This is a genomic window from Thiohalobacter thiocyanaticus (genome assembly GCF_003932505.1).
Classification (GTDB): Bacteria; Pseudomonadota; Gammaproteobacteria; order Thiohalobacterales; family Thiohalobacteraceae; genus Thiohalobacter; species Thiohalobacter thiocyanaticus.
Genome location: NZ_QZMU01000001.1, coordinates 1,084,192 through 1,542,137, shown reverse-complemented (window position 1 = coordinate 1,542,137; position 457,946 = coordinate 1,084,192). Strand labels below are relative to the sequence as shown.

The window sequence follows — 457,946 nt, the reverse complement described above, 5'->3', positions numbered from 1 at the left end:
AGCAGGGGCCAGGCCAGGATCAGCCAGAGTCCGACGTCCTGCAACAGCTCACTCATAGCCGATGAACTCCCGGCGGCCGATGAACTGAACCCACTCCAGCGGGCTGAAGGGGATGAAGGCCAGCATCCCGGCGCCCAGCGACATGGCCGCCGTGATCACCGGCGGCCACAGCAGCAGCCAGCCGGTCTCGTGCCGGCCGCCGGCCGCGGCGAAACCGTCGCCGGCCGGGGCCCGGAACCAGGCCCGGTGCAGGATGGGCAGGAAGTAGGCCGCATTGAGCAGGCTGCTGCCGGCCAGCACCAGCACCACCCAGTCCTGACCGGCCTCCATCGCGCCCAGTCCCAGGTACCACTTGCTGACGAAGCCGGCCACCGGCGGCAGACCGATCATGCCGAAGGCGGCCAGGGTGAAGGCCCCCATGGTCCAGGGCAGGCGTCGGCCCACGCCGTCCATTTCGCTGATGCGGTGAATGTGCAGCGTCTCGGCCAGGTTGCCGGCGCAGAAGAACAGGGTGATCTTCATCAGGCCCTGATGCACCAGGTGCACCAGCCCGCCGATGGTGGCGATGGGACCGGCGATGGCCACGCCGAGCGCGATATAGGACACCTGGCTGACGGTGGAGAAGGCCAGCCGGCGCTTGAGATCATCCTGGTACAGGGCCCGCAGCGAACCGTAGAGAATGGTGAAGGCCGCCAGCCCCGCCAGCGGCAGGGTCACGCCCAGATCGGCCGCCTGCTCGACGCCGAACACCTCGTAGACGATGCGCACGATGCCGAAGGCGCCGGCCTTCACCACGGCCACGGCGTGCAGCAGGGCGCTGACCGGTGCCGGGGCGACCATGGCCTGCGGCAGCCAGCCGTGCAGCGGGAACAGCGCTGCCTTGACCCCGACACCGGCGATCAGCAGCCAGAAGATCGCGATCAGTGCCCCGTGGTGGCTGGCGTCCAGATCCTGTACGAAACCGGTGGCACGGAATTCCAGCGTGCCGGTGAGGCTGTACAGCCAGACCGTGCCGGCCAGCAGCAGCACACCGCCGCTGAGGGTATAGACCAGGTAGCTCTGACCGGCGCGGCGCGCGGCCTCGGTGGCGCGGTGCACCACCAGCGGATAGGTCGACAGGGTCAGCAGTTCGTAGAACAGCAGGAAGGTAAGCAGGTTGCCGGCCAGGGCCACACCCACGGTGGCGGTCACGCACAGGCTGAAGAAACCGAAGAAGCGGCTGCGGTGCGGCGAGCCTTCCAGGTAGCCGATGGCGTACAGGGTGGTCAGCAGCCACAGCACCGAGGACAGGGTGACGAACAGCAGCGCCAGCGGGCCGGCCCGCAGTACGAAGTCCAGCCCCGGCAGCAGCGCCAGGCGCAGCTCATAGGCCTGGCCGTGGGCCACGCCCCACAGCATCCAGCCCACCAGCACCAGCTTGACCACCGCCCCCAGCAGGTTGAGGGTGGTGCGCAGCGCGATGCGGTGCTCGGCAATGGCGAAGATGACCAGACCCGGCAGCAGTGAACTGGCGAGTACGGACAGCAGGATTCCGTTGCCCGGGTTCATTGCCGCGCTCCCGCCATCGGCATGACCACGGCGCTGTCGAACCAGGGCAGCAGAATACCCGGGGCCAGCCCCAGCAGCAGGGCCAGCACGGCCAGGCCCAGTGCGGTCCATTCCATGCGCGCCGGCACCCGCTGTGCCTCGTGCCGGGTGGCGGCCGGGGTGAAGAAGTGACCGACCACCTTGAACACATAGCCGGCCGCCAGCAGCCCGCCGAGCAGCATCACCGTCACCAGATCCCAGCGGCCCTGGAGCAGAGCCGCCTCCAGCAGCAGCCACTTGCCGATGAAGCCGCCGGTCGGTGGCAGGCCGGCGATGCTCACCCCGGCCAGGGCGAAGGCGGCCACGGTCAGCGGCAGCCGCTGGGCGACGCAGTCCAGGTCGGTGATGCGGTCATGGCCACCGAAGCGCAGCAGGTTGCCGGCGGCCAGGAACATGGCCGCCTTGGCCAGGGCGTGCGCCAGCACCAGCCACAGGACCGCGCGCCAGGCGGCTGCATCGGGCAGGCCGGCGGCGGAGAGCAGGGGGAAGGCCAGGAACAGGTAACCGATCTGGGCCACGGTTGAATAGGCCACCAGCAGCTTGACCCGGGGCTGGCGCAGGGCCTGCCAGGAGCCCCACAGGATGGCCGCCATCCCGAGCAGGCCCAGTACCTGGCCGGTGGCGGCCGTGGCCGCCAGCGGGGCGAACAGTTCCAGCCACAGTCGCACCAGGATATAGAAGGAGGCCTTGACTACCAGGGCCGAGAGCAGGGCGCTGACCGGGGCCGGGGCGCTGGCGTGCGCCGGCGGCAGCCAGAAGTGAAACGGAAACAGGGCGGTCTTGAGCGCCAGCCCGGCACCCATCAGGCCCAACGCCGTGCGGCTGGCCGGACCCGCCTCCAGGCGCTGCCCCAGCAGGCCGAAATCGAGCGTGCCGGTGGCGTGATACAGCAGTGCCACGCCCAGCAGATACACCAGCGAACCCAGCAGGGTCGCCAGCAGATAGCGCATGGCGCCGGTCAGGGCGGCGCGGCCGCCGCCGAGCGCGGTCAGGGCCACCGCCGCCAGGCCCATCAGCTCCAGGGTGACATAGAGATTGAACAGGTCGGCAGACAGGAACAGGGCGTTCAGCGCTCCCAGCAGGAACAACCACAGCGGCCAGAACCAGCGCGCCAGGGTGGGTTCGAAGTAGCTGTCGGCATAGAGCGCGACCCCGAGACCGACCAGGGCCGTGGTGGCGAGAAAGACCAGACTCAACGCATCGGCCCGCAGTTCGATGCCCAGCGGTGCACCCCAGCCGCCGACGGCGTGATGCAGTCCGTCCGTGCCCGCGACCGCGGTGCCGAGACCGACCAGGATCGGAATGCCGCCGGCGCTGACCAGCAGGCCGATCGGCCGCGCCGACCGCGGCCAGAGACCGGCCGCCACCGCGCCGGTCAGGGGCAGCAGAATCAGCACGGCATCCCAGGGCAGGGCGGCCAGCGCGGACAGGCTCACTCCTTCGGGCACCGGTCCTCCTTCGGCGCGTCATCCAGCGTGGGCCGGCCGCTCGCGGCTGCCACCTTGAGCATCAGCACCAGGCCCAGGGCAGTGGCCGAGACGGCCACCACGATGCCGGTGATGACCATGGCGTGCGGTACCGGGTCGGGGGCTGCGCCCGGCTGCCCGCCCAGGCTGACCAGCACCAGGAAGACCCCGCTGCCGAGGATGTTCACGGCCAGCAGCTTGCGCAGCAGGTGGGCCTGCACGCTCAGCCCGTACAGTCCCAGCACCACCAGGGCCACGCCGGCCAGGGCATAGAAGGCGGCGGTCACGGCGCGTCACCGGCGCCGGGCCGCGAGCCCTGGAACAGCACTGCCAGGGTGGCGGCGATGGACAGGGTGGCCAGGGTCTCGATCAGCAGGATCAGACCGCCGGCGAGTGCCGGCGGATATTCCAGCAGCGGCCGGCCGGCCAGCAGCAAATGCCCAGGCGACCAGCAGGAAGCCGCCGGGGCCGATGGTGACGGCCAGGCGCAGCGGCGTCCCGGTCAGGTGCGGCTGCAGCCGCCAGCCGGCCAGCAGGGCCAGCACCCCGGCCGCGCCCAGTACCGCACCGGCCTGGAAGGCGCCGCCGGGGGCGTGCGCCCCGGCCCACAGCAGATAGGCCGCGGCCAGCACCAGCACCGGCAGCAGCAGCCGCAACAGCATGTCCAGCACCGCCCCGGCCGGGGCCTCGCGCCGGGGCGGGTCGGCGTCCAGCGACCAGGCCGCCAGCAGAGCCAGCAGCAGTACCAGCAGTTCCAGCAGGGTGTCGTAGCCACGGAAGTTGAGCAGTACGGCGGTGACCGGATTGCTCACGCCGCTGCGTCCGAGTTCGGCAGCCACCTGCGCCTGCAGTCCGGCCGGCTCCGGGATCAGGCTGAGTACGGCCAGCCCCAGGCCGGCCCCGGCCAGTACCAGCAGCAGGGCCGGGCCGCTGCGCCAGGCCTCGCGGGGCAGGGTCTGCGCTGCAGCGGTCCGGTTCAGCCGGGCCAGGGCCGCCAGCAGCAGGGCGCCGGTCAGGCCGGCGCCGATGGCCGCTTCGGCCAGCGCCACGTCGGGCGCCTCCAGGCGTACCCAGGCCAGCGCCATCAGCAGACCGAAGGCGATGAACAGTACGATGCCCCGGAACAGGTCGGGGCAAGCCAGCGCCCGCCAGGCCAGCCAGATCAGGCCCAGGGCGAGCAGTCCGTCGAAGCCGGTCTGCAGCAGGTTCACCGGCGCCACTCCGGGATGCCGCGCTGGCGGGCGCCGCGGGCGATCAGGTGCGCCACGCTGGCGCCGGCCAGCAGCACCAGCAGCCAGATCAGCACCAGCTTGCCCGCCACCAGCCAGCTGCCGGACTGCAGGGCCAGGCCCAGCACGATCAGGCCCAGGCCGACATTGTCGGCCTTGGTCAGGGCGTGCAGGCGGGTGTAGACGTCGGGGAAACGCAGCAGTCCCAGGGTGCCGGCCAGAAAGAACAGGGCTCCGGCGAGCAGCAGCAGGGCGCTCAGGTAGTCAGGGCCGGTCATGCTCGTCCTCCGGCTGCGGCCAGGCCCGGCGCACGAAGGCCACCGCCGCGACCGCGGCCAGCAGGGCGAAGACCAGGGCGACGTCGCGCAGGGCGGCGACCCCGCCGGCCTGGGCCAGCACCAGCAGGATGGCCACGGCGGTGGTGCCGAACAGCTGCGCGGCCAGCATGCGGTCGGCGGCGGTGGGGCCCTGTACCACCCGCCACAGGCCGGCGCCCAGGTTGAGCAGGAGGAACAGGGTCAGGGCGTGATACAGATCCGGCATGCGTATCAGCTTAATTGATGTTATGTGTCAATGTCAGACCGAACAGCCCTGCGACCCGAGCCTCCAGGTGTGCCAGCTGGGCCGGGTTGTCCTGGCCGGCATCGAGCACATGCACCCGCAGGCAGTCGGCTTCGAGGTCGGCGCTCAGGGTGCCGGGCAGCAGGGAGACGACATTGAGCATGAATACCCGCGGCAGGCCGGGTTGCAGCTGCAATGGATAGTCGATCACGGCGGGATCGAGCGGTCGTGCCGGCCGGAAGGCGCGCTGGGCGACATCCACCGCCCCCAGCAGCGAGTGCCTGAGGAAGAAGCCGGCGAAGGGTGCCAGTCCTGCCCAGGCCAGGCGCTGCGGCGGCAGCAGGCGGGCGCTGATCAGGGTGGCCAGTACCACCGCCGGCGCGCCGATCATCCAGCTTGCGGCCGCCCCCTCGGTGATCAGCCACCAGGTCAGGGCGAAGGCGAGCAGGCGCGGCAGCGGAAAACGGCTGAATACGGAAGCGGTACGCGTCATCCGCCTGACTTCCCGTTGTTCTCAGCCACCCGCGCCAGACGCCGCGCCAACGGGGTGGCCTGGCCGTTCAGACGCATGTCATAGACGGCGGTGAAGGCCAGCACGCCGCGCACATAGCCGCGGGTCTCGCGGAAGGGGATGGTGTCGATCCAGTAGTCGGCCTCGAATTCGCCGTCCTCCGGCAGCCAGCGATCGACCCGATGCGGACCGCGTTGTAGGCCGCGGCGGCCAGGGCCGGATGGCCGTTGTAGCGTTCCAGCATGCGCTTGAGATAGGCGCTGCCCAGACGCAGGTTGGCGCTGGTCGTGAGCAGGGTGGCGCGCGAAGGCCTGGGCAGGCGCAGCTGCAGCGCCGTCTGCCGGCCGGTGGCCGGCATCAGCTGCATCAGGCCGAGGGCGCCGGCCGAGGAATGGGCGTCGGCCATGAAGGCGCTTTCCTGGCGGATCACGGCGAAGATCAGGGCGGGGTCCAGATCGAACTGGGCGGCCACCTGTTCGACCTGCTCACGGTAGGCCAGCGGGAAGCGGATCTGCACATCGTCCCAGTGCCCGGCGCGGGCGGCGGTCCAGATGGCGCGGTCGTGCCAGCCCCATTCGTGGGCCAGGGCCGCGGCCAGTTCCAGCTCCGGCGGATCCAGTTGCAGACTGGTGTGATACCACTCGCGCCGCGAGGCCCAGGTGCGGCCGAGGCGGTGGAGTTCACCGGCCCGCCACAGTCCCGGGTGGCGCTCCAGCAGGGCCAGCAGTTCGGATTCGTCATACTCGATCGGCCGGTGGTTGAGCTGATAGGGCCGGTTCAACCGGTCGGCGGCGAGAAAGCCGTGAAAGAAACGCTCGCCGGACAGGGTGCGCAGCTGGTGGCGGGCGGGTTCGCTGCGCCCGAGCTCGCCCAGCGCCCGGGCCTGCCAGTAGGGCCACTCGCTGAAACGCGAGTCCTGGTGACGGAAGCCCGCGATGGTATCGACCAGGGCCGCCCAGTCGCGTTCCACCAGGGCCATGCGCGCCTGCAGTTCCTCGATCTCGGCGTCGCGCCAGTCCGCGGGAACGGCAGCGAGAATGGTGTAGGCCTTATCGCTGCGGCGGTAGCCGGCATAGCGGGCAACGTATTTCAGGGCAGCGTGATAGTCCTCATCGGACAGCTGTCCGCGCCGGGCCTGCAGGGCCTCGAAGGCAGTGTCGGGCTGGCTGCGCGCCAGGCGCTGGATGGCATGCACCCGGATGCGGCGGGCGATGGCGTTGTCCTGCTCGAGCCGGGCATCGTCCAGCGCGGCCGCCGGACGGCGGTGGGCGTAGTGCCAGAACTCGACCTGGTCGCGCTCGGCATCCGGGAGTTTCCTGCCGAGGAAGGCGGCCAGGCTGAGCTTGCCCTCGGCCATGGCAAGCCGGATGCGCTGCCACAGGGCCTCGGTGTCGATGCGGGGCGTGTCGTACAGCACGTCGAAGACGGGATCGCAGGCATCGGGCTGGGAGTGCCCGACGCGCCACAGTTCCAGGGCCGCGTCCAGCCAGGCCTCGCGGCTGGCGGTGTTGCGGGTGGCACGCAGGTGATAGCAGCGCAGCTCGGCATCCCCGTCGCCACGGTAGAAGCGCTCGAACCGCTGCCATTGGCGGGTGCGGCCCAGGTGTTGCAGCCAGTCACGGTAGAGGCGGTCGGCCAGGGAGGTATCGGCCTGCGCCTGCAGGAAGGCGGCGATATCGGCGTCAGTGGCGCGGGCCAGGTCGCGGCGCAGCCGGCGGTCCTGCAGGTAAGGATGCAGCGGATAATCGCGCAATGAAGCGGCCAGCTGGTCGAAGCGCTCCAACTCACCGCGTTGCAGCGCATGCAGTGCAGCCTGATAACGGCTGCGCTCGTCGGTGTAGGGGTCGGGCAGGGCCTGGGCACCGTGGGTCAGCCCACACAACAGGATCGCCGCTGCCAGTTGCAGTCCTTGTCTCATTTGCCCTGCATCCTGTGGCGGTGCCGCATCCGGGGTCTCATCCTGCGTGGTGCAGGTTCGATGATAGCCGATTGGATCGCCGCGGGTCAGGGGGGTTCCCGGGGTTTGCCAAGGCGCTCGGTTGGGCTTAGTCTGCGGGGGCGGTGTCCGTGCCTGTCCGGTGCCTCAGTGGCGTACTGTCCGGGCCTTATCAACAATCCCTGTGAGGTGCGAAATGAGTTTCAAGGCCATCAATCCGGCGAATGGCACAGTGCTCAGGGTGGTCGATTCCTGGACCGAAAAGCAGCTCGATGCCGCTCTGGAGCAGGCCGCTGCGGCCGCGCCGGACTGGCGTCGCCGGCCGCTGGAGGAGCGCTGCCGGCTGCTGGCCCGCGCCGGCGAGGTGCTGCGCGCGCGCCGGGAGGAACTGGCCCGTACCGTCACCGGGGAGATGGGCAAGCTGATCAGGGAGGCGCGGGGCGAGGTCGACAAGTGCGCCTGGGTCTGCGACTACTATGCCGACAACGCCCCGGCCTTTCTCGCCGACGAGCCGATCGAGACCGATGCCAGCCGCAGCCTGGTGGCCTGGCAGCCGCTGGGTACGGTACTGGCGGTCATGCCCTGGAACTTTCCCCTGTGGCAGGTCATGCGTTTTGCCGCCCCGGCCCTGGCCGTGGGCAATACCGGGCTGCTCAAGCATGCCTCCAACGTACCCCACTGCGCCCAGCTGCTGGAGGAGGTGTTCCTGGAAGCCGGTGCGCCGCCGGGGGTGTTCACCAGCCTGATGATCCCCTCCTCCATGGTCGCGCGCGTCGTCGGTGACCGGCGCGTTCACGCCGTGACCCTGACCGGCAGCGAGCCGGCCGGCAAGGCGGTGGCCGCGGCCGCCGGACAGCATCTGAAGAAGAGCGTGCTGGAACTGGGCGGCGCGGATGCCTTCGTGATCCTGGAGGACGCCGACCTCGACCTGGCAGTGGAGCAGGCCGTCGCCTCGCGCTTTCTCAATGCCGGCCAGAGCTGCATCGCCGCCAAGCGCTTCATCCCGGTCGCGGCCATCGCCGATGAGTTCGTGGAGCGCTTCCGTGCACAGGTCGAGGCGCTGCAATGCGGCGATCCCATGGACGAGGCCACCCGGCTGGCGCCCATGGCCCGGTTCGATCTGCGCGACGACCTGCATCAGCAGGTCATCGATACCCTGGCCAAGGGGGGGGTGGCGGTGACCGGCTGCCTGCCCCAGCCCGGCGACGGCGCTTATTACCAGGCCTCCATCCTGGACCGGGTCGAGCCCGGTATGCGCGCCTACAGCGAGGAGCTGTTCGGGCCGGTGGCCACCGTCATCCGGGCCGGCGACGAGGCCGATGCCGTGCGCATCGCCAATGACTCCGGTTTCGGCCTCGGCGGCAGCGTCTGGACCGGGGACGCCGCGCGGGGCGAGTGGGTGGCGCGGCAACTCGAATGCGGCAGTGCCTTCGTCAACGGCCTGGTCAAGAGCGACCCCCGTCTGCCCTTCGGCGGGGTGAAGCGGTCCGGCTACGGTCGCGAGCTGTCGCTGCTGGGCATCCGCGAGTTCGTCAACGCCAAGACCGTCTGGGTCCGCTGACCGGGTCCCCTTGAGCCTGCTGTTCTGGCTGGCCTATCCCCTGACCGGCGCCCTGGCCGGGCTGCTGGCCGGCCTGTTCGGTATCGGCGGCGGGCTGGTGATGGTCCCGGCCCTGCTCTGGATCTTCGCCCTGCAGGGCTTCCCCTCCGTGCATCTGATGCATCTGGCCGTGGGCACGTCCCTGGCCGCGATCGTCTTCACCGGCGCGGTCTCGGCGCAGGCCCATCTGCGCCGGGGCGCGGTGGACTGGCGTCTGGCCGGCTGGCTGACCGTCGGTGTTCTGGCCGGGGCCGCGCTCGGCACGACCCTGGCCGACCGGCTGGACGGGGCGGTTCTGCGTGGCCTGTTCGGGGGCTTCCTGCTGGTGGTGGCAGTGAAGCTGGCGCTGGAGCTGCAACCCGGAGGGCCGGCCGTTGCGGCGCGCCCGGCCGTGCTGGTCCCGGCGGGGCTCGGCATCGGAGCGCTGTCGGTACTGCTCGGCATCGGCGGCGGCACCCTCACCGTACCGCTGCTGTTGTGGCTGGGCGCGGCCATGACCACGGCGGTGGGAACGGCGGCGGCCTGCGGTGTGCCCATTGCCCTGGCCGGCGCACTCGGCTTCATCCTGATCGGCCGCGATGCCGCCGGACTGCCGCCGGCCAGCCTGGGTTATGTGTACTGGCCCGCCGTGCTGGGTATCCTGCTGCTGAGCCTGCCCGGAGCGCGCCTGGGGGCGGTACTGGCCCACCGTCTGCCGGCGCGGCGGCTGCGGCGGCTGTTCGCCTTGGTGCTGGTCTTGATCGGTATGCGCATGCTGATCTGAACAGAACCCCTGTTCTTATAACCGAATTTATACATTCAGACGCCCTGCGGCCGCCGATTCAGGTTTTATTGAGCTGGATCAATGTTTGGCTCCGCTCCGGGGACGGTTGATATTGATCAAGGCGCAAACCCCTCTATAAACCTAGAAATGTGTCATGGAAGCAAGTTATTAACCCGTCGGCTAGGAGAGAGAGGTAGTGTTATGAAACAGGCAATCAATCATCGGGTCGGGCTGCTGTCTGCTGTAATCAGTCTGACCCTGGCGGGCATTCCGCTGAGTGCGGTCAATGCCCAGACCGAACATCCGGATACCACCGAAGGCGAGATGCGCTATCAGGGTGCCCCACACGAAGGCGGTGACGCCAGGCAGGTGGTCACCCCCGGGGCACCGGCGCTGAGCGAAGAGGAATTCAAGCACGCCAAGCAGATCTATTTCGAACGCTGTGCAGGCTGCCACGGCGTGCTGCGCAAGGGCGCGACCGGCAAGCCGCTCACCCCGGAGATCACCCAGGACAAGGGTACTGCGTATCTGAAGGCCTTCATCGATTACGGCTCGCCGGCCGGCATGCCCAACTGGGGGACCTCGGGCGATCTGACGCCGGAAGAGGTCGATCTCATGGCGCGCTTCCTGCAGCACGATCCGCCGGTCCCGCCCGAGTACAGCCTCGAGGACATGAAGGCAACCTGGAAGGTTATGGTGCCGCCGGAGAAACGCCCGACAAAACAGATGAACAATATCAATCTGAAGAATCTGTTCTCGGTCACCCTGCGTGACGCCGGCCAGGTGGCGCTGATCGATGGCGACAGCAAGGAGATCGCGGCCGTGATAGATACCGGCTATGCCGTGCACATCTCACGCCTGTCGGCGTCGGGGCGCTATCTTTTTGTTATCGGAAGGGATGCCAGGATCAACCTGATCGACCTGTGGATGAAGACCCCGGCCAACGTGGCCGAGATCAAGGTCGGCATGGAGGCGCGCTCGGTGGAGACCTCCAAGTACAAGGGCTGGGAGGACAAGTATGCCGTGGCCGGCACCTACTGGCCGCCGCAGTTCGTGATCATGGACGGCGATACCCTGGAGCCGAAGAAGATCGTCTCCACCCGCGGCATGACCGTGGATACCCAGGAATATCATCCTGAACCGCGTGTTGCCGCCATCGTGGCCTCGCATGCGCATCCGGAATTCATCATCAACGTCAAGGAGACCGGCAAGATCCTGCTGGCCAACTACGAGGACCTGGACAACATGTCGATCACGAGCATCGACGCTGCCCGCTTCCTGCATGACGGCGGCTGGGATTCCAGCATGCGCTACTTCATGTCGGCGGCCAATAAGTCGGATCAGATCGCTGTGGTCGATTCCAAGGAACGTGAGCTGGAGGCGCTGGTCGATGTCGGCAGTATTCCGCATCCCGGGCGTGGCGCCAACTTCGAGCACCCCGATCACGGACCGGTGTGGGCGACCAGTCACCTGGGCGACGACTCCATCGCGCTGATCGGGACCGATCCCGAGGAGCATGAGGACAATGCCTGGAAGGTGGTCGACAGCCTCAAGGGACAGGGCGGCGGCTCGCTGTTCATCAAGACCCATCCCAAGTCCGACAATCTGTATGTGGACACGGCGCTGAACCCGGACGAGAAGATCAGCCAGTCGGTGGCGGTCTACGACATCAACAACCTGCATGGTGGCTATGAGGTGCTGCCGATCGCCGACTGGGCCGAGCTGGGCGAAGGGCCGAAGCGGGTGGTGCAGCCGGAGTACAACCATGCCGGCGACGAAGTCTGGTTCTCGGTCTGGAACGGCAAGGATCAGACCTCGGCCCTCGTGATCGTCGATGACAAGACCCGCAAGCTCAAGCATGTCATCAAGGACGAGCGGCTGGTCACGCCGACCGGTAAGTTCAACGTCTACAACACCATGCACGACGTGTACTAGAGGCAGACCGGGCGGGCGGCCGCGGCCGCCCGCCTTCTCCCGCCGCGGAGGACAACAATGAAAGGCGAGGCAAAGGTTTATCTGGTGGGTGCGGGTCCCGGCGACCCGGATCTGCTCACGGTCAAGGCCCTGCGGCTGCTGCAGGCGGCCGACGTGCTGGTCTACGACCGGCTGGTTTCAAAGGAGATTCTCAATCTGGTGCCCGAGGGCGCGACCCGCGTCTGTGTCGGCAAGGCGCCGGGCAAACACACCCTGCCGCAGGAGGATATCAACCGCATCCTGGTCGAACTGGCCGCCCCCGGGCGTTGCGTGGTGCGGCTCAAGGGCGGCGACCCTTACGTGTTCGGCCGCGGTAGCGAGGAGGCGCTGTATCTGCTCTCGCATGGCATCGGTTTCGAGGTGGTGCCGGGCGTGACCGCGGCCACCGCCGTCGCCGCCTATGCCGGCATCCCGCTCACTCATCGTGGCCTGGCCCGCGGCGTGCGCTTCGTGACCGGCCACTTCCGGGAGGGCGAGGCGCTGGACTGGGACTGGGACAAACTGGCCGACCCGCAGACCACTCTGGTGTTCTACATGGGCCTGGGTCGGCTGGAGGCCATCCGTGATCACCTGGTAGCGGCCGGGCTCGATGCCGCCACGCCCGCGGCCGTGATCCAGCACGGCACCACTTCGCGTCAGCAGCGGGTGCTGTCGGATCTGGCTCATCTGCCGGATGACGTCCGCCTGGCCGGCCTGGCCTCGCCGGCGCTGATCGTCATCGGTGCGGTAGTGGCCCTGGCCGACACCCTGGACTGGTTCGGTACCCGGCCGGCCGACATGGCGTCCGACGACAGGCTCAACCGCTATGCGAGCGCTTAGACAAATTGACCCGTCATGCCGGCGCAGGCCGGCATCCAGCACCGCCGGCCGGATGAATACCGCCCTGCGTCGGTATGAGGGAAGGAACCGGCGCGGAGGACTGCTGGGGGTATTCATGCTGTCTGCCCTGGCCGCCGGTGTCCAGGCCGAGCCGTCGGCCGCGCGCCAGGGCGAGCTGCGTCACCTGCTGGAACAGGACTGCGGCTCCTGCCACGGGCTGACCCTCAAGGGCGGTCTGGGTCCGGCGCTCACCCAGCAGGCCATGCAGCGGCTGCCGGAGGAGATGTATGTGAACACCATCCTCGACGGCCGCCCCGGCACCCCCATGCCGCCCTGGCGCGGCATCCTCACCGAAGACGAAGTGCGCTGGCTGGTGGAGGGGCTGCGATCAGGCTTTTGATCAGACTCAACAGGAAAGACGTAAAACACACAAAGAAATAAATAATGCGAGATGACTGAATGGATATGGAGAATACAGGTAAACGGCCCGAAGCCGGTTCCCGGATTCCGTCATTCCGGCGCAGGCCGGAATCCAGACTGCCTGGCAGGGTCGCGAACCTGGATGCCGGCCTGCGCCGGTATGACGGGACCCTGTGGTTCGTTCTGCTGGGCCTGGTTCTCGTCATCAGCGGCTGCGCGACCCCCCAGCTGCGCGGCACCGGCGACCTGGGCCTGGTGATCGAGCGCGCCACCGGTTCGGTGCTGGTGGTGGACACCACCGAGCATGAGAAGCTCGCCCGCATCACCGGGCTGGGCGATCTGTCGCACGCCTCGGTGGTGTTCTCGCGCGATGCCCGCTACGCCTACGTCTTCGGCCGCGACGGCGGCCTGACCCGGGTGGACATGCTCAGGAACGAGATCGTCGGCCGCACGGTGCAGGCCGGCAACGCCATCGGCGGGGCCATCTCCCAGGACGGGCGCTGGGTGGCGGTGTCCAACTACGAGCCGGGCGGCGTGCGTATCTTCGACGCCCGTACCCTGGAACTGGTGGCCGACATCCCGGCCGAGTACGGTGATGGCCAGCGTTCCAAGGTCATCGGCCTGGTCGACGCCCCCGGACAGCGCTTCGTGTTCAGCCTGTACGAGGCCGGCCAGACCTGGGTGGTGGAATTCGCCGACCCCGCCAATCCCGTCATCCATAAATTCACCGGCATCGGCCGCCTGCCCTACGACGCCCTGCTCACCCCCGACGGACGCTGGTACATCGCCGGCCTGTTCGGCGAGGACGGCATGGCGCTGCTGGATCTGTGGGATCTGGAGGCCGGCGTGCGCCGTATCCTGCCCGATTACGGCAAAGGCGAAGAGAAGTTGCCGGTCTACAAGATGCCGCATCTGGAAGGCTGGGCGGTGGCCGGCAATCTGGCCTTCGTGCCCGCGGTCGGGCGCCATGCGGTGCTGGTCGTGAACATGAATACCTGGGAGCAGGTCGGCACCATCCCGGTGCACGGCCAGCCGGTGTTCGTCATGGCCCGCCCCGACGGCCGCGAGGTATGGGTCAACTTCGCCTATCCCGACAATGACCGCATCCAGGTCATCGACACCCGTGAGCGCGAAATCATCGACACCCTGCAGCCGGGTCCGGGTGTGCTGCACATGGAGTTCACCCCGCGCGGCGGCGAGGTCTGGGTGTCGGTGCGCGACGCCGACGCCCTGGTGATCTACGACACGGCCAGCCGTGAGGAGCGCGCCCGGCTGGAGGCGGAAAAACCCAGCGGTATCTTCTTTACCGACCGCGCGCACAGGATCGGTCTGTGAGGTGTGACATGAGAGAAGCCAACGCAGAATACAGTGAGCTGGAGCGGCGCCTGCTGAACGACTTCCAGCGGGACCTGCCCCTGTCGCCCACGCCCTACGCCGACATGGCCGCGCGTCTGGGCGTGGACGAGCAGACGGTGCTGGAGACCCTGGCCGGGCTCCAGGCGCGCGGCGCGATCAGCCGGGTCGGGCCGGTGTTCCGGCCCAACAGCATCGGCGTGAGCACCCTGGCCGCCATGGCCGTGCCGGCCCCGCAGCTTGAACAGGTGGCCGCCTATCTCAATGACCTGCCGCAGGTCAATCACAACTATGAACGCGAGCATGAATTCAATCTCTGGTTCGTGGTCACGGCCGCCGACCGCGACGAGCTGGACGCCGTGCTCGACCAGATCGAGGCCTGGAGCGGCTGCCCGGTGCTGGACCTGCCCATGCTGGAGGATTACTTCATCGACCTGGGCTTCGACCTGAACTTCGATCAGCGGGGGAGGCGGCAATGAAAATGCATCCGCTCAGACTTGATGGCAAGGATCGCGCCCTGGTGGCCCTGATCCAGCAGGGCCTGCCGCTGGTCCCAAGGCCCTTTGCCGAGCTCGGCCGGCGCATCGGCATGACCGAGGAAGAGGTCATGCAGCGAATGGGCAAGCTGCGTCTCGCCGGCGCCATCAAGCGCTTCGGCGTGGTGGTGCGCCACCGCGAGCTGGGCTACCGTGCCAACGCCATGGTGGTGTGGGACGTGCCCGAGACCGATGTCGCCGGGCTGGGCAACTGTCTGGCCCGCTATCCCTTCATCACCCTGTGCTACCGCCGGCCGCGGCGGCTGCCGCACTGGCCCTACAACCTGTTTACCATGATTCACGGTCAGTCGCGCGGGGCCGTGTGCGGCAAGCTGGCCCAGGTGATCGGGGAATGCGGCCTGCACGACATCCCGCATGAGATCCTGTTCAGCCGCCGCCGCTTCAAGCAGTGCGGGGCCCGGTATTGCGAGCCGGTCTCCGAGCGTGCCGGGGTGCCGGCATGAACGCGGCGCTGCAGGAACTGAGCCTGCTGGATCGGGCCATCATCAACCGGCTGCAGGACGGCATCCCGGTGTGCGAGGCCCCTTACGCCGAGCTGGCCGGTGAGCTCGGCACCGACGAGACGACCCTGCTTCGCCGGCTCCAGGCGCTGAAGACTGCCGGTTACCTGAGCCGCATCGGACCCATGTACAACGTCGAGCGCATGGGTGGCGCCTTTACCCTGGCCGCCCTGCAGGTACCGGACGCCCGCTTCGACGAGGTCGCCGGCATCGTCAATGTCTTCCCGGAGGTGGCGCACAATTACCGGCGCGATCACGCCTTCAACATGTGGTTCGTGGTCGCGGTGGCGGAGGCCACCGATATCGCCTCTGTATTGAGCCGCATCAAGGCGGCGACGGGCCTTGAGGTCTACAACTTCCCCAAGCAGGAAGAGTTCTACCTGAGGCTGAAATTCGATGTCTGAAGCACTGGCAAAGGCAACCTCCTTGAATAACGGCGATCTGGAGCGCCGCCTGATCGAACTGACCCAGGCCGGCCTGCCGCTGGTGCCGCATCCCTATCATGCGCTGGCCGACCAGCTGGGCGTGACCGCCGATGAGGTGATGGCAACCTTCCGCGCCATGCAGGCGCGCGGTGTGGTGCGCCGTATCGCCGCCGTGCCCAACCATTACCGCCTGGGCTTCCGCGGCAACGGCATGTCGGTATGGGATATCCCCGATGCGCTGGTGCGCGAGGTAGGCCGCGAGGTCGGTGCCCTAGACTTTGTCAGTCACTGCTACATCCGTCCACGCGCATTGCCCGACTGGCCCTACAACCTGTTCGCCATGGTCCACGGCCGCAACCGCGATGCCGTGCACGAGCAGGTGGCGCAGATCGCCGGAATGCTGGGTGAGCGGGTGCGCAGTTATGACGTCCTGTTCAGCACCGAGGTGCTGAAGAAGACCGGCTTCCGCGCCTCTGCGCACTCTGTGTCAACCCCGCCGAACCCAAAAGGTGAATGAAATGTTCCGGATAACACGCTATCTGCAGGCCCTGAAAGACCCCAAACCCTTCCGCCCGGCCGGCAAGCCCTCCGGACCCGTGGTGATCTGGAATCTGATCCGGCGCTGCAATCTGGCCTGCAAGCACTGTTATTCCATTTCCGCCGATACCGATTTCCCCGGCGAGCTGGATACCCGGCAGGTCTATGACGTGATGGACGACCTGCGGGCCTACGGCGTGCCGGTACTGATCCTGTCCGGCGGCGAGCCGCTGCTGCGGCCGGATATCTTCGATATCTCCAAACGCGCCAAGGCCATGGGCTTCTACGTGGGGCTGTCCACCAACGGTACCCTGATCGATGAGAGCATGATCGAACCGATCAGAGAAGTCGGCTACGACTATGTCGGCATCAGTCTGGACGGCATCGGCGAGACCCACGACTATTTCCGGCGCAAACAGGGCGCCTTCGCCGAGGCCCTGCGCGGTATCCGTCTGTGCCGCGAGGCCGGCATCAAGGTCGGCATGCGCATGACGCTCACCCGCGACAATGCCCACCAGCTGCCCGAGGTGGTCCGGCTGATGGAAACCGAGGGAGTGGAGAAGTTCTATCTCTCGCACCTCAACTACGGCGGGCGCGGCAACCGCAACCGCAAGGACGACGCCCACCATCGCATGACCCGTGAGGCCATGGACTATCTGTTCGACACCTGCTGGGACTACATCGAGGCGGGTCAGCCGCGTGAGTTCGTCACCGGTAACAATGATGCAGACGGGGCCTGGCTGCTGCGCTGGGTGCAGCGCCGCTTCCCGGAGCAGGCCGGCTACATGGAGCAGTTGCTGCGCGACTGGGGCGGCAATGCCTCCGGGCGCTGGATCGCCAACATCGACAACCTGGGCGAGGTGCACCCGGATACCTTCTGGTGGGACTATCCCCTGGGTAACGTCAGGCAGCGACCCTTCTCCAGGATCTGGGAGGACACCTCCGACCCCCTGATGGCCGGCCTGAAGCAGGCGCAGCGCCCGCTGGAAGGTCGCTGTGCCGAGTGCCGCTACCGCGGCATCTGCGGCGGCAACACCCGGGTGCGTGCCTGGCAGCTCACCGGCAACCCCTGGGCCGAGGACCCGGCCTGCTATCTGGACGACGGCGAGATCGGGGTGGCGGATGCCGGCGAGCGATTGGCGGTGACGCCCTATAAGCGTTCAACGCAGAGGCGCAGAGACGCGGGGATCGCCAAGGAATACAGAAAGGGAAAGGTGTTCATCCCGGTCGAGCCGGTTTGAGGTTTGAGTGTGGTGGTATTGAAGCCTCGGATAAACACGCATAAATGCAACGAATGATCAAAGCAGGCTGGAATAGGCGTAGCGTTCCCGGTATGACCGGTCGGGGCCGGAAACAGGCCTTGCAGCGCCTGTTCCGGCCTGCACTCTGGCTCATTATCTTTCATATCCGTGTTCATCCGTGTTCATCCGTGGCTGGAATCCTCAGCAGTATCCTCTTGCTATCCAGCTTCATTCCCCAGGCGTACGCCGAAGAGATCACCGTGCCGGAACTGTACCGCCAGCACTGCGCCGAATGCCACGGGGACAACCGCCTCGGCGGCATGGGGCCGGCGCTGCTGCCTGCTGTGATGCGGCGGCTCGAACCGGAGCAGGCGGTGGGGGTGATTGCAGAAGGGCGGCCGGCTACGCAGATGCCGGCTTATGGCGACAAGTTGTCGACGACCGAGATCCAGGCCCTGGTCGATTACATCTTCACGCCGCCGGCGACCATGCCGGCCTGGAGTGAGTCGGCCATCGAGACCACGCACAGGTTGCTGGTCCCACGGGACTCCCTCCCGGTCGCGCCGGTCCATGAGGCCGATCCGCTCAACATGTTCGTGGTGGTGGAGTTGGGTGATCATCATGCCAGCATCCTCGACGGCGACAGCTTCGAGGTGCTGAAGCGCGTGCCTACCCGCTATGCCCTGCATGGCGGGCCCAAGTACTCACCGGACGGTCGCTTTGTCTATTTCGCCTCGCGCAACGGCTGGATCGCCAAGTTCGACATGTACAGTCTGCAGTACGTGGCCGAGGTGCGCGCCGGCATCAATACTCGCAACCTGGCGGTCTCGGCCGATGGCCGTTATGTAATGGTGGCCAATTATCTGCCCAACAGCCTGGTGCTGCTGGACGCACGGGATCTGCGGCTGCTGCGGATCTTCGAGGTGGCGGATGATCACGGCAACGGCTCGCGCGTGAGTGCGGTCTATGACGCTCCGCCGCGCCAGAGCTTCATCGCCGCACTCAAGGATATCCCCGAGGTCTGGGAGATCCGCTATGCCGACAATCCGCTGCCGGTATACAAGGGTCTGATGCACGACTACCGCATGGAGGAGGGTGTGATCGACCGCGGCCCCTTCCCGGTGCGTCGGATCAAGCTGGACGACTACCTCGACGACTTCTTCTTCGATCAGAGTTATACCCATCTGATCGGCGCGGCTCGCAACGCCAGCAACGGCCAGGTGGTCCATCTCGATGTGGGCAGAAAGATCGCCGAGCTGGAACTGGACGGTCTGCCGCATCTGGGGTCAGGCATTACCTGGGAATACCAGGGTCGTACCGTGCTGGCCACGCCGCATCTCAAGAAAGGCGAGGTCAGCATTATTGATATGGAGAACTGGAAGACCATCAAACGGATCAAAACCGAAGGCCCCGGCTTTTTCATGCGCAGCCACGAGAACACGCCCTATGCCTGGGTGGATGTCTTCTTCGGCCCGAACCGCGACAAGGTCCATATCATCGACAAGCGCAGCCTGGAGATCGTCCGTACCCTGCGGCCCGAGCCCGGCAAGACCGCTGCCCACATCGAATTCGATCGCAATGGTGAGCACGCCCTGCTCAGCATCTGGGACAACGAGGGGGCGGTGATCGTCTATGACGCGGAAACCCTGGAGGAGGTCAGGCGCCTGCCCATGGTCAAGCCCTCGGGCAAGTACAACGTCCACAACAAGATCACCCGTTCGGCGGGGACGAGTCATTGAATTCCAGGTGTCAGGTTCAGGTGCCAGGGCCGGGGAAAACAGAATCCGTGACAGGGCGTTGACGCTTCGGCCCCTTCTCCACTCCTCGACATCCCGCCGACCGGAACTATATTCGGGGCAGTGGCACAGGAGGCTGTATGCCCGAGAATATTTTCGTCGTCGGTGCCGACGCGTTCAACATGCGCAAGATGCGGAATCTGAATATCGGCACCGAACACAGGATTCATGAGCTGCTGTCATTCGATGAGGTCAAGGGAGGCGGTTATTACCCGGTCGAGGAATGCCTGGCCCTGGCCGAACGGCGTCTGAATGCCTTCGAGGGTTCGATCGACGCCATTGTCGGTTACTGGGACTTTCCAGTGACCGTCATGGTCCCCATCCTCTGCCACCGCCGCAATCTGCCTTCGCCCTCGCTGGAAAGCGTGCTGCGCTGCGAGCACAAGTACTGGAGCCGGATCGAGCAGCGCAAGGTCATCCCCGAGTTCACACCGCCTTTCACCGAGGTGGATCCTTTCGATGACGCCGAGGTAAACAATATTGAACTGCCCTATCCCTTCTGGATCAAGCCGATCAAGGGCACGGATTCGCTATTGGCCTTCAAGGTTAGGAACCGGCAGGATCTGCGGGAAGCGATCGGCGCAATCCGGGCCGGGATCCGCCGCATCGCCGAGCCGTTCGATCACATCCTGTCCCACGCGCAGCTGCCGGAGGAGATCTCCCGGGTCAGGGGGCATCACTGCATTGTCGAGGCGTTGATCCCGGGTCGGCAATGCACCGTGGAGGGTTATGTCTGCCACGGCAGGCCCTGGCATCACGGGATTGTCGATTCCATCAACTACCCGAAGCGCTCCTCCTTCCTGCGTTATCAATATCCCTCCTCTCTGCCGAAGCGGGTCAAGGACAGGCTTGGTGAGGCGACCGGCAGGCTGATGCGGCATCTGGGCTATGACAATGCCACCTACAATGTCGAGTATTTCTATCAGCCGAACAGCGGAAGGATCGGATTGCTGGAGATCAATCCGCGACTGTCCCAGTCACACAGCGATATGTTTGAAAAGGTGGACGGTGCCTCGAATTTCCAGATCATGGTCGAGTTGGCGCTGGGCCGGGAGCCCGACTTCCCCCTGCGGCAGGGAAAGTACGGGTGCGCCGCCAAGTTCCATGTACGGGTGTTCGAGGACGGCATCGCCACCCATGTGCCGGATCGCCGGGAGGTCGAGGCGATAGAGCGGCAGTTCCCGGGGACCCTGATCGAAATCAGGATAAAACCGGGCATGCGACTGTCGGACCTGATCGAACAGGACAGCTACAGCTACGATATCGCCCATATCCATGCCGGGGCGGAGAACCAGAAGGCGTTGCTGGAGAAATACAACCGGATCCTGGAGGCGCTGAACTTCGAATTCGCGCCGGTCGACGCGGTGGAGGCCGAGTCGCCGGAAGTGCCGGGGATTGCCGTGCGCTGAGCTCCGATCAGGTCAGCCCCTCGGCCCGGTCCTCCAGCGCATCCCGGTCGTGGATGGTCACCTGGGCCCCTTTGATGCTGAGTATTCCGCTGTCCTGCAGGTTGCGCAGGATGCGCGAGAAGGTTTCGGGCTTGACCGACAGCCGCGAGGCCATCACCCCCTTGGGGATGTCCAGGCGGAACTGGTCTTCGTCCTCCGGGGCCATCTTCAGCAGGTAGCTGGCCACCCGGCAGGTTCCGCTCTGCAGGCTGAGGTTGTCGATCTCGGCGATCAGGCCGCGCAGGCGCTGACTCATATCCCCCATGAGCAGGAAGCAGGTGTCGATGGAGTCGCGCAGCATGGCGGCGAAATCGCGCGAGTCGATGGAGACCAGCTCGGACGGCACCAGGGCGGTGGCGTTGACCGGGTAGGCCGGCCCCTCCAGGAACATCAGCGCCTCGGCGAAGGTGTTGCCGGCGCTGACGATATCGATGACCTTCTCATTGCCCTCGGGCGAGAGCCGCGAGAGCTTGATCTGGCCGGAAACCACATAAAAAAAGCGGTCGGCCGGGTCGCCCTGAGCGAACAGCGGCTGGCCCTCGTCCAGTTTGAGCAGCCGCGCTCGCTGGGCAGCCCGGTCCAGCTGGGCCGGTGTCAGGCGGGCGAACAGCAGATGCTGCTGCAGGTGGTGTTTCAGTTCATCACTCAAATTCGGCTCCTTGGCGGATCCCGGGATGCCGCTTGATGAATATCAAGGTGGCGTACTGGGTTATTTCGTCTAATTTTATCTAGGATCGGATCAATCAGGAGGCCCCGCCCATGTCGCAAGTCTTCACCAAGGCAATGGCACGCAACATCTTCTATGGTGGCAGCGTGTTCTTCATCCTGCTGTTTTTGGCACTGACCTTCGATACCATCAAGGTCCTGCCTGAGCGGGACAACCGTGCAAACCTTACCGAGAAGGTGGCCCATGGTAAAGCGGTCTGGGAGGAAAACAACTGCCTGGGCTGCCATACGCTGCTGGGCGAGGGGGCCTATTATGCGCCCGAGCTCGGCAATGTGTACAAGCGCTTCGGCGAGAGCAAGGAGGCCATCAAGGCCTTCATCGCCAGCCGGCCGGTGGAGGGAATTCCAGGGCGGCGCAGCATGCCCCAGTTCAACCTCAGCGAGGAGGATGGACGCGCTGGCTGAATTCCTCAAATACACCTCCGAAATCAATACCGCCAATTGGCCCCCGAATATCCAAGGTTAATCAGGTCAGGAGAGCCGAGTCATGCTGCAATACAAATCTCAAGCCGTCGCCAAACCCTACTTCATCGCGGCCATCGCTCTGTTCATCGGGCAGATCCTGTTCGGCCTGATCCTGGGCCTGCAGTACGTGATGGGGGACTTCCTGTTTCCCGAGATCCCGTTCAACGTGGCCCGAATGGTCCACACCAATCTTCTGATCGTCTGGCTGCTGTTCGGCTTCATGGGCGCGGCCTACTACCTGGTCCCTGAAGAGGCCGAGACCGAGTTGCACAGTCCGGGGCTGGCGATACTCATGTTCTGGATCTTCCTGATCGCAGGGGCGCTCACCGTGCTGGGCTACCTGCTGGTGCCCTATGCCCGGCTGGCGGAGCTGACCGGTAACCATTTATGGCCAACCATGGGCCGGGAATTCCTGGAACAGCCCACCATCACCAAGGTCGGTATAGTGGTCGTCGCCCTGGCCTTTCTCTACAACGTCGGCATGACCATTCTGAAGGGACGCAAGACGGTGGTCAGTCTGGTGCTGCTGATCGGCCTGGTGGGCCTGGCGGTACTGTTCCTGTTCGCTTTCTACAACCCGGAGAACCTGGTCAAGGACAAGTTCTACTGGTGGTGGGTGGTGCACCTGTGGGTGGAAGGCGTATGGGAGCTGATCATGGGCGCGATCCTGGCCTTTGTGCTGATCAAGCTCACCGGCGTGGACCGCGAGGTGATCGAGAAATGGCTCTATGTCATCATCGCCATGGCGCTGATCACCGGCATCATCGGTACCGGCCATCACTACTTCTGGATCGGCACGCCCGAGTACTGGCAATGGTGGGGATCGATCTTCTCGGCGCTCGAGCCGCTGCCCTTCTTCATGATGACGGTGTTCGCCTTCAACATGGTCAACCGCCGCCGCCGCAACCATCCCAACAAGGCAGCCATGCTGTGGGCGCTGGGCACGGGTGTGATGGCCTTCCTCGGCGCGGGCGTGTGGGGCTTCCTGCATACCCTGGCGCCGGTGAACTACTACACCCACGGCTCCCAGATCACCGCGGCGCACGGCCACATGGCCTTCTACGGGGCCTATGTGATGATCGTGCTCACCATCATCTCCTACGCCATGCCCATGCTGCGCGGGCGTGAGGCCGCCAACAGCAACCGCTCGCAGGTGGTGGAGATGTGGTCCTTCTGGCTGATGACCGTGTCCATGGTGTTCATCACCCTGTTCCTGACCGGTGCCGGCATCCTGCAGGTCTGGTTGCAGCGCTACAGCGATGATCCGCAGCCCTTCATGGTGGTGCAGGAGAAGATCGAACTCTTCTACTGGATGCGTGAAGTGGCCGGGGTGATATTCCTGATCGGCCTGGTGCTGTATGTGATCAGCTTCTTCGTCGGCCAGCGTCAGCCCGAGGCCAGCGCCAAGCCGCTGCCGGCCGTCAGCCCGGCCGAGGCGTGAGGGGGGACGGCGCATGCACGCTGTGGCGGAAGCCATGACCGGGAGGCCGGACAGTTTTCCTCTCCCGGAGCGCAGGGCACAGGGAAGTGCCGCCGGGGCCGCGCAGGAACGCGTGGCCTGGCCGCCGGGCGATCTGGCGATCTGGATCTTCATCCTGGCCGAGCTGGCGGTGTTCGCGATCTTCTTCGCCGCCTATGCCTTTGCCCGGATGGGGGAGCTGGAACTGTTCGTCACCTACCAGCAGACCCTGGACACGAACCTGGCGCTGATCAACACCCTGGCGTTGATCACCAGCAGTTATTTTGTGGTGCGGGCCGTGGGCCGGATCCGTGCGGACGATGCCGGCGGCTGCATCCGCTGGCTGGCCGGTGCCCTGCTGCTGGGCGGGGTCTTCCTGGGCGTGAAATCGCTCGAATACGCCCACCTGTTCGGTGAGGGTGTCAGTCTGTCGACCAACACCTTCTACACCTTCTATCTGTCCCTGACCTTCTTTCACTTCATGCACGTGGTCATGGGTATGGTGATCCTGGCCGCGGTGGCGGTGAAGGCCGCACAGGGCCATTACAGCCGCGAGGTGCACACCGGCGTGGAGACCGGGGCCTCCTACTGGCACATGGTGGACCTGGTCTGGCTGATCCTGTTCCCGCTGGTCTATGTGATGTGAATGGAGCAAGAAATGACCGCGATTCGTCCCGAAACCCTGGTCTGGTTGCTGCTGGTGGCCCTGACCCTGCTGACCTGGGGTGTCGGCCAGGAGGGGTTGAACGGTCCGGCGGTGTCGCTGGGCCTGCTGGGCGTGGCCCTGTTCAAGGGGCACCTGGTCGGCGACTGGTTCATGGGACTGCGCCGGGTGCGCGGCCCCTGGCGCTGGGTGATCGCCCTGTGGCTGCTGCTCCCGGGCGGGCTGATTGCGCTGGCCTTCCTGCTGGCGGCTCGCTGATATCAAATACACGATAAGACACAAGCCGAGGTAAACCCGATGGACACACAAGTTGCAGCACGGATATCCACCGAGGACGGCCTGCCCTTCTATCTGCCGCAGGGCAATGAAGTGGCCCTGTTCGAACACGCCCACCGCCACCGGCTGCCCATGCTGATCAAGGGGCCGACCGGCTGCGGCAAGACCCGCTTCGTCCAGTACATGGCCGCGCGCCTGGGCCGTCCGGTCTACACCGTGGCCTGTCATGACGATCTGACCGCTGCCGACCTGGTTGGCCGGCACCTGATCGGCGATGCCGGTACCTACTGGTGCGACGGCCCCCTGACCCGCGCCGTCCGCGAGGGTGCGATCTGCTACCTCGACGAGGTGGTCGAGGCACGCAAGGACACCACCGTGGTGCTGCACCCGCTGACCGACGACCGCCGCATCCTGCCCATCGAGCGTACCGGCGAGACCCTGCAGGCACCGCCGGGCTTCATGCTGGTGGTGTCCTACAACCCGGGCTACCAGAATCTGTTGAAGGGCATGAAGCCCAGTACCCGCCAGCGATTCGTGGCCGCCAGCTTCGACTTTCCGGCCCCGGAACAGGAACAGGCGGTGATCCAGGGCGAGACCGGCATCGACAGCAGGCGCGCCGGCCTGCTGGTGCGCCTGGCCGGCGCCCTGCGCGCGCTCAAGGACCACGATCTGGAAGAGGCAGCGTCCACCCGGCTGCTGGTCTATGCCGCCACCCTGATGCAGGGCGGCTTCGATGTACGTGAGGCCTGCCGTGCCGCCCTGGTTGAACCCCTGAGCGACGACGAGGATACCATCACTGCCCTGATGGAGGTGGTGGACGCGAGTCTGCCGGGGGAGTGAGGGGGTGAGGAGTGAGGAGTGGCGGGGTATAGTGGTTTCTACTCACTCCTGACTCCTGACTGACAACACCTATGACGGCATCTACACAGACCGGACAGCGCCTGGCCATCGCCGCCGAGGCCCTGTACCTGGTGAACCTGCTGCTGGTGCCGGGGCTGGCCTTCCTGATACTGGCGCTGCTGTTCCTGCGCCGCGAGCGGGCCGGGGAGCTGGCCCGCAATCACCTGGAACAGGCCTTTGCCGCCAGCTGCTGGGCCGGGGTGCTGCTGATCGGGGTCGGCGGCGCCATTGTGCTGATCGGGGATATCGAGGGCATGATCACCTGGGTGGTGGGCATCATCTACCTGGTCTGCATGCACGCCACCCTGGTGCTGCTGGGTGTGCTGGGCCTGGCGCGGGCCCTGTCCGGGAAAGCATGGCGCTATCCCGTGGTGGGCTGGCCGTTCCGATGACAGGTGAGTAGGTTGAGATCATTTGTGATGGAGTTTTGTTGATTCGGAAATGAAACCGTTACTGTCCAGAACGAACTACCAGCGTCGCCGGGCCCTGACCCAGGTCGGCTTCTTCGTGCTGTTCATCCTGGCACCGCCGCTGGATATCTTCCGTTTCGACCTGACCCTGGGCCATTTCATCCTGTTCGGCCAGCCCTGGACCCTGGGCATCGATGAATTCCGCGAGGGACTGATCGGCCCCGGCCAGGCCGCGCTCAATCTGATCCTGCGCGGCTTTGTGCCGCTGTTCGGCGGTGCGGCTCTGTTCATCTGGATCGCCTGGCGCTGGGGCCGGCTGTACTGCGGCTGGTTGTGTCCGCACTACTCGGTGGTGGAGCTGGTCAACGGCCTGATGCGCCGCGCCAGCGGCAGGCCCAACCTGTACGAGAAGCGCAAACTGCCGGAGTGGCTGCCCAACGGCACCCGCATCAGCCCGAACAGCCGTTACTGGCCGCCGACCCTGATCACGGCCGTGGCCTTCGCCTTCATCTGGGCCCTGACCCTGCTGACCTACCTGCTGCCGCCGCAGGAGATCTATCACAACCTGCTGCACGCGGAACTGACCCGCAACCAGTTCATCTTCCTGACCGCAGCGACGATCGTGCTGAGCATCGAATTCATCTTTGCCCGCCACCTGTTCTGCCGCTTCGGCTGTGCCGTGGGCCTGTTCCAGAGCCTGGCCTGGATGGGTAACAACCGGGCGATGGTGGTCGGCTTCGACACCCGCCGGGCGAAGAGCTGCCAGGACTGCAACAACGCCTGCGACAACGCCTGCCCCATGCGGCTGAATCCGCGCACGATCAAGCGCAAGATGTTCACCTGCACCCAGTGCGCCGAATGCATCTCCGCCTGCACCCAGGTGCAGGCCCCCAAGGGGCAGCCCTCGCTGCTGCAATGGGTGAGCGACGAGGCGGCCCTGCCGGTGGTCACGGGCAGACCGGTGAAGACACGGCCTGCACCCGGACAGATGCCGCCGCCCGACCGGGTGGAGGCCGATTCCTGCTGCTGTGGTTCCGGGGCCTGTGGGGGCTAAATGAATCGGAGGTCGGGTTACGCCCTGACGTGCTACCCGACCTACATATCGCCTTCGCGCGCCTTCTTCGCCTTTGCGGTTTTGAGTGTTTTCGCATTTGAGACGCATCAAGGCGCCGGCAGTCGATCCAGCAGACACTGTAATCATCCGCCCATCGGAGCAAGGCAATGGAAGAACATGTCGGCCAGCTCTGGCACCGGCTGATCACCCGGGCCGCCCAGCAGCGCCACCCGCAGGCCGCGGTGGCGCTGGAGGAGGTGGCCACGCCCATCGGTGTTTTCTTCCGCGCTCTGGGCGGTGACGGCGGACTGCAGGTGCAGCCGGCCGAGGCCACCGATTACCGCGGCCGGCGCAGCCTGCTGCAGCGGGTGGCGGGCAGCCAGCGCAAGGTGCGCCTGGCCTGGCGCGACGAGCAGGCCCTGCGCCTGCCGCCGGCCATCGACTGGTTTGCCGATCCCGGGTTGAACCGGGATCTCTATTTCTGGCTGGCCGCGTTGGCGGCCGCTCCGCATGACCTCGCCAGTCACTGGGTGCTGCGCAACCAGCGGCTGTGCCGGGTGGCCCTGGAGCGTTTTCCGGGTCTGCGTCCGCGCTACCAGCGTCTGCTTGAGGCCCACCTGGCGCAACGGCCTGACCCCGGGCGACTGCCTGTGATCGAGGCGGAGCAGGAACGTCTGCTGCGGCAGGCCCTGCGCGAGCCGGGCTCGGTCGAGGCCTTTCCCGACGCCCGCCGTGAACCCTGGCCGGTGCCCCTGTGGCTGCATCCCTCTCCGCCGGTGTTCGCAGCCGCAACCGCCGCCGACCCGGGCGAGGGCAACAATGCCCACGAGGGCGGCCAGAAGGAGCTGGAGAACGAGGGCCGGCGCCGGGCCGAGCGGGTGAACAAACCGCAGGAGGACCGCGGCCTGGTCACCATCCGCATGGAGAACATCTTCAGCTGGAGCGAATACGTCAAGGTCGACCGCAGCACCGATGACGAGGAAGACCTGGACCAGGCCGCCGATGCCGCCCGCGACATGGACACCCTGTCCGTGACCCGTGACGACAAGCCGGCCAAGGGGCGGCTGAAGTTCGATCTCGATCTGCCTGCCGAGGCCAATGACGATACTGTACTGACAGACGGCCTGCTGCTGCCGGAGTGGGATCATCGCAAAGGCGTGCTGGTGCCCGACCACTGCCGCATAAGCACGCTGGGCGCGGTCGACGTGGCGCCGGTGGAACTGCCCGAGCACCTGCGCCGCACCGCGCGGCGGCTGCGCAACCAGTTTTCCCTGCTCACGCCGGGACGTCAGTGGCTGCGGGCCCAGCCCGACGGATCCGAGATCGATCTCGATGCCTATCTGCGCTATGCCGGTGACCGCCAGGCCGGCATCCAGGCCCATGCCGATGGCCTGTTCCGGGACCTGCGCCAGAACCGCCGGGACCTGTCCTGCCTGCTGATGGCGGATTTGTCGCTGTCCACCGACACCTGGATCGACAACGACATGCGGGTGATCGACGTGATCCGCGACGCCCTGTTCCTGTTCGCCGAGACCCTGAACTCGGTCGGCGACCCTTTCGCCCTGTACGGCTTCTCCTCGCGCAAACGCGATCCGGTGCGGGTGCACCAGCTCAAGGATTTCGGGAGCCGCTATGACGGTCGTACCCGGGCCCGGATCCAGGCGATCAAGCCCGGTTACTATACCCGCATGGGCGCGGCCATCCGTTATGCCACCCGGGAGCTGGCGCGTCAGGCCACCGAGACCAAACTGCTGCTCCTGCTGACCGACGGCAAGCCCAACGACCTGGACCGCTACGAGGGCCGCTATGGTATCGAGGATACGCGCCAGGCCATCATCGAGGCCCGGGCGCAGGGGCTGCAGCCCTTCTGCGTGACCATCGACGCCAAGGGCAACGACTACCTGCCCTACCTGTTCGGACGGCGCGGCTATGCCGTCATCCACCGGCCGTCACAGCTGCCGCGCACCCTGCCCGTGCTCTATTCCCGCCTGACCGCGGCCTGATCAGAGAAGCATGCCGCAAGCCGCGAATGAACGCGAATACACGCAAATAAATCCAATTGCACTGGTGTAGGTCGGGTTAGCCCGGCAGGGCGTAACCCGACACAAAGGATGCAGGACGGGATAAGCATGGCGCTCCCGGTGTTTCGATGCGGTGTCGGAAACGGGCCTGACGTCCCTTATTCCGGCCTACGAGCTGCGCTTTGCACAGTCGGTTTTATTTCCGTGCTTTCCGTGTATTCCGTGGCGCTCTTGACGCCCCTGATCACCCCGGCTTGCCGTCTGCCCGCGCGCGCACCAGCACCGGCGCATAGACCCACACGAAGGCGGCGAAGGCGCCGATCCAGAGCAGTCCGGACAGCATCACCCACAGCGTGTAGTGTCCGGGCAGCACCAGCGGCGGGAACACCCGCACCAGGGCGCCGAGGTTGAGCAGGACGAAGCCCAGGTTGGTCAGCCGCGACGACTGCATCATGCGTCCGGTGTGGCCCAGGGCGACGCGCGCCATCATGCCCAGGGTGAAGCCGCCGATCACGCCGATGGTCAGCGCATGCAGGGCCAGATTGGGTGCCAGCAGTCCGAAGCCGGCCAGGCCCTTGAGCAGCAGTCCGCCGACGACCCAGGCATAGGCCACGTACAGCACCAGCAGGATGGGCAGCGAACCGATCCCCGGTTTGATCCAGCCGGCGACCCGCACGGCCTGCACCAGGGCGGCCGCCAGTGCCATCACCCCCGCGGTCTGGGACCAGCCGGCCACGTCGGCGGCCAGCATCCCGAGCAGGGTGAGAAAGGTCGCCAGTTCGATGACGCGGCTGCGCCGGCACTGGCTGCAGGCCAGTACCGCCTCGGTGAAAAAGGGCAGTACCCGGCCGGAGATCATCAGGATCAGCAGCAGCACGGTGTCCAGCATCAGCAGCATGCCCGACCGGGCGGTGCCGGCGCTCAGCCCCAGGGCCTGGAGGTGCATCAGGGCATTGGCGACGAACATCACACCGAGCAACAGCAGCAATACCCGATTGGCCTTGTTGGAACCGGCCAGGATGGGACGGACCAGGCTCAGCGCCAGTGCCGGCAGAAAGGCCAGGTCGACCAGGGCCAGCACCCAGCCGGGCAGGACGGGGACGAAGAACAGGACCCGTGCCAGCAGCCACAGCCCGACCAGTGCGGCCAGGGGCGCGCCGTTCAGGGTATCCACGCCGCTCCAGTTGCGCACCGCGGTCAGCAGGAAACCGGCGATCACGGCGGCGGTATAGCCGAACAGCATTTCGTGGGCGTGCCAGTTTATAACATCGAAATAGGGTGCAGGCGTCAGTGCGCCGGTCCAGACGCCGAGCCAGATCGCCATCAGTGCCAGTGCGGCCAGCCCGGCCCCGAGAAAGAAGGGCCGGAAGCCCAGCGCAAAGGGGGCCAGTGCCGGCTGGCCGGTATCCGCGCTGGGGCCGCGGGTCTGCGTCAATGCCATGGGTGTGTCCTTGCTGCCGGTAATACCTGAGTGCCATCCTGCGGTATCGAGTCTGGGCCCGACCTTGATATGGGTCAAGGCCGGCAGTCCGTTTGCTGCGGGATGCGGGCATAGCAAAAAGAAAAGAAGGGGCGGGATGGGGAGATCCCGCCCCCGGCACGATTGCCGATACCGACAGGTGCGCCGGCATCAAGGTGTCGTGACGACACCATAGCGAGGTGACCATGGCACGATATGCCTCTGGACGCGCAACAGCATGCCCCCGGCCGGGGCGCCTGGCATTGACTTTGGTCAAGCCCGCCGGCGCAGCGGATTCCTGCCAACACCATAGCGCATTCGGATTTTATCCCGAGGGGTTGGTTTTTTGCGTCGTCAGGGAATGACATCCCTTAAGGGATGTCGATCAGGCAGTTAGGAGGGGGCGACCATTTATATGTCTCCGAATGGCATCAGTATCAGGGGAGGGAGAGCAGTGTGGCGATGAGCAGGAAGCACGCTGGGACATGAAATCTCCTGTTATTCAGGCGGATACCGACGGCGGCACAGGCATTGCAGTGGTGGTGTGGACAAGGTGACTGCGTTTAACAGCTGCTTGCGAAAGCCGGAGAGGCTGTCCATGCAAACCGCAGCGGCAGTATTCGTAGGTCAGTTGTTCGCATGAGTGGATGGAAGTCGTACTTTCCATGTGCAATCCCCCTCCCTCCTCATTAAGAGGGTTTTGGGCGGCATTGAAACCATGCCGCCTTCTTTTTTTATGAAGACATGAACGCAACGGAGGCAATATGCGTAACTCAATACTTCTCGGCATTCTGGCAGCTGCGATTCCATTAGGGGCAATGGCCCAGGATGGGGCCGGATCCTGGCAGCGCACCGCAGGTGACAGGGAGTTCACCCTGGCGGGAACAGGCAGCAGCGACAAGGATTTTGATAATAGCAGCATGGGGCTGTCGTTCGGATATGGTCAATACTTTACGGATCGCTGGCTTATATCTTTGCAGCAAGGACTTAATTACGCGGATGTCCCGGGTGACAACGTCTGGAATGGATCAACGCGTGTTGGTGCCGATTATCACTTCGGGCAGGGTCGCCTCAAGGCGTTTCTCGGCGGAAGGATTGGTGGTGTTTATGGCGACAGAGTCAAGGAGAGTGCTATTGCCGGGCCGGCGTTCGGCCTGAAATATTATGCCAAATCGGATACGTTCATCTATGCGCAGGCGGAATACCAGTATTTTTTCGAGGAGGCTGACGACATAGACGATAATTTCGATGACGGATCCTTTGTTCACAGCATTGGTATCGGATTCAACTTCTGACGCTCCTCCCAAGTCTTGAAGGTCGGCAGTATTGGGGTGTGAGCGTATGGCCGAGGGCATGCGTCGCCGCCATAAGGTCGGGGCGGCATTGATTTTGGTCAAGCCGGCAGCCCCGATGCTGTGCCATTCTTCCGCTTCACTGGAAGAGGCGCCATGGCACTGTCCGACTACGTCAACACCCTGGGCCAGGACCTGCTGCGCCGCCACGGCGAGCGGGTACACAAGCTCAGTCTGCACGCCGGCTTCACCTGCCCCAACCGTGATGGCAGCAAGGGGGTCGGCGGCTGCAGTTTCTGCAACAATGCCTCCTTCGCGCCGATGGCGCGTGAACGTGCCGCGGTGCGCGAGCAGATCGCGTCCGGCCGCCGGGTGATCCGGCGCCGTACCGGCGCGCGCAGGTACATCGCCTATTTCCAGGCCTACACCAACACCTACGGCGAACTCGAGCGGCTGAAGGCCCTGTATGACGAGGCGCTGGCCGAGCCGGACGTGATCGGCCTGGCCATCGGCACCCGCCCGGACTGTGTGCCCGACGCCGTCCTGGATCTGTTGACGGACTACCGCGACCAGGGTTACGAGATCTGGCTGGAGCTGGGCCTGCAGTCGGCCTTCGACGCCACCCTGGAGCGGGTCAATCGCGGTCACGGCTGGGCCGAGTATGCCGCCACGCTGCGGGCGGCTCGCGGCCGTGGCCTGGCGGTGTGCACCCACCTGATCATCGGTCTGCCCGGTGAGGAGCGCTGGCACGCACGTCAGAGCCTGCTGCGGGTGCTGGCCCTGGGCGTGGACGGGCTCAAGCTGCATCCCCTGCACGTGGTCAAGGGCACGCGCCTGGCCAATGAATGGCGGCGCGGCGAGTACCGACCGCTGACGCTGGAGGAATATGTGGATACCGCCGCCGAGCTGATCGCGGTCACACCGCCCGAGGTGGTCTGGCATCGGGTCACGGCCACGGCCGCCGAGCGCATTCTGCTCGCCCCCGCCTGGTGCGCGCGCAAATGGCGGGTGCTCAACGCCATTGAGGCGGCGCTGGCAGCGCGCGTCGGCGGCCCGGCAACGACCCAGGAGGTGGGACATGGAACTGGTCTGTCCGGCCGGTAATCTGCCGTCGCTGAAGGCGGCCGTGGAGGCGGGCGCGGATGCCGTCTATCTGGGCTTTCGCGACGACACCAACGCCCGTCACTTCGCCGGTCTGAACTTCAACCGCGAGCAGCTGCGCGAGGGCGTGGCCTATGCCCATGCCCGCGGCCGCCAGGTGCTGCTGGCGATCAATACCTATGCCCGCCCCGAGGGCTGGGCGCGCTGGCAGCAGGCGGTGGATCGGGCGGTGGAACTGGGCGTGGATGCCCTCATCGTCGCCGATATGGGCGTGCTGGAGTACGTCGCACAACGCTACCCGGAGCAGCGGCTGCACCTGTCGGTGCAGGCCTCGGCGACCAGCGTCGAGGCCCTGCGTTTCTATCAGGAGCAGTTCGGTATCCGCCGCGCGGTACTACCGCGGGTGCTGTCGCTGCGCCAGGTCGCGGCCCTGGTGGAGAAGAGCCCGGTGGAGATCGAGGTGTTCGGCTTCGGCAGTCTGTGCGTCATGGCCGAAGGCCGCTGCTATCTGTCCTCCTATGTCACCGGCGAGTCGCCCAACACCTGCGGCGCCTGTTCGCCGGCCCGCTTCGTCGACTGGCAGGAGCACAACGACGGCCTGCACACCCGGCTCAACGGGGTGTTGATCGACCGCTTCCTGCCCGAGGAGCAGGCCGGCTATCCGACCCTGTGCAAGGGCCGTTTCGATGTCTGCGGCCGCGTCGGTTACGCCATCGAATCCCCCACCAGTCTCAATACCCTGGACCTGCTGCCGCAACTGCTCGCCGCCGGGGTCGCCGCGGTCAAGCTCGAGGGCCGTCAGCGCAGCCCGGCCTACGTGGCCCGCGTCAGCCGGGTCTGGCGCGAGGCCATCGATACCTGCTGCCGCGACCCGGACGGTTACCGCCCGCGCCCGGAATGGCTGGTGGCGCTGGATGAGGTGGCCGAAGGTGCCTGCACCACGCCCGGGGCCTACCACCGGCCCTGGCAGTGAGGCCCTGATGCTGAAACTCGCGCTCGGACCCGTTCCCTATCTCTGGCCGCGCAACGAGGTCATGCGCTTCTATGACGAGATGGCGCAGGCCCCGGTCGAGATCATCTATCTGGGCGAGACGGTGTGCGCCAAGCGCCGGCAGCTGAATCCGGAGGACTGGCTGGCCCTGGGCGAAGGCCTGGCAGCGGCCGGCAAGCAGGTGGTGCTGTCCTCGCTGAGCCTGATCGAGGCCGAGTCCGAACTCGGCGCTCTGCGCCGGCTGTGTGCCGATTCCCCCTTCATGGTCGAGGCCAACGACATGGCGGCGGTGCAACTGCTGCAGGGGCGGGGCTTTGTCGCCGGATCGGGGGTGAACATCTACAATCATCATGCCCTGTCCCGACTGGCCCGGCTGGGATTGCGGCGCTGGGTGCTGCCGGTGGAACTGGGACGCGAGGATCTGGGCGAACTGCAGCGGCTGCGCCCGCCCGGGATCGAGACCGAGGTGCTGGCCTGGGGGCGGCTGCCGTTGGCGCATGCCGCCCGCTGTTTCACCGCCCGCGCCCACGGCCTGCCCAAGGACGACTGCCGCTTCCGCTGCCGGGACTATCCCGACGGCCTGCTGCTCAAGACCCGGGAGGGCCAGCCCTTCCTCAACCTCAACGGTATCCAGACCCAGTCGGCGCTGAGCCAGTGTCTGATCGGGGAAGTGTCGGAGCTGGCAGATCTGGAGGTAGAGGTGCTGCGCCTGGTGCCGCAGGCTCAGGGCATGGGCGAAGTAGTGAGGCTGTTCGACCGGGTCCGCCGCGGGGCACTGGACCCGGCCGAGGCCCGTCAGCGTCTGGAACGGCTGGCGCCGATCGGGCTGTGCAATGGTTTCTACCGGGGCGGGGCGGGGATGGAAATGTTTCTGGGGCGTGAGGCGTGAGGGGTGAGAGGGATGTGTAGGATCTGCTGGGGATTGGTGGCGGTGTTTCTGGTTCTGACCGGCGGCATGGCGTATTTGTTTGTCTATCAGGGCAGTGTGCGGCCGGCAGCGGACGGGCGTACCGCCATCGTGCTTGAGCCCGGCGAGCGGGCCTTGATCCTGGCCGAGATGCGCGCCTTCGTGGAGAGCGTTCAGCAGATCACGACCGGGCTGTCGCAGGAGGACATGGAGACCGTGGTCGAGGCCGCGCGCAAGTCGGGCCGCGCGGCCCAGCAGCAGGTCCCGGTTCCGCTCATGGGCAAGCTGCCGCTCGCCTTCAAACAGCTGGGCCTGGATACCCATCAGCAGTTCGACCAGCTGGCGCTGGATGCCGAACAGCTCGGTGATCCGGCGCACAGCCTGCAGCAGCTCGGGAGATTGATGCAGAACTGCGTGGCCTGTCATGCCGCCTATCGGCTCGAGGTGCAATGAGAATGCCCGGGTGATAAGGCCTGCGCCAGATGACGACACGCCCGGCTCGATGCCGGGTTTTTTTCGCCCGGGGCAGCGCGGCCCGGAGCAGACTCGCTGCGCTGCATCCGCTGAAGCAGGGCGAGCTGTCGCCGTATAGCGACGATCGATGAAGCATTGATACCGCATGCAGTGCCGGGTCTTTGCTTGCCTCCCGCTCAAATGTCGAAGTATGTGCGTCAGATAGACGAAAAGACGGTTTCCACCTTCTATACTCCGGGTAGAAGTTTTCAAACATGTGCAGATTCGTGTAACAGGCACAGCGTCATCACCAATCGGCAACCACAGACGAAGGAGATCATTCCATGGCGACAGCAACCGAAAAGGCACATTCCACCGCAGAGCATGTGGCCCAGGCCGCTCACGAGGCCATTGATCGTGCAGCGCAGACAGGCGGCCGGGTAGAGGAAAAGGTTCGTGAAACCGGCGAACGTACCCGCGCCCGGGCGCATGACATCGAGGAGAGTGCAGTCTCTTACTTCCGTGAGCACCCCTATATCACTGTGGGTGCAGCAGTGGCTGCGGGTATGCTCCTGGGCTCGCTGCTGCGGCGTTGAGCGAGCCCGGCCACAATCCTGATAACCTGACCAGCGATCCGGCCGGCAGCGGCACCGATACCGATCCCGGACTGCGCGCCGCATTCGGGGAAGCGGTCCTGGCGCTGCAACAGCTGGTGGGTAGTACCGCCGAGCTGGCGGCGGTGGAGGCGCGCCGCGCCGTCACCGCCGCCGGCTGGATCCTGGCCCTGGGGGTCGGGATCGCCGCCACTGTGCTGGCTGCCTGGGCCCTGGCCGGATCGGCGCTGGCCTTCTGGCTGGTGGCGGAAGGCTGGAGCTGGGGTTGGGCCCTGTTGCTGGTGGCCGGGCTGAATCTCCTGGCCGCGCTCCTGATGGCGCTGGCGATCCGGCGCCTGGCGTCGCGTCTGGGGTTTCCCGCCCTGCGGCGAACCCTGTTCCGGGACCGGAGGAGACAGACGGATGCCGAACCGCATCAGCCAGTTGGAACAGCGTATTCAGAATGAACGCCAGGCCCTGCGCGGTTCCGTCGTGACACTGCGGCGGGGCGTGGAGCGGCGGCTGGTTTCTCCCGCCGGCCTGAGCGTCGGGTTCGCGGGCGGGGTGTTGGGCGGTTGGCTGTGGGCCGGGCGCGTCCGGCACGCTGACGACGCCCAGCCGTATTCCTCAGAGCGCCGCCGCAACCCCTTGTGGCAGCGCCTGTTGCCCATGCTGGTCACGCTGGGACTGCGTTATCTCGATCCGCCCGACGCAGGTGGAGCCCCGCCTTCCCCCGGGACCGAGTGAGGCCGATCCGGTATCGCTGTGTCCGGGCGGAAGCCGGACGGGCAATCCGCCGGTTCCGGCGGGGCGCTGGTCGCTGCCGCCGCGATCTCGCGCCGGGTGGCCTCCAGTGCCCTGCGGATAGCCGGCGTCGTATCTGTCAGCTCCAATGCGGCCCTGACGGTTTCCATCGCCGCGTCCGTACAGCCCCGGGCCAGCAGAGCGCGGGCCAGATTGTTGTGGGCGGCGGCATTGTCCGGATCCAGAGCGAGCACCTTGCGATAGGCCGATTCCGCCGCGGCGAATTCATCGGAGAGATAGTGCGTGTTGCCCAGCCCGTACCAGGCCGCGGACGCATCCGGCCAGTGCCGGCTGGCGGTGCGGTAGGCGCGGCGGGCGGCCTCGATCTGCCCGGTGGCTTCCAGTCCGGCGACGGACTGGATGTAGCGCTCCGGGTCGGGGTCGGCAGGCAGGCGCTCCGGTGGCAGTACCACCAGGGCCCAGTGATCAGCGCGGCGCCAGGTGCGCAGGAACAGGTTGCGATCCATCCGTTTGCGCCGCTCGGTGCCGGAACGCAGGATGAACTGGTCGTTACTGCTGCTGTAGCCGATGACTACTGCGTAATGCCAGCGCGGCAGGGCGGCGATGCTCAGGTTCTGGAGCACCAGGACCGGATGGCCGGCCTGCAGCTGGCGGATCAGCGCCTCCACCTCGGGGGTGAGTTGATAGGGAACGCGTCCGTGTTGCCGGGCGGCCGCGATCAGTTCGGTCTGCAGACTGCCACGCCGGCCCGGCAGATAGACGTCGGGTGTCAGCGCCTCGGGCATGATCTCCACCCCGGCGGCATTGAGCACCGTGGCCAGGGCGGCGGGGCCGCATTGGTAGTCCTGCTGGGGATGGAACGGGGTCGAGACGAGCTCGGTTTCGACCGGGGTCCGGTCCTCCGGCCCCGGTCCTTCAGTGAGAGGCTGCTGGCTGGCGCAGCCTGCCAGCAGCAGGGCGGCCGCCAGCCAGACGCCGATACGCGGCATCAGATGCCGGTGAAGATATCCGTGATATCGAGCAACTCAAGGATCAGCAGGACGACGAACACGATGCCGACCACCTCGATCACGCCGGCGCCGGCGGGCATCTGATTGATCCTGGCGGCGAGCCGTTGCAGCTCGGCATCGGTCAGTGCACCGAGGCGGCCCTCGACCCGCTCGGGGCTCACGCCCAGTTTCAGCATCTGGGTGCGCACCTCGTCGCGGTTCAGGGTGGCCTGAATCTCGGCCAGGTGCAGGGCCCGCGACTCGGCGGCGAGCATCTCCCCGGTGCCGACCAGACCTGTCTGGGCTGCGGCCGGGAAGGTGGCGAAAACAAAATTCAGCATCAGGACGAAAATGCCGGCACGTTTCCAGGGTGATGTATGCATGGGGTACCTCCAGTCGCTATTGTTGATTGTGCCCGTATCCTAGGGGCTGGCATGCCGGTGGGATGTGCGCGAGATCACGAAACCCGACATGGACGTCCCTGGTACAGGAATAACTATAGACAACCCGGCAGGTTATTTCTGAAATTCCCGATGCCTGGTAGTGAAATCGCCCACTTCGACCGGCCCGGACAGCCGGCGCCGGGCCTGTGTGAGCAGCCGCTGCAGGACCCGGTCCGGCTCCCAGCCGGCCAGGAAATTCTTCACCTCCAGGCCCAGCTCGGTGTCGCCGTTCAGCCGCAGCCGGCGCTGGAAGAACAGGGTGTCGGGATCGGCCTCGCCCTGCAACAGCGTGGCATAGGTCGCCAGGTCGGCCTCGATCAGCAGGTCCGGCCGACGCGGGACCGCCGGGCTGACCAGCCGTCTCCGGGCGCCGCTGAGTGCCAGCCGTAGCGGGGTTTCCTGCAGAGCGATGACGATGATGCGCCCGGTCATGAAGTCCAGCTCGCCCCGGCGCAGGGCGGTGGCGAAGGCCAGGTTCAGTGCGGCCAGGGCCGGCCGGGTATAGGCCGGCCGCGGCAGCCAGCGCAATGCCAGCGCGGGCAGTTCCCCCGGACTCATGCCAGGTCCAGCCAGTATTCGTGCACCCGCGTATCCTGTCCCAGCTCCGGATGAAAGGCGCAGCCCACGTGCCTGCCCTGACGTACCGCGACCGGCAGGCCCCGGTGGGTCGCCAGAACCTCGAGCGGTGCGCGCGCGCGCAGGGCCGGGGCCCGGATGAAGGCGGCGCGCAGGCCGGCAAAGGATCCTCCCTCGAGCGTGGCGATGAAGCTCTCGCGCTGGCGGCCATAGTGGTTGCGCGTGATCTGCGTCTCCAGCAATCCCAGCGGTGCGACCCGTGCATCGCCCGTGTCTGAGCTCATCAGGATCAGACCGGCACAGGTGCCGAGCAGCGGGCGGTGACGGGCGAAATCGATGATGGCCTGATCCAGGTCGTTGCCTTGCAGCAGCTGGCTCAGGGTGGTGGATTCGCCGCCGGGCAGGATCAGGCCGGCGATGTCTTCCAGATCGGCAGGGCGGTGCACCGGCCGGGCCGGGCGCCCGAGACGCGCCAGCATGCGGGCATGCGCAGGCACATTACCCTGCAGGGCAAGGATGCCGATAGCAGAATTACCAGCCACGCTTGGCCAGGCGCTGCGCATCCGGCAGCTCGCCGAGTTCCAGTCCGGGCATGGCGCCCTTCAGGCCGTGCGAGACCTCGGCCAGCACGGCCGGGTCATCAAAGTGGGTGGCGGCGCGGACGATGGCCGCGGCCCGTTCGGCTGGATCCTCGGAGCGAAAGATACCCGACCCCACGAACACGGCCTCGGCGCCCAGCTGTCGTACCAGGGCGGCATCGGCCGGGGTGGCCACGCCGCCGGCAGAGAAATTGGGCACCGGCAGTTCGCCCTGCTCGGCGACATAACAGACGAGTTCATAGGGTGCACCCAGCGTCTTCGCCCGACTCATCAATTGGCCGGGGTCGAGCTGCGTCAGCTCGCGCATCTGGGTGTGGATGCGACGCAGGTGGCGCACCGCCTCGACGATGTTGCCGCTGCCGGCCTCGCCCTTGGTGCGGATCAGGGCCGCGCCCTCGCCGATGCGCCGCAGCGCCTCGCCCAGGTCGGTGGCACCGCAGACGAAGGGGATGCTGAAGTCCCACTTGTGGATATGGTGTTCCTCGTCGGCGGGCGTGAGTACCTCGCTCTCGTCGATGAAGTCCACCGCCAGGGCTTGCAGAATCTGCGCCTCGGCGAAGTGACCGATGCGGCATTTGGCCATGACCGGGATGGATACCGCCTGCTGGATGGACTGGATCAGGGCCGGGTCGGACATGCGCGCCACCCCGCCATCGCGGCGGATGTCGGCCGGGATGCGCTCCAGCGCCATTACCGCCACCGCGCCGGCGGCTTCGGCGATGCGGGCCTGCCCGGCGTCGGTGACATCCATGATCACGCCGCCCCGGAGCATTTCCGCGAGGCCGCGCTTGAGTTGAAAATCATCGGCCTCGAGCCGCGAGGCCAGGTTCCAGGACATGGCAGATCACCCGTGAATGGATTGATTCAGTCGGCCATTATCGGAGCCGCGGGGCGGGAATGGTTTGATCCTGATCAAGCGGGTTGTTGTCAGGATGTGTGATATTTGCGCCACGAATGCATGAAGCCACTCACCCGCCGGTCATCGACATGAAGCGGATCACCTGGTCGGGTTTTTCGATGAACTCGTGCCGCTCGGGCTTGAGCTCGATGGCCGCACGGATGGCGGCTTCGAGTTCGTCGTCGCTGGCGCCGCCACGCAGCAGGGGCTTGAAGTCATAGCTGTGTTCCTGGCCCAGGCACATGTACAGGGTTCCGTCGACCGCCAGGCGGACGCGGTTGCAGGTCTCGCAGAAGTGCTGAGAGATGGGGGTGATGAAGCCGATGCGCAGGTCGGTGCCGGCAACCTGAACATAGCGGGCCGGTCCGCCGCCGGGCATAACGCCGGGCAGCAGTTCGAAGCGCTCGGCCAGCCGGGCTTTGACATCCTGCAGGTCGACATACTGGCTGGTGGCGTTGCGGCCGGTGTCACCGACCGGCATGGTCTCGATGAAGCGCAGGGTGAAGTCGTGCTCGATGCAGAAATCGACCATGGCCTCGACCTCGTCCTCGTTCACCCCCTTCATTACCACCATGTTGATCTTGATCGGGTGATAGCCGGCGGCCTTCGCCGCCATCAGGCCGCTGATGACCTTGTCCAGCTTGCCGCCGGTGACCTGCTTGAACACCTCGGGCCTGAGCGTGTCCAGGCTGACGTTGATGCGGGCCACCCCGGCGGCGCGCAGCGCCTCGGCGTGTTTGTCGAGCCGGGTGGCGTTGGTGGACATGGACAGGTCCTCGATACCGGCCACGTCGGTGAGGCGCGCGGCCAGCTCCGGCAGGTTCCTGCGCACCAGCGGCTCGCCGCCGGTCAGACGCACCCGACGCGTGCCCAGCCGGGCAAAGGCGCCGATCAGCCGCTCGATCTCATCGAATGTCAGCCACTCGGCCGGCTCCTCGAAGTCCCGGAAGCCCTTCGGCATGCAGTAGAAGCAGCGCAGGTCGCAGCGATCCGTCACCGACAGGCGGACATACTCGATCCTGCGGCCGAAGCGGTCTGTGAGCTGCTCATCCATGGAATTCACTATAGAGGGCGATTCGGCGGCGGACAATGCCGCGGGGTGTAAGGTTTTGGACAGAGAGATTAACGCAGAGTTCGCAGCACCGCAGGTCGGATCAGCCCGGAGGGCGTAATCCGACGTCGGGCATGCCGGGCCTGTAGAGTCTTGCCGTCATCCCCGCGAAGGCGGGGATCCAGTGTTTAGTTGTTCTGCCAGGCACTGGATTCCCGCCTTCGCGGGAATGACGTGTCTTTGCCCCCGCCTGTTCGTCCTCTGCGTTAATGCCGCCGAGTCAGATCGTCTGATAATAGAGGTTCTGCGGGTGATTCGCCTGGGCGAAGAAGAACCAGCGCTCGGCGATCAGGCCGATGTACTGCACCACGAAGGCGGCGGCCAGCAGGCCCAGGGCGGCTGAGGAAAGCCCCATCGCCAGCAGGGCGACCGGTACCGGGAACACCAGCAGCAGGAAGATCCACTTGATGCTCTTCATGAAGGCCGCGGTCTTGTGGTGGAAGAACTCGCGGGTGTTGAAGGAGCCGGCCATGAAGCCCTGGGATTTCTGCTGGATGTTGCCGTGGCGCACGCCGATGGCGGTCTGCAGGGTGGACTTGTACTTGATCCGGGCGTTGCGGATCAGCGAGGCGCCGCGGGTGATCAGCGAGGCCGCGGTCAGGATGATGGCCCAGACACCGTAGAACTTCAGCAGGCCGGGGGCCTGGTGATACGCGGCATAGGCCGTGGCCAGGGTGAAGCCGGAGGCGCTGCCCAGCAGGGTGTAATTGATCACGGTCAGCGGACTGGCCCATTCCTGCAGGAACTTGATGCAGGCATAGATCATGCCGGTGGCGATGAACAGGCCGAAGGCGACCACGGTGGTGATCGCGCCCACGATCATGGACAGGTCGATGGCGATGTTGGCCTGCTGGCCGATCTCGAAGAACACCGGGTTCCAGCCGCTGTAGTGGATCAGGCCGTAGAGAAACACCAGCCCCATGAAGGCCGGCAGAATGATGACCTCGCGCGACAGCCAGGAGGTGCGCCACTGGGCGATCGCGCGCCAGCCGCGTTCCGGATGGCCCAGGTGGAAGAAGGAGGCGAGCAGGCCGGCAGCCAGGAACAGCAGGGCAATCAGACTGCCCAGACCGTAGAAGGTCGCCGTGTCGGCATGGCCCGGCAGGACCTTGGCCACGGCATAGACCTGCCCCGTGTACAGCGCCAGGAACAGGCCCTGGCCGACACCGCTCAGGGTGGTGAGAAAGATGACGGAAAATGCGGGGTGCATGTATTACGCTCCAGTCTGTAACTACAAAATCCAAGAGCGCCACGGAATACACGGAAAATACGGACAAGGATTTTTGAAGGCTGTGTCCGTATCCTGCCTTATGTCATTCCGGCGCAGGCCGGAATCCGGTTGCCACGGCGGTTTATGGATTACTCGCCCTGTGGGCGTCCAACTCGCTTGGCCATGGTTTTTATTTGTCCGTGCTTTCCGTGTATTCCGTGGTGCTCTTGATCTCGCTTTTGATCTTCAAATAAAGGCGCCGCCGGCTGCCGGGTGCGCATTCGGTGCGTTGCGCGAACCCGGAGGGTTCCACCGGCAGCCCAGTTCCGGCAGCCGACGGCAAACAGGGTTACCAGCTGGTGACATCGTCCAGGGTCGGTTCCTCGATCACCCGGCCCTTGTGGATGCCTTCCTTCTTCAGCGGGTTGTCCACGCGTTCGAGTTCGTCCTCGTGGATCTGGATGCTGGTCTTGCGTCGCGGCAGATAGTGATTGGCCGGCTTGGTACCCCATTCCGGCATCAGCTGGTAGCCGCCGCGCTCACGGATCGCCACCGAGACTTCGGAGTCGGCGTCATGCACGTCGCCGAACAGCCGGGCATTGGTCGGGCAGGCCATCACGCAGGCCGGCTTGCGCTCGACCTCGGGCAGTGATTCGTCATAGATGCGGTCCGCGCACAGGGTGCACTTCTTCATCACCTTCTGCTGTTCGTCGATCTCGCGCACGCCGTAGGGACAGGCCCAGGAGCAGTACTTGCAGCCGATGCACTTGTCGTAGTCCACCAGTACGATGCCGTCGGCGTCGCGCTTGTAGCTGGCCCCGGTCGGGCAGACCGGTACGCAGGGCGGGTCCTCGCAGTGCAGGCAGCTCTTGGGGAAGTGCACCGTCTCGGTGTTCGGATACACGCCCACCTCGAAGGTCTGGACCCGGTTGAAGAAGGTGCCGGTCGGGTCCTTGCCGTAGGGGTTCTCGTCGGACATGTAGCCCGCCGTGCCGGAGGTGTTCCACTCCTTGCAGCTGGTCACGCAGGCATGGCAGCCCACGCAGACGTTCAGATCGATTACCAATGCTAACTGTGTCATTTGAATAACCCTATTACATTTACCACAAAGAACACGAAGTAAATAAAATGGATTGAAAGGCACTTACATGAGCTGGATTTCAGCTAATCCGTCATTCCCGCGAAGGCGGGAATCCAGTGCCTGGCAGAGCAAGTAACCCCTGGATCCCCGCCTTCGCGGGGATGACGCGGCTAAAGTAAGTGCCATTCAATAATGGATTGTCTTTGTGTCCTTTTGTGGTGAAAGCTGATCTTTAACCCGCCTTCTTGCCGCCGGCGAAGAATTTCAGCCACTTGCTCTTGCGCGAGGTGTCCTGTCCGGGCAGGGTCGGCATGGGGTCGAACTGCGGATAGCTCATCTCGGGCTCGCCCTCGGCGGCCTTGTAGATGCGCACCCGCACGTCGTACCAGCCGGCCTGGCCGGTGACCGGGTCGGAGTTGGACAGGTGCTCGCCGGCCTCCGAGGCAGGCAGCTCCTCGCTGATGACGTGGTTGAGCAGGAAGCCCTTGGTCGATTCGTTGGCGTCATTGTCCAGGCCCCAGGCCCCGGAGGCCTTGCCGATGGCGTTCCAGGTCCAGACCGTGCCGGGCTCGACCGCTTCGGAGTAGCGGCACAGGCAGCGTACCCGGCCCCACTGGGACTCGACCCACATCCAGTCCTCGTCCTCGATGCCCTGGGCGCGGGCGGTGACCGGATTCACATACAGGTAGTTGTAGGTGTGAATCTGGCGCAGCCAGGCGTTCTGTGAATCCCAGGAATGGTACATCGCCATCGGGCGCTGGGTCACCGCGTTCAGCGGATAGGTATGCAGGTCGGTCTGCTGCGATTCCAGCGGCTCGTAGTAGAAGGGCAGCGGATCGAAATAGGTCTCGATGCGCTTGCGCAGATGATCCGGCGGCTGCTTGCCGTCCCACTTGCCCTGGGCCGCGAGGCGGAACTTCTGCAGCACCTCGGAGTAGATATGGATCAGGATCGGCTCGGCGTAGCGGGTGAGCCGGTTGTCCTGCGCCCACTCCAGGTAGCCCTGGTTCCAGTTGCGCATGTACTGGTAGGACTTGGGCAGATGGTATTGGAAGACGCAGTTGTTCTTCTCGTACATCTCCCACTGCTTGGGGTTGGGCTCGCCCTTGAGGAACTTCTCGCCGCCCCTGCCGCGCCAGCCGGCGAGGAAGCCGATGCCGGAACCGGGCTCGGTCTCGTAGTTGATGACAAAGTCGGGATAGTCGCGGAACTTGCGCGAGCCGTCCTCGCGGGTGAAGGCGGGCAGCTTCAGGCGCGAGCCCATCTCGATCAGCACCTCCTGGAAGGGCTTGCACTCGCCCTTGGGCGGCACCACCGGGATGCGCACCGAGTCAACCGGGCCATCGTATTCGGAGATGGGACGGTCCAGCATGGACATGCAGTCATGGCGCTCCAGATAGGTGGTATCCGGCAGCACCAGATCGGCGTAGGCGGTCATCTCGGACTCGAAGGCGTCGGCCACGATCAGGAAGGGGATCCTGTACTCGCCGTTGTCGTCCTTGTCATTGAGCATCTTGCGGACCTCGGCCGTGTTCATGGTCGAGTTCCAGGCCATGTTGGCCATGAAGATGAGCAGGGTGTCGATCGGGTAGGGGTCCTGGCGCCAGGCGTTGGTGATGGCGTTGTGCATCAGGCCGTGTACGGCCAGCGGGTGCTCCCAGGAGAAGGCCTTGTCGAGGCGCACCGGTTTGCCCTTATCGTCGACGAACAGGTCGTCCGGTTCGGCCGGCCAGCCCAGCGGCATGCCGCCCAGCGGGGTGTTGGGCTTCACATCCTCGGGGCCCTTGGGCGTCTTGGCGCAGGGCGGGATGGGGCGCGGGAAGGGCGCCTTGTGGCGGAAACCGCCGGGACGGTCGATGGTGCCCAGGATGGACATCAGGATCGACAGGGCGCGGATGCTCTGGAAGCCGTTGGAATGCGCCGCCAGGCCGCGCATGGCGTGGAAGGCCACCGGATTGCCGGTGACGGATTCGTGCTCGTTACCCCAGGTGTCGGTCCAGGCGATGGGCAGCTCGATCTTCTGGTCGCGTGCGGTCACGCCCATCTCGTAGGCCAGGCGCCTGATGGTCTCGACCGGGATGCCGGTGATCTCGGCGGCCCATTCGGGGGTGTAGTCCTTGACCCGATCGACCAGCAGCTGGAACGAGGGCTTCACCGGCGTGCCGTCGTCGAGTTTGAACTCGCCCAGCAGGTAGGGGTCGGCGCCCGGGGTATGGGTGGAAATGGGGCGGTTGAGCTCACGATCCCACCACAGCTTGTTCTGGGGATCGAAGCAGCCCTCCTCGGGCGGGACCTCGAAGCGCACCAGCATGCCGTATTCGGTGCTGTTTTCATCGAGGTTCACCAGCTGGGCGGCGTTGGTGTACTGGACCAGGAACTCGCGGTCGTACAGGCCCTGATTGATGATCTCGTGGGTCAGGGCCAGCATCAGGGCGCCGTCGGTGCCGGGCTTGATCGGCACCCATTCGTCGGCGATAGCCGAATAGCCGGTGCGCACCGGATTGATGGAAATGAACTTGCCGCCCTGGCGCTTGAACCTGGAGATCGCCATCTTGAGCGGGTTGGAGTGATGGTCCTCGGCGGTGCCGATCATCACGAACAGCTTGGCGCGGTCCAGGTCCGGGCCCCCGAATTCCCAGAAGGAGCCGCCGATGGTGTAGATCATGCCGGCGGCCATGTTCACCGAGCAGAAGCCGCCGTGGGCGGCGTAGTTCGGGGTGCCGTACTGTTTGGCGAACAGACCGGTCAGGGCCTGCATCTGGTCGCGGCCGGTGAACAGCGCGAATTTCTTCGGGTCGGTGGTGCGGATCTTCTTCAGGCGCTCCTCCATCACGGCGAAGGCCTCATCCCAGGAAATCTCTTCGAACTGCGCATCACCCCGGTCGGCACCTTCCTTGCGCTTCAGGGGCTTGGTGAGCCGTGCCGGCGAGTACTGCTTCATGATGCCGGAGGCGCCCTTGGCGCAGATCACGCCCTTGTTCAGCGGATGGTCCGGGTTGCCCTGGATGTAGCGGACCTCGCCGTCACGCAGGGTTACGCGGATGCCGCAGCGGCAGGCACACATGTAGCAGGTGGTGTTCCTGGTCTCGATGCGTGCGTTCTGGTCCGCTGACTTGTCCAGCGGATCGTGGATAACCTTGTCTTCGCGCATAGTTCCTGACCGTGGTTGATGCATGTCAATTCGAGGACGGGCGAATGTATTAGACTACTCTGTTTTTTGCCAATTAGCTTTTCTGAAATTGTCATAAAATATTATAATATTCTAATACATAAAAAATTTATGACGTAATAAATTCAGTGTCTTATAACGCCCAATCAGGGAAATCCTGTTTGGCGTGCCCGCAATACGGCTGTCCGGAAAACCCCCGTCCATTCATAACGTAGCCCACGCCATGCGGGTGCCGCCAGTTGCCCGGATCAGGTCCGGGACGGGCTGGACGGGGATTCGCCGGGCCGGGCAGGGACCGCCGCCACTGACTGACCGTCCTTGCCGCGGGTGCAGGGCAGGCAGGCGGAGACACCTTAATATATAACGCACTCAGCATCGAGCGCCGGTTCGGCAGGAGGTGCCCGACCCCCATTAGTTGTCCCGCCTCGGGGCTGATACCTATCTACATGATTAAGCAGGAGCAGTTATTTAATAATCAAGACTTAGTAAATATCCTTATACCATAAGCTATACTTATTGTTTCCATCATAAATATTGAATTTTATCGATGTCTGGCCGGCGCTATAGTGCGCGTCCGGATGGTTGATCCGGACTGTTCTGCAAACGAATTCCGCCGTCCGTGCCTGTCCCTGGGCGGGCGCGGACGGCACAACGACTGGTAATGAATGAGGAGCTAGGTCATGGCTGTAAAGAGCTATAGCGCCGGTGTTAAGGAATACCGCGAAACTTACTGGATGCCGGATTACACTCCGCTGGATACCGACATCCTTGCCTGCTTTAAGATCACCCCCCAGCCGGGTGTACCGCGTGAAGAGGCTGCCGCCGCTGTGGCTGCCGAGTCTTCCACCGGTACCTGGACCACGGTGTGGACCGACCTGCTGACCGATATGGATTACTACAAGGGCCGTGCCTACGCCATCGAGGACGTCCCCGGTGACGACGAGTCCTACTATGCGTTCATCGCCTATCCGATCGACCTGTTCGAGGAAGGCTCGGTGGTCAACGTTTTCACCTCCCTGGTCGGTAACGTGTTCGGCTTCAAGGCCGTGCGTCATCTGCGCCTGGAAGACGTCCGCTTCCCGATTGCCTACGTCAAGACCTGCGGCGGTCCGCCGCACGGCATTCAGGTCGAGCGCGACATCATGAACAAGTATGGCCGTCCGCTGCTGGGCTGCACCATCAAGCCCAAGCTGGGTCTGTCGGCCAAGAACTACGGCCGTGCCGTCTACGAGTGCCTGCGCGGCGGTCTGGACTTCACCAAGGACGACGAGAACGTCAATTCCCAGCCCTTCATGCGCTGGCGCCAGCGTTTCGATTTCGTCATGGAAGCCATCCACAAGGCCGAGGCCGAGACCGGTGAGCGCAAGGGTCACTACCTCAACGTCACCGCCCCGACCCCGGACGAGATGTTCAAGCGCGCCGAGCATGCCAAGGAACTGGGCGCCCCGATCATCATGCACGACTACATCACCGGCGGTTTCTGCGCCAACACCGGTCTGGCCGACTGGTGCCGTGACAACGGTATCCTGCTGCATATCCACCGCGCCATGCACGCTGTACTCGACCGCCATCCCAAGCACGGTATCCACTTCCGTGTGCTGGCCAAGATCCTGCGCCTGTCCGGTGGTGACCACCTGCACTCCGGTACCGTGGTGGGCAAGCTCGAGGGCGACCGCGATGCCACTCTGGGTTGGATCGACATCATGCGCGACTCCTTCATCAAGGAAGACCGTGACCGCGGTATCTTCTTCGACCAGGACTGGGGCTCAATGCCCGGCGTGTTCCCGGTTGCATCCGGTGGTATCCACGTCTGGCACATGCCGGCACTGACCACCATCTTCGGCGACGACTCCGTCCTGCAGTTCGGCGGCGGCACCCTGGGTCACCCCTGGGGCAACGCGGCCGGTGCAGCGGCCAACCGCGTCGCACTGGAAGCCTGTGTCGAGGATCGTAACCGCAATGGTGCCGAGGGTCTCGAGAAGCGTGGCGGCGATGTGCTGCGTGAAGCGGCCAAGCACAGTCCCGAGCTCAACGCGGCCATGGAAACCTGGAAGGAAATCAAGTTCGAGTTCGACACCGTCGACAAGCTGGATGTGTCGCATAAGTAAAGGACCGAGGCGAGGAGCAGGGGCCCCATCGTCCCGGCGATGGGGATGCGACCGCCGGTGGTCCGCAGCGGCGCGCCCCTGACTTTCTTGTTGGCCGCATGAATTCAAGAGTCAGCATTGAGGATTAAGCAATGAGCGAAATGCAAGATTACAAATCCAGTCTCACCGACACTTCGAGCCGGAAATTCGAGACCTTCTCCTACCTGCCGGAGCTGGACAAGGACAAGATCCGTGCACAGGTCCAGTACATCGTGGATCAGGGCTGGAACCCGGCCATCGAGCACACCGAGCCGGAGAATGCCTTCGACCATTACTGGTACATGTGGAAGCTGCCGATGTTCGGCGAAACCGACGTGGATCGTATCCTGGGCGAGGCGGAAGCCTGCCACAAGGCGCATCCCAACAATCACGTGCGCCTGATCGGTTACGACAACTACGCGCAGTCGCAGGGTGCCTCCATGGTCATCTTCCGCGGCCCGATGAAGTAAGACCGCGCAGGTGCGTGTTCTGCTGCGGCTCGGTGGCTCTGAAAACGCCATTGGAGGTGTGTCAGGACACTAACCAATCGAGCCCCTGCCCGGTCTGCCGGACAGGGGTTCTTTATTGGTCCCATGCAGCCACGAGGGATACCAGGAATGCAAACATCAGGTCGGGCGGATGGCGGGGATCCGAATCAGCAATGTGTTCCTGGTGTTCTTTATGGTGCAGAACCAGGAAGGATGAAGAGATATGAGTGAAGCAAAGATCGACCAGTACAAGATCAAGCAGGAGCCCTACTACGAGCCGGTCGGTAACGAGGTAGAACTCTACGAGGCAGCCTATGACGCCCGCATGCCGGTGATGCTGAAGGGGCCGACCGGTTGTGGCAAGTCACGCTTCGTCGAATACATGGCATACAAGCTGAAGCGTCCGCTGATCACCGTGGCCTGCAATGAGGACATGACGGCCTCCGACCTGGTGGGGCGCTATCTGCTGGACAAGGAAGGCACCGTGTGGCAGGACGGCCCGCTGACGACCGCGGCGCGTATCGGTGCCATCTGCTATCTCGACGAAGTGGTCGAGGCGCGTCAGGATACGACGGTCGTCATCCATCCGCTCACCGATCATCGCCGTACCCTGCCGCTGGACAAGAAGGGCGAGGTGATAGAGGCGCATCCGGACTTCCAGCTGGTGATTTCCTACAACCCGGGTTATCAGAGCCTGATGAAGGATCTGAAGCAGTCCACCAAACAGCGTTTCGGTGCCATGGACTTCGATTACCCCGACGCCGATACAGAGGCCAGTATCGTCGCCCACGAAACCGGGGTCGACAAGGATGTCGCCGAGAAACTGGTGCAGATTGCCCACCGGGCCCGCAACCTCAAGGGACACGGTCTGGACGAAGGCATCTCCACCCGGTTGCTGGTCTATGCCGGACAGCTGATCACCAAGGGCGTGGAGCCCATGGCCGCCTGCAGCATGACCCTGGTGCGTCCGCTCACGGATGATCCCGACATGCGCGACACCCTGGATGCAGCGGTGAATACCTATTTCGGTTAAAAACACTTTAACCGCCAAGTCGCGCCAAGGCGCGCAAAGGTTATATGTCATTGTATGACTTTGCACGCCTTCTTCGCCTTTGCGGTTTCAGCTATGCGCATGGATTATGACGATTAACCTCGACGATTACCGCGACTGTTTCGAGAAGGCGGCGCCGGAAATCCGCGACACCCTGGAGTCGACATTCCTGGAAGCTTCGCGGGTGATGTCGCCGGCAGGGTTGCAGGAATACATGGAGGGCGGCAAGGGGCTGTGCAGCCTTGGTCGCGGCCATGACCTGGTGCTGGCCTACCTCGAAGAAATGCCGATGGTGGCCAAGGAAGTCGGCGAGGATGTCATACGCGACGTGATCGCCGCAGCGATGAAGCTGTCCTCCATGACCTCGGGCGAGGTGATCGCGCTGATGTTCGCCAGTCTGCCCACGGCCGCCCGCCGGCTGGGCGACGCCGAGCTCGTGCGCAGCTATCTGCAGCTCATCCACCAGATGTCGGCCAAGGCGCCGCGTGGCATGCGGCCGATGCTGCGCCATATCGATGAGCTCCTGTCCAAGCTGACGCTCGGCGGCCTGCGCCGCTGGGTGAACTTCGGCGCCGAAGCCTACCGTCGTGATCTGAACAAGCAGGTCGAATATTTCGATCTCAAGACCGCTGACAGTCTCAAGGTGCTGCAGAAGGAACGCCGCGGCACCCTGTTCATCGATGTGCAGCGCAAACTGAATTTTTACCTGCGGGCCTTCTGGGGGCGGGACTTCTTCCTGCGCCCGGCCGAGGCCGATTCGCCCAGCTTCAAGCCCTATATCGAGAACCACATCGTGCACCTGCCCGATGCCGTTGATGATATCGGCGAGATCAAGGGCCTGGAAATCTATCGTGCCATCGCCGCCCATGCCTCCGCGCATATGTGCTACAGCACCAGCGCCATTTCCGCCGAGCAGCTTTCCCCGGCGCAGATGTTTTTCATTGGTCTGATCGAAGACGCCCGGGTGGAGTATTGTGCCGGACAGGAATTCCCCGGCCTGAAGCGGCTGTGGAAGTCATTGATGCAGGCGGAGAAGGAAAGCAGGGTCGAGCATCCCACCGTCGAGCGCCTGGAAGAGCTGGCGCTCATGCTGCTCGAAGGCGACGTAAGCTGTGATGACGATGAGATCAGCGCCTTCGCCGGGAAATTCCTTGCCGATATCGAAGCGAACAAGGGTAACAACCAGTTTTCCTGGGACCTGGGCATGGAACTGTTCCATGTCTTTGCCGCGCGCAAGGAGGTGCCCAGCCTGCGCATCCTGGAAAGCATCCGCATCCCGTACCGGGACGACAACCGCATCGTGTGGGAGTTCGAGGAGTTTTCCTGGGAGAAGGGTGTGGAATACCTGCCCGCCAGTAAGCGCCAGGTCCGCCGGACGGTCAGTCTGATAGAGATGGTCAACGAGCTGGATGTGGAGTTCGCCGGCGACGATGCCCAGGAGGTCTGGCGCCTCGAGACGCCCTTCTGGCTGGATCAGGAGGGCTGCACCATCAACGAGCTGGAGGGCAAGGAGCCCATCTCCGACCCCTATCACTACCAGGAATGGGACTACCAGGTGCAGCTGCACCGACCCGACTGGGTAACGCTCCATGAACGGCGTCAGCCCAAGGCCGATCCCGGGATCATCGACGACATCCTGGTCGAGCACCGGCCCATCGCCCACCGTATCCGGCAGATCATCGACATGCTGCAGCCGGAAGGTGTGCAGCGGGTACGCAACATGGAAGACGGCGACGAGATCGATATCAACGCTGCCGTCGACGCCATGATATCCATCCGCATGGGCGAGCATCCCAATCCCCGTATCACCATGCGCAACGTGATCAAGAGCCGTGATCTGGCCGTGGTGGTGCTGCTGGATCTGTCCGAGTCCACCAACGAGACGGTAAACGGCTCGGACAAGACGGTACTGCAACTGACCCGTGAGGCCTGCGCGCTGGTCGCGACCGCCATCGACGGAATCGGAGACCCCTTCGCCATTCACGGTTTCGCCTCGGACGGGCGCCATGACGTGCAGTATTACCGCTTCAAGGATTTCAATGAGAAGTTCAGTGACGAAGTGAAATCGCGTCTGGCCGGGATGCAGGGCGGGCTGTCCACCCGCATGGGTGCGGCCATGCGGCACGCCGGCCAGCATCTGCTCAAGCAGCCGGAACGGCGCAAGCTGCTGCTCCTGGTTACCGACGGCGAGCCGGCCGACATCGACGAGCGCGACCCCCAGTATCTGCGCCACGACACCAAAAAGGCGGTGGAGGAGCTCTACAGCAAGGGGGTGATGAGCTACTGTCTGACCCTGGATGCGGGTGCTGACGATTACGTCAAGCGCATATTCGGCGCCAACAACTACACCATCATCGACCAGGTGGAGCGCCTGCCCGAAAAGCTGCCGGTTCTGTTCGCGACGCTGACTTCATAGAAGAGCGCCACGGAATACACGGAAAGCACGGAAAAAGATATTATGTCTACAATCTTCTCATCGTCGGACCGCAGCGTTGTAGGTCGGGTTAGCGCAGCGTAACCCGACACTGTCGCGGCATGTTGGGTTACGGCGCGCAGCGCCTAACCCAACCTACATTCATTATTCCGTGCCTTCCGTGTATTCCGTGGCGTTCTTTAAGAGGGTTCGGGTATACTCCCGGATGACTCATAGCTCACGTCTCACGCCATGCCCGCCGACGACTATCTGCACCGCATCCGCCAGGACCTTGTCTTCACCGAAACCCTGCGCGACCAGGAGATCACTTTTCATACCACCTGGGGTCTGTTTTCGCCGCGCGAGATCGACGAAGGCACCCGGCTGCTGCTGAGGCACATCGAGGTGAATCCCGGCGACGACTGCTTTGATCTCGGCTGCGGCTATGGCCCTGTCGGCCTGACCCTGGCGCGGCTGGCGCCAGAAGGACGGACCCTGATGGTGGACAAGGACTTCCTGGCGGTGGAGTACGCCAACCGCAATGCCGAACTCAATGGCATCACAAACGCCCGTGCCCGGCTGAGCAATGTTTTTCAGCATGTCGACCCGGAGCTGAAGTTCGACCTGATCGCTTCCAATGTCCCGGCCAAGGTCGGCAAGGAATTGCTGGCGATCATGCTGCATGATGCCCATGCCCGTCTGCGGCCGGGCGGGCGCCTGTGGGTGGTGAGCATCACCGGCCTGCGCCGACTGTTCGAGCGCGAGATGAAGGCCGTGTTCGGCAACTACGACAAGGTCAAGCAGGGACGGCAGTACACCGTCGCCCTAGCGGTGCGCGACTGAAATACTAAAGAGCGCCACGGAATACACGGAAAACACGGACGTATACTATTCCCTTCTCATTGCCGTGGCGCTGCGCGCCCGCAATGAGAAGGGAATATGCATATATCATTTTTCCGTACTTTCCGTGTATTCCGTGGCCATTATTTATCGTTTGACCAACAGCGGGGTCAGTTCCGCTGCCGGCAGCGGCTGATGGAACAGAAAGCCCTGCGCCCGCTCACAGCCCAGCCGCAACAGCAGTTTTTTCTGCGCTTCGGTTTCCACGCCCTCGATGATTGTGTTCAGGCGCAGGTCGCGCGACAGTGACAGGATGGCGCGCAGGATGGCGACATCGCGGGCGTCGTCGCAGATGTCACGGGTGAAGGCGCGGTCGATCTTCAAGGTGTTGAAGGGCAGGCGCTTGAGGTAGCTGAGCGACGAATAGCCGATGCCGAAATCGTCGATGGCGATCGACACCCCCAGGTCACGCAGTTGCCACAGCTTGTCCGTGGCCTCGTCCATGTCCTCCAGGAACACCTGCTCCGTTATCTCCAGCTCCAGCTGCGCCGGGTCGATGCCGGTCCCGGCGATGATGTCCTGTACCTGATCGACGAAACCGGGGATAGCGAACTGACGCCCCGAGATATTCACCGACACCGGCAGTCGGATGCCGCTGCGCTGCCACTCCAGAATCTGAGCACAGGCCTGGGTGAGGATGCTGCGCCCGAGTTGGTCGATCAGGCCGGTCTCCTCCGCCACCGGGATGAACTCGGCCGGAGATATGAGTCCGCGGTCGTGAGAGTGCCAGCGTGCCAGCGCCTCGGCCCCGACGATCCGGCCGCTGTTCATGTCCACCTGCGGCTGGTAGTGGGGTACGAACTCGTGTTCCTTGAGGGCGCGACGGATCCGGTTCTCGGTGCTGACGAAGGCGGCGATGTTGTCGATCAGCTCCTCGCTGTAGAGCCCGATCCGGGTATGCTTCGTCTGTTTGGCACGATACATGGCGGCATCGGCGTTGCGGATCAGGGTGGCGGCGTCCTGACCGTCGTAGGGGTACAGGGTCACACCGATGCCGCCGCTGATATAGAGCTCCCTGTCCTCCAGGATAAAGGGCCGCTCGATGCTGTCCAGCAGGTGGGCCGCGTAGTCGACGGCGGTTTTCGGGCTGTCCACGTCGGGCACTACCACTACCAGTTCGTCGCCGCCGAAGCGGGAGATGGTCGCCTGGTTCTCGCAGCAGCGCCGCAGTCGTTCGGCCAGCTTGACCAGCAGTTGATCGCCCAGCTCGTGACCATAGCTGTCGTTGATGTGCTTGAAACGGTCCAGGTCCAGGAACAGCACCGCGAAGCGGTTTTCGGTCGCGGGGTACTTGCGTATCAGCTGCTCGATCTCGCCGTTCAGCGCGCGGCGGTTGGGCAGGTCGGTGAGCGGGTCATAGTAGGCCATGCGTTCGATGCGGGCCTCGAACTCCTTGCGCTCGGTGATATCGATGTTGGCCGCGCGTATGCCGACGAGTCGTCCTTTCGCATCATGCACCGGGCCGCAAATGTGCTGGAACCACACGGTGTGGCCGTCCTTGTGGATCAGCCGCAGGTCCAGGTTCTCGGTGGCCCGGCCGGAAGCCGGGCCGGCCACATGCTGCTGCCAGCGTTCCCGGTCCAGCGGGTGAATCAGTTCCGCCATCAGTCCCGGCTTGGCATAGAACTCTTCCGGCCGGTAACCGGTCAGCTTCACGCTGGAAGGCGAGGCGTATTCATAGCTTCCGTCCAGGGCGCAGAAATAGGTGAATTCCTGCCCCACATCGGCCACCGCACGAAAGCGCCCGCTCTCGCGCTGCACCTGGGCCTTGAGCAGGCTGACCCGTGCCAGCAGGAAGGCAATGGCCAGGGCGACCAGCGCGGGTATGACGAACAGGTGCGGCTGGAAGGATTCATAGACGAAGGCCATCTGCGCCAGGCTGGCGGTACCGACCAGCAGGAAGGCGATTCCGACATTGCGGAGATAGAGGCTGTGAGCTTTGGGATTGGAGGCCGTGTCCAGATAGATGGTATCCCGGCCCCGGTCCCCGGCACGGACGTGCGCGAGCGCGCCTCCGTCATCGGAAGTGTCTGGATTCATAAACTGGCAACCACAAAAAAATCAAAAAGAGCAAAATGAAACAAGGGCTTCCATGCCATTGCGGGGCCGTGGGAGCGGCGTAACGCCCGCGTCGATAGTGTAGCATAGGGGCGACGCCGGGTTTATGATTCTCTTCCTGTTTACGGGGTATTCCTTAATATGAATGTCACCTTGCGCCAGCTGCGGATATTCGAAGCCGTCGCCCGGCATCTGAGCTTTACCCGGGCCTCGGAAGAGCTGCACCTGACCCAGCCGGCCGTGTCCATGCAGATCAAGCAGCTCGAGCAGGCTGTGGGCCTGCCGCTGCTGGACCAGCAGGGCAAGAAGACCTATCTCACCGAGGCCGGGGAGGAGATGTACCGCTATGCCTGTGCGGTGACCGACAAGCTGGAGGAGGCCGCGCAGGTGTTCGAGGAACTCAAGGGCATGCGGCGCGGCCACATGAGCATCGCTGTGGCCAGTACCGCCAACTATTTCGCCCCGCGGTTGCTGGCCACCTTCTTTCAGCGCTATCCGGATGTGACCGTCAGCCTGGATGTGACCAACCGCGAAGGTCTGCTCCGGGCCCTGGCCGAGAACGAGACCGACCTGGTCATCATGGGCAAGCCGCCGGAGGACATGGACCTGGTGGCGGAAAACTTCATGGACAATCCCCTGGTGGTCATCGCTCCGACCAATCACCCGCTGACGCGCAAGCGCAGCCGCATCCCCTTCGCGGCCCTGGCCAACGAGACCTTCCTGATCCGCGAGCGCGGCTCGGGTACCCGCTCGGCCATGGAGCGCCACTTCGCCCAGCACGGGCTGGAGCTGAGCAGTACCATGGAGATGGGTACCAGCGAGGCCATCAAGCAGGGTGTGGAGGCCGGCCTGGGTCTCGGGCTGCTGTCACTGCACACCCTGGAGATGGAGCTGGCGCTCAAGCGTGTGGCGGTCCTGGATGTGGAGACCTTCCCCATCATGCGCCACTGGTACGTGGTGCACCGGCGCGGCAAGCGTCTGTCCACCGCGGCCCAGGCCTTCAAGCACTTCGTGCTGAAGGAGGCGCAGAACCTGCTCAGCCTGCCCGAGCCCGGCCGGCCGCGGCACAAGGGTGCGGGGTGAGCGGCGGTGCTTTCATGCCGATCTGCGTTGAAATCACCCGACCTCAGGCAACCTCCGCCAGCGCGCAGCCGCCCGGCCGGGCCGTCTTCAGCGTGACCAGTTCCTCCGCGCTTGTCGGATGGATGGCGACAGTGCGGTCGAAGTCGGCCTTGGTCGCGCCCATGTTGATGGCCACGGCAAAGCCCTGCAGCATCTCGTCGACCCCGTCGCCGATCAGGTGGCAGCCGACGATGTGCTCCTCCGGTCCGGCGCATACCAGCTTCATTGCCGTCGGTGTGCCGCCGTCTCCCAGGGCGTGACGCATGGGGGTGAAACGGGTCTCGTAGATGCGTACCGTCCTGCCGTATTCGGCACAGGCCGCCGGTTCGGTCAGGCCGAGGGTCCCGACTGGCGGGTGGGCGAACACTACGGTGGGAATATTGGTGTAATCCATCGGCGCGGCGGCAGTGCCGAACAGGCGTGCGGCCAGCTGCCGGCCGGCCCGGATCGCCACCGGGGTGAGCGGCATGCGGCCGGTGACATCGCCGATGGCGTACACCCCCGCCACATTGGTGGCGTCGAAGGCATCCACCGGGATGACGCCGTTGCGATTGACCTCGACCCCGGCGCGTTCCAGCGCCAGCCCCTCGGTATTGGCGCGCCGGCCCACCGCCCAGATCACGGTGTCGAAACCGCGCAGGTGTTTGCCGCGGGCGGAGACGATATCGATACCCTCGCCGTCCCGTGCCAGAGCGCTGACCTGAAAGCCCATATGGGTCGCGATACCCTGCTGCTGCATCGCTTCCATCAGGGTGTCGCTGATCAGGGGGTCAAACACTTCCAGCACCCGCTCCTCCAGGGCGATGATGGAGACCTCGGATCCCAGCGCGCGCAAGACACCGCTCAGCTCCACACCGATATAGCCGCCGCCGATCACGGCAACGCGCCGCGGCTGTTCCCTGAGTTCGAAGAAGCCGTCGGAAGTGATGCCCAGCTCCGCCCCTGGGACCGGCGGGACGATCGGGCGGCCGCCGGTGGCGATGACAATGTGTTCACCGCGGTAGTGCGCGTTGCCGACCCGCAGGGTATGGGCGTCGATGAAGCGGGCCTCGCCGCGGACCCAGTCGATGTGCTGGTCCTGGGCATAGCCGGCCCAGTAATCGCGGATGCCGTCGATATAGGCGTTACGGCCGGCAACCAGTTGGTCCCAGTCGAGACCGCTGTCCTGTGCCCGGATGCCGAAGGCGCTGGCCTGGGTGAGGGCCTCGCGGGCCTGGGCAGCGTGCCACATGACCTTCTTGGGCACGCAGCCGGCGTTCACGCAGGTGCCGCCGAGCGGCTGCGCATCGATCACGGCCACCCGCCGGCCGAGCTGAGCGGCGCGTTCGGCCACGGCGAGCCCGCCGCTGCCGCCGCCGATGGCGATGAGGTCGTATTGCTTGGTCATGATGTTCTCCCTTAAGAGCACAGCTTGATGTCTGTTACCGTCATTCCGGTACTGGCCTGCGCCAGCACAGGCTCCGGTCGGAATCCAGCTGGTCCTGAAGCCGGCGCGGTTACTGAATCCCGGCGTGCGCCGGGATGACGTGTCAGTGAACAACAAATGGCCGGTTAAGCAGAGATGCAAAGGCACTCGATCCAAGAAATCTCTGTGTCTCTGCACCCGCAGGACATAAACGTCTCCGTATCCTCAGCGTTACTGCCGCCGCAGTATCACGCGGCCTCCCGCTGTTGCATCCACTCGGCCAGGGCCTCGGAGTCGCCGATGTGCACACCATCGATCCAGACCTGCGGCACCGTGTCGCTGCCGCTGGCGGCGCGCACCGAACGCAGCGAGACCTGTCCGCCGACGTTGATCTCCTCGTACTCCATGCCGGCATCGGACAGCATGTCCTTGGCGCGGGCGCAGTAGGGGCAGCCCGGCTTGGTGAACAGCACCACGTCGTGCGGCTTCTGCGCCTGCGGATTGATGTGGTTCAGCATGGTGTCGGCATCCGAGACCTCGTAGGGGTCGCCCGGCACCTCGGGCTCGATGAACATCTTCTCGATCACGCCGTCGCGCACCAGCATGGAATAGCGCCAGCTGCGCTTACCGAAGCCCAGGTCGTCCTTGTCCACCAGCATGCCCATGGCGGCGGTGAACTCGCCGTTGCCGTCCGGGATGAAGCGGATGTTGTCGGCCTGCTGGTCCTTCGCCCACTCGTTCATGACGAAGGTATCGTTGACCGACACGCAGACGATCTCGTCGATGCCGTTGTCCCGGAACACCGGGGCCAGCTCATTGAAGCGCGGTACGTGCGCCGAGGAGCAGGTCGGGGTGAAGGCGCCCGGCAGGGAGAAGACGACCACGCTCCTGCCCTTGAAGATGTCGTCCGTGGTGACGTCCACCCATTCGTTGTTCTGGCGGGTGTGGAAGGTGATCTGAGGAATGCGGCTTCCGGTCTTGTCCTGCAACATGTCTGTGTCTCCTGTCGATTGCGGTTGAAATCAGGGCCAGTACTGGCTGGCTTGGAGACCAGAATAGGGGGCGGATGGTGATATGTGAAATCGAAAATAGATATCAAAACGATAGGTTCAGACTATCGAGGAGTGAGGAGTGAGGAGTGAGGAGTGAGGAGTGAGGAGTGAGGAGTGAGGCGAGGAAGGGGCGGATCCGGGTTAATCCGGCGCCCGCTTCACGCTTAACGCTTCACGGATCCGCTCGGCCTGGGCCAGGGCGCTGTCCAGCTCCGGCGCCAGGCAGTTGAAATGGCCCATCTTGCGGCCCGGGCGGGGCTCGCGCTTGCCATAGAGGTGCAGCTTGGCGGCGGGGAAGGCGAACAGTTTCTCCCAGGGCGGCTCCGGCTGCCACAGCTCGCCCAGCAGATTGACCATCACCACCGGCGAGAGCAGCAGAGTGTCGCCCGGCGGCAGGCCGCACATACAGCGCACCTGCTGTTCGAACTGGGAGGTGATGGTCGCGTCCAGGGTGTAATGGCCGCTGTTGTGCGGGCGTGGGGCCAGCTCGTTGATCAGCAGCTCGCCCTGGCGGGTATGGAAGAATTCCACTGCCAGCACGCCGACATAGTCCATGGCCTCGGCCAGGGCGCGGGCCATGTCCACGGCCTGGTCGGTGACCGCGTCGGACAGGCGGGCCGGCACGATGGTGGTGTCCAGGATACCGTTGACATGGCGATTCTCACCCACCGGATAGACCGCGATCTCGCCTTTCAGGCTGCGGGCCAGGATGACCGAGACCTCGCGTTCCAGCTCCACCCGTGCCTCCAGCACGCAGGGGTGGCCGCCCAGTTCGGCGAAGGCGGCCCGGGCCGCCTCCAGGCTGTCGACCGGCGCCTGGCCCTTGCCGTCATAGCCCAGCGAAGCGGTCTTGAGCAGCAGCGGCGGGTCGAGCCGGGCAAAGGCGTCTTCCAGGTCCTCGGCCTCCTCGATCGCGGCGAAGGGCGCGGTGGCCAATCCCTGCTCCTGGATGAAGCGTTTCTCGCGGATACGGTCCTGGGCGATGGCGACGGCCATGGGGCCCGGGCGCACGGGGCACAGGCGGGCGAGGTAGTCCAGGCTGGCCGCGGGCACGTTCTCGAACTCGGTGGTCACCGCCGAGCAGGTGTCGCCCAGTACCTGCAGTGCGGCGTGATCCTGGTAGTCGGCGCGCAGGTGCTGCTCGGCAATGATGCCGGCGGGGCTGTGGGGGTCGGGATCGAGCACCACCACCCGGTAGCCCATGGCATGGGCGGCCATGACGAACATGCGGCCGAGCTGACCGCCGCCGAGTACCCCGAGGGTGGCGCCGGGCAGGATCATGACTGCGGGGGCAGCTGCATGGCGTCGACCATGGCCTTGAGCTCCTCGCGGTAGGCCTCCAGCCGTCCGGCCAGACCGGTATCGGTGATGGCGAGCAGACTGATCGCGTACAGGCCGGCATTGGCCGCGCCGGCCTCGCCGATGGCAAAGGTCGCCACCGGTATGCCTTTCGGCATCTGTACGATGGACAGCAGCGAATCCATGCCCTTGAGATGGCGCGAGGGTACCGGTACGCCCAGCACCGGCAGGGTGGTCTTGGCGGCCAGCATCCCCGGCAGATGGGCTGCGCCGCCGGCCCCGGCGATGATGCAGGCCAGGCCGCGCCCGCGCGCCGTGGCGGCATAGTCGAACAGCAGATCCGGGGTGCGGTGGGCCGAGACCACTTTCGCTTCGAACGGAATCCCGAATCGCTCCAGCATCTCCGCGGCCTTCGCCATCACCGGCCAGTCACTGTCGGAGCCCATCACCAGGCCCACGCGGGGGCTGTCGTTGTTCATCGTAGCGACCTGTTTCCTTTGGGAAACAAGCAATTCTAGCACTGCGGGCGGGGTTGGGGAACCTTTGTCGGCGGGCGTGCGAGTGGCGGCTTGAAAGCCTGAACCGCGGAGGCGCGCTAAGAACAGAAATCGTAAGCTTGCATGTACACCTGCATATCTTTCCCGTCATTCCGGCCTTCGCCGGAATGACGTAACACACGTGTGTTTCCTTTTGCATTATTTGACTTCGCGCGCCTTCTGCGCCTTCGCGGTTTTAAGTATTTGCGGCTTTCTTTTTGTAGTGAATCGCCCTGTCAGGCTAGAATCGCGCCTTTGCCCCGACCGGAGCCCCCGCATGCGCGAGACCCTGTTCGAATCCGATCTCAAGAGCCTGCCGCTGGTCGCGCGCGGCAAGGTGCGCGACATCTATGCCGTGGGCGAGGACCGGCTGCTGATCGTGGCCAGCGACCGGCTGTCGGCCTTCGATGTGGTGCTGCCCGAGCCCATCCCCGGCAAGGGGGCGGTGCTGACCGCAGTGTCCAATTTCTGGTTCGGGCACATGGCGGACATAGTGCCCAATCACCTGAGCGACACCCCCCTGGAGCAGGTACTGCCGGATGCGGCCGAGCGCGAACAGGTCGAGGGCCGCGCCGTTGTGGTGCGCAAACTCAAGGCGCTGCCGGTGGAGGCCATTGTGCGCGGCTATCTCATCGGCTCCGGCTGGAAGGAGTATCAGCAGACCGGCGCGGTGTGCGGCATCGACCTGCCCGCCGGGCTGCAGCAGGCCGACAAACTGCCCGGCCCCATCTTCACCCCCTCGACCAAGGCCGGGGTGGGCGATCACGACGAGAACATCGACTTCGACCGCACCGAGGCCCTGCTGGGAAAGGGGCTGGCCGCCATGGTGCGCGACGTCAGCCTGGGCCTCTACGGCGAGGCCGCCGCCTATGCCCGCGAGCGCGGCATCATCATCGCCGACACCAAGTTCGAATTCGGCCTGGACGAGGCCGGCCAGCTGTATCTGATCGATGAGGTGCTCACCCCGGATTCCTCGCGCTTCTGGCCGGCGGACGAATACCGGCCCGGCACCAGCCCGCCCAGCTTCGACAAGCAGTATGTGCGCGATTACCTGGAAACGCTGGACTGGGACAAGACCGCGCCCGGACCCCACCTGCCCCCGGAGGTGGTGGCGAAGACGGCCGAGAAGTACCGCGAGGCCCAGCGCCGGCTGATGGGGGTGTGAGACCAGGAGCGTCACGGAATACACGGAAGGCACGGAAAAAATATGATTGAAAATCAATCCGGCAGGCTGGGTTAGCTCAGTTCTGTAGGTCAGGTCAGCGCAGCGTAACCCGACACCGTCGCTCCATGTGGGTCACGGCGGGAAGCGCCTGACCCAACCTGCATTCATTCCGTGCTTTCCGTGTATTCCGTGGCGCTCTTCCTCATCGGCTTGCCCTTTTGCGCCAGCGGGTTATATTGATGACATGCGTAAGCATCGCCGTTCAACCACCCTGAGCCTGGTCGGCGTTCTGCTGGCCGGCTGGCTGTCGCTGGCCTGCGGTCATTGCTGGGCACTGGCGGAGACGCCGGTGGCCGGCGATGGGCACTGCCAGCACGAGCCGCCCGTGGAGTCGGAGGCGGATTGCTGTGGCCATGGCCACGAGGGTCCGGTCTGTCCCCAGGTTCAGGTCGATTCGGTCCCGGTCAGCGAAACGGCCGTGCTGCCGGCGGTGGGTAGTCCGGATCTTCCCCTCGCGCTGCCGGCCGCTGACCTGCCCTGGCAGCCCTGGCGTTCGCCGCCGTCGTTGCCGGCCGCCGCCACGGCCTTCCCGACCTCACCCCCCCTCTATCTGCGTCACTGCGCCTTTCTGAAATAGCTATCCTCCTGTTGCCTGATCCTGTTCCGGTTTCATTGGAGGAATCTAGTCATGCGCGCACTACCCTGGATCCTTGCCGGGATCCTCTGCCATATGTCTGCCGCCCCCGTGGCCGCACCCCTGTCACTGCCCGAGGCCGAGGCCCTGGCCCTGATGCATGACCGCCAGGCGGTGGCCTACGAGGCCGGCGCTCAGGCACGGCGCGAACAGGCCGTGGCGGCGGCCCAGCTGCCCGACCCCAGTCTGAAGCTGGGCATCGCTAACCTGCCGGTGGAGTCCTTCGACCGCTCCGACACCCCCATGAGTCAGCTGCAGGTCGGGGTCCGGCAGCGGTTTCCGCCGGGCCGTACCCTGGCCCTGGCCGGCCAGCGCGAGGAGCGACTGGCCGCCGGCCTGAGCGCCCGCGCCGAGTTACGCCGCCGGGAAGTGCTGCGCGAGCTGCGCCGAAGCTACCTCGAGGTCTATTACCAGACGCGGGCCGGCTGGATCCTGGATGAGACTTACCGCCTGTTCGAGGATCTGGTCGACACCACCCGCGCCTACTACGGCGCCGGGCGCAAGAACCAGCAGGACGTGCTGCGCGCCGGGGTGGAGCTGTCGCTGCTGGATGACCGGCGGGACCGGGTGCGCACCCGGCTGGAGACGGCCCGGGCCGAACTGGCCCGGCTGGTGGGGCCGGAGGCCGTGCAGCGGCCGCTGGCGGAGGAATTTCCCGAACCGCCGGCGCTGTCGGCGCCGGAGGCAATGCAGCGCGCCCTGGATCGTCATCCACAGCTGCAGAGGGCGAGTGAACAGATTGCGGCCGGTCGGCTGGGGGTGGCGGTAGCGCGCGAGCGCTACAAGCCGGGGTGGAGTCTGGATGTCACCTATGGCGAGCGCAACGGCCGGGAAGCCGACGGCAGCGGCCGCAGCGATCTGTTGTCGGCCATGGTGGTGGTGGATCTGCCCCTGTTCACGGACAAGCGCCAGGACCGGATGCTGGCCGCGCGCCAGTACGAACTCAATGCCGTGGAATACGAACGCGAGGAACTCCGGCGCGAGCTGCATGAACAGCTGGAAGCGGCCCGGGCCGAATGGGAGAGGCTGCAGGCACGCCTGGCGCGCTACCGCGAACGTCTGCTGCCCGAGGCCAGCCAGCATGCCGAGGCCTCGCTCAAGGCCTACCAGAGCGGGGTGTCGGATTTCACCGCGCTGATGCGGGCACGCCTGATCGAGCTGGATGCGCGTCTGACCGCGCTGCGGCTGCGTACCGACCTGGCCCAGACCGCGGCCCGGTTGCGCTACCTGGTGGGAGAGGAATCATGAGAATGCGGGCAGGAACAGGACCGTGGCCGGCACGGTTGCTGCTGGTCCTTGCGCTGACGGGGCTCGGCGGCTGCGGCCAGGACCGGGAACAGGCGGCGGGGAAGGACGCCTCCCCCGGCGGGGGGGATGACAAGGCGTCCCGGGCGGATTCCGGCGGGCGCGAGATCCTCTACTGGGTCGCCCCCATGGACCCGGATTACCGCCGCGACGAACCCGGCAAGTCGCCCATGGGCATGGACCTGGTGCCGGTGTATGCCGACGAGGGCGGCGGCGGACAGGTGGAAATCGATCCGGTGGTGGTGCAGAACCTGGGCGTGCGCACCGCCGAGGTCGAGCGCGACCGGCTGTGGCGGCGTATCGACACGGTCGGGTATGTGGACTACGACGAACGCTTCATCAGTCACATCCACTTGCGTACCGACGGCTGGATCGATCGGTTGAATGTGAAGTCCGACGGTGAGCGCGTCAGCCAGGGCCAGGTGCTGTTCGAGCTGTACTCAAGGGAGCTGGTCAATGCCCAGGAGGAATACCTGCAGGCATTGAATTCGGGTAATTCCGGCCTGAAGCTGGCCTCGCGCGAGCGCCTGCAGGCGCTGGGCATGACGTCAGCGCAGATCGATACGCTGGCCCGGACCCACAAGGTCGAACAGCGCGTGCCCTATCACGCCCGTCAGGACGGCATTGTCGATGCCCTGCACATCCGCGAGGGCATGTACGTGCAGCCGCAGACCGAGGTGATGACCCTGGCGGACCTGTCCAGCGTCTGGATACGGGTGGATGTGTTCGAACGCCAGGCCGACTGGGTCGAGGTCGGCCAGCCGGTGGAAGTGCGCCTGCCCTACCTGCCGGGCGAGGTCTGGGAAGGCGAGATCGAGTTCGTCCATCCGCGCATCGACCCCGAGACCCGCACCCTGGAGGTGCGGCTGCGTTTCGACAATCCGGACGAACGCCTCAAACCGGATATGTACGCCGACGTGCGCATCTTCGCCGGTCCGAAGGAGGACATCCTGATCATCCCGCGCGAGGCCCTGATCCGCACCGGCGAGAACGAACGCGTCATTCTGGCCCTGGGCGAGGGGCGCTTCGCCGCCCAGGAGGTCGTCTCCGGCATCGAGTCCGGCGACTGGGTCGAAATCATGCGCGGGCTCGAGGAGGGCCAGCGTATCGTCACCTCGGGCCAGTTCCTGATCGACTCCGAATCCAGCATCAAGGGTGCGCTGAACCGGCTGGATGCGGCCGGAGATCCGGGGCAGAGGGATCAGCCGCGAATGAACGCGAATGAACACGAATAACTCGATGGCTGGAAGACCTCGTCTTTTTGTCTCGTCATTCCCGCGCAGGCGGGAATCCAGATACCGCTGTGGTCACTGGATCCCCGCCTGCGCGGGGATGACGATGGCGGTGATGACAACCGCAATTTATCGATTGGGTAAAGACAAATGATCGAACGCATCATCCGCTGGTCCATCCATAACCGGTTCCTGGTCCTGCTGCTGACCGTGATCCTGGCGGTCTGGGGCGGCTATTCCCTGAAGACCACGCCGCTGGATGCGATCCCGGACCTGTCCGACGTACAGGTCATCATCAAAACCAACTATCCGGGCCAGGCGCCGCAGGTGGTGGAGGACCAGGTGACCTACCCCCTGACCACCACCATGCTCTCGGTGCCGGGTGCGGTGACGGTGCGGGGTTATTCCTTCTTCGGCGATTCCTACGTCTACATCCTGTTCGATGAAGGCACCGACCTGTACTGGGCGCGCTCGCGGGTTCTGGAATATCTCTCCCAGGTACAGGACCGGCTGCCGTCCGGGGTCACCCCGGCTCTGGGACCGGACGCCACCGGCGTGGGCTGGATCTATGAATACGCCCTGGTCGACCGAACCGGGCAGCACGATCTGTCCGAGCTGCGGAGCATTCAGGACTGGTTTCTCAAGTTCGAACTGCAGACCGTGGAGGGCGTGTCCGAGGTCGCTACCGTCGGCGGCATGGTCAAGCAGTACCAGGTGGTGGTGCATCCCAACCAACTGCGCGCCTACGGCATCCCGCTGGCCCGGGTCAAGCAGGCCATCCAGCGCGGCAACCAGGAGGTCGGGGGTTCGGTCATCGAGATGGCCGAGGCCGAGTACATGGTCCGCGCCAACGGCTATATCCAGAGTATCGATGATCTGGAAAGTATCCCGGTCGGGGTGAACGCCAACGGCACGCCGGTGCTGCTGGGCGATATTGCCGACATCCGGCTCGGGCCGCAGATGCGCCGCGGCGTGGCCGAACTCGACGGCCAGGGCGAGGTGGTCGGCGGCATCGTCATCATGCGCTGGGGTGGCAATGCGCTGGCCACCATCCAGGCGGTGAAGGACAGGCTCGAGCAGCTCCGGGCCAGCCTGCCGGAAGGGGTGGAGATCGTCACCACCTACGACCGCTCCGGTCTGATCGAACGCGCCGTGGCGACACTGGAAGAGAAGCTGATCGAGGAGTTCGTCGTCGTCGCTCTGGTCTGCGCGGTGTTTCTGTTCCACCTGCGCTCGTCCCTGGTGGTGGTTATCAGTCTCCCGCTCGGGATCCTCGCAGCCTTCATTGTGATGAAGCTGCAGGGCATCAACGCCAACATCATGTCGCTTGGTGGAATCGCCATCGCCATCGGCGCCATGGTCGACGCCGCCATCGTGATGATCGAGAACGTCCACAAGCACATGGAGCGCGAGGAGGTCACCGACGAGAACCGTTGGGAGGTCATGGCCCGGGCGGCCTCCGAGGTCGGGCCGGCGTTGTTCTTCTCCCTGCTCATCATCACACTGAGCTTCCTGCCGGTGTTCACCCTGGAGGCGCAGGAGGGGCGCATGTTCGCCCCGCTGGCCTTCACCAAGACCTATGCCATGGCCGCCGCGGCAGGGCTGTCCATCACTCTGGTGCCGGTGTTGATGGGCTATTTCATTCGCGGTCGGATCCTCCCCGAGGACAGGAATCCGGTCAACCGGGTGTTGATCGCCGGCTACCGGCCGGCGATCAACGCCATCCTGCGGTTTCCGCGCAGCATGCTCATGCTGGCCCTGGTGGCGGCGCTGTCCATGGCCTGGCCGCTGTCCGGCTGGTGGCCGCTGGGCGGCAAGATTGGCTCCGAGTTCATGCCGCCGCTGAACGAGGGAGATCTGCTCTACATGCCGACCACCTTTCCGGCGCTGTCCATCGGCAAGGCGCGTGAGTTGCTGCAGCAGACCGACAAGCTGATCGCCTCGGTGCCCGAGGTGGAACGGGTGTTCGGCAAGATCGGCCGGGCCGAGACCGCGACCGATCCGGCGCCGCTGACCATGATCGAGACCACTATCCTGCTCAAACCCCGCGATCAGTGGCGCGAGGGCATGACCATGGAGGGGGTGAAGCGGGAACTCAACCGCATCGTGAAGATCCCCAGCCTGGCCAACAGCTGGACGCCGCCCATCAAGACCCGCATCGACATGCTGGCTACCGGCATCAAGACTCCTGTGGGGGTGAAGATCGCCGGTCCGGACCTGGATGTGATCCAGGGGATCGGCGCCGATATCGAACGCGTGCTCAAGCAGGTGCCGGGAACGGCCAGCGCCTTTTCCGAACGGGGGCCGGCGCGGCGTTACATCTCGGTGGACATCGACCGCGGCGCGGCCTCGCGCATCGGCCTGAACATCGCCGATGTGCAGGAGATCGTGCGCACCGCCGTCGGCGGCATGAACATCACCCAGAGCATCGAGGGGCCTGGAGGGGCTGGAACGCTATCCCGTCAATCTGCGTTATCCGCGCGAGATCCGTGACTCCCTGTCGGAGTTGCGCAACCTGCCCATTGTCGCCCCCAACGGCATGCAGGTCGCGCTCGGCGATGTGGCCCACGTCCATGTCGAGGAGGGGCCGGGCATGATCAAGACCGAGAACGCGCGTCCCAACGGCTGGATCTTTGTGGATATCGAGGGGCAGGATCTGGGCTCCTATGTCGAGACGGCGCGGCAGGTCGTGAGTGAGCAGGTGGAGCTGCCCGCCGGATATTCCGTGAGCTGGTCCGGCCAGTATGAATACATGGAGCGGGCCAAGCAGCGCCTGAGCCTGGTGGTGCCGGTGACCGTCGCCATCATCATGCTGCTGCTGTATCTCAATTTCCGCCGGCTGGCCGAGGTGCTGATCATTCTCGGCACCCTGCCGCTGGCCCTGGTCGGCGGTATCTGGCTGATGTACTGGCTCGGTTACGACATGAGCGTGGCGGTGGGCGTAGGCTTCATCGCCCTGGCTGGCGTGGCGGTGGAGATCGGCGTGGTGATGCTGGTCTACCTCAACCAGGCCTGGCGGCGCCATGCCGAACGCGCCCGCGCCGAGCAGCGTCCGGTCAACCGCGAGGAGCTGCGCCAGGCAGTGATCGAAGGCGCCCTGCTGCGTGTGCGGCCCATCCTGATGACGGTGGCGGCGATCATCGCCGGCCTGCTGCCCATCATGCTGGGCGGTGGCACCGGTGCCGAGGTGATGCAGCGCATCGCCGCGCCCATGGTGGGCGGCATGGTCAGCGCAACCGTGCTGACGTTGTTGGTGATACCGGCGGCGTTCCTTCTCTGGCGCGGGCACGGCATCGAACGGTGAGACGGTCCGTGTTGCGGCCGGTTTCACGGCTGCGGGCTGGAGGAGTATCCGGACGAAAACCGGGGGCTGGATATGTCTGAAGAGATGATCCGAACCCACTTGAGGCGGACCTGGCGGCGACTCCCCGAATTCAGGCTGCTGGCGCTTGGGTTGGCGTTGGAATTGCTGTGGGAGGTGGCTCAGTTCCCCCTGTATGACGTCTGGCATCAAAACGACTGGGGCTACATCCTGTACGCGCTGGCCCATTGCACCCTGGGCGATCTGCTGATCCTGCTTGTGGCCTATGAGATTGTCGCGGCAGTGAGGCACGACCGTGTCTGGTACCGGCACAGCCCGCTCGCCGGCGCTGCCCTGTTCACCCTGCTGGGCGTGCTCTACACGTTCGGCAGCGAGATCTACAACGTTCGCATCGAACAGTCCTGGGGCTATACCGAGCTGATGCCCGTCCTGCCCGTGCTGGGTGTGGGTGGGGTGCCTTTCCTGCAATGGCTCCTGATACCGCCTGTCCTGGTGTGGTTGCTGTGGCTGCTCGGGGATATGGGCCGCGCTCCGGATGCCGGTCATTGATCGCCCGCCGGTATGATGTCCGAGAGGCGTGACGGCCGGGGCGGCGGCATGCAGTGAGCCGTGAATCAACACGAATGCACGCGAATAATTCAGGTTCGAAGCCTGCAGGCCGCGTACGCAGACTACGTGACATGCAGACTCATTCGACTTTATCCGTGGCCATATAACCTCACATCCAACCGGTATTCCTTCGCGCCAGGACATGGCCCTTGTTATAATCGAAACAGAATCAACCCAGGAAACCGGAGGCAGTCATGTACGGATTCAATGTGAAATTCAACGGCGGTTTCGACGCGGCGGTCGAGCGGGTCACCGAGGAGCTGGGCAAGGAAGGCTTCGGTGTGCTGACCGAGATCGACGTCCAGGCCACGCTGAAGAAGAAGCTCGACATCGACCGTACGCCCTACAAGATCCTGGGGGCCTGCAATCCCCAGCTGGCCAACCAGGCGCTGGAGGCCGATCCGGACATCGGCCTGTTGCTGCCCTGCAACGTGGTCGTGCGCGAGGAACAGGACGGGAGCGTGACGGTCGGCTTCATGGATCCGGCCGCCGTGCTCAAACTGGTGGAAAAAGAAGGGGTTGATACCCTGGCCGGCGAGGTCCGCGCGCGCCTGGAGCGGGTCCGCGACGCCCTGGCGGCCTGACCGGCGTCGCCGGGCCGCTAAGGCTCATGGCATTTCGGGCCGCTTTTGTTATAGTCGATAAGAGAACATCCGGAATCCGCCATGAACCTGCCCAGACATGCCGTCTTTCCCCTGCTGGACGCCAACGAGCCGCTGTTCAAGCGTGCGCCGGCCGTGGACTGTGACGGCCAGGCCCTGAGCGATTTCATGATGCTGATCCCCGGCCTGCGGGAAAAGCCCCATCAGCTGCTGCAGCGCACCCTGGATGACATTCAGGCCGCCCTGACCTGTTTCCAGGAAGTGGTGGTTTTCGCCGAACTCAACCTCAAGCTCAACCTGCTCTGGATCAGCATGCGGCCGGTAACCGGCATGCGCAACGAGATCGCCTGGGCGGTGCAGAACCGCGTCCCCGAAGCCAAGCTGATCACTCACATCTGAACCGGATCCCCTGCCCTGGACGCCGAACGGCCTGCGTCCGCACACATCCTGTGAGTAATATGGAAACACCGGAGGTGACCGCAGGTCACCCGTTGCCCGTTTCTCCCCCGCCTGCCGTAACCGCCTCGACCAGACCGAGACGCGCCAGCGTCGGCGCGGTGAACGACTCTATGGTGGTGAGCTCCTGGTAGGTGAAGTTCGGCCTGTAGTAGGCGGGGAAGCGGATCCGCTCGCGGCAGCGCTCGAGTAATGAGTCGGAGGCGGGCAGCCGGCAGTGTTCGAAGATCGCAGCCGCCTTCCCGCGCGGTCTGCGGCACAGCTCCTCGAAGGGCACGACCAGCGCGGCCTCGCGCAGTCGCTCGTTGCGCTCCAGCCGCTCGGCCAGAAAGCCGTGTATCGAGTTCCAGTAGCGCGCCCAGGCCTCGACCTCCTTGCCCTGTTTCCAGAGTACGGCGATCATCCGCGTCTCACGCGCATCTCCGGTATTGATCGGGCGTCGATCCAGGCCGAATTCGAAATGGCCGACGCGCTGCAGGTGCTTGAGCGCCCGGGGATTGTCTTTCTGGCCTGCACAGAACAGCCGGTGCTGCTTCATCAGCGAGGCGATGTGCCAGACCGGGTTACGCACGGGTACGACGAAGCGGGCATCCGGGAAGATCTTCAGCAGGTATTCCAGCCGGGTGATGTTGTAGTTCGCCTTGGACAGGTAACGCCGTCCCTGGCGTATCAGCAGCAGCTTGCGGATGTGATCGCGGTAGAAGGCCTCGAAGTCCGGATTCGAGGTGTCGCCGTCCAGCACCGAGCTGACCGAGGCACGGTGCAGATCGGGGAAATGCTTCATCCACAGTACCTCCTCGAAGGCCTCGGGGCTCTCCGGGGTGACCTGGATGCCGTCCCTGTGCGCGCGTTCCGCAGGACCGGAATCGGCGCGTGGCGTGTAGTCCAGAAAGCGGCTCCACCAGTAGGGGGTATGCAGCATCGGGAAGTCGCGGTAGCGGTGGCTGGCGGTGTCCGGGTGCCAGTCCAGCATCTCGAGCAGCAGGGTACTGCCGGAGCGGGCCAGACCGGTGATGTAGACGGGACTGACGATCCGGATGTCGTCGAGCGCATCGGCCAGCAGCCGGGTCTCGAGGTTGCCCAGCATCCGGCACAGCCCGGGGGAGAGCTCCAGCAGCCCGCCCAGGAAATGGGTCCAGGGATCGACTTGAAAGTCCGTGTCCGGATTGGATTGTGCGGTTCCGTTCATTTGTCTCATTAGTAACTATTCGATGCGCAGCAGCAGTTTCATGGCGATGGAGAACAGCAGCAGCGAGGTGAAGAAGATGGCGTGCCAGCCCCGCATCCAGTCGGGGCCGAAGGCAAGGTAGCGCTTCTCGGGCAGACCGATCCGGAGGTGGTGTATCGGCAGCTCCGGCGGAAGGTAGCCAGCAGGATTGCCGATGAACAGATTCCACCACTGTCGTTTGTGAATGACGGGCACCGGGGCGGCCAGGTTGACCGCTGCCACCAGTTCCCGGCCCCGGTCCTGCAGGACCACATAGGGCCGGCGCGGTTCCGGGTCCTGAGCGTTTCGGGGCGGTGTCACCCATTGGCCTTCCAGCTGCGGCGGACGGGTTTCGATCTCGGGGATGGCGCCGGGGGCGGGGTAGGCATGGCCGTAGGCGGTACTCAGCCAGGCAATGATCGACAGCAGCGGCAGGGAGGCGACCAGGGCCGGCCGGCCGGTCCTGGCGATCTGATGCAGGGAGGCGGAGAACATGGCGCGCATGAGCGGCCATGCCCCGGCGAATTCGCCATCAAACTCGTTCAGGCGCCTGCGTGCCTGCGTCAGCTCGCGCTTGCCGGCGGCGATCCTGTCCTGATCGGAGAGCAGCAGGTACAGTCCCATCGAGAGCAGTGCGCCGAGCGCCCCCCACAGTGTCAGCCGTAGAACGGGCGGAACCGGTGAGACGAGCGCGTCCAGCCAGAATAATACCGGTGCAGGAAGGTCGAATATGCCCATCAGCGCCACTGGGCGCGCCGGGCCGGAACGGACTCAGACATCCGGCTTCCGGTCATCCGCAGCCGAAGCGTCCGTCCCCGCGCCTGTGCTGGTCTGTACCCGTCGACGGAACCGGCGCAAGGGCCAGAAGATGATGAAACCCAGGGCCGCGAACAGCACTACGATCAGGCCCCAGAAGGCCCCCAGCAGACTGAGTCCGGCGCCGGGGCCGACATAGGCCAGGGCGGGCTGGGCCGCACTCAGGGAAAGTGCCAGGGTCAACAATGTTGTGCGCTTAATGCTCATTGCGTGTCTCCTCGGTTGTCTTTATCCCGATGGTCAGATAGTCGGCCCGGAATTCGGGCGTGAGCGAGGCGGGATCGATCCGCTGTGCCCAGCTCAGTACCGGGATGCGTTCGAATTTCTCGTCGGTCCGTTGTTTGCGCACCGGATTGATGAACTCCCACACTATGCTGCCGTCACGCGTGACCTCGAGCAGCCGTCCCCCGTTGGATTCGGTGATCAGTACATTGCCGTTGGGCAGCGGTTCCTGGGCCGAACGGATGGCGCTGTCCAGTATTTTCTCTTCACTTCCTGTATAGCTCCACACGATGCCGCCGGTGGCCGGGTTGACCTCCAGCACACGGGAGCGACCGCCGGCGCCGAAGTGGCCCCGGTTGTCGAAGATCAGGATATTGCCGTTGGGCAGTATGTCGGGGTCATGCTGGGCCAGCCAGGGGCCGTGCGAGGCCCAGACGATCTCCTCTTTCTCCGGGTCGAGCAGGGCGATACTGCCGCCAGCCAGTTCCCGGAACGAGAGCAGCACCTGTCCCTCCCGGGCGGCGGGGATGGTCCGCGCCAGGCTGCGGGCGGCGTCCGCATCCAGGTAGTCGACGCCGTTGGTGTGCAGCGGATCCTCCATGCTGTAGTAATGGATCCGCCAGAGCAGGCGGCGGAAGGGCGAGCGGTTGAGCGCATCCAGCAGTGAGATCCGCTTCTGGGTCCTGCCATCGGGAGAGAGGATGGTGAGGTAGTCGTCCAGGACGGGGGGCTCGAACTGGTCCGCCTCCTCGATCGGGTGCCGTCTGAAGTCGTGCGTCAGGCCGTAGATGCGGCCGCTGTCGTCGATGTCGAAGTCGTGGTGGAAATGATCGAGGTTCTTCCACAGCAGCTTCGAATCCCGGTCGAGCCTGACCATGCCGTAGCCGTACGGTGTGTCGCCGACACCGATGATGATTGCAACCAGATCGCCGTTCGGCAGCACCCGGGCTTTGCGGAAATAGGTCTGGGCGTCCGGCACGGGTCGGCGGACCGCAGCGGTTTCATCCCAGATATCGCTGAATCGGCGTTCCCAGACGTGAGCGACACGGCCGTCCATGTCGATCAGGGTGGCACGGGGAGCATCGCCGGAGGTGTACAGGGTCCATCCCGCGTGGGCGCGTTGCGCCTCGTGCACGGTCACGCCCTGCGCATCGGTACGTTCCGGCGCCCACAGGTCCGTGCTGTAGGGATCGGTATAGCTCGTGAGCTTCTGGTAGAGTGCCGTCCCGCCACGATAGGCGTCCCTGAAATGGCTGTAGGGATAGACCTTGGCCACGCTCGCCACGCCGCCGGCGATGAAGGCGATAAAGGCGATTGCCGCGATGAACGCGATGCGCGAAATATTATCCAGCCGTGATTGCTTCATGGATATCCTGTCCCTGATATCAGACGCGGCGACGAACTGCCGGTGAGTGTTTTGAGGTTAGCAACAAGCGGAATGAGCGGGCTGTGACTCAATCTACAGTTAGGTAAAACCGTATTCAGTGTGAGCCAGATGTTGCGGCGTTCGGGAAGGCGGGAAAATGTAGTGGGTCGTCCGACCTGCGGCCCGCGCAGCACGGGCTGTATGTCGCCTGGCGGCGACAGTGGGACCGTTCAGGCGTTGCGCAGCATTACATAGGCGCTGAGCAGGTCGCGCCAGCTGACGATGCCGACCGGATAACCCTTGTCGCCGACCACCGGCAGACAGGAGACCCGCTGCTCCAGCATCAGGTTGCCGGCGTAGGTCACGGTGGTATCAGGCGTGACGGTTACCGGCTCGCGGCTCATCAGTTGGTGAATCGGCTTGCGCATGCGGGCGATGTCGTCCCGGGTCTCCGCCGGTGTGTCCAGACGCGGGCCGATCCAGCGCAGCACATCGCGGTCGGAGAGCACGCCCATCAGCCTGCCATTTTCCACCACCAGCAGGTGATGGAACCTGAGCTGCTTGAACAGGGTGTGCGCGGTGAGCAGGGTGTCGTCCATGCGGATGCTCATCACATCCTCGGTCATGATGTCCCCGATCCGCATGGTCATGTTCAGATCCTCTCCTGCAGGTCGTGGGTGAAGGCTGCCATCAGGGTTTCCAGCAGGGCGTTGGCCCGGGCGAAGCGACTGTCCGCGGCCAGCAATTCGCCCTCCGTCCGGGCGAATGGGCCGCTGCCCAGCTGTTCGCGATGGCAGTCGATCAGATCCTGCGCACCGGCCGGGGTCATTTCCAGGTGATACTGCAGCCCCAGGATGCGGTCCTGGTACAGAAAGCCCTGGTTTTCGCACGCCTCGCTGCGGCCGAGATGCACGGCGCCGACGGGCAGGTCGAAGGTGTCGCCATGCCAGTGAAAGGCCATGAACTCCCCGGGCAGGGCCGCGGCCAGCGCGGTCCCGGCCGCTGCCGGGCTGCGCTGGACCGGGAACCAGCCGATCTCCTTTTCGCCGTTATCACGCACCTTCGCCCCGAGTCGGTCGGCCAGCAGCTGGGCCCCCAGGCAGATACCGAGGATCCGTGTCCCGTGCGCAATCACGGCATCGAGAAAACGCTTCTCGGCGATCAGCCAGGGATAGTCGGTCTCGTCGTATACCCCCATGGGGCCGCCCATGACAATGAGCAGGTCCAGCGCATCGGGCCGCGGCAGGCCGTCGCCGGCATACAGGCGCGTTGCCGTGACCTGATTGTCGGCCCGCTGCAGCCAGTCCTGCAGGCTGCCCAGGCCCTCGTAGGGAACGTGCTGGAGAAAATGGACCCGCAATTGCGTGCTCCTGTGTCGGAATGATCGAATGCGCAGGATGGGTACAGGCGCCTGCGCCGTAACCCATCGCCGGCGCGGAACCCGTGATGGGTTACGCTACGCTTCACCCATCCTGCTTCCCGCCGCTCAAGCGCCGCCGGCTGTTCGTATCCGCCCGGCCTTCCAGCCGTCGCCGCGCCTTGTCGCGCCAGTTGGCCGCCAGGGCGGTTGAATCAACCAGGCGTTGCAACTGTTCGCGACTGCCGTTGCCGTAGACTGCCTGCATGGCTGCGGCGATGCTGACGCTGCCCGGCAGGCGCTCAAGCAACTCGATGCGGTCACCGACCTGCAGGGTGCCGGGTTCCACCACCCGGTAGAACCAGCCGCAGCGGCTGTTGTCCTGCACCTCCCGGGCCAGGCCGGAAACCCCGAAGCGCACATCCAGTTTCCAGCAGGGACTGCGGGGCTGGGCGACCTGCAGCCGGCAGCCGCCGATGCGCCCGATACAATAGACATCGCCGATATGCACGCTGCGTTCGTCCAGGCCGGCGCTGGAGAGGTTCTCGCCGAAGCCGGGCGGGTGGAACGCCGCGGCTCGTTCCGGATACTGCGCCTGCCACCAGGCATAGTTGTCCAGGCTGTAATGCAGCAGGGCGCGTTCAGGACCACCGTGGTTGACCGGGTCGGCCTGTTCGTCTTCCGCGATACCTGCGGTGCCGATCCGGACCTCGCCGTCCAGCGGCTGTTTGGTAATGGCGCTGGCACGGCCGTTGGCGTAATCGGGGTCCACCCGGCCGGCATAGATACCCCTCAGGATGTGCATGGTCATTACTCCGGATTGCCGGGCAGGCTGTGATATTCTTACAGTATTGTATCTTCGCAAAACCCACCCGGCAGTGCGAGTCTTCCATGAGTGATAACGCCGTTCGTTTGTCTGTCGCCGGCATGAGCTGCGCCGGCTGCGTGGCCGCCGTCGAGGAGGCCCTGCGCCGGGTCGAGGGCGTGCAGGAGGCGACGGTGAATTTCGTCGAGCACACCGCACGGGTCTCCGGCACGGCCCCGCCCGAGCGCCTGGTCGAGGCGGTGCGCCAGGCTGGCTACGAGGCCGCCGAGCTGCGCGGCCTGGCCGACGAGGCGGACAAGGAGGCTATGGAGATGGCCCAGTACCGCAAGCGCCTGCGCATGACCGGCGTGGCCGCGCTCCTGGCCGTGCCCCTGATGCTGGGCGAGATGGTGTTCCACGTGCTGCCGCCCATCGACACGCCCGGCGGCCAGGTCTTCTGGCTGGTCACCGGCCTGCTCACCCTGGGCGTGCTGGTCTACTCCGGCGGCCACTTCTTCCGCGGCGCCTGGTCGGCCTTCCGTCATCATCAGGCCAACATGGACACCCTGATCGCGCTGGGCACGGGCAGCGCCTGGCTCTATTCCATGGTGGTGGCCCTGTTTCCCGACAGTGTGCCGGTGCTGGCACGCCATGCCTATTTCGAGGCCGCGGTGGTGATCCTGGCATTGATCAACCTGGGCGGTGCGCTGGAGATGCGCGCCCGCGGCAAGACCTCGGAGGCGATCAAGCGCCTGCTGGGGCTGCAGCCGAAGACCGCGCGGGTGGTGCGTGAGGGCAGGGAGATCGACGTGCCGATCGAGGAGGTCGGGCTGGAGGAGACGGTGCGGGTACGGCCCGGCGACCGCATCCCGGTCGACGGGAAGGTGATCGAGGGCGAGTCGGCGGTGGACGAATCCATGCTGACCGGCGAACCCATTCCGGTGGCCAAGCAGCCCGGTGACGAGGTCATCGGCGGTACCATCAACCAGTCCGGCACCCTGTTGTTCCAGGCCAGCCGCATCGGTCGCGACATGGCGCTGGCGCGCATCATCGAACTGGTGCGCCAGGCGCAGGCCTCCAAGCCGGCCATCGGCCGCCTGGCCGACCGGGTCAGCGGGGTGTTCGTGCCGGTGGTGATGATCATCGCCGTGATCACCTTCCTGGCCTGGTACAACCTCGGGCCCGACCCGCGGGTGAGCTATGCCCTGGTCACCGGCATCACGGTGCTGGTCATCGCCTGTCCCTGTGCGCTGGGACTGGCCACGCCCATCTCCATCATGGTCGGTATCGGCAAGGCGGCCGAGCACGGCATCCTGATCCGCAGCGGCGACGCCCTGCAGCAGGCGGGGCGTCTGACCACCCTGGTGCTGGACAAGACCGGCACGGTCACCGAGGGCAGACCGGCGGTGACGGCGGTCGAGGCCGCATCCGGCAGGGATGAAAATGAGGTGCTGCGCCTGGCCGCCGCCCTGGAAGCCGGTTCCAACCATCCGCTGGCCGCGGCCATCCTGGCCGCCGCCGAGGCGCGCTCCCTGGAGCTGCCGAAGGCCGAGGGGTTCGAGAACCTGACCGGCAAGGGGCTGCGCGGACGGATCGGGGAGCGGGGGGTCCTGGTCGGGCAGGCCGCCTTCATGCGGGAACAGGGTGTGGCGGAAGCGGCCTGGGCCGCGCGTATCGAGGCGCTGGCCGGGCGCGGCGCCACACCCGTCTGCGTGGCCGCGGACGGCGAGTTGATCGGCCTGGTCGCCATCGAGGATCCGATCCGGCCCGGCATGGCCGACATCATCCGGGCCATGCACGATATGGGACTGAAGGTGGCGCTGGTCACAGGCGATCACCGCATCACTGCACAGGCAGTGGCCGGGCAGATCGGCATCGACGAGGTCCGGGCCGAGGTGCTGCCCGAGGGCAAGATCGATTACGTGAAACAGCTGCAGGCGAGAGGCGAGGTGGTGGCCATGGTGGGCGACGGCATCAACGACGCCCCGGCCCTGTCGCAGGCCGACGTGGGCTTTGCCATCGGCGCCGGCACCGATGTCGCGATCGAGAGCGCCGATGTCACCCTGATGCGTGCCTCGCTGCAGGGTGTGCTCACGGCGATCCAGTTGTCGCGCGCCACCGTGCGCAACATCTGGCAGAACCTGTTCGGGGCCTTCATCTACAACAGCCTCGGTATCCCCATCGCCGCCGGCGTGCTCTACCCGGCGCTGGGCATGCTGCTCAATCCCATGATCGGCGGTGCCGCCATGGCGTTTTCCTCGGTGACGGTGGTGACCAATGCCAATCGGCTGCGCAGGTTCGCACCGGACAGGGTGCAATGATGATCGATCTGATCGTGAATCTGGCGGGGCTCGGGCTGATGGTGTTCATTGTCCGCTGGTTCTGGAGAAAACCGCAGGGTTGAGGCAGGGCCCGGCCGGACCCGTGGCGGACAGCATGTTGCCAATCGACCCGCCAGCCGGCATCGGTCCTGGCATTCCGGTTAGCTTGAACACCGCTCCTGAGCAGTTGGGACTGAGGTGTGCACGCTCCGGCACTGCGCCGGCCTGCTGCTGCACCAGCAGTCATCGCAGCGGGCCTGTTGCGATATCTCCTGCGCAAGCATGTCGAGTAGCCTGAGGCGGGCCTGGTTCAGGCTGCAAACCACCGCGCTTTTCGGTATCTCCAGGATCTGCGCTGTCTGCTCATAGGACAGTTGTTCGATATTGACCAGGGTCAGAACCTGGCGCTCGGCAACAGGCAGCCGGCCGATTGCGGCCTGGACGCTGGTGGAAGTGTCCTCGTGCGTCTGCACCCGCTGCCGGTGCGCAGCCGGATCGAACCCGCATTCAAGTTCGTCAGGCGCCATACGTTGTCTGTGCTCATGCCAGCACCTGGACAGGGTGCCGAACAGCCGCAACAGGAGTTGGCTGGGTTCGTGCTGAGCCTGCCCGCTCCGGAGTTCGCGATCGATGACCTTCTCTGTCAGCCTGATCGCCAATGCCGGGTTCCGGGACCAGGCCAGGGCCATTCGATAGAGCCGGTCACGGTTGTCATCGAGTGCCCGGCGCAGCCGCCGGTTCCTGTTGAAGCGGTTCAAGATATCCATTGTGTTGAGTCGCCGAGCTTCAGGGGCAGTGTCGACAGATGTCGTCAATTCCCTGTGAAGGAAGGTCAGAATCCTCCGTTCCGGACCGTTTCGGCCACATCGCGCAGATCCCGGTCGAACTCTTTCAATACTGCACGCGCGGGGTCGGAGAGGTGGTCCTGGCCAAGCGTATCGCCGATGAACTTCGGACGCAGGATGAGCAGCCTTACCCCGTCCTGCTCCTCGAATATGGCCGCGCGCAGCGGTGCGAACAGCTCGAAGCGTTTGTCCGAGCTCGTGACCAGGTAGGCCCTGGACAGATTGATGAATTCAATGAGCACAATCGGTTCGGCCTCAATGCCGCGGTTGCCGAGTGCCTGCTGAACGTCAAGGATATTGACGATGGTGTAGTTGCGTCCCTCGAGGGCGGAGACGAAGTTGTCCTTAACGGAGGTGAGTTCTTCGTCCATCGTCGCGCTGTATGCCAGCTGTGTGACCTGAATGCCTGTGCCGGGCGGTTCCTGGGCGACAGCGGTGGTGACTGTGGTCACACCCAGCAGTGTCGCCCAGAGCAGGCGCACCGCTGAGTCACGAATATCACGCATCGCTCGGCGCAATATGCACCCACTTCTGTGGATGGATGTCGGAACTGAGCCGGCTCCTGTCTGCATTGCGGTATACCTCCTTCTGTGAGTGTCCGGCTATAGGCAACATCTGTGCCAGTGACGGGGTGCATGAATAACCCGGCTGTTCCTCCATACCGGCACTGGCCCGGTTTCCAGATGGAACATCTGCAGGCGTATGTGTCTTGGTTCGGAACAGGTGGACGGGTTTGCGGCTTCAGGTATAGCGGAAGTATCAGCTGATATCGCTGTTATCCCTGCTTCTGATGATCCATCAGGTCCGCGACGCCAACCTCCTTGACCTGGACAAAGTCAAACAGATCATCCGCGTCTGGCCAGAGTGAGGTGGTTGCGGCAGCGGGGGTGTGCTCACTGCGTGTTCCGGCGCATGGTGACCGGCTTCCAATGAGCTCCCTGGTAAAACCGGGATCGTCCTGATCCCGGTTGGACAAACGGTTCAGAAGCTGAAGTCGGCCATAACCCAGAATTTGCGCGTGTCGTTACTTTGTACGGGATTGCGCAAGACGTTGGTCGTGTTGTTGTCAGCCGAATAATCCGCGTACTTGGCAAGAACCTTCAGCTGTTTGCTGATCGGCTTGACCGCCAGCAGGTTCCACTCCGTGCCGTAGTCATAGTCGTCATTGTCGCTGGAGTAGTCGTGATATCTGGCGACCAGCTTGATTCCGGCGAATTTCCCGCTGATATGTACGCGGGTGTCGACCAGGCCGTCGGGCAGGCCGTTGGCGGACAGGGCGCTGGCGAGGAACTGGTCGGCCCAGCCATTGTGCGCGTGCACCGTGGCCAGCGGCGTGGTAAGGCTGTAGGTGCCATTGCCGCTCAACTGTTCCTGGCTGACCTTTACCATTACGCCGTTGAATTCCACGCCCGCGCTGAGCCAGTAGTACTCGGCATCGCGCGGACGGCCGTCGGCGTAGTCGTCCTGCTCGGCATATTCGGCGGTATACAGTAGTTTCAGGTTCTCGTTCAGCGGATAGCCGCCGTTCAGGCGTGCGCCCAGGGTGCGGGTGGACAGCGCCTGACTGGCCTGATCCTCGAACTCCAGGAAGTAGCCGTAGCCGGCCAGGTTGACGTGCGGCAAACCGCTGTAGCTGAGATGGGCGATGTGGCTGTCCATGTCCCAGTCGTCCATGGTCGGGTGTTCTTCGCCGAACAGGCGGTTGACGTTGTCCACATAGGCATAGAATACCTCCAGCCCGTTCAATGACCGGTTGGTCAGGCTGAACGCGTCCATGGTCACCGAGTTCTGCCGCCAGCCGACCGGGCCCACCCAGCGTTCATTCTCCAGGCTGATGTACTGACGGCCGAGCTGCAGCCGGGTGTCGGCCAGGCCGGTATAGGCCAGGATGGCCTGGTTGACCTCGGTGGATTCCGGATCGGGCACAAGGGGGTAGCGGGCCTTGCCGTTGGTGGTGCTGTTGAACTTCTCGCTGCCCAGGCTCCTCACGTCCTCGAATTCCAGCGTGCCCTCGAAGCCGTTCAGGTTCGCGCTGCGATAGCCCAGGCGGGTGCGCAGAGTGAAGGCATTGGCGTCCTTGCTCAGGCTCTGTTCGTCCACGTACTCATAGCGTGGGCGCAGCTGGCCGTAGATGCTGCCCTGCGTGATTGCCTCGGCCAGGCTGGCGGCCTGCGGCTGCGGCTGCGGGTCGGCCGCGGCCGTGCCGGCGGCTGCAAGGATGCCGGTCCCGGCCAGGGACAGCAGACGGATGATGTTGTTCTTCCCGGTCATCGGTTTCATTCCTCTCTTTGGTTTTTTTCGGTGGGGTGACGCCATCGCTGCAGGCATGAGCAATGCCTGTGCCAGCATCCCGTGCGGTCGGATCACGCGCGCCTGTGTACACGGCTGTGAATGTTTGCGGTTTTTTGTTTCACATCGAAACGGGGGAATGAAACATACGGTCGGACTGGAACAGGGATTCCCCTTGGTTACAGCGAATTCCCCGTGGCATGTATGTTGCTACCACCGGATGCAGTTACGGCTTGCAACTGCGAACAAGGATCCGGGGGCGAATATGTCCGCAACAGGTTTCATTACACGGGTATGGCTGCTGTTCTGGCTGCTGGCGGGGGCTGCGCATGCGCACAGCGACGCCAGCGGCTTCGCCGAGGAGATGTCCCGCTTCGGCGGCGGGTCCGAGGCGCAGGGGCCGCGCCGCTATGCCGCGCAGGTGCGGGTCGATCCCCGTCATATCGCGGGCGTGGTACTCAAGGTCAATGCCCGCATCGTGGATTTGAACGATCTCTATGTCGGCCGCCCGGTGCGCGAGGGCGAGTTGCTGGCGGAGTACGAAAGCGCCGAGCTGGAAACGGTGCAGCGCTCCTACGCCGAGACCTACGCCAACATGGAGTACATCAGGGAGATCAGTGTCACCGCCGAGGAGAAGCTGATCGAGGGTCGCATGAATCTGCAGTGGCGCGGTCTGTATCCCGAGGATATCGAGAAGCTGGAACAGAGCCGCGACCCGGTCAAGCGGCTGCGGGTCAAGTCGCCCCGCAGCGGTTACCTGCTGGAAGTCAACGTCACCGAAGGGCAGGTGGTCAACCCGGGCGCCCAGTCGGGTCTGTTCAATCTGAGCGGTACCACCCTGATGCGCATCGCCAGCGACCAGGCGGTGACGGTCGATGTCGAGCTGCCGCTGGCCGTGGCCGCAGGACTCTCCCCGGGCGATACGGCCTGGTTGTATCCGACGCCCTCGGCGCCGCCGCTGGAGGCCAGCGTGGCCGAGGTGGTGCCGCTGGTGGAAGGCTCCGGGCTGCGCCGCACCGTGCGGCTGGAGCCGCTGGCCAGCCCGCGGCTGCTGGGCCTGCGCGACGGCCAGCGCCTGAGCGTGTCGCTGCAGCCCGAACAGATGCAGCAGGAGGAGGCCGGACATGCGCATTGAAGCCCTGATGTTTGCTGTCGCCATGGCCCTGGCCGGCGTGGCGCAGGCCCACTCGGACGCCACCGGCTTTGCCGGGAAGGACGAGCATGACCATGACGGGGAAGCGGCCGTTCCCGGTGCCATCGAGGTCGACAGTGGTCTGATCCGTGTCGCCGAGGTCGAGCAGCGCGAACTGCGGGATCGGCGTGCCGGCATCGGCACGGTGGTCACGCCGGCCAACTCCACCCACGACGTCAACTCCTTCATCAGCGGCCAGGTGATCGAGATCCATGTGCGCCCGGGCAACCGGGTCAATCAGGGCGATCCCATCGCGCTGATCCAGAGCCCCGAGTTCGTGCTCACCCAGAAGGCCTATGTCGCCCTGCTGAGCAACGACGAGAAGCGCGCGATCCTGGAAGGCGAGGGCCGGCTCGGCAACTACATGGAGGATGCACGCGAGAACCTGCGCTGGTGGGGGCTGACCGAGGAGGAGATCCTGGGCCTGGAACAGACCGGCATCCCCCTGGAGGGCATCACGGTGCGGGCGCCCAGCGACGGCCTGATCACCGAGGTGCTGGTCCGGCCGGGCGAGCTGCTCAACGCCGGCGACCGCAACATGGCCAACTTCGTGGTGATGGGGCAGGCCATCGCCCGCATCGTGCCGGACAGCCGCTCCCTGTGGCTGGAGACCCTGATCTTTCCCGACGCCGCCGCCGGGGTGCGGCCCGGCGACGCCCGGCTGCAGGTGCAGCTGCCGGACGGCAGCGTGATTGAGCAGGCGGTGGAGGCGGTTTCGCCCTCGCTGGATCCGCAGCGCCGGCTGGTCCGGTTGATGACCAAACTCGATGCGCGCGCGGGCCTGTATCCCGGACATCCGCTGCAGGTCGAGCTGCTGGTGCCCCGCTGGGAAGAGGCCTGGCTGCCACGTTCCGCCCTGATGCGCCAGGGTTTCGAGACGGTCGTGTTCATCGAAATCGAGCCGGGCCGTTACGAGCGCCGCAGCGTGGAGCCGGGTGCGGCAGCGGGCGACTGGATCCCGGTAGACGGCCTGCAAGCGGGAACCCGCGTGGTGACCCACGGCAAGATGGCGCTGGAAGGCGCCTACAGGTTGCAGCGCGCCGACGTCTCGACTGACGACCACCATCACTGAGCGAGGAGGCAAGATGTTCGACTGGATCATTTCCGGGGCGCTGCGCAATCGGGTCGTTGTCGTCCTGCTCTATATCGTGCTGGCGGTGGCCTCGCTGTTCGCGCTGAGCCGCATGGTGGTGGACGTGTTCCCGGAATTCGCCCCGCCGCAGGTGCAGATCCAGACCGAGGCCCCGGGCTTCGCCGCACAGGACGTGGAACTGCTGGTCACCCGGCCGCTGGAGGTCGCGCTGCAGGGCATGCCCAATGTCGACCAGATCCGCTCCAACTCCTCCATCGGTCTGTCGCGCATCACCATCGTGTTCGACTCCGATGTGGATATTTACAATGCCCGTGTGCTGGCCCAGGAGCGGCTGCAGCTGGCGCGAGGCACCCTGCCCGCGAACGTGCAGGAACCGGAGCTGATGCCGGTGACCTCCGCCATCAGCTGGCTGCTCAAGTTCGCCCTGATCGACTGGTCCGGCGAGGACCGCAGCTATGAGCTGCGCAGCCTGGTGGACTGGGAATTCCGCAACCGTCTGCTGGCCCAGGAGGGCGTGGCCTCGGTGGTCGCAGTCGGCGGCGAGGTCAAGCAGTACCAGGTGCAGGTCGACCCCGCCGCCCTGATGCGGCTGGGCCTGCCCTTCAGTCAGGTGGTCGAGGCGGCGCGCGCGGCCAACACGGTCGCCCCGGGCGCCTTCCTGTTCCCGACCCCGGAGGAGGAATACTTCCTGCGCAGCGAGGGCCGGGTGCGCTCGCTGGAGGATATCGCCCGCAGCAGCCTGGGGCTGCCGGGTAACAGTCCGCTGACCCTCGGCGACGTGGCCGAGGTGCGCTTCGGCGGCGAGATCAAGCGCGGCGACGGCCAGATGTTCGGCGGCCCGGCCGTGATCGGCACCGTCTCCAAACTCTGGGGCAGTGACACCCTGGCCACCACCCAGCGGGTGGAGCAGACCCTGGACGAGCTGGCGGCCACCCTGCCGGAGGGCGTGGAGCTGGTGCCCGACGTGTTCCGTCAGGCCAGCTTCATCGAGCGTTCCATCGACAACCTGGAGGAGGCGCTGCTGCACGCGGCCATCATCGTGGCCCTGGTGCTGTTCCTGTTCCTGGTGCGCTGGCGCCCCACCGTGATCAGCCTCATTGCCATCCCCACCTCGCTGATGATGGGGATCCTGGTGCTGTGGCTGCTGGATGTGGGCCTCAACGCCCTGACCCTGGGCGGACTGGTGTTCGCCATCGGCGAGGTGGTCGACGACGCCATCATCGACGTGGAGAACATACTGCGGCGGCTGCGCGAGAACCGCCAGGCGCGGCAGCCGCGGCCGCTGCTGGAGGTCGTGTTCGAGGGCTCCAGCGAGATCCGCAATTCGGTGGTCTTCGCCACTTTCATCATTGTTATCGCCTTCATGCCGGTGTTCTTCCTCAGCGACATCGAGGGCCGGGTGTTCGCGCCGCTGGCCATCGCCTACCTGGCCGCCGTGGCCGGCTCGCTGCTGGTGGCGCTGACCCTGGTGCCGGTACTGTGCTCCTGGTTCTTTGGCGGCCGCCACGCCGAGCAGCAGGCCAGACTGGGCGGTTTTGCCCGCTGGCTGCAGACCCGCTACCAGTGGCTGCTGGAGCGCACCCTGGCCGTACCGCGGCTGATGTTCGGCGGTGCGATCATAGCCTTCGGCCTGAGCCTGGTCCTGATCCTGTCGCTCGGACGCTCCTTCATCCCCGGATTCCACGAGGGCAACATCGTCATTGCCATGACCCTGATGCCGGGCACTTCGCTGGAGGAGAGCCTGCGCATCGGCCGTCAGGTGAACAACCTGGTCGGCGCCATGCCCGAGGTGAAGAGCATCGCCCAGCGCGCCGGCCGCTCACGCCTGGACGAGGACGCCCAACCGGTCAACTTCAGCGAGTTCGACGTCACCCTCAAGCCCGAGGTTCAGGATGTGCCGGCGGTGATGGACGCGATCCGCGAACAGCTGCAGACCATTCCCGGCGCCTCGATGAACGTCTCCCAGTTCATCACCCACCGCATGCAGGAGATTATGTCAGGCGTGCGCGCCCAGATGGTGGTCAAGATCTTCGGCCCTGATCTGGATATGCTCGCCCATCTGCAGCAGGAGCTGCATGCGGCGGTGGAAGGTGTCGAGGGCGTGGTCGATCTGCAGTCCGAGCCGATGGTGACCGTGCCGGGCGTGGACCTGCGCGTGGACCGCGACGCGGCCGCTGCCTACGGTCTCACGCCGGGCGAGGTGGTGCGCCAGATCGGCGGTGCGCTCAACGGCGTGACGGTCTCGCAGGTGCAGGAGCATGACCGCACCTATGATCTGTTCGTGCGCATCGAGGCCGATGCTCGCGAGAGCATCGAGGACCTGGGCCGGTTGCCCCTGCAGGCATCGAGCGATGCCGTGGTGCCGCTGGAGGCCGTGGCCGAGGTGGTGCCGGTGCGTGAGCCCTACATGATCAACCGCGATGGCGGCGCGCGCCGGGCAGTGGTGCAGTGGAACGTCGACGGGCGTGATCTGAACGCGGTGGTCGGGGAGGTGCGCGAGCGCGTCGCGGAGCAGATGGCGCTGCCGCCGGGCTATTCCATCGAGTACGGCGGCGACTGGGAAGGCCAGCAGCGCGCCACCCGCGACCTGCTGATCTCCGGCGCCGTGGCGGTGGTGCTGGTAATCGCGGTGCTACTGCGCGCCTTCCGCAACACCGCGCTGGTCGGCCTGATCCTGACCAACCTGCCGTTCGCCCTGATCGGCGGGGTGTTCGCCCTGGTCATCACCGGCGAGAACCTCAACGTCTCCTCACTGCTGGGGCTGATCGCCCTGCTGGGCATCGCCACCCGCAACAGCATCCTGCTGGTGACGCGTTATCAGCGCATCGCCCGTGATGAGAATGGATCGACACCGGAGGCCCTGGCCATGCAGGGGGCGCTGGACCGCATGCTGCCCATCCTGATGACCGCCCTGACCACGGCGCTGGCAGTGATCCCCTTCCTGGTCGGCGATCCGACCGGCAAGGAGCTGCAGCGGCCCCTGGCGATCGTGCTGCTGGGCGGGATGATCAGTTCTACCCTGTTGAATCTGCTTGTATTACCGTCCGTTTATGCCTGGGCGCTGCGACGCTGGCCAGGGCGCCTGGCTTACGCCGGCAGGGACTGAGGGTGTATGCTGAGGCGTTAAACGAGACCTCACCTCAACCCCATGCAGACGAAACCACAGGCTGGAATGAACCTCCTGACGACGATCAGCGCCGACGAGGCGCGCGACGCCGGCGTCGCGCGTTGGCAGCAATGGCTGCTCTATGGCTGGGTGGTGGCGCTGGTGGCCATGCCGCTGCTGCTGCACGGGCTGGACAACGGCACCCTGCTGGTGCCCGAGTATCTGATCGATGTCCGCATGCACGCCGTCATCGAGCTGTTCTGCGGCATCATGGCACTGCTGATCGCCGGGATGGTCCTGGCCCTGTCGCGGCACAAACGGGAACGTGCTCTGCTCCTGTTCGCGCTCGGCTTTCTGGTGATGGGAGTGCTGGACGTGGTGCACGCGGTCACGCCCCCGGATGTCTATCCGGCGCTGTTCGTCGCTGCCCATACCCTGTCCACCCTGTTCGGCGGCATGCTGTTCTGTGCGGGCACCATCCTTCACTATCGTCGCCATCGCCTGCCGGGGCTGCCGCTGTGGCTGTCGCGCGAGGCCGCCTTCACCCTGATGCTGCTGATCGGCCTGGTGCTGGCCTATCAGCTCATCCTGCCGGTCGGCTCCCTGGAGAACCTCTACACCTTTTCGATCCTGGCCTACCGTGCCCATGAATTCTCCGGGATCCTGTATGCCTTCGCCGCGCTGCTGGCCTTTCTCTACTACCGGGGGACGGGCCAGCGCCTGATTCTCGTCATCGGCGCCATCCTGATGCTGTTCGCGGAGAGTGCCTATCTGTTCCGCTTCTCCCAGATGTGGGACTCGGCCTGGTGGACCTGGCATTTCGTCAAGGTCGGGCTGTATCTGGGCAGCCTGGTGGTGATCGCCGCCGGCCTGGTCATGTCGTTGCGCGCCGTGCAGCGGGCGCGGGTGGTGCAGGACAACATCAACCGCCAGCTGCGGTTCGCGCACGACCGGCTGGACGAGATGAACCGGGAGCTGCGGCTGCGCAATACCATGGTCAACGCCAGTATCGGCGCCCGCGGCCTGGACCAGACCCTGGAGGTGATCGAGAACACCCTGTCCGAATTCGTGGGCCGCTGCCGCTACTCGCTGGTGCTGCGCGTGGCCGAGGACGAGGTCGAGGAATTTCAGCGCGACCTGCAGCGCCAGACGCTGCGCTGGAATGTGCGCGTCAGGGCCGAGCAGATGCCCTGTGTGCAGCTGGTGGGCGGTACCAACGGGAACAGTGTCAACAGCTGTTCCCGCGGTGGCGTGGAGCATGCCTGCATGTGCCTGACGCTGCGGGCCCATGACCAGGTATTCGGTTATCTGCGCATGGAGATCGCCGACGGGCATCCGGCTCCCGCCGGGATCGAGCAACTGGGCGTGGTGGCCGCCGAGATCGGCCCGATCCTGCACAATGCACTGCTGCATTACCGCTGGACCCAGGCCATCGGTTTTCGTGCCGCGCTGCTGCGGGTTACCGCCATGCTGGGCTCGACTCTGGAACTGCCCAGGGTACTGGAAGCGGTGTGTGGAGAAAGCGCGTACATGCTTTCCAGCGTGGCTTCAGGCATTCTGCTTGCCGACGACGAGCACGGCGATGTCATGCGCCTGGTCAGCCGTTGCATGCCGGGCATGAGTGCAGGCGACGCCGCCGGGCAGCCGGAGTGGATCAGCAGCGAGGAAGGCCGGGAACTGTTCGGCCGACTGCGTGAAACCGGACGTCCCGTGGCCCTGGTCAAACCAGAGACAACGGACCAGCCGCCGCCCTTCCCGCTGGGCACCAGCGGCTGCGTCTGGGGCGCGGTGGCCCTGTTTCCCATGCTGGAAGGCGAGCGGCTGATTGCCGTCATGCTGATCATGCGCACAGAAAGAATACCGTTCAGCGCGGCCACCCTGGAGCAGGGCGAGCTGCTCGCCGAGCAGGTCCGGGTTGCACTGGTCAATGCCCGGGCCTATGAGGCGCTCCGCGATACCAACGAGCAGCTGCGCCACTCCGAGCGGGAACGCATGCGCGCCGAGCGGCTGGCCGTGCTCGGCCAGATGGCGGCGAGTGTGGCGCACGAGGTACGCAATCCGCTCAGCGCCATCAACAACTGCCTGGCGGTGCTGCGCAGGAATATCACCGGCCAGGGCGAGAATGTCGAACCCGCTCTGGAGATCATCGACGACGAGGTGCGGCGCCTGGACCGACTGACGCACAATTTCATGAGCTTCGGGCGCTCGCCGCACACGGCGGCGGCACGCGTGCATCTCGGTGGCCTGGTGGCCCGCGTGTGCGAGCGCATCGAGCAGCATATCCAGCACGAGGGGCTGCCGGTGGAGCTGGAGCAGGAGATCAGGGGCGGCTATACGGCGGTCATGTTCGATGCCGACGGCTTTCAGGAAGTGCTGTGGAACCTGATGCTCAACGCCGTGCAGGCACTCAGGGGAGCCGGCCGGTTGCGGGTGCGCCTGACCCAGAATGCCGGCCATGCCTTCCTGGCGGTGGCCGATGACGGCCCCGGTATTCCGGCCGACAAGCGTGAACAGATCTTCGAGCCCTTCTACAGCCAGCGCTCCGAGGGTGCCGGTCTGGGGCTGGCGATCGTGCGTCAGCTGGTCGAGGGCTGGGGCGGCCGGCTGCGCATCTGGGGGCCGCCCGGGGCCTGCTTCGCCCTGCGTTTTCCCGTCACCGGGGCGCAGACGGCTGAACGGGAGCTGGCGTCATGAGTCTGCGGGTACTGGTGGTCGACGATCAGCGCAGCCCGCGTCGCAGTCTGGGCCTGCTGCTGAAGAACGCAGGCATGCAGGCGGGTGAAGCCGCCAGCGGCCCGGAGGCGCTGGCAGAGCTGGAAGCGGGTGATTATGACGTCGTCGTCACCGATCTGCGCATGGACGGCATGTCCGGTATCGACCTGCTGCGTACGGTGAAGTCGCGTTACCCGGGGCTGCCGGTGATACTGATTACCGCCTACGGCAGCATCGAGAGCGCCGTGGAGGCGATGCGGCTGGGTGCCTATGATTACCTGACCAAGCCCTTCGACGAGGACGAGATGCTGGAGAAGATCCAGCAGGCGCATGCCCTGGCCGAGGCCGGGCCGCTGGAGCGTCCGTCGGCCGGGACGGACAGCGGCCTGATCGCCAACAGCCCGGTGATGCGGGGTGTGCTGATCCGCACGGAACGCATTGCCTGCACCGAACTCAGTATCCTCATCACCGGCGAGACCGGCACGGGCAAGAGCCTGCTGGCGCGTTATATACACGATCGCAGCCAGCGGGCCGGCAAGGTTTTCGTCAGCCTCAACTGCGCCAGCCTGCCCGAGCAGCTGCTGGAAAGCGAACTGTTCGGCCATGCCAAGGGCAGCTTCACCGGCGCCAGCGAGACCCGCAAGGGCCTGTTCGAGGAGGCCGACGGCGGCACCATCTTTCTCGACGAGATCGATACCCTGACCCCGGCCATCCAGGCCAAGCTGCTGAGCGTGCTGCAGGAGCGTGAGATACGCCGGCTGGGAACGAACCAGCCGCGCAAGGTGGATATCCGCGTCGTCACCGCCGCCAATCGCGATCTTTCCGCGCTGATCGAGACCGGTGAATTCAGGCCCGATCTGTATTACCGGGTCAACGGCTATCACATCAATCTTCCCCCCCTGCGTGAACGGGTGGAGGACCTGGAGCCGCTGCTGGATTACTTCCTGAAAAAACACTCCGCCAGGCACAACCGTTCCGGCCTGACCCTGTCCGAACCGGCGCTGGCGCGGTTGCTGAACTATTCCTTTCCCGGCAACGTCAGGCAGCTGGAAACCATGGTGGAGCAGATGGTGGTGTTCGCCGGCCCGACGGGCGTCATCGATCTGGATGCGCTGCCCGAGGAGGTTCTGCACCAGGGCAGTCAGTCCCGGGAAACCTCCGCACGCCGGGCGCAGCCGCTGAGTCTGGCCGAGAACGAGCAGCAGGTGATCGAGGCGGCGCTGGAGCGATACGACAGTCTGACCGAGGTGGCCCGCAACCTGGGTATCGGCAGGACCACGCTCTGGCGCAAGCTGCGTCAATACAATATCCGCCGTGGCCCGGGCGGTGGTCAGCATAGCCAGGGCTGAAGTTCCCATTCTGCCCGAATGGTGCTTGATTAAGCCAAATAACACCCGTCATTGCGAGGAACGAAGTGACGTGGCAATCTCCAACCGACTGATTCTGCAGTATGAGATTGCCGCGCTGCGCTCGCAATGACGTAAAAGTAAGTGCCATTCCCCTTTGCCCGCCATTCTCCACGGGCGTTTCTACCTGAAACCTTCTTTCCGCGTTCCGATCGCTTCATTCTGAAACAGCGTAATCAGCCAGATGCCGCGGTCTGATTTTCTTTGCCGTTAATTCATGCAGATAGAGAAGTGTCACTGGATGGCATGGAACTTGACTATGTCAGTTGGCGGCAGGTGCTGTTGATTCGGTTCAAGGCATCGCTGGTAAGCGGATTGGTTACGGCTCCTGCCAGCACAAGTGGGTATACAACGAAACTGAAGGAGGTAAGAACATGACGACATCCAGACATCCGGTCCGTCGCGGCCGGTTTACTGTCGGGTGTTCGGCCGCAGCCGGTGCACTGATGCTCGCACTCGCTGGCCCGGGCCCCGTTTTGGCCGACAGCATCGACGGAAACTTTCCGACGGCGGATGAGGTCGGCGGTGAGGTGTTTCCCAAGGGCGTGCAGGCCGGTGACCGGTTTCCCACCGACTGGGATATCTACGACGCCAACGGCAAGAAGACCGATGTCAGCAAGCTGATCAAGGGCAAGCGCACCGTACTGGCGTTCTTCATTTCCGCAGTGCCGGTCTCCGTGGATGAGCTGACGAAACTGCAGAATGCATTCTCAGGCAAGGGTGACACCCAGCTGCTGTTCGTGAATTCCGACCAGGTCGGCGGCAAGCTGCAGGGTGTGGATCCGGTCCAGGAGACGGCCCGCACCGTGCGCGTGATCAAGCGCGAGGAGAACATCAAGCACCCGATGTTCGTGGCGCCGAACGATGCCCTGAGTCCGACCGGTCTGTCCAACAAGCTCGGTTTCCGCGGCCTGCCGACGGTGTTCGTCATCAACGAGAAGGGCATCGTGGAAAAAGTCTATGTCGGACCGCAGGACTGGTCTGATACCAGGGTCTGAGACAGTCAGCGAATCGCAGGAGAATTTCAAATGAGTATTTCACGACGCAATTTCATGAAGGGCGCCATGGCCGCCGGCGTTGCCGGTACCGCCGGCAGCTTTGCCATGAACCCGGCCATGGCCGCGGTGCATGACGCCACCGGCGAGCGCCAGCACGACCTGTTCAAGCAGTTCAAGGACAATGTCATTCTGCTGCCCGGCAAGTACAGTGGCTCGGTTTCGGCGCTGGACCTGTCCGTGCCCGAGACCCTGGCCTGGTACAACTTCGGTCTGGCCGGCATCGACATGCCGATTCCGCATCACATCGCGGCCATGCCTTCGGCCGATCCCTACCAGGGCTTCGACTTCTACCAGACCATGCAGCCGCCGGCCGCACCTTATGTCAACGAGAACTCTCCGGAGTGGCGTGACCGCGGCGCCTTCAAGATGTTCAAGATGCGTTACGACGGCAGCGGCAAGCAGAACAAGATCTCGATCGTGAACGACGTCAGTGAAACCACCGGCATGGCGCTGGGCGTGCACGTCTCCATCGGTGTGGGCCCGAATGCCAACAAGTATGTCGCCTTCGCCGACGGCCAGAAGGACATGGTCCTGATCACCGACATCAGCGACAACCCGAAGACCGTCAAGGCCTTCCGCGTCGACTACGACCCGGTTGCCCGTCAGGTCAACATCTCCCACGTGTTCCCGGATCAGTCGACCGGCAAGTTCGACTACCTTGATCGCAAGGGCATGAAGACCAGCCACGAGGCCATGCTGGGCGAGGAACTGATGCCGGCCGATCCGACCGCAGTGTTCGTGGACGCCTTCACCTGGCATCCCGAGCTGCCGCTGGGCGCGATCCTGATCCGTCGTCTGGGCTGCTGCGCCATCGTTGACACCAACACCTGGGAAGTCAAGGCCATGCTGTCCACCGGCAAGGGCGCCCCGGACAACTTCCCGCTGGTCAAGCAGCAGGGCTACACCTGGACCTACTCGGTACCTTCTGTGCTGACCCCGCTGCACGAGGCCGGCTTCATGACCAGCGGCGAGTACTTCCTGGCCTGCAACAACGTGCTGCAGAACAACATCGCGGTCTACCGTTCCGAGGATCCGGATCCGATGAAGTGGAAGAAGGAGGCCTTTGTCGAGGGCTTCGGGCGCAAGTACCTGCCGCTGCACATGGGCAACGTGCCGGATTCGCGCTGGGCCTTCTTCACCATCTGGGCGCGCAAGCCGCACAACGGCTACATCTGCAAGGTCGACCCCAAGACCTGGAAGGTGGTTGCCAAGTGGGATACCGGCCCGGATCCGCACACCTGCGACTGCACCGTCGACGGTCAGTTCATCACCACGGTGTACAGCGGTCACCAGGCCGGTCAGTCCGGCATGGTGGTGATCCATGCCGACACCGACGAGATCGTCGCACGCCTGCCGAACCCCGGCGGCATGCACGACCACGTGGTGGTGCCGGAGAGCTGGGAGGGCCTCAAGTCCTCGCGCAGTACTTCGGTATAAGGCCGTTTGTCGTGACCCGGCGCCTGCCGGGTCACTTCTTTCTGAAATCTGGAGTCGATTATGAAGAACATCAGTCAGGTAGTGAGAGTGCTGTTCATGATCGCCGGTCTGCTGGCCTTTCAACCGGCCGTGCAGGCACACACCGACGAATACCTTGATGAGCATGGTGCAGTGCACGGCGGCACCATGCGCATGTCCGGACCCTATCACCTGGAACTGGTGGTGGAGGCGGGCAAGGCAGTGGTCTGGGTAATGGATCACGCCAATCAGCCGCGGCCGACCGCGGGTGCACAGGGTCAGCTGATCCTGTTCCAGGACGATGAGCGCATCGTTCTCAATCTCGCGCCGGACGGCGACAGCCGGATGCTGGCCGAGGATTCGCGCATCGGCGCGACCGATTCCCCGCGCGCGGTACTGACTCTGAGCATGCGCGGCCAGGCGCCGCTGCAGGTGCGTTTTGCCGAGCTGTCCAGGAACAAGGACAAGGCCGGGGCCGGCCATGAGCATGATCATGGCCAGGATGACCATGCGCATTGATCGCCGTCTGAAACCCTGGGTCGCGCTGGCGCTGCTGCTGCCACTGAGCACGGCATTCGCCGAGCCGGATTCGGGCGAGCAGGCGGTGCAGCGCCTGTTGGAGACCAATGCCTGCCCCGGCTGCAATCTCGATGGAACAGACCTGTCCGGAAAGAACCTGCTGGGTGCGGACCTGCATGGTGCCAGCCTGCGTGAGGTCAAGCTGGCCGATACCGCGGTCACCGGTTCCGATCTGCATGAAGCCGACCTGACCGGCGCCGACCTGCGCGGCGCCATCCTGGGCGGCTGCAACCTGGCCGATGCCGTGCTCGCCGATGCCCGCCTGGAGGATGCCTTCCTCACCCGGGCCCGGCTGGAGCGGGCCGATCTGAGCGGGGCCCAACTGAGATTCGCGCGGCTGGATAATGCCAACCTCGACGGCGCCAGCCTGATCGGGGCCGATCTCAGGGAGACGGATCTGTACAGTGCCCGATTCTTCTTCGCCAACCTCACCGGCGCGCAGCTGCAGGGGGCGGACATGAACTCGGCGGACCTGGGCGAGGCTGAACTCAGTGGGGCGGTCACGGATTCACTGACCGTGTGCCCTGACCGTAGTCAGGGACCGTGTGAATGGTAGTGGGAATTTGCTGTTGCTGTGTGGGAAGTGCTCCTCCACCCTCTTAACGGGACCTCAGCGTCCCGTTTTTTTTTTGGTTCTTGGCGGATTTGGGGGGGGGTATTCGGGAACTGAATCCGCTTGGCGTAGAACAACCAGCCGTCTACCGTCATTCCGGCGCAGGCCGGACAAAAGCGCGCAGCGCGTTGAACGCCCGTAGGGCGGCCCGAAGGGTGAGCGTAGCGAATAATCCAGGGACCGCCGCGATATCTGGATCCCGGCCTGCGCCGGGATGACGAGCGGGGCGCTGCCCGCATGCCGGCCAATCATTTCGCATGCCTTCCACGGAAATGTGAGATGAACCTTTTTTGTCTGCGGGAAGAGGGTGGATCAACGCGGATCAGTGGTCGCCGGGATGCTCCGCCTACGCCGCCGAGGCGCTGGGCAGGATGGCGGCGCGGGCGTCGGCGAACTGGTTGTCGGCGTCACTGATGATGCTGTCGATGCTGTCCGCCGGCAGCCCGATCAGATCCCAGGCGCGGGCGTCCATGGGCGGGACCCGCTCGGTCTCGGAGGCGGTGGGGTAGACCGCGCTGGCAATGACATCGGCCAGATGGACTATGGCCACTTCCAGCTGATGTTCGTCGACTTCCATCGGCTGATGGTGCCAGCAGGCGCTGGCGACCAGATGCTCGGGGAGGTGCCAGGTGCGCATCAGCTCGGCCCCGACCTGACCGTGGTCGAAGCCGAAGGCCTCGCGTTCCAGCACATGCAGCGGTACCACGCTGCCGCGGGCGCGTTCCAGTATGCTGGCCGCCTGTTCCGGCCGGTGACGGTAGATTACCAGCGAACCGATGTCATGCAGCAGACCGGCGATGAAGAAGCGCTCGCTGCTGGGGGCGCGGTGGCGGGTGGCCAGGACGCGCGAGACCACGCCGGTGTACAGACTGTGCTCCCAGAACTCGTCCATGTTGACCAGTTCGGTCGGGATGCCGGTGAAGGCCTTCATCACGCTGGTGGCCAGGATCAGGTCCAGCAGTTCCAGTGTACCCACCACGGTGATGGCACGGGATACGGTGTCGATGCGTGAGGGAAAGCCGTAGAAGGGGCTGTTGACGATCTTCAACAGCCGTGCGGTCAGGGCCGGGTCGTCGGCGATCACGTTGCCGATATCGGCGGCCGAGGCGTCGGGATCGTTGATCATGTCCACGGCCCGCATGACCACCTCCGGCAGGGAGGCCAGCTCATTGGTTCGGCTCACCAGTGTCTTGAGTTCAGTCTCCATCCGTTTCTCCACCCTCGTTGCGGCTGCGGCAAATCCGTTTGAGTTCCCGTATCAGGGGATGCCCCGTGTCATTGTGCGCGAAACGTGTTTCCAGCCTGGCCTCGAGCTGCGCGGGGTCGGCCGCCGGAGCCGGTCTGCCCTGCGCCTGTCCGGGAGTCTCGACTTCGACCCGCTCCACGCCATTGGCGGCGAGCAGCCGCAGGTGGCGTTCGGTCAGGATGGCCCCGGCGCCCAGCAGCATCTGGCCGCGGGGCGAAGTCGCGTCTGCGCCCAGCACCATCCCTTCCCGCAGTTCGCCGAGATCCTTTGTTGTTGTTGCCACGGCTGTTTCAGACCCCGTTGTGTTGCGCGCGGACAGCCTTCCATCACTGTGCCGATGGCGCGGCAGCCCCTGCGCACTCATGCCCCGGGTCGCGGGGCGCGACCGGATGGCTTGTTGTTATTACCCAAGTCAAGGGTGAAGCAATGGCGGAATTTTGTCCAGCAGACCGGCTCCGGCCGGACGGGACCGTCTAGCCGGTGCCTTCCGGGGCTGTCTGGGTGAGTCCGTGCAGGTGGATAATCGCCAATGTAAGCAACAGGATAGCGCCGGCCTGGTGGGCGCTGGCCAGCGCCACCGGCACCTGGTGGAGCAGGGTGGCGATGCCCAGCGAGACCTGGACCAGGGCCATCAGGCCGAGCAGGTGCAGGCTCAGGCGGGCCCGGCCCGGAGGCAGGCCCTGTCGGGTCAGCAGCCAGCCCAGCAGAATGACGGTAAAGGTGGTCAGTGCCAGCAGCCGGTGGTCGAACTGCACCGTGGCCACGTGATCGAAGAAGTTGCGCCACCAGGGCTCGAAGGGGAACATCACCTCCGGCAGCAGCCGGCCGTCCATCAGCGGGAAGGTGTTGTAGGCCAGGCCCGCCTTGAGCCCGGCGACCAGCCCCCCGGAGGCGATGGTGAGCAGAATCAGCCCCACCGCCGGCCAGCCGAAGCGGGCCCCGGCGCGCCAGCGGTGATCGGCCCGGTCATGGTACAGATCCAGCCCCAGCCAGAACATCCAGGCATAGATCAGCACCGCCAGCAGCAGATGTGCGGTCAGCCGGTACTGGCTCACCTGGGGCACGTCGACCAGACCGCTCATCACCATGTACCAGCCCAGCACCCCCTGCAGCCCGCCGAGCACGAACAGGGCAGCGAGTTTGGGAATCAGGGGGCGGTGGATCCAGCCGCGCCAGAGGAAGAACAGGAAGGGCAGCAGGAAGACGGTGCCGATGGTGCGTCCGAACAGCCGGTGGGCGTACTCGAACCAGTAGATGGACTTGAAGCCCTCCAGGTCCATGCCGGCATTGACGTGCAGGTACTCGGGCGAGCCGCGGTACTTGTCGAATACCTCCTGCCATGCGGCCTCGTGGAGCGGCGGCAGGATGCCGAAGATGGGGTCCCATTCGACCATGGACAGACCGGAGCCGGTCAGGCGGGTCAGCCCGCCCAGCACGATCATGGCGAAAACCATGGCGCAGCACAGGAACAGCCACCAGGCGATGATGCGGTTGCGGGTTTGTTGTTCTGTCATGATGGGTTATTTTACCTGAAATCGGATGGGGGCGAAGCATCTGTAACGGCTCCGGAGAGAGACATGAAGCAGACGTGGTTTCTGATGGTGATGTGGTTGGCCATGGCCGGCGCGGCCGGGTCCGCCCCGGGCCCGGATGTGCGTGCGGGTGGCCTGGTGCAGCAGGTCCCGGATACCCTGGAACGCCACCAGGTCTATGACATCAATCTGCATGAACCTCAGGAACTACGTCAGCTGCTGCAGCGCCTGAACGAGCTGGCAGGCACGCCCCATCCGGCCGCACGCCGTCCCCGCATCGCCCTGGTGCTGCACGGGCCCGAGATCGAATTCTTCGCCATCGGCAATTACGCTGAATACCGCGACATGGTGGATCTGGCCGCCCGGCTGGATGCCTTCGGGGTGATCGAGGTCAAGGCCTGCCAGACGCGCATGGAGTCGCTCGGTCTGGGCAACGACGATCTGCCCGGCTTCATCGAGATCGTGCCCTTCGGCCCGGCCGAGGTCGAGCGGCTGGAGCAGGAAGAGGGTTATGTCAGGATGTGATCGTCATTGCGAGTACCCATAGGGCATAAACGGAGCGTGGCAATGTCGTAAAGTGGACTCGTTGGTTGGAGATTGCCACGGCGCTACGCGCCTCGCAATGACGGATAAATCAGAAGTTCCTTAGAGATTGCCGCGGCGCTGTGCGCCTCGCAATGACGGATTTTCAGAAGTTTTGCGGTACCTACGGACACGGATTGGGGTGTTCCTGATGAATCGCCTCGATCCCCTCCAGCACTTCTTCCGACAGCGTCAGATCCACGCTGGCCAGGTTGCTTTCCAGCTGCTCCATGCGGGTCGCGCCGATGATGTTGGCGGTGACGAAGGGTCGGCTGTTGATATAGGCCAGCGCCATCTGTGCCGGGTCCAGGCCGTGGCGGCGCGCCAGTTCCACGTAGGCTGCGGTGGCGCGCACGCCCTGCGGGTTGGAGTAGCGGCTGAAACGCTCGAACAGGGTCAGCCGCGCGCCCTCGGGCCGGGCGCCGTCCAGGTACTTGCCGCTAAGCACCCCGAAGCCCAGGGGTGAATAGGCCAGCAGGCCCACGTCCTCGTGCTGGCTGATCTCGGCCAGACCGACCTCGAAGCTGCGGTTGAGCAGGCTGTAGGGATTCTGGATGCTGACGATGCGCGGCCAGCCGCGTGCCGCGGCGAGTTGCAGGTAGCGCATGGGCCCCAGGGCGTCTCGTTGGAGATGCCGATGTGGCGGATCCTGCCCGCCTCGACCTGGCGCGCCAGCGCCTCCAGGGTGTCCTCGATGGGCAGCGAGGGGCTGGCGTCGTATTCATAGCCCAGCTTGCCGAAGAAGTTGGCGTTGCGGTCCGGCCAGTGCACCTGATAGAGGTCGATGTAGTCGGTGCGCAGCCGGCGCAGGCTGTCGGTCAGCGCGATCTCGATGTTCTTCGCATCCGGGTGACTGGTGCCGCCGCGGATGTGCGGGCACCAGTCGGTGGGTCCCGCTACCTTGCTGGCGATGACCAGATCGTCGCGTTTACCGCGCCGCGCGAGCCAGCTGCCGATGTATTCCTCGGTGCGGCCCTGGGTCTCGCCGTCCGGCGGCACCGGGTAGAGTTCGGCGGTGTCGATGAAGTTCACGCCCGCGGCCACGGCGCGATCGAGCTGGGCGTGCGCCTCGGCTTCGGTGTTCTGCTCGCCGAAGGTCATGGTGCCGAGGCAGATCAGGCTGACGTCGAGGTCGGTGCGGCCGAGTTTGCGGTACTGCATGGGATGGGTCCTGTTGTTGTGTGGTATTCAGGTGTAGGGTGGGTAAAGGCGCTCCGCGCCGTAACCCATCTGAGGCGGCCAGCTATGGGTTTGCGCCTGTGCTCCACCCATCCTGCGCAATTGTTCCCGTCATTCCCGCGCAAGCGGGAATCCATTGACCGCGGCGGTGTCTGGATCCCCGCCTGCGCGGGGATGACGGTCAGAATGCAGGCGTTTGTGCACAGCATGTAGGATGGGTGAAGGCGCGCCGCGCCGTAACCCATCGGCCGGCGGCTGGTTCTATAGAAACAACGTCAGCACCCCGGTATAGCCGTAGAGCCGGTTGTGGAAGATCTCGCCGTTGGCGAAGAAGCCCACCAGCGGGAACCCGCCCAGCCGCTCGCGGATGGCGCGCAGCTCGTCGGATTCCTCGCCGAACAGGTTCTTGCCCCGGCCCAGGCAGGAGTAATAGACGCCGCCGCGGATGGGGCGGTCGCCGGTGCGCGCCTTGAGGTCGCCGAGCATGCGTTCCAGGTCCTCCCAGGCCGAGGCGCCGTCACGGCGGCAGAACTGGATTTCCTGGCCCGGCTGCAGCAGGTCACCGACGGCCAGCAGCTTGTTGCGGGTATCCACCCCGACCAGGTTGCGCACCAGGTAGTCGGCGGTGTCCGAGCCCTGCAGTGGCAGGCCGGCGAAGATGTAGCCGGCCACCCGGTTGAGGTCGCGGGCCAGAATCTCGCCGATGTCCTCGTAGAACACGTCCAGCGCCGGACGCTCGTCGATGCGGCTGATGACGTTGCGCTCGCACTCGGTGATTTCGTGTTTTCCGGCGATGGGGGTGCAGCCCTGGCTCAGGCCGGTGACCACCTGGACACGGTCGGAGAAGACCACGCCGGACAACCCGCCCTGGACGATGCGGTTGGCGATCTGCGGTTCCTGGTCGCGTGAGGAGCTGAGCCCCCCGACCAGGAAGCCGCCCGGCAGGCGCGCGGCCAGGCGCTCGATCAGCTCCGGTCCGGCGGCGTTGCGGGGATCACCATGGACAATGCCCAGGTGGGCGGCACTGCCGGCCAGCCAGTCGTCGAGGGCATCCAGTTCGTTCATCTCCAGCGACTGCAGGGTGGGCAGGATGCGGTAGTCCTCCGGACCGAAGGCGCCGACCATCACCGCCATGGCCGGGGTCTCGTAATACTCGATGCCGGTGGCGCAGATGCCCATGCCCACCGTGCCGACCCAGTCATTGATGCCGGTCTGTTCGCGGAAATGCTCCAGGATGGAGGGCAGGATGGCGGCGTGCTCGTCGGTGACGTAGAGAAAACCCAGATTGGTCTCGGGTGGGATATAGCCGATCTGGCGCAGGCACTGCTCGGCGGCCTGTTCCCAGTCCGCGCCCGCGCTGTGGCCGTAGCGGAAGATCTCTGTGTCGGCCTGCTTGTGGGGTTGTCCCTTCATGCCGGCTCCATGGGCGTCATTGCGAGCGATAGCGTGGCAATCTCGTAATGCGAACCAAGGGAGGTAGAGATTGCCACGGCGCTACGCGCCTCGCAATGACAGAATCACTGCAATTGATCTGAACATACACCAGCACCGGGGTGGATTCCATTACGGTGCGGCCCTGCAAACAAAAACCCCCGGACATGCCGGGGGTTTGCCTGGTGCGGTGGTGCTCGCCGTCAGCCGCGCGCGGTCAGCATCTGCTCGATGATCGGCGCCAGGATGATCTCCATGGCGAAGCCCATCTTGCCGCCCGGCACCACGATGGTGTTGCGCCGCGACATGAAGGAGCCCTCCAGCATGTTCAGCAGGTAGGGGAAGTCCACGTTGTGCTTGCTCGGGTCGCGGAAGCGGATCACCACGAAGGATTCATCGGCCGTGGGGATGTCGCGGGCAATGAAGGGGTTGGAGGTGTCGACCGTCGGCACGCGCTGGAAATTGATGTCGGTGCGCGAGAACTGCGGCGTGATGTAGTGCACATAGTCGTGCATGCGGCGCAGAATGGTGTCGACGATGGCCTCGGCGGAATAGCCGCGCTCGGCCGCGTCGCGGTGGATCTTCTGGATCCACTCAAGGTTCACCAGCGGCACCACGCCGATCAGCAGGTCCACGAACTGGGCCACATTGGCGTCCTCGGTGACCACGCCGCCGTGCAGGCCTTCATAGAACAGCAGGTCGGTGCCGGCCGGGATGTCCTCCCAGGGGGTGAACTCGCCCGGTTTCTGCCCGTAGGGGGCGGCCTCTTCGTCGCTGTGCAGGTAATAGCGGCGCTGGCAGGCGCCGGTCTCGCCGTAGGTGCGGAAGGTCTCTTCCAGCTTGTCGAAGATATTGGCCTCGGGGCCGAAGTGGCTGAAGTTGCGGTTGCCCTCGTCCTCGGCCTTCTTCATGGCCTCCTTCATGGCCGCGCGGTCGTAGCGGTGGTAGCTGTCGCCCTCGATCACCAGCGGGTTGATGCCCTCGCGGCGGAAGATGTGCTCGAATGCCACCTTGACGGTGGTCGTGCCGGCGCCGGACGAGCCGGTAACCGCGATCACGGGATGCTTTTTGGACATGCTGTTCTCCTCAAGCCAAGGTTTTGAAATCCTGGATCGGCTGCCCGGAGGCGCCGTGCCCGCGCCGCTGGCTCAGGCATAATATGTTGATCTGTATAGAAATATTCCGCACACCCCGTAGGTCGGGTCAGTGCAGCGTAACCCGACAGGGCTCGGGCACGATGTCGGATTACGCCCTCCGGGCTGATCCGACCTATGGCATTGGCGGGGTCCGCCAGTTCGGCCAGGGTGCGATTTCCGCCCGGGGAAAAGCCCGGCATCCTATCACAGTCCGCCGGGGTCGGCATCCTCCTGCGGCGGCTGGCGGGTGTAGAGCAGGTCCCACACCCCGTGCCCCAGCCGCTGGCCGCGCTGCTCGAATTTGGTCGGCGGCCGGTCCGCCGGGCGTTCGGCGAAGCGGCCCGGCCCGGCCTGGTTGGTGAAGCCGGGGCTGGCCTCCATCACCTCGAGCATCTGTCCGGCGTAGTCCTCCCAGTCGGTGGCCAGATGGAAGACGCCGCCGGGGGCGAGCCTGCGCGCCGCCAGGGCGACAAAATCCGGCTGCAGGATGCGCCGCTTGTGGTGCTTCTTCTTGGGCCAGGGGTCGGGGAAGTAGAGCAGCACCCGGGACAGGCTCGCCTCCGGGATGGCGTCGCGCAGCACCTCGACGGCATCGGCGCAGATGACCCGGACATTGGTCAGCTCCCGCTCGGCGATCAGCCGCAGCAGATGCCCGACTCCGGGTCGATGCACCTCGATGCCGATGAAATCCTGCTCCGGCGCGGCCGCAGCCATCTCCGCCAGGCTGGCGCCGTTGCCGAAGCCGATCTCCAGGGTGCGGGGCGCGTGGCGGCCGAAGGCGGCGTCCAGATCCAGCGGCCCGGCCGGGTCCAGTCCGTAGCGGGGCAGCAGTTCATCCAGCGCCCGCTGCTGGGACGGCGTGAGCCGACCCTCGCGGCGGACGAAGGAGCGGATGCGGCGGGGGTGGTCGGTCATGGTCAGATATCAGGGGTCGTGGCTGAGTGGCCCTTAATGAGCCGGATTTCAGTTTACCCGTCATTCCCGCGAAGGCGGGAATCCAGTGCCTGGCAGGGCAAACGAGCGCTGGATCCCCGCCTTCGCGGGGATGACGTGGTTGGTGAAGTTAAGTGCCATTCAGCTCGGTACTCAGGTGTCTGCTTTTGTCTGCGGGATGCTAGTATGTAGGTTGGGCTGAACGGAGTGAAGCCCAACCTACGAAACTGTCCCTGACCCTTGATCCCTGAATGAACGGCATCGAACTCGACTACCAGGTCTGGCTGGAACGCATCCAGAACCCCGAATTCGCCTGGCAGCTGCTGGTGCTGGTGCTGGCGGCGTTCGGTGCCTGGCTGGTACACCGTGTCATCAATGTCTCGCTGTTCCGGGAGCAGGAAGGCCGGGTCGAGCGCCGCCTGCACGAATTCACCCGCAAAAGCCTGCGCCGCATCCTGTTTCCGCTGAGCATGCTGATCGGCGTCTTCGTCGGCCGGGCGGTGCTGGAGGCCTTCGGCTATCCCGTGGCGGTGCTCGATATCGCCGTGCCGCTGCTGCTGTCCCTGGCCGCCATCCGCATGCTGATCTACCTGCTGCGCAAGGGCTTCACCCCCGGCCCGGCGGTCAAGGCCTGGGAAAACCTGATCGGCACCAGCATCTGGATCCTGGTCGCGCTGCACCTGCTGGGCTGGCTGCCCTATGTGCTGCGCGCCCTGGACGATTTCGCCTTCACCCTGGGCGCGACCCGCATCTCGCTGCTGGCGGTGGTGAAGCTGGCATTGCTGATCGCCCTGCTGTGGGTGATCGCCTTCTGGTTGTCGGCCCTGATCGAGCGGCGCATGACCGGCGCGGCGCATGTCAGTCCCGGTCTGCGGGTGGCTGTCTCCAAGGTCAGCAAGGTGGTGCTGGTCGCACTGGCGCTGCTGATCGCGCTGGATGCGGTCGGGATCGACCTCACCGCGCTCACCGTGTTCGGCGGCGCGCTCGGCGTGGGTATCGGCTTCGGCCTGCAGCGCATCGCCAGCAACTTCATCAGTGGTTTCATCGTGCTGTTCGACCGCTCCATCAAGCCCGGGGACGTGATCAGCGTGGGCACCAAGTTCGGCTGGGTGTCGGAACTGCGCGCCCGCTACATCGTGGTGCGCGACCGCGACGGGGTGGAGACGCTTATCCCCAACGAGACGCTCATCACCACCGAGGTGATCAACTGGAGCTACTCCGACCGCGACGTGCGCATCAAGATTCCGGTCTCGATCAGCTACGGCGACGATCCCGAACAGGCCATGGCGATCATGCTGGAAGCGGCACGCATCTCGCCGCGCGTCAAGGATGATCCCGAGCCCGTGTGCCGGCTGATGGAGTTCGGCGACAACGGCGTCCTGCTGGAACTGCGGGTGTGGATCATCGACCCGGAGAATGGCGTGAACGGCGTGCGTTCGGAGATCAATCTGGAGATCTGGCGCCGCTTCAAGGCCGCCGGTATCACCATCCCCTTCCCGCAGCGGGATGTGTATATCAAGTCGGATGTCAGGGGTGTGGGTGGAGATGAGGTTTGAAAACACTTCGTCATTGCGAGGCGCGTAGCGCCGCGGCAATCTCTTTCCGTTTTCCTCCTCGTTACGAGATTGCCGCGCTTCGCTCGCAATGACATGACCTCAGGTCATCCAGTCTCACCACCACACAAAAAGACCAGCGTCATTGCGAGTACCCAGAGGGCATAAACGAAGCGAAGCAATCTTCTTCAGCGGCAGATGTCTGTATAAAGATCCCGCCATTCAGGGTTGGCTTTTGTTATCAGTTTCATTTTCGCTTTCCGAGATCCTGCCTTGATCTGCTTTTCACGCGTGATTGCCTGATACATATCAGTATGCAGCTCAAAATAAACCAGCTTCGTCAAGTTGTATTTGGCGCTGAAGCAATTTACGAGTTTGTGTTTATGTTGCCATATTCGTTGTGGCAGGTTGCTGGTGACGCCGGTATACAGGGTTCCATTCGGTTTGTTTGTCAGGATGTACACAGCGGGTTGTTTGTCCATACGAAATCCTTTTCGTGTGAACTATAAGAATTATACAGTCCTGTCATTGCGAGGCGCGAAGCGCCGCGGCAATCTCTCTCCGTCTCCTGTGTCGTAACGAGATTGCCGCGCTTCGCTCGCAATGACGGAGTGATATCAGATCCACTTCTTCACCCGGAACAGCACCAGCAGCCCGATGGCCAGCGCCGCCATGCCGCCGAGCACAATGAAGTAGGAATAGCGCCAGGCCAGTTCCGGCATGTACTCGAAATTCATGCCGAAGATCCCGACGACGACCGTCAATGGCAGGAAGATTGCCGAGATCACGGTCAGCACCCGCACGATCTCGTTGGTGCGGTGGGCGACGGCGGAGAAATGCAGCTGCACCAGAGACTCGATCTCGCTCTGCTGGTCGGTGGCGAACTTCATCACCCGGCGGATGTGCTCGAGCAGATCGTTGTAACGCACGGCCAGGTGGTCGTCGATGTCCACGCCGGTGTTGTCGCGCCACACCGTGATCGCATCCTCCTGACCCTCGCACAGCAGCTCCAGCTGGCGCAGACGGCTGCGGTGGTTCATCAGGGCCAGCCAGTCGTCGAAGGGGTGGCCGGGGTCGAGCAGGTCGCGGCGCCAGGTTTCCAGCTGCTCGGTCAGGGGTTCCCGCATCTGCAGGAAGCGGTCGACCATGTTGGTCAGAATGAGATGCATCAGGCCCACCGGGCGCGTTGGTATGCGGCCCTGGCGGTTGCTGAGCCGGCCGCGCACGGCCTGGACGGAACGGCTGTCCTCGGGGCGCACGCTGACCAGCACCCGGTCGAACAGGAACAGGGCCGTGGGGCGGCTGCTGAAGTCATGGTCCGGTTCCGGCTCCGGCGCCAGGCTGCGGAAGATCACCATCTCGTAGTCGCTGGTGCTGTCGCTGTAGGAGGGGTGGCCGAGGTTCAGGCTGTCGCGCACATGGCCCTCGTGGATCTCCACCCCGGTGAGCCGGCGCACCTCGGCCGGCCAGTCCGGCTCCTGCTCGCGGATGAAGTCCAGCCACACCAGCCCCTCGGCGGGCAGGTGGCTCAGGGCCTCCGGGGCCTCGATCCGCTCGCGGGACTGGATATGCAGAACATGCATGCGCCGTGACGGCTCAGAAGAAGGTGCCGTCGATGGGTGAGGAGGCGCTGGCGAAGCGTTTGCGCGGGATGCGTCCCGCCCGGTACGCCTCGCGTCCGGCCTCGATGGCCTTCTTCATGGCCGAGGCCATCAGCACGGGATCCTGCGCCCCGGCGATGGCGGTGTTCATCAGCACCCCGTCGCAGCCCAGTTCCAGGGCGATGGCGGCATCCGAGGCGGTGCCCACGCCGGCATCGACCAGGATCGGTACACTCGCGTTCTCGACGATGGTGAGGATGTTGTAGGGGTTGCGGATCCCAAGGCCCGAGCCGATGGGCGCGGCCAGCGGCATCACCGCCACGCAGCCCATCTCCTCGAAGCGTTTGGCGATGATGGGGTCGTCGTTGGTGTACACCATCACGTTGAAACCATCCCTGATCAGCGTCTCGGCGGCCTCCAGGGTCTGGATGATGTCCGGGAACAGGGTCTTCTCGTCGCCCAGCACCTCCAGCTTGACCAGGTTGTGGCCGTCCAGTAGCTCGCGCGCCAGGCGGCAGGTGCGCACCGCGTCCTCGGCGGTGTAGCAGCCGGCGGTGTTGGGCAGATAGGTGTATTTCTCCGGCGGCAGGGTCTCGAGCAGATTGGGCTCATTGGGATCCTGGCCGATGTTGGTGCGGCGGATGGCCACAGTAATGATCTCCGCGCCGCTGGCCTCGACCGCCCGGCGGGTCTGCTCCAGGTCCTTGTATTTCCCGGTGCCGACCAGCAGGCGGGACTGATAGGTGCGTCCGGCGACGATCAGCGGATCGTCGCTCGGCTGTATTTCCTGCATGGGGGTGGACATCTGTGTCTCCTGATTGGTCGTCATTGCGAGCGAAGCGTGGCAATCTCGTAACGACGCAGCAGACGGAAAGAGATTGCCGCGGCACTACGTGCCTCGCAATGACAAGAAAATTTCAACCACCACCGATGGCGCGCACGATCTCGACCCGGTCGCCCGGCTGGAAGCGGTGCTCGGCGAACCCGCTGCGCGGCAGGATCTCGCGATTGACCTCCACCGCCAGGCGCTGGCCGCTCAGCCCCAGTTCCTCGATGAGTTGCGCGGCCGTGAGATCTTCGGCAATCTCACGCGCTTCGCCGTTGAGCATGATTTGCATGAAGTGTGATTCCAGACCGGATCCGGTGCAACCGCCCGATTCAAGTGAGATTCACGGCGATTCTACAACAAATCCGGCCGCTGCGCGGCGGGGCCGGACAGCGGAGACCCCATGAGCAGTGAAGACCTCATTTCCGTGGAGGCGGCCTCCACCCTGGACGGCCTGTTCCGGGAGCGGGTGCGGCGCTCGCCCGAGGCGCCGGCCTATCGCTGTTTCTCCCGCAGCGAGGAGGGCTGGCGGACGCTGAATTGGCGCGACATGGCCGCGCGGGTCGCCCGCTGGCAGCAGGCCCTGGCCGGCGAGGGGCTCAGCCCCGGCGACCGGGTGGCCATCCTGCTGCGCAACGGCCCCGACTGGGCCGCCTTCGACATCGCCGCCCTGAGCCTGGGGCTGGTGGTGGTGCCGCTGTATGTCGACGACCGCCCCGACAACGCCGCCTATATCCTCAACGACGCCTGGTGCCGGCTGCTGCTGGTGCAGTCGGCCGGGCACTGGCGGCGCCTGGACGAGGCCCTTAGCAAGGCGGAGCAGCTCACGCGGGTGGTGATCCTGGAGGGCGAGGTCGAGGACACGGAAGCGGGGCGCCTGGCCGCTCTGCACGACTGGCTGCCGCAGGCCGCCGAACCCCTGCCGCCAGCCGCCCACGACGGTCAGGCCCTGGCCTCCATCGTCTACACCTCCGGTACCACCGGCCGGCCCAAGGGCGTGATGCTGAGCCACTCCAACATGCTGTCGGTGGCCCATGCCGTACTGACCATGATCGATGTCTATCCGGAGGACGAATTCGTCTCCTTCCTGCCCCTGTCGCACACCCTGGAGCGTACCGGCGGCTACTACCTGCCGATGATGGCCGGCGCCACCGTCAGCTATGCCCGCTCCGTGGCCCAGCTGGCCGAGGATCTGACCCAGCTGCGCCCGACCATCCTGATCGCGGTGCCGCGCATCTTCGAGCGCGTCTATGGTCGCATTCATGATCAGCTGCACCAGGGCGGCGCGCTCAGGCGTGGCCTGTTCAAACTCACCGTGCGCACCGGCTGGCGGCGCTTCGAGCGCACCCAGGGCCGGGCCCGCTGGTCACCCTCACTGCTGCTGTGGCCGCTGCTGCGGCGGCTGGTGGCGGACAAGGTGCTGGCAAAGCTGGGCGGGCGTCTGCGCGCCGCGGTCAGCGGCGGGGCGGCCATTCCCGAGCCGGTCTCCCGGCTGTTCATCGGGCTGGGGCTGCCGCTGCTGCAGGGTTACGGCCTGACCGAGTCCAGCCCGGTGATCAGCGTGAACACCTTCCAGGACAACGACCCGGCCAGCGTGGGCATCCCCATCCGCGGCACCGAGGTGAAAATCGGCCCGGGCGATGAGCTGCTGGCGCGCGGTCCCGGCATCATGCTCGGTTACTGGAACAATCACACCGCCACCCGCGAGATGATCGACGCCGGGGGCTGGCTGCATACAGGGGACCAGGCCCGCATCGAACACGGCCACATCTACATCACCGGCCGGCTCAAGGACATCCTGGTCATGTCCAACGGCGAGAAGGTGCCGCCGGCGGACATGGAGGCGGCCATCATGCTGGATCCCCTGTTCGACCAGGCGCTGGTGGTGGGCGAGGGCCGGCCGTTTCTCACCGCACTGATCGTGCCGGACACCCAGCACTGGTTCGGTTTCGTGCGCGAGCTGGGGCTGGACCCCTATGACAGGGCTCACCTGGAGAACGAGAAACTGGAGGTCAGGGTCATCCAGCGCATCCGCGCCCAGCTGCACGACTTCCCCGGCTACGCCAAGATCCGCCGGGTGGCGCTGACCCTGGATCCCTGGACCCTGGATGAAGGCCTGGTCACGCCGACCATGAAGATCAAGCGGGCCAAGGTGCTGGCGCAGTATGCCGATCGGATTGCGGCGTTGTATGAGTGAATGGGGGAAGGAGGCAGAGAGTGAATGACCTTTACTTCACCCTCGTCATCCCCGCGCAGGCGGGGATCCAATTGCCGCGGTGGTTTCTGGATCCCCGCCTGCGCGGGGATGACGGATAAGCTTATGCGGGTAAGAGGTCGGGACCGGGAATGGAAGGTTGCCATCCCTCGAACCCCACTCTCTAGTGCGACGTCTCCGGCCCGTGCCCGATCAGGATCGCCTCGCGCACCGTATTGGCCTTGGCCGCCAGTGCGGAGCGCTCGTCCGCCGGCATCTCCTTCAGACCCAGGATCCGGTTCAGCGCGGTTACCGTGTCCTGCGTGATCGGCAGGTTCTTGTCGGCGGCGGTGCCGAGAAAGATCGCCGCCAGGTCGATTGCACTGGCGGCCTGGATGTCTTCTAGTTCCGTGCTGCCGAAGACCATGACCTGCTGATACATGGCCAGGTTCTGCAGCGGCGAGTCCAGCCGCGGCGTCTCGCCGTAGGCGGTCTGCAGCAGCTGTGCCGCCTGTTCCGCCGTGAGGCTGTAGAGCGCGGTCATTCCGGCGCTGTAGCTGGCCAGCGCCTCGTCCTCGTGCCGGGCCAGCACATGGGCCGGCGCCCGGCTGACATTGAGCCGGCCGAGTTCCACCTCCGGGATGCCCTCCCGGGCCCAGACCGGGCGCTGGCCGCGGAACACCTTCACTTCCACGCTGCGCCCGCCGCCGCGGGCGAAGTCGTGCACGCCGCGCCCGCCCTTCGCGCCGCCCCGGCCCTGGCCACCGCGGTCGCTGCCGTGATCGCTGTCGGTGTGGTCATGGACCACATCATCGTGGCCATCGTCGGTATGGCCGCCGGAACTGCCACCGCGGCCGCCGCCGCTGTGGCTGTCGTGCTCGGCCCATGCTGTGCCGACGGGTGAGAGCTCCGCCGGCGCCAGGACGGCAAGCGCGATGCCCGCCAGGGCGGCGGCCAGGCTCAGGCGGCCGCAGCGGATGAATACCTCAATGCAATGATTGGTGCTGCACATACTGGCCTCGCGTAAACGGCAGCGGGCGGATGCCCTCCTGGACACCCGCCCGCCGGTTTCAGTTGAACGATCGCTTACTGGTCGATCGCATTGTCATGCACGAACTCCAGCACCTGGACCGAGTCGTCGGCGGCCTGGGTGAAGCGGTCGATGCCGTCCGTGTCACCGTCGATGGCCGGGACCGGGTTGAAGGTGACATAGTCGCTGACCACCACCTCCCGGGTCTCGTACACACCGGGGCTGGTCTCGACCAGGATCCAGACCTTGACCGTGTCATAGACGGAGCTGTCATAGGTGTAGTCGCCCACCAGGCCGGCCAGGTCGTCGTCGACCTCCAGGAACTTGCTGATATTGACGACCTCGTCGACAGTCAGTTCCCCGGTCTTGTCGGAGGCCGCGGCGATGGCCGAGGCGGCCAGATCCAGCCGCACACTTTCCGGCACCGTGAAGCTGTAGGTGACGTTGCCGCCGCCTTCCACACTGGTGGTGACCGACAGGGTGACATTGCCCTCGTCATCGACCGGGGCGGTCAGCAGGGCCTCGTACAGGGCCAGGTTCTCCAGCGGCGAGTCGATGGTGCTGCCGTCGATGGTGAGCCGCCCGGAGGGGTCCAGGGTGACGTCCTCGCCCAGCACGCCGCCGTCCAGCTTGGACAGGGCCTCGACCAGGGAGTGCTCCAGCACCGAGCTCGGTGAGCGTGAGATGTTCAGGCGCCCGAACTCGACGGCGATCACGTCGTCGGCGTACTCGGCCGGCAGCTCGCCGTCCTCGGTCAGCGCGATCGTCTCGCTGCAGGCCAGGTCCACGCAGGGCTGGACGTTGTCGTTCTCGTCCAGGATCGGGTTGCCCAGATCGTCGCGCAGGATCACCCACAGGTCGCCGTAGTCGCCGCCCTTCTGGGTGTCGCCGCCGGCACTGCCCTCACCCCGGTGGGGGTTGAGTTCCTTCTGGCCACCGGCCCAGGCCGGGCGGTCGGAGTCCTCATCCTCTTCGAGGATCTCGCCGATGCGCTTGTTGCCGCCGCGCTGGATGTCGCCGGAGCCCATCTGGCCCTTGCCGGCACCCCCGCCGCGGTTGGCGCCCATGGCGCCCTTGCCGGCGCCGTCGCCCTGTGCAGCCTCGGCGGCCGGGATGAATGTATCGAGCAGGGAGGCTGCCTGCACCGTTGCGCCCGCCACCACAGCCATGGAAACGGCCGCGGCGATGAGTGAGATTTTGAATTTGCCGTGTGACATGTCGCTAACTCCTGAATTAGGTTTTTTTGTTGCCTTACATAATGAATATGGACCTGAAACCGCCTCCTGGCTAGTGATCTGTATCAACAAGCGTACCTGCAAACCGGCAGTGTGACGCCTGGCTAGAAACGTGCGCCCAGGCCCAGCCGGAACAGGGCCTCGCTGTTGTCGAAGTTCATGCTGTCGGTGCTGGCATGACTGGTGGTGAAGCTGTAATCCTCATAGTCGGTATGGCTGTAGTCCAGGCGCAGGAACAGGCTGCAGGTGGCGGGGATGTCCGCGCCGACGCCGAAGCGGTTGCCCGAGACGGTGTCGTCGCGGTCGATGTCGTTGTCGGGGTTGCCGCCCTTGATCCAGCCGGTGGCAAAGCGCGAGCGCACCCGGCCGGCCCGGACATAGAGCAGGGTGCCGTTGTCCAGCTGGTAGCCGCCGCGCAGGCCCAGGCCGTAGCCGTTCTTCTTCTCCACCTGGAAGTTGCGGCCGTTGGGTTCGCGGATGTGTTTCCAGTCCGCGTCGCTTGCCTCCAACTCGGCCTCCAGCCCCAGGTACCAGCGATTCCAGTTGTTTCCGATGCCGGCGAACACACCGCCGGTGAAGCCGCTGTTGTCGCCGAAGTCGCCGGTGAAGTCGAAGGGGCCGCTGCCGCTGTCGACATGGCTGCCGGTCAGGTGCGAGTTGAGCGCGCCATGGCCGAGCTGCCCGCCGGCGTAGAAGCCCCTGAGCGCGACCCGTTCCGGGCCGGGTTCGTGACTGCGGCTGCCGCCCAGGTGCCAGCCCAGGCCCAGGTTGAAGAAGGATGACTTGGGATTGAAGTCCTCCCGGTCGCTGACCACGTCCACGGTGTAGTCGTCGTAGCGGGTGTAGCTGTACTCCAGCCGCACGAACAGCCGCTCGCCGGCCGGGATGTCGGTGCCCAGGCCATAGCGCACACCGTCCTGCTCGAAGGTACGGCTGACGGCGTTGGCCGGGGCGTTGTTGAGGGTGTAGAAGGTTTTGAAGTCGGTCTCGACCCGGCCCAGGCGGGCATACAGCAGGGTACCGCTGGCGAGACGATAGCCGCCGCGCAGGGCCAGGCCGAGGGTCTCCTCCACTTCCAGGTCCTGGGTGCGGCTGTCGGCCTTGGCCTTGCGGTGATAGATGTCGCCGCCGGTGTCCTCGCCCTCCAGTTCCAGGCCCAGGTACCAGCGCCCCAGGTCCAGGCCATAGCCGGCGAAGGCGCCGGCGGCCAGACCCTCGTCACTGAATTCGCCGTGATCGATGCCGCTGCCGCCGCGCACGCCCTCGGTACGCAGCAGATGGGCGCCGTGGCCGATGGGGGCGCCGGCATAGAGTCCGCCCCAGCCGGGGCCGGCAAGGGCCAGCCGGTCCGGGCTGGCCGGGAAGCGCGCCGGCATCCCCTCGATCGGATACAGCAGGGTCCCCAGGGTGAGGAAGAACTGCTGGCGGCTGTAGTCGTCGATCTTCTGCAGGTTGGCCGGGTTGTTGATCTCCAGCCGGGTATTGCTGTCGCGGGTGATCACCCGATAGCCGGCGTCCAGGTACAGGCGTGGGGTGAGGTAGTAGCGCAGGCTGGCGTTGGCACTGTAGAGCATGTCCTCCCGGTCGATGTCCCGGTAGTCGGCCTTGCCGGCGCTGAGGCCGGCGCTGAAGCGGGTGCGGCTGTCGAGCCGGTGGACGGCGTTCACGCTGGCCTCGGTAAGTAGATAGCCGGAGGCGCCGGGCAGGGTGGTCTCCTCCAGGGTGCGATCGACGGCCGCGCTGACCGTGGTGCGCGGTGTGGCACGGAAACTCAGAGCGCCGCTGAAATCCGGCGTGGACAGGTCATTGAAGCGGCTGTCGTCATAGGCCTGCCGGATCCAGCCGAGATAGGCCCCGCCCTGCAGCCGGTTGGTGAACCTGCCCTTGAAGCCGACCGCGACGCGCTCGCCGTCGGAGTCGCGGTCATAGCCGAAGTCGTCGACAGGGTCGTTATAGCTGCGGATGTCCCGGATCAGCTGGACGTAGGCCTCGTAGTCCGGATGGAATTCGTAGCCCAGGCGCGCGCCGAGACCGATGAGATCGCGGTCGCGGTCGTCGTTGTTGAGCGGGCCGACACTGTCATAGTCCAGTGTCTCGAAGGTGCCGCCCAGTCGCAGGTTGAAATCCCCGAACCGGTGCGCCACCCCGGCATGGGCGTGGCGTGAATCGAAGGTGGTCGGCTCGTCGCCCACCAGGGTCTCGTCGGGCGAGCCGCGGTCCTCATGCCCGGCGGTATAGCCGACGCCGCCGAAGACATTGCTGGCCTCGCTGATGTCGTAGCGCCCATCCAGCTCGGCCCAGTAGTCCTCGTAGTCTTCATCCTCGTTGTCCCGGTAGCGGGCCAGGGTGGCGCCGGTGCGGGCCTGCAGCCGGTGCTGCTCCCAGTCGGAGACCAGCGTCACCGCAGGCGTGAACAGGGTGACGATATCATCAACCTCGTCGCTGCGGGTGGCGAAGATGTTGCTGTCATACAGCAGGCCGGCGGCCAGTTCCGGACGCAGCAGGAAGCTTCCGACCGGATGGCCCGCCCTGAAGGTCTGCTCGGTGACAGTGTCGCTGTCGGCTTCCGTGGGCGACTGGACCGGTTCCGCGGCGGACAGGGCGGCTGGAAGGCAGAGGGTGAGGGCAATGGACAGGGCGGGCACAGAGGCTGGAGGCTGGTTCATGGAACTCCGTCGGGTCGGAAGTGATAAGGGCACGTTTTCAAGCCTACCCGTATGAGTGAAGCAGGGAGTTGATGTCTGTCAACAAAGCAAACAGGAGCGGTATCGGAGATGGACCGACAAGAAATCGACCGAACAGGCGGAGTTCATGCAGGTGCGGCCTTTCCGCCGCACAGCGTCTGCAGCCGCTGTTTCTCGATACGGTAGGTGCCGGAGGCGATCTTTGCGAGCAGGCCGCGCCGCCTGAAGTCGGCGATGATCCGACTGGTCGTTTCCGGTGTCATGCCGACCACGGCGGCCATGTCATCGCGCGGCAGGAGTTCGATGTCGCCGTTGCGGTCCGGCGCCAAGTCGGCCAGCAGGAGCAGCAACTGAGCGATACGGTCACGGGAGATTCCCGTATTCAGGGATTTAATCCAGTGATCGGCGCGGTCGACATGGTACTGCAGCTGCTGGCGCACCCGGTCGCACAGCTCGGGATGGTGAGCTTCTAGGTCGCGCAGTGTGGTGACCGGGATGGCGCAGACATCGATGGGCTGGACCGCTATGGCGGTGTGCTGGTGGGCCACGCCGGCATCCAGCAGCTCCAGTCCCACCACGGCACCCTGTCCAAGCAGACGGACGATACGCTGGTCTCCGTCCGGTTTCCGGTGCGTCAGTTTTACCAGGCCGCGGCGGATGGAGTGGACGACCTCTCCCTTGCTGCCTTCCTCGTAGAGGATGCCGCCGGGTTCCAGCGTGAAGTTGTCGACCGGATTCAGTAGATGGGCGAAGCTCTCCTCCGGCAGCGCGGAGAACAGCATCAGATGCCGGATTCCGCAGTGGCTACAGTCGGCACGTCCTTTCCAGTTCCGGTCGGTGCAGTAGCTCGCGGATTTGGGTTTACCCGTCATGGCACTCGCTCTGGGTTCAGTCGTGGCGTGTTGTCGCTGCCCGGGCTGTTGCAATTGTTATCGAAATGTGAATTCTCCAGCCGTCGACCCCGTTTCTGCGAAATCTCATTCTGAGTTTCCCGTTACCTCATTAGGATCAGTCTAAACGACATTGCGGTCCGTCCACAACGTCGTCAATTCCGGGGAGCTGGATACGGATTCGAGGCCTGGTCCCCGGCCTGTTTTCCCCGTTTAAATGTCACTGATGCAGTGCAGTGCCTGCCCTGCAGGGCTGGCTGCGGCCATGAGGAAAAGAAATGCAGAACCGACCGAAAGTGCTTGCAACAGTCATCGGCCTGGCCCTGGCGCCTGCGGCCCTGGCCGGCGAAATCCAGGAAATCGACCTGATCAACTTCGGGCCCTTCGATGCCAGCGGGCCCATGCGCATCATCTATGACCGCGACGTCTCCGGTGGGGTTGCGGGTGCCATCACCTATGGCGAAATGGACTGGGATGAGCTCAAGGCCGTGGATCCCGGCATCATTGTCTACAACAATGTGCCGGTCTACGGCGCCAGCCAGATCATTGCCGACTGCGTGATGGCGCCGCGGCTGGAGTCGCTTGCCGGTACGCCGGACAAGAAGTGCAACGATGGCTTCCAGACCCACAAGCGCTACAAGATGAGCGCCACCGGTGTGGGGCCTATAGACATGGTGTTCACCGTCAGGAACGTGGATGCGGTCGATCCCATCGTGGACAAGGACGGCAACCCGGTCGCCAACGACCAGGATCCGGCGGTCAATGTCTATCGCATGATCGGCAAGCTCAACAACCACACCGGCGGCCGCCTGGGCGGATTCCGGGTGGAAGTGGGGCATGGTCTCGGCGACGAGTTCGTCAAGTCCACGGCTGGCGACGGCGTGAAGATCGCGTTGCGCGAGGAAGGCGCCGATGCCGCGGACGATCTGGGCGACAACCAGATGGCCGAATTCCCCGGCGGTCTGTTCTACGGCCCGGCCGACGAGAAGCATGACTGGGGTTTCTTCAGCAGCACCCGCGCCAACTTCGGGGTGAATACCGCCGCCCTGGCCACGGATGAGGACAGCTTCGAGTCCACCGCCCTGTCCAGCAACTACTCCGATCTGTTCGGCGAATGGCTGCCGCTGGACTGGGTGCCGACCGGCTGGTTCTATGACAACGACGGCAATCCGGCCACCGACGCCGAAGTAGCCGCCTGGTACGACGGCACCCAGTGGCTGAGCTATGACATCGATGCCGGTACCGGCGCACGCACCACGGAAGTCGTGCCCCAGACCGACATCGACGGCTGGGAGGCCTCGCCGCCGACGGTCTATGACGACGATGGCGACAGCGCCACCACGGCGGCAGGTACCCTGTATGCCACCTGGAATCCGGAGACCGAGCTGTATGAGCTGGCCGCGGGCGGTACCGCGACCAATGATGACATGACCACTACCCTCGATGGCTCGGCCACCCTGGAACGGCGTCCCGGTTACCAGCAGGGGCCGATCGAGGACCTGGCGAACCTGAACCTCAACTACTACATCGAGATCGGCGATATCACCACCTGGCCGGGCTACGATGCCGGTACCGGGGAGGCCGGCTTCACCCTGCGCATCACGCCGCTGGAACCCGCCAGCACCGAGGCCCCCGCCTGGCTGCCGGTCGACGACGCCGACGTCGTCGATGACAACGACGGCAATGGCGGCTGCGTCATGAGCGCCGGCCGCTCCGGCTTCGATCCGCTGCTGCCGGGCATGGCCCTGCTGGGTATGGGCTACCTCGCCCTGCGCCGGCGCCAGGCCTGACCTCGCTTCACCGCGGTTGCAACACAGGCGCCGCCCTTCGGGGCGGCGCTTTTTTCATGTCTGCTGAAAACATTTAAATTCCTGTCCCGATGGGGGTAGAATCACCCCGGCGCGCGGGTGTAGTTCAATGGTAGAACCTCAGCTTCCCAAAATTCCCGCCAAGCAAAAAAGACCACCTTACCTGCGTATTTATTAAAGGGTTATATCTGGCCCGGCAAAAACTCCACCGGTTACACCAAGTTACCCAGATACCGATTTTGATACTGGTTGTGAGAATAAGAAAGCTGAGAGGCTACCCAGCCTTTGCCGCGAATAAACGAACGCCTGACCCTGATAAATCATGGAGTCAATAATAATGAATTGGACGCCAACTATATCTTCTTTCCTTATATTGGGTATAGCTATATGGATGTTTAGGAAACTAATTATTACTCGACTCACGAATGCGGTCGGGCATGAGTATGACGAAAAAATTGAAAATCTAAGAGCTGAACTGAGAAAGAGTGAGGAAGAATTCAGGGGTACACTCAATGAAAAGACGGCGCAGATTGAGGCGATTAGAAGTGGAGCATTGTCAGGTGTTGTAAATCGACAGACTCGCCTTTATGAGAAGCAGTTGGATGCCGTAGAAAAATTGTGGGGAGCAGTTGTGTCACATGCCCATTGCAAGGGGGTGGCAGGCTGGATGTCGGTAATTAAATTCGAAGAGGCCGCGAAGGAGGCAGCTAGGAACGAAGAGTTTAGGGAGATATTCAGAACAATGGAACAAAATCTGAAGTTGCCTGAGACGGCATTTCAAGACGCATCAATGTCACGCATTTACATATCAAAGCTGGCGTGGGCTTATTATAGTGCGTACTCAGCGATAATAATGAATGCTGTGATTAGATTACAGGCGTTAAAAAATGGAATAGATAAAGATTTTACGGACAAGGAAAGGTTGAGAGGGTTAATTAAGGAGGCGTTACCTAGTGTAGGCGACAAAATAGATGAGTTTGATACTGGGGCATATTATTATTTTTTGGAGACTATTGAAGATATGATCCTCAGGGAGTGTGAAAAAACATTAAAGGGAGAGGAGGCTGACCAAGAAAGCATGGAAAAAGCTGCGGCTATTATTAAAAAAGCAAGCGAATTAAAGAATTCCATAACAAAAGAAGGGGCAGAGATGCGTAGCTAATAACTATTCCTCGCTCTCACCTGAAAATTCTTCGGCCCACTTCTTTAGCATCCTTTCGCGTTCTTCAAATATTGATGGGTAATTCTCTTCAATATGATCCTTAGCCCGCGTTATATTCAACACAAACGTTTCTGTGAACGTGTTAGCTTGCTCCTCTAATCTTTTTTGCATGCCTGACTTAGGTCCTGCCATAAGTCCTGCACCCACTTCATGATTAGCCCTTATCAATGTTTTATTTCCCGATTCGATTTTATCTGAAAAAGGGACGTGGGCGCTTACTGTGGTATACAGATCGGCTGAAAGGTAGACAACGCATAGATCCTCAACAGTTTCATAACCAAGTGCATAAATTACAAACACATCGGTTGCGAGCGAATCGTCGTCATTTATTTTGAAATTATTGCGCCTAAGGACGAGTTCTGCCTTGTCACTTAATCGTGAAGGGCGTGGTAAGCATCCATCTTCTACTTCATCGACGATATTTATCTTGAAACTCTCTTTGGTGCCGATGATGCTTTCAATCCCCCCTCCAAGGAGGATTGGCATGCCTTCTGCCCCTGCCTGCGATGAAAACATAATGATCAATACCTTGAGTAGCTTATTAATCATTCTTATGTCCCTCAATAGAAAAATTCGAAGAATTCTTTAGTGATGAATGAAGTGTTCGTCAGTTCGTTTGAATAGGTTTACTGGGAGAAATGCTTCCGCATTTGACGTGATGTCTCATCAATTTCTTCGGCTGGCCTACCCTGTAATTCTTTAGTTACGATAATCAGAGCGACAGGGACTGGTAGTTTGGCGTTTCGATAGTCAGAATAAAATTCATCTAGTGCCGTCACCATGTTGTCCAATCTGAGTTGAGTTGTGATGGTAGTTCCATTTACATCTAACTCAGAGAAAAACATGCCGTCATATAATCCAGATAAGTAAAATGTCTTCACGACCTTATTTGACCTGTTCCATAGGTCCCCGTCCATATTGAAAAAGCCAACACTACCATTTTGATGGAATGAGTCGTTGTTGGCAGCAAGGCAGATTGACCAAGGTAACAGCAAAAGAAACACTAGAGTTTGTTTGTTAATCATTTTTATGCCTCCATAGAAAATTTTGAAGAACTCGTTATCGTTTTTTTGGATTTCGGGCAGGTCGTTGCGTTGAGCCAAAAACGGAGCAAGCGCAATGAGCAAAGAAGACATGGAGCTTGTGCAGAGCTGAATGAATTTATTTTAGATGTGGCTTCGTGATCTGGCCGATTAGCTTTAAAGATTGAAGAGAAATGGAGCAGGCGACGAGACTCGAACTCGCTACCTCGACCGTGGGAGGGTCGCGCTCTACCAGGTGAGCTACGCCTGCATGTTTTCGTATTGTCTACATTCTGTGTGTTTAAGCAATTGGAATGACCAAAATTCTGGCAAAATTGATACCGGTGAAAAGAGGGTGTAACCGTTTTTGATACCGGTACAAAATTGATCGCTTATTACTCTCTGAAAAATATAGAACTTTTTTGTACCCTAATTGCTTCCCAAGCTGATGACGTGGGTTCGATTCCCATCACCCGCTCCATTTCCCCTCCTCGTCTGATTCAAATAACTTCTGATTTATTCGTCATGCCCGTACCGGACTGCGCCGGCACAGGCTCCGGCGGGCATCCATGTCTCTGAAACGTATGGATTCCCGCATTCGCGGGAATGACGGGAAGGGTAATCATCAGAGTTTCCTTAAACTTCGACCTATGCGGGTCGCTAAAACCTGCACAATGTCCGGACCCGTTTCATGAGCAAACTTCTCAGTATTTCCCCCGCCGAGCTGACCGCCGCCGGTGCCGCCGGGCACGCGGGCGCCGAGGTCCGGCTTGAGCGTTTCGATGCCGGGCCGCTGGCCGGCGAATTGTGCGAATTCGACGAGACCGGACTGCACCTGGTCCTGTACGACCACCAGGCCGGCGAACGGAGCAAGGTTCCCTTTGAAGGCATCCGGATGCTGGCCTTCGAACAGGATTTCCGGGCCGCGCCCGGCGCGGCCGCGGACCGGGACGAAGCCAAGACCTATCACGTGGAGTTTCGCGACGGCGGCCTGCGCCACGGCCTGTGCCGGGAAGTACGCCTGGACGCCCACGGCCTGCACCTGCTGGAGTCCGGCGAGGACGGCGCCCTGCACCGGCTGTGGCTGCCGCTGGCGGCGATCACCCGCTATCGCATCGGCGGCATGGAGGGGCACGGCCAGCCGGCGGTGGATACGGCTGACAGTACGGCCGCACCGGTGCGTCTCGACCGCCCGGTGCGCGACCCCGACCAGCTCTCGCGGCTGTTGTCCGCCCACAGCTGCTATTTTCTCACCGGCGCCCGCCAGCGCCGCAGCCTCACTGACGCGCCGCGCGCCGACGAGAGTCCGGCCGAGCTGGCCGTGCGCCTGGGTGTGCCCTTTGTGGATCTCAAGCACTTCCGTGTCGACGAGCCCGTGCTGCGGCTGTTGTCCGAGTCGGTGGTGCGCCAGCACGGTGTCTTTCCGCTGATGGTGTTCCGCGACCACTGGTGTGGGATGAGAGAACCCGCGCGGTATCGAGCTGGTTTCCAGCTGCTGCAATTTCGTTTCGGCATGAGCGGGGAGCGCTGCGTGGCCGAGGAGCGAGGCAATCGCGGCACGCGATAGATTACCTGGTCCGGTGGGCTGCGGAGGACAAGCCGCCCTGCATGAACTAGGAGCGTCTCAGGGCAGCGCAGGAACAAACAGTGCGCGAGATGTCGTTGCACGAGATCGAGCGCATGGGCAAGGAAAAGCCCGTGGTGCGCATGGTCAATCACATCCTCACCGATGCGATCCACCGCAACGCCTCGGACATCCATATCCGTCCCGACGAGGACGACGTCGCCCTGCTGTTCCGCCAGGACGGCAGCCTGGTGCCCATCCGCCGTTTCAACAAGGCACTGCTGGCCGCGGTGGTGGCGCGCATCAAGATCATCGGCCGCATGAACATCGCCGAGCGCCGTCTGCCCCAGGACGGCCGTGCCCGCATGCTCGAGGGCGATTCGATCGTGGACATGCGCATCTCGGTCATCCCCACCGTCAACGGCGAGAGCGTGGTCATCCGCCTGCTCAACGTCCAGACCGGGCTGCGCTCCATCAGCGACATCGGTTTCAACAGTCAGGATGCCGAGCGCTTCGTGGATCTGCTGCACAAGAGCTACGGCATGCTGCTGGTCACCGGCCCCACCGGTTCGGGCAAGTCAACCACCCTCTATGCCGCGCTGCAGGAAGTACGCAAGCAGAACGTCAACATCATCACCGTCGAGGATCCGGTCGAATATCACATCGACGGCATTGAGCAGATCCAGGTCAACACCGCGCCGGGTTTCACCTTCGCCCGTGCCCTGCGCAATATTCTGCGTCATGATCCGGACGTGATCATGGTCGGCGAGATACGCGACCAGGAAACGGCCAGGATCGCTGTCGAGAGCGCGCTCCCGGCCACCTGGTGCTCTCCACCCTGCACACCAACGACGCGCCGACCACGGTCATGCGCCTGATCGAAATGGGGGTGGAGTCCTTCCTGGTCAAGTCATCACTGCTGGGCGTGCTGGCCCAGCGCCTGGTGCGCATCAACTGTCCGCACTGCATCGAGCCGGAGCCGGTCGATGCCACCATGCGCAGGTTCCTGGGGGTGGCGGAGGACGAGGTATTCCATCACGGCGCCGGCTGCGAGACCTGCAACCAGGACCGGCTTTCACGGCCGCATGGCGGTCTACGAGCTCCTGGTGATGACGCCCGAGCTGCGCGATATCCTGCGCCCCGACGTCTCCGCCGACGAGGTGCGCGAACGCGCCCGGGCCGGGGGCATGGTGGCGCTGACCGAGAATGCGCTCAAGCTGGCGCGGGAGCATAGGATCTCGCTGTCCGAGGTGTATCGGGTAAGGCTGGAGTGATTACGGGCGTGATTCAATCTTTGTCATCCCAACAGAGATGAAACCGTTACCCCTCCCGTGAGAGAGATCGTCATTCCCGCGTAGGCGGGAATCCAGTAACCGCGCGGTATCTGGATCCCCGCCTACGCGGGGATGACGTGAAGAGTATAAGGACCGAACGGTCTATTATCATCTGGATCCCCGCCTGCGCGGGGATGACGGCAGGTTTGCGGTCATCGCGGGCGGGCAACGCGAACCCCGGCACTGTGTTGTCGCTTATCATGTTGGGTTTCGCTTGTGTACAGCATGCAGGCCGGGACAAGCGCAGCGTTTCCGGCAAATCCGCGAACTGTCGGAAACGGACCTCCAGTCCTCATTCCGGCCTGCATCTGGCTATCGTCTTAACGTTCTCCGGGATTGCGCCGCTCCGGCACCAGTTTCTCCTTCGCCAGATGGGCATGGATCTCCAGCGGGCTCATCTTGCTCAGATCCTTGGCCAGTTCATGTATCTGCACATCGCTGCGGATGCGCCCGTTGAGTTCATTACGCAGATGCCCCAGGGTCTTCTTCTGTGCCACCAGCACCAGTTCCCGTGCCCCGTGGCCGTTGGTCAGGCGTTTCACCTCCTCGGCCACCGAACGGGCGAAACGGCGCACGAATTCCTCCTCGTGCTGAGTGCGGTGGTCGTCATAGCCGTGGGCCGAGCCGCTCACGCTGCTACGGTTGCGGCCGGATTTCTTCTCGCTCCACATGTCCTGCTCCCGGTCGGAATTGACCAAGTCGCTGACCTCGGTCAGGTTGGGGCCGGACTCCATTTCGGGAAAGGGCGTGTCCTGCAGAGTGAAGAAACGGGCACGCAAACCGTCGGCAACGACAATGTAGTTCTGGTTCATACGCAACTCCTGTGAAGGTTTGAGTCTGCGGTCAGGCAAAACGGACGCGCCGCGCCAGCGGGGCGGCGTGCCGGGTGAAAGGGTGTCGGAGGAGAAAACCGATATGGAGGGCATAAGCATGTCATAGCGCCGCTGGAGGGGCTTTTCAAGGTGTCAGGGACTGACAAATTGCCGACTGTTCCAAAATCATGGGGTTATTGGGAATATTCGTCATTGCGAGCGCAGCGAAGCAATCTCTCAATGCAGGATCAACCGGTTGGAGATTGCCGCGGCACTCCGTGCCTCGCAATGACGGGGTAAGTAACTGGGCCGCCACACTGGTAGAACCGGTCCAAGTGTCTTATTGTCTCAGACAAAGCCAAACCCAACTCTCGGAAAGGATTGCAAATGAAAGCCCTGCGTATTGTCGGAATCCTGATCGGTGTGCTGGTTCTGGTCCTGGTCATTGGCGCCGGGGCGCTGCTGATCTTCGTCGACCCCAACGACTACAAGGACCAGATCACCCGCGCGGTGCAGGAGCAGACCGGGCGCACCCTCACCATAGAGGGCGACATGGAACTGTCCGTGTTCCCCTGGCTGGGGCTGGAGATCGGCCGTACCCGCCTGAGCAACGCCCAAGGCTTCGCCGACGCGCCCTTCGCCGAAATCGAGGAGGTGGGCGTGCAGGTCAGGCTGCTGCCGCTGCTGCGCAAGGAACTGGAGATGTCCACCCTGCGTCTGAAGGGGCTGGATCTGTACCTGGGCCTGGACAAACAGGGCAACCCCAACTGGTCCGACATGATCAAGCCGGCCGCCGAACCCACGCCCGAGGCCGACGAGGGCCGGGGCGCGGCCCTGGCCGGGCTGGCCATCGGCGGGGTGGAGATCACCGACGCCAACCTGGTCTGGGACGACCAGCAGGCCGGCGCCAGATACCAGCTCAGGGACCTGGATCTGAGTCTGAGCGAGATCGCCCCCGAGACGCCGATCGATTTCAGCCTGGATTTCGAGGTCGAGCTGGACCAGCCGGCCATGGAAGGCGAGCTGGAACTGGCCGGCGTGCTGACCCTGGGCCCGGACCTGCAGCGCTTCGAGATAAGCGATTTCAAACTGGAGACCGAGGCCGAGGGCGAGACCCTGCCCGGCGGCAAGGTCGAGGCCGGGCTGGCCAGCGGGGTGACCGTGGACCTGGGCGCGGGCACCCTGCAGGTGGCCGACCTGGTGCTGGAGGCCATGGGTCTGACCGTCACCGGTCAGGTCGACGGCCAGAACATTCAGTCCGACCAGGCCCGCTTCAGCGGCAACCTGAAGGTGCAGGAGTTCGTCCCGCGTGAGCTGATCGAGCGCCTGGGCCAGCCGGCGCCGGAGGTCAGCGACGCCAGCGTGCTGAGCAAGGCCGACGCCGATATCGGCTTCAGCGCCACACCGGCCAGTTTCAATGCCGACAAGCTGACCCTGCGCCTGGACGACAGCACCATCACCGGCAGCGCCGGCATCGCCAACTTCACCAGCCAGGCCATCCGCTTCGATCTGACCCTGGATCAGATCGATGTGGACCGCTACCTGCCGCCGCCGGCCGAGGGCGAGACCCAGGCCGCGCCCACGCCGGCCCAGGCCGCGGCCGGTGCGACCGGGGCCCTGCCGCTGGAGACCCTGCGCGCGCTGAACCTCGATGGCACCCTGCGCATCAATCAGCTCAAGGCCTACCAGTTGCGCAGCGCCGACGTGCTGGTCACCATCAGGGCGAAGGACGGCCTGGTGCGGGTCAATCCGGCCCGGGCCAGCATGTACGAAGGCGGCTACAGCGGCGACATCACCCTGGATGCGCGCGGCGACAAGGCCCGCATCGCGCTGGACGAGAAGGTCCAGGGGGTGCAGGCCGGCCCGCTGCTCAAGGACCTCATGGGCGATGACAAGCTGGTGGGTACCGCCGACGTCAACGCCAAACTCACCGCCACCGGCAACACGCCCGAAGCGCTGAAGCAGACACTCAACGGCAACGCCGGCTTCAGCTTCACCGAGGGCGCGGTCAAGGGCATCAATGTCGCCGCCCTGATCCGCAACGCCAAGGCGCGGCTGGAGGGTAAGCCGGCGCCGGCCGAGAGCGGCCCCAACCAGACCGATTTCACCTCGCTCACAGGTACGGCGAAGGTCACCAACGGCGTGATCCGCAACGATGACCTCGCTGCCATGTCGCCGCTGCTCCGCGTCGACGGCCAGGGGATGGCCGATCTGCCGCAGGAGCAGGTCGACTACAGCCTCACCGTCAAGCTGGTCGGCTCGTTGGAAGGCCAGGGCGGGGAAGGGCTGCAGGACCTCAAGGGCGTGGCCATCCCGCTGCGCATCGAGGGTCCCTTCGCCAAACCGAACTACAGCGTCGATCTGGCCAAGGTGCTGGAGGGCGCGGCCAGGGAGAAGGTGAAGGAGAAGGTCGAGGAAGAGGTGGAGAAGAAGCTCGAGGACAAGCTCGACGACAAGGTGAAGGACCAGCTCAAGGGGATCTTCGGGCGGTGATGCGACCTCCCAGCAGCCGTAGGCCGGAAGAAGGGCCGGAAGGCCCGTTTCCGGCGGCCTCGGAAAATGCCGGGAACGCTGTGCTTATCCCGGCCTACCAACTGTCATAACCGCCATCGTCATCCCCGCGCAGGCGGGGATCCAGTGACCACGGCGGTATCTGGATTCCCGCCTGCGCGGGAATGACGGAAATTGGTACCCGGCTGGAGTGCGCTTTAGGTCGTAGGATGGGTTAAGCACAGCGTAACCCATCGCGATCCGCCGGGGTGATGGGTTGCGGCGCAAGGCACCTTCACCCATTCTATCGCTCGGTACCTGAAGCCTGACTCTGATGACCTTCGCCAATCCCGGCCTACCAACTGTCATAACCGCCATCGTCATCCCCGCGCAGGCGGGGATCCAGTGACCACGGCGGTATCTGGATTCCCGCCTGCGCGGGAATGACGGAAATTGGTGCCCGGCTGGAGTGCGCTTTAGGTCGTAGGATGGGTTAAGCACAGCGTAACCCATCGCGATCCGCCGGGGTGATGGGTTGCGGCGCAAGGCACCTTCACCCATCCTATCGCTCGGTACCTGAAGCCTGAGTCTGATGACCTTCGCCAATCCCGGCCTACCAACTGTCATAACCGCCATCGTCATCCCCGCGCAGGCGGGGATCCAGTGACCACGGCGGTATCTGGATTCCCGCCTGCGCGGGAATGACGGAAATTGGTACCCGGCTGGAGTGCGCTTTAGGTCGTAGGATGGGTTAAGCACAGCGTAACCCATCGCGATCCGCCGGGGTGATGGGTTGCGGCGCAAGGCACCTTCACCCATCCTATCGCTCGGTACCTGAAGCCTGACTCTGATGACCTTCGCCAACCGCCTTCTCGCCTGGTACGACCGCCACGGCCGCAGGGACCTGCCCTGGCAGCATGAGCGCAGCCCCTACCGGGTCTGGGTCTCCGAGATCATGCTGCAGCAGACCCAGGTCGCCACGGTGATCCCCTATTTCGAACGCTTCATGCAGCGCTTCCCCGCCATCACCGATCTGGCCGTGGCCGAGCTCGACGAGGTGCTGCATCTGTGGACCGGCCTGGGCTACTACGCCCGCGCCCGCAACCTGCACCAGGCCGCACGGGTGATCGCCGAGCAGCACGGCGGCCGCTTTCCCGAGGGCTTCGATGCCGTCCTGGCCCTGCCCGGTATCGGCCGCTCCACCGCCGGGGCCATCCTGGCCCAGGCCCTGGACCAGCGCCATCCCATCCTCGACGGCAACGCCAAGCGGGTGCTGGCCCGCTACCACGCCGTCGAGGGCTGGCCGGGGAAGCCGGCCGTCGAGAAACAGTTGTGGGAACACGCCGAGGCCCACACCCCGCACAGCCGGGTGGCCGACTACACCCAGGCCATCATGGACCTGGGCGCGACCCTGTGCCGGCGCGGCCGCCCCGACTGCGGGATCTGTCCGCTGAACGCGGACTGCGAGGCCCACCGGCTGGGCCGCGAGACCGACTTCCCCGCCCCGCGGCCGAAGAAGACCCTGCCGGTGCGCCGCACCCGCATGCTGCTGCTGGCCAACGGCCACGGCGAGGTGCTGCTGGAACAGCGCCCGCCCAGCGGCATCTGGGGCGGGCTCTGGAGCCTGCCCGAGCTGAATCCGGACGAGGCCCCCGAGGACTGGGCCGGCCGGCGCCTGGGCGCGGAGCTGCGCCGGCGCGAAACCTGGCCGGTGCTGCGCCACACCTTCAGTCATTTCCATCTGGAGATCACCCCGATCGTCGCCGAACTGGGCAATAACCGGGCGGATTCTGTGTTGGAAGACCCGCAGCGGGTCTGGTATAACTGCGCCTCACCCGACGCCAGGGGCTTGGCGGCGCCGATCAGGACGCTGCTGGAGCGCCTGCAATCCGAATCCCGACAGGAGTGAACAATGACCCGTATGGTGCACTGCGTGAAACTGGGCCGCGAGGCCGAAGGCCTGGAGCGCCAGCCCTACCCCGGCGAGCTGGGCAAGCGCATCTACGAGAACGTCTCCAAGGAGGCCTGGCAGAAATGGCTGGGCCACCAGACCATGCTGATCAACGAGTACCGGCTGTCCCCGATGGAGCCCAAGGCGCGCCAGTTCCTGGAGGAGCAGATGGAGAAGTTCTTCTTCGGCGAGGGTGCCGAGGCGCCGCCGGATTATGTGCCGCCGTCGAACTGATCCGACTTGCGCCCGCCCGCGTTTTCACGTTAAATACGCGGCTTCTCCCTCTGTGGCCAGGTAGCTCAGTCGGTAGAGCAGGGGATTGAAAATCCCCGTGTCGGCAGTTCGATTCTGTCCCTGGCCACCACATTCCAATTGCTTCCGTCATTGCGAGGCGCGCAGCGCCGCGGCAATCTCTAACCGGGTCAGCCTGCAGTACGAGATTGCTTCGCTTCGCTCGCAATGGCGGATTCTCTCGCTCTGGCCCGTTTCCGCGCGTGTCTGTGCCGGGAACACGCGCCTGTCCCGGTCTGCAGGCTTTGCTTTTTCCCGTCATTCCGGCGCAGGCCGGAATCCAGTAGCCGCGGTGGTAAATAGATTCCGGCCTTCGCCGGAATGACGGCTGCTGTTATTCTCGGCCTGCTCAATAAACATTCCAAAATAAGGGGGGGAGGTATGTCTGCAGTCGAGTACCGGATTTCCGACCTGATGCAGCAAAGCGGCGTCGGCTTCGGCACCAGCGGCGCCCGCGGCCGGGTGGCGGACATGACCCCGCCGGTCTGCTATGCCTACACCCGCGCCTTTCTCCAGCACCTGGAATCCAGTCAGGGCCTGCCGCCCGGCAGCCGGGTGGCTATCGCCGGTGATCTGCGCCCGAGCACGCCCGACATCATGGCCGCCGTGGCCCGCGCCTGTGTCGATGCCGGCCATCAGCCCGTCAACTGCGGCCTCATCCCCTCGCCGGCGGTGGCCCTGTATGGCATCGAGCAGAACATCCCCGCCATCATGGTCACAGGCAGCCACATCCCGGATGACCGCAACGGCATCAAGTTCAACAAGCTGGGCGGCGAGATCCTCAAGGACGACGAGCTGGCCATCAGGGCGCAGACCGTCACCGTTCCCGAGCCCTTCCCCGCCGACTATGCCGCGGCACTCCCGGCGGTGGATGCCACCGCCGCGCAGCGCTACCTGCAGCGCTATCTGGATTTCTTCCCGCGCCAGGCCCTGCAGGGGCTGAAGGTCGGCGTCTACGAGCACTCCGGTGTGGGCCGCGATCTGCTGGCCGCGGTGCTGGAGCGACTGGGCGCGGACATCACCCGCCTGAACCGCTCCGAGGTCTTCATCCCGGTCGACACCGAGGCTATCCGGCCCGAGGACGTGGAACTGGCTCGCGGCTGGGCGGGGGAGCTGAAGCTGGATGCCATCGTCTCCACCGACGGCGACGCGGACCGCCCGCTGATCGCCGACGCGACCGGCAGCTGGCTGCGCGGCGACATCGTCGGCGTGCTGTGCGCCCAGGCGCTCGGCATCGACCGCCTGGCCACGCCGGTGAGCAGCAACACGGTGGTGGAGAAGTGCGGCAGCTTCGAACGGGTCGAGCGCACCCGCATCGGCTCGCCCTATGTCATCACCGGCATGCAGACGCTGGCCGAGGGCGGCGGTGCCAGCGTGGCCGGTTACGAGGCCAACGGTGGCTTTCTGCTGGCCACCCCGGTGCGGCGCGACGGCCGCGAACTGGCCGCGCTGCCCACCCGCGACGCCTTCATCGTGATCCTGGCCGTGCTGGCTGCCGCCCGGGAGCAGGGCAGCGTCAGCGCCCTCGCCGCCGCGCTGCCGCCGCGCTACACTTACAGCGACCGCATCAAGGCCTTCCCGACCGAACAGTCCGCCCGCATCCTCGCCGAACTCGACGGCAGTCAGGCAAAACTGGATGCGATCTTCGGCAAAATTGCCCAGAGTCGCCTGATCGAACTGGATTCCACCGACGGCCTGCGCCTGACCTTCGACAACCAGGAGATCATCCACCTGCGCCCCTCCGGCAACGCCCCCGAACTGCGTTGCTACAACGAGGCGGGCAGCGCCGGGCGCGCCGAGGCCCTGAACCGCGACTGCATGGCCCTGCTGGCCGGCTGGCGGGAGAAACAACCTCCTCCCCCTTGATGGGGGAGGAATGAGGAGGGGGTAGCGAGCCCTCTGAGGCCTGTTCCCTCTTTCCCGTCATCCCGGCGCAGGCCGGGATCCAGAAACCGCTGAGGCATGTGGATCCCGGCCTGCGCCGGGATGACGGTGAAGGTGGTCATGCTGCAATATTGTTGATCCAGTGTTGCCCTGTCGAGTAAAACGCTGCGCCAACCTGGGTTAACCGAGCAACACCATTCAGTGTTTCTGGAGGCATGGGATGACTACTTCGGCAGTTGAAATGGAGGTTCCCAACGCCGTTGGCGTCCAGGTGACCGAAGATACCTTGAGCGTGGAACTCAGTGACGGGCGTTCGATAGCGGTCCCGCTGGACTGGTATCCCCGCCTCGTGCATGCCTCGAATGAAGAGCGTAATGACTGGCGCCTCATCGGCGCCGGGCAGGGCATACACTGGGAGTCGCTCGACGAGGATGTGAGTGTCGCGGGTCTGCTGGCCGGCAAGCCCTCGGGCGAAAGCCAGGCATCATTCAGGCAGTGGCTGGAGCGGCGCGCTGCGGCTAAAGCCCCCTGAGGATCGTGTAGGTCGGGTTAGCCAAGGCGTAAGCCGACGCATTCCGCCGCTATGTCGGGTTACGCTGCGCTAACCCGACCTACACCTGTTCCCGTCATCCCGGCGGATGCCAGGATCCAGCTGCCGCCGCGGTTTCTGGATCCCCGCCTTCGCGGGGACGACGTGACTCCCGAGTAATCAGAAGGTTCTTACTCATCAATTCCCCACCCACCCGGCCGTTACAGACAGGGCACGGCCGCTTTTAACCCCGCCGGCACGGGGCCCTAAGATGACCGTGCAGCCGTCGCATGAACGGCAGCCACATAATGATAAACTCGCTCGTCCCTACCCCCTGGATAAACCAGAGCAGAAACTGCAGATTTTTGAATAAAAGGGAAAAAATGGAAAATTACGCAGTCCCCCACGGCGGCGGCGAACTGGTCGACCTGCTGGTCGAGGCGCCGCAGGCCGAAGCACTGAAGGACGCCTCCAAGGATTTTCACTCCCTGACCCTGAGTCAGCGCCAGCTGTGCGATCTGGAGCTGCTGATGAACGGCGGCTTCACACCGCTGACCGGCTTCATGGACAAGGCCGCCTACGACTCGGTGCTGGAGCGCATGCAGCTGCCCGACGGCACCCTCTGGCCCGTCCCGATCGTCCTGGATGTGGATGCCAAGTTCGCCGAAAAGCTGGAAAAAGGCAGCAAGATCGCCCTGCGCGACGGCGAGGGCTTCATGCCCGCCGCGCTCACCGTGGAGGACATCTGGGAGCCGGACAAGGCGCGCGAGGCCGAGCTGGTCTACGGCACCGCTTCCAGCCAGCACCCCGGCGTGCGTTACCTGAACGAGCAGGTGCGGCCGGTCTACATCAGCGGTCGGATCGAGGGCATCGAGACCCCCATCCACTACGACTTCGAAAGCCTGTGGGACACCCCGCAGGAGCTGCGCCACCTGCTGCACAAGCTGGGCTGGCGCCGGGTGGTGGCGTTCCAGACCAGCAAGGTCATGCATCGGCTGCAGCGCGACATCACCCTGCAGGCGGCCAAGGCGGTCGGCGGCCACATCCTACTGCACCCCACCGTGGGCATGACCAAGCCGGGGGATCTGCACTACTACGCCCGGGTGCACTGCTACCAGGCCATCCGGCGCCACTTCCCGCACAACCTGGCCATGCTGTCGCTGCTGCCGCTGGCCATGCGCATGGCCGGCCCGCGCGAGGCCCTGTGGCACGGCATCGTGCACAAGAACTTCGGCTGCTCACACTTCATCGTCGGCCCCGACCACGCCTCGCCGCCCGTCGGCGGCAACGGCCAGGCCATCTTCTACAGCCAGTACGCCGCCCAGGACCTGATCGAGAAGCACCAGGATGGCCTCGGCATCGAGATGGTGCCGGTGGAATCCCACCTGTATGTGCCGCGCCGCGGGCGCTATATGCCGGTGAGCGAGATCGAGCGCGACGGCGAGGAGGGGCTGTCCTTCAGCGAGGCCGAACTGCGCGAACGCATCGCCCGCAACGCCGACATACCGGACTGGTTCAGCTATCCCGAGGTGATCACCGAGCTCAAACGGGTCTGCCCGCCGCGCTCCCGGCAGGGCTTCACCCTGTTCTTCACCGGGCTTTCCGGCGCGGGCAAGTCCACCCTGGCCAAGATCATCTACGCCAAGCTGGTCGAGGCCGGCGGCCGCCCGGTGACCCTGCTCGACGGCGACATCGTGCGCCAGCATCTGTCCAGCGAGCTGGGTTTCTCCAAGGAGCACCGCAATATCAACGTGAACCGCATCGGCTTCGTCGCCAGCGAGATCACCAAGAACGGCGGCGTGGCCATCTGCGCCCCCATCGCCCCCTATACCGCCATGCGCCGCTCAGCGCGCGAGATGATCGAGGAGCACGGCGCCTTCATCGAGATCCACGTCGCCACCCCGCTGGAGACCTGCGAGGACCGCGACCGCAAGGGCCTGTATGCCAAGGCGCGCCAGGGGCTGATCCCGGAGTTCACCGGTATCAGCGATCCCTACGAGGTGCCCGAGAAGCCCGAGCTGCGCGTCGACACCACCGGCCTCAACCCGATGGAGGCGGCTCAGGAGATCTATCTCTATCTGCTGCGGGAGGGGTATCTGGACAGCGAGTAAGGTGTGGCACGAGCTTCCCCCTCTCCCCTTGTGGGAGAGGGCTGGGATGAGGGGTGTAAAGGATTGAGTTTCTTTTCGGTGTCCCGGTACCACTCCGTCGTCCCGGCGAATGCCGGGATCCAGTGTCGGCCGCGGTCAGATAATCCCGCCGATCACAACTGCTCCTCATCCCCCTGCCCATACAGCATCAGGCTGAGCGGATAGATCCTCTGTGCCATGGTGTGGAAACTCCCCACAGCCCGCCCTGGCCCGATGCCGTTGCGCGTCCACACCAGGCCGCGAGGCCCTGGTAGTGGCAGCAGCGCCGGGGTATTGGTCGAAAGACCACCCGGCCTGCCTGGCCAAACAGGCCGGCCGCAAATGGCAGTTACTTATGCGAAATAAGGCTCGTCATTGCGAGGATGTCTTGATCCGCAGGGTAAGGTATTTATGATGACTCGCGTAGAGGGGCTTTGGGAGGTGACACATAAACATACAACCGACTGTATTTACAGATAAATAATATTTCTGCCAGCCATCCCTATTTGGTTGCACGCAATGACAGGGAAGAAAGCGCAATTTGCCCTCCCTGCTGCTCACCCAGCGACTGAAAAACAACTATTTGGAGCGATAGAACAGCCAGCTACCCGTCCGCGTGTGAAGCAGATCACACAAAGGATAGCCACGCTGACGCCGTTAAAGACAAGGGTGGTAGTCAAAAGCTCCAGTAACAAGCACAATAGCCAGTCGCGAGCCCCGGGCCCGCGTTGAAACGAGAATATAGTCATAACATACTGATATAATACATAATATATTCCTCGTATCTGTCGAGGCAGAAAGGATTGGAGGGAAACCAGGCGTGAGGTGGCTGTTGCCTGCCTGCATAGAGGCCAAGCGATGCCAACATTGCAGGCTTCCGGCTAGCTGCACATCCGCGAGTCCGGATGGTGAGCCTGGAAGCCAGCCCTGCGACGGAAATGATAAACCTCACACAGGCCAGGGGCGCGCGAGCTACTGTCTCATACATGACGCTATCACCTGCGGGTCATGGCTTGAGGTTGGCCCGTGACGACGAGTCGTGATGCAAGATAAGCGATAATCTCAAAAATTACATTAGTCCAGACATGAAAAAGATAAAACAACTGCTGCATAGCGTATTCAGGATAACCGGCAGAGAATTCATGCCGTACACCTACGAGAACTTCTACTCGCTCAGGCGCCTCAAAATAATCAAAAAACACAATATAAATCTATTACTGGATATTGGTGCACATAACGGCCTGTATGGAAAAGAACTGCGCGAAGACGGCTATGGTGGACGAATGGTTTCCTTTGAGCCGCTGGAAAAGCCATATCGTGAATTGGAGGAAAGGGTTAAAGCCGATCCGCTCTGGGAATCCGAGCAGATTGCGTTGGGTGATACTGTCGGTGAAGAAGTGATAAATGTCTCAGGGCACTTAACAAGCAGTTCTATACTTGATATTTCAAATGCGCATGTTGGCGCATGCCCATCAAGCAAGACTGTCAATACTGAGAAAATAAAGATATCTACGCTCGATACAATCAGGGATAAGTACACTCGCCCGGATGATAAGATATATCTAAAAATTGATGTTCAAGGTTACGAGAAACACGTATTGAATGGTGCCATGCAAACACTGCCCGATATACGTCTGCTGGAATTGGAATTGTCATTGACAGAGATGTATCAAAACGGCCCGACAATGATAGAGATGCTGGAATTAATGAAAAACAAAGGCTTTCGGCTTGTAGCCATCGATCCGATCTTCTCAGACCCGGTATCAGGGTATCTTCTTCAGGCAGACGGGATATTCGTAAATACGAATCTTGTTGATTGAACTGCGCCCGCCCAATGTAATGTAACTTACCGTTATGAGTGTGACCCCTGTTTTTATACTATCCTTGCCAAGATCTGGCTCGACCCTGCTGCAGCGATTGGTGAGCGTTCATCCTGGTGTATCAACAAAATCCGAACCCTGGATTGCGCTGCCAGTTTTCTTTGCGTTAAAAAATTCTGGTTTGACGTCCATCTATAGCCACAAGACGCTGGCAACGGGGGTTAATAAATTCGTTGATTCACTGCCTGAAGGAGTTGATGATTATTACGCATGCGCCGCCAGATATTTAAGGGATTTGTATACGCGTTCAACAACCGATGGGGCGCAGTATTTTGTAGATAAAACCCCTCGTTACCACTTGATCGTGGACGAGTTGCTCGCCGCGTTCCCGGATGCCAGGTTTGTTTTTCTGTGGAGAAACCCCCTGGCCATAGCCGCCTCAATGATAAAAACATATGGAAAAGGCAAATGGGGGCTTTATATGTTCACGGTCGATTTATACAGCGGAATTGAGTCACTGACGAAAGCATATACTGAAAACAAGGAAAAAGTATTGTCCGTCTCGTATGAATCATTGGTGACCGACGCAGATAATGAGGCCGCGAGGGTATTATCCTATTTGGATTTGGAAGGTGGATCCAATCTATCCGGCGGGTTGAAGGATGCCGATATCATGTGGGGGGATCGTACGGGCCAGTTCAAATATCAGAATGTTTCGACAGATTCTGTTGATTCATGGAAAGATGTTATGTCTACTCCATACCGAAAGGCTTGGGGAAAAGACTATTTGCATTGGATAGGCAAAGACAGGTTGGAGGTTATGGGATACGATATGGACGACCTCCTGGCCGACATTCATGATACCCCAACCCAATACCGCTATCTATTATCGGATATTGTCAGGGCTGTCTATGGAAAGATCTACAGTAGATATTGCATTTCGGATATAAAAAGCAACAAGCCTTATCAGGGCGGTATTTATTACCCAAAGAACTGAGCGTGATAATGAGATGCAGTTGGACAACGAGCACGCAAGACCTGCAATCACAATCTGGAATAGAAGCAGCCAGGCAGCAGATTCTGGTGTAGTTGTGCGCCAGGGATTATGTGCAAGATGAAGCGCATCGTGATCGTCCAGCGCCGCCTGACCCATTACCGGGTCCCTCTTTTTACTGCCTTGAAAGAGGCACTTGCGGCGCGCGATATTCAGTTGGAACTCCTGGTGGGTCATGGGACGTCCACAGAAGAAAAAAAACATGATGCCGGTATCTTGCCTTGGGCCAGATCGATTCCAACCCATTACTGGCTGGCGGATCGCTTGTGCTGGCAGTCAATAGGAAAGCACCTGCATGGTGCCGACCTTGTGATCACCACCCAGGAAAACAAACTTCTGCAGAACCACTTGCTGATGTTCATGCCACGACGTTTCAAGCTGGCATTCTGGGGGCATGGCGCGAACCTTCAAAGTGGCAATCCGAACGGATTCAAGGAACGGTTCAAACGCTGGACGACTAACCAAGTGGACTGGTGGTTTGCCTACACAGAATTGAGTGCCAGTTTGGTGAAAGCGGCCGGATTTCCGGGTGACCGGATCACGGTGGTGAACAATGCGGTGGATACATCTGAGTTACAACGCCAGCGACAATCGGTTACTCCTGAAGAGACGCAGGCCCTGCGCGCATCGTTGGGTTTTAGTACGGGCCCGGTTGGCGTGTATCTCGGTTCGCTCTATGCCGACAAGCGGCTGGATTTCCTGTTTGCTGCGGCCGAGGCGATTCGCCACCAAGTGCACGATTTTCATTTGCTCATCCTGGGCGAGGGTCCGGAGCGACACAGGGTGCAGGCATGGTGCGGCGCCCATCCCTGGGCGCGCTGGGTGGGTGCGCGTTTTGATAGAGAAAAAGTGGCATATATGTCGGTCGCCAAAATTATGCTCAATCCAGGCGCCGTAGGCCTGGGTGTCATGGATGCCTTTGTTTGTATGACGCCGATGATCACAACGGAATGCGGGAGTCATGGCCCTGAAATCACCTATATTAAAAGCGGAATCAACGGGATGGTTACTGCGAATGAATTGAGTGCCTATGTAGACACCAGTGTCCGCCTGTTGCGAGATGCACGGTTACTGGGTGCATTACGCACAGGTTGTGCTACTAGTGCGCAGGAATACACTGTGGAAAATATGGCCCGGCGGTTTACCAACGGCATCGAATATGTGATTGGTAGATGACAGCGAATCGCAATTATATAAGGAGGGGGTGATGAGCATCAGAGAAAAGACATTACGTTGGTTAGTGGTGCCCATGCGTTTGATTACGGCGATGTCCTATTACAGGGGGGACTTACAAAGGGTTTCCCGATGGCTTATTGCTTCACGAGAACATACGAATTTCACATACAACCTCACGAATTTGAACCGGCGCTACATGGCGCGGTTTCTGGGAATCGTGTGTGATGAAACGCCTGAAGTGATGGCAGGATATTTGCGCGAGGTTCTGGAAGATGAAAAGCTCAAAGAGCATATCGCTAAACTTACACGTGAAAGCGATAGAAATTATTTGGCGGATGATGAACCACGCTATGCGCGGAGAATAGGATGGTACGCAATTGTAAGAGCTCAAAAGCCAGCTATGGTAGTCGAAACGGGGGTTGATAAAGGTTTGGGCTCATGCCTTCTTGCAGCAGCATTGATGAAGAATAGCGAAGAGGGGAAGCCGGGTTATCTCTACGGCACTGACATTAACCCAAAAGCCGGATATCTACTGCAAGCACCATATAACCAGTTTGGCAAAGTACTCTATGGCGATTCTATAGAGTCTCTTAATGAACTTGAGGGGACCATTGACTTGTTTATCAATGACAGTGATCACTCGACAGACTACGAAATGCGAGAGTATGAAGCCGTGGAGGCGAAGCTCTCGCCTAATGCTATCATTATAGGAGACAATAGCCACTTCTCTGACAAGCTTATCAATTTTTCCGAACGAAGCAATCGTGATTTCTTATTCTTTCAGGAGCGGCCAGAAAATCACTGGTATCCAGGTGGTGGTATAGGTGTTGCTTATCAAAGAAGGTGAAATTGAGAAGGGCGTGATAATCATCGAATTAAGGCTATAAGGATATAGGAAGGCAGTTGCTATATTCATTCACTGAATACAGACAGCACCCTAATGTAAATTCCGCATTTTGATTGGAGCGATACTCGAGGCGATATGCGTATTCTTTTTGTCCACAATACCTATCAGCATCGTGGTGGCGAGGATGCCGTGGTGGAGTCGGAGATCGCACTGCTGCGGTCGCATGGCCATGAAGTGGAAACTTGGTTTCGTAGCAATGACGATGTGATTGGAATGTCGACACCTTCTTTGGCACGAAATACCCTCTGGTCTAGCCGTACACATTATGAGGTGATGGATCGAGTGCGTCAATTCCAGCCCAACCTGATTCATGCTCACAATACTTTTCCACTGATATCGCCCTCCTTATACTGGGCCGCTGCTCATGTGAGTGTTCCGGTGGTGCAAACACTGCATAACTTTCGCTTGATGTGCCTAAATGCGATGCTTTTACGCGAAGGCAGGGTGTGCGAGGACTGCATGGGCCATCTGCCTTGGCGCGGGGTGACGCATGCGTGTTACAGGGGGTCGCGCCTCGCATCATCGGCCTTGGCGGGAATGCTTGCCCTGCACCGTGGAATAGGTACGTATCGCAACAAGGTGGCGCGTTACATTGCATTAAATGAGTTTTGCCGTAGCAAGTTTATCGAGGGGGGGCTGCCGGCAGAGCGTATAGTGGTGAAGCCTAACTTTGTGGATTTTGACAAACCGGAGTCCACTGATCGTCTGGGATTGTTGTTCGTGGGGCGATTGTCGGCAGAGAAGGGCGTAGCTACGCTGGCGTCCGCGATTTCGAAATTGGGAAATGCACAGCTGAGAGTGATCGGAGATGGCCCTGAGTTTGACAGCTTCAGTGGATTGGAAAGTGTCGTGCAATTGGGTAGACAGCCTGGTGAAACCGTGCGCAAGGAGATGTCTTGTGCGCGTGCGTTGATAGTACCGAGCATCTGGTATGAAAACTTTCCGCGAACGATTGTTGAATCCTTTGCTTGTGGAACGCCAGTCATCGCCAGTCGGATAGGTTCTATTGCCTGCATCATCGAAGATGGCAGGACGGGTTTGTTGTTCGATCCCGCTGATGCGCAGGACCTGGCAAACAAGATGGCATGGGCGTTGGAGAACCCGGAAAATATGGCTGAAATGGGGCGTTGCGCACGTCAACGTTACGAAGCAGAATTCTCGGCGGAAGTGAATTACCGGAAATTGGTGGAAATCTATGAAGACGCAATTCGTTCAGGTTGAGCCGGACCTGAGCCGCTTGGATCAGAATGTTTGATATGAGCCGGGTGAAGCACAATGACCATCCTCAGCCGGAGAGACGGGGATGGCCGCGATGGCTAATGGCTTTGGCGGCCACCTTGATTGTTGCCGTCGTCAACGGAGCTGCGTCCTCTCCTGTTTACGCTGACGAACTGCTTCATAATCCAGGATTTGAAGAGCCTTACAGGAATGGGCTTTCGGTGGGTTGGCGAGACAACAGTGGCTGGGCGGACGTCGATGTGGAATACAGCCGAGATACTGATGCGGTGCGAGGAGTATCGCAGCATATCATCAGCCACAGGGTGTCAGCAGGCGCCGTCCAGTTTGTGCAGAAAAAGATACCCCTGGAAGAGGGTAAAAGCTATTTGGTTTCCCTATGGATGAAAGGGGATGTGGAAGGTCCGGTTGAGGTCATGCTGCGAAAACACGGTAAACCATATACCACGTACGCACGCAAGGCCTTACGGGTCAGTAATGAATGGTCATTATATGAATTTCAACTAAATTCAGCAGTTGATGATCCTTCGGCTCTGTTCATGGTGCGCACTGCCGGGCGTGGTCAGATATGGCTTGATGAGGCTTCAATGAAAGAGGCGTCAGAGGCGTTATCCGCAGCCCCTGAGACAGGCAACTTGATTGCCAACGGAAGCTTTGAAGCCGATATGGATCGCTGGGCAGTGCAAGTCAGAGAGTCAGGCGGATACCGGCATGAAATGCCGGTATCGTTCGCGGATGTGAGGCCGTCTATCATAACCGGCGAGGTCCCACACGGCCTGCATGCCATGCGGCTCGATCTGCCGTTGCATACGCGCATGAGAATTACCACTCCATCGTTTCCCGTCAGCCCTGGAGATGTTTACACGGCAAGCCTCTGGGTTAAATCGGACCGTCCCAGGACGCTCACTATTTCCATGAAGGATATGGGTCTGGGGGCACAGAAAATACTGAGCAAGCGGATCAAAGTCAGCGGAAATTGGGAGAGATATTACTTTACCGTGGAGATCCCTCCAGCATCGGGCAGAAGTCAAATCCTGATGGTCGAAAGTATTGGAAAGGGATCCATTTGGATTGATGGTGTTCAGGTTGAATTGGGCGAGAAGAGAAAATTCGTGCCAGCCAGGCCTGTGGAAGTTGGCTTCAGGCGTGAAGGGAAGCCTCACCTGTACCATCCGGATCAACCGGTAGTACTGGAACTCTGCCTTGCTGCACACGAGGTGATAGATGAGGGTTACTCGCTGTTGGTTAACAGCAGGGACTTTCATGGCATGGAGCGTGAGTTAACATCCATTAATGTATATCGGGATAGTCCTGGAACGCAATGTTATTCAATAAACCATCCTTCGGATGAAACAGGATATTTCCGGATCCTGGCGAGTGTAAGCCGAAACGGAACCGTTGTAGATCGTGCAACCATTGCTATTGGCGTCGTGCCTGAGCGTTCAGGCCCTCCACTGTCCGCATCACCCTTCGGGGGGCATGCGCGCTTTAATCCCTCTAGTCTGATCGCAATGAGGAAGCTGGGGGTATCTTGGCTCAGAATGCATCCGCCGCTGGGTACAAAATGGTTTGTGGTCGAGCCTGAGCAGGGGCGTTTTGAGTTTATTGATGAACCTATACAATATGCGAAGGATTTGGGTTTTTATATTCTTGGTTCACTGGATGCGACCCCGCGCTGGAGTTCTTCGGCGCCACCAGCAATGCAGACTGAATCCGCGCATGGTTATAGAGCCTATCCGCCCAGGGATATTTCCGACTGGGGGAATTATGTCGAAACGATTGTTGATCGATATGAAGGAGTGATTGATCACTGGGAAGTATGGAATGAGCCGGATAGCGGCGGATTCTTAAAGCTTCCCGAAACGTCCGAAAGCCCGTTTGAGAAGAGCAGGAAAGCCCAAGTGTATGTTGAACTCGTCAAGGCCGCATACAATGCGGCAAAAAGTGTAAATCCAGGGGCTGTAATGGTGGCAGGAGCAGGTACTAATCATCCTCCTGTGCGCTGGATTGAGCATATTATTGATAACGGTCTGGCTGGCTATTTCGATGTGCTGTCGTTCCATTACTATACATCAGGCAGGCCGATCGATATGCATGATGTCCCTGCACGAGAAAGAGTCGAAGAAGTCAGGAAGGTGGCTGAAAATGGAAATGATAAGCACCGCGTCCGGATCTGGGAAACCGAGAGCGGATTCCCGCTGGAGGTATGTTCGCCAATAGCATACGGCAGTCCTGGTGAATACTGTGCGAGCGACAATGAGTCGGTCGCATTCCTGTTGCGCAATTATTTGGAATGGTTTTCCAGCGGCGTTGAGCGCTGGTTCTTCTACCATATGTTCTTCCCGGATAGGACAGATAGAACACGACTTGCGGGATTTTTTGAATGGGATAGATCTCCAACTGCGTTGGCCATAGCATATGCAGTCATGGCTGACATCCTTCGAGAAATGGAATTCAAAGAATTCCGTGAATTAAACGATGGTGTGGCCGTTATGGAATTCGCCGGGAATGAAAAAACGGTAACAGCATATTGGTTGAAGAATTGGGATCCCGATGCAAAGGTGGATGTCATCATGTCGCAGAATGAGGGAGATGATGGCGCGTCAATCATTGATGCAATGGGGGTAGAGCGTGACAAGGTGATGCCAGGCGAGGCTGTCAGGATTAAGGTTGGAAGGGTTCCTGTCTATAAGGTCGTGCAGCATAATGGCAGTGATGCAGTTGTTAATTGAATCTTTATATATCTTTATGGCGTTGCAATTTGAAGTAGACGTTATGATCGATGCGACTTGTGCATGCTCATGGTACAGACGATAGCAATGCCCATTCCCAAGAGTGGCCAGAAAAACTGGGTGTCGGCGGGGTAGAATAATGTCGAAGTGAATACGGCAAACAGGAAGCCTACGGCGACTGAACCGTAAGGCCTTGTTTCTGGGTTATCCTGCAGCCTGAGAGATGCCTTAAGCAGCCTGAGAAGCAGCCATAACAGCAGCAACACGCTGAGTATGCCACCTCTCGCCATCTGCCCCAGCCACATGTTGTGGATCCCTCTAACGTATGCTCCGTATTTTGAATAGTAGGATCCGTCCACGCCGAGGATCGGATTGTCGCCGATTACGCTGAATGCATACTGGTATTGCTCGAGTCTGCCGGCCGCAGTGCCTGCGGCATCCGCGCCACCAAAACTGCCAAGCAACGAAATGATCTGGTTGATTACAACGACAGAAACCGATACCGCTACTGTGCCTATAGCTATGAGCAAGGTATTATAGAGTAATTTATTTGTCGCCTTGCTGCGAAAATGAAAGATCAATGCCATGCTAACTGCCACGATCAGAGAGAGTATCATGCTCCTTGACTGGTTTCCGATTACACCGATTATTACCACTATGAAGGCGAAAATCTTTATAGCCGTCCACCCTGAAGATTTTTTCCGCAGTGCAAGGATGGTGGAAACGAACAGGGCGAGAAGAAGAAAAAATGCAGAAATCTGGGCTACATCGCCGTACGATGAATACAACCCGATCGACTTCTGGATGGTCAGATCGAATCTGCCCGCAGAGGATCTTTCATAGGGTAAGGTAAGCCAACCAACCGCTACCAGGAAGGCTGATACGCAGGCCAGTACAGCGTTGACGGAAATGAGTTTGCTTGCGGTCTTCACCCTCTCCAGATTGTCTACGAATAGAATAGGCAGGCAGAAATACCCGAACAGGATAGCGTCTTCCCATAGGAGGTATTGGTATATCTCAGGCTCATCAATTTTGGACACATTGCGGATAATGAAGAAGGCGAAGGCTATCAGTAAGTACGAAATCTTACTGGTATCGATTCTTTGTTTTCCGATGACTGCAGACACGGCCCAGAACAGGATGAGCACAGGCGCCAGAAGCTTGTCCAGTGCCAGTATGCCAAGATAAAACGAAGTGACAACAGTGAATGGCTGGAGGAGAAACCAGATCGAAAACGCAAAGAAACCCAGGCGCGCCATTGTTGATTATTCCTTCTCTTGTCGGTATTACGGACAACCGTATGCCTTAGCTCATGCCACGTCAGGTATTATCATACGGATTTATTTAGCACGGTCTTTAGCGAATCGATTATTGGTTGCAGCCTGATCCTATTTTATCCTGATCTGTTACGGGTAAGCAGGCCTTTCAGCATTCGGACAGCAACCAGGCCACTCCCATGGGTGCGGACTGACAGGCGCCCGTAGGCATATCTCCACATTATAATATTGACGAGAACGATGCCAGTGGAGTAACCAGCAGCTGCTCCCATTGCGCCGTATGACTGGGAGGCGAAGAAGCTTACCGTAAGCCCGATGCCGCCGGCTCCCAGCGCCGATGCCATCACGACCCGTTCATGGCCGGACATGGTCAGAAGCACTCCAGGCGACCCTGCCAGGACATTCAGAAACTGCCCGGCTGCCAGAATAAGGAAAGGCATCGAAGCCGCTCTGTATGGTTCCCCGTATACCAGCGCGAGGATCTCGGCGCCAAGGAGCAGTATCAGGCCGAAGACTGCAAACGCTGGAATACTCATCAGGGTGGCGGTCTTCTGCAACAGTGACTGCAACCCTGCCCGATCCTCCCGGCTGTAGAGGTCAGCCACCATCGGCGGAATGACTGCATTGATGACAGTCAGAGGCAGTACAAGGATGTTTATGAGCCGGAGCGCGGAACCGTATAGTGCGACCTCGCCCTTTGGCTGGAAGGCGGCGAGTAGCCACAGGTGAAATTCGCGTACACCGAAGAGAAAAATGCTGGTCACCATCAGTGGAAGGCCGAAACGATACACCTGCTGTAAAGACGGTTTCCCATCCCGGTCCAGCTCTTGAGCTCTGCGATGGAGAAGAAACAGGCCAACGGCCAGGGCTGAAGCAGTCGCCAGAACCGTTAATTGGATGATCTGGTCCAGGCTGGCCTGTCCCTGATGGAGCCATATCAACAGATAGAGTAGCGTGGACAATACAGCCGTCACCAGACCGCCAAAAATCGTGGCCAGTCGAATGTCATGGAAACCGCGAAAAGCTTCACTCACCAGGCCCTGTAGGGTCTTGACCAGAATCCATAGTGCCAGGAACAGAGTTAGCGGCGTGAGCAACGGCGAATCGAGCGCTGTCGTGAACAGCCAGTCACCCACTGGGGATACAAGTGTCGAAGCCGCGATAGTGCTGGTGATGAGGACCAGGGTGAAGGCACTGATAATGCCATTGCGCGCAAGTGCCTGCTGGCCCTTGGCCAGTTCACTTGCGATCAGTTTGACCAGTCCGCGATTCAATCCCCAGATACAGAATATGGAGATGAGGCTTACCACGCTGAAGGCGAGAAAATAGTTGCCCAGTTGTTCCTGCGTCAGTAGACGGGCCAGCAAGGCATTGCCCAGCAGGGTTGCGCCTGCGCTGAGTATCTTGCCGGACAGGGCCCATGAGGATCCGGACAGAAAGCGTCGGCGGAGTGAGACTCCATTTGAATGATGTGGTTTGCCGGCCATCGGTCATCTGTTTGCTGTACTAATGCGTTGGTTCTGTTGTCATGCGAACGTGCTTTCCCACCTGGAGCGGAAATCGGAAATTTCTAATTGGGTATAAAAATGTCTGGCATATTTAGACTGGTACATCTTATCCAAGTAGTCCTCTGGAAGATCAATCCTACGGCGAAGTTGGGCATAGACCTCAGCATAATTTTTGTCAGCTCCAATATTGGTTTTTACTAACTGGATTCTCGATGTACCAAGAAAGCGTCTCAGTGCATGAATGCCGGTGGCATTGAGGTCCTCCATACGTAATATGAGAAGATCGAATTTATCTGTGTGATATTCTGCGTAGCCCTGATTCATGGGGAATGGGTCTGTATACACATCGATACCGAGCGTGCCTTTGATTTCATAATCAAACCATGTTAATGGCCTTTCATGATCGAATTCGCTGAAGAATATATTTTTCAGTAATTCTGTTTTTGACAGGTCGTCTGGCGCAATACTTGGTGCATACAAATCCAGGTTTTGAAAGAAGGCAGAGATATTGCGACCCACAGGGTCTCTGACTAGGGAGATGATCTTCCAACGCCTGTTATCAGCAAGCATTTGCTCCCGTAGCGCAATATTATACAAATGGGCGGCAGTGCCCCGTCGCGCAGATTTACGGAACAGTTCTCCCCTTTCTAGCAATGCGTCGCTTAGAAGGTGGACATGGAAGATGGCGGACCCAAGCCCGGCATTGTGCAGTGAGTTGAGGACCGTACTGGAACCAACCTTGCCCATTTGCCATACGAGAATCGGGTCAGCACTCAGGGATAGATTCAGTCTGGTCCGAATGATCTGTCTGTAATATGGGCAGCCGAATATACGGCCGCCTAAGTCATGCAGAATTCCTAGTGGTCCTGGCATGGCTTCAGGCCTGCTTGTGCCGACGTTGATTGCGTGTCATGAGTTCCCGTCCGGTCAGTGCTATGAATTTTGTATTGGTGATGAGATAGCGCTTCCACAGCCGCTGCGGTTCGCTCAGCAGGCGGTGAAGCCATTCCAGCCCGAATTTCTGTAACCACTTTGGCGCGCGTTTGATGGTCTCGGCATGGAAGTCGAATGCGGCGCCTACCCCAAGCATTACGCCCCGAATATCGGATTTGCGGTGTGACATCCAGATTTCCTGCCGTGGGCAGCCGAGTCCGACGAATATCACCCCGGCACCAGATTTGTTGATTTCCTCTATGTAATTGTTTTCGAGTGCCATGGACCAGTTCCCGAATTCCGGGCTTAGGATTCCCCGGATCTCAAGATCGGGGAAGCGTTTGAGAAGCTGTGCGCGCAGTTTCTGCAGTGTCACATCTGTGGAACCGAACAGGAATACGCCAATACCGGTATGCTCGAGTTCAGTGCATAACTTGAGCATCAGGTCTGGACCGGCAATTCTGGTCTGACCGGGAAATCCCTTGTGTCTCAGCGTCCAGGCGATAGGTGCGCCATCGGGTAAAACCATATCGGATGAATCCAGCGCTTCAGCAAGCCCGCTGTTTTCGCGCGCCGTTACTGCAGAGTGGACATTGCACAGACACACACTGCGGGACTCGCGATTCAGTGCCCATAAATGAATCTTTGCCAGGAGATCGCTCCAATCCGCCGCGTCGACGAAGGTGCCAGCCACCCTGTCGCCCCGGCGGCTTGAAGCCACATGATCAAGTGAAGTGTCGTTCATTCTCAGGCAAATCTGCGATGGATGGATTGGTCAGTTTAAAATGTTTATTTTTTTAAGTAAAAACAGGAAATTAAAACAATTTCAGGGTGTCAGCCAGTTCCTGTGCGCCACAACGTCGAAAGCCATGATGGCGTCATATTCCTGCATGGTTGCATTTACCAATCTGCCATGTAAAGTGATTAAATTGCAACCATTATAGACGAGACAGAGCCATGGATTTCGTTGTGCCGTGGAGTTCTGTTTATCTGTTCATGCCAAATTGACGGGGTGGGAGTGTGAAGGCTGAGCCCAGATTTTGGTTCGCCATTCCGGTGCATAACCGCATTGAGTTGACGCGTAGCTGTCTGCAGAGTATCCGGAAGCAGGTGTACCGTAACTTCAGGATCGTGGTCTGTGACGACGGCTCCGAGGATGGGACGGCCGGAATACTGGCCGCTGATTTCCCGGAAGTCGTCGTACTGAATGGGGACGGTAACCTATGGTGGACCGGTGCAACTAACGAATGTGTCAAGTACATACTGGAGAATGCGGCTCCGGATGATTATCTGATTACGCTCAATAACGACCTCGAGCTTGCTGTAAACTATCTTGGAATGATGGCGAAGGCGCTGGAACATAAGCCGGATGCCGTTCTTGCCTCTGCTTCCTATGATATCGCGCAACCTGACAGACTGGTTGAGCCGGGTGAGCGTATGGATTGGGTCCGTGCCAAGGTGCGCAAACTCGATCCCGTGAGTTACGATTATTCAGGTTTGGCAGAAATCACTCACGCGCCAGGCCGGGGTACAGTATTTCCGCTGCGGGTTTTTTCATCGATAGGGCTGTTTGACTTTGAAGGCTTGCCTCAATATGCCGCAGACTACGACTTTACGCATCGCGCCAGGCGCGCCGGCTTCCGTGTTTACATGAATTACGATGCAAAACTCTATTCGCATGTCGATCATACAGGTTCGAGTGCGTTCAAGGGGGGATGGTCCCTGAACAAGTTCTATGGCTATCTTACCAGTATCAAGTCACCGGGTTGTCTGAAATACCGCTGGCGGTTCGCCCGTAAGAACTGCCCTCGACTGTTGCTGCCGAGCTATATTGTGCTTGATACTGCGCGCGTCCTGATTAGCTACCTGTTAAAGCGACGATGGAGAATGTGCTGACTGACCTGGGTTATTCGGTAATGCAGCGGTTCGTTCCAGCGGGAATTATTTGCTAAGGATGTAATAGGCCGATGCCGGTGCGAATTTTTCATGCAATTTCGTTCTGTGGTACTTCATGTTCCATGAAAATGCCCGGCTCAGAAGTGCGTCCGCGGTCGTGATAAGCGAGTTGTTGTACGCTGCAATATGAAGCTTGCTGGTGAGCTTCGGGATCAGCGGGAATACGCAAAATGCCCGGCGTCTGATTTTGAAGCCCGATCTGCCGATAATGTCGTCCAGGATATCGATCGGAATCCCACGCTCTCTTTTGGTGAGCCCATGTCTGGGTTTTCGCCAGTCTCCCATGGAGATGATTGGTTCGCGTAACAGCATAATGCCGCCACGGTCGAGGCATCTGAAGCATTCGCTCATTACATAACTCACATTCGGAATGTGATGCATGACGCCAAGGCTGGTAATCAGATCAAACTGATTATTTTCGAATGGCATGGTCCCTTCGGGATTGGGTTTGATATAGCTGCAGGATGTACCGAAAATTTCCCTGACGTCGGCAAAGGCGTCAGACGGATCGAGTATGAAGATTTGTCTTATCTGCTTTATTATCGGGATGAATTCATCGCCGTATGCGGAGCCAATTCCCAGGGCTTTGCTGAAGTGTGCTCCCTTCAGGTGCCTGAAGGCATGATGAATGTTAAGTCGATGATAAACGTATTTGTAAGCGGCCTTTTTCTTAGCGCCGAGGTTGGCGTATCCCTCCGCCTCGTCCATAAACCATTTATGGATATCTTCAGCTTGGAAGTCGTCGCCGTATAACTTTTCACCGCGAAGATAATCTGTATACTCATCCGTCATCTGCTCTGCCCTGTGCTACATTGCTCTGTTATTGTCGGCTGTTTTTCTTTCGCTAGCCATGCGGGGATGTCGTCGATATAGCCGTGCTTTTCAAGTAGCCTGCGAAGCTTGGCGTTATGTGGATGATAAAATTCATTGAGTGCGGTCATAGCCGCCTCTGATGGACTTTCCTTTTGCATGTCGGCTTCATTGACAAGATTATATGCACCGCGAATCAATTTCCTCGCAGAGGGTAGCCGGTTCAGGGCCGGTTCTATCAGCTGATTTATACTATGGGCTGTAATATGTATCAAGCGGGATCGATATGCGCGGGTCCTGTTTTCCCGGGTGAAGGTGTAATCATCGTAGAACTTTTCGTCAATCGCTAAAAATTCCGCCAGACGAATCATTACTGATTTCGGCATCGATACAAGGTGATCGAAAAACAGAATACATATGTTTTCCGGGCCGAATATTTTCAGGTATTTGCTCAGGTATTCAGAATAACAGCCGGTATGCATGTAATAGGCTGCCCTGAGTCTGGGGTCGTCGGAATTGTTATTGGCTTGAGATTGATGGTTGATGGCATGACTGACGAATTCATCAAACGACCATGCGCCGAAATTTTTGCTTTCAAGAAGACGGAGATTCCGGAAACCAGTGAACAACCGACTTGCGGGCTCTCTGAGAATGAATGCCAACTTCACTCCGGGCAGTGCTGCATGGATGGAAGGTGCGATTCTGTCTGCAAATTGAAGGTAGTGGGGTGTTGCTTCAATCCGAATCTTGTGCGATGCATTGCAGTGGGAAAAAAAGCCGGAGTATTTCTCCAACTCACGCGAAGTTATATTACCAATATGTCTGATAAAGAATTGCGTTTCTTTTCTTGATGATCCGCAAACTTCAGGGTGATCCGCCAGATATCTGAATAGTGACGTGCTTCCCGATCGGCCAGTGCCGCCAATGATAAGATTTGGAAGATGCATAAGGTCGGTTGCCTGCTAGTGTTTGTGTATTTTCCCAACACTGAATACTGAACTGGGCCGTCGGTGTAAACGACGCGTCTTCCAAACACTGGAGGAGCTTCGCCATTCAGGCCAGTAGGAAAGATAAATTACCGCGTATGCACATTTACAGTTAATGTTTTGCCTGAAATATTGAATGTAAACAAAGCGCTATAAAATGCAAGGTGCTGTTGCATCATATTGTTTATGCAGGTGGATTATTAATATGGCCTCTGTGTTGCGGATTCGTGTTTGTGCCGATAGTATCTCAAATTGAAAAACACGCAATGTTCGGGGGCGTCGATTTTCTTTACGGATTAATTATTAGTAAATGCTAATAAACGGGTGGATCAGTTCCGGCGATCAGATGGCTGAACGAACAGGATGATCAGTGTCGTTCTCCTGGGTAAAGCCGTAAACCTGTGACAAAAATAAATCTATTGAATCTCCACTGATGGCTCAGCTTTCTTTGATTATGGGGACGCCTCTGTGGCGGGTATGGCGCTGTCTGAATGAAGTCCACGCTGCAAGGTAGGTCGATTGTAACTGCCACGTATGATAATAAACCTAAATTCAAGGTAACTTGATATCACTGTTTAACCAATAGACTGCCGCCTATGAACAAGTATGATGCAAATGAAACCTATGCTACCTATCCGGCGCGGATTTGGTTGCTTCTTCTCCTCTCTGTCCTGGTTCTGGCCATAGGTTATGCCGGAACATTCGAGAATATGCTCTCCCTCTGGAATAAATCAGAGGAATATGGAATATGCATATCTGATTCCGGTTATAACCCGGATTCCTCATTTGGCAGCGGCGTTTCGAAATCCAGAAAACCGGCATCAAAAGTTCCTATGCAGGGTTGGTTCTGGTTGCGGCAGGTGGTGCGCTTTTGTTTTTGGGCCTGCTGGCAACAACCCACACCCTGGCTCAATATTCTGTTGTTATAGTGATTATGGGGTTGGCTCTCACCTTTCTGGGGTGGAGGGCATTCAAGCTGGTCTTTGCGCCTTTGTTCCTGCTTTTCTTCATGGTGCCGCTGCCGCCCTTCGTATTCAATAATCTTTCAGGCAAGCTCCAGCTTATTTCCTCAGAGATCGGCGTGGCCGTTATCCGGCTGTTCGACATCAGCGTTTATCTGGAAGGCAATGTGATCGATCTGGGCAGCTACAAGCTGCAGGTGGTCGAGGCCTGCAGCGGGTTGCGTTACCTCTTTCCGCTGGCCAGTCTGAGTTTCGTCGCGGCCTATATTTACAAGGGCGCGCTGTGGAAAAAGGCGATCATATTTTTGTCCAGCGCGCCGATAACCGTGCTGATGAACAGTTTTCGCATCGGCGTGATCGGGGTGCTGGTGGAATACGGCGGCCCCGGGCAGGCGGAAGGCTTCCTGCATGATTTCGAAGGCTGGGTCATCTTCATGGCCTGCATTGCCATCCTGGTACTGGAAATGGCCGTGCTGGCCAAGATCGGCAAAAACAAGATGACATTGGCCGAGGCCTTCGGCATCGATATACCGGTGCCGCCGGAAAATCCGGACCGACGCTACGTGAAGTCGGGCGCACCGCATTATCTCTTCCTGGTGCTTGCCGGTGTAGTGACGGCCGGTGCCGTCTATGCCCAGAATGCGGAGAACAGGGTGCCGGAACGGCGGCTGTTTGTCGGTTTCCCCATGGAGCTTGCAGAGTGGAAAGGGAATGAGGACAAGCTTGAGACGATTTACCTGGATGCGCTGAAGCTCGACGATTATCTGATAGCCGATTACCGCAACGATGCCGGCCAGCAGATCAATTTCTATGTGGCCTATTACGGCGACCAGACCGCGGGTGCTGCGGCCCATTCCCCTCGTTCCTGTATTCCTGGCGGTGGCTGGCAGATCAAGAATCATGATGTGGTTTCCGTCGAAGGGGTGCAGGCACACGGTCAGCCGCTCGAGGTCAACCGCATGATCATCGCCAAGGGGGATTACCGGCAGCTGGTGTATTACTGGTTCCAGCAGCGTGGGCGGGTGATCAACAACGAATACTGGGTCAAGTGGTACCTGTTCCAGGATGCGCTGACCCGGCACCGTACCGACGGGGCACTGGTGCGGCTGACCATCCCTATTCAGCCCGGGCAGGATCTGGCCGATGCAGAGGAGGCGCTGCAGGAGTTTGCGGGGGTGGTGGTGCCGAAGCTTGGGCCGTATGTGCCGGAGTGATTTGTGGGTGTCGGGTTACGCCCTGTCGGGCTAACCCGACCTGCATTGACTGAAAAATTAGCCGTCATTCCCGCGCAGGCGGGATTCCACAATGTCCAGTGGTTTCTGGATTCCCGCCTGCGCGGGAATGACGAAGGATCCGGTGGTTTCTGGATTCCCGCCTGCGCGGGAATGACGGAGGATAATTAGAATATTTTGACTGAGATTCCTGCCAATCACCTGCTGATTCTTGTGGCGGCCATGGTCATCAGCATGACGCTGATTCCGATCATGGTCCGGCTGGCGCCCGTGCTCGGGATGGTCGATAAGCCGGACCCCCGCAAGGTGCACACCACTCCGATTCCGCGCGTGGGTGGGGTCGGGATTGTGATCGGCACCCTGGTGCCGCTGCTGGTCTGGCTGCAGGTCGATGCCCTGCTGGCGAGCTATCTGGTCGGGGCGCTGATCCTGCTTCTGTTCGGCGCCTGGGATGATGCGAAGGAGCTGGGTCACTATGTAAAGTTCATCGGCCAGTTCGCGGCCGTGATCGGGGTGGTGTACTGGGGTGATCTGTACGTCACCCAGCTGCCGCTTCTGGGCCATGATGCGTTGTCCGAATCGGCAGGTAAGGTGTTCACGGTCATTGCGATGGTGGGCATGATCAACGCCATGAACCACTCCGATGGCCTGGACGGCCTGGCCGGCGGCGAGTCGCTGATCAGCCTGCTGGCCATTATCTATCTTGCCTTTCAGGCCGGCGGGGGGCTGGCGGTGGTCATAGCGGTGGCCACCATCGGCGGGGTGTTCGGTTTCCTGCGCTTCAATTCTCATCCGGCCCGGGTATTCATGGGCGATGGGGGCAGCCAGTTCCTGGGCTTTACCCTGGGATTTCTTGCCGTCTATCTGATGACGCGGGTCAATCCGGCTCTGAGTCCGGCGCTGCCCCTGTTGTTTCTCGGGCTGCCCATCGTCGACATCCTGGCCGTGTTCGCCCAGCGTATCTATCACGGCATGAACTGGTTTCGCGCCACCAAAAACCATATCCACCACCGGCTGCTGGAACTGGGATTCGAGCATCATGAATCCGTGATCACCATCTATGCCATTCAGGCGCTGCTGGTCCTGCTGGCGGTGGTGCTGCCCTATGAACACGATCTGCTCATCATCGCGCCTACATAGGCGTATCCGTTGCGGTGTTCGCAACACTGCTGATCGCGGAGCGCAGCGGCTGGCAGAAAAGCAGCGAACGTCTGCTGTTTCCGGCGGTCAAGGCCTTTGGTGTGATCCGCAAGCAGCCGCAGTTCCTGCAGGCGTTGACCGGCCTGATGATGGCGGGGATTGCACTTTATTCGCTGGTGGTTGCGTTCGCTGTGAAACAGGTGCCGCTGCAGTTCGGTTATATCCTCATCATACTGGCGGCACTGCTGTTGGCGCGTCTTCTGGCGGGGTTCCGTTTATGGTTCCTGTTCCTGCGTCTGACCCTGTTTCTGTCAATGGCGGCGCTGGTTTACCTGGTCAATCTGTATCCCCAGGACTGGTTCGGGGAGATATCCCGGTTGTTCGATTATGCGGTGTTTGCCGTGCTGATTCTGACGATTGCCGCCGGGATGCGATTTGCCGAGAATTCCCGTTTCGACGTCAGTCCGCTGGATTTTCTGGTGATTCTGATGCTGCTGGTGGTGGGGATTTTCCCGCAGCAGATCGGGTTGAGCGAGACGCTGCTGCGGCTCATCATTGAGTTCGTGGTGCTGTTCTATGCGGTGGAGTGGGTGCTCAAGCACATGCGCAGCCGCTGGAATCTGATGACGCTCGGGGTGCTGGCGAGCCTGGTGATATTGTCGGGGCGGTTTCTGGTGGGGTGAGAGTGAGGATGGCTGTGTCCGGCCGCCTTCCCTTTCTGCTCGTCATTCCCGCGCAGGCGAAAATCCAGTGCATGTCACTGGTATCGTCATCTTACCCCCACCCGCGCAGATCGCGGGATCCAGCCGGCGCCCGTGGAGTTCCCGCCTAGGCGCGGGAATGACGGGGTTGACCGGGGAATGACGAAAAATTATCTTGCAAGTAGGGGTGTGATGAGAGAAATGACTAAAGGGCTTGCACTGATTACAGGTTCTACAGCCCGGACAGAAGCGCCTAGCTGCAGAGTTCCTGCGGGAGAAGGGCTACGAGGTTGCATGAGGTCTCAAGCGCCGGCTTCTTCGTCAATAATACGACCGTATCGCCCACTGTAACCAGGACCGCTGTCGCCAACCGGAATTTCATTCCCTGCACTATGGCGATCGGACCCGATTCCACCAACGCCTGATCCGCATCATCCGCGATGCGGGTGGGGCAGGGTGCAAACGCGCGGACTAGGCTCTTACAACCATGCCAGGCACAAGTCATGTGGCGGTACTCGTTCAGAGACCACCCTAGTAACACGACCATGGCACCGATAGCGCCCCTCGGGTACCCTGCGGTTCAACTGCGGAGGCGATTCGTATTCTGGGGGGGGCTGGAAAGAAGGCCAGTTCTACCAGGCCTAGACCAGTTTGTAAAACTGTCTGGTCAAGGTGCAGGATATTCCGCAAGAATGGAAACCAACGCCCTTCTAATCCGCGCAGCCCCTATGCCGTTGGCCAAGCTCTAATGCGACGGGTCTGCGTGAACTACCTGCGAGGCTAACGGCATCTATGCCTGTTAACGGCATTCTGTTCCCACGAATCCCCCAATCGCGCGGCGATGACCGTTTGTCACCCGCAAGAATCACCCCGCGCTGTGGCCCCGCATCAAGCTCGCGTCTGCAGGACAACTGTACCTCGGGCACCTGGGTGCCAGGCGCGAGCTGGAGACATGCGAAGGACTATGTGCGTATGCAGTGGCTGATGCTGCAGCGGGACACGCCAGACGATTATTGCATCGCCACCGGAGTGCAGTACTCGGTGCGGGATTTCGTCAACGCCGCCTGCAGCGAGGTCGGGATGGAGCTTGACTGGCAGGGGGAGGGTGTCAACGAGAAGGGTATCGACCGTAAGACCGGGCAGGTGCTGGTCGAGGTCGATCCGCGCTACTTCCGGCCTACCGAGGTGGAGACCCTGCTGGGTGACCCGTCAAAGGCGAAGGAGAAGCTGGGCTGGGTGCCGGAGATCACCTTTGATGAGATGGTCGCGGAGATGGTGCGCGAGGACATCAAGATCGCCGAGCGCGATGAGTTGTGCAGGCGTGAGGGATTCAAAACCTTCGATTACAACGAATGAGGGATGGCCGCGGAATCCGCTGAACTCTTCCCGTCATTCCCGCGCAGGCGGGAATCTATATGCCACGGCGGTTTCTGGATTCCCGCCTGCGCGGGAATGACGGTGATAGGTTTGGAACTGCCGCTGAATCAGCCCCGTCTATAAGCTTTTAGTGGATTTAGTGGTCATATAGATTATGAATAAAGACTCAAAGATATACGTCGCGGGCCACCGTGGCCTGGTGGGTGGTGCCATCGTCCGGCGGCTGGAGCAGGCGGGATATACGAATCTCGTCACGCGCACCAGCAGTGAGCTGGATCTGCGTGATCAATCTCAGGTGAACGCGTTTTTCGAGACGGAGAAGCCGGAGTATGTGTTCCTGGCGGCGGCCAAGGTCGGGGGGATACTGGCCAATGACTCCTATCCGGCCGAGTTTCTGTATGACAACCTGATGCTGGAGGCCAATGTCATCCATGCGGCCTACCGGGCCGGGGTAAGGAAGCTGCTGTTCCTGGGCAGTACCTGCATCTATCCCAAGCAGGCGCCCCAGCCGATGCCGGAGGACAGTCTGCTCACCGGGCCGCTGGAACCGACCAACGAGTGGTATGCGGTGGCCAAGATCGCGGGGATCAAGCTGTGCCAGGCCTACCGGCGGCAGTACGGTTGCAACTTCATCTCCGCCATGCCGACCAATCTGTATGGTATCGGCGACAATTTCGATCTGGAAAAGTCGCACGTCATGCCGGCGCTGATCCGCAAGATGCACGAGGCGAAGGAGGCCGGGGCGCCGACGGTGGAGATCTGGGGCACGGGCACGCCGCTGCGGGAGTTCCTGTTTGTGGATGACTGCGCAGATGCCTGTCTCTTCCTCATGGAAAATTACGCTGACGAAGGGATCGTCAATATCGGCGTGGGCGAGGATATCTCCATCGCCGATCTGGCCCGGCTGGTCGCCCGGGTGGTGGGCTATGAGGGCGAACTGGTGTTCGACGCCGGCAAACCGGACGGCACGCCCCGCAAGCTGGTCGATACCTCCCGAATCAACGGCCTGGGCTGGCGGCCGACGGTTTCCCTGGAGGCGGGAATCCGGGTAACCTACGACTGGTACCGAAAGCGGCTCGGCGAGGCCGGGGTGCGGGGGGTTGGATAAATTCTAATGGCCACGGAATACACGGAAAGCACGGAAAAAAAACAGGCCTGTCATTGCGAGGCGCGCAGCGCCGCGGCAATCTCTGAAAGGGGCTGCCGCATTCTTGAGATTGCCGCGCTACGCTCGCAATGACGAGTCTGTTATTTTCCGTGTATTCCGTGCCCATTGAAAATACTCAAATAAAACCGAGTGGATGGTGGATGCAATGAATATCAAGAAAATTACACTGGTCGTTCTGATTTCCGCGGTCCTGGGGGCCTGCGGCGGCGCCGAGGAGCGCAAGCAGGTCTACCTGGAGCGCGGCAAGACCTACCTGGAGGAGGAGAACTTCGAAAAGGCCCGGGTGGAGATCAAGAACGTGCTCCAGATCGATCCCGAGCATGCCGAGGCCTACCTGCTGCTGGGCCGGATCATGGAGAAGGAGCAGAACTGGGCCAAGGCCTACGGCAACTACACCAAGGCCGTGGAGCTGGACCCCACCCTGCTGGATGCGCGCATGCGGCTGGGGCAGTTCATGCTGCTGCAGGCCAATGCCGCGCGCTCGCGCGGGGAGACAGAGGCCGAGGCCGAGGCGCTGGCCAAGGTGCGCGAACACCTGGCCGCGATCCGCGAGGCCGATCCGCAGCATCCGGGCGTGCCCGCCTTGTCCGCCTCGATGAAGGCGCGCGACGGTGATCGTGATGGCGCCATTGCCTTACTCGAACCCTACTTCGAAAGCCACCCTGAGAAGACCGAGGTCGCCGTGCTGCTGGCCAACCTGTATCAGCAGGCCGAGCGCCACGATCAGGCCCAGCAGGTGTTGGCTCGCGCCGTCGAGGCCTCGCCCGGCGAGGTCTCGCTCAAGGTCCAGCTGGCCCAGGCCTATGCCCGCGACCAGAAACCGGAGGACGCCATTCAGGCCATGCGCCAGGCGATCGAACAGAAACCGGAAAATCTCGGTTTCCGGGTCAGTCTGGCCTCCTACTACGCCCAGCTGGACCGCATCGACGAGGCCGAGCAGGTGCTGCACGAGGCAATCACGGTCGACCCCGAGGATCCCGAGCGCCATCTGGTGCTGGTGGATTTCCTCAACAACCGGGTCTCGTTCGAACGGGCCGTGGAGGAACTGCAGGCCGCCATCGACAAGCTGCCGGAGGCGCATGAGTTGCGCTTCGCCCTGGCCCGCCTGCATGGCAGCAAGCAGCAGACGGAAGAACGCAAGGCCGTGCTGAAGGCGATTGTCGACAAGTGGGGCACCGAGCCGCAGGGACTGGAGGCGAAGGTGGCCCTGGCACAGATCGCCGCCGGCGAGGAGGATCTGGACACCACCCGCCGGCTGGTGGCCGAGGTGCTGGAGGAGAATCCCAGCGACAGCGGCGCTCTGATGCTCAAGGCCCGCCTGGCGCTGATGGATGAGAATTACACGGATGCCATCACAGCCCTGCGCACCGTGGTCAAGGACCAGCCCGACAATGCCCAGGCCCTGACCCTGCTGGCCGGCGCGCACATGCAGAACGGCGAGATGGAACTGGCCGGGGATAACCTGCGCCGCGCCGTGGAGGCCGCCCCGGACAATATCGATGTCCGCCTGCGCTATGCCGGCTATCTGCTGCGCCGGGGCGAGCTGGATCTGGCCGAGCAGCAGGTCGATGCCGTGCTCGAGGCGGATCCCGAGGAATCGCGGGCCCTGGTCGCCAAGACCAATATCCTGGCGGCGAAGAACGATCCCGATCAGTTGAAGGACGTCATCGGCAGCATGCAGGCGGCCGACCCCGACAGTCCCGAGGGCTATTTCCGCATGGGCCGGGTGCACCGCACCATGGGCGATCTGGAGGCCGCGCACGCCGAGTACGAAAAGGCCCTGGAACGGGCCGAGGGCCAGGGGAGCATGCTGATGCTGGGCGAGATGGTCTCGCTGGAGATCCAGATGGACCGGCTGGATTCTGCCGAGGCCCGGGTGCAGGCTGCCCTGGAGGCGGATCCGGAACATCCCTCGGCCCACGGCCTGCGGGCGACCATCCGCATGGCGCAGGAGCGCTACGGCGAGGCCGAGCGCGAGTACCTGGCCCAGATCGAGGTAACGCCGGATGCGGCCCAGCCCTATGCCCGGCTGGCCTCGGCCCGAATGGCCCAGGATGACCTGGACGGGGCCATCGAGGCCTACCGCGAAGGCCTGGAGCGTCAGCCGGAATCCCCGGATCTGCTGATCCCGCTGGCCGGCGTATACGAGCGCAAGGGCGACTATGATCAGGCGATCGCGCTCTACGAGCAGTTGCTGGAGACCAATCCGGACAATGCGGTCGCCACCAATAACCTGGCCGCCCTGCTGTCGGATCATCGCACGGACGCAGCCAGCCTGGACCGCGCCCTGGAACTGGCGGATAAGTTCAGGAACGCGGAACAGCCCGTGTTCCTGGATACCCTGGGCTGGGTGCACTACCGTCGCGGCGAGTATGAGCAGGCCATCGAGGTGCTCGCGCGCGTGGTGAGGCAGGCGTCTGATGTGGCCATCTTCCAGTATCACCTGGGGATGGCGCATCACAAGGCGGGCAATGCCGCCCAGGCCCGGGAGCATCTGCAGAAGGCCGTCGACTCGGGCAACGAGTTCGGCGGGCTGGAAGAGGCACGGAAGGTGCTCGAAGAGTTGCAGTAGCCCGGTGTGCCGGATTCCGTTATTCCGGTCCAAGGCGAGCGGAGGGGGGAATCCATTAACCCCGGCGGTTTCTGGATCCCCGCCTGCGCGGGGATGACGGAAGCAGCGGACTGCGCGGTGGTGGTATCCACCCGTCATCCCCGCGCAGGCGGGGGTCCAGCCGTGGCAGCAGGCGGCCCGGTTCGTCATCCCCGCGCAGGCGGGGGGCCAGCCGTGGCAGCAGGCGTCCCGGTTCGTCATCCCCGGGCAGGCGGGGATCCAGCCGTGGCAGCAGGCGTCCCGGTTCGTCATCCCCGCGCAGGCGGGGGGCCAGCCGTGGCAGCAGGCGTCCCGGTTCGTCATCCCCGGGCAGGCGGGGATCCAGCCGTGGCAGCAGGCGTCCCGGTTCGTCATCCCCGCGCAGGCGGGGGTCCAGCCGTGGCAGCAGGCGTCCCGGTTCGTCATCCCCGCGCAGGCGGGGATCCAGTGCCCGCGGGGTGTCCAGGTTCCGCGCTGGTCCGGTACAGCCGCAGGTCGGTGCCGGAAGGCAGAAACCATCTGGCCCGACATTGCCCCCGGCGCCCCGGGTTTCGCCTTGCCATATATTTTCAACTCATTGTTTTAAAAATAAAAAATCAACCGATTGCATGTCCGCCCGGTTACTGGGTATAGTCGGATGTTGCATAATGAGACATAAATAATAAACCCCTGTTTTGCTTTAGTTTCTGCGCAGTCGCAACGATACAGAGGGATACATAGGCCCGCTGCGCCTTGTCGGAATGTACGTCTTGTTTCGGGGTGGTAGATGCTGACAGTCGGTCTGGTGAGTTATGCCGCCGGTACCCTTGCGGCGCTGGTCCTTGCCCTGGTGCTGCTCACCGGCAAGGCGGGCGGCTTGCGCAAGCATCTGCTCATGCTCGCCGCCGCGACCAGTGCCCTGTGGATGGGCATCTCCGTTGCCCACAGCGCCGGGCAGACCCATTTCTATTTCACCCTGCTCACCGAACTGCTGCGTGACTTCGCCTGGCTGATCTTTCTCGGCGGGGTGCTGACCGCGCTCATCCCCGAGGCCGCGCGCGCCCATCGGCGCTTCCGCAGCCTGGCCATGCTCTCCGGCGGTTATCTGCTGCTGGTGGCCAGCATGACCACCTACCGCTTCGCCGGCGGCGAGGTTTTCCACATAGGGATCGGCATGGACTGGCTGCTGGCGGGCTATCTGGTTGTGCCCATCGGCGGCCTGGTGCTGGTCGAGCAGCTGTTCCGCAACACCCGGGTGGATGCGCGCCGCGGCATCAAGTACCTGTGCCTGGGTACCGGAGGACTGTTCGCCTATGATTTCTACCTCTATTCCAACGCCCTGCTGTTTCAGGGCATCGACCCCAACCTGTGGCAGGCCCGCGGCCTGATCAACGCCGTCGCCATTCCGGTGGTGGCCGTCGCCGTGCTGCGCGACCCGCGCTGGTCGGTGGATATCTATGTCTCGCGGCGCATCGTCTTCCACACCGCCGCCCTGCTCGGCGCCGGCCTGTATCTGCTGGCCATGGGGGTGGGCGGCTACTATGTGCGCAACTTCGGTGGCAGCTGGGGCGCGGTCGGGCAGGTGATCTTCTTCTTCGGCGCCATCGTGGTGCTGGCGGTGCTGTTCCTGTCCGGCCCGGTGCGCGCCAGCCTGCGGGTTTTCATCAACAAGCACTTCTTCCATTACAAGTACGATTACCGCGACGAGTGGCTGCGCTTCATCGCCACCCTGTCGCAGCGCGAGGCCGACGAGGCCCTGGAGCCGCGGGTGGTACAGGCCATCGCCAACATCATTTCCAGCCCGGCCGGCATTCTGTGGTGGAAGCGCGACGGTGCTTTCCGGCCCATCGCCAGCTGGCACGCCGGGCATGACGAGCTGCCCCCGGTGCAGGCGGCGGATTCGCTGCCGCGTTTCCTGGACGATCAGGAATGGGTGATCAACCTGGAGGAATACCGCAGGGATCCGGGCTTCTATACCAATCTGCAGCTGCCCGACTGGATCTGCGATATCCCACGGGCCTGGCTGATCACGCCCCTGATCCTGCACGACGAGCTGCTCGGCTTCATTCTGCTGGCGCGGCCGCACGGCCAGCACCAGTTCAACTGGGAGGACTGCGATCTGCTCAAGACGGTCGGCCGCGAGGCCGCCAGTCATCTGGCCCAGTACGAGGCATCAAGGGCGCTGGCCGAGGCGCGGCAGTTCGAGACCTACAACCGCCTGTCCACCTATGTCATCCACGATCTGAAAAACCTCATCGGCCAGCTCTCGCTGGTGGTCACCAACGCGGAGAAGCACAGGCACAACCCGGCCTTCATGGAGGACGCGATCCAGACGGTGGACAACTCGGTGAGCAAGATGAACCGCCTGCTGGCGCACCTGCGCAGCGGCGATGCCGCCGAGCAGCAGCGCGAGCAGGTCGATCTGTGCCCGCTGCTCGAGGAAGTGGCTCGCACCATGGCGGGGGGCAGCCCCCGACCGTCCGTGGACTGTCAGGCGCGCGGACTGTCCATCAGCGCCAACCGCGAGCGCCTGGCAGCGGTGATCGGTCATGTGGTGCGCAACGCCCAGGATGCCACTCCGCCCCAGGGACAGGTGATCGTGCGCCTGTTCAAGCACAACGACATGGCCGTGATCGAGGTGCAGGACACGGGTGCGGGCATGGACGCGGCCTTCATCCGCGAACGCCTGTTCAAGCCCTTCGAGACCACCAAGGGTCAGGCCGGCATGGGGGTGGGGGCGCACGAGACACGCGATTTCATCCGCAACCTGGGCGGCGAGGTGGAGGTCATCAGCCGGGTGGGCGAGGGCACCTCGTTTCGCATGCGGGTGCCGATTAGCGAAGAAAATCGAAATCGGATAGAGTTGCAGCTGATAGGCAATCTCTGATTAGTCCGTCTTTGCGAGGCGCGCAGCGCCGCGGCAATCTCTAACTGGCTGATTCTGCGTTACGAGATTGCTTCGCTACGCTCGCAATGACAGGACTATCTGAATTGATCAGGGATTCCCAATAGATAATAACAGGACGCCGAATGACGGACGAATCCAAGAAACTACTGGTTGTTGAAGACGATCCCGGACTCCAGACACAGCTCAAATGGTGTTTTGACGACTACGAAGTCATCATTGCCGGTGACCGCGAGGCCGCGCTGGCCGAACTCAGGAAACATCCCTTTCCCGTGATGACACTGGATCTGGGGCTGCCGCCGGACGACGGCGGGACCAGCGAGGGCTTCGCCACCCTGGAGCAGGTGCTCAACGACTACCCCGAGACCAAGGTGATCGTGGTCACGGGCAACAATGAACGCGAAAACGCCCTGCGTGCGGTCGGACTGGGCGCCTACGACTTCTTCTACAAGCCCATCGATTCCGATCTGCTGGGTTTCATCGTCAACCGCGCCTACCGCCTGCACGAGCTGGAGGAGGAGAACACCCGCCTGCATACCCGCCGGCCGGAGTCGCCGCTGGAAGGCGTGCTCACCGGCAGCGAGGAAATGATGGAGGTCTGCCGCACGGTGGAGAAGGTCGCCCCGGCCGATGTCTCTGTGCTGGTGCTCGGCGATTCCGGCACCGGCAAGGAGCTGATGGCCCGCTCGCTGCACGGGCTGAGCCGGCGCAACGACGGCCCCTTCATCGCCATCAACTGTGCCGCCATTCCCGAGAACCTGCTGGAGAGCGAGCTGTTCGGCTACGAGAAGGGGGCCTTCACCGGCGCCGTCAAGACCACGCCCGGCAAGATCGAGACCGCGCACGGCGGCACCCTGTTCCTGGACGAGGTCGGCGATCTGCCCATGCCGCTGCAGGCCAAGCTGCTGCGTTTCCTGCAGGAGCGCACCATCGAGCGGGTCGGTGGACGCAAGGAGATCCCGGTCGATGTGCGCGTGCTCTGCGCCACCCACAAGGACCTGCAGCAACTGATCCGCGACGACGATTTCCGCGAGGATCTCTATTACCGCATCAGCGAGATCAGTATCCGCATACCGCCCCTGCGCGAGCGGGTCGGCGACGTGCTGCTGCTGGCGCGTGCCTTCCTTGAACGCTTCAGCGAACAGCACGGCAACAAGATCAAGAGCTTCAGCAAGGATGCCATCGCAGCACTCGAGGGCTATCACTGGCCCGGCAACGTGCGCGAGCTGGAGAACCGGGTCAAACGCGCCGTCATCATGGCCGAGGGCAAGCAGATCAGCGCCCGCGACCTGGAGCTCGGCGGCGACAATGCCAACGACGCCCAGAGTTTCGACCTGCGCGAGATCCGCGAACAGGCCGAACGCCAGGCCATCCTGCGGGCCATGAATCACTCCGGCGGCAAGATCTCCCAGGCCGCCGAATTATTGGGCGTCAGCCGGCCGACCATGTATGACCTGTTGAAGAAGTATGGGTTGAAGACGTGAGGCGTGAGGCGTGAGACGTGAGACGTGAGACGTGAGGCGTGAGACGTGAGGCGTGAGGCGTGAGACGTGAGACGTGAGACGTGAGACATGAGGCGTGATGCGTGATGCGTGATGCGTGACTTTCCTCCTCCGTCACCCCGTCCTCCTCCGTCATCCCCGCCCTCCTCCGTCATCCCCGCGCAGGCGGGGATCCAGACACCGTCGCGGCCACTGGACTCCCGCCTGCGCGGGGATGACGGGAGAATAGAGCCACTCACCTTGCTTCTCAGTGATTGTTATCCGACATGGAGGTTGGATAATGAAAAGGCAGCCCTGCGTATATATCCTGGCCAGCAGAAGAAATGGAACTCTGTACACAGGTGTGACTTCCGACCTGGTCAAGCGCGTTTGGGAACACCGTAATCACGTGGTTGAAGGTTTTACCTGCATGTATGGCGTCGACATGCTTGTCTGGTATGAACCGCATGAAAGCATGGATGCGGCGATTCGCCGGGAGAAGGCAATAAAGAAATGGCGGCGTGTCTGGAAACTCAGGATGATTGAGGAAATGAATCCTCAGTGGAGAGATCTGTATTCAGACCTGCTGTGATTACACAGTGATCAGTGATGCTGTCCGCAACGGCGGCTACTCCGTCACCCCTGCTATTCAGTCATTTCCACCACCCCGTCATTCCCGCCACCCGTCATTCCCGCCACCCGTCATTCCCGCCACCCGTCATTCCCGCCACCCGTCATTCCCGCCACCCGTCATTCCCGCCACCCGTCATTCCCGCCACCCGTCATTCCCGCGCAGGCGGGAATCCATGGGGCCGCGGAGTCTGGATCCCCGCCTGCGCGGGGATGACGGAGAAGAACGGGGATGACGGAGAAGAACGGGGATGACGGAGAAGAACGGGGATGACGGAGAAGAACGGAGATGACGGAGGAGGAATGACGCGCCTCACGCTTCACGACCCGAACGCCGCCCCCACATGCGCGGCAAACTCCTCCGGCCCCATGTAGCCCATGATGCGGTAGCGGCGCAGTTCCTCGCCGTTGCGGTCATAGAGGATGAGGCTGGGCGGACCGGGGATGCGGAAGTGCTTGAGCAGTTCCTTGTCGATCTCGTCGTTGGCGGTGACGTCGGCCTTGAGCGTGACGGTATTGGCCAGCGTCTGCTGTACCTGCGGGTCGCTGAAGGTGTTCTTCTCCATGCGGTGGCAGTCGGTGCACCAGTCGGCATAGAAATCCAGCAGCACGCTCTTACCCTGATTCGAGGCGGCGGCAACCTCGCGCTGCAGGTCGTCCAGGCTCTTGATGGTTTTGAACTCGATGCCCTGGACCTGGGCCTGGGCGGTGGTACCGCCGCCGGTCAGGGCCACCCCGCGCAGCGGCTGCAGGGTATCGCGGCCGCCGGCGGCCACGCCGATGAGCAGGATCACGCCGTAGGCCAGCAGCAGTACGCCCATACCCTTGAGCAGTTTCTGCCAGCCGCTGGCGTCCACGTCCAGCCGGTCGGTGGCGCCCATGTAGATGGCGCTGATGATGAACAGGCCGGCCCACAGCAGCATGGCGGCGGCGGTGGGGATGATGCGCTCCAGCATCCAGATGGCCACGGCCAGCAGCAGCACGCCGAAGGTGGCCTTGATGGCGTTCATCCAGTCGCCGGCGCGCGGCAGCACCTTGCCCGCGCCGGTGCCGATGGCCAGCAGCGGTGCGCCCATGCCCATGCTGAGAGCGAACAGGGCCGCGCCGCCCAGCCAGGGGTCGCCGGTCTGGCCGATGTAGATCAGCGCGCCGGCCAGGGGCGCGGCCACGCAGGGGCCAACGATCAGCGCCGAGAGAAAGCCCATGATGGCCACGCCGGTGAGGGTGCCGCCCTGCTGGCGGTTGCTCAGCTCGTTGAGCTTGCTCTGCAGGGAATTGGGGATCTGCAGCTCGTAGAAGCCGAACATGGACAGCGACAGGGCCACGAAGATGACCGCGAAGCTGCCCAGGATCCAGGGGTTCTGGAAGGCGGCCTGCAGGTTCTCGCCGGTCAGGCCCGCGATCACGCCGGCGACCGTGTAGGTCAGGGCCATGGCCAGCACATAGACCAGTGACAACACGAAGGCGCGCCGCGTGGTGATGTCTTCGCCCTGGCCGACGATGATCGAGGACAGGATGGGGATCATCGGGAACACGCAGGGCGTGAAGGCCAGCAGCAGGCCGAAGCCGAAGAAGGTGAGGATCACCAGCAGGGTATTGCCGCTGGCCAGGCTGGCGGCGATGCGGTCCTGCTCGGTGACGGGGGCGGCGTCATCCCCGCCGTTCCCGGCGGCATCATCCGCGGACAGTTGCGCGACAGTGGCCGCGGCCGCGGGCAGATCGAGGTCGAGTTCCCGGGTCTGCGGCGTGTAGCAGATCCGGCCCTCGGCGCAGCCCTGGTAGCCGACGGCCAGGCGGATGGCGGTCGGCTCGGAGCCGGTGCGTTCCAGCGGGACGGTGGCGGTCACGCCGTCGTGATAGACCTCCACCCGGCCGAAGTTTTCGTCATCCTTCATCTCGCCGGCGGGGAAATCGGCCTCGCCCAGCGCCACGCCCTCGCCGTCGAGCCGTTCGAAACTGAACCTGTCGCGATAGAGGTAATAACCGGGGGCGATCTCCCAGTGTACCTGCAGGGTGTTGCCGTCGATGACCTCGGTTTCCAGCCGGAAGGCCTCGTCCACGTCCAGCAGGTCGCTCTCCATGCCGAAACCGCCGCCGCCGAAGCTCTGCTCGCCGGTGGGCGGGGCGGCATCGCCCGGGGCGCTGTCCGCCGCGGCGGGCAGGGCCAGGGTCAGCTTCTGGGTGTGCGGGGTGTAGCAGATACCGCGCGAGTCCATGCAGCCCTGGGAGACGGCGCGCAGCACGAATTCCTCCGGGGCGCCGGCGCCGCGCTCGACCGGGGCGGTGACGCTGAGCCGGTCGAAATAGACCTCCACCTCGCCGAAGGTCTCATCCTGCTTGAGTTTGCCCTGAGGGAAGTCGGGGTCGCCGAGCGTGACACCGTCGGTGTCCGAATGCAGCTGCACCCGGCTGCGGTACATGTAGAAATCGTCGGCGATGTCCCACGTTACCCGCACCCGGTCCTGGCCGACCATCTCGGCCTGAATGGCGAAGGCCTCGTCGGCCGGGAGCAGTTCGTCATCGCCCCAGAAGGCGTGCGCAGCAAAGGGCAGGAGCAGGGCGAGCAGCAGCGCGCCCGGGTGCAGGAATTTGGTCATTGAAGCAGTACGCTCTCGTCGATCCAGTCCAGGTAGCCTTTCAGGCCGTCCACGATTGGGACTGCGATGATTTCAGGAAGTTCATAGGGATGGACCTCGACCACGGCCGCCTTGAGGGCCTCCAGGGCATCGCGCCGGGTCTTTATGACCAGCAACTGTTCGATGTCTTCCTCCACCTCGCCCTGCCAGCGGTAGACCGAGGTCAGGTTGGGCAGGATGTTCACGCAGGCCGCCAGGTCCTGTTGCACCAGGGCCCGGGCGACGCTGCGGGCGTCGGTTTCCGGCGCGGTCACCAGTACGATGCAATATTTTTCGGTCATGGCGGCAAGATAACCAAGTCGGTGGTTGAGGGAAACCCTTGTTTACCGGGACGGTCCAGGGCGGGGGGTTATTTCATTGGGAGGAGTGAGGACACGGGGTCTGTCCCGAATGACACTTGCCTGGACGTCATTGCGAGCGAAGCGTGGCAATCTCATACTGCGGAATCAATTGGTTGGAGATTGCCGCGTCACTTTCGTTCCTCGCAATGACGAGTGTTGTTTGGCTTGGGAAAACACCTTTCGGTGCTGTCCCCTACTTTCTGGAGCGAGCGAATACGGATGTTGCCGCCCCCCGGGCCATCCGTTAAGGTTGCCGGGATGAACCCCTTTGCTGTCCTGCTCCTGCTGTTTCTCGCTGTCCCCCTGGTCGAGATCTATTTCCTGATCAAGGTCGGCGGCTGGATCGGCGCCGCGCCGACCGTCTTCATGGTGGTGTTCACCGCTGTGCTGGGTGCCCTGCTGCTGCGCCACCAGGGCTTTTCCACCCTGCAGCGGCTGCAGCTGTCCATGGCCCGCGGTGAGCTGCCGGCGGTGGAAATGCTGGAAGGCGTGGTGCTGGTGGTCAGCGGCGCCCTGCTGCTCACCCCGGGCTTTTTCACCGACGCCCTGGGCTTTCTCGGCCTGATCCCGCCCCTGCGCCAGGCCCTGATCCGGGCCTGGATCGCCCGCCAGCTCGGCGGCGGCGGTCCGGGCGGCCCCGGTGCCGGCGGGGCCGGCGGCCAGCCCAAGGGGCCGGTGACGCTGGAAGGTGAATACACCAAGGAAAAAGACGATAAATCAATAGAATAAGAAATGCGAGTCTGTCACCCTAAATTCCGTCATTCCCGCGAAGGCGGGAATCCAGTAGCCGCGGCGATCCCTGGATCCCCGCCTTCGCGGGGATGACGGGACTAAAGTGACTGGTTCGCGGGCAGGTCCGTTCTACATTAATAACTCAACTTTATTGATGGAATAATAAATTTAATTCGCCTGCCCCTTGAATCTGCCATACTCGCCGCTATTATTAGCACTCACTACAAACGAGTGCTAACACTCACAACCCAGTGACCAAGATTGGTTTTTAAGGAGAGTGCCAGATGAATATTCGTCCGTTGCATGATCGCGTGATCATCAAACGTATGGAAGAAGAACGCACCACCGCCGGTGGCATCGTGATCCCGGACACGGCAGCTGAGAAACCCATCCGCGGTGAGGTCATGGCCGTGGGTAACGGCAAGATCATGGAGAACGGGGAACTGCGTCCGCTCGACATCAAGGTCGGCGACAAGGTCCTGTTCGGCAAATACTCGGGTACCGAGGTCAAGGTCGAGGACCAGGACCTGCTGGTCATGCGTGAAGAGGACGTGATGGCCGTCATCGAGGGCTGAGCCCGGACTGTCACCAGACGTCGTAACAGAATTCGTCTCAGGAGAGGAAACAGAACATGTCAGCAAAAGAAGTCAGATTCAGTGATGATGCGCGTCAGCGCATGGTCAAGGGCATCAACATCCTGGCCAACGCGGTCAAGGTCACCCTGGGCCCGAAGGGCCGCAACGTGGTGCTGGAGAAGGCCTTCGGCGCTCCGACCGTGACCAAGGACGGCGTCTCCGTCGCCAAGGAGATCGAGCTGAAGGACAAGTTCGAGAACATGGGCGCCCAGATGGTCAAGGAGGTCGCCTCCCAGACCTCCGACGTGGCCGGTGACGGTACCACCACCGCGACCGTGCTGGCCCAGAGCATCTTCAAGGAAGGCATGAAGGCCGTCGCCGCCGGCATGAACCCGATGGATCTCAAGCGCGGCATCGACAAGGCCGTGATCGCGGCCACCGAGGAGCTGAAGAAGCTCTCCAACCCCTGCTCCGACACCAAGGCCATCGCCCAGGTCGGCACCATCTCCGCCAACTCCGACGAGTCCATCGGCAAGACCATCGCCGATGCCATGGAGAAGGTAGGCAAGGAAGGGGTCATCACCGTCGAGGAAGGCACTTCCCTGTACAACGAGCTGGACGTGGTCGAAGGCATGCAGTTCGATCGCGGCTACCTCTCGCCCTACTTCGTCAACAACCAGCAGAGCATGAGCGCCGAGCTGGATGACCCCTACATCCTGATCCACGACAAGAAGATCTCCAACATCCGCGAGCTGCTGCCGGTGCTGGAAGGCGTGGCCAAGGCCGGCAAACCGCTGATGATCATTGCCGAGGACATCGAGGGCGAGGCACTGGCCACCCTGGTGGTCAACAGCATCCGCGGTATCGTCAAGGTCTGCGCCGTCAAGGCCCCCGGTTTCGGCGACCGCCGCAAGGCCATGCTGCAGGATGTCGCCATCCTGACCGGCGGTACCGTGATCTCCGAAGAGACCGGCATGAGCCTGGAGAAGGCCACCCTGGATGACCTGGGCAACGCCAAGAAGGTGCAGGTCACCAAGGAAAACACCACCATCATCGATGGCGTCGGCAAGAAGGAAGACATCGAGGCCCGTGTGAGCCAGATCCGCGCCCAGATCGAGGAAGCCACCTCCGATTACGATCGCGAGAAGCTGCAGGAGCGCGTGGCCAAGCTGGCCGGCGGTGTGGCCGTGATCAAGGTCGGTGCGGCTACCGAGATGGAAATGAAGGAGAAGAAGGCGCGCGTCGAAGACGCCCTGCACGCCACCCGCGCCGCGGTCGAGGAAGGCGTGGTGCCCGGTGGCGGTGTGGCGCTCATCCGCGCCCGTGCCGGCATCGAGAAGCTGACCGGCGACAACCACGATCAGGACGTCGGCATCAACATCGCCCGCCGGGCGATGGAAGAGCCGCTGCGCCAGATCGTCGGCAACACCGGTGAGGAGCCCTCCGTCATCCTGGCCAAGGTCGAGGAAGGCAAAGGCAACTACGGCTACAACGCCGCCACCGGCGAGTACGGCGACATGATCGAGATGGGCATCCTGGATCCCACCAAGGTGACCCGTACCGCGCTGCAGAACGCCGCTTCCGTCTCCGGGCTGATGATCACCACCGAGTGCATGGTGGCTGACGTGCCGTCCGAGGAAGGCGAAGGCGCCGGTGCCCCCGACATGGGTGGCATGGGTGGCATGGGCGGTATGGGCATGATGTAAGCCCGGCCGTTCTGCTGTCGCCAGAAACGGAGAACCCCGCCCTTGTGGCGGGGTTTTTTTATGAATAGGTGCCAGGGAACCTCTGATTTATCCGTCATTGCGAGGAGCGTAGCGACGCGGCAATCTCTAACCGACTGATTCTGCTGTACGAGATTGCTTCGCCAGGCTCGCAATGACAGTCCGTAAGCCGGAATAAGGGGCGCAGGCCCGTTTCCGGCAGCTGTCCGCGCAGTTGCCGGGAACGCGGCGCTTATCCCGACCTGGGTTCTGATTTCCGTCATCCCCGCCTGCGCGGGGATGACGTCCCACCATAAAAAAACGGGCCGCGAAGGCCCGTTTTTCCATCCGCGGAAGCGGTGCGCTTACACACTGATATATACCCATCCCTCCTGCAGCCGGGTCAGAATCTGGTCCAGCGCATTCGGGGTGGTCAGGGCCTGCGGCAGCAGGGGCGGGACCTGGTTGCGGTGTTCGCGTTCCAGCATCTGATTGATGGCGGTCTGGCAGGCGAAGAAGGTCAGTTCCTCGTACCTGAACTGCAGATCCTCGATGCGGTCGGCGAAAGGCGAGATGTCGGCCCGCAGCAGGTTCAGGCCGCCGGCATTGGCCACCAGTTCCAGTTCCACCGGCACATGGCGCGCGCGATAGGTCTGGAGCAGGCGCTCGGTGGTATTCAGCGCATCCTCCAGCTTCTGCGGGTCGTCGGTGCTGATGTGCAGCAGGATCTTGCGTCCGCCCTGGATGGTCGGGGCGTCATCGACCCGGGCGGTCTGGAAGGCCTTTTCCTCGTCGAGATACATGGCCTTGACGTCCAGGGAATTGGTCGCGGGATACTGCTGACCGTGCGTGATCCAGCCGATCACCCCGCCGACGGCCAGCAGGGCGGCGGCGGCAGTGGCCTGCAGCGAGCCGCGCATGGCACGCGAGGGCCTGGCGTGCTCGGGTCGGACCGAGGGCAGCTCATAGGCATGCTGGACCAGCTCGCGCAGCCGCTTGAGCTCGCAGGCGCGGTGGCTCAGCTCGTTGTCCGACTTGATGCTCGCCAGGATGCGGCTCTTTTCATCGGCGTCGAGCTGATTGTCGATGAAGGCGTTGAGATGCTCGTCGGAGATGAGCTTGTCATCGGACGACATTACTTGATCCTCCTGATACGGGTCGGGGTCTCATCTGTTTCGGCGTCGCGCATCAGATCCGTTTCCAGCAGTCGGTCCTTGAGTGCCCGGCGTGCCCGGCACAGCCGGCTCATGACCGTGCCCACCGGTACCCCGAGAATATTGGCCACTTCGATATAGGAGCAGCCCTCCAGATCCACCAGGGTCAGCACCTGCCGCTGCCCCATGGGCAGGGTGGCGATCGCACCGCGTACCTCGGTGACCACCTGATGGGTGTGGCCCTCTTCCTCCGGCGAGGAATCGCTGACGAAGGGGATATCGTCGATATCCACCGTGTCGCGGCTGCGCCGGAAGTGATCACGCCAGGCGTTGTTGAGGATGCTGAACAGCCAGGTGTCCAGCGCCTCCAGTTCGCGCAGCTGATTCGACTTCTTCAGGGCCTTTTCCATGGTCTCCTGTACCAGATCGTCCGCCAGCGCCGGTTCGTGGCACCAGGAATAGGCGATGCGAAAGAGCCGATCCCGGTTACCCTCCAGGCGTTGGCGAAACGCCTGGTTCCGGCCGAAAAGCTTGACCAGTTTCATTGTCTCTCCTCTAGCCCCCGGCGGTGCTGCTGCCGGCTGCGCCCCGTCCCTGCTTGTGGGGACGGCTGTTGTGTCAGAACCTGCCAGTAAAGACGCCCGTTCGCGAGGGATTATTCCATAAATTACAGCCCGGTGCCGTCCGGGCTGCGGTGGCGTTCGGCCCGCGGCGGGGCCTGTCGTGAACTGCGGAAATGGAAGGTAGGAATAAATCTAATGGGGGCAGCGTCTAGGAGGGTGTACAGGGGCCGTTCGGTTGACATTGTCTCCCTCCACTCAAGGCTATGTTTTCTCTCCGAACACGTACTCCTCCACCCCTGTGAGGCTTGCCCCGGCCATCCAGGCCGGGGCTTTTTTAATCATCCGCCAGCTTCAGCCCCAGCCCGCCGCCGGCAGTGGCGATGTTGCTGCTCGGGGTGTCGTCCTCCTCCAGGCTGAAGGAGTCGCTCTTCTCGGCCAGTGCCTGCTCGGCGTCCTCTGCCGTGAGATTGATGCGCAGGCGCAGGTTGTTGGGCGAGTCGGCGTTGCGCAGCGCCTCTTCCAGGCTGATGCGGCCTTCCATGTAGAGGTTGTAGAGCGCCATGTCGAAGGTCTGCATGCCCAGGTTCTCGGACTTCTCCATCACCTCCTTGATCTCGTGCACGTCGCCGCGGCGCACCAGGTCCTTGACCAGCGGTGTGCCGAGCAGGATCTCGATGGCCGCGGTGCGCTGGCCGTCGGTGGTCTGGACCAGGCGCTGGGAGATGAAGGCGCGCAGATTCAGTGACAGGTCCAGCAGCAACTGGTCACGTTTCTCCTCGGGGAAGAAGTTGATGATGCGGTCCAGCGCCTGGTTGGCGTTGTTGGCGTGCAGGGTGGACAGGCACAGGTGGCCGGTCTCGGCGAAGGCGATGGCGTGCTCCATGGTCTCGCGATGGCGGATCTCGCCGATCAGGATCACGTCCGGCGCCTGACGCAATGTGTTGGCCAGCGCGTCCTCGTAGGAATCGGTGTCCAGCCCGACCTCGCGCTGGTTGACGATGGATTTCTTGTGCGAGTGAATGAACTCGATCGGATCCTCGATGGTGATGATGTGGCCGGTGGCGTTGGTGTTGCGATAGTCGATCAACGAGGCCAGCGAAGTGGATTTGCCCGAACCGGTCGCGCCCACGAACAGCACCAGGCCGCGCCGGCTCATCATCACGTCGGTGAGGATGCTGGGCAGGCCCAGGTCCTGCCAGGCCGGGATCTCGGTCTTGATATTGCGCACCACCATGCCGATGCTGTTGCGCTGCTTGAAGATGTTGACGCGGAAGCGGCCGACATTGTGCTCAGAGACGGCCAGGTTCATTTCCGGCTTCTTCTCGAAGTCCTTCTGCTGGGTCTCGCTCATCAGGGAATAGGCGATCTCCCGGATACGCTCCGGCGTCATGGTGGCCTTCTCCACCACCTTGAGCTGGCCCTGGAACTTGGCGCAGGGCGGCGCCCCCGTGCTCAGGTACAGGTCGGAGGCGTCCTTCATGACCATGATCTTGAGATAATCCTTGAATTCCATTCTTATTCACCCCGGGTTGTGCGATACATATGGCAGTCGTTTCCTCCTGGCCGTCATTCCCGCGAAGGCGGGAATCCAGTGCCTGACAGAGCAAACAAACCCTGGATCCCCGCCTTCGCGGGGATGACGAGGCTAAAGTAAGTGCCATTCAGCCCTGGCCTCATACAGATTGAGACTCCCTACTGTGTCGGCCCGGGGCGGAGCGGCTTGAGACGGCGGTGACTGGCCTAACTGCGCCGGCAGGTTCAGAATAGAGCGCAAACACGCGAGAAAACACGACATTAAGGAACCCGTGTGAACCCCGTCACATTTGAGGATATCGCCGCCGGGCTGCCCGAAACCCTGCGCGAGGACGTCCAGCGGGCCTGGGAGCGTTACCGCGAGCAGGCCGCGGAAGCGGGCGCGCGCATCCCCGGGCACCCGGATTTCCTGCGTCCCCTGGCCCGGGTCTGGGCGGCGAGCGAGTTCGTGGCGCAGAGCTGTGAACGGGAGCCGGAGCTGCTGGCAGAATTGCTGGAGTCCGGTGAACTGCTCGCCGACACGGCTCACGGCGAGCTGCGGGCCCGGGCCGGGGCGGCGGTGGCCGAGGTGCTCAACGCCTTCGATCTGGGCGAGGCCCTGCGCCGCTTCCGGCGCCGGGAGATGGTGCGCATCGCCTGGCGCGACCTGGCCGGGTGGGCCGGGCTCGACGAGGTGCTGCGCGAGCTGACCGAGCTGGCCACCGCCTGCCTGCAGGTGGCGCTGGACCGGCTCCACGCCTGGCTGTGCCGGGAGCTCGGCACCCCGAAGGACAGCGCCGGCCGGCCCCAGTCCCTGGTGGTGCTGGGCATGGGCAAGCTGGGGGCCGGTGAACTCAACTTCTCTTCCGACATCGACCTGATCTTCGCCTACCCCGAACCCGGCCGGCTGGGCAAACGCGACGGGCTCAGTTACGAGGAGTTCTTCACCCGTCTGGGTCAGCAGCTCATCGAGGTCCTGAACCGCCAGACCGGCGAGGGCTTCGTCTACCGCGTGGACATGCGGCTGCGGCCCTATGGCGACAGCGGTCCGCTGGTAATGGATTTTGACATGCTGGAGGAGTACTACCAGTCCCAGGGCCGGGAATGGGAGCGCTATGCCCTGATCAAGGCCTGGCCGGTGGCCGGCGACCCGGCGCAGTGTACCGAGCTGATGGAGCTGCTGCGGCCCTTCATCTACCGGCGCTATCTCGACTACGGCGCCTTCGAGCAACTGCGCGAGATGAAGACCATGATCATCCGTCAGGTCCAGCGCCGCGGCATGGAGGACAACATCAAACTGGGTCCGGGCGGCATCCGCGAGGTGGAGTTCATCGGCCAGGCCTTCCAGCTGATCCGCGGCGGTCAGGAGCCGCGGCTGCGGCTGCGTCAGGTTCAGGCCGTGCTGGGCAACCTGGCGTACCTGGACCTGCTGCCGCGATACGCCGTCGAGCGGCTGATCGAGGCCTATCGCTTCCTGCGCCGGGTGGAGAACCGGGTGCAGGCCTTCGCCGACGAACAGACCCACGAGCTGCCCACCGACGAAGCGGGCCGGGCCCGGCTGGCCCTGGCCATGGGGTTCCCCGACTGGGCGGCGTTGCTCAAGCAGCTCGACCGGCATCGCCGCTTCGTCGAGGAGCAGTTCCAGCAGGTGTTCGGCTCGCCCCATACCCGGGAGGAGGAGGGCGACCGCGAGACCGAGGCCCTGGGGGCCCTGTGGCAGGGGCAGCTCGACGACGAGGCCGCCCTGGCCCTGCTGGATGAGATCGGCTTCGAGCAGCCCGACGAGGCCCACCGGCTGCTGGACCAGCTGCACCACAGTCTGGAGAGCCGCGCCATGGGTAAGCGCGGCCGCGAGCGGCTGGACCGGCTGATGCCGCTGCTGCTGGCCGCCATCGGCGAGGCGCGCGATCCCAACGAGACCCTGGCCCGGCTGGTGCGGCTGCTGGAGACCATCAGCGGGCGCAGTGCCTACCTGGCCCTGCTGGTGGAAAACCCCATGGCCCTGTCGCAGCTGGTCCAGCTGTGCGACGCCAGCCCCTGGATCGCCGCCGAACTGACCCGCCATCCCATCCTGCTCGACGAACTGCTGGATCCGCGCACCCTCTACACCCCGCCCAGCCGGAAGCAGCTGGAGGCGATGCTTGACCGGCGCTTCGAGGACATCGCCCCAGACGATCTGGAGACGCAGATGGATGCCCTGCGTCACTTCAAACAGATGGCGGTGCTGCGGGTCGCGGCGGCCGACGTCGCCGGCGCCACGCCCCTGATGGTGGTCAGCGACTACCTCACCGCCATCGCCGAGCTGGTGCTGCAGAAGGTGCTGACCATCACCTGGCACCACCTGGTCGCCCGCCACGGTGTGCCGCGCTGCGGCACCGGCAAGGCGCGCCGCGAGGCCGGCTTCGCCATCATCGGCTACGGCAAGCTGGGCGGCATCGAACTGGGCTACGGCTCGGATCTGGACCTGGTGTTTCTCAACGACGGCGAGGGCGAGGAGGCCCGCACCGAGGGGCCGAAGCCGCTGGACAACGCCGTCTTCTTCGCCCGCCTGGGCCAGCGCATCATCCACCTGCTCAACACCCTGACGCCGGCCGGCGTGCTCTACGAGGTGGACATGCGGCTGCGCCCCAGCGGCGCCTCCGGGCTGCTGGTCACCGACATGGCCGCCTTCGCCGCCTACCAGCACGAGGAGGCCTGGACCTGGGAGCATCAGGCCCTGGTGCGCGCCCGCGGCGTGGCGGGTGATCCCGACACCCTGGCCGCCTTCGAAGCCGTGCGCCGCGAGGTGCTGTGCCGCCAGCGCGACCCGGAGCGCCTGCGCCGGGAGGTGCGCGACATGCGCAGCCGCATGCGCACCGAGCTGGCCCGCAGCGAGTCGGGCCGCTTCGACCTCAAGCAGGGCCCCGGCGGCATCGCCGATATCGAATTCATCGTTCAGTACGGGGTGCTGCGCTGGGCGCACGAGTTTCCCGATCTGGTAAGATACAGCGACAACATCCGGCTGCTGGAAGGGCTGGCCGGGGCCGGCCTGATGCCGGAGGACGATGTCCGGGTGCTCGGCAATGCCTACCGCGCCTACCGCAAGCGGGTGCACAACCTGACCCTGCAGGAGGTCCCGGCCCTGGTCTACCAGGGTGAATTCATCCAGACCCGGGCGGCGGTGCTGGGGATCTGGAAGCGGATATTCGAAGGCGGGGATTCGTAGCCGGGTTGTGCAGCTGTCCTGCTTCAAGCGATTGAAAGATTCCCGTCATTGCGAGCGAAGCGCGGCAATCTCTCAATCCTGACCGCAGATTCATGAGATTGCTTCGTCGCTTCGCTCCTCGCAATGACGAAGCCTGGATAGAAGCTACAGGAGAATTACAAGATGTCGATGGCCGATCGTGACGGCGTCATCTGGATGGACGGCGAACTGGTGCCCTGGCGCGAGGCCACCACCCATGTCCTGACCCACACCCTGCATTACGGCATGGGGGTGTTCGAGGGCGTGCGCGCCTACAAGGCGGACAAGGGCACGGCCATCTTCCGGCTGCATGACCACACCAGACGCCTGTTCCGCTCGGCCCATATCCTCAGGATGCATATGCCCTGGAGCGAGGATGAACTGAATCGGGCCCAGCTGCAGGTGGTGCGCGACAACGATCTCGAATCGGCCTACATCCGGCCCATGTGCTTCTACGGTTCCGAGGGCATGGGCCTGCGCGCCGACAACCTGCAGACCCACGTCATGGTCGCGGCCTGGGCCTGGGGCGCGTATCTGGGTGAGGAGAACATGCAGAAGGGCATCCGCATCAAGACCTCATCCTTCACCCGCCATCATGTGAACATCACCATGTGCCGGGCCAAGGCCAACGGCAACTACATGAACTCCATGCTGGCGCTGAACGAGGCCCTGACCGACGGCTACGACGAGGCCATGCTGCTGGACGCCGAGGGCTTCGTCGCCGAGGGCAGCGGCGAGAACATCTTCCTGGTGCGCGACGGCGTGCTCTACACCCCGGACCTGACCTCGGCCCTGGAAGGCATCACCCGCGACACCATCCTGCGGCTGGCCGCCGAGCTGGGCCTCGCGGTGCGCGAGAAGCGCATCACCCGCGACGAGGTCTATGTCGCCGACGAGGCCTTCTTCACCGGCACCGCCGCCGAGGTCACCCCGATCCGCGAGGTCGACAACCGGGCCATCGGCGCCGGCATCCGCGGCCCGGTCACCGAACAGCTGCAGAACCTGTATTTCGATGTGGTGCACGGCCGCCATCACGTGCATCCGGAGTGGTTGACATACATTTAGGTCCCAGGGTCCAGGGCCGGGGAAAACACGGTCAGGCTGCAATGGCACTTGCTTTAGCCGCGTCATCCCCGCGCAGGCGGGGATCCAGCTCCGCGGAAGTCTGGATTCCCGCCTGCGCGGGAATGACGGATGAATTGGACTCCGGGTTGAGTAAGTGCCATTCGGATCTGTCTCGGGTTTTCCGGGATTCCTGGTCCCTGATGCCTGGCATCCAGCACCTGTTTCCGGAGGAAACATAATGACCAACCCCAACACCGCCGCCGCCGCTGGCACCGACGAATTCGACACCCCCAACGCCAGCAACCGCTACGAGGTCACCCGCGATGACCTGCCGCTGCACTGCCCGCTGGACTCCATGAGCCTGTGGGACTCGCATCCGCGCGTCTATCTGCCCATCGAGGCCACGGGCGAGGCGCAATGTCCCTACTGCGGCGCCCTCTACGTGCTCAAGGACCGGGAGCAGGGCTGAAGCGATACAGGCCCGCCAGCATGACGCAGTCCCGGCCCCGGGTGATCTGGCGCTTCGTCGATGGCGTGCACGGCCATGACAACCAGAGCGCCGGCCTGATCGCGGCCCTGCGCGAGCGTGCCGATATCGAGGTGTTCGAGCCGGCCCGGGCGGCGCGCCTGCCGGCGCTGCTGTACTGGGCGCTCGGCCGCTACCCGCCCGGCGCGGCCCTGCCGGCGCCCGACCTGCTCATCGGCGCCGGCCATTCCACCCACCTGTCGCTGCTGGCGGCCCGGCGGGCGCGCGGCGGGCGCATCGTGATGCTGATGAAGCCCAGCCTGCCCTGCCGCTGGTTCGACCTGAACCTGATTCCCGAACACGACGCCGTCAAGGACTGCGGCAACGTCATCACCACCCGCGGCGTGATCAACCGCATCCGCCCGGCGCCGGTCAAGGATCGCGCCCTGGGCCTGTTCCTGATCGGCGGTCCCTCGCGCCACCACGACTGGCAGAACGAGCACATGATGGACCAGGTGCGCTCGGTGGTCAGCCACTTCCCCAACCACAACTGGGAGCTGACCACCTCCCGGCGTACCCCTTCCGGCTGGCTGGACTACCTGCGCCAGCATCTGGAACCCGGACTGCTGCGCCGGCTCACCCTGCATGACTGGCGTGAACTCGAACCCGACTGGCTGGTGCGGCGCCTGCCCCTGGCCGATACCGCCTGGGTCAGCGAGGACAGTGTCTCCATGGTCTACGAGGCCCTGACCGCGGGCGCGGCCGTGGGTCTGCTGGACGTGCCCGCCAAGGGCCGCAACCGGGTCTCGCGCGGTGCCCAGAGCCTGCTGCAGAACGAACAGGTGGTGCGCTATGCCGACTGGCTGACGGGCAAGAAACTCACCCCCATGCGCGAACCGCTGGACGAGGCCGGGCGCTGCGCCGAGGCCATCCTGGCGCGCTGGCCGGTCGGCGGCTGAGCGGGGCAGGCCGGATGAGCGAACGGCCCCTGACGGTGGTCCAGCTGCTGCCCGCGCTCGAGGGCGGTGGGGTGGAGCGCGGCACCCTGGAGGTCGCGCGTGAACTGGTCCGCCGCGGCCACAGCTCCTGGGTGATCTCCGGCGGCGGTCAGCTGGTCTCGCGCCTGACCGGCCAGGGCAGCCAACACCTGCAGTGGCCCATCGGCGCCAAGTCGCCGCTGACCCTGCGCTGGGTGAGCCGCCTGCGCAACTTCCTGGGCGAACAGCGGGTGGACATCCTGCATGCCCGCTCGCGCCTGCCGGCCTGGGTGGCATGGCGGGCCTGGAAGGGCCTGCCGGAGACGGACCGGCCGCGTTTCGTCACCACCGTGCACGGGCTCTACTCGGTCAGCCGCTACAGCAGCGTGATGACCCGCGGCGAGCGGGTGATCGCCGTCTCCGACACGGCCCGGCGCTACATCCTGGACAACTACCCGCAGGTACCGCCGGCGCGCATCGTCACCATCCCGCGCGGTGTGGACCCGGCCGTCTTTCCCCACGGCTATCGCCCGCCTGAATCCTGGGCCCGGGCCTGGTTCGAGCAGTATCCCTTCCTGCTGGAGCGTTACGTGCTGACCCTGCCGGGGCGGCTGACCCGGCTCAAGGGCCACACCGATTTCATCGAGCTGATGGCTCGGCTGGTGGCCGCCGGGTTGCCGGTGCACGGCCTGATTGTCGGCGGCGAGGATCCGCGCCGGCGGCGCTACGCGCACGGTCTGCACGAGCAGATCCGGCGCCGCGGCCTGGGCGCGCACATCACCTTCACCGGTCACCGCATGGACGTGCGCGACATCTATGCCGTCTCCAACCTGGTGCTGTCGCTTTCAAGCAAGCCCGAGTCCTTCGGTCGCAGCGTGGTCGAGGCGCTGTACATGGGCGTGTCGGTGGCCGGTTATGATCACGGCGGCGTGGGTGAGGTGCTGACCCGGCTGTTCCCCGCCGGCCGGGTGCCGGTGGGCGATCTGGATGCCCTGGAACGCACCGTGCGCGAACTCCATGCCCGCCCGCCCGAGATCCCGCCCAGTCGCGACTACGACCTGCAGGCCATGCTGGATGCCACCCTGGACCTGTACCGGGAACTGGCCGGATGAGTGCTGCGGACATCCGCGTCAAGGTACTGAGCCGCGAAGCGCCGGGCGTGTGGGAGCGCCAGCTGCCGGGGACGCAGCAGCGCTGGGGCCGCTGCCGCTTCAGCTTCGATCCGGACGGGCGCGACTACGACTGGCTGGTGGTCTACGACGATCTGCCGCCGCAGGCCGGCGAGCGCCGCTCGCGGCGCATCGAGTCCCTGGCCTGTCCGCGCGCGCATACCCTGCTGGTGACGACCGAGCCTGCATCCATCAAGAGCTACGGCCGCGCCTATACCGATCAGTTCGGCTGCGTGCTCACAAGCCAGGAGCCCTGGGCGCTGCCGCATCCCGACCGCGTGTACGCCCAGCCGGGGCTGCGCTGGTTCTACGGCGTGAGCGGCAGCAGCTTGACCGCCTGGGATGAACTGGCCGCCATGGCGCCGCCGCACAAGACCCGCGACATCTCCCTGGTCTGGTCGGACAAGCGCCAGCGTCATACCCGCCACCGTCAGCGCCACGATTTCATGCGCCGGCTGCGCGCGGCGCTGCCGGAACTCGATGTCCATGGCCGCGGGGGCGGCGACATACGTGCGCTGGATGACAAGGCCGCGGCGCTTGACGCCTACCGCTGCCACATCGCCATCGAGAATCACCTGAGCCCGCATCACTGGACCGAGAAGCTGGCCGATGCCTTTCTCGGCTTCACGCTGCCCTTCTACCACGGCTGTCCCAACGTGACCGATTATTTTCCTGCCGACAGCCTGATCCCGATCGACATCACCGACTTCGACCGCGCCTTGAGTACCATCAAGGCGGTCCTGGCCGGGGAGGGCGAATATGAACGGCGCCTGCCCGCCATTCGCGAGGCGCGCCGGCGGGTGCTGGAAGAGTACAATTTCTTTGCCGCGGTGGCCGGCGTCATCGAGGCCCGCCACGACCGGCCGGCGGCCGCGCCGGGCGGGAAGCTGTATTCGCGCTATGCCCTGCGCCGAGAGCGCCCCGGCGTCGCGCTGGCGCAGCTCTGGGAGAAGGCCCGCGCCCGCATGCGCTGCCTGTATCAACGTGGATGAGCCCGTAGGATGGGTGGAGCGAAGCGCAACCCATCACCTCCAGCGGCCTGGTGATGGGTTATGGCGCAAGCGCCTCCACCCATCCTGCGAAACGGGTCTGGGGAACCTCTGATTAATTAAAAAAACCCCGTCATTGCGAGCAAAGCGTGGCAATCTCGTAATGCAGCATCAATCGGTTGGAGATTGCCACGTCGCTTCTCCCATAGAACCCCTCCGGGGTTCATTATGGGTACCCCACCCTCCGGGTCTGGGCATCGCAATGACGTAATTAATCGGAGGTTCCCTGGATTGCGCCTGCTGAAGGAAACGCATGAACGACACTGAAAACACCATCCTGATCGAAGTCGGCGCCGGCGAGCTGATCGACAAGCTCACCATCCTGCGCATCAAGTCCGAGCGTATGAGCGACCCGGCCAAACTGGCCAATGTGCGCCGCGAGTTCGAGGTGCTGTCGCGGGTACGGGCCGGGACGCTGCCCGCCGCGCCGGAACTGGACCGGCTGGAGGATGAGTTGAAGCAGGTCAATGCCGCCCTGTGGGAGATCGAGGACGCCATCCGCGACTGCGAGGCGCAAAAGGATTTCGGTGACCGCTTCATCGAGCTGGCGCGCTCGGTCTACCTGCGGAACGACCGCCGCGCCGAACTCAAGAAGGCCATCAATGAATTGTGCGGCTCGCGCATTGTCGAGGAGAAATCCTATACCGAGTTCCGCTGATCCCGGCTGTCCGTTCGATGGCGTGCTGCTGATCAATCTCGACAGCCGTCCCGACCGGCTGGCACGCTTTCGCGAACAGGCGGCGGCCGTGCCCGCCCTGGCCGGCTGGCAGCGGCTGGCGGCGGTCGCGGGCACGGTGCTGCCGGGCTACGGCGACGCGCCCTGGTTCCGCGGCCGCAGTCGCGACCGGGCCTGGGCCGGTCGGGCCGGCTGTGTGCTGTCGCACCGTCGCGCCATTGAGCTGGCACGGGAACGGGGCTGGCGCAGCGTGCTGATCCTGGAGGACGACGTCGAGTTCGACGCAGCGCTGGATGCGGCGTTGCGGACGCCGGCGCTGGCGGCGGCGCAATGGGATATCTGCTATCTCGGCTACAGCCGCTGCCTGGGTCCGCTGCAGCGACTGGCGGCGCTCGACGCTGCCACCTCGCTGTATGCCGTGCAGGGTGCCTACACCACTCATGCCTATCTCGTGCGTGCCAGCCTGTATGACTGGCTGTTGCAACAGCTGCCGGATGCAGCCGACGTCTGGCCCTGGCTGGCCCGGCACCGCGCCATCGACCGCTGGTATGCCCGCCACCTGGCCGCGCGGTTTCATGTCGCCGCCGTCTCGCCCACCCGGGTCGGGCAGTTCTCCGACTTCTCCGACATCGGTCAGCGTGCCCCCGGTCCTGATCGTGACCGGCATCTGCACGGGCGGCTGGCGTCGGACCGCGCGGTCGGGCCCGCCGCCTTCCGGCTGGGTCTGGGGTTGCGGCGGTTGCAGTTCGCGCTAACCGGACTCTGGGATGTGCTGCGGGCCGGTATCAAGCAGCTGAGGGGTTTCTGAATCGAATGCCGTTGATTTGGGCGAAAAGACGGTCGTCATTGTGAGGATGCCTTGACCCGGAGGGTAAGGTACCCATGATGAACCCCGGAGGGGTTCTGTGGGAGAAGTGACGCGGCAATCTCTGACCGATTGACTCCGCATTACGGGATTGCCACGGCGCTGTGCGCCTCGCAATGACGGAATAGCGTAGGTTTGGGCTTCACCCAGCCTGGGTCAGATACGGCTCGATCCGCGCCAGCACTTCCTCCACGCTCAACGCGTTCAGGTCGGGCACCGCCACGGCGTCGAAATGCGGTCGCAGGATCCCCGTTCGCCGCGGCGTGGTGTGCGGTCCGAACAGGGCCAGCCCCGGCGCGCCCAGGCAGGCGGCCAGGTGGCTGGGGCCGGTGTCGTTGCCGATCACGAAGGCGGCCTGGCGCAGCGCGCCGGCCAGCTGGAACCAGTTCAGGTAGCCGTCGGGGCCGGTGAGCGTATGGCCGGGGATGGACCGCGCCAGTTCCAGTTCATCCGGGCCGGGCGCGGTGACGACCTCATGGCCGCGTTCGCACAGAGCCGCGGCCAGTTCGGCGTAATGCGGCCAGCGCTTGTGCGGATGGCGCGCCGCGCTGCCGGGGATGAGCACGATATAGGGTCGGCGTACCCCGGCGGCGTCCAGCAGCGCCGTCGCGTCATCGGCCATCCAGCCGACGTCGGGCTCACAGGTGTGCACCACCGGTACCCCGGCGGCCGTGAGCTGGGCCTGGTAGCGCACCACGTCGGGCTCCCCGGCGGCCACCGTGCCGGTGTCACGCGACCAGGGAATGCCGGGCAGGAACAGCCGCCGGTACAGGGCAGTGCGGTCGGAGTTCTGCAGGTCATAGACGAAATCGAAACCCTGCTCGCGCAGCCGCCGGCGCAGTGCGAGCTGCTCCCGCAGCCGGCGCAACGGCAGGCGTGCGTCCGTGATCACGGCATTCACATGCGGACAGCGCTGCATCAGGGTGCGATAGGCGGGTTCCGTGAGCAGCGTGATGCGGGCGTCGTGATGAAAGGCGCGCAGATCCGCCAGCGCCCCGCTGCACTGGATCAGGTCGCCGAAGGCGCCGTGGCGGATCACCAGGATGTTGTGCGTCTCACGCCTCACGCCTCACTCCGCAATATCCACCAGCAGAAACAGGTCACCAGCATCCAGATATTCAGAAAATGCGTCGAGTTCAGCAGCGGATACTCGATGCCGCCGGCCACCACCGCTGCCGCCAGCAGTGCCAGCATGAGCCGGGTCTCCCGGCGCCCGTCGCGTTCCAGCATCAGGGCCAGTCGGCCCGTCGACCACAGCCAGCCGGCCAGGGCGAGCAGCCCGCCGCCCAGAGCCAGGTCCAGCAGCAGGTTGTGCGGTGAGTTGAGCGGCGCCCCGGGCAGGTCGCGGAAGGCGTCGATGCCCCAGCCGAGCAGGGGCGATTCGAGGATCCTGTGCAGACTGAACCAGGCGGCCTCGATCCGCCGCTGGTCGCCGCTGCCGAGTTCGTCGGCGGGGATGCCGCCCGCGAGCACATAGCTGTACGCCAGCGCGACGGCCAGCAGCGTCAGGCCGGCCAGCAGCCGGTGACGCCAGGGCCAGAACAGGATCAGCAGACCGGTCAGGCTGACCAGCACCGCACCGCGCGAATCCGAGCCCCAGATGGCGGTGAGCAGCAGCGCCGTCAGCAGCCATAACCCGATATTAGACGGCCGGGCGCGCAGCAGTCCGGCGCTGAGGATCAGGCCGAGGGCGGCGAAAGTGCCGTAGGGATTGGGGTTGCCCGCAAGCCCCGTGAAATACGGCCTGGGCCAGGCCAGCGGGTCGGCGCCGTGGCGCTGCACCCAGTCGACATGGCCGCTGAGGGCGATGACCGCCAGCGCGCCGAGGGCGATCCAGGCCGCGCCGCGCCGCGTCAGCCAGCCGCGCTGGAACAGCAGCAGCAGCCCCAGGCCGACGCCGAGCAGCCGCAGGTTGAGCTTGATGAGATCGGCCCAGCTGCTGGCGGTCTCCATCCCCGTCAGCTGCTGGCCGATGCCGGCCAGGGTCACGGGCACCAGCCACCAGGCGCTGGCGGCGAGATAACCGCGCAGGGCCGGGGCCCGCCAGTCGGCGCGTCGTGCCAGCAGCAGGGCCAGCATCAGCAGGCCGCCGCTGATGTGCAGGCTGGCCCACTTGGGCGGGATGCTCAGCAGCAGGACGGCGAACAGGCCGTGGGCGGCGATGACGGCAGGGCTGGGTCGATCCATGGGCGCTCAGTATACCCCTGCTGCGCCTTCGGGCCGGGTCTTGAAGCGCCGGTGCACCCACAGGTACTGCTCGGGCCTGGCGCGCACCTGTTCCTCGATCAGCGCATTGAGGCGGGCGGCGTCGGCCTCGGGGGATTCCCCGGGAAACCCTTCCAGCGCCGGATACAGGCGCAGCACATAGCCGCGGCCGTCGGCGCGCCGCTCGGGGAAGAAAGGCACCACCGCCGCGCCGCTGGCCGCGGCCAGGCGCGAGGTGGCGGTGATGGTGGCCGCCGGTACGCCGAAGAAGGGTGCGAACACGCTCTTCTCGCGACCGTAGTCCTGATCGGGGGCGTACCACACCGGCATGTTCTGTTTCAGGCTGCGCAGGAAGCCGCGCATGTCCTCGCGGGCGATGGCGCGCTCGAAGTGGCGTTCCCGCGCCCGGCGCATGACACGTTCGAACACCGGGTTCTTGTGGCTGCGGTAGAGCACATGGAAGGGCGCCCGCTGGGCCAGCAGCCGGCCGCCGATCTCCAGGGTGGTGAAATGCGCGCTCAGCAGGATCACGCCGCGGCCGCGGGCCAGGGCGGCCTGCAGGTGTTCCAGCCCTTCGAGCTGGTACCGGTGGGCGAGCCGATGCGCCGGCGTCCACCAGCTCATGGCGGTTTCCACCACGCCCATCCCCAGCGAACGGAAATGCCGCCGCAGCAGCAGATCGCGTTCAAGGGCGTCCTTTCCGGGGAAGCACAGCTTCAGGTTGATGTGGGCGACGCGCCGCCGCCGGCGGGCGAGGTGATACAGCAGTCGTCCCAGTCCCCGACCCAGGCGGCGCTGCAGCGGCCAGGGCAGCTGTGCCAGGCACCATCCCAGCCCGAGCAGCAGCCAGGTCGGCCAGTGGCGCGGGGCGAGCAGGGCGGGGGGCAGGGGGTCGGAGCGCGGCATGGTTGGAATTGAATTCACTTCCCGTTATTCCTGCGAATGCAGTAATCCAGGTGGCAGTGATGAATGTGGGTTGCTGGATCCCGGCCTGCGCCGGGATGACGGTCCTGTAAGTAGCATGCGGGTCAGTTTACCTGCTCATGCGCGGACTTGTCCGCAGCCCCGGTCATTGCAGTCGCCCGTCCCAGGCGGGATACTCGGCAGCCTTGTGTCCGAGTTGCTGGAAGTATCCTTGCGCGCGCTCTATTCCGCCCTGCTGTATCTGCTGATCCCCCTGGCCCTGCTGCGGTTGCTCTGGCGCGGCCTGCGCGCGCCCGCGTACCTGCGCCGCTGGGGCGAGCGCTTCGGTTTCGTGCCGGTGCTGGAGGCACGGCCCTGGATCTGGGTGCATGCGGTCTCGGTGGGCGAGGTGCAGGCCGCCGCCCCCCTGGTCACGGCGCTGCTGGAACGCTACCCGGAATACGAGCTGCTGGTCACCACCACCACCCCGACCGGCGCCATGCAGGGGCAGCGGCTGTTCGGCCAGCGGGTCCGGCACTGCTACCTGCCCTGGGACCTGCCCGATGCGGTGGCGCGGTTTCTGGGCCGCGTCCAGCCGCGGCTGGGCCTGATCATGGAGACCGAGCTCTGGCCCAACCTGATCGCCGCCTGTCAGCGCCGGAACATCCCTGTGGCCCTGATCAACGCCCGTCTGTCGGCCCGTTCGGCGGCGCGGTATCGCCGGGTGCCCGGACTGACCGCCGCCACCCTGGGCCGGGTGAGCTGGATCGGCGCCCAGACCCGGGCCGATGCCGAACGCCTGATCGACCTGGGTGCGGCCCCGGCGCGGGTCACGGTCACCGGCAACACCAAGTTCGATGCCGTCATCCCCGGCAGTGCGCGGGAGCAGGCCGAGGTACTGCGCCGTGGCTGGGATCCGGCCCGGCCGGTGTGGATCGCCGCCAGCACCCACGAGGGCGAGGACGAGCTGTTGCTGGCCGCGCACCGGCGGGTACGCGCACGGCTGCCGCAGGCGCTGCTGATCCTGGTGCCGCGTCATCCCGAGCGCTTTGCCCGCGTGGCCGGACTGGTCGAGCGCGCGGGTTTCCGCGGCGCGCGCCGCAGCCGCAACGAGGCTGTGACGTCAGAGGCGGCGGTCTACCTGGGCGACACCATGGGCGAGCTGCCGGTGCTGCTGGCCGCCGCTGATCTGGCCTTCGTCGGCGGCAGCCTGGTCCCGGTCGGCGGCCACAACCCGCTGGAGCCGGCGGCGCTGGGGCTGCCCATCCTGTGCGGGCCGCACATGTTCAACTTCAGCGGCATCGTGCAGCTGCTGGAAGCGGCGGGCGCGGTGCGGACGGTGGCGGACGTGGCGGAGCTGGCCGCCGCGGTCACGGCCTGGCTGGAGGATGCCAGCGAACGGGCGCAGTGGGGCGAGCGGGCCCGCCAGGCGGTCGAGGCCAACCGCGGGGCGCGCGACCGGGTGCTGCAGCATCTGGCGGCGTTGCTATAGCAGTACACCGCCGGCACTATAAAGTGCTGTCATTGCGAGCGCAGCGCGGCAATCTCGTACCGCAGAGTCAGCGCAGCGTGCAGGATGGGTTGCGCTTCGCTTCACCCATCCTACTTGAGGCTGTCGGGCAGGGCGTCCTCGGAGACATCCCGCCGCCGGGCCATGGCGCGGCCGAGACGCTTGAGGTCGGTCGCGTTCAGGGCTTCTCGCGGGCATGAGAATGGACTGTTCCTCTTTCTGGATGTGCTGGCGGTAGGCGTTGGTGAAGGCGCGGATGCTGGCATCCAGGGCGTCGGTGTCGTCGATGGCATCGAACCCGGCGAGCAGGGCATCGAGTTCACGCCAGGCGGATTCCAGTTCCGGGTGGTCGCCGCTGAGCTCGCGCACCGCGGCGTTGAAATCCGGGCTCTGCTGCTGCAGCAGCGGGAACAGATCGCGCTCCTCGTCCTGGTGGTGCAGGTGCGCGGCGGTATTGAAGTAGTGCCGGATCTTCTCCACCGTCTCCTGCAGTTGCTCCGCCTTGCCTTCAGCGAGCTGTGCCGGCAGGCGCTCCAGGGTCGAGCAGTGCATCAGCATGCGCATGTGGCAGGCGCGCAGCAGGCCGAGCGGGTCGTCGAACCCGGGGGCCGGCTGGGGAAAGGGGAAGTCAGGCATGTCGGGGTCCGGCCGGCCTACTGGAACCAGGTGTTGATGGCCTGCAGGTCGTCCACGCCCAGGCTGCCGGCGGCCTGCTTCAGGCGCAGGGTGCTCAGCAGATAGTCGTAGCGGGCCCGGGCCAGGTCGCGCTGGGCGCGGAAGCGTTCGCGCTGGGCGTCCAGCACATCGACGATGGTGCGGGTGCCGACCTCGAAGCCGGTCTCGGCGGCCTCCAGGGCGGTCTCGGTCGAGACCAGGGCCTGTTCCAGGGCCCTGACCTGGGCGATGCCGCTGGCCACGCCGCGATAGGCGTCGCGGGTCTGGCGCTGGGTCTGGCGGCGGACCTGATCGAACTGCTCCTGGCTTTCGATGAAGCGGTAGTGGGCCTCGCGGGTGAGCGAGTTGACCGCACCGCCCTGGAACAGCGGAATGTTCAACTCCAGGCCGATACTGGCGTCGTGGCGTTTCACGCCGGCGATGCCGCCGAAGTTCTGGTCGCGGCGGGTGAGCGCAGCGCTGGCGTCCAGGGTGGGGTAGTGGCCGGCGCGCTGGCGCTTGACCTCCTGGCGGGCGGCCTCGACCGCGGCCTGCAGGGCGACCAGGTTGAGATTGTTGTCCAGCGCCCGGTCCACCCAGGTGGCGGTGTCCCGCGGCTCGGGATACAGCAGCTGCATGCGGTCATTGAGCGGGTTGACCGGCTCGTTCAGCTCGCCGGTGATCTCGTACAGGGCCTCTCGGGCCGAGTCCAGCTCGTTTTCGGCCACGATCTCCTGGCTTGTTGCCAGGTCATAGCGGGCCTGGGCCTCATGCACGTCGGTGATGGCGATCAGGCCGACCTCGAAGCGCTCCCTGGCCTGTTCGAGCTGGCGGCCGATGGCCTCCAGTTCGGCGCGGGCGAAGCTGAGATTGTCCTGTGCGGCCAGCACGTTGAAGTAGCCCTCGGCCAGCCGGATGATCAGATCCTGCTCGGCGGCGCTGTAGTTTGCCAGTGCCTGGGCGACCAGGCTGTCGGCCTGGTCCAGGGCGACGAACTGGTCCCAGCGGAACAGGGTCTGGGTGGCCGACAGGGTGTAGACCTCGTCGGTCGAGTAGCTGGTCTGGTCCGTGTTGCGGTCGTCGAAGCGATTGCGCTGGTAGGTGCCGTTGATGCCGACATTGGGCAGCAGCCGGGCCAGGGCCTGATCGTCGGCTTCCAGCAGGGCGTCGCGGTTGGCGGCGGCGGCGCGCAGGGTCGGGTCGCTGTCGGCGGCGATCCTGTAGGCGCCGAGCAGATCCAGGGCCAGGGCCGGTTGGCCGGCCAGCAGGCCGCCCATCAGGGTTGCCAGCAGGGTGCGTTTTGCGTTCATGCGTTCATCCGGTTCCGGGGTGTCAGGTAGGCGGTGCGGGTCATGCGTGCCGCCCATTATCGGTTGGCCGCGCGGCGCCCGCAATGACAGAGGTCAGGCAGCCGAATAGGACTCGACCCGATCAGATTGCACAGGGCCTGGGATCAAAACCGCCATCGTCATTCCCGCGCAGGCGGGAATCCAGATACCGCCGTGGTCACTGGATCCCCGCCTGCGCGGGAATGACGAGGTTTTCGCCCGATCCTAATAGGTGGCCATCTCGGGATCCACGTCCCGGGCCCAGGCATCGACTCCGCCCTTGAGGTTGATGACATTGCTGAAGCCGAGCTGGGCCTCCAGGTAGCGCGCCACGCTGTAGCTGCGCACGCCATGATGACAGATCACGATGGTCTCGCGTTCCGGGTCCAGCGTCTCGGCCTTGAGCGGGATCTGGCGCATCGGGATCAGGGTCGAGCCCTCGATGCGGCAGACCTCGTATTCCCAGGGCTCGCGCACGTCCAGCAGCAGCGGCGGCGGCGCTGCCTGTTCCAGATGGGTTTTGACTTCAGCAGCCGTGAGCTGGCGCATGTCAGGGCCTTGAAAAATCTCTAATCAATCCAGCTATTCCCGTCATTGCGAGCGTAGCGAAGCAATCTCGTACAGCAGAATCAGTTGGTTAAAGATTGCCGCGGCGCTGCGCGCCTCGCAATGACGAATCAATCAGGCTTCGTCTAGAAATCAAAATTCTCGATCCGGGGCGCGTTTTCCAGCGGCGGGGCGGAGGTGTCGAACAGGCTCTCGGCGGCCCACTGGTCGGCGGCGACCCGGGTGATCAGCATGGCCTCCATCACCGGCGGCTTGCCGACGATCACGAACAGCCGCCCGCCCACGGCCAGGGCGTTGTGGAAGCCGCGGTGCAGCAGCGGCAGCGAGCCGGTCACGGCGATGGCGTCGAAGCTCTGCTCGGCCCCCCAGCCGGAAGCGGCGTCATCGGTGCGCAGTTCCACGTTGGTGATGCCGTGCTGTTCCAGTTTGCGTTCGGCGGCGTACTTGAAATCGGCGTACAGGTCCAGGCTCAGCACCTCGCGGCCGAGCCGTGCCAGGCAGGCGGTGAGATAGCCGCTGCCGGTGCCGACCTCCAGGATGCGGTCGGTGGGCCTGATGGCCAGCGACTGCAGCAGCCGGCCCTCCAGCTTGGGCGGCAGCATCACCTGGCCGTGTTCCAGTGGCAGGCTGATGTCGGAGAAGGCCAGCGTGGAGCGGTACTGCGGGGGAACGAAGTCCTCGCGCGGGGTCTGCATGAGCACGTCCAGCACCCGCTGGTCGAGCACCTCCCAGGGGCGGATCTGCTGCTCGATCATGTTGTAGCGCGCGCGTTCGAAATCGACGGTGTCGGCCTGTTCGCTCATGCTTCCGGTATCCCCGTATTATTCGCTTCAGCCGGTTAGGTTACGGGGTTTGCGGGGGGCAGGCAAGGCGGCCACGCACCCCCTCCCGGCCCCCCGTCAGGGCATGGAACTCAGAACCTGAAGTTGAGCGCCGTGTAGATGCTGCGCCCCGGGCCGGGAACCGGTGTCCCCCAGGCCACACCGGCGGCCGTCATGGTCTTGCCCTGGCCGAGGTAGGCGCCGCTCAGCGGATGCTGGTAGAAGCGGTCGAAGACGTTCTCCACGCCCGCCTCGATGCGCAGCTGCTTCCAGGTGTAGCTGGTGCGCAGATGCAGCAGGCCGTAACCGCCGGTTTCGACCTCGTTGCGGGTGTCGGAGACCTCAGACTTGGCGTCCACCAGCTCCAGCTCGGCGGTATTGCGCCAGGCGCCCAGGTTCTGCGTCATGGCCAGCTTCAGGTTCAGCGGCATGATGTTGTACAGGTTGTCGTCAGTGTCCTGGTTCTCGCCGCGCACATAGCTGAGTACGCCATCGATATGGAAGTCGCCCAGCCGGGTGTCCTCCGCCAGCGGCGCGTGAGCGGAGATGTCCACGCCGTACAGGCGGGCATCCTGGTTGACGAACTGCAGATAGACGAAATCGTCCGTCACCGCCAGGTTGGCGTCGGTGCAGGCGGTGCCCATCATGTCGCGGGTGGTGGCCGAGGAGCAGCGCGCAGCGTCGATGTAATCCTCGACATAGGTCACATAGGGCGTGACCTGCAGGCCCCAGCGCTGTTCGGTCGGATCGTGCCAGTCGAAGGTCGCGCTGAGGGTGTGCGCCACTTCGGGATCGAGCTCGAGGTTGCCGACATAGCCGTTGCCGTCGCCGGCCAGGTTGACCATGCGCATTGCCATGCCGTGGGTGGACCAGGCATAGCGCTCGTACAGGTTGGGCGAGCGGGTCTTGCGGGCGTAGCCGAACTCCAGGGTCAGGGTCTCGTCCGGGGTGAAGCGCGCCAGGGCGGTCAGATCCACATTGTCGTCATTGCGGCTGCGGTCGGCGGCATTGAAGTCGGCCGCGTCCTGCGGCGAGAACATCGGGTTGTAGCCCTGGACCTCGCCGGCATCCATGGATACCCGCTCATAGCGCAGGCCCAGCTGGGTCAGCCACTGCTCGCTCCAGCGCGCCTCCCATTCGCCGTAGGTGGCCAGCCGGTCGCGTTCGCCGTCGTTGATGTTCCAGAAGGTGTCCGGGAACATGATCTTGCCGGAGGGCTCCCACCAGTCGTCCAGGCGGTACTGCTGGATTTCGGCGCCGACGCGCAGCAGGTCGCGGCCGTTGAGCGGGATGTCGCCCCTGAGCACCAGGCCGCGATTGTCGCCCTCGGTCTCCATCGGCATGCCGGCCGCGCAGCCGTTCGGCCCGCCCTGGATGGTGCAGGGCTCGCCGTCGGGGATGGAGCCGTCATTGGCGCCGTACCAGAACAGCCTGTCCTCGCCGAAGCCCATTTCGTGATCGGTCTGTTCGCGGTAGGCGTTCGCTTCCAGTTTGCCCCAGTTGTACTGGCCCTCGTAGCGCAGGTTGACGCGGGTGCTTTCGTTGGAGGTCATGTCCATGCGCTGGTTGGGGAAGCCCTGCCTGGGGATGTCCTGGGTGGCCACCGTCAGTTCGGCCAGGTGATTGTCGCGCCGCAGCGCCAGGGCCAGTGACTGGTTGGTGGTTTCATAATAGGTGGAGCCGACCTCATCGCCATCCAGGAAGCCGCGGCCGGCGGCGGCTGGCCCCGCCGGCTTGAAGTCGTCGCCGGCCTCGTAGTTGTTGGCCCTGGCGGTGGAGCCGTTGTAGGTCAGGCTGGCGTTCTCGCTGGCCAGGGTGGCGGCGAGATTGGCGCCGCGGGCATCGCCGTTGCTGCGGTAGAAGGTGCCGATCTCGCCCGTGGTCATCAGGCCCTCGCCCGGCACGGCAAAGACGGGGTCGTCCGATTCCACCACGATGGTGCCGCCGATGCTGTCGCCGCCGAGACTGACCGGGGTGAGGCCGGCGAACACCGTGGCGCTGGCGATCCGGGTGGGATCGATATAGGACAGCGGCGGGTTCATGTGATTGCCGCAGGCGGAGACCAGGTCCATGCCGTCGACCTTGATGCGTACGCGGTCATCGGTCAGGCCGTGGATGGACGGCAGACTGGATACGCCGCCGGCCCCCTGCAGCTCGACACCGGGCAGCTGCTTGAACAGGCGGGCCGAATCGCTGCTGGAAGCCGGCAGGGACTGCAGGCGCTGCGAGTCAACGGTGGAATGATTCAGGGTTGAGGGCTCCGGGAATTCGGGGGCTTCCTTGACGATATCGATGACGAGGGGATCGTGCTCCGCCAGTGCGGTAGCGGGAATGGCCAGCGCCAGGCTGATCTGGCAGGCGAGTGAGGAAACAGTGAACTTATTGTACATCTGGGCGTCTCCGCAAAGGTGTCAAGGCACCATGATTTTCAAACAGGTCGCCGATGCGGGGCGTGCTGCGTACACGCTCCGTGCCGGCGAAGCTCGGGTCGGCTGCTTTCTTCACGTGCGACATCCGGGACCGGCGATAACTGCATCATTGCCGCACGCCGATATCCTTCGCAGCTCTCACTGCAACAGGCCGGCAATATACATGCCACGGGCGGAATTCCAGCAACCAGGGGGGGCAACGTTTCATTCGCGCTGTTTGTTCTGTTTCAGTGTTTCGTTATGGAATGAACAGGGTGCATGATCGCAGCCCCGTTGGATTCAGGCTCACGGTCGCCGGCTCTTATCTCTGACGGACGTATCCCGACACCGGTTACAAATGCCGTGCCATTTTTTATATATCTGTATTTGAAATGATTTGTCCGGACGCTGCCCGATGTGAGCCGGGTATTTGCCCACTGGGTGCGGCAAATGCCCCAGCCGCGGAGCGGGTGGAAAGACGCACCTGCTATGTGGGTGATCTGCTTGCAAATCCCCCGGCCCTCCGCTACCTTCACCCTTTCGGCTAGGGGTGCCCCGCGCGGGGCTGAGACAGACCCTTTGAACCTGACCCGGCTCGTACCGGCGTAGGGAAAGCCAGCGCAGCAAGCTTCTCCCCTCGATTTCCGTCCCCGCGCATTCCCCCGCCGCTCGTATCACATGCACAGATACCCAGCGAGGCAGCAACCATGAGCGCCATCCCGGAAGATTTCGTCAGGAAGACGGCCCGCCTGTCCGAGGAAGTGACCCGACCGTTTCCCAGTTCCAGCAAGCTCTACATCCAGGGCTCGCGCCCGGATCTCCGGGTGCCGCTGCGCCAGATCGAGCAGACCCCGACCCTGACCTCCGGCACCCCGGAGGAGAATCCGCCCATCCCGGTCTACGACACCTCCGGCCCCTACACCGACCCGGAGGCGAAGATCGACCTGCTCCAGGGCCTGCCCGCCCTGCGCGAGGCCTGGATCGGGGAGCGCGACGACACCGAACAGCTCGACGGCCCCACCTCCGAGTTCGGCCGTGCGCGCCAGGCCGACCCCGAGCTGGCCCACCTGCGCTTCGAGCACATCCACAGCCCGCGCCGCGCCAAGGCCGGCCGGAACGTCACCCAGATGCACTATGCCCGGCAGGGCATCATCACCCCCGAGATGGAGTACGTCGCCATCCGCGAGAACTGCCGGCTGCAGGAACTGAAAGCCGATCCGCGCTATGCAAAACTGCTGCGCCAGCACGCCGGCGAGTCCTGGGGTGCGAACATCCCCGAGGAAGTCACGCCTGAGTTCGTGCGCAGCGAGGTGGCCGCGGGACGCGCCATCATCCCGGCCAACATCAATCACCCCGAGCTGGAGCCGATGATCATCGGCCGCAACTTCCGGGTGAAGATCAACACCAACATCGGCAACTCCGCCGTGACTTCATCCATTGAAGAAGAAGTGGAGAAGATGGTGTGGTCGGCCCGATGGGGCGGCGACACCCTGATGGATCTCTCCACCGGCAAGAACATCCACGAGACCCGCGAGTGGATCCTGCGCAACGCCCCCATGCCCATCGGCACCGTGCCCATCTACCAGGCGCTGGAGAAGGTCGACGGCAAAGCCGAGGAACTGACCTGGGAGATGTTCCGCGACACCCTGATCGAGCAGGCCGAGCAGGGTGTGGACTACTTCACCATCCACGCCGGCGTGCGCCTGGCCCATGTGCCGCTGACCGCCGAGCGCGTGACCGGCATCGTGTCCCGCGGCGGCTCCATCATGGCCAAGTGGTGTCTGGCACATCACCGCGAGTCCTTCCTGTACACGCACTTCGATGAGATCTGCGAGATCATGCAGGCCTACGACGTCTCCTTCAGCCTGGGCGACGGCCTGCGCCCCGGCTGCATCGCCGACGCCAACGACCGCGCCCAGTTCGCCGAACTGGAAACCCTGGGCGAGCTGACCAAAAAGGCCTGGGAGCACGACTGCCAGGTCATGATCGAAGGCCCCGGCCATGTGCCGCTGCACAAGGTCAAGGAGAACGTGGACAAGGAACTCGAGGACTGCTTCGAGGCCCCCTTCTATACATTAGGCCCGCTGGTCACCGACATCGCCCCGGCCTACGACCACATCACCTCCGGCATCGGCGCCGCCAACATCGGCTGGTACGGCACCGCCATGCTCTGCTACGTCACCCCCAAGGAGCACCTGGGACTGCCCAACAAGCAGGACGTCAGAGACGGCATCATCACCTACAAGATCGCCGCCCATGGCGCCGATCTGGCCAAGGGCTTCCCCGGCGCCCAGCTGCAGGACAACGCGCTATCCAAGGCAAGGTTCGAATTCCGCTGGGAGGACCAGTTCAACCTCAGCCTCGACCCCGAGCGCGCCCGCGAATACCACGACCAGACCATGCCCAAGGAGGCCCACAAGGTGGCGCACTTCTGCTCCATGTGCGGCCCGAACTTCTGCTCCATGAAGATCACCCAGGACGTGCGCGACTATGCGGCGAAGCAGGGGATCTCCGAGGACGAGGCCCTGGAGAAGGGGCTGGAGGAGAAGGCGGTGGAGTTCAGGAAGCAGGGGGCGGAGATTTATCGGAAGGCTTGAGGCTCACACCTTCTCAATAACATGAATTAAGAGATAACCGAGTTCGAATGAATTTCCGTTTGTAAGTTCCTCCTCTCCCCGTTATCATCGATTCAATGGTAGCCAGCAGGGGGAGTGCTAGCATATGAGTGAGCACGAAGAAGAAAAGCGAGAAGTGGCTCGAGTCGACTGTTTCTTATGTGATCCTTTAGATGATTTAATATTCGATTCAAATGATAGCAGTTTTGCGATGGCTGGGTTGGGCCCCATAGTTGATGGATACAGTATCGTATCAACCTTAGAGCATATAGATAATATAATGCAGTTATCTGATCAGGCTCTTGCAAACTACCTCGATTATATGCAGAGAGTTAGGCGAGAGCTTGAGCAAATATATGGAAGCTGCCTCGTCACTGAGCACGGTCGAATGCCTATATGCACGACACATAATCACACTGCATCTAGTCATTGTTATCATCCTCATTTTTTACTGTTCCCGAATGCACCGTCGATTGTGGATGAGGCACGGCAGATGCTTGGCGAGCCTTTCTATACGCCTTCGCCTCAAGAGGCTATTCGGAGTACCGCGCAGTTCGGGCAATATCTTCTGATTTCCCCTAAAAACGACGAATTCTATGTATTTCGGCCAATTGATAACATGCCGAGGCAGATATTAAGGCTATTTGTAGCCGACGCGCTTGATGCTGAGGAGCGGGCAAGTTGGAGGGATCATCCTAATCTGGTTGTGGCAGCTGAAATCGCACAGCGACATCGAAAAGCATTCAATAGATAAGAAAGAAGTGACTCCAATGGCTAGCATAACCGTGAAACAGCCAGATGCATATATTGATGACATATATAAGCTATTTATGCGGGAGTACAATGAAGGTGAATCCGGATGGGGGCAGTTTCTTGATAGCTCAAGACACAACCAGCAGGTAGGGCGATATGGAACATCATCAGGTGCGATCGTGCTCTCATTGGCAGGTCATTCAAAAGACGTAACGTCACGAAGTGTAGCCGAAAAATTAGATCGTTACCTCCATAGCGATAATCCAGATGATTTGGCGCATTTATCGCAAAACTTACCTTTATTGTTCATTTATCTCGGCCTTAATAAGCTTGGGCATGAAGGCGCAGGAACTGCTTTTGAACGAATCTCTGAGCGACAATTGGCTTCGGGGCTTTGGGGTTCGTACTGGCTCAATGATGCGCATCATGATGAGTCTGAATCGGTGTTGGTCAGCTCTGTTGCATTGGTGGCGCTTGGGTTGGGTGGGCAGAATGGGGAGTGGCTCACGAGGGCAGCGAAACAGTTAGAGCGCTACTATTTCCGTCATCCTGAACTGCATAGGCCGTATGCGCCAGTTGTTTTTGCTGCGCTTTCTTTGGTGCTAGGTGGCGGGATCTCGCGAAGGACGGTATCGGAGGTTGCGCGCTATGCAAATCGATCGCTATCGCTTTCGGATAAGTATGTGTATTTTTTTGACTATAAGGAATCGGATGATAAATGGAGTCGTGAGTATTTTATCGTCCCTGTTGCTCTTTTTGTTCCGCTTGTGATCTGTGAAGAGGGTATTCCCGGTTCCTATAGACTAAAAGGCGAGGAGGTGATCAAGCGGCTAGAGGAATTATTGGATAAAAATGGGGGCGCATATAGGCCGAGAGAGACTGATCGCATTGCTGCGTTGGAACATGGGCTAGCGGCGCTAGCATTGGATCAATATGCGAGGTGCAAAGATAAGAAAGGTGTTCGATATAAGTTAAATCAGGCGCTCTATGAGCTACGAAAAGAGCGCGAGGGTCTGGATAAGCTTGGTAGCTACCTCATGGCGATAGCGTACCTTATGCTAGTAATAATAATTATTGCAGTTCCCGCATATAATATAAACATTGGTCCAGTAGAAGACGCCTTTGTTAAGGCGTCGTTGTTTATAATGCCATTGATTGAATCTCCGCAGGCGATGACCAGCCGGATTCTTGGGCGTTAGCTGTGCTTGTATTCGATCCTTTGTACGGCCGATTTGTACTTCCTCCTGCTGCTGCAGCGCTAGTGGCTACACCCGAGTTCAGGCGGCTTTCACAGATACGTCTCTTGAATACTATTTCTCCAACTCTGGCAACTCTTGGGGAGGTTCGACGGTATTCGCATACCTTGGGTGTTGTGCGTTTAGAGTGTTTATGGGAACGCCGGCCTGAAAATGAGTATTCACGGGGCCAGCTTGATGCGTTGCAGGCAGCGATAATACTGCATGATATAGGTACCCCTCCTTTCGGCCATTTATTTGAGTACATTTTAAAGGAAGCAAAAGGCTGGGACCACGAATCCGTAATAACTGACATACTGCATGGAAGGCATGTGGCAGAAAATAGGGGGCATCAAATATATGCAGGAAATACGCTAAAAATAATTGAGGTGCTTGACGGTGCTGGAATCGACTTGATGCTCGTAGGTTCCATCATTGAGCGAAGACATCCGCTTAGCTCATTAATCCTAGGATCGCTCGATTTTGACAACATTGATAACGTTGTGAGGATGGCGCTGTTTCTCGGGCTTGGAAACTATGCCAGCTTAGCGAAGGACCTTGCCGCTAGCATATCGGTAAACTCGAGAGGTGATTTGGTTTGTGATGAGGGAAATGTCGATCTGATCGAGGAATGGGCGGGGGTTCGTAAGAGCGTCTACGAGGTATTGGTATTTGATGAGCTAACAGTTTCTGCTCAGGCTGTTCTCACTAAAGCGATTAAGATAGCCTTGCGGAATGATGTGTTGTCGGCAGACGACTGGGCTCTAACTGACGAGGAACTCTTGCGGAGACTACTGGGGTCGCGTGAGACAAAGGACCTGATTAAACTTCACTATTTGGGGCGGCTCCCTGCTCCTGTTCTTACCGTCCAGCTTAATGCTTCATTCCGCGAGATTTGGTCGGAAGGTACCGATAATTTTCTAGAGGAGATTAATCGAATAGCTTCACAGCACGGAGTAGGAAAGCCGTTGTGCTATGTGTTTCAGGAGAACGGAGCTTTTGGGAAGGAGGTAGAGTTTGTAGATCCGAAAACGGGGTCTATTTGGCGCCACGGTAAGAGAACACGTAGTACCGTTGTGTACGTTTTTGATCAAAATAAGTGTAGGGTCTCGCGCAGCGGGGTGCTAGCAATACTTAATGAGCTACTTATTTGGTTGGGATGCGATATGGGGCTTGTTCAGCACGCGCATCTGTTGGGGCATAAATATGACGCCGGTAAGCAAATCAGTATTGAATACGAGATTGACGGAGATTGATTGGGATTTTTCAGGAGACCATTGTGCTTCGTCTTTTTCAAAAGTGCATTGGCACCCCTGCAGGTTCGTTGCGCAAATACCAGCGACTTTAATAGGCTTGTTGACCGATCCGGGTGATACGGTTCTAGATCCGTTCTGTGGGTCCGGAACGGCAATAGTTGAAGCGCAAAGATTGGGGCGCATTGCAACCGGTATAGATATAAATCCAGTTGCTGGACTTGTGGCAAAGTCAAAGCTACATCCGGTCGATGGCATGACGGTTGCGGCCGCGGCCAGCCGATGGAAGCGGCATACATTAAAGAAGATTAGGCTGGCAACACTGGACGCCTCTGAGGCGATGAGTGCGATTCCGCAGGGGGTGCAACAAAATAAATGGTACTCCGAGAGTACGCTGAGAGACTTGGCTGTATTGTGGGACGCAGTGCGCGCTAGTAGAGGGGAATATGCTGACATATGGCGCGCGGCATTTAGCGCTATCCTCCTGGGTGCGTGCAATGAAGATAGGCATTGGGGGTATGTGTGCGACAACACTCAGCCGAAGGCTGTGCGGCGTATAGACGCGGTTGATCTTTACATGCAGGCGGTAGATGCCTATGTCGCTGCTTATATAGATAGAGACGAGTTTTTAGGGAAGGGCGTTGAGTTTCCATTACCGCAGGCGGATGTCATACAAGATGATGCGGCTGATGCCATGGAAAAGCTGTGCAGCAATTCGATAGACTTGGTCATCACGTCGCCGCCGTATTTTGGCGTCTGCGACTATATAAAAGCCCAAAGACTGTCATTAGAGTGGTTCGATATGGACATAGAGGAATTTAGGCTGAGAGAAATCGGGGCAAGAAGTAAGAGGCATAGAAAGTCAGCAGTTTCCGATTATCTTTTCGAGATGGTACGAGTTTTCCGAGAGGTTTACAGGCTGTTGAGAGGCGATGGGTACCTTGCGCTTATAATAGGCGAGTCATCCCATAGGCAGAGTGTTGTTGATGAGCTAACATCGGTGATTTGCGATATTGGCTTTGAGGTGCTCGTCGAAAAAGAGAGGCAGGTGCCTGTTCAGCGTCGTCAACATCCAAGTCTTAGAGAAGAATCAGTAATAATTGCTAGGAAGTAGCTATGACAAAGCTCAGTGATTTAGGCGAACGAAATCTAATTAGCGACATTGTTGCGAAATATGTGGAAGCGACTATCGGTGACGACTGTGCGGTTTTAGAGCGTGAAGCTGAACAGATTGTTGTCACGACCGACCCGGTTCCTCCTGCTGCGGCCGAAGTGATTGCAGGTGATAGCGACCCCTATTGGAAAGGCTGGTTGCTCACCGTGATTAACGCGTCTGATTTGGCGGCTAGTGGTGCAGATCCTTTAGCATTGTTCGTGGCGGCCGAGGCGCCATCAGATTACTCGCTGGACGACTTTGAGCGTTTTCTCATGGGGATTAAAGACTCGTGTAAAATCGAAGGGTTGGCGTACGCAGGAGGGAATTTAAGAGAGGGTAAAGCACTGTCAGCGGTGGGGGTTGCAATAGGCGCTAGACGTCCAGGGTCAGTCTTGGGGCGCCAAGGAATTTCTGATGGAGATAAGCTTGTTGTCATTGGAGAAGGTGGTCGATTTTGGATGGACGCGATGATATGTGCGAACGGAGGCGAAATTCTAGATAAAATGGCATCACCTCTTTTTGCGCCAAGGTCGGAAGGGAGAGTGATGAGGGCGCTTGCTAACGCCAATTTACTGTCAGGAGCGATGGATAATAGTGACGGCTTACTGCCATCTGTCAGCCAACTATGCAATTCAAATGGATTGGGCGCATTGATAGATCTTGAACGCTTACATAAACCCAAGGGGTATGATGACGTTAAGGAAATCGTTTCAATGCATTACCACAGATTATGGTTGGGGTGGGGTGATTGGAACATTGTCGCCGCCGTTAGTCCGGACAAGCTAACGCAATTGGTAGATATTGCGGCTTCGGAAGATACAGATATTTGTGTGTGTGGAGAATTCAGACGAGATTTATCCGGTACGAAGCTCACACATGGTGGTGAGATGGCTGATTCACCGAGAATTGATTCGGAGCGTTTTGTCACCGACTCTTGGTTTTCTATGGGTATACAAGGCTATATAGAAATGCTGTCAAATGCGTACTTGCCGAAAGGGGGTAAAACCCGTGCAAAGCAGAAAGAGTAAAGGGATTAAAGGGGAGTAGTACCTTTTTTGGAGTGGCTAATAAGCAATCGTCGTTATTTCAGTCGCTTCCTGTTTCCGTCAGTGAGACTTTCAATGCTGTAAGGTTGTCCGCGAGTGCGGCGGTCCAGCCGCTGCCGAACTCGCGGTCGAGCTGTTCGTCCAGTTCGGCCAGCGTGGCCCGCGCATTCGACATCAGCTGTTCCCCCGCCGTTGTGAAGCGGATGACCTTGCGGTTGCGCAGGTGCGGATCCGGCACCTGTTCCAGCCAGCCTTTGTGCTCCATCTCCGTCACCGTCTTGGCCACCATCTGTCGCGATACGCCAAGGCGGCGCGCGATTTCGGAGGCATGATTGGGTCCGCAATCGAGCTGACCCAGAAAGCCCAGTGCGCCTGAGGTGACCCCCGAGTATCCGAGGGCGGTCAGCCTGTGGGCCACATGCTCCACCAGGAGTTTCTGCGCATCCGCCAGCTGAAACAGCAGTTGCAGGCTGCGACTCTCGGCCATGGGCAATTCGGTTTGCCGGCCATTTGACAACTTGGTTGACAACTAATGCTCCCTGATCTATCTTGTCACCTGGGTTGACAAGGAGAATATAGCATGCCGTCACTGAGAGCAATTCTGCGCATCAATGCAACCAGCTGCCTCCTGTTCGGGGCCCTGTTCGGGGCCCTGTTCGCTGCCATGCCGAATGCGGTCGCGGGGTTTCTGGGGGCGCCGTCGGCGCCGGGGGGTGTGATCCTGGTGCTTGGCGTCCTGCTGGGGCTCAACGGGATTCACCTGATCTATGTCAGCCGCGCCCCGCGCCCGTCCCGGGCCTGGGTGGGATACTTCAGCGCGGGGGATTTCATCTGGGTGTTGGGCACCCTGCTGCTGGTCGGGACCGGGCTCTGGATCAATACCCCGGCCGGAATCCTCTCGGCGCTGGTGGTGGCCGCGTCGGTCGGTGCGATGGGCTGGTTGCAGTTGAAAGCGAGCAGTGCGCTGTAATTGTAATGGGGAGCGGATTTAAGGGGTCAGTACCCTTTATTCCCCCACGCCCACAGCAACATGGGCCGGTATGCCCGGACGCCATTGAGACGTCCGGGCATGTCCTGCCATCAGGCATTACGCCGACGGCGCGCAATCCCGACCAGGCCGGCCAGGCCGGAGCCGAACAGCCAGACCGCAGCGGGTACGGGTACGGCGGACAGGCTCGCCTCGGAATGCCCGAAGATGATCTCGCCGTTGAGGAGCTCGGTGCCCAGGGCGAAGTCGTTGAAGATCATGTGCAGGGCGTTGACGGCGATATGATTTAAGGGGTCAGTACCCTTTTACTGATGCCCTGGGGCTGCCGCCCGCCGTCTACGTCAACAAAAACGCCGGAACCTTTACCTTAGAACTGTCTGCGTGACGGGGGGGGGCTGCGAATACACTGGGGGCCCCGGCGGGAACAGATAGCCGGATAATCATCGAAATAAAAGGGGGAAGTAGCCTTTCCCGAATGTACGGCTCAGTGTGCGGTGCATATTTCCTCCGGGCTGGAATTTCGATGGGGCAGATGGTAGGGTTAAATCAAAAATATACGAATAACAACTAAAGGTACTTAAATGATGAAAGCATTATCATCTGTTGTTGTTTCCGTTCTTCTATATATATCCTGTTCAGCTGCTCATGCGATTCCCATTGAGGGCTGGCCTCCTGAATTTTCTCCGCCGCCTGATGATGAATGGGTTTCCTATCCGAGTTTTCCGCCGCAAGTGCCGGATGATGGTATCGATCTATCCCCTTGGCCAGATTACCCTGTCCCGGCGGTTCCTTTGGAGACAAGACTGGAAGGTCAGGCACTTTATGACCCGAATCTGGATATAACATGGGCGAGAAATGCGGCTATTGGCGGGGCGATGACTTGGGATGCAACGCATATATGGTTGTCATCCCTGGAGCTCGGAGGAATCACCGGGTGGCGAATGCCTTATACCACTGAAGTCGTTTATCTCGCAGATAACGAGGGAATTTCGGTGGATACACCCGAACCATTTTTAGGTATATCGACGTCATATTATTTTGCCGAAGACGAGATATTTGGGGATCTTGTGCACCCTCTGATGAGTTTTGATTCGGGTGATTTGACCCTCTTACAGCTGCCTGTGGACGAGGCTTATGTCATACCAGTGTACGATGGTGACGTTGATGTCTCGGTAATTGAGGAGCCCGCAACATTGGTGCTAATCGTAGGCGGCTTACTTGGATTGATGCTGGCGAAGCGAACACATAGGTGATTCAAAATCGGATTAATTAAGAGGGGCGGGGTCAAGGGGCGGGGTCAGGTCTTGCAATCCAGCATCAGGAATACTTTAAGAGGTCTGCTTTAAGGCGATTGATTTATGATTTAAGGGGTCAGTACCCTTTATTCACTAGATGCAAGGAAGGTATCGCGGAATTTGCCGTGTTTATTCTGGCAGGGTGAGGCGGCGTATTACTCGGATGTATTCTTCCGTTTAAATATGCTGGTGAGGTTGTCAACCGCCTCGCCGATCTTGGCGCCCACCGCAGTACCGATACCCGGCCCCAGGATAAGCGTGCCGGCGCCCGCGCCGGCCATGCTGGATCTGGTCGGACGAAATGTCGGGACCTCGGTTGTGCCGGCTACCACCAACGGTATGCTCAGCACCTTGCCGGTTTTTTCCAGCCCCACACTGATTTCACCGCTCAATTCCCGGGCGGGATTGATCGCAATATTGCCTGATGCGGCCAGGGCCGAAGAGGCGATCTTCAGTTCATTGAATCGATAATGCTGCTGGCTGGCTGTCAGCCTGCCGCTGAGTTGATCGAACGGTGTTTTCTGTTCCTCGGGCGGCGCGGTCTCGTTGAGCTTGATGAGTTGGGCCGCCCGTTCCAGGTCGGTTTCATACACCACGCCCTGGCTGATAATGAAATTGCAGCCCACCTCCATGCCTTGAAGCAGCATTGAGGTTGTTTTGGCCTGCAGCGATCCCTGGCATTGACTGGTCAGTGCCCCGCTGATGACGCGTTGGTCGAGCACCTGAAGCAGGGGTTCCAGTTGAACATCTTCAATTTGGCTCGTGAACCTGGTTCGCCAGCCGTCAGTCCAGTCGAGTTCGCCGCTGACAGATATTTCACCCTGATAGGCCTGTATGTACCCACTGCTGATTTGCATGTGGCTGTCGGTGAGTGAGCCCTTGAATGCTGAATTATTCAGGTGCAATTCTGGTCCGACAGGCAGTGTCAGGTTCGTGGCTGTGGCGGTGAATCGATCCCGGAGTGATTCGGTTCTGCTATCGAGGTTGAGTGTCGCCTGTTGCCCCTGGTTCAGGTAATCCAGCCTGCAATCGACAGTGCGATGTTCATGCATGCTATCGGCTGCAGGGCCTTGCAACGTGATGGCGCAATCACCGGCAATGCTCCCGGGCAGCGCGGGCTTCCCCAGGGCGGTCAATACAGGTGTTAATGCCAGACTGTCTGTCCGCGCCTGCAAGGCCAGTTGCCAGTCGTCTGACCACTGCAGATGTCCGCTGGCCTGTACCCGGCTGTCATAACCCTTGAGAGATATCTGCTCAAAGATGATCTGTTGTTTTCCATACAGTCCTGCCAGAGTGAACCGATCCAGGGTAACGGGCAGGTCAAGGGGAAACATACCCCTGTCACTGTGCAGGGTGAATCGCCACTGTTCTTCCACGGGAGAGACATGCAGCTGTACCGCGTGGCGGGTGTCCCGCAGGATGATTCGTGCAGGTTTAGGGCCGCTGCTCCAGTCGGCATCCAGACGGAAAGGACCATAAGTCTGTTGGTTCGTACGCCAGTAAAGATTCCGGATGCTGGCGCTGTGGAGTCTGAAGGGCATTGCAGCAGCGCTGTCCTCCGGTTTGATGCCGGCGAACATATGCCTGAAGGCATTCACCGCTTGTCGGTTCAGCTGTACACCCTTCAGGGATAGGTGCTGTATCTCCAGATCGCCCTGCAGCAAGCGCCGGAATGAAAATCTCGCTCGCAGTTCGCCAATGGAAAACTGTTGTTGAGGGTGGTCGTCGAGCCTTGCGCTGACGCCATTGAGTTGAACTGATGGTGATGGCAGGAGGCGGATGGATATCTGCTCAATCTCGACTGGCCTGTCCAGCGCGTTCGATAACTGATCACTCAGCGTGGTTCGGATCTCTTCCTGGTCAATGACGTGCGGGGCGAGTGCCAGTATCGCCAGCACCACCATCAGTAGTATCCCAGTTGTTCGTAACCAGACACGCATCGTCGAAGGGCTTCGGCTATACCTTCTGAGGTTAGCGGCAGTATCCCAGGGATAATAAAAGGGGGGGCGGCAACTGAGAATCATTTGCAGAAAACGGGTGCTTTTTTCATTCAGATAGCCGAGATAACGTCAAACTTGTCCATTTCACTGAATATTATAAATTTTTCTCCATTGCTTTCATCGAGCAGAAAGACCCGTGGAACGGTCTTTGTTCTATCCAGTCATTTGACATAAGTGACGTTAACGTCACTATTAATGTAATATTCAAGGATTCCCCATATCTTGTCATTTCTGAACAGGCTGTTTTTCTCTTCCAGGCATCGTGCCCTGCCGGAACTCAAAGCTATCTATATTGCCGGTTCGGCCGGGGCTGAAATGCATTCCGTCGAGCGTATACAGGCGCTTGAACAGACCGGTTTGCAGTCTGACCGCTACAGTGTGGCCAAAGGTTTCTGGCAGGCCAACGAAGCCTGTCAGGTCACGCTGATCAGCGAAGACGACCTGAATAAAGCCAGGAAGGGCCTGTCAGACACCCTGCGTGCCAGGCTGGATACGGGGCATCATCGCCGTAACCTTGTTGTTGGTAATCTCAAAACCAGGGTTTTGCAGGACAAGACCTTTCGGATAGGCGATGCCGTTTTTCGCTACCAGAAACCACGCCCGCCTTGCGGGTACCTTGATAAGATTGAAGGCAAGGGGCTTGCCGGTGCGCTTGCCCAGAACAGCGGGATATGTGTGACCGTTGTCAGGGGTGGTTTTATCGCGGTCGGTGACCGCGTTGAGGTTATGCACGATTGATTTAAAACCGGGGTCAGTGAGCGATTCCTTGATTTGCGAAATAATAGGGGGCGGGCTGAGCTGCCCCGTGCCTTCTGCGTCTGTGCGCGGATTCATTCATGAGTTAACCGGAGGTTATGCTGATGCGTGTAATCATTTTCTTTCTGAGTCTGGTTGTGAGCGTCGCGGCGGGTGCCGAGCGGACAGTGTTCCGCATCGACTCCGAGCAGCCGATGGCGAAGGTCTACCCGGCGGTGTACGAGGCGCTGGAGGAGGCGAAATTCTTCGTCGTCTTCGAGCCCGATATCGGGAAGAACCTGTCGCAGTTCGCCGGCCGCTGGGGCGAGAACTACAACCGCAACGAGCTGTCCGGCATCCGCAGCATGGTCTTCTGCAACGGCTGGTATGCCAATCAGGTGAGCAACGAGGATCCGCGCATGCTTGCGATGTGCCCGCTGCGGCTGACGGTGATCGAGCAGGACGGCCGGGCCAGCGTTCTGTTCGTCCGCCCGACGCATGTAGCCGCGCACAGCCCGGCGCGGGACGTGCTCAAGGAGGTGGAGGACGAGGTCATCGGGGCGATCCACCAGGGCGTCAGGAGCGCTGCACAATAGGATTAAACGGATTAAAGGGGTCGGTGACAACTGAGAATTACTTGCGCTATCAGTTGTCACCGACCCCCTTTTTTGCCTCCATTGCCCGTCAAGCGTGATCGGGGCGCGCATGTAAACAATTTATGACGATTTGCTGCAGGCGGATGAGCTTGTGAGAATCGCTGAAGGGGTGTGTGGTCTGCGCGAATCATTTTCGCTGTTTGTGGTTTGAGAGTGCAGTAGCGGATAGCGTTCACTTCAGTCCCATCATCGCGGCGAAGCGGGGGGGCGGAATGATTGATGCTTAATACGCGAGCCTTTTCCCTCTTTGTGCTAGGATAACCCGGAATAATAAATCGACTATAATGGCGAGATGCAGGTATGAATAAAAATAATCATGCTCTTTCAAGGTGTTGTTCCCCGGGATGCAACGAAATTCTTCCGCGACCACGTAGGCTTTATCTGCCTGTCCGGTTGGCGTTGACCGCGACGCTCAATTTGTCTGCCGTGATGTCCGCGCAGGCGGCGTTGATATGCCCGAACCTTTCCTCGTACGTCCTCACGGACAGCGCTGTTGTCTACGATAGCTGTTCCCTGTTTGCGCCGCTGACGATTCTCGGATCTGGCAGCCTGATCAATTTCGGGAGCGTGTATAACTACAGCAACCTGGTGAATTTCGGGAAGGTGACCAATTATGATGTGCTGAGGAACCAATCCGGAGCTACGCTCGGTAATTACGGCAGCCTGTTGAATATGCAGGGTGGCTCCCTGGTCAACGACGGGAGCATGCAGAGTTTCACGGGCAGTCGGCTGGACAATTCCGGTACTTTGACTAACGGGGTGGGCGGTTCCGTGAACAACGGGGGGTCCATGACGAGTTTCACCGGCAGCCGGCTGGATAATGCCGGTAGTTTGACCAATACGGGTTCGATGCGCATCGATGGGGCGATGACCAATCTGGCTGTTGGCGAGGTCGATAATCATGGCGACCTGACCAACCAGGTGAATGGTTCATGGGTGAATAATGGCGTAGTGAAGAATTATTTTGCCGGTGTGCTGAAGAATTCTGGTGATATAACCAATGGGGTGCTCGGTCTGCTGCGCAATGACGGAGTCATGACGAATTATCTGAGTGGCCGACTGGATAATCATGGATCATTGATCAACCGGTTGAATGGATCATTGGATAACCTCGGTGTCCTGGTGAACTTATCGAACGGCAGGCTGGATAACTATGGTGAACTGCGCAACGAGTATGATGGGTTATTGGATAATCGCGGCGAGTTGGTCAACAAGCCGGGTGCATTGCTGAACAATGCCGGAATGTTGAAGAACGGATCGACGGGTAATGTCATCAATCAGGGAGAGATCGCCAACAGATATTCGAGTGCATTCATCAATGAGGGTGTACTGTTCAATGATGCTCTGGTGAGGAATGACGGGACCATGGAGAACGCCGGCCAGTTGGAGGTCACTGAGAACGCGAGCATCCAGGGTGTCGGCACCTTTGAGCAGAACGATGGCAGTACCAGGGTCGATGGTCTCATCTCCCAGGAAAACGTAAGTTTCCACGGTGGTGAGTTGTTCGGCACGGGGGTTATCGAGGTGATGGGCAATAATCTGGTTGTAGATCACGGAACAATCGTCAATCCCGGGGCTGAGCGTGGGGCAGGCGCTCTTACCTTTGATGCCGACCTCGCCTTTGGCGGCGACCTGATCATCGAGTTTGAATCGCTGACCAGCTGGGATCGGCTTGATATTCTCGGTAATGTCGATTTCAACTCTGGCAGTACTGTGCTGTTCGATTTTCAGGGCTTTGTCCCGGAGGCGGGTGACAGCTTTGACTTTCTCTTCGCCAGCAGTATGACGGGCTTCGATAATATCAGTTTCTCGACGTCAGATTCATTCGAGGGGCTTGGCTGGTCAGTATTGCAGACCGCAGGCAACGATCTGCGTCTCACATTCAACGTATCCCCGGTGCCATTGCCGGCCAGCTTCTGGTTGCTGGGTAGTGGATTGGCAGCTCTGGCAGGACTCGCGAGGCGCAGGGGTCGGGGCGCAATGGCAGGTATTCGTAGCTGAGAAATCTTCGATTGTTATGTCATCGCAATGACAGAAAGAAGTGGATTCACCATGGGGTCTGCTGATGTTGGCTTCCCCATTGGTGGATGTGTTTTCCCACCCACGCGCAGTGTTACTGACCCGCTGACCGCATCTGGCGCGACCACCAGAATCTGCCCAGCATCAGCAGTACCGCAATCACCAGCAGCACGATAATGATGCGCAGCAGGCGCAGTGTCGGCGTGCAGCAGTCCCTGCCTTGCGGATCTGTTCCGGTGAAGTCCGGGTGCGCCAGCACTGTCTTGCCCAGCACCTGCTCGCGGATGAACTGGCCGCCGCGGGCGCTGCTGCCGGAGGCACGGAACAGGAAGCTGTAGCCGCCGGCCTGCAGGGTGTGGGTGAATTCACCGCCGTATTCGCCGTCGCCGGCCTCCCCGTCATTGTGCATGCCGTCGTCGTGCAGGATGACGGGGGTGCCTGCCGCGCCATTGGGCAGGGTCGGTATTGCCTCGACCGCGGCGCCTGGTACCGGCGCCCCTTCCTCGGCCAGGGATGCGTTCAGCCCGATGCGGTCGCCGGGGTAAGCCGGCTGCGGCGAGACAAAGGCGAACATGCGCAGATTGCTGCCCGCCGCGACGGCGACGGCGTAGGAGACCGGGGTGCCGGTCTGCTCCTGGACGCGTTTCTTCGCGTCCCCCACCCATACGAAGCCCTGATGGGCGACCCGCAGCTTCCACACGCCCTGATAGCGCTGCGGCTCGTCGGTCGGCAGCTTGAGCTTGAACAGGCGTGCTGTCGGCAGTTCCTCCACGCTCTGGCCAAAGCCGTTCGGCGGCGAGGCGGTCGGGTAGGCCGTGCCGTCGGGCGCGATCACGGTGTAGGGCAGCACACCCTGCTTGAACATGAGCGCGATGGTGACTTCCTTGTCCGCCGGGATGAGGGGGATGGGGGTCTCGAAGGTCTGGCCCGGGGCGATGGTGTAGACCGGGTCCAGTACCGGCTGCTGGCCGAGCAGGGTGGTTGCCACCTGCAGGAAGAACTTTTCGATATCGAACACATTGAGGCCGGTCAGGTCGCCGGTGTACTGGCTGGTGCCGCCGGAGCGATTGGCGATATCGGTCAGGCGGGCGGTGTCGACGTCCTGCTGCCGGCCCAGCGCCAGCGAGTGCACACCCACGCCCGCCGGCAGCGCGATGGTGTTCAGATCGACCGGACCGCCGGGCGTTTGCGCCGGGGTGTTCTCCTTGCCGTCGCTGACGATGAGCGCGGCGCGCACATCCCGGCCGGCATCGGTGAGCTGGCCGAAGCCTTCCAGCAGCCCGGCCGCAATGGAGGTCGCCCCCGACGGGTTGAGGTCCGTCGAGTTGGTGACCGTGTCGATCAGATCGGCGCGCGACTGGGCATCGATCTGGGTCAGCGGTTCCAGCAGGCTGGCCTGGGTGTTGTAGCCCACGATCGCGACGCGGTCGCCGGCGCTCTCGCGCAGCAGCTGCAGAAACAATGAACTCGCCCGGCGCAGGGTCTGGGCCTTGCTGCCGTCGGCGGTGGGCTCGTTCATGCTGCCGGAGCGGTCCAGGATCAGCGCCACGTCCAGGGTCTTGCCGGGGATCACCGAGCCCTCCAGATCGACCGTGCGGGTCGGCGGGACATTGGTGTCGTTGATGCTGGTGATGTCGAAGGTGCCGTTATAGGGGCCGCCGTCCGGGGCCCGGGCATCGAAGGTCACGCGGAAGGTGCGCTCGCCCATCGGCGGTATGGTGACGGGTAGCAGGTTCTGTTGTCCCACGCCCGGCTGGTTGGGCTGGTCACTGAAGCTGAAACGCCCGTCGCCGGCGACGTCGACCGTGAAGGTCAGGTCGGCATCACCGGGGTTGCGGATGCGGATGCCCTTCCCGAAGCGATAGCCCTGCTCGACCTCGCCGTAGTCGAACCGGTTCAGCGCCGGGTCCATGACGAACTGGGGTTGCGGAATATGTCCGGTGCCGGTCAGGCTCACGGGCTGGGTGGGGCTGGCCGGATCGTTGGTGGTGAAGGTGATGCTGTCATTGAACACCTGGGCCGCGCTGGGTGTGAAGCTGACGGTGAGCGTGGTGGACTGCCCGGCGGGGATGGCGGCAATGGGGCCAGCCGGCGCCAGGTTGAACTCCGCCAGCGTCGGCCCCGTCACCGGCTGGAAGGTCAGGTCGATCTCACCGGTGTTGCTCAGTATCAGGCTGCGGGTCGCCGCCGCGCCGACATTGACCTGGCCGAAAACGAGACTGTTGGTACTGAGTGAGAGCACCGGCACGGGATCGCGCGACTCCGCCTGGCAGTTGATCGCGGCCGGGCCGACCGCGGGGTTGCGCGTGATCGCTATGTCTTCGTTGATGCTGGCGACCTGGCCGGGTGGGTTCTGCGGATTGAGCTGAATACTGAGCGGTACCGAATCGCCGGGGGCGAGGGTCTGTGGCGTAAATCCGATTGGGGTGCAATGGGCGGTGGTGGCGACCGCGGAGACCTCGATCGCGTCATCGGCCGGACCGCCCGGGTTGCTCAGTGTGACTTGCAGCTGCGGCGACTGGTTATTCGCCACCTCACCGAAATCGATGGATTGCGGCGTGATCTCGAACAGGGCCTGTGGCAGGGCGCAGTCCTGCGTTACGTTGGGAAAGTTCGGGCGGGTACGCGTGATGCGCAGACCGGTGGCGTTGCCACCCGAGCCCAGCACCTCGGCCGAGGTCTGATCGCCGGGGTCGCGGTTGAACGGGATCATGCCGCACAGATGCCTGCCGGTGTCGCCGCGGAACAGGGCGATATCGAAGGTGTCGTTGATCGCCGAGTCGGCATGGGCAGTCAAGGTGAACAGCACCAGGCTGTCGCTGCTGCGGCGGATCTGCACATTGGGCTGATCACTCAGGAAGGCCTGGTGATTGACCAGTGTTTCCACCGGATCGGTAGTGTCCAGCCGCTTGAAGACGATGGTGGTCCGGTTCTCGATGTTGGTGGAGGAACTGCTGCGGATCAGCAGGCCGTCGCTGCCGATGAAGGCATGTGCGGCCTGCTCGGTGGAGGCGCCCAACAGGCCGGGTGCAGTAAAGGTGAAGTCCACCAGCCCGGGGCGGCTGACAGTGAAGCTCAAGCCGCTGCGGGTCAGGCTGTAGGGCCCGCTCGAGGCTGAGGTCGCGGCGCTGAACTGGATGGTGTCGTTGATCGGTCCGACCGCGGGATTGAACTGGGCCGAGGCGCTGAAGGGCAGTATCCAGCACAGCAGTATTATAATTAATGAGTGGAAATCGCAGGCGTGAGCCCACCGGTGCCGAACAGTGTGACGCATCATCGCCTCCCTGGATAATGTCAACCGCGCGCGCGGATACAGCTAAGTTAGACCAGCCGCGCAAAAATTCCAGGGGTGGGCAGAAATAATCTTCCAGGAGGATGATATTCAGGGCAAACATTAAAATTCGAATCCAGCACGGAAGCAGGGCCAGGTCCTGCAATTCCCTTCCTTGCTATACTCCGGTGATGTCCCTGGAGTGCACCCCACCCGGCCATGCGCACAGCCTCGCCCAACCCCCCCCCCTTGCCAGTCCATATGGAATCGCGATGAAACGAATACTGACAATGGCCTTGCTGGTCCTCATGTCCTGGCAGCTGCCGGTCTGCGGCCAGGAGCTGTATGCACCCGAAGCCGCTGTCACGGCCCCGCAGATCCAGGTACAGGGCGTCCCGGAGGACGCCGCGATCCGCAGCCGTCTCCTCGCCGTGCTGGACGCAATCGACGGCCTGCAGGACATCGAGGTGCAGGTCACATCGGGTGTCGTCACCCTGGCTGGCGAAGTCCCCAGCTCCCGCCTCAACCGCGAGGCCTTCGAGATCGCGAGCCGTACCGATGGGGTGGTCTATGTCGTGAACCGACTCAGCGAGGAAGCGGATGTGGCCAGCCGCCTGCGCCCGGCCAGCCGCAAGTTCCAGGAAATTGGCGCCGACCTGTTGCGCGCCCTGCCGGTCGGCCTGGTCGCCCTGCTGGTGGTGGTGCTGTTCTGGTTCCTCGGCCAGTGGGCGGGTTCGCGTGGTGCCTGGCTGCGCCGCGCCGGCATGTCCGATCTCGCCGTGAATCTGGGACTGCGCATCGTTCGCCTGCTGGTCATTGGTATCGGATTCCTGATCGCCCTGGAGATCCTGGACGCCACCGCCATGGTCGGGGCGCTGCTCGGTATCGCCGGGATCGCCGGCATCGCGCTGGGCTTCGCCTTCCGCAATATCGCGGAAAACTACCTGGCCGGCGTGCTGCTCAGCGCCCGCAACCCCTTTGCAATCGGTGACCAGGTACAGATCGGGGAATTCCTCGGCAAGGTGGTACGCCTGACCTCGCGCGATACGGTGCTGATGACCCTGGACGGCAACCACCTGCGCATTCCCAACAGCAACATCATCACCTCGGCAATGCTGAACTTTACCCGCAATCCCCTGCGTCGCTTCGAATTCAAGGTGGGTGTATCCGTGGACCTGGACGTGGCGGCTGCCCGGAACCTCGGCATTGAGACATTGCGGCGGACGAAGGGGATCCTGCCCGACCCGGGACCGCAAGTGCTGATTTCGGAACTGGGCGACAGCACGGTACAGCTGAGTTTCCTCGCCTGGATCGACCAGCGCGAAACTGACATCCTGAAGGCGCGCAGCGAGGCCATTCGCCTGGTGAAGGCCGTCTTCGACGAAGCGGGTATCGAAATGCCCGAACCCATCTACCGCATCCACCTGCGCGATGCGGCTGCCCTCAAGCCCGGCGAAGGCGGGGCCGCGCGCCCCGAAGCGGCACCACCGCCGAGCCAGACCGCCGCCACGGCCGAAAGCAGCGACGTGACGGCGGACCATACAATCGACGAGCAGGTGGCCAATGACCTGAACACCTCCGACGAAGAGAATCTGCTGAAGAAGGGCGGCTGAGTTTCCGGTATTCGCCGGAACGACGAAATTAAAAGGGGTCGGTGACAACTGAGAATCATTCGTGTCATCAATTGTCACCGACCCCCGTTCTAATCTTTTCTACGCCGGAAAGACTCAAGGCGCAGGTGGGGGGGCAACGTGGAGCGTTTACTGAAGCTGTTTGCCCGCGAGGGGATCCTGGAATAGTGTCTGCCCGCGCACTTTATCCCGTCGAGCGATTTGGTGAGGATGTAACAGATGGAAAAGAAAAGCCCCGTGTTCGACAGAGCACGGGGCTTTCAAGTGTCTGGCGCAGCAGAACCGCGCCAGATTTTGCCTGCGCCGTGAAACGCGCTATTTGTTCGCGCGCTTACCAGGCTTGACCTTCACCTCTGTGAGTGCCTCTGCGCCATCCACGATCGTGTCAGCTACAGTGACGCTGGCCACCCACTCCACGGACTCGGGAACGGTTGGGTCAGCCAGCTCCGCAGTCCACTTGAATCTGAACCGAAGTTTCTTGCCCACGCCAAGGTCCGAGAAGCTGGCGGTGAACTCACTGCCGTCCGAGCCTGTAAGCAGCACCGTGCCGCTTGCGAAGCCTGCTGCAAGCTTGTCGTTTTGGATTGTAACCGACAGCATGTTGGGGGAACCGTCAAATACCCAGGTGGGTACCGATAGGTCGGTGATGGAAACATCGGAAAGTACGGGCGTCGAAACGTCTACCGCGGTCGTGGTGGAGGTCTTCTCCATCGCCTCGGATACATCGGTGTATGCCAGGGTGATCACGGTACCCGGTGTAACGTTGCTGTACGAATCGGGCAGGGTTGCCGCAAACACGCCACGATTTGCACCTTGCTCGACCAGGGTCAGCGCGTCGCTCAGGCCGCTGTTGGAAGAAATGGCCACAGTGACTTCTTCGGTAACCATCGGGTCCTGGTTCAGGTCCGCATCTCCAACACGTGCCGTGAGCAGGCTGCCGATCTCGAACGTGGGTTCAGGCTGCAATAGAACCGATGCATTGGAATCCGTATACAGCAGCAGCGGATCGGGGGTTTGACCCACATAGGCGGGCACGCCGCTTCCTGAAGTATCAGGCGTTGGCGTCACGCGGATCGTGAAACTGTTGTTTGCGCTCGCGGGGAAGGTGCTGACATCCCCCACCCTGACCACGTAATTGAGACCAATATTGACCAGGTCATCGATCAGATCCGAGGTGTAGGAAAGGTTGGCGCCCATTGCCTGGATCTCGTCAGCCGAAATAGCCGCGAACGAATCCTCTGCCCCACGCATCCAGCCCAGGCCACCAATCGCCGGGTTGTAACCATACCATGCAAGCAGTTCGGCGTCGGTTTCGGGGTTGCCGTCATCATCGAAGAAAATACCATAGGGCAGCATGTTGTTCGGCAGCCAGGGACCGAACTGATTTGCCGCCACCCCCGCGCCGGCAGGTACGTCATGATAATTGCTTGCCAGGGGTGTGGTTGCTGTAAGCGTATCTGTCAGTGGCTGAATGCCTGCCACGTATTCATCGATAAGGAAACCGGCTCGACTTTCCGGGTCAAAAAAGCCGAGTTCGCCGGTATGCTTGTCCTCCGGACCGAACAGACCAGCCGAAAACGTGGCCAACTGGGTGGGGCTCCACAAATCCGAGGGCACGGCAATGTTCAGGTTGGCGAGATCGACGCCGGCATCGGTAGCGCTGACGAAGGAGGCGCCGACACCAAAGCCCACTTCGAGCTTGAATCCCTGCAGACGACCATCGGTCCAGTTGTTTATCTTCTGGAATACCTGGTAGTCACGTGTGCCTGTTTCGGCCTCTACGTTGAACACCAGATCCACGCTTTCCGAGCCAATGCCATCCACGGTGTTGGGGAGCATGGCAACCTTGTATCGCTTGTGCGTCTGGAAGGCGCTGCTGCAGGTGACCTGCTTCGGGTCGATCGAGTCCAGGTAGTTCCCTTCCAGATAGGACGTCGACATGATGCAGTTGGCAGGCTTGTCATTCTTTACGCCCGGATCGTTATTCACGATCTTGATGCCTGCAGGCTCACCGATGGGCCAGTCCTTGGCCAGGACAATTCCCATGAGAGTACCCGCGTCATCGAAGACGAGGCTCTCATAGGAAAAATCGGAATCCGGAGCGAAATTGTAGGCGCCAGTCGCGGGATCAAACCAGCTTTCGTTGCTTCCGATCGCGCCCTGGGTGCCATCCAGCACCACTTCCACGTTCGAAAGATTCCAGCCGCCGAATCCCGGGGCGCCGCTTGCCGAGGGTGTCGAAGTGATCTTGCCGGCCTGGGTGGGTAGCACAAGTCCCGCCATGGCAATGGCGAGTGCTGTTCTGGCCAGGAGTGAACAGCCTGCGGCTGATGGCGCGTCCTTTCGGGTACTGTTGATCATGCAGATCTCCTGATATGTGGATAATTCAATTTAAATTACCTGATAGCGCCGCAACATCCCTTGCGACCATGTCCAAACGCCTGTGGTCATGGCTGATGAAAACTGCAATTGATAGTGCAGGCCGCCATTGCATTCATCTCTATCACGGTGATGGCAATAGGGTGTCTGGGGGTGGCAAACTCCTTACAAATGCGCACAAACAGGGTGATGCAATTAATGTGCTAACAATGCATCTGGTTGTTTGGTTTGGTATTAAAATACTGCCTGGTTTTTGCCGGGGAATGGATGTAAAAAAAACGGACACCCACCATCCGTTCCGCCACAAATGGAAACCATGTGCCTGGCAATGGCGGTTTAAGGGATGAGGTGGCCGCCATGCTGGCATGATGTGAAAGTCCGAGTCGGTCAGGGCGACCGAAAAGAAGGTAAAAACGGGATTTGTCCCCGGTTTCTCAGAAGTGCCATTTATGTCTGCCATTCGGCCCAGAGTACAAGTCTTGTTATTGCCAGGATCAGAATGATTTTTTTTCTGACTCCGGCTCGGCTCTGCTGCCTCTCCGCGATCTAAACTATAATGGCGATGTGCAAGCCGACTACGGGGACGGGGACGTCAATACCAAACAATATAGGGAGGGTGTTGGATGGGTATGCTGAAGGAATTCAAGGAATTCGCGGTCAAGGGCAATGTGGTGGACATGGCGGTCGGGATCATCATCGGGCTGGCCTTTGGCAAGATCGTGTCCTCCTTTGTGGCCGATCTGGTGATGCCATCGCTGGGAGTGCTGATAGGTGGGGTGGATTTCAGCGACCTGGTCATAACCCTGAAGGCGGCAGAAGAGGGTGTGGAGGCCGTTACCCTGAAATACGGAGCCTTCATCCAGACGATATTCGATTTCATCATCGTGGCTTTCGCCATTTTCATCGCGGTGAAGGCGATCAACAGGATGAAACGCAAGGAGGAGGCAGCGCCCGCAGCCCCGCCGGTGCCCACCAACGAGGAAAAGCTGCTGACCGAGATCCGCGACCTCTTGAAAAAGTAGGTCGAATCAGCGGCGTAGCTGCATAATCCGGCCGGTCAGGGACGCGGCGTTGTGCAGCGCGGAACGGGTCAGCATGGTAAAAACCAGACTGCCTACGGTGACACGACCCGGCCGGAATAGAACGGCTCGCATTCGGATTCGCTGAACAGTGCGACCCCTTGTTTCACCATCTCGAACAAGGGTGCTGTCAGGGCCACCACAAAGTTGGGCTTATTTATTCTGGGATCGTTGAACGAGCCCTGGATGCGCTGTTCCACCACCGCGCAGCCGTCAGAATCGATGACGGCCACCCGCATGTCCTCAAACTCCGAAGTCACGAAATTCAATCTGCCGGCCAACGCGAGTCGGTTCTCTTCCGTTGACAGCGCGACATCGTGGGCGCGCGCCACGCCGTTCTCGATGTGCCACTCGGAAATCAGCTCCTGGATGCTTGTCCGGCCGCCGGTTTCGGCGAACAGGCTGGCAAAGCCGTAGCCCTGAGTCACCGCCAGGCCGACCGGGCCGGCCAGGAAAAGCGCAGCGGTATCCACCAGATTGAATTGCTGGGTGGACTCGTAGCGGGCCAGTTGCGCGTCCAGATCGGTTCCGTGCAGGACGAGTCCCTCGCCCGCAAGCTCCGCCTGGCCGTCCAGCTGTTCCACCACTTCCGACAGGCTTCGGCCTGAGGACGTCAGTTGCATGGAGAATCCGGCCGACCCTTCGGCACCCTGCTCCTGCCGGAAGGTCTCGATGAAGCGTTCAACGCGGAAGTCTGCGAGTTCCAGCTCGAGGGAGTGGGCCGGGGAGGATCCGGACAGGTCGCTTTCCAACTGGACCTTCAACCGGCCCCCGAACAGCCGTCCGGTCAGCGGGCTGATCGTGAGTCGCTGCCCTTGAGCGGAAATCGCGGCCTGAACCTCGGTTGCGTCCAGAGTACCGTAGGTGATGCTCCGGCAGTTCAGTTGACCGTGAAAGTCCGGCAGTGTCGGGTTGGGCTGGGGCGACTGGGCGGGTGGCCAGGCAAGATCCCTTCCCGCCAGGTCGCAGCCGTTCATCACGAACCTGTCGCCGGATGGCTGGTCGATGAAGGTCAGGCTGGCATCCTCGACAGAGAACCGTCTTATCCCGAAGGGCTGGCGATCCCCGGCGTCGTCGGGCCGGTGGGCCGGAATGAAGTTGAAGGCCCCGTCGGAATCCCGCGTCAGATTCAGGCCGGGTTCGACGAAATTGATAGCACTGATCTCAACCCGGCCGCGCAGCAGGGGCAGCAGCCGGACCCGAAGCCTCATTTCCGCGGCATGGAGCCATTCGGTCTCGCCTTGCCGCACATGAACATCAGTAAGTCCCACCCCCAACGTTGGAAACACGCGAGCCTGGACCGGGCCATCCACCTTGAACTCCATGCCCATCGCCTGGGAGGCAGTCTGTTCGATGCGGTGCCTGACGGTTTCCGCATCCAGGAACACCCAGGCAAGCAACATCAGCAGGGCAAGCAGTGCGACAACACCGCCGACGGCAAACAGGGAGATCCGTGCGATCCTGGACATAGGTTGGCCCATCCCGACAACCTGCGAGGATTACAGATTATTGTATCACACTGACCCGGGCGCGCCGGTCAGCCCGAGCGTCGCCACAACGACGCCAGTAGCGACCCGCTCAGGTTGTGCCAGATACTGAAGAGCGCCCCCGGCAGGGCCGCCAGAGGTGCGAAATATTTCAGCGCCAGTGCTACCGCCAGCCCGGAATTCTGCATTCCCACCTCGATCGCCAGGGTTCGGCTCACTGTTGTGTCGTACCCCAATAGCCGCGGAACAGCATAACCGCCGAACAGGCCGGTCAGGTTGTGCATGACAACCGCCAGCAGCAACAACAGGGAAATTTCGCTCAGTCGCGTGTGGTTCAGCGCCACGATGATCGCGATGATCAGCACGATTGCGGCAACCGAGATCAGGGGAAAGGCGTGTTGCAGCGGTCTGAGCCTTGCATGAAGGAAACGGTTGAGCGCAATGCCCAGCATCGCCGGCGCGATGATCAGTTGCACAATGCTTTTCAGCATCTTGAGTACAGGCACATCGATGCTGGCGTTCAGGTACAGCCAGCTCAACCAGGGTGTGAGCAGCACCGCCAGCAGGGTGGACACCGCCGTCAGGGTGATCGACAGGGCGACATTCCCCTTCGCCAGATAACACACTACATTCGATGCCGTGCCGCCGGGGCTGGCGCCGACCAGCACCATGCCGGCGGTCAGCAGCGGATTCAGTCCCAGCAACAGTGAAATCATCCAGGCTGCCAGCGGCATTACGCCGAACTGCAGCAGCGCGCCCAGCACGATCAGCTTCGGCATCTTCAGGATGCGTGCGAAATCATTGAGCGTCAGCGTCAGACCCATGCCGAACATCACCAGTGCCAGCAGCGGCAGAATCGCGTTTTTGTGGTCGGCGAACAGCTGCGGCTGCCACCAGGCAAGCGCGGAGAACAGAATGGCCCAGAGGGGGAAGAGGCGGGTGAGGTTATGGGTTGTCATTATTCAGGCATTATGAATTGTTCGATGCCGGCCGTGAATGGTGGCGGTGGCGAATGGCACTGACATAAGCCGGATTTCACTCCATCCGCCATTCCTGCGAAGACGGGACAAAAGTGCGGAGCGCGTTGAACGCCTTCATGCCCTTCAGGGTAGAAGGGCAAGCGAAGCGAATAATCCAGTGCCTGGCGGGCAGGCAAACGCTGGATCTCCGCCTTCGCGGGGATGACGCGGCTGAAGTTGCTGCCATTCACGAGGATGGCAACTGGGAAGCGGTTGTTTCGCCCGTGACAGACTGAACCATTCGGAACGGAAGTGACTCAGGCCCGCGTTGTTTGGTTGCGTCGCTGCGCGCCCGGCCCCACGCCCCATACCCGCTTGAACGCCTTGCGAAACGCCGCCTCGGTCGAGTAGCCCATCTGTTCCGCCACCCGGGCGACGGATCGGTTCGGATCGCGCAGCAGCCGGTCGGCCTCCCGCATCCGCAGATCACTGAGATAGCCCATGGGCGTCTGGCCGACGAGTCGCACAAAGTGCTGGGCGAAGGCGGTGCGTGACATCCCGGCGGTTCGCGCCAGACGCTCCACCGACCAGGCCTCGCCGGGGCTGCGGTGCATGGCGCTCAGGGCGAGGTTGAGGCGTGGATCGGCAAGCGCAGCGAGCCAGCCGCGCGGCTGTTCCTGATGATGCAGGTGGTGGCGGATTACCTGCACGAATAAGGTATCCGCCAGCCGGTCCACGGCGACCTGCCAGCCCGGTGCGCGCTGTTCGGCCTCCGCCAGCATCAGGCGGGCGAGCTGATCGATGCGGCTCGATGCCTCGGTATTCTCGCTGCGCACCACCAGTATCTCGGGGAGGGCATCGAGGACGGGATTGGCCGGCCCCGCGCCAAAATCGATGTAACCGCACATCACGACGGTGCCGGTATCCTCGCCGCACTCGGAATGCGGCGTACGGGCCTCGGGCCAGCCAGACAGGGTATGCCAGGCGTCGTGCGGCAACACGACAAGATCCCCGCTGCGTAGCGGAATATCGGGCTGCGCGGTGTCCAGGCGCAGCCAGGCGCTGCCCCGGCCGATCAGATGAAAGGTGGCGCGCTGGCTGCCGGAGGTGTTGAGCGACCAGTTGCCGCAGTAGGTGGCGTGCTCGAAGACGTGGGCACGCAGCTTGAAGCCGGCCAGGACGGTGGAAAGCAGGTCTTCACCTGAACGATAAGACATAAAATTCGGACGATTTCCTATATTCGGGTTCGGCAAGCCTGTCTAGTATCCCCTTCCACGCGGTGCCGGACAAGGTGTCCGGACCGCATACACAACCGAAGAGGAGATACCGATATGCGCAAGCTGATCATGAGCCTGATGCTGCTGATGTCTGTCCTGGGCCTGACCGGCGTGGGTCATGCCGCCACACCGGAGACCGTGGACGGCGTGACCGTGATTCACCTGGATGAGTACAACGGCTACTTCGCCGCCAGGGAGACCCTGGCAGGACTCAAGCCGGGCAAATACCGTTTTGTCGTCACCAACAAGGCGGAAAAAATGGTGGGCTTCTGGCTGCAGGACAATGAGACCCATGAAATGCTGGATCGCTTCCCGCTCGAGCCGGGCGAGACCAAAGAGACGGTGGTGAACATCACCGAGAACGGTTTCCGCTACCGCTGCCCGATCAACCCAACGCCCTGGTATCCTGTGGGTGTCTCGAAGTGACAACAGAGCCCGCACCCGTTCGGTGCGGGCACTCAGCGGAAATACCGGGGAACCTCTTACATGGACACCGCCCGTATGGTGAATCACCGGGCCACAGCAAGGCCTGTCCGCATCCGCTCTGAATGGACAAACAGGCAGCGGCGATCCCGAACGTCGCCGCCTGGGCAGGCCGCTACGTTGTCGGCCTCGGTGCCGGCTGGCCGGGCGGGCTGTGAATTGCGACAATCCCCCTTCAGCTCACACCATACCGTGCAACGATCAGGGGACAGCGATGGCAGCCGGCCACGAGACGGAGAAATTCGAATCCATCAATGTGATGGGTGAGCCGCTGGAGTGCTGCAGCCAGGCGCCCATGACCGGCTTTTACCGCGAGGGGGCCTGCGACACCTGCGAACAGGATGTCGGTTCGCATACGGTCTGTGTTGAGGTGACAGGCGAATTCCTCGACTACTCCCGCTTCAAGGGTAATGATCTGTCCACCCCCATTCCCGAGTTCGGCTTCCCCGGGTTGCAGGCGGGCGACCGCTGGTGCCTCTGCGCCGCACGCTGGCTCGAGGCCCACAATGATGGCATGGCCCCGCGGGTGTTTCTCATGCGTACCCATAAGCGGGCACTGGAGACAATTCCCTATGAACTGCTCAAGGCGTACGCCGCGGATCTGAACTGAGGCGGCCCGGACACCGCACCTCGCCCTGATAGTCTGCCGGCGCGACATCGATTACCATTGCCGGAATCAGCGATGACAGGACGTACTGTTTCCGGCCAGACACATGGACCCGATATCGACACTTGCCGGGGTGGGACAATCCCTCTGGGCATTCTTCCAGCTCGATCCGGCCCTGCTGGCCGATCCCGAGGTCGGTGTCCGGCTGGCGCTGCAGGTGGTCCTGCTCGCCGGCTCCGCGTTCTTTTCGGGATCGGAGACCGCGCTGTTCTCGCTTTCCCGCCTGGATCTGCACAAGCTCAACCGTGAGCGTCATCCCCGTTCGGCGACCCTGCATGCCCTGCTGGACAGCCCGCGCAAGCTGATCATTTCCATCCTCTGCGGCAACGAGATCATCAACATTGCCGCGGTGGCGAACATGACCGCGTTGCTGGTGCTGCTCTACGGACCCGAGCGCGCCGGCATCCTCAGCATCGTCATCATGGTGCCGCTGCTGCTGGTCGTGGGCGAAATCACGCCCAAGATCATCGCGGTCTCCAACCCGGTCCGGGTCAGCGCCGGGCTGGTCGCCGCGCCCCTGAGCCGTTGGGTACGGCTGATCACCCCGGTGCGCTGGGCGCTGCGCGGCGTGGCCGACCGGATCACGACCTGGATCGTCGGCGAGGAGCGTGCCGCGGAGAACATCCTGCGGCTGGATGAATTCCGCAGTATCGTCGACGAAGTGGCCAGCGAGGGCGAACTGCACGCCACCGAGCGCAGCCTGATCTATCAGCTGCTCGATGCCGGCGCGACCGAGATCGTCGAGATCATGACCCCGCGCACCCGGGTGGCCTTCATCGAGGCCGGACAGAGTGCGGCCGACATGATTGCGCAGTTCCGGGCTATCCGGCATTCCCGCGTGCCCGTCTATCAGAATCACCCGGACAATCTCATCGGCTTCATGCGCATCGAGACGGTGCTGCCCCTGGTCATGGAAGGCACCGATCCGGCCGGAGTGGATCCGGAAGATCTTGTCAGCCCGCCGATTGTGGTGCCCCCGACCAAGAAGGTCGACGAGATGTTCGACTTCTTTCGCACCAATAATGCGCGGGCCGCGGTGGTGCTGAACGAGTTCGGCGGGGTGGAGGGCATCATTACGCTGCGCGACGTGCTGACTTTCATCTTCGGGCACCTGTCGGGGGAGATCCGTGGGCAGGAGCTGTATACGACCAAAGACGAGGATGTCTACGAGGTGCCGGGTGACATGAGGCTGGTCGATTTCAACAATCTTACCAATTTCGCCATCCACGACCCGCGGATGACCACTATCGGCGGGGTCGCCTTCCGCCACCTCGATCGCCTGCCGCGGGTGGGTGACGAGGTGGTAGTGGAAGGCTATACCCTTACCGTGCTCGAGGTCGCTGAGCAGCGCATCATTCGTCTGCGGGTGGCGCGTCAGGGCACGCCACCTGCATCGGCTTCGGAAGCGACCTAGGGGAGCGGGGCATGGAGACTTTCATCATCCTGCTGGCCATGGTCCTGCTGTTGCTGCTGGAGGGGTTTTTCTCTGGTTCCGAGATCGCCCTGGTGCATGCCGAAAAGGTCAGGCTGCACGCCGAGGCCAACAAGGGCAACCGGGGCGCTCGGTTGGTGCTGGATATGTTTCAGCGCCCCGATATCCTGCTTACGACCACGCTGGTGGGAACCAACATCTCGGTGGTCACGCTCACAACCCTGGGTACGCTGCTCATGATACGCCTGTTTGGCGAGTACGGGGATATCTATGGCGTCCTGATCTATGCGCCCCTGTTCCTGATTATCGGGGAAATCGTGCCCAAGAGCGTGTATCAGCAGCACGCGGACCATCTGGCGCCGCGGGTGATTTATCCGCTGCGGGTATTCAAGATCCTGCTGTATCCCGTGATACTGACATTTTCCAGCTTCGCCCGGCTGGCCGCCCGCCTGGCCGGGGAGAACCTGAGTGAGAAGCACCTGTTCATTACCCGCCAGCAGATCGGCAGCATTGTGGAAATGGCCAATCGCAGTGCGCACGTCGGTGTCTTCGACAAGGAGCGGATCTCCAGGGCGGTGCGCTTTGCCGATACCAGCGTCGGCGATGCGATGCGCCCGGTCGCCGAACTGGTTGCGGTCGACGGGGACAACGGCGATATGCGCGAGGCCTTCCGCCTGGTTGGCAAGTACGGCTACAACCGTCTCCCGGTGTATCAGGGCAACATCGGCAATATTATCGGGATACTGACCCTCACCGTCTGGGATCTGATGGAGGGGAGCAAGCGCGAGCAGCCGCTGCCTGATCTGGTGCAGCCTGCGCTGTATGTTTCGCCGTTGCAGAACGTCGTCGCCCTGATGCCGCAACTGAAGGAGCGCGAAGACAGCATGGCCATTGTGGTTGATGAGTTCGGTTCCGCCATCGGCATGATCACAATGGAGGATATCATGGAGGAAGTGGTGGGCGAGATCCGGGTAGGGTATGATTTCGACGAATATCGTCCGCGTCGCAGAGCCCATTACCGGCGACTCGGCGATGGCAGCTATGAAGTCGACTCACGCCTTTCGGTTGGCGATGTCAATGAGTTGCTGGATACCGATCTGCCCACGAGTGAGGCGCACACCATCGGCGGTCTGGTCGAGGCCCGCCTGCGACACATCCCCGCGGTGGGTGAGTCCATTACCCGGGAGGGCTGGACCTTCACCGTGACCGAGGCCAGCGAACGGGCGGTCGTCAAGCTGCGCATCAGCACGGCTGCGGATGCGCCTGATTCCTCCTGAGCGGTCAGCGCTGATATACTGGGCGTCCGGATAAAGCCTTTATTGAGTGGAGTTTCGTCATGTTGATTGTCGCCAATCGCGTGCCTGTCGCGGCCGGCTGGGAGGAAACCTTCGAGGAACGCTTCCGCAACCGGGCCGGCCAGATCGACAAACAGCCCGGCTTCGTGCGCATGCAGGTACTCAGGCCGCAGACCGATGGCGCGCCCTATGTGGTGTTGACCACCTGGCGGGACAGGGCCGCGTTCGACGCATGGGTGGGCAGTGAGGATTTCAAGCTGGCGCACAGCAATCCCATGCCGAAGGAGGCCTTCGACGGCGAGGGCGGGATGGAGATGCATGAAGTCATCCTGGCGAGTGAACAATCAGCAGACTGATATTAAAGAGAACGAATAAAAGAAAAGACTTTATCGAAAAAATGCGAATCATTTTCGTCTTTGATATTCGCCGGCCGGCCTCGGCCTATTCTGAACTGGAAAAGATGTGATGCATGATCTCGAGACTGCTAGCTGCGCCCGTTAGGTTGGCGTCCTATCTCCAGTTGGTGATCTACCCCGGGCTGGTGCTCGCCGTTTCGCTGTTTCTCCCTGAAAACCGCTTTTTCGTGCACCTTCCGCTGCATGCCGTGGTGGAAACCTTCGGCGCGCTTGTCGCCCTGTTCGTGACCAGTCTGATATTGATATTCCATCGCGATCAGCGCATCGCGGAGATGCCGCTGGCGGTGCCCCTGGGCCTGACCAGCATGGGGCTGCTGGACATGTTCCATGCCGCCGTGGGGCCGGGCGAGGCCTTTGTCTGGCTGCACAGTCTGGCGACCTTCGTCGGCGGGCTGATGTTCGCGACTGTGAGCATGCCGTTCGGCCGCCGGCCCGCCTCGGAGAATCTGATTCCGCTTGGCGTCATTGCGCTGGTTGTCGTTGCGGCGGCATCGTTGTCGATCTGGCCGGGGCAGTGGGTCCCGGCGATGCTGGTGGATGGGGAGTTCACGCTGTCGGCGCGGCTGCTCAATCTGGCGGGAGGCGTGTTCTTTCTGTTTGCCGCCTATCATCTCAACCGGCTCTATGACCGTCAGGACGAGAAGAATCACCGGCTTTTCGCGCTGCACTGCGCCCTGTTCGGAACGGCGGGTCTGATCTTCGAGCTGTCGACCATATGGGATGCCGCCTGGTGGTGGTGGCATGTCATGCGCCTGGCGGCTTATTGCATTGCGCTGGTGGTCATGGTTCAGCGGATTATGGGTGCGCTGGTCGAGCACGAGAAGCAGCAGCGGATGCTGGACGGCATTTTCAACAACACATCCTCGGTCATGTATGTCAAGGATACGGAGGGGCGCCACATGCATGTCAACCGGCGTTACCTGGATCTGTTCGGTATCACGCCGCAGCGGATACTCGGGAAGAGGGACAGCGAACTGTTCCCCCGGGAGATGGCCGAGGTGTTCGAGTGCAATGACCGCGAAGTGCTGGAGAGCGGCCACCTGCTCCAGTTCGAGGAACAGGCGCCGCATGACGACGGTATGCATACCTATCTGTCGCTCAAATTCCCGCTGCGGGACAAGTACGAGCGAACCTACGCCGTGGCGGGCATCTCCACCGACATCACCGAGCACAAACGGGCCGAGCAGCGCCTGCTCGAGCTGGCGCATTATGACGAGCTGACCGGGCTGCCGAACCGCAACTATTTCATGCAGCACCTGGCGCAGCATGTCGAAATCGCCCGGCACCATAACCACCTGCTGGCCGTACTGTTCCTGGATCTGGACCGGTTCAAGAACGTGAACGACTCGCTCGGCCACCCCTATGGCGACAGTCTGCTCAAGCAGGTCGCGGCGCGGCTGGACGGCTTGATGCGCCAGGAGGATATCGTCGCCCGTCTCGGCGGCGACGAATTCGTCTGCCTGCTGCCGAGTGTCGAGCATCGGGACCAGGTCGCGCAGGTGGCGCAGAAGATCATCGCCGCCCTGTCCCGGCCGTTCGATGTCGACGGCCATGAGCTCAGTGCCTGCACCAGTATCGGGATAAGCCTGTTTCCCGACGACGGCGGCGATGGCGACACCCTGATAAAACACGCCGATTCCGCCATGTATCGGGCCAAGGATCAGGGGCGCAACCGCTACGAGTACTATACTCATGAACTCACGTTGCAGGTCTCGCAGCGTTTCCGCCTGGAAGGCGATCTGCGTCATGCCATCGAGCGCCGCGAGCTGTATCTGGTCTGGCAGCCTCAGTTCAGCCTGGCCTCGGGAGAGCTGATCGGCGCGGAGTGCCTCCTCCGCTGGCAGCATCCCGAACACGGCCTGGTTCCGCCGGATGAATTCATCCCGCTGGCCGAGGAGAGCGACCTGATTCTTTTCATCGGCGACTGGGTTCTGTGCGCGGCTATCGCGCAGATGGCGGGATGGCAGGCGCGGGTGCCGTCCCTGAAGGCGTCGATCAATCTGTCGCCCAGGCAGTTGTCCGCCGCCGGCCTGTCGCAGCGTATCCGCTCACTGCTCGAGCAGTACGGCGTGAGCCCGGGGCGGATTCAGCTGGAGCTCACGGAAAGCGGGCTCATGGAAAGCCAGGCTGTCAATGCCTGGCTCGGGCAGGAGGCGGCCTCGCTGGGACTGCTGTTGTCGATCGACGATTTCGGTACCGGCTACTCGTCGCTGTCCCGTCTGAAGACTCTGCCCATCAATCAACTCAAGATCGACCGTTCCTTTGTCAAGGACATCCCTGACGACGAGAACGATATTGCCATCACCCGCTCGATCATCGGGCTGGCGCGCGGGCTCGAACTGGAAGTGGTGGCCGAGGGCGTGGAAACGGCCTATCAGGAGCGTTTTCTGCGTGAGGCCGGTTGTGATATCGCGCAGGGCTACTATTACAGCCGGCCGGTCAGTGCGGCCGAATTCGAGACCCGCTATCTGCGCAGCCAGAAGGAAGAATGACGGAGGCGGATGCCTGGTGGATTAAGCTATCTTCGTCCCGCCTCCGGGCGACGGTGTCCTGGCCCCTGATATAATGAGCGACTCCGACTGAAAACCACTGCGAATGGAGCCGTGCCACGTTCATTGTCGCCAACCGTGTCCCGGTCGCCGCCGGCTGGGAGGAGACCTTCGAGGAACGCTTCCGCAACCGTGCCGGCCAGATCGACAAGCAGCCCGGCTTCGTGCGCATGCAGATCCTCAGGCCGCAGAGCGAGGGCGCGCCCTATGTGGTGCTGACCACCTGGCAGGACAGGGCCGCGTTCGAGGCCTGGGTGGGCAGCGAGGATTTCAGGCTGGCGCACAGCAATCCCATGCCGAAGGAGGCCTTCGACGGCGAGGGCGGGATGGAGATGCACGAGGTCGTCCTGGAGAGCGAGGCGGCGACCGACCGGTAACCCTCGCCCACCGGTTGCGCGTCCGGTATCCGCCGGGGCGGAATGCGTTGCGGGATCAGCGAGCCTTCCCGGATTCGAGTTGCCGGTGCAGGGCCGTCATCAGTTCGATCAGGTAACCGCGCATGGCGTGTCGGGTGAGCCAGTGCGGCACCAGTTCTCCGGGATCCAGGGTGATGCGATAGACGGCGTCCAGTCCCCCGGGTGCGGGACGAATGTCCCAGCAGCCGCTGAAGGCCGCCGGCGGCATGGCGTCAGCGTCCCCGGGCAGTTCGTATCGCTGACTCAGCCGCCATTCAACCCGGTAGTGTCCGTCCTCCGGTTCGCTGAGGCGGTCGGTGCTTTCCAGTACATAATGCCGGTCCTGAACCGGCGCCGGATAATCCAGTCGCTGGTAGACCCAGACATGTCGTCCGTTTCGTTCCAGGACATCGCTGACCCCGACGTCGGGGATCACGCCGGCAAAGTGTTCATATTCCCAGATGAGCTGATACAGTGCGCGCGGCTCCGCCTGCCAGCGCACGCGCACGGCGGCCTCCGGCACTCCCCCGGCGGTGTCGCGCTGGTACAGGCGCATATCCGAACCCTGATGTACCTGGGCCCAGGAGGGGCCGGGCGGTGGCTGTGCGTCACAGGCGTAGAGTGTCTCCGTTGCGCCAGGTACGGCGGTTGCGGCGAACAGCAGCCAGACGGCAAGGGCATTGGTTGCCAGTGTCATTGAGGCTCCCGGCGTTGTGGACAGGTGGGCAGCCGCAACTATAGTTCAGATATTCCGCTCGCACGGATATCTGCCGCAAGCGTGCCGGGCGGCAGGGGAAACCGCATACGCTGCTGGCGAGGGAGGTGGATGATGCAGCTTCAACCTGTGGAAAATGCCCGCTATCATCGGGCAATGGGCAACCTGCTGGTACTCTATACCCAGGTGGATCAATTCATTATGGAGGCCTGCGCGGCGCGTATCGCCTCCGCGCCCGGTGACGAAGCCCGGCTCGGGCTCGCCAAGCAGGTCGGCGACGAACGCCGTCATGTCAGTATCCAGAAACGCTGGATGCGGGAGTTCGGTGTCGAGACAACCCCGCTGATCAGCGCGCAGGCCCTGGACCGGCTCAAACAGGCCTTTGCCGAGCTGGACTGGGTCGATTATCTGACGGATCTGTACCTGGTGATCGAGGCCCTGGGGTCACAGGCGGTCGAGGAGGTGGTGCCGCTGACCGACCCCGGTACCCGTGAATCACTGCGCGTTCCGCTTCAGGACGAACTCGATCACGTGGAATTCGGACTCTCGCAGCTGCGCCAGGCCCTGGCGGCGCTGCCGCCCGCCGAGCGCGAGGCCCGGCTGCAGGCGATTCCCGGTCGCATCGAGGCGTTGGCCGGGCATTTCGGTGAGCTGGGACTGCCGGTGCGAGACTGGTTTGCCGATGTCGGCTGTGATCCGGAGGCTTTGGTGAGCATCCTGCATCAGCGCCGGGACGCGCTGCTGGAGCGCCTCGCCGCCTGAGACCCGGGCCGGTGTCCGGGACGGCACTGTCCGCCGCCCCGCCTCAACGGCCGACAATGGCCCGACCCCTGGGCGGCGGCTCGGGCGCTGCGTCAGGCGGGCGGTGGACCCGGGGTTGCTCGGGGTGAGGGGGCGCGCGCATGCCCGGACCGGGATGCGGACGGAATTGGTGCGGCAAGACAAACCGGGGTGCGGCGTAGCGTTGTGTGTCGGTGTCTTGCGCCGCTTCCTGCCGGATCTTGTGCGCCTCCAGTGCGGTCCTCTCGCGTTCCAGCCGCAGACGTTCCCGCTCCAGACGGGCGGCCTGCAGGCTGTCTGCAACGTCAAGCACCGCCCGGTAACCGCCTGCAGCAGGGGGTTGTGAAGGCGCCTCGGGCGAGAGTTCAATCACCTCGTAATCGACATCCGCATGTGGCGCAGGCGGGGTTTCGCTGTAATAGGTACTGCCGTCGGTCCCCTCCCATTTGTAGATGGGTGCGGCCGCCAGCGCCACGGGCAGCCCGAAGAGAACAACCGCCCATGTATTCAACGCCTTGTGGCCTGTGCGGTACACCAGCGCCTCCACTGTTTCATGCCTTTCCGCCAGCAATTGCTGAAATCCGCCGGTAGGACTCGACATCTCCGACACCTGTGTGAGGAGGAAGTTGCCTGCGGACGCAAGATGCATAAACAAGACTTATTACCAAACCTCGGCCCCATAATGAGGTGTGATTCCCGTTCTGGCCGGTTCCGTTCGGACTGTGTTGTGTGGACTACACTTTGACCGTGGCAGACAGGTCAGGAGCACCGGCGGGATCGGCTGCGCCTGATGCAGCCGATGCAGCAAGCGGCAAACGAGGTTTGCCTATGAAACGCACGATAGCCTTTCTTCTCTGCCTGTGTTTGCAAGGCTGCGCCGGAAATCCGGCCGTGCGATACACAAACGAACTTCCGCAGGGATCGACCCTTGTTTACGCTGCGCCCATGCTGCGGGCGCGGCAGTACCAGGACATGCGCAATGGTTACGATTTCATCGCCTATCGGCTGCGTTCAGTCGAACCTGCCAGCGGTGATCGGCGGCATGAACTCTATGTGAAGATCACGCATTCCGGGCTGCGGCGGCAATACCGCCATGCCAGATTCAACAGGGCCGGTGTTGTTGACGTCGGTATGCGGATCCAGGAAACGAGCGGCTGCCCGGAGAGTCGGATAGGTCCGCCCTGTGATACCCGGCTGGTGCTTACGGTTCCATTGAGTGAACAGTTGCTGCATGCGCACGCCGATGCAGGACTTCAGGTCACTTTGGTCACGGAAGATGAGGAGGAGAACAAACTCGCCCTTGACGCCGCCTATATCGCAGCATACCTCGACGGCCCGTGAAGATAACGGGCGGCATATTCACGCTTCTATCTGTTTTTCCCTCTTGTTGAACAACACCCCAAGCCCCGGAGGACTGCATGCGACGACTCTATTTTCTGGCCCCTGATGTCAAAACGGCAAAGACCATCGTGGACGAACTCCTGCTGGCGCGCATCGAGGTGCGCTATATCCATGTCCTGGCCAGGGAGGGTACGCCGATGGCGGATCTGCCCGAGGCCGGGCTGTCGCAGAAGAGCGATCTGGTGCCCGCGCTGGAACGGGGTATTGCCATCGGAGGCATGGCCGGCGTGGTTGCCGGTGTCGTCGCCGTGACCTTCCCCCCTGCGGGGCTGGTGCTCGGCGGCGGTGCCATTCTGGCGACCGGGCTGACCGGTGCCGGTGTTGGCGCGGTCATGTCCAGCATGATTGGTGTGGATGTCCCCAATTCGCGTCTCAAACAGTTCGAGGAGGCGATCGGGTCGGGCAAGCTTCTGCTGATGGTGGATGTGCCGAAGGATCGGGTCGGGGAGATCCAGGAGAAGATCAGGCAGCATCATCCCGAGGCCGAGATCGGCGGCACCGAACCCACGATCCCGCCGTTTCCGTAGTACGGGTACCGCACCGGTCAGCGGGTCAATGGGCTGGCTGACCGGAGTCATTATCTGCTGGCGTGCGGGACGGGCCACTGCCATAGGAACGACGAGTGTCGTGCTGCTGCAGAATCTCCAGGGAGGGGTGCTGTGTAGTTCCCGCCTTTCTAGCGACGCTGGATGCGGACGAGGTAGGGCGTGGCGTCGTCGTTGTCGAAGTCGTGCTGGTAGTCGCCGCTGTCGCCCATGATCAGGATCTGTTCGGTGCCGGGGTGGTACACCAGGTGTCTGCCGTCGGCGGCGCCGATGTCGATCGGCTGCCAGGCCTCCTGCTCCAGCCAGTAGAGCCAGGCGGATTTGCTGCAGCCCCAGTCGTAGACGAACAGGGCGTCGAGGTGCTCGAGGTGAAGCGTGTAGATCCATTCCCGCGCCTGGGGGTGGGGGCAGGACGGCGCATCCCAGGGCAGGGCGGCGATATCGCGGATGCGCTGCCGGTCGATATCGAAGGCGATCAGGCTGTTGTTCCTGAAATCGACGCTGTAGATGCTGCGCCCGGCAAGTGCAGCATAGACGGCATGGCGGCGGCTGCGCAGGGTGCCGGGCAGGTTCTCCCATTCATGATTCTGCGGGTCCCAGATGAGGACATTGCCGCCGCGCGGGCCCAGGAGGTAGACCTTGTCGGTTTCGGCATCATAGACGGCGAATTCGACGCTGCGTGGCGGCGGGCTCTGTCCTTCGCGCAGTTGCCAGTTCCCGGTCTGCGGGTCGAAGCCCATGACCTGCTTGTCCAGGCCGTCGCAGTCGGTCCCGAAATAACGCTGCTGTCCGGGCAGCGCCCAGAATTGCTCACGCCGCGAATCCCATACCCAGCCGTGCTGGTCCGGGTGGCCGAAAGTGAAATTATTCGGCGTGCAATAGGGCATGAGCAGCCGCCATTCATCGGCGCGGATGTCGTAGCTGAAGATCTCCTGGCGGGCGGAGTGGCGGAAGTGCGGATAATCACTGCCGGGCGGGCCCTCGTAACCGAAGTCGCCGCCATGCCAGTAGATCAGGCCGTCCTGCGGGTTCACCGTAAGTCGGCCGTGCTTCATGGCATTGCAGGGCCCTTCATGGCAGGTCGGCGGCCGGCGGGCCTCGACCTGGATATCCAGCGGGACCTGCGCGAATTCGCCGCCGTGCCTGTCGGCGGCGGCCGGGCCCGCGCCGGATGCAGTGGCAAGGACGAGGCAGCCCCCCAGCAGCAGCGCCGCGCTGTCGCGCAGCCGGGGAGGGCGTATCCGGGTTGTATCCGCTGTTCGCATGAGAGTGAGGATAGATCCATTTCGAGCCTGTCGCCATGAGGCCGGCGACAAACGAGAATCATTTGCGCTTTCGGTTGTCACCGACTACCTTGACTGGAATCGGGCCGGCCCCGGCCGGCATCAGGCAACAGTAATCCAGTCAACAAGGCGACCGCATGACAAGAAAAACCGATACCCGCAGCATGGCGCTGTACTGTGACTTCGAGAATGTTGCGCTGGGGGTGCGCGATGCCAAGTATGCCGCCTTCGATATACAGAAGGTGCTGGAGCATCTTCTGCTCAAGGGCAATATCGTGGTCAAGAAGGCCTATTGTGACTGGCAGCGCTACCAGGAGTTCAAGGCTACCATGCACGAGGCGGCGTTCGAACTCATCGAGATTCCCCATGTGCGCCAGTCGGGCAAGAACTCCGCGGATATCCGCATGGTGGTGGACGCCCTCGACCTCTGCTACACCAAGTCGCACGTCGACACCTTCGTGATTATCAGCGGCGACTCGGATTTTTCACCACTGGTGAGCAAATTACGCGAGAACGACAAGATGGTGATCGGTGTCGGCGTCAAGAACGCCACCTCCGACCTGCTGATCGCCAACTGCGACGAGTTCATCTTCTATGATGACCTGGTGCGGGAGGCCGAGGCGCCGCGCCGGGCGCGGCGCAAGACCGCGGCGAAGAAGACCGGCAGCAAGACCGGGGCGGCAGCCGGCAGTGATGAGGACAGGCGCCAGGAGGCCCTGGACCTGGTCCTGGCGACCGTGGCAGCCCTGTTCAAGGAACGTGGGGAGGAGGAGAAGGTCTGGGGCTCGATGGTCAAGCAGACCCTCAAGCGGCGCAAACCCGGCTTCAACGAGGCCTACCATGGCTTCCGGAATTTCGGTGAGCTGCTGGAGGAAGCCGCCAGGCGCAAGCTGCTGGACCTGGAGGCGGACGACAAGTCCGGAGGTTACATTATAAAGGGTTACTCCCACTGACACCTGATTACCCGGAGAGGACAGGGATATGACCATCACCAACAGCCAGTCAGGCACCAACGTTCATGAGATCAGCGACGGGATATACCGGATCAATACGCCCGTTGTCTTTGAAAACGGCAACGGATTTTCCTTCAACCAGTACCTGATTGCCGACGATGAGCCGTTATTGTTTCATACCGGGCCGCGCAGGATGTTCCCGCTGGTGCGCGAGGCCGTGGCAAGCATACTGCCGGTCGATCAGCTGCGTTATATCGGCTTTTCCCACGTAGAGGCGGATGAGTGCGGTTCACTGAACGAGTGGCTGGCTGTGGCCCCGCAGTCCACCCCGCTGTGCGGGACTGTTGCGGGCATGGTGTCCATTGCCGACATGGCTGACCGGGCGCCCCGCACCCTGGCCGATGGCGAGATGCTTGCCCTGGGCCGGCACAGCGTGCGCTGGCATGACGCGCCGCATCTGCCCCATGCATGGGAGTGCGGGTTTCTGTCCGAGGAAAGCACGAAGACCCTGCTGTGCGGCGATCTCTTTACCCAGGGCGGCACCGACCTGCCTCCACTCACGGAATCCGATATTCTCGAGCCCAGTGAGTCCTTTCGACACGCCATGGACTATTTCTCGCACACGAAGTACGCGCGTGAGCTGCTTGAGCGGCTTGCCGCCACCGCCCCGGCGACTCTGGCATGCATGCATGGCAGCGCCTGGCGTGGTGATGGCGCCGGCTTGCTGCGGGCGCTCGGCGATGAGCTGTGCTCGTAATATCAGGCGATCTAGAAGTTTTCGTTTTCCACTTCCTGGAAGACGAAATTGATAACCCGGCCCATTTCGTTGAAGTTGATCCAATCCTGGTATTCCGCCAAGTCGGAAATCACTTCATCCCTCATCTCGTAAGCTTCAAGACCTCGGTTGAAGTGGTGGGTAACGGATGAATGGAGTGTTTCCAGAAACCGAAGGGTGGTTTCCGGGATTTCGCGTCCGCCGCTGCGGCCATGGCCGGGGATGTAGATGTCGACATCCGCATTCAACATGGCTTTGATGGCCGTGATCGAACCCTTGAAACTCGCATCCTGCGGCACATCCGAATTCGGAACCCGTCCTGAGGTGACGATGTCGCCAAAAAACATCCCCTTGTCATCGACCACCTCGATCATGAGGTCATGGTCGGTATGGGCGTGGCCTGTGTGATGGATTTTCAGTGTAATCCCGTCGAGTGACAGGACCTCGCCACCGGAAAGACCGATATTCGGTCCGATCACCCTGGTGCCTTCAATCGCCCCTTCGGTCATATTCATGAGCAGCTGGATCCACTTTTCCCCCTCACCGGCCTCGATGCGTTCGATCATTCGCGTGTGTGCATAGATGGGGACTTCAGGATGGATTTCGCGGATGCCCTGATTTCCAAGCCAGTGGTCGCCATGCACATGGGTATTGAACACGGCTATGACGGGTTTGTCCGTGACGTCACTCAGCTTTGCCAGCAGCTGCCTGCCGATCTCGGCGCTGCTGCCGGGGTCGATGATGATGATCCCGTTATCCGTCACAACGGCAGAGGGGTTGTTCATGAAGCCTCGGCTTTCCGGACCGGGGAGCGCCTGTGTGCCCTGGACGATATAGATATGTCGGCTGATCTGTTCCAGCGGGTGCTGCTCGAACGCCATGGGAGGCTGCGGATCGTGTGCGAACGCGATTCCTGTGGCGCTAAGAAATATACAGACTGAACGGCCATAGTGTTTCATCCTGCGCTTCCTTCCTGTTCATGGGGTAGTCTCAGTAAAAGCCAGGGATCATGATTCAGCAACATAGTACATGTCGTCCTGAATAGACATGGACATGGGGAGGGTCCTGTCTACACTGATGGATGGCCGTGCCCCACCGGCGGCCGTCAAAAAACCGGGATACGGAGGACAAGATCATGAAATGCAACAAGCTAATGTTATGCGGCCGCCGGTCATTCGTGAGGAATACACTGGCCCTGATGGTTGTCGGCGTGCCGGTTCTCTGGTCCTGCTCGCGCGATGAGAATGCCTCCGAAGACGCTGCCGATGCGACAGACGGGGGCTCGCGCGCAGGCGCACAAAGCCCCGATACCCGGGCCGCGCAACAGGATATGAGTGAAGAAATGACCGGAGGCAATGAAACGAAGGCTGCCAAGACCGATGTGAATTATCAGGACAGCCCTGCGGAGGGCAGGAGATGCAGTGACTGCCGTAACTTCGTGGATGAGGAAACCCCGGGTGAAGGGGCGAGATGTCACGTGGTCGAGGGTGTAATCAGTCCGTCCGGGTACTGTGATTTGTTCAGCCCAAGAACCTGACATGTCTCCTGTGGGTGACGTGCTCGCGGTCAAATACTGACGAGATGATGATGGATGATCTGCTGTTGGCACTGCTGGTCATTGCCGCCCTGGCGGCGTCAGTCTATGCCCAGTATCGACTGCCCGTGCATACCCGGGGGGTGAAAGCGCTGCGCACTGCGCGGCTGCTGCTGCTGATCACCGGCCTGGCGTTTGGTTATGTCATGGCCACGGTCTATATCGAGGCGGCGGGGATACGGCAACTGGGCGTATTCCTGGGCGGGTTCGGGCTGGTGCATGTCCCTGCGGCCTTTATTCTGCTGATCAAGCGTCGGCGCGGGGTCTACCGATAAATTTATGGGGCAGTCCCGAACCGCACTTGCTGAAGCTTGTTTGGATGGCCATGTCCGCGCGCCTGAGTCCCTGGATGATTCTGGGTTGGAGAATCCGTTTGCCTGCGTTTGACAGCGTCTGGTCCAGTCCGGTCCGGGCGATCCATTATCTTGTCCTGGCCCTGGCGCTTGCAGGATGTGCGGGCAACATGTTTTCTCTCAAGCCCGCCATTCCGGCCAATGTCATGCATGAGGGCGTGCACAGCGGCGGCAGTGCCCTGGCGTTCAATCCGGCGGGAACCCTGCTTGCTTCCGGCGGCTGGGAAGGGCGGGTGTATCTGTGGTCCTTGCCGGGCGGCAAGCGCCAGGCGGTCTGGCAGGCCCATGACGGCAGCGTCAACGGGCTGGCCTTCATCGAGGACGGGGGCGTATTGATATCGGCCGGCTACGACCGGCGTATCGTGCTCTGGGATCTGCGGGGTGATGGCCGGGCAAGCGTTCGAACAGAGTCCCCAGTGACCAGCCTGGCTGTGGCCGCCGGGCGCGGCCTGCTGGCAAGCGGTCATGACGACGGGCGTGTGATCGTGTGGCGGCTGCAGGATAAGCGACGCCTGGAACGGGTCGGACAGAAGCGCCTGCACACGCGGCGGGTACGCGGCCTGGCCTGGCATCCCGGGAAACCGGCACTGGCATCGAGTGGCCGCGATGGTCGGGTGATGCAGTGGACGATCGGCGGGGGCGTGGTGGAATTCCCGCCGCCGTCGACCTATTCCCGCTCCCTGGTGTATACGCCGAACGGGCGTACCCTGATCGGCAGCGGCTGGTTCCGGCTGTTTCGCTGGGACCTGGAAGCGCGGCGGCTGCATGAAATCCCGACCGAACATAATGGCATCATCAATTCCATCGCGCTGGGCAGCGAAGGCCGACATCTCGCCAGTATCAGCCGGCAGACCGACAGCGCGGTCTACTTCCTGGACCCGAGCACGGGCGAGGTCATTGAGCGGTTCCAGCCACACGAACTGTGCGGTGGATTTGTGGCGCTCTCAGGCGACGGGCGTTACCTGGCCACGACCAGCGACGATGCCAGTGTCCGGATCTGGGATCTGGAACGTCCCCGGGGGAAGCGTACCCGGTGATCGTATTCGGAGAATGGAATTTGACCTGGATCAATGGGGGTGCGTGTCCGGCATCCTAGGCTGGCCTGTATTGTGATCTGCTCGGGAGAGGCGGCGGGAATGACGGTGCGGGCAATGGATGTGGTGCGGACGAACTGGTTCGATCTCGACAATGAGGTGGCCTACCGTCACTGGCGCGAGCGCAGACTGGAGCAGGCCGCGACCCGCCTGGATGAGCTTCTGGTGGAGGTGCGCGATCCGCGCCGGCTGTCAGCGGCCGAGCATGAGGCGCTGCTCAGCCGCTGCCGGCGCAACAACATGGCACTGTATGCCAGCCGCATCGGGGATGATCCGGACAAGGAGATTCCGCGTCGGCTCGGGGAACAGCTGGGCCTGCAGCGGCTGGATCACAACTGGCTCGCCGATGATGACGGCATCACTTCGCTGACGGTAAATCCGGAGGGCGAGCATCCGCAGTACATTCCCTATACCAACCGTCCCATTCACTGGCATACCGACGGTTACTACAATCCGCCGGAGCGCCAGATCCATGGTCTGCTGCTGCATTGCGTGCATCCTGCAGCTCGAGGGGGTGAGAACGCCCTGATGGATCCGGAGCTGGCCTATATCCATCTGCGTGATGCCGATCCGGCGTACGTGGCGGCGCTGATGCGTCCGGATGCGATGACGATCCCGGAGGGCACGGGCGAGGCCGGCGGGCGGCGCCCGGAAAGTGTCGGCCCGGTGTTCTCTGTAACGCCGGAAACGGGCGCCCTGCACATGCGCTATACCGCCCGCAGCCGCAACATCCGCTGGGCGGAGGACGTGCAGGTGCAGGCCGCGGTGCGGGCGCTGACCGATCTGCTGGCCAGCGACCGCCCCGGCATTTTCCGGGGCCGCCTGGAGTCCGGGATGGGACTGGTGAGCAATAATGTGCTGCATGACCGCGCGGGCTTCGAGGATACCGAGGGTGTACCGCCCCGGCTGCTTTACCGTGCCCGCTTTTACGATCGCATTGTCGGTGCCTGATCAGCCACCGTTTCACCCATTTCCCGGGATGAGAAACAGGCCTGCACAGACGGAAGTGCGGGTCTGTTGCATGCAGGGAATGAACTGCTCAACCTCTCGACGCCCCTAATCAAGCGGGGCATGTCCCTGCAACACATTCCCTCTGACCGGGGGTGACAGGAATGTCCGCCGCACCAGCGCCCAGGAAAACGTCTCCCGCCGGTTCCAGGGCAGCAGGGATACCAGCCGGGCCATGGTGCAGTAGCCGAAGATGACCTGGGCCCAGGTGCCGATGGCGGGGATCCAGTAAATCCACTGCAGCGGTTCCGGCCAGGCCAGCAGCAGCAACAGCAGATAGCCGATGCGTACCTGCACGGGGAAGGCCTCGATGCTCTTCTCTCGCAGCATGTAGTGCAGCAGCTGGAGGACGGTGAGCGCGATGGCGAGCGCAAAGGCCTGCGGCCAGCCGGCCAGACCGACGCTCAGCAGGATGACCGTGGCCAGCCAGTACCACCAGCCGATGTCCCTGGGTTCGAACATGAACATGGCGAATTCCTCCTGTAATCGTTGCGGAGCGCTGAACGCAGTGATCAGAAAACCGGCACCAGATGGTAGCCCTGGCTCTGCCAGCCGATCAGAGAGATGAAGCCGTCACCGACCACGTGCATCGATGGCAGTACCGTACTGTTGTCGACGTTGAATGCGTCGGTGGCAACGGCGCAGACCTCCATGCGGACTCCGAGTTCATCCAGCGATTCGGCGGTGGCGGCGATCTGTTCCAGTTGTTTCCCGTATTCCATGTCGATCTCGTCCCGCGGTTCGGTGGTGAGAAACTCCACCGTCCGGCCGATGAAGACGACGACGAAGTCCGGCTCGACCTCCTGACGCAGCAGCCTTGCGTGCGTGCCCTTGATGATATCGAGGTAGAAGGCCGTCTTGTTCGGACTGGTGAAGTCGAGCAGAAACACGCCCTTGCCCTGACTCAGACCCTGAAGAGCGGCCTGATCGTCATGGTCCGGCGCCGCGACGGCCGGATGGACCAGCAGCAACAGCAGCAGCGGCAGCAGAATACGGTTGAGGGAGGTGAAGACTGGCATGGGTTTTCTCCTGTATATATTGTGAAGCGCTGCTTGCCGGAATCAGGCGGCGTCACTGGCAATGGCGCGCCAGGCGCAGTCCCAGGTGTCATCCAGGAAGTCGTTCAGGGGGCGGTCCAGCGCGCCGTCGAGGCGCATCTGGATCAGCCGGAGTGCGCCGCCGAAAACGGAGACGGCCGCCACGGTTTCGTCCATGCGGCGGACCTCTCCGCGCCGCATGCCTTCCGCTACCACGCCGCGCATCAGTTGAAACGGCCGGGAGGAGCACACCGGCGTGATCGCCGGCAGAAATTCGCGGTGTCTGGCATGCAGCATGAAGCTCATGAGGTCCGGATCGTGCTCGGCGATATCGAATAGCAGTTCAATCATGCTGCGGCAGCGCGAAGCGGTGTCCGGATGGCGCTCACGTATCGCCTCCAGCGCCTGTTCCATCCGCTCGATAACGCTGTCATACAGGGTCCGGGCAATGCCTTCCTTGTCGCCGAAATGGTGATACACCGAACCGGTGCTCACGCCGGAGGCGCGGACGATGTCGGGCACCGAAGTGCTGAAGTAGCCCCGATGGGCAAACAGCTCCAGGGCCGCGGCGAGGACGCGGTCGCGGGGGCCGGCAGTGGAATCGGGGATCGAATCGAGCATCCGGGAATATTAGAACGAACGTTCGTTCCAGTCAAGCGTGGAGCGGGATTCGGGGCATCTGCGGGCCGCGGCCGGGTGTGTGTCTGCGGCGCCGATGAGACGGCATCCCGACAGCGCGGTCTGGCTCCCGGATCCGCGCACGGGCGAGTCATCGAGCGCTTTCAGCGTCACGAACTGTGCGGTGGGATTCGTGGCGCTCTCAGGCGACGGGCGCTACCTGGCCACGACCAGCGACGCTGCCAGTGTCCGGATCTGGGATCTCGAGCATCCGCTGGAACAACGGCCGCAGTGACAGGTGTTGCCTGACAGCGGCGATATTTGCGGGATTACTCCGCTGCGTCCGCAATGACGGCAATCGTCGTAGCGATCCGTGATTCCTTCACGGTTTTTTTACATACAGCTCCCGTCTCGATGGCCTACACTCGGGTGAATCAAAATGAGGAGGATATGGCTATGGCGAAAACGGACAAGCCGACCACGACCGATGCGGGGATCCCCGTTGCCAGCGACGAACACTCCCTGACGATCGGACCCAACGGTCCCATCGTGTTGCATGATCACTACCTGATCGAGCAGATGGCGACTTTCAACCGCGAGCGTATTCCCGAGCGACAGCCCCATGCCAAGGGCGGCGGGGCCTTCGGTCGTTTCGAGGTGACCCAGGATGTGAGCCGGTATACGAAAGCAGCCGTCTTTCAGCCGGGAACCATAACGGATGTAGTGGCGCGCTTTTCCACTGTGGCCGGCGAGCGCGGCAGTCCGGATACCTGGCGCGACCCGCGCGGGTTCGCGGTCAAGTTCTATACCAGCGAGGGCAATTTCGACCTCGTGGGCAACAACACCCCGGTGTTCTTCGTGCGCGATCCGATGAAGTTCCAGCACTTCATCCGTTCACAGAAACGCCGGGCCGACAGCAACCTGCGTGACCACGACATGCAGTGGGATTTCTGGACGCTCTCGCCCGAGTCCGCCCACCAGGTGACCTGGCTGATGGGTGACCGCGGCATTCCGAAGACCTGGCGCCACATGAACGGCTACTCCAGCCATACCTACATGTGGGCCAACGCCGAGGGCGAGAAATTCTGGGTGAAGTACCACTTCAAGACCGACCAGGGTATCGAGTTCCTGGCCCAGGCGGAGGCCGACCGGCTGGCCGGCGAGGACGGCGATTATCACACCCGCGACCTGTACGAGGCCATCAGGCGGGGTGAGCATCCGAGCTGGACCCTGCACATGCAGATCATGCCTTTCAGGGATGCTGAGACCTACCGCTTCAACCCCTTCGACCTCACCAAGGTCTGGCCGCATAAGGACTATCCGCTGATCGAGGTGGGCAGACTGACGCTCGACCGCAATCCCACGGACTATCACACCGAGATCGAGCAGGCCGCCTTCGAGCCCAACAACATGGTGCCGGGCACCGGTATCAGTCCGGACAAGATGCTGATCGCCCGCGTGTTCGCCTATGCCGATGCCCACCGCGCGCGCCTGGGCGTGAACTACAAGCAGATTCCGGTGAACGCGCCCAGGTGCCCGGTGCACAGCTACTCCAAGGACGGCGCCATGCGGGTGCAGAACGTATCCGATCCTGTGTATGCCCCGAATTCCAAGGGCGGTCCGGCTGCGGACGGCGAGCGTTATCCCGAGCTGGCCACCTGGGAGGCGGAAGGCGAATTCGTGCGTGCGGCCTATACCCTGCGCGAGGACGATGACGACTTCGGCCAGGCCCGCGCCCTGGTCCGTGAGGTTATTGACGAGCCGGCTCGTGAGCGTCTGGTGAGCAACGTGGTCGGTCACCTAAAGGGCGGCGTCTCCGCGCCCGTGCTCGAGCGCGCCTTCGAGTACTGGCGCAACATCGACCCGGAGATCGGCGAACGCATCGAGCAGGGTGTGAAGGGCGGATAGCAGCCCTTCGGCGCCGCCACCATCGTCATTGCGAGGAACGAAATGACGCGGCAATCTCCAACCGGTTGATTCTGCGGTACGGGATTGCCACGCTGCGTTTATGCCCTGTGGGTGCTCGCAATGACGGCTAAGTAAGTGCCATTCGGGTCTGTCCCCGATTGGATTCACTCTTTCAGTTTCACCAGCAGATGGCCTTCCTCTACCTGGATGTCCTCCACGCCATCGGCGAAGCTCTTCCAGAATCCCTGGTCGCCACCGTATTCCCTGGCGAGATCCACGTTCTTCAGGTTGCCCAGCCAGGCATTGGGGATCGGGACGCCCATCAGGCTCACACCCTTGAGCACCACCACGGGGCGGCCTTCCCGGTAGGCGAACTCCATGCCGGCATGTACGCGCAGCGTTTTGCCGCCCAGCACGGGGAAGTCCGGTTCCAGGGGAACCAGCAGCTTCGCGCTGATCAGGTCATCGGAAAGGTCGATGGCGAGTTTCTGTGCCAGGTCGGTATTTCTTGCCAGCATGGCGTTCAGTTCCCGCTCGCTGAATGCGACCTCGCGGCGGGCACCTGCCTCGCTGTAGGGTTCGGGTTCCAGCGGCGGGCCGCTACCGGCGTCGGGCGTCGCCTGTGTCCGGATGCCGATGGTGCGCAGCTTGCGGTCGAGCACCAGTTCCTCATGCGGTTTGAGTTCCACGGGCTTGAACGCCTTGAGGAACAGGTAGTGGTTGAGCAGCCAGTAGGTGAGGCCGGCAGTGACGGCGATGGTGACAAGAACGATGAGGGCAACCTGGGGCCAGCGCAGGCCGCCTTGCTTCGGTGCGACGTCGGGTGAGGTGGGGTTTTCCATATTCATGCAACTGTCCTCGATGTGGCCAGGCTCTCCTGCGGCGTCCGGGCTGCACAACGGCGGGGATCCCCGATCCCGGCAGGGTGGTCATGGCGTGCAAGAACGCGAAGGGTCAACCCTGGAAGTTGGTGGAGACGAAATCCCAGTTCACGACATTCCAGAATGCCTCGATGTATTTGGGACGGGCATTGCGGTAATCGATGTAGTAGGCGTGCTCCCAGACATCCAGGGTCAGCAGCGGTGTCACGCCTTCCGTCAGCGGACAGCCGGCGTTGCTGGTGTTGATGATGTCGACAGAGCCATCGGGCTTTTTCACCAGCCAGGTCCAGCCGGAGCCGAAGTTGCTGGCGCCGGCGGTGGAGAACTTGTCCTTGAAATCGGCGAAGGAGCCGAAGGCCGTCTTTATCGCATCGGCGAGTGCGCCGGTGGGCTGGCCGCCACCGTCGGGGCTCATGCAGTTCCAGTAGAAGGTGTGATTCCATACCTGGGCCGCATTGTTGAACAGGCCGCCGGCCGGCGCGGACCTGATGATGTCCTCGAGGGACTTGTCAGCGAACTCGGTACCTTCGATCAGCTTGTTCAGGTTGGTCACATAGGATGCGTGATGCTTGCCGTGATGAAACTCCAGCGTCTCGGCGGAGATATGCGGTTCCAGTGCGTTCCCGGGATAGGGCAGGTCCGGCAGGGTGTGAGTCATGTGAATCTCCTTTTCATTGGTGTGTGGTAATCGTGTCGTTGCAGGACGATTGAGCGCGGGCCGGGAGTGGTTCCGTTCAGTCCGCGGACATGCGCTGGATGAATGCATCCGCCTCGGCAATGGACGCGTTCATCTCGGCCACCAGCGCCGCGATGTCGGACTCGACCTCGGCCCGGTCCGCGCGCAGGGAGCTGATCGCCTGAGCGTTGAGATTGTGCTTGAGGAACAGGACGCGGTCGCGAAAGGCGTTCAACACCGGCTCGATCCGGTGCTCGGCCCGCCGCATCTTGTCGATCAGCGTGTCGTAGTGGCGGCGGGTGTCGGCCAGCTGCCGCTCACTGGTGCGCCGCAGGTCCTGACTGGTGTACTGCTTCAGTTCATGTTCCCATTCCGCGAACAGGTCCCGGGCCACGCGCTCGACATCGCGTATCCGGTCACTCACCTTCCCGGCCCGCGACTCGCTGGCATCGTACTCCGATTTCAGTTTGCGGTACTGGTCCTCGAGTTCCCCGCCCTGGAAATCGGTAACGGCGATGAACTGCTCGAGGGCGTTCTCGAACTGCTGTTTCGCCTCCTGCTGTGCCCCGCGCGCGTCCTCGACGCGGTCGACCAGGATGTCACGCTTCTCGTACCCGAATTTTTCCATCGTGCCGTAATAGGCCGTCTGGCATCCGGCCAGTGTCAGCACCGCCAGCATTGCCAGTACGGCTGTACCACATCGTTTCCGGGCTGATTTCATCATGTCGTCCGTCCCTGGGTAGCAAGGGAAGAAATGTACTCGGCTGATCCCTTTGTAAAAAACAAATCACTCAGGCCGGCAATACCGCCCCAGTAGGCGTGCCTCCGGTGTCAGGCCTGCAGGAAGCGCGGCACTATAGCCGCTGGCTGCATGTGAGGCGAGCCATCCGGCAGCCGCGCATATCGCCCGACAGCGAAGGCGCGAAGCAAGCAGGGGGGCGCCGACAGGCACGGGCATCCGCGCCTGCTGTCGTTGCCCCGCTGTGGGAGGTCTAGCGGCTTTCCTCCACCATTGTACTTGCAACGCTCGCTGTGCACTCTCGTCGGTTGAGACTGGTGAAGCCCGCCATTGGGGGGCATGTAGCGCTTTCCGCCCTGGAGCCCTCGATGGTTGCATGGGTTTATAGAGGGACGTCCATTGCCCTGTTGATCCGTGGCGCACAGTTCGGCGTATCACCGAGGGCTTGGGGGCGCAACCCGGGCCACGGGGCGGCGTGCCCGTGGCGCGAAACAGTTGGCCTGTAGACGGAACTCGGGCCGGCCCGCGGGGATCGGGCTCCCCGCTGTCTGGGCCGCCCGCATTGCGGCGTGCGGTCGTTTCGCTGGCCTTGTGTTCGCCGGTGGTTCAACAGCGGCCTGCCCCCTTTTCCTGCGGGCCTTTCCATGGCGTCGCTGGCCGTCTCGGGGCCGCGGCTGTCGGGCCCCCCGGGTTTCGTCCACGCGTCCTGGGCGGCCGAGTCCGCCAGTCTCTGCGTTCGATTGCGGCGCTTTCATCCGGGCCAGGGAGGCGGGCTCTGTTCCATCAGGGGGTCGCTTTCCTCTTGCGCGCTGTCGTCTTTTGCTTGCCCGGCACGCCGTCAGGGTAACGTGCAAGTATTTGCCCCAGCCAGGGGTTTCAGGGTCCCATGACGTTGTCTCTCTGTTGTATCGATTCATTAATTATGGGCACACGATTTCCGGTTTCCCGCGAGGAAAGTCCGGTTCCCGCCAGTCAGTGGGCGAGGCACTGGCCTCCAGGAGTGTGCCGCAGGCGTGGGGGGGCAGCAGGCCCAGTCGGGCGCAGCTGCTGGCGGAGGCCCCGGCTGGGGGCATTGTTCCGGCGCTTGAGACCCAAGGTGGACCGGTTGACGGAATCACCGGTCCGGGCCGGATTCAGTTGTTGGCGCGGTGCGCCTGTGTCCGATCCCCGTAGCAGGCACGCATCCCGAGGCCCAGCAGCCAGACGGGCGGGCGGCCAGGGGACGGGGCTGAACCGGGCCGACGTCTCAAAGGGTTGCCCAGAACTCCGTTTTGTCCCCCGAGACAGTGTTGGCGGACCCACAAACAAGCGGGTTCAATCGCCTGCCAGCACCGACCACGTCCGGTGATGGTCATCGCCCGACGAATGAGGGCGGTCGATCCGGTCACAGTCGAATGCGCGATGATATCACCATCGGTGGCCGGCGAGCTGGTAAAGCTGTCCATTGCCGGGCTAGTACGGCACCGTCCTCGCCGGTTCTGCCGCCAAGTATTGCTGGTGGTGCCGGCGAGTGTTGTCCCGAGCTCGTCCGAATCTTGGGCGGAGAATCCGTACGGTGCCCCGGAGAAGGCGTACAGCCCGGATGGACGGATTGCCGCTGAGCTCGGTGGCCGGGAAAAGGAAATTCGTAGGTGAAATGCCCCGAAACGTTGCGGTGACAGGCAGCGAGTCCACCGGGCTGGCGTCGAAAACCCGTGGCCGTGAAATTCCCGGTCACGGGACGCCTGCGGTTGGCTGTTCGGGGCTGCCGAGGGGAGGCCCAGAGCGATTGTTGCAGCACGAAAAACTAGTGACGGAACAACAGGGTGGTATTGTACAGGTCTGGTTTCTCTTGGAGTAATAGCGGCCAGGCCCGGAGGGCAATAATGGGACGGGCGGTGTATCGGGAGGGGTGGATGGTTCCGCTTTGCGCATGGGGCAGTGGGCCGTAGGTAGAAAGTAAATAGGAAGGTGGTGAACTGCCACAGCCTGGCTGAGGCGCCGGGTCAGGATGTATCAGGGTTGGCCGGTTTGATCTCGTTTCGCTGCCCCCTTTGGGGGGCAGGGGAGACCCAGTTATTCTTGTTCTACGCCCTATGGATCTGCACCTACCTCCTAAAACGACTGCTGTTCGCCGTTCGTTCGTCCTTGTCCCAGGCGCGAGGTGCCTGGGCGGCGTGCCCTGAGCCTGGACGGGCGGCATTGGGAAGTTCAGTACTCGCGGCCGGGGAGGGGCGTAACTCGCAAACCCGTCGGCCGGTGCCTGCGGGCCGGTCCCGCGGGAATATGTAACTGGTCGCCAGGATCGTCAACGGGGAAGGTGGACACGCGCGTCTGCGCCCCACCCTCGATACTCAGTGCGGGTACAGGTCTGGCGATTCGACTCAAACTGTGGCGAGCTGGTCCTCCGCCCGGGCTGCCTTCGCCGTGTCGACCGCTACCCGTACTGGGCTGCTGGACGGCAGACGACCTCACCCCTGGCGGCTGCTCCACTCCTGTGTTCGGAGGAGGGATTTATGGGGCCGCCATCAGCCGCAACCGGTCTGGGTTGCCCTTGCCGGCTGCCCAGCTGGAAGTTGTCCGGAGGCCGGGAGCGGTGCAGGGACCCGGATCGGTTACATGCCACCGATTAACTATCGTTGGAGAAAACCAGGTTTGAGGGAGGCGCCGGCTTCCCGGCCGCGCGGGGGCCTGGTTCGAAGCGCCGTGAAAGGGGACGCAGATGCCTTTCCCCCCTGTCTGATCCAGGAGGACTGGGAAACCGAGTCGGAACGGCAGCTCTGCGACCGGTATCTCAGCCGGCTGGCCCCGCGCCTGCTGATGCTGCCGGGATTGCCCCGATCGGTGCGGCAGCGACTGGAGACGGCGGCGCGGCAATACGCCCTGGATGTGGAGCGCTTCCACCCGCTGTACCCGGAGGTGGTGGATCCGGAATTCATCCCGGCCGCGCGGGTCGAGGCCCGGCTGCGCCGGGCCACCGGGGTCTGAAGCTTTTTCAGCCTAGGCCGTGATCATGCGCGCCAGCAGGATCAGGCCGACAAACAGCCCGAACAGCCCCCCGAAAATCATCCACATGGCGCGCATGCACTTGGCGTCTTCTGCATCTCTCATGGTTATACCCTCGCTTTTAATATGTCTATTGATCAGGCCCATATGGCCGTGGTTGGTCGGGTAAAATACTTTATGATCAGTGAGGATTTGGCATTAGAGATAAATCTGATCATGGCATAAGCCCAATCTTGCCGGCAGGCCTCGCGTGGGCAATGCTTAGCGGGTGTGACGAACACCTTCTGATGCGGCAGAGAGCTCGCGTCGGCGGTGATTGGCGGCGGTCCATTTGGGGCGGCCTGGGCGAAACCAGATCAGGAGGAAAAACGACCAGGATCGTCTTGCCCCTGGGCAGGCGTTCGAACCAGGCGCGCAAGGGCGGGCTGTGTCTGTGCGGTCCCTGTTTCAGCATGATGGTCAGCCGAGGTCGTAAGGAATCCGGGCGTCGATTGCTGATTCGTAATATCAGGGGAACTTGACCTGATCGTCATTGCGAGGAACGAAGTGACGCGGCAATCTCCAACCGGCTGATTCTGCTGCACGAGTAGAGGTTTCCGGTGTCCAGTGACGGGCCCGTTCCGCTCCTGGAGGAATGGGGCGCCCGGTCTTTTCACATGACGGTCTGCGGGGTTCCGCTTCGGGTCTCAGATATCCGAAGCGGGGCGGATTGAAGCAGGTCCTAGAGGCTTCCTTTCCCGGTTTCCGGCCGTCTCGTCCGCGCGGCCGGTCTTTTCCTTTATACCCATTCGGATGTGGCCGCTCCGCCTTCCCGGGCGGCGTCCCATGCCGGGCCGGATTTCTCGCGGGTCCAGTCGGCGAGTCTGCCGCGAATCTTCCCGGGTCTGTTCCCCTGCGCGTCTCTCGCGGGTTGACATCGACGGCGTGGCCGACGCCCGCGCCCGGGTTGCCATCCCACCCGTGACGGACTGATTCGCCAAGGAAGCCTGACGCCTTCCCGGTTGTTGTCCGGACTCGGGCGGTTCCGGTCCGGGGCCAATCCGCCGCCGCGGGGCAGAGACACGCCCAGCAGTATGCGGTCAGAAGGGTACGGATCGTCGGGTCGGACCTCCCTGAAAATGATTGGGCAACTGCGAGAATAGGCAAGCAGTAACAAGGCGCTGCAGCGAAACAGATCCCATTCTGAATCGGCCCTGCACATGAATAACGACGGGGCTTCAATGTGCGGTGAAACCGCTGGACCGGTGGGGAGAACTGTAACTGAGTCGAAGAATAACATTCCATAATAAGAAGTACAAATATAAATGCGGGATATATCCACATGCAAGAATCCCGTGTTCGCAGAGGGCAAACAAAGCCGTCATTGCAATGAGATGTACTGCCAAGGCCAAGCGCAGTGAGTTTTTCTCGCCTGGGACGCGTCGGAGCGGGTGGCTAGCACGGGTTTTCTCGCGTTAGGCCGGGTGGATGGGGGCTGTGGTGGCCGGCAATCCGGCTTTTTGGGCTCGCGGTGAGCGCAGTTCGCTGCTTGGCGAATTTGCCATCGGCAATTACCTGCCTGCCGATGAACCAGGTGCTGACCCATGGTGGGTGAACAGCTTGCTGGAACCATCGCCCGCACTCTACGGGCTGAAATGCCTTTCACCATGGCCAGGACAAAGGAGACATGCGCCGGGCCTGGGGTTTCTTCGGGGGCTGGCCGCCTGACCGTTCGGCGGGATGCTGAGCTGGTGATTATCAGGAGCTGGCCTTGGGGGGCAATATTAACCCCCCTTCCCCTAACTGGGCGGATGGTCAGGCTTTCTCGCTGCGCGTTCGGATGGCGCGGGACTGCTGTTCTATAATTGCGGCCAGTGTCAGATGAACATCGGCCTGCTCGAGTGGGTCACTCGGGATCTTCTGTCTCAGTGTTCTGATCATCCATCTGGCGTTTTCGCCGAACCCATCCGCAGCCTGTTCGGACCAGAAACCACCATTCTGGGCCACCCCGCGCCTCGCCATCCCGGTCATCTACATGCCCGGCTAGCCTAGGCGCTGGCCGTGCTGTGGCCCGGCGGAGGGTGTGATGCGTCGCAACATGGGATCCTCAGCGCTGGGGGGGCCATTGCCACCCACGCCGGTGGTCAATACCCCTATTCCCCCTAAATCCTACAACACCTGCTCGATCATGCCTATGCGCGGGACATTAACTGACATTTCTGGTTGCTGCTTCGCTCTGATCTATAACGCGGCGTGGATTGTCGACAACACCGGGATGGGGAGGTCCAGGCGCTGGTCCGGATCAGTCGACAGCAGTCCAGGACCGTCTGGTTTCCGCGAGTGCTGGCGCTGACGCTGACCATTCTCCGCGACTGCGGTTTTCCTATCCCGTCTGGATTGCGGAGATTTCCAGCAACTTGTTGACGTGGTGCTGCTGCTGTTTCGCGTATTCGTGGCCATACGCGAAGTGGGCCGCGGCAATCGCTCATACTCAGGCACACTGCGGGAAATCGAGACCTCCGGGCAAATCTGCGGCGGTCTTTTTCTCGCCCCTCCCCGGCCAATGGTATCGATCACCCGGATCCATCGACGGGGTCTGCTACGATGTCAACGAGGCCCTTCTGTCATGTCTGGCGGTTATGCCCCCGTGAAGAGCTGGTCGGCAGAGTGGGTCGAACTGGGTATCTGGCCGGACCCGAGCAACGCAGCCGGATATCAATGACTTCAGCATTGACAAGCTTCAGGGGGTGACGCGAGATGCCACCCGTTCGGCAGGGACCTGGAACTGGCTGATATCGGGTGGCAACGGATCGCTGAAACAATCAGATGCCTACTGCTGTCCACGAGCCCGATGGAGTGACCCGAGCGCAGGCTGGCCGAGGCGGAGATGAGGCAAGGCGCCAGTGCGCTGAGCAGACCGCCGAATGGTGATGATCACTGACAAGCGGCGGCGTGATCGAATACGTTAATCCGGCCTTCGAGCAGATCACCGGTTACAGCCGTGAGGAGGCAGTGGGTGAGACGCCTCAGCTGCTGAAATCCGGTAAACAGGGGAGTGCCTTCTACCGGGCGATGTGGTCGCAGATTCTTCAGGGAAGCGTGTTTTCGGATGTGCTGGTCAACAAGCGCAGGACGGTTCGCTGTTCTATGGAACAAAGTCCTTGCGCCGCTTCGTGACGAGAGCGGGCAGGAGAACGCCATTTCGTCTCCACCGTGCGCGATATAAGCGAAGCGCATGAAGGTCGAGAAAGCGCGCTTCGCTGGCCCCATCATGAACCCCTGAACCGAGCTGGGCCTCAATCGTAACCCTGCTGCTCGAGCGGCTCGGAACGTCCATCTGGCCACGGCGCGGGCGCGGAACCGGCGCTCACCGTGATGTTCCTGCGACATCGAACCGCTCAATTTCCGTCAACGACACCGGGCACGAAGTGGCAGTGGAACCAGCTGCTGCGTCATCTCGGCAGCCGCTGCTCATGCATCTTCGCAACCCATGACAGCATCCCCGGTTTCGAGGTGACGAGTTCGTCCAGTCGTGGCGTGACGACGTTGATAATGTGTCCGAGGGGTCAAGCAGCCTTGCGTAACGCGTTAGGGAAGCGCTCAATCAGCCCTTCATGGATCGCGGACAGTACTCAAACGTTGGCCGCTGTTCTTGGATCTCCTTTTTCCCTATGATGGCGAGGATGCCGCCCACGTCTCCTGCCCACCCCGAATGCCGCGATTTACCGTGGCCAAGGAAGTGGGCGGCAATACTATGATTCTTACGCCGAGAAATCGTGCCGGCGCATGCCGAAAACTTCTGTTACTGAGAAACGAACTCAGCAGGCCATTACCAGGGTGAATTCGTGTTGTTCTAAAGCTACCAGCCGCAGTGATATCGCCAGCGGCCGGCCGGCCCCTGCGGTGTCGAGGCGCTGAGCCGCGGCAGCATCCGCAGCGGTGATGGTGTACCCGGCCGATTTCATCGGCTCCTGGAGGAGACCGGGATGATCGGTCGAGGTCGGTGAATGGGTGTTGCAGCCGCGCTCCGTCAAGCCGCCGCTGGCCGGGCCGGCAGGGGTGGAGCGGGCTGAACCATGGCCGTCAATTCTGTCGAGTCATCAGTTCGAGCTCAGCGGGCTGCAGATTAGCTCGAACGGCTGCTGGACGAGCATGGCTGCCGCCCAAGCCATAGAACTGGAGATCACCGAGGTCGGATGCAGGACGTTGCTCGACAGCGCATATACCCTGCAGCAGCTAACCGGCGTGATTCAGCATCGCGCTGGAATGATTTCGGGCACCGGACCTATTCCTCCTCGTTGATTATCTGAGCAAGTTTCCATTCACGACCTGAAAGAGAGAGCGTGACTCGTGCGGGATATCCCGGGCGATCCGGATAATACCGCCATCGCCCGCGCCATCGTCCGCCATGGGGCAGGTTTGGCGGCCTGCTGCGGCTTATCGCCGAATGCGTGAGACGGAGGAGCAGCGCGCCCTTCCTGAGCGGGCTTCGGCGGCAGCCTGATGCAGGGCTACTGTTCAACAGACCGTCTGCCCGGCCGATGAGGCATAGGCTATCTGGGTGTAATTCGCTAGAGGCGTCGCGACCGACGTTCCGGGGGACAGTCAATGGTCGATGCCTGTTTTCGCCGAGCCGTGCTCGTGCTGCCCTGGTGTTCATTGCGTCGTGGTGCCTGGGAAGCGCTGCTGTTTTTCAGATGCCGTGGGTCCAGGTACCTGCACATAAACGGGCGGCGGTCTGGGGCGCGCTGATCGAGTTTTCGTTTCTCTTCGGCTGGATCTGTCGCCACGCCGCTGGAGAATATCAATTGCGTGCTCTGCTCTGGCTGGCGGGACGGTCTATCATGGCTTGGTCGAGCACTATCTGGAGCCCGTGATCTACCCGGCCGGGCTGACGGCCGATATCAGTCCTTGTTCCTCGGATTGGAGTCGTCGCGTCAACTGCTCCTAGGGGATTTAGTGGTGCGTCGCGTTCCGGGATTGATGACGGCCACTGCTTGCATCCAGACTACAATTAGTGCATGGGAAAGACCGGGCTGCAAGACTGTCCACCCGAGTCGGCGTAACAGGCGTTCTATCAGGCAGTTGCTACTGTGACCTCCGTGGCCATGGCCGACGTCTTGGGCCACGGAGGCGTGGATGCAAATCCTCCCCCCCCGGGCGCACCCGCACGTGATCGGCCGTGAGGCCGTGCTGGCGAGCTGGTCCGGTATCCTCACGTGGCCGTCCGCCCATTCCTGCGTGTCGTGCTGCTCAACGGGCGTGAAACAGGGCGCGCTGGGCTGTGCATCTGGTCGAGGAGCATATTTGTTCCCCGGAGGGCGGCGCGGATGCGCCCTGGTGCTGCCAAGAACACACTGCCGTAACAGGACGGCTGGCGGCTGCTCTAAACAACCAGGCTCGACACGGCCGCCACCAGCGTCAGTCCCTGCAATAATCGCCCGGATCACGCTGTTTCCGGTGGTAATTGCCATCTTGCCGAAGCCTGGACATGGCGGCGCGGGCGTTTCGCCGCGCGCATCAAGGCGGTAACCCCGACCTTGGGCTATGAGTTCCGCGCCGCGGCGATGGCCTCGGTGGCTGCCGCCTTAGCCGTGCCCTGCCGGGGGCCGAGGCGAACTGTGCGGCGTGTGGAAGGTTCCAGGGTTTCATCCTTCATGAGCGTGTCCTTCGTTCAGGCTGCAGAACACGTTAGACTGACCGGGCCCAGGGCCGGACAAGCGAGCATTTTCGAGCCGCCTATCGGGAAATTTCAGGATGTGCTGCCCGGGTAAGACCCAGTACCCAGCCGGGCCCGGCGGAATGCAGCTTCTCTGCGCAAGGCGGATCGAGTGATCGGGATGCTCGGCATTACAGCCGAGATACCCGGGCGATCAACCGCCTCGGCGCCCTGGCGGAGGGTACTGCGCCTGCCCCCCAGGCCCGCCACAGGGGCGGGGATGGGCCGCGGGTGTTTAGATGCTCGATGCGAACGACCCAGTCATCCCGTAGCTGTTCGCGCCCAGCGTACGCTTCGAGCTGCGGAGGGCCAAGGGCGGGTTGAGCGAGGGGGACGGCGCAGCGTTTCAATCTGTGCATTGCCGCGTAGACCGGGCCGTGATCCTGGGTCAATGGGTGACCGCTGTATGGCAAGAGTGGGTACTCAGATCAAACCGAATGTTATGGCTATTGACGCGATATGCGCCGCCTAGTGAGGCCTATCGAAGTTTTATATGGCATATTTGCATGCAACAAACCATGAAGCAGCGGGTGGGCAGGCTAATGCGCTGGATCCCCTCCGCGTGTCCCGTCTTGCGTGCTAGTCTGACGGTGGCCGTGCTTTGTGGGTTTGCTGCGCAGTCAGCACAGGCGCAGACGCGCAAATACCCCCGGCGGATGTGGTTTGACGCCGTTACCCCGGCTGTTAGTTCATCGTATTACCACAAATCTCAATCAGGTGACGGAACGCGTTTTGTATGCACTCACTATCTGGGCCTTTCACCGTGATGTCTCTCCACTTGGGTTCAAGCTCACACACCCGACTACACGTCGAATCTGTGAGCTTTGCGCTCGGTGAGATTGCGAATTCGGTCACAAGGAGACCTACCGGAACTTCCACGGTGGCCCTGTTCTCCCAGTCCTCCGGTTTCGTCTACGAGGAGGCCAAGCGTGAACCGGTCCCAGCAAGATAGGAGGAGCATTCTCGCGATCCTGAACTTTCTGGGATCCTCTCGAGGCCGCCTGAATGTTCCCAGCCGCTGCGGCTTCAAGGACGAAGTTCAGCCGTCTGCTGAGTACTTTGCCGCGATGCCCTACGAGATCGGCTTACAACTGCTTGCGCAGTCCGAATTAGCCGGCCCCGGGCCTGGTCTCAACCCGGGGGGGCGTCCAGCAGCTCCACCCGGACCTCCATGTCACTGAACCTGGCCGGCGGGCCGAACTGGGTATAGATGGCCACGTCGGCGGCATCCCGCCCATAGGCCACGGCCAGGCGCCCTCCGTGAGGGGTGTTTGTGCTGGGGTCGAATGTGTACCAGTGATCGGCCACATAGGCCTCGAACCAGCTGTGCATGTCCATCGGCTCGAGCCCGTGCAGATAGCCGACCACCAGCCGGGCCGGGATGCTCAGGGCCCGGCACAGGGCCACGCCCAGATGGGACAGGTCGCGGCATACCCCCTCGCCCTGAAGATTCACTTCCACCGCGGAGATCGGAAATGCGCTGGTACCCGGTGCGTAACGGATGTTGCTGCGGATCCAGTCGGTGATGCGGGCCACCTGATCGTAACCCAGCGGCAGGCCTTCGACGATCTCCCGTGCCATGTTGCCGAAGCGGTCGGATTCGCAGTAACGACTGGGTAGCAGGTACATCAGGGTCGTGTCCGGCAGGTCCGGGATCTCGACGAAGCCGCCGCCAGGGGCCTGTTCCGTGCTGTCCCGGGTGATCACGTCGGCCGAGGTGCGCACATGGAATTCTCCGGCCGGCGCGATCAGACGCTGGCAAAGATTACCGAAGATGTCCGTGTACTCCTGCACCGGCACGTTGGGCGCCAGGGTGTAGCTTTCGCGCGCGATCCATTGCCGGGCACTGCTGCGGGCGCGCAGCATGAGGATCAGAGGCGTGGGGTCATCCAGCTGAAATTCGAGATTGCAGGTTGTTTGCATCCACATCGGGCAGGCTTCCCCTCGTACCGGCCGGGCCGGAGCGGCCCGTGCCGGCGAAGTTAGCACGCCAAGGGCGTAGACAACAGCGCGCCAGCGGGATCAACCGGTTTTCGGGAAGCGGCTCTGCCGGCCCTGGTGTTCTCATTGGGTAACTCTCCGGCCGACATTAGGAACTTGGCCTCCCTCGCAGGGTCTGGGCAGCCGGCGAATGCGCCAGGCGGCCAGGACAGTTGTGGAACAGATCGTGGCAGCACCCACTCATCCGATCCAGGGCGTGGCAGATCAGGGCCGCCGGGCGCGGCACCTGGACTTCTCATAATAGGCGAGCAAGGATGATGAAGGCCAATGCACGGGTCGTGAGCTGCGGGAGGACTCTTCCTGTGCCAGCTCGGCGGCGAGCTCGCGCGACCAGTCCTCCGGATGCATGAGCAGTCCGTATTCGTCGAACTGGTGCTGTGACAGTGTTTGTTCCATGGCGGCTCTCCTCCGGGTTGTGCCCGTTACAGGAAGTATAGTCGCCGAGTACCCGGTGTCAGCGGTTCTCCGGTGCCGGTCGGGTCAAGCGCATGCAGCATGCAGGGTTGAATTCTTCCTGACGTGTTTCAGGCCACCGCCAGGAATCCGGCTCTGATGTGTCAGCTCCGGAGGGGCTGCGTTGTCTCCTGTGGGCGACAGTGGCGCGGAGCCGTCTGAAGGCAGGTGTCTGCGTGTAACGGGATTGCGCGGGATTTCAGCGGTTTGAAAAAACAATACAAAGCCAGGAGAAGTTGACACCGTAATTACTTCGCAATTTGCAGAATTGGCTCCCTGTTTGCATTGCTGTTTTGCGAACAGTTTCACTCAGTAATTGCCGGCGCGGTCGATGCCCTCGTTACTGCAATGCAACACACGCTACGGAGCCCTTCTGCATAATGAAACCCCTTCTGAGTCATTCCATCCGCGCGATCCTCTCCGGGTCGCTTTTTATTGTCCTCTCCCACACCGCCCAGGCCGCTGCGCCGGAACCGGGCTTCGAGCGGCTGCTGGTGCAGCCCCGGATCGGGACGCCACCCGCCACCCTGCATCGGCTGCTCAGGGCGCAGTCGGCCGATGTGGAGCGAGTCTTGAACGGCATCGGTGTGGCCGTGGCCCGGGTCCCTGAGCATGCGCTCGAACGCGTCAAAACGGCGCTGACGCACAATCCCCACATCCAGTTCGTCGAGGTCGACCGGCCACTGGAACTGGCCACGACAGTGGCCGATGACACCTACTATTCCGATGCCTGGCATCTGGATGCCGTTGGCGCTCCCCTGGCATGGGATCACAGCTTCGGCAATGGCATGAGCGTTGCGGTGCTGGACACCGGCATCAATGCCGCTCACGAGGATCTGAAAGGAAAGGTCCTGAGCGGCTGGAACAGTGCCGACAGCAGTGGCGATTACTCGGATGTCAACGGCCACGGAACCAGGGTGGCGGGCGTTATCGGCGCACTGAGCAACAACGCCACGGGTGTGACCTCGGTAGCCTGGAACGCAATGATCCTGCCGGTACGGGTGACGAACTCCGGTGACGGTGCCGCCTATCTCAGCGATATCGCCAATGGCCTGATCTGGGCCGCCGATCAGGGTGCGGACATAGCAAATATAAGTTACAACGTCAGTTCCAGTTCGACGATCAATAATGCAGCCAAATACATGCGTGATCGCGGTGGCCTCGTGGTGGCGGCGGCCGGCAACAGTGGTGCCGAGCAGAACTACGAAGACAGTCCTTACATCATCAGTGTCTCGGCGACCAATGTCTCGGACAGTATCACGAGCTGGTCCAGTTACGGTGCTTATGTGGATGTTGCTGCTCCGGGAGCGGGCATCTATTCCACCAGCCACGATGGCGGCTACGCGAAGGTGTCGGGAACCTCCTTTTCCAGCCCCCTGACCGCCGGCATCCTGGCCCTGATGAAAACCGCCAATCCGGGACTGAACCCTGGTGGGTTGGAATCCGCGCTGAAGGCCAGCGCGGTCGACCTGGGTGAGGCCGGCTATGATGTTTTCTACGGCCATGGCCGGGTCGATGCAGCGGCGGCGGTTCAGGCAGCCATGGACGGGGTCGTGGACGATTCCACCCCGCCGAGTGTCGTGTTTGCCTCCCCGGCAGACGGTTCCATGGTCTCCGGGCAGGTGGCGGTTGATATCGACGCCAGTGATGACGGCGGTGTCGACCGGGTCGAGTTGCTCGTCAACGGGGCGGTGGTCGGGACGGACAGCACAGCACCGTATGGTTTCAGCTGGGACAGCACCACGGTCAGCGACGGTGCGGCCACACTTGTGGCGCGTGCGCACGACATGGCCGGCAATATCGGCAAGCACGGGATCGAAGTCGATGTCAGCAATAATTCGGCAACGGGTGACCCGGGTGACAGCATGAATCCCGTGGTCGAGATACTGGAGCCGGCAGACGGCAGCCGGGTCAGTGGGATGGTGAAGATCCAGGTGCGGGCATCCGACAACAAGGCGCTCAGCCGGATCAGCATTGCCATCGACGGCAGTGTTGCCTGTATGAGCAATACCTCGCCGCTCAAATGCAACTGGAACACCCGCAAGGCAGGCCAGGGTCTGCACACGATACAGGCGACGGCCATTGACAGCAGTGCCAATTCCAGCACGGACAGCGTGACTGTCGAGGTGGCATCGGGTGGTGATGACGGTGGTAATGGAGGCGGGAACGGCAAAGGTAAACAAATAGCCGGCAGCGGTGACTGCTGCGAGCGTCCCGCCGGTAGTGAGCCGGCGGGGTGTTTTTGTGTGAACAGGATGCGGGTTTATCCGGCTGCCCGTTTCCGGCCGTTGCCCCCGCAACGCTCCATCGGTGATGCCACGATGGCGTCGACCTCGTCCTGGGTCAGGTGCTGGGCTTCATAGTTGATGCCCTGCCGCTCGATGGCATCCACGAAGGACCGCAGGTGGTTGCGTGAACCGCACAACAGGCTTTCATACACGTTGATGATGTCCTCATGATCCGCCCTTTCAATGGCTTCCTGGATATCCCGCATGTCGACCTCTTCGATGAGCCCGCCTACATGCAGGGCCTCGAGTTCCGAGGCCATGCCGCGGGTGACCAGTGCATCGTACAGGGCCTGGAGTTCGCTGTTGGTGAAGTAACCGATCGCATCAAGGGCCGGGTCCACCAGGCCGTATTTGTCCAGCAGCATCTGGATGGCTTCGGCATGGGTCTGTTCCGACTCGGCGATATTGACGAATATGCGGTTGTGCCAGTATTCGTCCATGGTCAGGTAGACGTCGCGCGCGAGTTTTTCCTCTTCGCGCATGTAGGTCAGATCCTCTGCTTCAACGACGCTCAGGCCGGTGAGCGGTTCATCGGAAAATGCCGGTGGGGTGAGGGAAAGCGAGAGGGCGGCAAGGATTCCTGCGGTGAAATGGGAGCTTTTCATACTTCAGTCCTCTAGTAGTGGGTGCGTGACCTGAGGCAGGTCGATTGCAGAAGAGCCTGCATACTAACTCGACTTGCGCGGCAACAGTATGTAGCGCAACAGAGGGAGGAAGCGGTTGATGAGGGTGACAAAGGCTGACAGCAGGGCTGCGGCATATCGGGGAATCATTGGTTTAGCGACACGTTTCCGGATGCGGAGTGATGCTGGCGACGGCGGAAGCCGCTGATGTCAGTTGCCGTTTTTGTGAAGTCGGGCACATGTGTGTGTCGGTCTGCTATCCTCATGCTTATGTCTGTGCGCCTGATCAGCCTGCCCGTTCTCCTCTTGGCGCCTGCGTTGTCGGCGGCCCAGCAGCTGGTCGATACGCATCTGCATTACGATGCGGCATATGCCCGGGCCTTCCCGCCCGGGGAGGTCGTCGATCTGCTGGAACGCAACCGGATCAGTCATGCGTTGGTGACCGGTATTCCACCCCGGCAGGTCAGGGTGCTGCATGAGGCTGATCCGCAGCGCATCCTCCCCCTGCTGGGCGTATACCGAAAACCTGCTGACAGGACGGACTGGTACGCCGATGCGGAGCTGCCGGGCCGGGTCGAACGGCAACTGAAGTCCGGACCCTGGCGCGGTATCGGCGAGCTGCACATCTTTGCCGCCGACCGCCGCAGCCCGGTGCTGCGGCGCCTGGCCGAGCTGGCGGTCGCGCATGAGCTGCCGCTGCTGCTGCATGCCGATCCGGCGGTGGTGGATACCCTGTATGAGACCGTACCCGGTGTGACCCTGATCTGGGCCCATGCCGGCACTTATCCGTACCCGGACCTGTTGGCCGATTATCTTGAGCGCTATCCGCGGCTGCATGTGGATCTGTCGGTGCGTGACGGCCGCATCGCGCCGGAGGGTGAGCTGGCCCCGGACTGGTACCGGCTGCTGGTCGAGTATCCCGACCGTTTTCTGCTGGGCGTGGATACCTTCAGCCTGGCGCGCTGGCAGGATTACGACCGCGTTGTCGCCGGCATCCGCCAGTGGCTGGCGCAGTTGCCGCCGGAGGTGTTGGAGCGTCTGGCTCGGGGCAACGCCGCGCGGCTGTTTGAACCTCTGAACTCAGGACACTAGGGCCGTATCCGTGAGTCTTTCACGCACTCGACCAGGGCGGCATAGCAGTCCTGGTCGAGTGCGTTGCCGACCATCCGCCCCATGATCTCCAGCGCCTCGGGCACCGGGATCGGTCCGCGGTAGGGGCGCGCAGCGGTGATGGCATCGAAGATGTCCGAGACGGTGATGATGCGGGTCTCCAGCGCGATTTCGCCGGCCGGAATGGCCCTGGGGTAGCCCTTGCCGTCCAGGCGTTCGTGATGGGCGCCGCTGACCACCGCCAGCTCGTCGAAGGGGGTGATGCGGGCCAGGATCTGCTCGGTGTAGACGGGGTGCTTCCGGATCTGCGCCCATTCCTCCTCATCCAGCGACCCCGCCTTGTCCAGGATGGAATTGCTTACCCCGAGCTTGCCCAGATCGTGCAGCAGGGCGCCGCGCTTGAGCCAACGCCGCCGGCCGGCGTCCAGTCCCAGGCGTTCGGCGATCAGGTCGGTGTAGAGCGCGACCCGCTCGCTGTGTCCGGCCGTGTAGGGGCTTTTGGAGTCGACCACCTGGCCGAAGGCCGCGGCGATGGCATCCAGGGTGTCGTCATCGACCAGCAGGCTGCGGCCGCGGGGTTCAAGTCTGTACACGCACTGTTCGATGTCGGCCGCGCCGAGACCGGCCCAGAAGTCGTCGTCCGCCTCCAGGGCGTGGGCGGCATCGATCAGGCGCGGGTCGAACCAGCTGCCGCGCCGGCAGCGGATCTCGCCCAGGGCGTGAACCCGGCCGCCGATGTGGTGAAATACATCGATCACCTGGGCCAGCAGAGCGATCTGTGCATTGAGCGGGATTGCGTTGCCGGTCAGGCCGTGCGGCTTGCCGCGTCCGTTCCAGTGTTCGTCCAGGGAGTAGATGCCGACGGCCACGGCCTCGCCGAAACCGAGCTGGCGGGCGATGTCGGCGCCGCGCTCGCAGCGGGTCTGGATCAGCTCGGTGGCAAGCCGTTCGCCGGCCCGGGCCAGATGGATGAAGCGCCGGAAGCGGTCGGCCAGGTCCTTGCCCACGCCGGTGTGGCTGAGGACGAAACGCACCACGTCGGTGAACTTGTCGGTATCCACCCATTTGAAATCGCGCTTGGTGCTGCGGTCGTCACTGCCGTAGAGTTCGCACAGGCGGGCGGCATTGCTGCTGCAGCCGGCATCCTTGAGCAGCAGGGTATAGTACAGCTCCCAGAGGGCGTCCGCGTCCAGGCCGAGCTGGCGGCCGATGTGCGAGCCGATCCAGCAGCAGCGGATACTGTGGCCCGGCGGCTGGCCCTCGGTCAGGTCCAGGGCGTATGTCAGGGCGGCGATCACCTCGGACAACTGCAGGCGGGTGACGGAGGCGGTGTCGACGGGGCGCTCGGCGGTCTGCATGGGGCTTACCGGTGGCTGGGCTCGGTCAGGTTGGCGGCCTCTCGTCGGCGCTGATTTCCCCGGAATTGCTACGGATACTGGATTGCCGCCGACCGGCGGTGTCCGGCGCAGGCGACCATGATATCCTGCGACCGGCCCGGACGGCCGCCGCCGGTGCCTGACTATCCTGTTAACCCTCTGACGTGTTTTCCTGAATTATGGTTGAAGTCATTCTTCGCGACCTGGACCCGGCCTCGCTGCGCGCGCGTGCCGGACGCTGGATCGAGTCCACCCGTGTGCAGCACGCCATTGTCCTTCTGATCGTCATCAACGCCGTCATCCTGGGGTTGGAAACCTCCCCGACGGTGATGGAACGTTTCGGTACGGTGCTGAAACTGACGGACAGTCTGATTCTGGGCGTGTTCGTGATCGAGATCGCCATCAAGCTGTTCGCCTACCGGCTGCGGTTTTTCAGTATTGCCTGGAATGTGTTCGATTTCATCGTGGTGGGGATCGCGCTCATCCCCGCCAGCGGGCCGCTGGCCGTGTTGCGTGCCCTGCGTGTGCTGCGTGTGCTGCGCCTGATCTCCATGGTGCCCAAGCTGCGCTTCATCGTCGAGGCGCTGCTGCACGCGGTGCCCGGCATCGCCTCCATCGCCGGGCTGATGCTGCTGCTGTTCTACGTGTTCGCGGTGATGGCGACGGGCCTGTTCGGTGAGCAGTTCCCCGAGTGGTTCGGCTCCATCGGCGCCTCCATGTATACCCTGTTCCAGATCATGACCCTGGAGAGCTGGTCCATGGGTATCGTGCGGCCGGTGATGGAAACCCACCCCCATGCCTGGCTGTTCTTCGTTCCCTTCATCCTGATCGCCACCTTCACCATGCTGAACCTGTTCATCGGCATCATCGTCGATACCATGCAGACCATGCACGAGGCCGAGCACACGCGGGACCGCAGCCTCATAGAGCAGCGCATCGAAACCGAGGGCGGGGCCATCGAGGACGAGATCCGCAGCCTGCGCGAGGAGATCCGGGCGCTGCGCGCGGCGCTGGACCGGGGCGGGGCGTGACTGCATGGTCCGGTCCTTGCGATGCCCGGACCCGAAGGGTAGGGTGCTTATGGAGGGGGTTCCATGGGCGGACGCGCCATGGCGCTCTCCTGATGCAGAACCGGATTATACTAATGAGAACGTAAGTTAGACGACACTCAGGGCTTCAAGCCGCGTCTGCATCAAGGCGCGGTGCGCCGGGAATGGCCCAGCCCTTGCCAAGCACCGCAACGCCGAGGCGGACGCGGCTTGAAGCCCCTAACAATCTGATTTTGCAAAGGACAGGCCGTTGTGTGCTCACGTAGGCCTGCGTTATTGAAGCTTGCTGTAGGAGTGCTACAGCGGCGCTTCGCTGCCTTGGCCTACGTGAGCACACAACGGCTGAGTGTCGTCTAACTTACGTTCTCATTAGTAAGGTAGTGAAAAATGAAGCAGTATCTTCCAATACTCTGGCTGTTGCTGCCGCTGACGACGCTGGCCGCCGAGGTGGAGCGCGAATTCGATCCTGCTTCGGGCATCGAGACCGTGCAGGTCGAGCATCCGGGGATGTCGTTGCAGCTGCTGCCGCTGAACCGCGACTATGTGGCCGCGGTCTTCTCCGCCCGCGGTCTGCCGCCGGACATCGTCGAGTCCACCCGCGACTACTGTGCCTTCGGCACCATTCTGCGCAATACCGGCGATGCGTCCCTGCACTATGACCTACGTCAGTGGCGCTATGTGACGCCGGACGGCAGAACCCACCGGGTCAAGACCAAGACCGAATGGCTGCAGGAATGGCAGGGCCGGGACCTGGCATTCCGCTGGGTGCTGCTGCACGAGGAACAGACCTATCAGCCCGGCGACTGGGGCCAGGGTTTCACCACCGTGGCCCTGCCGCCGGGCACCCGTTTCGATCTCCACTACTCCTGGACCCAGGGAGGCGAACTGCATGAAGCCAGACTCGAGAATGTCCACTGTGCCCCTGAAGGCGTACCGGAATCCGATTCCTGAGGGCCTGCCCCTGCTGGTCCTGATTCTGGCCCTGCTGGTGTTTCCTCTGCCGGCCCCGGCCGGGCTGGGGCATGACCTGACCCGGCTGCCCGAGCCGGTGCCGGCACCCGACTTCACGCTGGAGGACATGGACGGCGAGACCCACAGCCTGTCGGACCTGCGTGGCCAGGTGGTGATGGTCAATTTCTGGGCCACCTGGTGCCCACCCTGCCGCGAGGAAATGCCCTCGATGGAAGAGATCTACCAGGCGCTGGGCGGGAAAGGCTTCCAGGTGCTGGCGGTCAACCAGTGGGAGACGCCCGATCAGGTCTTTCCCTACATGGGGCAACTGGATGTCTATCCCAGCTTTCCCGTGCTGTTCGACCGCGACAGCAGCGTGGCCGACGCCTATGGCGTCAAGGGTCTTCCCACCACGGTGCTGGTCGACAAGCAGGGGCGGGTGGTCTATCGCGCCGTCGGCGGGCGTAATTTCAACCATCCCGAGGTGCGGGCGCTGATTGAGCGGTTGATCGAGGAGTGAGGCGAGATGAAGGCGGCGTTGCTGGTTCTGTCCGCGCTGGTTCTGCTCGCTATCGCCGCTCTGTTCGTGCTTGCCATCCACAGCCGCTCGCTGGCACCGCCCGAGCGCGCCGACGTCCGGTTGCCGTCCTGTCCCGCCAGTCCCAACTGCGTGAGCAGTGAATATCCGGATGATGCCGCCCACTATATCGAACCCCTGGAGCTGCCGCAGGACATGCCGGCTGACGCGGCATTGAATCAGCTCGGAGCACAGGTCCGCGAGCTTGGCGGTGAGGTGAAAGGGATGGAAGACGACTACCTCGCCGCCATCTTCCGTTCGCGTATATTAGGCTTCGTGGATGACCTGCAACTGCGCCTGGATACTCAGGAGCGCCTGGTGCATGTCCGGTCCGCCTCCCGGGTCGGTCGCGGCGACCTGGGCGCCAACCGCAGCCGGGTCGAGGCCCTGCGCCGGCACTGGCAGCGGACAGTCATGAACGAACTTGTCAATAACCAGAATGTGACAGGAAAGTAACGGGTTGTAGGCGCCGTCAATTGACTTTCATGGATACAGCGTCTAGGTTCTAGGCAGGGAAAGTAATTCACGAAGGGTGTGCCCCCGCCCGATTCTGCTAACCGGTAATCGTGCAGCACGAAGCGGCTGTGTCGTTGCTTTATGCGCGCAGGTCGGCAGTGGGACTCATCCGGAGCCAGTCCAATGCCTGTCAATGGGAACGGCGACGGAAAAGACAAACTCGTCGTCGAGAATCTCTACAAGATCTTCGGTCCCGACCCCGATGAGGCCCTGCGCCTGCTCGAGCAGGGGTTGTCCAAGGATGAGATCTTCGAGCGCACCAGGACCACCGTCGGTGTCCAGAACGCCGATTTCTCCATCCGCGATGGCGAGGTGTTCGTTGTCATGGGACTGTCCGGTTCGGGCAAGTCCACCCTGGTGCGCCTGCTCAATCGCCTGATCGAACCCACCCGCGGCCGGGTGCTGCTGGACGGGCGCGACATCACCGCCATGGGCAGGAAGGAACTCATCCACATGCGCCGCGAGCACATGAGCATGGTGTTCCAGTCGTTTGCCCTGCTGCCGCACAAGACGGTTGCCGAGAATGCCGCCTTCGGCCTGGACGTGGCCGGCGTCTCCAGGGACGAGCAGCGCAAGCGTGCCCTGAAGGCGCTGGAAACGGTCGGGCTGGGGCAGTATGGCGACAGCTACCCGGACGAGCTGTCCGGCGGCATGAAGCAGCGCGTCGGCCTGGCGCGGGCCCTGGCCACCGATGCCTCCATCCTGCTCATGGACGAGGCCTTCTCCGCCCTGGACCCGCTGATCCGCACCGAGATGCAGGACGAACTGGTGCGGCTGCAGCAGCGCGAGGCGCATACCGTCGTCTTCATCTCCCACGACCTGGACGAGGCCATCCGCATCGGCGACCGTATCGCCATCATGGATGGCGGGGCCATCGTGCAGATCGGCACCCCGGAGGAGATCGTCACCAATCCCGCCAACGAGTATGTCAGATCCTTCTTCTACGGCGTGGACGTGAGCAAGGTCTTCACCGCCGCCGAGATCGCCGAACAGGACGTCCTGATGGTATTCGAACGGCCCGGCACCAATGTGCGTGCGGCCCTGGCGCAGCTGCGCGATCGCAAGCGCAACACGGCAGTGGTGATCGATGCTGCCGGCCAGTACCGCGGCATGGTCAGCCAGCACAGTCTGGCCCGCGCCCTGGACAGCCCGGGCGAGACCCGTTGGGACGATGCCTTTCTCAAGGGTATCGAGCCGGCACCCGAGGACATGGACCTCAGTGATGTGCTGAGCCTGGTGGCGGCGAGTGAACACCCGGTGCCGGTGCTGGCCAAGGGTGGACGCTATCTGGGTATCGTGAACAAGACCATACTGCTTCAGACACTGGACAAAGCGGGCTGATGACCGACGAAGGCAATTTCATCACCAATATCGACATCCCCATCGGCGAATGGGTCAGTGACGCGGTCGACTGGATCCAGTCCAATTTCACCGGCGTGCTGGATGGAATTTCCGAGGCCATCAAGTTCGTGGTCGACAACTTCGAGGACGGCCTGCTCGCCATCCCGCCGCTGGTGCTGGCGCTGCTGATCGTGGCCCTGGCTGCCTGGCGGGTGAGCTGGAAGTTCGGCATCTTCGCGTTGGTGTCCATGCTGCTGATCTTCGGCATGGACATCTGGCAGGAGACGATATCGACCCTGGCGCTGGTCATCGGCTCCAGCGCCCTGGCATTGCTGATCGGCATTCCAATCGGCATCGCCATGGCCCGCAGCGACATTGTGGAAGCCGTGGTGCGGCCGGTGCTGGATTTCATGCAGACCATGCCGCCCTTCGTCTATCTCATTCCCGCAGCCATTTTCTTCGGTCTGGGCAAGGTGCCGGGTGCGATCGCCACCCTGGTGTTCGCCATGCCGCCGGCGGTACGACTGACCAACCTCGGCATCCGCCAGGTCAGTGCCGAGCACGTCGAGGCAGGGCTGGCTTTTGGTTGTACCCGCCACCAGCTGTTGCTCAAGGTGCAGCTGCCGTTGGCCCTGCCCTCGATCATGGCCGGTGTGAACCAGACCATCATGCTGGCCCTGTCCATGGTGGTGATCGCCTCCATGATCGGTGCCGGCGGACTGGGCAACACGGTGCTGACCGGGATTCAGCGCCTGAACGTGGGGCTGGGTTTCGAGGGTGGACTGGGTGTGGTGCTGCTGGCGATTCTGCTGGACCGCATCACCCAGAGTTTTGGACGCAAACGTAGAACAGGATAAACAAGGAGGACGTCATGCATTTCATTAAAACACTCAGATACCTGCTGGCCGCCATGCTGATGCTGGGCCTGACCGGCGTCGTTCAGGCCGAAAAGAGCATCAGGATCGGCTGGACGGCCTGGTCGGATGCAGAATTCGTCACCAAGCTCGCTGCCCGCATCCTGGAGCAGGAGCTGGACTATGACGTGGAACTGATCCAGACCGACATCGCACCCCAATACCAGGGCCTGTCGACCGGTGACATCGACATCATGCTGATGTCCTGGCAGCCGGGCACCCATGCCGACTATATCGAGAAGCTGGGCAACAAGCTGGTCAATCTCGGTCTGCTCTACACCCATGCCCGGCTGGGCTGGGTGGTGCCGGCCTACATTCCGGAAAGCGAGGTCAGTTCCATCGCCGATCTGAAGAATGCACAGGTCAAGGACAAGCTCGATGACACCATCACCGGCATCGATCCCGGTGCGGGACTGACCCGCCTGTCCAAGCAGGCGATCGAGGACTACGGCCTGGACTACGAACTGCAGATCTCCAGCGGTGCCGGCATGACCGCCGCGCTCGACCGTGCCATCCGCCGCAACGAATGGATCGTGGTTACCGGCTGGAGCCCGCACTGGATGTTCGGCAAGTACGATCTACGCTATCTGGATGACCCCAAGGGGGTGCTGGGCAGTTTCGAGCGCGTGCATGCCGTGGCACGCAAGGGCTTCTACCAGGACGACATCGAGGCGGCCGGCTTCTTCTCGCGCATGCAACTGCCCATCGATGACCTGCAGGCGGCCATGTACGACGCCCAGGAAAGCTCCTACGAGGAGGCCGTGACCCGCTACATCGACAACAACCCGGAGCGGATCCGTTACTGGCTCACAGGCGAGCTCTGATGACATGCCCCCTGTCTGAGGGTTGACGGGGTGACACCACACGCCGCCGGCGTGAGGGCGCCGGCGGGCTCAGGGAGGAAGGGACAATGAAAAGAATCGCTGTGGGCAGGGCACCGCTTGCCGGTGTACTGGTGGTTGTTCTGGGGCTTCTCACTACCGCTGTCGGTGCGGCCGAGACCGAGGCGCTGGAGCGGCGGGTACAGGAGCTGCAACGCGAGCTGGAACAGGCGCAGCAGGATCTGGCTGAAGCCGAGGCGGCCCAGGCCGAGGCCGAGGCCCGGGCCAAACGGGTGGAAGCGGAAATGTCCGAAATCACCCCGGCACCGGCCAAGATCAAGGTCGGGAATCTCACCATCGGCGGCGCTATCCGCGCCAACTATGCCGTGGGGGATTACCCGGAGGGCAACGGTGCCACCCGGGCCACCGAGGACAAGGGGGATTTCGCCCTCGACACCTTCCGCATCAACCTCGATTACCTCAGCGGCCCCTGGCAGGCCAAGGCGGAATACCGCTGGTACCCCGGCTACAACATGCTGCACACCGGCTGGGTGGGGTACAACTTCGAGGATCAGAGCCAGGTGCAGGCGGGTGTGAACCGGGTGCCCTTCGGTCCCGGGCCCTACGGCATCTCCCAGAGCTGGTTCTTCGATCAACACTACTATGTCGGCCTGTCGGATGACATGGACCTGGGTGTGAAGTACTCCCGGCCCATGGGCGACTGGACGTGGGATGTCGCCTATTACTATTCCGACGAGGGCGACTACCGGGGGTCGACGCACAAGAGCGCCCGCTACTCCTACGACGTGGTCAACGAGAGCGGCAGCGGCTACAAGGAGCGCAACCAGTTCAACCTGCGCGGCATCTACAGCGTGCCGGACGTGGCTGTCGCCACCGACCTGGGCTTCTCGCTGCAGTACGGCGAGCTGGAAAGCGCCGGGCCCCAGGACGACGGCGACCGCATGGCCGCCTCGGTGCACATGGTCAATAAGTGGGACAACTTCACCCTGGCCAGTCAGCTGACCTGGTACGAATTCGACGTGGACAGCGCCCAGCCGCTGGGTACCGATGACCTGGTTCAGTTCGGCGCTTATGACTTCCCCAGCACCGCCGCGGCCAAGGCCTGGATCCCCGGTATCTCGCTCAGCTACTACCAGGCCACGCCCGGGATCGACTGGCTGGACTATGTCATCCCCTACGCCGAGTACAGCGTCATCGTCAAGGACCAGAGCGGTTTCAACGACAGCGAACTGTTCATCCTGGGCGCGGCCTGGGGCCGGGGCGGCTGGTACATCTACACCGATCTGGCCATGTCCAACGGCAACGAGTTCATCGGCGGCGACGCCGCCTTCGGCGACCGCCTCGGGGCCAATGCCGATGACCAGTGGCAGACCCGCTTCAACATCAACTTCGGCTATTACTTCTAATCCTGAAATGGGGTCGGTGACAAATCGCAATCATTATCATTTGTCGCCGACCCGAATGGCACTTACTTAAGCCAGATAACACCCGTCATTGCGAGGAACGAAGTGACGCGGCAATCTCCAACCGAATGATTCTGCAGTATGAGATTGCCACGCTGCGCTCGCAATGACGGCTTGAGTAAGTCCCATGCTTCACCGACCCCATCCTGCGCCATTTTGCGCGTGACCCCGATATCCGTCTTTTCATAGATGCTGATCTATGAATCCCGAATGACTTATGTATTTCCGCTACCCTGTCGCCCGCCGGTAGAATCTGCTCCATTCCCGGCCGTCTGGCAGTTGGATGATCAAGCTCAGAACCTACGTCTATATCGACTCGCTGCAGCCGCAGCTGGCCGAGTACATCGCCACGGCCTCCCAGGGTTTCCTGCCGGTGCCGGGGGAGGCCCTGCTGTGGGTGGAGGTCTCGCCGGGCATGGCCGTGCACCGGCTCACCGATATGGCGCTCAAGGCCACCCAGGTGCGCCTGGCCCAGCAGGTGGTCGAGCGTCAGTACGGCTCCATGGTGATCCACCACCGCGACCAGAGCGACGTGATCGAGAGCGGCCGGGTGATCCTGAATCATCTGGGCGCGCGCCAGCAGGATCGGCAGCGCTGCCAGGTGGCCTGGCAGGAGGTCATCCGCGGCATGACGCCGGACCATACGGTGCTGATCAACCGTCAGGACCGGCGCGGCTCCATGATCCTGCCCGACCAGAGCATGTTCATTCTGGAGACCGAGCCGGCGGGCTATATCGTCTATGCCGCCAACCAGGCCGAGAAGGCGGCCAGCATCACCCTGATCGATGTGCGCGCCGTCGGCGCCTTCGGCCGCCTGATCCTGTCGGGGCGCGAGGCGGACGTGGACGAGGCCGCCGCCGCCGCGCTGGCCGCGGTCGAGAACCCGTCCTGGACCGAGTGAACTGGGGTATTGGCATGCACCGCCGGCAACTACTCGATCTGCTGACCCGATACCGCACCGCCTTCATGGAAGAGGCCGCCTACGTGCGTCGTGCCGTGGACTTCGTCGCCGCGCATCCGGATTGCTTCGAGCGCTCGTTGCTGCCGGCGCACGTGACCGGCTCGGCCTGGGTGGTCAGCCCCGACCGCCAGCGGGTGCTGCTGCTGCACCACCGCAAGCACGACCAATGGTTCCAGCCAGGCGGTCACGCCGACGGCGATGCCGACATCCTGCGTGTGGCCCTGCGCGAGACCCACGAGGAGACCGGCCTGGATCCAGGGCACATCCGTCTGGTCAGCGAGGCCCTGTTCGATGTGGACATCCACGTCATCGACAGTGTCGACTATGCTCCGCGCCACGAGCACATCGATGTCCGTTTCCTGGTCGAGATCGACGACAGCCTGCCCGTTCCGGGCAATGACGAATCCCACGACATCCTCTGGGCCGCCCTGCCCGAAGTGACCCGCTTCAACAACAACCGCTCGACCTGGCGCATGCTGGAGAAGACCCGGCGGATGCGCAACGCGCTGGCGGGTTGATTCAACCGCAGTCGTCGCGCAACTTAGGATGGGTGGAGGCGCTGGTGCCGCAACCCATCAATTCGACGAACGCCCGATGGGTTGCGCTGCGCTCCACCCATCCTACAGAGGCACCTTCTCCTCGAGTGCCGGGTAATCCGTATAGCCCCGCGTGTCCCCGCCGTAGAAGGTGTCGGGATCGGGCTCATTGAGCGGCGCGCCCCGGCGGAAGCGTTCCACCAGGTCCGGGTTGGCCAGGTACAGCTTGCCGAAGGCGATGAGATCGGCCCGACCCTGGTCCAGCCACTGGTTGGCGCGGTTGAAGTCGAAGCCGTTGTTGGCCATGTAGGGTCCATTGAAGCGTTGTTTGAAGGCGCCATAGTCCAGCTCGCGGGCGCCGGTCATCATGTCGCCCTCGATGACATGCAGATAGGCCAGGCCGTGCGGGGCCAGCTGCCCGACCACGTGATTGAAGGTGGTCTGCGGATCGCTGTCGCGGATGTCGTTGAAGCTGTTCTCGGGTGACAGCCGTACTCCCACCCGGCCGGCGGGCCAGCTTTCCAGCACCGCATCGAGAACCTCCCCCAGCAGCCGGTAGCGGTTGGCCGCCGAGCCGCCGTAGTCGTCCGTGCGCCGGTTGCTGCCGTCACGCAGGAACTGGTCCAGCAGGTAGCCGTTGGCGGCATGGATCTCCACCCCGTCGAAGCCGGCCTCGCGGGCCAGCCGGGCGGCATCGCGATACTGTTCCACGATACCCGGCAGCTCGTCGGTCTCCAGGGCGCGCGGCGTCTCGAACGGTTTCATGCCTGCATAGGTTACGGCCTCGCCCTCGGGGCGGACGGCCGAGGGCGCGACCGGCGCCGCCCCGTCGGGCTGCAGGCTGGAATGGGAGATGCGGCCCACGTGCCAGAGCTGGATGAAGATGCGCCCGCCCGCACCGTGCACTGCCTTGAGCACACCCTTCCAGCCAGCCACCTGCGCTTCATTGTGGATGCCCGGCGTGGCCGGGTAGCCCACGCCCTGCGGCGAGACCTGGCTGGCCTCGCTGATGATCAGCCCGGCGCCGGCGCGCTGGCGGTAGTATTCGGCGTTGAGCGCGTTCGGTACGTTGCCCGGGCCGGCGCGGTTGCGGGTCAGCGGCGCCATGACGATGCGGTTGGGCAGTTCCAGTTCACCGATACGGATGGGTGAGAACAGTTTGCTCTGCATGAAGGACTCCAGTCTGCGCTTGTGTCAGTATCAGGGTTGGCCGGTGTTGCCGGGCCTGTTGTTTGAAATCCGCGACTGCGGATAAAAATTGTGACACACGCAGGAGGGAAAAGTTTGCCGATGGCGTTTCCGCGCAATGACCGGGTACTGGAGATCCGGGGCGCGCCGCTTGGCTATGCCGTCTACGGCAGCCCCGGCGGCATCCCGGCCTTCTACTTTCATGGCCTGCCCGGTTCGCGCCGCGAGGGCGCGCTGCTGCATGCGGCCTGTCTGGAGGCGGGCGTGCGCATCATCGCGCCCGAGCGGCCCGGCTACGGCCTGTCCGCAACCGTGCCCGGCCCCCGGCTGGAGGACTGGCCGGCGCGCATCGAAGCTCTGGCCGATGCGTTGGGCATCGGGCGCTTTCATCTCATTGCGGTCTCCGGCGGCGCGCCCTATGCCCTGGCCTGCGCCGGTACCCTGGACGAGCGGGTGCGCGGTACGGCGATCTGCTGCGGCCTGGGTGACCTGACACGCTCCGGTCTGGCCCCGGCCATGCAGCTCAACGCCCGTCTGGCCCTGTGGCTGGTGCGCCGCGGCCCGGCCTGGCTGCAGTGGACCTATGGGCCGGTGGTCACGCAGGTGGTGCGGCGGGCACCGCGCCTGGCGGTGGCGATCCAGGGCTGGATCGACGGACCGGCCGATCGCGCCGTGCTGCGCCGGCCGGAGATCCGGGCCCTGTTCGCCGACAGCCTGGGCGAGGCCTTCCGCCAGGGGGCGGCCGGCGCGGTGGCGGACCTGGCCGCAGCCGTCCGGCCCTGGCCGTTCGGGCTGGACGGCATCCGCAACCTGCAACTCTGGCACGGGCTGGCCGACCGGGTGGTGCCGCCGGTTCACAGTGAATGGCTGAAACGGGCCGTGCCGGAAGCGCGGCTGACGTGGGTGCCGGGCGAGGGACATTTCTCCCTGCCCATCCGGCATACGGGGGATGTGGTGCGGGCGCTGGTGAGGGTATAGCCCGCATTTCTCACCGTCGTTCGTCGCAGTAGAAGGACGGTGAGAAATGCGGGCCAGGCGAAGGACTTCAGCCGGCGTCGTCCAGTTCGGGATCGCCGGTACCGAGCCAGAAGTCGATTTTCTTCTCCAGCAGTTCCTGCCAGGGCATGTAGTGCGAGCCGTCGCAGGAGAAGTTCAATCCCACCATCCCGTTGAAGATGTTCAGCGAGCCGGCGCGCAGGTAGATGGTCTCATCCATGAAGCGCAGGGCGCGCAGGGTATGGAAGACCTCGGCCACGCGGTCCTGCGGGACTACCGCGTCCCCGGGATAGGGCCGGCTGGGGTAGGTGAGCACGATGCCCGGATCGGTCAGGTCCTCGATGTCGAGAATGCGGTAGCGGAACGGATCCTCGATGAACCAGAGGGTGGCGCGCGAACTGGAGAAGTGCAGCTTGCCGTGGAACACCCCGTGGGCCACGACCAGTTCGATGACCAGGTCCAGCACGGCGTCGAGGTGCTGGTCCATGGGGCTGTCGATGCGGCGCTGGTTGAACAGGCCGCTGCGGATGGCCGGGTCGCCCTTCATCTGCAGCCACTGGCCGGGCTGCTCGTAGGCCTCGCGGGTCAGCGGCAGTTCGCGCAGGTCGAAGTCGGCGCCCAGAAAGCCCAGGTGTTCACCCCCGGCGGTTTCGATGCGCTGGATGGCGGTCAGCGAGGGCCGGCGGGCGTTGCGGCTGATGTAGGCATCGGACAGGGAAAAGGTCTCGCCCGCCAGGGCCGCCTTCAGGTAGGGCCGCTGGCTGCGGTCGCGGTCGAAATGTTCCGGCAGCAGCCCCCGGGTCGAGACATTGGCCGTGATCTGCCGGCCCTGCGGGTCCAGCGCATAGAGGTATTTGCACGAGGGCAGGTGGTCCAGCCACTGGATGAGCAGCGGCTCCAGGGCGTCGCGTCGCGGCCAGACGGCGGTGCAGTCGCGCGCCAGTCGCGCCAGTGGTGCGTCCAGGAGTCTGCGCAGCAACATCCGCTGCCGTGCCACCGCCGCTCTCAGTGCCTCTCCCATGCGTACTGCTCCCGCGATCTGGTAGGGTCGGCTACAGCATGCCAGCGACCGACCTGTCTGGCCAGCCGGGCCGGCCCGACATCGGCGCAACCCGCAGGGGATGGCCTGAACAATCCCGACCTCCCTCTGTCCAATGCGCAAAGCAGGGGAATTCTCACGTGCGCACCTGGTATTCCAGACTGATCACGGCAGTCCTGCTGCTGATCGCCGGCCTTGCCCTGCTGTGGCCGCCGGTGCTGTGGTCACTGCTGGTGGTCGCGCCCCTGGTGGGTATCGGCCTGTATGACAGGTGTCCGACCGGCGTGGCCACCCAGGACCCGTACCTGGTGCGAGGGCTGGAGGCCGGTGACCGCGAATGCACCAGGGACGTTACTGATGAGAACGTTAGCAAGGAGACCGCCGATGAAAGCCGCTGACCTGTTTGTCCGGGCCCTGGAAGCCGAAGGGGTGGAGTACATATTCGGCATCCCCGGCGAGGAGAACCTGGACCTGCTCAACGCGCTCAAGGATTCCTCCATCCGGCTGATTCTGACCCGGCATGAACAGGCCGCCGGTTTCATGGCCGCGACCTACGGCCGCCTGACCGGGCGCTCCGGGGTGTGCCTGGCCACCCTCGGTCCCGGGGCGACCAACCTGGTCACGGCCGCGGCCTATGCCCAGCTCGGCGCCATGCCCATGCTGATGATCACCGGCCAGAAGCCGATCAAGACCAGCAAACAGGGCGAGTTCCAGATCGTCGACGTAGTCGACATGATGCAGCCGCTGACCAAGTACACCCGCCAGCTCAGCAGCGCCCACTATATTCCGGCGCGGGTGCGCGAGGCCTTCCGCCGGGCCGAGGACGAGCGTCCCGGTGCGGTGCATCTGGAACTGCCGGAGGATATCGCCCGCGACCAGACCGATGCCGCCGTCATCGAACGCAGCCGGTTCGAGAATCCGCGCGCCAGTCCGACCGCTGTGGCCGAGGCCCGGGACATGATCCAGGCGGCGCGGCGCCCGTTGCTGCTGCTCGGCGCCGGCGCCAACCGCCGCCACACCTGCCGGGTCCTGCGCGCCTTCGTCGACAAGACCGGCATCCCCTTCTTCACCACCCAGATGGGCAAGGGCGTGATCGACGAGCGCCACCCCCTGTATCTGGGCGCGGCGGCCCTGTCCGGCGAGGACTTTCTGCACCGCGCCATCGAGGCGGCCGATCTGATCATCAATGTCGGTCACGACGTGGTGGAGAAGCCGCCCTTCATCATGGGCGACGATGCCATCGAGGATGAGGACAATCCCGATATCGCCGGTGCCGGCCGCGCCGGCTCGGCCCGGGTGATCCATGTCAACTATGTCACCGCCGCCGTCGATGCGGTCTATCATCCCCAGCAGGGCGTGATCGGCGACATCGCCGACAGCATCGAACGCCTGACCGCCGCCATCGAGATCTCCCCGAACTGGGACTTCGGCCGCTTCCTGGAGGTCAAGCGCCATCTCGACGCCCATCTGCAGGAAGGCGCCGATGACGCGCGCTTCCCCGTCTATCCCCAGCGTCTGGTGGCCGAGGTGCGCCGGGTGATGCCGGAGGACGGCATCATCGCCCTGGACAACGGCATCTACAAGATCTGGTTCGCCCGCAATTACCCGGCCTGCCTGCCCAACACCGTCCTGCTCGACAATGCCCTGGCCAGCATGGGCGCCGGTCTGCCCTCGGCCATGGCGGCGAAGATGGTGCATCCCGGGCGCCGGGTGATGGCCATCTGCGGCGACGGCGGCTTCATGATGAATTCCCAGGAACTGGAGACCGCCGTGCGGCTGGGGCTGGACCTGGTGGTGCTGGTGCTGCGCGACGATGCCTACGGCATGATCAAGTGGAAACAGACCGACATGGGCTTCGATGATTTCGGGCTGGATTACGGCAATCCCGATTTCGTCGATTATGCCCGCTGCTATGGCGCCCGGGGCCACCGGCCGGCCTCTGCCGCGGAGCTGGGTCCGCTGCTGGAGGACTGCTTTGCCACGCCCGGGGTGCATCTGGTCGAGGTGCCGGTGGACTACAGCGACAATCACCGCATCCTCAACCGCGAGATCAAGGACAAGAGCCGGTTGATCTGAAGGCCGTAATAAACCGATGGCCACGGAGAAGTGATAGCCACGGAAAACACGGAAAGCACGGACATATCGATGATCAATTGGTCATGTCATTGCGGAGCGCGGAATATGTAGGTCGGATTAGCGCAGCGTAATCCGACAAGCGCGGCATCCCTGTCGGGTTACGCCCTGCCGGGCTAACCCGACCTGCATGACTTTCACGTCATTCCCGCGAAGGCGGGAATCCAGAAACCTCGTGGCCCATGGATTCCCGCCTTCGCGGGAATGACGGCAAGGGTATAGTCACAGTTTTCCTTTTTTGATATGTCCGTGCTTTCCGTGTTTTCCGTGGCCATCCCTTCAGGAGGTGTTATGACGACACACCACAAGGATCTGCTTGCCCACGAGCCCCACGCGGCCGGGCGTCAGGCGACCGCGCCGAGCCCGACCAGCGCCAGGTACATGCCCTGCACCAGGGCGATGACCAGGATCACCGCTACCGGATAGACCGAGGAGTAGGCCACCACCGGGTGATCGGAGTTGTCGGTCTGGCGGATGATGTCCAGCCCCGGGGTGAAGGTCATGCCGCCGCAGATCACGCCGAAGCATTCGCTGACCGGGATCTTCATCACATAGTGGCCGAACAGGAAGCTGACCAGCATCGGCACCACGGCGAACAGCACGGCGTAGAAGGCGTAGTAGATGGCCTGGTAATCGAGTGACTCGACGAAGCTCTGGCCGGTGTCGAACCCCACCTGCACGAAGAACAGTGCCAGTCCCAGCTCGCGCAGCACGGCGGTGGCGTTGCGCGGGAAGCGGCCGATGAAATTGCCGATGCGCCCGAAGTGGCCGAACACCAGGCCCGCGACCAGCGCCCCGCCGGCCAGCCCCAGCGAGAAGGGCCCCAACCCGGGCAGCGGGACGATGATGCCGCCGATGGCGAAGGCCAGGAACAGGGTGGCGGCCAATGAGCCGATGTCCACCCGCCGCTGCACCGTGTGGTGCTCGTGGCCGAGAAACAGCTCCAGCTGGTCGAGCTGATAGGGCGTGCCCACGGCCACCACCACGTCGCCGTACTCCAGCGGCAGGTCCTGGCGCGGCACGAATTCCACCCCGGCGCGCAGGATGCGGGTCAGGGAGACGTTGTAGCGCAGCCGGATGTCCAGGTCGCCCAGGCTGCGATTGACCACCGAGGTGTTCTCCACCACGAGCGAACGGGTGTCGAGTTCGGCATTCTCGTCGAAGCTTTCCTGCACCTCCGCGCCCAGGGTCGTTCCGACCTTGTTCACATCCTCGGCCATGCCCTCGAGTCGCACGATGTCGCCCTGCAGCAGCACGGTGCTGCCGCTGGCGGTGCGCATGTTCAGGTCGCGCAGAATGCCCGAGACCACCACGTTGTGGTCCTGGAAGAAATCGATGTCGCGGATGAGCTTGCCGGCAAACTCCTCGTTCTGCAGCTTGTACACCCCGGTATGCAGCTGGGTGCGGCCGCGCAGCTCGGCTTCCATGGTCGGGCGCATGAGTTTCACCGCGAGGGTGATGAACAGGATTACCCCGAGCAGGCCGAAGGGGTAGGCCACGCCATAGCCGAAGATGACCTCCTCCTCGGGGCTGAACTGCAGCGCGCTGACCAGGGCCGGGCTGGAGGTGAAGGCGCCGGCGAACAGCCCCAGGCCGACGCCGATCGGCACCCCCGCGAGCGCGATGATGCCCACCGTGTTCGCGCCGGCGACGGCCAGCAGAACGACCACGTTGGCGATGAAACGCCGGCCGTGCTGCTTGAAGGCGCGGAAGAAGCTGGGACCGGCCTCCAGACCGATGCTGAGCAGGAACAGCACGATGCCCAGGTCCTGCAGAATGGTGATGGGTTCGAACTGGTACAGGTAGCCGGCGATCATGGCCACGATCAGCACCCCGCTGGAGCCGAAACCCACGCCCTTGATGCGCAGGTTGCCGAAGCCGATGCCGAGCATGATGATCAGGAAGGTGACCACCAGCTCGGATTTCTGGAACAGGATCTCGATCGGGATGACGGCGTCGTTTTCCATGGGGCCTGGTTGTCCTGCTTGTCCGGGGTATGCGGCTGTCAGCCGCAGGCCCCGGAGGCCTGGATGAGGGTGAAGGGGCATTTGCTTCCCATACACACCATCTTAGCGTCACTGGAGCCGGCAGGGCCAGTGACGGACGGCAGCGAAGAGGTGACAGAAAAGTTACCCGATGCGCCTTGTAGGACGGCCCCGGCCTCTCGTATGCTGCCGACAGGCAGTGCAATTCCATCCCGCCGGCCGTACAAGGATCCGCATGCATTCGAAGTCATTACGCCTGCTCTGTCTGTTGCCCTGGCTGCTGCTGAGCGCCGGTATCGCCGCGGCCGAGTCGCGGTTGACCCGGGTGGCTGTCGACCGGGTGGAGACTGCGCCCATTGTCGAGGCCGTGCCCCTGACCGGCACCCTGACCTCGCCGCGGGTGGCGCAGGTCTCGACCTCGGTCGGCGGTCTGGTGGAGGCGATCAACGTCGATGTCGGCGACCGGGTCGAGGCCGGCGATCCGCTGGTGCGGCTGGATCGCGAGCTGGAACGCCTGTCGCTGGCCGCGTCGCGTGCCGCCACCCGCCAGGCCCGGGCCGAACTGGCCGACGTGCGCCGCCGGCTGGAGGAGGCGCGGCAGCTGCGTGCCCGCCAGTCCTTTCCCGAGACCGAGGTGCGTTCGCTCGAGGCGCAGGTCGAGGTTCAGCAGGCAGCGGTGGAACGCCTGGCCGCCGAGGAGCAGCGCCGGGAAGCCCGGCTGCGCCGGCATGTGCTCAATGCCCCTTTCAACGGCGTGATCAACCGCAAGCTGACCGAGGCGGGCGAGTGGGTCGAGCCCGGCATGGCCGTGGTCGAGCTGATCGCCGTCGAGGGCCTGCGGCTGGATTTCCGGGTGCCGCAGCGCCACTTCCCGCGCATCGATGAGCAGACCCGGCTGGAGGTCGAGCTGGAGGCCGTGCCGGGTCGGCGGTTCGAGGCGCGGATCGGCGCTGTGGTGCCGGTCAATGATCCCGGTGCCCGGACCTTCCTGCTGCGGGCCTATCTGGATGATCCCGAACTCAGGCTGACGCCGGGCATGTCCGCCCACGCCGAGCTGCAGCTCGGCACCGGCCGGCGTGGTCTGGTGGTGCCGCGCGACGCCCTGCTGCGCTACCCGGACGGCCGGGTCGGCGTCTGGGTGGTTGAGGGTGCGGGCGAGGACGGTACCGCGACAGTGAACGAACATCAGGTGGAGATCGGCCTGGCCTTCGATGGCCGGGTCGAGATCCGTTCGGGCCTGGAGGCCGGCATGCAGGTGGTGACCGCCGGCAACGAATCCTTGCAGCCGGGCCAGCGCGTGCGCCTGGCCGACAGCGACTGAGCCCGATGTTCGAGGCCATCGTCAAACGCGGTACCCTGATGACGGTGGTGGTGCTGATCATCTCGGTGCTGGGGGTGGTCGCCGCCCTGCGCATCCCGGTGCAGATGATCCCCGACCTGGAGGTGCGCACCGTCACCGTGGTCACCACCTGGCCGGGCGCGACGCCGCAGGATGTGGAAAAGGAGATCCTGATCGAGCAGGAGGAGTACCTGCGTACCATTCCCTCCCTGAGTGAGATCACCGCCGAGGCCTCCTTCGGCCGCGCCCGCGTCGAGCTGGAGTTTCCCTTCGGCGTCGATCTCAATGAGACCCTGATCCGGGTCAACAACGCGCTCAGCCAGGTGCCCGAGTACCCGCTCAATGTGGACGAGCCGCGCATATACGCCACCTCCTTCTCCTCCAATTCCTTCATGTATTTCCGGGTCGCGCCCCTGCCGGGTAATCCGCGCGGCCTGGATATGGACCTGGTAAAGGACTTTCTCGAGGACCATGTGCGCACCCGCATGGAGAGCGTGCCCGGGGTGTCCGAGGTGCGGGTGGGCGGCGGCGCCGAGCGCCAGGTGCAGATCCTGCTCGACCCGGCCCGCCTGGCCCAGCACCGCCTGACCCTGGCGGATGTGCGCGCGGCGGTGCAGACACGCAACCGCGACGTCTCCGGCGGCGAGGTCGAATCCGGCAAGCGCCGCTACCTGCTGCGCACCATCGGCCGCTTCGACGACCTGGACGACCTGCGCGCCCTGGTACTCGAGCGCCGCGGCGACTCCGTCATCCGGCTGGGCGACGTGGCCGAACTCAGGCTGGATCACTCGGAATTGAGCGAGTTGTCCTTCACCGACGGCAAGCCGGTGATCGGTCTGTCGGTGCGGCGCCAGACCGGCTCCAACGTCATCGACATCAAGCGGGCGATGATGCGGGAGGTGGAGGCCATCAACGCCCAGGTGCTCAATCCCCGCGGCATGTTCATGCGCCTGATCGCCGACGACGTCGGCTATGTCGAGGCCTCGGTGTTCAATGTCTGGAAGAACCTGGCCATCGGCGCGGTGCTGGCCAGTCTCATCATGTTCCTGTTCCTGCGCTCGGGCCGGGCCACTCTGGTCGGGGTGATGGGTATTCCTATCTGCACCATCGCCGCCTTCATCGGGCTGCTTCTCACCGGCCGCACAGTCAATGTCATATCCCTGGCCGGCGTGGCCTTCGCCATCGGCATGACCCTGGACAACACCATCGTGGTGCTGGAGTCCATCGAGCTGGCGCGCCGGCGCGGGCTGGAGCGCTTCCGGGCCGCGGTGGAGGGGGTGCGCCAGGTGTGGCCGGCGGTGCTGGCCTCGACCCTGACCACGGTGCTGGTGTTCGTGCCCATCGTGTTCATCCGCGAGGAGGCCGGGCAGCTGTACTCGGACATTGCCATCGCCGTGTCGGCTTCCATCCTGGTGTCCATGCTGGTGGCCATCACGGTTGTGCCCACCGCCTCGGCACGGCTGCGGTTCCGCTCCGATGCCCTCGGCGGCGCGGCCGCGGACGGCGGCCTGCGCCGCCGGGTGCTGGCCGGCATCAACGCCCTGATCGACAGCCGGCCGCGCCGCCTCGGCGTGATCGCCGGCGTGGCCGCGGCCAGCCTGGCGGCCATCGTCTGGCTCACCCCGCCGGCCGAGTACCTGCCCGAGGGCGAGGAGCCCAAGGTGTTCGCTTCCATGCATGCCCCGCCCGGGTACAACCTGCAGACCATGGCGGCCATCGGCCGCGAACTGGAGGCTTATCTGCTCCCCTACCTCGAACACGCGCCCGAGCAGTTCGAGCGCGGTGAAACCGAGGTGCCGGCCTTTGCCTACATCAATATGGGCATCGAGCCGCAGCGCATCCGCATCATCGCCCAGCCCAAGGATCCGGCGCACATCGAGCCGCTGATGGACGCCATTGTGCGCAAGTACGAGGAATACCCGGGCATGCGCGCCTTCGCCACCCGCGGTTCCATCATCACCAGCAACGACGGCGGCACCCGCAGTGTGAACCTGGACATCTCCGGTCCCGACCTGGCCGCCATTTATGAAGTGGCCACGGCCGCCTACCGCCGGGCCGAGGAGGTCTTCGACCGGCCGCGCATCCAGGCCAACCCGCCGACCCTGTCGCTGTCGCAGCCGCTGGTGGAGATCCGCCCCGACTGGGACCGGGTCGCCGAGGTGGGCATGGAGGCCGGCGACGTGGGCTTCACGGTCGCGGCCCTGACCGACGGCGCCTTCGTCGACGAGTTCTTCCTGGACGACGACAAGATCGATATCTATCTCTACAGTGAGGTCGGTACCGGCGCCGATCTGGACCGGCTCTCGCAGCTGCCCATCCATACCCCCAGCGGGGCGCAGGTGCCGCTGGCCTCGCTCGCCCGGATCGAGGAGACGGTCGACACCAGCACCATCCGTCGCCTCGACGGCCGGCGCACGGTGACGCTGAACATCATCCCTCCAAGCGGCGTGGCGCTGGAGACCGGCGTGGGCATCGTGCGCGATGAAGTGGTCGGGCATATGCGCCAGAGCGGGGCGATCCCCGCCAGCGTCGGCGTGGACATCTCCGGGGCCAGCGATCAGTTGCAGGCCACGCGCGAGGCCCTGTTCGGCAATTATGTCGTGGCCCTGGCCATCATCTACCTGCTGCTGGTGGCCATCTTCACCCACTGGGGCTATCCGCTGCTGATCATGCTCACCATCCCGCTGGGCGTGGCCGGCGGAATTATCGGGCTGTGGCTGTTCAACGCCGCGGGTGCGCTGGCCGAATGGGCCGGCCTGGGCGGTTTCCATCAACCCTTCGACATGATCACCATGCTGGGCTTCCTGATCCTGATGGGCACGGTGGTCAACAACCCCATCCTGATCGTGCACCAGGCCATGACCAATGTTCGCGACGCAGGGATGGCGGCGCAGGCGGCGGTGCGCCATGCGGTCGAGACCCGGCTGCGGCCGATCGCCATGTCCACCCTCACCACCCTGGGCGGCCTGGCGCCGCTGGTGCTGCTGCCGGGCGAGGGCACCGAGCTGTACCGCGGGGTGGGGTTGATCGTGCTGTTCGGGCTGCTGGGCACGGCCCTGGTGACCCTGACCTTCCTGCCGGCGCTGACGGTCACGGTGCTGGGCAGGCATCGCCCAGCCGGCTGAATGGGGTGAGGAACAAATAGCGCTTAGTACAACCCCGTCATTCCCGCGAAGGCGGGGATCCAACGTTCATTAATTCTGCCGACTCTGGATTCCCGCCTTCGCGGGAATGACGGATGGACTGCAGGTGAGTAGGTCGGGTTGGCGCAGCGTAACCCGACACAGTGGTGGCCTACGTCGGGTTACGCCCTGCGGGCTAACCCGACCTACGCAGCTGGGGCGGCGGCGGGCGTCACGTTGAATCCGATCAGGCACCGGTCGGACCGATCCATTCGTTCTTGACGCCGCGCAATTCCCCGCCGCGAGGCCGCGTGGCATCATCCTGACGATGACTTCCTCTACCGATGCGCAGCCGGTGTTCACTGCCCTGGGTCTGACCAAGACCTACCGCATGGGCGAGGTCGAGGTGCAGGCGCTGCGCGGTATCGATCTGGAGCTGTATGCCGGGGAGCTGATCGTGCTGCTGGGTCCGTCGGGCAGCGGCAAGTCCACCCTGCTCAACATCCTCGGCGGACTGGACGTGCCGACCCGCGGCCGGGTGAGTTACCTGGATCACGAACTCAGCGGGGCGGACGAGTCCGAGCTGACCCGGTTCCGGCGCGAGCATGTCGGGTTCGTGTTCCAGTTCTACAACCTGATCCCCAGCCTGACCGCGCGTGAGAACGTCGCGGCCGTGACCGAGATCGCCACCGCGCCCATGACCCCGGAGGCGGCGCTGGAGCTGGTGGGCCTGGGCAACCGGCTGGATCACTTCCCCGCCCAGCTCTCCGGCGGCGAGCAGCAGCGGGTGGCGATCGCCCGGGCCGTGGCCAAGAACCCGGCGGTGCTGCTGTGTGACGAGCCGACCGGTGCGCTGGATTCGACCACCGGGGTGCGGGTGCTGGAGGTGCTGGAGCAGGTCAACCGCGAACTGGGCACCCTGACGGTACTGATCACCCACAACGCCGGCATCGCCGCTATGGCCGACCGGGTGATCCGGCTCTCCGACGGCAGCATTGCCGAGATCCGGAGCAACAGTGACAAGACCCCGGCCCGGGAGCTGTCCTGGTGAGGGCGCCGGGTTGAGGGCGCTGAACCGCAAGCTGCTGCGCGACCTGTGGCACCTGCGCGGTCAGGTGCTGGCCATCGTGGCAGTGATCATGGGCGGGGTGGCCACCCTGGTGATGTCGCTGTCGACCTATGATTCGCTGGTCGAGACGCGCGAGCGCTTCTATGCCGAGTACCGCTTCGCCGAGGTGTTCGCGTACCTGGAGCGCGCTCCCGAGCCGGTGGCCGACCGCCTGCGCGCCATCCGCGGCGTGGAGCGGCTGGAGACGCGGGTGGTGGCCGGCGCCCGGCTGGAGGTGGCCGGCTTCGACGATCCCATCACTGGCCGCATCCTGTCACTGCCGGATGTCGGCGAGGCCGGGCTCAACCGACTGCACATGAAGCGCGGCCGGCGGGTCGCCCCCTACAGCAGCGACGAGGTGGTGCTGTCGGATACCTTCGCCGAGGCCCACGGCCTGGGCCCGGGCGACCGGGTCGCGGCCATCATCAGCGGCAAGCGCCGCAGCCTGGAAGTGGTCGGCGTGGCGGTCTCGCCCGAGTACATCTATCAGATCGCGCCCGGCGCCATGTTCCCCGACTTCAAGCGCTACGGTGTGCTGTGGATGGGCCGCACCGCCCTGGCCGCGGCCCACGACATGGACGGCGCCTTCAACAACCTCACTCTGACCCTGGCGCGCGGCGCGCGCGAACAGGAGGTCATCGACCGCCTGGATCAGCAGCTGGCGCGCTTCGGGGGTACCGGCGCCTACGGTCGCGCCGACCAGTTCTCCAACCGTTTCCTGTCCGAGGAACTCAAGCAGCTCCAGACCACGGCGACCATCTTCCCGACCATTTTTCTCGGTGTGGCCGCCTTCATGCTCAATGTGGTCATCAGCCGCCTGATCGCCCTGCAACGCGAACAGGTGGCCATCCTCAAGGCCTTCGGTTACTCGCACCTGGCCATCGGCTGGCACTTCGTCAAGCTGGTGCTGGTGGTGGTCGTCCTGGGCGTGCTCGCCGGATCGGCGCTGGGCGCCTGGTTCGGCCAGGGCCTGGCCGGGGTGTATCAGGAGACCACTTTCCGCTTCCCCTACCTGCACTACCGGCTCAATCCGCAGGTGGTGCTGATCGCCCTGATGGTCAGCGCCCTGGCCGCGGTGAGCGGCAGCCTGTTCTCCGTCGCCCGTGCCGCGCGCCTGGCGCCGGCCACCGGTATGCAGGCGGAGATGCCGACGGCCTATCGGGCCACCCTGCTGGAACGCCTGGGCCTGCAACGCTGGTTCAGCGCGCCCACCCGCATGATCCTGCGCCACATCGAACGCCGGCCGCTCAAATCGCTGCTCACGGTATTCGGCATCGCCTGCGCCGGCGGCCTGATGATGGTGGGCAACTACCAGAAGGATGCCATCGATTTCATGGTCGACGTGCAGTTCCGCCAGGCCGCGCGCGAGGACCTGGCGGTGACCTTCATCGACCCCACCTCCGGGCGCGCCCTGCACGAACTGCGTGCCCTGCCCGGCGTGGATCACGTGGAGGGCTTTCGCGACGTGCCGGTGATACTGCGCCACCGCAACCATGAATACCGCTCCAGTGTCTATGGCATCGAGCCGGCCGGTGTGCTGCACCGTTCGCTGGATCGCAGCCTGGCGCCGGTGCGGGTGCCGCCGGAAGGTATTGTGCTGACCGATCATCTGGCTAACAACATATTGCACATACAGCCCGGGGAGCTGTTGACGGTGGAGATGCTGGAGGGCCGGCGCCAGGTGCTTCAGGTGCCGGTGCTGGGCATCACCCGGCAGTTCCTGGGCGTCTCGGCCTACATGCAGCGCGATGCGCTGAATCGACTGCTGCACGAGGGCAACGTCGTCTCCGGTGCCTATCTGGCGATCGAGCCCGGTCGGGAGGAGGCCGTTTATGCGGCCCTGCACGAACGGCCGCGGGTGCTGAGCATGGTGGCCAATGCCGCTGCCATTCAGAGTTTCTACGCCACCATCGGTGAGTTCGTGCTCTTCTATAACCTGGTGGCGACCCTGCTGGCCGGCTCGATCGGCTTCGGCGTGGTCTACAACAGCGCCCGCATCGCCCTGTCGGAACGGGGACGGGAACTGGCCAGCCTGCGGGTGCTGGGCTTCACCCGCGGTGAGATCGCCTACATCCTGCTCGGCGAGCTGGCACTGCTGGCGCTGGCGGCCGTGCCGGTCGGCATGCTGGTCGGGGTCGGCCTGGTCGCCATCCTGGTGCAGGCCTTCGAGAGTGACCTGTACCGGCTGCCCCTGATACTCACTTCCGCCAACCTGGCCCTGGGGGCGACGCTGATCGTGGTCGCGACCCTGTTCTCGGGACTGTTCATCTGGAGGCGGCTGGGGCGGCTGGATCTGGTTGCTGTGCTCAAGACCCGCGAATAGCGCCACGTGTAGAATGGACCTCATTATGAAGTTGAACGCCCGACTCGGAATCCTGCTGCTCGGCCTGGTGCTGGCTGCGGCACTGGTATGGGGTTTCATGCCGCGGCCGGTGCCGGTGGAGCCGGCCGGCGTCACGCGCGGCCCCCTGACCGTGACGGTGGAGGAGGAGGGCCGCACCCGGGTCCGTGAACGCTATCTGATCAGTGCGCCGGTGAGCGGCTACCTGCGCCGGATCACGCTCGAGCCGGGCGATGCGGTGGCGGCGGATCAGCCGCTGGCCGTGATCGAACCGCGCCGGGCCGATGCCCTGGATCCGCGCAGCCGCGCCCGGGCCGAGGCCGGGGTGAAGGGTACCGAGGCGGCGCTGGCCGCCGCCCGCGAGGAACAGCGCAGCGCCGCTGCCCAGGCCGCACTGGCGGACCAGGCGCTGGAGCGGGCCAGGCGCCTGCACCGCGCCGGCGACCTGTCCGACGATGCCCTGGACCGGGCCGAGGCCGAGGCGGTGCGCAGCCGGGCCCTGAACGCAGCCGCGCAGCACAGCGTGGAGGTGGCGCGGTTCGAACTGGAGACGGCCCGGGCCGCCCTGGCCAGTTATGACGCCGCGCCGACGGGGGAGAGTTTCACCCTGACGGCCCCGATCGACGGCCGGGTCCTGAAACGCCTGCGCGAGAGTGCCGGCCCGGTGCAGGCCGGTGAGCCCCTGCTGGAACTCGGCGATCCGGCCCGGCTCGAGGTGGTGGTGGAACTGCTCTCCACTCAGGCGGTGCAGATTGCGCCCGGCACCCGGGTAAGCCTCGAACGCTGGGGCGGGGAAACCGATCTGGAAGGCGTGGTACGGGTGGTGGAGCCGGCCGGTTTCACCAAGATCTCGGCCCTGGGCGTGGAAGAGCAGCGGGTGCTGGTGATCATCGATTTCCGTTCACCGTCCGAGCAGTGGCAGCGACTGGGCGATGCCTACCGGGTGGAGGCGCGCTTCCGGGTCTGGGAAGGCGAGGATGTGCTGCAGATTCCCGCCAGCGCCCTGTTCCGCCACAACGGCGGCTGGGGTGTGTTCCGCATCGCCTCGGGCCGCGCGCAGCTGACCCCGGTCGAAGTCGGCCAGCGCGCCGGCCTGACCGCGCAGATCCTGTCCGGGCTGGAGCCCGGCGAGCAGGTGATCAGCCATCCCGACGATCAGATCAGCGACGGGGTGCGGGTGACTTACTAAGGAACCTCTGATTAATTCAAACATTCCTGTCATTGCGAGCGTAGCGAAGCAATCTCATAAAGCAGAATCAGTCGGTTAAAGATTGCCGCGTCGCTGCGCTCCTCGCAATGACGAATTAATCAGAGGTTCCCTAAGTGCCAGTAACGTTGGGCTTCGCTTTGTTCAGTCCAACCTGCCGGATCTGCAGACTCCATTCGCTATTCTACCCGCCACCTGTTATAGTGCCCGCACCCTGCGACGAACAGGCAGGGCTGAGTTCGTTTCCAACCTCCCTCCGTGCTTGTCACTGGTTTCCGGGTTTGCAACGAATCCTCCGCGTCCGGGCCTCAAGGCCACCGGCGCAACCGGAACCAGTCGATTATCCGTCATGTAATCCTGCGCATCCGCGCGGTTCTGTTATGAAAATCATGAATCTGCCAGTGACGGGCGGATGAGGTGTTGTATTGTGTCGTTTGACTCCCTGAATCTGAATTCCGAACTGCTGCGCGCCATCGAGGCCTGCGGCTTCACCGAACCCACCGACATCCAGCGCGAAGCCGTGCCGGTGGCGCTGGCCGGCCGCGACCTGATGGCCTCGGCCCAGACCGGTACCGGCAAGACGGCCGCCTTCGTGCTGCCGGTGCTGCAGCGCCTGGCCACGCCGGCCACGACCCGTGGCCACGGTCCGCGCGTGCTGGTGCTGACCCCGACCCGCGAACTGGCCGGCCAGGTGGAGGCCAATATCCGCGAACTCGGCCGTTTCAGCCGTGTCGTCTCCGGCAGCGTGGTCGGCGGCGTACCCTATCCGCCGCAGATGCGCCTGCTGGGCAAGCCGCTGGACCTGCTGGTTGCAACGCCGGGCCGACTGATGGACCACATGGAACGCGGCCGGGTGGATTTCTCCCGTCTGGAAGTACTGATCCTGGACGAGGCCGACCGCATGCTGGACATGGGCTTTGTCGATGCGGTCAACCAGATCGCCGCGGCCACCCCGGCCAGCCGCCAGACCCTGCTGTTCTCCGCCACCCTGGAAGGCCGCATCCTGGATATCGCCAGGCGGCTGCTCAAGGACCCGGCGCGTATCGCCCTGTCCACCAACACCGAGCGTCACGCCTCGATCGAGCAGCAGGCGCACCAGGCCGATGACATCGGCCACAAGCACAAACTGCTCACGCACCTGCTCAGTGACCAGTCGCTGTCGCAGGCGGTGATCTTTACCGCCACCAAGCGCGGCGCGGACAAGCTGGCCACCAAACTCCAGGACCAGGGTCATCAGAGCGCGGCCCTGCACGGCGACATGAACCAGGGCAAGCGCAAGCGCACCGTGGATCAGATGCGCCGCGGCAAGGTGCGGGTGCTGGTGGCTACCGATGTGGCCGCGCGTGGCCTGGACATCCGGGGCATCAGCCATGTGATCAACTTCGACCTGCCCATGGTGGCCGAGGACTATATCCACCGCATCGGCCGCACCGGCCGCGGCGGGGCCACCGGCACGGCCATTTCGCTGATCGGTCCCGACGACCGGCGCAACCTGGCCGGCATCGAGCGCCTGCTGGGCGAGCGGCTGCCGCGCATCGTGGTGCCCGGACTGGAACCGCAGAAGCCGGCGCCGCGCGGCGATGATCGCCGCCCCGCCGGCAAGCGCAAGTTCAAGGGCAAGGGCAACAGCGGTGTCCGGCGCGCGGGTGATAGCGCGCCGCGGCCTGCCGTGCGACACAAGCGTCGGCCCGCCGCCCGGGCCTGAACCCGGTGAGCCTCTCCGTGCCGGTCAACCGGTACGGATGAACGTAGGATGGGTGGAGGCGCCTGGCGCCGAAACCCATTGGCCCGCGGCTGCGGCATGATGGGTTAGGCTACGCTTCATCCTTCCAGCGTCCAATCGGCCCGCGTTTACCGCGGGCCGTTTTTTTTTGCTTCATGCACAGTCCCCTCCCTCTCCCTGCGCCCGTCAACGGGTACAGGATTCCCGTATCCCGGGCCCGTTCCTGCCGCCGCCGGCGAACATTTTTCCCGGTTCTATCGACGGTTATCCCCTCAGCGCCGAAGATTTATAGATTTATATCTATCCATTCCAAATGAAAGATTGATTGGAATGATGAATAGACCGGGACCTATGCTTCGCCATGTCCCGAGGATCAGTTTGCGTACCATCAAATTCCGTAATCGAAGCAGGAGAAGATCATGTCAGTTAAAGCCTATGACGCGGGTGTAAAAGAATACCGCGACATGTACTGGACGCCGGACTATGTGCCGCTGGATACGGACCTCCTGGCCTGTTTCAAGTGCACCGGCCAGCCGGGCGTGCCGCGCGAAGAGGTGGCCGCCGCCGTGGCCGCTGAATCCTCCACGGGTACCTGGAGTACCGTGTGGTCCGAGCTTCTGACCGACCTGGAATACTACAAGGGCCGCGCCTACCGCATCGAGGACGTGCCCGGTGACTCCGAGTCCTTCTACGCCTTCATCGCCTACCCGATCGACCTGTTCGAGGAAGGCTCCATCACCAACGTGCTGACCTCGCTGGTGGGCAACGTGTTCGGCTTCAAGGCGCTCAAGCACCTGCGCCTGGAAGATATCCGCTTCCCCATCGCCTACATCAAGACCTGCATGGGTCCGCCCAACGGCATCCAGGTCGAGCGCGACAAGTTCAACAAGTACGGCCGTCCGCTGCTCGGCGCGACCATCAAGCCCAAGCTGGGTCTGTCGGCCAAGAACTACGGCCGTGCCGTGTACGAATGTCTGCGCGGCGGTCTGGACCTGACCAAGGACGATGAGAATGTAAACTCCCAGCCCTTCATGCGCTGGCGTGACCGCTTCGAGTTCGTGGGCGAGGCGATCCAGAAGGCCCAGCAGGAAACCGGCGAGCGCAAGGGCCATTACATGAATGTCACCGCCCCGGATCCGGAGCAGATGTACGAACGCGCCGAATTCGCCAAGGAAGTGGGCTGTCCGATCATCATGCACGACTTCCTCACCGGTGGCTTCACCGCCAACACCGGCCTGGCCAAGTGGTGCCGCCGCAACGGCATGCTGCTGCACATCCACCGCGCCATGCACGCCGTTATCGATCGTCATCCCAAACACGGCATTCACTTCCGTGTGCTGGCCAAGTGCCTGCGTCTGTCCGGTGGCGATCAGCTCCATACCGGTACCGTGGTGGGCAAGCTGGAAGGCGACCGCGCCTCCACCCTGGGCTTCGTCGATCAGCTGCGTGAATCCTTCGTGCCGGAAGACCGTGCCCGCGGCGTCTTCTTCGATCAGGACTGGGGCTCCATGCCCGGCGTGTTCGCCGTGGCTTCCGGTGGTATCCACGTCTGGCACATGCCGGCGCTGGTCACCATCTTCGGCGACGACTCCTGCCTGCAGTTCGGCGGCGGTACCCAGGGCCATCCGTGGGGCAACGCGGCCGGTGCCGCGGCCAACCGCGTGGCGCTGGAAGCCTGCGTCAAGGCCCGCAACCAGGGCCGCGAGCTGGAGAAGGAATCGCGCGACATCCTGACCGAGGCGGCCAGGAACAGCCCCGAGCTGGCCATCGCGATGGAGACCTGGAAGGAAATCAAGTTCGAGTTCGAGACCGTGGACAAGCTGGACGTGGGCTGAAGCCCCGTCCTGACCCGACTCGCAACCGACTACAAGCTACGAGGAATCAATCATGGCAAACATGTATGAAATGGGTGATTTTCAGACGGCCGAAACCCTGGAAACCTTCGGCTTTCTGCCGCCGCTGACCCCGGACGAGATCCAGGACCAGATCGCTTACATCATCGCCCAGGGCTGGACCCCGGCCATCGAGCACGAGCACCCGTCCAAGTCCACCAACGACTACTGGACCATGTGGAAGCTGCCCTTCTTCGGCGAGACCAGCCTGGAGAACGTGCTGCGTGAACTGGAGGCCTGCCACCGTTCCTATCCGGACCACCACGTCCGCCTGCTCGGCTACGACAACTACACCCAGAGCCAGGGCTCGGCCTTTGTGGTGTTCGAGGGCCGCGGCTGAGCGGCCGGGCAACGAGGCTGAACGCGTAACAAGCGACGACGCAACGGGGTTCCAACATGGCACAGACTGCAAACAGCTCCAGCAACAGCGCCCGCGAGGCGTCCCGCGCCCGGCGCCGGGCGATGTCCCAGGCCGGCAAGGCGGGCCTGCCGCAGGGCGGCAAGCCGCGGGGCGGCGCATTGCCGCAGACGGCGACTTCCGGCGGGACCGGGGCAGCCCCGGCTGCCTCCGCGCCACGCGCGAATGCCGCCGGTGCGGCGGCCGCGGGCAGTGCCCGGGAGGCTTCGAGAGACCGGCGCCGGGCGTTGTCCAGCCAGGGCAAGGCCGCGCTCAAGAGCGGCGACCGCACCCGGAGTGAGCCGGCGCCCGCTACGGCGGGAGAGGCCGCGCCGGCGAAGCCCGAGGGCAGTTGCGGCTGTGGCTGCAAGGACAAGTCGCGTGAGTCGCAGAACCCCAACGTTGAATCCGGGTCGTCACAGGCGCACGACAGCCTCGTCACCACCCGCAGCGATTCCGGTCGCAACCGGGTGCGGCGCAAGCCGGGCAAGGCCCAGACCAGTACCGCCCGCGCGGCCTCGCTGGCCCGGCGCCAGGCCATGTCCAGCCGCGGCAAGGCCGGACTGAGCAGTAACGGCATGACCGCCGCCCAGACCGCGCGCGCGGCCAATCCCCAGCTCTCCAGCCGGGAACTGGCCAGGACCCTGCGCGAGCAGCGCAGCCGTAACGGCGGGGCCGGGCAGAAGAAGTCCGAGCCCTGCGGGCGCAAACGCAGCAGCAGCGAATCCGCCAAGGTCGGCCCGTCCCGGGATGCGCCCTGGAAGGTGGGTGCGGGCGAGACCAGCCACGGCCAGACCGTGACCGGCACCATGGTGGGGCGCAGCCACCGCACCACCGGCGACGAGCCCAGCACCTGCCGCAACGTCACCGGTACCGAATACATGGGCGCGGATATCTTCCGCGACTTCTGCCAGACCGATGCCCCGCGTTCCTTCCTGCGGGTGGGCTCGAGCAGCACCGCGCGCGGCAGCCAAGTGACCGGCAGCCGGGTCGGGCGCGGCGAGCGGGTCACCGGTGACGAACCCGGTACCTGCAAGCGCGTCACCGGCACTGAATATGTCAGTGCCGATCAGTCCCAGGCCTGGTGTGCCAGCCTGGCCGAGCCCGGCCCGGCCAAGGTGAATCGGGCCGAGACCCGCAAGGGCCGTTCCGTGACCGGCGGCAATGTCGGGCGTTCGTCCCGGGTGACCGGCAACGAGGTCGGGGCCGACCGGGAACTGACCGGAACCCAGTACATGCAGCGCGGCAACGGTGCGCATCCCGACAAGGTCGGGCACACCGAGACCCTGCGCGGCGGCGGTGTGACCGGCACCCTGGTCGGGCGCAGCGAGCGCGTGACCGGCGACGAGCCCGGCACCTGCAAGATCATCACCGGCGACGACTACATCGGCCGCGAGCAGTACCAGGGCTTCTGCGGCAGCGCGCCGGCGCCGCAGGATGCCAAGGTGGGCGTGTCCCAGACCCTGAAGGGCCTGGGCGTGAGCGGCAGCATGACCGGCCGTTCCGGGCGCGTGACCGGCGACGAGCCCGGCACCTGCAAGGCCATCACCGGCACGCCCTATGCCGGCGCCGAGCAGTACCGCAGCTACTGCGAGCCGGAGCAGGCGCAGGAAGCACAGCTGCGCACCCGGCCCCTGCGCTCCACCCCGGGCATGATCATGACCGGCCAGCAGCCGGGCATCGACGGCAAGCTCACCGGAGCCGGGAAGGGCGCCTGCGAGACCATCAGCGGCACCCCCTATGTGGGCGCCGACCAGTACGCCGCGGCCTGTCCCGCTACCCCGGCCGAGCCGGGCGCGCCGGACTTCCCGCAGCCGCTGGGCGCGGACGTGCCCTGGGGCCGGTTCAGTGTGCAGCAGCCCTCGCAGGTCGAGCAGACCGCCGCGCATGGCGGCGGCGTGAGCGGTACCCGCTATGAACAGAGCCAGCGCATCACCGGGCCCTTCGGCATGGCCGGTGGCAAGGTTACCGGGACCGAGGAGGCGCGCTTCGGCGCGCCCCGCCAGCCGGCCGAGGCCGCGGCCGTGCCGCCGGCGGCCGCAGAGGTCGGCGGCCGGGTCAAGCCGCGCATCAGCGGCGAGGGTATGGATGCCGGTGTGAACATCACCGGCGACGACTGGGACCGCGGCGACCGGGTCACCGGCACCGAGGGGATGTCCGCCACGCGCCGCAATCCGACCCAGCGCAGCAGCCGAGTCAGCGTGATGAGCACGCCCGAACCCAAGCGCAACGAAGGGATGCCCGAGCCCGTAAGCCGGGTGACCGGCGGCAGCGGCAACACCGACAAGGGCTCGCTGGTGACCTATTCCGGCGGTGCTCGCGGCTGAACCAGGACAGTAACGGAGACTGATCAGGCATGTTGAACCGTACTCACAACCCGCATTCGGCGCGCGTGGCCCAGGTGCCCGCCGCTCCCCGGCGCCGGCCGGGGGCGCGGGGCGTGAGCCCGGCCGCACCGATTGCGGCGCGGGTCGGCAGCGGTGTGCACGCCCTGGTCCGCGGTGACGACAATGCCCGGTTGTTCGACTACGAGCAGCGCGTCCGGAGTGCCTTCGACGCCATCGTACCGGCGCTCAAGCGCATCTCGGCGCTGCAGCATGAGGAGGACTTCGAGACCCGCGCCCAGCGCGTGGCGCGCGAGCGGCTCGGCTTCGAACTGCCGGGCTGGATCCTGGCCGATGCCTGGGTGGAGCAGCTCGACCTGCGCCGGCTCTACGCCTGGTGCGTGTTCGAGACCTACCTGCGGTTCTCGGACGATTTCTTCAGCGCCGATCCGCTGGGTTCGGCGGAGGAGGCGGAGTTCCAGGCCTTCCTGCAGGACTGCGGCTTCCACATTCTGGACATCTCGCCCTGCGCCGACGGCCGGCTGGCCCACGTGATCCGCTACGTGCTGCGCCTGCCTTACCGCATGGTGCGGCGCAAATCCTACGCCGGTGCGTTGTTCGATATCGAGGACAGCCTGGCCAAGTGGGGCGAGACCGAGCTGCTGCGCTTCCGTGAGGGTACGCCTAACACGGCCGATGCGCCGACCCGGTATCTCAAGGCGGTGGTGTATCACTACAGTTCCAGCGCGCCGGACACCGAGGGCTGCGCCGCCCACGGATCGGATGCGGTGCGTGCCGCCGAGGCCGGGTGCGAACGCCTGCTGGCCTTCCAGCAGGCGGTGGAGAACAGCTACTGCTGCGGGGCGTCCATCGACCTGCTGCTGATCGGTCTGGATACAGATACCGATGCCATCCGGCTGCACCTGCCGGACGGCGCCGGCGGCATCGAGCCCGGAACCTGGGTGGACGCCGCCCAGCTGTATGACGAGACCCGCGGCCTGCCCGCAGTTGAGGCCGCCGAGCGTATCGACGCCCGGCTGCGCGAGGCCGCCCCGGAGGCGCCGGCCGGCATGCTGCGGCTGCTGGCGCGGCTGCTGGAGAACAATCTGTCGCAGATCGAGTACGTGCAGCGCCATCACGGCGGGCGCTATCCGGACATCGGCCATGCCGAGCGCTTCATCGGCGCCGGCAAGGGCTTCGAGGAGGTGCAGCTGCGCAACCTCACCTATTTCGCCTATCTCGACACGGTCGAGGAGGCCGCCCCCGATCTGGACGTGGGGGTGAAGATTTTCAGCCGGCTCAATGTCGGCCACGGCCTGCCCATCCCGGTGGTGGTGCGCTTCGACTACCACGGCCAGGTGCCGGGTGCGCGCGAGCGGGCGGTGGCGCACTGTCGGCGGGTGGCCGGGGCGCTGGCGGCGCGTTACCCCGAGCTGGCCGGGCGCGGCCTGCTGCACAGCCTGCAGCTGGTGCGCGACATCGATGCCGGCGGGGTCGGCGGCCGGGTCGAGGTGCTGGATTGCAGCGTGCGGGAACCGGCTCAGGAGGCGCACTGAATGAAGATCTGTCAGGTGGAACGTCCGCTGGTGGCGACCAACCGCATCCCCGGGCTGGAGCACAGGCACCTGCAGGTGGTGCGCGACGGCAGCGCCTTGCAGGTGGCGGTGGATGCGGTCGGCTGTATCCCCGGCGACTGGGTGATCTGCGTGGGCAGCTCGGCGGCGCGCGAGGCCGCCGGCAGCAAGGAATACCCGAGCGATCTGACCATCGTCGGCATCATCGACCGTTGGCCGCCGGAGTCGGATCAGGCAACGGAACAGGATCAGGGCTGATGGAGATCTTCCAGGTCGAGGCGCCCCTGGTTTGCACCCGACGCGTGGACGGACTCAAGCAGATCAGTCTGCGGGTGCTGCGCAGCGCGGCCGGCAAGCGCCAGGTGGCGGTCGACCCGGTCGGTGCCCGCACCGGCAACTGGGTGTTCACGGTCAGCGGATCGGCGGCCCGTTACGCGGCAGGGGATTTCGGTGTGCTCACCGACCTGACCATCGGCGGCATCATCGATCACTGGGAACAGGCATCGGACCAACCGAGCCGGAAATGAAGTTGAATGGCACGATTTGAAGCAACGACGAGCGAGCAGGAGAGACAGAGATGGCAAATGACAATTACGGCATCGCACTGGGCATGATCGAAACCCGCGGGCTGGTGCCCGCCATCGAGGCGGCGGACGCCATGACCAAGGCTTCCGAGGTCCGGCTGATCGGCCGCGACTTCGTCGGCGGCGGCTATGTCACCATACTGGTGCGCGGTGAGACCGGTGCGGTCAACGCGGCCGTACGTGCCGGCGCCGATGCCTGCGAGCGCGTGGGCGACGGTCTGGTTGCGGCGCACATCATTGCACGTCCGCACCGCGAGGTGGAGCCGGTACTGGGCTCGCCCAAGACCAACTGATTTTTGATCAATCCTTACAACGGAGACACGAAGATGGCAACTGAGAACTACGGTATTGCTCTGGGCATGATCGAAACCCGCGGGCTGGTGCCCGCCATCGAGGCGGCGGATGCCATGACCAAGGCGGCGGAAGTCCGGCTGATCGGCCGTGAGTTCGTCGGCGGCGGCTATGTCACCGTGCTGGTACGCGGCGAGACCGGCGCGGTCAACGCAGCGGTGCGTGCCGGTGCCGATGCCTGCGAACGCGTGGGCGACGGTCTGGTCGCGGCACACATCATTGCCCGTCCGCACCGCGAGGTGGAACCGGTGCTGCCGACCGGCGGTGACAAGTCCGCGGCAGCGGCCTGAGCCATCTCTGACCCAACGTCATTGCGAGCGTAAGCGTGGCAATCTCATGCCGCAGCCGCAATCTGTCAGAGATTGCCGCGGCGCTGCGCGCCTCGCAATGACGAAGGGAAAGGATCGGCAAGGGTGATTTGATCCGTCATTATCGTTTATTGAACAGGAGATCCCAGCCATGGCCAACGATACCTATGGTATTGCGCTCGGCATGATTGAAACCCGCGGCCTGGTGCCCGCCATCGAAGCGGCGGACGCCATGACCAAGGCGGCAGAGGTGCGCCTGATCGGGCGCGAGTTCGTGGGCGGCGGCTATGTCACCGTGCTGGTGCGCGGCGAGACCGGCGCGGTCAATGCGGCGGTGCGTGCCGGTGCCGATGCCTGCGAGCGCGTGGGTGACGGCCTGGTCGCGGCACACATCATTGCCCGTCCCCACCGCGAGGTGGAGCCGGTGCTGGATGAGGTCGCCGGCACGGCTGGCAACCGCCCGCCGCGCAGTTGAGTAAGGGCGGGGCAGAGGGATCCCTGGTGACGGAGGCATGACCATGGTCAATGCCGGTGCCGATCAGCGTGTCCTCGGTTATCTCGGTCGGGCCCTGAGTCTCGAGCTCAGCGCGGTCCAGCTCTACAGCACCCAGGCCCGCCTGACCGCGACCTGGGGCCTGACCGAGGCGGCCGATCGTCTGAGTCGCGAGGCCCGCGAGGAGATGGGGCACGTGGAGCGCATCATCGCGCGCATGCTTGCCCTGGGGGCTGCCCCCAATGCCTCGCAGCTGCGGCCGGTGCGACTGGGCTCCAGCCTGGAGGCGCTGCTGCAGGAGGACCAGGCCTTCGAGCAGGAACTGGTGCGACTCTATACCGAGGCCGCCAGCCACTGTGCCCGACAGGGGGATCATGACAGCCGTCTGTTCTTCGCTACCCTCCTGGAGGAAGAAAGCGAACATGCACGCGAGCTGGCCGGCTGGATCGAGGAACTCAAGCGACCCGCTTAACAGAGGAAATGCGTTATGAATTCCGAATGGCAGGAACGCAATCGTCCCCACCGCCTCGAACGGCGTTACCAGTTTCCGGATTACTCATCCCTGCGCGATTTTCTGGATCGCGCAGCTGACCTCTCCGAACGCGAGGGGCTGTACCCCGACATGGGCTTCGGTCGTGATTACGTCAATATCACGATCCATGCCGAGGAGGGGGCCGAGGCGCTGAACGATACCCAGCGTCGTTTCGCCGCACAGCTCGACGAGCTGCGCGGTACCGAATCCTCCAACTGAGGCGGCGGTCTCAGGCATGGCCGTGATCGCGCTGGTCGGCAACAAGGGCGGTGCCGGCAAGACCACGCTGACCATCAATCTGGCAACGGGGCTGGCGCAGCGGACGGCCGAACCCACGATCATCCTGGATGCCGATCCTCAGGGTTCTTCGCTGCAGTGGCGCGCCTTCGCCGAAAGCCGGACCGCACCCGATGTGATCGCCGCGGCGGCCGATCTGGAGCGTCTGTATGCGCGTCGACGGCGGGACTACCGGCATATCGTCATCGACTGTCCGCCGTCGGTGCATGCACCGCAGACACTGGCCGCCCTGAGCCTGTGCGATGTCGCCCTGATCCCCGTACAGCCATCGCCCCTGGATTTGTGGGCTACGGTGCACATCGAACGCGCCGTCACCCAGGCGCGGGAAACGAATCCCGGGCTGCGCGCCTGGCTGGTGATCAACCAGCTCGAGCCGCGTACAAAGCTGTCACGCCTGATCCGTCAGGCCCTGGACGAGCTGGACCTGCCCGCCGCGCAAACGCCCATCCGCCGGCGTGCCGCCTACCGCGCCAGCGTGCTGGAAGGCCGTACCGTGCTGGATCTGGGGCGGCGCGGTGCCGACGCCGCCGAGGAGATCAACAACCTGATCAGCGAGGTGATCGCATCATGAGTGAAGCAGACAAGACCGGAGATAAACTCGTTGCCTCCATGCGCAAGACCAAGGCCGGCGCGGCCCAGGCCGCGGGTACGCAACAGAAATCCAGAACCGCTTCCCGCGGCAGCAAGCCGGCGGCGGCCAGGAAGACGCCGGCACGCAAAACCGGAGCGCCGCCCCGGGCAGAGGTGGAAGCGGATCCCTACCAGAGCGGCCGTCGCATCTGGCCGGACTGAAACCCATATACAGAAATCGATCAATAGCGTTTGTATTATCGATTTGTACTTAAGTGGTGTCCGCCGGATACTCGAACCGGATGTGGGTTGAATATAAAAAGCCCACTTAATGCTAGGTTTCCGGGATGCGCGCGACATAGGCGGTCTGTAACGGGTTCAGACAGTCCGCCCGCCGGGTTTGTGCGGTTTCACTCCCGGTCGCCGCGAGGCGAACGCTACTGGAGTCAGAGTGAATATGCCCGCTTTTTTCCAAGCGCTGTTTCCGTTCCTGCGCTGGTTTCCGCTGAGCCGGGCCAAGCTGCGGGCGGATCTGCTGGCAGGCGTCACGGTGGCACTGGTGCTGGTGCCCCAGAGTATGGCCTATGCCCAGCTGGCCGGCCTGCCGGTGGTCTACGGGCTGTACGCCTCCTTCGTGCCGGTGATCGTGGCCTCCCTGTGGGGGTCTTCCAGCCAGCTGCACACCGGGCCGGTGGCGATGCTGTCGCTGATGTCGGCCGCCGCGCTGATCCCCTTCGCCACTCCGGGCAGCGATCAGTTCATTGCCCTGTCCGTCATGCTGGCGCTGATGGTCGGCGTGCTGCGCCTGGCCCTGGGCGTGTTCCGGCTGGGTGCGATCGTCAATCTGCTCTCCACCCCGGTGATCGTCGGTTTCACCAATGCCGCGGCGCTCATCATCGGGCTGTCGCAGCTGAGCAAGGTGATCGGGGTGCCGTTTCCGCGTACCGATTCCTATCTGCTCGATCTATGGCGGGTGGTCATACAGGTGCCGCAGCTGCACTGGGCAACGCTTGCCTTCGCGCTGGGCGCCTGGCTGATCATCGCCGGCCTGCGCCGGGTCGCGCCGGCGCTGCCGGGCGTGCTGATCGCGGTGGTGCTGGCGACCCTGGTCAGCGCCCTGAGCGGGTTCGAAAGCCGCACCGAAGTGGCCGCCGAGCAGATCCGGCATGCGCCGCTGCGCACGACCATCCAGGAATTCGATGCGGATCGTACCCGCATCGACAGCCTCACCACCGAGATCGCCGCCAACAGCCGCCGGGCCGAACGGCTGGAGGAACGCGGCGGGGCGGAGGCGGTCCGGGAGGCGGCCGCCCTGCGCGCCACCAACGCGGTGCTGGAGCATGAGCTGAAGCGGCTCAAGGCGGACAACACCCTGCGCCAGATGGAGATGCATGCGACACCACTGCGGGCTGTGCCCGGGCCGGAGGGCGGCCTGGGCTTCCATGCCGCTGACAGCCTGGCCGAGGAGGCCGATTACGCGCCCGGTCTGTGGCGTTTCAGCGGTGTGGACAACGGCACCATCCTGCTGTCGGCCGGCGGTGCCGTGGTGGGCGACATCCCCCAGGGCCTGCCCAGCTTCGAGACACCGGAAATCGAATGGACTCTGGTGCCGGCGCTGCTGCCGGCGGCCCTGGTCATGGCCCTGATCGGCTTCATGGAAGCGACCTCGATTTCGCGGGCGATCGCCACCACCACCGGTGAGCGCGTGGATACCAGCAAGGAACTGGTCGGCCAGGGCCTGGCCAACATCGCCGGCAGTTTCTTCGGCTCCTATACCGTGAGCGGCTCTTTCTCGCGTTCGGCGGTGGCGGCCCGCACCGGGGCGCAGACAGGCGTGTTCGCCATCATCAGCGCCCTGGCCGTGGTGCTGGTACTGCTGTTCTTCACCACCTACCTGTACCACCTGCCGCAGGCGGTGCTGGCCGTGATCGTGATGCTGGCCGTGTTCGGGCTGATCCGGATCCAGCCCCTGGTCCAGGCCTGGAAGGTCGACCGGGTCGGGGCGGTGATCGGGATCATCACCTTCGCCGCCACCCTGCTGATGGCACCGGACATCGCCAACGGTATCCTGCTTGGGGTGGCGCTGACCGTGCTGCATTACCTGATCCGCACCATGCGGCCGCGCGCCGAGATCGTCAGCCGCAAGGCCGACGGCACCCTCGGCGGGATCGAGGCCCATCGGCTGAAGCCTCTGAGCGAGGACTTCGTGCCGGTGCGCTTCGACGGCTCGCTGACCTTCATCAACGTGGCCTATTTCGAGGACATCATCCTGGAGGCGCATCGGGAGTTTCCCCGGGCCTGCGCCGTACTGGTGGTGGGCAGCGGCATCAACGAGATCGACGCCTCCGGCGAGGACCGCATCCACGAGGTGGCGCGCCGGCTGCGCGAGCTCGGGGTCGGCCTGTGTTTCAGCGGCCTCAAGCACCAGGTCATGCAGGCGCTGGAGAAGAGCGGGCTGGTGGATGAGCTGGGCCGGGAGGCCTTCTTCCCGGACAAGGAGACGGCCCTGGAGGTTCTGGAGGCCCGCTGTGCCGGGGCGGCGGCGCGGGCCGAGCCCGATTCCCGGCCGGGGCGCGGCGTGGGCCATACGGCCGTGGTCGGCTGAACGGTGGATATTGCTTTGCACGCAGAAGCTGTACACTGGAGGACATGAGCGAGATGCCGAGCGCACACGATCGAGACTATACACCGCCGTCGGCGATGCCGGATTATCTGATCCGGCATGCGACCCTTCGCCAGTTGCAGGTGTTCGAGGCCATCGTCCGGCTGGGCAGCTTCACCCGGGCCGCCGAGGAGCTGTTTCTGACCCAGCCCACGGTATCCATGCAGATCAAGAAGTTGACCGATGCGATGGGACTGACCCTGTTCGAGCACGTCGGGCGCAATGTGCGGCCGACCGAGGCCGGCCATGTGCTGTATGAGGCCTGCCGGCGCATGTTCGATACCCTGTCCAACCTGGAAATGCAGATGGCCGACCTCAAGGGCATGCGCCGCGGCCGGCTGCGACTGGGTGTGATCACCACGGCCAAGTACCTGGCACCGGAGATCCTGGGCGAGTTCAGTCGGCTGTATCCGGGCGTGGACGTCGCGCTCAAGGTGACCAACCGTGACCGCATCATCGAGCGCATGCTGGCCAACGAGGACGATCTCTACATCATGGGCCAGGCGCCCTCGGACGAGCTCGAGGTCGAGGCCTACCCCTTCGCGCCCAATCCCCTGATGGTGATGGCGCCGCGCGACCACCCCCTGGTGGGCAAGAAGAAGATCCCGCTGTCACGCCTGATCGAGGAGCCCTTCATCCTGCGCGAGCCGGGCTCGGGCATCCGCGATGCCATGCTGCGCATCTTCGACGCCAACGGGCCGCGCCCCCGGGTGCGCATGGAACTGGGCAGCAACGAGGCCATCAAGCACGCCATTGTCGGCGGGCTGGGCCTGTCGGTGCTGTCACTGCACACCCTGACCCTGGAGGGTACGGACGGCCCGGTGGCCATCCTCGACGTGGAAGGCTTTCCCATCATGCGCCAGTGGTATCTGGTCTACCCCAAGGGCAAGGAGCTGTCGCTGGTGGCCCGTACCTTCCTGGATTTTGCCAAGGAGATCGAGCCGGAGCTGCGCAAGCAGGTCGAATCCATGTGGCCGGGCCTGCGCCAGCATGTGCAGAAAAAGGATGCCAAGGGCGGTGGCGGCAAGAAGACCGCGCGCCGGAAGAAATCCGCCTGAGCTGGAGCCTGCTGACAGGCCCTGGTCAGACCCTGGTCTTGCAGGAATTGATCCCGAGCAGCGCATAGCCGGGGCACCAGCCGACCACCCCGGTGACCAGCGGCAGTACGCCGATCCAGCCCCAGACGCCGATGGTGCCCGCCAGGGTCAGGCCGATCAGCGCCAGTCCCACGATGATGCGGATGCCCCGGTCCAGACTGCCTTCGTTGATCTTCATGCTGACGTCTCCTGTGATTGCCTGTTCCCTCATGCCAAGCATGGCACAGAATCCGGCGCCGGTCAGGTCGCCGGGGGCGACATTTTCTGACAGCCGTGTGCGTTCGCCCGGCGACGACCTGACCCGGCGGCTGATCGATGCAGGCCGTTGTGTGCCGGACAGCCGTTGAGTCCGGACGTCCCGGACCGTTGCATTCCTTCCTGCCTGCGCTATACCTACCCCTGTATAACCATTAAACAGGCCGCCGGAAACTCGTCATTGCCGTATCCGGCCGAGGAGGGGAAGATGCGCAAGTATCTGTACTCGACTGTACTGTGTCTCGCGGTCGGCCTGCTGCCGGCGGCAGGATCGGCGACCGAGCTCACCCGCGGCGCCATGCTGGCCAATTCCTGTGCCGGCTGCCACGGTACCGATGGTCACAGTCCCGGCGCCATCCCGAGCATCGGTGGCAAGTCCGCCGACTTCATCGAGACCGCCCTGAAGGAATTCCGCAGCGGTGAACGCCACAGTACCGTCATGGGCCGCCATGCCAGGGCCTACACGGACGAGGAAATCCGTCTGATCGCCGAATTCTTCGGCAGGGAGGCGCAGTGATGAGCCGCTATACCCGACGTGAACTGCTGATGTTGCTGGGCCGGGCCGGCACCGCTTCCATGCTGGGTGCAATGGGTCTGCCGCTGGTCGGCTGCGGCGGCAGGGATGAATCCATGGAGCAGGCCGGCGAGGCGGCCGGGGGCCGGCAGGCCGCCCTGAATCGCCCGCGGGTGGTCATCGTCGGCGGCGGCTTCGGCGGCACCAGCTGCGCCAAGTATCTGCGCCGCTATGTCAAGGACGCCGAGATCATTCTGGTCGAGCCCAGGCAGACCTATCATACCTGCCCCTTCAGTAATACGGTGCTGGCGGGCATGAACCCCATGGACTTCATTGCCCACGACTACGAGACCCTGCGCACGGCCCATGGTGTGGAGGTGATCCATCAGACGGTCAGCGAGATTGATCCGGTGGCCAAGGCCGCCAGCCTGGATGACGGCCGTACGCTGGGCTACGATTACCTGGTGCTCTCGCCCGGCATCGATATGCGCCGGGATGCCATCGAGGGCTATGACGAAGCCGCCACCGAGGCCATGCCGCATGCCTGGCAGGCCGGCGACCAGACCCGGCTGCTGCGGGCGCAGCTCGAGGCCATGGATGACGGCGGCACCGTTATCATCGCCCCGCCGAACAATCCCTTTCGCTGTCCCCCGGGGCCCTATGAGCGGGCCAGCCTGATTGCGCACTATCTCAAGCAGCACAAGCCGAAATCCAAGATTCTGATCCTGGATGCCAAGGATAAATTCTCCAAGCAGGGCCTGTTCATGCAGGGCTGGGAGGCGCTCTATCCCGGCATGATCGAGTGGGTGAAGGGGTCGGACTGGGGCGGCATGGGCCGGGTCGATGCCGGGCAGAAGACCGTCTACAGCATGTTCGACAAGGCCTTCAAGGGCGACGTGGTCAACCTGATACCGCCGCAGCAGGCCGGGGAGATCGCGCTGCGCACGGGGCTGGCCAATGACGACGGCTGGTGCCCGGTGGATCAGCGCAGCTTCGAATCCACCATGCACAAGGATCTGTTCGTGATCGGTGATGCTTCCGTGGCCGGCCAGATGCCCAAGTCGGGTTTTGCCGCCAACAGCCAGGGTAAGGTCTGCGCCGCGGCCATCGCCGCCCGTATCCTGGAGGTGGAGCTGCCCGAGCCCTCCTATGTGAACACCTGCTACAGTCTGGTCGGTCCCGACTACGGCATTTCGGTGGCGGCCGTTTACCGCATGCAGGAAGGCCAGATCAAGAGCGTGGAGGACTCGGGCGGAGTCAGCCCGGGCGAAGTCGATGCGCAGTTCCGCCGCGACGAGGCCCGCTACGCCGAGGGCTGGTACCAGAGTATCACCTCGGACATGTTCGGCTGACGATCGTGAGGGCTGGAAACCGCAGCTGCTGCGGGGACGGGCCCGTGGGGGGGGGTGAAACGCCTCGAGGTCTGCCATGCCATATGACTCCATCAGCGAACTGCCGGGCAGCGTCCGCGACCATCTGCCCGAACACGCCCAGGAGATCTTCCTGGAGGCGTTCAACAGCGCCTGGGATCAGTACGCCGACCGCAGTGACCGCGAGGAGACGGCCTTCAGGGTCGCCTGGTCGGCGGTGAAACAGAAGTACAAAAAGTCGGATGGAAACTGGGTCAGAAAGTAGCGACTAATCCAGCCGGAAACCGATCTTGAGCTTCACCTGGTAATGCCCCACCCTGCCATCGACAATATGACCGCGGGTCTCCACTACCTCGAACCAGTCCAGGTTGTGGAGGGTCTCACTGGCCTTGCTGACTGCGCGCTGAATGGCGTCGTCCGTACCCGTACTGGAGGATCCGACGATCTCGATGACTTTATAGACGTTGTCGCTCACTGGTGTTCTCCCGATTTTGGCGGATTTGTTGTATTCTGAGAATAGAAGCCGGATCCGGCTTTGTCAGGTTCAATGACGGAATTCATGGGAGGCGGAATGTCCAGCACTAAACCGGGGCCGGATTCCGACCGGCTCGACCGCGTGGTGGCCGAGGCGCACCGCTACCGCGATCAGCGCGAGAAGGACTACCGGGAACAGGCGCTCAAGCTCTACCCCTGGGTATGCGGGCGTTGCGGGCGGGAGTTCGACCGCAGCAACCTGCGCGAGCTGACCGTGCACCACCGCGATCACAATCACGACAACAACCCGGCCGACGGCAGCAACTGGGAGCTGCTGTGCCTGTACTGCCATGACAACGAGCACCAGCGCCAGCTGGAAGCGGCCATGGGCGGTGGCGCGGGCAGTGCCGACGGCGCCGAGAGCGGCGCCCGCCACAATCCGTTTGCCGATCTCAAGTCCCTGCTGGACAGGAAGTGACGGACCGCGGCCCACGGTGGGACGCGCGGCCGCGTCAACACCCTCAGGCCACCCGACTGGCCGCCGGCCGGTTCGCAGAGGTCGGATCAATCAGGGTGACGACCTCGGTGATGCGATTGGCGGGGAAGCCGCTGAGGCGGGCATGTTCACGGATCAGCTCCTCGCTTTCAGCCAGATAAATGCAGAAGGTCTTGTCTTGCGCAACATAGGAATGCACCCACTGGATGCGGGTGCCGAGCTGGGCCAGAACGCTGTTTGATGTGCTGGCCACGGCGCAGAAGCCTTCCGCGCTGTTGGTGCCGATACCGGGAACTTCACGTTCGATCACGAATTTGCATAGCATCGGGTTGTCCTCACGATTTACCCTGGCGCGTCTGATGCGTTGCGAATGCCGGGGCCAGGTTTCCCTTCACCGCGACAGCAGGTTACCCCGTGGCTGTAACCCGGTTATTGCAGAGGTTGCCTTTATTGTTTCCGGAGTGTTTCTTCCCGGCCCTGCAGGTGACGCGGGGAAGGAAGTCACTCGGCGAGATAGGCCTGCCGCCGTAGCTCCTGCAATGCCCGGTTGTAGGGATCGATCTCAAGGCCGCGGGCGATGCTCCTGTGTGCCCGCTGAATCTGTCCGCGATCGAGTTCGTAGGTGGCGCGCTCAAGGTAATTTCTGATCAACTGCCTTTTCTGTGCCGGGGAAAGCGTCCGCGGATCGACCTCATCATCTGTCTGTGATGGCGACTCCGTCCTGTCTGCCGCGGCAGGTTTCCGGTCAGCTGTTGCGGCGGAGCGGCTCTGCGCCTGTTGCCGGTCGGATGCCTGCCGGTCAAGCTCGGCGTCGAGTTTTTCGGTCAGTGCGGCGATATGTGCCTCCAGCTGATCCAGCTCACTCTCCTCGCGGCGGACCTGTTCCTCCGGTTGTGACCGGGGAGACGCCTGGCGGACAAGCCCGGTGTCGAGTTTTTCGGTCAATGCAGCGATGCGCGCCTCCAGCTCATCCAGTCTCTCTTCCTTGCTGCGAATCTTCTCCTCCATCAGTTTCAGCGAGTCGTCGGCCGCGACGGAGGCTTGTCCCGGTTCGGGCCTGTCCGTGTAGGCCGGGCTGTCGTGGTTCGTGACGTCGGGAACTGGGCTGCCGACGGTGCCCTCGCGTGAGTCGACGGATGGGGAAAGTGCCTGACTCTGACTCAGGGTGGCTGAATGAACCGCAGCCTGGACGGCGGTCCGGCCGGATGAATAGAGCTGTTGCGCGCCATGAAGCAGGTTGTCGATTTCACCCCTGTATTTCGATATGTCGGATCCATAGAGAAAAATGCCTGCCGATACTCCCGCAAGCAATATCATACCCGCGCGCAGCGAAGGTAACTTGCGTGCGCGGGCGGGTTTTCGGGCTTCTGCGACGATGTGGGGCTCCGAGTCATACGATTCGGATATATAGGGCTCCGATATGCCCGGCCTGGATATGTCTGGCGCGTGACGGGGGGCTGAGCGCGCTTCGGGCCCGGAGGTGCGGATGTGCGGGCGTGCCCTGTGAAGCCTGGCTGTGCGTGGCCTGGGGGTATGCGTATGCGACGCGTCGGCAGGGGCTGCCGTAAATGGATATATGCCGCTGGCTTGTTTGTTTCTCGCGGTTTCGTGGACCATTTGTGCATCTATGCTGGCCTTGTCCTTGAGCCCCATGAGAATAATACAGTTGTTGCAAAGCAGGTTTATCAGCCGGGGTGTCCCGTTGCTGTATGCGTGAATTGAATCGACCGCATCGGTTGAGAAGATGTCATTGTCGATATCGAATTCATTCAGCCTGTGCCGAATATACTGACCGGTTTCCTCGCGGCTCATCGTCCCCAGGTGGATGGCCCGGTTTCTGCGTGATGTCGATTCAGTGTCGGAGTCGCTTGCCAGCTGTTCGAAATCGCAGTCGCCGGAAAGTATGATCGGGATTGAAAGCTTGAGCGACAGAGTATCGAGCATTTCGAGGCTGGTGGAATCGATGCCTTCCGCATTGTCGACGATCAATAGAGGGTTGCCGGCGTCGATCAGTTGGGATCTCAGGTCGGAAAAAAGGTCATCGTCTGTTATGTCAGTTCCTTGCGGCTCTGAAAGACCGAGTTCCCTGCATATCCTGTCGATGTAGTCGTCAATGCCTCCCATGAAGGAATGGTTCAGATAGACGGTCCGCAGTGTCGTCATCTGTTTCCTGAAGTGCGTCAGTACTGCGCTTTTCCCGGTTCCGGGCGAGCCGGACAGGAACTGTAGTCTGTATCCCCTGCGTAGGCCCTGTACAAGGCCGTCAAGCGCCTGCTGATGACCGCGGCTCAGAAAAATCGGCGTGCAGTCAGGGTTGACCGGGAAAGCCGAGCTGTGCTTCACAAGAATTTCTTTGTTCATGAGCATCGGAGTGGCCATATTTTACTAATGAGAACGTTAGTACTGCAGAAGAGAGATGAAGGCATAGTATAGCGATAACGTTGATTCGTGCCGTTGAAGCTGGTCGCAAAACGCGTACAGGTTCTCATTCCGGGTGCGTCGATTGTGGCAGGGCTTGATTTTGCACTGGAAAATAGATGCGAAAGCGGGGTGTGAAGGCCTGTTGTTGTCGCTGTGCAGCGACAGTTCGATGTGTTGTGAATGACTCGCATCAGATGTTTTCTGACATTACCGTACGCCAGTTGATGTATTCCGGGCGGTGGCTGCATGGGTCAGCCGTGGATGTACGTAACTCCGTAGTGTATCGGGGGAGAGGCTGAAGCGTGTGGAGCTGATGGCTGATGGCGCGGAATATCGGCAGGCGTCCGTAAACCTTGAGAGGAAAGCTGAAAAATGTGAAGCGCTAGGCATTGATAACGGATGGCTTCAATCTAAGATTACGACTGGCAAACACAGGTGCTGTCAATTCCGCTAAACCTGTAAACAAAGGGGATTCAAGCAGATATGGACGCACAACGTAAGGTTCTTCTGGTCGACGATGACGAAGCTCCCCTCGGGTCTGCTGCAGCGCGGCTGCGGGTGGAAGGTTATGATGCGCTTCTGGTTTCCGACAGTCAGTCTGCGATCGCCAGACTGGATGCATTTGAGCCGGATCTGATCGTCGTCGGTCTGCGCCTGGACGGGCTGGACGGGATTGTCCTGTTCGGTGAGATCTTCAAACGCAATCCATTTCTCCCCGTTATCATCCTTACCCAGCAAGGGGCCATGCCGGACTCCGTCGATACCATTCGACAGGGCAGTTACGAGTTCATGGAAAAACCCTGTGTCGTAGACGATCTGGTTGAGCGGGTATCGAACCTGCTGCAGACCGGCTGTGATTGTTCCGTCGAGGTCAAGGCCGAGATGGTCGAGGCGTGGCGCAGTGAGATCATCAGCAGAAGTCCTGCAATGGATGAGCTGCTGCAGCAGGCCAAACTCGTGGCCGACAGCGGCGCGACCGTCCTGATCCAGAGTGAAAGCGGTACCGGCAAGGAGCTGCTGGCGCGTGCCCTTCATAAGGCAAGCAGCAGAAATGGCGGACCGTTCAATGCCGTCAACTGCAGCGCGATCCATGAGAACCTGCTGGAATCCGAGTTGTTCGGGCATGTCAAAGGTGCCTTTACCGGTGCCACGAACGACCACAAGGGGCTGTTGCAGGCTGCCGATGGCGGCACCCTGTTCCTGGACGAGGTCGGTGACATGCCGCTGGGTGTCCAGGCCAAGCTGCTGCGGTCGCTGGAGGAGCGCGAAATCAGGCCGGTCGGGTCGATCAGAAGCATGCCTTTCGATGTCAGAATCATCGCTGCCACCAACCGGGATCTTGAGGCTGCGGTCGAGCAGGGCGAGTTTCGCGAGGATCTGTATTACAGGCTCAAGGTGATTTCCCTGGAGCTTCCGCCCTTGCGGGAGCGGCGGGAAGATATCCCGATGCTGGCGAATGCGTTCCTGGAAGAGTTTGCGCGGATGAACAACCGCAGTGCGAGAAGGTTTTCGCGCGAAGCGATGGATGCCCTGGTCAGTGCCGACTTTCCCGGCAACGTCCGCCAGTTGCGTAATGTTGTGCAGCAGGTGGTTGCGCTTTCGGCTGCGCACGTCATTCCGGGGGCGCTGGTGAAACGGGCCATCAAGGGTGATTCCGGGGACCTGCTTTCCCTTGCAGAGGAAAAAGAGCGCTTCGAAAGGAATTACCTGATACGGGTAATGAAGATTTCCAATGGCAACGTCAGCCATGCCGCCAGGCTGGCCAAGCGCAACAGGACCGAGTTCTACAAACTGCTGGGGCGTTACGAACTCAATCCTCAGGAATTCCGCAGCGCCTCCTGACTGTACTTCCCCGGCTCTGAGGCTGTTGCCGGGTTTTCTCTCAGTGTCTTCTTCCTTCCTTCCGACAAAACTGTCGGTCCCGTCCGGCTGCGGCTCTGCATGATGTGTGCCGCAGCCCTGGTCCCGTGTGTACCACGTCACAGATCCGCGTTTTAATCCGTGAAAGGGTTTTCTCACCGGTGCTTTCTGCGTCTTCCCGGAATACCTGTTGCGTTATGCAGACGCAGAATGCGTGCTCTGAACTATCTGTCTGATTCGGCGAATAACTTTTTGTCGCTTTATAACGACGACATGGCGTTGCGGATTCGCGGCTGGCGGGGATGGCCTGGCAGGAATGAGGTGCAGGTCTTCCGGGTTTGTGGGCCCATTATGCCGCCGATGCGTGTGTATGCAAGTCAGACGTGTTTGCGCCTGTTTCTTCATGCTTTCCCTGGCGCAGGTGCTTGATTCCATGTCTCTCGGAGGAAGGGCAATTCAGGTTAGATGTTTATTTTTGATACCTGTTTCCTGTCAGCGACATGCATGGAAGCTCGATCCCCTGTTGTGAACGATAACGTGTTGATACCTGGTCCGGGTTTGCTGTATTGAGCTGGAATGGCCTTTGCAAGGGTTTTGGCGGTGCGAATTCGCCCGAGATTAAAAACATTTCACTTAAACCAAGACCAACGATGCTAGGAGTCGATTATGGAAACGAAAATGAATAGATCCGTACTGGGAGTGCTTGCGATCTGTGCGTCCACCTACGGCGCCGCAGTCAGCGCCGCTTCGGTTCCGGGGCTTCCGGCCGAAGCCGGTGCCATGTCGGGGGACGACTCATATTTTTCGGTCGATATCATGGATAGCACGGCCGTCGAGGGGGCGCTCGATTTCAGCGTCAAGCTCCTGGAGGAGTTCTCGTTCGGGGGTAATTTCGGGCTCCAGGCATTCGGCTTCAACGTCGATCCCACTATGGAGACCGAGACGACCGACAATGGCAGTGTGGTCCTGAGTTCGACCCCGCTGGAGCTGAGCAATCTGCCTGACGGCTGGTCCGTCAAGACGGATCAGCAGATGGGTGGCCAGGGTGTCTTCGACATTGCGCTCTGGACCGAAGGGAACAACCGTACCGATCAGCTCGACTTTACCCTGATCGGTGCCGGCCAGGACCAGATCGGCGATGAGTTCGCCGCCAAGGTCGCCGGCTACTTCGGTATGGGGCATGGCAAGGGTGGCGATAACGGCAACGGCGTCGAGCCGCCCCAGGCCGTCCCGCTGCCTGCCGCTGCCTGGCTGTTCATCAGTGGCATAGTCGGTATGCTGGGTGTTGCCCGTCGCCGCAACCCCGCTGCTGTCCAGTCTGCCGCCTGAATGTTCCCCTCGCCCCCTTCCCGGGGGCTGCGCAGGGCGGGCTCTTCCGCCCGCCCTGCGCACTTTTCCATCTTCAGTTCCGTGCTTCCAGTTCCTCCCACCTGGCGTAAGCCTGTTCCAGTTCAGACTCCACCGCCTTGAGTTGTGCCCGGGCGCGGCCGATACCGGCTTTGTCCTGTTGATACAATTCCGGCCGACCAAGCGCTTCGCTGAGCCGGGCCTGTTCGTTTTCCAGCTGCTCGATCCGCTGCGGCAACTGTTCCAGTTCACGCTGATCCTTGTAGGACAATTTTGCCGTTCGGGCAGGGCGGGGTGCAGTGGCGGCAGCGCCTGCAGCCGCGCGCGCCGCTGCCGGAGCTGAGGCCGGGCTCCGGTTCTGCGCCTGCTCGCGCTGGCGCAGCCAGTCGGCGTAGCCGCCGACATACTCGTTCACCCTGCCGCCGCCTTCGAAGACCAGTGAGCTGGTGACGATGTTGTCGAGAAAGGCGCGGTCATGGCTGACCAGCAGCACTGTGCCTGTGTATTCGATCAGCAGCTCTTCCAGCAGTTCCAGGGTGTCGGTGTCCAGGTCGTTGGTCGGCTCGTCCAGCACCAGCACATTGGCCGGCCGGGTGAAGAGTTTTGCCAGCAGCAGCCGGTTGCGCTCGCCGCCGGACAGGGCGCTGACCGGCTGTCGGGCCCGGGCCGGGGCGAACAGAAAGTCCTGTAGGTAGCTGATCACGTGCCGGTCCTGACCGTTGATGGTGAGCCGGTCGCGGCCCTGGCCGACGTTGTCCAGCACCGTCTTGTCTTCCTCCAGCGCGGCCCGGTACTGATCGAAGTAGGCGACCTCCAGGTTGGTGCCACGGCGGATGCGGCCGGCGGTCGGTTCCAGCTCGCCCAGCAGCAGGCGCAGCAAGGTGGTCTTGCCGGCGCCATTGGGGCCGATGATGCCGACCTTGTCGCCGCGCAGGATGGTGGTGGTCAGACCCCGGATGACCGGCTCGCCGTCATAGTCGAAGCCGGCGTCCTCGGCCTCGACCACCAGCTTGCCCGAACGCTCGCCCGACTGGACGCTGATCCGGGCCGGGCCGGTGCGTTCGCGGCGCTCGGCCCGCTCGCGGCGCAGCTGCTGGAGGGCCCGGACGCGGCCCTCGTTGCGGGTGCGCCGGGCCTTGATGCCCTGGCGGATCCAGGCCTCTTCCTGGGCCAGCTTCCGGTCGAACAGGGCGTTGTGGCGTTCCTCCTCGGCCAGCAGCTCGGCCTTGCGTCTGAGGTAGGTGTCGTAGTCGCCGGGGAAGTCGGTGAGATGGCCCCGGTCCAGTTCGATGATGCGGGTGGCCAGGCGGCGCAGGAAGGCACGGTCGTGGGTGATGAACAGCAGCGCACCCTGCCAGCCGAGCAGGAATTCCTCCAGCCAGGTGATGGCGTCGATGTCCAGGTGATTGGTGGGCTCGTCCAGCAGCAGCAGGTCGGGCTGGCTTACCAGGGCGCGTGCCAGTAGTACACGGCGCTTGAGCCCCCCGGAAAGCTGCTCGATCTGCGCCTCGGCATCCAGCTCGAGTTTAGATAGCACGGTGTCAACCCGCTGGTTGATCTCCCAGCCGCCGGCACCTTCCAGGGCGTGCTGGCACTGTTCCAGTTCGTCCATCCGGCTCAGGTCGCCGGCGGCGATGGCATGGGTGAGGGTGTGGTACTGCTCGACCAGCCGACCCACCTCGCCCAGTCCCTCGGCGACCACATGGTATACGCTGCCGGCGGCTCCGCGCGGGACCTCCTGGGCCAGCTGGGCGATACGCAGGCCGTCGGCGCGCTGGATCAGCCCGTCGTCGGGCGCGAGTTCACCGGCGACCAGCCGCAGCAGGGTGGACTTGCCGGTGCCGTTGCGCCCGATCAGGCACAGGCGTTCGCCGGGTTCGATCTGGAAGCTGACGCCGTCGAGCAGGGGCGGGTCGCCGTACTGGAGGGTGACGTCGCGGAAACTGAGCAGGGGCATGGTGGGGCTTCAGGGACCAGGAGAAACGGACATTATAGCGTGACGGCAGACGTCAGCGGTCGGCCGGTTCCGATTCGATGGCGCGCTGCAGCGGCTCGCGCAGCCGGGCGAAATCCCGCGGCGCCACATACTGCAGCACCTCCTGACCCTCCTGATTGAGGATCAGATCCAGTCCGATCTGTGGATACAACAGGTGTTCGGCCTGTTCGCTCAGCCGGACGCGTTCGACCGGCTGGCCGAAACGGTGCTGCGCCACTTCGGCATCGATGTTGGCGGCCGGGATGAAGGTGATGGAGCCAATGGTTGCGGCATAGGCCGTCGGCAGGTCCTCGGGGTCGAGGGTGAACTGGCGCGCTCCGCTGTCCAGTACCTTGCTGTCGGCCGCGCGCTCGCGCAGGCCCAGCAGTGTCTCCCGGTCCAGGTCAGCGGTAAGGATCATCTGGCCGGAGAAGTTGCCCGCCATGAAGCGGCGGTAGAACAGCTCGAGTGAACCGTCCTCACCGGTATCGGTGATGATGGCCAGTTCCATGTCCTGGCCGTGCCGCTGGATCGCCTCCCTGAAGGTGCTCCGACCCAGGGTCAGGCCGAATACCCGGCTGTAGCCGTCGGGCGTGACCTCCACCTGCCAGGGCAGGCCGGTGGCAGGCTCGCGCGGCCCCTGGCTGTCGCGCAGCAGCGGCACCAGGATCAGGATGATGAGCAGCAGGATCAGCAGCGGCAGGAGTCGTTTCATCAGGGCGCGGGTTCGGGGTCGGGATCGAAAGGATACAGCATACCGGATCCGGGCAATGTCGCAATGCCGGGTTCCCGCGTGCCGGTTCAGCGAATCCGCCTATAATACGTTACAGTAGAGACAGCCAAGACACAGCCGGGGGGAGAGTATGCTGGATGCCGTAAGCAACTGGTTCAGACAGAACTGGAACGAGGAGAGCAACCTGGGCAAGGCCAAGATCGCCGCCGTGGTGGTGCTGGTATTCCTGTTTGTCGCCAGCCTGGTGCAGGATCGCCAGGGTGGGGAGGCGCCGCCGCAGGCTGAAACCGCGGCACCGGAAGGAACGGAGCCGACGCTGGAACAGGCCGGGCAACAGGCCGCCGAGACCTACGCCAGCTACGAAAGCTACCTGGCCGAGCTGGCGCGCGAGAAGGACCAGGGCGAGCAGCAGGCGCGCGAGACCTACGACAGCTACCAGCAGCGGGTCCGCGAGCTGGAGCAGGGCAGGGAACAGGCCGCCATCCAGGCGCGCGCCGCCTATCAGGATTACGAGGACAGGGTCGGCGAGCTGGAACACGAGCTGGAGGCGGCCCGGACGCAGAGCCGCCAGGCCTACGCCGCCTATGAGAAGCGGGTGGCCGAGCTGGAACAGGGGCGCGAGGACCATGCTGAAGGCAGTACCGAACTGAACGCGCTCGAGGCCGCCGCCACCGATGCCCGCGAGACCTTCAAACAGTATGAAACCCGGGTCAGCGAGCTGGAACATGACCTGGAATCCGCCGAGCGCCAGGCCCGGGATGCCTACGCCAGCTACGAGGCACGGGTCGCAGAGCTCGAGCGGGCGCAGGAGCAGGCCGAGCAGGAAGCCGCCTCGACCTACGCCAGCTACGAGGCCCGTGTCGCGGAGCTGGAGCGCGAGAATGCCGAGCTGCGCCGACAGCTGGCCGAACTCCGGCAGCAGCAGGGCGGCGGGTCAACCGGTGCGGACACCGCTGACCGGGAGGCCATGCAGGAGGAACTCAGGGCCCTGCGGCAGCGCATCGACCGGCTGCTGCAGGAGTTCTGAACCAGCGCCGGCCCCGCCCACCGGGCGTGCGGCGGGAGCCGGGAGCCGTTTATAATAGTGCATGCTTGCCGGGGGGACGAGCATGGAGACAGAGGTACGGGTCCTGGTTGTGGACGACGATCCGGATGTGCGGTCGTTCCTGCAGGACTATCTTTCCGAACATGATTATCAGGTCACCGCGCTCGACAGCGGTGCGGCACTGCGCAGCCATCTGGCCGGTGCCGCGGCGGACGTGGTGCTGCTGGATGTGGGCCTGCCCGGTGAGGACGGGCTGAGCCTGGCGCGCTTCGTGCGCGAGCACTGTGATGTGGGCGTGATCATGATCTCCGGCGCCGGCGAGCCGGTCGACCGCATCGTCGGGCTGGAGGTCGGTGCCGACGATTATCTGGCCAAACCCTTCGAGCCGCGCGAACTGCTGGCGCGGATCAAGAGTGTGCTGCGCCGCTACCGGCGTGAACCCGCCGTACCGGCCGTCGTGGCCGTCGCCAACCGGCGGCTTGCCGTCGGTCCCTGCCTGCTGGACCTGGACCGTCGACAGCTGTTCGATGCCGAGGGGCGGGAGATTCCCCTCACCGCCATGGAGTTCGGTCTGCTGCAGGTTTTCGTGGAGCGGCCCAACCGGCCGCTGTCCCGTGACCAGTTGCTCAACCTGACCCAGAACCGCGACTGGAATCCGTTTGACCGCAGCATCGATATCCGCATCACCCGGCTGCGCCGCAAGCTGGAACCGGACCCGGAACAGCCGCAACTGATCCGCACGGTCCGGGGCGTGGGCTACATGTATGTTCCCGCGGCGGGCACGGTGTGAATGCCCGTCTCTGTAACGGCGGTGTTTCAGTTGTAACAGAAGTTTTGCGCGGACCTGCGTCCCGGCCCGGGGTTGATAGACTCATCGACAGGCATTCCCTGAGGATCGATGACGGTGCGCATACAGGCCTTCCCAGTCCCGGAGCCCGGTGATCCAACGGTCGCGATGAGCGAGACCGGTCATTTTGTCCTGTCCAGTGGCCGCCTGCACGGCTGCGACGCCCGTGCCGCGGCCATCTGGGACTGCGCCCCGGAACAGCTCGACGGCATGGATCCGCTGGCCCTGTCCCCGTCCGTCCAGCCGGACGGTACGCCTTCCGCCGAGGCCTGGGCGCAGCGCGTTGCCGCCGCCGCCCGGCTGCCCCAGGCCTTCGAATGGCGGTTCGGGGCCGACGGGCGGAAGCCGGTGCGGGCCCTGGTACAGCTGGAACCGGGCGGTACGGCCGGGCCGCAGGTGCTGCAGGGGCGGTTGCAGGATCTCGGAGACCTGTTCCGGGCCGAGGCCGCCTGGCGCGAGAGCGAGACCCGGCTGACCCAGATCCTCGCCAATACCACCGCCGTGGTGTACGTCAAGGACCGCGACGGACACTATCTCCTCGCCAACCGCCGGTTCGAACGCCTGTTCGATCTGCCCGCGGGCCACCCCGTCGGGAAAACCGATGCCGAACTGGGCCTGTTCGATGCCGACACCGTCCGGGTGCTGCGTCGCAACGATGCCCGGGTGCTGGAACAGTCGGCCGCGATCGAATACGAGGAGACCATCACCGTCGCCGGCTGTGCGCGCACCTATCTGTCCATCAAGTTTCCCCTGTTCAACACCGAGGGTGAGGCCTATGCCGTGTGCGGTATCTCCACCGATATCACCGAGCGCAAGCGTACCGAAACCGCCTTGAGCAACGTGGCGCTGGGCGTGTCGGGGACCAGCAGCGACGACGTGTTCGAGGCCATCGCCTATTACCTGACCCGCAGCCTGGAAGTGGATTTCGCCTTCATCGGCGAGCTCAAGGGTGATGGCCGGCGGCTGCAGACCCTGGCGATCTGCCACCAGGGTGAGATGGGCGAGAATTTCGAATACGACCTCGAAGGCACCCCCTGCCAGGCCGTGGTGGGCCGGGACTTCTGCTTCATCCCGCAGGGTCTGCGTCAGCGCTATCCCGGCGACAACATGCTGCATGCGTTCGGCTTCGACGGCTATGCCGGCTACCCGCTGTTCGATTCCGCCGGCCGGGCGCTGGGTCTGATTGCGGTGGTCAACCGCGGCGGCCTGGCCCAGCCCGAACTGGTCGAATCCATCCTGCGTATCTTCTCGGTACGGGCGGCGGCCGAGATCGAGCGCATGCAGATCGATCAGGCCTTGCGCCAGTCCGAGGCCAGTTACCGCGGCATCTTCGAGGCCGCCGAGGATGCCGTGTTCATCCACGATATCGACAGCGGCCGGATCGTCGACGTCAATCCCCGGGCCTGCGAGATCTACGGCTACAGCCACGCGGAGATGCTGAACATCGATCCCGGTGCGCTCAGCGCCGGCGTCCCGCCTTACACCGGGGCCGAAGCCCGGCAGTGGCTGGCCCGTGCCCGCGCCGGCGGCACCCAGCGCTTCGAATGGCACCGGCGCAATCAGGACGGCAGCCTGCACTGGGACGAGGTATGCCTGAAGCGGGTGACCATCGCCGGGGTGGAGCGCATCCTGGCCTCCACCCGCGAAATCACCGAGCGCAAGGCGCGCGAGCAGGCCCTGCGCAGCAGCGAGAACCGGTTGCGCGCCACCATCGAAACCGCGCTGGACTGCATCATCGGCATGGATGCCCGGGGTCGCATCACCGAGTTCAATCCGGCGGCGGAGGAATGTTTCGGTTATCGGTGCGATGAGGTGTTAGGGCAGCCATTGGCCGAACTCATGATCCCGCCGCGCGATCGGGAGGCCCACCGCAGCGGTCTGGCGCGTTATCGCCGGGAGGGCTGTGGGCCCTTTCTCGGCCAGCGGGTGGAAGTCAACGCGATGCGCGCCGACGGCAGTGAGTTTCCCGCCGAGCTGGCCATCACGGTGGCGCGCAGCGAGACGGGCGACAGTTTCATCGGCTATCTGCGCGACATCACCCGGACCAAGGAGGCCGAGGCGGCGCGCGCCCAGCTGGAGGCGCAGCTGCGTCAGGCGCAGAAGATGGAGGCCATCGGTCATCTCTCCGGCGGCGTGGCGCATGACTTCAACAACATCCTCACCGGCATCATGGGCTATGTCAGCCTGGCCGAGGAGTACTGCGAGGGTCTGGCCGATCCCCGCCTGGGCCAGTACCTGGCGCGTGCCCGTCAGTCCGGAGAACGGGCCCGCGACCTGATCCGCCAACTGCTGACCTTCAGCCGCGGCCAGCGCGGCGAGCCGCGGCCGCTGGATCTCGGCCCGCTCACCCGGGAGACCCTGCGGCTGCTGCGATCGGTGGTGCCGTCCAGCATCGAGTTCGGCCTCGACCTGGACGGCCGGGTGCCGCCGGTCATGCTGGATCCGGTGCAGGTCGAGCAGATGTTGATGAACCTCTGCATCAACGCCCGCGATGCCATGCAGGGCACGGGACGGATCGTTATCGGGCTGCACCGGGTGATCCTGCCGCGCGCGGTCTGCAGTTCCTGCCGCCAGTCGCTGGAGGGTGAGCTGGTGGAGCTCAGCGTGACCGATACCGGCCCCGGCATCGCCCCGGAACACCTGGAGCGCATCTTCGAACCCTTTTTTACCACCAAGGAGACCGGCGCCGGCAGCGGCATGGGCCTGGCCACCATCCACGGCATCCTGCATGAGTCCGGGGCCCACGTGCTGGTCGAGACCGAGCCCGGCCTGGGCACGCGCTTCCGATTGCTGTTTCCACCGCTGACCGGCGCCGTCGGCAGTGCCGACGCCTACCCGGAACCGGGGCCGGCCGGCGCCGTCCGCCGGCGTCTGAACGGACATATCCTGGTGGTCGATGACGACCCCGCCGCCGGCGATTTCATGCAGGATCTGTTCGACAGCTGGGGGCTGCAGGTCACCCGGGCCGGCAACGGCCGCGCGGCCCTGGACGGTTTCGCCCGCCAGGGCGGTGGCTTCGATGTCGTGCTGCTGGATCAGACCATGCCCGGCATGAGCGGCCTGGAGACGGCGCGCTGCCTGCGTGCCGCCGGCGCGTCCGTGCCCATCCTGCTCTATACCGGTTACAGCGCGGACATTACCGAAGACAGTGTCCGCCAGGCCGGCCTGCAGGGGCTGCTGCGCAAGCCGGTCGACATCCCCCTGCTGTATCAGCGCCTGAACGATCTGCTGGCGTCCTGATTCCCGCCTGAAACAAAACCCATACAAAGCACGACGAACGCGAAATACCCCTGATACCTGTCGGGTCCAGCCTTGTATTCAAGGCACGAGTCATCGTGTCCTGAACCGACGGCAAGCGGGGAGACGACCATGGACCGACAGTACAGATCCTGCGACCGGCAGCGCCGGCGCGAAAGCGGATTGCGGTGGCGGCTGTGGGAGTTGCTGAGCCAGCTCGCCTGGAGCGGCGGCTGAGCCGCTCCGCTGCCGGATCAATGCCGAATCAATCACGAGGAGACCGCAGTCATGCTGAAACGTATCGCCGTTCTGGGTTACGGGGCGCTCTGCTATGCCCTGTTCTTCGCCACTTTCGTCTATGCCGTCGGCTTCATCGGCAACCTGTGGGTACCGGTGACGCTCGACGGCCCGGTGGATGTGCCGCTGGGTCAGGCGCTGGCCACCAACGTCCTGTTGCTGGGTCTGTTCGCCGTTCAGCACAGCCTGATGGCACGGCCGGGGTTCAAGCGCTGGTGGACGCGCTATGTGCCGCAGCCGGTCGAGCGCAGCACCTATGTGCTGTTCTCCAGCGTGCTGCTCATCGTCCTGTTCGCCTTCTGGGAGCCGATGGGTGGGATGGTCTGGTCGGTCAGCGATCCGCTCCTCCGGGGGCTGATCCATGGCCTGTACGGGCTGGGCTGGGCGCTGGTGCTGGTGTCGAGTTTCCAGATCAACCATTTCGATCTGTTCGGCCTGCGCCAGGTCTGGCTGTACTTCCGCGGCCGGCCCTACAGTCATCTGCCGTTCAAGACGCCCTGGCTGTACCGCCATGTGCGCCATCCACTGTACGTCGGCTGGTTCCTGGCGTTCTGGGCCACACCCACCATGAGCCTGGCGCACCTGCTGTTCGCGCTGCTGACCTCGGCCTACATCCTTATCGCCATCCGGCTGGAGGAGCGGGACCTGGTCGGTTTTCATCCCGAATACCGGGGATACCGCCAGCGCGTGCCCATGCTGATACCGCGGCTGAACCGGCGTCCCGCCACCGCCGCCCTGGCCGACAGGGGGGAATGACCATGCTGCGCGACAAGACCCTCGACTGGTGGTACTGGCTGGCGACCGATGTCCTGCTGATCAATGGCCTGGCCGGCGGCCCCGGCGGCTTCGTTCCGGTCATTGCCCTGACCGTGGTCCAGCTGGTGCATTATCTGCTGCGGGAGCGTGCCCCCGGCGCCTTCCCGGTACAGGTGCGCACGGGTTATCTGCTGCTGCTGCTGGTTGGCCAGTGGCCGTCGCTGGCCTTCATTTACTGGATCCAGCTGGCCGGCACCACTGCCATGGTGACAGTGGGCTACTGTCCGCTGGCGCGGATGCTGTCGCTGCTGCCCTGGAATCGCACCCGTCCCTTCAGCCTGGCCCTGCTGCGCCGGACCTTCCTGATGCCGCCGACCCGGAGCAGTGTGCTGCAGGCACTGGCCCGCGAGCCCTGATCCCGGCAGTCGCCTCCTACTCCTGCAGTGACGGCAGCCCGGACCCGTTCCGGGCTGTTTTTTTTCATGGCCGCTTGTCTGTGGCCTGGAAGTTGCAACAGCCCTTCGTGTGTCACTGTGGTTACCTCAACTCAAACGGGTAAGTCTCTGTATGAAAAAAATATTCTGGAATCGCTTCGGTGCAGGACTGGCGGCGCTCTGGCTGTGGCAGCCGGCAGTAGGACAGAATTTTGACGTCAAGGTCCCGATGCAGGCCAGGAATGCGGCGACCTTCTATGTCAGTGCCGAGATCGACGGCTTCGGGAAATCGGATTTCCTGGTCGATACCGGCTCGGGCTATATGACCATCAACGAGGATACCCTGGCGATATTGCAGGATGCGGATCAGGTCGAATACATCAAGGATCTGTCAGGCATCCTGGCCAATGGCGACCGGCTGCAGGTGCCGGTGTACCGTATCAATCGTCTGGCGATCGGCGGGCAGTGCGAGATCCGGAATGTCGAGGCCGCGGTATTCCCCGGCAGCAGCCGGCAGATACTCGGACTGAGTGCCCTGACCCGGGCCGCGCCCTTCGTGTTTTCCACCGACCCGGCGGAATTGTTGCTGACATGCGGGGTTGAGGAACTGGCGGCAGCCGACACCGTGGTGCAATAGGTGCCGGTGCCGCCAGGATAAGGGGAGGGGGGGATTACATCCCGGATTCGCTGTCCGATTCGATCTCGAAGGCGCTGAACTCGGACTGGTCGATCTGACCGTCGCTGTTCTGATCCACGGAATTCCACTGGCTGGTCAGATCCCCATGGGCCTGGGCCTCCTCGGCGGAGATGTAGCCGTCCTGATTGGTATCAAGCATCTTGAACAACTCGTCCTGCTGCTCCCCGGCGATGGCGGAGCCGGCGGCGAATGCCGAAACACAGGCGATGACTGCGATTTGCTTTTTCATGGAAGTTCCTCCTAACGCTGTTATTTATCGGTGTTACGAACGTCATGCGCTCGTGGCCGATATGAAACGCCCGTTTCGGTCCCTGCGCCGTTAAATGGATCACATTTCACATGCGCGGGCATGACGCGGCCGTGCCGGTCGGCATGTTTAGATGCCGGCTCCCATCCGGTAACATAGGCGCCGTGTTCCTGTTTACTGAATCAACATGAAAATTGCGGTTTTATCCGATGTCCACGGCAATCTGCCGGCCCTGAGCGCGGTTCTCGACGACATCGAGGGCTGGGGGGCGGATCAGGTGATCCTCAATGGCGATCTGGTCAATCGCGGTCCCTGCAGCCTGGAGTGCCTGCGGTTGCTGCAGACACGCGTTCCCGAGAGCCGCTGCATCAAGGGCAATCACGAGGCCTACGTGCTGGCCTGTGCCGAGGATCCGCTGTCGCCGGAGGACCCGACCCGCGAGCTGCGCCTGTTCGCTCACTGGACTTACCATCAGCTCGGGTCGGCGGTGGCCGATATCGCGGCCTGGGTCGAACACTATGATCTGGATGCGCCGGCCGGGGCATCCCTGCACATCACCCACGGCTCCCGGCTGGGCTACCGCGCCGGCATTTCCGCCAGCACGTCCGCAGAGGAGCTGGCGGAGAAGCTCGGGCCGCCCCGGGATCTGTTCGTCGGCTCGCATACCCACAAGCCGCTGATCAAGCGTTTCAACGGCACCCTGGTGGTGAATACCGGTTCGGTGGGCCAGCCGCTGGACGGTGACGAGCGCGCCGCCTACGGCCGCTTCACCCTGGAAAATGGTCGCTGGCAGGCCGAGATCGCCCGGGTGCCCTTCGACAAGCCGCGCGCCCTTCAAGACATGGACGAAAGCGGCTTTCTCGAACACGGCGGCGCCGTCACCCGCCTGATCCGCCTGGAGCTGGAACAGGCACGCATGCATGTCGGGTCCTGGATGCGTGAATACCTGCCCCGGGTCAAGGCCGGCGAGATCAGCGTCGCCGCGGGCGTCGAATCCTATCTGAGATCCTGCGAGGCGTAACGCTGCACGTAAAGCCAGTGTCGGGCGGGCGGGGTTTTCGGGCGCATGTGCGAAGCACGCTAAGCCCGAAAACCCTGTCCGCCCGGCACCGGCCCGCCCCCCGGCGTCGATGCTGGCTGAATCCGGCCGCGGACACCGGGTCGGTAGGTCAGGTGAATTGCAGGTCGGGTTAAGCGCAGCGTTCCCGGCAACCCCGATTACGGTCTGGTCTGATCCCGATATTATTCTGGTGGGTCTCGTGGATTTCGTGGCGCCTTTGTTCTTGCGTCGTGGATACACAACAGCCCTGTTGTTTCGTAATCCAAATGTCATGACTCCGTAATCCAAACGTCATACCCCATCCCTACACTGCGCCCCGTATTCAATCATTCTTTCACTACCAATACGGGGAAATGTTATGCGTATGCACAGGATGACAGCGGCGGTGACCGCCCTGATCGGCGGTACCCTGCTCGCCACCACGGCCACCGCCGGTGTGACCGTATACCAGGAAGGCGACACCTATGTGAAGCTCGGCGGTCGCATTCAGCTCCAGTATCATTATGCCGATCCGGACAACGGCAGCAGCGAGGACGAGGTCTTCTTCCGTCGCTTCCGTCCCTATATCGAGGGCAGCGTGCATCCCGACTGGAAGGGCAAGTTCCAGTGGGACATGGGCAAGGCATCGGGTGACAATGAAATCGCCGTCAAGGATGCCTACATGCAGTACACGGGCATGGAGAACATGAAGTTCACCATCGGCAACGCCAAATTTCCCTTCTCGCGCGAGAACCTGACCTCGTCCAAGAAGCAGCAGCTGGTGGAGCGCACCTTTGTCGGTGACCACAATTACGGCAGTCCTGACCGTACCGCAGGCATTCACCTGACCGGCAAGAGCGGGGACCTGTTCACCTGGGGGGCGTCCTTTGCTTCCTCCTCGATCGATCCGGACGAGGACAAACTGGACTTTGATACCCCGGTCAACAGCAACAGTGACTTCAACGAGGGCTGGGTTTACGGCGGCCGCGTCGATTTCCATCCCTTCGGGCCCCTCAAGTTCTCCCAGGGTGATTTCAAGGGCGAGACCAAAGCCACCATCGGCCTGGCGGCCTTTCAGTGGGAGAACGACAACGACAACAACACCAACCAGGCCGGCAAGCCCGACGTGGACAGCGTGACCGGCTTCGAGATCAGTGGCGCCTTCCGCGCCGCCGGCTTCTCAGTGGACGCCGAGTACAATATGTTCGACGCCGACACCGTCAACGGCGCCTATACCGGCGGCATCTTCCGCAACGGCAGTACCGATCTGGAGAACTGGGCGCTGGAAGGCGGCTACATGGTCATGCCGGGCAAGCTGGAGCTGGTGGCCGGTTATGAGTCCCAGGACGCCGACAACTACGGTAAGGAATGGACCCGCACCTCGGTCGGTGCCAACTGGTTCGTGCACAAGCACGACCTGAAGTTCCAGCTCACCTACCGCATGGGCGAGAACGTCGACGGCGTCAACGGTGCCGATGAGGACGAGGTCTTCCTGCAGGGCCAGTTCGTGTTCTAGTTCGTCCGGAGGTGATTCCCCTTAGCCTCCTTCATGCAGGGATGCTTGAGCCCCGCCTTATGGCGGGGTTTTTTTATTGCAGTGAGGAGTGAGGAGTGAGGAGAAGCGCAGCGCAGCCCGTCATCTGCTCCATGCCAGGCGCAGGCCGCGTGAGACATTCCGGAAATGCGGCTTGATCAGGACCGGTACGAACAGCAGGGCGACGAAGGCCAGAGCGGCCAGGATGTCGATCAGCGGCCCGGCGGCATGGGCACGCCAGGTCAGGGGCATGGCGAGAAATATCGCCAGGATGCTCCAGCTGTAGACATCCAGCGAATTCTCCCCGAGCCGGGCCGGAAACCGCAGCCGGGCAAACCAGTGCCGGGGTTTGAGCAGCCAGACGAACAGCCAGGCGACGAGGGCGAAATTGATCAGTCGTACCCATTCCAGGGTGCGGCGGGAATGACCGGCCTCGATCCATTCCGGGGCCGGCAGCCAGCCGTGGCGCCAGGCCATGAGCAGTGACACTCCGACAACAGCGACCGGCAGAAGGGAGGGAGAGGTCGGAACCCTGAACGGCAGAGCCTTTGCCCGCCGATACCCCAGCCAGTTGCCGGCGATGAACAGCAGTTGCCAGGCCGTGATATCGAACAGGCCGGGGGCCAGTTGTTCCCGGTCCAGCGGCAGTGCCTGGAGCAGCGTCTCGCGCAGACCGTGCTGGCTGGCCCACCACAACAGCAGGCTGGCCGTGAGGATACCCGCGCTCCAGCCACGCCGGTGGGCCTGCAGCAGCAGGGGAGTCAGGGCCAGGAAAATCACGTACAGGGGCAGGATGGACAGAAAGTTCGGGTTGTACAGCAGCACGGCGCTCAGTCCCAGGCCCGTCCAGGGCGCCTCGGAATACAGCGGTACATAGCCGCGCCAGTAGCCGGCATAGAGGCTGCTGGACAGGGAGAGAGTGATCAGGCAGACGACGATGAACAGATGAAAGCCGTAGATCTGCAGCGCACGTTGCAGGCAATGGGCCGTCACCCGCGGATATCCCGGCCGGCCATAGACCAGGCCCGACATGTAGCCGGAAAGAAAGATGAAGCCCTCGGCGGCGGAAACATAGCCGAAGGTCTGCCAGGTCAGTGTGCGCAGGGTACCGCCGAAGTGGTCGAAGGTGATGACGATGAGAAACAGGCCCCGGAGAACATCGAGGGAGCGGTCACGGTGCATGGATACAACTTTATTCTGCGTGTCGGGATATCAGCTTAGCGGCGACCGCTGGCCGTAATTTAACATTGACCACGATTGCCATGCTATTCAATGCCTTCCGGCCATGCGCAGCGGCGCGTAGTGATTGTGTTCCGGTTGTCCGTACAATGGCCGGATGCGCCTTGACCGCTTTCTCAGCCAGAACACTGCCCTGACCCGTTCCCGCGCCCGGCAGGCGATCCGCCGCGGCCGGGTGACGGTGGCCGGGGCCCGGGTAAGCGATCCGTCGGCGCCGCTCGCGGACACGGCCGAGGTGCGGCTGGACGGCGAACCGCTCAATGCGACCGGCCCGCGCTACTTCATGCTGCACAAGCCGGTGGGCTGGGTCAGCGTGACCCGCCACGATCGGCATCCCACGGTGCTGGACCTGCTCGGAGTGGAGCCGCGTGCCGGGCTGCATGCGGCGGGGCGGCTGGATCTGTCGGCCTCGGGCCTGGTGCTGATCACGGATGACGGCGACTGGTCGCATCGGTTGACCTCGCCGCGGCGGCGCTGCCCCAAGCGCTACCGCGTGAGCCTGGCCGGGCCCCTGACCGACGTCCAGGCCGCTGCCCTGCGCGAAGGCGTGGTGCTGCGGGGCGAGATCACTCCGACGCGGTCGGCCGGGCTCGAAATCCTGGATTCCACCACCATCCTGCTGACCCTGACCGAGGGGCGCTATCACCAGGTCAAGCGCATGTGCGCCGCCGTCGGCAACCGGGTGGTGGCACTGCACCGGGAGGCCATCGGGCCGCTGGAACTGGATCCCGGTCTGGCCCCGGGGCAGTGGCGGGTGCTGACAGCGGAGGAGATCAGGCAGGCGGTGGTTGATTGAGGGAATGCAGGCCCGTTTCCGACCTCAGACGGGGTTGCAGAGAATACTGTGTATATCGCGGATCGGGCTGATTCACTCTGGTGAACCAGTGTCAGTGGCGGGAACCCTTTTGAGGGCGCATGTGCGAAGTTTGCACGCTAAGCCCTCAAAAGGGTTCCCGCCGCTGGCACGGCACTGATCAACCGGCACCATCGAAGCTGGGGCAGGCCAGTGCCGGGCGGGCGAGGCTTACGGGCTTAGCGTGCAAACGGCGCACATGCGCCCGTAAGTAAGCCTCGCCTGCCCGGCACCGGCTTGAGCGGGGCGGGAGTTCTGCGTTTGTTCCGGCCTACGAAGAGCTGTTCTGCAGCTGATCCAGGAAAACCCGGCGGGCCTGTTCCAGCCGTGCGTTTAGCTGTCCGTCGTTGCCGCACCCGGCCAGCAGCTGCCGGCATTGATCGTAAAAGGCGTCGAAGGCCTCCAGTACGACGGCGGCCGGAACTTCACGGTGGGCGGGCGCCGCGGCGGTCGTCTCGGAAGGGCAGGGCTCGACGGCGGCCGAGCGCTTGATCAGCTGCTGTCGGCCGCTGGCGGCATGCACGGCCAGCAGGGCATTGTGTTTGGTATAGATCTCTCCCTCCAACCGGAACCGGTCTCCGATCCTGAGCTGATGAAAACGCATTGGGGACTCCCTGTTGCAGGCCGTGGAATGCAGGTGTCTGTCGTTGTATCCGGTACCGAACCTGTGGACTGACTGAGCGCCGGGCTCAGAAGCCGGGGGCGGGAACGCTGTCGTCGAGCGGCTTCAGCCCCAGGGGGTTGTGCGGATCCACGCTGTCCTTGAAGGGAAAGCGGCGGTCGATGTTGGTGGTCTGGTAGACCTTGCCGATCCAGTTGTTGATGACCGCTTCGGCGCTGTCGTGCCAGGTATTGTCCAGCCAGCGTGTGATCAGGGCCTCGGGCAGTTCCGGCAGCGGGTCGCCGCGTTCCAGCGCCCTGGACGAGCACCAGCTGGTCCTGGTGCTCGTCCAGGATGGCCTGGACGGTGAGACTGAAATAGTTGTCGGGAAACGGCGGGTAATCGTCCCGCTCGCCGTTGATGAAGTGCCTGATCTCGCGCTTGTATTCCTTGAGCAGGCTGATGGCGTCGTACTCCGGATGGCCCTGGAAGAAGATCAGCCGGAAGCCGTCCTCGCTCACGGCCAGGTGCACATCGGCCTCCTCGCTTTCCACCAGGATATGCAGGCCGGCGGCCTCGAAGTCCTCGCGGTCGACCTGGTTGAAGCGCGAGTGCGGGACATCGAAGCGGGTATTCATGCCGCTGACCAGGGGGTGGCGCCGGCGCATGACCCGGTGCGGATACACCCCCCAGCGCTTGAAGCCCAGCGGCCGGCGCTTGCGACCATAGCGGAATTCCATCACCGCATGGGTGGCCAGGCAGGAGCAGACGGTGGAGGTGACATTCTCGTAGGCCCAGTCGATGACCTCGATCAGCGGATCCCAGAAGGGCTGTGCCGACAGCTCCGGGCCGACCACGTTGGCGCCGGTGATGATGAGCGCATCCAGGCCTTCCTCCTTGATGCGGTCGAAGGGTTCGTAATAACGCTCCACATGTGCCTGTCCCTCCGGCCCGCGCTTGAGTTCCCTGAGCGTGAAGGGGTGGATGTAGAACTGGGCGATCTGGTTGCTTTCGCCGATGAGCCGGAAGAACTGGCGCTCGGTGGCGGCAAGTGCTGCATCCGGCATCATGTTCAGCAGGCCGATGTGCAGCTCGCGGATATCCTGACGCACGGCCTCGTCGTTGGTGATGATGGTCTCGCCCTCGCCGCGCAGGCGATCGAAGGCGGGCAGTTCGGAGTTGGCGACCAGTGGCATGCGTACTACCTCATTAGTGTTGACAGGCCCTGTCCAGGACGTCGCAGACCAGGTCCAGGAAGTCGTTCTCGTCGCGGACCCGGTGCAGTTCGTCGGTGGTGATGGTGTAGCCGTGCTGCTGGGCAATCGCCTCGTAGCGCGGGATGCGGGAGTAGAACAGGTGCGGAAAGATCCAGCGCACGAAGTCGTCGGGGTTTGATCAGGGCCACATAGGGTAGATCATTTTCCTGCATGTAGGCCTCGAGCTGTGTGTCCAGAAAGGCCTCGCGGTAGTACAGCGGCTTGGGCGAGCGCTCGGCACGATGGATCAGGGCCTTCTCGTCCTTGTCGGTGGCCTGGATGTAGAGGATCAGGGTGTTTTCCGCCAGGGCCTCCAGGGTCGGCGGATCATCCAGCTCGCACACGCTGCCGCCCGCGTCGTTGATGAAATGCTGGTAGCCGTAGATCTGCCTCGCCTTGCCGATGAACTCGGGCACGTCGCGCATGGCGGCGATCTCGGCGGCATGGTGCAGGGCCTGGCGGCGCTTGAACTCCTTCAGGCCCAGGCCGCCCAGGCTCGGATTGCCCAGCTTGCCGAGGAAGCTGGAAACCGGCTGCAGGTTGTCGACTGTGATATTGTTGATGACCTGGATGGAATCCGAACGCAGCAGGTCGCGCAGAAAGGGGATCTGCATGGCCTGGAGCTTGATGTTGTCCAGGATGGACTCGTCCAGGTAGCGGGTGCCGATGCGGTAGTCGCCGGAGAAATGGAACCAGTTGCGTCGGCGCAGGAGGTTCGACAGTCGGGTCTTGCCCACCCCGGACATGCCCAGCAGGGTGATGCACTTGTTGTCCCAGTCCCGGAATTCCTTCGCGCTCAGCTTCACACGCCGTCTCCCGCCTGCCGGTAAGTGGATTGCCTGCCTGTATTCTAAGGGATTTTCGGCATGGGTGACACACGCCTGTCGATGACTGGGTTCTGTAACCCTGATTGGCTATCATGCACCCGATACCTGGTACCTGGTTTGAACTATGAATGACGCCACACTCGAATCCGATACGGCCGGCGACGGCCTCCAGGCGAGCATCGCCCGCCAGCGCCAGGCGCTGGCGGGGATGATCACCATCCCGCTGCAGCGCCTGGCCGAGCGCTGCGCCCCCGGATCATGTCCGAGGGGAATGCTCACCAGCCATGGTTTCCGGCCTGCATGAGCGGCCCTATTGCAGAGTGTTCCTGTACGTGACCCGACAAGCACGGCCAGCCAGATCTGCGAAAAACGCCAGGCCCCAGGGCGGCTTCCAGAGCATTTCGGCGCGACGTTCACAGCCGCCCCTACATGAACGGGTGCTGGCCGATCGAGGGTATGCAGCGGTCGAATCCTAATGAGCCTGCGCGCCCACCGGCCCTCGATCACGGCGGTCCAGGTGATCCGCCGGGATGACGGGATCGTGGGCTTTCTGGGCGCGGACTTCGATCTGCGCGATCTCCCTCTGACCCGCAAGCTGTACGACGAACCGCATCACTGGCGTCAGCTCAAGGGCGATCCGGCCATCCGCCGCAATGTCTTTCTGCAGACCCGCACCGAGACCGAACTGGACCGGCATATCCGCGACGTGCTTGCCATCATGGAGGAACTGATCATCGATCACGGTGTGTTTCACTGCATCCTGCATTTTTCCAGCAATCGCGCCACGGTCTGGTTCGTTGACGATCCCTACCGTTACCGCCTGCTGGATCTGGATGCGCTCATCGACCCGGATGTGTGCATGGCCTTCGGCCGCACCCCCTATCCCGACAAGGCCGTGGTGCCGGCCGAGCGGGTGCGGGAAATCCTGAACAGCTTCCGTGAGCTGCGTTTCGCTGACGAGACCATCTATCTGCGCTCCGGCTCGCTCAATATCTTCAACGGGCTGGTGGCGCTGACCTTCTCCTGCGACGGCAGCCACTACCTGCCCTATGCCGAGTTCCTCGATCACGACATGCCCTTCTGGAGCGGAATCCGCGGTTCATCCGTCTGAAGCGTGCGGGATTGCCGGGGCGCCAATGCGCTATCATGCCCGCCGGGCAAGGGGAGACACAGGCATGAGCATGAATCTGGCGGTCTATATCAACGACGGCAAGCGGCTGGAATTCGACCGCGGCCGCCCCCTGCCCGGACAGGTACGCAACCGCCTGGAGGCGCTGGAGCTGGAGCTGGACCGGGGCGTGGATCTGCCCCAGGGCCGTATCGAGACGCCCACCACGGAGCAGAAGGCGCACTTTGCCATCGAGCAGCTGCTCAACCAGCTGGCGCGCGCGCACGATGATTCCGCCGCCACCCTCTGGTGCGCCTATGTCGCCACCCGGCTGCCGGAACTGGCCGCCATCCGGGTCACCGAGACCGCGGACAGCTTCGAGGTCAGCCTGCAGTTCGGCTGAAATCTGCCGCTACAATCCCTGAACCCGAACGGCGTTGCCGTTCCTTGCTGTAGGAGTGCTGCAGCGGCGGGCCGGCGCCTTGCGAACAGGCGCACAGCCGCGCTGAAGGCGGCTTTGTTCGGGTCCAGGGACTGTGTAAATTCCGGAGGATTTTCGTGATGATGGCATGCCATCCCTTCAATCTGGTGGTCGGCAGCCGCCTGCAGCTGGAGGCGGAAAGCGACGACTGCAGTCGCACGGTCACCCTGCTGGGTTACATGGAACCGCATTCGGTCATGCTCAGCTGGCCCGAGCGGGATGGTGTGTGCATGGCGCTGGCGGCAGGGGAGCCGGTCCTGATCCGCTTCGAGGCCGGCGACAGCCTGTACCAGTTCCAGTCGCGTGTTCTGTGCACCTGCACCGACCCCTACCCCTACCTGCACGTCGCCTTCCCCGAGGGCGTGCAGAGTGTGCGGGGGCGGCGCGCCTCGCGCGTCCCGGTCAACGACATGGCCATGATGCTGGTGATGGAGGAACAGGGCCAGAAGCTGTCGGTGGCCCTGGCCGACATCAGCATGACCGGGGCCCGGCTGGTGGCCGGCATCCGCCTGGGCGAGGTCGGGGAGCGTTTCTCCATCGAGATCCCGAGCCTGAACGGCAGCACCGGCGGCAAACGCCTGGTGCTGCCCTGCGAGGTGCGCTATGTGCGCGAGGAAATGAGCAGCAATGCCGGCAAGCGGGTCTACCACCATGGCGTGGAGTTCGCCGGGCTGAATCACCAGGCTATGGCCTTCATCGAGGAGTACATCGGCAACAAGGTGGTCGAGCACCGCGGCGCCGGGGGCTGATTTCGGCTCTCAGCGTTACCTCACTCAGGTAAAGACATCGATGCCGCGCACCGGCGGCTCGTCCGCGTCGACCTTCTCGGGATTGCGGCGGCGTTCGCGATTGTTCCGGGTGTCGAGCAGGACCGGGATGTCCCGTTGGCGCCGGTCGCGGCCCTTGCGCCGCTCGTGTTGGCGTGGCTGTACCCCGGGGGGTGGGCTTTCGGGCTCGGGACGCGCCTCGGTGCCGGCGATGGCCGGCTTGGGCGCAGTTGCGCTGACGGCCTTGGTTTCCTTCGGGCCGGTGTTTTCCCGCTCCAGGGCCCGGGTGCCCAGGTCGTCGGGGCGGTAGTTGGTGTTGATTGTAACCATCTTTCTGAATTTTAAGGCTTTACTGGTCTCGATTCCAGCCGGGGAGGAGGCGTGGCCCGGCTCAGGCCCGGGCCAGCAACAGCCCGGCGGTGTCGGTGAACTGGTTCCCCGCCTCCCCGATAACGGCCGCGGCGTCGAAATCTTCAGCCCTGAGTTCCAGTATCTCCCACACCACCGGATCGATCGGGGTTTCCGGCGCGGCGGACTCGGCGAAGGCGCCGATCTCCGAGCGGTTGGCCAGGGTCTCGGCCAGATGGACGATGGCCGCCTCGATCCGGGCCGAGGCGGCGTAGGCGGGGATATGGTGATAGCGGATCGCCTCGCACATGGCCTCGGGCAGGTGCCAGCGCTCGGCCAGGGCCCCGCCCACATCGGCGTGGGAGAAGCCCAGCTCGGCCAGCTCGGCCTGGTGCAGGATGGCTTCGTCGCCGTCGCTGACCAGCAGCAGGTCACGCATCAGTTCGGGCTGGCGGGCGTACAGGGCCAGGCTGCCGATATCGTGCAGCAGGCCGCCGACGAACAGCCGTTCCGGGTGCAGGATCCGGCACTGCCGGGCCAGGTTGCGCGCAATGATGCCGGAGTAGAGTGAATGCCGCCAGAAGGTGTCGATATTGACCAGTTTCACCGGCAGGTTGGAAAAGGAGCGGATGGCCGTGACAGCGATCACCAGGCTGTAGAGTTCCCGCACCCCGAGCACCGTCACCGCCCGGCTGATGGTGTCGATCCGGCGCGGGAAGTTGAAATAGGAACTGTTGACCAGTCTGAGCAGCCTGGCCGTCAGGCTGGGATCATGGCTGATGACATCGCCGATCTCCCGGGCCGAGGCGTCGTTGGACTCGATCAGATCGAAGACCTTCACGCAGACATCGGGCGGGGAAACCAGATAAGCGACGTCGTCGACGATCTCCTCGATCAGGTCCGGAGCGAGGTCATGGGTGGCATGTGATTCCGGCTGCTGCATGGCGACGGGCCTCGTGCGGTTGTGTCGGTTCTGGAAAGCATGTCGGCGCCGGTTCACGCAAATTGACCCTGACGGCCGCAGCGTCCGTGGATTTGCGCCGCCCGTCACAAATTTGACGATTACCCTGTGTTACTTCTCCCTCAAGGCTTCAGAAAGCAGCCTGCCGGACCGCAACAGCGGCAAGAGCACATCCGCGAGAGGTTGTCGTCATGAACATCATCCACATCGACCAATTCAAGGCCCGCACCGAGCTGGATCGCGATACCACGCTGGGCCTGCTCGACCGCTGCCGCAGCCTGGCCGCCGACCGGCTCAAGCGGGCATTGACCGCCATGATGGCCAAGGTCGACGACCGGTTGTACGAGCTCTCGGAAAAGGACGAACAGGCCCAGAGCGCCTATTTTCAGGCCATGCGCGATCTGCGCCTCAAGCGCAGCGATGTCGAAATCGGCTTCCAGCGCGAGTTCATCAGCGGCTTCGACCGGGCGCTGAAGGAATGCGGCATCGAGCTCGCACAGGCGGAAGGCGAGACCCGACTCGAACTCAGCCTGATGGACGAGCAGGACCTGGAAGAGGACATCGCCATCCAGGACATGATCAGCAAGCTGGAGATGATCGGCGGGGTCGAGCTGGACGGACTCAACCAGCGGCTGGCCGTGCTCACGGGACAGGATGAGATCACCAACGAGAGCAATCCGCTCGGACCGGCTGTCGTCTGTCATGCCTTCCAGCAGGCCTGCAAGCAGCTGGACGTGGGCCTGTCGGTCAAGCTGGTCATGTTCAAGCTGTTCGACCGCTATGTGGTCAGCGCCACGGTCAACGCCATCTATGCCGAACTCAATGCCCTGCTGGTGGACAACCAGATTCTGCCCGTGCTGCCGACGCGCGGCCGCGGCGACTCGGATGCCTCCGACAAGGACGATGTTTTTGCCCAGCTCGAGCGGCTGATTGCCGGCGACCAGGCCCTGGGCCAGAGCCAGGCCTCCACGCCCGCCCAGCAGCATTTCATGTCCGCGCTGCAGGAACTGCAGCAGGCCGGGCCGGGTATGGCCGGGCGTTTCGAGGGGATGCTGGATCCGCAGGCGCTTGCCAGCGGCCTGGTCAACGTGCTGCATCAGCTGCGCGAATCAGAGGCCGGCCGCGGCCTGAGTCAGCCGGACGGCATGACCATCGACGTCATCGCCATGCTGTTCGACTATATCCTTGAGGACAAGTCCATCCCGGATCCGATGAAGGCGCTGATCGGCCGTCTGCAGATTCCGCTGCTGAAGGTGGCGCTGCATGACAGGCGCTTCATCTCCAGGCGCAAGCATCCCGCCCGCCGCCTGCTCAACCTGCTCGCCGAGGCCGCCATCGGCTGGGACGAGACCCTGGGCAAGGAGGACGCCGTCTACCGCAAGGTCGACGGGGTGGTTCAGCATATCCTGGACGAGTATGAAGACGATGCCGCCCTGTTCGAGCCGCTGGTGGAGGATTTCGAGCAGTTCCTGCGCGAGGAGCAGGCAGCGGCTCAGCAGCGTGCGACCACGGCCGCGCGTATGGCCGAGTCGCGCGAGCGCCTGCAGGGCGCCAAGGGACGGGTCGAAGCGGAGATCAACCAGCGCCTTGAGCAGAGCGGTGTGCCGGAACTGGTGCAGCGCTTCATCAGCACGCACTGGCGCAGCATGCTGCTGGTGACCTATGTCAAGGAAGGTGAGGGCAGCTACGGCTGGAAGCGCGCGCTGGTGACCATGGACAACCTGGTGTGGAGCGTCACGCCCAAGACGACCGAGGAACGGGCCCGCCTGGTCAAGGTGCTGCCCAGCCTGCTGCAGGTCTTGCGCGAAGGCATGCAGCTGATCGCCATGCGCCAGGAGGAGCGGGATCACTTCCTGGCCCAGCTCGCCGGGTGTCATGCCCGGGTAGTCAATGCCGGTTCCAGTACGGCGTCCAGTCTGCAGGAGCAGGGTGCGGTCTATGATTATCTGCGCAACCCGGGCGCCGGTGCGCCGGTGCCGCCCCAGGCCGTGGCCGAGCTGGAGGCCGAGGCCCTCGAGGTCACGTCGGCCACCTTCCGCCAGCTGGTCGAGGAGGGCGTGATCGAAGCCGAGGAAGTGGAACTGGCCGGCGATAGCGAATCGCTGGAGGCGGCCGATGACGGCATCGACATGGTCGACCTCAAGCCGGAGTACCTCGATCTGGTGTCCAGGCTCAGGCAGGGAACCTGGCTGGAGTTGCGTGATGAGCAGGGTCAGACCATCCGGGCCAAACTGACCTGGGTCAGCCCTGTCACCGGCAAGTATCTGTTCACCGACCGCAAGGGCATGAAGGCCGCCGAGAGGACCCAGCACAGCCTGGCGGCGGAATTCCAGTGCGGCAACGCCAGTGTCATTGAGGACGGTGCACTGATGGACCGTGCCGCCGGCCGCATGCTGGACGGGCTGCAGCAGGCGGGGTGACACTCAGGGGCTGATTCAGCAGCTGAGTACAGGGTCCCCGGCAACGCTCGCTGTATGCGGAATCTGTGTCGGTCGGGCAAGGGTTTCCGGGCGCATGTGCGCAGTTTGCACGCTAAGCTCGGAAACCCTTGCCCGACCGACACAGCCCGCCCCGGCCGTTACCACTCATAGCCCACGTTGAGCAGATAGCGCGTATCCGTGCTGTCATTGCCGACGGCCGGGGTGTTGTCCCAGTCCACATCGACCTGGGCGGTGGCGGTCAGGCCCTGTCCCAGCGGGGCCCGCAATCCGGTCCGGCTCAGAATCATTATGTCGTCGACGTCCTCCAGCCCGGCCAGGCCTTCATGATAATGGAAGAAGCGTATCCGGCTGCCGAACAGCAGGCGGTCGTAGTTCAGCGCCCAGCGGCCGGCCGGGTAGCTCTCGTCCTCCTTGTCGTAGAAGTCCTCGTTGACATAGGTCAGACCGCCTTCCAGTGACAGATTCAGCGGTTCGGACTCAAAGAACTGATAGCCCGAGCCCAGGCCGAGAGTGGTACGCAGTTTCAGGTCCTTGAGCTCGTCGCGGGTGAACAGGGCATTGGCATAGTTGTACCATTTTTCGCTGACGAAGTGGTCGTACTTGCCGTAGCCGGTGGCGTTGGACTCGGTCTCGGTGCCGCTGTCGGTGGTGCGGTTGAAGGTCGCGCCGACGGTGAAGCGGTTTTCCAGCGTGCGGGCCACCACCTCGGTGTCCAGATGATACTGCTCGGTATCGGTGTTGCCGCTGCTGATATTCACGCCCACATTGACCCGGCCCTTGATCCGGACCCCGCCGTTGACCTCGACCGGCGGATTGATATAACGCACCGCGGACAGTGCGATGGGCGCGGTCTCCATGACCTCGTCGGCCCTGATCCGTACCTTGCCGTCCTCGGTGGGCAGCAGGGTTCCGGTCAGACGCGTCTCGTCCTCCAGGATGACCTGCACCGGCTTCTCGCTGATCAGTTGCCTGACCTCGGACCACTGGATACTGAGCGTGCCGGCATAGGGCGTGTCCAGGGTCAGGATGTTTTCCCGCTTGGTGACCACCGTCCCGGTGAGGCGGTCGCCGTTGTTCATGATCAGGGTGTCGGCGTCGGCACCGGTACTGGTCAGCAGCAGGGCAAGTGCCAGCGTCGGGCATGGGATGGGCAGGCCCGTTCTTCTCATTTTTCTCTCCTCACTCCTCACCCGCGCATCAATTCACCGGCAGCCGCGCGCGCAGGGCGTCGCGATCGTACCACCAGTTGCCGTCGATGATCACCTCCAGCACCTGGCCCAGCCGGGGCAGGAATTCACCCGGGTCGTTGAGCTGCAGTGCCTCCATCCAGATGTTGATCATCTTCGGGTCCTTGATGTCGCGATGGCGTTCGGCCACCCGGCCCAGGATCTGGGCGGTCAGGAAGGTGAGGCTCTCGTGCTCCTTGCCCTCGGTACGCAGGTCGGCGAGGTAGTGCGCCGCCGCCGCGGCCACGGCGCCGCCGTCGGAGCGCTCCGGGGTCTCGTCGACGATGTGGTGCAGCATGGTCACGCTGGTGGCCGCCTCGATCGGGTAGGTGACCGCCAGCCAGGTGCCGTTGGCCAGGGCGATGATCGACTCCGGCTGGTCGCAGCGATAGAGGATGTCGCAGGCCTCGACCGCTTCCTGCCACAGTTCATGGTCGATGAAGGTGTCGAAGATCGCACGGGCCTCGTCCCAGGCCTCGGCATTGCGGCCCAGACCGAGCAGGGCCTCGGCGATGTCGAGCCGGACCCGGGCCCGGTCAGCGGCCGGGGCGGTCTCCGGCAGGGCTTCCAGGTGCTGGCGGTGGTCGGCCAGCAGTTGTTCCAGCTCGGCCATGGACTGGCCCGTGTCCAGGGCCTGGATGGGATTGTTGTCGTCGCTCATAGGATCGGTAACGGGTGTCGGGTTCAAGGTGAACATAATGCGTATGTCGCCGGATGGATACGGCGCAGCGGAATCCAGGGGTCTGTCTTCGCGCTGCCCGCTGAATCCAGTGGCCCCTTTTACCCAAGCCCGAAGCGGAACACAACCCAGGAATTGTGCGGTATCCTCCGGCAACCTGCGCAGGTGTGAGAAAAGGGGGCGGATTCGGTGTACATTGTGCCGCTTCGGGCATGCAATGACAGGATACTTCGCTGATGGCGACTGCCGGTGACAAACGGGATGTGCAGGCGCAATTGCAGGTGCTGCGCGAGCGTTACAGCGAGGCCCTGCCGCAGCGCCTGGCCGGGCTGAACGAATACTGGCAGCAGCTGTGCCGCGACGGCTGGAGAGGGGCGCTGGCCGAAACCCTGCTGCGCGAACTGCACAGCCTGGCGGGCGGTTCTCCCACCTTCGGTTATCCGGAACTGGGCCAGACGGCGCGGGCGATGGAATACCAGCTCCAGCAATGGGTGGATCAGGGCGGGTTGCCGCGACGGGAGGAATGCGAGAGTTTCCGGGGTCGCATCCAGTCACTGATGCACCTGGCCAGCATCGTCCCGGTGCAGTCGGGGCCGCTGCCGCGGGTCCAACCCGACCCGGCGCCGGTCCGGGGCGAGCGGCTGGTCTATCTGTACAGCGAACTGCAGGCCGAAGACCTGGCCCGTCTGATCGAGCCGCTGCAGCACTTCGGCTATCTGGCTCGCGCGCTGCCCGAGGTGCAGGCCCTGGCCGAGGCCGTCGATCGGGCCCCGCCCCTGGTCCTTGTCTGCGGGGCGGATACCGGATCAGCAGACAGCCACCTGATGGAATGGCTGCGGCGGTTTCAGGCGGGCCGGGCCGTCCCGGTGCCGGTGATCTTCATCGCCCGTGACAGCAGTTTCGAGGCGCGGCTGCAGGCGGTGCGGGTCGGCGGTTACGCCTACCTGCCGCCACCGCTGGAGATCAGCGAGCTGGTGGAGCGGCTGGACGGTCTGACCGCCGAGTCCGAGCAGGCGCCTTACCGGGTGCTGCTGGTCGACGACGATGTCGCCCTGGCGCAGCATTATGCCCTGGTGCTGGAGGAGGCGGGGATGGCGGTCGAGCTTGTGCATGCGCCCGAGGGCCTGCTCGAGCGTCTGGAGGCCTTCCGCCCGGACCTGGTGCTGATGGATCTGTACCTGCCGACCTGCACCGGCATCGAGCTGGCCCGGGTGATCCGCCAGGATCGCAGCTATGTCGGGATGCCGATCGTGTTTCTGTCCACGGAGACCGATGTCGAGCGTCAGCTCGAGGCCCTCTATACCGGCGGCGATGATTTTCTCACCAAGCCCATCGGGGATCTGCACCTGGTCTCGGCAGTCAGGAGCCGGGCGCGGCGTTCCCGCGTCCTCGACAGTGTCGTCTCGCGCGACAGTCTGACCGGCCTGCTCAAGCACACCCGCATCAAGGAGGTGCTGGAGACGGAAATCGAGCGGGCCCGCCGCAGCGGCCGTCCGTTGGCCGTGGCCATGATCGATCTCGACAGGTTCAAGGAGGTCAATGACACCCACGGTCACCAGAGCGGTGACACGGTGCTGAAAAGCCTGGGCCGGCTGCTGCGTGAACGCCTGCGCAGCGGCGACAGCGCCGGGCGCTACGGCGGCGAGGAATTTCTCGCCGTCCTGCCCGACACCGATGCCGGGGGCGCGCACAAGGTACTGGACGACATCCGCAGGGCCTTTGACGTGATCGAGTATGACTCGGACACCAGTGGCCAGGTGTTCAGGGTCACCCTCAGCGCGGGCGTGGCGGTGTGCCCGGACTGTCCGGACGCAACGCAACTGACCGAGGCTGCCGACCGGGCCCTGTACCGGGCCAAGGAGAACGGCCGCGACCGGGTCGAGCTGGCGGAGGATCAGTAGGCTGGAACAAGGGCCATGTGGCGAATGGTACTTACCTTGTCGTCATTGCGGGTACCCAGAGGGCATAAACGCAGCGTGGCAATCTCGTACTGCAGAATCAACCGGTTGGAGATTGCCGTGTCACTTCGTTCCTCGCAATGACGGTGTAATTTGGCTTAAGTCAGTACCATCCGGCCATGTGGCCCGTTTCCGGCAGCGGCCGGATGTGCCGGGAAGGCCTGTTCATTTGCGTCCTTTCCGTATACTCCGTGGCGTTTTTGAACTTATTCCGCCCGCCAGTCCCCCGACTTTCCGCCGCGCTTCTCGCGCAGCCGGATGCCTTCCATGCGCATGCCGCGGTCGACCGCCTTGCACATGTCATAGATGGTCAGCAGCGCGATCTGCACAGCGGTCAGGGCCTCCATTTCCACCCCCGTCGGCCCGCGGGTCTCCACCGTGGCGGTGCAATGCACCGCGGCCGGGTCATCCCGGGTTTCGAAGCCGAGTTCCACCCGCGTCAGGACCAGGGGGTGGCACAGGGGGACCAGGTCTGCGGTCTTTTTGGCTGCCATGATGCCGGCGACCCGGGCGATGCCCAGGACATCGCCCTTCTTGTGATCGCCGGCCCGGATCATGACCAGGGTGTCGGGCTGCATCTCGATGCGGCCCTCGGCCACGGCCACCCGGTGCGTGTCGTCCTTGGCGCCGACATCGACCATGTGAGCCTCGCCGGCGGCGTTGAAGTGGGTGAGTTCCGACATGGAATTCAGGGCTTTTGCTGTGCGCGGGATGCTAGACTATACCCGATATTGCGGATCAGTGAAGCGGGTACCGAGTCGAGTATGTGGGTCAAGGTCAAATTCTTCGCCAGCCTGCGCGAGCTGATGAACCGCGCCGATGCCCGGGTCGAGCTGCCGGAGGGCGGTTCGGTGGAGGACGTCTGGCTGGCGGCCAGCGACGGGCGCGAGAAGCCGGCCAACGTGCTGGCGGCGGTGAACATGGAGTACGTCGATTTCTCCGCCCCGGTCCGGGACGGCGACGAGGTGGCCTTCTTCCCGCCGGTGACCGGGGGCTGAAATGCCGGTCGAGGTGCTGGAGAGCCCGTTCAATCCCTGGCAGCGGCTGCAGGATTACGAGACCCGCCCGGAGGCGCCGCACGGCCGTATCGGCGCGACCGCCGTGTTCGTCGGCACCATGCGCGACTTCAACCTGGATGACGGGGTCGCGGCCATGACCCTGGAACATTACCCGGGCATGACCGAGGGCTACCTGGAACGGATCAGCGCCGAGGCCGACGCGCGCTGGGGGCTGCTGGATTCACTGATACTGCACCGCGTCGGCAGGCTCGCCCCACAGGATCCCATCGTGCTGGTCGCGGTCTGGTCGTCCCATCGCCGCGAGGCCTTCGAGGCCTGCCGCTGGCTGATGGAGGAGCTCAAGTCGAAAGCGCCCTTCTGGAAGCGCGAGACCCTCACCGACGGCAGCGCCCGGTGGGTGGAGGAGAACACGCGGGGGTACTGAAAGGCGCCGAGATCAAGAGCGCCACGGAATACACGGAAAGCACGGAAAATGTTTAATGTGCGGGTTGGGCTTAGCAGGATGTAGGCCGGAATAAGGGCCATGTGGCCCGTTTCCGGCAGCGTAGGATTTGCCGGGAACGCTGCGCTTATCCCGGCCTACGTCCTGTTCAAGCCTTGTTGAACAATATCTTGTCCGTGCTTTCCGTGTATTCCGTGGCTATCTTTTTTCAGAACTTCGGCTTCTCCGGCGCCTCGTTGTACATCTTCACACTTTTCATGATCTCCTCCTTGGCCTCGTCGATACCGCCCCAGCCCTCGACGCGCACCCACTTGCCCTCGTCCAGGTCCTTGTAGTGCTCGAAGAAGTGGGCGATCTGCTCCAGCATCATGTCGGGGACGTCACGGAAGGTCTCCACCTTGCGGTACTGCTTGCACAGCTTGTCCACCGGCACGGCCAGTACCTTGGCGTCGTCGCCGGACTCGTCCGTCATCTTCAGTACCCCGATCGGGCGGCAGCGCACCACCGAGCCGGTGATCAGCGGCACCGGGGTCAGCACCAGCACGTCCACCGGGTCGCCGTCGTCGGACAGGGTGTGGGGCACATAGCCGTAGTTGCAGGGGTAGTGCATGGCCGTGTTCATGAACCGGTCCACGTACATGGCGCCGGTATCCTTGTCCACCTCGTACTTGACCGGGTCGCTGTGGGCCGGGATCTCGATAATGACATGGATATCGTTCGGCACGTCACGGCCGGAATCGACGCGATCGAGGTTCATGACAGGCTCCCAGATAAACGGAAAGGGCCGGTATTATACCGGCCCTGAATCAAAAGACTAAAGATAGCCACGGAAAGCACGGAAGTCACGGAATTTTCATTGAATGAATATTGTCCGTGTTTTCCGTGTATTCCGTGGCCATGGCATTACAACAGCGGCACGATCAGCAGCGCCACGATGTTGATGATCTTGATCAGCGGGTTGATGGCCGGGCCGGCGGTGTCCTTGTAGGGGTCGCCCACGGTGTCGCCGGTCACGGCCGCCTTGTGGGCGTCCGAGCCCTTGCCACCGTAATTCCCGTCCTCGATGTACTTCTTGGCGTTGTCCCAGGCGCCGCCGCCGGTGGTCATGGAGATGGCCACGAACAGGCCGGTGATGATGGTTCCCAGCAGCACCCCGCCCAGGGCCTTCGGCCCCAGCACCAGGCCGACGATGATGGGCACCAGCACCGGCAGCAGCGAGGGGATGATCATCTCCTTGATGGCGGCCTTGGTCAGCATGTCCACGGCGCGGCCGTAATCGGGCTTCTCGCTGTGGTCCATGATGCCGGGTTTTTCCTTGAACTGGCGCCGCACCTCGTTGACGATGCCGCCGGCCGCGCGGCCGACCGCCTCCATGGCCATGGCCCCGAACAGATAGGGGATCAGGCCGCCGATGAACAGGCCGATGATCACCATGTGATCCGACAGGTCGAAGGCGAACGACTTGCCCACCGCCTCCAGGCCGTGGGTGTAGTCGGCGAACAGCACCAGCGCGGCCAGTCCCGCCGAGCCGATGGCATAGCCCTTGGTCACCGCCTTGGTGGTATTGCCCACCGCGTCCAGCGGGTCGGTGATGTTGCGGATGGACTCGTCCAGTTCGGCCATCTCGGCGATGCCGCCGGCGTTGTCGGTGATGGGGCCGTAGGCATCCAGGGCCACGATGATGCCGGTCATGGACAGCATGGAGGTCGCGGCGATGGCGATGCCGTACAGGCCGGCCAGCTCATGGGCGCCCCAGATGGAGGCGCACACCGCCAGCACCGGGGCGGCGGTGGCCTTCATGGACACGCCCAGGCCGGCGATGACGTTGGTGCCGTCGCCGGTGGTGGAGGCCGCGGCGATGTGGCGCACCGGGCTGAACTCGGTGGCGGTGTAGTACTCGGTGATCACCACCATGGCCGCGGTCAGGGCCAGGCCGATCAGGGCCGCGCCCCACAGGGCCATGACACTGTACTGGCCGTTGTCGCCCATCATCATGCTGGTGACCGGGTAGAAGGCCGCCGCCGCCAGCACCCCGGCCACGATCAGGCCGCGGTACAGCGCGTTCATGATCTTGCCCCCCTCGTGGGCCTTGACGAAGAAGGTGCCGATGATGGAGGCGATGATGGACACGCCGCCCAGGGCCAGCGGATAGACGGCCGCGGAGGGGCCGGCGCCCTGCAGCATCAGGCTGCCCAGCAGCATGGTGGCGATGACGGTGACGGCATAGGTCTCGAACAGGTCGGCCGCCATGCCGGCGCAATCGCCGACATTGTCGCCCACGTTGTCGGCGATCACCGCCGGGTTGCGCGGGTCGTCCTCGGGGATGCCGGCCTCGACCTTGCCGACGATGTCCGCGCCCACATCCGCGCCCTTGGTGAAGATGCCGCCGCCGAGCCGGGCGAAGATGGAGATCAGCGAGCCGCCGAAGGCCAGGCCGATCAGCGGATGGATGGGGTCGGCCACCTCCATGCCCAGCAGGATGGCGTAGTAGCCGGCCACGCCCAGCAGGCCCAGGCCGACCACCAGCATGCCGGTGATCGCGCCGCCGCGGAAGGCGACCTGCATGGCGGCGTTCAGCCCCCCGTGGGCGGCCTCGGCGGTGCGCACGTTGGCCCGTACCGAGATGTGCATGCCGATGTAGCCGGCCAGCCCCGAGAACACCGCGCCGATGGCAAAGCCGATGGCAGTGGCAGAGCCGAGGAAGACCCAGACCAGGATCAGCAGCACGATGCCGGCGATGCCGATGGTGGTGTACTGGCGGTTGAGGTAGGCGCTGGCGCCCTCCTGGATGGCCTGGGCGATCTCCTGCATGCGGGCATTGCCGCTGGGCTTGGCGAGGATCCACTTGACCGAGACGGCGCCATAGACAATGGCACCGATCGCGCAGACAAGCGCGAAAATGAGCGCAGACGACATGATGGGTTTCCCTCCGTTACCTTTTGGTACCTGTGTTGGTGTTTGTTGGCTATTCTTGTTGTCCGGCCGCATCATCGGCCTTGACGGATGTCAATCGGGCACGGATGCCTTGCCGGGTGCCGGGCATAAAAAAGGGGCGCGATGCGCCCCTTTCCAAACCCAGGTTATACCTTGAAGTCCCCGAGCTTGCGCTTGACCGGCGCGTTCTTCAACCGGACGTATTTGGGCAGCCCGTCCTTGCCGTAGGGCGGGTAATCCTCGCCCTTCATCAGCGGGCCCAGGTAGTCGCGGCACTTTTTGGTGATGCCGAAGCCGTCCTTGCTGATGAAGCTCTTGGGCATCATCTTCTCGACGTTGGCGACCCGGGACAGTCTGGCCTCGCCGACCTTCCAGCGGTAGGGGTTGTTGGAGGTCCGCACCACCGTGGGCATGACCGAATTCTTGCCCTTCATGGCCAGTTCCACCGCGGCCTTGCCCATGGCGTAGGCCTGGTCGACGTCGGTCTTGGAGGCGATGTGACGCGCCGCGCGCTGCAGGTAGTCGGCCACGGCCCAGTGGTATTTCAGGCCCAGGTCCTCGCGGATCATGTTGGCCACCACCGGCGCCACGCCGCCCAGCTGGGCGTGGCCGAAGGCGTCCTTCAGGCCCTGGTCGGCCAGGAACTTGCCGTCGCGGCTCTTCACGCCCTCGGAGACCACGATGGAGACATAGCCGAACTGCTTCACCTTCTGCTTGACCGTCTGCATGAACTTGCGGCGGTTGAAGGTGACCTCCGGGAACAGGACCACCACCGGGATCTCGCAGTCCTCGGAGGAGGCCATTGCGCCGGCGGCGGCGATCCAGCCGGCGTGGCGGCCCATCACTTCCAGGATGAAGACCTTGGTCGAGGTCTTGGCCATGGAGGCGACGTCGAAGCTGGCCTCGCGGGTGGAGACGGCGATGTACTTGGCCACCGAGCCGAAGCCGGGGCAGTTGTCGGTGACGGGCAGGTCATTGTCGACCGTCTTCGGCACGTGGATGGCCTGGATGGGATAACCCATGCTCTTGGACAGCTGGGAGACCTTCAGGCAGGTGTCGGCCGAGTCGCCGCCGCCGTTGTAGAAGAAGTAGCCGATGTTGTGGGCCTCGAACACCTCGATCAGGCGTTCGTACTCGCGCTGGTTCTGCTCCAGGCTCTTGAGCTTGTAGCGGCAGGAGCCGAAGGCCCCGGAGGGGGTGTGACGCAGCGCGGCGATCGCGCTCTTGGGTTCCTTGCTGGTGTCGATCAGGTCCTCGGTCAGGGCACCGATGATGCCGTTGCGCCCGGCATAGACCTTGCCGATTTTGTCCTTGTGCTTGCGCGCGGTCTCGATCACGCCGCACGCACTGGCATTGATAACGGCGGTCACGCCCCCCGATTGTGCGTAGAAAGCGTTCTTCTTGCCCGACGATGTCGCCATGGTGTACTCCCAGGTTTATTGATTTGACGGTAGTGAAATGCAGGCGCGGCGCAGGGCGGTCCCGGCTGGCAGGGGCCGAGCCGGTTCGCCGGAACACCTCTGCAGTCTGGTCTGCAGGGCCCGATACTCGGATTTGTTGAAATCGGGTGTCTGCGTCATCTGATTTCGGTCGCATGCCTGGGCCGCAAGCAGGCGGTGCTCACCGGAATCCGGGGCAATAAAACACGCCAGCCGCCGGTGTTGCAACCCTGGCGGTGTATTCGGCGGTTACCGCGTTGACTTACGGTGACTTGAGGCGGTAGCTTAAACGCATGAGGGGGGCGGGGCCATCTAAAAAATTGTATGCGCCCATGCAAAAAAATTAATACGCCGCCGCTGCGGGCGGCCCTGGCGCATACCTGTCCGCCATGATTTCGACGCTACCGGATAACGAATAACATCTAAGGAGCCACCGCCAAATGAGAATCGTATTGCTGGGCGCACCGGGTTCGGGGAAGGGGACCCAGGCCAAACGTCTTCAGGACAAGTACCGAATCCCGCAGATCTCCACCGGCGACCTGCTGCGTGCCGCTGTCGCCGCCGGCACCCCCCTGGGGCGCCAGGCCAAGGCGGCCATGGACGCCGGGCAGCTGGTCTCCGACGACATCGTGCTGGGCATCATCCGCGAGCGGCTCCAGGAACCGGACGCCCGCCGCGGCTTCATCCTCGACGGTTTCCCCCGCAATCAGTCCCAGGCCGAGGCGCTGGACACCCTGCTGGAGGAGATCGGCCAGCCGCTGGAACTGGCGCTGCTGATCAACGTGGATTTCGACATCCTGATGCAGCGCCTGACCGGACGGCGTACCTGCACCAGCTGCGGCTGGACCTGCAATGTCTACTCTTCCCCGCCGCACGTCGATGGGGTCTGTGATGAATGCGGCGGCAACCTGCATCACCGGGCTGACGACAACGAGGAGACCATCGGTAACCGGCTGCGGGTCTACGAGACCCAGACTACGCCGCTGATCGAATATTATCGTGGCCAGGGCAAGCTGCGCACCGTCCAGGGCGTGGGCGAGATCGAGGACATCTTCAAGGCCGTGGTCCGGGTCGTCGAGGCGGAAACCGCCGGTCAGCCCGCTACCCCGGCGGCCGGCGCCCCGGCCGCCCCTGCTGCCCCGTCCCGGCCGGCACGCAGTCAGGCCGTCAGCAGCGCTGCCCGCGCCATTGCCGCGCAGCGGGCCGCCGGTGCCGGGGCAGAGGCGCGCGAACCCGCCGCGGCGGCTGACGACAGGCCCGCTGCGACCGGAAAGGCCGTCGGGAAGAAGGCCGCAGCCCCGAAAAAATCCGCGAAGAAGGCCGCGAACAAAAAGCCGGCGGTGAAAAAGAAGGTCGCGGCCAAGAAGAAAGCCAAAGCCGCGGTCAAAAAGAAAGCTGCAGTCAAGAAGAAAGCCGCGATCAAAAAGAAGGTAACGGCCGGGAAAAAGGCGGCCGTGAAGAAAAAGGCGGTTGCAAAGAAGAAGGTGGCCAGAAAGAAAGCGGCCGCCAGGAAGGTGGTTGCCAAGAAGAAAGCGGCGAGGAAAAAGGTCGGCACCAGGAAGACGGCCGCGAAGAAAAAGGCTGTCGCGAAGAAGAAGGCCGCCGTGAAGAAGAAAGTGGCGGCGAAGAAGAAAACGGCGAGGAAGAAGTCGACCAAAAAACCGGCGGTGAAAAGGAAGGCGGCGAAAAAACCCGCGCGCAAGGCCGCTCCGAAGAAAAAAACGGCGAAGAAGAAGACCGCAAAGAAGAAGCTGGCAAGGAAGAAAACGGCCCGAAGAAAACGTTGATCAGGTTATACCGGGACTCGCGCAGCGTTCCCGGCAGGCCCGGCCTGCACTGTCTCACGGGCGGATGGCGCTTTCGGAGAGCTGATCGATCAGGCCGTAGACATATTCCCGCAGCCGTTCCAGCCGCGGGCGCTGCAGCCAGTCCTCCAGCCGGATCTCCTCGCTGTGCCGCAGGTCCGCATCCAGCATGGCCGTGACCTCAGCCTTGAAGGCTGCGTCCTCGATTTCCTGGTTTGCTTCCAGGTTCCAGCGGAAGTTCCAGCGGTCGAGGTTGCTGGAGCCGATGCTGACCCAGTCATCACACAGCACCACCTTCTGGTGCAGTATCCGCGGTTGATATTCGAAGATGCGCACCCCGGCGCGCAGCAGCCGGGCATAGTGGCGGCGGCCGGCGAAGCGCACACCGGGATGATCGGTCAAGGGCCCGGGCAGCAGCAGACGCACGTCGCGTCCCCGGCGGGCGGCCCGGGCCAGCGCCCGGCGCAGCTTCCAGGGCGGCACGAAATAGCCGGTGCTGAGCCAGAGCCGGTGCTGGCAGCGACGGATCCGGCGCAGCAGGTGGCGCTTGATTTCGGTATAGGGCCGGCGCATGGCGCTGGCCACGCGGCCGCGCTGTCCCCCGGCCATGGACGGCGGCCGGTCCGACGGCAGTACCTCGCCGGTGCCGGCGCCCCAGTTGGCGGCGAATAATCGGGCCCAGTCGCCGGCGTTCGGGCCTCGGATCTGAATGCCGGTTTCGCGCCAGGGCTGCGGGCTGTCCGGGCTGAAAGCGTCGGTGATGCCCCAGCCGCCGCTGAAGGCCAGTTCGCCGTCGACCACCAGGATCTTGCGATGGTCTCGGAACAGGTTGCGGCGCAGCCGGCCGTAGTTCAGCGGATTGTAGAGATGCAACCGCATGCCGTCAGTCTGCAGTGCGGTTTTGTCGGCGCGGCTCAGGCCGCGCGTACCGAAATCATCCAGCAGCACCCGCACGGTCACGCCGCGGCGGGCCGCGTCCCGCAGGGCTGTGATGAAGGCCGCGGCGGTATGCCCCGACTCCATGAGATAGGTCTCCAGCCAGACGCTGCGCCGGGCCTGCCTGATCGCCTCCAGCATGGCGGGGAAGATGGCCGCGCCGTCAATGAGCAGGCGGAAGTCATTGCCCGTGCGCCAGGGGAGGTTCAGCTTGGGATGGGCCATCTTCATCCGGGGGACGCAAGTACCATGTAACACCTTAAATGACGCCTTCAGCGAGGCGAAAAGCGGCCAGATGCAAGGCACTTGCCCGCCGGGGTAGCCATTCTACCTCAAGGGCAAGTAACGCGGCAGATGGCCGCTTATCGCCTCGCCCGGAGGGAGCCCCCGAGCGACGCCAGTGCGGCGTTGCAGCGCTTGACAAGGGAATGACCCTTGCCTGCGCACTGCGCCTCGCCTCAAGGCGCCTACTGTTGGTGCCCTGACATCGCTCGGGGGCTCTGAAGGCGTCATTTAAGGTGTTACATGGTACTAATCGAAAGCCGCTGGCATGGCAATATGGTATGTTACAGGCGTGGTTCCGGCCTGTAGGATGGGTGGAGGTGCATGGCGCCGTAACCCATCGCCGGCCGTGAATGCTGATGGGTTGCGCTCCGCTACACCCATCCTATTCTCGGCGACCCTGATCCTGGCCTTATGTCTGCACTTTTGAAATTCATGCTCGATCTGTGCCTGCTCCGGGTCGGGCCCCAGCGGTTGCCGGCGGCGCGGGAGTTGCTGTGGTTGTTCGTGGTGGCCTATGTAACGCTGGGCGTGGTGGTCTATCTTTCGCGCTACGAGCTGCGCTTCGCCCTCAGTGCCAGCGTGCTGGAAACCCTGCTGGTAGCGGCCTTCATCCAGCTGTTGCTCAGGGCCTGGGGCAGGCCTGAGCGCTTCACCCAGACGCTGACGGCATTACTCGCGGGCTGGACCCTGCTGGGGCTGCTGGTCGCCCCGCTGGTCTATGGCACCCAGGGCATGGAGCCGGACAGCCGGGATGCGGTGCTGGTGTTCGTGGGCATGACCCTGTACCTGGCCTGGAGCCTTGCCGTGCTCGGCAACATCCTCCACCATGCGCTGGAGGTGCCGCTCTACGGCGGGATCGGTCTGGGCGTGGTCTATTTCATGTTATCCCAGATGGTGGTGGCCGCCGCGCTGCCGGTGGCGAACTGAGGCTGAGGCCGGATCGAAGCAATGCATATACACATTCTCGGTATCTGCGGCACCTTCATGGGCGGGATCGCGGTCCTGGCGCGGGAGTCGGGCATCGAGGTCTCGGGCGCCGATGCCAATGTCTATCCGCCCATGAGCACCCAGCTCGAGGCCCAGGGCATCGCGCTGCAGGAGGGCTACCGGGCGCAGGACCTGCCGTCGGCGCCGGACGCGGTGGTCATCGGCAATGCCCTGGCGCGCGGCAACCCGGCCGTCGAAGCCGTGCTGGATGCGGGTCTGCCCTATACCTCGGGGCCGCAGTGGCTGGCCGACAATATCCTGAAGGACCGCTGGGTGCTGGCGGTGGCCGGCACCCACGGCAAGACCAGCACCGCCAGCATGCTGGCCTGGATCCTGGACTACGCCGGGCTCGAACCGGGATTCCTGATCGGCGGGGTGCCGGGCAACTTCGGCATCTCCGCGCGTCTGGGCGGTTCGCCCTTCTTCGTGGTCGAGGCCGACGAGTACGACACCGCCTTCTTCGACAAGCGCTCCAAGTTTGTCCACTACCGTCCGCGTACCCTGATCCTGAACAATCTCGAATTCGACCACGCCGACATCTTCGATGACCTGGGCGCCATCCAGCGCCAGTTCCATCACCTGGTGCGCACCGTGCCGGGTCAGGGGCTGATTGTGGAGAATGCCAATGACGCCCATGTCGCCGAGGTGCTGGAGATGGGCTGCTGGACCCCGACCGAGACCGTCTCGGTGGGCGAATTCCCCGCCCAGTGGCAGGTGCGGGTGCTGAAGGCCGACGGCAGCGAGTTCGAAGTCCTGTTCGAGGGTCAGCCACAGGGCAGGGTGCGCTGGAACCAGCTCGGCCAGCACAACCTGCACAATGCGCTGGCCGCCATTGCCGCCGCCCGCCACGCCGGGGTGCCGGTCGTTCAGGCCACCGCCGCGCTGGGTGAATACCGGGGCGTGAAGCGGCGTCTGGAGGTGCGCGGCGAGGTGCGCGGCGTGACCGTCTACGATGACTTCGCCCATCACCCCACGGCCATCGAACTCACCCTGCAGGGCCTGCGCCGCCACCGGGGCGAGGGACGTATATTCGCCGTGCTGGAGCCGCGTTCCAATACCATGCGCCTGGGCGTGCATCGCACCACCCTGGGCCCGGCGCTGGACAGTGCCGACCGGGTGTGGCTGTACCAGCCGCCGGACCTGGGCTGGGATCCGGCCGAGGTCGACGGCCGCAGCCGCGCGCCGGTGCGGGTGATGCGCGAGCTTGATGCCCTGGTCATGGACGTGGTGGCCCACGCCCGTCCGGGTGATGCCATTCTGGTCATGAGCAACGGCGGCTTCGGCGGCATCCATGACAAGCTGCTGGACGCGCTGCGAATGTCAGAGGCGATCGAGGCCGGCGGGTGAGAGATACAGGGGTGGTCAAGCCAGCGCCGGGCGGGAGAGGCCTTCGGGCTTAGCGTGCAGACTTCGCACATGCGCCCAAAGACCTCTCCCGCCCGGCGCTGGCCCGCACCTGTGGATTCATTCTTTTGCTATCTCTGCGCCTTTGCGTCGCTGCGTTGAAGGATTTTCAAGTCAGATGACAAATCGGAGCAAGCCATGACTCTGCCCGCCCGCCAGCCCGTCGCCGTCGCCATTACCGGGGCCTCCGGGGCCCAGTACGCCCTGCGGCTGCTGGAGTGCCTGATCGAGGCCGACGAGGAGGTCTGGCTGATGCTGTCCGAGCCCGGGCAGATCGTCATCGGCATGGAGACCGACCTGTCCCTGCCGGGCCGCAGCCGCGACATCCAGCGCTTTCTGACCGAGTACTTCGCCGCCGACGAGGGACAGCTGCAGGTATTCGGGCGCAAGGAATGGACCGCGCCGGTGGCCAGCGGCTCCAGTGCGCCGCGGGCGATGGCGGTCTGTCCCTGCACCATGGGCACCCTGGCCTCCATTGCCTGCGGCACCAGTGGCAATCTGATCGAGCGCGCCGCCGACGTGATGCTCAAGGAGGGCCGCAAGCTTATCCTGGTGCCGCGCGAGACGCCTTTTTCCGCCATTCATCTGGAGAACATGCTCAAGCTGGCGCGGCTGGGCGTGGTGATGCTGGCGGCCAATCCCGGCTTCTACCACCGGCCCCAGACGCTGGAGGATATTGTGGACTTCGTGGTCGCGCGTATCCTGGACCAGCTCGAAGTGCCGCATACCCTGTCCTCGCGCTGGGGGGATCTGTTCGAGGAGGAGTAAACTCGCCACATCATGGCCGAGACCCTGCCCATCTTTCCGCTCCAGACCGTCCTGTTCCCGGACGGCGTGCTGCCCCTGCGCATCTTCGAACCGCGCTACCTGGACATGGTGGCCGACTGCCTGCGCAACGACTCCGGTTTCGGGGTCTGTCTGCTGCGCAGTGGCCGCGAGGCGGGCCCGGCCGCACCCTGTCATGCAACCGGTACCGTCGCGATGATCGAGGACTGGGAGCAGGGCGAAGAGGGCCTGCTGCACATCACCGTCCGTGGCCGGCAGCGCTTTCGCCTGTTGCAGTCGCGGGTCCGGCCGGACCAGCTCACCCTGGGCGAGGTGGAGTGGCTGGAGTTCGAGCCGGCGGCTCCCGTGCCCGCCGGGGCCCGCCTGCTGCCTGGGCTGCTAGGCCGGCTGATCGAGGAGCTGGGGCCGCCATTCGACCGGCTCGAACTGCGCGACAACGACCTGGGCTGGGTCACGGCCCGGCTCACCGAGATCCTGCCTCTGGCCCTGCCGACCAAGCAGCAGTGGCTGGAGGCCGCCGATCCGCAACAGCGGGCCGAGGGGCTGCTGGAGTTTCTGCGGAGTCAGAAGTGAGGGGTGAGGCGTGAGGAGAAGACCAGGATGGTCGCGGTCATCCCACCCCTTTTATCCGTCATCCCGGCGAAGGCCGGGATCCAGATACCGCTGTGGCCACTGGATCCCCGCCTTCGCGGGGATGACGCGGGGGATATAGTCACCCTCCTCATGCCTCACTCCTCACGCTTCACCCCCTCACCCTCAATACACCAGCATCACCTTCACCGGCGCCATTGTCCGCCCGGTCGGCCGGGGGCGCATCTCGACCTGGAACCCAGTCTGCAGATCGGCCAGCAGCTCCAGACCGGCGGCCGGATCATAGCGGGTATCGAGAAAGACCAGATAGGCAAAGCGCCGGGTCGGCTCCAGCACACTGACGCTGCCGATCCACAGCGGGGTGCGGGTGCTGTGCTGGACCCGTTCGGAGCGCCACAGGCGCAGGATGGTCAGGCGATTGTCATCGCCGGCCTTGATCAGACGCAGTGATTCATAATGTCCGTCATGGATCTGCGGCAGCACCGGCAACCGGGTGGCGGTGGCATCCGGCGACAGCCACAGCAGCAGGTTGTCGAAGGCGGGCGGCGGCGGGCTGCGCCAGCCCCGGGCGGTGAGCGCGGCCTCGAGTGCTTCCAGCGCGCCCAGGTACTGGACGTTCAGGGGGTGCTGCTCGCCCGCCGCCAGATCCAGGCGGTAGGCGGGCAGTCCGCGCCAGTCACCGGCCAGCCACTCGCTCCGGTTCAGCGGGGTCTTCTCCTGTACCGGGGCATAGCGGACCAGGGCCCGCTCGAATCGCATCCCGGTATGGCTGGCCGCCAGCGCCAGGTGCAGCACCAGGAATACACCCAGCAGCCGGCGCCAGGGCAGGGCGGGTGCGGGATGGCGTCGGTAGGCGATGCCGAACAGGGCCACCGTGGCCAGCCCCAGGGCCAGGCCGCCGGCGATGTCGCTCAGCCAGTGCGCGCCCAGGTAGAGTCGGGAGAAGGCGATCAGTACGATGGGCAGGCTGGCCAGGCTGTAGGGCAGCCAGCGGCGCTCGGGGCTGATCTCGCGGGAGATCAGGATCGCCAGGAAGCCGTAGCCGACCACGGCCAGGGTGACGTGCACACTGGGGAAGGCGAAGGCGGCCACGCCCTCGTACATGGCCAGGGGGCGGGCCACCTGCAGCAGCGTCTTCAGGCCCTGAGACATGGCCCAGGCGCCGAGCGCGGCGAACAGCCAGTGGCCGGCGGCCCGGCCATAGCCGCGCCAGGCGAGCCAGGCCAGGATCAGGGTCAGGCCGGTCAGCACCGGCAGGCTGTCGCCGGTGGTGGTGATGGCCACGAAGATGCGGTCCGCGGTCGGGTTGCGCAGCTCCTGCAGGCCGGCGTGCAGCCAGTGGTCGATGCCGATCAACGGTTGGGCCAGCAGCAGCCCGAGCGCTGCCACCGACAGGAACAGCAGCAGCATCCACAGGGCCAGGCCCCGGGCCTCGGGATGCTCCGGCTCCAGCAGGGCGCCGGCCAGCGGCCGCAACCGCGGGTGGCGGCGGCCCCAGACCAGGGCCCGGTCGGTCCAGCTGGCCAGGTGCGGCTGCAGCAGGTTGAACAGCCGGTGGATCAGCCACAGGCTGAACCAGACCAGGCCCACGATCAGCAGGATCAGCACGACCAGCCGGCCGGCGACCTCGGCGGCCAGGCTGAGCGAGGCCCCGAACACCACGCCCGGGATCAGGTAGGCCGGCGCCCAGACCAGGGCCGAGAGCACATTGACCAGCAGGAAACGCCCGGTGGGCATGTCCAGCATCCCCGCCACCGCCGGCAGAAAGGGCCGCACCGGACCGATGAAGCGGGCGAAGACCACGCTCTTGCCGCCGTGGCGGTGAAAGAAGTCCACGCCGTGATTGATCAGGCCCGGATAGCGCCGGAAGGGCCAGATCACCCGCATGCGCTGGTGAAAGTGCCGGCCCAGCCAGAAACTCAGGCCGTCGCCGGTCACGGCGCCGGCCGCGGCCCACAGGCAGGCCGGCCAGAAGGCCAGGGCGTCGGTGGCGATCAGGGCGCCGATGGCGAACATCAGCACCGTACCCGGCAGGAACAGGCCGACCACCACCAGCGATTCCAGACAGGCGGTGAGAAAAACCAGGAAGTAGGCGCGTCCGGGATAGAGCTCGATCCAGACGACCAGATCGTTGAAGCTCTGATGCAGCCAGCCGGACAGCTCGCCGAGCATGGGCGGGTTTACGCCCTAGATCTCGCTGAACACGTTCTCCGCCGCGTCCAGGGTGGCCGTGACGGCGGCCTCGTCATGCGCGGCGGAGACGAAACCGGCCTCGAAGGCCGAGGGCGCGAGATACACGCCCCGCTTGAGCATCTCGTGGAAGAACAGCCTGAACCGGTCCAGATTGCACTGGCCGACCTGGTAGAAGTTGCCGACCTGTTCGGCCTCGGTGAAGAAGAGCCCGAACATGCCGCCGACACAGTTGCAGGTCATGGGGATGTCATGCGCACGGGCGCGCTCGACGATGCCCTCGGCGATGCGCCGGGTCCGGGTGGCGAGTTCGTCATGGAAACCGGGCCGGCTGATGCCCTCCAGCGTGGCCAGGCCCGCCGCCATCGCCACCGGATTGCCGGACAGCGTGCCGGCCTGGTAGACCGGCCCCAGCGGGGCCAGCATCTCCATGATCTCGCGCCGGCCGCCGAAGGCGCCTACCGGCATGCCGCCGCCGATGACCTTGCCCAGGGCGGTGAGATCGGGAGTGACGCCATAGTGCGCCTGGGCGCCGCCCAGGGCGACGCGGAAGCCGGTCATCACCTCGTCGAAGATCAATACCGACTCGTACTCGTCGCAGATGGCGCGCAGGCCCTCGAGAAAACCCGGGGCCGGCGGCACGCAGTTCATGTTGCCGGCCACCGGCTCGACGATGATGGTTGCGATCTGCCCGCCCAGGTGACCGAACACCTCTTTCACCTGATCCAGGTTGTTGTACTCCACCGTCAGGGTGTGCTCGGCCAGCGCCACCGGCACGCCCGGCGAGGTCGGTACACCCAGGGTCAGCGCCCCGGAGCCGGCCTTGACCAGCAGCGAGTCGGCATGGCCGTGATAGCAGCCCTCGAACTTGAGGATCTTGTCGCGGCCGGTGAAGGCCCGGGCCAGTCGGATCGCGCTCATGGTGGCCTCGGTGCCGGAGTTGACCATGCGCACCATGTCCATGGACGGCACCAGCTCGCAGACCCGGTCGGCCATGGTGGTCTCGGCCTCGGTCGGTGCACCGAAGCCCAGGCCGTTGGCGACCGTGTCGATGACCGCCTTGATTACGTCCGGATGGCTGTGGCCCAGGATCATCGGGCCCCAGGAGCCGACATAGTCCACATAGCGCTGGCCGTCGGCGTCGTGCAGATACGGGCCCTCGCCGCGAACGAAATAGACAGGCTCACCGCCCACACCCTTGAAGGCGCGCACGGGTGAATTGACGCCGCCGGGGATGTGTTTCTGGGCCTGGGTGAAGAGGTCGTGGGAACGGGTCATGGTGAATCCTTGTCAGGCAGATACAAGATACAAGAGACGAATGGCACCTGGATAAACCGGACTTCAGTGTATCCGTCATTCCCGCGGAGGCGGGAATCCAGTGTCTGGCAGTGTAAACGAACCCTGGATCCCCGCCTCCGCGGGGATGACGGGGCTGAACCAGGTGCCATTCATGCAAGAGACAAGATGCAAGCCGAAAGATACAGGCAACGCTGATTGTTCAACGGTTTCTGCTTGTCTCTTCTGCAAACAGCGCCGCATAGCGCCGGGCCGCTGCTTCGATGTCGGCAGCCCCGAACAGGCCGTGGATCACCGCCAGCATGTCCGCGCCGGCCGCGAGCAGCGAGCCGCCATTTTCCGGCGTGATGCCGCCGATGGCAACCAGGGGCAGGTCGAGTTCCCGGCGGGCGGCGCGCAGCAACTCGGCCCCGGCCTGCACCGCGTCGGGCTTGGTGCGGGAGGGAAAGAAGCGGCCGAAGGCGACATAGTCGGCGCCGCCATCCCGCGCCCGGCGGGCGCGTTCCAGTTCGTTGTAGCAGGACACGCCGATGATCGCCTGCGGACCCAGGCGCTCGCGGGCGGCGGCGATGGCCGGATCGTCCCGCCCCAGGTGCACGCCGTGGGCGCCGACGGCGGCGGTGAGTTCGACGTCGTCGTTGACCAGGAACAGGGCGTCGTGGTCGCGGCACAGGGTGTTGAGCTGTGCCGCCAGTGCCTGCCTGCGCGCCCGGTCCGGGCGCTTGTCGCGGAACTGAACGGCGCGCGCGCCGCCGGCGAGGGCCGCGGTTACGCCCTCCACCAGGCGGTCATCGGGCAGCAGGTCGGGGTCGGTGATGGCGTAGAGGCCGTGCATGCTGGGGATTAGGGGCTGGGTAATAGGGATTAGGATTGAGCGCTTCGAGGCCTGCCCCCTGTTGAGTGACAAATCGTCATTGCGAGCGCAGCGCGGCAATCTCTTGATGCAGCATCAAACGTTTGGAGATTGCCACGGCGCACTGCGCCTCGCAATGACGGGTTTATTAGAGTTCCTCCGGCCGCGCCCAGAACAGCCGGTTGGGCAGCTGCTGGCCCATGCCGAGGCGATAGCCCTGCTTGAGCGTCTCCCAGGTGTATTCCTGTGCCTCGTGCACGGCGCCGAAGGGCTCCAGGCCCTGGGCCAGCAGGCCGGCGCAGGCCGAGGCCAGGGTGCAGCCGGAGCCGTGGTAGCTGCCGGCCAGGCGTTCCCAGGTGAAGGATTCCAGCAGCCGGTTGTTGCCGAACAGGTGATTGACCACATGCTGGGTGTTCTCGTGGGTGCCGGTCACCAGCACGAACTCGGTTCCGTGAGCCAGCAGCGCCATGGCACAGGCCTCGAGCGTGTCGCCCTCGGGGGCGAGGCTGCGCACCTCCAGACTGTTGGGCGTGAGCAGAGTGGTGTGCGGCAGCAGCAGTTTGAGCATGGCGTCGAGGGTTTCCTCGTCGACCAGTTCGCTGCCGTTGCCCGATGCCAGCACCGGATCCAGCACCACCGGGATGTCCGGGTAGTCGATCAGCACCGCATGGATGTTCTCGATGATGTCCACGCTGCCGAGCAGACCGATTTTGATGACGGCGACCGGCATGTCCTCCAGTACCGCGCGGGCCTGTTCGGCAACCAGGATGCCGTCGATGGGCGCCAGACTGTGGATGTCGCGGGTGTCCTGCACTGTCAGGGCCGTGATCACCGGGGCGCAGTGACAGCCCTGGCTGGCCAGGGCCTCGATGTCGGCCTGGATGCCGGCGCCGCCGCTGGGATCATTGCCGGCAAAGGTGAGGACGACGGGGACGGGTGAGGACATGGAGGGTTCCTTGGGGACTGCCTGATATCCGATTCTAACTTATTGAGTGAGGAGTGAGGAGTGAGGAGAAATTCAAAATGGTGGTTGCCATGCCCCCATTCCCGTCATCCCGGCGCAGGCCGGACAAAAGCGCGTAGCGCGTTGAACGCCCATAGGGCGGCCCGGAGGGCGAGCGCAGCGAGTAATCCAGATACCGCAGCGGCGACTGGATCCCCGCTTTCGCGGGGATGACGGATAAGAGCGGGTATCAGCCAAGCCCTGGTTTTCTCCTCACCCCCTCACTCCTCACTATCTGATCAACCACGCCAGCCGGGCGGAGGATTCGAACGAACAGGTCCACTTGTAGGCCCGGTCCAGCGATTCGGCGCAGACATAGACGCCGTGGCCGCGCACCACCGCCGCCGGCCGCTCGGCCAGTTCGGCCGCGACCCGGCCGGGGGACTCCGCCAGGTAATCCTCCAGCGATATGTCCAGCACCGGAATGCGGTCGAAGTAATACTGGCCTTCGAAGTCGACCGGGGTGAAATCGCGCCCGTCGAAGGTCATGCTGACACTGTAGGGACCGTGGCTGTGCAGGATGGCGGTGGCGGCCGGGTTGGCCCGATAGACGGCCTGATGCAGGGGGGCGTCGAGCGAGGCCCCGTCGGGCGCGGGCGCCTCGACCTGTCCGTGTATCAGGTCATCGATTGTCAGCGTGTCCGCACAGGCCCCGGTCGGGGTGATCCAGAAATCCTCCCCGCTGCGCACCGAGGCGTTGCCGCTGTGCGAGTCGTTGAGCCCATACTGGCGCAGCCAGCGGTAGTACTGTACGAGCGACTGCCGCAGATCCATGAATTTTCCCTGTTTTTAAGATTTAAAGATAGCCACGGAATACACGGAAAAAAACCGGAAGTCCATGATTGGGTTGCATGAGTGCCTTGATGGATACCTTCTGTCGGGTTTTGCCGAAAAAGACACTAATATTTTGATTTAAAATCTTATTTTTTGCGCTCCGTGATCTGTGCAGGCAATTTTGAGCGGGACCGATCATTCTCGATCTTGATTGAAAGAATCACTTTTTCCGTGCCTTCCGTGTATTCCGTGGCGCTCTTTACCGCAGGTCAGTTTAATGACCCGGCACTCTATCTGTCATCCGATTCGCGTTACAATCGAACCGCAATCATTCAAAGGAACAGGCATGAGCAGGCAACACAGTCAGAAGGGTTTCACCCTGATCGAAATCATGGTGGTGGTGGTCATCCTCGGGATCCTGGCCGCGGTGGTGGTGCCGCGGATCATGAGCCGGCCGGATGAGGCGCGCATCGTCAAGGCCCGGGCCGATATCCAGGCGCTGGAGTCGGCGCTGAACCTCTACCGCCTGGACAACTACACCTACCCGACCACCGACCAGGGCCTGGAGGCGCTGGTGGAAAAGCCGACCTCGCCCGAGCCGCCGCGCTGGAAGGAAGGCGGTTATCTGGACCGCATGCCGCGCGACCCCTGGCAGCGGCCCTACCAGTACCTCAATCCCGGCCAGCACAGCGAGATCGACATCTTCTCCCTGGGCCCGGACGGCCGGCCCAATACCGATGACGACATCGGCAACTGGGATCTTGAATAAACGACCCGCGGCCGGCTTCACCCTGTTCGAACTGCTGGTGGTGCTGGCCATCGTCGGCATCCTCGTCACCGCCGTGACCCTGTCCGTCGGGGGTGATCGCCGCGGCGACGCCCTGGCCCGGGAAAGCCAGCGCTTTGCCGCCCTGGTGCGACTGGCCGCCGAACAGGCCGTGCTGCGCAGCGAGGAATGGGCGGTGCAGGTTGATCCGGACCGCTATCGCTTCCTGCGCCTGGACGAGACGGTCGGCCAGGAGCCCGAATGGCTGCCGATCGAGGACGATGCCCTGTTCCGGGCCCGCGAACTGGAACCGGGCACCTGGCTGGAGCTGGAACTGGAAGGCCGGGACATGACGCTGGTGGACACCGGCGAGGACGAGAACGAGGAGGCCATCAAACCCACCCTGCTGCTGCTCTCCAGCGGAGAGGTGAGTCCCTTCGTGGCCGAATTCAGTGCCCGCAGCACCGACAGCCGTTTCCGCATCACCAGCAACCTGATCGGCGAGCTGGAGTGGGAGCGGGTGGATGATTCGTGAGGCGTGAAGCGTGAAGCGTGAGGAGAAAATCGGGATGGTGGCGATCATTTCCCCCTTGCCCGCCGCCGCCCTTTTACCCGTCATCCCCGCGCAGGCGGGGATCCAGATACCGCTGCGGCCACTGGATCCCCGCCTGCGCGGGGATGACGGAAGCAGTCGCATAGGTCGGATCAGTCCGTCAGGGCATAACTCGACACAGGCCGCCGTGCGTGACGGGTCACGCGGTACTGTCCCGACCTGCGCCAGATCTCCCCGCGCCTCACGCCTCACGCCTCACTCGCTACGCGGCTTCACCCTGATGGAGCTGCTGGTCGCCCTGCTGGTGATCAGTCTGGGCATGCTGGCCGCGGTCAAGGCCGGCGGCAGCTATGCCGGCAACCTGGATTATCTCCAGCAGCGCACCTATGCCCAGTGGGTCGCGCGCAATGTACTCAATGAGCTGCGGCTCACCGAGCGGGCCGCCACCAGCCGCCGGCGTCAGGACGAGACCCGCTTCGCCGAGCTCGACTGGCACTGGGAGGTCGAGTTCGACGACACGCCGGATCCTGAAATGGTCCGGGTCGAGGTCCGGGTCTGGGCGGGGCGTGACGATGACGGCGAGCCACTGGCGCTGCTGACCGGGTTCATGGAGAAGCCGTGAGGCGTGAGCGTGAAGCGTGAGGTGTGAAGCGTGAGGAGTGAGGAGAAAACCGGGAAGGCCGCGGTCATTTTCCCCTTACCCGTCGCCCTTTTACCCGTCATCCCCGCGCAGGCGGGGATCCAGTGGCCGCAGCGGTATCTGGATCCCAGCCTGCGCGGGGATGACGGAAGCAGTCATGCAGGTCGGGTCAGCCCGTCAGGGCGTAGCCCGACGGGATCCGCCGTGCGTGTCGGGTTACGCAGCGCTAACCCGACCTGCATCAGTTCGTCTCACGCTTCACGCGGCTTCACCCTGCTGGAGATGCTGGTCGCGATGGCCATCTTCGCCATCCTGGCCGTGATCGCCCACAGTGGCCTGAACAGCGTCCTGCTGACCCAGGCCCGGGTCGAGGAGAGCTCCCGCGCGCTCACCGAGCTGCAGCAGGCCTACCGCTGGCTGCAGCGTGACCTGGAACAGGTGGTGGCGCGCCCGATCCGGGACGAGCTGGGCGGTGAGCAGCTGCCCCTGCAGGCAGGCAGCCGGGTCGGGGTGATGCTGGAACTGACCCGCGGCGGCTGGCGCAACCCGGCCGGTCAGGACCGCAGCACCCTGATGCGGGTGGCCTACCGGCTGGACGACGAGACCCTGGTCCGGCATCAGTGGCTGGTGCTGGACCGGGCCCAGGACAGCGAGCCGCTGGACCGGGAGCTGCTGGAGGGCGTGGAATCGCTGGAGCTGCGCTGGCTGGACGCCGACGGCGACTGGCAGCCGCAGTGGCCGCCGCCCAATGTTCCGGAAGGCGCCGGCCTGCCGCGCGCCGCCGAGGTCGAGCTGCGTCTGGCCGACCGCGGCGAGCTGCGCTGGCTGTTCCGGCTGCCGGAGTAGAGCTTCAATGCCTGACCTGCACCGACAAAACGGCATCGCCCTGATCACGGCCATCCTGCTGGTGAGCATAGCCACCATCACCGCCGTCACCCTGGCCGCGCGTCAGCAGTATGACCTGCGCCGCAGTGCCAACCTGCTCGACGGCGACCAGGCCTACGCCTATTCCGAGGGCGTGGAGACCTGGGCCCGGCTGATTCTGGCCCGGGACGCCGAGGACAACCAGACCGACCACCTGCGCGAGGTCTGGGCCACTGAACTGGCGCCGGTGGCGGTGCCGGGCGGCCAGCTCAACGGCCGTATCCGCGATGCCCAGGGCCGGTTCAACCTCAACAACCTGATCAACGATGCCGGGACCGAGAACCCGCTGGCGCTGGAACGCTACCGCCGGCTGCTGCTGTTGCTGCAGCTGCCCCCGGAGCTGGCCGAGAGCCTGCTCGACTGGCTGGACCCGGATATCAATCTTCGCCTCAACGGTGCCGAGGACAACGAATACCTGCTGGAGGATCCGCCCTACCGGGCCGCCAACCGCCGGCTGAATTCGCCCAGCGAACTGCACTACGTCAAGGGCTATGACGCCGAGGCCGTGCGGCGGCTGTCGCCCTTCGTCACCGCCCTGCCGCAGACCACCGCGCTCAACGTCAACACCGTGGTGGTGCCCGAGACCGAGCCGCGGCCCTTCGTGCTGCTGCAGATGCTGGTCGAGGGCATGGGCGAGACCGAGGCCCGGCAGCTGGTCGTCGGGCGCGGCGAGGACGGCTATGAGTCGGTCGATGCCTTCGCTCAGGAGCCGGCCCTGGCCGGGCGGGACCTGCAACTGGACAACCTCACCGTGAGCAGCCAGTTCTTCCTGGTCGAGGCCGAGGTCGATATCGGCACCGCCCGCAGCCGCCTGTTCAGCCTGCTGCGCCGGGACGGTCAGGAACTGGTCACCCTGCAACGGACCCGGGGCACGCGGTGACGGCCCTTTTTGCCAAGGTACGGCGTTTCGGTTACTGTCTTCGCCAGCTGATGTCATACTAATGAGAACCATGCGTGAAACCCTGCTGATACGCCTCGCCGACGCCCCTGAGGAAACGGTCGAATACACCGTGATCGGCGCCGACGGCAAGCTCCTGACCCAGGTCCAGCGCGGCACGCCCGACGGCCTCGCGGCTCAGGCCGCCGGACGCCGGGTGGTGCTGGTGGTGCCGGGGACGGACGTCTCGCTGTTCCGGGTCGAGGTGCCCACCGACAACCGCCAGCGCATGCTTCGGGCCGTGCCCTATGCCCTGGAAGAGCAGCTGGCCGACGATGTCGACACCCTGCACTTCGCCCTCGGCAGCCGCGCCGCCGACGGCCGGGTCGGCGTGGCAGTCGCCGCCCGCGAGCAGATGGATCAGTGGCGGGCCTGGTGCGATGACGCCGGGCTGGAACCGGCGGCCTGGTACGCCGAGACCCAGCTGCTCACGCCCGTAGCCGAGGCCTGGGTGGGACTGGAGGATCCGGCCGCCGGCCGGCTGCTGCTGCGCGGCCCCGGCGGCGAGGGCTATGCCATCGATCGCGACATCTGGCCCTGTTTCGCGGCCCGGCTGGGCGAGCCGCGCCGGGTGCGCTGGCTGGCCGCGGGCAGCGCGGAAACCGAGCTGCCCGCGGTCGACGGCCTGGAACAGGAAACCGGTGGCTGGGCCCAGAGTCCGCTGGAACATCTGGCCGGCGGTCTGGCTCAGAGCGGTCTGATCAACCTGTGCCAGGGCGATTACAGCCGTCAGCAGCAGCTCGGCCGCCTGCTGCGGCCCTGGCGCGCCGCCGCCGGGCTGCTGGCCGCCTCCCTGCTGCTGGCCCTGGTCGGCCAGTTCGTGCAGCTGCAGCGGCTGGAGGCGCGCGAGGCCGAACTCACCGCGCAGATCGAGCAGCTCTACCGCGACACCTTCCCCCAGGCCCAGCGGGTGGTCAACGCCCGCCACCAGATGGAGCAGCAGCTGCTGGCCCTGCGCCGGGCCCAGGGGCAGGATGCGCTGGACTTCCTCGGTCTGCTGGCCAGCTCGGGCGAGGTATTCAGCGCCGCCGAGGGCGTCGAGCTGCAGGGCGTGGGCTACCGCGACGGTCAGCTCGACGTCCAGCTCACCGCCCGCGACCTGCAGAGCCTGGATAAGCTCAAGCAGCAGCTGGCCGCCGGCGGCCAGCTGCAGGTCGAGATCCAGTCCGCCACCGCCGGCGGCGATCGTCGGGTCGAGGGTCGGCTGCGCATCGCGGGAGCGAGCACATGAAGGCGTGGCTCCTGAGCCTGGCGCCGCGTGAGCGCCTGATCGTCGCCGGCGGTGCCGCAGTCCTGCTGCTGCTGGTCCTGTGGCTGGGGCTATGGGAGCCGCTGGACCAGCGGGTGGAAGAGCTGGAGCAGAGCGTGGCCGTGCAGGAGGAGGAGTTCACCTGGATGCAGCAGGCCGCCGCCGAGATCCAGCAGCTGCGCCGCAGCGGTGGCCAGGCCGCCGCCGGGCTGCAGGGCCGCTCGCTGCTGGCCGTGGTCGATCAGGCCACCCGGGCAGCGGGTCTCAATTCCGGGCTCAAGCGCATCGAGCCCGAGGGGCAGAGCCGGGTCCGGGTACAGTTCGAGCAGATCGGCTTCGATGACTTCATGCGCTGGCTCGACGGCCTGCACCGCCAGTACGGCGTCTTCACCCAGAGCATCACCATCGAGCGCGAGGAGGCGCCGGGCCGGGTCAATATCCGGCTCACCCTGGACGCCCCGGCATGAGATTCTGAACATGAGGTCCGGGCTGAGATGGCTGGCCGGCGGGGCGGCCCTGTACCTGCTGTTTCTGCTGCTGACCCTGCCCGCCGTCCAGCTGAGCGGGCGGCTGACGGCCTGGCTGGCGAGTCAGCCAGGGGCCCCTGAGCTGCGCCTGCAGGGGGTGAGCGGACCCTGGTGGCGCGGCCGGATCGAACGGTTGCAGGTGGAAGGTTTCACCCTGGGGCCGCTGCAGTGGCGCTGGCGGCCGACAGCGCTGCTGCGCGGCCGCTTCGGGCTGGACCTGGCGCTGGAAGGCGGCGAGCCGGGAGGTGGGACGCGACTGGCCGTGAGTCCGGGCGGCAGCCTGTACATCGACGCACTCAGCCTGGAGCTGACAGCCGCGGAACTGCTGCGGATCCTGCCCGCCCTGCCGGTGCCGGTGCAGGCCAGCGGGCGGCTGGCACTGGCGGTGGAGCGGGCGATTCTGGGACCGGACGGCCTGCCGCGCGAGCTCGAAGGCCAGCTGGAATGGCGCGAGGCCGGACTGCAGAGCCCGTTGGCCGCGCGGCTGGAACACCTGGTCGCCGAGCTTTCCAGCGAGGAGACGGAACTGGTGGCGCGGCTCTCCGACCGCGGCGGCGAACTGGATCTCGGCGGCGAGGCCAGACTGGACCCGGCCAGCGGCCGCTACCGGCTGGATCTGCAGTTGCGGGCCCGCGATAACCCCGAATTGCGTGACAGTCTGGCACTCATGGGGCGGCCCGATGCCCGTGGTTATCATAATGTAATCCGCAGTGGCCGCCTGCCGCGCCTGTAGGCCGGGATAAGCGCAGCGTTCCCGGCGATTCAGCATGATGCCGGAAACGGCCTTCGGCCTTATTCCGGCCTACGGGAAAGGTGGAGTAAACGATGGATCGAAAACCCGTCTCGCACCACATCGAGATCACCCCGGAGAACAAGTGCGGCTTCTGCCCCGGCAGCAAGTGCTGTACCTACATCACCCAGAAGATCCCCGGCCCGCGCTCCATGGCCGACTTCGACCATCTGCTGTGGCAGCTGGCGCATCGCGGCGTGCAGGCCTACCGGGACAGTGACGGCTGGTATCTGCTGATCACCCACCCCTGCAACTTTCTGCAGCCGGACGGGCGTTGCGGCATCTATGCCACCCGGCCGCAGCTGTGCCGGGATTACACCAACGACTTCTGCGAATTCGACCAGCCGGCCGAGGAGGGGTTCGAGTTGTATTTCCCGGACTATGCGGCGCTGGATGCCTACTGCCGCAAGCGGTTCAAACGCTGGGATGAGCGGTTTGGGTGAGTGGGAAGTGAGGAGTGGCGGCCCATATTCTGTTTCAGCCATCATCCCCGTGCAGGCGGGGATCCAGCTACCGCTGCGGCCACTGGATCCCGGCCTGCGCCGGGATGACGGGTAGGGTACCGGTAACCACTACCCGGAATCTCTCCTCATTCCTCACTCCTCACTTCAGAATCCAACGACCGGATCAGGTCATCGAAGCTGTCGATGGCCTCGAACTCCCCGGTATCACGCTCCGGCCCGCGGGTGTCGGGGCGGCGCACGGCCAGCAGGTGCCCGATGCCGTGGTCGCGCGCCGAGCGCAGCACCGGCAGACTGTCGTCGATCAGCAGGGTGGAGGTTTCCTCGTAGGGCTCCCGGTCCTTGAGCCATTTCCAGAAGCGGCGGTCCTCCTTGGGGCTGCCGAAATCGTGTGAACAGATCTGGCGGTCGAAGTGCCCGCCCAGCCCGGTTTCCTCCAGCTTGAGTTGCAGCGACATGTGGTGGGCATTGGTGACCAGCACGATCCGTTTGCCCTGAGCGCGCGCCAGATCGAGAAAATCCGTCACATGGGGATGGATGGCGATCAGCTCGCGGATCTCACGCTTCATCTCGGCGATGTCCAGGTCCAGCTGCTCGGTCCAGTAGTTGACGCAGTACCACTGCATGGTGCCTTCCATGGCGCGAAAGCGCGGATACAGCCGGGTCTTGGCATCACTCAGGGCCAGGCCGTGGCGCTCGGCGTAGCGCAGCGGCACGTGTTCCAGCCAGAAATGATTGTCGAAGTGCAGGTCCAGCAGGGTGCCGTCCATGTCCAGCAGCAGGGTCTGTATGCGATTCCAGGGCAGCATGGCGTCTCGCTCGGGTCGCGGCGGTGGAGCCGGGGGTGTAGAATGCCGGTAATAATATCAAAGGCCTCTGCTGATTGGGCCTTGCATCACAGTTATGGTTTTGCCGTCATCCCGGCACCGGCCTGCGCCGGCGCAGGCTCCGGCCGGGATCCAGTCGCCGCTATGGTTTGTGGATTCCCGCTTTCGCGGGAATGACGCAATGAAAAGGAGCGTGCAGCGCGTCCAGCCGGGTGCGTCGTCCTTGAGAGATTGCCGCGGCGCTACGCGCCTCGCAATGACAATGCATTATGTCACACGACCCCGAAATCCTGAATGTCCGCTCCCTGGCCCGTTCCCGCCTGTTTGAGATCGAGGAACTGGAGCTGCGCTTCGGCAATGGCGAGCAGCGCCGCTTCGAGCGGCTGCAGGCCGCCGCCTCGGGGGCGGTGCTGATCGTGCCGTTGATCGATGCCGACAGCTTCTGGCTGATCCGCGAATACGCTGCCGGCACCGAACGCTACGAGCTGGGGTTTCCCAAGGGCCGGATCGAGCCGGGCGAGGATCCGCTGGCCGCCGCCAACCGCGAGCTGCGCGAGGAACTGGGCCTGGCCGCGCGGCGGCTGGAGCCGGTCACCAGCCTGACGCTCGCCCCGGGCTATTTCGGGCACATGACCCAGGTGGTCCTGGCCGGCGATCTGTACCCGGATGCGCTGGAAGGCGACGAACCCGAGCCACTGGAGCTGGTGCGCTGCCGCTTCGCCGATCTGGAAGCGCTGCTGGCACGCGATGACTTTACCGAGGCGCGCAGTATCGCCGCGCTGTTTCTGATACGTGAGAGGTTGAAGCATGAGTGATTCCGTCGAACCCCGTGCGCTGCTGGCGCAGACCAGGGACCTGGCCTGTGAGGCCGGCGCGCGCATCCTGGAGATCTACGACACCGATTTCGATGTCGAGTCCAAGGAGGATAACTCCCCCCTGACCGCCGCCGACATGGCCTCGCACACGGCCATCGTCAACGGGCTGCGCGCGCTCACCCCCGAGATCCCGGTGCTGTCGGAGGAGTCGGCGGACGTCCCCTATGACGAGCGCCGCCAGTGGGACTGGTACTGGCTGATCGATCCGCTGGACGGGACCAAGGAGTTCATCAAGCGCAATGGCGAATTCACCGTCAATATCGCCCTGATCCACGCCGGCCGGCCGGTACTGGGCGTGGTCTATGTGCCGGTCAAGCAGTGGCTGTACGCTGCCTGCGAAGGCGAGGGCGCGACCAAGCAGGTCGGCGACGGGCCGGCCGAGCCGATCCATGTCCGCAGGCTGCCGGACGGGCCGGTAGCCGTGGTCGGCTCGCGCTCGCACCGCGGCGACAGCCTGGAGGCCTTTCTGCAGAAGCTCGGCGAGCACGAGATCGTCAGCATGGGCAGCTCATTGAAGCTCTGTCTGGTCGCCGAGGGCGAGGCCGATATCTACCCGCGCCTGGGGCCGACTTCGGAGTGGGACACGGCCGCCGCTCAGTGCGTGGTCGAGCAGGCCGGCGGCAAGGTGACGGATCTGGAAATGAAGGAGCTGCGCTACAACCAGAAGGAGTCGGTCCTCAATCCCTTCTTCCTGGTGATCGCCGATGACAGCCGGGACTGGTCGCAGTATCTTGAGTGAGGTTCCGGGTGATGGGGCCCTTTGAATTTCTTCGTCATCCCCGCCTACGCGGGGATGACGGAGGAGACCTGTGTCGTTACCGGCTGAATCTTCTGATCAGCCCATGCAGCACCAGAATCCCGACTGCCGCACCCACGCCATCGGCGAGCACATCCAGCACATCCGGGTCCCGTCCAGGCACGAAGGCCTGGTGCCATTCGTCACTGATCCCGTACAGCACCGCCAGCCCCAGGGCCAGCCAGCGCGCCTGCGCCGGGTAGCCGGCCGGACCCGGCCGGAACAGCGCCAGGTACAGCCCGCCCAGTACGGCGTAGACGATGGCATGGAACAGCTTGTCCTGGCCGGGAAAGAGCATGGGGGCGTCGATCGCCGGCTGGTCGGAGAGGTGATAGAGCACCGCCATCCAGAACAGGGCCAGCACCAGGCCGAGCAGGCGCGTGGCGGGGTGGCCGGCCAGGCGGTGGAGCGCAGGCACAGGCTCAGGCCCGGTTGGGGCGGGCGGCGGCCGGGTCGGCGCGCAGTTGCGGCGGCAGCAGGTCGACCAGCTTGGCCACCAGGCGCTGGGCGAACTGGGGGTCACGCCCATCCAGGCTGGCCTGGGTCTGCTGGCAGTCGTTGAACAGCACCGGGATGTTCCACTCGCTGATCAGATCGCAGATCTCGGCGGTGCAGTCCTCGGCCGCCTCACTGATGTCGATCAGCAGGATGTCGACATGGTAGGGGTTGAGTTCCGGCGACTGGCTGTCCTCCAGGCCGAATTCGCCGATCACCCGGATATTGTAGGGCTCGATCAGCCGGCGCAGGTGGCGCCGCAGCACGGCCGACTCGCCCACGATGGCCACGCGGAAGGGGCGGGTCTGGATCAGGGCGGGGTCGGGTGTGCCGGAGGCGGGCGCCGGGGCGGCTTTCTCCATCGGTGCCACGGTCGCTGCGGGCCTGGCCCGCGGCGGTGTCCCGGCAGCGGGAGCGTCCTGGATTGACGCAGGCGGCACCCCCGGTGCGGCCGGCTCCGGCTGATCGGTCCGCGCCGCGCCCGGCGGCGGGGCCGGGAACAGGCCGCCGGCCTGCTTCTCCCGCACCACTTCCTGCATCAGGTCGGCGTCGATGCGCTCGAGCTGCTCGGCATAGCCGTAGACCAGGGCAGTGTCGCACAGCAGGTTCACCAGCCGCGGCACGCCGCCGCTGAATCGGTGGGCGATGGCGGCGGCCTCCTCGGTGAACAGCTCGGGGTCGCCGCCGGCCGCCTCCAGCCGGTGGCGGATCAGATCCCGGGTCTCCCCGGCGGTGAGCGGGGTGAGGTGATAGTCCACCGTGATGCGCTGGGCGAACTGCACCAGATCGGGCCGGCGCAGGGTGTCGCGCAGCTCCTCCTGGCCCACCAGCACCACCTGCAGCACCTGGTCCTTGTCGGCGTTGACGTTGGAGAGCATGCGCAGCTCCTCCAGCGTCTCCGGGGCCATGTTCTGGGCCTCGTCGACGATCAGCACGGTGCGCCGGTTGCGGGCGTATTCCTGGATCATGAAATCGACGAAGGCCTGGTACAGCTCCACCTTGCCCTTGTCGCGGTAGTCCAGGTTGAAGGCCAGCAGTATCCACTGCAACAGCTCGCCGAAGGAGCGATGGGTGTTGGAGATCAGCCCGACCGTGATGTCCTGCTCCAGGTTGTTGAGCAGGTGGCGGATCAGCGTGGTCTTGCCGGTGCCGATGCCGCCGCTGACCACGGTGAAGCCGGCCTGGTTGGCCAGGCCGTACTCCAGCATGGCCAGCGCCATGCGGTGCTTCTTGCTCAGGTAGAGAAAGCTGGGGTCCGGCAGCAGCGAGAAGGGTTTTTCCCGGAATCCGTAGTGGGCTTCGTACATAGGGTAATCCCTGATTAATCCGTCATTGCGAGGCGCGCAGCGCCGCGGCAATCTCCAACCGACTGATTCTGCCTTGCGAGATTGCCGCGCTGCGCTCGCAATGACGAAAATAGCGGAATAAGCAGGGAATCCATGGGATCAACCGGCGGCCTCGCTCTTGTTCAACACGGTGCCGAGAATGTTGGTGTTCTCCAGCAGCTCGACCGCCCGCCGGGCCTCCTGCTCCTGGGTCCTGCCCTCTTCCAGCACCAGCAGGGCGGCGTCCACATAGGGGGCAAAGGCCAGCGCATCGGCCGCGGTCAGCACCGGCGGCAGATCGAACACGACGATGCGTTCCGGGTAGCGGTTCTTGAGCTCCTCGACCAGCTGGATCATGCGTGGCGAATTCAGCAGTTCGGCCGAGTTCTGTGCCGGCCGGCCGCCGGGCAGCAGCACCACGTGCTCCAGCCCCTCGGGGTGGACCAGCAGGTCGGCCAGGTCGACCTCGTCGAGCAGGTACTCGCTCAGGCCGCGGGTCGTGCCCAGACCCAGGTAATCGTGAATGGAGGGCTGGCGCAGATTGGCGTCGACCAGCAGCACCGTGTGATGGATCTCCATGGCGATGCTGGCGGCCAGGTTGATGGCGGTGACCGTCTTACCCGCGCCATCGCCCGGGCTGGTTACGGCCAGCACGTTCCAGTTGTTCTCGCGCAGCCGCTGCAGCACCTGGGTGCGCAGGATCTTGAAGGCGTCGGCGAACTCACCGCTGGCATAGGCGGGCAGAATGCGGTGCTTTTTCATGGCGATATTCGATGCCCTGGCCGTACGGGTCTGGGTATAGCTGATGTTCTTGGTCGAAGCGGCCTTGGCCACGGCGCGTCCGGCCGTTGCCGGCCGGTGCTCCCGGGCCTGCCCCCCGCCTTCGCGGTCCTTGCGTGCCTTTTCCAGCGCGACCTTGATGCGCTCCATATCTCAAACCTCTTTGGCAAATCGCCGGCCTGGTGGCCGACCCCGCATTATAACCGTGATTGTATCAGCCCGATAACAGCCCGGGACGGATGTGGAAACTATCGGGCGTCGGGGTGAAAAACTTTAGTAATAATAAGTGATTAATTGCACGGTGATCAGAAATCCTGGCCACAAGAGGAGAAACACCGTCATCCCCGCGCAGGCGGGGATCCAGCAGCCGCAGCGGTATGTGGATTCCCGCCTACGCGGGAATGACGGAGGGTCGCAGTAAGATTGCCGCGGCAACCACCATGCAATTGTTTATGCTTTCCGTGTCTTCCGTGGCCATCCATATATATCAACCGATGAAATCCATCCCGGTCATGTCACCTGCTTTGCGCAGGACGCGGAACCAGAGCACATCCAGCGGCGACATGAAGAAATGCACCGCCAGCACGGCGACCAGCACGCCCACGGCCGCCGCGCCCAGCACCTTCCACTTGCGGCTGCGGCGCTTGCGGCTCTCGCCCGCGGTGGGCTGGTAGGGGATGGCCGCCAGCGGCATCACCTGCAGCACATTGGCCACGCCCCTGGCGCCGCGGATGGCATGGTCCAGACTCTCGGCCACGGCGGCCAGGCCGAAGCCAGAGCCCAGCGCCAGCACGAAGCTGAGGAAGATGATGGCCGGGCGGTTGGGTGAGACCGGCTCCTCGGGCAGGGCGGCCGGGTCGATCAGGGTGAAGCGCTCGCCCTTGGACTCGGATTCCAGCTGCTGGGCGATCTGGGCCTGCATTTCCTTGGCGGTGATTTCCTGGTACTTGGCCACCGTGTTTTCCAGCTCCCGCCGCATGGAGCTGTATTCCCGTTCCACCGCGGGCGCGGCGGCCAGGCGCTGCTCGTATTTCTTCAGATCGGCCTCCAGCTGGGCCTTCCTGGCTTCCTGGGAGCGGATGTCGTTGAGGGTGGATTCCAGCTGCGACTGCAGGGTGACATAGGCCGGGTTGTCGGGCATGCGCTGGGCCGGCGGGGTCGCGGGCAGTTCGGCGATCCGGGTGTTGAGTTCATCCAGCGTCTTCTGCACCTTGACCACGTCCGGGTGCTCGGGGGCGTATTTCTCCTTCAGGGCCGCGAGTTCCGTCTGCAGGCGGTCACGCTCCGTGAGCAGGGATTCCCGATCCGGGCCCAGGCCGGTCTCTTCCTCCAGGCTTTTGATTTCGCGCTGCAGGCGCCGGACGTCGGGATGCTCAGGCGAATAACGCGCGCTCAGGGCGAAATACTGGGTGCGCAGGGCCTTGAGCCGGGCCGCGGGGTTCATCTCCACGTCCTGGCCGTGGGGCTCGATCTGGCCCAGCTGGCCCTCGAGGTAGAACTTGCGGTCCTCCAGGGCATTGATCTGATTGTCCACGTCGTCGAGCTGGCGCTCGGTGCGGTCCATCAGCTGAGTGGTCAGCTGGGCCTGTTCCGGCAGTGAGTGGAGATGCTTCTCCTTGAAATCGGCCAGTTCGGTTTCCAGGTTGCTGATCTTGCGCCGCAGCCGGTTGGCCTCGTCGCTCATGAAGGCCAGCGACTGGGCGGCCTTGCTGGTGCGCTGCTTGAGGTTCTCGTTCAGATACAGATTGGTCAGCTCACTGGTGACCTTCTGCACCTGGTCGGGGTTCTCGCCCTGGAAGGAGAGTTCGAAGGCGATGGTGGCCGGCATCGGGCGGCCGCTGCGGGGATCGATGACCTCGGCGCTGATCATCTCGATGCCGATGTTCTCCTGCATCGCGGCCAGGACTTCCTCGGTGGTCTGGCGTTCGAGTTCATCCCGGTACAGACCGTATTTCTCGATCAGCTCCATCAGGTTGGCGCGGGTCATCACCCGCTGGCTGATCATCTGGATGCGCTGGGTGGCATAGCTGGTCACGGTGGACTGGACCAGCTCACGCGGCACCTCCTGCTCCTCGATCAGGATGGTGGCGGAGGACTCGTAGGTCGGCGGCCAGACCAGGGCAACGATCACGCCCAGGGTGAAGATCACCAGGTAGGTCGCCGCAATGGCGCTGCGGCGGCGCTTGAAGGCGCTGAGATAATCGCTGAGGTCTTTGGTGTTCTCTTCCATCTTCACATCTCTTGTTGTATTCGTCATTGCGAAGCCCGGACCCGAGGGGGTTCCATGGGCCCAGCGAGGCAATCTCCAGACCTGGACTGCGCGGTCGGAGATTGCCACGGCGCTATGCGCCTCGCAATGACGGCCTGATTGCGAGTCCCGTAGGTCGGATCAGCCCGAAGGGCGTAATCCGACAGTGGCCGTCAAATCTGTCGGGTTACGCTGCGCTAACCCGACCTGCAGATTAACAGCAGTGGATGTTCATATCACCGCGACACCGCCATCTTCGGCCACTGGTAGCTCAGGCTGAGGGTGACGGCATTGCCGGTGGCGTCTTCGCTGACGCCTTCCTGGCTCTGCTCGGTATAGCGGTAGCTGGCACGAAAACTCCAGTCCCGGGCGAGCCGCCAGCGCAGGCTGGGGGTGATCCGGATGAAGGACTGGTCCAGCCGCAGGCTGTTGTCGCTGGAGTCTTCCGAGCGGGTCCATTGTACCCTCAGATCGGCCCGCAGGCGCTCGGAAAATCGGTGCTCGAATCCGGCCACTACGCTGTCGGTGACCGTGGTGCCGGAGAAGGCGTTGGGCTGGACCCGGCGGCTGGCGTTCAGCGACAGGCTGCCGCGCTCCAGCTCGTAACCGGCATTGAGGTTGCCGACGAAGCCGGTGGAGCTGCTTTCGTTGGTTTGTTGCGAGAGCTCAAAGTTGGCGATATTGCCTGCGCTGTCAGCGCATGGGAATAATGGTGGCGCGAAGAGATCGAAACCGTCCGGACAAACTGGTGTATTTGCCTGGACTTTGGTCTCGGTGTGCCTCGCGCCCAGCGAACCACCGAGGTTGACCCGCTCCGAGTACTGGTGCTCGAAGCCCAGGGTAAGCTGCTGGTTGTCGCTCTGGATGCTGTCGTCGTCGCGCTCGAAGCGGCTGGCGCCCAGGGCCAGGATGAGCTTGGTCTGGGGCGTGACGCTGCGTGAGGCGCTCAGGTTGAGGCCGTAATTGCGGTAGTCCCCCAGGCCGGTATTGGCCTCATCCTCATAGGTGACGTCGCTCAGGTCCAGGGAGGCGCTGAACTGGGTCTTTTCATCATAGGAAAACAGCCAGCCCGGCGACAGGGTCGCCCGGGTGCGTTCGATGCGGTCGAAGGCGATGCCGGTTTCCTCCAGCAGGGTATCCAGGGTGGTGTCCTTGACCAGGTTGAAATCGAGGTTGACCCGTTGCCTCTGACTGAGGTTGTAGAAGGACAGGATGTCGAAGCGCAGGTCGGTGGTATCCAGCCCGTCCTCGTCGAAGCGCCGCTCGGTGACCTCGGCCGAGCCGGTCAGCTCGCTACGGGCAGTGCGCCGGGAGAAATCCGCCCAGGCGCTCAGGGCGCCCTCGTTGACGTCGGTCTCGTTGTCGCGTTGCAGGCGGAAGTTGTCATCATAGCGGTAGCGGCCTTCCACGCCGGGCTCGAAGGCCCATTCGGCGGCGGGCAGGGGCGAGGCGGCGAGCGCCAGCGTGATCGTCAGGGCGAGGCGATTTTTCATGATTTCAGGCTCAGGGTCGGTTTGCAGGGCACATCCCGCCCGGCCGGGCCGTGGCAGTGATGTAATTTATTGATTTAAAAATATTTCTGGCCTACAACTTATTCTTATCGGAACGATTCTACATAAAAAGCGCCCCGGAAAGGAATGCCCTGTTTCACGAAATCGGAAGCGCAGGCCGGCACGGATGGCCGGCAGATCACGCCACGCGTCTGAGTGACTACGGGACCACCACCACATCGCCCGGTTGCAGGACGATGTTCTGATCCAGGTTCTCTCCCTTCTCGATCTCGCCGTATTCGAAGGGGATGGAGCGCAGTTCCCCGCCCTGACGGCGCAGGATCTTGATCTTGTTGGCTGCGGCGTAGGTGCCCATGCCGCCGGCCAGGGACAGGGCCTGCATCACGTCCACGTTGCGGGTGACCGGGAAATGCCCCGGGCGGTTGACCTTGCCGATGACATAGACCATGTTGCCCCGCAGCTCGCGCACGTCCACGCTGACCACGGGATCGGGGATGTACTTCTCCAGCCGGCCTTCGATCTCTGTGCGCAGCCCGGAGACCTGGCTGCCCGCGGCGTTGAGCTCGCCGACCAGCGGGAAGCTGATCTGGCCGTCCGGGCGGACGATGACCTCGCGTTGCAGGTCCTCCTCCTTCCAGACCGTGATGCGCAGGATATCGCCGGGCTGGATCAGGTAGGCTTCCGTCGGACCCTCCTCGGCATGCAGATGGAAGCTGGTCAGCAGCAGAAAGACTGTGAGGATGGATTTGAGGCTTCGCATTGTTATCGGTCCCTGCGTGGTGGATTGGTTACCGGATTCTTGCCCTTCCCGGTCTGTTTTTCAAGGCCGCTCATAGATGGGACGTGACCGGAAAAGCGGAAATGTGATCCTGTTCGATTGCCGGAAAATTGTCATGAGTGGGTATCGCTGGGATCCTTGTATAACATGAGAGTCTGGACCGTTCAGGAGATTTTGCGTTGTCATGCGGCTACACCGCGATACAAGTATGTATGGTTGGGCACTGCTCGGGGGTGTAGGCGCCATATCGCTCGCAATGACCCTGGTAGAGCAGAACCTCGGGGAACTGTTCCGCTATGAGCGTGCAGCCGTCCTGCAGGGGCAGCTATGGCGCCTGATCAGCGGACATCTTGTCCATGCCGGTCTGACGCACTGGTTGATGAACATGGCGGCGCTGGGGTTGATGTGTCTGCTTTTCCCGACGGTATTGTGTGGATGGCGGGCTGTGCTGTTCCTGTTCTCGCTCTGTCTGATGACTTCCCTGGGGCTCTTGTTGTTCTATCCGCAGCTGGGCTGGTTCGTGGGGCTTTCCGGGGTGTTGCATGGGGTATTTGCAGTTGGTGCACTGCGGCTCCTGGCAACGGAAAGGCTTTACGGCCTGTTGTTGCTCGGACTGCTGGTGATCAAGCTGGGCTTTGAGCAGATGTACGGTGCAGTTCCCGGATCACGGTCAATGACGGGTGTGGGTGTGGTAGTAGAAGCGCATCTGGTGGGTGCGCTGTCCGGGGTGGTCTGCTGGGTGTTGGCGGGCAGTATCTGCAGGAGAAGAAGATAACGCCAGAATGAGTGCCTGAAAAGACAACGGCCCCATGAGGGGCCGTTAATTTTCTGCTTGCTTGACCTGTGCCGTCAGTGGTTTCTGCGACGGAACAGGGCCAGACCCACCAGGCCGAAGAGCGACCACAGGCCAGCTGCCGCGCCGCCGCCGAAGGACGGGTCAGCGATATCGGGAGGTGTCAGCGTACGCTCGTCTGTGCTGGGGTCTGAGGTGCCGCCGCCGCTGGCACCGGTAGCGGACATCAGATTGAAGTTGGCGTTGAAGCCGACGAAGGGACCGTCGATCATGCCGGCGCCGTTGATGCCGTCATTGTCCCAGTCGATGGACATGAAAGTCCACACATTGGTGTCATCGGCAGACCAGCTGTCCGTGGTGGTCTGGGCTCCGGTAAACATGGATGAAGGCCCGAACTGCCCAACCTCCCAGACATCGATAACATCGATGTCCAGGTTGCCGGACCAGTCGAACAGCATGTGCGCCATGACCTGGCCCGGATTAACCGTGACGGTATAGGAGGCGCCAACGCCGCAATCGGGGCTGCCTGCCGGGCAGTCGGTGTAGATGGTGTAGGTACCCGGACCGTAGATCATGACATGGTGGGCATCCCACTGTGCGCCGAAGAAAGGCTGGCTCGAACTGATGGTGGCGTTCTCAACAGCGGTGGCGACACTGGTGTTCAGGGTGCCATCCCAGGTGAACTCCACATCGTTGGTGCCGCCGACGGCGCTGCCAGTACCGTCGAGCATGGTGAAATTGTTGCCGGTTGTCTGGGCGGTTACCATCAGATTGAAGTTGGCGTTGAAGCCGACGAAGGGACCGTCGATCATGCCGGCGCCGTTGATGCCGTCATTGTCCCAGTCGATGGACATGAAAGTCCACACATTGGTGTCATCGGCAGACCAGCTGTCCGTGGTGGTCTGGGCTCCGGTAAACATGGATGAAGGCCCGAACTGCCCAACCTCCCAGACATCGATAACATCGATGTCCAGGTTGCCGGACCAGTCGAACAGCATGTGCGCCATGACCTGGCCCGGATTAACCGTGACGGTATAGGAGGCGCCAACGCCGCAATCGGGGCTGCCTGCCGGGCAGTCGGTGTAGATGGTGTAGGTACCCGGACCGTAGATCATGACATGGTGGGCATCCCACTGTGCGCCGAAGAAAGGCTGGCTCGAACTGATGGTGGCGTTCTCAACAGCGGTGGCGACACTGGTGTTCAGGGTGCCATCCCAGGTGAACTCCACATCGTTGGTGCCGCCGACGGCGCTGCCAGTACCGTCGAGCATGGTGAAATTGTTGCCAGTGCTGGCGGATGCCTGTATTGACGTCAATGCCAGGCCGCACAGGGCAGCTGTCAGCACTGGCCGCAACTTCGATGCGAGTGAGTTGATGCCGATCATGGGGATTCCTCCGAATCAATTCTTATGGCGATGTTTGGGAATAATTAGAGTTTGTAGCCAATAGTTACGCCCAGACTGTTCTGGTACATGCTGGCGGCTGCGTCGCCCGCGACGGCTCCAGCCGGAAATGCGGCTTTACCCTTGATGGTGTTCTTGTAGGCGTGCATGTAATTGGCGGAGATTTCCAGGTTGGGGTGGGACACCGGCCGATACGACAGCCCGAAGGTTACGTGCTTTTCCACGGTTGCCGGTGCCAGGGTGTTGAACAGGATCTCGTTCTCCTGAATTGGGCTTTCGGCATAGTTGTAGCCGACGCGGAAGGTCCACTGGCTGTTGTAATCATAGGCGATACCCAGCTTGTAGACCGTCTGGTTTTCCCAGCCGAAGCCCCAGCCGAGCTTGCCGCCAAGCTGGCATTCTGGCGCAGTGTCTATCGCTGTGTTGGGGCAGAGGGGGTTGAAACTGTTGACGGTGTCGTTGACGTTGGGGCCGGGGTTGCCGATGGATTTGATGGAGTTCCACTCGATACGATGGACGTCAAACGCGACCGTCAGTTTGTCAGTCGGCATTACGGCGATTCCGAGCGCGTAGTTCTCCGGGATGTCGAAGTCGCCTTTTTCCGCGAACAGGCCTTTGTACTTGTTGAACTCGGTCATGTAAACGCGGGAAGAATAATTGGCGCCGACATTCACGCGCTCATCGAAGAACTTGCCCAGCCAGCCGAGGCGGAAACCGGCGCCATAGGACCAGTCGTTGCCGTTGTTGGACAGCTTGTCGGGGTCGCGGCTGAAGCTGCGAAGAGCGCCGGCGCCTATGCCATAAGCCCGGAAGGTCTGTACCGCAAGTGCGAGCGAGGCGCCCAGGTAGTGATTCCTGCTTACCTTGTATGCAACGCTCGGAAGCATCTGCATCTGCATCATGGAGACACCGACCGTACTGAACCGGTCCTGGCTTGCGCCACAGGCAATATTGAAATAGTTGCCGACAGGCGAGGTTGCGTTGCAGCTCTGGTCGTAACGTGTACCCAATCCAGCGCCTACGGCGGCCATGCCAACAGTGAGATCCCGGTTGAACTTGAAGGCACCGCCCATGGCGGGGATCAGGAAGAGGTTTGCACCACTCTTGATGCTTTCGAGGTCATTGGTTTCCGGGTCGCGCGTGCTGATCGGGGTGGCCTCGACCCGCACGGCGCGCGGCGGGTTGAAGAATTCGCCCGCGACATCCACGCGCATGACATTCATGGGTATTTCGGCCATTGCCGCGGGATTGGAGGCGGCGGCAAGCCCATCCTGTGGCAAGGCGACACCGACGCCCCCCATGGCGCGTGATTTACTGCCGTAGCCGATCAGGAACATGCCGTTGGTCGCGAACGCGGCCGGCGGTGCGACGATCCCTGCGGCCAGAGCAACGGCCAGAGTCCTTTTGCAGAACAATTTCATGGTAGGCTCCTCCGAAATTGTTGTTTTGATAATCTATTGTTTGGTGGTTATTCGTCGTGGGCTATTAAACAAACCGGCTGGTATGTTAGTCTTGTCCGGTACGCGCTTTTGGTCTGCCCAAGATCGGGAATCATCCTGTCTGCGGGATGGGTTGTCAACCACATCCCGAAGTGTAATCCTTGGCGTACAGTGGTAAAAATTACATTCGTATTCCCATGGCCACGGATAAAACGCCAATAATGGATTCCGGGTTATCTGATCAAGTTTTTCTATCCCACGAAAATAATATTTATAAGCGGCTGGTCAGCATTGACTGTGGTTCGTTGCAGCCAACCCGATCCAATAATCCAGCCTGTACACGATTGGTACTTAACTTCAGCCTCGTCATTCCCGCGAAGGGGAATCCAGTGCCTGGTAGAGCAAGCGAACGCTGGATCCCCGCCTTCGCGGGCATGACGGATAGACTGAAATCCGGCTTATGTAAGTGCCATTCGCCTATACACAACGCTTAACACTCCTATCGCAGGTCCAGGTTCGGTGGCAAAGAAAGATATTCTGTTCCGTTCCAAACTCAAGAAGGCACGGAGTCTGCTGGAGTCCGGCCGGCAGCAAGAGGCGGAATCCGCGCTGTCCCAACTCGTGCGCGCCTACCCCAGGAACGCCGAGCTGTGGCTGTTGCGTGGCGTGCTGGAAGGAAAGCGGGGCAATCCGGCCACGGCGGCTGATCACCTGCGCAAGGCGGCGGAGCTGCAGCCGGACAATCCCACGATCCAGTACAACTACGGAATTGCGCTGAGGGATTCGGGCAATTTCGAGCATGCCATTCCCGCCTTCAAAAGAGCCGTTGAACTCAATCCCGGGCATGATGAAGCGCAGGATTGCCTGGCGCACGCTTATCTCGCTACCGGTGAGCTGGACCGTGCTATCGATGCCTTCAAGATAACCATCAAAAATGCCCCGCACAAGGCCGAGGCGCACTCCAATCTCGGCAGTGTTTATCAGGCCCAGGGCAGGCTGTCGGAAGCAGAGGCCTGCTATCGTCAGGCTCTGTCCTGCAAGCCTGATCTTGAGATCGCGGACAACCTGGGCTCCGTGCTGGTTTCGCAGGGACAGTTCGAGGAGGCAGTGGAGGCTTACCGCGAAGGCCTGCAGCGACAGTCGGGAAAATACAGGGTCCTGTCGAATCTGTTGCTGACGCTGAATTATCTCCCCGGTGTGGACCAGGCGGAGGTACTGGAGGAACACAGGCGGGTAAATGCCCTGTTTTCCGCTTTTAACAGGTATAACAGGGAATCGGATGCCGGGGATGCATCCGGCCGTATCCGGGTCGGCTATATCTCGCCCGACCTGCGCGAGCACTCTGTGGCCTATTTCATCGAGCCCCTGCTGGAACGCCATGACCGTGACCGTTTCGAGGTGTGGGTCTACTCGGCCACGGCGAAATCGGATGCAACAACGCAGCGGCTCAGATCCCTTGCGGAGCATTGGGTGGACGTTTCCACCCTGAGTTTCGAACAGACGGCTGAGGTCATCCATCAGAACAAGACTGACATCCTGGTCGATCTTGCCGGACACACCGCATGTAACAGTCTGCCCGCCCTGGCCCGCAAGCCGGCGCCGGTTCAGCTGACCTGGCTGGGTTATCCGAACACCACGGGCCTGGAGGAAATCGATTACCGGCTGGTGGATGCAGTGACCGACCTCCCGGGTCAGGAGGACCATTACACCGAGCAGCTCATCCGGCTGCCGGGCTGCTTCCTGTGCTACCGGCCACCGGAGGACGCGCCCGCGGTCTCCGCCCTGCCTGCGACGGACGGCCAGGGGGTCACCTTCGGTTCATTCAACAACCTGGCAAAGATCAACGACGGGGTCATTGCCCTGTGGGCGCAACTGTTGCAGCGGGTGTCGGGCAGTCGCCTGCTGATCAAGAACCCCTCGCTGACGGACGAGAAAACCCGTACACGTTATATGAACCGGTTCAGAGAGGCCGGCGCAGACGAGGCGCGCATCACCCTCATGGGCCACACGCCAACGCGACAGGAGCATCTGGAACTCTACGGCCGGATCGATATAGCGCTGGATACCTTTCCCTATAACGGTACCACCACCACCTGTGAGGCCCTGTGGATGGGGGTGCCCGTCATCACGCTGGCCGGAGACCGGCATGCGGCGCGGGTGGGCGCCAGTCTGCTACAGGCACTTGGGCATCCTGAGTGGGTGGCTGAAACACCAGATGCCTATATCGAAACGGCAGCAGGGCTGGCAACTGATCCGTCCGGGCTGGCAACGGTACGCGAGAGGCTGCGCGATGAAATGGCCGCGTCAGCCTTGTGCGATGCCAGGGGTTTTGCCGACAAGGTGGAAAAGGTCTACCTTGATATCCGGAGGCATGGGCAGGGGGCGGGAAGATGGAATCAAGGAACCTCTGATTAATTCAAACAGCCTGTCATTGCGAGCGTAGCGAAGCAATCTCCTGCTGTGGTATCAATGGGTTGGAGATTGCCGCGTCGCTGCGCTCCTCGCAATGACGGATTAATCTTTAGTTCCCTGGTTGAATTCAGGGTTCCAGAGAGGGGGCAACCATGGCGAAGAATAATAACGCGCCAGAAGGTGCGGCGGGGCAACGCATGCTGATGTATATCGGTCAGGCCCTGGCGGGCTGCGGCCTGCTGTTGGCGGTTGCTGTTCAGGCGAGATTCCTGGCCACCGCCTTTGATCATGAGTTCACCCTGCTTGCCACCGGTACGGCCCTGTTCGGTGCTGGTGCGGGGCTGGGTCTGGGCTATTGGCTGATTCCAGCCGAGGCGCGCGCGGATAATGCCCTTCGAACCGCGGCAAGCCTGCTGGCGGCCGCGCTGGCGGTCGCGGGCGGACTTTTGCTGCTTCCCAACTGGCCGCTGGGTTCGGTACCCGCCTTCATCGGATTGATGGTCGGTTTTTCACTGCCTTTTGCGGCCTGGGGCTTTGGCGTGGCCCGGATCAGCCGCGACCCTGCCGGACAGGCCAGCCGGATCGCCTGGCTGGGCGGCGCCGTGGTTGGCCTGCTGCTGGCCGGCAAGGCAGTGGAATTTCTCGATGGGCTGGCGGCGGCAGGCTGGGTATCCGCAGCCCTGCTTGGTATTGCGGCAATGTTCGTTGCCGGCCGCAATATACGGCTGGAATTGGCGGGTGGGGCCCTGCTGGTCCTGGCCGGCGCCGTGTATCACATTCACATCGATCACCCGCTGGAGCCGGCATGGAGCGGTACGGGGCTGGCGGAAGCGCGACCGCTCTACGGCCAGCTGCGCGCCGGTCGTCTGGCGACCGCGCCGGTGACCCACTGGACAGAAGGGCAGCGTACCGACGTGCTCGTATACCCGGGGCAGGGTCTGCGCTGGTTATTTACGGGAGCGACCACGCCTGTCCCGGTGGTGTCGGAGGGGCACGGGCAGGATCTCGGCCGCCTTGAGCGGCAGTTTCCCCTGCTGGCAGTGCCGATGCGCATCAGCCCACCCCAACATCTGCTGACAGTCGGCCCTGTCCCGGGACCGGAAGTCGATCTGGCGCGAGCCCGGGGGGCGGAAGCGGTGCATGCATTGGCCTATAACGAATGGCTGGCAGGTGAGTCGTACCCTGATACCGTCCTGCAGGTCACCACGGATATGCGCGGTGCACTGGCGCGCGGCACGGGGGACTTCGATCAGGTCGTCCTGCCAATCACCCATATCAGCAAGCGCAACCGGGTCGGTTCGAATCTGGCCGACCGCCATCTGTATACTCTGGAGGCGCTGCAGGCCTACTGGCAGCGCCTCAAACCCGGCGGAATGCTGGTGGTGACGGCGGCCGACGAGGTCCTGTTCACGCGCTCCATTCTGTCGGTCTGGCGTATGCTGGAGCAATCCGATCCGGAAGGCCGAGCAGCCTATGCCAGGCGCAGCTGGGGGCTGCGGCTGACATCCGGTGCGACCGTGCAACAGCCCCACAGTTATCTCCTGCTGGTGGCCAAAGGGCAAGTCACGGAGGATCTCCCCGCGCGTATTCGGGAGGGAATCCGGGGGCTGCCGGTGGAGGCCCTGTTCGGGCCGGGACTGGCTGCGGGGCGTCCCTCGCTTGGCGGGATGTTCGAACAGTCGAAACGCAAGGGTGTGAACTCCGTGGTCGGGACCTTGTTCGGTCCGGAATTCCTGGCGAAGGATCATTATGCCGGGCTGTACCAGCTGGAGGGCCTCGATCGGGCTACGGAAGAGGTCAGGCGGGCCCTGAGCCGCAAGGCCGGCTACTGGGTCAATATCGCGCCAACCACCGACGCGCGGCCGGTTTTCTTCGATCTCAGACCCGGCCAGCGGCCGGAGCTGAAGTGGCTGTTCACCGGACTGCTGGTCATCATTGCCGGCGTGATACTGTTCGCCCTGCCGTCGCGGCGCAGGGCTGAAGCCGACCTGTCCCGGCGCCCTGCAATGGCCGTGTATCTGGTGTATATGGGCCTGCTGGGCGCTGTGGGTGGGATGACCCTGACCGGCCTGCTGGAACAGGCCGTGCGCCTGACCGGGATGTCGATCCAGAACCAGGAAAGGCTTCTGGCTCTGGCCGTGCTGGGCGTGATCGGCACGGTGGCGCGGGTGCGTGGGCGGACTTCAGGCCACTGGCAGATCACTGCGCCGGCTGCCGGCGGACTGCTGATTACCGGATTGCTCTATTGGGCAGTCTTTCCAGGCTATAGCCTGCTGACTGGCTGGCCGTCAGATGCCAGGTGGCTGGCAAGCGGGTGCGGTCGGCCTGTTGCTGGGGCTGGTTCTGGCGCGTCTCGTCGAAGGAGTAACTCAGCGGGTGGAAGCGAACAACGCCGCGCTGCAGCCATGGGCCTGGTTGATGCTGGGCAGTACGGCGCTGGCTGCCATGGTGCTGACCCAGTGGTGGGTGATGGCGTGGGGCTGGCCGCGGGTAGGGCTGGTTCTGGCAGGTGGTTATGCCGTGCTGGCCATCGCCGGGTTATGGCTATGCCGGGACTTTCAGCATGATCAGGCCGGGGCGGTCACCGCGCAGTCCGGAGTGCCCGCCTGACCGTGACGGATTCAAAGCTGTCGGATATAGATCATCAGCACCACGTTCAACAGAATATGTGCGATGGCCAGGCCGGTCACATTGCGCGTCTTCAGGGCAATGACATCGCCCAGGATCCCCAGTGTCAGGGTCAGGCCGAGGGCGTTGGCATAACCCAGGCAGCCGGTCAGCAGGTTGATCTCATGAATGTGCCCCAGGTACCAGGTCAGGTTCTGGATGACCACCGCAAACCAGACCGGTCCGTAGCGTGACAGGGTCAGCAGCAGAAAGCCGCGGGTCGTGATGTCGGTGATGGCCGCGATCAGACCCATGACGGCAGTAAGCTGAATGGCTTCGCTAAGGGGTGCCCACCTGACGGCATGATTGGAGATCAGGGGGTCCGCTGAACAGTGGATGAAGGCCGCCAGGGCCAGGGAGTAGAGCACACAGCCATACAGAAGGGTGATGCCGAGCCTGTGCGTGGTCAGTCCGAAGTCGCGCAGGCCCAGTCCGAGCCGCCGCATCGCCCACAGGCAGGGGATGACAATGGTCGCGCCGGCCTGCCAGACGGCGCTGACAGCCGAACTCAGGACAGTGTCCTTGGGCAGGGGCAGGCCGAGTATCACCTTCGGATACCAGTCCAGAAAGACCCCGAGCGTGAAGATACCCAGGATCCCCAGAATGACATTGATGTTGTATTGCCTGTTTCCCGCAGGGGTAGGGTCCGACATGTCTGTTTCCTGTTATGCGTTATTACTGACGATGTCCGGTCTCGTATAAACTATACTATCTCGGCTTCTCCAAAAACCTCCAGCAGGGGAGCGATATGCTCCCGGTACTGCCGCCATCTTCCCATTGACCTGGTATACAGGGGCTGCCGGACCTGGTCATAACTGCTGGTGGCGACATGCCGATCCGATCTGTGAAAATCCAGGCAGCGTGGGTCCCATTCAAGATCCAGAAAATCCAGCAGCCGTCTGCTGGTCGTTTCCTGGTTCATGATCAGTTCCTCGTATCGCAGGTCGAGAATGGGAATGTCGAGCGCGCTTTTCCAGTGGTGCATGAGACGTTGATAAGCGAGATAATAATCCGCAATATGCTCCAGACGTGTTGCGTAGCTGTGGCCCTCGCTGAAATTCTGGAAATAGATTGAAAGACAGACGTCACGCGGGTCGCGCATGCAGTGGATAACCCTGGCGTCCGGGAAAAGCAGGTTGATCAGGCCGAGAAAAATGAAATTCTGCGGCATTTTGTCGGTTACATAACGCTTGCCGACGGCGAATTCTTCCAGACATTTGAGGTAACCCTGCGCTGCCGTGTCTACCGCGGCGCGGGTGAGGCCTTCGAAGCAGGCGGGAAACCCCGATTTGCCCCGGGTGCTGCTGCAGAGGATTTTGGCCTGCTGCTCGATTTCAGCCAGTTCCCCGGCCGCGTGGACATCGCCATGTTGCGCCAGTATCTGCTCGGTCAGGGAAGTGCCGGAGCGGGGCATGCCGACAATGAACACAGGCAACCTCGATCCATGGGTGGCGCGGGGTGCGTTTGCAATGAATGCGGGGTCGAAGACTTCTGTCTGGGCGTGGATCGTCGCCCTGTGCTCCACAGACGAGTAGTGGTCAGGGCGCAGGTTATTGGCGGCCTGGAAATGTCTGAACGCGGTATCGAACGAGTTCAGCCGGTCATGCAACCTGCCTGCGGCATAGTGGAGCTGTTCGCGCCTGTTGTCCGGAATTTGCTGGCCCTGCAGTAGCGACTCCAGGTAGTGTGCGGCGCTGTCACAGGCATCGATCCTGTGGCACAGGTTCGCGTAGGCGATACCTAGGCCGGAGTGGTGGACGCCTTTCTCCAGCAGCGGCACGATCAATTTATGTGCGGCGTCATAGTCGCCCTTGTGTTCGAGCACCGAAACCCTGCTGGCGACAGCATCGGTGTTGTCCGGGTCAATTGACAGGGCCTTGCCCAGGATTTTGTCCGCTTCATCCATGAGCCCGGCATTGATCAGTGTGTTGGCCAGGTTTGTGTATGCAACGATAAAATCCGGGGCCTGGCTGATCGCCTTGCGGTAGTGGTCGATGGCCTCGTCCAGTCGACCCAGGGAATGCAGGGCATGACCGAGGCGGTTGTGGGTCATGGGGCGGTTGGGTTGTGCCTGAAGGGCGCGCTGGTAGTAGTGGACCGATTCATCCAGCCTTCTCTGCAGATGGCGTATCTCTCCCAGGCCGTGTAATGCGGTAGCCGCTGCCGCATCCGAAGCTGATCCTTGGATGACGGATTGCAGCAGGGATTCGGCTTCGGACAGCTCACCGCTTTCCAGGAGCAGGCCGGCGAGTTCCAGTTTTATGTCGGTGTTTTCCGGGCTCAGTCCGAGCCCGGAACGAAAGTGGGTGATCGCCTGCTCCGCCTCTCCCATTGCCTTGCGGGTTGCCCCCAGCGCGCAGTGGATGGGCAGGGCATCCGGTTTCATTTTCAATGCCTTTTCCAGGATATTGCAGGCCTTGCAGTAATTTCCGCTTTGCGCGTATGTGGAACCCAGCATATACAGCGCTTCCACATCCTGCGTGTCGGCCCGACACACCTTTTCGTACAGGGCCTGGGACTTTTTCAGCTGGCCGCGCCGGAAATGCTCCAGGGCCTTGCTTTTCAGGGCGTCAGTCTGCATCGGTATTTTCGGCCGTGGGAGTGAACGTCTCATGCAGGCACTCGCCCAATGTGTCGATCAGCGGTGCGAGCTGAGACTCATAGTTTTTCCAGCGGGCGCGGGATTTGTGATAGATCTTCTGCCGGACCTGGTCGTAGCTCGCCGTGGCGACAGTGCGTTCGGACTTGTGGAAATCCAGGCATGCGTCGTCCCATTCCAGTTCGAGGAAATCCAGCATCCGGTGTGTCATGCCTTCCTGGTCTGCCACCAGGTCCTCGTAGCGGACGGTTAGCAGCGGCAGGTCCAGCACCGCCAGCCAGTGCCGCATGAGCCTGGCGTATTCGCGGTAATACTCGCCCAGCCATTTCAGGCGAGTGCCGTAGGGATGTAGCCAGCCGAAATTCTGGAAATAGATCGACAGGCAGGTGTCGCGGGGATCGCGCACGCAGTGGATGATCCGTGCGCCTGGCAGCAGCAGGGCGATAAGCCCGAGATTCAGGAAATTGTGCGGCATCTTGTCGGTGACATAAGGCTCGCCCTGATGGTATTCGTCCAGCAACGCCAGATAGTCGTTCCCCATCCGGGAGAGCGATTCTTCGTCCAGGCGTTCGATCTCCTCCGGGTAGGAAAACTGCCCCGAGAGGGCGGTGACGATATCATTGACCTTGTTGAGTTCGCCCGCCCCGGCAACGGCCGAGTGGCTGGCCAGTATCTGTTCCGTCAGGCTGGTGCCGGAACGCGGCATGCCCACGATAAAGACCGGCCGGCGACTGGCGATGCCGGAACGCGGCAGGGCCTGGAACCGCTCGCGGCTGAAGGTCTGGATCAGGCTGTCCACCCGCTGCCTGAAGCCGGCCGTATCGAAGGGGATATCGAGTGCCTCGTTCCCTGCCTTGTAATGTTCAAAGGCGCGCTCGTAATCGCCCTGGCGGTCATGGAGGCTGCCCAGGCCGAAGTGCAGGGTTTCCCTGCCTGCGGGTTTGAGTGCGCCGGAGGCCAGCGTGGCCTCGGCATAGCCGGCGGCCTCGTCGCAGACATCGAATTTCCCGCAGATCCGCAGCAGGACCTCGATGGCCATGGGATTGGTGGTGCCGCGGTCCAGCAGCTGCCGGCATATCCGATAGGCATCCTCATGCCTGCCCTGGCGTTCCAGAATATCCGCTTCGCCGGCCAGCGGGCCGTCTTCGCCCGGCTGCAGGGCCTGGATTTCCCGGATAACGTCGAGCGCCCGGTCCAGCCTGCCCTGGAAGCGGTGCGCATTGGCCACGCCGGCGGCGGCCTCGATGTCATGCGGCCGGAGCCGGCGGGCCGCTTCGTAATGCTGCTGCGCCATGGACGGGTTGCCCACCCGGCCGATGAAGATATCGGCGAGGTTGATATGGGTTTCAAACAAGCCCGGGTTCAATTGCAGGGCACGTTGGTAATGCTGGATGGCCAGCCCGTTGTCGTTGAGCGCCTTGCAGACATTGCCGAGGTTGTTGTGGGCGTCGGCATAATCGGGCTGCAGCCGCACGGCACGCTGCAGGGTGTCTTTCGCTTCTTCCAGCCTGCCCTGCATATACAGGGCATTACCGTAGTTGTTCAGAATGCCGACATCATCGGGCTTGAGTTCCCGGGCCTGCTCGAAATGCTCCAACGCCGCTGCCAGCCGTCCCAGCTGGGCGTTGGCGCTGCCCAGCAGGGAGTGGGCGATAGCCTGATTCCGGTCCAGCTGCAGCACCCTCTGGCAGGCCTGAATGACACCGTCCAGGTCGCCATTCCGCCCGCATAACGAGGCCAGCGACAGCCACAGTGAAGGGTTGCCAGGCTGTTTCCGGCACAGCGGCCTGAGTATCTGGATCGCTTCGGACAGTTTACCCTGTTGCGCCAGGCGCGATATTTTTTGTTGTTTTTTCAGTATGTTTTGTGGCGTGCTCATGGGGGTTGCTGGTATCTGATCAAAGGCGCGATGCCTGATATGAAAGCATACACGGGAGCGGGTGGAAACAGGTGACCGGATGCGGCTGCTGAGAGGGTTTATGTGCGTGCGGCCTTTTGTCTATCGGGGGAGGCGCGTCGAGGAGCTTTACGGTTGGGGCTCTCCTGCTGAATCCGGGTGAACCAGTTTCGTAGTCTGTTGAATATCAAGGGTTATCGAAGACATGGATGTCAGGTTTGTTCCTATGCAGAATGTCGACTTGTCTTACAAAATGGGGGTGGAAGTATGGGGCAGCGGGGGCAACGCCTTCAGTAACATAATGAATATAATACATAAAAAATCCATGGCACAGGGGTTGCATTTGTCAGCGAGTATCCGACCCTGAGTTCGGATAGGGCCGGGCCCGAATCAGACCGGCCGGCCCGAAAGACTCAAACTCGATATTGAGTGATTTCCGCAAATTTGGAGGAGTTTCAGAATGAAAAAGACTGCACTTGCAAGCGCCCTGGCGCTGACCCTGGGTTCCGGCATCGCCAGCGCGGCCACCATGACCAGCGCGACCTTCACTATGCTCGACAGCACGGGTGGTACCGTGGGTGTCGATACCACCGTGACCGGTTCAATCGGCGGCGGTACCTTCAGCGTGGCCTCTACCACCACCTTCTTCGGGGCTAACTGGACGGCTCACGACGGCGTCACCTTCGGTCCCGGCACCTATAACATCGATACCATCCAGGGCGGCAGCTACACCGGCGTTGAAGTCGGTGCCGGTCAGGTGGGTGGTCATATCCTGTTCGACTGGGGTGCAACCACCGACATCGACGTGGTCATGGTCTGGGATGTGGCCTGCTCCGGCGGTTCCTGCACCTACACCTCCACGGACGGCGTTGCCACCAACCCCGCCAACCCTGACGGTATCCGTGGCTACGGCATGATCGACGGCGCCTTCCCGAACTTCAACGCCAACTTCGACTTCGAAGTCGCTGCCGTACCGGTCCCGGCCGCTGTGTGGCTGTTCGGCTCCGGCCTGCTCGGCCTGGTGGGCGTGGCGCGTCGCCGCAAATCCGCCTGAAGTCGTAGCACTATCCCGGGTTCGACTGGCTGATCCACAGGAAGAACAATAACAGGATCCAGTAGCGGTCCGAACCCGTGCAACAAATGAACGCCCGGTGGGCGAAAACCTGCCGGGCGTTTTTCATGCGTGGGTACCTGAACTGTAACGGCCCATGGCCTGAACGATATCCGCAATCCTGCCCCTCCTCGCAGCTGGTATATGCAACCAGGTGTGATTTTCAATCAATAGTTCGGATTACACCTGCCAGACGGCGCCTGTCCTCGTGGCACTTGCCGTAGGGCAGGAATATTGGACGGATGATGTCTGCTCGCGGATGATCGTAAGTCGCCCGACAGGAGCGGGCCGCCCTGGTTTGGATTTGTTAACAAACTGTTTTTCAGTAAATTCTGGCTGAATACAGGGGCGGCCTGAACGGCGTCGAAATCCTTGACATAAGCGAATGTAGGACAAAAAGGCGCTTATTCCTAAGATAATATCTGACAGCCGGGCAGTGGATCCACGAGCCCTGAAATTGCTGTCTGACCGGAAAACAGGGCGGTTTCACGCGATCGCCTGTTGCCTGGAGTGAGCCCTCCCTCCCGCTGTTCATTCATGTGAATCGCCTGATGACGCCCTCCGACGGGTGGATTTGTCGTAGTCCAAACGACCACGTATTGCGTAGGAAAAACAGGATGTTGCGACGGATAGGCTTACATACCCAGGATTCTCCAACCAGGATGTGTTGTGTAAACGCATGAAATCCAAGGACTACGGAATCCTGGCACAGGGATTGCGATAACCGTGATAGAGCAGTCGTGGTCAATCAATACAAATCCATGCCATGACCTGCTTATCACCGGCGGCCCTGAGGCCGCGAAAATTGAGACTGACGAATCCTGGAGGATGTCATCATGAAGAAAACAGCTATTGCAGCAGCACTGAGCATTGCTATGGGGGCAGGTGCGGCACATGCGGCCACCATGACCAGCGCGACCTTCACCATGCTCGACAGTACTGGCGGCACCGTGGGTACTGATACCACCGTGACCGGTTCCATCGGCGGCGGCACCTTCAGCGTGGCCTCCACCACCCCGTTCTTCGGTACCCAGTGGACGGCCCACAGCGGCACCACCTTTGGTCCGGGCACCTACACCATCGACACCATCGAGGGTGGCGTCTACACCGGCGTTGAAGTCGGTGCCGGTCAGGTCGGCGGCCATATCCTGTTCGATTGGGGCTCCACCACTGATATCGACGTGGTCATGGTCTGGGACGTGGCCTGCTCCGGCGGTTCCTGCACCTATATCTCCACGGATGGCGTTGCCACCAACCCCGCCAACCCTGATGGTATCCGCGGTTATGGCATGATCGACGGAGCTTTCCCGGACTTCAATGCCAACTTCGACTTCACCGTGCCTGATACTGCACCTGTTCCGGTCCCGGCTGCCGTCTGGCTGTTCGGTTCGGGCCTGCTCGGCCTGGTTGGCGTTGCCCGTCGCCGCAAGGCGGCCTAAGGTCGGCGTCTGACCAGAAGGATGCCTGCGGCAAGCATCGCTTGCCGCAGGTCATAAAGGCCTAGAGGGAATGAGTCTGACCAGGGAAGTGTAACGGTTGGCTGCCCAGTAACCAGAGATGATGCATTCATCATGCCTTGTCCTGGATGAGGCAGGTATCAGAACCTCTGTGGAGGGCATGAATAATGAAGATGTTAAAACCGAACAAACTGAAAAATATTCTCTATACGTTGCCGTTCATCGCCTGCAGTGCCAACGCGCTGACAGTGCTCAAGTTCGACTTCGATGGCGAATTCATCATGTACGATCCCACGGGCGCCAGGGTCCAGGCCCCCGCTGGCGTCACGGGTGCTATGGACATAGAAATCCCGCTGCTGGCACCGAATGGCCCCTATCCCGGCAGCGCCAGTATGCAGGGTGACGAGCCTTTCTTCGGGGCTGAATGGACAGCGGATGGAAGTATTACCGGGTATCAGAATGTCCTCTTTGGCGGTGCGCCTGACTACTGCGGTTCGCATATCATGTGCGCCGATTCGGCCATTGATTTTTCCTGGGCCGGGAATCTCATCCCGGTTGATGCCTCCTTCGCGCTGGATCCCAGCAGTTCGCTCGATTTCACCGATCCGGTGAACAGCATCCTGGATGGCTGGGCCAGCAATCAGTTGGCCTATTTCGATGTCGAGTCACTGGATGCGGATTACGATGGCGTCCTGGGCACGGCCATGACCGAAGGCCCCTTCATCGGTTTTACGCCGTACTTCGCGGGCATCGCCACCGTGGTCGAAGTCTGTGTTGACGAGGGTGGACTGTTGGGGGAGCTGCTGTGCACCTCCATTCCGCCGCATCTGGAGATTCCGAAGCATCCGCCCAGTGCCGTACCGGTGCCGGCCGCCGTATGGCTGTTCGGCTCGGGGCTGCTGGGCCTTGCAGGGGTCGCTCGGAGGAGAAAGGCAGCTGCCTGAAGACTAATAACATAGCTGCCGTTTAAAGTGCGCCCGGGGAAGGTTGCCTTCTTCCCCGGGCATTTTGTTATCTGCTCCCCCGCCGTCTGCTCTTTCCCTTCCTGTCGGAAAGTCCCGGATCAATCCGTCATCATTGCGCGCCGCATGGCGCAGGTTCAGCCTCCACAGCCGGTACAGTTAGATTTATTTACACCCGTTCAATTGACCTGTGGTGCAGCGTTAGCGTAGTAACGGGTTGATTCAATGCGGCATTGTCCGATGCCTGGGACGAACCCCTACAGGAGTGGTTATTGAACGACTGACACTGTTACTGTCGAGAAAATATTCAGTATCGATGCCCTGTGAATGGCGGATTCTGCAAGTGCATGTTTTGATACATGCCTGGATGTGTTGGCGCGGCTGTTGCAACAACCCTGGCTCTCTAATATGAAGATGGAGTGGGTGTTCATGAATAATTCAAGCAATGGGTCAGTTATAGTCGCAGCAACCCTGCTGCTCGCCCTGGCGGCCACGCAGCCCGTACACGCGGCCAGCGTCGGCAGTGGGTCGGCCTCCGGCCATGCCCTGGAAGTCGGCCTGAGTGCCTTCAGCGGCAGTCTCTCGCTCAATGTAGGGCCCCTGCCGGCCGGGGTGTCCGTGACCTCGCCACCGCCGGGCAGCGTGAGCGACTCGGTCGTCGGCATCAATGAGCAGGTGAGCCACTCGCCGGGTCTCTTTGCCTCCACCTACGCCATCGACCTGTCCACCGGCCTGCTCAACGCCTCGGCGGCCTCGACGGTGGATGGCTCCCCGGGCCCGCACACCAGTGAGGCGTCCGCTTCGGTGCACGATCTCGATTTCGCCGTGGGTACGCTGAATCTGCTCGGGCTGATTTCCGCCGCTGCGGTGGATCTGTCGGCGGAAACGATCAGCTCCACGGCAACTGTGACGGGCGAGCCGGGGGGCTTCACGGCCACCGGCACGACCACGCTCGAGAACGCCAGTCTGGATGTCGCCGGACTCAGCCTTCTGGGCATCGGGCTCGGACTGGACGGGATGCTGGTGGCAGAGCCCGACCCCAACCTGGTGGTCTTGGCCGCGGCGGGGATCACCGTCACGCTCAACCGGCAGCTGGTGAACGGGGAGGCCGGCGGCAGCTGTGCGGCCAGTCACTGCGATATCAGCGTCGATGCGATCGCCGTGACGTTCGAGGACTTTCTGCTCGGAAGCGGCGGCCTGCTGAATGGCGAGCTGGTTCTGGGCCACTCCCAGGCCAGCCTGAGCGCGGTTCCGGTGCCGGCCGCAGCCTGGCTGTTCGGCTCGGGCCTTGTGGGGCTGATCGGCGTCGCTCGGAGGAGGGAGGCAGCCGCATAATAATTGGCTGCTGATGAATGGCCCGGAGTGTCGGGGTTATCCTCGCGCCCCGGGCTGCTTTGTGCCTATCTCGAATGGCGCTGACTTTAGCAGCCCCGTCATTCCCGCGCAGGCGGGAATCCAGCGTTTGCTGGTACGGCCGGGCACTGGATTACTCGCTGCGCTCGCCCTACGGGCCGCCCTGCGGGCGTTCAACACGCTCCGCGCTTTTGTCCCGCCTGCGCGGGGATGACGGATAGACTGAGGTCCGGCTTTTGTGAGTGCCATTCCTGCCTGTTCCCTTGTCAGTCAATCAGCCCGTTCTTGATGGCGTAGTAGGTGAACTCGGCGTTCTTGCTCATGTTCATCTTCTCCAGGATGCGGGTGCGGTAGGTGCTCACCGTCTTGACGCTGATGTTGAGCTCCCTGGCCGTCTCCGACACGCTCTTGCCCGAGGCCAGCATCTGGAACACCTGGTATTCGCGGTTGGACAGGGTCTCGTGCGCCGGCCGGTCCTCGTCGGAGGTCAGGGTGTCGGCCAGGATCTCGGCCAGGGAGGCGCTGATGAAGCGCCCGCCGCGGGCCACCTTGTGGATGGCGGCGACCAGCTGATCGGGCGCGCTCTCCTTGGTCAGATAGCCGGAGGCGCCGGATTTGAGCAGCCGCACGGCGAACTGATCCTCCGGGTACATGCTCATGAAGAGTATCGCCGCTTGGCAGCGCGCCGCGCGCAGCCGCTGCAGCAGATCCACACCGCTCGGGCCGGGCATGGAGATGTCCAGCAGCAGGACGTCGAAGGGCGATCTGACGGTGGCTTCCAGGACCTCTTCCCCTGAACCTGCCTCGGCGATCACGCTGGTCTGGTCATCGGCATCGATGATCTGGCGCATGCCGGCCCGAACGACCGGATGGTCATCGGCAATAAGAACACTGATCATGGTGTTGGCTCCTCTTGTTGTTGTGCGCCAGACAGGGCAACGGGGATGCGTACCCGCAGCCGCGTACCCTCGCCGGCCCGGCTCATGATATCCAGACTGCCGCCGAGCGCCCGGGCGCGCTCCTGCATGCTGTACAAACCATAGGACCCGCCGGAGGATTTGTCCTCGAAATCGAAGCCGATCCCGTCGTCGATCACGTCGAGTGCCGCCTGTTGCGCATCGATGATCAGGACCACGCTGACCCGGTGGGCTTCGGCATGGCGGGTGATGTTGGTAAGCCCCTCCTGGAGGATGCGGAACAGCGCGATGGTCTGATCCTGGTTCAGGCCGGCGGCGTCACCGTCGCAATGCAGGTCGTATTCGATCCCGACGCGCTGCTTGAGCTGCTCCAGTTGCCATTCGACGGCGGGCAGCAGGCCGAGGTTGTCCAGTATGGGGGGGCGCAGGCTGGTGGATATGCGCCTGGTGGTGGCGATGGCCTCCTGGACGCAATCGTTGATCCGGTCGATGTCGGAGCGGGCCTGTTCCTGTCCGGGGAGTTGCTGCTGCAGCGCCGAGAGCTCGATTTTTAGCGAGGTCAGCAGGCTGCCCAGCTCGTCGTGCAGCTCGCGGGCGAGGCTGGCCTTTTCCTCCTCGCGTACCGTCTGCAGATGCCGGGACAGGGCCTGCAGCGATTCCCGTGAGCGCGCCAGTTCGGTTTCGGCCTGCTTGCGCTCGCTGATGTCGTTGATGATGATGGAATAGCCGCGCAGCCGCCGGTTGTCATCGCGGACCGGATTGATGGCCAGTATGGCCCAGAAGCGGCTGCCGTCGCCGCGCACAAACCAGCCTTCGCGCTGATAATAGTCATCCGTGCCGGCAATGCGCAGCATGGTCCCGGGTTGCAGGCCAGCCTGTTCCTCGGCCTGGAGGATCTCACCGAAATGCCGGCCGATGACCTTTGCCTCGCTGTAACCGCTGATGCGCTCGGCGCCCGGATTCCAGCTGATGATGGTGCCGTCCTGATCCAGCATGAAGATGGCGTAGTCGGTTACGCCCTCGACCAGGAAACGGAAATTCTCCTGGGTGAAGGCCAGTGCCTGCTGTACCTGGCGCTGCGCGGTGATATCGATACCGGTGCTGACCACGTGACTGCACCTGCCGTTGTCTCCGAGTATGGCGGTGGTGGAAAGCTGCAGCAGACGGCGTTCCCCGTCCCTGGCGTGCCACTGGACCTCGGTTTCACGCGGAAACTCACCCTGGAGCACGGCAGTGAAATCCCACCGGAATCCGGCGGCCTGATCTTTCGGCAGCAGGGTATCCCACAGGGGCTTTCCAATGAGTTCGTGGGCGTGGAAGCCGGTGGCGGCCTCGCCGGCACGGTTGAAGCGCAGAATGATGCCATCCAGATCCATGACCATCACGATGGCGTTTTCGGTATCCAGCACACCGGCGATGAATCGCGCTCCTGACGCAGCCGGGCCTCGGTATTGCGCGGATGCGACCCGGCGCACTTCTGGTAGATTGTCCGTTGCCGCTTGCCTCGCGCAGTGATCGATCATGGCTGTGGTTGAAAAAACTACGCCCACCGGATGCCCTAAGGTCATTCATGGCTATGGTGGGGCAATCAGCAGAATGGCGAACAGGAACAGGCCCGCCAGCACCGCCAGCTGGTCGTGGGTGACGCTGTCCTCGCTGATCAGACGGACGATCATGGGCAGGATGGCCGGGACGGAGAATATCAGCACGGCATTCAGCATGCCGGAATGGACGGTCACGGCGATGGCGACAGCGCCGGCCAGCACCAGCAGCAGGAGTATCTGCTGGGGCAGGGAATCGGGCGGATAGACCAGAAACGCCGCGCTGCCCCAGGCAAGTCCGCTCAGGCCGTTCCAGACCAGCAGTGAGATGCGGATGCGGTGCAGGTCGGGATGGCCGGCATTGCTGCGGCGTCGGTGGCGGACCAGGGAGGCCAGGCGGAATACCGCTATCCCGGCCACCGCGGCACACCATATCAGTGCGGGATGCCGTCCGACACTGCCGCTGAGGAGATAGGCGACCAGGGGAGCGGCCAGTAGCGACAGCAGGGCCGCCAGCTGGGTACCGTCCATCAGCAGCCGGGCCTGGGCCTGCTTGAGCCGTTCGCTGTGGCGGAACAACTCCGAGCCGGTCACCGGAGGTGCGGCCGCAGTGCCCTCGTCGAAGTCCGGGGCGTTGGTTCCGGTCTGGAATCGGCGGTCGGCGATCAGGGTCTCCATGGGACGGCGTCTCCAGAATTACACCCGTCGAATTCTGTGCCAGGGACGGTCATGGTCTGTGAGTCTCGTGTATCCGACGGACTTTACCTGATTCTATAAAGTTTCCGTTGACACCGCAGTCAGTCAACTTCTGACAGGGATTTCCGTCAATCGCGGATACCGACAGGGATAAAGACCGTATTGCCTGTCACCGCTTATCGGCAGGCCCGGGATAAATCTGTATAAACCCTGCATAACTTACTGTTCTGTCAGTGTATGTCTGACAGTCAGACTTTACACCCACGGTTTTCTGGACGATGATGAAATTAGGAGGCGATGTTCTGACCACGTCGTGTGAGCCGGTTCACACCAGAATGCCCGCTGTACAGGCAATGGTTAAAGAGTCTGGTAGTGCGGGCCGCAACCCTGCGGTACAGGAGGTAGATACCATGTCTGTTTGTCGGTGTCCGGATGATCCCGCCGCTATGGGGCCGCCAATGGCGGAATGGCCATGCTTGCGGTGATCAATCCCCATAATGTCTCGGCCCAGCAGCTGGCGCAGTTGCATCGCTACGCCGGTATCGGCTTCCTGGCCAATCTGACCAATGCGCTGATCCTGACGCTGTTCCTGTGGTCGATCACGGACCACATACGCCTGCTGCTGTGGCTGGCGACGGTGGTGGCCGCTTCCGGGGCCCGGCTGGCATACGCCCACGCGCATCGACGCAATGTTCGCGGTGGCCTGGCAGGCGGCAACCAGTCGTTGATGATGCTGTCCCTGACGGCGATCAACGGCCTGGTCTGGGGTTCCACGGCGCTGTTTCTCCATCCCGCCCTGACCGAACCCTATCAGCTGTTTCTGATCTTCATGCTGAGCATCACCAGTGCAGGTGCCCTGCCGCTGTACATCGCGGCGCCGGCAACCTATCTGCTGTATCTGTCGTGTGTGCTCGTGCCGATGATACTTGTGCTGCTGCTCGGCAGTGATTCCGTAGGTTATCTGATGGCACTCATGCTGGTGATCTTCTCCGGCACCCTGGCCATCACGGCCTGGACCATGCACCACGGCCTGATGGAGTCGCTGCACAAGTATTTCGGTTACCAGAGTCTGGCCAGCGTCGACGGACTTACCCAGCTGGCCAACCGCCGGACCTTCGACGAGACCTACAGGGACGAATGGAACCGGGCGGCACGTGCCAGTCTGCCCCTTTCGGTCATCCTGATCGACATCGACAACTTCAAGAAATACAACGATCACTACGGGCATCAGGAGGGCGATACCTGTCTGCGTGAGGTTGCCAATGCCCTGGGGCGCTGCATGCGTCGCTCGGGCGATCTGGTGGCCCGCTATGGCGGGGAGGAGTTCGTGGTGGTGCTGTATCAGATGACGGGCGACGAGGCCGCCCGCTATGCCGAGCAGATGCGCGAGGCGGTGGCCGGGCTCGGCCTGGTGCATGAAAGGAATGAAGCCGGACATGTCACCATCAGCCTGGGCGGGGCCACCTGCATCCCGCATTCCCGGGACAATCCGGATGATCTGGTTCGCGCGGCGGATGACGCCCTCTATCGGGCCAAGGAAGCCGGCCGGGATCAGGTCTGCTGGAAGTCCATTTTAACCACATGAAAATAGAGTTTTTTTGCTCAAGTAGTTTTTGTGTCAAGCCGATAACAATTGCAGCTTACCCCCGACAAATCATATAGAGGAGGCCGAACGATGGACATGCAGGGAGTAAAACGGGCAGTCGTGAGTTTCATCCGTGACGAGGAAGGCGCCAGCGCCATCGAGTACGTGCTGATCGCGGCCATGGTCGCGGTTGCGCTGGTGGCGTTCGTCACGCCGATCCGCACGGCGGTGACCGCTATCTTCACCGATATCAAGACCGCCCTGGAAGGTGCGACGACGCCCTGATTCCGGGGTGATCGACCATGCCTGAAGCCCTGGGGCTGGGCCTGTGGGCGCTGGTGGCGGCGGGTTTCGATCTGCGCTGGCGCCGCCTGCCCAATCTGCTGACCCTGGGTGGCTTGGCCGTGGGCGTGCTGGTGGTGCTGGCCAGCGGTGCCAGTCTGCTGGGCATGGCGCCGGCATCGGCCTGGCAGGGGCTGGGACTGGCTTTACTGCTGACCCTGCCGGGCTATGCCCTGGGCCAGCTCGGCGCCGGCGATGTCAAGCTGGCCGCGGCCATGGCCATGCTCACCGGCCTGGTCCATTTCATTGCCGCCTTTGCCCTGGCGGCGATACTGGCGCTGGCGGTGTTGCTGACCTGCCGTTTCGTCCGCGACCTGCCCTATCTGCACGGGCTCTGCCCGGAAGGCTGGCTGACGGGCGGGGAGGGCACGGGACGGGCGCGCCGGACAGTGCCCTTCGGGGCTGCGCTGGGGATTGCCCTGCCGGTGGTGATGATCCTGCTGGCCGGCGGCAGGGCGGGCTGAGAGCGGAGTACGAACATGACCGGACATGCATGCACAATGAATGCGACGGGTGCGCTGCGGCGGCGCCAGCGCGGTAGTACCGCGCTCGAATTCGCGCTGCTGTTCCTGCCCTTTTTCGCCCTGTTCTATGCCATCGTCAGCTATGGACTGGTGTTCCTGCTGATGGAGAGTTTCAGCTCTGCCGCCGAGGGCGGGGCGCGCGCAGCGGTGGCGGTGGATCCCACGGCCTACACCGATACCAACGATTATCTGAACAACGGCGTGATCCCCGTGGTGCGCGATCAGGTGGCTGCTCAGCTGGACTGGCTGCCGGACAGCGTCAAGAACCAGGTCCTCGGGGCCGATAATCAGAATGTAGGGGTCAGTCTCAGTAACCGGGTGCTGACGGTCGAGGTCGGCTATGAGGATTATCACAGCAACCCTGTCATCCCCATGCTGACACTGCCCATGATCGGCGATCTGCCCAAGGTGCCCGCCGCGCTTGGCAGTCGTGCCAATGTGCGGCTTTGAATCGCAGTCGGGCGTCGCGAACAGAATAAAGCACGGATCTGCCAGCCAGGGCAGGCGACAAGCAACAATGGAAGGATAACAGGATGAATATGCAGGCCATGCGAATCCTGGCGATGCTGCTCGCGCTCGGTGCGGTCGTGCTGGGTTATATCGGCTACAAGCTGAGCACCGCGCCGGTGGAGGCGCCGCAGACTGAGGTCCAGACCGAGCCCGAGGCGACCGGGGACCTGCGACAGGTGATCATCGCCAGCCGCCGGATCGAGGCCGGGGCCGGGATCGCGGCGGACGACCTGGAGACCATCCGGGTGCCCGTGGTGCGCGAGGGCGCCTTTCATACCGCCGAACCGCTGCTGGAGCGTACACCTGAGGTTGCCATCGCGGCCGGCGAAATCGTGCTTGAGAGCCATTTTCATACCGGCAGCCGGATCGCGCGCCTGCTGGAGCCGGGCATGCGCGCCATCGCGGTCAAGGTGGACGAAGTCATCGGCGGCGGCGCCTACGTTCAGCCCGGAGACCATGTCGATGTCCTGCTGTACCTGCGCGGCGGCATGGCGGAGGTCAGCCGCAGTACCGCCCGGGTATTGATCGAACGGGCAGAGGTGCTCGCCTATGGCAAGACCGTGGCGGTCAGGCAGGACGGCCGGGTGGTCAATCTCGAAGACGACCCGCGTGCTGATCCCGGCAGCCGTTCGGCTGTGCTGGCGGTGCCGCGTGAGCAGGCGGGCCGGTTGATGCTGGCCGAACACGCCGGGGCGATCCGGCTCGCCGTGGTTTCCAGCCGGGAGGCCGAGGAATCCGGCGGCAGGGGGCAGTCCGGCGCTGCCGGGGTCATGCTCGATGAGCTGGCGGGTGACTCCCGGCCGAGCCGGGGTTACAGCATCCCGGTCTATCGCGGCACCGAGCGCAGTTCCCAGACGGTACACTAGATGGAAGATTATATGAATAACAGGGATAGAGTTCGGGCACATCTGCTGCTCAAGGCCTGCCTGCTGTTGTGCCTGGCACTGGGCCAGGGGCTGGCGGTGGCCGCGAACCGGACACTCGAGATTCCGCTGGCCCAGCAGCAGAACCTGAGCTACAGCCAGCCGGTGGCGCGGCTGGCGCTGGGTGAGCCTGAGATTGCAGATGTGCAGGCCGTGGGCAGCCGTGACGTCCTGATCACGAGCAGAAAGCTTGGCAGCACCAGCCTCAAGGTGTGGCTGCAGGGGGGCGAGGTGCGCAGCTACCGGATCCGGGTGGTGCCGGCCGAGGAAACCACGGCCGCCCTCGGCGGCACCGGGATGCAGCTGGTTCCCTCCGGCGAGGGCGTGGCACTGACCGGTGAGACGAACTCGCTGCCGGAACACGCGGCGGCGCGGACCGCGGCCGGGCAGGATGTGCGCCTGAGCGATCGCACCCGCAGCGGCTTCAGCCACCAGGTGCAGACTGACATCCGGATTGTCGAGATCAGTCACAACAAGCTCAAGGAAATCGGCTTCTTCCTCAGCAAGGTCAATCGCAATACGGCCGGTGCCGTTGCTCCGCCGGGCGTACTGTCCGGTGTCAGCGGCGGTGCCGGCGGTTTCTCCCTGTCCAGCGGCAGCGGTTTTCTGCCCTCGATAAACGGTTTCAATCTGGTCTTCGGTCGCGCCAGGGACAATGTGCTCGGCGTGTTGAGCGTGCTGGAGGGCAACGGTTTCGCTTATACCCTGGCCGAGCCCTCGCTGGTCACCCTGAGCGGCCAGCAGGCCAGTTTCCTGGTGGGGGGCGAGTTTCCCATTCCGATACGGCAGGGTTCCGGCAGCGATGCTTCGGTGAGCATTGAGTACAAGGAATTCGGCATCCGGCTGTTCCTCACCCCCACAGTGCTGGCCGAGGACCAGATCATGCTGCGGGTCGCGCCCGAGGTCAGCGAGCTGGACTTCAGCACCGGTATCGAGACCGGCGGAGTCTCCGTGCCTTCCCTGCGGGTGCGCCGCACCGAGACCAGCGTCGAGCTGGGCGACGGCGAGAGCTTTGTCATCAGCGGCCTGATGAGCCGGGAGACGATTTCCAACGTCGACAAGGTGCCCGGACTGGGTGACCTGCCGGTACTGGGCGCCTTCTTCCGCTCGTCCCGGCTGGACATGAGCGACCGCGAACTGATCATGGTGGTCACACCGCGCCTGGTCAGTCCCCTGGCCGCGGACGCGGAACTGCCGCCCATGCCGGGCGAGGCATATCGTGAGTATGACCCTTCGTTCAGTGAGTTCGCGCTGCCGGGGATGAGCGGCGGCGGAGCGCAGGACGCCAACTATGGATTCTCGGACTAGACCATGCGTGCGAAACGAAGCTATGTCGTAGTCAGCAGCCGGGACGATCACATCAGGTGGTTGCAGAGCGCTCTGGGAGAGACCGGGGACATCGTGGTCGCCGACGGCGACAGTCTTGAGCGTATCCTGCAGATCATCGACGTCACCGGCGCCCTGATCGTCTTCATCGACGTCAACCGGGAGCAGTTGCTGGAGCAGACCTCGATGATCGAAGGCCTGCTCAGCGTCAAGCCCCTGATTTCGGTGGTGGCGCTTTCCAGGAGCGATGATGCGGAGCTGGTGCTGGCCATGATGCGCGCCGGGGCGCGGGACTATCTGATGCCGGGCGAGGACCGGGGGCAGGTGGTGGCGCTGGTGAACCGGCTGGGGCAGCGCCTGCCGCAGGTGCAGCAGGGACAGCGGGGGAGCCGCATGATCGCGCTGGCCAATGCCAGGCCGGGCAGCGATACGGTCATGCTCGCACTGCATCTGGCGCTGGCTGCCCAGGAACAGGCGCCGGAGGAACGCACCCTGCTGCTGGACCTGGGGGTACCGCAGGGGGATGCGCTCCTGTACCTCGACATCAAGTCCTCCTATACCTTCGTGGATGCCGTGCGCAGCCTGCGGCGGCTGGACGAGACCCTGATCGAAAGCGCCTTTGCCGCGCATCCCGGCGGGTTGCGGATACTGGACATGGGCAATGACGCCACCGAGATGCATGACATCACCTCGGCCGACATCTTTGTCCTGCTGGGCACCCTGCGGGCTTTCTTCCCCCGGATCGTGGTCAACCTGGGCGGGCTTCCGACCTCCGAGTTCTTCGATGTGCTGATACGCCACGCGGACCAGACCCTGGTGGTGGTCGAGCAGAGCGTGCCCAGTGTGCAGCAGAACATGACGATGATTCAGCACATTTCCTCGCAGAAGATCGCCAGCGATCACATGGGACTGGTGGTCGACCGCTACTATTCCAAGTTGGTGCCCGGCGCTGACGTGATCGCCAGGGGCTTCGGCCTGCCGATGCTGGCCACCCTTCCACCCTGCGGGCTGGCACGGCTGAACGTGATCAATTCCGGTGTGAGCATGTTCGAGGGCGCGCCCAAGGAGCCCTACTGTGCCCGGGTGCGCGCCCTGTCACGTCAGCTGTTTCAGGATGCGGAGCGTGGCGGCGAAACTGCCGGGGCCTCGGGCACGGGGCGTCTCCTGAAGCGGGTCAAGGGCCTGTTCGTGAGTGAGGAATGAAAATGGATATCATCGGTCTCTCGCGCAATTACAGCCTGAAGCATTCCGACGAATACCAGGATCTCAAATCCCGGCTGCATCGCTACCTGATCCAGTGCATCGAGGACGATCAGGTCTCGCTCAAGGCGTGGGAGCCGGAGGTCCTGTCCAGCTATGCCCATGGCCGGATCAGCCGCTACATCAGCGAACATCACCTGGCGGTCAATCGGGATGATATAGAGGTGCTGGTCCGGGAACTGATCGATGAACTGACCGGCTACGGGCCCCTGCAGGGGCTGCTGGCCGATGACAAGGTCGATGACATCCTGGTCAACGGCTCGGGCAATATCTATGTGGAGCGTGGCGGCCGGCTGCAGCAGACGGAGCTGCGCTTCATCGATGACAATCATGTACTGAGGGTCATCCAGAAGATCCTCGCCCCGCTGGGGCGCCGGCTGGACGAGACCAACCCCATGGTCGATGCCCGCCTGCCCGACGGCAGCCGTGTGAACGCGATCATCCCGCCGCTGTCGCTGGACGGTCCCTGCCTGTCCATACGCAAGTTCCGCAAGGAGCCGCTGCGGGCCAGCGACCTGCTGGCCTACCGTACGCTCAACGAGGACATCCTGGAGTTCCTGTGCCGGGCGGTCGAGACCCGCTGCAATATCCTGATCAGCGGTTCCACCGGCTCGGGCAAGACCACGCTGCTGAATATCCTGACCCGGTATATCGACGAGAGCCAGCGCATCGTCACCATCGAGGACGCCGCTGAGCTGCAGCTGGATCACGCCCATGTCGTGCGCCTGGAGACGCGTCCTCCGAACATCGAGGGGGAGGGCGAGGTCACCGCCCGCGACCTGGTGCGCAACGTGCTGCGGATGCGCCCTGACCGGATCGTGCTGGGCGAGATCCGCGGCATGGAAGTGCTGGACATGCTGCAGGCCATGAACACCGGCCATGAGGGCTCGATGAGCACCCTGCATGCCAACAGCGGCCGGGATGCCCTGAGCCGGCTCGGCATGCTCGCCGGGCTGGCGGCCTTCAGGGGTACGGAGGAAACGCTGCGGGAGATGGTTGCATCGGCAATCGACCTGGTGGTGCACGTCGGGCGCATGCCGGACGGGCGGCGCCGGATCACCCAGATCATGGAGCTGGTGGGCGTACAGGACGGGCATTACGCCATCCATGAACTGTTTGCCTACGATGCGGACAGCGACAGCTTCAGGCGCGCCGGCGGCAAGCCGCAGACCGGCAAGCTGGTGAATCATCCGCCGCACGGACACGGGGAACGCTGATGTCGCCGATGACCTGGATCCTGCTCGCCGAGGCCGGCATGCTGCTGGGGCTGGCAGTGATCCTGGTGCGCGGCAGCAGGGACACGGGCCTGGACAAACGTGTCAGTGAGCGTTTCGCCGTGCTTTACGCCCGGCCGCGCTCCAGCCAGACCGGGACGGGCTGGCCGGACCGGCTGCGCAGGCGCTATGAGGATGTGCTGACGCGGGCCGGGCTGAGGCCGGATCAGCGCCGCCTGCAGACTGGCGCCACCGTGTCTGTGCTGCTGGTTGCTTATGTGGCTCTGCGTCATGGTCCGGCCGCGGCCGCCGTGGTTCTCTTTATCGGCCTGCTCGGCTTCTATGCCCTGCTGCAGTACCGTTACAAGAAACGGGCGGAGCTGCTGCTGACGCAGCTGCCGAGGTTTGTCGACAATCTCGAACGCTCGCTGGCGGCGGGACACTCGCTGCAGAACGCGCTGGCACAGGCGGCCGTGCTGGCCCGGGAGCCGCTGCAGGGCATACTGCTGCGGGTGAAAGCCAACGTGGAACTGGGCAGTGAGCTGGGCGAGCAGTTGCAGCTTGCAGCCAATACCATGGCAGTGAAGGAGTTCCAGCTGCTGGCACTGGCCATGGATGTACACCAGCGCTATGGCGGCAGCATCAAGGCGCTGCTGCACAGTGTGTCCGCCATGGTCAAGCAGCAGGAACAGGCCCGGCGCGAATTCGCTGCCCTGACCGGTGAAACCCGCTTCAGCGCCTGGGTGCTGGGACTGCTGCCGCTGCTGATCGCCGGTTACATGATGGCAATGAATCCAGGCTACCTCGATTCGATGTGGAACACCGAAGCGGGGCGTAACGTGCTGTATCTCGCCGTCGGGCTGCAGGCCGTCGGCGGGATGATCCTGTGGCGGATGATCAAGAGCATATGAGCGTGCCATGAATACCGCGGTTCTCATCCTGCTGGCAGCGATACTGGGGCTGGTGAGCCTGGCGCTTCTGAGCTTCAGTCTGCGCGGTACGGTGCGGTTGCGGGCCCTGTCCGACCAGCGCTTCGGCTATCTGCTGAAACTGGATACGGACTCGGACGAGGCCGGGGCGGTGCGCCTGCTCGAATCCTGGCTGAAGCGGATCGGGCTGCGCTACCCCGGCTCCGATCTGCGCAGCCTGCTCGACAATGCCGGCCTGCTGCGTCCGGATATCCGGGTCCTGGTGCATGCGGGGGTGGTGTTCGCGCCGGTCCTCTGCGCCGTGTTGAGCGTGCTGTATCTCCTGCTGACCGGGGGCGAGGCACGGCTGGTCCCCGCCGCGCTCATATTCGGTGTCTTGTTCGGCTATCTGGCACCGCGTTATGTACTGCGTTACCTGGCGGATCAGCGCCGGCGGGCGCTGGCGGATGAGTCATTGATCATGGTGCATCTGATGAAGATGCTGTTCGATGCCGGGCTGTCGATAGAACAGGCGCTGCGTACCCTGCATACGCAGGGCGGTATCATGCTGCCGCGGATGCGGCAGGAGCTGGAGTGGGTGCTCACTCGCATCGAGGCGGGCATGGAGCGCTCCGAGGTGCTGGGTGAGTGGGCGGCGCAGGTCGGCGTCAATGAGCTGTCCGATCTGGCGGAAATGCTGGCCCAGTTGAGCCGCCAGGGCGGCAACGTGCAGAAGAGCCTGACGGACATGGCCCTGCTGATGGAGGATCGCAACCGGACCCGGCTCAGGGAGAAGGTGGGCAAGCTGTCGGGCAAGATGACGGTGGTCATGGTGCTGTTTCTGTTCCCCGCCCTGATGATCTTCGTCGCCGGGCCGGGCGTCATGGCCATTGCGGCCGCGCTGGGAGGTGTACGTTGAAAACGGGCATGACATTGCTGGCCCTGGCGCTGCTGCTCGGCGGCTGCACGAATACGGCCGTCAGGCCGGCCGACGACCGAACGGACACGCTTGCGGCCGACGGCAATTGCGCCGAGCTCGAGGACGGGGAGCGGCTGAAACTGGGGCTGATCGAGGACGAACTCGCAGCCGGGCGCCCGCGCGCGGCCATGGCGCATCTCGATGCGCTGCCCGACGCCCTCGCCGGCCGCCCCCTGGCGCTCTATCTGCGCGCCGAGTCCCACCGCCAGGTGAAGGAATACGACCTTGCGGCCAGGCTGTATGGCCGCCTCAGCGAAGGTTGTCTGCCGGGTGCGGGGTATCACGGACTGGGTCTGGTTGCCGCTGCACGCCAGGACCTGGATACAGCGATCAGACATCTGCGGCGTGCCCGCGAACGGCTGGCCGCCGACCCGAGGGTCCGTAACGATTACGGCTATGCCCTGCTGCTCAGCGGCCGGCCGGAGGCGGCCCGGGTGGAATTCGAGACCGCGCTGGAGCTGTCGGCAGGCGAGTCCAGGGCCGCCCGCAATCTGCTGCTGGTGATGCTGGTTGTCGGCGATGAACAGGTCGCACAACGTTATGCCCGTACGCTCTCACTGGGCGATGCCGAAAGCCGGCGGCTGCACCGGCATGCTATGGCGCTGCGTGAACAACTGTCGAAGGAGTCTGGTCATGATGAACCGGTGGATTGAATGCCCGGCCCTTGCGGCCGGCCTGCTGGCGGTACTGCTCGTGGGTCAGCCTGCGGTGGCCACATCCGTGCGCGACGCCGAGCGGAGCGATGGCGCCGGGGTCCGGGCCTGGCTGGAACTGCAGGCCAGCGGTCGTCAGGCGGCCCCCGGCCCGGGGCAGCCGGGAGAAGCGGCGACGCGTGTCTGGAAACGGTATCTGGAGTCGTTCGAATACCCGATCCCCGAAACCTTCTTTGAACAGAAGGATGGCTTCGTAAGCGAATGATCCGGTCGCGGCAACAATCAGGGGTAGCCAGCTTCAGCGCCATCGGCGCCCTGGCGATGGCGGTGATCTTCACGGCCCTGGCCATCGATGTCGGCCGCCTGAGCTGGGTGGCGAAGCAGCTGCAGGACACCGCCGATCTGGCGGCAATGGATGCAATGACCGAAGCCGGCTGGTGTGCCGGGAAGACCGCCCTCAGTCAGGCTGAGCTGGAAGCCGCCGCCCAGGCCAGCGCCCAGCGCAATGGCTACAGCGGGGATCTCGCGGCGGAAGGCGCGGTGGAGACGGGCCGGCTGACGACGGTCAACGGCCTCTATACCTTTGTGCCCGGCGGGCCGATGGCCGAAACCACTGCCGTGCGGGTGACGACCATGGCGACCGTGCCCAGCAGCCTGGTGGCGGGCGGCTGGCTGGGCGGCGATGCGCAGCTGCAGCGTCAGGCCGTGGCGCACGATGTGGTGATGGGTGGCTTTTCCGCCGGCAGCTTCCTGGGTTCGGTCAGCAGCGATGACTCCGATGTGCTGAATCCGGTCATGAGCGGCCTGCTGGGCGGGGCGGTCAGTCTGAGCGCGGTTTCCTACGAGGGGCTGGCGGCGGCCGATGTCGGCCTGGGCGAGCTGGCCGAGGCTTCCGCGGCCCTGGGCCACAGCGCCGACAGCGTCGAGGGCTTCCTCAACGCGAACATGACGGTGGGTGAATTCCTGGAGGTCATGGCTGTCGCTCTGGGCAGCGGTAATGCGGCCTATGCCGATCTCAACGGCCTGGCTGCGGCCGCGGCCATGGTCAATGATATCAATGTCGGCGACCTGATCCGTGTCAGTTCCGACCGGAAGGAGGATGCCGCAGAGGTGGATCTGAATGTGTTCGACCTGGTCAGCGGCTCGGCCCAGATCGCCAACGAAGGCAGCACGGTCAACATCCCCATGACCCTGAACCTGCCGCTGGGGCTGGGGGATGTGGTTGTGGATCTGCACCTGATCCAGGGACCGCAATACGACATCGGTCAGCCGGGACGAGATGATAGCGGTGACTGGAAGACGCAGGTCAGGACCGGGCAGGGTCGCCTGGAGATCAGCATCGATCTGTCCGACTCCGATAGTCTGCCGATCCCTGGGGGGGTGCTCGAAGTCAACGGCACCCTGAAGCTGTACGCCGATTTCGCTCGGGCCTCGGCCTGGCTGGAGCAGATCCGGTGCGCTGACGCGGACAGCCTGGCGCATGAGGTCAGGATCGGGGCGCGCACCAGTGCCGTCGGACTGGGTATCGGGCAGTTCGGCGACATCAGCGACCCGGCCAGCGGCATCAGCCCGACCCCGGCGCTGTCACTCGATGTCCTCAGTGGTGCAGTATCCATGACCGCGGACGTTTCGGCCGACACCCAGGTTGCCTCGCCCCAGGATGCCCGACTGGATTTCACGGTCAGCCAGGCCAGTCCTCTGCCGCAGGAACAGACGGCGGGCACCCCGCTGGCGGGCGCCCTGGGCAACATGACCGGCTCGCTGGCCGGCTCCCTGGATATCACACTCAGCGGCGGCGGCCTGCTGGGCCTGCTGGGGTTGACCCTGTCCGATATTGACAATGCACTGGTTAGCACACTGCTGGCGCCGCTACTCAACGTGATCGACGATCTGCTGCTGGATCCACTGCTGCGCGCATTGGGCGTTCACGCCGGAGGGGTGGATGTGCAGTTGATTGATATCCAGCGCCGGGATCCGCGCCTGGCGGGATGATTCCGCAGACGTGACCCGGCTCAGGCGGCCAGCCGCTGCGCCAGTTCGTCGAGCAGAGGGTATGCATCGGCCAGCCGCTGCATCGCCGCTTCGACCGCCGCGTCATTCAAACCCAGGCGTTCGGTAAGCCTGCCCCTGTCAGGTTCGGCATCGTCATGGCCGGCGAGCAGTCCCTGTTTCGGGACCAGGGCCGAGCACAGTCTCATCAGCTGACTGTATCCTGAGTGCTCACGATCGTAGTCTGTATCATGATGATGGCGCGCCGCCACGATCAGTTCGCCCGGCAGTCCCCAGCCTTCCAGTAAGTGCCCTCCGAGTTCCTGATGACTGATTTCCAGGAGGCTGGATTCCAGGCTGACCAGCGGGACGCCGGGGTTGAGTTGCGCGCTGTGGAGCAGCAGCCGGTACTGCTCAGGGAAGTTGCAGGCAAGGAACAGCAGACCGATGTTGTGCAGCAGGCCCGCCATGTAGGCGGTTCCGGGGGTTACCCCGGATTCCGAAGGCATGCTGCCGGCCAGATATTTTGCCAGGGTGGCGCGATAGACCGTGTTACGGTGATAGGATTCCAGTTCGTCGGCGTCCGGCCCGTTCCGCCCCAGGACCTGGTGCAGGCTCATGCCGAACGCGATGGCCAGTGCCCGGTCGAAGCCGAGAATGCGCGCGATCGCGGTATCCAGATCACTCACCCGTCCGGAAAATCCGAAAAATCCGTAGGCCGGCGCATTGGCGCACTGCAGAAGCCTGGCCGAGATGGACGGATCCTGCTCAATCACCCGTTTGAGATCGCGGGCGCCGGCGTGGATGTCGGCTGTCACCTCCAGAATCTTCCAGGCGGTTGTGGGCAGGACCGGAAGTGATCGGCATCGTTCGGCCGATCGCATGGCCCGCCCCGGAAAGAGCTCGGCCAGTGCCGGCTCTATTTGTGAATCGGACAGCATCTGGTCGTGTTTGAGTGTGTTGTCCCGGTCCGGGGACGCAGGGTAGGAAAACCGTCCCAGTGGGCAGTTGTTGACTGCCTGCTGCAGGTCGCGTGTCGGTACCAGCAGTCGTGCCTGAGCCCTTCCGCTCTGAAGCGAGAGCTCCAGGCCGGTATACAGCCCGATATCCACGACGGTCTCCACTGCATAGGGCTGCCCCAGTGGCGGTGGACAGTCCGGACTGCAGTCCGGGAAGATCGAGCGGAGCCGCGTGTCCTTCATGGGACGGAGTTCCCGGCCAAGCATTTCATTCAGGAGTCGTATATCGACAAGATGGTCTTCCGGAACCAGGGCAAGCACGGTTCCTTTCTCGTCCTCGAGCGCAACGCTGCGGCATCTCAGGCTACCTGTCGACCGTAGTCCACGGGAAGGCGGGTTTGCTGTCACCCGGTAATGTATTCTCTGCTGTTCCAGGAACCGCTTCAGGCCTGCCGGCAGATGCAGTTCCGGGCTCGTCTCTGTTTCCATGAATCGCTCGCTCCCTGTTGCGGCTTGTTTCCGTGAAATTCAGGAAAAAAAGCATGGATCGTGCCAAGAGCGCGAAAATGATCGGGTTTTGGTTGTTGCCGGGGCTGGCTCAGGTTTTTTTGCTTGTGTGCCTAATGAATGTGTAGGAAACAAACTGTTCGCGTGTAGGACTATCGGGATGGTCGCGGTACTTCCGTCATGAAGCCGTCGCGATGCGTGTGCGGTGGCGGCAGGCTGCTCAGTGAAAATGACAGGGCGGGCACGAAGTGCCCGCCCTGTGTTGCAGTTTGCTGTCGGTCTCAGTTATTGATGTTCAGTATCGCCTGATCCATTTCCTTGTTGCCGCTGTCGTCGGTGGCGTTGGCCGTGACTTCGATGGCGGTGGTGGGCATGTCAGTATCCTGGATGTTGCCCTGGATCCTGATGACTTCACCTCCGGTGATGGCGGTGACGGGTTTGGCGACCCCGGAGACTGCCGGATCTTCATCGCAGACGTCATCGGAGTTCAACCGGACTTCCACATAACTGACTCTCGGACTGTCGATCTCAGTAATGGCCATGCCGGTGGAGGTGTCGATGAACTCGATATCGAGGCTCGGTTGCTGGGTGTCCCTGATGTTGACCGTGGTGGACTCGGTGTCCGTGACGCCATTGGTCGTCATGGCGGTGACTTCCACTGTGTGCTCACCCAGCGACAGGAAGGGGGTGATGCTGCTGCCCGTTCCCGCGTCGGCGCCGTCGACGGCCCAGCTGATCGAGCCCAGGGTGGCTCCGCCTTTCAGGGTTGCAGTTGCAGTGAGGTTGACGGAGGTGCCGCCGGTTTCGCTGCACTCCTGGGTCAGCCCGCCCGGGACGTTCAGATCCACATCCACGTCCGGGATGCTGCCGCCCACGTCGAGTTCGTAGGCAATACTGAAGCCGGGGAAGGGGCCGGAGATCATCGCATGCCCCGGGATGCCGTCGCCGTCACTGTCCACCGGTTCATAGCGGCTGGCGGAGCCGACAGTGGTCACATCCCAGACGATGAAGGCCGGAATGTCAGTGCTGGCCGCCCAGTCCGTCTGGATGAACCCGCCGACCTGGCCGGGAGCGACGGTCACGGTGCCCGCGCCGGGACGGGTGTGTGTGCCCGGAGGCAGGAGCTCGATCTCGCTCATCACGTGCATCCCGAAGAACATCCAGGGATCGATGATGACCGTGCCTGCGCTGTCGTCGAAATCACCCGTGATGGGCATGGGTGCCATGACGGCGTTACCGACAGGATCGTACATCTGAGCAGTGCCGGTCATGTTGTTCAGCGTGCCTGCGCTGATCACGGACATGTAGCCCAGTCCGGTAAGGAAGGCGGCGGATAGTGTGGTTATTCTCATTGGAGGTCTCCTCTGTGGTGGTAGGGTTGTTGGTATTGTTTTCCGTGTTTGTAGAATTGTTATCTTTATCAATATAGCCAAATTTCGGCCAGGCGCTGTAAGCCCAGGATTACATGAAGGCTGGATAAGGAATTGCACGGGCCATGCCTGCCCAGCGGGGCGGAGGCTGGACATTTCCGCCACGCCCGGCATAATAGGCGGCAATTTCCACCGAGCCGATCGGTTCTCTGCAGATGGGCGCAAAGTTGCCGCAAGTTCTCGTCATAAACGGTCCCAACCTCAACCTGCTGGGCAGTCGTGAGCCGGGTCACTACGGGGTCCGGAGTCTGGAGGATATTTCCGCAAGGATAACGACATTGGCCGGCGAGTTGGGCGCCGATGTCGACATTTTCCAGAGCAATGCCGAGCATGAACTGGTTGGACGGGTGCAGGCCGCACGGGGCCGGGCCGATTTCATCATCATCAATCCCGCCGCCTTTACCCACACCAGTGTAGCCCTGCGGGATGCCCTGCTGGCAGTGGATATACCTTTTATAGAACTGCACCTCTCCAATGTGCATGCCCGGGAGGAATTCCGGGCGCATTCCTATTTCTCCGACATTGCGGTCGGGGTGATCAGCGGCCTGGGCGCGGTCGGCTACGAACTCGCTCTGCGTGCCGCGCATGACCATCTGTCGCGTAACTGACTGATTACGGAATAACATCATGGACATCCGCAAGGTAAAGAAACTCATCGAGCTGCTGGAGGAATCGGGGATCGCCGAGATCGAGATCCACGAGGGCGAGGAATCCGTACGCATCAGCCGTAACAGTTCCAGCGTGCAGACGGTGGTGCAGGCTGCCGCCCCCATGCCGGCCACGGCACCGGCCGCGCCGGCCCCGGCCCCTGCAGGCGAGCCCGCCGCCGAGGCGGCCCCCGCCATCCCGGCCGGGCATCAGGTCACCTCGCCCATGGTGGGCACCTTCTATCGGGCCTCCTCCCCCGGCGCGACGCCCTTCGTGGAGGTCGGGCAGCGGGTCAATGCCGGTGATACCCTGTGCATCATCGAGGCCATGAAGATGCTCAACCAGATAGAGGCCGACAAGGCTGGCACCGTGGTGGCGATCCTGGTCGAGAACGGCCAGCCGGTGGAGTTCGGTGAGCCGTTGTTCGTGATCGAGTGACTCCAAGATCAAGAGCGCCACGGAATACACGGAAAGCACGGAAAAATGTCAATGTGTTCAGGGAGGAGCGCATATGTTGGTGGAAGAGGAACTGACCTACGGTATCCGTGGGTGTGTCTATGAAGTATACCGGCAGCTTGGTGCAGGATTTCTGGAGAAGGTATACGAAAAGGCGCTGATCAGGGAACTTCACCTGCAAGGTGTCAATGCTGAGGCTCAAGTGCCTTTGAAGGTCGAGTACAAGGGCGAGGTTGTGGGTGAATATCTGGCCGGTATTCTGGTAGAGGCTAGGGTGCTTGTTGAACTCAAGGCCCAATCTGAGCTGTCAAAGGTGCATGAAGCGCAATTGGTTAATTACATGCGTGCTAGCGGCAAAAAGGTGGGATTGCTGGTGAATTTTACCCACCCCAAGGCCGAGATCAGGCGCGTGGTTATCTGAAATCAAATCATTCCGTGCCTTCCGTGTATTCCGTGGCGCTCTTCAAGTTTATGGTCATAACACATCATGCTGGATAAAGTCGTCATCGCAAACCGCGGCGAGATCGCGCTGCGCATCCTCCGCGCCTGCCGGGAGCTGGACATCCGCACCGTGGCGGTGCATTCGACCGTGGACCGGGACCTCAAGCATGTGCGCCTGGCCGACGAGACGGTATGCATCGGCGGGGCGCCCTCGACCGAGAGCTACCTCAACATCCCCGCCCTGATCAGCGCCGCCGAGGTCACCGACGCGGTGGCCATTCATCCCGGTTACGGTTTCCTGTCCGAGAACGCCGACTTTGCCGAGCAGGTCGAGCGCAGCGGTTTCATCTTCATCGGGCCGCGCGCCGAGACCATCCGCACCATGGGCGACAAGGTTGCCGCCATCAAGGCCATGAAGGCGGCCGGCGTGCCCTGTGTGCCGGGCTCGGACGGGCCGCTGGGTGACGATCCCGACACCAACCTGCGGCTGGCGCGCGAGATCGGCTACCCGGTCATTATCAAGGCCGCCGGCGGCGGCGGCGGGCGCGGCATGCGGGTGGTGCATTCCGAGGCCGCGCTCCTGAACGCCATTACCCTGACCCAGGGCGAGGCCGAGGCGGCCTTCGGCAATGGTGTGGTGTACATGGAGAAGTTCCTGGAGCATCCGCGTCATGTCGAGTTCCAGGTGCTGGCCGACGGCGAGGGCAATGCCATCCACCTGGGCGAGCGCGACTGTTCCATGCAGCGCCGGCACCAGAAGGTGGTCGAGGAGGCCCCGGCCCCGGGCATAACCCCTGAGCAGCGCGCCGGGATGGGCGAGCGCTGCGCCGAGGCCTGCCGCAAAATCAACTATCGGGGTGCCGGCACCTTCGAGTTCCTGTTCGAGAACGGCGAATTCTTCTTCATCGAGATGAACACCCGGGTGCAGGTCGAGCACCCGGTGACCGAGATGATCACGGGCGTGGATATTGTCAAGGAACAGCTGCGCATCGCCGCCGGCCAGGGCCTGTCCTACCGCCAGGACGACATCCACATCAGCGGCCATGCCGTGGAATGCCGCATCAACGCCGAGGACCCGCGCAGCTTCCTGCCCTCGCCGGGCACCATCCAGCAGTTCCACCCGCCCGGCGGTCCCGGGATCCGCTGGGATTCGCACATCTACAACGGCTACCGCGTGCCGCCCAACTATGATTCCATGATCGGCAAGCTGATCGCCCATGGCGAAACCCGCGAGGCCGCGCTGGCGCGCATGCGCGGGGCGCTGTCCGAACTGGTGGTCGACGGCATCAAGACCAATATCGAACTGCATCGCGACATCTGCAGCGACAGTGCCTTCATCCGCGGCGGCACGGACATCCACTACCTGGAAAAGAAACTGGGCCTGTGAAGGTCAGGAGCGCCACGGAATACACGGAAGGCACGGAAATTATTAATGCTTGAAAGTCAGGATAGTGATACCCGTCATTCCGGCGCAGGCCGGAATCCAGATACCACTGCGGTCACTGGATCCCGGCCTGCGCCGGGATGACGGTAATGGGTATAACAACCGCAATTTATGCAATGAACAAGTAAGTGCATTTGTCTGTGCTTTCCGTGTATTCCGTGGCGCTCTTGATTAATTAACAATGCCCTGGATTCAGCTTTCTCTCGAAGCCGGTGATCTCGATCCGGAACAGCTCTCCGACCGCCTGATGGAGGCCGGCGCGGTGTCGGTGACCTTTCAGGATGCCGCTGACGAGCCGGTGCTGGAACCTGCGCCCGGGGCTACACCGCTGTGGTCGCGGACCCGGGTAGTGGCCCTGTTCGAGGCCGGGCTGTCCACCGAAGATCTGATTGCGGACCTGCGGGAAGCGCTGGGCCCGGCCGCGGACCGGGTCGAGGTCACGACCCTGGACGACCGCGACTGGGTCCGGGCCTGGATGGACGAGTTCCGGCCCATGCGTTTCGGTGAGCGTCTGTGGATCTGCCCCTCGCACCACAGCCGCCGCCCGATCCGGACGCGGTCAATATCCAGCTTGACCCCGGTCTGGCCTTCGGCACCGGTACCCATCCGACCACGGCCCTGTGCCTGGAGTGGCTGGACCGGCACCCGCCGGCGGATCTGGAGGTCATCGACTACGGCTGCGGCTCGGGTGTGCTCGCCATCGCCGCGCTCAAGCTGGGCGCGCGCCATGTATGGGGGGTGGACAATGATCCCCAGGCCCTGATCGCGACCCGCGACAACGCCGGGCGCAACGGCGTGGGGGAGGGCATCGAGACCTGTCTGCCCGGGGGCCTGCCGGCGCTCCAGGCCGATCTGATGCTGGCCAATATCCTGGCCAATCCCCTGGTGGAACTGGCCCCCTCCCTGGCCGGCCATGTGCGGCCAGGCGGGATGATCGTCCTGTCAGGTATTCTGGCCGAGCAGGCGGCGATGGTCCGCGCGGCCTATGCCGGCGCCTTTGAGAACCTGGTGGTGGATCAGCAGGACGGTTGGGTTAGAATCAGCGGCAGACGCCGGGGATGAGTTCGTAGGTCGGGTTAGCGTAGCGTAACCCGACGCCCCGCGGCATGTTGGGTGACGGTGCTGCGCACCTAACCCAACCTACATCCTGCAGCTTCATTCCCTGTCACGCATCCCCTGCCAAGGAACGAAATGCTCACTCGCTGTCCCCATTGCCAGACCGGTTTTGCCGCCCTGCGCGCCGGCCATCTCGCGGTCGCAAGCGGATGGGTGCGCTGCCCGGACTGCGGCAGGGGCTTCAATGCTCTGGAGTACCGTTCGACAGCTGGGAGGATGCGCTGGCGCCGGCCGAACGCCGCCATGAAATGTTGGCGCTATGCAACATTCGCCCCCTGGCGCCGGGCTGGGCGCTTGTGGCGCCCGGTGCGCCTCGGCGTATGCCCGAGTCCTCCACCGGTACAGCTGCGGCCGACGCGGAGGGTGCGGATGCCGCTGCGCCCGCTACCGCCGAGGTCCCGGCCGTGCTGCTGGAGGACTTTCAGCCGCGCCCGGCGCATACCGGCCGGCGCCTGCTGCAGGGGGTGGTGGTGGTGCTGTTGCTGTTCACGCTGCTCGGGCAGGGCGTGTATCTCCAGCGTGAACGGCTCTACACCCTTACCGAGTGGCAGCCCTGGCTGGAACGGTTCTGCGCCCTGGCGGGCTGTGAGCTGCCGCTGCGGCGGGCGCCGGCGCAGTGGTCCATCCAGGCACGTGAGGTGCGCGCTCACCCGCATCTCGACGGGGCCCTGGAGGTGGAACTGGGACCTGTCATGCAGCCGTTTTCACCCAGGCTTACCCGCTGGTCGTAATCTTCTTCAAACCGACCTACGGCGCGGGCACAGCAGACGGGCTCTTGTTTCCGTCCGCAGACGATACTGCCTGGCTGCCCTTTTGCCCGTTCCGCGTCGCTGGGTCCCGGCCGTGGCGAGCTGCAGCTTCGGCTTCGCGGTCGACCCGGCTCGGGAGCTGGTTTCCGTCATTTTGATTTTCGTGAGGCCGTCCCGCAGGCCCGCATGAATCCGACCGGCGCGCTTCCCCCTCTCCGGGCGAGCGGGTATCATGTGCCGTCCGGTCGAGCCCATGACCTCCCAGAACAATGATGCACATCGGACCCTTCCAACTCAGAAACCGTTTGGTGCTCGCGCCCATGGCGGGCGTGACGGATCGCCCCTTCCGGCAGCTGTGCAAGCAGCTGGCGCGGGGCTGGACGGTTCCGAGATGGTCTCGGCCAATTCGCTGCTGTGGGCAGCGAAAGACCCCGCCGCCCGCTCCAATCACGAACGGCGAGGTCGAGCCACGCACGATGCAGATGGCCGGGGCCCCGATCCGCAGAGATGGCCGAGGCCGCCGGCACAATGTCGATCACGGCGCCCAGATCATCGACATCAACATGGGCTGCCCGGCCAAGAAGGTCTGCAATGTCATGGCCGGCTCGGCCCTGCTGCAGTACGAGGATCTGGTCCAGCGTATCCTGGAGGCCGTGGTCGAGGCCGTAGACGTGCCGGTCACGCTCAAGATCCGCACCGGCTGGGACCGGGGCCACCGCAAAACGGCGTGCGCAATAAATCGGCCGCATCGCCGAGCAGGCCGGGCAGCCTTTCGCTGCGCCGTGCACGGCCGGCACCCGCGCCTGCGGCCTAAAGGGCGAGGCCGATACGAACCATCCGGGACATAAAGGGCACCGTGGGCATCCCGGTGATATCGCCAACGGCAATCAGGATCCGCTCAAGGCCAGGCCAGTGCTGAATACACCGCGCGGAAAGCCCGTCTGATCGGCCGTGCCGGCCCAGGGCCGGCCCTGGATCTCCTGATCGAACCATTTTCCGCCACCGGCGAGCTGCTCCCCGAGCCGGACGTGGGCAGAGATCAGCGACATCATGTCGGAGCATCTGCATAACGTACGAATTTCTCTACGGGGAGCACACAAGGGGTAACGGATCGCCCTCCAAGCACATTTCCTGGTACAGCAAGGGACAGCCCGGCGGTGCCGCCTTCCGCGATCAGGTCAACCGCGTGGAGACGGTCGTCGAGCAGCTGGCAATGACGGAACGCTTCTTCGAACAACTGACGCAGCGCGAGGTCAAGGCGGCATGAACGCAGAGAAAAAGAAGAACAACAGGCCAACGCGGCCCCCTGCGTGGCTCGGTCAAGGATCCTGGAGCTTGTATTTTCAATGATCTGCGGTCACGATCCCAGCGATGGTCCTACAGATGTGATCAACGAGGTCGAGCCCGTCATGCTGGAGACCGTCATGCAGTACGCCGGCGGCAATCAGACCCATGCCGCCGAGATCCTCGGCATCAACCGCAGCACCCTGCGCAAGAAGCTGCGGCAGTACGAGATAGAAATCTGAACAACGATCAGGAGCGCCACGGAATACACGGAAAGCACGGACAAATAAAAATTGTTTCAGCGTGCGTAGGTCGGGTTAGCGCAGCGTAACCATACAGGGCCGGCGGATGTGTCGGGTGAACGGGCTACCTGGACCGGCCGAACTCGGCCAGTCAGTTCCGCGTCATGTCCGGCGCAGGCCGGAATCCAGTGACCGAGCGGCATCTGGATCCCGCCTGCCCGGGATGACGCTGAAGGGGTGGGTTACAGACTCGATTAAGATGTTTCGTTTTCGTCCGTTAGTCCCGTGTATCCGTGGCGCGCTTAGTTTTTCAAGAAAGGACAAGCCATTAAACAAGATACAGCGCGCCTAATCAGCGGCCTCCGACAAGACGGCATCGTCGCTTCGCCCGGCCCTGCACGAGCAGGGCGTGGAATCCTGTCCACCGGCTAAACGACGCATGCTGGCGGAGGCCGGCCTGCCGGTAGTGAGGTCTCGGACCACAGCCGGCTTCCGATATGATGGACGTGCGGTCAAGACCCTGCATCCGAAGATCCATGGCGGCATCCTGGGCCGGCGCGGGACGACGATGGGGTGATGGCAGAACACGACTCCGCCCATCGACCTGATCGCGGGCCAATCTGTTATCCCTTTCGAGCGCACCCGGGGCCGACCCGGGACTGCAACCTGCCACGGCGATTGAAAACATCGAAAATCGGCGGGCCGGACCCTGCTGCGCGCCGCGGCCAAGAACCACTGCCAGCGGTCCTGGTGGTCGACAACGCCGAACTTCGACGAGAGGGTGCGGGCAGAGAGCTGCGACACGAGCGGCGCGGTGACCGATGCCGCCCGTATGACCTGGCGGTCAAATGGCTTCGAGCATATACCGCCCGCAATGGGCCATCGCCACTACCCTGGGGCGGGCGCAACCTGCCAGACGCCGAGGCCGAGTTTTCCTTTCCAAGCAACTTCTCGAGACCGCATAACCGCAAGGCTCATCGATGCGCTACGGGCGGCGAAGAATCCCACCAGTGAGGGGCGCGGCCTTCTATGTCGAGGCCGACGTGAGCGAGGCCTCGGTGGCCACCGCACGCCAGTTGCAGGGCAAGGAGTTGTCCTACAACAACATCGCCGACACCGATGCGGCGCTGGAATGCGTCAAGGGCCTGGACGCCGGGCCGGCCTGCGTCATCGTCAAGCATGCCAATCCCTGCGGCGTGGCCTACGGCGCCAGCCCTGAAAGAGGCCGAAGATCGCGCCTTCCAACCGATCCCGAATCCCCTTCGGCGGGCATCATGGATTCAATCAGACGCGGGAATGCCGACAAAAAAAAAAAGCTGCAGCAGCGGAGACGCCAGGGCGGCGAGGGCAGTGCGCCGGAGATCGACGAGAATGCCCGGAAGATGCGGGCGGCCAAGAAGACGTCCGGGTGCTGGCCTGCGGCCGGTGGCCGGAGCAGCCCGCGCCGCGGCTGGACTTCAAGCGGGTGACCGGCGGCCTGCTGGTGCAGCAGGCTGACCTGGCGCTGGTCAATGAGACCCGGATCGTCACCGAGCAGGCCCCGAGCGAGGAACAGATGCGCGATCTCATGTTCGCCTGGCAGGTGGCCAAGTTCGTCAGTCCCAACGCCATCGTCTATGCCCGCGAGCGGATGACCATCGGTGTCGGCGCCGGTCAGATGAGCCGGGTCAACAGTGCCCGCATCGCCGGCATCAAGGCCGAACAGGCCGGCCTGCAGGTGCCCGGTTCGGTGATGGCCTCCGACGCCTTCTTCCCCTTCCGCGACGGCATCGACCAGGCTGCGGAGGCCGGCATCAGCGCCGTGATCCAGCCCGGCGGTTCCATGCGCGACGAGGAGGTCATCGCCGCCGCCAATGAACACGGCATGGCGATGGTGTTCACCGGCATGCGGCATTTCCGGCATTGATTCATTAAGAGCGCCACGGAAAGCACGGAAAATGCTTGAAGGTGCTGATCAGTCTGTTTCCCGTCATCCCGGCGCAGGCCGGGATCCAGATGTCTCTGCGGATAATGGATTCCGGCTTGCGCCGGAATGACGCTGAAAGGGATTGTGGTTACACCGGGCTTGGCGAATTGTATTTGTCCGTGCTTTCCGTGTATTCCGTGGCGATCTTGATCTAGGAGTAATACATGAAGGTACTGATCATCGGCGGCGGGGGCCGCGAGCACGCCCTGGCCTGGAAGGCCGCGCAGTCGCCGCAGGTGGAAACGGTCCATGTCGCGCCGGGCAATGCCGGCACGGCGCGCGAGCCGAAGGTGCAGAACCTGGCTATCGGCGCGGAGGATATTCCCGCCCTGTTCCGCTTCGCTGCCGACAACGCCATTGATCTCACCATCGTTGGTCCGGAGGCGCCGCTGGTCGCCGGCATCGTCGATACCTTCCGCGACGGTGGCCTGGCGATCTTCGGCCCCACCCGCGACGCCGCCCGGCTGGAGGGGTCCAAGGCCTTCGCCAAGGACTTTCTGCAGCGCCACAACATTCCCACCGCGCACTATGGCGTGTTCACCGACGTGAACGAGGCCGTCCGTTATATCCATGACCGCGGCGCGCCCATCGTGGTCAAGGCCGACGGTCTGGCCGCGGGCAAGGGCGTGATCCTGGCACAGACCAATGACGAGGCGATCCGGGCGGTGCAGGACATGCTGGCCGGCAATGCCTTCGGCGAGGCCGGGCACCGGGTGGTGATCGAGGAGTTCCTCACCGGCGAGGAGGCCAGCTTCATCTGCATGGTCGATGGCGACAACATCCTGCCCCTGGCCAGTTCGCAGGACCACAAGGCCGCGGGCGAGGGCGACACCGGGCCCAACACCGGCGGCATGGGCGCCTACTCACCGGCGCCGGTGGTCACGCCCGAGGTGCACGAGCGCATCATGCGGGAGGTGATCGAGCCCACGGTGCAGGGGCTGGCCCTCGAGGGCGTACCCTACACCGGCTTTCTCTATGCCGGGGTGATGGTCGCCCCGGACGGCACGCCGAAGGTGCTGGAGTTCAATGTGCGCTTCGGTGATCCCGAGACCCAGCCGGTATTGATGCGGCTGCAGTCCGATCTGGTCGAACTGTGTCTGGCCGGCAGCGAGGGCCGGCTGGACGGGCTGGAGGCGCAATGGGATCCGCGGGCGGCCCTGGGCGTGGTGATGGCCGCCGGCGGTTATCCCGGCAGCTACTCAAAGGGGGCGCCCATCGCCGGGCTGGAGGGTGAGGAGGAAGCAGGCGTGAAGGTCTTCCACGCCGGTACCGCCGAGCAGGACGGTGCCATCGTCACCAGCGGTGGCCGGGTGCTGTGCGTCTGCGCCCTGGGCGCAGACGTGGCCGAGGCCCAGCGCCGGGCCTATACCAGGGTCGATTCGATTACCTGGAAGGATGTGTATTTCCGGCGGGATATCGGGTTTCGCGCCGTTGGGCGTGGGGTTTGACGCGCTTCAAACCGCGAAGGCGAATAAGGCGCGCTAAGGTCTCTTAATTCCAAAGAACTCTACAGACACCGTCATCCCGGCGTAGGCGGGATCCAGGAACCTCCGCGGCAACTGGATCCCCGCCTGCGCGGGGATGACGGGATGGCAATAATCAGAAGCGCGTAGGCCGGGATAAGCGCAGCGTTCCCGGCGGGCAGGGCAATGCCGGAAACGGGCCTGCAGCCCTTATTCCGGCCTACAGGCTATCGCTACAGGCTCTTTCGCTTCACGCCTCACGCAATCACCGCTTCATCGACTCGAAGAACTCGTTGTTGGTCTTGGTATCCTTGAGCTTGTCGAGCAGGAATTCCATGGCGGCGAGCTCGTCCATGGGATGCAGCAGTTTGCGCAGGATCCACATCTTCTGCAGTTCGTCGGGCTTGGTGAGCAGTTCCTCGCGGCGGGTGCCGGAGCGGTTGATGTTGATGGCGGGGTAGATGCGGCGTTCGGCGATCTTGCGATCCAGATGGATCTCCATGTTGCCGGTGCCCTTGAATTCCTCGTAGATGACATCGTCCATGCGCGAGCCGGTATCGATGAGCGCGGTGGCGATGATGGTCAGTGAACCGCCTTCCTCGACGTTGCGCGCCGCGCCGAAGAAGCGCTTGGGCCGGTGCAGGGCGTTGGCATCCACGCCGCCGGTGAGCACCTTGCCGGAGGAGGGCACCACCGTGTTGTAGGCGCGCGCCAGGCGGGTGATGGAGTCCAGCAGGATGACCACGTCCTTCTTGTGCTCGACCAGGCGCTTGGCCTTCTCGATCACCATCTCGGCGACCTGCACGTGGCGGCTGGCCGGCTCGTCGAAGGTGGATGAGACCACCTCGCCGCGCACCGAGCGGTCCATCTCGGTGACCTCCTCGGGCCGCTCGTCAATCAGCAGCACGATCAGATACACATCCGGGTAATTGCTGGTGATGCTCTGGGCGATGTTCTGCAGCAGCATGGTCTTGCCCGCCTTGGGCGGGGAGACGATCAGGCCGCGCTGGCCCTTGCCGATGGGGGCGGCCAGGTCGATCACCCGAGGGGTGATGTCCTCGGTGCTGCCGTTGCCGATCTCCAGGCCCAGCCGCTCGGTCGGGTGCAACGGGGTGAGATTCTCGAACAGCACCTTGTTGCGGGCGTTCTCCGGCGGTTCGAAGTTGATCTCGCTGACCTTGAGCAGGGCGAAGTAGCGCTCACCCTCCTTGGGCGGGCGGATCTTGCCGGAGATGGTATCGCCGGTGCGCAGGCTGAAGCGCCGGATCTGGCTGGGCGAGACATAGATATCGTCGGGTCCGGCCAGATAGGAGCTGTCGGCGGAGCGCAGAAAGCCGAAGCCGTCCTGCAGTATTTCCAGCACCCCGTCGCCGTAGATTGCCTCGCCGTTCTTGGCGTGGGCCTTGAGAATGGCAAAGATGATGTCCTGCTTGCGTGAGCGGGCCATGTTCTCGATGCCGATTTCCTGGGCAATATCAACGATTTCAGCGGCGGGTTTTTTCTTGAGGTCGGTCAGGTTCATGATTGTTACGGACGCAGTGGGTTTACGGGATGGATAGCACGAACAGAATCCGGCAGGGATGCGGAGCTGAGGTGCGTCGTTAAGTTAAAGCTTACAGGGGGGGCCGGTGAAGGCCGAGGAACTATGGAGTTTGCTTTATCCGGTTAATCTAGCATGCCGTCCGGCAGCCGTCCAGCTTTTTGCCGGACGGCCGTTCAACCGGTCAGATATTGCTGTCGATGAAGGCGGTCAGCTGTGATTTGGATACCGCGCCCACCTTGGTGGCTTCGACATTGCCGTCCTTGAACAGCATCAGTGTGGGGATGCCCCGGATGCCGTACTTGGGCGGCGTCTGCGGATTCTCGTCGATGTTGAGCTTGGCGATCCTGATCTTGCCGGCATACTCATCGGCGAGTTCGTCCAGGATGGGGGCGATCATCTTGCACGGGCCGCACCAGTCGGCCCAGTAGTCGACCAGGACGGGCTCGGAAGACTGCAGCACTTCCTGGTCAAAGGATGAATCTGTCACATACATGATGCGATCACTCACGGTTGTCGAACCTCCTGCTTTGCCTTGCCCTGCATGCCAGAAGAGCTTGTCGGATCGATGAAAGCGGACCGGGGTCAGCCGGCTCTGGATGTGGAAGGCGCGGTGTGTTGTCGGGTTTGCGGGATCACGGGCCGCGCGTGCGGCGGCCGATCTGGATCGTGCCCGCCATTTCAGCGAAAAGCCTCGCGCATTGCAAGCCCCGGGGGCGGGCGCGGCGGGCTGCTCGCCGCCGCGAAAATAGGTTATGCTAGGTCGCCATGACACAAGAAGCTGAGAATCAGACCCTATTCTCCTCCCTGAACCTGTCGCCGGAAGTCCTGCAAGGCATTGATGAAGCAGGTTTTAGCCGCTGTACGCCGATCCAGGCCCGGACCCTGCCGCCCCTGCTTGCCGGGCGCGACGTGGCCGGCCAGGCCCAGACCGGAACCGGCAAGACGGCCGCCTTCCTGGTCGCGGTGTTCGAGCGGCTGCTGCGTCAGCCGCCGGCGGCCGAGCGTCAGCCGAACCAGGTCAGGGCACTGATCCTGGCGCCGACACGCGAGCTGGCGGTGCAGATCTACAATGACGCCGTCATGCTGGGGAAACACACCGGGCTTACATTTGCCGCCGTCTACGGCGGGACCGGCTACGAGGAGCAGGCGCAGCGCCTGCGCGAGGGGGTGGACGTGCTGATCGGCACGCCGGGTCGCACCATCGATTATTTCAAGCAGCACCTGTTCGATCTGCGTCAGGCCCAGGCCGTGGTGCTGGACGAGGCCGACCGCATGTTCGACCTGGGTTTCATCAAGGACGTGCGCTACCTGCTGCGGCGCTGTCCGCCGCCGGAGCAGCGCCTGGGTCTGCTGTTTTCCGCCACCCTGTCCTGGCGGGTGACGGAACTGGCCTACGAGCACATGAACGACCCCGGGATCATCCGGGTGGAGCCGGAACAGGTCACGGCCGAGAAGGTCCGGCAGGTGCTCTATCACACCGCCAATGCGGAGAAGATCCCGCTGCTGATCGGTCTGCTCAAGCGGATGGACGCGCACCGCACCATCGTGTTCGTCAACACCAAGCACCAGGCCGAGCGGGTCTGGGGCTACCTGGAGGGCAACGGCATCAGGGCCGCCATCCTCTCGGGCGATGTGCCGCAGAACAAGCGCCTGCGGCTGCTGCAGCAGTTCCAGTCCGGCGAGTTGCCGGTGATGGTCGGCACCGATGTGGCCGCGCGCGGACTGCACATCCCGGATGTGAGCCACGTGATCAATTTCGATCTGCCGCAGGAAGCCGAGGATTACGTGCACCGCATCGGCCGCACGGCACGCGCCGGGGCCGAGGGCGATGCCATCAGTTTCGCCTGTGAGAATTATGTGTACTCGCTGCCCGAGATCGAGGACTACATCGGTTACAAGCTGCCGGTGGCGGCGGTCGAGGAGGACATGCTCGGCGAGGTGCAGCCGCCGGTGCGGCGCGAGCGGCGCAAGCGCCCCCAGGGCAGTGGTCGTGGCCGGGACGGCGGGCAGCGCGGTGGTGGCGGCGGCCGGGGGCGGTCGCGCCAGGGGGGACGGGGCGGCAGACCCCGGCAGGACTGAATCCGGATCGAGACGATGCATATGACCTGGCAAGACTGGCTGGCATCACGCCAGGCCCGCACCGGCGCGCGCCTGCTGACCCTGGCGTTGGTCCTGCTGGTGATCTATCAGCTGGCGCGGCTGACCTGGCAGCTGGTTCCGGCGCCGCCGGTGCCGGAAGCCGGGATCCAGACACCGACCGAGTCGGCGGCACGCACGCCGGCCGCGCCCGCGCCGGAGCGGCCGCAGGCCGGGCGGATCGCCGAGTGGCATCTGTTCGGCCGGGCCGATCCCGGGACGGCGCCGGGCGGGGGCGGCCGGGCCGCGCCCATCGATGCCCCGGAGACCCGCCTGAACCTGACCCTGCGCGGCCTGTATGCGACCGAGGATCCCGGGCGGGCACGCGCCATCATCGCCGCGCCCAACGGCGAGGAGCGCAGCTTCCGGGTCGATGACGAGCTGCCGGGCGGCGCCGAACTGAGTGCCATCTACGCCGATCGCATCATTCTGCTGCGCAACGGCCGCCACGAGACCCTGCGCCTGCCGCGGGAGGCGCTCGGGGACAACGCGGCGGCCGGCAGCAGCCGGAAGGTCGATCCGAACCCGCGGGCCGGCGAGATCCTGTCCGAGTACCGCGGCATGATGCAGAGCAACCCGCAGGCACTGACCGATCTGATGCGTCCGGTGCCGGCCAACGAGAACAACCGTTTTGTCGGTTTCCGCCTGTATCCGGGCAACCGGCCGGAACTGTTCCAGCAGCTGGGACTGCGCCCGGGTGACCTGGTCACGCAGGTCAACGGCGTGGAGCTGGACAGCGCGAACCGGGCCGCAGAGGTGGTGCAGTCGCTGCGCGACAGCCAGCAGGTCTCTCTGCAGATCCGGCGCGGTAACCAGGAACTGGACTTGGAGTTTTCACTGCCCTGAGTGTAGGCTGGGGCAAGTTTTGAGGGGGATGGTGTGATATCTGACGACAACAGATACAGGATGCAGGAGACAGGATACAAGTCGAAGCAGGGGCTTTGCATTCCCCTGTATCTTGTATCCTGTATCCTGTATCAACCCGTAGCGAAGCGCCTGCGCCAGGGGTTCAGTCTGCTGGTGCCCGTGTTCCTGCTCGCCGTCAGCCTGACCGCCCATTCCCAGACCGTGACGCTCAACCTCAAGGACGCCGATATCAGCGCCCTGATCGGCACCGTGGCCGAGGTCACAGGGAAGAACTTCATTGTCGATCCCCGGGTCAAGGGTCAGGTCACGGTCATCTCCTCGCGGCCCATGAACACCAGCGAGGTCTACCAGGTGTTTCTCTCCATCCTCAAGGTGCACGGCTTCGCCGCCGTGCCCAGTGGCGAGGTGGTCAAGATCGTGCCTGACGTCAACGCCAAGCAGGAGGGTATCCCCACTGCCAGCGATGAACAGCCCGGCCAGGGCGACGAAATGGTCACCCGGGTGGTACAGGTGCAGAATGTCACCGCCGCCCAGCTGGTGCCCATCCTGCGCCCGCTGGTGCCGCAGCAGGGACACCTGGCCGCCTATCCCTCCACCAATGTACTGATCATCTCCGACCGTGCGGACAATGTGGAGCGCATGGTCGACATCATCCGCCGCATCGACCGCGAGAGTGAGGGGGAGGTGGAAGTGGTGCGGCTGGAGCACGCCTCGGCCGCCGAGGTGGTGCGCATTCTCAATTCCATGCGCCAGGGTCAGCCGGGTCAGGCCCAGGCTGGCGCTGGTGTCGAGCGCGGCGGCACGACGCTGGCCGCCGATGAGCGCACCAACAGCATACTGCTCAGCGGCGAGCAGACCGAGCGGCTGCGCCTGCGGGCGATCATCACCCATCTGGATACCCCGCTGGAGCGCGGCGGCAATACCCATGTGGTGTATCTCAAGTACGCCAAGGCCGAGGACCTGGTCGAGGTGCTGACCGGTGTGAGCAGCCAGATCGAGGAAGAGGAACAGGGCAGCCAAAAGGCCGCGCCCCGCGCCTCGACCAGCATCCAGGCCGATGCCGCTTCCAATGCGCTGGTGATCACCGCGCCACCGGATGTGTACCGGTCGCTGCAGAGTGTCATCCGTCAGCTCGACATCCGCCGCGCCCAGGTGCTGGTCGAGGCAGTGATTGCCGAGATCAATGCCGACACGGCCGCTGAGCTGGGCGTGCAGTGGCGGGCCGCGCCCGATACCAGTGATGCCGGCGCCATTGGCGGTACCAATTTCGATGTCACCACGCCCATCAACACGGTGGCGCAGAATCCGCTCTCCGCCGGCAACGGCCTGAGTATCGGTTATTTCGAGGGTACCACCGACTTTCTCGGCACCGAGATACTGAACCTGGGTGCCCTGATCAAGGCACTGGGCAGCGACAGCGAGTCCAACATCCTGTCCACGCCGACCCTGGTGACCCTGGACAACGAGGAGGCCGAGATCGTGGTGGCCCAGAACGTGCCCTTCATCACCGGCCAGTTCACCAACACCGGCGCGACCAGTGGCGCGACCAATCCCTTCCAGACCATCGAACGCCAGGACGTGGGCCTGACGCTGCGCATCCGGCCCCAGATCAACGAGGGTGACGCCATCAAGCTGGAAATCGAGCAGGAAAGCTCCAGCGTGGCCGAGACCGCTGTCTCCGGCGCCTCCGACATCGTCACCAACAAGCGCTCCATCAAGACCCGTGTCATGGTCGCCGACCGCCAGGTGGTGGTGCTGGGCGGGCTGATCAGCGACGAGCTGAGCGAATCGGTGCAGAAGATTCCGCTGTTGGGCGACATCCCGCTGCTCGGCAACCTGTTCAAGGCCCAGGCCACGAAGAAGACCAAACAGAATCTGATGGTGTTCCTGCGGCCGGTGATCCTGCGTGACGCGGCCACCGAGAACCAGGTCAGCGCCGGCAAGTACAACTTCATGCGCGCCAAGCAGCTGGACAAGCGCGAGCGCGGCGTGAATCTGATGCGCAGCGACGACACGCCGCTGTTGCCGGAGATGGGCGAGTCCTTCGCCCCCGGTTCCGTGCCATTGCCTCCCCCCTCCGAAGTGCCGGAGACAGGGGCGGATTCCACGCCCGAAACCGAATTCGAGCTCGAGTAGCATGACGATGGAAGACCCCGGCCAGGTGATGCAGGAGGCGGCCGAATCGGCCGAACCGGCGCTGCCGGGCTTTGCCTTTGCCAAGCGTCACGGAGTGTTGGTCGAGCAGGTCGAGGACGGCCGGGCGCGGGTCAAGTGCCGGCCCGATGCCCGGCCGGCGGCGCTGGCCGAGCTGCGCCGCCACCTGCAGGTGCCGCTGGCGCTGGAGGAGGTTCCCGCCGAGCAGTTCGACGGCCTGCTGGCCGCAGCCTACGAACAGGGTTCCAACCGCACCATGCTTGCGATGGAGGACCTGGGCGACGAGTCGGATCTCAACAGCATCGCCGAGCAGCTGCCCGAGCCCGAGGACCTGCTGGAGAGCGAGGACGACGCGCCCATCATCCGGCTGATCAACGCCATTCTCACCGAAGCGGTCAAGGAAAACGCCTCCGACATCCATATCGAGACTTACGAGAACCGCCTGGTGGTGCGCTTCCGCGTCGACGGCGTACTGCGCGAGGTGCTGCAGCCGCAGCGGGTGCTCGCGCCGCTGATCGTCTCCCGCGTCAAGGTCATGGCCAGGCTGGACATCGCCGAGAAGCGCCTGCCCCAGGACGGGCGCATCTCGCTGCGCATCGCCGGCCGGCCGGTGGATGTGCGTGTCTCCACCCTGCCGTCCGGTCACGGCGAGCGGGTGGTGATGCGCCTGCTGGACAAGCAGGCCGGGCGCCTGGACCTGAAGCACCTGGGCATGGACCCGGCCACCCGCGCGGTCATGGACCGCATCATCAAGCGCCCGCACGGCATCATCCTGGTCACCGGCCCCACCGGCTCGGGTAAAACCACCACCCTGTATGCCGTGCTGTCGGCATTGAACGACCGCAGCCGTAATATCCTCACGGTGGAGGATCCGATCGAGTACTATCTGGACGGTATCGGCCAGACCCAGGTCAGCACCAAGGTGGACATGAGCTTCGCCCGCGGCCTGCGTGCCATCCTGCGCCAGGACCCGGACGTGGTGATGGTGGGCGAGATCCGCGACCTGGAGACGGCCGAGATCGCCGTGCAGGCCAGCCTCACCGGCCACCTGGTGCTCTCCACCCTGCATACCAACAGCGCCGTCGGCGCCGTCACCCGCCTGCGCGACATGGGGGTGGAGCCCTTCCTGGTCGCCTCCAGCCTGGTCGGTGTGCTGGCGCAGCGGCTGGTACGGGTGCTGTGCCATGAATGCAAGGTGCCCTATACCGCCAACGAAGCCGACTGCCGGGCGCTCGAGGTCGACATCGCGGAGCCACCCACCCTGTACAAGGCCGCCGGCTGTGCCACCTGCAACCAGCTCGGCTACCAGGGCCGTACCGGCATCTATGAACTGCTCGAGGTCGATGAGCACATGGCCCAGATGGTGCACGACGGTGCCGGCGAGTACGAGATCGAACGCTATGTACGCACCCGCGCCCCCAGCCTGCGCCAGGATGGCGCCCGCCTGGTGCTGCAGGGCGACACCAGCCTGGAGGAAGTGCTGCGGGTGACGCGGGAAGACTGATTGATTGAACCGCCAAGGCGCCAAGGGCGCCGAGTGTGAACATGCTTTCTAAACCACACCCCGATGGGGATCTTTGCTGGCGTTCCATAAGACCGTCGGAACGACAGGTCAATTCGATGCAGTCTGAATCATGCATTTCTAACCCTTGGCGCCTTTGGCGTCCTGGCGGTTATCTGTAAACGACTTTACTGATCCCCATGCCCGCATTCGAATACACCGCACTGGATACCAAGGGCCGCGAACGCAGCGGTGTGCTGGAGGGCGATACCGCCCGCCAGGTACGCCAGCAGCTGCGTGAACGCCAGCTCACCCCCATGGCGGTGGAGCCGGTGGCGCAGGAGGAATCCGGCCGGGGCAGACCGCGTGGCCCGGGACTGCGCCTGCGCCGCGGGGTCAGTGCCACCGACCTGGCCCTGTTGACCCGCCAGCTCGCCACCCTGGTGCGCTCCGGCACGCCGCTGGAGGAGTCGCTGCGCGCGGTGGCCCAGCAGACGGAGAAGGAGCGGCTGGGCAATCTGCTGCTGGCGGTGCGGGCGCGGGTGATGGAAGGCCACAGCCTGGCCAGCGGGCTGGGCGATTTCCCACATGTGTTCCCGGAGCTCTACCGCGCCACCGTGGCCGCGGGCGAACAGTCCGGACATCTGGACGTGGTACTGGAACGGCTGGCCGACTACACCGAGGCGCGCCAGCAGATGCGCGCCAAGATCCAGATGGCGCTGTTCTATCCGGTGATGCTGACCGTCATGGCCCTGGTCGTGGTCGGGCTGCTGCTGGCCTATGTGGTGCCGCAGGTGGTGCAGGTGTTCGACAACATCGGCCAGACCCTGCCGCTGCTGACCCGCATCCTCATCGCCATCAGCGATTTCTTCCAGCATTGGGGCTGGCTGCTGCTGATCCTGCTGGTGGCGGGCGTGATCGGCGGCGGCTGGCTGTTCCGCCGGCCCGGTCCGCGGCGCCGGCTGCACCGTCTGTACCTGTCGTTGCCGCTGATCGCGCGTCTGGTCAAGGGGGTGAACACGGCACGCTTTGCGCGCACGCTCAGCATCCTGGTCAGCAGCGGCGTGCCGGTGCTGGAGGGCCTGCGCATCGCCGGCCAGGTCATCGTCAACGAGCCCATGCGCGAGGCGGTGGAGGAGGCGGCGCGCCGGGTGCGCGAGGGCTCCAGCATCCAGGCCGCCATGCAGCGCAGCGGTTATTTCCCTCCCATGACCCTGCACCTGATCGCCAGTGGCGAGACCAGCGGTCAGCTCGAGTCCATGCTGGAACGGGCCGCCATCAGCCAGGAGCGCGAGGTCGAGACCCTGATCGGCACCCTCATGGCCCTGTTCGAGCCGCTGCTCATCGTGTTCATGGGCGTGGTGGTACTGCTGATCGTGCTCGCCATCCTGCTGCCCATCTTCGATCTCAACCAGATGGTGCGCTGAGTCTTTTGTCCTGGTGGTCTTCGAGCCACGGCTGGACACGGAAAAGCTTCAAACCGCGAAGGCGCCGAAGGCGCGCAAAGAATACGAGATTATTTATTACCTTCGCGCGCCTTCGACGCCTTCGCGGTTAACGCTTTTCATGTCCGTGTTCATCCGTGGCTATAATCCCGCCTTCGCCTGTTATCAATGACCGAGGCATCGCAATCCCATGCGCTGGCAACGCCTGACCCGCTCGCTGCGTCATTCCAATTACCGGCTGTATTTCTTCGGCCAGCTGGTCTCGCTCAACGGGACCTGGATGCAGAACGTGGCCCAGGCCTGGCTGGTGTACCGGCTGACCGAGTCCAGTTTCATGCTCGGGCTGGTGAGCTTTCTCAGCCTGGCACCGGTGCTGGTGTTCGGACTGTTCGGCGGCGTGATCGCCGACCGGCTGCCGCGGCTGCGGCTGTTCCTGGGTGCGCAGGTGCTGGCCTGTCTGCAGGCCCTGACCCTGGGGCTGCTGACCGTCACCGGCCTGGTGACGGTGCAGTGGATCATGGTTCTGGCGCTGCTGCTGGGCCTGGTGCACGCGGTGGAGATCCCGGCCCGGCATACCCTGGTCGCCCTGCTGGTGCCGCGCGAGGAGCTGCACAATGCCGTTGCGCTCAATTCCAGTACCTTCAACTTCGCCCGCTTCCTGGGGCCGATGCTGGCCGGCTGGTTGATCGCCCTGTGGGGCGAGGGCCCGGTGATCCTGCTCAATGCGCTGTCCTTCCTGGCCGTGATCCTGGCCATCCTGCGTATCCGCACGCCGGTCACGCCGGATGAGCTGGAACGCCGTCAGGAGGGGGTATGGGAGGGGCTGAAGTTCGCCTGGCAGCGGCCCGAGCTGCGCTATGCCCTGATGATCGTGGGCGCGGTCAGCCTGTTCGCCAATCCCTACCTGGTACTCATGCCGGTGTTCGCCCGCGAGGTCTTCGGCGGCGGCTCTGATCTGCTGGGACTGCTGGTCGGCGTGGCCGGGCTGGGTGCGCTGGGCGGGGCCCTGCGGCTGGCGCAGCGCGAGAAGGGCGAGGGCCTGGAGCGTCTCATTGCCGGCGCCGGCCTGCTGCTGGGGCTGGGTCTGATGCTGTTTGCCTACACGCCCTGGATCGGCGTGGCCCTGCTGCTGGTGGTGCTGACCGGTTATGCCATCACCACCCTGGTGGCCTCGACCAACACCTTCCTGCAGCTGTCCGCCCCGGATGCCCTGCGCGGGCGGGTTATGTCGCTGTTTTCGGTGATCTTCATCGGCCTGTCGCCGGTCGGCAACCTGGCCGCCGGCGCCCTGGCCGAGGTGCTGGGCGTGCAGTTCACCGTGCTGCTGCTGGGGGCGGTGTGTCTGGGATTTGCAGTCTATTACCGGGGCTATCTGGCAAGACGCGGCGAGGCCGGATAGCCCCGGAATGCTGCTTGCGGCGAAGACGTTTCACCTTCGCGGGCCCGCCGTACCCTGGTGGCCAAAGGGGCGCTGGAAAAACGGGCCCCCTGGTATATACTCCGGAAACCCTCCCGGTACAGGCGCTGCGACGCGCGTGTTCCGTCGAATAACTCAAATAATGGGAGCAGTATCATGTCCTCTTCAGGCCTGTCGTTATCTGTTCACGGCGTGACAAGACGCGCCGCTTTCCTGGGCACGGTATTGTGCTCTGTCCTGAGCCTTGCTCCCATGACCGTTCAGGCCGTGGACAACTGCCCCATGCTGGCGGATTCCGATCAGCTGGATACTGATCAGGATGGCGTTGGGGATGCCTGTGATAACTGTCTCCTGGTGGCCAATCCCGATCAGTCAGATACCGATGCCGACGGCTACGGCAATCGTTGTGATGCCGATTTTGATAATAGCGGTTTCGTTAATCTGCAGGATTTTTCTCTGTTACGGCAGGCCTATGGCAGCGCTGATCCTGATGTGGATATGAACGGCGACGGCATCGTCAATCTGCAGGATTTCTCCTTGCTCAGACAGGCCTATGGGCAGGAACCCGGACCAAGCGGCTGGACGCCGCTGCTGACGAACAGTCCCCCGGTGGCCATGGCCGGTTCTGATACGACCGCCTATCCCGGCGAATATGTCGTGCTGGACGGGCGCGGCTCCTACGATGACGATGCGGACGATGTTCTGCACTATCACTGGACCCTGGCCGAGGTCCCTTCCGGCAGCGCAGCCCAGTTGCTCGATCCCTGGAGCGATCAGGCGACACTGGTGCCGGATCTGCACGGCAGCTACCGGGTCGAGCTCACTGTCTATGATGGTGCCGGCGCGCGTGCGACCGACAGCGTCGGGATCACGACCCTCAATGCCCGGCCGGTGGCGCATGCCGGCAGCGATTTCAGTGTCACACCGGGCGACACGGTGACACTGGATGCCTCGGCCTCCTACGATCCCGACAACGACGCCCTGAGCTACCAGTGGAGCCTGGTCAACCGGCCCGACGGCAGTCTCGCCATGCTCAGCGATCCGGCCGCGGTCATGCCGCAGTTCGTCGCCGACGTGGCAGGCGATTACCGTTTCAGCCTGGTGGTCAGCGATGGTCAGCTGGAGAGCGACCCGGACAACATCACGGTCAGCGCCCTGCAGCCCACCGGCGACCGGTTTATGGACATGCTGCAGCCGATGGAGGCGGGAACCTGGCAGCAATTGAACATGAACCGTTTCGATTCGGTCTGGACCCCCGAGGATCAGCGGGTGCAGCCGGAGTACTGCAACGGCTCGACCATTCCCGGCAGCCCGCGCGCCATCCTGCGCGCCTGGAGCTCCATGGCCTGGGACCCGAACCGGGGTGATCTGATCTTCTGGGGCGGCGGGCATGCCAATTATGCCGGCAACGAGGTGTACCGGTTCCGCACCTCCACCATGCGCTGGGAGCGCGCCTCCCTGCCCAGCGACATCGTCTGCCAGCCACTGGGTGTGGGTGGCAGCCACTACGAGGCCATCGACGGGGTGTTCAATGCCCCCATCTCCTCGCACACCTATGACAACTCGGACTACCTGCCGGTGGCTGATCGCTTCGTCACCTTCGGCGGCGCGGCCTACGGCAGCGGCAACTTCGTCAAGCTGGTCGGCGACGAGCTGGTCAAGACCGGCCCCTACTTCTGGGATCCCAGCCGTGCCGATGCCGGCAAGGTGGGTGGAACCACCGGCTCGCAGGTCAAGCCGGAGGTCTATACCCAGGTCGAGGGCGGCCGGATGTGGGACAACCGCGACAGTCTCATCACCGGTTCGACCAGTCAGCTCAGCGTCGACCTCCTGCAGAAGACCTTCATCAACGGCACCTCCGACGTGGTGGTACAGAACGGCATCGATGTGATCTATTTCAATACCGGCGCGGGGGTGTGGAAGTACAGTGTCAACGATCCGGACGATGCCAGCCAGGACGTGCTGGAACTGGTCGGTACCCGCGGCGTGGGCGATATCTGGAGCCGTCAGGGTGCCGGCGCCTACGATCCGCTGCGTAACATCTATGTGCGCACCGCCGGCGAGGGCTTCTGGTTCTGGGATCTGAACCAGGCCGGGCCGAACAACCCACCGGTGCAGTTCGAGCCGGTGTTCCTCGACGCGGGTTATCCGACCGGACGCCTGGAGCGTGACGACTTCGGCCTGGACTATGACCCGGTTCGCGACCGCTACCTGCTCTGGAACGGCTACGCCGACGTCTGGATCCTGATCCCGCCCAACCAGGCGAGCAGCGCTGGCTGGAGCATGATGAAGGCCCCCAACACCGCGGCCAGTCCCGAGGTGCCCACCGCCGGTCCCTTCCGCGGTATCCTGGGCAAGTGGGAGTACATCCCCGAATACGACGTGTATCTCGGGGTGAACCACAATATCGACGAGGGCCGGATCTGGGTCTACAAGCCGCTGAACTGGGCGCCGAGCCGCTGAGTCGTGATAAAACAGCGGTAAGATGAAATATCTGTAGATACCGCCCCGGCCGTCGAGCGGAATTCACCAGTGCCCGTCATTCCGGCGTATGCCGGAATCCACTGGCCGCAGCGGTTTCTGGATCCCGGCATGCGCCGGGATGACGGGTGGCAGGCAAAAACCGGATGACATCCAGGACTTACTGGTGGTGGCTCTTCCCATCAGTGAGATGAGTATTTCTCATTCTCCACTAGGCCGGGTCAGCCGTGCCGGGTCGAGCAGTTCGTCCAGCTCCGCCTCGGACAGGCCGGTCATCTCCCTTGCCACCTCCTTCACCGCCCGCCCCTCGGCGTAGGCGCGCTTGGCGATCTCGGCGCCCTTCTCGTAGCCGATGCGTTCGTTCAGTGCGGTGACCAGCACCGGGTTGCGGTCCAGGGCGGCGCGGATATGGTCGGCGTTCACCGTGAAATCCGCGATCGCTTTGTCGGCCAGCACCCGGGCGCTGTTGGCCAGCAGCTCGATGCTCTGCAGCAGGTTGTAGGCGATCACCGGCAGCATGGTATTGAGCTGGAAGCCGCCCCACTGGCCGCCGCAGGCGATGGTGGCGTCGTTACCCTGGACCTGGGCGGCGGCCATGATCACCGCCTCGCTGATCACCGGATTGACCTTGCCGGGCATGATGCTGCTGCCGGGCTGCAGGGCGGGCAGGCTGATCTCACCCAGACCGGTGAGCGGGCCGCTGTTCATCCAGCGCAGGTCGTTGGCGATCTTGAGCAGGGCGGTGGCGGCCACGCGCAGCTGGCCGCTGAGCTCGACCGCCGTATCCTGGCAGGACAGGGCCTCGAAGAAATCCTCCGCCGGGTGGAAGGGGATGCCGGTGTCGGCGCTGAGCCGCGCACAGAAGCGGGCGGCGAATTCAGGATGGGCGTTGATGCCGGTGCCCACGGCGGTGCCGCCCTGGGCCAGCCGTTCCAGACGCGGCAGGGTGTCGTCGATGCGCAGGCGGCTGTTCCGGACCTGTTGCGCCCAGCCGCCGAGTTCCTGGGAAAAGCTGACCGGCATGGCGTCCATCAGGTGGGTGCGGCCGGTCTTGATGATGCCGTCCAGCGCGCGCCCCTTGCCCTCGATCACGGCGGCGAGATGATCCAGCGCCGGCAGCAGCTGCGTCTCCACCGCCAGCCGGGCGCTGACGTGGAGGGCGGTGGGGATGACGTCGTTGCTGCTCTGGCCGCGGTTGACGTGATCGTTGGGGTGGATGCGGGTCCCCGAGCCGTCGCTGGCCAGCCGGGCGATGACCTCGTTGGCGTTCATGTTGGTGCTGGTGCCGGAGCCGGTCTGGAACACGTCGATGGGGAACTGATCGTCATGTTCGCCGCGGGCGACCGCCTCGGCCGCGCCGGCAATGGCCTCGGCCAGGGCCGGGTCGAGCTGGTCCAGTTCGGCGTTGGCGCGGGCCGCGCAGGCCTTGATCCGCCCCAGGGCATGGATGAAGGCCGGCGGCATCCGCAGCCCGCTCAGGGGGAAGTTGTCCACGGCGCGCTGGGTCTGGGCACCATAGAGGGCGTCGGCGGGGACGGCTACCTCGCCCATGCTGTCGCGTTCGGTGCGGAAACCTGATTGGTCTGTCATGGTGTCGGTCCGTGCGTTGATGGGATTCGGGTGTTTCTGTTCAACGCAGAGGCGCGGAGACGCAAAGGACGCAGAATAAACGAATTAATGAACCTTTGATTCATTTTCTTTTCGTCATGCCGGCGAAGGCCGGCATCCATGTATCTGATGCCACTGGATCCCGGCCTTCGCCGGGATGACGGATTAATCAGAGTTGCTCTAATCGAAATCATCTGGCTTTCTTTGCGATCTCTGCGCCTCTGCGTTAACCATACTCAGCCTCGGGGTCGAGCGGATCGGTCGGTGCCGGCAGCCGCACCACGCCGGTGTCGATGGTTCCGTCCGGCTGCAGCCGCAGCCAGCGCCAGCCGGGGGTGGCGGTGTCCAGGGCGAAGTGATCGCTGCCGGGCAGGAACTGGATGCAGGTCGAGGGCGTGCCCAGCAGGCGTATACCCAGCTGTTCGGTGTCGTATTCCTGATGGATATGGCCACAGAGAATACCCCGGACCCGGCCGTGACGCACGGCGCGGCGCAGCAGCTCATCGCCGTTGTCGATGACCATGGTGTCAAGCCAGGCGCTGCCCAGCAGACGCGGGTGATGATGCACGCAGATCAGCACATGGCGGGCGTCATGGCCGCGGATGGTGCGGTCCAGGGCGTCCAGCTCGGCCTCGCTCAGATGTCCGCCGGCACTGCCGGGCAGGCTGGAGTCCAGGAACACCAGCAGCCAGGGGCCGACGCGCAGCGAGCGGTTGCAGTGAAAGGTATCGTCATTGAGATGCCGCTGCAGCCTGTCTGCCTCGTCGTGGTTGCCCGGCAGGCAGAACACCGGTTTGCCCAGCCGCTGCAGGTGGCCACGGAAGCGCTCATAGGCCGCGTCAGAATCGTCGTGCACCAGGTCGCCGGTACTGACGATGAAATCGAAGGCAGGTGCCTGTGCCTGGACCTGCTCGATTACAGCCCGCAGGCTGCGGTCGGTGCGCACCCCCTTGAGCCGGCCTTCGCCGTCGGCATACAGGTGGGTATCCGTGATCTGCAGAAATGAAATGCTGTCGTTCGACGACATGACGCGCGCCTTTGGTCGGTGCCGCTTACAGGGCCTTGAAGAACACCTTGGCGTTGCGCTGGTAATTGTACAGATCGCGGCGCTTCATGGGGAGTTTGGTCACCTCGCCCTGCAGGAAGCCGCGTTCCTGGAACCAGTGCGCGGTACGGGTGGTGAGCACGAACAGAGTGATCAGCCCCATGCCCTTGGCCTGGCGCTCGATGGTCTCCAGCAGCTGGTCGCCGCGGCCTTCCTGGCGGTAGTCCTGGTGCACCGCCAGGCAGGCCAGCTCGCCCATGGCCTCGTCCGGATAGGGATAGAGGGCGGCGCAGGCGATGATCATGCCGTCGCGCTCGACCACGATGAAGCGGTCGATCTCCATCTCCAGCCGCTCGCGCGAGCGCCGCACCATGATACCCTCGGCCTCCAGCGGCGCGATCAGCTCCAGGATACCACCGACGTCGTTGATGCTCGCCGGGCGCAGGCCCTCGTAGGTCTCGGCGGTGATCAGGGTGCCGACGCCGTCGCGGGTGAACAGCTCCTGCAGCAGGCCGCCCTCAAGCCGTCGCGGGATCAGGTGGGCCCGGCGCACACCGCGCTTGCAGGCCTGCACGGCACTGTCCAGGTGCCGGCGCATGTCCTCGTCCAGCCTGCGCCGACCCGCCAGCAGCCGGCCGGCCCCGGCCGGGGTGAGCTGGCGCACCGGCTGGCGGCGGCTGTCGCGCAGGCCCTTGTCCTCGGTGATCAGGATCAGCTTGTCGGCCTGCAGCTCGATGGCCGCGGCGGTGGCGACTTCCTCGGCGTGCAGGTTGAATACCTCGCCAGTGGGGGAATAGCCGAGCGGCGACAGCAGCACCAGGTGCTGATCGTCCAGGGCCTGGCGGATGGCGGCGCCGTCGATGCGCCGGATCTCGCCGGTGTGCCGGTAGTCGATGCCGTCGCGCACCCCCAGCGGCCGGGCGGTGACATGGTTGCCGGAGGTGACGCGGATGCGGGCGCCGGACATGGGCGTGTTGGCCACGCCCATGGACAGGCGCGCCTCGATCTCGACCCGTACGCTGCCCACGGCCTGCTTGACCGCGATCAGCGCCTGGTCGTCGGTGATGCGCAGGCCGTTGGCATAACGGAAATCGGTTTTGCTCGCCTTCAGATGCGCCTCGATCTGGGGCCGTGCGCCATGGACCAGCACCAGCCGGATGCCCAGGCTGTAGAGCAGGGCCAGGTCGTGGATCAGGCCGGCATCAGTGACCGCCTCACCGCCGAAGCCGATGACGAAGGTCTTGCCGCGATGGCTGTGGATATAGGGTGCGGCGTGGCGGAAGGCCTGGGTGAAGGTGCATTCGGTTATGTTGTTATTCGACACGGGCTTGCCCTTGCTGCGCGGTGTAGCGGTATAAATATCTGATTGGATGGGGAAGTGTAAAGCTTTCAGCGCGCCGGCGCGAGACAGCAGCTGATGATGAACTGCTCCAGCAGGTCCAGGGTCGGGGCGATGCGCTCCAGCGCCAGGTATTCATCCGGCTGATGGGCCTGGTCGATGTCGCCGGGGCCGAGGATGACGGTCTGGATGTCGAGCTCGTTGAAGTAGGGTCCTTCGGTGCCGAAGGCGACGGCCTCGGCCGGGGCGCCGGTCAGGCGTTCGGCCAGCTGCACAATGGGCGCATCGGCCGGGGTCTCCATGGCCGGCGTACCCTCGAACAGGGGAATGACATCCAGCTTCAGGGGGCTGTCGGCGAGCAGCCGTTCCAGCCGCGAGCGCAGCTCCGTGCGCAGGTCATCCAGGTCCATGCCGGGCAGCGGGCGCAGGTCGATGTGCAGTTCACATTCGCCGCAGATGCGGTTGGGGTTGTCGCCGCCGTGGATGTGGCCCAGGTTCAGGGTGGGCACGGGTACCTTGAACAGCGGGTTGCGGTATTTCGCCTGCAGCTCCTCGCGCCAGCGCAGTACTTCGCCCAGCACCTGATGCATGCCTTCCAGGGCGTTCACGCCCAGGGCCGGGTCGCTCGAATGCCCGGAGCGTCCGCGCAGCCGGATGGCCTCCATCAGGATGCCCTTGTGGGTGCGGACCGGACGCAGGCCGGTCGGTTCGCCGATGATGGCATGACGGGCCCTTGGCCGGCCGCTTGCCACCAGGGTGCGGGCGCCGAGCATGGAGCTTTCCTCGTCGGCCGTGGCGACAATGTAGAGGGGCTCTTTCAGTGTTTTCGTGCGCAGCTCGCGCGCGGCCTCGACGGCCAGCCCCAGGAAGGACTTCATGTCCGAGGTGCCCAGGCCGTAGAGCCGGTTGTCGGCCTCGGTGAGCCGGAAGGGGTCGTGAGTCCACAGTTCGGGGTCGCAGGGCACGGTATCGGTGTGACCGGCCAGTACCAGGCCGCCCTCGCCCTCGCCCAGCCGGGCGATCAGGTTGGCCTTGTCGGCATGGCCGGGCAGGGCCTGGATCTCGACCGCGAAGCCCAGGTCGTCCAGCCAGCTGGCCAGCAGCTCCACCACCCGTCGGTTGCCCTGATCGAAGGCCGGACTCACGCTGCTGACCGAGGGCGTGCCGATCAGGCCGGTGAGCATGTCCATGAGTTTGGGCGGGTAGGCTTGCATGGGATCGATTCTCCGCCGCTGTTGGTACTGATTCAAGTGTCAGAGACATTCGACGCTGAGGCGCAGAGGACGCAGAGTCAACTGGAATGGTATTTACATCAGCTGCGTCATTCCCGCGCAGGCGGGAATGACGGACATTGTTTTAACAACCTTCTGAATTTCTTTGCGATCCCTGCGCCGCTGCGTCTCTGCGTTGAGGTCTCGGGTCAGACCCGGCAGCCGCATGAAAAGAATTGCTGCCGGCCGCCGGGGAACAGGCGATAATCGGCGGGGTCTTCCGAGTCGAGTGACATGATACGCCCCGCCACCCTGCAGGATCTGGACGCCCTGGTCGTCCTCGAAAACCGGTGCTTCGATATCGATCGCCTGTCGCGCCGGCAGTTCCGCTACATGCTTACCCGGGCCAACGCCGTCACCCTGGTGGCTGACGACGGGGCAGTGCGGGGCTATGTCCTGGTGCTGTTTCATGCCGGTACCTCGCTGGCCCGGATGTATTCGATCGCCGTGGATCCGACCGCCCGTGGCCGCGGGTTGGCCGCCGACCTGCTGGCGGCCGCTGAGGTGGCGGCGACGCAGCGCGGCTGCGTGGACATGCGCCTGGAGGTGCGGCCCGACAATACCGGCGCCATCGCCCTGTATGAGGGGCACGGCTATCGCCGTTTCGGCACCTTCGATGATTACTACGAGGATCACATGGAGGCACTGCGCTACGAGAAACGGCTGATCGCCAATCTGCGTCCGGATATGGTGCGGGTGCCCTATTACGAACAGACCCTGGATTTCACCTGCGGACCGGCCGCGCTCATGATGGCGATGAAGGCGCTGGACGCCAATATCGAACTCAGCCGCCGTACCGAGATCCGTATCTGGCGTGAGTCCACCACCGTGTTCATGACCTCGGGCCACGGCGGCTGTGGACCTCAGGGGCTTGCGCTATCGGCGCACAGCCGGGGGTTTGACGTGGATCTGTACCTGTCCTCGCGTGAGGCCATGTTCCTGGATTCGGTGCGCAGTGAGGAGAAGCGCGAGGTGATCCGGCTGGTGAACGAGGATTTTCTGGGGCAGATCGCCGAGCTGCCCATCCGCCTGTTCGAGGCGCCCCTGTCGGTGGCCGAGCTGCAGGCCGGCTTCGAGGCGGGCGGCATTCCGCTGGTGCTGATCAGCTCCTACCGCATCTACCGGGAGAAGTTCCCGCACTGGGTGGTGGTGACAGGGTTCGACGAGCGCTTCATCTATGTGCATGATCCCTACGTGGATTATGAAAAGGGCAAGACCCGCATGGACTGTATCAATATGCCCATCCTCAAGAGCGATTTCGAACGCATGGCGCGCTACGGCAAGTCGGTGCAGCGGGCGGCGATTATGATTAAGAAGCGTAAGGCGTGAAGCGGAAGTCCGTAACTCTGTATCCCGTCATTCCGGCGAAGGCCGGAATCCAGAACCCGCCGCGGCCTCTGGATCCCGGCCTTCGCCGGGATGACGGAGAGAGAACCTTTCCCGCCATGGGAGGGAAATGATTACGCCTCGCGTACCCTTCAGCGGAAAGAGTCATCATGGCCAAACATCTCATCGTCGTTGATCAGATAAAAGACTGGCATCCGGAGCTTCCGCAGGCCACGGTCATCGGCGTGGACGACTATCTGTCCGATCCCCGCTATCTGCAGATGCGCCAGGTGCAGGTCATCAACCTGTGTCGCAGCTACCGCTACCAGAGCGCAGGCTATTATTGCTCACTGCTGGCCGAGGCGCGCGGTCACCGGATTCTGCCGGCGGTGAACACCCTGCTGGACCTGAGTGCACGTGCCATCTACAGCCTGCAGGTGGAAGACCTGGAGGAGGCGGTGGAGAAGACGCTGCGGCGCCTGGACCGTTCCGAGTCCGAGAGTTTCACCCTGGATATCTTCTTCGGCGAATGCGTGCACCGCCAGCTGCGTAACCTGGCGCGGCAGCTGTTCGAGACCTTCCCCTGTCCGTTGCTGCAGGTTGCTTTCCAGTACCAGGGCGGCTGGCAGATCGCGGCCATCCGGCCGTTGGCCCTGAACCGGCTCGAGGCTGAACAGATCGAGGTGCTGGCCGAGGCCTTCACCCGCTATCAGAGCCGGCGCTGGCGCTCGCCGCGCACGCGCACGGCCAGCCGTTACGATCTGGCCATCCTGCACAACCCGGACGATCCGCTGCCGCCCTCGGATGCGCGGGCACTGAAGCTGTTCGTCAAGGCCGGCAGGAAGCTGGGCGTGGACGTGGACCTGATCACCCGCAGGGACTATGCACGGCTGGCCGAGTACGACGCCCTGTTCATCCGCGACACCACCCGCATCAATCACTACACCTTCCGTTTCGCCAAGAAGGCCGACAGCGAGGGCATGGTGGTCATCGATGACCCCGTCTCCATTATGCGCTGCACCAACAAGGTCTATCTGGCCGAACTGCTGCAGGCCAACCGGCTGCCGACGCCGCTGACGCGCATCCTGCACAAGCGCGACGAGAAGCGGGTGGCACAGATCGTCGAACGCCAGTTCGACTATCCGGTGGTGCTGAAGGTGCCGGACGGTTCCTTCTCGCTGGGCGTGTTCAAGGCCGGGGACAGGGCCGGGCTGCAGCAGATCTGCGCCCGCATGTTCCGTGACTCGGAGCTGATCCTGGCGCAGGAATACCTCTACACCGAGTTCGACTGGCGGGTGGGAATACTCAACCGCACGCCGGTCTTCGTGTGCCAGTATTTCATGTCGCGTCAGCACTGGCAGATCGTCAATCACGGTCCCGGCGGGCGCTTCTCCGAGGGCGGCTACAAGGCCTGGCCGGTGGGCGAGGCCCCGGCCGAGGTGGTCTCGGTGGCGCTGCAGGCGGCCAATCTCATCGGTGACGGTCTGTATGGCGTGGATGTGAAGCAGAACGAACGCGGCGTCTATGTCATCGAGGTCAACGACAATCCCAACCTCGAGGCCGGGGTGGAGGACGCCTTTCTCAAGGATGAACTCTACAGCCTGATTCTGCGCGAGTTCGTGCGGCGGCTGGAATTGAACAAGGTACTAGGGCCGAGGTTCTAGGACCGAGGAAGAAACACGCAGGTCGGATCAGCCTGTAAGGCGTAATCCGACATCCCGGTCCTCAATCCTGTCGGGTTGCGCTGCGCTAACCCGACCTGCACGACTAGAGCCTCGGCCCTGGCACCTCGTCCCTTGTCAATCCCCGAACTGCTTCAGCATGCTCTCCATGTTGTTCACCATCTCCGCCAGCTGGGTGGCGTCGTAGGCGCTCTGGCGGGCGGCGTCGAGCGTCTGGCCGGCGCCGTCGCTGATGTTGGTGACGTTGCGGTTGATCTCATCGGCTACCGCGCTCTGTTCCTCGGCCGCGGTGGCGATCTGGGTCGCCATGTCGGAGATGGTCGCCACGTTCCCGCTGATGGTGTTGAGTGAGGCCACGGCCTGCTGCGCCTGCTCCACGCTTTCGTGGGCCGTGTTCTGACCCTGTTCCATCACGGTCACGGCGGACTGGGCCTCGCCCTGCAGCCGTTCGATAATGGCCTGGATCTCGCCGGTGGACTGCTGGGTGCGGGTGGCCAGGCCCCGGACCTCCTCGGCCACCACGGCGAAACCGCGGCCGTGTTCGCCGGCGCGTGCCGCCTCGATGGCGGCATTCAGCGCCAGCAGGTTGGTCTGCTCGGCGATGCCGCTGATGACATCGATCACGGTGCCGATGTCGTCGGTCTGGCTGCGCAGTGACGCCATGGTCTGTGCGGCCTGGCCGACCTCGCCGGTCAGACGCTCGATGGTCGCGGCGGTGGCGTTGACCACCTGCTTGCCGGTGTCGACTTCCTGCTGGGCGGTTTTTGCCGCATCCGCCGTCACCGAGGTGTTCTGGGCCACTTCCTGTACGGTGGCGGCCATCTCGTTGACCGCCGAGGCAACCTGGTCGACCTCGGCCTGCTGCGTCTGGGCACCGTTCAGGGTCTGATCCGAGGCTGCGGCGGTGGAACTGGCGGTCCGGGACAGATCGCCGGCGGTATCGCCGATCCGGCCCAGGATGGTGTTGATCTTCGCCTGCTGTGTCTTGAGCGCAGTGGCGAGCTGAGCCACTTCGTCCAGGTCGCCACCGTAGACGCGGTTGGCCAGCGGGTTGTCGCTGAAGCGGTGCGACTCGATGCTCAGGCGGCGCAGCCGCCGGGTCAGGCCGTGCGCCAGAGCGAAGCTGCCACCCAGGCCCGCCATCAGCAGGGCGCCGGTGGCGAGCATGCCCGCTCCAGTCAGAGCGGCCAGGGTCAGGGTGGTCACAGCCTGCAGGGCGGCGATTCCGGCAAAGGTGCGTCCCCGGGCACCGAGCCGCCGCCAGGCTGGAAAGGGATTGCCACCCCGGTTGAGCTGGTCATAGAGATGTTCGGCCCGGCCGCGGTCTGCGGCCTCGGGCAAGGTGCGCACCGACTGGTAGCCCACCACCCGGCCCTGGTCGTAGATCGGGGTGACATAGGCGCTGACCCAGTAGAAGTCGCCGTTCTTGCAGCGGTTCTTGACCATGCCCAGCCATGGCGTGTCGGACTTGAGATGATCCCAGAGGTTTTCGAACGCCGCCGGTGGCATGTCCGGATGCCGCACCAGGTTGTGGGGCTGGCCCAGGGTGTCTTCCTCCGTGAAGCCAGAGACATCGGTGAAAGTCGGGTTGATGTGGGTGATCTGGCCCTTCAGGTCAGTGGTGGAGACGATTCGGGCTTCGGGGGCAAAGCTGACCTCCGTCCGGGTCACGGGCAGGTTTTTTCGCATGGGTGCCTTCCAGTCAAAAGTGTTGCCAAGGTGCCGCCGGCGACCCGGCTGATGCGGGAGGTCGGGTACCGGCGGCATGAGTCTGTCTTCGCGTTGGTATCAGGCAAGCTTCGTGCCTGACCCTGCTAGCGGACAGGCGGGGGAAAAATTTAGCTGTCCGAAACAGGTACTTGAAGTGAATCAATCGGGCCCGAAGGTGTGCTTGAGACGCGGGTTTCGTACAATAGCCGGGTTTACAGTCCCAGGAACCGGAGATCCCGATGGCCAGCACCAAGCTCAACCGCTTCAGCGCCCGCATCACCCAGCCCAAATCCCAGGGGGCCTCCCAGGCCATGCTCTATGGTACCGGCCTGACCGAGGCCGACATGGACAAGGCCCAGGTCGGGATTGCCAGCGTCTGGTGGGAGGGCAACACCTGCAACATGCACCTCAACGACCTGGCGGCACAGGTCAAGGAGGGCGTGGTCGCAGCGGACATGGTCGGCATGCGCTTCAACACCATCGGGGTGTCCGACGGCATCTCCATGGGCACCGAGGGGATGAGCTATTCGCTGCAGTCGCGCGACATCATCGCCGATTCCATCGAGACCGTGGTCAGCGCCCAGTGGTACGACGGCCTGATCGTGCTGCCCGGCTGCGACAAGAACATGCCCGGCGCCCTGATCGCCATGGGCCGGCTCAACCGGCCGTCCATCATGGTCTACGGCGGCACCATCAAGCCCGGCCACAGCCACGGCGAGACCCTGGACATCGTCTCCGCCTTCCAGAGCTACGGCGCCTTTCTCGCCCACAGGATCGAGGAAGAGGAGCGCAGGGACATCGTCCAGCATGCCTGCCCCGGCCCCGGTGCCTGCGGCGGCATGTACACCGCCAACACCATGGCCTCGGCCATTGAGGCCATGGGCATGTCACTGCCCTACAGCTCCTGCACCCCGGCGGTGGATCCCGGCAAGATCGAGGAATGCAGACGCGCCGGCGCAGCCATGCGGGTACTGCTGGAGCGCGACATCAAGCCGCGCGACATCATGACCCGGGCGGCGTTCGAGAACGCCATGGTCATGCTGATGGCCCTGGGCGGCTCGACCAACGCCGTGCTGCACCTGCTGGCCATGGCCCGTGCGGTGGATGTGGATCTCACCATCGACGACTTCCAGAAGGTCTCCGACCGCATCCCCTTCATCGCCGATCTCAAGCCCTCGGGTCAGTATGTGATGGAGGACCTGCATAACGCCGGTGGTATCCCGGCGGTGATGAAATATCTGCTGGCCAATGGCCTGATCGACGGCAGCTGCCTGACCGTGACCGGTAAATCCATTGCTGAGAACCTGGCCGACCTGCCCGACCTGGAACCGGGTCAGCAGGTGGTGCACAGCCTGGACAACCCGATCAAGGAATCCGGCCACATCCGTATCCTCAAGGGCAACCTGGCCCCCGGTGGCTCGGTGGCCAAGATCACCGGCAAGGAAGGCCTGCACTTCTCCGGCCCGGCCCGGGTCTATGACTGCGAGGAGGACATGCTCAAGGGACTGGAGAACAACGAGATCGACAAGGGCGACGTGGTGGTGATCCGCTACGAGGGCCCCAGGGGCGGTCCGGGCATGCCGGAGATGCTCACCCCTACCTCGGCCATCATGGGCGCCGGCCTGGGCAAGGACGTGGCCCTGCTCACCGACGGCCGCTTCTCCGGCGGCTCGCACGGCTTCATCATCGGCCACATCGTGCCGGAGGCGCAGGAGGGCGGGCCGCTGGGCCTGATCCGCGACGGCGACGTGATCACCATCGATGCCGAGACCAACAGCCTGAGCGTGGATGTCAGTGACGAGGAGATGGACAACCGCCGGGCGGAGTGGAAGATGCCGCCCTACAAGGCCACCCGCGGCACCCTGTTCAAGTACATCAAGGTGGTCAAGGACGCATCACATGGATGTGTCACTGATGAGTGACACAGATACAAGATGCAAGAGGCAAGATACAAGTCGGGGTGGGAGCCGACGCCGATGCTGACTTGTATCCTGTATCTTGCCTCTTGTGTCTGCGCTCTAGCGCTTACGCGCTAGAGCGAGTCCCAACTCGAGCGCTTCTTCACCCGGATCCGCGGCAGGATCAGGCCGAGAATGATGCCGACGATGATCACGCCGGCGCCGACCATGAACCAGTCGCGTTTGGTGCGGTCGCTCAGGGCTTCGTTTTCCTGCGCCAGACGCTGCTGCTCGCGTTCCATCTGCAGCATCCGGTTCTTGAGTTCCTTGTTCTCCTCGGCGATGGCCAGGCTGCTGGAGGCGGTGCGGCGGATCTCGGCCAGTTCCTGCTTTAGCCGGCTGTTCTCTTCCAGCAGGGCGCTGAGCTTGCCTTCCAGGCTGCCCTTTTCATTTTTCAGATTATCCAGATTCGCCAACCGTTCCTGTTCCGCGGCCTTGAGTTCGGCCAGTTCCTTTTCGGCCCGGGCCAGGCGGTCGCGGGCTGACGGGACGTCCATCAGCATCCGGCTCAGTACCCAGCCCTCGGTGCCACTGGGAGCACGCACCCGGCTGTAGCCAGACTCGGCGTCCACCTCCAGCACCTCCAGCGGCGTGCCGCTGGGCAGCATGCGGATGATGCGATGCTGGGTGCTGGTGCCGGAGCGCAGGGAGATCTCCAACTGGTCGCTGACATAGCGGGTCTGTCCCAAGGCGGGGGTGGCGATCAGGCCGATCAGCAGGGTCAGGACAAGGGCTTTCACAATGACTCCTTCGAATCGAGGTGTTGTGTGCCGGGGGATTGTAGTTACTGTGCGCGCCTGAGGGTTTGAACCCTTTCACAGGCCGGCATTTGGGGTAGGATATCAGGACCGTGAAGAAAATGCTGTGCCGGGATTGAACCGGCAAAGGGGATGGTTTGCGATTACAGGCAGACAGGCAGTGGCTGGACGCGGCGCGCCGGGTGGAGTCGCCCAACCAGGACGCGCGCCCTGACCCGGAGGATATTTCACTGCTGGTTATCCACAGTATCAGCCTGCCCCCGGGCGAGTTCGGCGGCCCCTGGATCGAGCGGCTGTTCTGCAACCGGCTCGAGGCCGATGCCCATCCCTATTTCCGCGAGATCGTCCACCTGCGGGTCTCGGCCCACCTGCTGATCCGCCGCGACGGCGAGTTGATCCAGTTCGTCCCCTTCACCCGCCGGGCCTGGCACGCCGGCGCGAGCTGTTTCGGCGGGCGCGAGGCCTGCAACGACTACTCCATCGGCATCGAGCTGGAAGGCGCGGACGAGCAGCCCTATACCGGGGCGCAGTACCAACGGCTGGCCGCGCTCATCCCGGTGCTGCAGGCGGCCTGGCCGGGCATCACTCCGGCGCGTATCGTGGGCCATTGCGACGTGGCGCCGGGACGCAAGACCGATCCCGGCCCGGCTTTCGACTGGCCGCATCTCGCCAGCCTGGCCCAGGGAGATGGTACATGAAGTTCCTCGTTATACTGCTGGCACTGGGGCTTGAACGCCTGTATCCCGAGCTGCAGCGCTGGCGTCCGGTCGACCGGTTCCACGACTATACGGATGCCTTCCGCAGCCGTTTCACCCAGCCCTGGCTGCTGGGCCGGGGCGGGCTGATCGCGCTGCTGGCCCCCTGGCTGCTGGCACTGTGGCTGCTGCTGGAACTGCTCGAGCCCCTGGACTGGCTGATCGCGCTGGCGGTACTGCTGCTGTGTCTGGGGCCGCGCGACCTGGCCGGCGACCTGCGCCGGCTGCGCGCGGACCTGGGGGTCGGTACGCCGGGCGCGGAGACGCTGGCGGCCTTCGGCCTGGGTCCGGCGGCGGTCGCGGGCGATACCCTGGCCGCGGCCCTGATCCGGACGGCCCTGGTGCGGCTGTTCGGGGTGATGTTCTGGTTTGCCCTGCTGGGGCCGGTCGGGGCGCTGCTCTATCGTCTGACCCAGCTGCTGGCGGCGCGCGCGGACGGTGAGGAGGACGACTTCAGTCTGGCCGTGTGGCAGCTGCAGGCGCTGCTCGACTGGCTGCCGGCGCGGGCGCTGGCAGCCACCGGCGCCCTGATCGGCAGTTTCGATGCCACGCTGGCCGCCTGGCGCGAGTGCGCCCCGGCCGATCCCTTCGACGATTCCCGGGAATTCGCCGCCGAGGTGGCGCTGGAGAGCATGGAGCTGGAGCCGGGCGCTGAACCGGCCGCGGCCCTGGAGCGGGCCCGGGACTATCTGCTGCGTGCCGGCCTGGCCTGGCTGGCGTTGCTGGCCCTGCTGACCCTCGCGGGCTGGCTGGCGTGAGTGCCGACAGCGAACCGGGCGGGCGCTTTGATCTGCTGCGCCACGGCGAGCCCGTGGGCGGCAAGCGCTATCGCGGTCAGAGCGACGATCCCCTGAGCGAGGCCGGCTGGGCGCAGATGTGGGCTGCGGTCGGCGAGCGTCCCGACTGGACCCGCATCGTCAGCTCGCCGCTGGCGCGCTGCGCCGCCTTCGCCGAGGCCCTGGCCGACCGGCTGGCGCTGCCGCTCGACTATGAGGCGCGGTTCAAGGAGATCGGCTTCGGCAGCTGGGAAGGTCGTACCGCGGCCGAGCTGCAGCGCGAGGATCCGGAACAGCTGCGGCGCTTTCATGCCGATCCGGTCGGGGCCCGGCCGCCGGGGGCGGAACCGCTGCCGGACTTCATTGCCCGCATCGGAGATGGCTGGCGCGACTGCCTGGAACGCTGCCGCGGCGAGTCGGTGCTGATCGTCGCCCACGCCGGCACCATCCGCGCCGTCATCGGCCAGGTGCTGGAACTGCCGCCGGCCGCCCTGTACCGCATCAAGGTGCCCTATGCCGGCTGGGCCCGGATCGAGCTCGACCCCGGGCGCGGGGCCTCGCTGGCGCTGCCCGTCGGGCAGGGTAGGATCGGGTAGGATGGGTGAAGCGAAGCGCAACCCTTCGCTGGACGGATCGATGATGGGTTACGGCGCTTCGCGCCTCCACCCATCCTACGGTTGGCCGCCCAGCACCTCCAGCGTCTCCCGGTAGCCCACCTCGTAGCCGTGCGTATAGGCCTTGCCCCAGGGCAGGAGGGCCTGGTCGGCGACGACGCCCTCCCGGTCCGGGTTGATGTCGGCCCGGCGGATGTATTCGGCATAGCCGAGTTCGGCGAGCCGGGTCAGCATGCCGTTGGCATAGCCGCGGTTGTACCACAGCTGGGCATCCTCGCTGCGCTGTTCGAACCCCTCGGTTTCCGCATACAGCCTGGCGGCCAGTTGCAACAGCCGCTCCAGGATCTCCTCGCTCCGCACGCTTCACTCCTCGCGCCTTTACACAAGGGGCGGCATTCTACGCCCGCCCCGCCCCGGATTGGTATCCCCCGACCCGCCGCAGGTAGAATGGGCCCTTCCCGACGGCAGGCACAGGCGCGACACCATGGCGAAGCTCAAGCTGGTTTCCTTCAACGTCAACGGCATCCGGGCGCGCCCGCACCAGCTGCAGGCCCTGCGCGACCGGCATGCCCCGGCCATCATCGGGCTGCAGGAGACCAAGGTCCAGGATCCGGACTTCCCGCGCGAAGCCGTGGCCGAACTGGGCTACGAGGTCCACTATCACGGCCAGAAGAGCCACTATGGCGTGGCCCTGCTGTCGCGTCTCCCGGTCCGGGCGGCGCGCTGCGGCTACCCCTTCGACGGCGAGGACGCCCAGCGCCGGGTGGTGACCGGCACCTATGAACTCCCCGGGGGCGGCGAGATCACGGTCATCAATGCCTATTTCCCGCAGGGCGAGAACCGCGATCATGCTGTGAAGTTCCCGGCCAAGCGCCGCTTCTATGCCGATATGCTCAAGTACCTGGAGCAGGAATACTCGCCGGATCGCAACCTGGTGCTGATGGGCGACATGAATGTCGCACCGGTGGATCAGGACATCGGCATCGGTGCCGACAACGCCAGACGCTGGCTGCGCGAGGGCAAGACCAGTTTCCTGCCCGAGGAGCGTGAGTGGTACCGGAAACTGATCGACTGGGGCCTGGTGGACAGTTTCCGCCACTGCCACCCGGAGACCGACGACCGGTTCAGCTGGTTCGATTACCGCAGCCGCGGGTTCGAGCGCGATCCCCGGCGCGGCCTGCGCATCGACCTGATTCTGGCCACCCCGGCGTTGATCGAGCGTTGCGTGGACGCCGGTATCGACTATGACATCCGGGCGCTGGAGAAGCCCTCGGATCATTGTCCGGTGTGGGTGGAGATTGAGGGCTGAGTGAGGGGTGGGGGATGAGGAGTGAGGGGTGAGGAGAAAGGGTGTGGTTACCTTCCCCTCACCCCATCACTCCTCCCCGGAATTCTGTGACCCCAGGCCCGCTTCCCGCCCCCTTTCCTGCTATCTTTGGGGTGGGATAACCACCGACGGCGGTATTTGCATGGAACCGGAACTGGCCAACCGCATCCAGACCTGGCTGGAGACCCGGGGCATTGCCTACCGGCTGCATGCCCATTCCCCCACCGAAACCCTGGCCGAGGCGGCTGAACGCAGCCAGCTCGGTCTGCAGTGCCTGGTGCGGGCGGTCCTGCTCAGCGACGCCCAGGGGCTGGTACTGGCAGTGCTGCCCGCCAATCATCTGCTGGATTTCCATGCCATCCGTGAGCGGCTCGGGCGCGACCTGCAGCCGGTGGAGCGTCAGGTGGCGGCCAGTGCCTTTCCCGACTGCGAGAGCGGTTCGGTCCCGCCGCTCGGCACACCCTATGGCCTGACCACGCTGGTGCACGGTCCGGTCTTTGCCCAGTCCACTGTCTGCTTCGAGCCCGGTCTGCACGATCGTCTGGTGTGCATGACGGGCGAGGCCTTCGCCGAACTGCATCGCGACAGTGAACGCGCCGGGATCGCCCGTCCCCTGTCGGTGCTGGAGAGCCGGGACGTGCGCGAGTTCACCCTGCCGGGACAGTGGGAGCGGATGCCGGCGCTGCAGGGCCTGCATCCGGTCGAGGATATCCGCGAGCAGATTGCCACCATCGACCGCCTGCCGGCGATGCCGGCCATGGCGCGGCGGCTGCTGCGGCTGCACAACGATCCGGAGGCCGATGTGAGCGACCTGGTCGAGGTGGTGGCGGGCGACCCCAGCCTGACGGCCCAGATCCTGCGTTACGCATGCTCGGGGTTTTTCAATTATGCCGGACGGGTGGAGACACTGGAGCAGGCCGTTACCCGGGTGCTGGGCTTCGAGACCGTACTCAACATGGCACTGGGACTGGCCGCCAGCAAGACCTTCCGTAACCCGGCTGACGGCCCGCTGGGCCTGCAGGCCTTCTGGCGTCATGCCGCCTACAGCGCAGCCCTGGCCCAGACCATCGCCAGCCGGCACGGGGGCAGGCTCGACCTCAAACCGGGGGTGGCCTACCTGGCCGGGCTGCTGCACAACTTCGGTTTCCTGCTGGTCGGTCATCTGTTCCGGGCCGAGTTCTTCCTGCTGAACAAGGTGATCGCGGCCAACCCCCAGATTCCGGTGGTGCTGATCGAACGGCGTATCATCGGTGCCACCCACATGGAGTTGGGTGCGCGCCTGATGCAGGAATGGGGTATGCCGGAGCCGGTCGTGACCACCCTGCGTGAGCATCACAACGAGATGTACAACGGCGAGCACGACGCCTATGTGGATCTGGTGTATCTGGTGGACTGGCTGCTGCGCAGGGAGGGGCTCGGCGACGGAGCCGAGGGCGAGCCGCCCGGGGGGGTATTGCTGCGGCTGGGCCTGGAACTGCATCAGGTCGATGCGATACTCGATGCCTGCCTGAGCGAGCGCCAGAGCCTGGATGCCCTGGCGCGGCAGCTGGCGGCCTGACTCGAATCCAACGCAGATTATCGACCTGGCCGCGGCAGCGGCGGAAACCGCTGCGGTTCCAGCCGCCAGCGCCGCGGCCCGGCGATCAGCATGATGAAGGAAGGCCCGCCATGGGTACGACTGCGGCCCGCGGCGCCGGGATTGATCACCCAGGGCTCGGCCGCATCGTCACAGACCAGGCGATGACTGTGGCCGTAGACCACGGCGCGGACATCCGGATGGTCGCGCCGCAACACCCGGTGCCGGCGCGCGGCCGCGGCACACTGGTGGCCATGCACCGCCGCCAGATCGCCGCCGGGCAATGTCAGCACGGTTTCCCACGGCAGTTCCTCCAATACCGGCCTGTCCCCGGCCGGCCACTTGGCCGGCACATCGTTATTCCCCCGGATGGCCACCACTTCGCCCGTGCGCGGCCGCAGCTGATCGAGCACCCCGGCATTGCCGATATCGCCCGCATGCACGGCCAGATCGCAACGCGCCACCTGCTCGGCGATGCGCGGATCGAGCTGACCGTGGGTGTCGGCGAGCAGGGCGATGCGCATGGCCGGACCTACCTCGGCTTCATCGAGAGCTCTCCGCGCTGACTGAAGGGCAGGGCGGGGCCCAGTCCCTGCAGGCTGATGCTGCCTTCCAGGGCATAGCTGAAGCTGTCGCTCTCCGCGGGATTGCGCAGCTGTTCATAGATGCGCAGCAGGTTGCTGACGATGTTAACCGCCACCACCTGCTCGCCATAGGCCGGCAGCGTCTCGAGGTCGCGGCTCACCCCGGTGGCGAATTCCCGGCCGTTGAGCAGCAGGCGGTAGCGCATGCCGGCGATGGGCAGAGCGAAGTTGTTCGGGTTCTGGATGCGCAGGTGCAGAAGATAGCGCTGTTCGAACAGGGTGGCCTCGATCAGCTGCAGATTGTTGAGGCTGACCATGGGGGCCTCGGGTCGGGTGAGGAAATGGCTGCAGCCACTGAGGGTCAACAGCAGCAGGAGCAGCAGTGTCGAACGGCGGCCAGCGCGGTATCGGGCCATGGGAGTATCCTCGCCGGACTGCGGCGGTCAGGGTCAGCGGCGGGTGCCGGCTGCAGTGGGTATAACAGAATAATAAACGAGGACGGGGCATGTTGCAGCCCCGCGGGCGGGAACGGGAGCGGGGCGCGGCGCCCCTATTCGTCGGCGAAGACGTCGAACAGATGCTGGCGCAGCAGTTCGGCCTCGCGGCGTTCTTCCAGCCGGCGCCGGGCCACAGCCTGGCGCAGTGCGTTTGAACTCACCTTCCCCTTGTGTTTCCTGGCGGGTGCGGTGGCTGAAACAGAGGTGGTATGACGTTTCGGGCTCATGGCGTCCTCCCCGGTAGCTGGGTCGAAACGGCAAGTCACGCACGCTTTCATGGTGGCTTCATGAGCTGTAGCGGTCAAGTCGGATACCAGCTTTAGGCGCTGGTGGCGGATTTATGCCGATTCACCTCCTGTGGCCCGGACCGGAACGGGCGGGCGGGGGCTCAGCCGCGGTCGCGCTGTTGCCTGTCCAGTTCCGCGCGATCGGCTTCGGACAAATAGGGCGAGTCGCCCAGCATGGCATTCTCATCATCACTGGCATTGCCTTCGGACCGCTCCGGCGAGCGGCCTGTGGCGGCTTCGGGGCCGGGTTCGGCTCCGGCGTTGCCGCGTTCGGCCAGCCGCGGCCGGCTGTCCGGGTTCTGCAGTGCCGGCGGCTGCTCGCCGCACAGATCCTGGGAACTGGCAGCCAGGTGCCGATAGACTTCGCGATAGCGTTCGGTCATGTCCTCGAACAGCCCTGCGGTCTTCTGAAAATGCTGGTTGACCTTCTGCCTGTACTCTTTGAGTTCCTCGCGGCTGCGTTCGAGTTCGGCCTGCAGTCCGCGGGCCCGCGAGTCCTGATTCAGCCACAGATAGCTGATCAGAAAGCCGCTCACCAGCCCCAGGAACAGGGCTACCAGCAGCAGCGACCAGAAGGTGAATTCGTTGATGGCTTCCATGATGCTCCTTGGTTCGTGATTTTTCTGTCAGGAAAGGACGTGTCTTACCTGCGCGGGGACAGGGTCCAGCAGCGTGCCGTCCTCGCCGATGCGCGGGTAGTCCAGTCCCAGGCTGTCGTATCGCTGCGCCAGACGCGGATAGCCCCAGCGGAACAGCAGTCGCTCGCGCAGGCCGGGTTCCAGTCGCGGCCGGTCATAACAGCCGGCCAGTTCGCGCTGGCGCTGCGCCTCATAGAGTATCACTGCCGCGGCGACGGAAACATTCAGCGAGGCCACCATTCCCGCCATCGGGATGGTGATTTCGGCGTCGGCCAGTTCCAGCGCCCGGGCACTCACGCCGTATTTTTCCGTACCCATGAGAATGGCGCAGGGGCGGCTGTAGTCGACCTGGCGGAAATCCCGGGCACGCTCTGACAGGTGGGCGGCCACCACCTGAAAGCCGCGTCCCTGCAGTGTGTCCACCGCTGCGGCCGTGGTGGCGTGATTGTGCACCCGGACCCATTTCTGACTGCCCATGGCCGTGCCCTTGCGGCTGCGGTAAGGGCGGTCGGGGCTGACGGCGTGCATGTCGAGCACGCCCACAGCATCGGCCGTGCGCTGGATGGCCGACAGATTGTGTGGTTTATGCACGCCTTCCAGGATCAGGGTCAGATCCGGCTGGCGGCGGTTGAGCACCTCGAGGATGCGTTGATAGCGGGCAGGCGTCATGGTCGGGTCGGATTGGTCTCACGCAATATGAATGAGGTATATTAGATGAATAATATATTGTGATGAATTCATTATACTGCCTGACACCGCAGCGGTCGCCGGGACGGCGTGCCTGCGCGGTCAGCGGGTGGCAATGTCAGAGGTGAACGATGAAAGCAATTGCGCGCGTGCTGGGAATCGACCCCGATACGACCGGGCACATGGAGAAACTGATCTCCGGCGTGGGGGGCTTTCTCGGCATCATCGCCATCATGTGGCTGACCGCCCCCCTGGCTGACACACAGGGTTTTCCCCTGATCATCGCCTCCATGGGCGCCTCGGCGGTGCTGCTGTTCGCCGCGCCGCACGGCAAGCTGTCCCAGCCCTGGAACCTGCTCGCCGGCCACGCCATTTCCGCCGTGGTCGGGGTGTTCGTCGCCCAGCAGGTCGAGCCGCTGCTGCTGGCCGGACCGCTGGCGGTCGGCGGCGCGATCACGGCGATGTACTATCTGCGCTGCACCCACCCCCCGGGCGGAGCCACGGCGCTGGTGGCCGTCATCGGCGGCGACGCCATCCGGGAACTGGGCTATCAGTACGTCCTGACGCCGATCCTGCTCAATGCCCTGATCATCCTGGTTATTGCCGTGCTGGTGAACGCGGCGTTCCACTGGCGACGCTATCCGCCCGGTCTGTATCAGCTGTTCGAGCGCCCACAGGAGCCGGTGGCGGGAACGCCGGTGGAGACGCAGCCTTCGGGCTTCGGTGTAGATGACCTGCACTATGCCCTGGGACGCATCGGTTCCTACATCGATGTCAGCGAGGATGATCTCACCACCATATACCGCCTGGCACGGGAGCATGCCGACAGCCAGCACGTGCCGCTCGACTCCATCCATGTCGGCGCTTATTACTCCAACGGCGATTACGGCCATCACTGGTCGGTGCGGCAGGTCGTGGATACCGACGAGCGTCCCGACGGCGAGGGCCTGATAATCTACAAGACCGTGGCGGGCAGGAACCGCCGCCAGAGCGGGACCTGCACCCGCGACGAATTCGCCCGCTGGGCCAGATACGAGGTCTTTCTCAACGAGAACTCCTGGCAGCGGGTGGGTTGAATTATTCAGGCTTCGTGGTATTTCAGCCACGGATGAACACGGATGAATACGGATTATAATCAGTAGGATTGAATAGCCGCGAAGGAACGCGAATATGAAACGTAACTTGTTCAGTGAACCCGCGGCTGATATGTAGCATTTATTGATCCGGGTTCATCCGTGGCTCAAGACCGCAAAGCTGAATACCTCCCGCCTTCAGACTGAGTTCCGTATATTCCCCGCCTGGAAGGCCTCGATGTTGGCCTGCAGTTCGTCGACCAGGCGTTGACGCGCCTCGCGCGCGGCCCAGGCCACGTGCGGGGTGACGATCAGGTTGGGCAGCCCGGCCGTGAGCAGCGGGTGATCGGCCGGCGGCGGTTCCTGTGCCAGCACGTCCAGCGCCGCACCGCCGAGACGGTGCGCCCGCAGGGCCTCCAGCAGAGCGGTCTCATCCACGAGGCCGCCGCGGGCGGTGTTGATCAGCAGGGCATGGGGTTGCATCCGCTGCAGCGCCCCGGCGTCGATCAGGCCCCGTGTCTGCGGGGTGAGCGGACAGTGCAGGGACAGCACGTCGGCGCTCTCCAGCAGTTCGGCTAACGGTACCCGTCCCGGCCGGGTGTCGACCTCACCGGGACGCCGGGCAATGCGCACCCGCATGCCGAAGGCCTCGCCCAGACGTGCCACCGCCTGTCCGAGTTCGCCGTACCCCACGATGCCCAGGGTCCGTCCGGACAGTTCCGTAACCGGATAGTCCAGCACGCAGAACTGTTCCGATTGCGGCCAGCGTTCGCGCGCGCCATGCGTCTGTTCGCGCAGCCGCCGGGTCAGGCTCAGGATCAGGGCCAGGGTGTGTTCAGCCACCGAGGGCGTGGCATAGGCCGTGACGTTGCACACCCGGATGCCGAGCCGGCGCGCGGCCTCCAGGTCGACATTGTTGGTGCCGGTGGCGGCCACGCAGACCAGCCGCAGGCGGCTGGCCGCCAGGGTGTCGGCGTCCAGCGGACACTTGTTGGTGATGACCAGGTCGCAGCCGGCCAGGCGCTCCGGCAACTGCGCCGGCCGGGTATGGCCGTGCAGTTCCCACCCGGGCAGGGTGCCAAGCAGGCCGTTCAGCCGGAGGTCATCGGGATGCAGGCTGTCGAGATCGAGGATGACGCCTTTGCTGCAGGGCGGTTCGGGCATGGTCCTGTTTCCCATTGAATTTCCGTCCATTCTAGCATTGCCGCAGCGCCCCCGGATATCAAGCTTCGTGCCCGTCAGCCGATAGCGGAGTCAGTTGGACACCCTGCGTGAAAATGAGCGCGGCAGATACTAATGAGAACGTAAGTTAGACGACAATCAGCCCTGACAGGAGGAAAGACAATGCACTGGCTCATGGGGAGCATTCGCAACAAGCTGCTGCTTATTTCCGGTGGCGGCACCCTGCTGCTGTTGCTGGCGAGCTTTTTCGGTTTCAGTCAACTCAACGAGGCCATCGACCGTTACCATCAGCTCAACGGGACCGAGCTGGAACACGAGCGTCAGGCCGAGCGGCTGGAGATCGACTTTCAGCAACAGCTGCTGGCCTGGAACCGGCTGCTGCTGCAGGCCGATACCACGGCCGAGGTGGAGCGCCACTGGCAGGGCTACCAGGCCCTGGCGGCACGGGTGAGCGATCAGGCCGGTGCCCTGGCCGCGGTCGTCGCCGATCCTGCGGCCCGTGAGCGCATCGAGGGCTTCCAGGCGGCGCATGAGCGGCTGGGCGCCGAACACCGCAGCGCCCTGCAGCAGTATCGCCAGAGCGGCTTCGATCCGCGACAGTCGCGAGTAACGGATGTCGGGCAGGGTGATGCGCTCACGCAGCAGCTCGATAGCCTGATCGATACCCTGCAGGCGCGCACCCTCGAGACCAGTGTTGCGGCCCGGAAATCGGCCCGCGATGGCTACCATCTCAGTCTGGCCCTGATGGCGGCAGTGGTGGTCGTGGCGGCGGTGCTGTTCTTTGTCGGGGTGCAGACCCAGATCATCCGGCCTGCCCAGCACCTGGCTGCTAGGCTGAAGGCGATCGCCACCGGGGACTTCACCGTCGCGGTGGACGTGAATTCGCGCGACGAACTGGGCCAGATCGCCGATGCGGTGCGTGAGATCTGTGGTCATCTGGGCCAGATGGTAGGCGAGTTCTCACGCGTCTCCGGCACCCTGACCGAGGCCGCCGAGCAGCTGGGGGTGATCACCGCCCATACCCGCCAGGGCGTGAAGGAACAGCAGAGCGAAACTGACCAGGTGGCCACGGCCATCAACCAGATGACCGCCAGCGTGCAGGAAGTCGCCCAGAACACGGTGTCCGCCGCTGAAGCGGCCCGCAACGCCGACAGCGAGGTCGGCAACGGCCAGCAGGTGGTGCGCGAGACGGTCCGGGCCATCAATACCCTGGCCGACGACGTGCGTCAGGGCGCACAGGTGATCGCCAAGCTGGGTTCCGACAGCGAGACCATCGGCTCTGTGCTGGACGTGATCCGCGGCATCGCCGAACAGACCAATCTGCTGGCGCTGAACGCGGCTATCGAGGCGGCGCGCGCCGGCGAGCAGGGCCGCGGTTTCGCCGTGGTGGCCGACGAGGTGCGCACCCTGGCCCAGCGTACCCAGGAATCCACCGAGGAGATCCAGGCCATGATCGAGCGCCTGCAGGGCGGTGCGCGCGAGGCGGTGGAAGTCATGGAACGCAGCCGCAACCAGGCCGAGTCCAGCGTGGAGCAGGCCTCACTTGCGGACCAGTCACTGCAGTCGATCAAGACCGCGGTGACCACCATTCACAACATGAGCACCCAGATCGCCAGCGCGGCCGAGGAACAGGGTGCGGTGGCCGAGGAGATCAACCGCAATATCAGCAACATCACCGAGGTGGTCGGGCGCACCGCCGAGGAGGCTGAGGAGATCGCCGCCTCCAGCGACAACCTCAACGCCCTGTCCAGCGACCTGCAGGCGGTGGTGGGGCGGTTCCGGATCTGATCTCTCCGGGAGGGTCCGGTGGTTTTCCGGCCACGGATGAACACGGATTAACACGGATAGTCATCAAGAAGGATTGATCAGCCGCGAATTAATGCAAATAAAAACGTGGTCGTCTGAAAATATACATGCGACTGCCGGCGCGAGGCGCCAGGCAGTCGCATTGAATGATTTATTCGCGTGTATTCGCGTTCATTCGCGGCTTATATAACCCAGGCTCCGATTATTGATTATCCGTGTTAATCCGTGTTTATCCGTGGCTGAATACCGCGATCCCAGGCCAACGCCTCACTCCCGGATCAGCTCTGCCGCGCGGTACAGGCCCAGCAGGGTCTTGGCATCGCGAATGGTCCCGTCTCCGGCCCATTCCAGCGCCTGGGCCCAGGGCACCCAGTGGCATTCGATCAACTCATCGTCCTGGTGATCGGTGGGCGTCTCGCTCAGCCCGGTGGCCAGAAACAGATGAATCACCTCGTCGCAGAAACCCGGGGTGGTCAGCACCTCGCCGAGTCCGCGCCAGTCGGCGGCGACCAGGCCGGCCTCTTCCTCCAGTTCGCGCTGCGCGGTCAGCAACGGTGTCTCGCCGGTCTCCAGCTTGCCGGCCGGCAGTTCCCACAGCCAGCCGCCGGCGGCGTGGCGGTACTGACGCAGCAGGCAGACGGCATCCGTCTCGTTCACTGCCGCCACCGCCGCCCCGCCGGGGTGCCGGACCACCTCCAGCACCTGTTCCCGTCCGTCGGGCCGGGTGAAGCGTTCCCGGCCGAGATCCACCAGCGCCCCCTTGTACAGCGGCGTGCGCGTCATCGCACCAGGTCGTAGCAGCCGAGCAGCTGACCGCAGCCCTCGGGTGCCAGCGGATCATAGTGCAGTTGCGCCAGCTGCAATCGCGGGGCGGGATCCAGGTGGCTGCCGTAGACGAAGGTACTGAAGTCCTCGCCGCCGAGGATGCGTCCGGCGAATGTCAGGTACAACCGGTCCAGCCGTCCGGCCTGCAGCAGGGTGTTGAGTACATGCGGGCCGCCGATGGCATAGACGCTGCGGTAGCCGGCTGCGGCCAGGGCATCGATTGCGCGGCCCGCCTCGGCCTGGTGTCCGTCACCCACGTAATGGGTCTCCACGCCCGCCTGTTCCAGCGCCCGCACACGTCCGGGGTCGGCGTCGGCACCGGTGAGCAGATGCAGCCGGCGGTTCGGGTAGGCCGCGAGGGCCGCGGCCGGGATGTCCAGACTGGCGCTGATGATGGCGATGTCGGGCTGTGGGGCGAGCCCCTGGTCCAGGCGCCAGCGGCGCAGATCGTCGAACTTCTGACCGGCACCGACGGGCAGGGTGTCCTGGGCCTGGCCGAGGGCGTACTCACGGAAATAGCGGGCACTGGTGATGAGCAGGTCGGCTTGGGCGCCCAGCTCCTGGAACAGCCGCCAGTCGCGCGGGTTGGCGATGGCCGGCGGTACCTGGTGAGTGTCGCGGCCGGCCACGCCGACCCCGATCCGGCCGTCCAGGCTGCTGATGAAATTGGTATAGACAAAGGGCAGGCCTGCCTGGCCCCGACGGTGCAGCCGCTGATTCAGGTACAGTCCCTCGAGGGCGTGATCATGTTCGCTGCGGGGATAGAGTTGCTGGATCGATTTCTCGCTCATCAGTTGAACAGCCATTGCAGGGGCAGGGTGTTGTGGCGGCGCAGTTGCCGGTGCAGATAGGCGAAATCCAGTCCCAGCTGCTGTTTCAGCGCCGGGACGGTGGCCTGCAGGGCGCGGCGCGACGGCAGCCGTTCCAGGTGCGGGGCGCCGAAGACGATAAGGTTGTTGCGCGATTCCACCGGCAGGCGCAGCGAGCGCTGCCTGAGGGCATTCTCGAAGCAGCGAATATGGGCGCGGCAGCTGATCTTGTCGGTGTTCCACAGGTTGAGCGCAATCAGGCCACCCTGCCGCAGCCGCTGCTGGCAGGCCTGGAGGAAGTGCTCACAGGCGATGCCCGGGTGCAGGCCCGCGGCATCGAAGGCATCGACCAGGATCAGGTCGTACAGCGGCTGTGCCGGGTTGTGGATGAAACCGGTGGCGTCCTCGTGCAGGATGCGGATGCGCGGCTGGTCCGGCAGCCGGAAGAAGCGCCGGGCGATGTCGATCACCGCCTGGCGGTATTCCACCACGGTGATGTCGGCCCGGGGATAGTGGTGGGCCAGAAAGCGCAGCAGCGAACCGCCTCCCAGGCCGATGATCAGGATCTCCCGGGGCCGGGGCTGGAACAGCAGCCCGGCCAGCATGGCCCGGGTGTAGCTGAGCACCAGGGTGACCGGGTCGGCGTGACTCATGCTGCTCTGGCGGGCGGCAGTGCCGAAATACAGTGAACGGGTGAACTGGTCGTCGATGACTTCCATGACGCCGTGCTCGTCACGGTCGATATGCACCAGTTGTCCCCGCCCTGCCAGCATAGTTCAGCCCTTCCAGTGTGATCCCGGCCATTGTAATGACGGG

402 protein-coding genes, 2 tRNA genes, 11 pseudogenes and 1 riboswitch (1 of these 416 running past the window's edge) are annotated in these 457,946 nt (G+C 63.5%); of the genes and pseudogenes, 256 read left to right on the top strand and 159 right to left on the bottom strand.

All coding sequences use genetic code 11. The features are described from left to right. The 9 genes and pseudogenes from D6C00_RS07200 to D6C00_RS07160 form a co-directional block, all read right to left on the bottom strand. Nucleotides 1–56 carry the 5' portion of a proton-conducting transporter transmembrane domain-containing protein gene (locus D6C00_RS07200; RefSeq protein ID WP_125181099.1) on the bottom strand. It extends 1,174 nt beyond the left edge of the window, so 56 of the gene's 1,230 nt are visible here — the first part of the coding sequence; it begins with the start codon at nt 54–56; its stop codon lies off the left edge, out of view. Continuing rightward, entirely contained in the window at nt 49–1,548 is a 1,500-nt protein-coding gene (locus D6C00_RS07195; protein WP_125181098.1) for a complex I subunit 5 family protein, read from the bottom strand. The genes D6C00_RS07200 and D6C00_RS07195 overlap by 8 nt, the downstream gene beginning before the upstream one ends. After that, nucleotides 1,545–3,035, bottom strand: coding sequence for a complex I subunit 5 family protein (locus D6C00_RS07190; protein WP_241546819.1), 1,491 nt, complete (start codon nt 3,033–3,035; stop codon nt 1,545–1,547). Before D6C00_RS07190 ends, D6C00_RS07195 begins: the two co-directional genes overlap by 4 nt. After that, entirely contained in the window at nt 3,020–3,340 is a 321-nt protein-coding gene (locus D6C00_RS07185) for a cation:proton antiporter subunit C (protein ID WP_125181097.1), read from the bottom strand. Before D6C00_RS07185 ends, D6C00_RS07190 begins: the two co-directional genes overlap by 16 nt. Further along, nucleotides 3,337–4,264 (bottom strand): annotated as a pseudogene (locus tag D6C00_RS07180) (hydrogenase subunit MbhD domain-containing protein). Before D6C00_RS07180 ends, D6C00_RS07185 begins: the two are co-directional and overlap by 4 nt. Next, nucleotides 4,261–4,560: a monovalent cation/H(+) antiporter subunit G gene (mnhG, locus tag D6C00_RS07175; protein ID WP_125181096.1), complete on the bottom strand. Its 300-nt coding sequence runs from the start codon at nt 4,558–4,560 to the stop codon at nt 4,261–4,263. Before mnhG ends, D6C00_RS07180 begins: the two are co-directional and overlap by 4 nt. Next, the gene (locus D6C00_RS07170) at nt 4,547–4,825 is read right to left on the bottom strand and encodes a monovalent cation/H+ antiporter complex subunit F (RefSeq protein WP_125181095.1); all 279 of its coding nucleotides are present in this window, start codon (nt 4,823–4,825) and stop codon (nt 4,547–4,549) included. Before D6C00_RS07170 ends, mnhG begins: the two co-directional genes overlap by 14 nt. Before the next feature lie 10 nt (nt 4,826–4,835). Continuing rightward, a complete protein-coding gene (locus tag D6C00_RS07165; RefSeq protein WP_125181094.1) occupies nt 4,836–5,336 on the bottom strand; it encodes a Na+/H+ antiporter subunit E in 501 nt (166 codons plus the stop codon). A gap of 67 nt (nt 5,337–5,403) precedes the next feature. After that, nucleotides 5,404–7,272 carry a transglycosylase SLT domain-containing protein gene (locus tag D6C00_RS07160; RefSeq protein ID WP_125181093.1) on the bottom strand — a complete coding sequence of 623 codons (1,869 nt, stop codon included), beginning with the start codon at nt 7,270–7,272 and terminating at the stop codon, nt 5,404–5,406. A gap of 214 nt (nt 7,273–7,486) precedes the next feature. Between D6C00_RS07160 and D6C00_RS07155 the strand changes: the two genes are divergently transcribed. From D6C00_RS07155 to D6C00_RS07095, 13 genes and pseudogenes are all read left to right on the top strand, one after another. Then, nucleotides 7,487–8,851: an NAD-dependent succinate-semialdehyde dehydrogenase gene (locus D6C00_RS07155; protein WP_125181092.1), complete on the top strand. Its 1,365-nt coding sequence runs from the start codon at nt 7,487–7,489 to the stop codon at nt 8,849–8,851. 10 nt (nt 8,852–8,861) lie between these two features. Next, a complete protein-coding gene (locus tag D6C00_RS07150) occupies nt 8,862–9,653 on the top strand; it encodes a sulfite exporter TauE/SafE family protein (RefSeq protein ID WP_241546818.1) in 792 nt (263 codons plus the stop codon). A 366-nt stretch (nt 9,654–10,019) separates the two neighbouring features. After that, nucleotides 10,020–11,588, top strand: a pseudogene (locus tag D6C00_RS07145) (cytochrome D1 domain-containing protein); the annotation flags it as partial. A gap of 57 nt (nt 11,589–11,645) precedes the next feature. After that, nucleotides 11,646–12,446 carry a uroporphyrinogen-III C-methyltransferase gene (gene cobA, locus D6C00_RS07140; protein ID WP_125181090.1) on the top strand — a complete coding sequence of 267 codons (801 nt, stop codon included), beginning with the start codon at nt 11,646–11,648 and terminating at the stop codon, nt 12,444–12,446. Nucleotides 12,447–12,561: 115 nt separating this feature from the next. Then, complete coding sequence (locus D6C00_RS07135) at nt 12,562–12,846, top strand: c-type cytochrome (RefSeq protein ID WP_305000415.1); 285 nt, start codon at nt 12,562–12,564, stop codon at nt 12,844–12,846. Between the two features lie 65 nt (nt 12,847–12,911). After that, nucleotides 12,912–14,201 (top strand): cytochrome D1 domain-containing protein, encoded by a 1,290-nt coding sequence (locus D6C00_RS07130; protein ID WP_125181088.1) that lies wholly within the window; start codon nt 12,912–12,914, stop codon nt 14,199–14,201. Nucleotides 14,202–14,209: 8 nt separating this feature from the next. Further along, nucleotides 14,210–14,698 carry an Lrp/AsnC family transcriptional regulator gene (locus tag D6C00_RS07125; protein ID WP_125181087.1) on the top strand — a complete coding sequence of 163 codons (489 nt, stop codon included), beginning with the start codon at nt 14,210–14,212 and terminating at the stop codon, nt 14,696–14,698. Then, a complete protein-coding gene (gene ahbB / locus D6C00_RS07120; RefSeq protein WP_206609528.1) occupies nt 14,695–15,219 on the top strand; it encodes a siroheme decarboxylase subunit beta in 525 nt (174 codons plus the stop codon). The genes D6C00_RS07125 and ahbB (D6C00_RS07120) overlap by 4 nt, the downstream gene beginning before the upstream one ends. After that, entirely contained in the window at nt 15,216–15,680 is a 465-nt protein-coding gene (locus D6C00_RS07115; protein WP_125181086.1) for an Lrp/AsnC family transcriptional regulator, read from the top strand. The genes ahbB (D6C00_RS07120) and D6C00_RS07115 overlap by 4 nt, the downstream gene beginning before the upstream one ends. 22 nt (nt 15,681–15,702) lie before the next feature. Beyond that, nucleotides 15,703–16,218 carry a siroheme decarboxylase subunit beta gene (ahbB, locus tag D6C00_RS07110; protein WP_241546817.1) on the top strand — a complete coding sequence of 172 codons (516 nt, stop codon included), beginning with the start codon at nt 15,703–15,705 and terminating at the stop codon, nt 16,216–16,218. A gap of 1 nt (nt 16,219) precedes the next feature. Beyond that, the gene (gene nirJ, locus D6C00_RS07105; protein ID WP_125181084.1) at nt 16,220–17,479 is read left to right on the top strand and encodes a heme d1 biosynthesis radical SAM protein NirJ; all 1,260 of its coding nucleotides are present in this window, start codon (nt 16,220–16,222) and stop codon (nt 17,477–17,479) included. A gap of 164 nt (nt 17,480–17,643) precedes the next feature. After that, nucleotides 17,644–19,218, top strand: coding sequence for a cytochrome D1 domain-containing protein (locus D6C00_RS07100; protein ID WP_399361216.1), 1,575 nt, complete (start codon nt 17,644–17,646; stop codon nt 19,216–19,218). A gap of 137 nt (nt 19,219–19,355) precedes the next feature. After that, nucleotides 19,356–20,684: an ATP-grasp domain-containing protein gene (locus tag D6C00_RS07095; RefSeq protein ID WP_125181082.1), complete on the top strand. Its 1,329-nt coding sequence runs from the start codon at nt 19,356–19,358 to the stop codon at nt 20,682–20,684. A gap of 7 nt (nt 20,685–20,691) precedes the next feature. Here D6C00_RS07095 and D6C00_RS07090 read toward each other — a convergent pair whose 3' ends face one another. Beyond that, nucleotides 20,692–21,372, bottom strand: a complete 681-nt coding sequence (locus D6C00_RS07090) for a Crp/Fnr family transcriptional regulator (protein WP_241546815.1) — start codon at nt 21,370–21,372, stop codon at nt 20,692–20,694. A 110-nt stretch (nt 21,373–21,482) separates the two neighbouring features. On the opposite strand from D6C00_RS07090, the pseudogene D6C00_RS07085 reads away from it, so the two are divergent. The 8 genes and pseudogenes from D6C00_RS07085 to D6C00_RS07050 all read left to right on the top strand — a co-directional run bounded on the left by D6C00_RS07085 (nt 21,483) and on the right by D6C00_RS07050 (nt 28,680). After that, nucleotides 21,483–21,915, top strand: a pseudogene (locus D6C00_RS07085) (c-type cytochrome). 24 nt (nt 21,916–21,939) lie between these two features. Further along, entirely contained in the window at nt 21,940–23,355 is a 1,416-nt protein-coding gene (locus D6C00_RS07080; RefSeq protein WP_125182401.1) for a cbb3-type cytochrome c oxidase subunit I, read from the top strand. A gap of 13 nt (nt 23,356–23,368) precedes the next feature. Continuing rightward, nucleotides 23,369–24,019, top strand: coding sequence for a cytochrome c oxidase subunit 3 family protein (locus tag D6C00_RS07075; RefSeq protein ID WP_241546814.1), 651 nt, complete (start codon nt 23,369–23,371; stop codon nt 24,017–24,019). Between the two features lie 12 nt (nt 24,020–24,031). Further along, entirely contained in the window at nt 24,032–24,295 is a 264-nt protein-coding gene (locus D6C00_RS07070) for a cytochrome C oxidase subunit IV family protein (RefSeq protein ID WP_206609526.1), read from the top strand. Nucleotides 24,296–24,334: 39 nt separating this feature from the next. Then, complete coding sequence (locus D6C00_RS07065; protein ID WP_125181079.1) at nt 24,335–25,153, top strand: CbbQ/NirQ/NorQ/GpvN family protein; 819 nt, start codon at nt 24,335–24,337, stop codon at nt 25,151–25,153. Between the two features lie 71 nt (nt 25,154–25,224). Beyond that, nucleotides 25,225–25,605 carry a hypothetical protein gene (locus tag D6C00_RS07060; protein ID WP_125181078.1) on the top strand — a complete coding sequence of 127 codons (381 nt, stop codon included), beginning with the start codon at nt 25,225–25,227 and terminating at the stop codon, nt 25,603–25,605. A 49-nt stretch (nt 25,606–25,654) separates the two neighbouring features. Further along, nucleotides 25,655–26,677: a 4Fe-4S binding protein gene (locus D6C00_RS07055; protein ID WP_125181077.1), complete on the top strand. Its 1,023-nt coding sequence runs from the start codon at nt 25,655–25,657 to the stop codon at nt 26,675–26,677. A 167-nt stretch (nt 26,678–26,844) separates the two neighbouring features. Further along, nucleotides 26,845–28,680 (top strand): nitric oxide reductase activation protein NorD, encoded by a 1,836-nt coding sequence (locus D6C00_RS07050; RefSeq protein WP_125181076.1) that lies wholly within the window; start codon nt 26,845–26,847, stop codon nt 28,678–28,680. A gap of 262 nt (nt 28,681–28,942) precedes the next feature. Here D6C00_RS07050 and D6C00_RS07045 read toward each other — a convergent pair whose 3' ends face one another. Continuing rightward, nucleotides 28,943–30,139, bottom strand: a complete 1,197-nt coding sequence (locus tag D6C00_RS07045; protein WP_125181075.1) for an NnrS family protein — start codon at nt 30,137–30,139, stop codon at nt 28,943–28,945. 782 nt (nt 30,140–30,921) lie between these two features. Here D6C00_RS07045 and D6C00_RS07040 point away from each other — a divergent pair. The 8 genes from D6C00_RS07040 to D6C00_RS07005 all read left to right on the top strand — a co-directional run bounded on the left by D6C00_RS07040 (nt 30,922) and on the right by D6C00_RS07005 (nt 36,241). Continuing rightward, entirely contained in the window at nt 30,922–31,452 is a 531-nt protein-coding gene (locus D6C00_RS07040; protein ID WP_206609525.1) for a hypothetical protein, read from the top strand. A gap of 153 nt (nt 31,453–31,605) precedes the next feature. After that, nucleotides 31,606–32,553 (top strand): TIGR01212 family radical SAM protein, encoded by a 948-nt coding sequence (locus D6C00_RS07035; RefSeq protein WP_125181074.1) that lies wholly within the window; start codon nt 31,606–31,608, stop codon nt 32,551–32,553. After that, nucleotides 32,528–33,523, top strand: coding sequence for a ubiquinone anaerobic biosynthesis protein UbiU (gene ubiU, locus D6C00_RS07030; protein ID WP_125181073.1), 996 nt, complete (start codon nt 32,528–32,530; stop codon nt 33,521–33,523). The genes D6C00_RS07035 and ubiU overlap by 26 nt, the downstream gene beginning before the upstream one ends. 7 nt (nt 33,524–33,530) lie before the next feature. Further along, entirely contained in the window at nt 33,531–34,430 is a 900-nt protein-coding gene (ubiV, locus tag D6C00_RS07025; RefSeq protein ID WP_125181072.1) for a ubiquinone anaerobic biosynthesis protein UbiV, read from the top strand. A 42-nt stretch (nt 34,431–34,472) separates the two neighbouring features. Then, the gene (locus D6C00_RS07020; protein ID WP_206609524.1) at nt 34,473–34,901 is read left to right on the top strand and encodes a cytochrome c; all 429 of its coding nucleotides are present in this window, start codon (nt 34,473–34,475) and stop codon (nt 34,899–34,901) included. A gap of 344 nt (nt 34,902–35,245) precedes the next feature. Then, nucleotides 35,246–35,497: a DUF883 family protein gene (locus D6C00_RS07015; RefSeq protein WP_125181070.1), complete on the top strand. Its 252-nt coding sequence runs from the start codon at nt 35,246–35,248 to the stop codon at nt 35,495–35,497. Beyond that, a complete protein-coding gene (locus D6C00_RS07010) occupies nt 35,494–35,961 on the top strand; it encodes a phage holin family protein (protein ID WP_125181069.1) in 468 nt (155 codons plus the stop codon). The genes D6C00_RS07015 and D6C00_RS07010 overlap by 4 nt, the downstream gene beginning before the upstream one ends. Further along, nucleotides 35,918–36,241, top strand: a complete 324-nt coding sequence (locus D6C00_RS07005) for a hypothetical protein (RefSeq protein WP_125181068.1) — start codon at nt 35,918–35,920, stop codon at nt 36,239–36,241. The genes D6C00_RS07010 and D6C00_RS07005 overlap by 44 nt, the downstream gene beginning before the upstream one ends. On the opposite strand, the gene D6C00_RS07000 is transcribed toward D6C00_RS07005, so the two are convergent. From D6C00_RS07000 to D6C00_RS06960, 9 genes are all read right to left on the bottom strand, one after another. After that, nucleotides 36,187–37,248 (bottom strand): PA2778 family cysteine peptidase, encoded by a 1,062-nt coding sequence (locus tag D6C00_RS07000; RefSeq protein WP_125181067.1) that lies wholly within the window; start codon nt 37,246–37,248, stop codon nt 36,187–36,189. The genes D6C00_RS07005 and D6C00_RS07000 overlap by 55 nt on opposite strands. After that, a complete protein-coding gene (locus tag D6C00_RS06995; RefSeq protein WP_125181066.1) occupies nt 37,248–37,631 on the bottom strand; it encodes a PA2779 family protein in 384 nt (127 codons plus the stop codon). Before D6C00_RS06995 ends, D6C00_RS07000 begins: the two co-directional genes overlap by 1 nt. A 132-nt stretch (nt 37,632–37,763) precedes the next feature. Then, nucleotides 37,764–38,249: a ubiquinone anaerobic biosynthesis accessory factor UbiT gene (gene ubiT, locus D6C00_RS06990; RefSeq protein ID WP_125181065.1), complete on the bottom strand. Its 486-nt coding sequence runs from the start codon at nt 38,247–38,249 to the stop codon at nt 37,764–37,766. Next, the gene (gene pdxT, locus D6C00_RS06985; protein ID WP_125181064.1) at nt 38,246–38,830 is read right to left on the bottom strand and encodes a pyridoxal 5'-phosphate synthase glutaminase subunit PdxT; all 585 of its coding nucleotides are present in this window, start codon (nt 38,828–38,830) and stop codon (nt 38,246–38,248) included. Before pdxT ends, ubiT begins: the two co-directional genes overlap by 4 nt. Beyond that, nucleotides 38,799–39,704: a pyridoxal 5'-phosphate synthase lyase subunit PdxS gene (gene pdxS / locus D6C00_RS06980; protein WP_125181063.1), complete on the bottom strand. Its 906-nt coding sequence runs from the start codon at nt 39,702–39,704 to the stop codon at nt 38,799–38,801. The genes pdxT and pdxS overlap by 32 nt, the downstream gene beginning before the upstream one ends. Before the next feature lie 130 nt (nt 39,705–39,834). Then, the gene (gene moaA, locus D6C00_RS06975) at nt 39,835–40,818 is read right to left on the bottom strand and encodes a GTP 3',8-cyclase MoaA (protein WP_125181062.1); all 984 of its coding nucleotides are present in this window, start codon (nt 40,816–40,818) and stop codon (nt 39,835–39,837) included. A gap of 277 nt (nt 40,819–41,095) precedes the next feature. Then, nucleotides 41,096–42,085: a dimethyl sulfoxide reductase anchor subunit family protein gene (locus D6C00_RS06970; RefSeq protein ID WP_125181061.1), complete on the bottom strand. Its 990-nt coding sequence runs from the start codon at nt 42,083–42,085 to the stop codon at nt 41,096–41,098. Between the two features lie 349 nt (nt 42,086–42,434). Beyond that, complete coding sequence (locus D6C00_RS06965; RefSeq protein ID WP_125181060.1) at nt 42,435–43,166, bottom strand: 4Fe-4S dicluster domain-containing protein; 732 nt, start codon at nt 43,164–43,166, stop codon at nt 42,435–42,437. 232 nt (nt 43,167–43,398) lie between these two features. After that, on the bottom strand, nt 43,399–46,317 hold the full coding sequence (locus D6C00_RS06960; RefSeq protein ID WP_125181059.1) for a molybdopterin oxidoreductase family protein: 2,919 nt from the start codon (nt 46,315–46,317) through the stop codon (nt 43,399–43,401). A gap of 698 nt (nt 46,318–47,015) precedes the next feature. Here D6C00_RS06960 and D6C00_RS06955 point away from each other — a divergent pair. The 5 genes from D6C00_RS06955 (at nt 47,016) to D6C00_RS06935 (ending at nt 53,256) form a co-directional block, all read left to right on the top strand. Then, nucleotides 47,016–48,443 (top strand): form I ribulose bisphosphate carboxylase large subunit, encoded by a 1,428-nt coding sequence (locus D6C00_RS06955; protein ID WP_125181058.1) that lies wholly within the window; start codon nt 47,016–47,018, stop codon nt 48,441–48,443. A gap of 131 nt (nt 48,444–48,574) precedes the next feature. Beyond that, nucleotides 48,575–48,931: a ribulose bisphosphate carboxylase small subunit gene (locus D6C00_RS06950; RefSeq protein ID WP_125181057.1), complete on the top strand. Its 357-nt coding sequence runs from the start codon at nt 48,575–48,577 to the stop codon at nt 48,929–48,931. A gap of 241 nt (nt 48,932–49,172) precedes the next feature. After that, nucleotides 49,173–49,982 (top strand): CbbQ/NirQ/NorQ/GpvN family protein, encoded by an 810-nt coding sequence (locus tag D6C00_RS06945; protein ID WP_125181056.1) that lies wholly within the window; start codon nt 49,173–49,175, stop codon nt 49,980–49,982. 106 nt (nt 49,983–50,088) lie between these two features. Then, on the top strand, nt 50,089–52,416 hold the full coding sequence (locus D6C00_RS06940; protein ID WP_125181055.1) for a nitric oxide reductase activation protein NorD: 2,328 nt from the start codon (nt 50,089–50,091) through the stop codon (nt 52,414–52,416). Between the two features lie 249 nt (nt 52,417–52,665). Continuing rightward, nucleotides 52,666–53,256 (top strand): class I SAM-dependent methyltransferase, encoded by a 591-nt coding sequence (locus D6C00_RS06935; RefSeq protein ID WP_125181054.1) that lies wholly within the window; start codon nt 52,666–52,668, stop codon nt 53,254–53,256. A 144-nt stretch (nt 53,257–53,400) separates the two neighbouring features. Here D6C00_RS06935 and D6C00_RS06930 read toward each other — a convergent pair whose 3' ends face one another. Then, nucleotides 53,401–55,353, bottom strand: a complete 1,953-nt coding sequence (locus D6C00_RS06930) for a putative bifunctional diguanylate cyclase/phosphodiesterase (protein ID WP_125181053.1) — start codon at nt 55,351–55,353, stop codon at nt 53,401–53,403. Between the two features lie 159 nt (nt 55,354–55,512). Here D6C00_RS06930 and D6C00_RS06925 point away from each other — a divergent pair, with 159 nt between their 5' ends. Next, entirely contained in the window at nt 55,513–56,454 is a 942-nt protein-coding gene (locus tag D6C00_RS06925; protein WP_125181052.1) for a LysR family transcriptional regulator, read from the top strand. A gap of 43 nt (nt 56,455–56,497) precedes the next feature. Here the strand turns inward: D6C00_RS06925 and gorA are convergent, their stop codons facing one another. The 4 genes from gorA to purE all read right to left on the bottom strand — a co-directional run bounded on the left by gorA (nt 56,498) and on the right by purE (nt 60,728). Then, nucleotides 56,498–57,880 (bottom strand): glutathione-disulfide reductase, encoded by a 1,383-nt coding sequence (gene gorA, locus D6C00_RS06920; RefSeq protein WP_125181051.1) that lies wholly within the window; start codon nt 57,878–57,880, stop codon nt 56,498–56,500. Between the two features lie 266 nt (nt 57,881–58,146). Next, nucleotides 58,147–58,890 carry a glutathione peroxidase gene (locus D6C00_RS06915; protein ID WP_125181050.1) on the bottom strand — a complete coding sequence of 248 codons (744 nt, stop codon included), beginning with the start codon at nt 58,888–58,890 and terminating at the stop codon, nt 58,147–58,149. Nucleotides 58,891–59,091: 201 nt separating this feature from the next. Continuing rightward, complete coding sequence (locus D6C00_RS06910; RefSeq protein WP_125181049.1) at nt 59,092–60,231, bottom strand: 5-(carboxyamino)imidazole ribonucleotide synthase; 1,140 nt, start codon at nt 60,229–60,231, stop codon at nt 59,092–59,094. After that, the gene (gene purE, locus D6C00_RS06905) at nt 60,228–60,728 is read right to left on the bottom strand and encodes a 5-(carboxyamino)imidazole ribonucleotide mutase (RefSeq protein ID WP_125181048.1); all 501 of its coding nucleotides are present in this window, start codon (nt 60,726–60,728) and stop codon (nt 60,228–60,230) included. The genes D6C00_RS06910 and purE overlap by 4 nt, the downstream gene beginning before the upstream one ends. A 334-nt stretch (nt 60,729–61,062) precedes the next feature. Between purE and D6C00_RS06900 the strand changes: the two genes are divergently transcribed. The 8 genes and pseudogenes from D6C00_RS06900 to D6C00_RS06860 all read left to right on the top strand — a co-directional run bounded on the left by D6C00_RS06900 (nt 61,063) and on the right by D6C00_RS06860 (nt 70,113). Then, complete coding sequence (locus tag D6C00_RS06900) at nt 61,063–61,950, top strand: phosphoribosylaminoimidazolesuccinocarboxamide synthase (RefSeq protein ID WP_125181047.1); 888 nt, start codon at nt 61,063–61,065, stop codon at nt 61,948–61,950. Nucleotides 61,951–62,194: 244 nt separating this feature from the next. Then, nucleotides 62,195–62,587 (top strand): hypothetical protein, encoded by a 393-nt coding sequence (locus D6C00_RS06895; protein WP_125181046.1) that lies wholly within the window; start codon nt 62,195–62,197, stop codon nt 62,585–62,587. Between the two features lie 93 nt (nt 62,588–62,680). Continuing rightward, entirely contained in the window at nt 62,681–63,892 is a 1,212-nt protein-coding gene (locus D6C00_RS06890; protein WP_158675345.1) for a TolC family protein, read from the top strand. Then, nucleotides 63,889–65,184, top strand: coding sequence for an efflux RND transporter periplasmic adaptor subunit (locus D6C00_RS06885; protein WP_125181044.1), 1,296 nt, complete (start codon nt 63,889–63,891; stop codon nt 65,182–65,184). The genes D6C00_RS06890 and D6C00_RS06885 overlap by 4 nt, the downstream gene beginning before the upstream one ends. Nucleotides 65,185–65,331: 147 nt before the next feature. Continuing rightward, nucleotides 65,332–68,485: pseudogene (locus tag D6C00_RS06875) on the top strand (efflux RND transporter permease subunit). An 84-nt stretch (nt 68,486–68,569) separates the two neighbouring features. Next, nucleotides 68,570–69,052 carry a hypothetical protein gene (locus tag D6C00_RS06870; RefSeq protein ID WP_125181042.1) on the top strand — a complete coding sequence of 161 codons (483 nt, stop codon included), beginning with the start codon at nt 68,570–68,572 and terminating at the stop codon, nt 69,050–69,052. A 254-nt stretch (nt 69,053–69,306) separates the two neighbouring features. Beyond that, nucleotides 69,307–69,696: a DUF302 domain-containing protein gene (locus D6C00_RS06865; RefSeq protein WP_125181041.1), complete on the top strand. Its 390-nt coding sequence runs from the start codon at nt 69,307–69,309 to the stop codon at nt 69,694–69,696. A gap of 81 nt (nt 69,697–69,777) precedes the next feature. Next, complete coding sequence (locus D6C00_RS06860) at nt 69,778–70,113, top strand: hypothetical protein (RefSeq protein WP_125181040.1); 336 nt, start codon at nt 69,778–69,780, stop codon at nt 70,111–70,113. 85 nt (nt 70,114–70,198) lie between these two features. Here D6C00_RS06860 and D6C00_RS06855 read toward each other — a convergent pair whose 3' ends face one another. The 7 genes from D6C00_RS06855 to D6C00_RS06825 form a co-directional block, all read right to left on the bottom strand. Continuing rightward, nucleotides 70,199–71,359 carry a sulfotransferase family protein gene (locus D6C00_RS06855; RefSeq protein ID WP_125181039.1) on the bottom strand — a complete coding sequence of 387 codons (1,161 nt, stop codon included), beginning with the start codon at nt 71,357–71,359 and terminating at the stop codon, nt 70,199–70,201. Nucleotides 71,360–71,374: 15 nt separating this feature from the next. Beyond that, on the bottom strand, nt 71,375–72,115 hold the full coding sequence (locus D6C00_RS06850; protein WP_125181038.1) for a hypothetical protein: 741 nt from the start codon (nt 72,113–72,115) through the stop codon (nt 71,375–71,377). 33 nt (nt 72,116–72,148) lie between these two features. Beyond that, nucleotides 72,149–72,400 carry a hypothetical protein gene (locus D6C00_RS06845; protein WP_125181037.1) on the bottom strand — a complete coding sequence of 84 codons (252 nt, stop codon included), beginning with the start codon at nt 72,398–72,400 and terminating at the stop codon, nt 72,149–72,151. Next, on the bottom strand, nt 72,390–73,781 hold the full coding sequence (locus tag D6C00_RS06840) for an arylsulfotransferase family protein (protein WP_125181036.1): 1,392 nt from the start codon (nt 73,779–73,781) through the stop codon (nt 72,390–72,392). The genes D6C00_RS06845 and D6C00_RS06840 overlap by 11 nt, the downstream gene beginning before the upstream one ends. 230 nt (nt 73,782–74,011) lie before the next feature. Further along, complete coding sequence (locus D6C00_RS06835) at nt 74,012–74,431, bottom strand: CBS domain-containing protein (RefSeq protein WP_206609522.1); 420 nt, start codon at nt 74,429–74,431, stop codon at nt 74,012–74,014. 2 nt (nt 74,432–74,433) lie between these two features. Continuing rightward, a complete protein-coding gene (locus D6C00_RS06830) occupies nt 74,434–75,141 on the bottom strand; it encodes a type 1 glutamine amidotransferase (protein ID WP_125181035.1) in 708 nt (235 codons plus the stop codon). 103 nt (nt 75,142–75,244) lie between these two features. Further along, nucleotides 75,245–75,949: an MOSC domain-containing protein gene (locus D6C00_RS06825; protein ID WP_125181034.1), complete on the bottom strand. Its 705-nt coding sequence runs from the start codon at nt 75,947–75,949 to the stop codon at nt 75,245–75,247. An 80-nt stretch (nt 75,950–76,029) separates the two neighbouring features. Here D6C00_RS06825 and D6C00_RS06820 point away from each other — a divergent pair, with 80 nt between their 5' ends. After that, nucleotides 76,030–78,264 (top strand): heavy metal translocating P-type ATPase, encoded by a 2,235-nt coding sequence (locus tag D6C00_RS06820; protein ID WP_206609521.1) that lies wholly within the window; start codon nt 76,030–76,032, stop codon nt 78,262–78,264. Nucleotides 78,265–78,425: 161 nt separating this feature from the next. Here the strand turns inward: D6C00_RS06820 and D6C00_RS06815 are convergent, their stop codons facing one another. From D6C00_RS06815 to D6C00_RS15445, 3 genes are all read right to left on the bottom strand, one after another. Beyond that, nucleotides 78,426–79,031, bottom strand: a complete 606-nt coding sequence (locus D6C00_RS06815; protein ID WP_125181033.1) for an RNA polymerase sigma factor — start codon at nt 79,029–79,031, stop codon at nt 78,426–78,428. Between the two features lie 65 nt (nt 79,032–79,096). After that, nucleotides 79,097–79,615: a DUF302 domain-containing protein gene (locus D6C00_RS06810; RefSeq protein ID WP_158675344.1), complete on the bottom strand. Its 519-nt coding sequence runs from the start codon at nt 79,613–79,615 to the stop codon at nt 79,097–79,099. A gap of 475 nt (nt 79,616–80,090) precedes the next feature. Next, nucleotides 80,091–81,380 (bottom strand): hypothetical protein, encoded by a 1,290-nt coding sequence (locus D6C00_RS15445; protein ID WP_158675343.1) that lies wholly within the window; start codon nt 81,378–81,380, stop codon nt 80,091–80,093. A 283-nt stretch (nt 81,381–81,663) separates the two neighbouring features. On the opposite strand from D6C00_RS15445, the gene D6C00_RS06805 reads away from it, so the two are divergent. The 9 genes from D6C00_RS06805 to D6C00_RS06765 all read left to right on the top strand — a co-directional run bounded on the left by D6C00_RS06805 (nt 81,664) and on the right by D6C00_RS06765 (nt 94,555). Further along, nucleotides 81,664–82,533 (top strand): efflux RND transporter periplasmic adaptor subunit, encoded by an 870-nt coding sequence (locus tag D6C00_RS06805; protein ID WP_158675342.1) that lies wholly within the window; start codon nt 81,664–81,666, stop codon nt 82,531–82,533. Then, complete coding sequence (locus D6C00_RS06800; protein ID WP_125181030.1) at nt 82,523–83,662, top strand: efflux RND transporter periplasmic adaptor subunit; 1,140 nt, start codon at nt 82,523–82,525, stop codon at nt 83,660–83,662. Before D6C00_RS06805 ends, D6C00_RS06800 begins: the two co-directional genes overlap by 11 nt. A 13-nt stretch (nt 83,663–83,675) precedes the next feature. Then, nucleotides 83,676–86,789, top strand: a complete 3,114-nt coding sequence (locus D6C00_RS06795; RefSeq protein WP_125181029.1) for an efflux RND transporter permease subunit — start codon at nt 83,676–83,678, stop codon at nt 86,787–86,789. Nucleotides 86,790–86,855: 66 nt separating this feature from the next. Then, nucleotides 86,856–89,483 carry an ATP-binding protein gene (locus tag D6C00_RS06790; RefSeq protein ID WP_158675341.1) on the top strand — a complete coding sequence of 876 codons (2,628 nt, stop codon included), beginning with the start codon at nt 86,856–86,858 and terminating at the stop codon, nt 89,481–89,483. Further along, on the top strand, nt 89,480–90,850 hold the full coding sequence (locus tag D6C00_RS06785; RefSeq protein ID WP_125181027.1) for a sigma-54-dependent transcriptional regulator: 1,371 nt from the start codon (nt 89,480–89,482) through the stop codon (nt 90,848–90,850). Before D6C00_RS06790 ends, D6C00_RS06785 begins: the two co-directional genes overlap by 4 nt. Before the next feature lie 431 nt (nt 90,851–91,281). Then, on the top strand, nt 91,282–91,905 hold the full coding sequence (locus D6C00_RS06780) for a peroxiredoxin family protein (RefSeq protein ID WP_125181026.1): 624 nt from the start codon (nt 91,282–91,284) through the stop codon (nt 91,903–91,905). 30 nt (nt 91,906–91,935) lie between these two features. Beyond that, entirely contained in the window at nt 91,936–93,402 is a 1,467-nt protein-coding gene (locus tag D6C00_RS06775) for a twin-arginine translocation signal domain-containing protein (protein ID WP_125181025.1), read from the top strand. A gap of 60 nt (nt 93,403–93,462) precedes the next feature. Further along, nucleotides 93,463–93,939, top strand: a complete 477-nt coding sequence (locus D6C00_RS06770; protein ID WP_125181024.1) for a hypothetical protein — start codon at nt 93,463–93,465, stop codon at nt 93,937–93,939. Further along, nucleotides 93,902–94,555 carry a pentapeptide repeat-containing protein gene (locus D6C00_RS06765; RefSeq protein ID WP_125181023.1) on the top strand — a complete coding sequence of 218 codons (654 nt, stop codon included), beginning with the start codon at nt 93,902–93,904 and terminating at the stop codon, nt 94,553–94,555. The genes D6C00_RS06770 and D6C00_RS06765 overlap by 38 nt, the downstream gene beginning before the upstream one ends. A gap of 403 nt (nt 94,556–94,958) precedes the next feature. Here D6C00_RS06765 and D6C00_RS06760 read toward each other — a convergent pair whose 3' ends face one another. From D6C00_RS06760 to D6C00_RS06750, 3 genes are all read right to left on the bottom strand, one after another. After that, nucleotides 94,959–95,819 carry an HDOD domain-containing protein gene (locus tag D6C00_RS06760; protein WP_125181022.1) on the bottom strand — a complete coding sequence of 287 codons (861 nt, stop codon included), beginning with the start codon at nt 95,817–95,819 and terminating at the stop codon, nt 94,959–94,961. Next, entirely contained in the window at nt 95,809–96,141 is a 333-nt protein-coding gene (locus tag D6C00_RS06755; RefSeq protein WP_125181021.1) for a hypothetical protein, read from the bottom strand. The genes D6C00_RS06760 and D6C00_RS06755 overlap by 11 nt, the downstream gene beginning before the upstream one ends. A gap of 190 nt (nt 96,142–96,331) precedes the next feature. Next, entirely contained in the window at nt 96,332–97,372 is a 1,041-nt protein-coding gene (locus tag D6C00_RS06750) for a COX15/CtaA family protein (protein ID WP_125181020.1), read from the bottom strand. Between the two features lie 63 nt (nt 97,373–97,435). Between D6C00_RS06750 and D6C00_RS06745 the strand changes: the two genes are divergently transcribed. Further along, nucleotides 97,436–97,915, top strand: coding sequence for a DsrE family protein (locus D6C00_RS06745; RefSeq protein WP_125181019.1), 480 nt, complete (start codon nt 97,436–97,438; stop codon nt 97,913–97,915). 181 nt (nt 97,916–98,096) lie between these two features. Here the strand turns inward: D6C00_RS06745 and D6C00_RS06740 are convergent. The 4 genes and pseudogenes from D6C00_RS06740 to trmB form a co-directional block, all read right to left on the bottom strand. Beyond that, a pseudogene (locus D6C00_RS06740) lies at nt 98,097–99,133 on the bottom strand (NADP(H)-dependent aldo-keto reductase). Nucleotides 99,134–99,412: 279 nt separating this feature from the next. Next, a complete protein-coding gene (locus D6C00_RS06735; protein ID WP_125181018.1) occupies nt 99,413–100,564 on the bottom strand; it encodes an FIST signal transduction protein in 1,152 nt (383 codons plus the stop codon). Between the two features lie 221 nt (nt 100,565–100,785). Further along, complete coding sequence (locus D6C00_RS06730; RefSeq protein ID WP_125181017.1) at nt 100,786–101,658, bottom strand: phosphoribulokinase; 873 nt, start codon at nt 101,656–101,658, stop codon at nt 100,786–100,788. Nucleotides 101,659–101,922: 264 nt separating this feature from the next. Continuing rightward, entirely contained in the window at nt 101,923–102,633 is a 711-nt protein-coding gene (gene trmB / locus D6C00_RS06725) for a tRNA (guanosine(46)-N7)-methyltransferase TrmB (protein ID WP_125181016.1), read from the bottom strand. 269 nt (nt 102,634–102,902) lie between these two features. Between trmB and D6C00_RS06720 the strand changes: the two genes are divergently transcribed. Then, nucleotides 102,903–104,207 carry a mechanosensitive ion channel family protein gene (locus tag D6C00_RS06720; protein WP_125181015.1) on the top strand — a complete coding sequence of 435 codons (1,305 nt, stop codon included), beginning with the start codon at nt 102,903–102,905 and terminating at the stop codon, nt 104,205–104,207. 185 nt (nt 104,208–104,392) lie between these two features. Here the strand turns inward: D6C00_RS06720 and D6C00_RS06715 are convergent, their stop codons facing one another. The 4 genes from D6C00_RS06715 to thiS form a co-directional block, all read right to left on the bottom strand. Next, nucleotides 104,393–104,686, bottom strand: a complete 294-nt coding sequence (locus D6C00_RS06715) for a GIY-YIG nuclease family protein (protein ID WP_125181014.1) — start codon at nt 104,684–104,686, stop codon at nt 104,393–104,395. A 135-nt stretch (nt 104,687–104,821) separates the two neighbouring features. After that, nucleotides 104,822–105,787 (bottom strand): magnesium transporter CorA family protein, encoded by a 966-nt coding sequence (locus D6C00_RS06710; protein ID WP_125181013.1) that lies wholly within the window; start codon nt 105,785–105,787, stop codon nt 104,822–104,824. Between the two features lie 13 nt (nt 105,788–105,800). Further along, a complete protein-coding gene (locus D6C00_RS06705; protein WP_125182397.1) occupies nt 105,801–106,598 on the bottom strand; it encodes a thiazole synthase in 798 nt (265 codons plus the stop codon). 124 nt (nt 106,599–106,722) lie between these two features. Beyond that, nucleotides 106,723–106,923 carry a sulfur carrier protein ThiS gene (thiS, locus tag D6C00_RS06700; protein WP_125181012.1) on the bottom strand — a complete coding sequence of 67 codons (201 nt, stop codon included), beginning with the start codon at nt 106,921–106,923 and terminating at the stop codon, nt 106,723–106,725. Nucleotides 106,924–107,034: 111 nt separating this feature from the next. Between thiS and D6C00_RS06695 the strand changes: the two genes are divergently transcribed. After that, nucleotides 107,035–108,828 (top strand): AMP-dependent synthetase/ligase, encoded by a 1,794-nt coding sequence (locus tag D6C00_RS06695; RefSeq protein WP_125181011.1) that lies wholly within the window; start codon nt 107,035–107,037, stop codon nt 108,826–108,828. 181 nt (nt 108,829–109,009) lie between these two features. Here D6C00_RS06695 and D6C00_RS06690 read toward each other — a convergent pair whose 3' ends face one another. The 4 genes from D6C00_RS06690 to D6C00_RS06675 form a co-directional block, all read right to left on the bottom strand. Next, on the bottom strand, nt 109,010–109,837 hold the full coding sequence (locus D6C00_RS06690) for a hypothetical protein (protein ID WP_125181010.1): 828 nt from the start codon (nt 109,835–109,837) through the stop codon (nt 109,010–109,012). Between the two features lie 74 nt (nt 109,838–109,911). Further along, a complete protein-coding gene (locus D6C00_RS06685) occupies nt 109,912–111,072 on the bottom strand; it encodes a hypothetical protein (protein ID WP_125181009.1) in 1,161 nt (386 codons plus the stop codon). A 122-nt stretch (nt 111,073–111,194) separates the two neighbouring features. Beyond that, on the bottom strand, nt 111,195–113,756 hold the full coding sequence (locus D6C00_RS06680; RefSeq protein WP_125181008.1) for an outer membrane beta-barrel protein: 2,562 nt from the start codon (nt 113,754–113,756) through the stop codon (nt 111,195–111,197). A 143-nt stretch (nt 113,757–113,899) separates the two neighbouring features. Continuing rightward, on the bottom strand, nt 113,900–114,556 hold the full coding sequence (locus D6C00_RS06675) for a Crp/Fnr family transcriptional regulator (RefSeq protein ID WP_158675340.1): 657 nt from the start codon (nt 114,554–114,556) through the stop codon (nt 113,900–113,902). A 386-nt stretch (nt 114,557–114,942) separates the two neighbouring features. On the opposite strand from D6C00_RS06675, the gene D6C00_RS06670 reads away from it, so the two are divergent. Further along, nucleotides 114,943–116,454: a choice-of-anchor F family protein gene (locus tag D6C00_RS06670; protein ID WP_125181006.1), complete on the top strand. Its 1,512-nt coding sequence runs from the start codon at nt 114,943–114,945 to the stop codon at nt 116,452–116,454. 340 nt (nt 116,455–116,794) lie between these two features. Beyond that, nucleotides 116,795–117,634 carry a hypothetical protein gene (locus tag D6C00_RS06665; RefSeq protein WP_125181005.1) on the top strand — a complete coding sequence of 280 codons (840 nt, stop codon included), beginning with the start codon at nt 116,795–116,797 and terminating at the stop codon, nt 117,632–117,634. Nucleotides 117,635–117,637: 3 nt separating this feature from the next. Here the strand turns inward: D6C00_RS06665 and D6C00_RS06660 are convergent, their stop codons facing one another. The 3 genes from D6C00_RS06660 to D6C00_RS06650 all read right to left on the bottom strand — a co-directional run bounded on the left by D6C00_RS06660 (nt 117,638) and on the right by D6C00_RS06650 (nt 118,987). Beyond that, complete coding sequence (locus D6C00_RS06660) at nt 117,638–118,243, bottom strand: hypothetical protein (protein WP_125181004.1); 606 nt, start codon at nt 118,241–118,243, stop codon at nt 117,638–117,640. Between the two features lie 77 nt (nt 118,244–118,320). Beyond that, the gene (locus tag D6C00_RS06655; RefSeq protein WP_125181003.1) at nt 118,321–118,830 is read right to left on the bottom strand and encodes a hypothetical protein; all 510 of its coding nucleotides are present in this window, start codon (nt 118,828–118,830) and stop codon (nt 118,321–118,323) included. An 81-nt stretch (nt 118,831–118,911) separates the two neighbouring features. Continuing rightward, nucleotides 118,912–118,987 (bottom strand) — tRNA-Gly (locus D6C00_RS06650). 420 nt (nt 118,988–119,407) lie between these two features. Between D6C00_RS06650 and D6C00_RS06645 the strand changes: the two genes are divergently transcribed. From D6C00_RS06645 to D6C00_RS16040, 4 genes and pseudogenes are all read left to right on the top strand, one after another. Beyond that, entirely contained in the window at nt 119,408–120,283 is an 876-nt protein-coding gene (locus D6C00_RS06645; protein WP_125181002.1) for a GspE/PulE/PilB domain-containing protein, read from the top strand. A gap of 89 nt (nt 120,284–120,372) precedes the next feature. Further along, a complete protein-coding gene (locus D6C00_RS06640; protein ID WP_255416784.1) occupies nt 120,373–121,158 on the top strand; it encodes a GspE/PulE family protein in 786 nt (261 codons plus the stop codon). Further along, nucleotides 121,149–121,292 (top strand): annotated as a pseudogene (locus tag D6C00_RS16835) (ATPase, T2SS/T4P/T4SS family); the annotation flags it as partial. The gene D6C00_RS06640 and the pseudogene D6C00_RS16835, both read left to right, overlap by 10 nt. Nucleotides 121,293–121,365: 73 nt before the next feature. After that, a complete protein-coding gene (locus D6C00_RS16040) occupies nt 121,366–121,554 on the top strand; it encodes a hypothetical protein (protein ID WP_241546813.1) in 189 nt (62 codons plus the stop codon). Nucleotides 121,555–121,934: 380 nt separating this feature from the next. Here the strand turns inward: D6C00_RS16040 and D6C00_RS06630 are convergent, their stop codons facing one another. Continuing rightward, nucleotides 121,935–122,426: a VLRF1 family aeRF1-type release factor gene (locus tag D6C00_RS06630; protein WP_158675338.1), complete on the bottom strand. Its 492-nt coding sequence runs from the start codon at nt 122,424–122,426 to the stop codon at nt 121,935–121,937. Between the two features lie 387 nt (nt 122,427–122,813). Here D6C00_RS06630 and D6C00_RS06625 point away from each other — a divergent pair, with 387 nt between their 5' ends. The 13 genes from D6C00_RS06625 (at nt 122,814) to D6C00_RS06565 (ending at nt 140,625) form a co-directional block, all read left to right on the top strand. Continuing rightward, on the top strand, nt 122,814–124,919 hold the full coding sequence (locus tag D6C00_RS06625; RefSeq protein WP_125180999.1) for an AsmA family protein: 2,106 nt from the start codon (nt 122,814–122,816) through the stop codon (nt 124,917–124,919). Nucleotides 124,920–125,766: 847 nt separating this feature from the next. After that, nucleotides 125,767–126,825: an A/G-specific adenine glycosylase gene (gene mutY, locus D6C00_RS06620; protein ID WP_177433206.1), complete on the top strand. Its 1,059-nt coding sequence runs from the start codon at nt 125,767–125,769 to the stop codon at nt 126,823–126,825. A gap of 3 nt (nt 126,826–126,828) precedes the next feature. Beyond that, complete coding sequence (locus tag D6C00_RS06615) at nt 126,829–127,101, top strand: oxidative damage protection protein (RefSeq protein ID WP_125180997.1); 273 nt, start codon at nt 126,829–126,831, stop codon at nt 127,099–127,101. Between the two features lie 54 nt (nt 127,102–127,155). Then, nucleotides 127,156–127,231: transfer RNA gene (locus D6C00_RS06610), tRNA-Phe, on the top strand. A 308-nt stretch (nt 127,232–127,539) separates the two neighbouring features. Further along, complete coding sequence (locus D6C00_RS06605) at nt 127,540–129,024, top strand: phosphomannomutase (RefSeq protein ID WP_125180996.1); 1,485 nt, start codon at nt 127,540–127,542, stop codon at nt 129,022–129,024. Between the two features lie 238 nt (nt 129,025–129,262). Beyond that, nucleotides 129,263–129,574 carry a DUF2442 domain-containing protein gene (locus tag D6C00_RS06600; RefSeq protein ID WP_125180995.1) on the top strand — a complete coding sequence of 104 codons (312 nt, stop codon included), beginning with the start codon at nt 129,263–129,265 and terminating at the stop codon, nt 129,572–129,574. A 380-nt stretch (nt 129,575–129,954) separates the two neighbouring features. Continuing rightward, nucleotides 129,955–131,682 (top strand): bifunctional sulfate adenylyltransferase/adenylylsulfate kinase, encoded by a 1,728-nt coding sequence (locus tag D6C00_RS06595; protein WP_125180994.1) that lies wholly within the window; start codon nt 129,955–129,957, stop codon nt 131,680–131,682. A gap of 1,103 nt (nt 131,683–132,785) precedes the next feature. After that, on the top strand, nt 132,786–133,520 hold the full coding sequence (locus tag D6C00_RS06590) for an FkbM family methyltransferase (protein WP_125180993.1): 735 nt from the start codon (nt 132,786–132,788) through the stop codon (nt 133,518–133,520). Between the two features lie 34 nt (nt 133,521–133,554). Continuing rightward, a complete protein-coding gene (locus D6C00_RS06585) occupies nt 133,555–134,517 on the top strand; it encodes a sulfotransferase family protein (RefSeq protein WP_125180992.1) in 963 nt (320 codons plus the stop codon). A 117-nt stretch (nt 134,518–134,634) separates the two neighbouring features. Beyond that, nucleotides 134,635–135,750, top strand: a complete 1,116-nt coding sequence (locus D6C00_RS06580; RefSeq protein ID WP_125180991.1) for a glycosyltransferase family 4 protein — start codon at nt 134,635–134,637, stop codon at nt 135,748–135,750. A 31-nt stretch (nt 135,751–135,781) separates the two neighbouring features. After that, on the top strand, nt 135,782–136,597 hold the full coding sequence (locus tag D6C00_RS06575) for a class I SAM-dependent methyltransferase (protein WP_125180990.1): 816 nt from the start codon (nt 135,782–135,784) through the stop codon (nt 136,595–136,597). Nucleotides 136,598–136,732: 135 nt separating this feature from the next. After that, nucleotides 136,733–137,878: a glycosyltransferase family 4 protein gene (locus D6C00_RS06570; RefSeq protein ID WP_125180989.1), complete on the top strand. Its 1,146-nt coding sequence runs from the start codon at nt 136,733–136,735 to the stop codon at nt 137,876–137,878. A 26-nt stretch (nt 137,879–137,904) separates the two neighbouring features. Further along, nucleotides 137,905–140,625 (top strand): carbohydrate binding domain-containing protein, encoded by a 2,721-nt coding sequence (locus D6C00_RS06565; RefSeq protein ID WP_125180988.1) that lies wholly within the window; start codon nt 137,905–137,907, stop codon nt 140,623–140,625. A 41-nt stretch (nt 140,626–140,666) separates the two neighbouring features. Here the strand turns inward: D6C00_RS06565 and D6C00_RS06560 are convergent, their stop codons facing one another. The 4 genes from D6C00_RS06560 to D6C00_RS06545 form a co-directional block, all read right to left on the bottom strand. Beyond that, the gene (locus D6C00_RS06560; protein ID WP_125180987.1) at nt 140,667–141,884 is read right to left on the bottom strand and encodes an O-antigen ligase family protein; all 1,218 of its coding nucleotides are present in this window, start codon (nt 141,882–141,884) and stop codon (nt 140,667–140,669) included. Between the two features lie 134 nt (nt 141,885–142,018). Further along, nucleotides 142,019–143,389 (bottom strand): lipopolysaccharide biosynthesis protein, encoded by a 1,371-nt coding sequence (locus tag D6C00_RS06555; protein ID WP_125180986.1) that lies wholly within the window; start codon nt 143,387–143,389, stop codon nt 142,019–142,021. Nucleotides 143,390–143,428: 39 nt separating this feature from the next. Then, a complete protein-coding gene (locus tag D6C00_RS06550; protein WP_158675337.1) occupies nt 143,429–144,157 on the bottom strand; it encodes a putative capsular polysaccharide synthesis family protein in 729 nt (242 codons plus the stop codon). A 130-nt stretch (nt 144,158–144,287) separates the two neighbouring features. Beyond that, nucleotides 144,288–145,088, bottom strand: a complete 801-nt coding sequence (locus tag D6C00_RS06545) for a WecB/TagA/CpsF family glycosyltransferase (RefSeq protein ID WP_125180984.1) — start codon at nt 145,086–145,088, stop codon at nt 144,288–144,290. 275 nt (nt 145,089–145,363) lie between these two features. Between D6C00_RS06545 and D6C00_RS06540 the strand changes: the two genes are divergently transcribed. Then, nucleotides 145,364–146,239, top strand: coding sequence for a glycosyltransferase family 2 protein (locus D6C00_RS06540; RefSeq protein ID WP_125180983.1), 876 nt, complete (start codon nt 145,364–145,366; stop codon nt 146,237–146,239). 45 nt (nt 146,240–146,284) lie between these two features. Here the strand turns inward: D6C00_RS06540 and D6C00_RS06535 are convergent, their stop codons facing one another. Both D6C00_RS06535 and D6C00_RS06530 read right to left on the bottom strand, forming a co-directional pair. After that, nucleotides 146,285–147,091: a class I SAM-dependent methyltransferase gene (locus D6C00_RS06535; protein WP_125180982.1), complete on the bottom strand. Its 807-nt coding sequence runs from the start codon at nt 147,089–147,091 to the stop codon at nt 146,285–146,287. Continuing rightward, nucleotides 147,088–148,056 carry a sulfotransferase family protein gene (locus tag D6C00_RS06530; protein ID WP_125180981.1) on the bottom strand — a complete coding sequence of 323 codons (969 nt, stop codon included), beginning with the start codon at nt 148,054–148,056 and terminating at the stop codon, nt 147,088–147,090. Before D6C00_RS06530 ends, D6C00_RS06535 begins: the two co-directional genes overlap by 4 nt. A 635-nt stretch (nt 148,057–148,691) precedes the next feature. Here D6C00_RS06530 and D6C00_RS16035 point away from each other — a divergent pair. The 10 genes from D6C00_RS16035 (at nt 148,692) to D6C00_RS06475 (ending at nt 162,222) form a co-directional block, all read left to right on the top strand. After that, the gene (locus D6C00_RS16035) at nt 148,692–149,024 is read left to right on the top strand and encodes a hypothetical protein (RefSeq protein WP_241546812.1); all 333 of its coding nucleotides are present in this window, start codon (nt 148,692–148,694) and stop codon (nt 149,022–149,024) included. Further along, nucleotides 148,916–150,271: a VPLPA-CTERM-specific exosortase XrtD gene (gene xrtD, locus D6C00_RS06525; RefSeq protein ID WP_241546909.1), complete on the top strand. Its 1,356-nt coding sequence runs from the start codon at nt 148,916–148,918 to the stop codon at nt 150,269–150,271. The genes D6C00_RS16035 and xrtD overlap by 109 nt, the downstream gene beginning before the upstream one ends. A 195-nt stretch (nt 150,272–150,466) precedes the next feature. Beyond that, on the top strand, nt 150,467–151,429 hold the full coding sequence (locus D6C00_RS06520) for a glycosyltransferase family 4 protein (protein ID WP_125180979.1): 963 nt from the start codon (nt 150,467–150,469) through the stop codon (nt 151,427–151,429). Nucleotides 151,430–151,530: 101 nt separating this feature from the next. After that, nucleotides 151,531–152,112, top strand: a complete 582-nt coding sequence (locus D6C00_RS06515) for a hypothetical protein (RefSeq protein WP_125180978.1) — start codon at nt 151,531–151,533, stop codon at nt 152,110–152,112. A gap of 810 nt (nt 152,113–152,922) precedes the next feature. Further along, complete coding sequence (locus D6C00_RS06510) at nt 152,923–153,486, top strand: GDP-mannose 4,6-dehydratase (protein WP_125180977.1); 564 nt, start codon at nt 152,923–152,925, stop codon at nt 153,484–153,486. A 175-nt stretch (nt 153,487–153,661) separates the two neighbouring features. After that, nucleotides 153,662–154,615 (top strand): GDP-L-fucose synthase, encoded by a 954-nt coding sequence (fcl, locus tag D6C00_RS06505; RefSeq protein ID WP_125180976.1) that lies wholly within the window; start codon nt 153,662–153,664, stop codon nt 154,613–154,615. A 205-nt stretch (nt 154,616–154,820) separates the two neighbouring features. Continuing rightward, nucleotides 154,821–157,247 (top strand): tetratricopeptide repeat protein, encoded by a 2,427-nt coding sequence (locus tag D6C00_RS06500; RefSeq protein WP_158675336.1) that lies wholly within the window; start codon nt 154,821–154,823, stop codon nt 157,245–157,247. Between the two features lie 784 nt (nt 157,248–158,031). Then, nucleotides 158,032–160,131 carry an XrtA/PEP-CTERM system histidine kinase PrsK gene (gene prsK, locus D6C00_RS06495; RefSeq protein ID WP_125180974.1) on the top strand — a complete coding sequence of 700 codons (2,100 nt, stop codon included), beginning with the start codon at nt 158,032–158,034 and terminating at the stop codon, nt 160,129–160,131. 143 nt (nt 160,132–160,274) lie between these two features. Next, the gene (gene prsR, locus D6C00_RS06490) at nt 160,275–161,633 is read left to right on the top strand and encodes a PEP-CTERM-box response regulator transcription factor (RefSeq protein ID WP_125180973.1); all 1,359 of its coding nucleotides are present in this window, start codon (nt 160,275–160,277) and stop codon (nt 161,631–161,633) included. A 298-nt stretch (nt 161,634–161,931) separates the two neighbouring features. Further along, nucleotides 161,932–162,222, top strand: coding sequence for a GIY-YIG nuclease family protein (locus D6C00_RS06475; RefSeq protein ID WP_125180970.1), 291 nt, complete (start codon nt 161,932–161,934; stop codon nt 162,220–162,222). Between the two features lie 358 nt (nt 162,223–162,580). Here D6C00_RS06475 and dsbD read toward each other — a convergent pair whose 3' ends face one another. Both dsbD and cutA read right to left on the bottom strand, forming a co-directional pair. Beyond that, on the bottom strand, nt 162,581–164,857 hold the full coding sequence (gene dsbD, locus D6C00_RS06470; RefSeq protein WP_125180969.1) for a protein-disulfide reductase DsbD: 2,277 nt from the start codon (nt 164,855–164,857) through the stop codon (nt 162,581–162,583). Continuing rightward, on the bottom strand, nt 164,854–165,177 hold the full coding sequence (cutA, locus tag D6C00_RS06465; RefSeq protein WP_125180968.1) for a divalent-cation tolerance protein CutA: 324 nt from the start codon (nt 165,175–165,177) through the stop codon (nt 164,854–164,856). The genes dsbD and cutA overlap by 4 nt, the downstream gene beginning before the upstream one ends. A gap of 318 nt (nt 165,178–165,495) precedes the next feature. On the opposite strand from cutA, the gene D6C00_RS06460 reads away from it, so the two are divergent. The 3 genes from D6C00_RS06460 (at nt 165,496) to groL (ending at nt 168,250) form a co-directional block, all read left to right on the top strand. Beyond that, the gene (locus D6C00_RS06460; RefSeq protein WP_125180967.1) at nt 165,496–165,966 is read left to right on the top strand and encodes an FxsA family protein; all 471 of its coding nucleotides are present in this window, start codon (nt 165,496–165,498) and stop codon (nt 165,964–165,966) included. Between the two features lie 287 nt (nt 165,967–166,253). Continuing rightward, nucleotides 166,254–166,544 carry a co-chaperone GroES gene (gene groES / locus D6C00_RS06455; RefSeq protein ID WP_125180966.1) on the top strand — a complete coding sequence of 97 codons (291 nt, stop codon included), beginning with the start codon at nt 166,254–166,256 and terminating at the stop codon, nt 166,542–166,544. A gap of 56 nt (nt 166,545–166,600) precedes the next feature. Next, nucleotides 166,601–168,250, top strand: a complete 1,650-nt coding sequence (groL, locus tag D6C00_RS06450) for a chaperonin GroEL (RefSeq protein WP_125180965.1) — start codon at nt 166,601–166,603, stop codon at nt 168,248–168,250. Nucleotides 168,251–168,612: 362 nt separating this feature from the next. On the opposite strand, the gene D6C00_RS06445 is transcribed toward groL, so the two are convergent. The 3 genes from D6C00_RS06445 to D6C00_RS06435 all read right to left on the bottom strand — a co-directional run bounded on the left by D6C00_RS06445 (nt 168,613) and on the right by D6C00_RS06435 (nt 171,477). Then, the gene (locus tag D6C00_RS06445) at nt 168,613–169,383 is read right to left on the bottom strand and encodes a hypothetical protein (protein ID WP_125180964.1); all 771 of its coding nucleotides are present in this window, start codon (nt 169,381–169,383) and stop codon (nt 168,613–168,615) included. Then, the gene (locus D6C00_RS06440) at nt 169,383–169,946 is read right to left on the bottom strand and encodes an RNA polymerase sigma factor (protein ID WP_125180963.1); all 564 of its coding nucleotides are present in this window, start codon (nt 169,944–169,946) and stop codon (nt 169,383–169,385) included. The genes D6C00_RS06445 and D6C00_RS06440 overlap by 1 nt, the downstream gene beginning before the upstream one ends. 352 nt (nt 169,947–170,298) lie before the next feature. Further along, a complete protein-coding gene (locus D6C00_RS06435) occupies nt 170,299–171,477 on the bottom strand; it encodes a PilT/PilU family type 4a pilus ATPase (protein WP_125180962.1) in 1,179 nt (392 codons plus the stop codon). Nucleotides 171,478–171,771: 294 nt separating this feature from the next. Between D6C00_RS06435 and glnE the strand changes: the two genes are divergently transcribed. The 8 genes from glnE to D6C00_RS06395 all read left to right on the top strand — a co-directional run bounded on the left by glnE (nt 171,772) and on the right by D6C00_RS06395 (nt 180,909). Beyond that, nucleotides 171,772–174,681 carry a bifunctional [glutamate--ammonia ligase]-adenylyl-L-tyrosine phosphorylase/[glutamate--ammonia-ligase] adenylyltransferase gene (glnE, locus tag D6C00_RS06430; protein WP_125180961.1) on the top strand — a complete coding sequence of 970 codons (2,910 nt, stop codon included), beginning with the start codon at nt 171,772–171,774 and terminating at the stop codon, nt 174,679–174,681. A gap of 162 nt (nt 174,682–174,843) precedes the next feature. Beyond that, the gene (locus D6C00_RS06425; RefSeq protein ID WP_125180960.1) at nt 174,844–175,764 is read left to right on the top strand and encodes a branched-chain amino acid transaminase; all 921 of its coding nucleotides are present in this window, start codon (nt 174,844–174,846) and stop codon (nt 175,762–175,764) included. A 238-nt stretch (nt 175,765–176,002) separates the two neighbouring features. Beyond that, nucleotides 176,003–176,233, top strand: a complete 231-nt coding sequence (locus tag D6C00_RS06420) for a zinc-finger domain-containing protein (protein ID WP_125180959.1) — start codon at nt 176,003–176,005, stop codon at nt 176,231–176,233. Between the two features lie 20 nt (nt 176,234–176,253). Further along, nucleotides 176,254–177,189, top strand: coding sequence for a mitochondrial fission ELM1 family protein (locus D6C00_RS06415; RefSeq protein ID WP_158675335.1), 936 nt, complete (start codon nt 176,254–176,256; stop codon nt 177,187–177,189). Between the two features lie 14 nt (nt 177,190–177,203). Then, nucleotides 177,204–178,319 carry a glycosyltransferase family 4 protein gene (locus D6C00_RS06410; protein WP_125180957.1) on the top strand — a complete coding sequence of 372 codons (1,116 nt, stop codon included), beginning with the start codon at nt 177,204–177,206 and terminating at the stop codon, nt 178,317–178,319. Further along, nucleotides 178,316–179,368 (top strand): glycosyltransferase family 10 domain-containing protein, encoded by a 1,053-nt coding sequence (locus D6C00_RS06405; protein ID WP_125180956.1) that lies wholly within the window; start codon nt 178,316–178,318, stop codon nt 179,366–179,368. The genes D6C00_RS06410 and D6C00_RS06405 overlap by 4 nt, the downstream gene beginning before the upstream one ends. 310 nt (nt 179,369–179,678) lie before the next feature. After that, complete coding sequence (locus D6C00_RS06400; protein WP_125180955.1) at nt 179,679–180,083, top strand: DUF6165 family protein; 405 nt, start codon at nt 179,679–179,681, stop codon at nt 180,081–180,083. A gap of 22 nt (nt 180,084–180,105) precedes the next feature. Continuing rightward, on the top strand, nt 180,106–180,909 hold the full coding sequence (locus D6C00_RS06395; protein ID WP_125180954.1) for a glycosyltransferase family 25 protein: 804 nt from the start codon (nt 180,106–180,108) through the stop codon (nt 180,907–180,909). Nucleotides 180,910–181,108: 199 nt separating this feature from the next. On the opposite strand, the gene D6C00_RS06390 is transcribed toward D6C00_RS06395, so the two are convergent. Genes D6C00_RS06390 through lpxL form a run of 3 tightly spaced genes read right to left on the bottom strand, consistent with a single transcriptional unit; the run spans nt 181,109 to nt 184,077 of the window. Continuing rightward, a complete protein-coding gene (locus D6C00_RS06390; protein ID WP_241546811.1) occupies nt 181,109–182,032 on the bottom strand; it encodes a glycosyltransferase family 9 protein in 924 nt (307 codons plus the stop codon). After that, the gene (locus tag D6C00_RS06385; RefSeq protein ID WP_125180953.1) at nt 182,029–183,153 is read right to left on the bottom strand and encodes an O-antigen ligase family protein; all 1,125 of its coding nucleotides are present in this window, start codon (nt 183,151–183,153) and stop codon (nt 182,029–182,031) included. Before D6C00_RS06385 ends, D6C00_RS06390 begins: the two co-directional genes overlap by 4 nt. Before the next feature lie 6 nt (nt 183,154–183,159). Further along, on the bottom strand, nt 183,160–184,077 hold the full coding sequence (gene lpxL / locus D6C00_RS06380) for an LpxL/LpxP family Kdo(2)-lipid IV(A) lauroyl/palmitoleoyl acyltransferase (protein ID WP_125182394.1): 918 nt from the start codon (nt 184,075–184,077) through the stop codon (nt 183,160–183,162). Nucleotides 184,078–184,306: 229 nt separating this feature from the next. Here lpxL and waaA point away from each other — a divergent pair, with 229 nt between their 5' ends. Beyond that, nucleotides 184,307–185,566: a lipid IV(A) 3-deoxy-D-manno-octulosonic acid transferase gene (gene waaA, locus D6C00_RS06375; protein ID WP_125180952.1), complete on the top strand. Its 1,260-nt coding sequence runs from the start codon at nt 184,307–184,309 to the stop codon at nt 185,564–185,566. On the opposite strand, the gene D6C00_RS06370 is transcribed toward waaA, so the two are convergent. From D6C00_RS06370 to D6C00_RS06350, 5 genes are all read right to left on the bottom strand, one after another. Continuing rightward, a complete protein-coding gene (locus tag D6C00_RS06370; protein ID WP_125180951.1) occupies nt 185,561–186,220 on the bottom strand; it encodes a hemerythrin domain-containing protein in 660 nt (219 codons plus the stop codon). The genes waaA and D6C00_RS06370 overlap by 6 nt on opposite strands. Before the next feature lie 17 nt (nt 186,221–186,237). After that, nucleotides 186,238–187,548 (bottom strand): TolC family outer membrane protein, encoded by a 1,311-nt coding sequence (locus D6C00_RS06365; RefSeq protein ID WP_125180950.1) that lies wholly within the window; start codon nt 187,546–187,548, stop codon nt 186,238–186,240. A 243-nt stretch (nt 187,549–187,791) separates the two neighbouring features. Continuing rightward, nucleotides 187,792–188,115, bottom strand: coding sequence for a rhodanese-like domain-containing protein (locus D6C00_RS06360; protein ID WP_125180949.1), 324 nt, complete (start codon nt 188,113–188,115; stop codon nt 187,792–187,794). A gap of 143 nt (nt 188,116–188,258) precedes the next feature. Next, nucleotides 188,259–188,936, bottom strand: coding sequence for a protein-L-isoaspartate O-methyltransferase family protein (locus tag D6C00_RS06355; RefSeq protein ID WP_125180948.1), 678 nt, complete (start codon nt 188,934–188,936; stop codon nt 188,259–188,261). A gap of 110 nt (nt 188,937–189,046) precedes the next feature. After that, the gene (locus tag D6C00_RS06350; protein WP_125180947.1) at nt 189,047–191,344 is read right to left on the bottom strand and encodes a TonB-dependent receptor plug domain-containing protein; all 2,298 of its coding nucleotides are present in this window, start codon (nt 191,342–191,344) and stop codon (nt 189,047–189,049) included. A gap of 554 nt (nt 191,345–191,898) precedes the next feature. Further along, nucleotides 191,899–191,992: riboswitch (TPP riboswitch) on the top strand. A gap of 77 nt (nt 191,993–192,069) precedes the next feature. Between D6C00_RS06350 and thiC the strand changes: the two genes are divergently transcribed. From thiC to D6C00_RS06320, 6 genes are all read left to right on the top strand, one after another. Continuing rightward, nucleotides 192,070–193,959, top strand: a complete 1,890-nt coding sequence (gene thiC, locus D6C00_RS06345; protein WP_125180946.1) for a phosphomethylpyrimidine synthase ThiC — start codon at nt 192,070–192,072, stop codon at nt 193,957–193,959. A 124-nt stretch (nt 193,960–194,083) separates the two neighbouring features. Next, nucleotides 194,084–194,731 carry a hypothetical protein gene (locus D6C00_RS06340; protein WP_125180945.1) on the top strand — a complete coding sequence of 216 codons (648 nt, stop codon included), beginning with the start codon at nt 194,084–194,086 and terminating at the stop codon, nt 194,729–194,731. Nucleotides 194,732–194,747: 16 nt separating this feature from the next. Continuing rightward, nucleotides 194,748–195,929, top strand: a complete 1,182-nt coding sequence (locus tag D6C00_RS06335) for a hypothetical protein (RefSeq protein ID WP_125180944.1) — start codon at nt 194,748–194,750, stop codon at nt 195,927–195,929. A gap of 62 nt (nt 195,930–195,991) precedes the next feature. After that, entirely contained in the window at nt 195,992–197,221 is a 1,230-nt protein-coding gene (locus D6C00_RS06330; RefSeq protein WP_158675334.1) for an HD domain-containing protein, read from the top strand. Next, nucleotides 197,208–198,332 carry a DNA methyltransferase gene (locus D6C00_RS06325; RefSeq protein WP_158675333.1) on the top strand — a complete coding sequence of 375 codons (1,125 nt, stop codon included), beginning with the start codon at nt 197,208–197,210 and terminating at the stop codon, nt 198,330–198,332. The genes D6C00_RS06330 and D6C00_RS06325 overlap by 14 nt, the downstream gene beginning before the upstream one ends. A 2-nt stretch (nt 198,333–198,334) precedes the next feature. Beyond that, entirely contained in the window at nt 198,335–199,402 is a 1,068-nt protein-coding gene (locus D6C00_RS06320; protein ID WP_125180941.1) for a thiamine-phosphate kinase, read from the top strand. 58 nt (nt 199,403–199,460) lie between these two features. On the opposite strand, the gene D6C00_RS06315 is transcribed toward D6C00_RS06320, so the two are convergent. After that, nucleotides 199,461–199,907: a MarR family winged helix-turn-helix transcriptional regulator gene (locus tag D6C00_RS06315; RefSeq protein WP_125180940.1), complete on the bottom strand. Its 447-nt coding sequence runs from the start codon at nt 199,905–199,907 to the stop codon at nt 199,461–199,463. 93 nt (nt 199,908–200,000) lie between these two features. On the opposite strand from D6C00_RS06315, the gene D6C00_RS06310 reads away from it, so the two are divergent. Continuing rightward, the gene (locus tag D6C00_RS06310; protein WP_125180939.1) at nt 200,001–200,390 is read left to right on the top strand and encodes a hypothetical protein; all 390 of its coding nucleotides are present in this window, start codon (nt 200,001–200,003) and stop codon (nt 200,388–200,390) included. Nucleotides 200,391–200,500: 110 nt separating this feature from the next. Here the strand turns inward: D6C00_RS06310 and D6C00_RS06305 are convergent, their stop codons facing one another. Continuing rightward, entirely contained in the window at nt 200,501–200,668 is a 168-nt protein-coding gene (locus D6C00_RS06305) for a VPLPA-CTERM sorting domain-containing protein (protein ID WP_125180938.1), read from the bottom strand. Between the two features lie 321 nt (nt 200,669–200,989). On the opposite strand from D6C00_RS06305, the gene D6C00_RS06300 reads away from it, so the two are divergent. After that, nucleotides 200,990–201,661: a hypothetical protein gene (locus D6C00_RS06300; RefSeq protein WP_125180937.1), complete on the top strand. Its 672-nt coding sequence runs from the start codon at nt 200,990–200,992 to the stop codon at nt 201,659–201,661. Between the two features lie 197 nt (nt 201,662–201,858). On the opposite strand, the gene D6C00_RS06295 is transcribed toward D6C00_RS06300, so the two are convergent. Beyond that, a complete protein-coding gene (locus D6C00_RS06295) occupies nt 201,859–203,607 on the bottom strand; it encodes an AsmA family protein (RefSeq protein ID WP_158675332.1) in 1,749 nt (582 codons plus the stop codon). A 318-nt stretch (nt 203,608–203,925) separates the two neighbouring features. Here D6C00_RS06295 and D6C00_RS06290 point away from each other — a divergent pair, with 318 nt between their 5' ends. From D6C00_RS06290 to D6C00_RS06280, 3 genes are all read left to right on the top strand, one after another. Then, nucleotides 203,926–204,441 (top strand): MOSC domain-containing protein, encoded by a 516-nt coding sequence (locus D6C00_RS06290; RefSeq protein ID WP_125180935.1) that lies wholly within the window; start codon nt 203,926–203,928, stop codon nt 204,439–204,441. A gap of 122 nt (nt 204,442–204,563) precedes the next feature. After that, complete coding sequence (locus D6C00_RS06285; protein ID WP_158675331.1) at nt 204,564–205,034, top strand: DUF302 domain-containing protein; 471 nt, start codon at nt 204,564–204,566, stop codon at nt 205,032–205,034. Nucleotides 205,035–205,493: 459 nt separating this feature from the next. Further along, nucleotides 205,494–207,095: a VPLPA-CTERM sorting domain-containing protein gene (locus D6C00_RS06280; protein ID WP_158675330.1), complete on the top strand. Its 1,602-nt coding sequence runs from the start codon at nt 205,494–205,496 to the stop codon at nt 207,093–207,095. Between the two features lie 112 nt (nt 207,096–207,207). Here the strand turns inward: D6C00_RS06280 and D6C00_RS06275 are convergent, their stop codons facing one another. After that, entirely contained in the window at nt 207,208–210,387 is a 3,180-nt protein-coding gene (locus D6C00_RS06275) for an Ig-like domain-containing protein (RefSeq protein ID WP_158675329.1), read from the bottom strand. 287 nt (nt 210,388–210,674) lie between these two features. Between D6C00_RS06275 and D6C00_RS06270 the strand changes: the two genes are divergently transcribed. Next, complete coding sequence (locus tag D6C00_RS06270; protein ID WP_158675328.1) at nt 210,675–211,997, top strand: mechanosensitive ion channel family protein; 1,323 nt, start codon at nt 210,675–210,677, stop codon at nt 211,995–211,997. A gap of 333 nt (nt 211,998–212,330) precedes the next feature. Here the strand turns inward: D6C00_RS06270 and D6C00_RS06265 are convergent, their stop codons facing one another. After that, the gene (locus D6C00_RS06265) at nt 212,331–214,376 is read right to left on the bottom strand and encodes a choice-of-anchor F family protein (RefSeq protein WP_125180930.1); all 2,046 of its coding nucleotides are present in this window, start codon (nt 214,374–214,376) and stop codon (nt 212,331–212,333) included. Between the two features lie 68 nt (nt 214,377–214,444). Between D6C00_RS06265 and D6C00_RS06260 the strand changes: the two genes are divergently transcribed. Both D6C00_RS06260 and mscL read left to right on the top strand, forming a co-directional pair. Beyond that, nucleotides 214,445–214,741 carry a hypothetical protein gene (locus D6C00_RS06260; protein WP_125180929.1) on the top strand — a complete coding sequence of 99 codons (297 nt, stop codon included), beginning with the start codon at nt 214,445–214,447 and terminating at the stop codon, nt 214,739–214,741. Nucleotides 214,742–215,017: 276 nt separating this feature from the next. After that, nucleotides 215,018–215,416, top strand: coding sequence for a large-conductance mechanosensitive channel protein MscL (mscL, locus tag D6C00_RS06255; RefSeq protein WP_125180928.1), 399 nt, complete (start codon nt 215,018–215,020; stop codon nt 215,414–215,416). Between the two features lie 92 nt (nt 215,417–215,508). Here mscL and D6C00_RS06250 read toward each other — a convergent pair whose 3' ends face one another. The 3 genes from D6C00_RS06250 to D6C00_RS06240 form a co-directional block, all read right to left on the bottom strand. Further along, nucleotides 215,509–216,942 carry an AsmA family protein gene (locus tag D6C00_RS06250; protein WP_158675327.1) on the bottom strand — a complete coding sequence of 478 codons (1,434 nt, stop codon included), beginning with the start codon at nt 216,940–216,942 and terminating at the stop codon, nt 215,509–215,511. Between the two features lie 68 nt (nt 216,943–217,010). Continuing rightward, nucleotides 217,011–217,919, bottom strand: coding sequence for a bile acid:sodium symporter family protein (locus D6C00_RS06245; RefSeq protein ID WP_125180926.1), 909 nt, complete (start codon nt 217,917–217,919; stop codon nt 217,011–217,013). Nucleotides 217,920–218,236: 317 nt separating this feature from the next. Further along, nucleotides 218,237–219,136 carry an AraC family transcriptional regulator gene (locus tag D6C00_RS06240; RefSeq protein ID WP_125180925.1) on the bottom strand — a complete coding sequence of 300 codons (900 nt, stop codon included), beginning with the start codon at nt 219,134–219,136 and terminating at the stop codon, nt 218,237–218,239. A 114-nt stretch (nt 219,137–219,250) separates the two neighbouring features. Between D6C00_RS06240 and D6C00_RS06235 the strand changes: the two genes are divergently transcribed. From D6C00_RS06235 to D6C00_RS06205, 7 genes are all read left to right on the top strand, one after another. Beyond that, nucleotides 219,251–219,622, top strand: coding sequence for a hypothetical protein (locus D6C00_RS06235; RefSeq protein WP_125180924.1), 372 nt, complete (start codon nt 219,251–219,253; stop codon nt 219,620–219,622). A 271-nt stretch (nt 219,623–219,893) separates the two neighbouring features. Continuing rightward, the gene (locus tag D6C00_RS06230) at nt 219,894–220,289 is read left to right on the top strand and encodes a DUF2237 family protein (RefSeq protein WP_125180923.1); all 396 of its coding nucleotides are present in this window, start codon (nt 219,894–219,896) and stop codon (nt 220,287–220,289) included. 103 nt (nt 220,290–220,392) lie between these two features. Next, a complete protein-coding gene (locus D6C00_RS06225; protein ID WP_125180922.1) occupies nt 220,393–221,760 on the top strand; it encodes a hemolysin family protein in 1,368 nt (455 codons plus the stop codon). A gap of 11 nt (nt 221,761–221,771) precedes the next feature. After that, a complete protein-coding gene (locus D6C00_RS06220; RefSeq protein ID WP_125180921.1) occupies nt 221,772–223,055 on the top strand; it encodes a hemolysin family protein in 1,284 nt (427 codons plus the stop codon). Nucleotides 223,056–223,114: 59 nt separating this feature from the next. Further along, entirely contained in the window at nt 223,115–223,429 is a 315-nt protein-coding gene (locus D6C00_RS06215) for an antibiotic biosynthesis monooxygenase family protein (protein ID WP_125180920.1), read from the top strand. 146 nt (nt 223,430–223,575) lie between these two features. Continuing rightward, nucleotides 223,576–225,981: a bifunctional diguanylate cyclase/phosphodiesterase gene (locus D6C00_RS06210; protein ID WP_158675326.1), complete on the top strand. Its 2,406-nt coding sequence runs from the start codon at nt 223,576–223,578 to the stop codon at nt 225,979–225,981. A 122-nt stretch (nt 225,982–226,103) separates the two neighbouring features. Continuing rightward, nucleotides 226,104–226,415 carry an antibiotic biosynthesis monooxygenase family protein gene (locus D6C00_RS06205; RefSeq protein WP_125180918.1) on the top strand — a complete coding sequence of 104 codons (312 nt, stop codon included), beginning with the start codon at nt 226,104–226,106 and terminating at the stop codon, nt 226,413–226,415. Nucleotides 226,416–226,470: 55 nt separating this feature from the next. Here D6C00_RS06205 and D6C00_RS06200 read toward each other — a convergent pair whose 3' ends face one another. Continuing rightward, on the bottom strand, nt 226,471–227,130 hold the full coding sequence (locus D6C00_RS06200; RefSeq protein ID WP_125180917.1) for an SRPBCC family protein: 660 nt from the start codon (nt 227,128–227,130) through the stop codon (nt 226,471–226,473). A gap of 132 nt (nt 227,131–227,262) precedes the next feature. Here D6C00_RS06200 and D6C00_RS06195 point away from each other — a divergent pair, with 132 nt between their 5' ends. Next, on the top strand, nt 227,263–227,910 hold the full coding sequence (locus tag D6C00_RS06195) for a ferritin-like domain-containing protein (protein ID WP_158675325.1): 648 nt from the start codon (nt 227,263–227,265) through the stop codon (nt 227,908–227,910). Between the two features lie 43 nt (nt 227,911–227,953). Here the strand turns inward: D6C00_RS06195 and D6C00_RS06190 are convergent, their stop codons facing one another. Continuing rightward, entirely contained in the window at nt 227,954–228,529 is a 576-nt protein-coding gene (locus tag D6C00_RS06190) for a DUF4124 domain-containing protein (protein WP_158675324.1), read from the bottom strand. Between the two features lie 227 nt (nt 228,530–228,756). On the opposite strand from D6C00_RS06190, the gene D6C00_RS06185 reads away from it, so the two are divergent. Further along, nucleotides 228,757–229,269: a hypothetical protein gene (locus tag D6C00_RS06185; protein ID WP_125180914.1), complete on the top strand. Its 513-nt coding sequence runs from the start codon at nt 228,757–228,759 to the stop codon at nt 229,267–229,269. 77 nt (nt 229,270–229,346) lie between these two features. Continuing rightward, complete coding sequence (locus D6C00_RS06180) at nt 229,347–229,856, top strand: DUF1269 domain-containing protein (protein ID WP_125180913.1); 510 nt, start codon at nt 229,347–229,349, stop codon at nt 229,854–229,856. A gap of 149 nt (nt 229,857–230,005) precedes the next feature. Here D6C00_RS06180 and D6C00_RS06175 read toward each other — a convergent pair whose 3' ends face one another. Beyond that, nucleotides 230,006–231,139, bottom strand: a complete 1,134-nt coding sequence (locus D6C00_RS06175) for a Kelch repeat-containing protein (protein WP_125180912.1) — start codon at nt 231,137–231,139, stop codon at nt 230,006–230,008. 155 nt (nt 231,140–231,294) lie between these two features. On the opposite strand from D6C00_RS06175, the gene D6C00_RS06170 reads away from it, so the two are divergent. Beyond that, nucleotides 231,295–232,110, top strand: a complete 816-nt coding sequence (locus D6C00_RS06170; RefSeq protein WP_125180911.1) for an NYN domain-containing protein — start codon at nt 231,295–231,297, stop codon at nt 232,108–232,110. Nucleotides 232,111–232,138: 28 nt separating this feature from the next. Continuing rightward, entirely contained in the window at nt 232,139–232,867 is a 729-nt protein-coding gene (locus tag D6C00_RS06165; RefSeq protein WP_125180910.1) for an oxygen-binding di-iron domain-containing protein, read from the top strand. 11 nt (nt 232,868–232,878) lie between these two features. Here D6C00_RS06165 and D6C00_RS06160 read toward each other — a convergent pair whose 3' ends face one another. Beyond that, nucleotides 232,879–233,766, bottom strand: coding sequence for an MBL fold metallo-hydrolase (locus D6C00_RS06160; protein ID WP_158675323.1), 888 nt, complete (start codon nt 233,764–233,766; stop codon nt 232,879–232,881). Nucleotides 233,767–234,020: 254 nt separating this feature from the next. Here D6C00_RS06160 and D6C00_RS06155 point away from each other — a divergent pair, with 254 nt between their 5' ends. The 4 genes from D6C00_RS06155 to D6C00_RS06140 all read left to right on the top strand — a co-directional run bounded on the left by D6C00_RS06155 (nt 234,021) and on the right by D6C00_RS06140 (nt 236,877). Continuing rightward, nucleotides 234,021–234,422 (top strand): hypothetical protein, encoded by a 402-nt coding sequence (locus tag D6C00_RS06155; RefSeq protein WP_125180908.1) that lies wholly within the window; start codon nt 234,021–234,023, stop codon nt 234,420–234,422. Between the two features lie 50 nt (nt 234,423–234,472). Next, nucleotides 234,473–234,754: a hypothetical protein gene (locus D6C00_RS06150; RefSeq protein ID WP_125180907.1), complete on the top strand. Its 282-nt coding sequence runs from the start codon at nt 234,473–234,475 to the stop codon at nt 234,752–234,754. 188 nt (nt 234,755–234,942) lie between these two features. Next, on the top strand, nt 234,943–235,869 hold the full coding sequence (locus tag D6C00_RS06145) for a WD40 repeat domain-containing protein (RefSeq protein WP_158675322.1): 927 nt from the start codon (nt 234,943–234,945) through the stop codon (nt 235,867–235,869). Between the two features lie 99 nt (nt 235,870–235,968). After that, the gene (locus D6C00_RS06140; RefSeq protein ID WP_241546809.1) at nt 235,969–236,877 is read left to right on the top strand and encodes a TauD/TfdA family dioxygenase; all 909 of its coding nucleotides are present in this window, start codon (nt 235,969–235,971) and stop codon (nt 236,875–236,877) included. A gap of 105 nt (nt 236,878–236,982) precedes the next feature. Here D6C00_RS06140 and D6C00_RS06135 read toward each other — a convergent pair whose 3' ends face one another. The 3 genes from D6C00_RS06135 to D6C00_RS06125 are packed head-to-tail and all read right to left on the bottom strand — an operon-like array spanning nt 236,983 to nt 238,592. Beyond that, the gene (locus D6C00_RS06135) at nt 236,983–237,402 is read right to left on the bottom strand and encodes a hypothetical protein (protein ID WP_125180905.1); all 420 of its coding nucleotides are present in this window, start codon (nt 237,400–237,402) and stop codon (nt 236,983–236,985) included. A gap of 44 nt (nt 237,403–237,446) precedes the next feature. Beyond that, a complete protein-coding gene (locus D6C00_RS06130; protein ID WP_125180904.1) occupies nt 237,447–237,953 on the bottom strand; it encodes a DsrE family protein in 507 nt (168 codons plus the stop codon). 42 nt (nt 237,954–237,995) lie between these two features. Then, complete coding sequence (locus D6C00_RS06125) at nt 237,996–238,592, bottom strand: TetR/AcrR family transcriptional regulator (RefSeq protein ID WP_125180903.1); 597 nt, start codon at nt 238,590–238,592, stop codon at nt 237,996–237,998. A gap of 190 nt (nt 238,593–238,782) precedes the next feature. Here D6C00_RS06125 and D6C00_RS16025 point away from each other — a divergent pair, with 190 nt between their 5' ends. Continuing rightward, complete coding sequence (locus D6C00_RS16025; RefSeq protein ID WP_241546808.1) at nt 238,783–238,884, top strand: WD40 repeat domain-containing protein; 102 nt, start codon at nt 238,783–238,785, stop codon at nt 238,882–238,884. A 161-nt stretch (nt 238,885–239,045) separates the two neighbouring features. Then, the gene (locus D6C00_RS06120; protein ID WP_125182392.1) at nt 239,046–240,497 is read left to right on the top strand and encodes a catalase; all 1,452 of its coding nucleotides are present in this window, start codon (nt 239,046–239,048) and stop codon (nt 240,495–240,497) included. 164 nt (nt 240,498–240,661) lie between these two features. Here the strand turns inward: D6C00_RS06120 and D6C00_RS06115 are convergent, their stop codons facing one another. From D6C00_RS06115 to D6C00_RS06105, 3 genes are all read right to left on the bottom strand, one after another. Then, complete coding sequence (locus D6C00_RS06115; RefSeq protein WP_206609520.1) at nt 240,662–241,345, bottom strand: hypothetical protein; 684 nt, start codon at nt 241,343–241,345, stop codon at nt 240,662–240,664. Nucleotides 241,346–241,451: 106 nt separating this feature from the next. Continuing rightward, nucleotides 241,452–242,036 carry a superoxide dismutase gene (locus tag D6C00_RS06110; RefSeq protein ID WP_125180902.1) on the bottom strand — a complete coding sequence of 195 codons (585 nt, stop codon included), beginning with the start codon at nt 242,034–242,036 and terminating at the stop codon, nt 241,452–241,454. Between the two features lie 76 nt (nt 242,037–242,112). Next, nucleotides 242,113–242,778, bottom strand: coding sequence for a DUF2959 domain-containing protein (locus tag D6C00_RS06105; protein WP_241546807.1), 666 nt, complete (start codon nt 242,776–242,778; stop codon nt 242,113–242,115). A gap of 2,700 nt (nt 242,779–245,478) precedes the next feature. Here D6C00_RS06105 and D6C00_RS06100 point away from each other — a divergent pair. Next, the gene (locus tag D6C00_RS06100) at nt 245,479–245,760 is read left to right on the top strand and encodes a hypothetical protein (RefSeq protein ID WP_125180901.1); all 282 of its coding nucleotides are present in this window, start codon (nt 245,479–245,481) and stop codon (nt 245,758–245,760) included. 2,949 nt (nt 245,761–248,709) lie between these two features. Continuing rightward, nucleotides 248,710–248,934: a PAS domain-containing protein gene (locus D6C00_RS06095; protein ID WP_206609519.1), complete on the top strand. Its 225-nt coding sequence runs from the start codon at nt 248,710–248,712 to the stop codon at nt 248,932–248,934. Between the two features lie 3,673 nt (nt 248,935–252,607). On the opposite strand, the gene D6C00_RS06090 is transcribed toward D6C00_RS06095, so the two are convergent. Next, nucleotides 252,608–253,405, bottom strand: a complete 798-nt coding sequence (locus tag D6C00_RS06090; RefSeq protein WP_125180899.1) for a transglutaminase-like domain-containing protein — start codon at nt 253,403–253,405, stop codon at nt 252,608–252,610. A gap of 276 nt (nt 253,406–253,681) precedes the next feature. After that, nucleotides 253,682–253,873, bottom strand: a complete 192-nt coding sequence (locus D6C00_RS06085) for a hypothetical protein (RefSeq protein ID WP_125180898.1) — start codon at nt 253,871–253,873, stop codon at nt 253,682–253,684. Between the two features lie 437 nt (nt 253,874–254,310). On the opposite strand from D6C00_RS06085, the gene D6C00_RS06080 reads away from it, so the two are divergent. After that, nucleotides 254,311–256,293, top strand: a complete 1,983-nt coding sequence (locus D6C00_RS06080) for a S8 family serine peptidase (RefSeq protein WP_125180897.1) — start codon at nt 254,311–254,313, stop codon at nt 256,291–256,293. Here D6C00_RS06080 and D6C00_RS06075 read toward each other — a convergent pair. Then, nucleotides 256,194–256,823 carry a DUF2202 domain-containing protein gene (locus tag D6C00_RS06075; RefSeq protein WP_125180896.1) on the bottom strand — a complete coding sequence of 210 codons (630 nt, stop codon included), beginning with the start codon at nt 256,821–256,823 and terminating at the stop codon, nt 256,194–256,196. The two genes, D6C00_RS06080 and D6C00_RS06075, sit on opposite strands and share 100 nt — an antisense overlap. A gap of 282 nt (nt 256,824–257,105) precedes the next feature. Between D6C00_RS06075 and D6C00_RS06070 the strand changes: the two genes are divergently transcribed. Further along, nucleotides 257,106–257,933, top strand: a complete 828-nt coding sequence (locus D6C00_RS06070) for an amidohydrolase family protein (protein WP_158675321.1) — start codon at nt 257,106–257,108, stop codon at nt 257,931–257,933. On the opposite strand, the gene D6C00_RS06065 is transcribed toward D6C00_RS06070, so the two are convergent. After that, nucleotides 257,930–259,309, bottom strand: coding sequence for an HD-GYP domain-containing protein (locus D6C00_RS06065; protein ID WP_125180894.1), 1,380 nt, complete (start codon nt 259,307–259,309; stop codon nt 257,930–257,932). The genes D6C00_RS06070 and D6C00_RS06065 overlap by 4 nt on opposite strands. 197 nt (nt 259,310–259,506) lie before the next feature. Here D6C00_RS06065 and D6C00_RS06060 point away from each other — a divergent pair, with 197 nt between their 5' ends. The 10 genes from D6C00_RS06060 to D6C00_RS06015 all read left to right on the top strand — a co-directional run bounded on the left by D6C00_RS06060 (nt 259,507) and on the right by D6C00_RS06015 (nt 268,459). After that, nucleotides 259,507–260,358: an ion transporter gene (locus D6C00_RS06060; protein WP_125180893.1), complete on the top strand. Its 852-nt coding sequence runs from the start codon at nt 259,507–259,509 to the stop codon at nt 260,356–260,358. Nucleotides 260,359–260,763: 405 nt separating this feature from the next. After that, nucleotides 260,764–261,327, top strand: a complete 564-nt coding sequence (locus tag D6C00_RS06055; protein WP_125180892.1) for a hypothetical protein — start codon at nt 260,764–260,766, stop codon at nt 261,325–261,327. Next, nucleotides 261,284–261,847, top strand: a complete 564-nt coding sequence (locus D6C00_RS06050; RefSeq protein ID WP_206609518.1) for a TlpA family protein disulfide reductase — start codon at nt 261,284–261,286, stop codon at nt 261,845–261,847. Before D6C00_RS06055 ends, D6C00_RS06050 begins: the two co-directional genes overlap by 44 nt. A gap of 6 nt (nt 261,848–261,853) precedes the next feature. Further along, nucleotides 261,854–262,360 (top strand): DUF1499 domain-containing protein, encoded by a 507-nt coding sequence (locus D6C00_RS06045; RefSeq protein ID WP_125180891.1) that lies wholly within the window; start codon nt 261,854–261,856, stop codon nt 262,358–262,360. A gap of 183 nt (nt 262,361–262,543) precedes the next feature. Beyond that, on the top strand, nt 262,544–263,761 hold the full coding sequence (proV, locus tag D6C00_RS06040; RefSeq protein WP_125180890.1) for a glycine betaine/L-proline ABC transporter ATP-binding protein ProV: 1,218 nt from the start codon (nt 262,544–262,546) through the stop codon (nt 263,759–263,761). Next, entirely contained in the window at nt 263,761–264,618 is an 858-nt protein-coding gene (locus D6C00_RS06035; protein WP_125180889.1) for an ABC transporter permease, read from the top strand. Before proV ends, D6C00_RS06035 begins: the two co-directional genes overlap by 1 nt. Before the next feature lie 14 nt (nt 264,619–264,632). After that, nucleotides 264,633–265,499, top strand: coding sequence for a glycine betaine ABC transporter substrate-binding protein (locus D6C00_RS06030; protein WP_399360298.1), 867 nt, complete (start codon nt 264,633–264,635; stop codon nt 265,497–265,499). 302 nt (nt 265,500–265,801) lie between these two features. After that, nucleotides 265,802–266,923, top strand: coding sequence for a hypothetical protein (locus D6C00_RS06025; protein WP_241546907.1), 1,122 nt, complete (start codon nt 265,802–265,804; stop codon nt 266,921–266,923). Between the two features lie 340 nt (nt 266,924–267,263). After that, nucleotides 267,264–267,881, top strand: a complete 618-nt coding sequence (locus D6C00_RS06020; RefSeq protein ID WP_125180887.1) for a BMC domain-containing protein — start codon at nt 267,264–267,266, stop codon at nt 267,879–267,881. Nucleotides 267,882–267,895: 14 nt separating this feature from the next. Next, a complete protein-coding gene (locus tag D6C00_RS06015) occupies nt 267,896–268,459 on the top strand; it encodes an NUDIX hydrolase (RefSeq protein WP_125180886.1) in 564 nt (187 codons plus the stop codon). A gap of 102 nt (nt 268,460–268,561) precedes the next feature. Here D6C00_RS06015 and D6C00_RS06010 read toward each other — a convergent pair whose 3' ends face one another. Further along, the gene (locus D6C00_RS06010; RefSeq protein WP_125180885.1) at nt 268,562–269,647 is read right to left on the bottom strand and encodes an alkene reductase; all 1,086 of its coding nucleotides are present in this window, start codon (nt 269,645–269,647) and stop codon (nt 268,562–268,564) included. A 120-nt stretch (nt 269,648–269,767) separates the two neighbouring features. Here D6C00_RS06010 and D6C00_RS06005 point away from each other — a divergent pair, with 120 nt between their 5' ends. Further along, nucleotides 269,768–270,643, top strand: a complete 876-nt coding sequence (locus D6C00_RS06005) for an alpha/beta fold hydrolase (protein WP_125180884.1) — start codon at nt 269,768–269,770, stop codon at nt 270,641–270,643. 67 nt (nt 270,644–270,710) lie between these two features. On the opposite strand, the gene D6C00_RS06000 is transcribed toward D6C00_RS06005, so the two are convergent. Further along, on the bottom strand, nt 270,711–271,682 hold the full coding sequence (locus D6C00_RS06000; RefSeq protein WP_125180883.1) for a PDC sensor domain-containing protein: 972 nt from the start codon (nt 271,680–271,682) through the stop codon (nt 270,711–270,713). 158 nt (nt 271,683–271,840) lie between these two features. Between D6C00_RS06000 and D6C00_RS05995 the strand changes: the two genes are divergently transcribed. Beyond that, nucleotides 271,841–272,098: a hypothetical protein gene (locus D6C00_RS05995; protein ID WP_125180882.1), complete on the top strand. Its 258-nt coding sequence runs from the start codon at nt 271,841–271,843 to the stop codon at nt 272,096–272,098. Continuing rightward, on the top strand, nt 272,085–273,776 hold the full coding sequence (locus D6C00_RS05990) for an acetolactate synthase large subunit (protein WP_125180881.1): 1,692 nt from the start codon (nt 272,085–272,087) through the stop codon (nt 273,774–273,776). Before D6C00_RS05995 ends, D6C00_RS05990 begins: the two co-directional genes overlap by 14 nt. Nucleotides 273,777–274,177: 401 nt before the next feature. Here the strand turns inward: D6C00_RS05990 and D6C00_RS05985 are convergent, their stop codons facing one another. Then, complete coding sequence (locus D6C00_RS05985) at nt 274,178–275,800, bottom strand: aspartate:alanine exchanger family transporter (RefSeq protein WP_158675319.1); 1,623 nt, start codon at nt 275,798–275,800, stop codon at nt 274,178–274,180. A 253-nt stretch (nt 275,801–276,053) separates the two neighbouring features. On the opposite strand from D6C00_RS05985, the gene D6C00_RS05980 reads away from it, so the two are divergent. From D6C00_RS05980 to D6C00_RS05880, 21 genes are all read left to right on the top strand, one after another. Beyond that, nucleotides 276,054–277,139 (top strand): efflux RND transporter periplasmic adaptor subunit, encoded by a 1,086-nt coding sequence (locus D6C00_RS05980; protein ID WP_158675318.1) that lies wholly within the window; start codon nt 276,054–276,056, stop codon nt 277,137–277,139. Nucleotides 277,140–277,144: 5 nt separating this feature from the next. Beyond that, nucleotides 277,145–280,282, top strand: coding sequence for an efflux RND transporter permease subunit (locus D6C00_RS05975; protein ID WP_125180878.1), 3,138 nt, complete (start codon nt 277,145–277,147; stop codon nt 280,280–280,282). A 325-nt stretch (nt 280,283–280,607) separates the two neighbouring features. Further along, nucleotides 280,608–281,330 (top strand): ABC transporter ATP-binding protein, encoded by a 723-nt coding sequence (locus tag D6C00_RS05970; RefSeq protein WP_125180877.1) that lies wholly within the window; start codon nt 280,608–280,610, stop codon nt 281,328–281,330. A 10-nt stretch (nt 281,331–281,340) separates the two neighbouring features. Next, nucleotides 281,341–283,710 (top strand): ABC transporter permease, encoded by a 2,370-nt coding sequence (locus D6C00_RS05965; protein WP_125180876.1) that lies wholly within the window; start codon nt 281,341–281,343, stop codon nt 283,708–283,710. 25 nt (nt 283,711–283,735) lie between these two features. Beyond that, nucleotides 283,736–284,917: an efflux RND transporter periplasmic adaptor subunit gene (locus D6C00_RS05960; RefSeq protein WP_125180875.1), complete on the top strand. Its 1,182-nt coding sequence runs from the start codon at nt 283,736–283,738 to the stop codon at nt 284,915–284,917. Between the two features lie 445 nt (nt 284,918–285,362). Continuing rightward, a complete protein-coding gene (locus D6C00_RS05955) occupies nt 285,363–286,640 on the top strand; it encodes a DEAD/DEAH box helicase (RefSeq protein WP_125180874.1) in 1,278 nt (425 codons plus the stop codon). A gap of 437 nt (nt 286,641–287,077) precedes the next feature. Further along, nucleotides 287,078–288,493 carry a form I ribulose bisphosphate carboxylase large subunit gene (locus D6C00_RS05950; RefSeq protein WP_125180873.1) on the top strand — a complete coding sequence of 472 codons (1,416 nt, stop codon included), beginning with the start codon at nt 287,078–287,080 and terminating at the stop codon, nt 288,491–288,493. A gap of 52 nt (nt 288,494–288,545) precedes the next feature. Next, nucleotides 288,546–288,890, top strand: coding sequence for a ribulose bisphosphate carboxylase small subunit (locus D6C00_RS05945; protein ID WP_125180872.1), 345 nt, complete (start codon nt 288,546–288,548; stop codon nt 288,888–288,890). A gap of 56 nt (nt 288,891–288,946) precedes the next feature. Then, a complete protein-coding gene (locus D6C00_RS05940; protein ID WP_241546806.1) occupies nt 288,947–291,274 on the top strand; it encodes a CsoS2 family carboxysome shell protein in 2,328 nt (775 codons plus the stop codon). A gap of 29 nt (nt 291,275–291,303) precedes the next feature. Then, nucleotides 291,304–292,827 carry a carboxysome shell carbonic anhydrase gene (locus tag D6C00_RS05935; protein WP_125180871.1) on the top strand — a complete coding sequence of 508 codons (1,524 nt, stop codon included), beginning with the start codon at nt 291,304–291,306 and terminating at the stop codon, nt 292,825–292,827. Next, complete coding sequence (locus D6C00_RS05930) at nt 292,828–293,103, top strand: carboxysome peptide A (protein ID WP_125180870.1); 276 nt, start codon at nt 292,828–292,830, stop codon at nt 293,101–293,103. Continuing rightward, a complete protein-coding gene (locus tag D6C00_RS05925) occupies nt 293,103–293,372 on the top strand; it encodes a carboxysome peptide B (RefSeq protein ID WP_125180869.1) in 270 nt (89 codons plus the stop codon). The genes D6C00_RS05930 and D6C00_RS05925 overlap by 1 nt, the downstream gene beginning before the upstream one ends. A 50-nt stretch (nt 293,373–293,422) precedes the next feature. Next, a complete protein-coding gene (locus tag D6C00_RS05920) occupies nt 293,423–293,722 on the top strand; it encodes a BMC domain-containing protein (RefSeq protein ID WP_125180868.1) in 300 nt (99 codons plus the stop codon). Between the two features lie 33 nt (nt 293,723–293,755). Continuing rightward, nucleotides 293,756–294,070 (top strand): BMC domain-containing protein, encoded by a 315-nt coding sequence (locus D6C00_RS05915; protein WP_125180867.1) that lies wholly within the window; start codon nt 293,756–293,758, stop codon nt 294,068–294,070. Between the two features lie 169 nt (nt 294,071–294,239). Then, a complete protein-coding gene (locus tag D6C00_RS05910; protein ID WP_125180866.1) occupies nt 294,240–294,563 on the top strand; it encodes a BMC domain-containing protein in 324 nt (107 codons plus the stop codon). 43 nt (nt 294,564–294,606) lie between these two features. Next, complete coding sequence (locus D6C00_RS05905; RefSeq protein ID WP_125182386.1) at nt 294,607–295,053, top strand: ferritin-like domain-containing protein; 447 nt, start codon at nt 294,607–294,609, stop codon at nt 295,051–295,053. Nucleotides 295,054–295,068: 15 nt separating this feature from the next. After that, entirely contained in the window at nt 295,069–295,332 is a 264-nt protein-coding gene (locus D6C00_RS05900; protein WP_125180865.1) for a 4a-hydroxytetrahydrobiopterin dehydratase, read from the top strand. A 16-nt stretch (nt 295,333–295,348) separates the two neighbouring features. After that, on the top strand, nt 295,349–295,981 hold the full coding sequence (parA, locus tag D6C00_RS05895; protein WP_125180864.1) for a ParA family partition ATPase: 633 nt from the start codon (nt 295,349–295,351) through the stop codon (nt 295,979–295,981). Next, nucleotides 295,978–296,202, top strand: a complete 225-nt coding sequence (locus D6C00_RS05890) for a hypothetical protein (RefSeq protein ID WP_125180863.1) — start codon at nt 295,978–295,980, stop codon at nt 296,200–296,202. Before parA ends, D6C00_RS05890 begins: the two co-directional genes overlap by 4 nt. Nucleotides 296,203–296,437: 235 nt before the next feature. Then, nucleotides 296,438–298,585, top strand: a complete 2,148-nt coding sequence (locus tag D6C00_RS05885) for a SulP family inorganic anion transporter (RefSeq protein WP_125180862.1) — start codon at nt 296,438–296,440, stop codon at nt 298,583–298,585. A gap of 53 nt (nt 298,586–298,638) precedes the next feature. Further along, nucleotides 298,639–299,700: a LysR family transcriptional regulator gene (locus tag D6C00_RS05880; RefSeq protein WP_125180861.1), complete on the top strand. Its 1,062-nt coding sequence runs from the start codon at nt 298,639–298,641 to the stop codon at nt 299,698–299,700. A 25-nt stretch (nt 299,701–299,725) separates the two neighbouring features. On the opposite strand, the gene D6C00_RS05875 is transcribed toward D6C00_RS05880, so the two are convergent. Next, a complete protein-coding gene (locus D6C00_RS05875; RefSeq protein ID WP_125180860.1) occupies nt 299,726–299,917 on the bottom strand; it encodes a YgaP family membrane protein in 192 nt (63 codons plus the stop codon). Nucleotides 299,918–300,202: 285 nt separating this feature from the next. On the opposite strand from D6C00_RS05875, the gene D6C00_RS05870 reads away from it, so the two are divergent. The 3 genes from D6C00_RS05870 (at nt 300,203) to D6C00_RS05860 (ending at nt 302,143) form a co-directional block, all read left to right on the top strand. Further along, nucleotides 300,203–300,511, top strand: a complete 309-nt coding sequence (locus tag D6C00_RS05870) for a c-type cytochrome (protein WP_125180859.1) — start codon at nt 300,203–300,205, stop codon at nt 300,509–300,511. Beyond that, the gene (locus tag D6C00_RS05865) at nt 300,511–301,860 is read left to right on the top strand and encodes an NAD(P)/FAD-dependent oxidoreductase (protein WP_125180858.1); all 1,350 of its coding nucleotides are present in this window, start codon (nt 300,511–300,513) and stop codon (nt 301,858–301,860) included. The genes D6C00_RS05870 and D6C00_RS05865 overlap by 1 nt, the downstream gene beginning before the upstream one ends. A 76-nt stretch (nt 301,861–301,936) precedes the next feature. Further along, nucleotides 301,937–302,143, top strand: a complete 207-nt coding sequence (locus D6C00_RS05860) for a ChaB family protein (protein ID WP_125180857.1) — start codon at nt 301,937–301,939, stop codon at nt 302,141–302,143. Between the two features lie 3 nt (nt 302,144–302,146). Here the strand turns inward: D6C00_RS05860 and D6C00_RS05855 are convergent, their stop codons facing one another. Then, nucleotides 302,147–302,353 carry a dodecin gene (locus D6C00_RS05855; protein WP_125180856.1) on the bottom strand — a complete coding sequence of 69 codons (207 nt, stop codon included), beginning with the start codon at nt 302,351–302,353 and terminating at the stop codon, nt 302,147–302,149. 96 nt (nt 302,354–302,449) lie between these two features. Between D6C00_RS05855 and D6C00_RS05850 the strand changes: the two genes are divergently transcribed. Further along, nucleotides 302,450–302,830, top strand: a complete 381-nt coding sequence (locus D6C00_RS05850; protein ID WP_125180855.1) for a YajD family HNH nuclease — start codon at nt 302,450–302,452, stop codon at nt 302,828–302,830. A gap of 43 nt (nt 302,831–302,873) precedes the next feature. On the opposite strand, the gene D6C00_RS05845 is transcribed toward D6C00_RS05850, so the two are convergent. Together D6C00_RS05845 and D6C00_RS05840 are read right to left on the bottom strand one after the other, a co-directional pair. After that, nucleotides 302,874–303,173 (bottom strand): DUF4242 domain-containing protein, encoded by a 300-nt coding sequence (locus D6C00_RS05845; RefSeq protein ID WP_125180854.1) that lies wholly within the window; start codon nt 303,171–303,173, stop codon nt 302,874–302,876. Between the two features lie 176 nt (nt 303,174–303,349). Continuing rightward, a complete protein-coding gene (locus D6C00_RS05840; protein ID WP_158675317.1) occupies nt 303,350–305,209 on the bottom strand; it encodes an AAA family ATPase in 1,860 nt (619 codons plus the stop codon). Between the two features lie 543 nt (nt 305,210–305,752). On the opposite strand from D6C00_RS05840, the gene D6C00_RS05835 reads away from it, so the two are divergent. Both D6C00_RS05835 and D6C00_RS05830 read left to right on the top strand, forming a co-directional pair. Beyond that, on the top strand, nt 305,753–307,111 hold the full coding sequence (locus tag D6C00_RS05835) for a sigma-54-dependent transcriptional regulator (protein WP_125180852.1): 1,359 nt from the start codon (nt 305,753–305,755) through the stop codon (nt 307,109–307,111). A gap of 684 nt (nt 307,112–307,795) precedes the next feature. Continuing rightward, a complete protein-coding gene (locus tag D6C00_RS05830) occupies nt 307,796–308,458 on the top strand; it encodes a VPLPA-CTERM sorting domain-containing protein (protein WP_125180851.1) in 663 nt (220 codons plus the stop codon). A gap of 73 nt (nt 308,459–308,531) precedes the next feature. Here the strand turns inward: D6C00_RS05830 and D6C00_RS05825 are convergent, their stop codons facing one another. Both D6C00_RS05825 and D6C00_RS05820 read right to left on the bottom strand, forming a co-directional pair. Continuing rightward, entirely contained in the window at nt 308,532–310,433 is a 1,902-nt protein-coding gene (locus tag D6C00_RS05825) for an ATP-binding cassette domain-containing protein (protein WP_125180850.1), read from the bottom strand. 52 nt (nt 310,434–310,485) lie between these two features. Then, nucleotides 310,486–311,166, bottom strand: a complete 681-nt coding sequence (locus D6C00_RS05820) for a hypothetical protein (protein WP_125180849.1) — start codon at nt 311,164–311,166, stop codon at nt 310,486–310,488. A gap of 148 nt (nt 311,167–311,314) precedes the next feature. Between D6C00_RS05820 and D6C00_RS05815 the strand changes: the two genes are divergently transcribed. The 6 genes from D6C00_RS05815 to D6C00_RS05790 all read left to right on the top strand — a co-directional run bounded on the left by D6C00_RS05815 (nt 311,315) and on the right by D6C00_RS05790 (nt 318,437). Continuing rightward, complete coding sequence (locus tag D6C00_RS05815) at nt 311,315–312,211, top strand: coiled-coil domain-containing protein (protein WP_125180848.1); 897 nt, start codon at nt 311,315–311,317, stop codon at nt 312,209–312,211. Nucleotides 312,212–312,293: 82 nt separating this feature from the next. After that, nucleotides 312,294–313,019, top strand: a complete 726-nt coding sequence (locus D6C00_RS05810; protein ID WP_125180847.1) for a response regulator — start codon at nt 312,294–312,296, stop codon at nt 313,017–313,019. Between the two features lie 108 nt (nt 313,020–313,127). Then, nucleotides 313,128–316,316, top strand: coding sequence for a PAS domain-containing hybrid sensor histidine kinase/response regulator (locus D6C00_RS05805; protein ID WP_206609517.1), 3,189 nt, complete (start codon nt 313,128–313,130; stop codon nt 316,314–316,316). A gap of 285 nt (nt 316,317–316,601) precedes the next feature. Then, nucleotides 316,602–317,366 (top strand): methanethiol S-methyltransferase, encoded by a 765-nt coding sequence (gene mddA, locus D6C00_RS05800; RefSeq protein ID WP_125180846.1) that lies wholly within the window; start codon nt 316,602–316,604, stop codon nt 317,364–317,366. A gap of 2 nt (nt 317,367–317,368) precedes the next feature. Continuing rightward, complete coding sequence (locus tag D6C00_RS05795) at nt 317,369–317,782, top strand: hypothetical protein (RefSeq protein WP_125180845.1); 414 nt, start codon at nt 317,369–317,371, stop codon at nt 317,780–317,782. A 151-nt stretch (nt 317,783–317,933) separates the two neighbouring features. Next, nucleotides 317,934–318,437 (top strand): retropepsin-like aspartic protease family protein, encoded by a 504-nt coding sequence (locus D6C00_RS05790; RefSeq protein WP_125180844.1) that lies wholly within the window; start codon nt 317,934–317,936, stop codon nt 318,435–318,437. Between the two features lie 34 nt (nt 318,438–318,471). Here D6C00_RS05790 and D6C00_RS05785 read toward each other — a convergent pair whose 3' ends face one another. Beyond that, nucleotides 318,472–318,726 (bottom strand): EH domain-containing protein, encoded by a 255-nt coding sequence (locus tag D6C00_RS05785; protein WP_125180843.1) that lies wholly within the window; start codon nt 318,724–318,726, stop codon nt 318,472–318,474. Between the two features lie 205 nt (nt 318,727–318,931). Between D6C00_RS05785 and D6C00_RS05780 the strand changes: the two genes are divergently transcribed. Continuing rightward, nucleotides 318,932–319,765, top strand: a complete 834-nt coding sequence (locus tag D6C00_RS05780) for a metallophosphoesterase family protein (protein WP_125180842.1) — start codon at nt 318,932–318,934, stop codon at nt 319,763–319,765. 403 nt (nt 319,766–320,168) lie between these two features. Beyond that, the gene (locus D6C00_RS05775; protein ID WP_158675316.1) at nt 320,169–321,299 is read left to right on the top strand and encodes a porin; all 1,131 of its coding nucleotides are present in this window, start codon (nt 320,169–320,171) and stop codon (nt 321,297–321,299) included. 120 nt (nt 321,300–321,419) lie between these two features. Here D6C00_RS05775 and opgC read toward each other — a convergent pair whose 3' ends face one another. Continuing rightward, nucleotides 321,420–322,499, bottom strand: coding sequence for an OpgC domain-containing protein (gene opgC / locus D6C00_RS05770; RefSeq protein WP_125180840.1), 1,080 nt, complete (start codon nt 322,497–322,499; stop codon nt 321,420–321,422). A 154-nt stretch (nt 322,500–322,653) separates the two neighbouring features. Between opgC and D6C00_RS05765 the strand changes: the two genes are divergently transcribed. Continuing rightward, a complete protein-coding gene (locus D6C00_RS05765; RefSeq protein ID WP_125180839.1) occupies nt 322,654–323,352 on the top strand; it encodes a pseudouridine synthase in 699 nt (232 codons plus the stop codon). A gap of 328 nt (nt 323,353–323,680) precedes the next feature. On the opposite strand, the gene D6C00_RS05760 is transcribed toward D6C00_RS05765, so the two are convergent. The 3 genes and pseudogenes from D6C00_RS05760 to D6C00_RS05750 all read right to left on the bottom strand — a co-directional run bounded on the left by D6C00_RS05760 (nt 323,681) and on the right by D6C00_RS05750 (nt 326,012). Next, entirely contained in the window at nt 323,681–324,013 is a 333-nt protein-coding gene (locus D6C00_RS05760) for a hypothetical protein (RefSeq protein WP_125180837.1), read from the bottom strand. A gap of 85 nt (nt 324,014–324,098) precedes the next feature. Further along, a pseudogene (gene metA / locus D6C00_RS05755) lies at nt 324,099–325,206 on the bottom strand (homoserine O-succinyltransferase MetA). Between the two features lie 13 nt (nt 325,207–325,219). Beyond that, nucleotides 325,220–326,012: pseudogene (locus D6C00_RS05750) on the bottom strand (ATPase). 205 nt (nt 326,013–326,217) lie between these two features. On the opposite strand from D6C00_RS05750, the gene D6C00_RS16020 reads away from it, so the two are divergent. The 4 genes from D6C00_RS16020 (at nt 326,218) to D6C00_RS05735 (ending at nt 328,431) form a co-directional block, all read left to right on the top strand. Continuing rightward, nucleotides 326,218–326,397, top strand: a complete 180-nt coding sequence (locus tag D6C00_RS16020) for a hypothetical protein (RefSeq protein ID WP_241546805.1) — start codon at nt 326,218–326,220, stop codon at nt 326,395–326,397. A gap of 171 nt (nt 326,398–326,568) precedes the next feature. Beyond that, entirely contained in the window at nt 326,569–327,204 is a 636-nt protein-coding gene (locus tag D6C00_RS16015; RefSeq protein ID WP_241546804.1) for a hypothetical protein, read from the top strand. 64 nt (nt 327,205–327,268) lie between these two features. Beyond that, complete coding sequence (locus D6C00_RS05740; protein ID WP_125180835.1) at nt 327,269–327,604, top strand: hypothetical protein; 336 nt, start codon at nt 327,269–327,271, stop codon at nt 327,602–327,604. Nucleotides 327,605–327,762: 158 nt separating this feature from the next. Further along, nucleotides 327,763–328,431, top strand: a complete 669-nt coding sequence (locus D6C00_RS05735; RefSeq protein WP_241546906.1) for a flagellar brake protein — start codon at nt 327,763–327,765, stop codon at nt 328,429–328,431. A gap of 24 nt (nt 328,432–328,455) precedes the next feature. Here D6C00_RS05735 and D6C00_RS05730 read toward each other — a convergent pair whose 3' ends face one another. After that, on the bottom strand, nt 328,456–328,779 hold the full coding sequence (locus D6C00_RS05730) for a hypothetical protein (RefSeq protein ID WP_125180826.1): 324 nt from the start codon (nt 328,777–328,779) through the stop codon (nt 328,456–328,458). Between the two features lie 61 nt (nt 328,780–328,840). Then, nucleotides 328,841–329,740, bottom strand: coding sequence for an HDOD domain-containing protein (locus tag D6C00_RS05725; RefSeq protein WP_125180824.1), 900 nt, complete (start codon nt 329,738–329,740; stop codon nt 328,841–328,843). Between the two features lie 209 nt (nt 329,741–329,949). Between D6C00_RS05725 and D6C00_RS05720 the strand changes: the two genes are divergently transcribed. Beyond that, a complete protein-coding gene (locus D6C00_RS05720) occupies nt 329,950–332,178 on the top strand; it encodes a DUF1631 domain-containing protein (RefSeq protein ID WP_125180823.1) in 2,229 nt (742 codons plus the stop codon). Between the two features lie 158 nt (nt 332,179–332,336). Here the strand turns inward: D6C00_RS05720 and D6C00_RS05715 are convergent, their stop codons facing one another. After that, entirely contained in the window at nt 332,337–333,368 is a 1,032-nt protein-coding gene (locus D6C00_RS05715) for a DUF481 domain-containing protein (RefSeq protein WP_125180821.1), read from the bottom strand. A gap of 28 nt (nt 333,369–333,396) precedes the next feature. Beyond that, complete coding sequence (locus tag D6C00_RS05710; protein ID WP_125180819.1) at nt 333,397–334,086, bottom strand: hypothetical protein; 690 nt, start codon at nt 334,084–334,086, stop codon at nt 333,397–333,399. A gap of 254 nt (nt 334,087–334,340) precedes the next feature. Here D6C00_RS05710 and D6C00_RS05705 point away from each other — a divergent pair, with 254 nt between their 5' ends. Next, nucleotides 334,341–336,005: a diguanylate cyclase gene (locus D6C00_RS05705; RefSeq protein WP_125180817.1), complete on the top strand. Its 1,665-nt coding sequence runs from the start codon at nt 334,341–334,343 to the stop codon at nt 336,003–336,005. A 263-nt stretch (nt 336,006–336,268) separates the two neighbouring features. On the opposite strand, the gene moaC is transcribed toward D6C00_RS05705, so the two are convergent. After that, on the bottom strand, nt 336,269–336,745 hold the full coding sequence (gene moaC, locus D6C00_RS05700; protein WP_125180816.1) for a cyclic pyranopterin monophosphate synthase MoaC: 477 nt from the start codon (nt 336,743–336,745) through the stop codon (nt 336,269–336,271). An 81-nt stretch (nt 336,746–336,826) separates the two neighbouring features. Here moaC and moaD point away from each other — a divergent pair, with 81 nt between their 5' ends. Both moaD and D6C00_RS05690 read left to right on the top strand, forming a co-directional pair. Further along, entirely contained in the window at nt 336,827–337,060 is a 234-nt protein-coding gene (gene moaD / locus D6C00_RS05695; protein WP_125180814.1) for a molybdopterin converting factor subunit 1, read from the top strand. A 1-nt stretch (nt 337,061) separates the two neighbouring features. Next, on the top strand, nt 337,062–337,505 hold the full coding sequence (locus tag D6C00_RS05690; RefSeq protein ID WP_125180812.1) for a molybdenum cofactor biosynthesis protein MoaE: 444 nt from the start codon (nt 337,062–337,064) through the stop codon (nt 337,503–337,505). A 226-nt stretch (nt 337,506–337,731) separates the two neighbouring features. Here the strand turns inward: D6C00_RS05690 and ppa are convergent, their stop codons facing one another. From ppa to D6C00_RS05675, 3 genes are all read right to left on the bottom strand, one after another. Next, nucleotides 337,732–338,280 carry an inorganic diphosphatase gene (gene ppa, locus D6C00_RS05685; RefSeq protein ID WP_125180811.1) on the bottom strand — a complete coding sequence of 183 codons (549 nt, stop codon included), beginning with the start codon at nt 338,278–338,280 and terminating at the stop codon, nt 337,732–337,734. Nucleotides 338,281–338,426: 146 nt separating this feature from the next. Next, nucleotides 338,427–340,439 carry a sodium-translocating pyrophosphatase gene (locus D6C00_RS05680; RefSeq protein WP_125180809.1) on the bottom strand — a complete coding sequence of 671 codons (2,013 nt, stop codon included), beginning with the start codon at nt 340,437–340,439 and terminating at the stop codon, nt 338,427–338,429. Between the two features lie 164 nt (nt 340,440–340,603). Further along, entirely contained in the window at nt 340,604–341,878 is a 1,275-nt protein-coding gene (locus D6C00_RS05675; RefSeq protein ID WP_125180807.1) for a 6-phosphofructokinase, read from the bottom strand. A gap of 458 nt (nt 341,879–342,336) precedes the next feature. On the opposite strand from D6C00_RS05675, the gene D6C00_RS16560 reads away from it, so the two are divergent. Next, a complete protein-coding gene (locus tag D6C00_RS16560) occupies nt 342,337–343,683 on the top strand; it encodes an adenylate kinase (protein ID WP_125180805.1) in 1,347 nt (448 codons plus the stop codon). A 54-nt stretch (nt 343,684–343,737) separates the two neighbouring features. On the opposite strand, the gene D6C00_RS05665 is transcribed toward D6C00_RS16560, so the two are convergent. Next, the gene (locus D6C00_RS05665) at nt 343,738–344,862 is read right to left on the bottom strand and encodes a phospholipase D-like domain-containing protein (protein ID WP_206609516.1); all 1,125 of its coding nucleotides are present in this window, start codon (nt 344,860–344,862) and stop codon (nt 343,738–343,740) included. A gap of 492 nt (nt 344,863–345,354) precedes the next feature. Here D6C00_RS05665 and D6C00_RS05660 point away from each other — a divergent pair, with 492 nt between their 5' ends. The 4 genes from D6C00_RS05660 (at nt 345,355) to D6C00_RS05645 (ending at nt 348,672) form a co-directional block, all read left to right on the top strand. After that, a complete protein-coding gene (locus D6C00_RS05660) occupies nt 345,355–345,849 on the top strand; it encodes a hypothetical protein (RefSeq protein ID WP_125180803.1) in 495 nt (164 codons plus the stop codon). 21 nt (nt 345,850–345,870) lie between these two features. Continuing rightward, complete coding sequence (mpl, locus tag D6C00_RS05655) at nt 345,871–347,256, top strand: UDP-N-acetylmuramate:L-alanyl-gamma-D-glutamyl-meso-diaminopimelate ligase (RefSeq protein ID WP_125180802.1); 1,386 nt, start codon at nt 345,871–345,873, stop codon at nt 347,254–347,256. 195 nt (nt 347,257–347,451) lie between these two features. Continuing rightward, entirely contained in the window at nt 347,452–348,081 is a 630-nt protein-coding gene (locus D6C00_RS05650) for a flavin prenyltransferase UbiX (RefSeq protein ID WP_125180800.1), read from the top strand. Between the two features lie 12 nt (nt 348,082–348,093). Next, on the top strand, nt 348,094–348,672 hold the full coding sequence (locus tag D6C00_RS05645; RefSeq protein ID WP_125180798.1) for an LON peptidase substrate-binding domain-containing protein: 579 nt from the start codon (nt 348,094–348,096) through the stop codon (nt 348,670–348,672). Nucleotides 348,673–348,855: 183 nt separating this feature from the next. On the opposite strand, the gene D6C00_RS05640 is transcribed toward D6C00_RS05645, so the two are convergent. The 5 genes from D6C00_RS05640 to D6C00_RS05620 form a co-directional block, all read right to left on the bottom strand. After that, nucleotides 348,856–350,862, bottom strand: coding sequence for a bifunctional DedA family/phosphatase PAP2 family protein (locus D6C00_RS05640; protein WP_125180797.1), 2,007 nt, complete (start codon nt 350,860–350,862; stop codon nt 348,856–348,858). Nucleotides 350,863–350,877: 15 nt separating this feature from the next. After that, nucleotides 350,878–352,158, bottom strand: coding sequence for a glutamate-1-semialdehyde 2,1-aminomutase (gene hemL, locus D6C00_RS05635; protein ID WP_125180795.1), 1,281 nt, complete (start codon nt 352,156–352,158; stop codon nt 350,878–350,880). A 220-nt stretch (nt 352,159–352,378) separates the two neighbouring features. Continuing rightward, complete coding sequence (thiE, locus tag D6C00_RS05630; protein WP_125180793.1) at nt 352,379–353,011, bottom strand: thiamine phosphate synthase; 633 nt, start codon at nt 353,009–353,011, stop codon at nt 352,379–352,381. 166 nt (nt 353,012–353,177) lie between these two features. Continuing rightward, nucleotides 353,178–353,975: a bifunctional hydroxymethylpyrimidine kinase/phosphomethylpyrimidine kinase gene (gene thiD, locus D6C00_RS05625; protein WP_125180791.1), complete on the bottom strand. Its 798-nt coding sequence runs from the start codon at nt 353,973–353,975 to the stop codon at nt 353,178–353,180. 288 nt (nt 353,976–354,263) lie between these two features. Then, on the bottom strand, nt 354,264–354,806 hold the full coding sequence (locus D6C00_RS05620) for a class II aldolase/adducin family protein (RefSeq protein ID WP_125180789.1): 543 nt from the start codon (nt 354,804–354,806) through the stop codon (nt 354,264–354,266). Nucleotides 354,807–355,152: 346 nt separating this feature from the next. On the opposite strand from D6C00_RS05620, the gene gspG reads away from it, so the two are divergent. The 9 genes from gspG to D6C00_RS05575 all read left to right on the top strand — a co-directional run bounded on the left by gspG (nt 355,153) and on the right by D6C00_RS05575 (nt 361,635). Then, nucleotides 355,153–355,575, top strand: a complete 423-nt coding sequence (gspG, locus tag D6C00_RS05615; protein ID WP_125180787.1) for a type II secretion system major pseudopilin GspG — start codon at nt 355,153–355,155, stop codon at nt 355,573–355,575. Further along, nucleotides 355,568–356,107, top strand: coding sequence for a type II secretion system minor pseudopilin GspH (gene gspH, locus D6C00_RS05610; RefSeq protein ID WP_158675315.1), 540 nt, complete (start codon nt 355,568–355,570; stop codon nt 356,105–356,107). Before gspG ends, gspH begins: the two co-directional genes overlap by 8 nt. 205 nt (nt 356,108–356,312) lie before the next feature. Further along, nucleotides 356,313–356,747: a type II secretion system minor pseudopilin GspI gene (gene gspI / locus D6C00_RS05605; protein WP_177433204.1), complete on the top strand. Its 435-nt coding sequence runs from the start codon at nt 356,313–356,315 to the stop codon at nt 356,745–356,747. 222 nt (nt 356,748–356,969) lie between these two features. Continuing rightward, nucleotides 356,970–357,611, top strand: coding sequence for a type II secretion system minor pseudopilin GspJ (gspJ, locus tag D6C00_RS05600; protein WP_148098513.1), 642 nt, complete (start codon nt 356,970–356,972; stop codon nt 357,609–357,611). A gap of 7 nt (nt 357,612–357,618) precedes the next feature. Beyond that, nucleotides 357,619–358,569 (top strand): type II secretion system minor pseudopilin GspK, encoded by a 951-nt coding sequence (gspK, locus tag D6C00_RS05595; RefSeq protein WP_158675314.1) that lies wholly within the window; start codon nt 357,619–357,621, stop codon nt 358,567–358,569. 70 nt (nt 358,570–358,639) lie between these two features. Beyond that, a complete protein-coding gene (gspL, locus tag D6C00_RS05590; protein ID WP_158675313.1) occupies nt 358,640–359,857 on the top strand; it encodes a type II secretion system protein GspL in 1,218 nt (405 codons plus the stop codon). Then, nucleotides 359,854–360,342 carry a type II secretion system protein GspM gene (gene gspM / locus D6C00_RS05585; RefSeq protein ID WP_125180778.1) on the top strand — a complete coding sequence of 163 codons (489 nt, stop codon included), beginning with the start codon at nt 359,854–359,856 and terminating at the stop codon, nt 360,340–360,342. Before gspL ends, gspM begins: the two co-directional genes overlap by 4 nt. A gap of 10 nt (nt 360,343–360,352) precedes the next feature. Then, complete coding sequence (locus D6C00_RS05580; RefSeq protein WP_158675312.1) at nt 360,353–361,135, top strand: type II secretion system protein N; 783 nt, start codon at nt 360,353–360,355, stop codon at nt 361,133–361,135. A gap of 92 nt (nt 361,136–361,227) precedes the next feature. Beyond that, a complete protein-coding gene (locus D6C00_RS05575) occupies nt 361,228–361,635 on the top strand; it encodes a YkgJ family cysteine cluster protein (RefSeq protein ID WP_125180775.1) in 408 nt (135 codons plus the stop codon). A 146-nt stretch (nt 361,636–361,781) separates the two neighbouring features. On the opposite strand, the gene yrfG is transcribed toward D6C00_RS05575, so the two are convergent. After that, on the bottom strand, nt 361,782–362,462 hold the full coding sequence (yrfG, locus tag D6C00_RS05570; protein WP_125180773.1) for a GMP/IMP nucleotidase: 681 nt from the start codon (nt 362,460–362,462) through the stop codon (nt 361,782–361,784). Between the two features lie 287 nt (nt 362,463–362,749). Here yrfG and nudE point away from each other — a divergent pair, with 287 nt between their 5' ends. Both nudE and cysQ read left to right on the top strand, forming a co-directional pair. After that, a complete protein-coding gene (gene nudE, locus D6C00_RS05565) occupies nt 362,750–363,295 on the top strand; it encodes an ADP compounds hydrolase NudE (RefSeq protein WP_125180772.1) in 546 nt (181 codons plus the stop codon). Beyond that, complete coding sequence (gene cysQ / locus D6C00_RS05560; protein WP_125180770.1) at nt 363,288–364,094, top strand: 3'(2'),5'-bisphosphate nucleotidase CysQ; 807 nt, start codon at nt 363,288–363,290, stop codon at nt 364,092–364,094. The genes nudE and cysQ overlap by 8 nt, the downstream gene beginning before the upstream one ends. A gap of 76 nt (nt 364,095–364,170) precedes the next feature. Here the strand turns inward: cysQ and D6C00_RS05555 are convergent, their stop codons facing one another. From D6C00_RS05555 to D6C00_RS05530, 6 genes are all read right to left on the bottom strand, one after another. Then, nucleotides 364,171–364,569: a VanZ family protein gene (locus tag D6C00_RS05555; RefSeq protein WP_206609515.1), complete on the bottom strand. Its 399-nt coding sequence runs from the start codon at nt 364,567–364,569 to the stop codon at nt 364,171–364,173. A gap of 4 nt (nt 364,570–364,573) precedes the next feature. Further along, nucleotides 364,574–365,953: an ExeA family protein gene (locus D6C00_RS15735; RefSeq protein WP_206609514.1), complete on the bottom strand. Its 1,380-nt coding sequence runs from the start codon at nt 365,951–365,953 to the stop codon at nt 364,574–364,576. A gap of 138 nt (nt 365,954–366,091) precedes the next feature. Beyond that, nucleotides 366,092–366,901 carry a CpsD/CapB family tyrosine-protein kinase gene (locus D6C00_RS05545; protein WP_125180768.1) on the bottom strand — a complete coding sequence of 270 codons (810 nt, stop codon included), beginning with the start codon at nt 366,899–366,901 and terminating at the stop codon, nt 366,092–366,094. A gap of 337 nt (nt 366,902–367,238) precedes the next feature. After that, nucleotides 367,239–368,981: a GumC family protein gene (locus D6C00_RS05540; protein ID WP_158675311.1), complete on the bottom strand. Its 1,743-nt coding sequence runs from the start codon at nt 368,979–368,981 to the stop codon at nt 367,239–367,241. A 254-nt stretch (nt 368,982–369,235) separates the two neighbouring features. Then, nucleotides 369,236–370,492 (bottom strand): porin family protein, encoded by a 1,257-nt coding sequence (locus D6C00_RS05535; protein WP_125180765.1) that lies wholly within the window; start codon nt 370,490–370,492, stop codon nt 369,236–369,238. 217 nt (nt 370,493–370,709) lie between these two features. Further along, nucleotides 370,710–371,270 (bottom strand): polysaccharide biosynthesis/export family protein, encoded by a 561-nt coding sequence (locus tag D6C00_RS05530; RefSeq protein WP_125180763.1) that lies wholly within the window; start codon nt 371,268–371,270, stop codon nt 370,710–370,712. Nucleotides 371,271–371,544: 274 nt separating this feature from the next. Between D6C00_RS05530 and rrtA the strand changes: the two genes are divergently transcribed. Beyond that, nucleotides 371,545–372,063, top strand: coding sequence for a rhombosortase (gene rrtA, locus D6C00_RS05525; protein WP_158675310.1), 519 nt, complete (start codon nt 371,545–371,547; stop codon nt 372,061–372,063). A gap of 74 nt (nt 372,064–372,137) precedes the next feature. Here rrtA and D6C00_RS05520 read toward each other — a convergent pair whose 3' ends face one another. Together D6C00_RS05520 and D6C00_RS05515 are read right to left on the bottom strand one after the other, a co-directional pair. Beyond that, nucleotides 372,138–373,466 (bottom strand): hypothetical protein, encoded by a 1,329-nt coding sequence (locus D6C00_RS05520; protein ID WP_125180760.1) that lies wholly within the window; start codon nt 373,464–373,466, stop codon nt 372,138–372,140. A gap of 44 nt (nt 373,467–373,510) precedes the next feature. Next, nucleotides 373,511–374,905 carry an OmpP1/FadL family transporter gene (locus tag D6C00_RS05515; RefSeq protein ID WP_125180759.1) on the bottom strand — a complete coding sequence of 465 codons (1,395 nt, stop codon included), beginning with the start codon at nt 374,903–374,905 and terminating at the stop codon, nt 373,511–373,513. Nucleotides 374,906–375,442: 537 nt separating this feature from the next. On the opposite strand from D6C00_RS05515, the gene D6C00_RS05510 reads away from it, so the two are divergent. Both D6C00_RS05510 and D6C00_RS05505 read left to right on the top strand, forming a co-directional pair. Continuing rightward, nucleotides 375,443–377,338, top strand: a complete 1,896-nt coding sequence (locus D6C00_RS05510) for an O-linked N-acetylglucosamine transferase, SPINDLY family protein (RefSeq protein ID WP_125180757.1) — start codon at nt 375,443–375,445, stop codon at nt 377,336–377,338. Between the two features lie 149 nt (nt 377,339–377,487). Then, a complete protein-coding gene (locus tag D6C00_RS05505; RefSeq protein WP_125180755.1) occupies nt 377,488–379,902 on the top strand; it encodes a hypothetical protein in 2,415 nt (804 codons plus the stop codon). A 54-nt stretch (nt 379,903–379,956) separates the two neighbouring features. On the opposite strand, the gene D6C00_RS05500 is transcribed toward D6C00_RS05505, so the two are convergent. From D6C00_RS05500 to D6C00_RS05490, 3 genes are read right to left on the bottom strand one after another with little or no spacing between them, the layout of a single operon-like run. Next, on the bottom strand, nt 379,957–380,655 hold the full coding sequence (locus D6C00_RS05500) for a CPBP family glutamic-type intramembrane protease (protein WP_125180753.1): 699 nt from the start codon (nt 380,653–380,655) through the stop codon (nt 379,957–379,959). A 50-nt stretch (nt 380,656–380,705) separates the two neighbouring features. Further along, nucleotides 380,706–382,583 (bottom strand): tetratricopeptide repeat-containing sulfotransferase family protein, encoded by a 1,878-nt coding sequence (locus tag D6C00_RS05495; protein ID WP_158675309.1) that lies wholly within the window; start codon nt 382,581–382,583, stop codon nt 380,706–380,708. Next, complete coding sequence (locus tag D6C00_RS05490; RefSeq protein WP_125180750.1) at nt 382,573–384,480, bottom strand: tetratricopeptide repeat-containing sulfotransferase family protein; 1,908 nt, start codon at nt 384,478–384,480, stop codon at nt 382,573–382,575. Before D6C00_RS05490 ends, D6C00_RS05495 begins: the two co-directional genes overlap by 11 nt. Before the next feature lie 478 nt (nt 384,481–384,958). Between D6C00_RS05490 and D6C00_RS15730 the strand changes: the two genes are divergently transcribed. The 4 genes from D6C00_RS15730 to D6C00_RS15630 all read left to right on the top strand — a co-directional run bounded on the left by D6C00_RS15730 (nt 384,959) and on the right by D6C00_RS15630 (nt 389,363). Next, a complete protein-coding gene (locus tag D6C00_RS15730; protein WP_206609513.1) occupies nt 384,959–385,552 on the top strand; it encodes a VPLPA-CTERM sorting domain-containing protein in 594 nt (197 codons plus the stop codon). An 893-nt stretch (nt 385,553–386,445) separates the two neighbouring features. Then, nucleotides 386,446–387,048 (top strand): VPLPA-CTERM sorting domain-containing protein, encoded by a 603-nt coding sequence (locus tag D6C00_RS15725; protein ID WP_206609512.1) that lies wholly within the window; start codon nt 386,446–386,448, stop codon nt 387,046–387,048. A 185-nt stretch (nt 387,049–387,233) separates the two neighbouring features. Beyond that, entirely contained in the window at nt 387,234–388,010 is a 777-nt protein-coding gene (locus D6C00_RS15720) for a VPLPA-CTERM sorting domain-containing protein (RefSeq protein ID WP_206609511.1), read from the top strand. 447 nt (nt 388,011–388,457) lie between these two features. Then, entirely contained in the window at nt 388,458–389,363 is a 906-nt protein-coding gene (locus D6C00_RS15630) for a VPLPA-CTERM sorting domain-containing protein (protein ID WP_177433203.1), read from the top strand. 284 nt (nt 389,364–389,647) lie between these two features. On the opposite strand, the gene D6C00_RS05465 is transcribed toward D6C00_RS15630, so the two are convergent. From D6C00_RS05465 to D6C00_RS05455, 3 genes are all read right to left on the bottom strand, one after another. Further along, on the bottom strand, nt 389,648–390,280 hold the full coding sequence (locus D6C00_RS05465) for a response regulator (RefSeq protein WP_125180748.1): 633 nt from the start codon (nt 390,278–390,280) through the stop codon (nt 389,648–389,650). After that, nucleotides 390,277–391,707, bottom strand: coding sequence for a PAS domain-containing sensor histidine kinase (locus D6C00_RS05460; RefSeq protein WP_158675308.1), 1,431 nt, complete (start codon nt 391,705–391,707; stop codon nt 390,277–390,279). The genes D6C00_RS05465 and D6C00_RS05460 overlap by 4 nt, the downstream gene beginning before the upstream one ends. A gap of 165 nt (nt 391,708–391,872) precedes the next feature. Then, nucleotides 391,873–392,517, bottom strand: coding sequence for a hypothetical protein (locus D6C00_RS05455; protein WP_125180745.1), 645 nt, complete (start codon nt 392,515–392,517; stop codon nt 391,873–391,875). A gap of 490 nt (nt 392,518–393,007) precedes the next feature. On the opposite strand from D6C00_RS05455, the gene D6C00_RS05450 reads away from it, so the two are divergent. The 13 genes from D6C00_RS05450 to D6C00_RS05390 all read left to right on the top strand — a co-directional run bounded on the left by D6C00_RS05450 (nt 393,008) and on the right by D6C00_RS05390 (nt 404,751). Continuing rightward, a complete protein-coding gene (locus D6C00_RS05450; RefSeq protein ID WP_158675307.1) occupies nt 393,008–394,120 on the top strand; it encodes a GGDEF domain-containing protein in 1,113 nt (370 codons plus the stop codon). Between the two features lie 90 nt (nt 394,121–394,210). Next, nucleotides 394,211–394,405 carry a Flp family type IVb pilin gene (locus D6C00_RS05445; protein WP_125180741.1) on the top strand — a complete coding sequence of 65 codons (195 nt, stop codon included), beginning with the start codon at nt 394,211–394,213 and terminating at the stop codon, nt 394,403–394,405. A gap of 17 nt (nt 394,406–394,422) precedes the next feature. Beyond that, nucleotides 394,423–394,926: a prepilin peptidase gene (locus D6C00_RS05440; RefSeq protein ID WP_125180739.1), complete on the top strand. Its 504-nt coding sequence runs from the start codon at nt 394,423–394,425 to the stop codon at nt 394,924–394,926. Nucleotides 394,927–394,962: 36 nt separating this feature from the next. Further along, the gene (locus D6C00_RS05435) at nt 394,963–395,436 is read left to right on the top strand and encodes a TadE/TadG family type IV pilus assembly protein (protein ID WP_125180737.1); all 474 of its coding nucleotides are present in this window, start codon (nt 394,963–394,965) and stop codon (nt 395,434–395,436) included. Between the two features lie 83 nt (nt 395,437–395,519). Next, nucleotides 395,520–396,362: a Flp pilus assembly protein CpaB gene (gene cpaB, locus D6C00_RS05430; protein WP_125180736.1), complete on the top strand. Its 843-nt coding sequence runs from the start codon at nt 395,520–395,522 to the stop codon at nt 396,360–396,362. Between the two features lie 12 nt (nt 396,363–396,374). Then, entirely contained in the window at nt 396,375–397,727 is a 1,353-nt protein-coding gene (locus D6C00_RS16455; RefSeq protein WP_125180734.1) for a type II and III secretion system protein family protein, read from the top strand. A 3-nt stretch (nt 397,728–397,730) separates the two neighbouring features. Next, nucleotides 397,731–398,948, top strand: a complete 1,218-nt coding sequence (locus D6C00_RS05420) for an AAA family ATPase (RefSeq protein WP_125180732.1) — start codon at nt 397,731–397,733, stop codon at nt 398,946–398,948. A 2-nt stretch (nt 398,949–398,950) separates the two neighbouring features. Continuing rightward, a complete protein-coding gene (locus tag D6C00_RS05415; RefSeq protein ID WP_125180730.1) occupies nt 398,951–400,222 on the top strand; it encodes a CpaF family protein in 1,272 nt (423 codons plus the stop codon). After that, nucleotides 400,222–401,130 carry a type II secretion system F family protein gene (locus D6C00_RS05410; RefSeq protein WP_125180729.1) on the top strand — a complete coding sequence of 303 codons (909 nt, stop codon included), beginning with the start codon at nt 400,222–400,224 and terminating at the stop codon, nt 401,128–401,130. Before D6C00_RS05415 ends, D6C00_RS05410 begins: the two co-directional genes overlap by 1 nt. 7 nt (nt 401,131–401,137) lie before the next feature. Further along, nucleotides 401,138–402,046, top strand: a complete 909-nt coding sequence (locus D6C00_RS05405) for a type II secretion system F family protein (protein WP_125180728.1) — start codon at nt 401,138–401,140, stop codon at nt 402,044–402,046. An 8-nt stretch (nt 402,047–402,054) separates the two neighbouring features. Then, nucleotides 402,055–402,759, top strand: coding sequence for a tetratricopeptide repeat protein (locus D6C00_RS05400; RefSeq protein ID WP_125180726.1), 705 nt, complete (start codon nt 402,055–402,057; stop codon nt 402,757–402,759). Further along, nucleotides 402,740–403,024, top strand: a complete 285-nt coding sequence (locus D6C00_RS05395) for a DUF3613 domain-containing protein (protein WP_158675306.1) — start codon at nt 402,740–402,742, stop codon at nt 403,022–403,024. Before D6C00_RS05400 ends, D6C00_RS05395 begins: the two co-directional genes overlap by 20 nt. Continuing rightward, nucleotides 403,021–404,751, top strand: coding sequence for a TadG family pilus assembly protein (locus D6C00_RS05390; protein WP_125180722.1), 1,731 nt, complete (start codon nt 403,021–403,023; stop codon nt 404,749–404,751). The genes D6C00_RS05395 and D6C00_RS05390 overlap by 4 nt, the downstream gene beginning before the upstream one ends. 20 nt (nt 404,752–404,771) lie before the next feature. Here D6C00_RS05390 and D6C00_RS05385 read toward each other — a convergent pair whose 3' ends face one another. Both D6C00_RS05385 and D6C00_RS05380 read right to left on the bottom strand, forming a co-directional pair. Next, nucleotides 404,772–406,196 carry an aminoacyl-tRNA deacylase and HDOD domain-containing protein gene (locus D6C00_RS05385; protein WP_125180720.1) on the bottom strand — a complete coding sequence of 475 codons (1,425 nt, stop codon included), beginning with the start codon at nt 406,194–406,196 and terminating at the stop codon, nt 404,772–404,774. A gap of 299 nt (nt 406,197–406,495) precedes the next feature. Next, entirely contained in the window at nt 406,496–407,566 is a 1,071-nt protein-coding gene (locus D6C00_RS05380; protein WP_125180719.1) for a hypothetical protein, read from the bottom strand. 233 nt (nt 407,567–407,799) lie between these two features. Between D6C00_RS05380 and aroQ the strand changes: the two genes are divergently transcribed. The 8 genes and pseudogenes from aroQ to D6C00_RS05340 all read left to right on the top strand — a co-directional run bounded on the left by aroQ (nt 407,800) and on the right by D6C00_RS05340 (nt 413,346). After that, nucleotides 407,800–408,252: a type II 3-dehydroquinate dehydratase gene (gene aroQ / locus D6C00_RS05375; RefSeq protein ID WP_125180717.1), complete on the top strand. Its 453-nt coding sequence runs from the start codon at nt 407,800–407,802 to the stop codon at nt 408,250–408,252. A 19-nt stretch (nt 408,253–408,271) separates the two neighbouring features. Further along, on the top strand, nt 408,272–408,730 hold the full coding sequence (gene accB, locus D6C00_RS05370) for an acetyl-CoA carboxylase biotin carboxyl carrier protein (RefSeq protein ID WP_125180715.1): 459 nt from the start codon (nt 408,272–408,274) through the stop codon (nt 408,728–408,730). A gap of 73 nt (nt 408,731–408,803) precedes the next feature. Next, nucleotides 408,804–409,169 carry a GxxExxY protein gene (locus tag D6C00_RS05365; protein ID WP_125180714.1) on the top strand — a complete coding sequence of 122 codons (366 nt, stop codon included), beginning with the start codon at nt 408,804–408,806 and terminating at the stop codon, nt 409,167–409,169. Between the two features lie 66 nt (nt 409,170–409,235). Beyond that, a complete protein-coding gene (gene accC / locus D6C00_RS05360) occupies nt 409,236–410,576 on the top strand; it encodes an acetyl-CoA carboxylase biotin carboxylase subunit (protein ID WP_125180712.1) in 1,341 nt (446 codons plus the stop codon). Between the two features lie 238 nt (nt 410,577–410,814). Next, nucleotides 410,815–411,695 (top strand): annotated as a pseudogene (gene prmA / locus D6C00_RS05355) (50S ribosomal protein L11 methyltransferase). A gap of 129 nt (nt 411,696–411,824) precedes the next feature. Further along, nucleotides 411,825–411,926 (top strand): annotated as a pseudogene (locus D6C00_RS16715) (zinc-ribbon domain-containing protein); the annotation flags it as partial. Nucleotides 411,927–412,069: 143 nt separating this feature from the next. Continuing rightward, on the top strand, nt 412,070–412,480 hold the full coding sequence (locus D6C00_RS05345) for a DUF3426 domain-containing protein (protein ID WP_158675304.1): 411 nt from the start codon (nt 412,070–412,072) through the stop codon (nt 412,478–412,480). 287 nt (nt 412,481–412,767) lie between these two features. After that, nucleotides 412,768–413,346, top strand: a complete 579-nt coding sequence (locus D6C00_RS05340) for a tRNA-dihydrouridine synthase (RefSeq protein ID WP_125180708.1) — start codon at nt 412,768–412,770, stop codon at nt 413,344–413,346. Nucleotides 413,347–413,385: 39 nt separating this feature from the next. Here D6C00_RS05340 and D6C00_RS15440 read toward each other — a convergent pair whose 3' ends face one another. Continuing rightward, complete coding sequence (locus D6C00_RS15440) at nt 413,386–413,550, bottom strand: hypothetical protein (protein WP_158675303.1); 165 nt, start codon at nt 413,548–413,550, stop codon at nt 413,386–413,388. Nucleotides 413,551–413,844: 294 nt separating this feature from the next. On the opposite strand from D6C00_RS15440, the gene D6C00_RS05335 reads away from it, so the two are divergent. The 4 genes and pseudogenes from D6C00_RS05335 (at nt 413,845) to purD (ending at nt 417,438) form a co-directional block, all read left to right on the top strand. Then, a complete protein-coding gene (locus D6C00_RS05335; protein ID WP_125180706.1) occupies nt 413,845–414,024 on the top strand; it encodes a helix-turn-helix domain-containing protein in 180 nt (59 codons plus the stop codon). 327 nt (nt 414,025–414,351) lie between these two features. After that, nucleotides 414,352–415,930 (top strand): annotated as a pseudogene (gene purH, locus D6C00_RS16710) (bifunctional phosphoribosylaminoimidazolecarboxamide formyltransferase/IMP cyclohydrolase). A gap of 35 nt (nt 415,931–415,965) precedes the next feature. Beyond that, nucleotides 415,966–416,145 carry a hypothetical protein gene (locus tag D6C00_RS05320; protein WP_125180704.1) on the top strand — a complete coding sequence of 60 codons (180 nt, stop codon included), beginning with the start codon at nt 415,966–415,968 and terminating at the stop codon, nt 416,143–416,145. Between the two features lie 9 nt (nt 416,146–416,154). Further along, nucleotides 416,155–417,438, top strand: coding sequence for a phosphoribosylamine--glycine ligase (purD, locus tag D6C00_RS05315; protein ID WP_125180702.1), 1,284 nt, complete (start codon nt 416,155–416,157; stop codon nt 417,436–417,438). A gap of 280 nt (nt 417,439–417,718) precedes the next feature. On the opposite strand, the gene rho is transcribed toward purD, so the two are convergent. Next, nucleotides 417,719–418,975, bottom strand: coding sequence for a transcription termination factor Rho (gene rho / locus D6C00_RS05310; RefSeq protein WP_125180700.1), 1,257 nt, complete (start codon nt 418,973–418,975; stop codon nt 417,719–417,721). A gap of 202 nt (nt 418,976–419,177) precedes the next feature. Continuing rightward, nucleotides 419,178–419,504, bottom strand: coding sequence for a thioredoxin TrxA (gene trxA / locus D6C00_RS05305; protein WP_125180698.1), 327 nt, complete (start codon nt 419,502–419,504; stop codon nt 419,178–419,180). Between the two features lie 257 nt (nt 419,505–419,761). Between trxA and D6C00_RS05300 the strand changes: the two genes are divergently transcribed. The 7 genes from D6C00_RS05300 to D6C00_RS05270 all read left to right on the top strand — a co-directional run bounded on the left by D6C00_RS05300 (nt 419,762) and on the right by D6C00_RS05270 (nt 430,979). Continuing rightward, nucleotides 419,762–421,075, top strand: coding sequence for a DEAD/DEAH box helicase (locus D6C00_RS05300; RefSeq protein WP_125180697.1), 1,314 nt, complete (start codon nt 419,762–419,764; stop codon nt 421,073–421,075). A gap of 21 nt (nt 421,076–421,096) precedes the next feature. Beyond that, on the top strand, nt 421,097–421,978 hold the full coding sequence (gene gspC / locus D6C00_RS05295; RefSeq protein ID WP_158675302.1) for a type II secretion system protein GspC: 882 nt from the start codon (nt 421,097–421,099) through the stop codon (nt 421,976–421,978). 60 nt (nt 421,979–422,038) lie between these two features. After that, nucleotides 422,039–424,135: a type II secretion system secretin GspD gene (gene gspD, locus D6C00_RS05290; protein WP_125180694.1), complete on the top strand. Its 2,097-nt coding sequence runs from the start codon at nt 422,039–422,041 to the stop codon at nt 424,133–424,135. 28 nt (nt 424,136–424,163) lie between these two features. Beyond that, on the top strand, nt 424,164–425,657 hold the full coding sequence (gene gspE, locus D6C00_RS05285) for a type II secretion system ATPase GspE (RefSeq protein WP_125182381.1): 1,494 nt from the start codon (nt 424,164–424,166) through the stop codon (nt 425,655–425,657). A gap of 197 nt (nt 425,658–425,854) precedes the next feature. Further along, the gene (gene gspF, locus D6C00_RS05280; RefSeq protein ID WP_125180692.1) at nt 425,855–427,081 is read left to right on the top strand and encodes a type II secretion system inner membrane protein GspF; all 1,227 of its coding nucleotides are present in this window, start codon (nt 425,855–425,857) and stop codon (nt 427,079–427,081) included. A gap of 208 nt (nt 427,082–427,289) precedes the next feature. After that, nucleotides 427,290–428,498 carry an MFS transporter gene (locus D6C00_RS05275; protein WP_125180690.1) on the top strand — a complete coding sequence of 403 codons (1,209 nt, stop codon included), beginning with the start codon at nt 427,290–427,292 and terminating at the stop codon, nt 428,496–428,498. 270 nt (nt 428,499–428,768) lie between these two features. Continuing rightward, entirely contained in the window at nt 428,769–430,979 is a 2,211-nt protein-coding gene (locus D6C00_RS05270; protein ID WP_125180689.1) for a PKD domain-containing protein, read from the top strand. A 219-nt stretch (nt 430,980–431,198) separates the two neighbouring features. Here D6C00_RS05270 and D6C00_RS05265 read toward each other — a convergent pair whose 3' ends face one another. The 4 genes from D6C00_RS05265 to argE all read right to left on the bottom strand — a co-directional run bounded on the left by D6C00_RS05265 (nt 431,199) and on the right by argE (nt 436,203). Further along, nucleotides 431,199–432,587, bottom strand: coding sequence for a class II fumarate hydratase (locus tag D6C00_RS05265; protein ID WP_125180687.1), 1,389 nt, complete (start codon nt 432,585–432,587; stop codon nt 431,199–431,201). Nucleotides 432,588–432,831: 244 nt separating this feature from the next. Further along, complete coding sequence (gene cpdA / locus D6C00_RS05260) at nt 432,832–433,632, bottom strand: 3',5'-cyclic-AMP phosphodiesterase (protein WP_125180685.1); 801 nt, start codon at nt 433,630–433,632, stop codon at nt 432,832–432,834. Nucleotides 433,633–433,657: 25 nt separating this feature from the next. After that, nucleotides 433,658–434,974 (bottom strand): amino-acid N-acetyltransferase, encoded by a 1,317-nt coding sequence (gene argA / locus D6C00_RS05255; RefSeq protein WP_125180683.1) that lies wholly within the window; start codon nt 434,972–434,974, stop codon nt 433,658–433,660. Nucleotides 434,975–435,039: 65 nt separating this feature from the next. After that, nucleotides 435,040–436,203: an acetylornithine deacetylase gene (gene argE, locus D6C00_RS05250; protein ID WP_125180681.1), complete on the bottom strand. Its 1,164-nt coding sequence runs from the start codon at nt 436,201–436,203 to the stop codon at nt 435,040–435,042. 291 nt (nt 436,204–436,494) lie between these two features. On the opposite strand from argE, the gene D6C00_RS05245 reads away from it, so the two are divergent. Further along, the gene (locus tag D6C00_RS05245) at nt 436,495–437,589 is read left to right on the top strand and encodes a GNAT family N-acetyltransferase/peptidase C39 family protein (protein WP_125180679.1); all 1,095 of its coding nucleotides are present in this window, start codon (nt 436,495–436,497) and stop codon (nt 437,587–437,589) included. A gap of 167 nt (nt 437,590–437,756) precedes the next feature. Next, a complete protein-coding gene (locus D6C00_RS05240; protein ID WP_125180677.1) occupies nt 437,757–439,250 on the top strand; it encodes a RimK family protein in 1,494 nt (497 codons plus the stop codon). 135 nt (nt 439,251–439,385) lie between these two features. On the opposite strand, the gene D6C00_RS05235 is transcribed toward D6C00_RS05240, so the two are convergent. Then, the gene (locus D6C00_RS05235) at nt 439,386–440,957 is read right to left on the bottom strand and encodes a methyl-accepting chemotaxis protein (protein WP_125180675.1); all 1,572 of its coding nucleotides are present in this window, start codon (nt 440,955–440,957) and stop codon (nt 439,386–439,388) included. A gap of 260 nt (nt 440,958–441,217) precedes the next feature. Here D6C00_RS05235 and ilvD point away from each other — a divergent pair, with 260 nt between their 5' ends. Beyond that, the gene (gene ilvD / locus D6C00_RS05230; protein WP_125180673.1) at nt 441,218–442,900 is read left to right on the top strand and encodes a dihydroxy-acid dehydratase; all 1,683 of its coding nucleotides are present in this window, start codon (nt 441,218–441,220) and stop codon (nt 442,898–442,900) included. 110 nt (nt 442,901–443,010) lie between these two features. Here ilvD and D6C00_RS05225 read toward each other — a convergent pair whose 3' ends face one another. Further along, nucleotides 443,011–443,676, bottom strand: a complete 666-nt coding sequence (locus D6C00_RS05225) for a TIGR04211 family SH3 domain-containing protein (RefSeq protein WP_158675301.1) — start codon at nt 443,674–443,676, stop codon at nt 443,011–443,013. A gap of 155 nt (nt 443,677–443,831) precedes the next feature. On the opposite strand from D6C00_RS05225, the gene ampD reads away from it, so the two are divergent. From ampD to D6C00_RS05210, 3 genes are read left to right on the top strand one after another with little or no spacing between them, the layout of a single operon-like run. Next, the gene (gene ampD, locus D6C00_RS05220) at nt 443,832–444,392 is read left to right on the top strand and encodes a 1,6-anhydro-N-acetylmuramyl-L-alanine amidase AmpD (RefSeq protein WP_125180669.1); all 561 of its coding nucleotides are present in this window, start codon (nt 443,832–443,834) and stop codon (nt 444,390–444,392) included. Continuing rightward, nucleotides 444,389–445,207: a regulatory signaling modulator protein AmpE gene (gene ampE, locus D6C00_RS05215; protein WP_125180668.1), complete on the top strand. Its 819-nt coding sequence runs from the start codon at nt 444,389–444,391 to the stop codon at nt 445,205–445,207. Before ampD ends, ampE begins: the two co-directional genes overlap by 4 nt. Further along, entirely contained in the window at nt 445,204–445,821 is a 618-nt protein-coding gene (locus tag D6C00_RS05210) for a histidine phosphatase family protein (protein WP_125180667.1), read from the top strand. Before ampE ends, D6C00_RS05210 begins: the two co-directional genes overlap by 4 nt. 75 nt (nt 445,822–445,896) lie before the next feature. Here the strand turns inward: D6C00_RS05210 and D6C00_RS05205 are convergent, their stop codons facing one another. Then, nucleotides 445,897–446,199 carry a hypothetical protein gene (locus D6C00_RS05205; protein ID WP_125180665.1) on the bottom strand — a complete coding sequence of 101 codons (303 nt, stop codon included), beginning with the start codon at nt 446,197–446,199 and terminating at the stop codon, nt 445,897–445,899. Nucleotides 446,200–446,323: 124 nt separating this feature from the next. Between D6C00_RS05205 and xthA the strand changes: the two genes are divergently transcribed. Then, complete coding sequence (xthA, locus tag D6C00_RS05200; protein ID WP_125180663.1) at nt 446,324–447,148, top strand: exodeoxyribonuclease III; 825 nt, start codon at nt 446,324–446,326, stop codon at nt 447,146–447,148. A gap of 160 nt (nt 447,149–447,308) precedes the next feature. After that, entirely contained in the window at nt 447,309–448,724 is a 1,416-nt protein-coding gene (locus D6C00_RS05195; protein WP_125180661.1) for an HDOD domain-containing protein, read from the top strand. Nucleotides 448,725–448,741: 17 nt separating this feature from the next. On the opposite strand, the gene D6C00_RS05190 is transcribed toward D6C00_RS05195, so the two are convergent. From D6C00_RS05190 to trmH, 5 genes are all read right to left on the bottom strand, one after another. Then, complete coding sequence (locus D6C00_RS05190) at nt 448,742–449,266, bottom strand: metallophosphoesterase family protein (RefSeq protein ID WP_125180660.1); 525 nt, start codon at nt 449,264–449,266, stop codon at nt 448,742–448,744. 8 nt (nt 449,267–449,274) lie between these two features. Beyond that, the gene (locus D6C00_RS05185; RefSeq protein WP_125180658.1) at nt 449,275–449,742 is read right to left on the bottom strand and encodes an LEA type 2 family protein; all 468 of its coding nucleotides are present in this window, start codon (nt 449,740–449,742) and stop codon (nt 449,275–449,277) included. A 134-nt stretch (nt 449,743–449,876) separates the two neighbouring features. Beyond that, the gene (locus D6C00_RS15435) at nt 449,877–450,050 is read right to left on the bottom strand and encodes a hypothetical protein (RefSeq protein WP_158675300.1); all 174 of its coding nucleotides are present in this window, start codon (nt 450,048–450,050) and stop codon (nt 449,877–449,879) included. 161 nt (nt 450,051–450,211) lie between these two features. After that, nucleotides 450,212–450,709 carry a YhcB family protein gene (locus D6C00_RS05180; RefSeq protein ID WP_125180656.1) on the bottom strand — a complete coding sequence of 166 codons (498 nt, stop codon included), beginning with the start codon at nt 450,707–450,709 and terminating at the stop codon, nt 450,212–450,214. A gap of 27 nt (nt 450,710–450,736) precedes the next feature. Beyond that, nucleotides 450,737–451,417: a tRNA (guanosine(18)-2'-O)-methyltransferase TrmH gene (gene trmH / locus D6C00_RS05175; protein ID WP_125180654.1), complete on the bottom strand. Its 681-nt coding sequence runs from the start codon at nt 451,415–451,417 to the stop codon at nt 450,737–450,739. A 149-nt stretch (nt 451,418–451,566) separates the two neighbouring features. Between trmH and D6C00_RS05170 the strand changes: the two genes are divergently transcribed. Next, nucleotides 451,567–452,511 carry an HPP family protein gene (locus tag D6C00_RS05170; RefSeq protein ID WP_125180652.1) on the top strand — a complete coding sequence of 315 codons (945 nt, stop codon included), beginning with the start codon at nt 451,567–451,569 and terminating at the stop codon, nt 452,509–452,511. 195 nt (nt 452,512–452,706) lie between these two features. On the opposite strand, the gene D6C00_RS05165 is transcribed toward D6C00_RS05170, so the two are convergent. Then, complete coding sequence (locus D6C00_RS05165) at nt 452,707–453,672, bottom strand: D-2-hydroxyacid dehydrogenase (RefSeq protein WP_125180650.1); 966 nt, start codon at nt 453,670–453,672, stop codon at nt 452,707–452,709. A 180-nt stretch (nt 453,673–453,852) separates the two neighbouring features. Here D6C00_RS05165 and D6C00_RS05160 point away from each other — a divergent pair, with 180 nt between their 5' ends. After that, the gene (locus D6C00_RS05160) at nt 453,853–455,478 is read left to right on the top strand and encodes a methyl-accepting chemotaxis protein (RefSeq protein WP_125180649.1); all 1,626 of its coding nucleotides are present in this window, start codon (nt 453,853–453,855) and stop codon (nt 455,476–455,478) included. 285 nt (nt 455,479–455,763) lie between these two features. On the opposite strand, the gene D6C00_RS05155 is transcribed toward D6C00_RS05160, so the two are convergent. From D6C00_RS05155 to D6C00_RS05145, 3 genes are read right to left on the bottom strand one after another with little or no spacing between them, the layout of a single operon-like run. Then, nucleotides 455,764–456,279, bottom strand: a complete 516-nt coding sequence (locus D6C00_RS05155; protein ID WP_125180647.1) for an NUDIX hydrolase — start codon at nt 456,277–456,279, stop codon at nt 455,764–455,766. After that, nucleotides 456,276–457,112, bottom strand: coding sequence for a RibD family protein (locus D6C00_RS05150; protein WP_158675299.1), 837 nt, complete (start codon nt 457,110–457,112; stop codon nt 456,276–456,278). Before D6C00_RS05150 ends, D6C00_RS05155 begins: the two co-directional genes overlap by 4 nt. Then, nucleotides 457,112–457,879 (bottom strand): fused MFS/spermidine synthase, encoded by a 768-nt coding sequence (locus D6C00_RS05145; RefSeq protein ID WP_158675298.1) that lies wholly within the window; start codon nt 457,877–457,879, stop codon nt 457,112–457,114. The genes D6C00_RS05150 and D6C00_RS05145 overlap by 1 nt, the downstream gene beginning before the upstream one ends. Between the last annotated feature and the right edge of the window lie 67 nt (nt 457,880–457,946).

What these genes read in the sequence shown, in the direction of transcription:
- D6C00_RS07195 (WP_125181098.1), bottom strand. Translation starts at nt 1,548, where the DNA reads ATGAACCCGGGCAACGGAATCCTGCTGTCCGTACTCGCCAGTTCACTG.
- mnhG (WP_125181096.1), bottom strand. Translation starts at nt 4,560, where the DNA reads ATGACCGGCCCTGACTACCTGAGCGCCCTGCTGCTGCTCGCCGGAGCC.
- D6C00_RS07170 (WP_125181095.1), bottom strand. Translation starts at nt 4,825, where the DNA reads ATGCCGGATCTGTATCACGCCCTGACCCTGTTCCTCCTGCTCAACCTG.
- D6C00_RS07165 (WP_125181094.1), bottom strand. Translation starts at nt 5,336, where the DNA reads ATGACGCGTACCGCTTCCGTATTCAGCCGTTTTCCGCTGCCGCGCCTG.
- D6C00_RS07160 (WP_125181093.1), bottom strand. Translation starts at nt 7,272, where the DNA reads ATGAGACAAGGACTGCAACTGGCAGCGGCGATCCTGTTGTGTGGGCTG.
- D6C00_RS07155 (WP_125181092.1), top strand. Translation starts at nt 7,487, where the DNA reads ATGAGTTTCAAGGCCATCAATCCGGCGAATGGCACAGTGCTCAGGGTG.
- cobA (WP_125181090.1), top strand. Translation starts at nt 11,646, where the DNA reads ATGAAAGGCGAGGCAAAGGTTTATCTGGTGGGTGCGGGTCCCGGCGAC.
- D6C00_RS07135 (WP_305000415.1), top strand. Translation starts at nt 12,562, where the DNA reads ATGCTGTCTGCCCTGGCCGCCGGTGTCCAGGCCGAGCCGTCGGCCGCG.
- D6C00_RS07130 (WP_125181088.1), top strand. Translation starts at nt 12,912, where the DNA reads ATGGAGAATACAGGTAAACGGCCCGAAGCCGGTTCCCGGATTCCGTCA.
- D6C00_RS07125 (WP_125181087.1), top strand. Translation starts at nt 14,210, where the DNA reads ATGAGAGAAGCCAACGCAGAATACAGTGAGCTGGAGCGGCGCCTGCTG.
- ahbB (WP_206609528.1), top strand. Translation starts at nt 14,695, where the DNA reads ATGAAAATGCATCCGCTCAGACTTGATGGCAAGGATCGCGCCCTGGTG.
- D6C00_RS07115 (WP_125181086.1), top strand. Translation starts at nt 15,216, where the DNA reads ATGAACGCGGCGCTGCAGGAACTGAGCCTGCTGGATCGGGCCATCATC.
- nirJ (WP_125181084.1), top strand. Translation starts at nt 16,220, where the DNA reads ATGTTCCGGATAACACGCTATCTGCAGGCCCTGAAAGACCCCAAACCC.
- D6C00_RS07095 (WP_125181082.1), top strand. Translation starts at nt 19,356, where the DNA reads ATGCCCGAGAATATTTTCGTCGTCGGTGCCGACGCGTTCAACATGCGC.
- D6C00_RS07075 (WP_241546814.1), top strand. Translation starts at nt 23,369, where the DNA reads ATGCACGCTGTGGCGGAAGCCATGACCGGGAGGCCGGACAGTTTTCCT.
- D6C00_RS07070 (WP_206609526.1), top strand. Translation starts at nt 24,032, where the DNA reads ATGACCGCGATTCGTCCCGAAACCCTGGTCTGGTTGCTGCTGGTGGCC.
- D6C00_RS07065 (WP_125181079.1), top strand. Translation starts at nt 24,335, where the DNA reads ATGGACACACAAGTTGCAGCACGGATATCCACCGAGGACGGCCTGCCC.
- D6C00_RS07060 (WP_125181078.1), top strand. Translation starts at nt 25,225, where the DNA reads ATGACGGCATCTACACAGACCGGACAGCGCCTGGCCATCGCCGCCGAG.
- D6C00_RS07055 (WP_125181077.1), top strand. Translation starts at nt 25,655, where the DNA reads ATGAAACCGTTACTGTCCAGAACGAACTACCAGCGTCGCCGGGCCCTG.
- D6C00_RS07050 (WP_125181076.1), top strand. Translation starts at nt 26,845, where the DNA reads ATGGAAGAACATGTCGGCCAGCTCTGGCACCGGCTGATCACCCGGGCC.
- D6C00_RS07045 (WP_125181075.1), bottom strand. Translation starts at nt 30,139, where the DNA reads ATGGCATTGACGCAGACCCGCGGCCCCAGCGCGGATACCGGCCAGCCG.
- D6C00_RS07040 (WP_206609525.1), top strand. Translation starts at nt 30,922, where the DNA reads ATGCGTAACTCAATACTTCTCGGCATTCTGGCAGCTGCGATTCCATTA.
- D6C00_RS07035 (WP_125181074.1), top strand. Translation starts at nt 31,606, where the DNA reads ATGGCACTGTCCGACTACGTCAACACCCTGGGCCAGGACCTGCTGCGC.
- ubiU (WP_125181073.1), top strand. Translation starts at nt 32,528, where the DNA reads ATGGAACTGGTCTGTCCGGCCGGTAATCTGCCGTCGCTGAAGGCGGCC.
- ubiV (WP_125181072.1), top strand. Translation starts at nt 33,531, where the DNA reads ATGCTGAAACTCGCGCTCGGACCCGTTCCCTATCTCTGGCCGCGCAAC.
- D6C00_RS07015 (WP_125181070.1), top strand. Translation starts at nt 35,246, where the DNA reads ATGGCGACAGCAACCGAAAAGGCACATTCCACCGCAGAGCATGTGGCC.
- D6C00_RS07005 (WP_125181068.1), top strand. Translation starts at nt 35,918, where the DNA reads ATGCCGAACCGCATCAGCCAGTTGGAACAGCGTATTCAGAATGAACGC.
- D6C00_RS07000 (WP_125181067.1), bottom strand. Translation starts at nt 37,248, where the DNA reads ATGCCGCGTATCGGCGTCTGGCTGGCGGCCGCCCTGCTGCTGGCAGGC.
- D6C00_RS06995 (WP_125181066.1), bottom strand. Translation starts at nt 37,631, where the DNA reads ATGCATACATCACCCTGGAAACGTGCCGGCATTTTCGTCCTGATGCTG.
- ubiT (WP_125181065.1), bottom strand. Translation starts at nt 38,249, where the DNA reads ATGAGTCCGGGGGAACTGCCCGCGCTGGCATTGCGCTGGCTGCCGCGG.
- pdxT (WP_125181064.1), bottom strand. Translation starts at nt 38,830, where the DNA reads ATGCGCAGCGCCTGGCCAAGCGTGGCTGGTAATTCTGCTATCGGCATC.
- pdxS (WP_125181063.1), bottom strand. Translation starts at nt 39,704, where the DNA reads ATGTCCTGGAACCTGGCCTCGCGGCTCGAGGCCGATGATTTTCAACTC.
- moaA (WP_125181062.1), bottom strand. Translation starts at nt 40,818, where the DNA reads ATGGATGAGCAGCTCACAGACCGCTTCGGCCGCAGGATCGAGTATGTC.
- D6C00_RS06970 (WP_125181061.1), bottom strand. Translation starts at nt 42,085, where the DNA reads ATGCACCCCGCATTTTCCGTCATCTTTCTCACCACCCTGAGCGGTGTC.
- D6C00_RS06965 (WP_125181060.1), bottom strand. Translation starts at nt 43,166, where the DNA reads ATGACACAGTTAGCATTGGTAATCGATCTGAACGTCTGCGTGGGCTGC.
- D6C00_RS06960 (WP_125181059.1), bottom strand. Translation starts at nt 46,317, where the DNA reads ATGCGCGAAGACAAGGTTATCCACGATCCGCTGGACAAGTCAGCGGAC.
- D6C00_RS06955 (WP_125181058.1), top strand. Translation starts at nt 47,016, where the DNA reads ATGGCTGTAAAGAGCTATAGCGCCGGTGTTAAGGAATACCGCGAAACT.
- D6C00_RS06950 (WP_125181057.1), top strand. Translation starts at nt 48,575, where the DNA reads ATGAGCGAAATGCAAGATTACAAATCCAGTCTCACCGACACTTCGAGC.
- D6C00_RS06945 (WP_125181056.1), top strand. Translation starts at nt 49,173, where the DNA reads ATGAGTGAAGCAAAGATCGACCAGTACAAGATCAAGCAGGAGCCCTAC.
- D6C00_RS06940 (WP_125181055.1), top strand. Translation starts at nt 50,089, where the DNA reads ATGACGATTAACCTCGACGATTACCGCGACTGTTTCGAGAAGGCGGCG.
- D6C00_RS06935 (WP_125181054.1), top strand. Translation starts at nt 52,666, where the DNA reads ATGCCCGCCGACGACTATCTGCACCGCATCCGCCAGGACCTTGTCTTC.
- D6C00_RS06930 (WP_125181053.1), bottom strand. Translation starts at nt 55,353, where the DNA reads ATGAATCCAGACACTTCCGATGACGGAGGCGCGCTCGCGCACGTCCGT.
- D6C00_RS06925 (WP_125181052.1), top strand. Translation starts at nt 55,513, where the DNA reads ATGAATGTCACCTTGCGCCAGCTGCGGATATTCGAAGCCGTCGCCCGG.
- gorA (WP_125181051.1), bottom strand. Translation starts at nt 57,880, where the DNA reads ATGACCAAGCAATACGACCTCATCGCCATCGGCGGCGGCAGCGGCGGG.
- D6C00_RS06915 (WP_125181050.1), bottom strand. Translation starts at nt 58,890, where the DNA reads ATGTTGCAGGACAAGACCGGAAGCCGCATTCCTCAGATCACCTTCCAC.
- D6C00_RS06910 (WP_125181049.1), bottom strand. Translation starts at nt 60,231, where the DNA reads ATGATCCTGCCCGGCGCCACCCTCGGGGTACTCGGCGGCGGTCAGCTC.
- purE (WP_125181048.1), bottom strand. Translation starts at nt 60,728, where the DNA reads ATGAACAACGACAGCCCCCGCGTGGGCCTGGTGATGGGCTCCGACAGT.
- D6C00_RS06900 (WP_125181047.1), top strand. Translation starts at nt 61,063, where the DNA reads ATGCGCGAGACCCTGTTCGAATCCGATCTCAAGAGCCTGCCGCTGGTC.
- D6C00_RS06895 (WP_125181046.1), top strand. Translation starts at nt 62,195, where the DNA reads ATGCGTAAGCATCGCCGTTCAACCACCCTGAGCCTGGTCGGCGTTCTG.
- D6C00_RS06890 (WP_158675345.1), top strand. Translation starts at nt 62,681, where the DNA reads ATGTCTGCCGCCCCCGTGGCCGCACCCCTGTCACTGCCCGAGGCCGAG.
- D6C00_RS06885 (WP_125181044.1), top strand. Translation starts at nt 63,889, where the DNA reads ATGAGAATGCGGGCAGGAACAGGACCGTGGCCGGCACGGTTGCTGCTG.
- D6C00_RS06870 (WP_125181042.1), top strand. Translation starts at nt 68,570, where the DNA reads ATGATCCGAACCCACTTGAGGCGGACCTGGCGGCGACTCCCCGAATTC.
- D6C00_RS06865 (WP_125181041.1), top strand. Translation starts at nt 69,307, where the DNA reads ATGTACGGATTCAATGTGAAATTCAACGGCGGTTTCGACGCGGCGGTC.
- D6C00_RS06860 (WP_125181040.1), top strand. Translation starts at nt 69,778, where the DNA reads ATGAACCTGCCCAGACATGCCGTCTTTCCCCTGCTGGACGCCAACGAG.
- D6C00_RS06855 (WP_125181039.1), bottom strand. Translation starts at nt 71,359, where the DNA reads ATGAACGGAACCGCACAATCCAATCCGGACACGGACTTTCAAGTCGAT.
- D6C00_RS06850 (WP_125181038.1), bottom strand. Translation starts at nt 72,115, where the DNA reads ATGGGCATATTCGACCTTCCTGCACCGGTATTATTCTGGCTGGACGCG.
- D6C00_RS06845 (WP_125181037.1), bottom strand. Translation starts at nt 72,400, where the DNA reads ATGAGCATTAAGCGCACAACATTGTTGACCCTGGCACTTTCCCTGAGT.
- D6C00_RS06840 (WP_125181036.1), bottom strand. Translation starts at nt 73,781, where the DNA reads ATGAAGCAATCACGGCTGGATAATATTTCGCGCATCGCGTTCATCGCG.
- D6C00_RS06835 (WP_206609522.1), bottom strand. Translation starts at nt 74,431, where the DNA reads ATGACCATGCGGATCGGGGACATCATGACCGAGGATGTGATGAGCATC.
- D6C00_RS06825 (WP_125181034.1), bottom strand. Translation starts at nt 75,949, where the DNA reads ATGACCATGCACATCCTGAGGGGTATCTATGCCGGCCGGGTGGACCCC.
- D6C00_RS06820 (WP_206609521.1), top strand. Translation starts at nt 76,030, where the DNA reads ATGAGTGATAACGCCGTTCGTTTGTCTGTCGCCGGCATGAGCTGCGCC.
- D6C00_RS06815 (WP_125181033.1), bottom strand. Translation starts at nt 79,031, where the DNA reads ATGGATATCTTGAACCGCTTCAACAGGAACCGGCGGCTGCGCCGGGCA.
- D6C00_RS06810 (WP_158675344.1), bottom strand. Translation starts at nt 79,615, where the DNA reads ATGCGTGATATTCGTGACTCAGCGGTGCGCCTGCTCTGGGCGACACTG.
- D6C00_RS15445 (WP_158675343.1), bottom strand. Translation starts at nt 81,380, where the DNA reads ATGACCGGGAAGAACAACATCATCCGTCTGCTGTCCCTGGCCGGGACC.
- D6C00_RS06805 (WP_158675342.1), top strand. Translation starts at nt 81,664, where the DNA reads ATGTCCGCAACAGGTTTCATTACACGGGTATGGCTGCTGTTCTGGCTG.
- D6C00_RS06800 (WP_125181030.1), top strand. Translation starts at nt 82,523, where the DNA reads ATGCGCATTGAAGCCCTGATGTTTGCTGTCGCCATGGCCCTGGCCGGC.
- D6C00_RS06795 (WP_125181029.1), top strand. Translation starts at nt 83,676, where the DNA reads ATGTTCGACTGGATCATTTCCGGGGCGCTGCGCAATCGGGTCGTTGTC.
- D6C00_RS06790 (WP_158675341.1), top strand. Translation starts at nt 86,856, where the DNA reads ATGAACCTCCTGACGACGATCAGCGCCGACGAGGCGCGCGACGCCGGC.
- D6C00_RS06785 (WP_125181027.1), top strand. Translation starts at nt 89,480, where the DNA reads ATGAGTCTGCGGGTACTGGTGGTCGACGATCAGCGCAGCCCGCGTCGC.
- D6C00_RS06780 (WP_125181026.1), top strand. Translation starts at nt 91,282, where the DNA reads ATGACGACATCCAGACATCCGGTCCGTCGCGGCCGGTTTACTGTCGGG.
- D6C00_RS06775 (WP_125181025.1), top strand. Translation starts at nt 91,936, where the DNA reads ATGAGTATTTCACGACGCAATTTCATGAAGGGCGCCATGGCCGCCGGC.
- D6C00_RS06770 (WP_125181024.1), top strand. Translation starts at nt 93,463, where the DNA reads ATGAAGAACATCAGTCAGGTAGTGAGAGTGCTGTTCATGATCGCCGGT.
- D6C00_RS06765 (WP_125181023.1), top strand. Translation starts at nt 93,902, where the DNA reads ATGAGCATGATCATGGCCAGGATGACCATGCGCATTGATCGCCGTCTG.
- D6C00_RS06760 (WP_125181022.1), bottom strand. Translation starts at nt 95,819, where the DNA reads ATGGAGACTGAACTCAAGACACTGGTGAGCCGAACCAATGAGCTGGCC.
- D6C00_RS06750 (WP_125181020.1), bottom strand. Translation starts at nt 97,372, where the DNA reads ATGACAGAACAACAAACCCGCAACCGCATCATCGCCTGGTGGCTGTTC.
- D6C00_RS06745 (WP_125181019.1), top strand. Translation starts at nt 97,436, where the DNA reads ATGAAGCAGACGTGGTTTCTGATGGTGATGTGGTTGGCCATGGCCGGC.
- D6C00_RS06735 (WP_125181018.1), bottom strand. Translation starts at nt 100,564, where the DNA reads ATGAAGGGACAACCCCACAAGCAGGCCGACACAGAGATCTTCCGCTAC.
- D6C00_RS06730 (WP_125181017.1), bottom strand. Translation starts at nt 101,658, where the DNA reads ATGTCCAAAAAGCATCCCGTGATCGCGGTTACCGGCTCGTCCGGCGCC.
- trmB (WP_125181016.1), bottom strand. Translation starts at nt 102,633, where the DNA reads ATGACCGACCACCCCCGCCGCATCCGCTCCTTCGTCCGCCGCGAGGGT.
- D6C00_RS06720 (WP_125181015.1), top strand. Translation starts at nt 102,903, where the DNA reads ATGAACGGCATCGAACTCGACTACCAGGTCTGGCTGGAACGCATCCAG.
- D6C00_RS06715 (WP_125181014.1), bottom strand. Translation starts at nt 104,686, where the DNA reads ATGGACAAACAACCCGCTGTGTACATCCTGACAAACAAACCGAATGGA.
- D6C00_RS06710 (WP_125181013.1), bottom strand. Translation starts at nt 105,787, where the DNA reads ATGCATGTTCTGCATATCCAGTCCCGCGAGCGGATCGAGGCCCCGGAG.
- D6C00_RS06705 (WP_125182397.1), bottom strand. Translation starts at nt 106,598, where the DNA reads ATGCAGGAAATACAGCCGAGCGACGATCCGCTGATCGTCGCCGGACGC.
- thiS (WP_125181012.1), bottom strand. Translation starts at nt 106,923, where the DNA reads ATGCAAATCATGCTCAACGGCGAAGCGCGTGAGATTGCCGAAGATCTC.
- D6C00_RS06695 (WP_125181011.1), top strand. Translation starts at nt 107,035, where the DNA reads ATGAGCAGTGAAGACCTCATTTCCGTGGAGGCGGCCTCCACCCTGGAC.
- D6C00_RS06690 (WP_125181010.1), bottom strand. Translation starts at nt 109,837, where the DNA reads ATGTGCAGCACCAATCATTGCATTGAGGTATTCATCCGCTGCGGCCGC.
- D6C00_RS06685 (WP_125181009.1), bottom strand. Translation starts at nt 111,072, where the DNA reads ATGTCACACGGCAAATTCAAAATCTCACTCATCGCCGCGGCCGTTTCC.
- D6C00_RS06680 (WP_125181008.1), bottom strand. Translation starts at nt 113,756, where the DNA reads ATGAACCAGCCTCCAGCCTCTGTGCCCGCCCTGTCCATTGCCCTCACC.
- D6C00_RS06675 (WP_158675340.1), bottom strand. Translation starts at nt 114,556, where the DNA reads ATGCTGTTCTCCGCGCTGCCGGAGGAGAGCTTCGCCCATCTACTGAAT.
- D6C00_RS06670 (WP_125181006.1), top strand. Translation starts at nt 114,943, where the DNA reads ATGCAGAACCGACCGAAAGTGCTTGCAACAGTCATCGGCCTGGCCCTG.
- D6C00_RS06665 (WP_125181005.1), top strand. Translation starts at nt 116,795, where the DNA reads ATGGAGTCAATAATAATGAATTGGACGCCAACTATATCTTCTTTCCTT.
- D6C00_RS06660 (WP_125181004.1), bottom strand. Translation starts at nt 118,243, where the DNA reads ATGATTAATAAGCTACTCAAGGTATTGATCATTATGTTTTCATCGCAG.
- D6C00_RS06655 (WP_125181003.1), bottom strand. Translation starts at nt 118,830, where the DNA reads ATGTCTTCTTTGCTCATTGCGCTTGCTCCGTTTTTGGCTCAACGCAAC.
- D6C00_RS06645 (WP_125181002.1), top strand. Translation starts at nt 119,408, where the DNA reads ATGAGCAAACTTCTCAGTATTTCCCCCGCCGAGCTGACCGCCGCCGGT.
- D6C00_RS06640 (WP_255416784.1), top strand. Translation starts at nt 120,373, where the DNA reads ATGTCGTTGCACGAGATCGAGCGCATGGGCAAGGAAAAGCCCGTGGTG.
- D6C00_RS16040 (WP_241546813.1), top strand. Translation starts at nt 121,366, where the DNA reads ATGGCGGTCTACGAGCTCCTGGTGATGACGCCCGAGCTGCGCGATATC.
- D6C00_RS06630 (WP_158675338.1), bottom strand. Translation starts at nt 122,426, where the DNA reads ATGAACCAGAACTACATTGTCGTTGCCGACGGTTTGCGTGCCCGTTTC.
- D6C00_RS06625 (WP_125180999.1), top strand. Translation starts at nt 122,814, where the DNA reads ATGAAAGCCCTGCGTATTGTCGGAATCCTGATCGGTGTGCTGGTTCTG.
- mutY (WP_177433206.1), top strand. Translation starts at nt 125,767, where the DNA reads ATGACCTTCGCCAACCGCCTTCTCGCCTGGTACGACCGCCACGGCCGC.
- D6C00_RS06615 (WP_125180997.1), top strand. Translation starts at nt 126,829, where the DNA reads ATGACCCGTATGGTGCACTGCGTGAAACTGGGCCGCGAGGCCGAAGGC.
- D6C00_RS06605 (WP_125180996.1), top strand. Translation starts at nt 127,540, where the DNA reads ATGTCTGCAGTCGAGTACCGGATTTCCGACCTGATGCAGCAAAGCGGC.
- D6C00_RS06600 (WP_125180995.1), top strand. Translation starts at nt 129,263, where the DNA reads ATGACTACTTCGGCAGTTGAAATGGAGGTTCCCAACGCCGTTGGCGTC.
- D6C00_RS06595 (WP_125180994.1), top strand. Translation starts at nt 129,955, where the DNA reads ATGGAAAATTACGCAGTCCCCCACGGCGGCGGCGAACTGGTCGACCTG.
- D6C00_RS06590 (WP_125180993.1), top strand. Translation starts at nt 132,786, where the DNA reads ATGAAAAAGATAAAACAACTGCTGCATAGCGTATTCAGGATAACCGGC.
- D6C00_RS06585 (WP_125180992.1), top strand. Translation starts at nt 133,555, where the DNA reads ATGAGTGTGACCCCTGTTTTTATACTATCCTTGCCAAGATCTGGCTCG.
- D6C00_RS06580 (WP_125180991.1), top strand. Translation starts at nt 134,635, where the DNA reads ATGAAGCGCATCGTGATCGTCCAGCGCCGCCTGACCCATTACCGGGTC.
- D6C00_RS06575 (WP_125180990.1), top strand. Translation starts at nt 135,782, where the DNA reads ATGAGCATCAGAGAAAAGACATTACGTTGGTTAGTGGTGCCCATGCGT.
- D6C00_RS06570 (WP_125180989.1), top strand. Translation starts at nt 136,733, where the DNA reads ATGCGTATTCTTTTTGTCCACAATACCTATCAGCATCGTGGTGGCGAG.
- D6C00_RS06565 (WP_125180988.1), top strand. Translation starts at nt 137,905, where the DNA reads ATGTTTGATATGAGCCGGGTGAAGCACAATGACCATCCTCAGCCGGAG.
- D6C00_RS06560 (WP_125180987.1), bottom strand. Translation starts at nt 141,884, where the DNA reads ATGGCGCGCCTGGGTTTCTTTGCGTTTTCGATCTGGTTTCTCCTCCAG.
- D6C00_RS06555 (WP_125180986.1), bottom strand. Translation starts at nt 143,389, where the DNA reads ATGGCCGGCAAACCACATCATTCAAATGGAGTCTCACTCCGCCGACGC.
- D6C00_RS06550 (WP_158675337.1), bottom strand. Translation starts at nt 144,157, where the DNA reads ATGGGCAAGGTTGGTTCCAGTACGGTCCTCAACTCACTGCACAATGCC.
- D6C00_RS06545 (WP_125180984.1), bottom strand. Translation starts at nt 145,088, where the DNA reads ATGAACGACACTTCACTTGATCATGTGGCTTCAAGCCGCCGGGGCGAC.
- D6C00_RS06535 (WP_125180982.1), bottom strand. Translation starts at nt 147,091, where the DNA reads ATGACGGATGAGTATACAGATTATCTTCGCGGTGAAAAGTTATACGGC.
- D6C00_RS06530 (WP_125180981.1), bottom strand. Translation starts at nt 148,056, where the DNA reads ATGCATCTTCCAAATCTTATCATTGGCGGCACTGGCCGATCGGGAAGC.
- D6C00_RS16035 (WP_241546812.1), top strand. Translation starts at nt 148,692, where the DNA reads ATGAACAAGTATGATGCAAATGAAACCTATGCTACCTATCCGGCGCGG.
- D6C00_RS06510 (WP_125180977.1), top strand. Translation starts at nt 152,923, where the DNA reads ATGCCTGTTAACGGCATTCTGTTCCCACGAATCCCCCAATCGCGCGGC.
- fcl (WP_125180976.1), top strand. Translation starts at nt 153,662, where the DNA reads ATGAATAAAGACTCAAAGATATACGTCGCGGGCCACCGTGGCCTGGTG.
- D6C00_RS06500 (WP_158675336.1), top strand. Translation starts at nt 154,821, where the DNA reads ATGAATATCAAGAAAATTACACTGGTCGTTCTGATTTCCGCGGTCCTG.
- prsK (WP_125180974.1), top strand. Translation starts at nt 158,032, where the DNA reads ATGCTGACAGTCGGTCTGGTGAGTTATGCCGCCGGTACCCTTGCGGCG.
- prsR (WP_125180973.1), top strand. Translation starts at nt 160,275, where the DNA reads ATGACGGACGAATCCAAGAAACTACTGGTTGTTGAAGACGATCCCGGA.
- D6C00_RS06475 (WP_125180970.1), top strand. Translation starts at nt 161,932, where the DNA reads ATGAAAAGGCAGCCCTGCGTATATATCCTGGCCAGCAGAAGAAATGGA.
- dsbD (WP_125180969.1), bottom strand. Translation starts at nt 164,857, where the DNA reads ATGACCAAATTCCTGCACCCGGGCGCGCTGCTGCTCGCCCTGCTCCTG.
- cutA (WP_125180968.1), bottom strand. Translation starts at nt 165,177, where the DNA reads ATGACCGAAAAATATTGCATCGTACTGGTGACCGCGCCGGAAACCGAC.
- D6C00_RS06460 (WP_125180967.1), top strand. Translation starts at nt 165,496, where the DNA reads ATGAACCCCTTTGCTGTCCTGCTCCTGCTGTTTCTCGCTGTCCCCCTG.
- groES (WP_125180966.1), top strand. Translation starts at nt 166,254, where the DNA reads ATGAATATTCGTCCGTTGCATGATCGCGTGATCATCAAACGTATGGAA.
- groL (WP_125180965.1), top strand. Translation starts at nt 166,601, where the DNA reads ATGTCAGCAAAAGAAGTCAGATTCAGTGATGATGCGCGTCAGCGCATG.
- D6C00_RS06445 (WP_125180964.1), bottom strand. Translation starts at nt 169,383, where the DNA reads ATGTCGTCCGATGACAAGCTCATCTCCGACGAGCATCTCAACGCCTTC.
- D6C00_RS06440 (WP_125180963.1), bottom strand. Translation starts at nt 169,946, where the DNA reads ATGAAACTGGTCAAGCTTTTCGGCCGGAACCAGGCGTTTCGCCAACGC.
- D6C00_RS06435 (WP_125180962.1), bottom strand. Translation starts at nt 171,477, where the DNA reads ATGGAATTCAAGGATTATCTCAAGATCATGGTCATGAAGGACGCCTCC.
- D6C00_RS06425 (WP_125180960.1), top strand. Translation starts at nt 174,844, where the DNA reads ATGTCGATGGCCGATCGTGACGGCGTCATCTGGATGGACGGCGAACTG.
- D6C00_RS06420 (WP_125180959.1), top strand. Translation starts at nt 176,003, where the DNA reads ATGACCAACCCCAACACCGCCGCCGCCGCTGGCACCGACGAATTCGAC.
- D6C00_RS06415 (WP_158675335.1), top strand. Translation starts at nt 176,254, where the DNA reads ATGACGCAGTCCCGGCCCCGGGTGATCTGGCGCTTCGTCGATGGCGTG.
- D6C00_RS06410 (WP_125180957.1), top strand. Translation starts at nt 177,204, where the DNA reads ATGAGCGAACGGCCCCTGACGGTGGTCCAGCTGCTGCCCGCGCTCGAG.
- D6C00_RS06405 (WP_125180956.1), top strand. Translation starts at nt 178,316, where the DNA reads ATGAGTGCTGCGGACATCCGCGTCAAGGTACTGAGCCGCGAAGCGCCG.
- D6C00_RS06400 (WP_125180955.1), top strand. Translation starts at nt 179,679, where the DNA reads ATGAACGACACTGAAAACACCATCCTGATCGAAGTCGGCGCCGGCGAG.
- D6C00_RS06385 (WP_125180953.1), bottom strand. Translation starts at nt 183,153, where the DNA reads ATGGATCGACCCAGCCCTGCCGTCATCGCCGCCCACGGCCTGTTCGCC.
- lpxL (WP_125182394.1), bottom strand. Translation starts at nt 184,077, where the DNA reads ATGCCGCGCTCCGACCCCCTGCCCCCCGCCCTGCTCGCCCCGCGCCAC.
- D6C00_RS06370 (WP_125180951.1), bottom strand. Translation starts at nt 186,220, where the DNA reads ATGCCTGACTTCCCCTTTCCCCAGCCGGCCCCCGGGTTCGACGACCCG.
- D6C00_RS06365 (WP_125180950.1), bottom strand. Translation starts at nt 187,548, where the DNA reads ATGAACGCAAAACGCACCCTGCTGGCAACCCTGATGGGCGGCCTGCTG.
- D6C00_RS06360 (WP_125180949.1), bottom strand. Translation starts at nt 188,115, where the DNA reads ATGCGCCAGCTCACGGCTGCTGAAGTCAAAACCCATCTGGAACAGGCA.
- D6C00_RS06355 (WP_125180948.1), bottom strand. Translation starts at nt 188,936, where the DNA reads ATGAGCGAACAGGCCGACACCGTCGATTTCGAACGCGCGCGCTACAAC.
- D6C00_RS06350 (WP_125180947.1), bottom strand. Translation starts at nt 191,344, where the DNA reads ATGTACAATAAGTTCACTGTTTCCTCACTCGCCTGCCAGATCAGCCTG.
- thiC (WP_125180946.1), top strand. Translation starts at nt 192,070, where the DNA reads ATGAGCGCCATCCCGGAAGATTTCGTCAGGAAGACGGCCCGCCTGTCC.
- D6C00_RS06340 (WP_125180945.1), top strand. Translation starts at nt 194,084, where the DNA reads ATGAGTGAGCACGAAGAAGAAAAGCGAGAAGTGGCTCGAGTCGACTGT.
- D6C00_RS06335 (WP_125180944.1), top strand. Translation starts at nt 194,748, where the DNA reads ATGGCTAGCATAACCGTGAAACAGCCAGATGCATATATTGATGACATA.
- D6C00_RS06320 (WP_125180941.1), top strand. Translation starts at nt 198,335, where the DNA reads ATGACAAAGCTCAGTGATTTAGGCGAACGAAATCTAATTAGCGACATT.
- D6C00_RS06315 (WP_125180940.1), bottom strand. Translation starts at nt 199,907, where the DNA reads ATGGCCGAGAGTCGCAGCCTGCAACTGCTGTTTCAGCTGGCGGATGCG.
- D6C00_RS06310 (WP_125180939.1), top strand. Translation starts at nt 200,001, where the DNA reads ATGCCGTCACTGAGAGCAATTCTGCGCATCAATGCAACCAGCTGCCTC.
- D6C00_RS06305 (WP_125180938.1), bottom strand. Translation starts at nt 200,668, where the DNA reads ATGATCTTCAACGACTTCGCCCTGGGCACCGAGCTCCTCAACGGCGAG.
- D6C00_RS06300 (WP_125180937.1), top strand. Translation starts at nt 200,990, where the DNA reads ATGATGAAAGCATTATCATCTGTTGTTGTTTCCGTTCTTCTATATATA.
- D6C00_RS06295 (WP_158675332.1), bottom strand. Translation starts at nt 203,607, where the DNA reads ATGGTGGTGCTGGCGATACTGGCACTCGCCCCGCACGTCATTGACCAG.
- D6C00_RS06285 (WP_158675331.1), top strand. Translation starts at nt 204,564, where the DNA reads ATGCGTGTAATCATTTTCTTTCTGAGTCTGGTTGTGAGCGTCGCGGCG.
- D6C00_RS06275 (WP_158675329.1), bottom strand. Translation starts at nt 210,387, where the DNA reads ATGCGTCACACTGTTCGGCACCGGTGGGCTCACGCCTGCGATTTCCAC.
- D6C00_RS06270 (WP_158675328.1), top strand. Translation starts at nt 210,675, where the DNA reads ATGGCCTTGCTGGTCCTCATGTCCTGGCAGCTGCCGGTCTGCGGCCAG.
- D6C00_RS06265 (WP_125180930.1), bottom strand. Translation starts at nt 214,376, where the DNA reads ATGATCAACAGTACCCGAAAGGACGCGCCATCAGCCGCAGGCTGTTCA.
- D6C00_RS06260 (WP_125180929.1), top strand. Translation starts at nt 214,445, where the DNA reads ATGTCCAAACGCCTGTGGTCATGGCTGATGAAAACTGCAATTGATAGT.
- mscL (WP_125180928.1), top strand. Translation starts at nt 215,018, where the DNA reads ATGGGTATGCTGAAGGAATTCAAGGAATTCGCGGTCAAGGGCAATGTG.
- D6C00_RS06250 (WP_158675327.1), bottom strand. Translation starts at nt 216,942, where the DNA reads ATGTCCAGGATCGCACGGATCTCCCTGTTTGCCGTCGGCGGTGTTGTC.
- D6C00_RS06245 (WP_125180926.1), bottom strand. Translation starts at nt 217,919, where the DNA reads ATGACAACCCATAACCTCACCCGCCTCTTCCCCCTCTGGGCCATTCTG.
- D6C00_RS06240 (WP_125180925.1), bottom strand. Translation starts at nt 219,136, where the DNA reads ATGTCTTATCGTTCAGGTGAAGACCTGCTTTCCACCGTCCTGGCCGGC.
- D6C00_RS06235 (WP_125180924.1), top strand. Translation starts at nt 219,251, where the DNA reads ATGCGCAAGCTGATCATGAGCCTGATGCTGCTGATGTCTGTCCTGGGC.
- D6C00_RS06230 (WP_125180923.1), top strand. Translation starts at nt 219,894, where the DNA reads ATGGCAGCCGGCCACGAGACGGAGAAATTCGAATCCATCAATGTGATG.
- D6C00_RS06225 (WP_125180922.1), top strand. Translation starts at nt 220,393, where the DNA reads ATGGACCCGATATCGACACTTGCCGGGGTGGGACAATCCCTCTGGGCA.
- D6C00_RS06220 (WP_125180921.1), top strand. Translation starts at nt 221,772, where the DNA reads ATGGAGACTTTCATCATCCTGCTGGCCATGGTCCTGCTGTTGCTGCTG.
- D6C00_RS06215 (WP_125180920.1), top strand. Translation starts at nt 223,115, where the DNA reads ATGTTGATTGTCGCCAATCGCGTGCCTGTCGCGGCCGGCTGGGAGGAA.
- D6C00_RS06200 (WP_125180917.1), bottom strand. Translation starts at nt 227,130, where the DNA reads ATGACACTGGCAACCAATGCCCTTGCCGTCTGGCTGCTGTTCGCCGCA.
- D6C00_RS06195 (WP_158675325.1), top strand. Translation starts at nt 227,263, where the DNA reads ATGCAGCTTCAACCTGTGGAAAATGCCCGCTATCATCGGGCAATGGGC.
- D6C00_RS06190 (WP_158675324.1), bottom strand. Translation starts at nt 228,529, where the DNA reads ATGTCGAGTCCTACCGGCGGATTTCAGCAATTGCTGGCGGAAAGGCAT.
- D6C00_RS06185 (WP_125180914.1), top strand. Translation starts at nt 228,757, where the DNA reads ATGAAACGCACGATAGCCTTTCTTCTCTGCCTGTGTTTGCAAGGCTGC.
- D6C00_RS06180 (WP_125180913.1), top strand. Translation starts at nt 229,347, where the DNA reads ATGCGACGACTCTATTTTCTGGCCCCTGATGTCAAAACGGCAAAGACC.
- D6C00_RS06175 (WP_125180912.1), bottom strand. Translation starts at nt 231,139, where the DNA reads ATGCGAACAGCGGATACAACCCGGATACGCCCTCCCCGGCTGCGCGAC.
- D6C00_RS06170 (WP_125180911.1), top strand. Translation starts at nt 231,295, where the DNA reads ATGACAAGAAAAACCGATACCCGCAGCATGGCGCTGTACTGTGACTTC.
- D6C00_RS06165 (WP_125180910.1), top strand. Translation starts at nt 232,139, where the DNA reads ATGACCATCACCAACAGCCAGTCAGGCACCAACGTTCATGAGATCAGC.
- D6C00_RS06160 (WP_158675323.1), bottom strand. Translation starts at nt 233,766, where the DNA reads ATGGCGTTCGAGCAGCACCCGCTGGAACAGATCAGCCGACATATCTAT.
- D6C00_RS06155 (WP_125180908.1), top strand. Translation starts at nt 234,021, where the DNA reads ATGAAATGCAACAAGCTAATGTTATGCGGCCGCCGGTCATTCGTGAGG.
- D6C00_RS06150 (WP_125180907.1), top strand. Translation starts at nt 234,473, where the DNA reads ATGGATGATCTGCTGTTGGCACTGCTGGTCATTGCCGCCCTGGCGGCG.
- D6C00_RS06145 (WP_158675322.1), top strand. Translation starts at nt 234,943, where the DNA reads ATGTTTTCTCTCAAGCCCGCCATTCCGGCCAATGTCATGCATGAGGGC.
- D6C00_RS06140 (WP_241546809.1), top strand. Translation starts at nt 235,969, where the DNA reads ATGACGGTGCGGGCAATGGATGTGGTGCGGACGAACTGGTTCGATCTC.
- D6C00_RS06135 (WP_125180905.1), bottom strand. Translation starts at nt 237,402, where the DNA reads ATGTTCATGTTCGAACCCAGGGACATCGGCTGGTGGTACTGGCTGGCC.
- D6C00_RS06130 (WP_125180904.1), bottom strand. Translation starts at nt 237,953, where the DNA reads ATGCCAGTCTTCACCTCCCTCAACCGTATTCTGCTGCCGCTGCTGCTG.
- D6C00_RS06125 (WP_125180903.1), bottom strand. Translation starts at nt 238,592, where the DNA reads ATGCTCGATTCGATCCCCGATTCCACTGCCGGCCCCCGCGACCGCGTC.
- D6C00_RS06120 (WP_125182392.1), top strand. Translation starts at nt 239,046, where the DNA reads ATGGCGAAAACGGACAAGCCGACCACGACCGATGCGGGGATCCCCGTT.
- D6C00_RS06115 (WP_206609520.1), bottom strand. Translation starts at nt 241,345, where the DNA reads ATGAATATGGAAAACCCCACCTCACCCGACGTCGCACCGAAGCAAGGC.
- D6C00_RS06110 (WP_125180902.1), bottom strand. Translation starts at nt 242,036, where the DNA reads ATGACTCACACCCTGCCGGACCTGCCCTATCCCGGGAACGCACTGGAA.
- D6C00_RS06105 (WP_241546807.1), bottom strand. Translation starts at nt 242,778, where the DNA reads ATGATGAAATCAGCCCGGAAACGATGTGGTACAGCCGTACTGGCAATG.
- D6C00_RS06090 (WP_125180899.1), bottom strand. Translation starts at nt 253,405, where the DNA reads ATGTGGATGCAAACAACCTGCAATCTCGAATTTCAGCTGGATGACCCC.
- D6C00_RS06085 (WP_125180898.1), bottom strand. Translation starts at nt 253,873, where the DNA reads ATGGAACAAACACTGTCACAGCACCAGTTCGACGAATACGGACTGCTC.
- D6C00_RS06080 (WP_125180897.1), top strand. Translation starts at nt 254,311, where the DNA reads ATGAAACCCCTTCTGAGTCATTCCATCCGCGCGATCCTCTCCGGGTCG.
- D6C00_RS06075 (WP_125180896.1), bottom strand. Translation starts at nt 256,823, where the DNA reads ATGAAAAGCTCCCATTTCACCGCAGGAATCCTTGCCGCCCTCTCGCTT.
- D6C00_RS06070 (WP_158675321.1), top strand. Translation starts at nt 257,106, where the DNA reads ATGCTTATGTCTGTGCGCCTGATCAGCCTGCCCGTTCTCCTCTTGGCG.
- D6C00_RS06065 (WP_125180894.1), bottom strand. Translation starts at nt 259,309, where the DNA reads ATGCAGACCGCCGAGCGCCCCGTCGACACCGCCTCCGTCACCCGCCTG.
- D6C00_RS06060 (WP_125180893.1), top strand. Translation starts at nt 259,507, where the DNA reads ATGGTTGAAGTCATTCTTCGCGACCTGGACCCGGCCTCGCTGCGCGCG.
- D6C00_RS06055 (WP_125180892.1), top strand. Translation starts at nt 260,764, where the DNA reads ATGAAGCAGTATCTTCCAATACTCTGGCTGTTGCTGCCGCTGACGACG.
- D6C00_RS06050 (WP_206609518.1), top strand. Translation starts at nt 261,284, where the DNA reads ATGTCCACTGTGCCCCTGAAGGCGTACCGGAATCCGATTCCTGAGGGC.
- D6C00_RS06045 (WP_125180891.1), top strand. Translation starts at nt 261,854, where the DNA reads ATGAAGGCGGCGTTGCTGGTTCTGTCCGCGCTGGTTCTGCTCGCTATC.
- proV (WP_125180890.1), top strand. Translation starts at nt 262,544, where the DNA reads ATGCCTGTCAATGGGAACGGCGACGGAAAAGACAAACTCGTCGTCGAG.
- D6C00_RS06035 (WP_125180889.1), top strand. Translation starts at nt 263,761, where the DNA reads ATGACCGACGAAGGCAATTTCATCACCAATATCGACATCCCCATCGGC.
- D6C00_RS06030 (WP_399360298.1), top strand. Translation starts at nt 264,633, where the DNA reads ATGCATTTCATTAAAACACTCAGATACCTGCTGGCCGCCATGCTGATG.
- D6C00_RS06025 (WP_241546907.1), top strand. Translation starts at nt 265,802, where the DNA reads ATGTCCGAAATCACCCCGGCACCGGCCAAGATCAAGGTCGGGAATCTC.
- D6C00_RS06020 (WP_125180887.1), top strand. Translation starts at nt 267,264, where the DNA reads ATGATCAAGCTCAGAACCTACGTCTATATCGACTCGCTGCAGCCGCAG.
- D6C00_RS06015 (WP_125180886.1), top strand. Translation starts at nt 267,896, where the DNA reads ATGCACCGCCGGCAACTACTCGATCTGCTGACCCGATACCGCACCGCC.
- D6C00_RS06010 (WP_125180885.1), bottom strand. Translation starts at nt 269,647, where the DNA reads ATGCAGAGCAAACTGTTCTCACCCATCCGTATCGGTGAACTGGAACTG.
- D6C00_RS06005 (WP_125180884.1), top strand. Translation starts at nt 269,768, where the DNA reads ATGGCGTTTCCGCGCAATGACCGGGTACTGGAGATCCGGGGCGCGCCG.
- D6C00_RS06000 (WP_125180883.1), bottom strand. Translation starts at nt 271,682, where the DNA reads ATGGGAGAGGCACTGAGAGCGGCGGTGGCACGGCAGCGGATGTTGCTG.
- D6C00_RS05990 (WP_125180881.1), top strand. Translation starts at nt 272,085, where the DNA reads ATGAAAGCCGCTGACCTGTTTGTCCGGGCCCTGGAAGCCGAAGGGGTG.
- D6C00_RS05985 (WP_158675319.1), bottom strand. Translation starts at nt 275,800, where the DNA reads ATGGAAAACGACGCCGTCATCCCGATCGAGATCCTGTTCCAGAAATCC.
- D6C00_RS05980 (WP_158675318.1), top strand. Translation starts at nt 276,054, where the DNA reads ATGCATTCGAAGTCATTACGCCTGCTCTGTCTGTTGCCCTGGCTGCTG.
- D6C00_RS05975 (WP_125180878.1), top strand. Translation starts at nt 277,145, where the DNA reads ATGTTCGAGGCCATCGTCAAACGCGGTACCCTGATGACGGTGGTGGTG.
- D6C00_RS05970 (WP_125180877.1), top strand. Translation starts at nt 280,608, where the DNA reads ATGACTTCCTCTACCGATGCGCAGCCGGTGTTCACTGCCCTGGGTCTG.
- D6C00_RS05960 (WP_125180875.1), top strand. Translation starts at nt 283,736, where the DNA reads ATGAAGTTGAACGCCCGACTCGGAATCCTGCTGCTCGGCCTGGTGCTG.
- D6C00_RS05950 (WP_125180873.1), top strand. Translation starts at nt 287,078, where the DNA reads ATGTCAGTTAAAGCCTATGACGCGGGTGTAAAAGAATACCGCGACATG.
- D6C00_RS05945 (WP_125180872.1), top strand. Translation starts at nt 288,546, where the DNA reads ATGGCAAACATGTATGAAATGGGTGATTTTCAGACGGCCGAAACCCTG.
- D6C00_RS05940 (WP_241546806.1), top strand. Translation starts at nt 288,947, where the DNA reads ATGGCACAGACTGCAAACAGCTCCAGCAACAGCGCCCGCGAGGCGTCC.
- D6C00_RS05935 (WP_125180871.1), top strand. Translation starts at nt 291,304, where the DNA reads ATGTTGAACCGTACTCACAACCCGCATTCGGCGCGCGTGGCCCAGGTG.
- D6C00_RS05930 (WP_125180870.1), top strand. Translation starts at nt 292,828, where the DNA reads ATGAAGATCTGTCAGGTGGAACGTCCGCTGGTGGCGACCAACCGCATC.
- D6C00_RS05925 (WP_125180869.1), top strand. Translation starts at nt 293,103, where the DNA reads ATGGAGATCTTCCAGGTCGAGGCGCCCCTGGTTTGCACCCGACGCGTG.
- D6C00_RS05920 (WP_125180868.1), top strand. Translation starts at nt 293,423, where the DNA reads ATGGCAAATGACAATTACGGCATCGCACTGGGCATGATCGAAACCCGC.
- D6C00_RS05915 (WP_125180867.1), top strand. Translation starts at nt 293,756, where the DNA reads ATGGCAACTGAGAACTACGGTATTGCTCTGGGCATGATCGAAACCCGC.
- D6C00_RS05910 (WP_125180866.1), top strand. Translation starts at nt 294,240, where the DNA reads ATGGCCAACGATACCTATGGTATTGCGCTCGGCATGATTGAAACCCGC.
- D6C00_RS05905 (WP_125182386.1), top strand. Translation starts at nt 294,607, where the DNA reads ATGGTCAATGCCGGTGCCGATCAGCGTGTCCTCGGTTATCTCGGTCGG.
- D6C00_RS05900 (WP_125180865.1), top strand. Translation starts at nt 295,069, where the DNA reads ATGAATTCCGAATGGCAGGAACGCAATCGTCCCCACCGCCTCGAACGG.
- parA (WP_125180864.1), top strand. Translation starts at nt 295,349, where the DNA reads ATGGCCGTGATCGCGCTGGTCGGCAACAAGGGCGGTGCCGGCAAGACC.
- D6C00_RS05890 (WP_125180863.1), top strand. Translation starts at nt 295,978, where the DNA reads ATGAGTGAAGCAGACAAGACCGGAGATAAACTCGTTGCCTCCATGCGC.
- D6C00_RS05885 (WP_125180862.1), top strand. Translation starts at nt 296,438, where the DNA reads ATGCCCGCTTTTTTCCAAGCGCTGTTTCCGTTCCTGCGCTGGTTTCCG.
- D6C00_RS05880 (WP_125180861.1), top strand. Translation starts at nt 298,639, where the DNA reads ATGCCGAGCGCACACGATCGAGACTATACACCGCCGTCGGCGATGCCG.
- D6C00_RS05875 (WP_125180860.1), bottom strand. Translation starts at nt 299,917, where the DNA reads ATGAAGATCAACGAAGGCAGTCTGGACCGGGGCATCCGCATCATCGTG.
- D6C00_RS05870 (WP_125180859.1), top strand. Translation starts at nt 300,203, where the DNA reads ATGCGCAAGTATCTGTACTCGACTGTACTGTGTCTCGCGGTCGGCCTG.
- D6C00_RS05865 (WP_125180858.1), top strand. Translation starts at nt 300,511, where the DNA reads ATGAGCCGCTATACCCGACGTGAACTGCTGATGTTGCTGGGCCGGGCC.
- D6C00_RS05860 (WP_125180857.1), top strand. Translation starts at nt 301,937, where the DNA reads ATGCCATATGACTCCATCAGCGAACTGCCGGGCAGCGTCCGCGACCAT.
- D6C00_RS05850 (WP_125180855.1), top strand. Translation starts at nt 302,450, where the DNA reads ATGTCCAGCACTAAACCGGGGCCGGATTCCGACCGGCTCGACCGCGTG.
- D6C00_RS05845 (WP_125180854.1), bottom strand. Translation starts at nt 303,173, where the DNA reads ATGCTATGCAAATTCGTGATCGAACGTGAAGTTCCCGGTATCGGCACC.
- D6C00_RS05840 (WP_158675317.1), bottom strand. Translation starts at nt 305,209, where the DNA reads ATGAACAAAGAAATTCTTGTGAAGCACAGCTCGGCTTTCCCGGTCAAC.
- D6C00_RS05835 (WP_125180852.1), top strand. Translation starts at nt 305,753, where the DNA reads ATGGACGCACAACGTAAGGTTCTTCTGGTCGACGATGACGAAGCTCCC.
- D6C00_RS05830 (WP_125180851.1), top strand. Translation starts at nt 307,796, where the DNA reads ATGGAAACGAAAATGAATAGATCCGTACTGGGAGTGCTTGCGATCTGT.
- D6C00_RS05825 (WP_125180850.1), bottom strand. Translation starts at nt 310,433, where the DNA reads ATGCCCCTGCTCAGTTTCCGCGACGTCACCCTCCAGTACGGCGACCCG.
- D6C00_RS05820 (WP_125180849.1), bottom strand. Translation starts at nt 311,166, where the DNA reads ATGAAACGACTCCTGCCGCTGCTGATCCTGCTGCTCATCATCCTGATC.
- D6C00_RS05815 (WP_125180848.1), top strand. Translation starts at nt 311,315, where the DNA reads ATGCTGGATGCCGTAAGCAACTGGTTCAGACAGAACTGGAACGAGGAG.
- D6C00_RS05810 (WP_125180847.1), top strand. Translation starts at nt 312,294, where the DNA reads ATGGAGACAGAGGTACGGGTCCTGGTTGTGGACGACGATCCGGATGTG.
- D6C00_RS05805 (WP_206609517.1), top strand. Translation starts at nt 313,128, where the DNA reads ATGACGGTGCGCATACAGGCCTTCCCAGTCCCGGAGCCCGGTGATCCA.
- mddA (WP_125180846.1), top strand. Translation starts at nt 316,602, where the DNA reads ATGCTGAAACGTATCGCCGTTCTGGGTTACGGGGCGCTCTGCTATGCC.
- D6C00_RS05795 (WP_125180845.1), top strand. Translation starts at nt 317,369, where the DNA reads ATGCTGCGCGACAAGACCCTCGACTGGTGGTACTGGCTGGCGACCGAT.
- D6C00_RS05790 (WP_125180844.1), top strand. Translation starts at nt 317,934, where the DNA reads ATGAAAAAAATATTCTGGAATCGCTTCGGTGCAGGACTGGCGGCGCTC.
- D6C00_RS05785 (WP_125180843.1), bottom strand. Translation starts at nt 318,726, where the DNA reads ATGAAAAAGCAAATCGCAGTCATCGCCTGTGTTTCGGCATTCGCCGCC.
- D6C00_RS05780 (WP_125180842.1), top strand. Translation starts at nt 318,932, where the DNA reads ATGAAAATTGCGGTTTTATCCGATGTCCACGGCAATCTGCCGGCCCTG.
- D6C00_RS05775 (WP_158675316.1), top strand. Translation starts at nt 320,169, where the DNA reads ATGCACAGGATGACAGCGGCGGTGACCGCCCTGATCGGCGGTACCCTG.
- opgC (WP_125180840.1), bottom strand. Translation starts at nt 322,499, where the DNA reads ATGCACCGTGACCGCTCCCTCGATGTTCTCCGGGGCCTGTTTCTCATC.
- D6C00_RS05765 (WP_125180839.1), top strand. Translation starts at nt 322,654, where the DNA reads ATGCGCCTTGACCGCTTTCTCAGCCAGAACACTGCCCTGACCCGTTCC.
- D6C00_RS05760 (WP_125180837.1), bottom strand. Translation starts at nt 324,013, where the DNA reads ATGCGTTTTCATCAGCTCAGGATCGGAGACCGGTTCCGGTTGGAGGGA.
- D6C00_RS16020 (WP_241546805.1), top strand. Translation starts at nt 326,218, where the DNA reads ATGAATGACGCCACACTCGAATCCGATACGGCCGGCGACGGCCTCCAG.
- D6C00_RS16015 (WP_241546804.1), top strand. Translation starts at nt 326,569, where the DNA reads ATGAGCCTGCGCGCCCACCGGCCCTCGATCACGGCGGTCCAGGTGATC.
- D6C00_RS05740 (WP_125180835.1), top strand. Translation starts at nt 327,269, where the DNA reads ATGAGCATGAATCTGGCGGTCTATATCAACGACGGCAAGCGGCTGGAA.
- D6C00_RS05735 (WP_241546906.1), top strand. Translation starts at nt 327,763, where the DNA reads ATGATGGCATGCCATCCCTTCAATCTGGTGGTCGGCAGCCGCCTGCAG.
- D6C00_RS05730 (WP_125180826.1), bottom strand. Translation starts at nt 328,779, where the DNA reads ATGGTTACAATCAACACCAACTACCGCCCCGACGACCTGGGCACCCGG.
- D6C00_RS05725 (WP_125180824.1), bottom strand. Translation starts at nt 329,740, where the DNA reads ATGCAGCAGCCGGAATCACATGCCACCCATGACCTCGCTCCGGACCTG.
- D6C00_RS05720 (WP_125180823.1), top strand. Translation starts at nt 329,950, where the DNA reads ATGAACATCATCCACATCGACCAATTCAAGGCCCGCACCGAGCTGGAT.
- D6C00_RS05715 (WP_125180821.1), bottom strand. Translation starts at nt 333,368, where the DNA reads ATGAGAAGAACGGGCCTGCCCATCCCATGCCCGACGCTGGCACTTGCC.
- D6C00_RS05710 (WP_125180819.1), bottom strand. Translation starts at nt 334,086, where the DNA reads ATGAGCGACGACAACAATCCCATCCAGGCCCTGGACACGGGCCAGTCC.
- D6C00_RS05705 (WP_125180817.1), top strand. Translation starts at nt 334,341, where the DNA reads ATGGCGACTGCCGGTGACAAACGGGATGTGCAGGCGCAATTGCAGGTG.
- moaC (WP_125180816.1), bottom strand. Translation starts at nt 336,745, where the DNA reads ATGTCGGAACTCACCCACTTCAACGCCGCCGGCGAGGCTCACATGGTC.
- moaD (WP_125180814.1), top strand. Translation starts at nt 336,827, where the DNA reads ATGTGGGTCAAGGTCAAATTCTTCGCCAGCCTGCGCGAGCTGATGAAC.
- D6C00_RS05690 (WP_125180812.1), top strand. Translation starts at nt 337,062, where the DNA reads ATGCCGGTCGAGGTGCTGGAGAGCCCGTTCAATCCCTGGCAGCGGCTG.
- ppa (WP_125180811.1), bottom strand. Translation starts at nt 338,280, where the DNA reads ATGAACCTCGATCGCGTCGATTCCGGCCGTGACGTGCCGAACGATATC.
- D6C00_RS05680 (WP_125180809.1), bottom strand. Translation starts at nt 340,439, where the DNA reads ATGTCGTCTGCGCTCATTTTCGCGCTTGTCTGCGCGATCGGTGCCATT.
- D6C00_RS05675 (WP_125180807.1), bottom strand. Translation starts at nt 341,878, where the DNA reads ATGGCGACATCGTCGGGCAAGAAGAACGCTTTCTACGCACAATCGGGG.
- D6C00_RS16560 (WP_125180805.1), top strand. Translation starts at nt 342,337, where the DNA reads ATGAGAATCGTATTGCTGGGCGCACCGGGTTCGGGGAAGGGGACCCAG.
- D6C00_RS05665 (WP_206609516.1), bottom strand. Translation starts at nt 344,862, where the DNA reads ATGGCCCATCCCAAGCTGAACCTCCCCTGGCGCACGGGCAATGACTTC.
- D6C00_RS05660 (WP_125180803.1), top strand. Translation starts at nt 345,355, where the DNA reads ATGCTCGATCTGTGCCTGCTCCGGGTCGGGCCCCAGCGGTTGCCGGCG.
- mpl (WP_125180802.1), top strand. Translation starts at nt 345,871, where the DNA reads ATGCATATACACATTCTCGGTATCTGCGGCACCTTCATGGGCGGGATC.
- D6C00_RS05650 (WP_125180800.1), top strand. Translation starts at nt 347,452, where the DNA reads ATGACTCTGCCCGCCCGCCAGCCCGTCGCCGTCGCCATTACCGGGGCC.
- D6C00_RS05645 (WP_125180798.1), top strand. Translation starts at nt 348,094, where the DNA reads ATGGCCGAGACCCTGCCCATCTTTCCGCTCCAGACCGTCCTGTTCCCG.
- D6C00_RS05640 (WP_125180797.1), bottom strand. Translation starts at nt 350,862, where the DNA reads ATGCTCGGCGAGCTGTCCGGCTGGCTGCATCAGAGCTTCAACGATCTG.
- hemL (WP_125180795.1), bottom strand. Translation starts at nt 352,158, where the DNA reads ATGACCCGTTCCCACGACCTCTTCACCCAGGCCCAGAAACACATCCCC.
- thiE (WP_125180793.1), bottom strand. Translation starts at nt 353,011, where the DNA reads ATGCACGGCCTCTACGCCATCACCGACCCCGACCTGCTGCCCGATGAC.
- thiD (WP_125180791.1), bottom strand. Translation starts at nt 353,975, where the DNA reads ATGTCCTCACCCGTCCCCGTCGTCCTCACCTTTGCCGGCAATGATCCC.
- D6C00_RS05620 (WP_125180789.1), bottom strand. Translation starts at nt 354,806, where the DNA reads ATGGATCTGCGGCAGTCGCTCGTACAGTACTACCGCTGGCTGCGCCAG.
- gspG (WP_125180787.1), top strand. Translation starts at nt 355,153, where the DNA reads ATGAGCAGGCAACACAGTCAGAAGGGTTTCACCCTGATCGAAATCATG.
- gspK (WP_158675314.1), top strand. Translation starts at nt 357,619, where the DNA reads ATGCCTGACCTGCACCGACAAAACGGCATCGCCCTGATCACGGCCATC.
- gspL (WP_158675313.1), top strand. Translation starts at nt 358,640, where the DNA reads ATGCGTGAAACCCTGCTGATACGCCTCGCCGACGCCCCTGAGGAAACG.
- gspM (WP_125180778.1), top strand. Translation starts at nt 359,854, where the DNA reads ATGAAGGCGTGGCTCCTGAGCCTGGCGCCGCGTGAGCGCCTGATCGTC.
- D6C00_RS05580 (WP_158675312.1), top strand. Translation starts at nt 360,353, where the DNA reads ATGAGGTCCGGGCTGAGATGGCTGGCCGGCGGGGCGGCCCTGTACCTG.
- D6C00_RS05575 (WP_125180775.1), top strand. Translation starts at nt 361,228, where the DNA reads ATGGATCGAAAACCCGTCTCGCACCACATCGAGATCACCCCGGAGAAC.
- yrfG (WP_125180773.1), bottom strand. Translation starts at nt 362,462, where the DNA reads ATGCTGCCCTGGAATCGCATACAGACCCTGCTGCTGGACATGGACGGC.
- nudE (WP_125180772.1), top strand. Translation starts at nt 362,750, where the DNA reads ATGTCACACGACCCCGAAATCCTGAATGTCCGCTCCCTGGCCCGTTCC.
- cysQ (WP_125180770.1), top strand. Translation starts at nt 363,288, where the DNA reads ATGAGTGATTCCGTCGAACCCCGTGCGCTGCTGGCGCAGACCAGGGAC.
- D6C00_RS15735 (WP_206609514.1), bottom strand. Translation starts at nt 365,953, where the DNA reads ATGTACGAAGCCCACTACGGATTCCGGGAAAAACCCTTCTCGCTGCTG.
- D6C00_RS05545 (WP_125180768.1), bottom strand. Translation starts at nt 366,901, where the DNA reads ATGGAGCGCATCAAGGTCGCGCTGGAAAAGGCACGCAAGGACCGCGAA.
- D6C00_RS05540 (WP_158675311.1), bottom strand. Translation starts at nt 368,981, where the DNA reads ATGGAAGAGAACACCAAAGACCTCAGCGATTATCTCAGCGCCTTCAAG.
- D6C00_RS05535 (WP_125180765.1), bottom strand. Translation starts at nt 370,492, where the DNA reads ATGAAAAATCGCCTCGCCCTGACGATCACGCTGGCGCTCGCCGCCTCG.
- D6C00_RS05530 (WP_125180763.1), bottom strand. Translation starts at nt 371,270, where the DNA reads ATGCGAAGCCTCAAATCCATCCTCACAGTCTTTCTGCTGCTGACCAGC.
- rrtA (WP_158675310.1), top strand. Translation starts at nt 371,545, where the DNA reads ATGACCCTGGTAGAGCAGAACCTCGGGGAACTGTTCCGCTATGAGCGT.
- D6C00_RS05520 (WP_125180760.1), bottom strand. Translation starts at nt 373,466, where the DNA reads ATGATCGGCATCAACTCACTCGCATCGAAGTTGCGGCCAGTGCTGACA.
- D6C00_RS05515 (WP_125180759.1), bottom strand. Translation starts at nt 374,905, where the DNA reads ATGAAATTGTTCTGCAAAAGGACTCTGGCCGTTGCTCTGGCCGCAGGG.
- D6C00_RS05505 (WP_125180755.1), top strand. Translation starts at nt 377,488, where the DNA reads ATGGCGAAGAATAATAACGCGCCAGAAGGTGCGGCGGGGCAACGCATG.
- D6C00_RS05500 (WP_125180753.1), bottom strand. Translation starts at nt 380,655, where the DNA reads ATGTCGGACCCTACCCCTGCGGGAAACAGGCAATACAACATCAATGTC.
- D6C00_RS05495 (WP_158675309.1), bottom strand. Translation starts at nt 382,583, where the DNA reads ATGCAGACTGACGCCCTGAAAAGCAAGGCCCTGGAGCATTTCCGGCGC.
- D6C00_RS05490 (WP_125180750.1), bottom strand. Translation starts at nt 384,480, where the DNA reads ATGAGCACGCCACAAAACATACTGAAAAAACAACAAAAAATATCGCGC.
- D6C00_RS15730 (WP_206609513.1), top strand. Translation starts at nt 384,959, where the DNA reads ATGAAAAAGACTGCACTTGCAAGCGCCCTGGCGCTGACCCTGGGTTCC.
- D6C00_RS15725 (WP_206609512.1), top strand. Translation starts at nt 386,446, where the DNA reads ATGAAGAAAACAGCTATTGCAGCAGCACTGAGCATTGCTATGGGGGCA.
- D6C00_RS15720 (WP_206609511.1), top strand. Translation starts at nt 387,234, where the DNA reads ATGAAGATGTTAAAACCGAACAAACTGAAAAATATTCTCTATACGTTG.
- D6C00_RS15630 (WP_177433203.1), top strand. Translation starts at nt 388,458, where the DNA reads ATGAATAATTCAAGCAATGGGTCAGTTATAGTCGCAGCAACCCTGCTG.
- D6C00_RS05465 (WP_125180748.1), bottom strand. Translation starts at nt 390,280, where the DNA reads ATGATCAGTGTTCTTATTGCCGATGACCATCCGGTCGTTCGGGCCGGC.
- D6C00_RS05455 (WP_125180745.1), bottom strand. Translation starts at nt 392,517, where the DNA reads ATGGAGACCCTGATCGCCGACCGCCGATTCCAGACCGGAACCAACGCC.
- D6C00_RS05450 (WP_158675307.1), top strand. Translation starts at nt 393,008, where the DNA reads ATGCTTGCGGTGATCAATCCCCATAATGTCTCGGCCCAGCAGCTGGCG.
- D6C00_RS05445 (WP_125180741.1), top strand. Translation starts at nt 394,211, where the DNA reads ATGGACATGCAGGGAGTAAAACGGGCAGTCGTGAGTTTCATCCGTGAC.
- D6C00_RS05440 (WP_125180739.1), top strand. Translation starts at nt 394,423, where the DNA reads ATGCCTGAAGCCCTGGGGCTGGGCCTGTGGGCGCTGGTGGCGGCGGGT.
- D6C00_RS05435 (WP_125180737.1), top strand. Translation starts at nt 394,963, where the DNA reads ATGAATGCGACGGGTGCGCTGCGGCGGCGCCAGCGCGGTAGTACCGCG.
- cpaB (WP_125180736.1), top strand. Translation starts at nt 395,520, where the DNA reads ATGAATATGCAGGCCATGCGAATCCTGGCGATGCTGCTCGCGCTCGGT.
- D6C00_RS16455 (WP_125180734.1), top strand. Translation starts at nt 396,375, where the DNA reads ATGAATAACAGGGATAGAGTTCGGGCACATCTGCTGCTCAAGGCCTGC.
- D6C00_RS05420 (WP_125180732.1), top strand. Translation starts at nt 397,731, where the DNA reads ATGCGTGCGAAACGAAGCTATGTCGTAGTCAGCAGCCGGGACGATCAC.
- D6C00_RS05415 (WP_125180730.1), top strand. Translation starts at nt 398,951, where the DNA reads ATGGATATCATCGGTCTCTCGCGCAATTACAGCCTGAAGCATTCCGAC.
- D6C00_RS05410 (WP_125180729.1), top strand. Translation starts at nt 400,222, where the DNA reads ATGTCGCCGATGACCTGGATCCTGCTCGCCGAGGCCGGCATGCTGCTG.
- D6C00_RS05405 (WP_125180728.1), top strand. Translation starts at nt 401,138, where the DNA reads ATGAATACCGCGGTTCTCATCCTGCTGGCAGCGATACTGGGGCTGGTG.
- D6C00_RS05400 (WP_125180726.1), top strand. Translation starts at nt 402,055, where the DNA reads ATGACATTGCTGGCCCTGGCGCTGCTGCTCGGCGGCTGCACGAATACG.
- D6C00_RS05395 (WP_158675306.1), top strand. Translation starts at nt 402,740, where the DNA reads ATGATGAACCGGTGGATTGAATGCCCGGCCCTTGCGGCCGGCCTGCTG.
- D6C00_RS05390 (WP_125180722.1), top strand. Translation starts at nt 403,021, where the DNA reads ATGATCCGGTCGCGGCAACAATCAGGGGTAGCCAGCTTCAGCGCCATC.
- D6C00_RS05385 (WP_125180720.1), bottom strand. Translation starts at nt 406,196, where the DNA reads ATGGAAACAGAGACGAGCCCGGAACTGCATCTGCCGGCAGGCCTGAAG.
- D6C00_RS05380 (WP_125180719.1), bottom strand. Translation starts at nt 407,566, where the DNA reads ATGAGAATAACCACACTATCCGCCGCCTTCCTTACCGGACTGGGCTAC.
- aroQ (WP_125180717.1), top strand. Translation starts at nt 407,800, where the DNA reads ATGGGCGCAAAGTTGCCGCAAGTTCTCGTCATAAACGGTCCCAACCTC.
- accB (WP_125180715.1), top strand. Translation starts at nt 408,272, where the DNA reads ATGGACATCCGCAAGGTAAAGAAACTCATCGAGCTGCTGGAGGAATCG.
- D6C00_RS05365 (WP_125180714.1), top strand. Translation starts at nt 408,804, where the DNA reads ATGTTGGTGGAAGAGGAACTGACCTACGGTATCCGTGGGTGTGTCTAT.
- accC (WP_125180712.1), top strand. Translation starts at nt 409,236, where the DNA reads ATGCTGGATAAAGTCGTCATCGCAAACCGCGGCGAGATCGCGCTGCGC.
- D6C00_RS05345 (WP_158675304.1), top strand. Translation starts at nt 412,070, where the DNA reads ATGCCCGAGTCCTCCACCGGTACAGCTGCGGCCGACGCGGAGGGTGCG.
- D6C00_RS05340 (WP_125180708.1), top strand. Translation starts at nt 412,768, where the DNA reads ATGATGCACATCGGACCCTTCCAACTCAGAAACCGTTTGGTGCTCGCG.
- D6C00_RS15440 (WP_158675303.1), bottom strand. Translation starts at nt 413,550, where the DNA reads ATGATGTCGCTGATCTCTGCCCACGTCCGGCTCGGGGAGCAGCTCGCC.
- D6C00_RS05335 (WP_125180706.1), top strand. Translation starts at nt 413,845, where the DNA reads ATGATCTGCGGTCACGATCCCAGCGATGGTCCTACAGATGTGATCAAC.
- purD (WP_125180702.1), top strand. Translation starts at nt 416,155, where the DNA reads ATGAAGGTACTGATCATCGGCGGCGGGGGCCGCGAGCACGCCCTGGCC.
- rho (WP_125180700.1), bottom strand. Translation starts at nt 418,975, where the DNA reads ATGAACCTGACCGACCTCAAGAAAAAACCCGCCGCTGAAATCGTTGAT.
- D6C00_RS05300 (WP_125180697.1), top strand. Translation starts at nt 419,762, where the DNA reads ATGACACAAGAAGCTGAGAATCAGACCCTATTCTCCTCCCTGAACCTG.
- gspC (WP_158675302.1), top strand. Translation starts at nt 421,097, where the DNA reads ATGACCTGGCAAGACTGGCTGGCATCACGCCAGGCCCGCACCGGCGCG.
- gspD (WP_125180694.1), top strand. Translation starts at nt 422,039, where the DNA reads ATGCAGGAGACAGGATACAAGTCGAAGCAGGGGCTTTGCATTCCCCTG.
- gspE (WP_125182381.1), top strand. Translation starts at nt 424,164, where the DNA reads ATGCAGGAGGCGGCCGAATCGGCCGAACCGGCGCTGCCGGGCTTTGCC.
- gspF (WP_125180692.1), top strand. Translation starts at nt 425,855, where the DNA reads ATGCCCGCATTCGAATACACCGCACTGGATACCAAGGGCCGCGAACGC.
- D6C00_RS05275 (WP_125180690.1), top strand. Translation starts at nt 427,290, where the DNA reads ATGCGCTGGCAACGCCTGACCCGCTCGCTGCGTCATTCCAATTACCGG.
- D6C00_RS05270 (WP_125180689.1), top strand. Translation starts at nt 428,769, where the DNA reads ATGACCGTTCAGGCCGTGGACAACTGCCCCATGCTGGCGGATTCCGAT.
- D6C00_RS05265 (WP_125180687.1), bottom strand. Translation starts at nt 432,587, where the DNA reads ATGACAGACCAATCAGGTTTCCGCACCGAACGCGACAGCATGGGCGAG.
- cpdA (WP_125180685.1), bottom strand. Translation starts at nt 433,632, where the DNA reads ATGTCGTCGAACGACAGCATTTCATTTCTGCAGATCACGGATACCCAC.
- argE (WP_125180681.1), bottom strand. Translation starts at nt 436,203, where the DNA reads ATGCAAGCCTACCCGCCCAAACTCATGGACATGCTCACCGGCCTGATC.
- D6C00_RS05245 (WP_125180679.1), top strand. Translation starts at nt 436,495, where the DNA reads ATGATACGCCCCGCCACCCTGCAGGATCTGGACGCCCTGGTCGTCCTC.
- D6C00_RS05240 (WP_125180677.1), top strand. Translation starts at nt 437,757, where the DNA reads ATGGCCAAACATCTCATCGTCGTTGATCAGATAAAAGACTGGCATCCG.
- D6C00_RS05235 (WP_125180675.1), bottom strand. Translation starts at nt 440,957, where the DNA reads ATGCGAAAAAACCTGCCCGTGACCCGGACGGAGGTCAGCTTTGCCCCC.
- ilvD (WP_125180673.1), top strand. Translation starts at nt 441,218, where the DNA reads ATGGCCAGCACCAAGCTCAACCGCTTCAGCGCCCGCATCACCCAGCCC.
- ampE (WP_125180668.1), top strand. Translation starts at nt 444,389, where the DNA reads ATGAAGTTCCTCGTTATACTGCTGGCACTGGGGCTTGAACGCCTGTAT.
- xthA (WP_125180663.1), top strand. Translation starts at nt 446,324, where the DNA reads ATGGCGAAGCTCAAGCTGGTTTCCTTCAACGTCAACGGCATCCGGGCG.
- D6C00_RS05195 (WP_125180661.1), top strand. Translation starts at nt 447,309, where the DNA reads ATGGAACCGGAACTGGCCAACCGCATCCAGACCTGGCTGGAGACCCGG.
- D6C00_RS05190 (WP_125180660.1), bottom strand. Translation starts at nt 449,266, where the DNA reads ATGCGCATCGCCCTGCTCGCCGACACCCACGGTCAGCTCGATCCGCGC.
- D6C00_RS05185 (WP_125180658.1), bottom strand. Translation starts at nt 449,742, where the DNA reads ATGGCCCGATACCGCGCTGGCCGCCGTTCGACACTGCTGCTCCTGCTG.
- D6C00_RS15435 (WP_158675300.1), bottom strand. Translation starts at nt 450,050, where the DNA reads ATGAGCCCGAAACGTCATACCACCTCTGTTTCAGCCACCGCACCCGCC.
- D6C00_RS05180 (WP_125180656.1), bottom strand. Translation starts at nt 450,709, where the DNA reads ATGGAAGCCATCAACGAATTCACCTTCTGGTCGCTGCTGCTGGTAGCC.
- trmH (WP_125180654.1), bottom strand. Translation starts at nt 451,417, where the DNA reads ATGACGCCTGCCCGCTATCAACGCATCCTCGAGGTGCTCAACCGCCGC.
- D6C00_RS05170 (WP_125180652.1), top strand. Translation starts at nt 451,567, where the DNA reads ATGAAAGCAATTGCGCGCGTGCTGGGAATCGACCCCGATACGACCGGG.
- D6C00_RS05165 (WP_125180650.1), bottom strand. Translation starts at nt 453,672, where the DNA reads ATGCCCGAACCGCCCTGCAGCAAAGGCGTCATCCTCGATCTCGACAGC.
- D6C00_RS05160 (WP_125180649.1), top strand. Translation starts at nt 453,853, where the DNA reads ATGCACTGGCTCATGGGGAGCATTCGCAACAAGCTGCTGCTTATTTCC.
- D6C00_RS05155 (WP_125180647.1), bottom strand. Translation starts at nt 456,279, where the DNA reads ATGACGCGCACGCCGCTGTACAAGGGGGCGCTGGTGGATCTCGGCCGG.
- D6C00_RS05150 (WP_158675299.1), bottom strand. Translation starts at nt 457,112, where the DNA reads ATGAGCGAGAAATCGATCCAGCAACTCTATCCCCGCAGCGAACATGAT.